Annotated in this window: 417 protein-coding genes, 4 tRNA genes, 1 other RNA gene, 3 pseudogenes and 2 riboswitches (2 of these 427 only partly in view); of the genes and pseudogenes, 152 read left to right on the top strand and 273 right to left on the bottom strand. The window is 69.7% G+C overall.

The features are described 5' to 3' along the window. Nucleotides 1–844: the beginning of a beta-N-acetylglucosaminidase domain-containing protein gene (locus tag OG709_RS31755; RefSeq protein WP_250302878.1), read on the bottom strand. 1,886 nt of this gene lie to the left of the window's left edge; only the first 844 of its 2,730 coding nucleotides appear in the window; its start codon is at nt 842–844; its stop codon lies off the left edge, out of view. Between the two features lie 273 nt (nt 845–1,117). Here OG709_RS31755 and OG709_RS31750 point away from each other — a divergent pair, with 273 nt between their 5' ends. The 4 genes from OG709_RS31750 (at nt 1,118) to OG709_RS31735 (ending at nt 6,227) form a co-directional block, all read left to right on the top strand. After that, nucleotides 1,118–2,602: a hypothetical protein gene (locus OG709_RS31750; protein ID WP_329168604.1), complete on the top strand. Its 1,485-nt coding sequence runs from the start codon at nt 1,118–1,120 to the stop codon at nt 2,600–2,602. A 133-nt stretch (nt 2,603–2,735) separates the two neighbouring features. Next, nucleotides 2,736–3,152: an SsgA family sporulation/cell division regulator gene (locus tag OG709_RS31745; RefSeq protein ID WP_250302874.1), complete on the top strand. Its 417-nt coding sequence runs from the start codon at nt 2,736–2,738 to the stop codon at nt 3,150–3,152. A gap of 273 nt (nt 3,153–3,425) precedes the next feature. Beyond that, a complete protein-coding gene (locus OG709_RS31740; protein ID WP_250302872.1) occupies nt 3,426–5,057 on the top strand; it encodes an ABC-F family ATP-binding cassette domain-containing protein in 1,632 nt (543 codons plus the stop codon). Between the two features lie 189 nt (nt 5,058–5,246). After that, nucleotides 5,247–6,227: an acyl-ACP desaturase gene (locus OG709_RS31735; protein ID WP_250302871.1), complete on the top strand. Its 981-nt coding sequence runs from the start codon at nt 5,247–5,249 to the stop codon at nt 6,225–6,227. Nucleotides 6,228–6,335: 108 nt separating this feature from the next. On the opposite strand, the gene OG709_RS31730 is transcribed toward OG709_RS31735, so the two are convergent. The 3 genes from OG709_RS31730 to OG709_RS31720 all read right to left on the bottom strand — a co-directional run bounded on the left by OG709_RS31730 (nt 6,336) and on the right by OG709_RS31720 (nt 8,573). Next, nucleotides 6,336–6,581, bottom strand: coding sequence for a WhiB family transcriptional regulator (locus OG709_RS31730; protein ID WP_250302869.1), 246 nt, complete (start codon nt 6,579–6,581; stop codon nt 6,336–6,338). A 67-nt stretch (nt 6,582–6,648) separates the two neighbouring features. Further along, nucleotides 6,649–7,431, bottom strand: a complete 783-nt coding sequence (locus OG709_RS31725) for a VOC family protein (protein WP_329168600.1) — start codon at nt 7,429–7,431, stop codon at nt 6,649–6,651. 176 nt (nt 7,432–7,607) lie between these two features. Continuing rightward, nucleotides 7,608–8,573 (bottom strand): multicopper oxidase domain-containing protein, encoded by a 966-nt coding sequence (locus OG709_RS31720; RefSeq protein WP_250302866.1) that lies wholly within the window; start codon nt 8,571–8,573, stop codon nt 7,608–7,610. Between the two features lie 196 nt (nt 8,574–8,769). Between OG709_RS31720 and OG709_RS31715 the strand changes: the two genes are divergently transcribed. After that, nucleotides 8,770–11,274 carry a ThuA domain-containing protein gene (locus tag OG709_RS31715; protein WP_329168596.1) on the top strand — a complete coding sequence of 835 codons (2,505 nt, stop codon included), beginning with the start codon at nt 8,770–8,772 and terminating at the stop codon, nt 11,272–11,274. Between the two features lie 59 nt (nt 11,275–11,333). Beyond that, a complete protein-coding gene (locus OG709_RS31710) occupies nt 11,334–13,481 on the top strand; it encodes an OmpL47-type beta-barrel domain-containing protein (RefSeq protein WP_329169242.1) in 2,148 nt (715 codons plus the stop codon). Here OG709_RS31710 and OG709_RS31705 read toward each other — a convergent pair. The 14 genes from OG709_RS31705 to OG709_RS31640 are packed head-to-tail and all read right to left on the bottom strand — an operon-like array spanning nt 13,468 to nt 26,817. Beyond that, on the bottom strand, nt 13,468–14,697 hold the full coding sequence (locus OG709_RS31705) for a lytic transglycosylase domain-containing protein (protein WP_329168594.1): 1,230 nt from the start codon (nt 14,695–14,697) through the stop codon (nt 13,468–13,470). The two genes, OG709_RS31710 and OG709_RS31705, sit on opposite strands and share 14 nt — an antisense overlap. Before the next feature lie 55 nt (nt 14,698–14,752). Beyond that, a complete protein-coding gene (locus OG709_RS31700; protein ID WP_329168592.1) occupies nt 14,753–15,574 on the bottom strand; it encodes a hypothetical protein in 822 nt (273 codons plus the stop codon). 24 nt (nt 15,575–15,598) lie between these two features. After that, nucleotides 15,599–16,123, bottom strand: coding sequence for a nuclear transport factor 2 family protein (locus tag OG709_RS31695; RefSeq protein ID WP_250302859.1), 525 nt, complete (start codon nt 16,121–16,123; stop codon nt 15,599–15,601). A gap of 23 nt (nt 16,124–16,146) precedes the next feature. Next, the gene (locus OG709_RS31690; RefSeq protein WP_329168591.1) at nt 16,147–16,803 is read right to left on the bottom strand and encodes a hypothetical protein; all 657 of its coding nucleotides are present in this window, start codon (nt 16,801–16,803) and stop codon (nt 16,147–16,149) included. Continuing rightward, on the bottom strand, nt 16,800–17,312 hold the full coding sequence (locus tag OG709_RS31685; protein WP_250302857.1) for a hypothetical protein: 513 nt from the start codon (nt 17,310–17,312) through the stop codon (nt 16,800–16,802). Before OG709_RS31685 ends, OG709_RS31690 begins: the two co-directional genes overlap by 4 nt. Beyond that, a complete protein-coding gene (locus tag OG709_RS31680; protein WP_250302855.1) occupies nt 17,309–18,565 on the bottom strand; it encodes an MCE family protein in 1,257 nt (418 codons plus the stop codon). Before OG709_RS31680 ends, OG709_RS31685 begins: the two co-directional genes overlap by 4 nt. Then, a complete protein-coding gene (locus OG709_RS31675; RefSeq protein WP_250302853.1) occupies nt 18,565–19,698 on the bottom strand; it encodes an MCE family protein in 1,134 nt (377 codons plus the stop codon). The genes OG709_RS31680 and OG709_RS31675 overlap by 1 nt, the downstream gene beginning before the upstream one ends. Next, nucleotides 19,695–20,855, bottom strand: a complete 1,161-nt coding sequence (locus OG709_RS31670; RefSeq protein ID WP_250302850.1) for an MCE family protein — start codon at nt 20,853–20,855, stop codon at nt 19,695–19,697. Before OG709_RS31670 ends, OG709_RS31675 begins: the two co-directional genes overlap by 4 nt. Beyond that, entirely contained in the window at nt 20,852–21,901 is a 1,050-nt protein-coding gene (locus tag OG709_RS31665; RefSeq protein WP_250302849.1) for an MCE family protein, read from the bottom strand. The genes OG709_RS31670 and OG709_RS31665 overlap by 4 nt, the downstream gene beginning before the upstream one ends. Next, nucleotides 21,898–22,929, bottom strand: coding sequence for an MCE family protein (locus tag OG709_RS31660; protein WP_266645858.1), 1,032 nt, complete (start codon nt 22,927–22,929; stop codon nt 21,898–21,900). The genes OG709_RS31665 and OG709_RS31660 overlap by 4 nt, the downstream gene beginning before the upstream one ends. Then, on the bottom strand, nt 22,926–24,167 hold the full coding sequence (locus OG709_RS31655) for an MCE family protein (RefSeq protein ID WP_250302845.1): 1,242 nt from the start codon (nt 24,165–24,167) through the stop codon (nt 22,926–22,928). The genes OG709_RS31660 and OG709_RS31655 overlap by 4 nt, the downstream gene beginning before the upstream one ends. Beyond that, nucleotides 24,164–24,967, bottom strand: coding sequence for an MlaE family ABC transporter permease (locus tag OG709_RS31650; protein WP_250302843.1), 804 nt, complete (start codon nt 24,965–24,967; stop codon nt 24,164–24,166). Before OG709_RS31650 ends, OG709_RS31655 begins: the two co-directional genes overlap by 4 nt. A gap of 3 nt (nt 24,968–24,970) precedes the next feature. Beyond that, entirely contained in the window at nt 24,971–25,825 is an 855-nt protein-coding gene (locus OG709_RS31645) for an MlaE family ABC transporter permease (RefSeq protein WP_250302840.1), read from the bottom strand. Then, nucleotides 25,822–26,817: an ABC transporter ATP-binding protein gene (locus OG709_RS31640; RefSeq protein ID WP_250302839.1), complete on the bottom strand. Its 996-nt coding sequence runs from the start codon at nt 26,815–26,817 to the stop codon at nt 25,822–25,824. The genes OG709_RS31645 and OG709_RS31640 overlap by 4 nt, the downstream gene beginning before the upstream one ends. 710 nt (nt 26,818–27,527) lie before the next feature. Here OG709_RS31640 and OG709_RS31635 point away from each other — a divergent pair. Beyond that, nucleotides 27,528–28,469 (top strand): hypothetical protein, encoded by a 942-nt coding sequence (locus OG709_RS31635; RefSeq protein ID WP_266645860.1) that lies wholly within the window; start codon nt 27,528–27,530, stop codon nt 28,467–28,469. An 88-nt stretch (nt 28,470–28,557) separates the two neighbouring features. Here OG709_RS31635 and OG709_RS31630 read toward each other — a convergent pair whose 3' ends face one another. Beyond that, a complete protein-coding gene (locus OG709_RS31630) occupies nt 28,558–30,108 on the bottom strand; it encodes a DUF6801 domain-containing protein (protein WP_266645861.1) in 1,551 nt (516 codons plus the stop codon). A 161-nt stretch (nt 30,109–30,269) separates the two neighbouring features. Next, complete coding sequence (locus tag OG709_RS31625) at nt 30,270–30,875, bottom strand: hypothetical protein (RefSeq protein ID WP_250302836.1); 606 nt, start codon at nt 30,873–30,875, stop codon at nt 30,270–30,272. Between the two features lie 472 nt (nt 30,876–31,347). Between OG709_RS31625 and OG709_RS31620 the strand changes: the two genes are divergently transcribed. The 4 genes from OG709_RS31620 to OG709_RS31605 all read left to right on the top strand — a co-directional run bounded on the left by OG709_RS31620 (nt 31,348) and on the right by OG709_RS31605 (nt 35,446). Further along, nucleotides 31,348–32,550, top strand: coding sequence for a helix-turn-helix domain-containing protein (locus OG709_RS31620; protein WP_250302835.1), 1,203 nt, complete (start codon nt 31,348–31,350; stop codon nt 32,548–32,550). 106 nt (nt 32,551–32,656) lie between these two features. Continuing rightward, on the top strand, nt 32,657–33,118 hold the full coding sequence (locus tag OG709_RS31615) for an SCP2 sterol-binding domain-containing protein (RefSeq protein ID WP_250302832.1): 462 nt from the start codon (nt 32,657–32,659) through the stop codon (nt 33,116–33,118). A gap of 33 nt (nt 33,119–33,151) precedes the next feature. Continuing rightward, nucleotides 33,152–33,307 (top strand): hypothetical protein, encoded by a 156-nt coding sequence (locus tag OG709_RS31610; RefSeq protein WP_329168583.1) that lies wholly within the window; start codon nt 33,152–33,154, stop codon nt 33,305–33,307. A 75-nt stretch (nt 33,308–33,382) separates the two neighbouring features. Further along, nucleotides 33,383–35,446 carry an MDR family MFS transporter gene (locus OG709_RS31605; RefSeq protein ID WP_266645864.1) on the top strand — a complete coding sequence of 688 codons (2,064 nt, stop codon included), beginning with the start codon at nt 33,383–33,385 and terminating at the stop codon, nt 35,444–35,446. 23 nt (nt 35,447–35,469) lie between these two features. Here the strand turns inward: OG709_RS31605 and OG709_RS31600 are convergent, their stop codons facing one another. Then, nucleotides 35,470–37,116 (bottom strand): amidohydrolase, encoded by a 1,647-nt coding sequence (locus OG709_RS31600; protein ID WP_266645865.1) that lies wholly within the window; start codon nt 37,114–37,116, stop codon nt 35,470–35,472. A gap of 37 nt (nt 37,117–37,153) precedes the next feature. Continuing rightward, nucleotides 37,154–38,599: an APC family permease gene (locus OG709_RS31595; RefSeq protein ID WP_329168582.1), complete on the bottom strand. Its 1,446-nt coding sequence runs from the start codon at nt 38,597–38,599 to the stop codon at nt 37,154–37,156. A gap of 188 nt (nt 38,600–38,787) precedes the next feature. On the opposite strand from OG709_RS31595, the gene OG709_RS31590 reads away from it, so the two are divergent. From OG709_RS31590 to OG709_RS31565, 6 genes are all read left to right on the top strand, one after another. Then, nucleotides 38,788–39,540: a TetR/AcrR family transcriptional regulator gene (locus OG709_RS31590; RefSeq protein WP_250302825.1), complete on the top strand. Its 753-nt coding sequence runs from the start codon at nt 38,788–38,790 to the stop codon at nt 39,538–39,540. 106 nt (nt 39,541–39,646) lie between these two features. Continuing rightward, on the top strand, nt 39,647–40,018 hold the full coding sequence (locus OG709_RS31585; protein ID WP_250302824.1) for a BlaI/MecI/CopY family transcriptional regulator: 372 nt from the start codon (nt 39,647–39,649) through the stop codon (nt 40,016–40,018). After that, a complete protein-coding gene (locus tag OG709_RS31580; protein ID WP_250302822.1) occupies nt 40,015–40,956 on the top strand; it encodes a M56 family metallopeptidase in 942 nt (313 codons plus the stop codon). The genes OG709_RS31585 and OG709_RS31580 overlap by 4 nt, the downstream gene beginning before the upstream one ends. A 52-nt stretch (nt 40,957–41,008) precedes the next feature. Further along, nucleotides 41,009–42,250 (top strand): FAD-binding protein, encoded by a 1,242-nt coding sequence (locus OG709_RS31575; protein ID WP_250302820.1) that lies wholly within the window; start codon nt 41,009–41,011, stop codon nt 42,248–42,250. A gap of 165 nt (nt 42,251–42,415) precedes the next feature. Next, nucleotides 42,416–43,726 (top strand): ROK family transcriptional regulator, encoded by a 1,311-nt coding sequence (locus OG709_RS31570; RefSeq protein ID WP_329168579.1) that lies wholly within the window; start codon nt 42,416–42,418, stop codon nt 43,724–43,726. A gap of 35 nt (nt 43,727–43,761) precedes the next feature. Continuing rightward, on the top strand, nt 43,762–46,632 hold the full coding sequence (locus OG709_RS31565; RefSeq protein ID WP_329168577.1) for a glycoside hydrolase family 2 TIM barrel-domain containing protein: 2,871 nt from the start codon (nt 43,762–43,764) through the stop codon (nt 46,630–46,632). Between the two features lie 87 nt (nt 46,633–46,719). Here OG709_RS31565 and OG709_RS31560 read toward each other — a convergent pair whose 3' ends face one another. Then, entirely contained in the window at nt 46,720–49,374 is a 2,655-nt protein-coding gene (locus OG709_RS31560) for a carbohydrate-binding protein (RefSeq protein WP_329168575.1), read from the bottom strand. A 307-nt stretch (nt 49,375–49,681) separates the two neighbouring features. Here OG709_RS31560 and OG709_RS31555 point away from each other — a divergent pair, with 307 nt between their 5' ends. Beyond that, the gene (locus tag OG709_RS31555) at nt 49,682–50,689 is read left to right on the top strand and encodes a LacI family DNA-binding transcriptional regulator (RefSeq protein ID WP_250302814.1); all 1,008 of its coding nucleotides are present in this window, start codon (nt 49,682–49,684) and stop codon (nt 50,687–50,689) included. A gap of 150 nt (nt 50,690–50,839) precedes the next feature. Here OG709_RS31555 and OG709_RS31550 read toward each other — a convergent pair whose 3' ends face one another. The 3 genes from OG709_RS31550 to tdh form a co-directional block, all read right to left on the bottom strand. Continuing rightward, a complete protein-coding gene (locus OG709_RS31550; RefSeq protein WP_250302813.1) occupies nt 50,840–51,754 on the bottom strand; it encodes a LysR family transcriptional regulator in 915 nt (304 codons plus the stop codon). After that, nucleotides 51,751–52,932 (bottom strand): glycine C-acetyltransferase, encoded by a 1,182-nt coding sequence (locus OG709_RS31545; protein ID WP_250302811.1) that lies wholly within the window; start codon nt 52,930–52,932, stop codon nt 51,751–51,753. The genes OG709_RS31550 and OG709_RS31545 overlap by 4 nt, the downstream gene beginning before the upstream one ends. A 136-nt stretch (nt 52,933–53,068) precedes the next feature. After that, complete coding sequence (gene tdh, locus OG709_RS31540; RefSeq protein ID WP_250302809.1) at nt 53,069–54,097, bottom strand: L-threonine 3-dehydrogenase; 1,029 nt, start codon at nt 54,095–54,097, stop codon at nt 53,069–53,071. A gap of 394 nt (nt 54,098–54,491) precedes the next feature. On the opposite strand from tdh, the gene OG709_RS31535 reads away from it, so the two are divergent. After that, nucleotides 54,492–54,887 (top strand): ribonuclease, encoded by a 396-nt coding sequence (locus OG709_RS31535; protein WP_250302807.1) that lies wholly within the window; start codon nt 54,492–54,494, stop codon nt 54,885–54,887. Between the two features lie 18 nt (nt 54,888–54,905). On the opposite strand, the gene OG709_RS31530 is transcribed toward OG709_RS31535, so the two are convergent. After that, nucleotides 54,906–55,385: a YchJ family protein gene (locus OG709_RS31530; RefSeq protein ID WP_266645879.1), complete on the bottom strand. Its 480-nt coding sequence runs from the start codon at nt 55,383–55,385 to the stop codon at nt 54,906–54,908. A gap of 177 nt (nt 55,386–55,562) precedes the next feature. Here OG709_RS31530 and OG709_RS31525 point away from each other — a divergent pair, with 177 nt between their 5' ends. Then, nucleotides 55,563–56,465, top strand: coding sequence for a GNAT family N-acetyltransferase (locus OG709_RS31525; protein WP_329168573.1), 903 nt, complete (start codon nt 55,563–55,565; stop codon nt 56,463–56,465). Nucleotides 56,466–56,678: 213 nt separating this feature from the next. On the opposite strand, the gene OG709_RS31520 is transcribed toward OG709_RS31525, so the two are convergent. After that, the gene (locus OG709_RS31520; RefSeq protein WP_250302802.1) at nt 56,679–57,293 is read right to left on the bottom strand and encodes a TetR/AcrR family transcriptional regulator; all 615 of its coding nucleotides are present in this window, start codon (nt 57,291–57,293) and stop codon (nt 56,679–56,681) included. 175 nt (nt 57,294–57,468) lie between these two features. On the opposite strand from OG709_RS31520, the gene OG709_RS31515 reads away from it, so the two are divergent. Beyond that, nucleotides 57,469–58,365 carry a phosphatase PAP2 family protein gene (locus OG709_RS31515; RefSeq protein ID WP_266645883.1) on the top strand — a complete coding sequence of 299 codons (897 nt, stop codon included), beginning with the start codon at nt 57,469–57,471 and terminating at the stop codon, nt 58,363–58,365. Continuing rightward, nucleotides 58,362–59,282 carry a DMT family transporter gene (locus tag OG709_RS31510; protein WP_266645885.1) on the top strand — a complete coding sequence of 307 codons (921 nt, stop codon included), beginning with the start codon at nt 58,362–58,364 and terminating at the stop codon, nt 59,280–59,282. Before OG709_RS31515 ends, OG709_RS31510 begins: the two co-directional genes overlap by 4 nt. Here the strand turns inward: OG709_RS31510 and OG709_RS31505 are convergent. After that, nucleotides 59,209–61,386, bottom strand: a complete 2,178-nt coding sequence (locus OG709_RS31505) for an alpha-galactosidase (RefSeq protein ID WP_266645887.1) — start codon at nt 61,384–61,386, stop codon at nt 59,209–59,211. The genes OG709_RS31510 and OG709_RS31505 overlap by 74 nt on opposite strands. Nucleotides 61,387–61,616: 230 nt before the next feature. On the opposite strand from OG709_RS31505, the gene OG709_RS31500 reads away from it, so the two are divergent. Next, the gene (locus OG709_RS31500; RefSeq protein WP_329168570.1) at nt 61,617–62,579 is read left to right on the top strand and encodes a fibronectin type III domain-containing protein; all 963 of its coding nucleotides are present in this window, start codon (nt 61,617–61,619) and stop codon (nt 62,577–62,579) included. Nucleotides 62,580–62,775: 196 nt separating this feature from the next. Then, nucleotides 62,776–63,858 carry a terpene synthase family protein gene (locus OG709_RS31495; RefSeq protein WP_250302791.1) on the top strand — a complete coding sequence of 361 codons (1,083 nt, stop codon included), beginning with the start codon at nt 62,776–62,778 and terminating at the stop codon, nt 63,856–63,858. On the opposite strand, the gene OG709_RS31490 is transcribed toward OG709_RS31495, so the two are convergent. The 6 genes from OG709_RS31490 to OG709_RS31465 all read right to left on the bottom strand — a co-directional run bounded on the left by OG709_RS31490 (nt 63,852) and on the right by OG709_RS31465 (nt 71,304). Continuing rightward, the gene (locus OG709_RS31490) at nt 63,852–65,351 is read right to left on the bottom strand and encodes a cytochrome P450 (protein WP_250302789.1); all 1,500 of its coding nucleotides are present in this window, start codon (nt 65,349–65,351) and stop codon (nt 63,852–63,854) included. The two genes, OG709_RS31495 and OG709_RS31490, sit on opposite strands and share 7 nt — an antisense overlap. A gap of 82 nt (nt 65,352–65,433) precedes the next feature. Then, nucleotides 65,434–66,060: a GTP-binding protein gene (locus OG709_RS31485; protein WP_250302788.1), complete on the bottom strand. Its 627-nt coding sequence runs from the start codon at nt 66,058–66,060 to the stop codon at nt 65,434–65,436. Next, a complete protein-coding gene (locus OG709_RS31480; protein WP_250302786.1) occupies nt 66,041–66,415 on the bottom strand; it encodes a DUF742 domain-containing protein in 375 nt (124 codons plus the stop codon). The genes OG709_RS31485 and OG709_RS31480 overlap by 20 nt, the downstream gene beginning before the upstream one ends. Further along, a complete protein-coding gene (locus OG709_RS31475) occupies nt 66,412–66,819 on the bottom strand; it encodes a roadblock/LC7 domain-containing protein (RefSeq protein ID WP_250302785.1) in 408 nt (135 codons plus the stop codon). The genes OG709_RS31480 and OG709_RS31475 overlap by 4 nt, the downstream gene beginning before the upstream one ends. Further along, on the bottom strand, nt 66,816–68,387 hold the full coding sequence (locus tag OG709_RS31470) for an ATP-binding protein (protein ID WP_329168568.1): 1,572 nt from the start codon (nt 68,385–68,387) through the stop codon (nt 66,816–66,818). Before OG709_RS31470 ends, OG709_RS31475 begins: the two co-directional genes overlap by 4 nt. Nucleotides 68,388–68,664: 277 nt before the next feature. Next, nucleotides 68,665–71,304 carry an ATP-binding protein gene (locus OG709_RS31465; protein ID WP_266645890.1) on the bottom strand — a complete coding sequence of 880 codons (2,640 nt, stop codon included), beginning with the start codon at nt 71,302–71,304 and terminating at the stop codon, nt 68,665–68,667. A 160-nt stretch (nt 71,305–71,464) separates the two neighbouring features. Here OG709_RS31465 and OG709_RS31460 point away from each other — a divergent pair, with 160 nt between their 5' ends. Next, nucleotides 71,465–72,208 (top strand): DUF6065 family protein, encoded by a 744-nt coding sequence (locus OG709_RS31460; protein WP_326693647.1) that lies wholly within the window; start codon nt 71,465–71,467, stop codon nt 72,206–72,208. Nucleotides 72,209–72,275: 67 nt separating this feature from the next. Here OG709_RS31460 and OG709_RS31455 read toward each other — a convergent pair whose 3' ends face one another. From OG709_RS31455 to OG709_RS31440, 4 genes are read right to left on the bottom strand one after another with little or no spacing between them, the layout of a single operon-like run. Beyond that, entirely contained in the window at nt 72,276–73,532 is a 1,257-nt protein-coding gene (locus tag OG709_RS31455; protein ID WP_329168565.1) for a JmjC domain-containing protein, read from the bottom strand. Next, on the bottom strand, nt 73,529–74,722 hold the full coding sequence (locus OG709_RS31450; RefSeq protein WP_329168564.1) for a hypothetical protein: 1,194 nt from the start codon (nt 74,720–74,722) through the stop codon (nt 73,529–73,531). Before OG709_RS31450 ends, OG709_RS31455 begins: the two co-directional genes overlap by 4 nt. After that, nucleotides 74,719–77,202 (bottom strand): DUF4135 domain-containing protein, encoded by a 2,484-nt coding sequence (locus tag OG709_RS31445; RefSeq protein WP_329168563.1) that lies wholly within the window; start codon nt 77,200–77,202, stop codon nt 74,719–74,721. The genes OG709_RS31450 and OG709_RS31445 overlap by 4 nt, the downstream gene beginning before the upstream one ends. A gap of 17 nt (nt 77,203–77,219) precedes the next feature. After that, on the bottom strand, nt 77,220–77,363 hold the full coding sequence (locus OG709_RS31440) for a hypothetical protein (RefSeq protein ID WP_250302772.1): 144 nt from the start codon (nt 77,361–77,363) through the stop codon (nt 77,220–77,222). Nucleotides 77,364–77,592: 229 nt separating this feature from the next. On the opposite strand from OG709_RS31440, the gene OG709_RS31435 reads away from it, so the two are divergent. Then, complete coding sequence (locus tag OG709_RS31435; protein WP_250303139.1) at nt 77,593–78,366, top strand: DUF2127 domain-containing protein; 774 nt, start codon at nt 77,593–77,595, stop codon at nt 78,364–78,366. Here OG709_RS31435 and OG709_RS31430 read toward each other — a convergent pair. Continuing rightward, a complete protein-coding gene (locus OG709_RS31430; RefSeq protein ID WP_250302770.1) occupies nt 78,356–78,976 on the bottom strand; it encodes a histidine phosphatase family protein in 621 nt (206 codons plus the stop codon). The two genes, OG709_RS31435 and OG709_RS31430, sit on opposite strands and share 11 nt — an antisense overlap. Before the next feature lie 307 nt (nt 78,977–79,283). Next, nucleotides 79,284–79,428: riboswitch (adenosylcobalamin (AdoCbl) riboswitch) on the top strand. A gap of 2 nt (nt 79,429–79,430) precedes the next feature. Between OG709_RS31430 and OG709_RS31425 the strand changes: the two genes are divergently transcribed. From OG709_RS31425 to OG709_RS31415, 3 genes are all read left to right on the top strand, one after another. Then, nucleotides 79,431–79,655, top strand: a complete 225-nt coding sequence (locus tag OG709_RS31425) for a CbtB domain-containing protein (RefSeq protein WP_250302769.1) — start codon at nt 79,431–79,433, stop codon at nt 79,653–79,655. 20 nt (nt 79,656–79,675) lie between these two features. Continuing rightward, complete coding sequence (locus tag OG709_RS31420) at nt 79,676–80,443, top strand: CbtA family protein (protein WP_250302768.1); 768 nt, start codon at nt 79,676–79,678, stop codon at nt 80,441–80,443. A gap of 285 nt (nt 80,444–80,728) precedes the next feature. Beyond that, the gene (locus OG709_RS31415; protein WP_266645894.1) at nt 80,729–82,156 is read left to right on the top strand and encodes an alkaline phosphatase family protein; all 1,428 of its coding nucleotides are present in this window, start codon (nt 80,729–80,731) and stop codon (nt 82,154–82,156) included. Between the two features lie 157 nt (nt 82,157–82,313). Here OG709_RS31415 and OG709_RS31410 read toward each other — a convergent pair whose 3' ends face one another. Next, on the bottom strand, nt 82,314–82,763 hold the full coding sequence (locus tag OG709_RS31410; RefSeq protein WP_250302766.1) for a hypothetical protein: 450 nt from the start codon (nt 82,761–82,763) through the stop codon (nt 82,314–82,316). A 268-nt stretch (nt 82,764–83,031) separates the two neighbouring features. Between OG709_RS31410 and OG709_RS31405 the strand changes: the two genes are divergently transcribed. Both OG709_RS31405 and OG709_RS31400 read left to right on the top strand, forming a co-directional pair. Next, nucleotides 83,032–83,379 carry a PadR family transcriptional regulator gene (locus tag OG709_RS31405; protein ID WP_250302764.1) on the top strand — a complete coding sequence of 116 codons (348 nt, stop codon included), beginning with the start codon at nt 83,032–83,034 and terminating at the stop codon, nt 83,377–83,379. After that, complete coding sequence (locus OG709_RS31400) at nt 83,376–84,311, top strand: hypothetical protein (protein WP_250302762.1); 936 nt, start codon at nt 83,376–83,378, stop codon at nt 84,309–84,311. The genes OG709_RS31405 and OG709_RS31400 overlap by 4 nt, the downstream gene beginning before the upstream one ends. A gap of 113 nt (nt 84,312–84,424) precedes the next feature. Here the strand turns inward: OG709_RS31400 and OG709_RS31395 are convergent, their stop codons facing one another. Both OG709_RS31395 and OG709_RS31390 read right to left on the bottom strand, forming a co-directional pair. Continuing rightward, nucleotides 84,425–84,628 (bottom strand): DUF397 domain-containing protein, encoded by a 204-nt coding sequence (locus OG709_RS31395; RefSeq protein WP_374211319.1) that lies wholly within the window; start codon nt 84,626–84,628, stop codon nt 84,425–84,427. After that, nucleotides 84,625–85,458 carry a helix-turn-helix domain-containing protein gene (locus OG709_RS31390; RefSeq protein WP_250303137.1) on the bottom strand — a complete coding sequence of 278 codons (834 nt, stop codon included), beginning with the start codon at nt 85,456–85,458 and terminating at the stop codon, nt 84,625–84,627. Before OG709_RS31390 ends, OG709_RS31395 begins: the two co-directional genes overlap by 4 nt. Before the next feature lie 111 nt (nt 85,459–85,569). Here OG709_RS31390 and OG709_RS31385 point away from each other — a divergent pair, with 111 nt between their 5' ends. The 3 genes from OG709_RS31385 (at nt 85,570) to OG709_RS31375 (ending at nt 88,640) form a co-directional block, all read left to right on the top strand. After that, nucleotides 85,570–86,034: an ATP-binding protein gene (locus OG709_RS31385; protein WP_266645900.1), complete on the top strand. Its 465-nt coding sequence runs from the start codon at nt 85,570–85,572 to the stop codon at nt 86,032–86,034. 306 nt (nt 86,035–86,340) lie between these two features. Beyond that, nucleotides 86,341–88,047 (top strand): AAA family ATPase, encoded by a 1,707-nt coding sequence (locus tag OG709_RS31380; RefSeq protein WP_266645901.1) that lies wholly within the window; start codon nt 86,341–86,343, stop codon nt 88,045–88,047. A gap of 128 nt (nt 88,048–88,175) precedes the next feature. Continuing rightward, entirely contained in the window at nt 88,176–88,640 is a 465-nt protein-coding gene (locus tag OG709_RS31375) for an SPW repeat protein (RefSeq protein WP_250302735.1), read from the top strand. A 107-nt stretch (nt 88,641–88,747) separates the two neighbouring features. Here the strand turns inward: OG709_RS31375 and OG709_RS31370 are convergent, their stop codons facing one another. The 4 genes from OG709_RS31370 to OG709_RS31355 form a co-directional block, all read right to left on the bottom strand. Further along, entirely contained in the window at nt 88,748–90,109 is a 1,362-nt protein-coding gene (locus OG709_RS31370; RefSeq protein WP_329168556.1) for an NtaA/DmoA family FMN-dependent monooxygenase, read from the bottom strand. Between the two features lie 130 nt (nt 90,110–90,239). Further along, a complete protein-coding gene (locus OG709_RS31365; protein WP_329168555.1) occupies nt 90,240–91,445 on the bottom strand; it encodes an LLM class flavin-dependent oxidoreductase in 1,206 nt (401 codons plus the stop codon). A gap of 237 nt (nt 91,446–91,682) precedes the next feature. Then, entirely contained in the window at nt 91,683–91,859 is a 177-nt protein-coding gene (locus tag OG709_RS31360) for a putative leader peptide (RefSeq protein WP_266645906.1), read from the bottom strand. Between the two features lie 335 nt (nt 91,860–92,194). After that, the gene (locus OG709_RS31355; RefSeq protein ID WP_329168553.1) at nt 92,195–92,383 is read right to left on the bottom strand and encodes a hypothetical protein; all 189 of its coding nucleotides are present in this window, start codon (nt 92,381–92,383) and stop codon (nt 92,195–92,197) included. Here OG709_RS31355 and OG709_RS31350 point away from each other — a divergent pair. Next, complete coding sequence (locus OG709_RS31350) at nt 92,363–92,818, top strand: SDR family NAD(P)-dependent oxidoreductase (RefSeq protein ID WP_329168551.1); 456 nt, start codon at nt 92,363–92,365, stop codon at nt 92,816–92,818. The genes OG709_RS31355 and OG709_RS31350 overlap by 21 nt on opposite strands. Next, the gene (locus OG709_RS31345; RefSeq protein WP_250302731.1) at nt 92,704–93,714 is read left to right on the top strand and encodes a zinc-binding dehydrogenase; all 1,011 of its coding nucleotides are present in this window, start codon (nt 92,704–92,706) and stop codon (nt 93,712–93,714) included. Before OG709_RS31350 ends, OG709_RS31345 begins: the two co-directional genes overlap by 115 nt. Nucleotides 93,715–93,824: 110 nt before the next feature. On the opposite strand, the gene OG709_RS31340 is transcribed toward OG709_RS31345, so the two are convergent. Further along, nucleotides 93,825–94,697, bottom strand: a complete 873-nt coding sequence (locus OG709_RS31340) for a helix-turn-helix domain-containing protein (protein ID WP_250302730.1) — start codon at nt 94,695–94,697, stop codon at nt 93,825–93,827. A 220-nt stretch (nt 94,698–94,917) separates the two neighbouring features. On the opposite strand from OG709_RS31340, the gene OG709_RS31335 reads away from it, so the two are divergent. Further along, the gene (locus OG709_RS31335) at nt 94,918–96,183 is read left to right on the top strand and encodes an MFS transporter (protein ID WP_329168549.1); all 1,266 of its coding nucleotides are present in this window, start codon (nt 94,918–94,920) and stop codon (nt 96,181–96,183) included. Nucleotides 96,184–96,381: 198 nt separating this feature from the next. Here OG709_RS31335 and OG709_RS31330 read toward each other — a convergent pair. The 16 genes from OG709_RS31330 to OG709_RS31250 form a co-directional block, all read right to left on the bottom strand. Further along, nucleotides 96,382–96,469 (bottom strand) — tRNA-Leu (locus tag OG709_RS31330). A 670-nt stretch (nt 96,470–97,139) separates the two neighbouring features. Next, nucleotides 97,140–98,234, bottom strand: a complete 1,095-nt coding sequence (locus OG709_RS31320; RefSeq protein ID WP_326693655.1) for a sugar phosphate isomerase/epimerase family protein — start codon at nt 98,232–98,234, stop codon at nt 97,140–97,142. Between the two features lie 66 nt (nt 98,235–98,300). Then, nucleotides 98,301–99,680 (bottom strand): alkaline phosphatase family protein, encoded by a 1,380-nt coding sequence (locus OG709_RS31315; RefSeq protein WP_250302726.1) that lies wholly within the window; start codon nt 99,678–99,680, stop codon nt 98,301–98,303. After that, nucleotides 99,677–100,897, bottom strand: coding sequence for a metabolite traffic protein EboE (gene eboE / locus OG709_RS31310; protein ID WP_329168547.1), 1,221 nt, complete (start codon nt 100,895–100,897; stop codon nt 99,677–99,679). The genes OG709_RS31315 and eboE overlap by 4 nt, the downstream gene beginning before the upstream one ends. A gap of 3 nt (nt 100,898–100,900) precedes the next feature. Beyond that, nucleotides 100,901–101,770, bottom strand: coding sequence for a TatD family hydrolase (locus OG709_RS31305; RefSeq protein WP_329168545.1), 870 nt, complete (start codon nt 101,768–101,770; stop codon nt 100,901–100,903). Beyond that, on the bottom strand, nt 101,770–102,381 hold the full coding sequence (locus OG709_RS31300; RefSeq protein ID WP_329168543.1) for an EboA domain-containing protein: 612 nt from the start codon (nt 102,379–102,381) through the stop codon (nt 101,770–101,772). Before OG709_RS31300 ends, OG709_RS31305 begins: the two co-directional genes overlap by 1 nt. Next, nucleotides 102,375–103,355: a TIM barrel protein gene (locus OG709_RS31295; protein WP_329168541.1), complete on the bottom strand. Its 981-nt coding sequence runs from the start codon at nt 103,353–103,355 to the stop codon at nt 102,375–102,377. Before OG709_RS31295 ends, OG709_RS31300 begins: the two co-directional genes overlap by 7 nt. Beyond that, nucleotides 103,352–104,281, bottom strand: coding sequence for an SCO3242 family prenyltransferase (locus tag OG709_RS31290; protein WP_329168539.1), 930 nt, complete (start codon nt 104,279–104,281; stop codon nt 103,352–103,354). Before OG709_RS31290 ends, OG709_RS31295 begins: the two co-directional genes overlap by 4 nt. Next, the gene (locus tag OG709_RS31285) at nt 104,278–105,546 is read right to left on the bottom strand and encodes an inositol-3-phosphate synthase (RefSeq protein WP_443068562.1); all 1,269 of its coding nucleotides are present in this window, start codon (nt 105,544–105,546) and stop codon (nt 104,278–104,280) included. Before OG709_RS31285 ends, OG709_RS31290 begins: the two co-directional genes overlap by 4 nt. 87 nt (nt 105,547–105,633) lie before the next feature. After that, nucleotides 105,634–109,338, bottom strand: coding sequence for a ThuA domain-containing protein (locus tag OG709_RS31280; RefSeq protein ID WP_443068561.1), 3,705 nt, complete (start codon nt 109,336–109,338; stop codon nt 105,634–105,636). Between the two features lie 276 nt (nt 109,339–109,614). After that, nucleotides 109,615–110,619, bottom strand: coding sequence for a sugar phosphate isomerase/epimerase family protein (locus tag OG709_RS31275; protein WP_250302717.1), 1,005 nt, complete (start codon nt 110,617–110,619; stop codon nt 109,615–109,617). A 10-nt stretch (nt 110,620–110,629) separates the two neighbouring features. Continuing rightward, the gene (locus OG709_RS31270; protein ID WP_443068560.1) at nt 110,630–111,970 is read right to left on the bottom strand and encodes a Gfo/Idh/MocA family protein; all 1,341 of its coding nucleotides are present in this window, start codon (nt 111,968–111,970) and stop codon (nt 110,630–110,632) included. Between the two features lie 63 nt (nt 111,971–112,033). Then, entirely contained in the window at nt 112,034–113,086 is a 1,053-nt protein-coding gene (locus OG709_RS31265) for a substrate-binding domain-containing protein (RefSeq protein WP_250302715.1), read from the bottom strand. Nucleotides 113,087–113,151: 65 nt separating this feature from the next. Continuing rightward, nucleotides 113,152–114,186 (bottom strand): ABC transporter permease, encoded by a 1,035-nt coding sequence (locus OG709_RS31260; RefSeq protein ID WP_250302713.1) that lies wholly within the window; start codon nt 114,184–114,186, stop codon nt 113,152–113,154. Then, on the bottom strand, nt 114,183–115,706 hold the full coding sequence (locus OG709_RS31255; protein WP_250302712.1) for a sugar ABC transporter ATP-binding protein: 1,524 nt from the start codon (nt 115,704–115,706) through the stop codon (nt 114,183–114,185). The genes OG709_RS31260 and OG709_RS31255 overlap by 4 nt, the downstream gene beginning before the upstream one ends. 224 nt (nt 115,707–115,930) lie before the next feature. Further along, complete coding sequence (locus OG709_RS31250) at nt 115,931–117,112, bottom strand: ROK family transcriptional regulator (protein WP_250302711.1); 1,182 nt, start codon at nt 117,110–117,112, stop codon at nt 115,931–115,933. A gap of 230 nt (nt 117,113–117,342) precedes the next feature. Here OG709_RS31250 and OG709_RS31245 point away from each other — a divergent pair, with 230 nt between their 5' ends. Then, the gene (locus OG709_RS31245; protein ID WP_250302710.1) at nt 117,343–118,137 is read left to right on the top strand and encodes an NAD(P)H-binding protein; all 795 of its coding nucleotides are present in this window, start codon (nt 117,343–117,345) and stop codon (nt 118,135–118,137) included. A 57-nt stretch (nt 118,138–118,194) separates the two neighbouring features. On the opposite strand, the gene OG709_RS31240 is transcribed toward OG709_RS31245, so the two are convergent. Together OG709_RS31240 and OG709_RS31235 are read right to left on the bottom strand one after the other, a co-directional pair. After that, on the bottom strand, nt 118,195–118,872 hold the full coding sequence (locus OG709_RS31240; protein ID WP_326693659.1) for a GntR family transcriptional regulator: 678 nt from the start codon (nt 118,870–118,872) through the stop codon (nt 118,195–118,197). A gap of 202 nt (nt 118,873–119,074) precedes the next feature. Continuing rightward, entirely contained in the window at nt 119,075–120,013 is a 939-nt protein-coding gene (locus tag OG709_RS31235; RefSeq protein ID WP_250302708.1) for a beta-ketoacyl-ACP synthase III, read from the bottom strand. Between the two features lie 249 nt (nt 120,014–120,262). On the opposite strand from OG709_RS31235, the gene fdhD reads away from it, so the two are divergent. Together fdhD and OG709_RS31225 are read left to right on the top strand one after the other, a co-directional pair. Then, the gene (fdhD, locus tag OG709_RS31230) at nt 120,263–121,102 is read left to right on the top strand and encodes a formate dehydrogenase accessory sulfurtransferase FdhD (protein ID WP_250302746.1); all 840 of its coding nucleotides are present in this window, start codon (nt 120,263–120,265) and stop codon (nt 121,100–121,102) included. A 90-nt stretch (nt 121,103–121,192) separates the two neighbouring features. After that, nucleotides 121,193–121,807, top strand: a complete 615-nt coding sequence (locus OG709_RS31225; RefSeq protein ID WP_250302705.1) for a hypothetical protein — start codon at nt 121,193–121,195, stop codon at nt 121,805–121,807. Between the two features lie 55 nt (nt 121,808–121,862). Here OG709_RS31225 and OG709_RS31220 read toward each other — a convergent pair whose 3' ends face one another. Then, nucleotides 121,863–122,918 carry a bile acid:sodium symporter family protein gene (locus OG709_RS31220; RefSeq protein ID WP_250302703.1) on the bottom strand — a complete coding sequence of 352 codons (1,056 nt, stop codon included), beginning with the start codon at nt 122,916–122,918 and terminating at the stop codon, nt 121,863–121,865. Between the two features lie 116 nt (nt 122,919–123,034). On the opposite strand from OG709_RS31220, the gene OG709_RS31215 reads away from it, so the two are divergent. Beyond that, nucleotides 123,035–123,901: a LysR substrate-binding domain-containing protein gene (locus OG709_RS31215; protein ID WP_250302701.1), complete on the top strand. Its 867-nt coding sequence runs from the start codon at nt 123,035–123,037 to the stop codon at nt 123,899–123,901. Nucleotides 123,902–124,252: 351 nt separating this feature from the next. Further along, nucleotides 124,253–126,049, top strand: a complete 1,797-nt coding sequence (locus OG709_RS31210) for an AMP-dependent synthetase/ligase (RefSeq protein ID WP_250302699.1) — start codon at nt 124,253–124,255, stop codon at nt 126,047–126,049. Nucleotides 126,050–126,208: 159 nt separating this feature from the next. Here OG709_RS31210 and OG709_RS31205 read toward each other — a convergent pair whose 3' ends face one another. From OG709_RS31205 to OG709_RS31195, 3 genes are all read right to left on the bottom strand, one after another. After that, nucleotides 126,209–128,284 (bottom strand): PQQ-dependent sugar dehydrogenase, encoded by a 2,076-nt coding sequence (locus OG709_RS31205; RefSeq protein ID WP_329168531.1) that lies wholly within the window; start codon nt 128,282–128,284, stop codon nt 126,209–126,211. A 13-nt stretch (nt 128,285–128,297) separates the two neighbouring features. Further along, nucleotides 128,298–129,290, bottom strand: coding sequence for a chitinase (locus OG709_RS31200; protein ID WP_329168529.1), 993 nt, complete (start codon nt 129,288–129,290; stop codon nt 128,298–128,300). A gap of 135 nt (nt 129,291–129,425) precedes the next feature. Next, nucleotides 129,426–130,610, bottom strand: a complete 1,185-nt coding sequence (locus OG709_RS31195) for a glycoside hydrolase family 88/105 protein (RefSeq protein WP_326693661.1) — start codon at nt 130,608–130,610, stop codon at nt 129,426–129,428. 320 nt (nt 130,611–130,930) lie between these two features. On the opposite strand from OG709_RS31195, the gene OG709_RS31190 reads away from it, so the two are divergent. After that, nucleotides 130,931–131,767 carry an aldo/keto reductase gene (locus OG709_RS31190; protein ID WP_250302695.1) on the top strand — a complete coding sequence of 279 codons (837 nt, stop codon included), beginning with the start codon at nt 130,931–130,933 and terminating at the stop codon, nt 131,765–131,767. Between the two features lie 130 nt (nt 131,768–131,897). Here the strand turns inward: OG709_RS31190 and OG709_RS31185 are convergent, their stop codons facing one another. Both OG709_RS31185 and OG709_RS31180 read right to left on the bottom strand, forming a co-directional pair. After that, complete coding sequence (locus tag OG709_RS31185) at nt 131,898–132,761, bottom strand: class I SAM-dependent methyltransferase (protein ID WP_329168526.1); 864 nt, start codon at nt 132,759–132,761, stop codon at nt 131,898–131,900. A 141-nt stretch (nt 132,762–132,902) separates the two neighbouring features. After that, entirely contained in the window at nt 132,903–133,208 is a 306-nt protein-coding gene (locus OG709_RS31180) for a 4a-hydroxytetrahydrobiopterin dehydratase (protein WP_250302692.1), read from the bottom strand. Nucleotides 133,209–133,258: 50 nt separating this feature from the next. Here OG709_RS31180 and OG709_RS31175 point away from each other — a divergent pair, with 50 nt between their 5' ends. Continuing rightward, nucleotides 133,259–134,065 (top strand): helix-turn-helix domain-containing protein, encoded by an 807-nt coding sequence (locus OG709_RS31175; protein WP_250302690.1) that lies wholly within the window; start codon nt 133,259–133,261, stop codon nt 134,063–134,065. A 41-nt stretch (nt 134,066–134,106) separates the two neighbouring features. Here the strand turns inward: OG709_RS31175 and OG709_RS31170 are convergent, their stop codons facing one another. From OG709_RS31170 to OG709_RS31155, 4 genes are all read right to left on the bottom strand, one after another. Continuing rightward, complete coding sequence (locus tag OG709_RS31170) at nt 134,107–134,331, bottom strand: hypothetical protein (protein ID WP_250302687.1); 225 nt, start codon at nt 134,329–134,331, stop codon at nt 134,107–134,109. 118 nt (nt 134,332–134,449) lie between these two features. Further along, nucleotides 134,450–135,133, bottom strand: a complete 684-nt coding sequence (locus OG709_RS31165; RefSeq protein ID WP_329168522.1) for a phosphoribosylanthranilate isomerase — start codon at nt 135,131–135,133, stop codon at nt 134,450–134,452. A 51-nt stretch (nt 135,134–135,184) separates the two neighbouring features. Further along, a complete protein-coding gene (locus OG709_RS31160) occupies nt 135,185–135,601 on the bottom strand; it encodes a hypothetical protein (protein WP_329168520.1) in 417 nt (138 codons plus the stop codon). Nucleotides 135,602–135,641: 40 nt separating this feature from the next. Next, on the bottom strand, nt 135,642–137,045 hold the full coding sequence (locus tag OG709_RS31155; RefSeq protein ID WP_329168519.1) for an NADP-dependent succinic semialdehyde dehydrogenase: 1,404 nt from the start codon (nt 137,043–137,045) through the stop codon (nt 135,642–135,644). Nucleotides 137,046–137,178: 133 nt separating this feature from the next. Here OG709_RS31155 and OG709_RS31150 point away from each other — a divergent pair, with 133 nt between their 5' ends. Both OG709_RS31150 and OG709_RS31145 read left to right on the top strand, forming a co-directional pair. Next, nucleotides 137,179–137,637, top strand: coding sequence for a MarR family winged helix-turn-helix transcriptional regulator (locus OG709_RS31150; RefSeq protein WP_329169238.1), 459 nt, complete (start codon nt 137,179–137,181; stop codon nt 137,635–137,637). A 171-nt stretch (nt 137,638–137,808) separates the two neighbouring features. Then, a complete protein-coding gene (locus OG709_RS31145; protein ID WP_250302682.1) occupies nt 137,809–139,866 on the top strand; it encodes a phosphocholine-specific phospholipase C in 2,058 nt (685 codons plus the stop codon). 63 nt (nt 139,867–139,929) lie between these two features. Here OG709_RS31145 and OG709_RS31140 read toward each other — a convergent pair whose 3' ends face one another. Next, the gene (locus OG709_RS31140) at nt 139,930–142,002 is read right to left on the bottom strand and encodes a phage holin family protein (RefSeq protein WP_329168516.1); all 2,073 of its coding nucleotides are present in this window, start codon (nt 142,000–142,002) and stop codon (nt 139,930–139,932) included. Nucleotides 142,003–142,233: 231 nt separating this feature from the next. Here OG709_RS31140 and OG709_RS31135 point away from each other — a divergent pair, with 231 nt between their 5' ends. The 6 genes from OG709_RS31135 (at nt 142,234) to OG709_RS31110 (ending at nt 147,909) form a co-directional block, all read left to right on the top strand. Continuing rightward, nucleotides 142,234–143,004, top strand: a complete 771-nt coding sequence (locus tag OG709_RS31135) for an MBL fold metallo-hydrolase (RefSeq protein WP_329168514.1) — start codon at nt 142,234–142,236, stop codon at nt 143,002–143,004. Beyond that, nucleotides 143,001–143,636, top strand: a complete 636-nt coding sequence (locus tag OG709_RS31130) for a DedA family protein (protein WP_329168512.1) — start codon at nt 143,001–143,003, stop codon at nt 143,634–143,636. Before OG709_RS31135 ends, OG709_RS31130 begins: the two co-directional genes overlap by 4 nt. Nucleotides 143,637–143,810: 174 nt before the next feature. Beyond that, nucleotides 143,811–144,785, top strand: a complete 975-nt coding sequence (locus OG709_RS31125; protein WP_250302675.1) for an alpha/beta hydrolase — start codon at nt 143,811–143,813, stop codon at nt 144,783–144,785. Then, complete coding sequence (locus OG709_RS31120) at nt 144,778–145,938, top strand: acyltransferase family protein (protein WP_250302674.1); 1,161 nt, start codon at nt 144,778–144,780, stop codon at nt 145,936–145,938. The genes OG709_RS31125 and OG709_RS31120 overlap by 8 nt, the downstream gene beginning before the upstream one ends. Continuing rightward, nucleotides 145,931–147,244, top strand: a complete 1,314-nt coding sequence (locus OG709_RS31115; protein ID WP_443068559.1) for a sensor histidine kinase — start codon at nt 145,931–145,933, stop codon at nt 147,242–147,244. Before OG709_RS31120 ends, OG709_RS31115 begins: the two co-directional genes overlap by 8 nt. Beyond that, nucleotides 147,241–147,909 (top strand): response regulator, encoded by a 669-nt coding sequence (locus OG709_RS31110; protein WP_266645947.1) that lies wholly within the window; start codon nt 147,241–147,243, stop codon nt 147,907–147,909. Before OG709_RS31115 ends, OG709_RS31110 begins: the two co-directional genes overlap by 4 nt. 14 nt (nt 147,910–147,923) lie before the next feature. Here the strand turns inward: OG709_RS31110 and OG709_RS31105 are convergent, their stop codons facing one another. Then, nucleotides 147,924–149,105 carry an MBL fold metallo-hydrolase gene (locus tag OG709_RS31105; protein ID WP_250302672.1) on the bottom strand — a complete coding sequence of 394 codons (1,182 nt, stop codon included), beginning with the start codon at nt 149,103–149,105 and terminating at the stop codon, nt 147,924–147,926. 31 nt (nt 149,106–149,136) lie between these two features. Further along, on the bottom strand, nt 149,137–150,354 hold the full coding sequence (locus OG709_RS31100; protein WP_266645950.1) for an aminotransferase class I/II-fold pyridoxal phosphate-dependent enzyme: 1,218 nt from the start codon (nt 150,352–150,354) through the stop codon (nt 149,137–149,139). 234 nt (nt 150,355–150,588) lie between these two features. Here OG709_RS31100 and OG709_RS31095 point away from each other — a divergent pair, with 234 nt between their 5' ends. The 3 genes from OG709_RS31095 to OG709_RS31085 all read left to right on the top strand — a co-directional run bounded on the left by OG709_RS31095 (nt 150,589) and on the right by OG709_RS31085 (nt 153,473). Beyond that, a complete protein-coding gene (locus OG709_RS31095; protein ID WP_250302670.1) occupies nt 150,589–152,094 on the top strand; it encodes a bifunctional phosphatase PAP2/diacylglycerol kinase family protein in 1,506 nt (501 codons plus the stop codon). A 107-nt stretch (nt 152,095–152,201) separates the two neighbouring features. Beyond that, nucleotides 152,202–153,011 (top strand): methyltransferase domain-containing protein, encoded by an 810-nt coding sequence (locus OG709_RS31090; protein WP_250302668.1) that lies wholly within the window; start codon nt 152,202–152,204, stop codon nt 153,009–153,011. A 105-nt stretch (nt 153,012–153,116) separates the two neighbouring features. Continuing rightward, the gene (locus tag OG709_RS31085; RefSeq protein WP_250302666.1) at nt 153,117–153,473 is read left to right on the top strand and encodes a VOC family protein; all 357 of its coding nucleotides are present in this window, start codon (nt 153,117–153,119) and stop codon (nt 153,471–153,473) included. 27 nt (nt 153,474–153,500) lie between these two features. On the opposite strand, the gene OG709_RS31080 is transcribed toward OG709_RS31085, so the two are convergent. Next, nucleotides 153,501–154,802 (bottom strand): M48 family metallopeptidase, encoded by a 1,302-nt coding sequence (locus OG709_RS31080; protein ID WP_266645955.1) that lies wholly within the window; start codon nt 154,800–154,802, stop codon nt 153,501–153,503. Nucleotides 154,803–154,884: 82 nt separating this feature from the next. Beyond that, entirely contained in the window at nt 154,885–156,864 is a 1,980-nt protein-coding gene (locus tag OG709_RS31075) for a DUF5107 domain-containing protein (protein ID WP_266645957.1), read from the bottom strand. A gap of 209 nt (nt 156,865–157,073) precedes the next feature. Between OG709_RS31075 and OG709_RS31070 the strand changes: the two genes are divergently transcribed. Continuing rightward, nucleotides 157,074–157,409 (top strand): DUF6204 family protein, encoded by a 336-nt coding sequence (locus tag OG709_RS31070; RefSeq protein ID WP_250302663.1) that lies wholly within the window; start codon nt 157,074–157,076, stop codon nt 157,407–157,409. Nucleotides 157,410–157,478: 69 nt separating this feature from the next. Here OG709_RS31070 and OG709_RS31065 read toward each other — a convergent pair whose 3' ends face one another. From OG709_RS31065 to OG709_RS31035, 7 genes are all read right to left on the bottom strand, one after another. Beyond that, nucleotides 157,479–157,820 carry a hypothetical protein gene (locus OG709_RS31065; protein WP_250302662.1) on the bottom strand — a complete coding sequence of 114 codons (342 nt, stop codon included), beginning with the start codon at nt 157,818–157,820 and terminating at the stop codon, nt 157,479–157,481. A gap of 84 nt (nt 157,821–157,904) precedes the next feature. Beyond that, nucleotides 157,905–158,456, bottom strand: a complete 552-nt coding sequence (locus OG709_RS31060; RefSeq protein ID WP_250302661.1) for a GNAT family N-acetyltransferase — start codon at nt 158,454–158,456, stop codon at nt 157,905–157,907. A 50-nt stretch (nt 158,457–158,506) separates the two neighbouring features. Continuing rightward, nucleotides 158,507–158,758 carry a LapA family protein gene (locus tag OG709_RS31055; RefSeq protein ID WP_250302660.1) on the bottom strand — a complete coding sequence of 84 codons (252 nt, stop codon included), beginning with the start codon at nt 158,756–158,758 and terminating at the stop codon, nt 158,507–158,509. 162 nt (nt 158,759–158,920) lie between these two features. Continuing rightward, entirely contained in the window at nt 158,921–159,853 is a 933-nt protein-coding gene (locus OG709_RS31050) for a S66 peptidase family protein (protein WP_250302658.1), read from the bottom strand. Further along, on the bottom strand, nt 159,850–161,838 hold the full coding sequence (locus tag OG709_RS31045) for a prolyl oligopeptidase family serine peptidase (protein WP_326693672.1): 1,989 nt from the start codon (nt 161,836–161,838) through the stop codon (nt 159,850–159,852). Before OG709_RS31045 ends, OG709_RS31050 begins: the two co-directional genes overlap by 4 nt. Before the next feature lie 13 nt (nt 161,839–161,851). Next, nucleotides 161,852–163,228, bottom strand: coding sequence for a M20/M25/M40 family metallo-hydrolase (locus OG709_RS31040; RefSeq protein WP_250302656.1), 1,377 nt, complete (start codon nt 163,226–163,228; stop codon nt 161,852–161,854). Further along, nucleotides 163,221–164,054, bottom strand: a complete 834-nt coding sequence (locus OG709_RS31035; RefSeq protein ID WP_329168501.1) for a M55 family metallopeptidase — start codon at nt 164,052–164,054, stop codon at nt 163,221–163,223. Before OG709_RS31035 ends, OG709_RS31040 begins: the two co-directional genes overlap by 8 nt. Before the next feature lie 449 nt (nt 164,055–164,503). Between OG709_RS31035 and OG709_RS31030 the strand changes: the two genes are divergently transcribed. Continuing rightward, nucleotides 164,504–165,736 carry a PucR family transcriptional regulator gene (locus tag OG709_RS31030; RefSeq protein ID WP_250302654.1) on the top strand — a complete coding sequence of 411 codons (1,233 nt, stop codon included), beginning with the start codon at nt 164,504–164,506 and terminating at the stop codon, nt 165,734–165,736. Between the two features lie 148 nt (nt 165,737–165,884). On the opposite strand, the gene OG709_RS31025 is transcribed toward OG709_RS31030, so the two are convergent. From OG709_RS31025 to OG709_RS31010, 4 genes are all read right to left on the bottom strand, one after another. Then, a complete protein-coding gene (locus tag OG709_RS31025; RefSeq protein ID WP_329168499.1) occupies nt 165,885–170,060 on the bottom strand; it encodes a carboxypeptidase regulatory-like domain-containing protein in 4,176 nt (1,391 codons plus the stop codon). Between the two features lie 555 nt (nt 170,061–170,615). Continuing rightward, nucleotides 170,616–174,794 carry a carboxypeptidase regulatory-like domain-containing protein gene (locus tag OG709_RS31020; RefSeq protein WP_329168497.1) on the bottom strand — a complete coding sequence of 1,393 codons (4,179 nt, stop codon included), beginning with the start codon at nt 174,792–174,794 and terminating at the stop codon, nt 170,616–170,618. Between the two features lie 675 nt (nt 174,795–175,469). Beyond that, nucleotides 175,470–176,483: a polyprenyl synthetase family protein gene (locus OG709_RS31015; RefSeq protein WP_266645971.1), complete on the bottom strand. Its 1,014-nt coding sequence runs from the start codon at nt 176,481–176,483 to the stop codon at nt 175,470–175,472. 92 nt (nt 176,484–176,575) lie between these two features. Next, nucleotides 176,576–177,643, bottom strand: coding sequence for a tetratricopeptide repeat protein (locus OG709_RS31010; RefSeq protein WP_329168494.1), 1,068 nt, complete (start codon nt 177,641–177,643; stop codon nt 176,576–176,578). A gap of 296 nt (nt 177,644–177,939) precedes the next feature. Between OG709_RS31010 and OG709_RS31005 the strand changes: the two genes are divergently transcribed. From OG709_RS31005 to OG709_RS30985, 5 genes are all read left to right on the top strand, one after another. Then, nucleotides 177,940–178,713 (top strand): TetR/AcrR family transcriptional regulator, encoded by a 774-nt coding sequence (locus OG709_RS31005; RefSeq protein ID WP_250302647.1) that lies wholly within the window; start codon nt 177,940–177,942, stop codon nt 178,711–178,713. Between the two features lie 168 nt (nt 178,714–178,881). Next, nucleotides 178,882–179,076: a ferredoxin gene (locus tag OG709_RS31000; RefSeq protein WP_250302645.1), complete on the top strand. Its 195-nt coding sequence runs from the start codon at nt 178,882–178,884 to the stop codon at nt 179,074–179,076. After that, nucleotides 179,043–180,272, top strand: coding sequence for an NAD(P)/FAD-dependent oxidoreductase (locus OG709_RS30995; protein WP_443068591.1), 1,230 nt, complete (start codon nt 179,043–179,045; stop codon nt 180,270–180,272). The genes OG709_RS31000 and OG709_RS30995 overlap by 34 nt, the downstream gene beginning before the upstream one ends. Beyond that, nucleotides 180,269–181,504, top strand: a complete 1,236-nt coding sequence (locus OG709_RS30990) for an NAD(P)-binding domain-containing protein (protein ID WP_250302642.1) — start codon at nt 180,269–180,271, stop codon at nt 181,502–181,504. The genes OG709_RS30995 and OG709_RS30990 overlap by 4 nt, the downstream gene beginning before the upstream one ends. Then, a complete protein-coding gene (locus OG709_RS30985; RefSeq protein WP_266645976.1) occupies nt 181,501–182,745 on the top strand; it encodes a cytochrome P450 in 1,245 nt (414 codons plus the stop codon). The genes OG709_RS30990 and OG709_RS30985 overlap by 4 nt, the downstream gene beginning before the upstream one ends. Before the next feature lie 77 nt (nt 182,746–182,822). On the opposite strand, the gene OG709_RS30980 is transcribed toward OG709_RS30985, so the two are convergent. From OG709_RS30980 to OG709_RS30960, 5 genes are all read right to left on the bottom strand, one after another. Next, nucleotides 182,823–183,545, bottom strand: a complete 723-nt coding sequence (locus tag OG709_RS30980) for a class I SAM-dependent methyltransferase (RefSeq protein WP_326693681.1) — start codon at nt 183,543–183,545, stop codon at nt 182,823–182,825. 123 nt (nt 183,546–183,668) lie between these two features. Continuing rightward, nucleotides 183,669–186,116, bottom strand: a complete 2,448-nt coding sequence (locus tag OG709_RS30975; RefSeq protein WP_326693682.1) for an ATP-binding SpoIIE family protein phosphatase — start codon at nt 186,114–186,116, stop codon at nt 183,669–183,671. Nucleotides 186,117–186,352: 236 nt separating this feature from the next. Next, nucleotides 186,353–187,159 carry a lysozyme gene (locus tag OG709_RS30970; RefSeq protein ID WP_250302633.1) on the bottom strand — a complete coding sequence of 269 codons (807 nt, stop codon included), beginning with the start codon at nt 187,157–187,159 and terminating at the stop codon, nt 186,353–186,355. A 370-nt stretch (nt 187,160–187,529) separates the two neighbouring features. Further along, nucleotides 187,530–189,926 carry an MFS transporter gene (locus OG709_RS30965; protein WP_405687733.1) on the bottom strand — a complete coding sequence of 799 codons (2,397 nt, stop codon included), beginning with the start codon at nt 189,924–189,926 and terminating at the stop codon, nt 187,530–187,532. Nucleotides 189,927–190,171: 245 nt separating this feature from the next. After that, nucleotides 190,172–190,615, bottom strand: a complete 444-nt coding sequence (locus tag OG709_RS30960) for an SRPBCC family protein (protein ID WP_250302631.1) — start codon at nt 190,613–190,615, stop codon at nt 190,172–190,174. A gap of 146 nt (nt 190,616–190,761) precedes the next feature. Between OG709_RS30960 and OG709_RS30955 the strand changes: the two genes are divergently transcribed. Next, nucleotides 190,762–191,826 (top strand): Rv2578c family radical SAM protein, encoded by a 1,065-nt coding sequence (locus OG709_RS30955; protein ID WP_329168490.1) that lies wholly within the window; start codon nt 190,762–190,764, stop codon nt 191,824–191,826. Nucleotides 191,827–191,897: 71 nt separating this feature from the next. Continuing rightward, on the top strand, nt 191,898–192,518 hold the full coding sequence (locus OG709_RS30950; protein ID WP_329168489.1) for a GNAT family N-acetyltransferase: 621 nt from the start codon (nt 191,898–191,900) through the stop codon (nt 192,516–192,518). Here the strand turns inward: OG709_RS30950 and OG709_RS30945 are convergent. Continuing rightward, nucleotides 192,467–193,033 (bottom strand): adenylosuccinate lyase, encoded by a 567-nt coding sequence (locus tag OG709_RS30945; RefSeq protein WP_266645982.1) that lies wholly within the window; start codon nt 193,031–193,033, stop codon nt 192,467–192,469. The two genes, OG709_RS30950 and OG709_RS30945, sit on opposite strands and share 52 nt — an antisense overlap. Before the next feature lie 347 nt (nt 193,034–193,380). On the opposite strand from OG709_RS30945, the gene OG709_RS30940 reads away from it, so the two are divergent. The 9 genes from OG709_RS30940 (at nt 193,381) to pssA (ending at nt 204,223) form a co-directional block, all read left to right on the top strand. Continuing rightward, nucleotides 193,381–195,162, top strand: a complete 1,782-nt coding sequence (locus OG709_RS30940) for a 3-hydroxyacyl-CoA dehydrogenase family protein (protein ID WP_250306381.1) — start codon at nt 193,381–193,383, stop codon at nt 195,160–195,162. Between the two features lie 73 nt (nt 195,163–195,235). Beyond that, a complete protein-coding gene (locus OG709_RS30935) occupies nt 195,236–196,069 on the top strand; it encodes a TetR family transcriptional regulator (RefSeq protein WP_374211378.1) in 834 nt (277 codons plus the stop codon). Between the two features lie 395 nt (nt 196,070–196,464). Continuing rightward, nucleotides 196,465–197,826, top strand: a complete 1,362-nt coding sequence (gene ccrA / locus OG709_RS30930; protein WP_250306385.1) for a crotonyl-CoA carboxylase/reductase — start codon at nt 196,465–196,467, stop codon at nt 197,824–197,826. Nucleotides 197,827–197,835: 9 nt separating this feature from the next. Beyond that, complete coding sequence (locus OG709_RS30925) at nt 197,836–199,848, top strand: protein meaA (protein ID WP_329168486.1); 2,013 nt, start codon at nt 197,836–197,838, stop codon at nt 199,846–199,848. After that, nucleotides 199,845–200,819 (top strand): HpcH/HpaI aldolase/citrate lyase family protein, encoded by a 975-nt coding sequence (locus OG709_RS30920; protein ID WP_250306388.1) that lies wholly within the window; start codon nt 199,845–199,847, stop codon nt 200,817–200,819. The genes OG709_RS30925 and OG709_RS30920 overlap by 4 nt, the downstream gene beginning before the upstream one ends. A gap of 3 nt (nt 200,820–200,822) precedes the next feature. Further along, a complete protein-coding gene (locus tag OG709_RS30915; protein ID WP_250306390.1) occupies nt 200,823–201,326 on the top strand; it encodes a MaoC family dehydratase in 504 nt (167 codons plus the stop codon). A 27-nt stretch (nt 201,327–201,353) separates the two neighbouring features. Continuing rightward, nucleotides 201,354–202,559: an acyl-CoA dehydrogenase family protein gene (locus OG709_RS30910; protein ID WP_250306391.1), complete on the top strand. Its 1,206-nt coding sequence runs from the start codon at nt 201,354–201,356 to the stop codon at nt 202,557–202,559. Nucleotides 202,560–202,728: 169 nt separating this feature from the next. Further along, entirely contained in the window at nt 202,729–203,373 is a 645-nt protein-coding gene (locus OG709_RS30905; RefSeq protein ID WP_250306392.1) for a phosphatidylserine decarboxylase, read from the top strand. After that, complete coding sequence (pssA, locus tag OG709_RS30900) at nt 203,366–204,223, top strand: CDP-diacylglycerol--serine O-phosphatidyltransferase (protein ID WP_374211379.1); 858 nt, start codon at nt 203,366–203,368, stop codon at nt 204,221–204,223. Before OG709_RS30905 ends, pssA begins: the two co-directional genes overlap by 8 nt. A gap of 81 nt (nt 204,224–204,304) precedes the next feature. On the opposite strand, the gene OG709_RS30895 is transcribed toward pssA, so the two are convergent. The 7 genes from OG709_RS30895 to OG709_RS30865 all read right to left on the bottom strand — a co-directional run bounded on the left by OG709_RS30895 (nt 204,305) and on the right by OG709_RS30865 (nt 209,613). After that, nucleotides 204,305–204,754, bottom strand: coding sequence for a MarR family winged helix-turn-helix transcriptional regulator (locus OG709_RS30895; RefSeq protein ID WP_250306394.1), 450 nt, complete (start codon nt 204,752–204,754; stop codon nt 204,305–204,307). A gap of 137 nt (nt 204,755–204,891) precedes the next feature. Continuing rightward, a complete protein-coding gene (locus OG709_RS30890) occupies nt 204,892–206,052 on the bottom strand; it encodes a glycerate kinase (protein WP_250306395.1) in 1,161 nt (386 codons plus the stop codon). A gap of 226 nt (nt 206,053–206,278) precedes the next feature. Then, nucleotides 206,279–206,785, bottom strand: a complete 507-nt coding sequence (locus tag OG709_RS30885; protein ID WP_329168479.1) for a methylated-DNA--[protein]-cysteine S-methyltransferase — start codon at nt 206,783–206,785, stop codon at nt 206,279–206,281. A 12-nt stretch (nt 206,786–206,797) separates the two neighbouring features. After that, entirely contained in the window at nt 206,798–208,267 is a 1,470-nt protein-coding gene (locus OG709_RS30880) for a DNA-3-methyladenine glycosylase 2 (protein WP_250306397.1), read from the bottom strand. A gap of 49 nt (nt 208,268–208,316) precedes the next feature. After that, nucleotides 208,317–208,838, bottom strand: coding sequence for an O-acetyl-ADP-ribose deacetylase (locus OG709_RS30875; protein ID WP_250306398.1), 522 nt, complete (start codon nt 208,836–208,838; stop codon nt 208,317–208,319). 42 nt (nt 208,839–208,880) lie between these two features. Further along, nucleotides 208,881–209,111: a hypothetical protein gene (locus OG709_RS30870; RefSeq protein ID WP_250306482.1), complete on the bottom strand. Its 231-nt coding sequence runs from the start codon at nt 209,109–209,111 to the stop codon at nt 208,881–208,883. Between the two features lie 52 nt (nt 209,112–209,163). Continuing rightward, nucleotides 209,164–209,613, bottom strand: a complete 450-nt coding sequence (locus OG709_RS30865) for a sec-independent translocase (RefSeq protein ID WP_250306399.1) — start codon at nt 209,611–209,613, stop codon at nt 209,164–209,166. A 151-nt stretch (nt 209,614–209,764) separates the two neighbouring features. Between OG709_RS30865 and OG709_RS30860 the strand changes: the two genes are divergently transcribed. Further along, entirely contained in the window at nt 209,765–210,340 is a 576-nt protein-coding gene (locus OG709_RS30860; RefSeq protein WP_250306401.1) for a TerD family protein, read from the top strand. Between the two features lie 60 nt (nt 210,341–210,400). Here the strand turns inward: OG709_RS30860 and OG709_RS30855 are convergent, their stop codons facing one another. Beyond that, the gene (locus OG709_RS30855; RefSeq protein WP_250306403.1) at nt 210,401–211,816 is read right to left on the bottom strand and encodes a phytoene desaturase family protein; all 1,416 of its coding nucleotides are present in this window, start codon (nt 211,814–211,816) and stop codon (nt 210,401–210,403) included. Between the two features lie 87 nt (nt 211,817–211,903). Here OG709_RS30855 and OG709_RS30850 point away from each other — a divergent pair, with 87 nt between their 5' ends. Beyond that, a complete protein-coding gene (locus tag OG709_RS30850; RefSeq protein ID WP_250306404.1) occupies nt 211,904–212,707 on the top strand; it encodes a nucleotidyltransferase family protein in 804 nt (267 codons plus the stop codon). Nucleotides 212,708–212,987: 280 nt separating this feature from the next. Here the strand turns inward: OG709_RS30850 and OG709_RS30845 are convergent, their stop codons facing one another. Further along, a complete protein-coding gene (locus OG709_RS30845) occupies nt 212,988–213,815 on the bottom strand; it encodes an inositol monophosphatase family protein (RefSeq protein WP_329168474.1) in 828 nt (275 codons plus the stop codon). A gap of 41 nt (nt 213,816–213,856) precedes the next feature. Continuing rightward, the gene (locus tag OG709_RS30840) at nt 213,857–215,659 is read right to left on the bottom strand and encodes a gamma-glutamyltransferase family protein (RefSeq protein ID WP_329168473.1); all 1,803 of its coding nucleotides are present in this window, start codon (nt 215,657–215,659) and stop codon (nt 213,857–213,859) included. 631 nt (nt 215,660–216,290) lie between these two features. Here OG709_RS30840 and OG709_RS30835 point away from each other — a divergent pair. The 7 genes from OG709_RS30835 to OG709_RS30805 all read left to right on the top strand — a co-directional run bounded on the left by OG709_RS30835 (nt 216,291) and on the right by OG709_RS30805 (nt 226,143). Continuing rightward, on the top strand, nt 216,291–218,006 hold the full coding sequence (locus OG709_RS30835) for a hypothetical protein (protein WP_329168471.1): 1,716 nt from the start codon (nt 216,291–216,293) through the stop codon (nt 218,004–218,006). A gap of 369 nt (nt 218,007–218,375) precedes the next feature. Next, nucleotides 218,376–220,220: an amino acid adenylation domain-containing protein gene (locus OG709_RS30830; protein WP_329168470.1), complete on the top strand. Its 1,845-nt coding sequence runs from the start codon at nt 218,376–218,378 to the stop codon at nt 220,218–220,220. Next, nucleotides 220,217–221,164: a chlorinating enzyme gene (locus OG709_RS30825; RefSeq protein ID WP_250306415.1), complete on the top strand. Its 948-nt coding sequence runs from the start codon at nt 220,217–220,219 to the stop codon at nt 221,162–221,164. The genes OG709_RS30830 and OG709_RS30825 overlap by 4 nt, the downstream gene beginning before the upstream one ends. Nucleotides 221,165–221,262: 98 nt before the next feature. Beyond that, the gene (locus OG709_RS30820; RefSeq protein WP_329168468.1) at nt 221,263–222,537 is read left to right on the top strand and encodes an alpha/beta fold hydrolase; all 1,275 of its coding nucleotides are present in this window, start codon (nt 221,263–221,265) and stop codon (nt 222,535–222,537) included. Then, nucleotides 222,534–224,042 carry an FkbM family methyltransferase gene (locus tag OG709_RS30815; protein WP_250306419.1) on the top strand — a complete coding sequence of 503 codons (1,509 nt, stop codon included), beginning with the start codon at nt 222,534–222,536 and terminating at the stop codon, nt 224,040–224,042. Before OG709_RS30820 ends, OG709_RS30815 begins: the two co-directional genes overlap by 4 nt. After that, on the top strand, nt 224,039–224,887 hold the full coding sequence (locus OG709_RS30810) for a thioesterase II family protein (protein ID WP_266646003.1): 849 nt from the start codon (nt 224,039–224,041) through the stop codon (nt 224,885–224,887). The genes OG709_RS30815 and OG709_RS30810 overlap by 4 nt, the downstream gene beginning before the upstream one ends. Nucleotides 224,888–224,976: 89 nt before the next feature. Beyond that, nucleotides 224,977–226,143 carry an acyl-CoA dehydrogenase family protein gene (locus tag OG709_RS30805; RefSeq protein WP_250306421.1) on the top strand — a complete coding sequence of 389 codons (1,167 nt, stop codon included), beginning with the start codon at nt 224,977–224,979 and terminating at the stop codon, nt 226,141–226,143. Between the two features lie 73 nt (nt 226,144–226,216). On the opposite strand, the gene OG709_RS30800 is transcribed toward OG709_RS30805, so the two are convergent. Together OG709_RS30800 and OG709_RS30795 are read right to left on the bottom strand one after the other, a co-directional pair. Continuing rightward, a complete protein-coding gene (locus tag OG709_RS30800; RefSeq protein ID WP_250306422.1) occupies nt 226,217–227,641 on the bottom strand; it encodes a sensor histidine kinase in 1,425 nt (474 codons plus the stop codon). After that, the gene (locus OG709_RS30795) at nt 227,638–228,372 is read right to left on the bottom strand and encodes a response regulator transcription factor (protein WP_250306424.1); all 735 of its coding nucleotides are present in this window, start codon (nt 228,370–228,372) and stop codon (nt 227,638–227,640) included. The genes OG709_RS30800 and OG709_RS30795 overlap by 4 nt, the downstream gene beginning before the upstream one ends. Before the next feature lie 251 nt (nt 228,373–228,623). Here OG709_RS30795 and OG709_RS30790 point away from each other — a divergent pair, with 251 nt between their 5' ends. Genes OG709_RS30790 through OG709_RS30780 form a run of 3 tightly spaced genes read left to right on the top strand, consistent with a single transcriptional unit; the run spans nt 228,624 to nt 231,269 of the window. Then, entirely contained in the window at nt 228,624–230,024 is a 1,401-nt protein-coding gene (locus OG709_RS30790) for a ferredoxin reductase family protein (protein ID WP_266646006.1), read from the top strand. Between the two features lie 11 nt (nt 230,025–230,035). Continuing rightward, on the top strand, nt 230,036–230,479 hold the full coding sequence (locus tag OG709_RS30785) for an FMN-binding protein (protein ID WP_250306426.1): 444 nt from the start codon (nt 230,036–230,038) through the stop codon (nt 230,477–230,479). 34 nt (nt 230,480–230,513) lie between these two features. Continuing rightward, a complete protein-coding gene (locus OG709_RS30780; protein WP_443068590.1) occupies nt 230,514–231,269 on the top strand; it encodes an FAD:protein FMN transferase in 756 nt (251 codons plus the stop codon). 74 nt (nt 231,270–231,343) lie between these two features. Here OG709_RS30780 and OG709_RS30775 read toward each other — a convergent pair whose 3' ends face one another. Then, nucleotides 231,344–231,715, bottom strand: coding sequence for a BlaI/MecI/CopY family transcriptional regulator (locus OG709_RS30775; RefSeq protein ID WP_250306427.1), 372 nt, complete (start codon nt 231,713–231,715; stop codon nt 231,344–231,346). 135 nt (nt 231,716–231,850) lie between these two features. On the opposite strand from OG709_RS30775, the gene OG709_RS30770 reads away from it, so the two are divergent. The 5 genes from OG709_RS30770 (at nt 231,851) to OG709_RS30750 (ending at nt 235,945) form a co-directional block, all read left to right on the top strand. Further along, complete coding sequence (locus OG709_RS30770) at nt 231,851–232,486, top strand: DedA family protein (protein WP_250306428.1); 636 nt, start codon at nt 231,851–231,853, stop codon at nt 232,484–232,486. Next, nucleotides 232,483–233,088 carry a phosphatase PAP2 family protein gene (locus OG709_RS30765; RefSeq protein WP_250306429.1) on the top strand — a complete coding sequence of 202 codons (606 nt, stop codon included), beginning with the start codon at nt 232,483–232,485 and terminating at the stop codon, nt 233,086–233,088. The genes OG709_RS30770 and OG709_RS30765 overlap by 4 nt, the downstream gene beginning before the upstream one ends. Then, a complete protein-coding gene (locus tag OG709_RS30760; RefSeq protein ID WP_326693695.1) occupies nt 233,085–233,825 on the top strand; it encodes a phosphatase PAP2 family protein in 741 nt (246 codons plus the stop codon). The genes OG709_RS30765 and OG709_RS30760 overlap by 4 nt, the downstream gene beginning before the upstream one ends. Nucleotides 233,826–233,900: 75 nt before the next feature. After that, entirely contained in the window at nt 233,901–234,563 is a 663-nt protein-coding gene (locus tag OG709_RS30755; RefSeq protein WP_250306434.1) for a response regulator transcription factor, read from the top strand. After that, nucleotides 234,560–235,945, top strand: a complete 1,386-nt coding sequence (locus tag OG709_RS30750; RefSeq protein ID WP_326693696.1) for a sensor histidine kinase — start codon at nt 234,560–234,562, stop codon at nt 235,943–235,945. Before OG709_RS30755 ends, OG709_RS30750 begins: the two co-directional genes overlap by 4 nt. Here the strand turns inward: OG709_RS30750 and OG709_RS30745 are convergent. Then, nucleotides 235,926–236,741: a COG4705 family protein gene (locus OG709_RS30745; RefSeq protein WP_250306436.1), complete on the bottom strand. Its 816-nt coding sequence runs from the start codon at nt 236,739–236,741 to the stop codon at nt 235,926–235,928. The two genes, OG709_RS30750 and OG709_RS30745, sit on opposite strands and share 20 nt — an antisense overlap. Before the next feature lie 200 nt (nt 236,742–236,941). Between OG709_RS30745 and OG709_RS30740 the strand changes: the two genes are divergently transcribed. Both OG709_RS30740 and OG709_RS30735 read left to right on the top strand, forming a co-directional pair. Further along, a complete protein-coding gene (locus tag OG709_RS30740; RefSeq protein WP_250306437.1) occupies nt 236,942–237,787 on the top strand; it encodes a COG4705 family protein in 846 nt (281 codons plus the stop codon). A 127-nt stretch (nt 237,788–237,914) separates the two neighbouring features. Continuing rightward, nucleotides 237,915–238,964: a lipoate--protein ligase family protein gene (locus OG709_RS30735; RefSeq protein ID WP_266646014.1), complete on the top strand. Its 1,050-nt coding sequence runs from the start codon at nt 237,915–237,917 to the stop codon at nt 238,962–238,964. Between the two features lie 169 nt (nt 238,965–239,133). Here OG709_RS30735 and OG709_RS30730 read toward each other — a convergent pair whose 3' ends face one another. Further along, nucleotides 239,134–240,024 carry a LysR family transcriptional regulator gene (locus tag OG709_RS30730; protein WP_250306439.1) on the bottom strand — a complete coding sequence of 297 codons (891 nt, stop codon included), beginning with the start codon at nt 240,022–240,024 and terminating at the stop codon, nt 239,134–239,136. A gap of 183 nt (nt 240,025–240,207) precedes the next feature. On the opposite strand from OG709_RS30730, the gene OG709_RS30725 reads away from it, so the two are divergent. Continuing rightward, a complete protein-coding gene (locus OG709_RS30725; protein WP_250306440.1) occupies nt 240,208–240,567 on the top strand; it encodes an SH3 domain-containing protein in 360 nt (119 codons plus the stop codon). A 165-nt stretch (nt 240,568–240,732) separates the two neighbouring features. Here the strand turns inward: OG709_RS30725 and OG709_RS30720 are convergent, their stop codons facing one another. The 8 genes from OG709_RS30720 to OG709_RS30685 all read right to left on the bottom strand — a co-directional run bounded on the left by OG709_RS30720 (nt 240,733) and on the right by OG709_RS30685 (nt 249,758). After that, the gene (locus tag OG709_RS30720) at nt 240,733–241,740 is read right to left on the bottom strand and encodes a TIGR03842 family LLM class F420-dependent oxidoreductase (RefSeq protein ID WP_250306441.1); all 1,008 of its coding nucleotides are present in this window, start codon (nt 241,738–241,740) and stop codon (nt 240,733–240,735) included. A 404-nt stretch (nt 241,741–242,144) separates the two neighbouring features. Continuing rightward, complete coding sequence (locus OG709_RS30715) at nt 242,145–243,071, bottom strand: sugar kinase (protein ID WP_443068589.1); 927 nt, start codon at nt 243,069–243,071, stop codon at nt 242,145–242,147. 71 nt (nt 243,072–243,142) lie between these two features. Beyond that, the gene (locus tag OG709_RS30710; protein WP_250306442.1) at nt 243,143–243,796 is read right to left on the bottom strand and encodes a bifunctional 4-hydroxy-2-oxoglutarate aldolase/2-dehydro-3-deoxy-phosphogluconate aldolase; all 654 of its coding nucleotides are present in this window, start codon (nt 243,794–243,796) and stop codon (nt 243,143–243,145) included. Next, nucleotides 243,784–244,662, bottom strand: a complete 879-nt coding sequence (locus OG709_RS30705) for a hypothetical protein (protein ID WP_329168457.1) — start codon at nt 244,660–244,662, stop codon at nt 243,784–243,786. The genes OG709_RS30710 and OG709_RS30705 overlap by 13 nt, the downstream gene beginning before the upstream one ends. Before the next feature lie 5 nt (nt 244,663–244,667). Beyond that, nucleotides 244,668–245,813, bottom strand: a complete 1,146-nt coding sequence (gene dgoD, locus OG709_RS30700) for a galactonate dehydratase (protein ID WP_250306444.1) — start codon at nt 245,811–245,813, stop codon at nt 244,668–244,670. Continuing rightward, nucleotides 245,810–246,553, bottom strand: coding sequence for a FadR/GntR family transcriptional regulator (locus tag OG709_RS30695; protein WP_250306445.1), 744 nt, complete (start codon nt 246,551–246,553; stop codon nt 245,810–245,812). The genes dgoD and OG709_RS30695 overlap by 4 nt, the downstream gene beginning before the upstream one ends. Before the next feature lie 40 nt (nt 246,554–246,593). Beyond that, the gene (locus OG709_RS30690; protein WP_250306446.1) at nt 246,594–247,352 is read right to left on the bottom strand and encodes an SDR family NAD(P)-dependent oxidoreductase; all 759 of its coding nucleotides are present in this window, start codon (nt 247,350–247,352) and stop codon (nt 246,594–246,596) included. A 186-nt stretch (nt 247,353–247,538) separates the two neighbouring features. After that, nucleotides 247,539–249,758 carry a right-handed parallel beta-helix repeat-containing protein gene (locus OG709_RS30685; protein WP_266646020.1) on the bottom strand — a complete coding sequence of 740 codons (2,220 nt, stop codon included), beginning with the start codon at nt 249,756–249,758 and terminating at the stop codon, nt 247,539–247,541. Nucleotides 249,759–250,065: 307 nt separating this feature from the next. Between OG709_RS30685 and OG709_RS30680 the strand changes: the two genes are divergently transcribed. From OG709_RS30680 to OG709_RS30630, 11 genes are all read left to right on the top strand, one after another. Next, the gene (locus tag OG709_RS30680; RefSeq protein ID WP_250306449.1) at nt 250,066–251,325 is read left to right on the top strand and encodes an ABC transporter substrate-binding protein; all 1,260 of its coding nucleotides are present in this window, start codon (nt 250,066–250,068) and stop codon (nt 251,323–251,325) included. Beyond that, nucleotides 251,312–252,292, top strand: a complete 981-nt coding sequence (locus tag OG709_RS30675) for a carbohydrate ABC transporter permease (protein ID WP_250306450.1) — start codon at nt 251,312–251,314, stop codon at nt 252,290–252,292. The genes OG709_RS30680 and OG709_RS30675 overlap by 14 nt, the downstream gene beginning before the upstream one ends. Further along, nucleotides 252,289–253,125 (top strand): carbohydrate ABC transporter permease, encoded by an 837-nt coding sequence (locus tag OG709_RS30670; RefSeq protein WP_250306451.1) that lies wholly within the window; start codon nt 252,289–252,291, stop codon nt 253,123–253,125. Before OG709_RS30675 ends, OG709_RS30670 begins: the two co-directional genes overlap by 4 nt. A 2-nt stretch (nt 253,126–253,127) precedes the next feature. Then, entirely contained in the window at nt 253,128–255,086 is a 1,959-nt protein-coding gene (locus tag OG709_RS30665; protein ID WP_250306452.1) for a hypothetical protein, read from the top strand. Continuing rightward, nucleotides 255,073–255,861 carry a ribonuclease activity regulator RraA gene (locus OG709_RS30660; protein WP_250306453.1) on the top strand — a complete coding sequence of 263 codons (789 nt, stop codon included), beginning with the start codon at nt 255,073–255,075 and terminating at the stop codon, nt 255,859–255,861. The genes OG709_RS30665 and OG709_RS30660 overlap by 14 nt, the downstream gene beginning before the upstream one ends. Further along, on the top strand, nt 255,858–256,796 hold the full coding sequence (locus OG709_RS30655) for an aldo/keto reductase (protein ID WP_266646239.1): 939 nt from the start codon (nt 255,858–255,860) through the stop codon (nt 256,794–256,796). The genes OG709_RS30660 and OG709_RS30655 overlap by 4 nt, the downstream gene beginning before the upstream one ends. Next, a complete protein-coding gene (locus OG709_RS30650) occupies nt 256,793–257,674 on the top strand; it encodes an amidohydrolase family protein (protein ID WP_250306454.1) in 882 nt (293 codons plus the stop codon). Before OG709_RS30655 ends, OG709_RS30650 begins: the two co-directional genes overlap by 4 nt. Beyond that, nucleotides 257,674–258,354, top strand: coding sequence for a GntR family transcriptional regulator (locus OG709_RS30645; RefSeq protein ID WP_250306456.1), 681 nt, complete (start codon nt 257,674–257,676; stop codon nt 258,352–258,354). The genes OG709_RS30650 and OG709_RS30645 overlap by 1 nt, the downstream gene beginning before the upstream one ends. 331 nt (nt 258,355–258,685) lie before the next feature. Then, nucleotides 258,686–259,531, top strand: coding sequence for an NAD-dependent epimerase/dehydratase family protein (locus OG709_RS30640; RefSeq protein ID WP_250306458.1), 846 nt, complete (start codon nt 258,686–258,688; stop codon nt 259,529–259,531). Nucleotides 259,532–259,625: 94 nt separating this feature from the next. Beyond that, nucleotides 259,626–260,588 carry a 5-dehydro-4-deoxyglucarate dehydratase gene (locus OG709_RS30635; protein ID WP_250306460.1) on the top strand — a complete coding sequence of 321 codons (963 nt, stop codon included), beginning with the start codon at nt 259,626–259,628 and terminating at the stop codon, nt 260,586–260,588. Between the two features lie 29 nt (nt 260,589–260,617). Then, on the top strand, nt 260,618–261,904 hold the full coding sequence (locus tag OG709_RS30630) for a glucarate dehydratase family protein (protein ID WP_250306486.1): 1,287 nt from the start codon (nt 260,618–260,620) through the stop codon (nt 261,902–261,904). Between the two features lie 54 nt (nt 261,905–261,958). Here the strand turns inward: OG709_RS30630 and hydA are convergent, their stop codons facing one another. From hydA to OG709_RS30605, 5 genes are all read right to left on the bottom strand, one after another. Further along, the gene (gene hydA, locus OG709_RS30625; protein ID WP_250306462.1) at nt 261,959–263,362 is read right to left on the bottom strand and encodes a dihydropyrimidinase; all 1,404 of its coding nucleotides are present in this window, start codon (nt 263,360–263,362) and stop codon (nt 261,959–261,961) included. Nucleotides 263,363–263,410: 48 nt separating this feature from the next. Continuing rightward, nucleotides 263,411–264,691 (bottom strand): aspartate aminotransferase family protein, encoded by a 1,281-nt coding sequence (locus tag OG709_RS30620; RefSeq protein WP_250306463.1) that lies wholly within the window; start codon nt 264,689–264,691, stop codon nt 263,411–263,413. Beyond that, on the bottom strand, nt 264,688–265,530 hold the full coding sequence (locus tag OG709_RS30615) for a nitrilase-related carbon-nitrogen hydrolase (RefSeq protein ID WP_266646026.1): 843 nt from the start codon (nt 265,528–265,530) through the stop codon (nt 264,688–264,690). Before OG709_RS30615 ends, OG709_RS30620 begins: the two co-directional genes overlap by 4 nt. 304 nt (nt 265,531–265,834) lie before the next feature. Next, on the bottom strand, nt 265,835–266,332 hold the full coding sequence (locus tag OG709_RS30610) for an NUDIX hydrolase (RefSeq protein ID WP_326693701.1): 498 nt from the start codon (nt 266,330–266,332) through the stop codon (nt 265,835–265,837). Beyond that, nucleotides 266,329–266,580, bottom strand: coding sequence for a helix-turn-helix domain-containing protein (locus OG709_RS30605; protein WP_250306467.1), 252 nt, complete (start codon nt 266,578–266,580; stop codon nt 266,329–266,331). Before OG709_RS30605 ends, OG709_RS30610 begins: the two co-directional genes overlap by 4 nt. 41 nt (nt 266,581–266,621) lie before the next feature. Between OG709_RS30605 and map the strand changes: the two genes are divergently transcribed. Beyond that, nucleotides 266,622–267,389 (top strand): type I methionyl aminopeptidase, encoded by a 768-nt coding sequence (gene map, locus OG709_RS30600; protein ID WP_250306468.1) that lies wholly within the window; start codon nt 266,622–266,624, stop codon nt 267,387–267,389. Nucleotides 267,390–267,432: 43 nt separating this feature from the next. Here map and ggt read toward each other — a convergent pair whose 3' ends face one another. Beyond that, the gene (gene ggt / locus OG709_RS30595) at nt 267,433–269,265 is read right to left on the bottom strand and encodes a gamma-glutamyltransferase (RefSeq protein ID WP_250306469.1); all 1,833 of its coding nucleotides are present in this window, start codon (nt 269,263–269,265) and stop codon (nt 267,433–267,435) included. A gap of 130 nt (nt 269,266–269,395) precedes the next feature. Between ggt and OG709_RS30590 the strand changes: the two genes are divergently transcribed. Beyond that, nucleotides 269,396–270,139 (top strand): hypothetical protein, encoded by a 744-nt coding sequence (locus tag OG709_RS30590; protein ID WP_250306470.1) that lies wholly within the window; start codon nt 269,396–269,398, stop codon nt 270,137–270,139. Nucleotides 270,140–270,357: 218 nt separating this feature from the next. Next, nucleotides 270,358–271,947, top strand: a complete 1,590-nt coding sequence (locus OG709_RS30585) for a CocE/NonD family hydrolase (RefSeq protein WP_329168444.1) — start codon at nt 270,358–270,360, stop codon at nt 271,945–271,947. A gap of 36 nt (nt 271,948–271,983) precedes the next feature. On the opposite strand, the gene OG709_RS30580 is transcribed toward OG709_RS30585, so the two are convergent. The 8 genes from OG709_RS30580 to pcaDC form a co-directional block, all read right to left on the bottom strand. Further along, the gene (locus tag OG709_RS30580) at nt 271,984–272,883 is read right to left on the bottom strand and encodes an amino acid ABC transporter permease (RefSeq protein ID WP_250306472.1); all 900 of its coding nucleotides are present in this window, start codon (nt 272,881–272,883) and stop codon (nt 271,984–271,986) included. Further along, a complete protein-coding gene (locus OG709_RS30575; protein WP_250306473.1) occupies nt 272,880–273,524 on the bottom strand; it encodes an amino acid ABC transporter permease in 645 nt (214 codons plus the stop codon). The genes OG709_RS30580 and OG709_RS30575 overlap by 4 nt, the downstream gene beginning before the upstream one ends. Before the next feature lie 16 nt (nt 273,525–273,540). Further along, the gene (locus OG709_RS30570; protein WP_326693704.1) at nt 273,541–274,449 is read right to left on the bottom strand and encodes a glutamate ABC transporter substrate-binding protein; all 909 of its coding nucleotides are present in this window, start codon (nt 274,447–274,449) and stop codon (nt 273,541–273,543) included. Between the two features lie 11 nt (nt 274,450–274,460). Beyond that, nucleotides 274,461–275,204 (bottom strand): amino acid ABC transporter ATP-binding protein, encoded by a 744-nt coding sequence (locus OG709_RS30565; RefSeq protein ID WP_250306475.1) that lies wholly within the window; start codon nt 275,202–275,204, stop codon nt 274,461–274,463. Nucleotides 275,205–275,343: 139 nt separating this feature from the next. Then, entirely contained in the window at nt 275,344–275,784 is a 441-nt protein-coding gene (locus OG709_RS30560) for a DUF6278 family protein (protein WP_250306476.1), read from the bottom strand. A gap of 96 nt (nt 275,785–275,880) precedes the next feature. Then, nucleotides 275,881–276,660: an exodeoxyribonuclease III gene (locus OG709_RS30555; RefSeq protein ID WP_250306477.1), complete on the bottom strand. Its 780-nt coding sequence runs from the start codon at nt 276,658–276,660 to the stop codon at nt 275,881–275,883. A gap of 30 nt (nt 276,661–276,690) precedes the next feature. Continuing rightward, complete coding sequence (locus OG709_RS30550; RefSeq protein ID WP_250306487.1) at nt 276,691–277,323, bottom strand: MBL fold metallo-hydrolase; 633 nt, start codon at nt 277,321–277,323, stop codon at nt 276,691–276,693. A 19-nt stretch (nt 277,324–277,342) separates the two neighbouring features. Then, nucleotides 277,343–278,626 carry a bifunctional 3-oxoadipate enol-lactonase/4-carboxymuconolactone decarboxylase PcaDC gene (gene pcaDC, locus OG709_RS30545; RefSeq protein WP_266646037.1) on the bottom strand — a complete coding sequence of 428 codons (1,284 nt, stop codon included), beginning with the start codon at nt 278,624–278,626 and terminating at the stop codon, nt 277,343–277,345. A 294-nt stretch (nt 278,627–278,920) separates the two neighbouring features. On the opposite strand from pcaDC, the gene OG709_RS30540 reads away from it, so the two are divergent. The 3 genes from OG709_RS30540 (at nt 278,921) to OG709_RS30530 (ending at nt 280,044) form a co-directional block, all read left to right on the top strand. Then, a complete protein-coding gene (locus OG709_RS30540; RefSeq protein WP_329168442.1) occupies nt 278,921–279,103 on the top strand; it encodes a hypothetical protein in 183 nt (60 codons plus the stop codon). 74 nt (nt 279,104–279,177) lie between these two features. Further along, nucleotides 279,178–279,660, top strand: coding sequence for a hypothetical protein (locus OG709_RS30535; RefSeq protein ID WP_329168440.1), 483 nt, complete (start codon nt 279,178–279,180; stop codon nt 279,658–279,660). Nucleotides 279,661–279,699: 39 nt separating this feature from the next. Continuing rightward, nucleotides 279,700–280,044: a hypothetical protein gene (locus tag OG709_RS30530; protein ID WP_329168439.1), complete on the top strand. Its 345-nt coding sequence runs from the start codon at nt 279,700–279,702 to the stop codon at nt 280,042–280,044. 73 nt (nt 280,045–280,117) lie between these two features. Here OG709_RS30530 and OG709_RS30525 read toward each other — a convergent pair whose 3' ends face one another. From OG709_RS30525 to OG709_RS30510, 4 genes and pseudogenes are all read right to left on the bottom strand, one after another. Then, on the bottom strand, nt 280,118–280,351 hold the full coding sequence (locus tag OG709_RS30525) for a hypothetical protein (protein WP_405687673.1): 234 nt from the start codon (nt 280,349–280,351) through the stop codon (nt 280,118–280,120). A gap of 262 nt (nt 280,352–280,613) precedes the next feature. Further along, nucleotides 280,614–282,118, bottom strand: a pseudogene (locus tag OG709_RS30520) (ISL3 family transposase). A gap of 10 nt (nt 282,119–282,128) precedes the next feature. After that, on the bottom strand, nt 282,129–282,398 hold the full coding sequence (locus tag OG709_RS30515) for a transposase domain-containing protein (RefSeq protein WP_405687671.1): 270 nt from the start codon (nt 282,396–282,398) through the stop codon (nt 282,129–282,131). Nucleotides 282,399–282,482: 84 nt separating this feature from the next. Then, on the bottom strand, nt 282,483–283,616 hold the full coding sequence (locus OG709_RS30510; RefSeq protein ID WP_250306589.1) for an alpha/beta hydrolase: 1,134 nt from the start codon (nt 283,614–283,616) through the stop codon (nt 282,483–282,485). A gap of 843 nt (nt 283,617–284,459) precedes the next feature. Between OG709_RS30510 and OG709_RS30505 the strand changes: the two genes are divergently transcribed. Beyond that, nucleotides 284,460–285,341 (top strand): hypothetical protein, encoded by an 882-nt coding sequence (locus OG709_RS30505; RefSeq protein WP_329168435.1) that lies wholly within the window; start codon nt 284,460–284,462, stop codon nt 285,339–285,341. Nucleotides 285,342–285,685: 344 nt separating this feature from the next. Here the strand turns inward: OG709_RS30505 and OG709_RS30500 are convergent, their stop codons facing one another. Next, a complete protein-coding gene (locus tag OG709_RS30500; RefSeq protein WP_266646044.1) occupies nt 285,686–286,552 on the bottom strand; it encodes a helix-turn-helix transcriptional regulator in 867 nt (288 codons plus the stop codon). Nucleotides 286,553–286,725: 173 nt separating this feature from the next. Here OG709_RS30500 and OG709_RS30495 point away from each other — a divergent pair, with 173 nt between their 5' ends. Continuing rightward, entirely contained in the window at nt 286,726–287,706 is a 981-nt protein-coding gene (locus OG709_RS30495; protein ID WP_329168433.1) for an aldo/keto reductase, read from the top strand. Here the strand turns inward: OG709_RS30495 and OG709_RS30490 are convergent. Then, nucleotides 287,681–287,992, bottom strand: a complete 312-nt coding sequence (locus OG709_RS30490; RefSeq protein ID WP_326693720.1) for a hypothetical protein — start codon at nt 287,990–287,992, stop codon at nt 287,681–287,683. The two genes, OG709_RS30495 and OG709_RS30490, sit on opposite strands and share 26 nt — an antisense overlap. Next, entirely contained in the window at nt 287,989–289,053 is a 1,065-nt protein-coding gene (locus tag OG709_RS30485; RefSeq protein WP_329168432.1) for an alpha/beta fold hydrolase, read from the bottom strand. Before OG709_RS30485 ends, OG709_RS30490 begins: the two co-directional genes overlap by 4 nt. Before the next feature lie 105 nt (nt 289,054–289,158). Between OG709_RS30485 and OG709_RS30480 the strand changes: the two genes are divergently transcribed. Together OG709_RS30480 and OG709_RS30475 are read left to right on the top strand one after the other, a co-directional pair. Continuing rightward, nucleotides 289,159–289,743 carry a TetR/AcrR family transcriptional regulator gene (locus OG709_RS30480; RefSeq protein WP_329168430.1) on the top strand — a complete coding sequence of 195 codons (585 nt, stop codon included), beginning with the start codon at nt 289,159–289,161 and terminating at the stop codon, nt 289,741–289,743. A 117-nt stretch (nt 289,744–289,860) separates the two neighbouring features. Continuing rightward, entirely contained in the window at nt 289,861–290,565 is a 705-nt protein-coding gene (locus OG709_RS30475) for a Rieske 2Fe-2S domain-containing protein (protein WP_329169236.1), read from the top strand. Here OG709_RS30475 and OG709_RS30470 read toward each other — a convergent pair. Continuing rightward, nucleotides 290,562–291,515: an IS481 family transposase gene (locus tag OG709_RS30470; RefSeq protein WP_329168428.1), complete on the bottom strand. Its 954-nt coding sequence runs from the start codon at nt 291,513–291,515 to the stop codon at nt 290,562–290,564. The two genes, OG709_RS30475 and OG709_RS30470, sit on opposite strands and share 4 nt — an antisense overlap. 144 nt (nt 291,516–291,659) lie before the next feature. Here OG709_RS30470 and OG709_RS30465 point away from each other — a divergent pair, with 144 nt between their 5' ends. Together OG709_RS30465 and OG709_RS30460 are read left to right on the top strand one after the other, a co-directional pair. Next, a complete protein-coding gene (locus OG709_RS30465) occupies nt 291,660–292,103 on the top strand; it encodes an SRPBCC family protein (RefSeq protein WP_329169235.1) in 444 nt (147 codons plus the stop codon). 25 nt (nt 292,104–292,128) lie between these two features. Continuing rightward, the gene (locus tag OG709_RS30460) at nt 292,129–294,354 is read left to right on the top strand and encodes an NEW3 domain-containing protein (protein WP_266646052.1); all 2,226 of its coding nucleotides are present in this window, start codon (nt 292,129–292,131) and stop codon (nt 294,352–294,354) included. Nucleotides 294,355–294,763: 409 nt separating this feature from the next. Here the strand turns inward: OG709_RS30460 and OG709_RS30455 are convergent, their stop codons facing one another. The 3 genes from OG709_RS30455 to OG709_RS30445 are packed head-to-tail and all read right to left on the bottom strand — an operon-like array spanning nt 294,764 to nt 296,069. Further along, entirely contained in the window at nt 294,764–295,246 is a 483-nt protein-coding gene (locus OG709_RS30455; protein WP_266646053.1) for a hypothetical protein, read from the bottom strand. 11 nt (nt 295,247–295,257) lie between these two features. Next, nucleotides 295,258–295,626 carry an ArsR/SmtB family transcription factor gene (locus tag OG709_RS30450; RefSeq protein WP_250306581.1) on the bottom strand — a complete coding sequence of 123 codons (369 nt, stop codon included), beginning with the start codon at nt 295,624–295,626 and terminating at the stop codon, nt 295,258–295,260. Next, the gene (locus OG709_RS30445; protein ID WP_266646055.1) at nt 295,623–296,069 is read right to left on the bottom strand and encodes an SRPBCC domain-containing protein; all 447 of its coding nucleotides are present in this window, start codon (nt 296,067–296,069) and stop codon (nt 295,623–295,625) included. The genes OG709_RS30450 and OG709_RS30445 overlap by 4 nt, the downstream gene beginning before the upstream one ends. Before the next feature lie 194 nt (nt 296,070–296,263). Between OG709_RS30445 and OG709_RS30440 the strand changes: the two genes are divergently transcribed. Together OG709_RS30440 and OG709_RS30435 are read left to right on the top strand one after the other, a co-directional pair. Beyond that, on the top strand, nt 296,264–296,896 hold the full coding sequence (locus OG709_RS30440) for a TetR/AcrR family transcriptional regulator (RefSeq protein WP_329168424.1): 633 nt from the start codon (nt 296,264–296,266) through the stop codon (nt 296,894–296,896). Then, complete coding sequence (locus OG709_RS30435; protein WP_329168422.1) at nt 296,893–297,387, top strand: Dabb family protein; 495 nt, start codon at nt 296,893–296,895, stop codon at nt 297,385–297,387. The genes OG709_RS30440 and OG709_RS30435 overlap by 4 nt, the downstream gene beginning before the upstream one ends. Before the next feature lie 120 nt (nt 297,388–297,507). Here OG709_RS30435 and OG709_RS30430 read toward each other — a convergent pair whose 3' ends face one another. After that, entirely contained in the window at nt 297,508–299,868 is a 2,361-nt protein-coding gene (locus OG709_RS30430; protein ID WP_326693724.1) for a GH92 family glycosyl hydrolase, read from the bottom strand. Between the two features lie 256 nt (nt 299,869–300,124). Between OG709_RS30430 and OG709_RS30425 the strand changes: the two genes are divergently transcribed. The 6 genes from OG709_RS30425 to OG709_RS30400 all read left to right on the top strand — a co-directional run bounded on the left by OG709_RS30425 (nt 300,125) and on the right by OG709_RS30400 (nt 310,430). Then, nucleotides 300,125–301,495, top strand: a complete 1,371-nt coding sequence (locus OG709_RS30425) for a DEAD/DEAH box helicase (protein ID WP_250306576.1) — start codon at nt 300,125–300,127, stop codon at nt 301,493–301,495. A gap of 415 nt (nt 301,496–301,910) precedes the next feature. Beyond that, complete coding sequence (locus OG709_RS30420; RefSeq protein ID WP_250306575.1) at nt 301,911–302,951, top strand: substrate-binding domain-containing protein; 1,041 nt, start codon at nt 301,911–301,913, stop codon at nt 302,949–302,951. A 114-nt stretch (nt 302,952–303,065) separates the two neighbouring features. Beyond that, nucleotides 303,066–304,661 carry a sugar ABC transporter ATP-binding protein gene (locus tag OG709_RS30415; protein ID WP_250306574.1) on the top strand — a complete coding sequence of 532 codons (1,596 nt, stop codon included), beginning with the start codon at nt 303,066–303,068 and terminating at the stop codon, nt 304,659–304,661. Beyond that, nucleotides 304,658–305,689 (top strand): ABC transporter permease, encoded by a 1,032-nt coding sequence (locus OG709_RS30410; RefSeq protein WP_266646061.1) that lies wholly within the window; start codon nt 304,658–304,660, stop codon nt 305,687–305,689. Before OG709_RS30415 ends, OG709_RS30410 begins: the two co-directional genes overlap by 4 nt. A gap of 98 nt (nt 305,690–305,787) precedes the next feature. Beyond that, nucleotides 305,788–309,513 carry a glycoside hydrolase family 2 TIM barrel-domain containing protein gene (locus OG709_RS30405; protein ID WP_329168417.1) on the top strand — a complete coding sequence of 1,242 codons (3,726 nt, stop codon included), beginning with the start codon at nt 305,788–305,790 and terminating at the stop codon, nt 309,511–309,513. Between the two features lie 161 nt (nt 309,514–309,674). Beyond that, on the top strand, nt 309,675–310,430 hold the full coding sequence (locus OG709_RS30400; RefSeq protein WP_250306571.1) for an SDR family NAD(P)-dependent oxidoreductase: 756 nt from the start codon (nt 309,675–309,677) through the stop codon (nt 310,428–310,430). Nucleotides 310,431–310,442: 12 nt separating this feature from the next. On the opposite strand, the gene OG709_RS30395 is transcribed toward OG709_RS30400, so the two are convergent. The 6 genes from OG709_RS30395 to OG709_RS30370 all read right to left on the bottom strand — a co-directional run bounded on the left by OG709_RS30395 (nt 310,443) and on the right by OG709_RS30370 (nt 316,089). Next, nucleotides 310,443–311,024: a hypothetical protein gene (locus OG709_RS30395; RefSeq protein ID WP_250306570.1), complete on the bottom strand. Its 582-nt coding sequence runs from the start codon at nt 311,022–311,024 to the stop codon at nt 310,443–310,445. Then, nucleotides 311,024–312,160 (bottom strand): ROK family glucokinase, encoded by a 1,137-nt coding sequence (locus tag OG709_RS30390; RefSeq protein ID WP_250306569.1) that lies wholly within the window; start codon nt 312,158–312,160, stop codon nt 311,024–311,026. The genes OG709_RS30395 and OG709_RS30390 overlap by 1 nt, the downstream gene beginning before the upstream one ends. 25 nt (nt 312,161–312,185) lie before the next feature. After that, nucleotides 312,186–313,046 (bottom strand): ATP-binding cassette domain-containing protein, encoded by an 861-nt coding sequence (locus OG709_RS30385; protein ID WP_266646064.1) that lies wholly within the window; start codon nt 313,044–313,046, stop codon nt 312,186–312,188. Further along, a complete protein-coding gene (locus OG709_RS30380; RefSeq protein WP_266646065.1) occupies nt 313,043–314,080 on the bottom strand; it encodes an ABC transporter permease in 1,038 nt (345 codons plus the stop codon). The genes OG709_RS30385 and OG709_RS30380 overlap by 4 nt, the downstream gene beginning before the upstream one ends. Further along, nucleotides 314,077–315,081, bottom strand: coding sequence for a sugar ABC transporter substrate-binding protein (locus tag OG709_RS30375; protein ID WP_250306566.1), 1,005 nt, complete (start codon nt 315,079–315,081; stop codon nt 314,077–314,079). The genes OG709_RS30380 and OG709_RS30375 overlap by 4 nt, the downstream gene beginning before the upstream one ends. Before the next feature lie 243 nt (nt 315,082–315,324). Next, nucleotides 315,325–316,089: a GntR family transcriptional regulator gene (locus OG709_RS30370; protein WP_266646066.1), complete on the bottom strand. Its 765-nt coding sequence runs from the start codon at nt 316,087–316,089 to the stop codon at nt 315,325–315,327. 77 nt (nt 316,090–316,166) lie between these two features. Between OG709_RS30370 and OG709_RS30365 the strand changes: the two genes are divergently transcribed. Then, nucleotides 316,167–317,177: a Gfo/Idh/MocA family protein gene (locus OG709_RS30365; protein WP_329168411.1), complete on the top strand. Its 1,011-nt coding sequence runs from the start codon at nt 316,167–316,169 to the stop codon at nt 317,175–317,177. 35 nt (nt 317,178–317,212) lie between these two features. Here OG709_RS30365 and OG709_RS30360 read toward each other — a convergent pair whose 3' ends face one another. The 6 genes from OG709_RS30360 to OG709_RS30335 form a co-directional block, all read right to left on the bottom strand. Continuing rightward, nucleotides 317,213–317,650, bottom strand: a complete 438-nt coding sequence (locus tag OG709_RS30360; RefSeq protein ID WP_250306563.1) for a PaaI family thioesterase — start codon at nt 317,648–317,650, stop codon at nt 317,213–317,215. Nucleotides 317,651–317,661: 11 nt separating this feature from the next. Continuing rightward, complete coding sequence (locus tag OG709_RS30355; protein WP_250306562.1) at nt 317,662–318,843, bottom strand: cytochrome P450 family protein; 1,182 nt, start codon at nt 318,841–318,843, stop codon at nt 317,662–317,664. Nucleotides 318,844–318,847: 4 nt separating this feature from the next. Then, nucleotides 318,848–319,531, bottom strand: coding sequence for a response regulator transcription factor (locus OG709_RS30350; protein WP_326695548.1), 684 nt, complete (start codon nt 319,529–319,531; stop codon nt 318,848–318,850). Next, on the bottom strand, nt 319,519–320,733 hold the full coding sequence (locus OG709_RS30345) for a sensor histidine kinase (protein ID WP_250306561.1): 1,215 nt from the start codon (nt 320,731–320,733) through the stop codon (nt 319,519–319,521). Before OG709_RS30345 ends, OG709_RS30350 begins: the two co-directional genes overlap by 13 nt. Before the next feature lie 115 nt (nt 320,734–320,848). After that, nucleotides 320,849–321,469, bottom strand: coding sequence for a dihydrofolate reductase family protein (locus OG709_RS30340; protein WP_250306560.1), 621 nt, complete (start codon nt 321,467–321,469; stop codon nt 320,849–320,851). A gap of 134 nt (nt 321,470–321,603) precedes the next feature. Beyond that, complete coding sequence (locus OG709_RS30335) at nt 321,604–322,425, bottom strand: AIM24 family protein (protein ID WP_250306559.1); 822 nt, start codon at nt 322,423–322,425, stop codon at nt 321,604–321,606. A 535-nt stretch (nt 322,426–322,960) separates the two neighbouring features. Between OG709_RS30335 and OG709_RS30330 the strand changes: the two genes are divergently transcribed. Continuing rightward, nucleotides 322,961–323,989 (top strand): C40 family peptidase, encoded by a 1,029-nt coding sequence (locus OG709_RS30330; protein WP_329168408.1) that lies wholly within the window; start codon nt 322,961–322,963, stop codon nt 323,987–323,989. A 50-nt stretch (nt 323,990–324,039) separates the two neighbouring features. On the opposite strand, the gene allB is transcribed toward OG709_RS30330, so the two are convergent. Next, entirely contained in the window at nt 324,040–325,395 is a 1,356-nt protein-coding gene (gene allB / locus OG709_RS30325; RefSeq protein WP_329168406.1) for an allantoinase AllB, read from the bottom strand. 298 nt (nt 325,396–325,693) lie between these two features. Between allB and OG709_RS30320 the strand changes: the two genes are divergently transcribed. Continuing rightward, on the top strand, nt 325,694–326,497 hold the full coding sequence (locus OG709_RS30320) for an IclR family transcriptional regulator (protein ID WP_250306010.1): 804 nt from the start codon (nt 325,694–325,696) through the stop codon (nt 326,495–326,497). A 57-nt stretch (nt 326,498–326,554) separates the two neighbouring features. Here OG709_RS30320 and OG709_RS30315 read toward each other — a convergent pair whose 3' ends face one another. Together OG709_RS30315 and OG709_RS30310 are read right to left on the bottom strand one after the other, a co-directional pair. Beyond that, entirely contained in the window at nt 326,555–327,232 is a 678-nt protein-coding gene (locus OG709_RS30315; protein WP_250306009.1) for an ABC transporter ATP-binding protein, read from the bottom strand. Beyond that, nucleotides 327,229–328,269, bottom strand: coding sequence for an ABC transporter permease (locus OG709_RS30310; protein ID WP_250306007.1), 1,041 nt, complete (start codon nt 328,267–328,269; stop codon nt 327,229–327,231). The genes OG709_RS30315 and OG709_RS30310 overlap by 4 nt, the downstream gene beginning before the upstream one ends. Before the next feature lie 135 nt (nt 328,270–328,404). Between OG709_RS30310 and OG709_RS30305 the strand changes: the two genes are divergently transcribed. Together OG709_RS30305 and OG709_RS30300 are read left to right on the top strand one after the other, a co-directional pair. Continuing rightward, on the top strand, nt 328,405–329,586 hold the full coding sequence (locus OG709_RS30305) for a sensor histidine kinase (protein ID WP_250306006.1): 1,182 nt from the start codon (nt 328,405–328,407) through the stop codon (nt 329,584–329,586). After that, nucleotides 329,583–330,227: a response regulator gene (locus OG709_RS30300; RefSeq protein WP_250306004.1), complete on the top strand. Its 645-nt coding sequence runs from the start codon at nt 329,583–329,585 to the stop codon at nt 330,225–330,227. Before OG709_RS30305 ends, OG709_RS30300 begins: the two co-directional genes overlap by 4 nt. On the opposite strand, the gene OG709_RS30295 is transcribed toward OG709_RS30300, so the two are convergent. Further along, a complete protein-coding gene (locus tag OG709_RS30295; RefSeq protein WP_250306002.1) occupies nt 330,196–330,552 on the bottom strand; it encodes a VOC family protein in 357 nt (118 codons plus the stop codon). The genes OG709_RS30300 and OG709_RS30295 overlap by 32 nt on opposite strands. Continuing rightward, entirely contained in the window at nt 330,552–330,860 is a 309-nt protein-coding gene (locus OG709_RS30290) for a DUF5955 family protein (RefSeq protein ID WP_250306001.1), read from the bottom strand. Before OG709_RS30290 ends, OG709_RS30295 begins: the two co-directional genes overlap by 1 nt. A 243-nt stretch (nt 330,861–331,103) precedes the next feature. On the opposite strand from OG709_RS30290, the gene OG709_RS30285 reads away from it, so the two are divergent. Beyond that, the gene (locus OG709_RS30285) at nt 331,104–331,715 is read left to right on the top strand and encodes a nucleotidyltransferase family protein (protein WP_266646073.1); all 612 of its coding nucleotides are present in this window, start codon (nt 331,104–331,106) and stop codon (nt 331,713–331,715) included. 214 nt (nt 331,716–331,929) lie between these two features. Next, nucleotides 331,930–333,549, top strand: a complete 1,620-nt coding sequence (aceB, locus tag OG709_RS30280; RefSeq protein WP_266646074.1) for a malate synthase A — start codon at nt 331,930–331,932, stop codon at nt 333,547–333,549. A gap of 84 nt (nt 333,550–333,633) precedes the next feature. Here the strand turns inward: aceB and OG709_RS30275 are convergent, their stop codons facing one another. Further along, complete coding sequence (locus OG709_RS30275) at nt 333,634–335,931, bottom strand: glycosyl hydrolase family 18 protein (protein WP_329168400.1); 2,298 nt, start codon at nt 335,929–335,931, stop codon at nt 333,634–333,636. Nucleotides 335,932–336,180: 249 nt separating this feature from the next. On the opposite strand from OG709_RS30275, the gene OG709_RS30270 reads away from it, so the two are divergent. Beyond that, nucleotides 336,181–336,789 carry a TIGR03086 family metal-binding protein gene (locus OG709_RS30270; protein WP_250305993.1) on the top strand — a complete coding sequence of 203 codons (609 nt, stop codon included), beginning with the start codon at nt 336,181–336,183 and terminating at the stop codon, nt 336,787–336,789. Nucleotides 336,790–336,959: 170 nt separating this feature from the next. Here the strand turns inward: OG709_RS30270 and OG709_RS30265 are convergent, their stop codons facing one another. After that, complete coding sequence (locus OG709_RS30265) at nt 336,960–337,643, bottom strand: alpha/beta fold hydrolase (protein ID WP_250305992.1); 684 nt, start codon at nt 337,641–337,643, stop codon at nt 336,960–336,962. 258 nt (nt 337,644–337,901) lie between these two features. Between OG709_RS30265 and OG709_RS30260 the strand changes: the two genes are divergently transcribed. Continuing rightward, nucleotides 337,902–338,762, top strand: coding sequence for a chitosanase (locus tag OG709_RS30260; protein WP_250305991.1), 861 nt, complete (start codon nt 337,902–337,904; stop codon nt 338,760–338,762). A 76-nt stretch (nt 338,763–338,838) separates the two neighbouring features. Here OG709_RS30260 and OG709_RS30255 read toward each other — a convergent pair whose 3' ends face one another. The 7 genes from OG709_RS30255 to OG709_RS30225 all read right to left on the bottom strand — a co-directional run bounded on the left by OG709_RS30255 (nt 338,839) and on the right by OG709_RS30225 (nt 344,792). Continuing rightward, nucleotides 338,839–340,272, bottom strand: coding sequence for a nucleobase:cation symporter-2 family protein (locus OG709_RS30255; protein ID WP_266646080.1), 1,434 nt, complete (start codon nt 340,270–340,272; stop codon nt 338,839–338,841). A 276-nt stretch (nt 340,273–340,548) separates the two neighbouring features. Then, a complete protein-coding gene (locus OG709_RS30250) occupies nt 340,549–341,934 on the bottom strand; it encodes an 8-oxoguanine deaminase (protein ID WP_250305989.1) in 1,386 nt (461 codons plus the stop codon). 161 nt (nt 341,935–342,095) lie between these two features. Beyond that, the gene (pucL, locus tag OG709_RS30245; protein WP_250305984.1) at nt 342,096–343,019 is read right to left on the bottom strand and encodes a factor-independent urate hydroxylase; all 924 of its coding nucleotides are present in this window, start codon (nt 343,017–343,019) and stop codon (nt 342,096–342,098) included. Between the two features lie 7 nt (nt 343,020–343,026). Continuing rightward, nucleotides 343,027–343,416 (bottom strand): hydroxyisourate hydrolase, encoded by a 390-nt coding sequence (gene uraH, locus OG709_RS30240; protein WP_250305983.1) that lies wholly within the window; start codon nt 343,414–343,416, stop codon nt 343,027–343,029. A gap of 5 nt (nt 343,417–343,421) precedes the next feature. After that, the gene (uraD, locus tag OG709_RS30235; protein WP_250305982.1) at nt 343,422–343,973 is read right to left on the bottom strand and encodes a 2-oxo-4-hydroxy-4-carboxy-5-ureidoimidazoline decarboxylase; all 552 of its coding nucleotides are present in this window, start codon (nt 343,971–343,973) and stop codon (nt 343,422–343,424) included. Nucleotides 343,974–344,154: 181 nt separating this feature from the next. After that, nucleotides 344,155–344,532 (bottom strand): helix-turn-helix domain-containing protein, encoded by a 378-nt coding sequence (locus OG709_RS30230; protein WP_250305977.1) that lies wholly within the window; start codon nt 344,530–344,532, stop codon nt 344,155–344,157. After that, nucleotides 344,529–344,792 (bottom strand): hypothetical protein, encoded by a 264-nt coding sequence (locus tag OG709_RS30225; protein ID WP_250305975.1) that lies wholly within the window; start codon nt 344,790–344,792, stop codon nt 344,529–344,531. The genes OG709_RS30230 and OG709_RS30225 overlap by 4 nt, the downstream gene beginning before the upstream one ends. 124 nt (nt 344,793–344,916) lie before the next feature. Between OG709_RS30225 and OG709_RS30220 the strand changes: the two genes are divergently transcribed. The 4 genes from OG709_RS30220 to pip all read left to right on the top strand — a co-directional run bounded on the left by OG709_RS30220 (nt 344,917) and on the right by pip (nt 349,738). Then, nucleotides 344,917–345,738 (top strand): TIM barrel protein, encoded by an 822-nt coding sequence (locus tag OG709_RS30220; RefSeq protein ID WP_266646186.1) that lies wholly within the window; start codon nt 344,917–344,919, stop codon nt 345,736–345,738. A gap of 35 nt (nt 345,739–345,773) precedes the next feature. After that, nucleotides 345,774–346,664 (top strand): 2-hydroxy-3-oxopropionate reductase, encoded by an 891-nt coding sequence (locus OG709_RS30215; RefSeq protein WP_250305973.1) that lies wholly within the window; start codon nt 345,774–345,776, stop codon nt 346,662–346,664. Nucleotides 346,665–346,863: 199 nt separating this feature from the next. Further along, the gene (locus OG709_RS30210) at nt 346,864–348,321 is read left to right on the top strand and encodes a catalase (protein WP_250305971.1); all 1,458 of its coding nucleotides are present in this window, start codon (nt 346,864–346,866) and stop codon (nt 348,319–348,321) included. 457 nt (nt 348,322–348,778) lie between these two features. Next, a complete protein-coding gene (gene pip / locus OG709_RS30205; protein WP_266646191.1) occupies nt 348,779–349,738 on the top strand; it encodes a prolyl aminopeptidase in 960 nt (319 codons plus the stop codon). A gap of 80 nt (nt 349,739–349,818) precedes the next feature. Here pip and gcl read toward each other — a convergent pair whose 3' ends face one another. Continuing rightward, the gene (gene gcl, locus OG709_RS30200; RefSeq protein WP_250305968.1) at nt 349,819–351,603 is read right to left on the bottom strand and encodes a glyoxylate carboligase; all 1,785 of its coding nucleotides are present in this window, start codon (nt 351,601–351,603) and stop codon (nt 349,819–349,821) included. A 234-nt stretch (nt 351,604–351,837) separates the two neighbouring features. Here gcl and OG709_RS30195 point away from each other — a divergent pair, with 234 nt between their 5' ends. Then, nucleotides 351,838–352,605: a hypothetical protein gene (locus OG709_RS30195; protein ID WP_250305966.1), complete on the top strand. Its 768-nt coding sequence runs from the start codon at nt 351,838–351,840 to the stop codon at nt 352,603–352,605. A gap of 41 nt (nt 352,606–352,646) precedes the next feature. Here OG709_RS30195 and OG709_RS30190 read toward each other — a convergent pair whose 3' ends face one another. The 4 genes and pseudogenes from OG709_RS30190 to OG709_RS30175 all read right to left on the bottom strand — a co-directional run bounded on the left by OG709_RS30190 (nt 352,647) and on the right by OG709_RS30175 (nt 356,793). Then, nucleotides 352,647–353,417 (bottom strand): polysaccharide deacetylase family protein, encoded by a 771-nt coding sequence (locus OG709_RS30190; protein ID WP_250305965.1) that lies wholly within the window; start codon nt 353,415–353,417, stop codon nt 352,647–352,649. Between the two features lie 57 nt (nt 353,418–353,474). After that, nucleotides 353,475–354,377, bottom strand: a pseudogene (locus OG709_RS30185) (AMP-binding protein); the annotation flags it as partial. A 142-nt stretch (nt 354,378–354,519) separates the two neighbouring features. After that, a complete protein-coding gene (locus OG709_RS30180) occupies nt 354,520–355,554 on the bottom strand; it encodes a methyltransferase domain-containing protein (protein WP_329168390.1) in 1,035 nt (344 codons plus the stop codon). 1,056 nt (nt 355,555–356,610) lie between these two features. After that, complete coding sequence (locus OG709_RS30175) at nt 356,611–356,793, bottom strand: hypothetical protein (RefSeq protein ID WP_329168388.1); 183 nt, start codon at nt 356,791–356,793, stop codon at nt 356,611–356,613. 284 nt (nt 356,794–357,077) lie between these two features. Between OG709_RS30175 and OG709_RS30170 the strand changes: the two genes are divergently transcribed. Together OG709_RS30170 and OG709_RS30165 are read left to right on the top strand one after the other, a co-directional pair. Beyond that, nucleotides 357,078–357,908 carry a helix-turn-helix domain-containing protein gene (locus OG709_RS30170; RefSeq protein ID WP_329168386.1) on the top strand — a complete coding sequence of 277 codons (831 nt, stop codon included), beginning with the start codon at nt 357,078–357,080 and terminating at the stop codon, nt 357,906–357,908. Continuing rightward, nucleotides 357,905–358,111, top strand: coding sequence for a DUF397 domain-containing protein (locus OG709_RS30165; RefSeq protein ID WP_329168385.1), 207 nt, complete (start codon nt 357,905–357,907; stop codon nt 358,109–358,111). Before OG709_RS30170 ends, OG709_RS30165 begins: the two co-directional genes overlap by 4 nt. A 275-nt stretch (nt 358,112–358,386) precedes the next feature. On the opposite strand, the gene OG709_RS30160 is transcribed toward OG709_RS30165, so the two are convergent. The 74 genes from OG709_RS30160 to OG709_RS29800 all read right to left on the bottom strand — a co-directional run bounded on the left by OG709_RS30160 (nt 358,387) and on the right by OG709_RS29800 (nt 409,792). Continuing rightward, entirely contained in the window at nt 358,387–358,524 is a 138-nt protein-coding gene (locus OG709_RS30160) for a hypothetical protein (protein ID WP_329168383.1), read from the bottom strand. Beyond that, complete coding sequence (locus OG709_RS30155; RefSeq protein ID WP_329168382.1) at nt 358,524–358,697, bottom strand: hypothetical protein; 174 nt, start codon at nt 358,695–358,697, stop codon at nt 358,524–358,526. Before OG709_RS30155 ends, OG709_RS30160 begins: the two co-directional genes overlap by 1 nt. 65 nt (nt 358,698–358,762) lie before the next feature. Then, nucleotides 358,763–359,410, bottom strand: a complete 648-nt coding sequence (locus tag OG709_RS30150; RefSeq protein WP_329168381.1) for a DUF2637 domain-containing protein — start codon at nt 359,408–359,410, stop codon at nt 358,763–358,765. Between the two features lie 74 nt (nt 359,411–359,484). After that, on the bottom strand, nt 359,485–360,495 hold the full coding sequence (locus OG709_RS30145; protein ID WP_329168380.1) for a hypothetical protein: 1,011 nt from the start codon (nt 360,493–360,495) through the stop codon (nt 359,485–359,487). Nucleotides 360,496–360,814: 319 nt separating this feature from the next. After that, entirely contained in the window at nt 360,815–361,453 is a 639-nt protein-coding gene (locus OG709_RS30140) for a hypothetical protein (protein ID WP_329168378.1), read from the bottom strand. Between the two features lie 93 nt (nt 361,454–361,546). Beyond that, nucleotides 361,547–361,774: a hypothetical protein gene (locus OG709_RS30135; RefSeq protein WP_329168376.1), complete on the bottom strand. Its 228-nt coding sequence runs from the start codon at nt 361,772–361,774 to the stop codon at nt 361,547–361,549. A 112-nt stretch (nt 361,775–361,886) separates the two neighbouring features. Continuing rightward, entirely contained in the window at nt 361,887–362,147 is a 261-nt protein-coding gene (locus OG709_RS30130; RefSeq protein ID WP_329168375.1) for a hypothetical protein, read from the bottom strand. Nucleotides 362,148–362,225: 78 nt separating this feature from the next. After that, entirely contained in the window at nt 362,226–362,396 is a 171-nt protein-coding gene (locus OG709_RS30125; protein WP_329168373.1) for a hypothetical protein, read from the bottom strand. Between the two features lie 105 nt (nt 362,397–362,501). Beyond that, entirely contained in the window at nt 362,502–362,768 is a 267-nt protein-coding gene (locus OG709_RS30120; protein WP_329168372.1) for a hypothetical protein, read from the bottom strand. A 10-nt stretch (nt 362,769–362,778) separates the two neighbouring features. Further along, nucleotides 362,779–362,842: hammerhead ribozyme type II (locus OG709_RS30115), an RNA gene on the bottom strand. Continuing rightward, nucleotides 362,841–363,044 carry a hypothetical protein gene (locus tag OG709_RS30110; RefSeq protein WP_329168370.1) on the bottom strand — a complete coding sequence of 68 codons (204 nt, stop codon included), beginning with the start codon at nt 363,042–363,044 and terminating at the stop codon, nt 362,841–362,843. Before OG709_RS30110 ends, OG709_RS30115 begins: the two co-directional genes overlap by 2 nt. A gap of 195 nt (nt 363,045–363,239) precedes the next feature. Beyond that, nucleotides 363,240–363,644, bottom strand: coding sequence for a KOW motif-containing protein (locus OG709_RS30105; protein WP_329168369.1), 405 nt, complete (start codon nt 363,642–363,644; stop codon nt 363,240–363,242). A 49-nt stretch (nt 363,645–363,693) separates the two neighbouring features. Beyond that, nucleotides 363,694–364,119 (bottom strand): DUF7448 domain-containing protein, encoded by a 426-nt coding sequence (locus OG709_RS30100; protein ID WP_329168367.1) that lies wholly within the window; start codon nt 364,117–364,119, stop codon nt 363,694–363,696. A 50-nt stretch (nt 364,120–364,169) separates the two neighbouring features. Next, nucleotides 364,170–364,313: a hypothetical protein gene (locus OG709_RS30095; RefSeq protein ID WP_329168366.1), complete on the bottom strand. Its 144-nt coding sequence runs from the start codon at nt 364,311–364,313 to the stop codon at nt 364,170–364,172. A 30-nt stretch (nt 364,314–364,343) separates the two neighbouring features. Further along, a complete protein-coding gene (locus OG709_RS30090) occupies nt 364,344–365,108 on the bottom strand; it encodes a hypothetical protein (RefSeq protein ID WP_329168364.1) in 765 nt (254 codons plus the stop codon). A gap of 171 nt (nt 365,109–365,279) precedes the next feature. Continuing rightward, nucleotides 365,280–365,498, bottom strand: a complete 219-nt coding sequence (locus tag OG709_RS30085; protein ID WP_329168363.1) for a hypothetical protein — start codon at nt 365,496–365,498, stop codon at nt 365,280–365,282. Nucleotides 365,499–365,757: 259 nt separating this feature from the next. Beyond that, entirely contained in the window at nt 365,758–366,135 is a 378-nt protein-coding gene (locus OG709_RS36135) for an HNH endonuclease (protein ID WP_443068558.1), read from the bottom strand. Between the two features lie 74 nt (nt 366,136–366,209). Then, on the bottom strand, nt 366,210–368,138 hold the full coding sequence (locus OG709_RS30080) for a DNA polymerase A family protein (RefSeq protein ID WP_329168362.1): 1,929 nt from the start codon (nt 368,136–368,138) through the stop codon (nt 366,210–366,212). After that, a complete protein-coding gene (locus OG709_RS30075) occupies nt 368,135–368,626 on the bottom strand; it encodes an HNH endonuclease (protein ID WP_329168361.1) in 492 nt (163 codons plus the stop codon). The genes OG709_RS30080 and OG709_RS30075 overlap by 4 nt, the downstream gene beginning before the upstream one ends. Continuing rightward, nucleotides 368,626–371,091 carry a phage/plasmid primase, P4 family gene (locus OG709_RS30070; RefSeq protein WP_329168360.1) on the bottom strand — a complete coding sequence of 822 codons (2,466 nt, stop codon included), beginning with the start codon at nt 371,089–371,091 and terminating at the stop codon, nt 368,626–368,628. Before OG709_RS30070 ends, OG709_RS30075 begins: the two co-directional genes overlap by 1 nt. Before the next feature lie 393 nt (nt 371,092–371,484). Then, entirely contained in the window at nt 371,485–371,688 is a 204-nt protein-coding gene (locus OG709_RS30065) for a hypothetical protein (protein ID WP_329168358.1), read from the bottom strand. Then, nucleotides 371,685–372,101, bottom strand: coding sequence for a hypothetical protein (locus tag OG709_RS30060; protein ID WP_329168356.1), 417 nt, complete (start codon nt 372,099–372,101; stop codon nt 371,685–371,687). The genes OG709_RS30065 and OG709_RS30060 overlap by 4 nt, the downstream gene beginning before the upstream one ends. Then, the gene (locus OG709_RS30055) at nt 372,094–372,423 is read right to left on the bottom strand and encodes a hypothetical protein (RefSeq protein ID WP_329168354.1); all 330 of its coding nucleotides are present in this window, start codon (nt 372,421–372,423) and stop codon (nt 372,094–372,096) included. Before OG709_RS30055 ends, OG709_RS30060 begins: the two co-directional genes overlap by 8 nt. Beyond that, entirely contained in the window at nt 372,420–372,566 is a 147-nt protein-coding gene (locus tag OG709_RS30050; RefSeq protein WP_329168352.1) for a hypothetical protein, read from the bottom strand. The genes OG709_RS30055 and OG709_RS30050 overlap by 4 nt, the downstream gene beginning before the upstream one ends. Beyond that, nucleotides 372,563–372,865, bottom strand: coding sequence for a hypothetical protein (locus tag OG709_RS30045; RefSeq protein ID WP_329168350.1), 303 nt, complete (start codon nt 372,863–372,865; stop codon nt 372,563–372,565). Before OG709_RS30045 ends, OG709_RS30050 begins: the two co-directional genes overlap by 4 nt. Continuing rightward, the gene (locus OG709_RS30040) at nt 372,865–373,080 is read right to left on the bottom strand and encodes a hypothetical protein (protein ID WP_329168349.1); all 216 of its coding nucleotides are present in this window, start codon (nt 373,078–373,080) and stop codon (nt 372,865–372,867) included. Before OG709_RS30040 ends, OG709_RS30045 begins: the two co-directional genes overlap by 1 nt. Next, nucleotides 373,061–373,474 (bottom strand): hypothetical protein, encoded by a 414-nt coding sequence (locus tag OG709_RS30035; RefSeq protein WP_329168347.1) that lies wholly within the window; start codon nt 373,472–373,474, stop codon nt 373,061–373,063. Before OG709_RS30035 ends, OG709_RS30040 begins: the two co-directional genes overlap by 20 nt. A 73-nt stretch (nt 373,475–373,547) precedes the next feature. Next, nucleotides 373,548–374,309 (bottom strand): phiSA1p31-related protein, encoded by a 762-nt coding sequence (locus tag OG709_RS30030; RefSeq protein WP_329168345.1) that lies wholly within the window; start codon nt 374,307–374,309, stop codon nt 373,548–373,550. Nucleotides 374,310–374,375: 66 nt separating this feature from the next. Next, nucleotides 374,376–374,615: a hypothetical protein gene (locus OG709_RS30025; protein ID WP_329168344.1), complete on the bottom strand. Its 240-nt coding sequence runs from the start codon at nt 374,613–374,615 to the stop codon at nt 374,376–374,378. A 9-nt stretch (nt 374,616–374,624) separates the two neighbouring features. Beyond that, nucleotides 374,625–374,894, bottom strand: a complete 270-nt coding sequence (locus OG709_RS30020) for a hypothetical protein (protein WP_329168343.1) — start codon at nt 374,892–374,894, stop codon at nt 374,625–374,627. 98 nt (nt 374,895–374,992) lie between these two features. Then, nucleotides 374,993–375,724 (bottom strand): recombination directionality factor, encoded by a 732-nt coding sequence (locus tag OG709_RS30015; protein WP_329168342.1) that lies wholly within the window; start codon nt 375,722–375,724, stop codon nt 374,993–374,995. Between the two features lie 110 nt (nt 375,725–375,834). Further along, nucleotides 375,835–376,392, bottom strand: a complete 558-nt coding sequence (locus tag OG709_RS30010) for a hypothetical protein (protein WP_329168341.1) — start codon at nt 376,390–376,392, stop codon at nt 375,835–375,837. 37 nt (nt 376,393–376,429) lie between these two features. Further along, nucleotides 376,430–376,843 carry a hypothetical protein gene (locus OG709_RS30005; protein ID WP_329168340.1) on the bottom strand — a complete coding sequence of 138 codons (414 nt, stop codon included), beginning with the start codon at nt 376,841–376,843 and terminating at the stop codon, nt 376,430–376,432. Then, on the bottom strand, nt 376,840–377,517 hold the full coding sequence (locus OG709_RS30000) for a DNA methylase (protein ID WP_329168339.1): 678 nt from the start codon (nt 377,515–377,517) through the stop codon (nt 376,840–376,842). Before OG709_RS30000 ends, OG709_RS30005 begins: the two co-directional genes overlap by 4 nt. Further along, the gene (locus tag OG709_RS29995) at nt 377,514–377,726 is read right to left on the bottom strand and encodes a hypothetical protein (protein ID WP_329168337.1); all 213 of its coding nucleotides are present in this window, start codon (nt 377,724–377,726) and stop codon (nt 377,514–377,516) included. The genes OG709_RS30000 and OG709_RS29995 overlap by 4 nt, the downstream gene beginning before the upstream one ends. After that, nucleotides 377,726–377,884, bottom strand: coding sequence for a hypothetical protein (locus OG709_RS29990; protein WP_329168335.1), 159 nt, complete (start codon nt 377,882–377,884; stop codon nt 377,726–377,728). The genes OG709_RS29995 and OG709_RS29990 overlap by 1 nt, the downstream gene beginning before the upstream one ends. Continuing rightward, nucleotides 377,884–378,084, bottom strand: a complete 201-nt coding sequence (locus tag OG709_RS29985; protein WP_329168334.1) for a hypothetical protein — start codon at nt 378,082–378,084, stop codon at nt 377,884–377,886. The genes OG709_RS29990 and OG709_RS29985 overlap by 1 nt, the downstream gene beginning before the upstream one ends. A gap of 79 nt (nt 378,085–378,163) precedes the next feature. Next, nucleotides 378,164–378,346 carry a hypothetical protein gene (locus tag OG709_RS29980; protein WP_329168332.1) on the bottom strand — a complete coding sequence of 61 codons (183 nt, stop codon included), beginning with the start codon at nt 378,344–378,346 and terminating at the stop codon, nt 378,164–378,166. Beyond that, a complete protein-coding gene (locus tag OG709_RS29975) occupies nt 378,343–378,663 on the bottom strand; it encodes a hypothetical protein (protein WP_329168330.1) in 321 nt (106 codons plus the stop codon). Before OG709_RS29975 ends, OG709_RS29980 begins: the two co-directional genes overlap by 4 nt. Beyond that, nucleotides 378,660–378,881 (bottom strand): hypothetical protein, encoded by a 222-nt coding sequence (locus tag OG709_RS29970; protein WP_329168328.1) that lies wholly within the window; start codon nt 378,879–378,881, stop codon nt 378,660–378,662. Before OG709_RS29970 ends, OG709_RS29975 begins: the two co-directional genes overlap by 4 nt. Beyond that, nucleotides 378,878–379,297 (bottom strand): hypothetical protein, encoded by a 420-nt coding sequence (locus OG709_RS29965; protein WP_329168327.1) that lies wholly within the window; start codon nt 379,295–379,297, stop codon nt 378,878–378,880. Before OG709_RS29965 ends, OG709_RS29970 begins: the two co-directional genes overlap by 4 nt. Next, complete coding sequence (locus tag OG709_RS29960; RefSeq protein ID WP_329168326.1) at nt 379,294–379,776, bottom strand: hypothetical protein; 483 nt, start codon at nt 379,774–379,776, stop codon at nt 379,294–379,296. The genes OG709_RS29965 and OG709_RS29960 overlap by 4 nt, the downstream gene beginning before the upstream one ends. Then, nucleotides 379,773–380,153: a hypothetical protein gene (locus tag OG709_RS29955; protein WP_329168324.1), complete on the bottom strand. Its 381-nt coding sequence runs from the start codon at nt 380,151–380,153 to the stop codon at nt 379,773–379,775. The genes OG709_RS29960 and OG709_RS29955 overlap by 4 nt, the downstream gene beginning before the upstream one ends. Beyond that, nucleotides 380,150–380,410, bottom strand: a complete 261-nt coding sequence (locus OG709_RS29950; RefSeq protein ID WP_329168323.1) for a hypothetical protein — start codon at nt 380,408–380,410, stop codon at nt 380,150–380,152. Before OG709_RS29950 ends, OG709_RS29955 begins: the two co-directional genes overlap by 4 nt. Continuing rightward, nucleotides 380,407–380,586 carry a hypothetical protein gene (locus OG709_RS29945; RefSeq protein WP_329168321.1) on the bottom strand — a complete coding sequence of 60 codons (180 nt, stop codon included), beginning with the start codon at nt 380,584–380,586 and terminating at the stop codon, nt 380,407–380,409. Before OG709_RS29945 ends, OG709_RS29950 begins: the two co-directional genes overlap by 4 nt. Nucleotides 380,587–380,749: 163 nt before the next feature. Further along, on the bottom strand, nt 380,750–380,968 hold the full coding sequence (locus OG709_RS29940) for a hypothetical protein (protein ID WP_329168320.1): 219 nt from the start codon (nt 380,966–380,968) through the stop codon (nt 380,750–380,752). Next, nucleotides 380,965–381,309: a DUF7574 domain-containing protein gene (locus OG709_RS29935; protein ID WP_329168319.1), complete on the bottom strand. Its 345-nt coding sequence runs from the start codon at nt 381,307–381,309 to the stop codon at nt 380,965–380,967. Before OG709_RS29935 ends, OG709_RS29940 begins: the two co-directional genes overlap by 4 nt. Before the next feature lie 77 nt (nt 381,310–381,386). Then, complete coding sequence (locus OG709_RS29930) at nt 381,387–381,680, bottom strand: hypothetical protein (protein WP_329168318.1); 294 nt, start codon at nt 381,678–381,680, stop codon at nt 381,387–381,389. Next, nucleotides 381,677–382,189 (bottom strand): hypothetical protein, encoded by a 513-nt coding sequence (locus OG709_RS29925; protein WP_329168316.1) that lies wholly within the window; start codon nt 382,187–382,189, stop codon nt 381,677–381,679. Before OG709_RS29925 ends, OG709_RS29930 begins: the two co-directional genes overlap by 4 nt. After that, the gene (locus tag OG709_RS29920) at nt 382,186–382,992 is read right to left on the bottom strand and encodes a PD-(D/E)XK nuclease family protein (RefSeq protein ID WP_329168314.1); all 807 of its coding nucleotides are present in this window, start codon (nt 382,990–382,992) and stop codon (nt 382,186–382,188) included. Before OG709_RS29920 ends, OG709_RS29925 begins: the two co-directional genes overlap by 4 nt. Nucleotides 382,993–383,236: 244 nt before the next feature. Further along, nucleotides 383,237–383,992: a hypothetical protein gene (locus OG709_RS29915; protein ID WP_329168313.1), complete on the bottom strand. Its 756-nt coding sequence runs from the start codon at nt 383,990–383,992 to the stop codon at nt 383,237–383,239. 942 nt (nt 383,993–384,934) lie between these two features. Continuing rightward, nucleotides 384,935–385,189: a hypothetical protein gene (locus OG709_RS29910; RefSeq protein ID WP_329168311.1), complete on the bottom strand. Its 255-nt coding sequence runs from the start codon at nt 385,187–385,189 to the stop codon at nt 384,935–384,937. Nucleotides 385,190–385,201: 12 nt separating this feature from the next. Next, the gene (locus OG709_RS29905; protein ID WP_329168309.1) at nt 385,202–385,795 is read right to left on the bottom strand and encodes a deoxynucleotide monophosphate kinase family protein; all 594 of its coding nucleotides are present in this window, start codon (nt 385,793–385,795) and stop codon (nt 385,202–385,204) included. Nucleotides 385,796–385,869: 74 nt separating this feature from the next. Continuing rightward, the gene (locus tag OG709_RS29900) at nt 385,870–387,972 is read right to left on the bottom strand and encodes an SGNH/GDSL hydrolase family protein (protein ID WP_329168308.1); all 2,103 of its coding nucleotides are present in this window, start codon (nt 387,970–387,972) and stop codon (nt 385,870–385,872) included. 295 nt (nt 387,973–388,267) lie between these two features. Further along, on the bottom strand, nt 388,268–389,137 hold the full coding sequence (locus tag OG709_RS29895; protein ID WP_329168306.1) for a GH25 family lysozyme: 870 nt from the start codon (nt 389,135–389,137) through the stop codon (nt 388,268–388,270). Between the two features lie 71 nt (nt 389,138–389,208). Further along, a complete protein-coding gene (locus OG709_RS29890; protein ID WP_329168304.1) occupies nt 389,209–389,799 on the bottom strand; it encodes a hypothetical protein in 591 nt (196 codons plus the stop codon). A 35-nt stretch (nt 389,800–389,834) separates the two neighbouring features. Beyond that, nucleotides 389,835–390,107, bottom strand: a complete 273-nt coding sequence (locus OG709_RS29885) for a hypothetical protein (RefSeq protein WP_329168303.1) — start codon at nt 390,105–390,107, stop codon at nt 389,835–389,837. Then, complete coding sequence (locus OG709_RS29880; protein WP_329168301.1) at nt 390,104–391,216, bottom strand: DUF5047 domain-containing protein; 1,113 nt, start codon at nt 391,214–391,216, stop codon at nt 390,104–390,106. The genes OG709_RS29885 and OG709_RS29880 overlap by 4 nt, the downstream gene beginning before the upstream one ends. Then, a complete protein-coding gene (locus tag OG709_RS29875) occupies nt 391,216–393,450 on the bottom strand; it encodes a hypothetical protein (protein ID WP_329168299.1) in 2,235 nt (744 codons plus the stop codon). The genes OG709_RS29880 and OG709_RS29875 overlap by 1 nt, the downstream gene beginning before the upstream one ends. 145 nt (nt 393,451–393,595) lie before the next feature. Continuing rightward, nucleotides 393,596–398,596, bottom strand: a complete 5,001-nt coding sequence (locus OG709_RS29870; RefSeq protein WP_329168297.1) for a hypothetical protein — start codon at nt 398,594–398,596, stop codon at nt 393,596–393,598. A gap of 400 nt (nt 398,597–398,996) precedes the next feature. Continuing rightward, the gene (locus OG709_RS29865; protein WP_329168296.1) at nt 398,997–399,317 is read right to left on the bottom strand and encodes a hypothetical protein; all 321 of its coding nucleotides are present in this window, start codon (nt 399,315–399,317) and stop codon (nt 398,997–398,999) included. A gap of 116 nt (nt 399,318–399,433) precedes the next feature. After that, nucleotides 399,434–400,033: a phage tail tube protein gene (locus OG709_RS29860; protein ID WP_329168295.1), complete on the bottom strand. Its 600-nt coding sequence runs from the start codon at nt 400,031–400,033 to the stop codon at nt 399,434–399,436. A gap of 63 nt (nt 400,034–400,096) precedes the next feature. Further along, nucleotides 400,097–400,462, bottom strand: a complete 366-nt coding sequence (locus OG709_RS29855; RefSeq protein WP_329168294.1) for a hypothetical protein — start codon at nt 400,460–400,462, stop codon at nt 400,097–400,099. Nucleotides 400,463–400,813: 351 nt separating this feature from the next. Then, on the bottom strand, nt 400,814–401,167 hold the full coding sequence (locus OG709_RS29850) for a hypothetical protein (protein WP_329168293.1): 354 nt from the start codon (nt 401,165–401,167) through the stop codon (nt 400,814–400,816). Then, nucleotides 401,158–401,544, bottom strand: a complete 387-nt coding sequence (locus OG709_RS29845; RefSeq protein ID WP_329168291.1) for a hypothetical protein — start codon at nt 401,542–401,544, stop codon at nt 401,158–401,160. The genes OG709_RS29850 and OG709_RS29845 overlap by 10 nt, the downstream gene beginning before the upstream one ends. 252 nt (nt 401,545–401,796) lie before the next feature. Then, nucleotides 401,797–402,819 (bottom strand): major capsid protein, encoded by a 1,023-nt coding sequence (locus tag OG709_RS29840; protein WP_329168289.1) that lies wholly within the window; start codon nt 402,817–402,819, stop codon nt 401,797–401,799. 13 nt (nt 402,820–402,832) lie between these two features. Next, the gene (locus OG709_RS29835) at nt 402,833–403,228 is read right to left on the bottom strand and encodes a head decoration protein (RefSeq protein ID WP_329168288.1); all 396 of its coding nucleotides are present in this window, start codon (nt 403,226–403,228) and stop codon (nt 402,833–402,835) included. Between the two features lie 22 nt (nt 403,229–403,250). Next, nucleotides 403,251–403,796, bottom strand: coding sequence for a hypothetical protein (locus OG709_RS29830; protein WP_329168286.1), 546 nt, complete (start codon nt 403,794–403,796; stop codon nt 403,251–403,253). A gap of 41 nt (nt 403,797–403,837) precedes the next feature. Next, nucleotides 403,838–404,647, bottom strand: a complete 810-nt coding sequence (locus tag OG709_RS29825; protein WP_329169232.1) for a hypothetical protein — start codon at nt 404,645–404,647, stop codon at nt 403,838–403,840. Next, on the bottom strand, nt 404,628–406,124 hold the full coding sequence (locus OG709_RS29820) for a phage portal protein (RefSeq protein ID WP_329168284.1): 1,497 nt from the start codon (nt 406,122–406,124) through the stop codon (nt 404,628–404,630). Before OG709_RS29820 ends, OG709_RS29825 begins: the two co-directional genes overlap by 20 nt. Before the next feature lie 12 nt (nt 406,125–406,136). Further along, nucleotides 406,137–407,846 carry a terminase gene (locus OG709_RS29815; RefSeq protein WP_329168283.1) on the bottom strand — a complete coding sequence of 570 codons (1,710 nt, stop codon included), beginning with the start codon at nt 407,844–407,846 and terminating at the stop codon, nt 406,137–406,139. A gap of 19 nt (nt 407,847–407,865) precedes the next feature. Beyond that, entirely contained in the window at nt 407,866–408,330 is a 465-nt protein-coding gene (locus OG709_RS29810) for a phage terminase small subunit (protein ID WP_329168282.1), read from the bottom strand. Nucleotides 408,331–408,665: 335 nt separating this feature from the next. After that, a complete protein-coding gene (locus OG709_RS29805) occupies nt 408,666–409,070 on the bottom strand; it encodes a hypothetical protein (RefSeq protein WP_329168279.1) in 405 nt (134 codons plus the stop codon). Between the two features lie 464 nt (nt 409,071–409,534). After that, a complete protein-coding gene (locus OG709_RS29800; protein ID WP_329168277.1) occupies nt 409,535–409,792 on the bottom strand; it encodes a hypothetical protein in 258 nt (85 codons plus the stop codon). 413 nt (nt 409,793–410,205) lie between these two features. Between OG709_RS29800 and OG709_RS29795 the strand changes: the two genes are divergently transcribed. Beyond that, entirely contained in the window at nt 410,206–410,802 is a 597-nt protein-coding gene (locus tag OG709_RS29795; protein WP_329168276.1) for a DUF4352 domain-containing protein, read from the top strand. A 66-nt stretch (nt 410,803–410,868) separates the two neighbouring features. Here OG709_RS29795 and OG709_RS29790 read toward each other — a convergent pair. The 6 genes and pseudogenes from OG709_RS29790 to OG709_RS29765 form a co-directional block, all read right to left on the bottom strand. Continuing rightward, nucleotides 410,869–410,943: transfer RNA gene (locus tag OG709_RS29790), tRNA-Pro, on the bottom strand. A 3-nt stretch (nt 410,944–410,946) separates the two neighbouring features. Next, nucleotides 410,947–411,030 (bottom strand) — tRNA-Ser (locus OG709_RS29785). A 5-nt stretch (nt 411,031–411,035) separates the two neighbouring features. Then, nucleotides 411,036–411,107 (bottom strand) — tRNA-Met (locus tag OG709_RS29780). A gap of 847 nt (nt 411,108–411,954) precedes the next feature. Then, a complete protein-coding gene (locus OG709_RS29775) occupies nt 411,955–413,508 on the bottom strand; it encodes a recombinase family protein (protein ID WP_329168274.1) in 1,554 nt (517 codons plus the stop codon). Between the two features lie 53 nt (nt 413,509–413,561). Further along, nucleotides 413,562–414,260: pseudogene (locus tag OG709_RS29770) on the bottom strand (AMP-binding protein); the annotation flags it as partial. After that, nucleotides 414,257–415,936: an AMP-binding protein gene (locus OG709_RS29765; protein ID WP_329168272.1), complete on the bottom strand. Its 1,680-nt coding sequence runs from the start codon at nt 415,934–415,936 to the stop codon at nt 414,257–414,259. The gene OG709_RS29765 and the pseudogene OG709_RS29770, both read right to left, overlap by 4 nt. A 136-nt stretch (nt 415,937–416,072) precedes the next feature. On the opposite strand from OG709_RS29765, the gene OG709_RS29760 reads away from it, so the two are divergent. Both OG709_RS29760 and OG709_RS29755 read left to right on the top strand, forming a co-directional pair. Then, on the top strand, nt 416,073–416,894 hold the full coding sequence (locus OG709_RS29760; protein ID WP_250305960.1) for a response regulator transcription factor: 822 nt from the start codon (nt 416,073–416,075) through the stop codon (nt 416,892–416,894). A gap of 106 nt (nt 416,895–417,000) precedes the next feature. Beyond that, a complete protein-coding gene (locus OG709_RS29755) occupies nt 417,001–417,852 on the top strand; it encodes a GNAT family N-acetyltransferase (RefSeq protein ID WP_250305959.1) in 852 nt (283 codons plus the stop codon). Here OG709_RS29755 and OG709_RS29750 read toward each other — a convergent pair. After that, nucleotides 417,822–420,713, bottom strand: a complete 2,892-nt coding sequence (locus tag OG709_RS29750) for a BTAD domain-containing putative transcriptional regulator (RefSeq protein WP_326693737.1) — start codon at nt 420,711–420,713, stop codon at nt 417,822–417,824. The two genes, OG709_RS29755 and OG709_RS29750, sit on opposite strands and share 31 nt — an antisense overlap. Before the next feature lie 259 nt (nt 420,714–420,972). Here OG709_RS29750 and OG709_RS29745 point away from each other — a divergent pair, with 259 nt between their 5' ends. Beyond that, a complete protein-coding gene (locus tag OG709_RS29745) occupies nt 420,973–421,638 on the top strand; it encodes a C39 family peptidase (protein WP_250305953.1) in 666 nt (221 codons plus the stop codon). Between the two features lie 118 nt (nt 421,639–421,756). On the opposite strand, the gene dmpI is transcribed toward OG709_RS29745, so the two are convergent. The 3 genes from dmpI to OG709_RS29730 form a co-directional block, all read right to left on the bottom strand. Continuing rightward, nucleotides 421,757–421,939, bottom strand: a complete 183-nt coding sequence (gene dmpI, locus OG709_RS29740) for a 4-oxalocrotonate tautomerase DmpI (RefSeq protein WP_250305952.1) — start codon at nt 421,937–421,939, stop codon at nt 421,757–421,759. Between the two features lie 117 nt (nt 421,940–422,056). Beyond that, nucleotides 422,057–422,947, bottom strand: coding sequence for a LysR family transcriptional regulator (locus OG709_RS29735; RefSeq protein WP_266640029.1), 891 nt, complete (start codon nt 422,945–422,947; stop codon nt 422,057–422,059). Nucleotides 422,948–423,007: 60 nt separating this feature from the next. After that, complete coding sequence (locus tag OG709_RS29730; RefSeq protein ID WP_329168265.1) at nt 423,008–424,102, bottom strand: winged helix DNA-binding domain-containing protein; 1,095 nt, start codon at nt 424,100–424,102, stop codon at nt 423,008–423,010. 157 nt (nt 424,103–424,259) lie between these two features. Between OG709_RS29730 and OG709_RS29725 the strand changes: the two genes are divergently transcribed. After that, nucleotides 424,260–425,411: a magnesium and cobalt transport protein CorA gene (locus OG709_RS29725; protein WP_329168264.1), complete on the top strand. Its 1,152-nt coding sequence runs from the start codon at nt 424,260–424,262 to the stop codon at nt 425,409–425,411. Nucleotides 425,412–425,586: 175 nt separating this feature from the next. On the opposite strand, the gene OG709_RS29720 is transcribed toward OG709_RS29725, so the two are convergent. Beyond that, on the bottom strand, nt 425,587–428,664 hold the full coding sequence (locus OG709_RS29720; protein ID WP_329168262.1) for an FG-GAP-like repeat-containing protein: 3,078 nt from the start codon (nt 428,662–428,664) through the stop codon (nt 425,587–425,589). Nucleotides 428,665–429,100: 436 nt separating this feature from the next. Between OG709_RS29720 and OG709_RS29715 the strand changes: the two genes are divergently transcribed. From OG709_RS29715 to OG709_RS29700, 4 genes are all read left to right on the top strand, one after another. After that, the gene (locus OG709_RS29715) at nt 429,101–435,442 is read left to right on the top strand and encodes an RHS repeat-associated core domain-containing protein (RefSeq protein ID WP_329168261.1); all 6,342 of its coding nucleotides are present in this window, start codon (nt 429,101–429,103) and stop codon (nt 435,440–435,442) included. A gap of 17 nt (nt 435,443–435,459) precedes the next feature. Next, nucleotides 435,460–436,080 carry a hypothetical protein gene (locus OG709_RS29710; protein WP_250305943.1) on the top strand — a complete coding sequence of 207 codons (621 nt, stop codon included), beginning with the start codon at nt 435,460–435,462 and terminating at the stop codon, nt 436,078–436,080. A 307-nt stretch (nt 436,081–436,387) separates the two neighbouring features. After that, a riboswitch (cobalamin riboswitch) is annotated at nt 436,388–436,606 on the top strand. Between the two features lie 160 nt (nt 436,607–436,766). Next, nucleotides 436,767–439,085 carry a 5-methyltetrahydropteroyltriglutamate--homocysteine S-methyltransferase gene (gene metE, locus OG709_RS29705; protein ID WP_250305941.1) on the top strand — a complete coding sequence of 773 codons (2,319 nt, stop codon included), beginning with the start codon at nt 436,767–436,769 and terminating at the stop codon, nt 439,083–439,085. A gap of 328 nt (nt 439,086–439,413) precedes the next feature. Beyond that, nucleotides 439,414–439,830: a hypothetical protein gene (locus OG709_RS29700; protein WP_250305940.1), complete on the top strand. Its 417-nt coding sequence runs from the start codon at nt 439,414–439,416 to the stop codon at nt 439,828–439,830. 137 nt (nt 439,831–439,967) lie between these two features. Here OG709_RS29700 and OG709_RS29695 read toward each other — a convergent pair whose 3' ends face one another. Together OG709_RS29695 and OG709_RS29690 are read right to left on the bottom strand one after the other, a co-directional pair. Then, on the bottom strand, nt 439,968–442,769 hold the full coding sequence (locus tag OG709_RS29695; protein WP_329168258.1) for a molybdopterin-dependent oxidoreductase: 2,802 nt from the start codon (nt 442,767–442,769) through the stop codon (nt 439,968–439,970). Then, complete coding sequence (locus OG709_RS29690) at nt 442,766–443,590, bottom strand: FAD binding domain-containing protein (RefSeq protein WP_326693743.1); 825 nt, start codon at nt 443,588–443,590, stop codon at nt 442,766–442,768. The genes OG709_RS29695 and OG709_RS29690 overlap by 4 nt, the downstream gene beginning before the upstream one ends. Nucleotides 443,591–443,819: 229 nt before the next feature. Here OG709_RS29690 and OG709_RS29685 point away from each other — a divergent pair, with 229 nt between their 5' ends. After that, on the top strand, nt 443,820–445,337 hold the full coding sequence (locus tag OG709_RS29685; protein WP_329168256.1) for a PucR family transcriptional regulator: 1,518 nt from the start codon (nt 443,820–443,822) through the stop codon (nt 445,335–445,337). A 34-nt stretch (nt 445,338–445,371) separates the two neighbouring features. Here OG709_RS29685 and OG709_RS29680 read toward each other — a convergent pair whose 3' ends face one another. The 7 genes from OG709_RS29680 to OG709_RS29650 all read right to left on the bottom strand — a co-directional run bounded on the left by OG709_RS29680 (nt 445,372) and on the right by OG709_RS29650 (nt 452,762). Continuing rightward, on the bottom strand, nt 445,372–445,770 hold the full coding sequence (locus tag OG709_RS29680) for a TOBE domain-containing protein (RefSeq protein ID WP_250305931.1): 399 nt from the start codon (nt 445,768–445,770) through the stop codon (nt 445,372–445,374). A gap of 167 nt (nt 445,771–445,937) precedes the next feature. Beyond that, complete coding sequence (locus tag OG709_RS29675; protein ID WP_250305929.1) at nt 445,938–447,596, bottom strand: bifunctional aspartate transaminase/aspartate 4-decarboxylase; 1,659 nt, start codon at nt 447,594–447,596, stop codon at nt 445,938–445,940. Between the two features lie 60 nt (nt 447,597–447,656). Beyond that, nucleotides 447,657–449,333 (bottom strand): aspartate-alanine antiporter, encoded by a 1,677-nt coding sequence (gene aspT / locus OG709_RS29670; protein WP_250305927.1) that lies wholly within the window; start codon nt 449,331–449,333, stop codon nt 447,657–447,659. Nucleotides 449,334–449,461: 128 nt separating this feature from the next. Continuing rightward, complete coding sequence (locus OG709_RS29665; protein ID WP_250305924.1) at nt 449,462–450,691, bottom strand: FUSC family protein; 1,230 nt, start codon at nt 450,689–450,691, stop codon at nt 449,462–449,464. A gap of 140 nt (nt 450,692–450,831) precedes the next feature. Beyond that, a complete protein-coding gene (locus OG709_RS29660; RefSeq protein ID WP_250305922.1) occupies nt 450,832–451,488 on the bottom strand; it encodes an endonuclease in 657 nt (218 codons plus the stop codon). Nucleotides 451,489–451,594: 106 nt separating this feature from the next. Further along, nucleotides 451,595–452,236, bottom strand: a complete 642-nt coding sequence (locus OG709_RS29655; protein WP_329168254.1) for a class F sortase — start codon at nt 452,234–452,236, stop codon at nt 451,595–451,597. A gap of 43 nt (nt 452,237–452,279) precedes the next feature. Beyond that, nucleotides 452,280–452,762 carry a hypothetical protein gene (locus OG709_RS29650; RefSeq protein ID WP_250305918.1) on the bottom strand — a complete coding sequence of 161 codons (483 nt, stop codon included), beginning with the start codon at nt 452,760–452,762 and terminating at the stop codon, nt 452,280–452,282. Nucleotides 452,763–453,032: 270 nt separating this feature from the next. Between OG709_RS29650 and OG709_RS29645 the strand changes: the two genes are divergently transcribed. Further along, a complete protein-coding gene (locus OG709_RS29645) occupies nt 453,033–454,178 on the top strand; it encodes a D-alanyl-D-alanine carboxypeptidase family protein (protein WP_250305917.1) in 1,146 nt (381 codons plus the stop codon). Between the two features lie 89 nt (nt 454,179–454,267). Here the strand turns inward: OG709_RS29645 and OG709_RS29640 are convergent, their stop codons facing one another. Further along, nucleotides 454,268–455,137, bottom strand: a complete 870-nt coding sequence (locus OG709_RS29640; protein WP_266640050.1) for a UbiA family prenyltransferase — start codon at nt 455,135–455,137, stop codon at nt 454,268–454,270. A gap of 157 nt (nt 455,138–455,294) precedes the next feature. Between OG709_RS29640 and OG709_RS29635 the strand changes: the two genes are divergently transcribed. Continuing rightward, on the top strand, nt 455,295–456,058 hold the 5' portion of the coding sequence (locus OG709_RS29635; RefSeq protein ID WP_250305913.1) for a type III polyketide synthase. The gene runs 304 nt beyond the window's last position; 764 of the gene's 1,068 nt are visible here — the first part of the coding sequence; its start codon is at nt 455,295–455,297; its stop codon lies beyond the right edge, outside the window.

Genomic DNA, 456,058 nt, shown 5'->3' with positions numbered 1-456,058 from the left:
GGGCGTAGGTGAACTGCACGTGATCGGCGCGGGCCCGGTCCACCAGGGCCTTGATCTGGGCCAGTTGGTCCGCCGGGTAGGGGTCGCGCCACTTGTCCCGGAGGTAGGCGTCGTCCTTCGGCGAGTAGACGTAGATGTTCATCTTGTGCGCGCCGTAGAAGTCCAGCTGGTCCAGGCGCGCGGCCTGCGACCACGGGGTTCCGTAGAAACCCTCGATGGTGCCGCGGATGGGTGTGGACGGCCAGTCCCGTACGTTCAGGCCGTGTACGGACCCGCCGGGGTGGCTGCTCTGCGGGAGCACCTGCCTGAGCGACTGCGCGGCGTAGTACGTGCCGGTCGCGTCGACGCCGGAGAGCACGATCCGGCCCGCGCCGTCGCCGTGGGCCCGGCCGGCCGCGAGCACATAGCCCTCGGCGGCGAGCCCCTGCGTGCCCTTGACGCCGAGGGCGTCGAGGGCCTTGGTGGCGGACGCGTTCTCGCCGGGGCCACCGACGTAGACCGCCAGCCTGCCGGGATCACTGCTCTTCGTGCCGACGGCCAGCCGGGTGGCTCCGGCCGCCTTCAGGGACTTCTCCACCAGGGCGAGCGCGGCGGCGTCGGTCGTGCTGCCGGTGACGACGTCGACGGTCGGGGTGATCCGGACGCTGTCGGAGCGGACGGTCTCCGCCTGCGGGGTGGGGGTGATGACGGGGGCGACCGGTTTCGGGGCCGCGCTCGCGGTCCCGGCCGCGACCGCCGCGGTGAGCGGGGCTGCTGCGAGTGCCAGCGCGAGCCCGGAAGCCAGTGGTCTGAGAAGAGGCCTGGGCGGCCTGTGGTGTGGTCCGTCGGGCTGCTTGCGGAACATCAACGATCCTCCACGGTTCGGCACCGCCCCCGGAACGGGGCTCTGGAGGACTAGACCACTTGACCCTTTCCGTGTCAACGATGCGTGCAGGAAGGCTTTTCCGAGCAGATATGCGCACGCATACTTCCGTTCAGTGGCGCAGTGCATTCTCCGGAGCACAGCACGGATGTGATCGAAGCCGAACCGTAGCGAGAGGCCAGGACACAGATGAGCAGGCACTTGGACGGGCACACGGGCGAGCCACCGCGCGCATACGGAGGCGGCTGCGGGAAAGTGGACCAATCGCGGCGCACGGCACGGCGTACGGCACGGCTCAGCACCGCCGCGGCCACCGCGGCGCTGACGGCCGCTGCGGCCCTGGGCGTCATGTCTCCGGCCCAGGCAGCCACGGCGTCCCGGCCGGCGTCCCACTCGCGGTCCGGCACGTCGGCGAGCCGCGTCTCCCCCGCGCCACCGGCCGTCCAGGTACGGCGGGGCGGCCCCGCCAGAAGCGTCGCGTTCTCCACGGCCCGCACCGGGGAGGCGGTCCTGACCCTGGACTCCTCGGCGCCCGGGGTCTCCTGGCAGACCAGGGGCAGCGAGTCCGCCGTGGTGTCCGTGTCCACCGACGGCCGGTACACCACCGATGTCGTGATCCCCTCGGGCGAGCCCCTCACCCGTTCCTTCACGCTCGGACATCTGCGCGCCGGGCACCACACCCTGCGTCTCGCCTTCGCGGCCGACCGCTCCCCGGCCGGTGCCACGCGCGCGCTGCTGGGTTCCCTCGCGGTCTCCGTCACCCCCGAGGACACCGACGCCGGTACGGTCCTGCGCAACGCGCCCGTCCTGTACGGCCGGAACATTCCCGCGCTCGGCACGGAGTTCCAGAGCGCCACCACCGACACCCCCCTGGTCATGTGGCACGAGTTCCTTCCCTCGGCCGTGCCCGGCCACCGCGTGCTCCAGTACTCGGTGATCTGGAGCAACGAGGACGGCGGCACCGACTCCCCCGCCCTGATGGCCCGTTGGGGCCGTACCACCGACATCGAGTGGGTCTACCGCACCGAGATCGACGCGCACGGCCGCCGGGTGCCCGGCACCGGCGTCTACCAGGCCCCCGACCATCAAACGCTGCGGTTCGCAGGCGAGTTCGACGGGGGCCGCCCGCTGCTGGAGACCTGTACCTCCAACAACAACATGTGCGACAGCGTCGACGACCCCATGCGGTTCTCGCTCTCCCCGGCGCAGGACCTGCCCGCCGGGCAGCCGCGCGAGCACCTGATGGACACCAACGCCTGGACCTACCCGGTGATGGCCCAGGAGATGGTCCGCGAGGGCAGGACGGAATCGCCCACCGACCCGTCCACCCCCGAGGTCGGCGACCAGCGCGACTACCTCTACATCGCGGTCGCCCACACCGCGGCCCCGGCGGGCGCCACCGGCGACGTCGGCCTCACCGTCGGTGTCCGGCTGCGCGGCGGCGACACGGTGTACCGCTCCGACCACGCCGTACCGACGTCCTCGGTGAACCGCGACGGTACGGCCGCCACCACGGTCGAACTCCCGCCCGGCACCACGGCCGCCGACATCGCGGAGATCACCGCGATCCGCACCCCGGTCGGCGCGAGCGAGGCCACCCTCGACGTCACGGCTGTCACCCGTGCCTTCTTCCTCGGCCGCGACTACCTGCCGACGGCGTCGTTCGCCGACTGGAGCGGGAAGGTCTCCCTGTCGCCCGCCGAGCCGAGCGCGGTGCTGTGGAGGCCGGCCGGAGGGTGACGCACGCCCTCCCCCGGGGTGACGGACGCGGGGTGACGGACGTCACGGCGGCGGCCGGTGCACGGATCGCCGCCGCCGAACGTCTGACTCTTCGAGAGCATCGTCAGCCGAACCCCGAGGAGGGAGCGAGACCTTGCCGTACGTCGTCGAACAAGCCGTCCAGGCTCGCCTGGTCACATCCGCGCCCCGGATGGAGACCGTCCCCACCACTCTGCGCTACGACCGCGAGGACCCCTTCGCCGTCAGCGTGGGCTTCCCTCCGCAGGCCACCCTGGCCGGCATCGAGGTCTGCTGGGCCTTCGCCCGTGAGCTGCTGGCCGCCGGGGTGTCCGGACCGGCCGGTCTCGGAGACGTACGGATCAGGCCGTACGGCTACGACCGGACGGTGCTGGAGTTCCATGCCCGCGAGGGCATCGCGATGGTGCACGTCCACACCGCCGAGCTGCGCCGCTTCCTGGAGAAGACCGAGGCGCTGGTCCCCGCGGGGCGCGAGCACAGCTATCTCGACGTCGACCAGGACGTCGCGGAGCTGCTGCGCGACGCCTGCTGACAGCGGCCTCGTCCCCGGCGGGCGGCACGTGCCGTTTAATCGCTGGCGACGGCCCGGCGCAGGCCGTATCGTGGGCGACGGCCCTGTTGTCGTCGATCGGAGTAGGACGTTGCTCTACTGAGGTCTTGAGACACCGTGACGTGCAGTGATCACACCTGCGCGCACCGCGTGTGACCTCGGTATCCGAGCTGTCCTGCCGGACCAGGGCCTTCTTCATGCCCCGGCGGTGTCTCCACCCGTTGCCCTCCGTTACTTCCAGCAACCGGGAGACCCATGTCTACCCTCCCCACCACCCATATCTCCTGCACCTCCCTCTCCTTCTCCTGGCCGGACGGAACCCCCGTCCTGGACGGATTCCAGCTGGCCGTCGGCCCCGGACGTACCGGCCTCATCGGCCTCAACGGGTCAGGGAAGTCAACCCTGTTGAAACTGATCGCCGGTGAACTCGCCCCGACCGGAGGGGCCGTACGCACCTCCGGCGAGGTCGGATACCTCCCGCAGAATCTGACGCTCGACACCGCCCTGCGCGTGGACCAGGCCCTGGGCATCGCCGGGACACGGGCCGCGCTGCACGCCATCGAGGCGGGCGACGTGGCCGAGGAGCACTTCACGGCGGTCGGCGACGACTGGGACGTGGAGGAGCGCGCGTACGCCGTACTCGGCCAGCTCGGGCTCGGCTCCATCGGCCTGGACCGGACCGTCGGCGAGGTCTCGGGCGGGGAGTCCGTCCTGCTCAGGCTGGCGGCGCTGCTGCTGAACAGGCCGGACGTCCTGCTGCTCGACGAGCCGACCAACAACCTCGATCTGCACGCCCGCCGACGGCTGTACGGGGCGGTCGACGCCTGGTCGGGCCTCATGGTCGTCGTCAGTCACGACCGTGAACTCCTCGAACGCGTCGACCAGATCGCCGATCTGCGCGACGGGGAGGTCCACTGGTACGGCGGAGCCCTGTCCGCGTACGAGGAGGCCCTCGCCGTGGAACAGGAGGCCGCCGAGCGCATGGTCCGGGTCGCCGAGGCCGACGTGCAGAAGCAGAAGCGCGAACTGGCCGAGGCCCAGGTGAAGTTGGCCCGGCGCAAGCGGTACGGGCAGAAGATGTGGGACAGCAAGCGTGAGCCCAAGATCGTGATGGGCGCGCGCAAACGCGCCGCGCAGGAATCCGCGGGCAAGCACCGCATCATGCACGCCGAGAAGCTCGACGAGGCGAAGGAGCGCCTCAACGACGCCGCGGACGCGGTGCGGGACGACGACGAGATCCGGATCGAGCTGCCGCACACGGTCGTGCATCCCGGCCGGGGCGTGCTGACTCTGCGTGATCTCCGGCTGCCTTACGGGAGCGGGATCGACGGCGAGTTCACCGTGCACGGCCCGGAGCGGATCGCCCTGACCGGGCGCAACGGATCGGGGAAGACGACGCTGCTGCGGACCCTGGCCGGGCAGCTGGAGCCGGTCTCCGGCGAGGCGGTGACACATGTCCCGATGCGGTTCCTGCCGCAGCGCCTCGACGTGCTCGACGACGGGCTGAGCGTCGTGGAGAACGTGGCACGCAACGCGCCGGAGGCGACCAACAATCTGATCCGGGCGCGGCTCGCCCGCTTCCTGTTCAAGGGGGCCCGCGCCGATCAGCCGGCCGGAACACTGTCGGGCGGCGAGCGCTTCCGCGCGGCACTGGCCGCGCTGCTGCTCGCGGAGCCCGCGCCGCAGCTGCTGATGCTGGACGAGCCGACGAACAATCTGGACATGGCGAGCGTGCGCCAGCTGACGGCCGCCCTGGACGCGTACGAGGGGGCACTGATCGTGGCCAGTCACGACCTGCCGTTCCTGGAGTCGATCGGGATCACCCGGTGGCTCACGCTCGGCGGGAGCGGGGAGGACGGGGAGGGCGCCGTGGGGCCTTTCCGGTGAACATCACAGGAGCCGGAACGTGCGAACGCTGAGTGACCTGGCTCTCCGTGTGCCCGCATGACCTGCGCACATAGCGGTCTGTACGGGCGCATATCGGAAGCGGGGGTTGGCGGGGCCTTACTGCCGCCTTAACCTACGGATACGTAACCTACGAATCCGTAGGTACCACTCCCGTCCCCAGGAGCACCCGTGACGATCACCTCTCCCCACCTCGGCAGTTCGGACGCGTGGACCGACGCCCGACTGCTGTATGCGCTGGAAGAGGTGGTGGAGAAGGAACTCAACCGCCATCTCAAGGTCGCCAAGGACTGGATGCCGCACGAGTACGTTCCGTTCAGCGACGGCCGTAACTTCCCGGGCCTGTTCGAGGACGGAAAGGCCTGGGAGCCGGAGCAGTCCAAGGTCACGGACATCGGCAAGGTCGCACTGGTCGTCAATCTGCTGACCGAGGACAATCTCCCCAGCTACCACCACGAGATCGCTTCGCTCTTCGGGCGCGACGGCGCCTGGGGCACCTGGGTGCACCGCTGGACCGCGGAGGAGGGGCGGCACGGCATCGTGATGCGCGACTACCTGCTGACCTCGCGCGCCGTGGACCCGGACAAGCTGGAGCAGTTCCGGATGGCGCACATGGCGGAGGGCTTCGAGTCGGACAACCGTCACTCGATGCTGCACTCGGTCGCGTACGTCGCCTTCCAGGAGCTGGCCACCCGGGTCTCGCACCGCAACACCGGCCACCAGTCGGGCGACCCGGTGTGCGACCGGATGCTGGCGCGGATCGCGACCGACGAGAACCTGCACATGGTCTTCTACCGCAACCTGCTGGGCGCGGCCTTCGAGATCGCTCCCGATCTCACCATGCAGGCGGTGCGCGACGTCGTCGTCAATTTCCGGATGCCCGGTCACGGGATGCCCGGCTTCGAGCGGGCCGCCGCGCAGATGGCGATCGGCGAGATCTACAACATGCGGATCCACCACGACGACGTGCTCCAGCCCGTGCTGCGCTACCTGAAGGTCCTGGACATCGACGGGCTCGGCCCGGAGGGGCTCAAGGCGCAGGAAGAGCTGGGGATGTACATGGGGGGCCTGGACTCCGAGGCCGCCAAGTTCGACGAGAAGCTCGCGGCCCGCAAGGCGCGGATGGCGGCGCGCGCCGCCGCCGCGTCGTAGCCGCGCCGGTCTCGTCACCGCTCCCGTTTCGCAGCCGCCGCCCGGTGGCCGGTGCCGTTGTCGGCGCCGGCCACCGGGCGGCGGCGTCGGGTGTCCGCGGGCGCCGGGTCAGCTCGCCTCGCGTCTGAGGCGGAGCCGCTCCTTCTCGGAGAGGCCGCCCCAGACGCCGAACCGCTCGTCGTTGTCGAGTGCGTATTCCAGGCAGGCCACGCGCTCCTCGCAGATGCCGCAGAGCCGCTTGGCGTCGCGGGTCGAGCTTCCGGGGTCGGGGAAGAAGAACTCCGGCCCCGTCTGGGCGCACAGCGCCCGCTCCTGCCAAGCGAGCTCAGGGGCGTTGCTGATGGTGATCGACATGGGTGACACAGTGCCCGGCAGCGATCAATATCCGTTCAACAAACGATGAACGAGGCTCGCGCCGTGCTCACGCGCCCGCGTCGGCGTCCTTGATCAGCGCGAACTGCGCGCCGTACGGGTCGGTGGCCTTGGCCAGTCGGCCCACGCCCGGCAGGTCGACCGGCTCCATCACCACCGAGCCGCCGAGCTGCTTCGCCCTGGCCACGGTCGCGTCGACATCGTCGACCTCGAAGTACGGCAGCCAGTAACAGCCGTCGGGCGAGTCGGCCCCGGTCTGGACGAAGCCCGCGAAGTTCGCCTCGGGGCCGGTGCCCGCGGGGCTCGCCATCGTGTACGTACCTCCCGGGTACGGCGCCGAGTTGGTGTCCCAGCCGAACACCGCGCGGTAGAACGCCGCCGACGCGGGCACGTCGGTGGTGTACAGCTCGGCCCAGCAGAACGTGCCGGGGGCGTTCACCTCGTCCAGCCCCTTGTGCTCCTCGGGCTGCCAGGTCGAGAAGCGCGCACCTGTCACGTCCGTGAACCCGGACATCCGCCCCAGCGCGGCCACGTCGTGCGGCCCGAACATCGACGCACCGCCCGCGGCCTCCACGGCCTTGACGGTCGCCTCGGAGTCCACGGCGTGGAAGTAGACGGACCAGGAGGGCTTCGCCTGCTCGGCGGGCATCTCCATGGCGGCCCCGACCGCCTTCCCGTCCTGCATGTACATCCCGTAGCCGCCGAACTGGGGCCCTGCCGACCGGAACGTCCAGCCGAACAGCCCGCCGTAGAAGGTGTTGGCCCCCGCGAGATCGGGGGTGGCGAGGTCGATCCAGTTGGGTGAGCCCGCGACGAACGGGATGCTGAGCATGAGTGCTCCTCTGTTGGGGTGCCCGCTGACCTGCTTCCCGAGTCTGGCGGGGCCCGGACGGGGCGGCCCGGCGCGGGCCGCCCGGTGCGTCCGGCCGGGTAGCGCGACGACCCCATTGGCGTACGTGCGGACACTCCGCCCCGACCGCCGGGCCTCCTTACGGTCCGGTGCGCGGGTCAGGCAGGGTGGTGCGGTTCGTAGCCGGGGATCGTTCCGTCCGGTTTGGCCACCAGGAAGAGACCGGCCATCCCCATGTCGGAGTGGCTCTGGACATGGCAGTGGTACATCCAGGCACCCGCGCCGACATGCTCCCCCGCCAGGATCTGGAACCCGAAGGAGTCCGCGGGCCCGACGATCTTCGTATCCACCACCCGGCTCGGATCGTCGGGCCCGGCCAGCATCCCGGTCCGGTTGTCCGCCCAGCGATGACCGTGCATGTGGAACGTGTGGTAGTACTCGCCGTGCGTGATCATGACGATCTCCACCCGGTCACCGACGGTCGCCTTCAGGTCCGGACCGGAGTGCGGCGGCTGGTTGTTGATCGTCATGTCGTTGAAGACGATCGTGAACGTCCGGTCGGGCAGCAGGTCCCCCTTCCTGCGGACCACCACCCCGCCGTAGAGCCCGTTGCGGATGCCGCCGGTGCCGTGATCCGTCCCGACGACATGGTCGTGGTAGTGCCAGTACCCGGCGCTGCCCGCCTGGTAGGTGCCGTCCTTGCGCCTGCCAGGGGCGTGGGTGCGCCAGGTGTACGTACGGGTGCCGCCGGGCTCGACATGGCTCTTGTTGAGCCGGGTGCCGTCGCTCGCCACGTCGTAGTCCACCCCGTGCACATGGAGGCTCGCGTCCACGTCCATGGTGTTCTCGAACTCGATGTGGAGGGTGTCGCCCTCGGTCAGTTCGATCAGCGGCCCCGGGACCGAAGCCTTCCCCTTCTCCAGGCCGTACCCCATCTTCCCGTCCGCCAGCTTCTCGGCGTACAGCTTGACCGTGCGGACCGCCCCGCCGGCCGGGGCCGTCCTCGGAGCGGTCTCCGCCGCGCTCGCGGGTCCGGTGGCCGTGGCGAGGGACAACGATGTCGCGCCCGTCGCGGCGACCGCGCCACCCGCCAGGAGACGCCGGTTGAAGGTACGTCGGTCCATGCCGAACTCCCCACTGCTGTACGGAGATTGACGGGGCACAGGCCGCCCCGGGACGTCCGTACGGTAGCCGGAGGATCCCCGTTTATCCACACCCAGGACAAAGTTCGTGCGATTGCGGTCATAGCTCTTGGCGTGCCGCGCAAAGAGGTCTAGCTTCATCCGCGTTTGCAGTGACCACAGAGGGGTGGGTGAACACATGCAGCACACACCACAGCGACGCGGCTCCGGATCGCGGCGTGGTCTGGTGGCGGCTCTCGCGGCCGGCGCTCTGGGCGCGTCGTTACTCGGCGGACCCTCGGCGGCGGCCCGGCCGATTCCACCGGCCGACGGAGCGCAGGCACGGACCGGCCCGAGGACAACGTTGTCCCTGCCGTCGCCACCCGGCGGCAGCAACGTCAAGGTGCTGGTCTTCCACGGCTCGGCGACCGCGGAGTCGCCGACGGTGGACGCCGGGATCGCGGCCATCGAGAAGATCGGGCAGAGCGGCCCGGCGAACCAGCGGTTCAAGACCGTGGCCTCCGACGACGCCTCCGTCTTCACCTCCGCCAAGAAGCTCGGCACCTACAACGCGGTGGTCTTCCTGACCGGCGGCGGCGACATCCTCGACCCGGAGCAGGAGGCGGGTCTGGAGTCGTACATGGAGGCGGGAGGCGGGTTCCTCGGCATCCACGACGCGGCGCGCACCGAGCCGTACTCGGACTGGTTCACCGGACTGATCGGCGCCCGGCCCGCCGACGGCAGCCCGGCCGCCGTCCAGCGCGCCACGGTCGAGGTCGGCGACCGGGTGCATCCGGCCACCAAGGACCTTCCGCTGGAGTGGAAGCGGCCCGACACCTGGCTGAACTGGAAGACCAATCCGTCCGGCGCCGTCCACACCGTGGCCCGGGTGCGGGAGATCTCGTACAAGCCGGGCGCGAGCGCCAACGGCTGGGACCACCCGGTCTCCTGGTGCCGCGACTACGACGGCGGGCGTTCCTTCTACACCGGGATGGGCGGCACCGCGGACTCCTACAGCGAAGCCGACTTCCGCGACCATCTGCGTGGCGCGCTGCTGTGGACGACCCGGCTGGTGCGGGCCGACTGCAAGGCCACCATCGACGCCAACTACCAGGCGGAACGCGTCACCCGGCCCAACAAGCCGGGCCAGTCCGACCAGATCGGCGAGCCGCACGGGCTGGTCACCGCCCCCGACGGGCGGGTGCTCTACATCGGTCGCGGCGGCGCGGACTCCGATCAGCCCGTGGTCACCGACTGGAACGACCCCGATGTCGGCAAGGGCCAGGGCCAGATCCATGTGTACGACCCGAAGACCAAGAAGGTGACACTCGCCGGCGCGCTGACGGTCTTCGGCAACAAGGGTGGCGGCGACGAGCTGGTCAAGGTCGAGGAGGGACTGCTCGGGATCGAGCTGGACCCGGGGTTCGAGCGGAACGGCTGGGTGTATCTGCACTACACACCCCACTCGCAGCTCGACCGCGACAAGCAGGTCGCCGAACGCCGCGTCTCCCGCTTCACCCTGGACCTGGCGACCGACAAGCTCGACCTGGCGTCGGAGAAGGTACTGCTGAAGTGGCCGGTCCAGGTGCACAGCTGCTGCCACGCGGGCGGTGGGATGGCCTGGGACAGCAAGGGCAATCTCTACATCGCCACCGGTGACAACAACTCCTCCGGATTCAGCGACGGTTACTCCGGCAACAACCCGGAGCCCCACTACAAGGGCCTCTCCTTCGCCGACGCCCGCCGCACCGCGGGCAACACCAACAACCTCAACGGCAAGATCCTGCGCATCCACCCCGAGGCCGACGGGACGTACACCCTGCCCGCCGGCAATCTCTTCACCGGCAAGGAGCAGGACGAGGGCGGTGGCAGGACCCGGGGCGAGATCTACGTCATGGGGGTGCGCAACCCGGCCAGGATCGCCGTCGACCGGAAGACCGACGTGCTGTACGCGGGCTGGGTCGGCCCCGACGCCGGTGAGCCGTCGACGACCTGGGGCCCCGCCAAGTACGACACGTTCGCCGCGATCACCGAGGCGGGCAACCGCGGCTGGCCGTACTGCATGGGCAACAAGCAGCCCTACCGCGACCGCAATCTGCCGGACCCGGACAAGCCGCTGGGCTGGTACGACTGCGATCACCCGAAGAACGAGTCGCCCAACAACGACGGCCTGGTGAACCTGCCGCCCGTCACCGGCAACAACATCTGGTACTCCCCGCAGGGCGGCGGCATCGACTACCCGCGTGACGCCGACGGCATCCCCAGCTACCGGACGGAGGAGGGCAAGCAGCTGATGCCGTGGCTCAAGGGCGGTGGCCAGGCGACCATGAACGGACCGGTCTACCGGTACGACGCCACCAGCACCAGCGAGGGCAAGTGGCCCGCGTACTGGGACGGCAAGTGGTTCGTCGGTGACTTCTACGACGGCGACCAGCCGCGGCACGCGGTGCTCACCGACCCCAGGACCGTCGGCCGGGGCGGCATTCCCACCCATGCCGAGTCCCTGAAGAAGATCATTCCGGTGGGCGAGGGCGGTATCCGCAACCTCATGGACTGGAAGTTCGCACCGGACGGTTCGCTGTACGTCCTCGACTACGGGCGCGGCTTCTTCACCTCGGACGCCGAATCGGCGCTGTGGCGCGTCACTTACAAGGGCGGCGGGCCGACACCGGCCGCCACGGATCTGGCCAGGAAGGCGGAGTGACGGTGAGGCGACGAATTCCCCGGCCGCGCAGCGGGGCGGTGCTGCTGACGGCGCTGCTGATGATCCTCGGGCTGACGTCCACGGCCGCGTACGGCCGTACCGGTGATCAGCGGCGGGCCGCCGCCCAGGTACTCGCCTGGACCGCCGGTGACAGCATCACGGCGTACGCCTCCGCTCCGGCCACCGCGGTGGCGGGACCGGCGACGATCGTCTTCGAGAACAGTGCGGCGACCGGCAACACCACGGGCATGCCGCACACGCTGACCTTCGATGTGTCCGACCCCGCCTACAACCACGACGTCCCGCTGAACATCCTGGCCAACCCGGGTGACGCACAGGGCGGCAAGCACACCGCCGAGGTCACGCTGACCCCCGGCACGTACCGCTACCACTGCACCATTCCGGGCCATACGTCGATGACGGGCCTCCTGGTCGTCACGGACGGCGGGGGCGGTGCGGACACCACGGCGCCGGAGACCTCGGCCACCGTCGAAGGGGAGAAGAACGCCGCGGGCGCGTACATCGGGCAGGCGAAGGTGACGCTCGCCGCGACCGACGCGGACTCCGGTGTCGCCACGGTCGAGTACGCGGACGGCGACGACGCCTGGCAGCCGTACACCACACCGGTCGTGATCAGCACGGTCGGCGACCACACGGTCCGCTACCGGGCCACCGACAAGGCGGGCAACGTGTCCGCCGAGAAGACGGAGAGCTTCACGGTCGCCGCGCCGCCGACGGACGACACGACACCCCCGGAGACCTCGGCAACGGTCAGCGGCGAGCAGGACGCCGACGGCAACTACCTGGGCATGGCCACGGTGACGGTGACCGCGTCCGACACCGGTTCGGGCGTCAACTCCATCGAGTACGCGGTGGATCAGGCCGACTGGACCGCGTACACCGGGCCGGTGATGGTCCATGGGGCCGGCGCCCGGAAGGTGCGGTACCGGGCCACCGACAAGGCCGGAAACGTCGCGGCGGAGAAGGCGGCCGAGTTCACCGTGGTCGCCCCGCCCACCGAGGACACGACCCCGCCGGTGACCACGGCGGTGGTCGGCGGGAGGACCAACTCCGACGGCGCGTACGTCACCAGCGCCGAGGTGACGGTCACCGCGACGGACACCGGGTCGGGGGTGGACAGGGTCGAGTACTCCCTCGACGGCGGCCCCTACCTCGCGTACACCGCGCCCGTCCTCGTCGACCGGGTGGGCCGGCACACCTTCGCGCACCGGGCCACCGACAGGGCGGGCAACACCTCGGACGCCGGGCAGCAGGTGTTCACCGTCGCCGAGGGCGGCGGCGTCCCCGCCCCCAACTGCCCGGAGTACGACGAGCGGTTGACGGTCATCGTGGGCACGGTCGACACCGGCGTGCCGAACCGGATGACCCGCAGCCGCTGCACCGTCAACGAACTGATCGAGGACGAGAAGGAGTGGACGTCCCAGGCCCTCTTCCTCAAGCACGTCGACAAGGTGCTCGGCGCTCTCCTCGGTGAAGGGGTGATCGACGCACGCGAGCAGAAGAGGATCGCCAGGGCGGCCAGGCAGTCGGGCATCGGCAAGCCGGGACAGACCGCGGGTTACCACACCATCCTCGACGGCACCCGGAAGTCCTTCGACCAGTGGGAGCAGGTGGGCGGCGGGAAGTTCGCCCTGAACGCCGACGGGTCGATCACCAGCTCCACCACCGTGGAGGGCATGGGGATGCTCTGGTACCCGCAGCGGAAGTACGACAACTTCTCGCTGAAGCTGCAGTGGCGCGACGACGCCCCGGACGCGGGCAACGCCAACGGCGGGGTCTTCGTACGGTTCCCCTGGGTGCACGACAACCCGGAGGAGCCGCGGCCCGAGTGGGCTGCCATCAAGTACGGGCACGAGATCCAGATCCTCGACAAGCCCGACGGCGACATGTACAAGACGGGCTCGGTCTACGGTTTCGACCGGGTGGGCCTGGGCGGTGCGGGCGTCACACCGAAGGGCACCTGGAACGACTACGAGATCCGGGTGGTGGACCAGCACTACTCGATCCTGCGCAACGGTGTCCTGATCAATGAGTTCGACAACGTGGGCGGGCAGGAGTTCTCCCCGGCCCGCGCGGACGACCCGGGGACCGACGGCCGGCGCTTCGCCTCCGGCTACGTCGGGCTCCAGGTCCACTCCACGTCGGACGTGATCTCGTACCGCGACATCCGCGTCAAGGAGCTGTAGCTCCCTCCACCGGTGTGTCCCCCTCTCCCGGGAGGGGGACACAGCCGTCCCCGGGGGATCCGCTCCGGGACGGGTCGGCGGAGGGCGACGCGGACCCGGAGGGCGTCGGGCAGTCCGGCGGGGTGCTGCTGGGATCGGGGGACGGGGAGTCGGACGGCGGGCCCGACGAGGGGTCGGAGGTGGGAGGCCCGCCCGGTTCGTCCGACGGACTGCCGGACGGCGTCGGCGTGGTGCCGCCCGTGGGCGTGCCACCACCGGAAGCACCGCCGGACGGGCTGGGCGACGCGCTGTGGGACGGCGCGGGACCGATGACGATCCCGCCACCGCCCTTGCCGTGGCCGTTCTTGTCCGGTCCGCCCTTGCCCGGCTTCCCTCCGGGGTCCGACTCACTGCCCGCACCCGGGCTGGTGGGCAGCACCCCTTCGCCGTCGGGTACCTCGTGCGTCCCGTTCCGGTAGAAGGACAGCCAGGAGCGCACCAGCCGCAGATAGGCGTCCGAGTGGTTGTAGCTGAGGACCGCACTGTCCAGCCCCGCCCCCGTCGCCAGGTCCCTGCCGCCCGCGCAGAGGTAGCGTCCGGCGGCGAGCGCCGCGTCGAAGACGTTGTTGGGGTCCTTCTTGCCGTCGCCGTTCCCGTCCTGGTCCCAGGTGGCCCAGGTCGACGGGATGAACTGCATCGGGCCGACCGCACGGTCGTACCTGGTGTCCCCGTCGTACGCGCCGTGGTCGGTGTCGGGGATGTGCGCGAAGCCCGCGCCGTTCAGCACCGGGCCGAGGATCGGGGAGAGCGTGGTGCCGTGCGCGTCGACCGCACCACCCCGGGCCTGCCCGGATTCGACCTTGCCGATCGCGGCGAGCAGTTCCCACGGCAGATGGCAGCCGGGGTCGCTGCGGTGCAGCCGCGCCTCGGCCGAGCGGTAGGCGGCGAGGACGGTGGCCGGGATCCCCGACTGCTGCTGGACAGCCCCCGCGCCGGCGGCGTCGACCGGGTTGCCCGGCGGCGGCGGAGTGATCAGCGGCGGAATCTCGGTGTGGTACGAGTTGTCCGTGGGTCCGTCCACCTGCGCGGTGGTCTCGCCCACGGGTAACGGTCCCTTCGGGTGCGGAACCTGGTGGTGGACGAATCCGGGCGCCTGGGAGGCGGTGAGCGCTGCCATGGCCACCGCCGCGACGGCCGTACCGCCGAGTCCCCGCCGCATCCGCCGTACGTGCCTCATACGCCGCTCCCTCATCGAATTGTCCGGGTCGTCGGGCCCACCTGACGCAACGGGCTCATCGCGTGAAGGTGTCGATGTTCGAGATCTTCCAACTGCCGCCCCCACGCACCGCGTCGACGGCGAACATCGCGGCGGCGTACGTCGTCCGGTCCTTCTTCGCCGCGGTGTCGGTGTTGCTCTGATCGGCGAAGAGCAGCACCCGCGCGCGGGAGCCGTCGATCAGTTCCACTCCGCTCGCGGTCACGGTGGTGGTGAGCACGAGTTTCTGTTTCGCCGCCTGCGCGCGCACGGCAGCCAGCATGGTCTTGTGCTGCTGGACCGCCTTGCCGGTGAGGAGGGTCGCCGCGGCCCGGTCGGCCTTGCCGGTATCGGCGTAGTTGTAGGAGAAGAGCGCGTCGACCGCGCTGGTGACCTGGCCCTTCACCTCGGTCGTACGGGCGACGTCGGTCAGCGCGGAGTTGCCGGCCGCGGAGTCGTCGTGCAGGTCGGACGCCTGGGTTCCCGCGTACGCCGCGAATCCGCCGAGCAGCACGGTGAGGACGCCGAGCACGGCGGGCAGCCAGGTGCTCCTGCGGGAGGTCTTCGGGGAGTGCGCCTTCTCGGCGTCCGGCCCGCCCGAGTCCGGCCCGTCGGCGTCCAGTTCGTCGGCGTGCGACTCGTCGGCGTCCAGCACGTCGGCGTGCGACTCGTCGGCTTCCAGTGCGTCGGCGTCCGGCTCGTCGGGCAGCGGTTCCTCCCCCGACGGCCTCTTCGTGGGCGGGTCCTGCGCGGACGGATCCTGCGCGGGCCGCTCCTCTTCCCCCCGGGGCTTGACGCGCACCGGCGTCACAGCTGCCAGCCGCCGCTGCCTGTTGATGAGGTGACGGGTCGTCGACATGTCGTTCTCAGCTCCTGTCCGAGATCAGCCGGCGGTGTTGCCGACGGGCGCCTGGCCGAGTGCGCTGAGCTTCCAGCCCCCGGAGGTACGGGTGAGCTCCCCGAGCAGTCGGCTCTCCTTCTCCGAAGGCTTGCCCTTCGGAGCGGTCACGGTGATCCGCAGCGCCACCATCACGCTGGCCTTCCCCGTGCGGGCGTCCAGTTCGGTGACCGCACCGGACAGCACCTTCGCCGTGGAGACCGTCCGGGCCTCCTTGATCTGCTTCTCGAACTCCGTTCGCCCATTGGTCAGTTGCTGGTGGAGATCCCCGGTGGTCGAGTTCTCCCACGCGTCCAGCCCGCTCGCCACCTTCCGGTGGTCCAGGGTGTTCATGTTCTGTACGGCCTGCTCCCCCGCCGCGAGGACACTGTCCCGGGTCCGCGCGTAGGCGGCGGAGTCGTCGTGTGCCGCCGCGTACCAGGACCAGCCGCCCCAGGCCGCCGCGCCCGCGGCCAGCAGCGCCAGCGCCAGCGCCACTGCGGTCAGCGGGTTTCTTACCGTGCTCAGCATGTGCGTCTCCCTCAGCGGGTCCCTCAACGGGCCGTGATGTCGGTGATCAGCCAGTTGCCGCCGCGGAGTTCGGCGGTCACCGACAGCTGTGCGGCCACTACCTCGGCCGGTTTGCCCTTGCGCTGCGCGGTCTGGTCGAGGAAGACCAGCAGGTGCGCCTCACTGCCGGTCAGCCGGGTGACACCGGCCCGTACGACCTGCGTGGTGAGCGTCAGTTTCTGCTCCTGGGCGCGCTTGCCGACCTGCCCGAAGAGCGCGCCGTACTGCCTCGCCGCCTTTCCCGCGAGCAGTTCGCGGGCTGCCTGCTCCGTGACGCCGGTGGCCTGCGGCGTGTACGACAGGACCTTGCCGAGCGCGTCGCTGACATCCCCGGTGACCTGAGCGGTGGCCTCGGTGTCGGTGAGCGCCTGGTTCGCCGCGGCCGGGGTGCTTCTCAACTGGTGGGCGCGGAAGAGCAGTCCGGCGCCGCCGAGCACCAGCAGCAGGACGGCGACGGCGACCACCAGCGGGCCCCGGCCGCGCGGCGGGGCGGCCGGGGCCTCCGCCGGGGTCTCCGAACTCTTCAGAGTCTCCGGGGTCTCCGGGGTCTCCTCTGCCGCCTGCAACACTCCGGTCCCGGGCGACTCACCGGCTTCCTGCGCCGCTTCGGCCTCCTGCGTCTCTTCGACGGTGCCGCTCATGCGCCCTCCTTCCCCACCGGCACTGCGGTGAGTGCGGTGACCTTCCAGCCGTCCGGGGTCCGGGCGAGCGAGGCCGCGAAGCGTTTGCGGTCGGTGGTGGCCGTACCGCCCTTGGCCGTGATGGCGACGTCGACGGTCGCGATCAGCGAAGCCGTTCCCGCCCGGTCGTCGAGAGCGGTGAGCGCCGCGTCCGTGACGGTGCCCCGTGCGGAGGTCCCGGCGTCGGTGAGTGTGGTGCGGTCGGTGGTCCGGGTGGCGGCCAGCTTGTCGTGCAGCGCGCCGGTCGAGGCGTCCAGCCACTGCTTGAGCCCGGCATCGGTGTGCCGCACGTCGAGCGTGTTGAGCTGGGCGACACGCTCACGCCCGGCAGTCAGCGCCCGGTCGCGTGAGGCGGAGTACGCGAGTGAGCCGTCGTCGTGCGCCTGCCAGTACACCCACCCGGAGAATCCGCAGAAGAGCACGGCCACCAGGACCGCGGCCCCGCACATCATGCGCGTACGCCTGTTCACCGAGTGCCTCCCGGTGCGAGCAGACCGCCGAGGCCGGTGGGACCGCCGGCGGGCAGCGCGGGCATGCCGAGCGCTCCGGGGAGCGGGCCTCCCGCGTCGGTTCCCAGCAGCAGGGATCCCGGCTTCGCGGGTGGCAGCACGGGTCCCCCACGAGGGGCGTTCGCCGACCCGCGCACCTCCTTGCCGCTGCTGGGCGGCGAAGTGCAGCGCGCGTCGGTGTTGAGGGCCGAAGTGGCGCTGGTGTCCAGGCCGTTGCGGTACTTCGTCCCGCCGTACCCGGCGGTGCACGGCAGCGGTGAGAAGAAGGTGACGGCCATGCCGAAGCGGGCCCCCTTGCCATTGATCGCGGTCGAACCCGCGGCAGCCACGGCGGGCAGTTTCACCAGCAGTTCCTCCGTGCCCCGCTGACGGGTCACCGCCACGTCCGAGGTGGTCAGCAAATTGGCGAGCACCACGCTCAGATCAGGGTCGAGGTCCCGGAGCAGTCCGCTGACCTGGGTCGCCGCATCAGGCGCGACCGCGATCAGGGAACGCAGATCGGCGTCGGAGTCGACGAGCTGTCCGGCCAGCCCCTTGGCACCCGTGGCGAAGGACTTGAGGGCGTCGCCCTCCTCGGACTGGGTGCGGAGCACGGTCTCACCGTCCACCATCAGCTTGGTGTCCGTGGGGAGGGCCTTGTCCGCCGCCTTGAGGAAGTCGCTGCTGCTGTCCATCAGGACCTGGAGGTCCTCCCCGCGGCCGTTCAGCGCGGCGCCGAACTCGTCGACCACGGTGCGCAGGGAGTCCAGGTCCACCGAGGACGACAGATCGTTGACGCTGGTGAGGACCTGTGTCACGGGCGCCGGGATGCTGGCGTCGGCCTGCGCGATGGTCGAGCCGTCCTCCAGATAGGGGCTGCCGCTGTCGACGGGCCGCAGATCGATGTACTCCTCGCCGACGGCGGAGAGGTTCGCGACGACCGCCTTGAGGTCGGCCGGGATGGCGGGCGCGGAATTGTTGATCCGCAGCTCCGCCTCCACGCCGTCGGCGGTCAGCCGGATCGGTCCTACCCGCCCCACCGAGACACCCCGGTAGGTGACGTTGGAGTGGGTGAAGAGGCCGCCGGTCTCCGGGAGTTCGACCTTGACGACGTAGTAGCCGCGCAGCCCGATCAGATGGCCGAGGTCCGCGTACCGGGCCCCGAGGTAGCCCAGGACGAGCACCGCGATCAGCAGGAAGGAGATGTTCTTCAGCCGGGTGGCCGTGGTGATCATCAGTGGCCGCCTTTCGTGGACGGCGCTGTGACGGAGGGCAGCGGCAGGGGCGGCGCACCGGATTTCGCCGTCGCCGCCCCGATGGTGGTGGGGGCGACCGGGGGGATGATCTGCGTCCCGGGCACGGCCGTCACGTCCAGGTAGAGGTTGAGGTAGTCCCCCTTCACCCCGCGCATCACCTCGTCCGTGAAGGGATAGGTGAAGAGCACCTGGAGGGAGTCGGGCAGATCCTTGCCGGAGTCGGCCAGCTCCTTCAGCGTCGGTGCCAGTGCCTTGAGATCGGCGACCATGTCGTCCTTGCTCCTGTTCACCGTGTCCACGGCGACGCCGGACAGGGTGTCGAGCGCCTTGAGCATGGTGAGCAGTGAGCCGCGCTGCTTCTCCAGCACCTTCAGTCCGGGGCTGACTCCCGTGAGGACCTTCCCGATGTCCTGCTTACGGGTGGCGAGTGTCGCGGAGAGCCGGTTGACCCCGTCCAGGGCGTCCGTGATGTCACTCCTGTGGTCGTCCAGGCTGGTCACCAGCGTGTCGACGTCGTGGAGCATCGACCGGATCTGTGGCTCCCGGCCGCCGAGTGTCTTGTTGAGTTCGGTGCTGATGGTCTTCAGCTGCTGGATGCCGCCGCCGTTGAGGAGCAGCGACAGCGCGCCGAAGACCTCTTCGACCTCCGGGTTGCGGTTGGTGCGGGAGATCGGAATGGTCTGGCCGTTGCCCAGCGAGGCGGTCGACGCGCCCTTCTCGGGGGCGACGAGCTGGATGAACTTCTCGCCGAGCAGACTGGACTGTTCGAGATGGGCGTACGCGTTCTCCGGCAGCCGTACCTTGCCGTTGACCCGCATGGTGACCCGGGCCGACCAGTCGTCGGGCGACAGCGTGATTTTCGTGACCCGGCCGACGGCGACGTCGTTCACCTTCACGGCGGCCTGCGGTACCAGGTTCAGCACATCGCCGAAGTCCGCGGTGATCTCGTACGGATGGGAGCCGAGGTCGGCGCCGCCGGGCAGCGGAAGGTTCTCGATTCCGGAGAACGACGGGGCGGCGCAGCCGCCGAGGGTGACGACGCAGCCGACGGCCAGGGCGACCGTGGCCGCCAGGCCGGTACGGGATCGGGTGCGCCCGGTGACCCGGCTCATCGGGTGGCCCCCTTCTGTGACGGTGCCCCGGAAGAGGTCTTCGGTGCGGACTGCGACGGCGAGCCGTACACGTCCCCGACCGTGGGCAGCGGCAGCGCGGGGAGCGCCTTCTGTTCCGACGGCCGCACGGGCACCAGACCGCTCAGCGCCGAACCGCCCGCCGATGGTGTGCTCGCACCGTTGAGGGCGCTGTTCATGCTCAGTTCGTTGAGGTTGCCCCGGCCGTCGATGGTGCGGTGCACCGGGTCGTAGGCGTTGACCAGGTTCCCGGCGGCCAGTGGAGCGGTGTCCAGCATCTCGGCGAGCGAGGCCCGTTGCTTGACCAGGGTCTCGGTGATCGGCCTCAGCTGGCTGACGCTCTTCTTCAGCGAACCGCGGTTCTTCTCGATGAAGGTCTTCACCTGGCCGAGCGCCGTGCCGAGCTCCCGCAGGGCGCTCCCCAGGTCCTTCTTGTCGGCGTCGAGGAAGCTGGTGACGGTGGAGAGCTGCTGCTCCGCGGTGTGCACCTTCCCGTCGTTGCCCTTGAGCATCGTGGTGAAGGACTGGAGGTAGGCGAGCGTGTCGAAGAGGTTGCCGCTGCTCTTGTCGAGCGTCTTGGTGGCCTTTCCGAACTGCTCGATGGAGTCGCCGATCGCCTTGCCGTTGCCGTCGAGGTTGGCCGCCCCGGTGTTCAGCAGATCGGACAGCGCGCCCTGGGAGTTGGCTCCCTTCGGTCCCAGCGCGTCGGCGAGCTGGGTGACGCTCGCGTACAGCTGGTCGACCTCGACGGGCGTGGCGTTGCGGTCGGCGGCGAGCGTGGCCCGGTCCTTCAGCTGCGGGCCGCCCGCGTACGCCGGTGAGAGCTGGACGTAGCGGTCGGCGACGACGCTGGACGCGACGATGACGGCGTGGGCGTCGGCCGGCACCTTCACCCCTTTGTCGAGGATCAGCACCACCTTCACCTCCTTGCCCTGGGGTCTGACGGAGTCGACCTTTCCGACCTTCACCCCGAGGATCCGCAGGTCGGACCCCGCGTAGATGCCGGTGGCCTGGTCGAAGTAGGCGGTGACCCGGTTGCCTTCCGCGTCGTCGAGCGCGACGACGCCGGTGGTGGCCACGCCCGCGACGAGCGCGAGTCCGACGCCGGTGGTGACGACGCGTCTGGTGGTGTGGTTCATCGGCTGCCGCCTGAGGTCTGCTGGGGCGACATGCATCCGGTGTCCGGAGGCGTGCCGGCGGGCAGGTAGTTCTTCGGGACGAGACCGCAGATGTAGCTGTCGAACCAGCGGCCGTTGCCGAGGGTGTTGCCGACGAGCCGGTAGTACGGTCCGGCCAGTGACAGGGCCTTGTCGAGGCTCTTGCGGTTCTTCAGCAGGACGGTCGTGACGTTGTTCAGCGCGGTCAGGGTCGGTTGCAGTTGCTTGTTGTTGTCCTTGACCAGGCCGGTCAGTTCGGTGCCCAGGTCGGTGGTCCCGGTGAGCAGCAGGTGGATGGAGTCCCGCCGGTTCTGGATCTCGCCGAGCAGCAGGTTCCCGTCCTTGAGCAGGGCGTCGAAGCTGCTGTTCTGCCCGGACAGCGTCTTGGTGAGCTGTTTGCTGCCCTTGAGGAGCTTGGCCAGTTCGGTGTCCCGTTCGGAGACCGTTTTCGACAGCGCGGAGAGGCCGTCGGCGGCGGTCTTCACATCGGGGGGCGAGTTCTTGAAGGTCGCGGAGATCGTCTCGAAGCTCTTGGCGAGCTGCTTGGTGTCGATCTCGCCGATGGTGTCGCTGAGCCCGCTGAACGCCTGGGTGACGTCGTACGGGGAGGTGGTGCGGCTCAGCGGTATGCGGCTCGACGGGTCCTGCGGGCCGGTGCCGACCGGGTCGAGCGCCAGGTACTTGTCACCGAGCAGGGTCTTGATCGCGATGGCCGCCGTGCTGGAGTTGCCGACCCAGGCGTCCTTGACCTTGAACGTCACCTTCACCTTGGGGCCGTCGAGTCCGACGCCCGTCACCTTCCCGACCTTGACGCCGGCGATCCGTACCTCGTCACCGTTGCTGAGCCCCGCGGACTCGCTGAAGTCCGCGGTGTAGGTCGTACCGCCGCCGATGAAGGGCAGTGAGTCGGCGCGGTAGGCGGCGAGCCCGATGAGTGCGAGGACCAGCAGGCCTACCAGGCTCACCGCGACCGGGTTGCGGTCCCGTACGGGCTTGAGCCTCGGTATCCGGCCACGGGGTGCCTTCATCCCTGGCACCTCGATTCGGTGATCCCGATGCCGGTGGGCGGCGTGCTGCCGTCCGAGGTGGTCACGCCCGTCACCTTGGCCTCGCAGAGATAGAGGTTGAGCCACGATCCGTACGAGGCGAGCCGGGTGATGGCCTGCATCTTGGCGGGTGTGTTCTGCAGGAAGTCCTGAAGTTTCGGCTTGCCGGCGTCCAACTGCCGGGAAAGCCGCCCGAGTTCGCTGATGTCCTGCTTGAGGGGTGCCCGGCCGTCCTGGAGCAGGCCGGCGGTCGTGGTGGTGAGCGCGCCCATGGCGGTGATCGCGTCGCCGAGGGGTTTACGGTCTCCGGCGAAGCCCGAGACGAGCTGCTGGAGGGTGACGACGAGGTCGTTGAAGTCCGACTCCCGGTCGTTGACGGTCGTCAGTACGGTGTTGAGGTTCTTGATGACCTGGCCGATCACCTTGTCCTTGGCCGCGACCGTGGTGGTCAGCGATCCGACGTGCTGGAGCAGGCTGTCGACGGTCCCGCCCTCACCCTGCAGGACCTGCACGATGGAGTTGGCGAGCTGGTTCATCTCGTCCGGTGCCAGCCCCTGCAGCAGCGGCTGGAATCCGTTGAAGAGCTGGGTGAGATCGAGCGCGGGCGTGGTGCGCGAGAGGGGGATGGTGGCCCCGTGCGCGAAGTGCTGCCCGACGGGACCGCTGCCCTGCTCCAGGTCGACGTACCGCTGGCCGACCATGTTGAGGTACTTGATCGACGCGGTCACCGACGCGGGCAGGGTCCGGCCCTTCTTCACCGCGAAGCTCACCTCGGCGAGCCGCCGGTCCGCGACCCGGACCGACTCGACCTGGCCGACCTTCACCCCGGCGATCCGCACGCTGTCGCCCGCGATCAGTCCGGTGGCGTCGGTGAAGCGGGCCTTGTACGAGATGGTGTCGCCGACGTCCGTATTGGCGATGCTGAGCCCGAGGACCACGGTGGCCAGCGAGGTCACCACGGTGAAGACCAGGGATTTGACGACCGGTCCGGTCATGCTGCGGCGTTTCACTTCAGCTTCACCTCCGCACCGCGGAAGACGGGACCGGCCAGCAGGCTGCTCCAGTCGGGCAAGGACTTCGCCCCGGCCTTCGCGCCGGGCGACAGCAGTTCGTTGACGAGCTGGTTCTCCTGGGGCGAGTTGGGCAGCCCCAGGCTGTCCTTCTTGCTCGCACCGGTCGCCGCTGTCGGGACGGTCTTGCCGATGTAGGGAACCGAGTAGCAGTTCGGCCCGCCGCTCGCGTGGTAGGCCGGGGTGTCCCGGCCCGCCGTGTACTTCCCGAGCGAGGGGACGGAGACGAGGCTGACGTGCAGCCCCGGTTGGTCCGTGCCCTTGCCGAGCGCCTTGTCCATGGCGGGGACGAAGCCCGCGAGGGTGCTCAGCGTGCAGGGGAACTCGGGCGCGTACTTGGCGAGGAGTTCCAGGGTGGGCCTGCTGGTCGCCGAGAGCCGGATGATGTTGTCCTTGTTCTGCTGGAGGAAGGCCGTGACGTCCTGGGCGGTCCGGGTGGTCGAGCCGTAGAGCCCCGCCAGTTCGGCCTGCTTCTGCGCGAGGGTGGAGCTGGTGGTGGTGAAGTCGGTGAGCGCCGTGAGGATGTCGGGCGACGCGTCCGAGTACACCTGGGTGACCTTCACCAGCTGCGCTATGTCCCGGTTGAGCGTGGGGAGTTGGGGGTTGAGCTTCTTCAGGTAGGTGTCGAGGGTGACGAGGGTGTCGCCCAGCTTCTGGCCGCGCCCGTTCAGGGCCTGCGAGACCGCGGTGAGGGTCGCGGACAGCTTCTCCGGCTGCACCGCGGTGAGCAGGGGCAGCACGTTGTCCAGGACCTGTTCCAGCTCGATGGCGTTGCGCGACCGGTCCTGCGGGATGGTGACACCCGCCTTCAGCGGCTGCGCCGAGGCGTTCGCGGGCGGCACCAGGGCGACGTACCGCTCGCCGAAGAGTGTCGTCGGCAGCATCTGCGCGGTGACGTCCGACGGCACCTGCCCGAGCTTGTCGGGCTGGATGGCCAGGGTGAGCTGCGCCCCGTCGCCGTGCGACGTGATGTCACGGACCTGTCCGATGACCACTCCGCGCAGTTTCACGTCGGCGTTGAGGTGCATCTCGCTGCCGACCGTGTCGGCGTCCACCCTGATGGTCGCGGAGTCGGTGAAGTCCTTCTGGTACACGGCGACCGACAGCCAGATCAGCAGCGCGGGGACCACGATGAAGACCACTCCGGCGAGTCTGCGTTGCACCGTACGCGCGCTCATCCCGCCACCTTCACGGTCGTCGTGGCACCCCAGATGGCGAGCGAGAGGAAGAAGTCGGTGACGCTGATCAGCACGATGGCGTTACGGACGGACCGTCCGACCGCGATCCCGACCCCGGCCGGGCCGCCGCTGGCCCGGAAGCCGTAGTAGCAGTGGGCCAGGATCACCATCACGCTGAAGATCAGCACCTTGAGCACCGACAGGAGCACGTCGTCCGGCGAGAGGAAGAGATTGAAGTAGTGGTCGTAGGTGCCGGAGGACTGCCCGTTGAAGAGGACCGTCACATAGCGCGACGCGACATAGGAGCTGAGCAGCCCCATGGCGTACAGCGGGATGATCGCCACGACGCCGGCGATGATCCGGGTGGTGACGAGGTACGGCATGGACCGCACGCCCATCGCTTCGAGGGCGTCGACCTCCTCGTTGATGCGCATCGCGCCGAGCTGCGCGGTGAATCCGGCGCCGACGGTCGCGGACAGGGCGAGACCGGCGACCAGCGGGGCGATCTCGCGGGTGTTGAAGTACGCGGAGATGAAGCCGGTGAAGGCCGCGGTGCCGATCTGGTTGAGCGCGGCGTACCCCTGGAGGCCGACGACCGTGCCGGTGAACAGGGTCATGGCGATCATCACGCCGATCGTGCCGCCGATGACACCGAGTCCGCCGCTGCCGAACGCCACTTCGGCGAGGAGCCGCTGCACCTCTCTCAGGTATCTGCGCAGGGTGCGCGGGATCCAGAGCAAGGCCCTGATGTAGAAAGCGAGTTGATCGCCGGAGCGATCGAGCCAGCCGAGCATGGACATCTCTCAGCTCCCCTTCGCGGGGACGATCTGGAGATAGACCGCCGTGAGGACCATGTTCACGAAGAACAGCAGCATGAAGGTGATGACGACGGACTGGTTGACCGCGTCGCCGACCCCCTTGGGGCCGCCCCGGGGGTTCAGGCCCCGGTAGGCGGCGACGATTCCGGCCAGGAACCCGAAGATCAGCGCCTTGAACTCACTGATGTAGAGGTCGGGGAGCTGGGCGAGTGCGGAGAAGCTGGAGAGGTACGCGCCGGGCGTGCCGTGCTGCATGATCACGTTGAAGAAGTAGCCGCCCAGCGTGCCGACGACGGAGACCAGGCCGTTCAGCAGCACGGCCACGAACATGGTGGCCAGCACCCGGGGAACGACCAGCCGCTGGACCGGTGACACCCCCATGACCTCCATCGCGTCCAGCTCCTCGCGGATCTTGCGCGATCCGAGATCGGCGCAGATGGCGGAGCCGCCCGCGCCCGCGATCAGCAGGGCGACGATCAGCGGGCTCGCCTGCTGGATGACGGCGAGTACGCTCGCGCCTCCGGTGAAGGACTGGGCGCCGAGCTGCTGGGTGAGCGAGCCCACCTGGAGCGCGATGACCGCGCCGAAGGGAATGGAGACGAGCGCGGCCGGGAGGATGGTCACGCTCGCGACGAACCAGAACTGCTCGATGAACTCCCTTACCTGGAAGGGTCTTCGGAAGATCGCCCGGGTCACCGTGGCCCCGAGCGCGAAGAGCTTCCCGGTCTCGCGCAGCGGCGCGAGAGCACGCAGCGGCGGTCTGGGCGCCGAGCGGGTACCGGCCTTCTCGCCGGGCGCGTCCGACGGCTCGGACGGCCGGACCGGCAGCTGCGCCGTCATGTCCGCGCCTCGCCGGCCGACGGGGCGGCGTAGCTCTTGGCGATGGCCGAGCGAGCCGCTTCGGGCAACTGCGCCATCATGCCGAGCACCCGCTCGCGGCGCCGCAGGACAGCCCTGCGCTCCGGCATCCCCGGCGACGGCTCCAGCTGCGGCACCAGTGACCGGGGGCCGTCCGGGGTGAGGCTGCCGCCGTTGACGCTCAGCTGCTCCCGCGCGATGGTCGCGGCGTCCTTCTCCTCGGACATCCCGATGGGCCCCTCGCGGCGACCGCTGAGGAACTGCGCGACGACCGGCTCCTCGCTGGTGAGCAGCACTTCACGCGGACCGAAGGTGACCAGGTTGCGGCGGAAGAGCATGCCCATGTTGTCGGGCACGGTGGCCGCGATGTCGAGGTTGTGCGTGACGATCAGCATGGTGGCGTCGATCTGGGCGTTGAGGTCGATCAGGAGCTGCGAGATGTACGCGGTCCGGACCGGGTCGAGGCCGGAGTCGGGCTCGTCGCAGAGAATGATCTGGGGATCGAGCACCAATGCCCGTGCGAGGCCTGCCCTCTTGCGCATGCCGCCGGAGATCTCACCGGGCAGCTTGTCCTCGTCGCCCACGAGCCCGACCATGTCCATCCGCTCCATGACGATGCGGCGAATTTCGGACTCTTTCTTCCTGGTGTGCTCGCGGAGCGGGAAGGCGATGTTGTCGAAGAGAGTCATCGAGCCGAAGAGCGCACCGTCCTGGAACATCAGGCCGAAGAGCTTGCGCGTCTCGTAGATGTCGCGCTCTGGGCTGCTGACCATGTCGACGCCGTCGATGAGGACACTGCCGCGCTCCGGCTTGAGCAACCCGATGACGGACTTCAGGAATACGGTCTTTCCCGTTCCGGAAGGCCCGAGCATGACGCTCACTTCACCGGCGGGAAGCGTGAGTGTCACGTCCTGCCAGATGTTCTGCTTGCCGAAAGACTTCGTGAGCCCTTCAACGACTACTTCGATTCCCATCCCACCCCCTGCATACACTCACGAAGTGACAGAAGCGCACCGAGAGGCGCACGTTAAGTTCACCGACACCGCCGGGACAAGCCCTTGAACAGGGAATTCAGCAAGATCCCGGACACTTGTCATCCGATGACAAGTCCGTCCGCCGATCTTGTCGAAAACTGCGTACGGAGAACGGGGCCCCCGGCCGGAGTCCTGCGGCCCCGGAGGCCGGGACCGCGGTGCCCGGCGGCCGGAACGCCCGCCCTCAGGAGGGACCGGAGCGCCGGCTCCCGTCCGATGAATCCCAGGTGACGGGCCACTGCGGGAACCCCCCTTTCCACATACGCGCAATCCCCGGACCAACAGGCCGAGTTGCTTACGGTGCGACGTTACGGCCGGGTAACCTGGCCCGCAATACTAGTTCTTCAAGATTTCACGAGTAACCGCGCGAACACCCCGTTCTTGGCGACAACTGAGCAGTGCCGAAGCGAAACCTGTCCTCTGATGACAATTCATGCCGTGCGTCGTCCCGTCGCGGAAGAAAGGGACAAGTTCCTCGAACGGCGGGATTGTGCCGTGGTGTTTCCCGCCAGTAACGTCACAGCTCGGCGATTCCGGAGACTGAACCGTCCCGTATGCCTGGATTCACCTTTCACGCCCTCTGTTCTTCCACAACTCCCCGTGCGTCGCTCACGCACGGACCGCTGCTCCAGTAGAAAAAAGGGGAACTCATGAGATCCGCTTCGACCCGGGTACGAGTGGGGCTGCTCGCCACCAGCACGGCGCTCGCCTCGTTCATATCGGTGGGCACGGCCACCGCGGCCGGCGCCCCCACCGAACTGAACGGGAGCTGGGCCTCGTTCACGCGCTGCCCGGTGGACGATCCCACCATGCTGGCCGCCGACGGCCAGGACAACACCGCTCTGTGCGTCTCGTCCCACTCGGCCGGCGGGTCCATCAAGCTCGGCAGCTCCGTCGTGCCGACCGGGGCCAGCGATCTCCAGCTCGGTGTGGTCACCCATGCCAACGGCACCTCGACCCTGGTCTCCCCGGCCGGCGGTGCGCTCGTCGCCGACCCGGCCCAACTCCCGGGCGGACTGCTCGGGTTGATGTGTCCCAGTGGCATCCCGGTCGTCAGCTCCATCTGCCAGCAGATCACCGACAGCACCCTGAACAAGGTCACCGCCACCATTCAGTCGGTCAACTCACCGAGCGACTTCCAGCTGCTGGCAGGCACGACGACGGGCAAACCGATCGTCTCGCTGCCGGTGCGCATCCACCTGGAGAACCCGTTCCTGGGCAGCAACTGCTACATCGGCAGCGCCTCGAACCCGATCGTGCTGCGTCCGCAGAACCTGACCCGTCCGACCGCCGGGGCCGAACAGTTCGCGGGTGACGGCACCCCCGACCCGGCCGGCCCGCTGGGCCGGATCAACCTGGTGGGCGCGGACCAGGGCGACTCCACCTACTCGGTGCCCGGCGCGAACGGCTGCGGTGCGGGGCTGCTCGACTGGGCGGTCAACCTCAAGACGGGCCTGCCGTCCGCGTCCGGCAACAACAGCGTGGTCCTCAACAACGCCTCGACCTACGTCGCCACGGTCAACGACCCCAGCGCGGTCGCTCCTGACGAGGGCAAGGTGCTCGCGCAGTACTGGCACTCGGCGGTGAAGTAACCACCACCCCGCACACCGGCCGATGGGGCCGCCCTCCCAAGTGGAGGGCGGCCCCATCGGCGTACGGAGACGGTGTCCGTTCCGCCGCTCAGTTCTTCTCGGGTGCGGCGGACGGCAGTTCGGGCATGGTCGGCGGACAAGGTGTGGAGGTGTCCTCGGGAATGCACGTCGTGCCCTGATTCAGCGAGACGAGGTTCCCGGGGCCCGAGATCGACGCGGTGAACAAGGAGTCGAGATTCTCGTCGGCCGTTCCGCAGCCGGAGAAGGGCGGAATGGTGACCTCACCTTCCATCGGTCCGCCGAACAGCACGTTCATGTATTTGGGGAATTTCCCGTTGAGAACCACCTTGAACGGTGCGGCCGTCCGGCAGTTCTTACCGACGTCCAGAGGCGTTCCGTTGACCTTCACGTCGTACAGACGCAGCGACTGCTTGAAGGAGGCCGTGGCGAAGTAGACGACGTTGGTCAGAATGCCGATGTTTCCGGTCGAGATGGTGACGGGCCCGTTCTCGAATTCCACCTTCGCCGACACCGGCTCGAACCCGAAGGTCAGGAACGTCGATTCGGCGTCCGGCAGCTTCAGATTCCCGAGTGAATCGAGACGGAGATAGTAGCCGCCCGCGGAGGTCGGCAGGCGCCTCGCCGTATGGGCGTTCGCCAGGACGCTGATGAGCGCGGGTTTCCGCTTCGGATCGTTGATGATCATCGCGCCGTTGAGCTTGCGCACATTGGCCAGCCCGACCGCGTAGGCACAGCCCGGTCGCACCCCGGGCACATCGGACTCGATCAGCGGGTCACCGGCCGGCGCCTGTGGTGCGTCGCTCGCGTCCAGCTTTCCCGTGGGCGGTTCGACCGGGCAGGCGTTGGCCGGGTCGGCGTCCGCGGTCCGGGGTTTCACGGTGATGCCGTCGCTGCCCTTCACGCTCTTCCCGTCGCCCGGTTCACCGGGGTTCCCCGATCCGGACGCACCCGGCGACGGGGTGCCCGGCGCGCCGGGCACCGGGACGGTCGCCAGGTGCCCGGTCCGGCCTGCCGCGAGTTCGCACGTCAGCGCCTCGGGGGCCGCCGCACCGGACGGGTCCGCGGACGGTTCGGCGGTCGGGTCGGTGGCCGTGGCCGAACGCAGTTGCAGCGTCAGCTTTCCGGCGGTGAGGGCGACCTCGCCCGGGGCGCCCACCGTGATCGAGGGCACTTCGCCCACATGGGCGAGGTGGATGTCGTCGCCGTCGGACGGCAGCGGTGTACTCGGGGCGACGAGATTCGCCCACTGCGCCTCGGCCGACTGCCCGTTCTGCCCGACCTCGACGGACAGCGTGGCCGTGCTGACCACGGCGGTGGTGCCCGCGGGAAGCACCGCGTCGAGATCGGACCGCGAGATGCCCACGGTGAGTGTCACCGGACCCGGTTGCATCGGCTCGCCCACCGTGCCCGACGCCGGGTACGCCGACGCGACCTGCACCACGGCGGTGAGGGAGCCGGACGACGGCAGCCCGCACGTGTACGCGAGCGTGTCCGGGTCCGTCCGGGCGTCCGCGGCCGATCCGGGGCCGGACATCACCCCGGCGAGCAGGGCGGCTGCGCAGACAAGTGTCAGCCGTACGGAGTGTCTGCCGCCGGTCACGGGTCTCTGTACGTTCATCCCGGCCCCGCTCCTTCTTCCTGTGGTCCGATGAGGCTGCCCTCCGACGCCTGGTCACGCGTGCCGTCCGAACCGGGCCTTCCGGGCCCGGAAACAGCGAAGTCCGGGCCGACGGCGGCAGTTCCTGCCAGCCGTCGGCCCGTACCCGGCACGCTCGGTCGTTACGGGGTCTTGATCAACGGGTGCGTGTTCACGAGGTACGACGCGGAGAAGCTGGCGACGTCACCGTTGTTGATGAGCCCCAGGCAGCTCGCGTTCGACGCGACCAGGCCGTTGCCCGTTCCGTCGATGACGAGGCTGCCGGTGTCGTTCGCGTAGTGGCCCTTCACCGAACCGGTGAAGTCCGCGTTGCAGCCGGTCCCGGCGATGTGGGCCGAGATCGTGCTCACGGTGGCGTCCACCCACTGCGCGTTGGACGCGTTCGGCTGGATGGCGTTGATCTTCCAGGGGGTGGCCTTCATCGTGACGGTGAAGGGAATGCCGCCCACGTTGCAGTTGGTGAACGAGATGGCGTTGATGTTGCCGATCCCGGCCCCGGTGGCGCTGGTCGCCTGGAGGGTCCCGCTCGACACACTGGAGGAGTCACAGACGAGCGTGGCGAACGGCACGGTCAGCGTGGGAGCCGTGGCAGCCGCGGTGTAGCTCCCGGACGGGGTGACCGTCCACGAGTACGAGGAAGCGGTGGCCGAGGCCGACGTCGCCGCCAGGCCGATGGCCGCGCCGACTGCGAAAGTGACGACAGCGGCTCTTCGTGCAAGCTTGTGCATGGTGTGAATTCCCTTCGTCGCGTCTTGATCCGGTACAGGGAGCTCCGCCCTGTGGGAACGAATCTCCCGAGGGGCTCACGCGGTGGAGAAGAGGCTGCCTTGCCCCGAACGACCGCCCGTTCCGACCGTGCGGCGCTGACGCTACGAGCGAGTAACGTCGGTTTGCAATGCCCCGTACCGAGAAAATCCAAAGGGCATCGGCGCCCTCTCCATTTCCTGTGCCAGGGTGCGCAATCGGCGGATTTCCCTTGTCCGGAAGTGAGCATTTCCGGATCCGCCCGTGAGCGGCGCCGGGACGGTCCCGGCGTGGCCGAATACATGCCCCCTGCATGACTCCCTGTCATAGCTGTGTCCAGCACCCCCTGCCGTGGACTATGTTCAGCAGCCCGAATCGGTTCGCACCTGACGGCCTGCGGGAGCGCTCTCCCGCAGGCCACCCCCCACTGGGCGCCGGAGAGCAAGGGGTAGAGGAATGCCGGGAGTTGCACGACCCTCGGACATCGGAGAACCACTGGGACCGCTGCCACAGGAGTTCGCGGCGGTCATCCGTCCCGAACTTCCGACCCTGATCAAGGAGATCGGCCTGGAGATCACCCGCGCGTACCCGGAGTACGCACGGCTGCTCGACGGGCCGTACGGCCAGGGAATCCGCGTCGGGGTGGAGCAGAGCATCTCCGTCTTCGTCGACCAGGTCGCCGAGCCCGACGCCCCTTCCACCCTGCGCGACGAGATGTGCCGCAGGTTCGGCAGGTTCGAGGCGTACGAGGGCCGGAGTCTGGAACAGCTCCAGGGTGCGTACCGGCTCGGCGCCCGGATCGCACTGCGGCGGGCCAAGACGGTGGGCCGGCGCTACAACCTCTCCCCCACCCTCATGCTGACCTTCGCCGACGCCCTCTTCACCTACGTCGACGAACTCGAATCACTGTCGCGTGAGGGCTACTTGGAGGTGAAGACCGCCGACGGGAACCACAAGGACACGCTCCGCCGCCGACTGCTGCACCTGATACTCGCCGGGTCACCCGTGCCCCGTACCGCCATCGCGGAACTCTCCGAGCAGACCGGCTGGGAGTTACCCGAGCAGGTCACGCTGGTCGCGCTCCGTACGCCCGTCGGCGCGCCGTCGGCCGCCCTGGGCGACGACGTCCTCGCCGATCTCGCCGAACCGCAGCCGCACCTACTCGTCCCCGGCCCTTTCGACGAGCGAAGACAGCTCATGCTGGACGCCGCTCTGCCCGGCGCCCGTACGGCGATCGGCCTGTCCGTCCCCCTGGTGAACGCCTCCGACTCGCTCCGCTGGGCGCGGCAGATCCTCGACCTGGTCGACACCGGCATCGTCGAGGACAACCCGACGACCCGCTGCGAGGACCACATGGTCACGCTCTGGCTCCTCTCCGACCCCCCACTGCTCCGGCAGCTGGCCCGGCGCGAACTGGCGCCCGTCGCCGAACTCACCGCGAACCGCCGCGACCGGCTGACCGAGACCCTGCACGCCTGGCTCGCGACACGTGGCACAGCCGCCCAGATGGGCGAGGCGCTGGGGGTGCACGCGCAGACCGTCCGCTACCGGATGCGGACCCTGGACACCATCTTCGGCGAGCAGCTCGCCGACCCCGAGTGGCGGTTCGCGACCGAGATCGTGCTGCGCGCGATACAGCTGGAGGCGCGCCGGAACTGACCGGACACCCGGGCGGCCCGGCCGGGGAACGCACCCGCCTTGCCCATGGCCCCCATGCGCCCTAGCCTCACTCCCAGTAAGTTTACTTGTGAGTAGGGAAGCGTTCGTGGCAGACAGCATCAGCGAGAGACTTGCGGAACTGGACTTCGCGTCCGTCTCCCCGCAGGAATTCGCGAAGATCATCAAGGGGCTGTCCACGAAGGAGCTCGGCGAGATCGCGCGCGGCGACCTGCGCCACCGCGTACTCGCCGAGGTCTTCGGACGCGTGGAGCGGCAGTTCCGCCCGGAGAACGCCGGATCCCTGGCGGCGGTGATCCGCTGGAAGATCACCGGAGGGAGCGACGTGGTGTACGAGACCGCCATCGCGGACGGGAACTGCACCGTCACCGAGGGACGCTCGGCGGGCGAGCCGCGCCTCACCCTCGTCATGGGCGACGCCGACTTCCTCAGGCTGGTCTCGGGCAACGCCGGCCCGGTGACGCTGTTCGTGCTGCGCAAGGTGAAGATCGCGGGCGATCTGGGGCTGGCCTCCAGGCTCACCCGGTACTTCGACATCCCCAAGGCCTGAGGGGCTGCCGCCCACGACCGGGATTCCGGCGAGATGTCGGCCTGGAGCCCCCGTCAGCCGGCCCCGCTGCGCAGCGACCCGATCCTGCGCCTCCTGGAAACGGGGGGGGAGGGCCTGCGGCTCGCCGCCTCCCTGCGTACGTCGGCGACCGCCGGGCTCGACAGCACCGAGCAGGTCCGCCCCGGCTGAACGCGCCCGGACCGGTGATCACCGGTCCGGGCCACAGCGCATGCGCCGGGGCCAATCGGGTGTGAGGGTGCGACTGTGACGACTGCCAGCAGCACCACGCCCTCCGCGCCGCCCGTGCTCGACGTCCGGCAGCGGAACATCGTGTTCGGCACGATCATGCTCGGTGTGCTGCTGGCCGCCCTCGACCAGACGATCGTCGGTACGGCGCTGCCGACGATCGTGTCCGATCTGGGCGGGGCCGCGCACATGTCCTGGGTGGTCACCGCGTATCTGCTCGCCGAGACGGTCGCCACCGTCCTGGTCGGCAAGTTCGGTGACCTCTTCGGCCGCAAGCTGGTCTTCCAGGTCTCGGCGATCATCTTCATCACCGGATCGTTCCTCTGCGGCCTGGCGACGGACATGACCCTGCTGATCACCTGGCGCGCCGTGCAGGGCATCGGCGCGGGCGGTCTGATGGTGACCTCGATGGCGCTGATCGCGGACGTCATCCCGCTGCGCGAACGCGGCAAGTACCAGGGTGCGATCGGTGCGGTGTTCGGGGTGTCCACGGTGATCGGACCGCTGCTCGGCGGGGTGTTCACGGACAATCTGACCTGGCGCTGGGCGTTCTACGTCAATGTGCCGATCGCGATCCTCGTGGTCATCGCGGCGGCCCGTAACATCCCCGCCGTCAGATCGGTCGGCAGACCCGTCATCGACTACCTGGGCATCGCCCTGGTGGCGGTCGGGGCGAGCGCCCTGATCCTCGCCACCAGTTGGGGCGGCAACCAGTACGCGTGGGGCTCGGGACCCATCATCGGACTGTTCGCGGGCGGGCTGATCGCGCTGGCGCTGTTCTGCGTCGTCGAGACCCGGGCCGCCGAACCGATGCTGCCCATGCGGCTGTTCGCGAATCCGGTGTTCACGGTCTGCTCGATCCTCAGCTTCATCGTCGGCTTCGCGATGCTCGGGGCGATGACCTTCCTGCCGACCTATCTGCAGTACGTCGACGGGGTCTCGGCAACGGTCTCCGGCGTGCGGACCCTGCCGATGGTCGTCGGGCTGCTGATCGCCTCGGTGTTCAGCGGCAACGTCGTCAGCAAGACCGGCAACTACCGGATCTTCCCCATCGTCGGCGCGCTGGTGATGGCGGCCGGACTGTTCCTGATGTCCCGGATGGGACCCACCGCGGGCCTCTGGCGTGAGTCGCTGTACATGTTCGTGCTCGGCCTCGGCATCGGGCTCTGCATGCAGGTGCTGACCATCGCCGTGCAGAACACGGTCGACTACGCCGATCTGGGCACCGCCACCTCGGGCGTGACGTTCTTCCGTACGCTCGGCAGCGCCTTCGGTACCGCCGTGTTCGGCACGATCTACGCCAACACCCTGAAGCCGAAGCTCACTTCGGCCATCGCCGAGGCCAGCCGGGCATCCGGGATCGCCCCGGTCCGGGTGTCCCGGGCGGCCCAGGACCCCATGTCGCTGCACAGGCTGCCCGATTCCGCCGTCGACCCCATCGTGCAGGCCTACTCGCACACCATCCACACCGTCTTCCTGTGGACCGTGCCCGTCGCGCTGATCGGTTTCGTGGTGGCACTGTTCCTGAAGCAGGTGAAGCTCCGCGACTCCGCGCGCGTCGGCTCCACCGACATGGGTGAGGGCTTCGCGGCCCCGGCGTCCGGGGACTCGGCGAAGGTCCTGGAACTCTCCGTCGCGAAGATCCTGCACGGCCAGGGGCCGGACACCGCGCGCCGGATCGTCGCGGACTCCGACACTCGCCTGGACGTCGCGGGTGCCTGGGCGGTGATGCAGGTGGAACTGCTCACCCGGCTCGTCGGACACGCCAGTATCGGCGTGACCGCCACCCGGTACCGGCTGCCTCCCGAGGTGCTGGTGCCGGTCTTCGACCGGATGGTCGACGAGGGCTATCTGACCCGCGACGGCAACCTCTTCTCGCACACCGCCGCGGGCCACCGGGAGGCCGAAGCCATCACGTCCGCCTGGTCGCGGTGGCTGAACACCCGCCTGGAGGAGGACAAGGGCAGGCCGCGCAGCGCCGAACTCCGGGCCGCGGTCGACGCCATCGCGAAGCGGCTGCTCGCCGAGGATCTCGCCGTCGGCATGCCGAGGAGCCGCAGGCCCTCCCCCGTGGGTCCTTGAGCCTGCGGACTCCTGCGGAACCGTCAGGCGTCGGGCGCCGCGTGGACGCGCCTGCCGCCGACGTAGGTGAGCGCGACGCCCGTCCCGCCGATCTCCTCCGGCGGTCCGGCGTACGGGTCACGGTCCAGTACGGTCAGGTCGGCCAGGGCTCCGGCCCGGATGCTGCCGGTGTCGTCCAGGTGGTTCGCATAGGCGGAACCCGCCGTGTACGCGGCGAGTGCGGCGGTCAGTCCGATGCGCTGCTCGGGCAGGAACACGGGATCCGTGCCACCCGGGATCACCCGGTTGACCGCCACATGAATGCCCTGGATCGGGTCCGCGCTGCTCACCGGCCAGTCGCTGCCCGCCGCGAGCGTCGCGCCGGCGCCCAACAGCGCGCCGAAGGGGTACTGCCAGGCCGCGCGTTCCGTGCCCAGGAAGGGAATGGTCAGCTCGTCCATCTGCGGCTCGTGCGCGGCCCACAGCGGCTGGATGTTCGCGACGGCGCCCAGCGCGCGGAAACGGCCGATGTCGTCGGGGTGGACCACCTGGAGGTGGGCGAGGTGCGGGCGGGTGTCGCTGTGCCCGTTGGCGGCGCGGGCGGCCTCGACGGCGTCGAGTGCCTGGCGTACGGCGCGGTCGCCGAGGGCGTGGAAGTGCACCTGGAAGCCGAGGGAGTCCAGCTCGGTCACGTAGGAGGGGAGCAGCTCGGGATCGATGAAGCTGGTGCCGCGGTTGGCGGTGGCGCAGCCGCAGTTGTCCAGATACGGGTCGAGCAGGGCCGCGGTGCCGGTCTCCGCCACCCCGTCGAGCATCATCTTGACGGAGTCCGCGCGGAACCTGCCGTGGCTCAACGCCGCGCGTCGGGCGGCGAGTTCCGGTATCTGCTCGGCGCCGCGTTCCCGGTCCCACCACAGGGCGCCGACCACCCGCGCGGTGAGCGAGCCGTCGCGTGCGGCGGTGAGATAGGCGTCCGACGCGTCGGCCATCCCGAGGTTGGCGCCGACCATGGCGTCCTGCCAGGCGGTGATGCCGTGCGAGTGGAGCAGGCGCTGCGAGTGCAGCAGCGCGGCGAGCCGGTCGGCGGCGGTGGACTGCGGGACCAGGCGGGCGACCTGATCCATCGCGCCTTCCTGGAGCATGCCCGTCGGGGTGCCTGAACTGTCGCGTTCGAAGCGGCCGTCGGCAGGGTCGGGGGTGTCGCGGGTGATCCCGGCGAGCTCCAGCGCGCGGCTGTTGACCCAGGCGCCGTGGTGATCGCAGTTGGGCAGATAGACCGGCCGGTCGGACACGACCGCGTCCAGCAGTTCGCGGGTCGGGGTGCCGCCCTCGAAGGCCTCCATGGTCCAGCCGCCGCCGGTGATCCATTCCCGGTCGGGGTGGGCGAGGGCGTACGCCCCCACGGCTTCCAGCGTCTCCGTCGCGGTCCTCGCCCCGGTGAGGTCGCACTGGGTGAGTTCGAGTCCGGCGGCGACCGGGTGCACATGGGCGTCCTGGAAGCCGGGGATCAGCAGCCGGCCTGCCAGGTCGACGACTTCGGTCTTCGGACCGATCAACTCCCGTACCTCGTCGTGTCCGACCGCGGTGATGCGGTCTCCGGTGACGGCGACGGTGGTGGCCCGGCTGCGGGCGGCGTCCAGAGTGAGGACGGGGCCGCCGGTGAGGACGAGATCGGCGTGCGGGTGCTGCATCGAGGGGTCCGTTCGGTTGTGGTCGGGGGGAAGGCGTTCAGACGGGGGTCAGCTCCGTGGTGAGCTGCTCGGCCGCGGTGGACTCGCCGGTACGGAAGTACGGGGACTTGCGGACCCACTTCGCCCAGGCGGCGACCAGCAGTCCCGAGACGATCATGAGAGCGGGGCAGAGCAGCATGAACCAGCCGTTGTCGGGGTCGACTTCGAGGTGGTCGGTGGAGGTGTAGAAGGCGTAGCAGAGGTAGCCGCCGAGGGCGAGCAGGACGGCCGCGCTGAGCGTCGGCAGGATCACCGCGCGCACACCCTGCCGCCAGTCCTCGCGCAGCAGGGACCGGAACCGTACGGCGGCGGCGAGCGCGGTCAGCGCGTACGACAGCGCGACCACGATGCCGATCGCGTTGACCGCCGCCAGCATCAGGTCGCTGAGCTGGTGGATGACCAGCGACAGGAGGGCGACCACCGCGGCGCAGGAGCCGACCAGCACGGTGCCCACGGCGGGCGTGCCGTACTTCTCGCTGACCTTGCCCCAGACGGGCCCGAGCGTACGGTCGCGGCTCATCGCGAACATGCCGCGCGCGGTCGGGATCACTCCGGACTGGAGCGAGGCGACGGCCGAGAAGAGCAGCGCCACGAGCGGCAGCGCGGCCAGCGGCTGGGAGGCGAGCTTGTCGCCGAAGTACGTCAGGCCCTGCGCGCCGTGGCCCACCAGTTCGTCCGTCGAGAGGACCCGCTGGAAGGCGGTGGCCCCGAGCAGGAACAGCGCGAGCATGGTGAAGAGGGTGACGATTCCGGCGCGGGACGCCTGCGCCGGGTCGCGTACCTCCTCGTTGACGGAGAACGCGGCGTCGAAGCCCCAGTAGCAGAAGACGGAGAGCACCATGCCCTCGGCCAGCGCGTGCATCGAGGGGATGTCGAAGGGGTTGAACCAGTCGAGGCTGAAGGGATGGCTGCCCGCGAAGAGCGCGTAGCCGCAGAAGCCGAGCAGTACGGCGTACTCGAAGACCAGCAGCGCGGTCTGGAACCGGGCGGCGCTGCGGACCCCCGTGACGGCGGTGAAGGTGACTCCGGCCAGGATCACCAGTCCGACGGCCGTGGTCTGCGCGGTGGAGTCCGGGTCGAGGACCAGGCCGCCGACCGAGTGCAGTCCGGCCTCACCCGCGAGTTGCATGACCGCGGACCCGGTCACGGCGGTGGTGTACGAGAGGAAGACCACCGTGCCGACGATGTTGATCCAGCCGGTGAGGAATCCGAGCCAGGGGCTGATGGAACGCCCCACCCACACGTAGCCGCTGCCCGCGTTGGGCTCGACCGCGTTGAGCCGGACGAAGGCGCCCGCGATGCCGAGGATCGGCAGGAAGGCCAGCAGCATGATGGCGGGCAGGTGCAGCCCGACGGCGGCCGCGGTCACACCGAGGCCGATCCCGATACTGGAGGTCGCCGCGGTGCTGGAGGCCGCGATGGCAACCGTGTCCAGGACACCCATGGACCGGCGCAGACTCTCCGGTGGGTCTGTTCCCAGGGGACTTTCCGTTGCTGTCACAGCACGCTCCGCTCTCACCGCGGGGCCGATGTACCGGCCCGGTGGCTGGCCATAAAACGCCGAAGGTCTTAACAGGTCAATGCCGTTGACGTAAGGTTCCCGCAGCACAGGGCGGTGGAGGGAGGCAGTGGGTGGCTGAGCGAGTGGTCCCGGCGCCGGATCGGCGGCGCAGGCGTCCGACCAAGACGGGCGTCGTCCTGTCCGAGGAACTGATCGTCGCGACGGCCCTGCGGCTGCTGCGGGAGCACGGCGCCGCGGCCCTGACCGTACGCCGCCTGGGCGCGGCGCTGGGCGCCGACCCGAGCGCCCTGTACCGCTACTTCCGCGACACCGACGATCTGCTGCTCGCCGTCGCAGACGAGCTCATCGGCCTGGCGATGCGCGCCTGGCAGCCGACCGGCGACTGGCGTGCCGATCTGCGGGACCTGGGTCTCCGCATCCACTCGGGGGCGCTCGCCCACCCACAGGCCGCCGTGCTCAGCTCCTGCCGGGCCACCGGCAGGGCGAACGAGATCCGGTCGGTGGAGGCGATCCTCGGTGTGCTGCGCGGAGCCGGTTTCCCCGAGACCGAGGCGGTGCGGATCTACCACGCGTTCGTCGACCAGACGCTGGCGTTCGCCGCACTGGACGCGGCGGCGGAGGCCCTGCCGCCGGAGGCGCGGGGCGCGGACGACGACGTCTGGCGGGCGACCTACGCCGAGCTGCCCGCCGACAGCCATCCGAACATCGCGGCGGCCTCCCGGCACCTGGTGGCCAGAATGAACCTCAGCGCCTATCCGACGGCCCTGGAACTGCTGCTGTCGGCCGCCGGGGCCCGGCTGGCCGCGCTCCAGCGGTCCGGCGAGTCAGGGGCGGGAACACCCCCGCGGCGCGGTCTCCCATAATGGTGGTCGGGGATGGTGGTCGGGCCACTCACCGCGGACCCCACCCGACCACGGCGACGCAGACCGCCCACGGCAGCGTGGACGGCATTCCGGAGGAAAGATCCCCATGACCGAGGAGCACCCAGAGCGGCGGCCGGCCGGAGAGCTGGAGGCGAGCGTACTGGCGACGCTGTGGGCCGCCGACGGACCGCTGACGCCCGCGGATGTGCAGCGGACCCTCGGCAGTGGGCTCGCCCGCACCACCGTGACCACGATCCTGAGCAGGCTGTACGAAAAGGGGTGGGTGGGCCGGACCCGCTCGGGACGCGGCTTCGCGTACACCCCGACCGAGGACTCCCCCGGCCTCACCGCCCGCCGGATGCACACCGAACTGGAGAAGGAGGAGGACCGCTCCACGGTCCTCGCCCGGTTCGTGTCCCGGCTGAGCTCCGACGACGAGCGGCTGCTGCGCGAGCTGCTGGAGGGTGAGGGCAAGTGATCTACGCCGTGTGGGTGCCCCTGCTGATGCCGCTGCTCGCGGCTCCCGCGGCCCGCCGGCTGGCCGAGCTGCTGTCCCCGCGGCAGGCCGTCCGGCTGCTGACCGCCGCCGCGCTGACGCTCGGCAGCTGCTCCGCGGCGGCGCTGGGTCTGCTGGTCGTGGCGGGCGCCCTGCGGCTGCCACCGGTCGCCGCGCTCGGTGAGCTGATCCACCCACCGGCCGACAGCGGTCCTGCCACCGCCGTGACGGCCGTGGCAGCCGCCCTCGCGCTGGCCGTCTGCACCGCCGCGCTGGTACGGACCGTGCTGCGGCAGCGCGCCGAGCTCCGCGAGGCCCGGCGCCGGCACGGCGGTGCGGGTGAACTGGCCGTGGTGCGCGACGCCGCTCCCGACGCGTACGCACTGCCCGGCAGGCCGGGCCGGATCGTCGTCACGACCGGAATGCTCGACGCCCTCGCACCGGCCGAGCGCGAAGCCCTCTTCGCCCATGAGCGGGCGCACCTCGCGGGCCGCCATCACCTGTTCATCGCGGCGGCCGAACTGGCCGCGCTCTGCCATCCGGCGCTGCGCGCGCTGCGGGCCCCGCTCGGCTACGCCCTGGAGCGCTGCGCGGACGAGTCGGCGGCCGGGGCCGTCGGTGACCGTTCCCTCGCGGCGCGGGCGATCGGCCGTGCCGCGCTGGCCGCGCACCGGGCGCCCGCCGCCCGGCCGAGCGTCGTACTGGCGGCCACCGCGGGCCCGGTCCCGCGCCGGGTCGCCGCGCTGCTGGGGCGCCACCCCACCGGCCGCGCCGGGCACGGGCGGCGCGGCCGGGCCGCCCGGACGGTCGCCGCCGCGCTGCTGGTCTGTCTGTCGCTGTCGGCCGCCGGAGCGCTCGACGCCGCGAAGGATCTGCACGGCGGCATCGAGGCGGCGCAGGGCGGGACCGGGCACCACTGACGGTTCCGCCGCGCCCTCGAACCGGTGGTGAGCGGCCGATAGCATCCCGGGGATGCTGACGAACTGGGCGGGGAACATCGCCTTCACCGCATCCCACATCGACCGGCCCACCACGCTCGGCGGACTGCGCCGGCTCGTCGCCACCGGGGCGCGGGTGCGGGCGCTGGGAAGCGGCCACTCGTTCAACGAGATCGCCGACACCGGGGGCACGCTGGTCTCGGTGGCCGGGCTGCCGTCCGAGATCGACGTGGACACGGCCGCTTCGACGGTCCGGGTCGCGGCGGGCACACGGTACGCCGAACTGGCCCGCGAGGTGCACCGGCACGGCCTCGCCCTGCACAACATGGCCTCCCTCCCGCACATCTCCGTCGCCGGTTCGGTGGCCACCGGCACGCACGGTTCCGGGGTGGCGAACGGCGGGCTCGCCACCGCGGTGAGGGAGTTGGAGCTGGTCACCGCCGAGGGCGACCTGCTGACGCTGAGCCGCGACCGGGACGGTGACCGTTTCGCCGGGGCCGTCGTCTCGCTAGGGGCGCTGGGGGTCGTCACCTCGCTCACCCTGGATCTGGTGCCGGGCTTCGAACTGGCCCAGCGGGTGCACACCGGGCTGCCGCTGTCCGTCCTGGACGAGCACTTCGGCGCGGTGACCTCCGCCGCGTACAGCGTGAGCCTCTTCACCGACTGGCGCGGTCCGCTCTTCGGACAGGTGTGGCTGAAGTACGCCGCGGACCGGGAGCCGGAGTTCCCGTGGGCGCCCGAGGCGCCGGGGCCGCTGCACCCGGTACCCGGGGTGTCGCCCGTGCACTGCACCCGGCAGCAGGGGGTGCCGGGGCCGTGGCACGAGCGACTGCCGCATTTCCGGGCGGAGTTCACGCCGAGTTCCGGCGAGGAGCTCCAGTCGGAGTACCTGGTGGACCGGCGGCACGCGCTCGCCGCGCTGCACGCCGTCGACGCGATCCGTGCGTCGGTCGCGCCGGTGCTCCAGGTCTGCGAGGTGCGCACGGTCGCCGCCGACGGTCTGTGGCTGAGCCCGGCGTACGGGCACGACACCGTCGCGCTGCACTTCACCTGGCTGAAGGACACGGCCGCCGTGCTGCCAGTGCTCGGGCTGCTGGAGGAGGCGCTCGGTCCGTTCGCCGCGCGCCCGCACTGGGGGAAGCTCTTCACCGTCCCCGCCGACCGGCTGCCGGACCTCTACCCGAGACTGGCGGACTTCCGGGGGCTGGCGCGGGAGCTGGACCCGAAGGGCAAGTTCACCAACGCGTTCCTCGCGCCGGTGCTGCGCGGCGTCTGACGCGCACGCGACCCATCCCCTTTTCACAACCCTTTTCAGAACCCCTTGCCGATCGGGTGGCGGGCGCCCTAGCCTGACGCCCGGCCCACGCGACGGAGAGCGCCGCGGGGGCCCGGTATGGGGCCCGCCAAGGGCCTGTGGGCTTTCCGGGGAGGGAGAACTGCCGTGCCACGCACGTCCCGTGACATCCGCACCGCCAACCGTCACGCCGTCCTGCGGCAGATCATCGCCCACTCCCCCGCCTCCCGGCAGGAACTGGCGGCGGCCACCGGGCTCAGCCTGGCGACCGTCGCCACCCTGGTGGGAGAACTGGTCGAGTTCGGTCTGCTCACCGACGTCGGATTCGAGGAATCCGCGGGCGGCCGGCCCCGCGGTCTCGTCGCGGTCGACCCGGCCCGTGGTGCGCTGATCGGCGTCGATGTGGCGGAGACGTACGTCCACGCCGAGATCTTCGACCTGTCCCTGACCGTGCTGGCCCGCGCGGACACCGGGCTGCGCCCCGGTGAGACGGAGCCGGAGCGGGTGGTGGCGCACATCGCCGAGGCGGTGGACTCGGTGGTGGAGCGGTCGGGCGTCGATCCGGCGAGGGTGCTGGGGGCCGGGATCAGCATGCCCGGCCAGGTGGACCGTGAGGCCGGTTCCTCGGTGTACGCGGTCAACTGGGGCTGGCACGACGTGCCGTTGCTGAGCCTGCTGGCCGAACGGCTGCCGTACCCGCTGTACCTGGACAATCCGCTGCACGCCAGCACGGTCGCCGAGCTGTGGTTCGGCGCGGCGCGCGGGCGTTCCGACGCGGTGGTGGTCAATCTCGGTACGGGTGTGGGCGCGGGGATCGCGGTGGGCGGCTCCCTGCACCGGGGGGTGACCAACACGGCGGGCGAGTGGGGCCACACCACGCTCGTGCTCGACGGGCGGCTCTGCCACTGCGGCAACCGGGGCTGCATCGAGGCATACGTCGGAGCACCCGGCATCATGCGGCACCTGCGTGAACTGGCCCCGTCCGGACCGCTGTTGCACCCCGACGACCAGACGGCGACCATCGGCGCGCTCGGGGCGGCCCTGGCGGACGGCGACCGGGTGGCGGTCCAGGTGGTCCGGGAGACGGCCCGCTGCCTCGGCGCGGCCCTCGCCGATCTGGTCGGCCTGCTCAATCCGGAAGTGATCGTGCTCAGCAGCTGGGTCGCCGCCGCACTGGGCGAGCCGCTGCTCGACGAGGTGCGTACGGCGGTGTCCCGGCGGGCACCGGCCCGGCCGCTGGCCGCCACCGAGATCGTGCTGAGTCCGATCCCCACCGACCCCGTCAGTCTCGGCGCCGCGACCTTCGCGCTCGAAGGGGCGCTGGCGTCCGCCGGACGGAAGACCGCCGGACCCAAGACCGCTGGACGCGGGACCGCCGTACCGAAGACCGCGGGACGCGGGACCGCCCTACCGAAGAACGCCGTACCGAAGACCGCCGGGACCGCGGTCCGGCGCTGACGCGCACGCCGATCAGACCTCGACCAGGGAGACCGATGAGCACCACGTACCACGAAGATGTGTCACCCGGCAGCGGCACCCTGCCGCCGCGCGCCGGATATGCGCGCTCCGATGCCATGAGCCTGTCGCTGAACGGCAGTTGGCGTTTCCGGCTCTCCCCGACGGCCGACGGTGCGGACTACTCGTTCGCCGCGCCCGGGTACGACTCCGGCGCCTGGGACGAGGTGGCGGTCCCCGGGCACTGGGTCCTGCAGGGTCACGGGGCGCCCATCTACACCAACCACCTCTACCCCTTCCCCGTCGACCCGCCGCGGGTGCCGACCGAGAACCCCACCGGGGACCATCTGCGTACCTTCGACCTGCCCGCGCGGTGGCCGGGTTCCGGTGAGGCCGTACTGCGTTTCGACGGGGTCGAGTCGTGCGCCAGGGTCTGGCTGAACGGCGAGGAACTGGGCGAGTTCAAGGGGAGCCGGCTGCCTCACGAGTTCGCGGTCGGCGCGCTGCTGCGGGCCGAGGGCAATGTGCTGGCGGTGCGCGTCCACCAGTGGTCGTCCGGTTCGTACCTGGAGGACCAGGACCAGTGGTGGATGCCGGGCATCTTCCGCGATGTCACCCTGCTGCACCGCCCGGACGGCGCGGCCGGGGACTTCTTCGTCCACGCCGCCTACGACCACCGGTCGGGCCGCGGAACGCTGCGCGTCGACAGTGCGGTGCCGGGCCGGGTGACGGTGCCGGAGCTGGGTCTGGACCTGGCGGCGGGCGACGAGGCGGTCGTGGAGGCCGATCCGTGGACCGCCGAGACGCCACGGCTGTACGACGGCGAACTGGCCACGGCCGGGGAGCGGATCCCGCTGCGCATCGGCTTCCGTACGGTCCTCGTCGAGGACGGCGTGATCAAGGTCAACGGGCGGCGGATCCTCTTCCGCGGGGTGAACCGCCACGAGTTCCACCCGGAGACCGGGCGCACCCTGGACCTGGAGACGATGCGCGCGGACGTGGTGCTGATGAAACAGCACAACATCAACGCCGTGCGCACGAGTCACTACCCGCCGCACCCCGCCTTCCTGGATCTCTGCGACGAGTTGGGTCTGTGGGTGGTCGACGAGTGCGATCTGGAGACCCACGGGTTCACCGAGCAGGACTGGCGCGCCAACCCGGTGGACGACGAGCGCTGGACCCCGGCCCTGCTGGACCGGGCGGCCCGCATGGTGGAGCGCGACAAGAACCACCCGTCCGTCGTCGTCTGGTCGCTGGGCAACGAGTGCGGGACCGGCCGCGGGCTCACCGCGATGGCCGACTGGATCCGCGGCCGGGACCCGGAGCGCCTGGTCCACTACGAGGGCGACCTCTCCTGCGCCGACACGGACATGTACTCGCGGATGTACGCCTCCCACGCCGAGGTCGCGGCCATCGGCCGCCGGGAGGACGACGGGCCGCCCGAACGGCTCCAACTGCCCTTCGTCCTCTGCGAGTACGCGCACGCGATGGGCAACGGGCCCGGCGGGCTGAGCGAGTACCAGCAGCTCTTCGAGGCGCACGCGCGCAACCAGGGCGGCTTCGTCTGGGAGTGGATCGACCACGGTCTGGCGCACCCGGAGTTCGGCTACGCCTACGGCGGTGACTTCGGCGAGGAGCTGCACGACGGCAACTTCGTCTGTGACGGGCTGCTCTTCCCCGACCGCACGCCCTCTCCCGGTCTCGTCGAGTACAAGAAGGTCATTCAGCCTGTCGGGATCGAGGGCGTGCGGACCGACGGCGACCGGACCGAGGGCGGCGGTGCAGCCGTCCGGATCACCAACAAGTACGACTTCACCGATCTCTCGCACCTCACGTTCGAGTGGTCCTTCGACGTGGACGGTGAGACGGCCGAAGCAGGCGTGCTCGACGTGCCGGTGCTCGCCCCCGGCGAGCGGGCCGATCTCGAGCTGCCCGCCCCCGCGTACGCCGGGCGGAACGCCGAGACCCGGTGGACCGTGCGGGCCCTGCTGGCCGACGGGACCCGGCACGAGGTCGCCTGGGCGCAGCTCCCCGCCGCCCCCAGGCAGTCCCCGCCGGTGGCCTCGGGAAGCCGTCCGCGCCGCGACGGGCAGTCGGTCGTACTCGGCCCGGCCTCCTTCGACGCCCGGACCGGAGAGCTGCGGACGATCGGCCCGGTCGACATCCGGCAACTGCGCCTGGACGTCTGGCGGGCGCCCACCGACAACGACAACGGCGCGGACTGGCAGAGCGGCGTCCGCTACGGGCAGCGCTGGCGGGAGCTGGGCCTGCATCGCATGCAACACCGCCTGGACGCGGTCGAGTTGAGCGATGACGCACTGACCGTGCGGACCAGGGTGGCGCCCGCGGCGCAGGACATCGCGCTGGTGACGGCGTACCGCTGGACCAGCGACGGGGCGCGGCTGCGGCTCACCGTGTCCGTCGCGCCCGAGGGCGAGTGGACGGCTCCGCTCCCCCGGCTCGGCATCCGCTTCGGCCTCCCGGCCGGGGCCGACTCCGTCAGCTGGTTCGGCGGCGGTCCCGGCGAGGCGTACCCGGACACCCGGTCGGCGTCCAGGCTGGGCAGGTGGCACTCCTCGGTCGACGGGCTCCAGACGCCGTACGTCCGGCCGCAGGAGAACGGCGCCCGCGCGGATGTCCGCTGGGCGGAGGTCGGGGGCGTACGGGTGGAGGGCGATCCGGAGTTCTGGTTCACGGCCCGCCGCTGGACGAGCGAACAGCTCGACGCGGCGGAGCACCGTACGGATCTGCGCCCGGCCGGACCGGTCTGGGTCAATCTCGACCACGCCCAGCAGGGCATCGGCTCGCAGTCCTGCGGCCCCCGCCCGCTGGATCAGCACCAACTCGCCGCCGAACCGGCGGAGTTCACGTTCACCTTCGCACCGGTACCGGACCCCGGCGCCGAGTGAGCAACCGGCGCCCGGCCGGTGACGCGCAACGGACCGGCACGCCGTCGGCAGACGGCGGTGTGCCGGTCCGGGCGTCGGTGACCGGCGTCAGTCGCGCACGGTCAGCCAGTCGAGAGCGGCCACCCGGTGGCCGCCGGAGGCCACGAGGTAGAGGTCGTGCGTCCCGGTGACCGCATGGGGCAGTGTCACGGACTGCTCCTGCCAGGTGTCGGCGCCGCCGGTGTCGCGTACCGGCAGCGCGCCCGCGAGCCGGCCGTGCGGGCCGTCCAGCCGCAGCTGGAGCGAGCAGCCCCGACCGCAGCCGGTGGAGGCGAGGCGCACCGTCAGACGGTTCGCTCCGGCACCGAACCGGACCTGGTGGAAGCCGATCAGGTCCCCCGTGCCAAGCACTCCGGTGGCCGCATCGCCACGTTCAACTCCCTTGATCACACCGGCCTGTTCGGCCTGGAGTGTGGACGCCGCGTCCGGGCCGTCCGCGTAGAGCCTGATCTCGTCGACGGCCCAGGGCGTGTCGCCCGCCGCCGTCAGCTCGATACGGAGGTAGCGGACGGTGGCCTGCGGGAAGACCGCGTCCTGGGTGAAGGAGCGGCCACCGACGCGGGCCACGGGGGCGCCCCAGGTCCTGCCGTCGCCGCTGGTCGAGACCGTGAAGCCGTGCGGGTGGCCGGTGGCGTCCAGCCCCGCGTCGAGCGCGAGGCGGCTGACGCTCTTCGGTGTGCCGAGGTCGAGGGTGAGGTACTGGCCGGGCGTCTGCGCCGTGCCGGCCTTCCACTGGGTGCCCTGGTCACCGTCCACGGCCGCGGTGGCGTCGCTGCCGTCCGAAGCCGTCGCCTTCCAGCCGTCGTTGCGGACCCTGGACGAGCAGCCCGGCAGCGTACAGCCGCTCGACCAGATCGGCGCGCCGTACTCGTACGCCCCCTGGTCGGGAGCCGCGCCGCGGACGCCGGTGGTCACTCCGTCGACCGTCTCCCCCGCGTCGATCGCGGGGGACCCGGCGCGCAGCCAGAGTTCGCCGTTCCGGGCGTCGGTGTAGCGCGGGTCGGTGGGCGGCAGCAGGTTGTCGCGGACGACGGGGGCCGGGTCACCCGGCCCGGAGATCTCGAACGGTGTCAGCGCCACATCGTTGCTGACGTACGTGCCGGTCGCGTCGGTCGCGCCGCTCAGGCGGACCGCCGCGGTCGAGATGCCGGGCCCGTACGAGGAGTTGTGGTCCTGGTTGCCGAGGCTCACATCGCTGTGCCCGTTGAAGAACGTGCCGCGGGTGCCCGTGTTGTACGCCACGTCGTGGTGCAGCAGGAAGTGGCCGGACGAGTTGTCGATGTAGTAGCCCACCTGGCCGTCCGCGTCATGGACGGTGTTGTGGTCGACGCTCGAACCGGACGCGTCCAGGTTGCAGCACACGTAGAAGGGGCTGCCGTCGCGGGAGGTGCGCATCGCCTCGGAGAGGTCGTTGTACGCGATGCGGTTGTCGTGGAACGGGACGCCGTTGAGCTGCCACGACACGTCGATGCTGCCCCGTCCGGTGCGGCGCACGGTGTTGTGCGTGACCGTCTGGCCACTGCCGTTGATCTCGATGCCGGGGGTGTAGCTGCCCATCCAGCCGACGTCGTGGATCAGGGAGTTGGTGACGGTGTTGCCACTGCCGCGCACCAGGACGCCGGTACCGGCCGAGTAGCCGATCTCGCTGTCGCGCAGGGTGTTGCCGGTGCCGAGGATCTGCACCCCCGAGTGGAGGACCTGCGAGTCGACGATGTTGCCCTCGGTGGGCGGGATGGACAGTTCGTCGTCGGCGGGCATCGGAAGCGTGGAGAACTCGGAGACGTACTGGGCGCGCATCCCCTCGACCAGGTCGCCGGTCGAGTCCTTGCCGGTGCGGAGCGAGGTACCCCAGAGGTCGAGGCCGCGCACCGTGACGTACGAGCTGCCCGAGAGGTCGACGCCCCAACTGCGGTGCTTCGCCGTGACGGTGTGCCCGCCGATGCCGCCCTTCGGCGGTACCAGGTAGAGGCGCTCGGCGGCCTTGTCGTAGTACCACTCCCCCGGCTGGTCGAGGGTGGCCTTGGCGCCCACCAGGTAGTAGTTGCGGTAGTTCTGGTCACCCATGCAGAGCGGTGCACAGCGGTTGTTGCCGCCCTTGAAGTCCAGGGCTCCGGCTGTCGTGGCGGTGACGGTGCCGGTCTGCTGGCTCCAGGGGTTGGACCCGGCCCAGAGATGGACCGTCGCTCCGGTGAAGTCCCCTGCGGGCAGGGCAGGGTCGTCGATGTGCTGGTCGGTGGAGGTCTTCTCGGCGACCGCCCAGGACGGATCGAGCGGATCGGAGCCGGAGTTGGGCCAGCGGCCCTCCATCGCCCGGCCGCCGTCGAGGAACAGGGCGTTCTCCGTCGGGTCGAGCGGCAGGGCGGTGTCGGCGGCGACAAGGCCGCCGCCCGCGTCCTTCCACCCGGTGACGACGTCGGTTCCGTCGACGGTGACGGTCCCGTCGCCGTACGCGGCGAAGGTGATCGGCGCGCCCTTGCGGCCGGAAGGCGGGGTGACCTGTTCGCGGTACGTTCCGTGGTGGACCAGGCAGGTGTCTCCCGGCTTCACCAGTTCGGCGCAGCGGGCGACGGTACGCAGCGGCTTCCGGGACGTCCCCGGGGCGTGGTCGGACCCCCAGGTCGCGACCTCGTACGTGCGCCCCGCGCTGTCGTGGGCCGATGCGGCTCCCGGCAGCGCGAACAGGGCCGCCGCTGCTGCGGTCACCAGGGAAATCGATCGGTACGGGACTCTCACGCATGGCCTCCGGTCTTCGGTGGTGCGGGCGGGAGCGGGGTGGTCAGCAGGGGAAGGGCGGTACGGCGGGCGAGGGCGTCGGTGCCCGGCAGGCACCGGAACCACAGGAAGTGAGCAGCTGCGCACCGCACACCGCGACCGCCGCCGCCCCGGGAACCCGTCGCTTCATCAAAGACCGTCTCTGTGCCGGGAGTTGATGTTGCGATAGTTTTCGCAACACCGGGATCGAGTCGAAACGTAGGAGAAACATCGGATGAGGTCAACGGTTGGGGAAGGAATGCCACGGAGCACCTTGGCGGGAATCGCGAAAGAGGCAGGTGTATCGGTCTCCACGGTCTCCAAAGTGCTGCATCACAGGTCGGATGTGTCCTCTACGACGCGGGCCAGGATCCAACGGCTTCTTGAGCAGCACGGATACAGCGAGCGGCACCGGCCCACGGATCCCGCACCGCTGCGCGGCGGGCTGATCGACTTCGTCATCAACGAACTGGACAGCCCCTGGGCGGTCGAGCTGATCCGGGGTGCGGAGGAAGCGCTGCACGGGGTGGGGATGGGCATGGTCGTCTCGGCCACCCACGGGCGTACGAAGCGTGCCCGCCAGTGGCTGGACTCCCTCGCCACCCGGCCCACCCGCGGCGCGATCCTGGTCGTGCCCGAACTCACCACCGCCCAGCACGAGGAGCTGCGCCGCCTCGGCATCCCCTTCGCCCTGGTCGCACCGATCGACGAACCGGCGCCGGGTGTGCCGTGGGTGGGCGCCACCAACTGGCCCGGCGGGCTTGCCGCGACGCGCCATCTGGTCGAACTGGGCCACCGCCGCGTCGCGGTCATCAGCGGGCCCGCACGCCGTCTGACCTCGCGCGCCAGGGTCGACGGATACCGCTCGGCGCTGGACGAGGCGGGCCTGCCGTACGACGGGGAGCTGGTGCGGTACGGGGACTTCACCCACGGTCTGGCGCACCGGCACGCCCTGGAACTGCTCCAGCTCCCCGACCGGCCGACCGCCATCTTCGCGGGCAGTGATCACCAGGCGCTGGGCACCTACCGGGCGGCTGCCACCCTGGGGCTGCGCATCCCCGAGGACGTCAGCGTGGTCGGCTTCGACGACCTGCCGTTCGCCGACTGGGTGACGCCCCGGCTGACGACGGTCCGCACCCCGCTCGCCGAGATGACGGCGCTGGCGGCGCGCATGGTCCTCCAACTGCTCGCCGGGGAACGGCCGGAGACCACCCGGGCCGAGGTCGCCACCGAGCTGATCGTCCGGGAGAGCACGGCGCCCCGGTAGCAGGGTTGCGGTTGCGATTGCGGTTACGGTTGCGCAAGTTTTCGCAAATCTGCCCGGCAGTACGGCGGCGCGGCGGCGCGGGAAATCCAGCAGCCCGGCAGCCCAGCGGTCCGGCGGTCCGGCGGTCCGGCAGCCCAGCAGCCCGGCGGTTCAGCCGGTGGTCAGTCCGGCTGCCGCTTCGGCCAGTGCCTCCAGCAACGGCCGCAGCAGCGGGTGCTGTTCGGCTCCCCGGCGTACGGCGGCGAAGACCTTGCGGGTCGCCGCAGGGCCGGCCACCGGACGTACGACCGTGTCCTTCAGCTCCATCCCGCGCAGCGCCGAGCGCGGCACGAGGGCCACTCCGGCGCCCGCCCCGGCCAGGGCCACCACGGCGTGGAAGTCGTCCGACGAGTGGATCAGTCTCGGCTCGAACCCGGCGAGTTCGCAGGCGAGCAGCATCACGTCGTGGCACGGGTTGCCCGGATACGGGCCGATCCAGTCGCTCGTCGCGAGCTCGGCGAGCTCGACGTGCGGGGCCTGGGCGAGGGGGTGCGAGGCGTGCAGTACGGCGTCGAAGGGCTCGGCGTACAGCGGCACGCGGGCCAGCCGGCGGTCGTCCTCCCGGGGGGCGCCGCGGTACTCGACGGCCAGGGCCAGATCCGCCTCGCCGTCCAGCACCAGGGTCAGGCTCTCGTCGCCCTCGGAGTCCCGCACCCGGACCCGGATGCCGGGGCTGCGGTCCGCCAGGTCGCGGATCGCCGGGGCGAGCACCTCGGCGATGCCCGTCGCGAAGGCCGCGACGGTGACCTCGCCGGACGCGCCGCCCGCGTACGCCGCGAGCTCCGCCTCGGCACGCTCCAGCTGGGCGAGCACGGCGTGCGCGTGGGTGAGCAGGATCTCACCGGCGGCCGTCAGCCGCACCCCTCTTCCGCTGCGGGTCAGCAGGGAGTGTCCGGTCTCCTGTTCCAGCGCGGCGAGCTGCTGGGAGACGGCCGAGGGGGTCAGATAGAGCGCTGCGGCCGCGGCGGTCACCGTTCGGTGGTCCGCCACGGCCCGCAGAATGCGCAGGCGGCGAGGGTCGATCACCCTGCCATTGTCGCCCGTGCGTCGACGAACGCGGCCACGGCCCGCTCCACGTCGGCCGTGGAGTGCGCGGCGGACAGCTGGACCCGGATCCGGGCCTTGCCCATGGGCACCACCGGGTACGAGAACCCGATGACGTACACCCCGCGCTCCAGGAGCAGCTCGGCCATCCGGCCGGCCTCCGCGGCGTCGCCGATCATGACGGGCGCGATGGCGTGCTCGCCGGGCAGGATCTCGAAACCGGCCTCGGTCATCTTCGTGCGGAAGAGGCGCGTGTTCGCGTCGAGACGCTCCCGCAGCTCACCCGCGGACTCGATCAGGTCGAGGACCTTCAGCGAGGCGGCGGCGATCACCGGCGCGAGGGAGTTCGAGAAGAGGTACGGGCGCGAGCGCTGGCGCAGCAGGGCGACGATCTCGGCGCGGGCCGCGACATAGCCGCCGGACGCACCGCCGAGCGCCTTGCCGAGGGTGCCGGTGATGATGTCGACGCGGTCCATCACGCCGTGCAGCTCGGGGGTGCCACGGCCGCCGGCGCCGACGAAGCCGACGGCGTGCGAGTCGTCGACCATGACCATCGCGTCGTAGCGGTCGGCCAGATCGCAGATCTCGGCGAGCGGGGCGATGTAGCCGTCCATCGAGAAGACACCGTCGGTGACGATGAGGCGGCGGCGGGCGTCCTGGGTGTCCTTGAGCTGCTGTTCCAGGTCCGCGAGGTCGCGGTTGGCGTAGCGGTGGCGGCGGGCCTTGGAGAGGCGGATGCCGTCGATGATGGACGCGTGGTTGAGGGCGTCCGAGATGACCGCGTCCTCGGCGCCGAGGAGGGTCTCGAAGACACCGCCGTTGGCGTCGAAGCACGAGGAGTAGAGGATCGTGTCCTCCTGGCCGAGGAAGGCCGCGAGGCGCTGCTCCAGCTCCTTGTGGACGTCCTGGGTGCCGCAGATGAAGCGCACGGACGCCATGCCGTAGCCCCAGCGGTCGAGCGCGTCCTTCGCCGCGGCGACGACGTCGGGGTGGTCGGCGAGGCCGAGGTAGTTGTTGGCGCAGAAGTTCAGCACCTCGCCGGAGGCGACGCCGACGGACGCGCTCTGCGGGGTGGAGATGACGCGCTCCGGCTTGAAGAGACCGGCGTCGCGGATCTCGTCGAGGGTGGCGCGCAGACCGTCGCGGACGGACTCGTACATCAAGGGCTCCTAAAGGGGTGGGGCAGACCGTTCAGAAGGGGTGGCCGGACCGTCCGGAGGGGTGGGCCGGACCGTACTTCGAAGAGGTGGGGCCGGCCCGTCCGGAAGAGGTGGGCCGGCCGTCCAGCAGAGTGGGTCAGACCGTCCAGTCGAGAATGATCTTGCCGCAGTGGCCGCCTGCGGCCTCGTCGAAGGCCGCGTCGAAGTCCTGGTAGCCGTACTTTCCGGTGATCACCGGGGAGAGGTCCAGACCGGCTTCGAGCAGGACGGTCATCGCGTACCAGGTCTCGAACATCTCGCGCCCGTAGATGCCCTTGACGGTGATCATCGAGGTGACGATCTTCGCCCAGTCGACGGCGAACTCCTCGGCGGGCAGCCCCAGCATGGCGATCCGGCCGCCGTGGGTCATGTTGTCCACCATGTCGCGCATGGCCTCGGGCCGCCCGGACATCTCCAGGCCGATGTCGAAGCCCTCCCGGAGGCCGAGGGCGCGCTGCGCCTCGGCGATGGGGCTCTCCGCGACATTGAGCGCCAGGGTCGCTCCGGCCTTGCGGGCCAGGTCGAGGCGGTACGGGCTGACGTCGGTGATGACGACGTTACGCGCGCCGGCGTGCTTGGCCACGGCCGCTGCCATGATCCCGATCGGGCCCGCGCCGGTGATCAGCACGTCCTCGCCGACCAGCGGGAAGGAGAGCGCGGTGTGGACGGCGTTGCCGAACGGGTCGAAGATCGCGGCGACGTCCAGGTCGACCTTCGTCCGGTGCACCCAGACGTTCGACGCGGGCAGCGCGACGTACTCGGCGAAGGCTCCGTTGCGGCCGACGCCCAGACCGACGGTGGAGCGGCACAGATGACGGCGGCCCGCGAGACAGTTGCGGCACTTCCCGCAGACCAGGTGGCCCTCACCGCTCACCAGGTCGCCGACCGCGATGTCGGTCACATCGGCGCCGACCGCGGCGACCTCACCGACGAACTCGTGACCGAGGATCAGCGGCGTCTCCACGGCCTGCTGCGCCCAGCCGTCCCAGGAACGGATGTGGAGGTCGGTGCCGCAGATACCGGTGCGCTTCACCTTGATCAGTACGTCCCCGGGGCCGGTCTCCGGCTCCGGTACGTCCATGAGCCACAGGCCCGGCTCGGCATGCTGCTTGACAAGGGCCTTCATTGCGGCGACTCCAGGCGTAACGGTGACATTCGGTGGACAGGGCACCAATCTGCCCAGCGCGGGGGGTTCCAGTCCATCGAGGATTTCTTAAGCGGGGTCACAGCGGAGCTTCACGCGGTGGCGGAGAAGGCCCAGCTGGGAGCGGGTGGGAGCCGCCGCGGGGACCACGGGCGGGCCCTGATCGGTCATCGGCCGGCAGCCTTTTCACCACTGCTGCCGGGCCGTGCGAGCGGTCCGCCGGCCGGGCCGGCCACCGCGCTCCTGCACAGATCGGCCGGAGCAGGTGCGCTCATCGCGTGAAGGTCGGGTGAGGGTCATCTCCCCCTGGGTAAAACGGAAGTGACGGTTCGACACGTCTCTTCCCCTGAGCTCCCGGCGCCCTCATCCTGGAGCCATGCGAATCACTCTACGCGCGTTGCGCAACCGTGCTGCCGCCGTCGGCGTCGCCACCGCGATCGTCGTCACGCCGACCGTGTTCCTCGCGACCGAAGCCCATGCCACCGTCAGTGGCACCATCTGTTACGGCGCCCTCCCCTCCCAGGCGCACGACACGCTGGATCTCATCAAGACCAACGGCCCGTTCCCGTACAGCCAGGACGGCGTCGTCTTCCAGAACCGGGAAGGCGTCCTGCCGTCGCAGTCCACCGGCTACTACCACGAGTACACGGTCAAGACGCCGGGCAGCTCGACCCGCGGGACCCGTCGCATCATCACCGGCGAGAAGACCGCCGAGGACTACTACACCGCCGACCACTACGTCACGTTCAAGCAGGTGGACTTCACCTGCTGACCCCGCTCGGGGAGCGGATCACTCCTCGACCACACCGTCCACGTACACCCAGGCGCCTTCGTACCGCTCGAAGCGGCTGTGCTCCCGGAGTTCACCGGGCTCGCTCCGGTAGGAGTAGTGGGCGCGGAAGGTGACCGTGCCCGTGGTGTGGAACGCGCTTCCCCCGGTGGCGTCCAGGACCTCCAGGCGCTGCCACCGCTGCCCCGCGTCGAACTCGACGCGGGGCGGCCGGGTGTCCGGGTGCCAGCTGCGCAACAGGTACGCCTCGTCCTCGACGGCGAACGCGCTGAAGCGCGCGCGCATCAGCGCCTCGGCCGTGGGCGCGGCGGCCTGGCCGCTGTGGAAGCGGCCACAGCACGCGCCGTAGGCGGCGGGGAGGCCGCAGGGGCAGGGTGCGTCGGCGGCGACCGGAGCGCGCCGCGTCTCCCGTCGGGGCGACCGGGACTGCTGGGCGTGCGGCTGCGGGGACCTTGACGGCCGGGAAGTGCGTCGGGACATGCCCCACATTGTGCCGTGGGAAGCGGGCCGGGCCGCCCCGCGGGAGGCACGGGCAGCAGCCGGGCGGGGCCGTCCCTCCCGTACGCGCAGCGCCGCCGAAATGGGCTGCGCGTGCCGACCGCCACAAATAACCTGGCAACGGACGAAGCACGACCCGCCACCGTCGCTGGAGCCCCCTTGTCCGTTCGCATCACCGCCCTGACCGACCCCGAGCACCACCCGTCCGGTCGCCGCCTGGTCTGGCTGGCGTCCGACGGCGAGGGCTGCCCGGTCGGATCGGCGCACCTGCGCCTGTTCACCCGGCCAGGCCAGGATCATCTGGCCGAACTGGAACTCCATGTGCACCCGGCGGAACGGCGCGCGGGCGCCGGTTCCCGGCTGCTGGAGGCCGCGTTGGACGCCGCCCGCCACGACGGCCGCCGCTCGGTGATCACGCAGGCCGGATCCGGATCGATCGGCGAACGGTTCCTGGTGAGCCGGGGCTTCCGCGCGGTCCTCGTCCTGATCTTCGCCCGGCTCGCGCTCGTCGACACGGACGTCCCGGCGCTCGACGCGGCCGTCGGACAGCCGCATCCCGGCTACCGGCTGGTGTCGTGGGACGGCACCGTCCCGGACGACCTCGCCGAGACGTTCGCGGTGTCCCACCGCGCCATGGACGACATGCCGATGGGCGAGACCGACTACGGATCGGTGGTCTGGGACGCGGACCGGGTCAGGGAGGCCGCCGAAGCCGTGGCGAAGCGCGGCGGCCTGCTGCACACCGTCGCGGCCGTCGCCGAGTCGGACGGCTCGATCGCCGGATTCACGGAACTCGTGGTGCCCGGGGACGGTACGGGCGACGCGCAGCACTACGGCACCGCCGTACTGCCCGAACACCGTGGCCACGGGCTCGGGCACTGGATGAAGGCCGAGGCGATCCGGCAGGCCCGCGGGCGCTATCCCGGACTCGGCGGGCTGCTCACCGACACGGCGGACAACAACCTGCCCATGCGGGCCGTCAACGACGCACTGGGCTACGTACCGACGCACCGGACGATCGAGTACCAGCTCGCACTGCGGCCGGCCGGGGTGGACTCCTGACGGTCACCGAACGCGCCGGACGAACGGCCGAAGCGGGCCGGCACGCCGGCCGCGCCTGGCGAACGGCGCCGGAGATCTCCCGGCGGGCCCTTCGCCGCTCGGAACCGGTCGGCGTACCGGCCCGGTTCCGAGCGTCGGGGCGCGCCGCCCCCGTCCCCACGGTGCGGCGCAGGCGGCCCGTCGTCATCCGCTCGACGACGGCCCCGCCAGTCTTCAGGTCCGCGCGCTGTCCGTGCGCAGCAGCACGGGCAGGACCGCGCTCTCGACGAAGCGGACCAGGTACTCCGTGTCGCCGTACCGCCCCTCCAGCATCGGCCGGACACGCATGGCGCCCATCAGCTGCGCCGCGACGAACTCCACCGCCGGGTTGTCGGCGGCCACCTCCCCGCGGGCCACGGCACGGGCCACCATCGTGTCGATCGCCGCGGCGGCCGGTTCGACCAGGCCCTCGCGGATCGCTTCGAGGAGTTCGGGGTTCTGCAGCGCGGCGTGACTGAGCGCGTGCATCAGCGGGGTGTCGCGTCCCGACTGCGCCCCCAGCGCCTTCGCTGTCTCCCGCAGATCCCCCGCGAGCGTACCCGTGTCGATGGACACCAGGTGCCCACCGCGGGTGCCGCGCAGGGCGCAGGCGACCAGCTGCGGCTTGTTTCCCCACTGCCGGTACAGGGTGGACTTTCCGCAGCGGGAACGGGAGGCGACGCCTTCCATCGTGAGCGCGTCGTAGCCGCACTCACGGAGAAGTTCGAGCACCGCCGCGTAGAACTCCTGCTCCCGCTCCGGTGTGATCTTGGAGCGCGAGGACGACATCACGGAGTCCTGGGGCGACATGAGCTCTCCCTTTCGGTGTGACGAGCAGCATCGATACTTCATCGTACCGATACGCCAGTGTACCGATACGCTGGTGTACCGATACGGCCACGTATCGGTACACTGTCGTTTCGATGTGCCATGGTCCGGACCACGGCACAGTAATTTCGTTTCGCAACGCAAAGGGGCCGGGGTGATGAATGCCCTCATCGAGCCCGCCGACCGGGAGCCGGACACCTCTGCCCGACCGTCCCCGGTCCGCGAGCTCCTGCTCGTCGTCGGACTCTTCCTCGTCTACAAGCTGGGAAGGCAGGTGGCCGGCGGACATGTCGACGAGGCGTACCGCAACGCCGACCACGTCTGGGACTTCGAGCGTTGGGCGCATCTGCCCGACGAGGGTTCCGTGCAGCGGGCCGTGCTGCACAGCGATTCACTCGTACACATAGCGAATACGTACTACGCGACCGTGCACTTCCCGGCGATCGTCCTCTTCCTGGCCTGGCTGTACTGGCGCCGACCGCGGCACTACGTGTGGACGCGTCGCGTCCTCACCGCGCTGACCGGCGCCGCCCTGGTCCTGCATCTGCTCGTCCCGCTGGCCCCGCCACGGATGCTGGCCGAGGCGCATCTGGTCGACACGGGGCAGCGGTTCGGGCCGACCGTCTACGCAGCCGCTCCCGCCAAGGACACGCTGGCGAACCAGTTCGCCGCGATGCCCTCCCTGCACTTCGGCTGGGCGCTGATGATCGCCATCGGGCTGATCGCCGCCACCCGCTCGCGGTACCGCTGGCTCTGGCTGCTGCACCCGCTGATCACTCTGCTGGTGATAGTCGCCACCGCCAACCACTACTGGCTCGACTCGATCGTGGCCGCGGTGCTGCTCGCGGCGGCGCTGGTCTGCATCAAGCTGCCCGCCCCGAAGGTAGCGTCCACCCCGGAGGAGCCGCCCGCCCCGGCGACGGCCCCCGTCGCGCCCGCGCCTCCCGAAGAAGCCGGCGCCGTCCCCGTATCCGTACATGTCCCGCGCCCGTCCGCCGACGGCGCCCGCCCCGAGCCGGTACGCGCGCTCGCCGACCACGGGGGGTGCCGGTGAACGCCACGCTGCTGGCCGTCGGTCTCTCGCTGCTGTCCGCCGTCGGCTACGCGACGGCCGCGGTGGCGCAGGAACGCCTCGCCTCCCGCACCCGGCCGAAGTCCGGGCTGCTGCGGCTGCTCGGCCGTGGGGCCTGGTGGTGGGCGGTCGGACTGAACGCCGCGGGTGCGGTGCTGCACGTGGTGGCGCTGAAGTACGGTCCGCTCACCCTCGTGCAGCCGCTCGGCGCGCTCACCCTGGTCGCCGCGGTGCCGTTGGGCGCCCGCCTCGCCGGGCGCCGGGTCTCCCGGATCGAGTGGCGCGGCACCGTGCTCACCCTGCTCGGGCTCGGCGCGCTGCTGCTGACCACCGGGGGCACTCCCCCGCACGAAACCCTCTCGCTGCCGGAGGCGCTGGGGATCGCCGCCGCGGTCGTCGTCCTGGTCTCCGTGCTCGTCCGGCGCGCCGGACGGCCCGGCGCACGGCCCGGTCTGCGGTTCGCCACCGCGTCCGGGGTCGTCTCCGGGGTCGCGTCGGCGCTCACCCAGACCGTGACGGTCTCGGTCACCGACCACACCTCGGACGTGCTCGGCCCGCGGACCGTGATCATGGGGCTGCTCGTCGCGGCCTTCGCGGTGGGCGGGCTGCTGCTCTCCCAGACCGCGTACCGCGAAGGCCTCGGCGCACCCCTCGCGATGGTCACCCTCGCCAACCCGGTCGCGGCCTCGGTGATCGGCCTGGCCCTGCTCGGCGAGCGCCTCCAGGGCGGCGCGGTCGGGCTGCTGCTCGCCCTGGTGGGGGCGGCAGCCGCCGCCCGGGGCGTGGTGCTGCTGACCCGGGCGACGGTAACTGTCTCTGCCGCCGCTACCCCTGCCGCACCTCGATCAGCAGTGCCTGCCCCGGATCGAGCGCCGGCATCGGAACCCCTGCTCCGCTGAGGACGGATCCGGGCAGCGCCACCCAGCCCTCCAGGGCGGCGGTGACCCAGGCGGGGCCCAGCCCCTCGCGGAACGAGGGCAGTCCGGCCTCCGTCCTGATCCGCACCCGGTAGCGCCGGGTGCGGTCCAGGCCCGGCAGTGCGATCCGGCCCGACTGGCCCTCCGGCGAAGTCACCAGCCGCGCCCAGCAGTACAGGGCGGCGCTCGCGTCCTGCGCCACCACACCGTGCAGCAGCGCGGCGTCACCGCTCAGATCCGCCCGGACCACCCGGCCGGTGTGCAGCAGCGGACGCAGTTCCTTGTAGAGCGCCGCCCACTCCCGCAGCACCGCGCGTTCCGCCGGCGGGCAGTCGGTGACGTCCCGCTCGATCCCGGCGTGCGCGAACAGCGCGGTCAGCAGCCGGAACGAGCTGTCCGTCAGCCGTCCGGTGGTGTGGCTGCGGGTCTCCCCGACGTGGGAGCCGATCAGCTCGGGCGGCAGCAGCTGGCCGGTCCAGCGCTGGATGGCCTGGCGTTCCACCGGGTCGTTGCAGTCCGACGCCCACACCCGGTCCGTACGGCCGAGAACGCCCAGGTCGATCCGGGCGCCGCCGCTGGAGCAGCTCTCGATCTCCAGCGCCGGATGCCGGGACCTGAGTGCGTCGAGCAGCCGGTACAGGGCCTCGGTCCGGGCGTGGACGCCCGGCCGGTCCCGGCCGTCCGCCGTCCGCCGGACCGCCTCGTGCAGATCCCGGTTGTAGTCCCATTTCAGGTAGTCGACGGAGTACTCCGTGACGATCACGTCCAACGACTCCAGCAGGTACTTCCAGGCGTCGGGATGCGCGATGTCGAGCGGGTACTGATGACGGGAGGCCGGGCCGAGTCCGGCCGCCGGCGCGAGGATCCACTCGGGGTGCGCGCGGGCGAGGTCCGAGTCGGGGTTGACCATTTCGGGTTCGACCCAGAGCCCGAACTCCATGCCGTGCGCGTGCACCCGGTCGGCCAGCGGGGTGAGTCCGTCCGGCCACCTGGTCCTGTCGACGGTCCAGTCACCGAGCCCGGCGGTGTCGTCGCGCCGGCCGGTGAACCATCCGTCGTCGAGGACGAACCGCTCCACCCCGATGTCCGCCGCCGCGTCGGCGAGCGCGAGCAGCCGCTCGGGCCGGTGGTCGAAGTACACGGCCTCCCAGCTGTTGAGGGTCAGCGGGCGGGGCGTCGACGGGTGCGCGGGGCGGGCCCTGAGCAGCGTGTGGAAGCGGTCGGCGAGACCGTCGAGCCCGGCGTCGGACCAGCCGAACCAGCAGAGCGGCGAGGTGTACGACTCCCCCGGTGCCAGCCGTATCTCGCCCGGCGCGAGCAGTTCGCCGCCGCCGAGCACGGAGGCGTGCACGCCCGCGCCTTCCGGCAGTTGCTCGGCCAGCCAGCGCTGGTTGCCGCTCCAGCCGATGTGCAGGCCCCAGACCTCACCGCGGCGGAAGCCGAAGCCGGGGACCCCGACGGTGAGGAGGTACGGGGAGTCCTGACCGGTCCTGCCGCGGCGCAGTTCCCGTACGTGGCTGCCGTGGCCGAGCGGCCTGCGCTGCGGGGAGCGCTCACGGCACCACTTGCCGGTGAAGTCGAGGATCTCCTCGGCCCGGCGCGGCAGCGGCAGCAGCGTGGTGACGCCGCTCAGGTCGTACGGGGCGGGGTCGGCGGCGTCCGTCCGACGGGCGACCTCGGTCCGCACCGCGAGCAGGCCCGAGGGGTCGAGCCGGTAGCTGAGGGTGAGATCGAGACCGGCCGTGTCCTCGGCGAGCCGGATGACCAGTTCGCCGTCGCGCTCCTCGGCGCCGACGAGGTGGGGTTTCGGCGCGGTGGCGGTGCCCGCGAGGTGGCCCTGGTGGGCGGGGGTGCCGGACCAGCCGTCGGCCTCCGTCGGCCAGACGGTGAACTGCCGCGGTGCGTCCAGGGCGTTGATGAGCGCGGCGCCGTCGGCGGTCAGGCCGAGAGCGGCGCAGTCCTCGTCGGTGAGTTCACCCAGGTCCTCGCCCCAGTGCAGGATCCGGGGCACCGGAGCGCACAGCTCGACGACGAGGCTGACTCCGGCTGCGCGCAGCCGGACGGTCCGCGGGGTGGTGCGGGTCATACGGGGGTTCCTCTCTACGGTTCTTCGGTCCTGCGCCTGCGGTCCCGCACTCCGTATCGGAGCGGCCCGGGGCCGAGGGGCAGTCCCGCGAAGGTCATCGGTGCCCCGGCTGTGCCCCGGCTACGCCTCGGAACGGGGCTCCGGCCGCCCCCTTGTTGTACGCCACCCGGTGTGCCATATATGTCTAGACCTTTAGGCACGACCCTTCCGTCGGACGGAGACCGGACCCCGTGCAACACCCTTCCCGATTCGCCCTGCTGGCCGCCACCGCCTGTCTGCTGCTCACCGCCTGCGGCGGGGGCGGGCAGCCGCACGCCCGGGGCCCGTCGACCCCGGCCGGTGTGTCGGTGCAGGCCAGTAGCGCCACCTCCGCCCATGTCATGTGGACGCCGGACGCGACGGCGGACGGGGTCACGGGATACGAGATATTCCGCGCGGGCACCAAGGCCAGGACCGTCGGGGCCGGTACGACCATGGTCGACATCATCGGTCTGCGGCCGTCCACCGCCTATGAGTTCACCGTCCGGGCGAAGAACGCGGCGGGCCGCTTCTCCCCGAGGAGCCGACCGGTCCGCGTCACCCTGCCGGCCCGGGTGCCCGACGACCACCGGGCCCCGTCCCGTCCGGGGGACCTGCGGGTCAGGGCCGGGGGCGCACATGCCGCGACGCTCTCCTGGACCAGGTCGACGGACGACGTCCGCGTCACGTCGTACGACGTGTACCAGGGCCAGTCGAAGATCCACACGGTCGGCGGCGATCTCACCACGGCACGGATCACGGGGCTGCGGCCCGCCACCGTGTACACCTTCACCGTCCGGGCGCGGGACGGCGCCGACAACTCCTCGGCGCCGAGCGGGTCCGTCGATCTGACCACGGCGTCCGCGCCGGGCCAGGGACCCAGCACCGAGCCGACCGGTTTCCGGGCGACCGCCCGCACCGTCAAGGGTGTCCGCTCGGTCGAGCTGAGCTGGGTCCCGCCGGACACCGACGGTGAGGTGACGGGGTATCAGATGTACCTCGACGGCAAGCTCACCACGACGATCGTCTGGGGTGCGGCCGCCCCGCAGCACGCGGCCACGTACACCTTCGCGGTACGCGAGAAGCCGGGCACGACCTACCGTGTGAAGATCCGCGCGAAGCTGCCTGACGGGAACTGGGGAACGTTTTCGGCCGAGCGGACCGTCACTGTCTGAATCCCGCAGGGTCCGGGCCCGCCGACACACCCGGCCAGGCAGCGACAACACAGAATCGCAGGAACGCCAGAGCTGAATCCGGACATCTTTTTGTCAATTGAGGGCGTCCGAAGGCTAGTTGTATGGTGAACAACGATCGGGCGTGGGCATATACGCTCCAGCGCATCATCAGGGGTTCCGCACTTGGAGGCTGATCGTGACCGTCGCCCAGCAACAACGGCTGGTTCAGCAGCTTCCGGCCGTTCCCTTCTACTGCCCGGTCCCGCCCGCCGCACATCCCGCGGCGGCCTCGCTCAACGAGGCGACCGTCCAGTGGATGCTGCGGCAGGACCTCGACACCGACGAACACCAACGCCGTCGACTCACCCTCTGCGACTTCGGTGGTCTCACCGCCTCGACCATGCCGTACGGGCGGCTGGAACGCCTCACACTGATGGCCCGGCTGCACGCCGTGCTGTTCTCGCTCGACGACGGACTGTGCGACGAGTCCGACGTCACCGCGGGCCTGCTCGCCCAGGAGACCGGCCGCATCATGCGGGCCGTAGAGGCCCCGCACGCGGTCCCCACCCCCGGTGAGTCACCACGCACCGCGGTCCTGCGCGCCATCCGTCGGGACCTCGCCCAGTACGCGTCGCCCCGGCAGCTGCGCCGCTTCACCGAGGCCATGCGGGTCTATACGTCAGGCCTCGTCTGGGAGGCGACCTGGCGCAGCAGTTCCGGTCTTCCCTCGCTGGACGACTACGTCACCCTCTGGATGCGGGCCATAGGAATGGCCCCGTCCACCGCGATGATCGAGATCGTCGGCGGCTTCTCCCTCACCGACGAGGAGCTGGAGGATCCCCGGGTACGCGCACTGACCGAGATCACCTGGACGCTGGTCAGCTGGGACAACGACCTCTACTCCCGCAACAAGGAGATCCTCCGCGCGGGCGACGACCTCAACCTGATCGACGTCCTCGCCCAGGAGTTCGGCCTCGACGGGCCCCGCGCGCAGCAGGAGGCCGTGGTCATGCGCGACCGGGTGATGGTGCTCTTCCTGCGGCTGCGCGACCAAGTGCTCAAGGACGCCAGGATCGAACTGCGGGCCTATCTCGACGGGTTGGGCCAGTTCGTGCGGGGCCACCTCGACTGGGCTTCGGTCTGCCCCCGCTACTCCGTACCCGGCACTCCCACCGCCGAGCCGGAGAGCTGGTGGAAGCGGCTCCCGGCCGTACTGGACCAGGACCCGCTCCCGGTGGCCTCACTCTCCTGGTGGTGGGACCAGCTGGACGGTCAGTAGCCGCGCCACCAGCTCGTCAGGACCTGCCACAGCCCCTTCGGGTCCGGATCCCGCTGCGCGGGGAATCCGCTGCCGGGGGGTCCGGCCGGCGGGGCTTGGACCGGCGGGGCCGACTGGGCGGCAGGTGCCGGTCCGTCCGTGGGGTGCGAGGTGACCTCCCAGTCGGTGCGGGGCGCGGGCATCGCTGCGGGCGATGGCGCGACCATGACGTCCTGGGGCGGACGCGGGGCGAACTCCACCGGCAGCTCCACGAGTTGACGGGACATCAGTGAGCCGACCCAGCGGAGCTCGTGCTCCGCGACGGCCAGCTCCACATCGGGGAGCCGCATCAGCAGGGCGTCGACGCCCACGTCCGCGATGGCGCGGCCGATGTCCTGCCCCGGACACTCGTGGGCGCCGCCGCTGAACGCCAGGTGCGCGCGGTTGCCCTGCATGGAGGCGTGCGGGTCGGGACGGACCACCGGGTCGATGTTGGCCGCGGCGATCCCGACCACCAGGGCGTCGCCCGCCTTGATCTGCTGGCCGCCCAGCTCGGTGTCGCCGACCGCCCAGCGGCCGAAGATCGTGGTGAACGGCGGCTCGTCCCAGAGGGTCTGTTCCACCGCCTCGGGCACGGTCATGTGACCGCCGCTCAACTGGGCCCTGAAGCGGGGGTCGGTGAGCACCATGCGCAGCACGTTGGCGATCAGGTTGGTGGTGGTCTCGTAGGCGGCGATGAGCACGAGCCGCAGGTGCTGGGCGACCTCGTCGTCGCTGAGTCCCGCCGGGTGCTCGATCAGCCGGGTGGCGAAGTCCTCCTGCGGTGCGGACCGGCGCTGGGCCACCAGCCGGTTGATCGCGGCCATCACGTAGGCGTTGCTCGCGATGGCGGTCTCGGTGCCCTTGATCATGTCGCGGGCGGCCTGCACCAGCCGTTCGTTGTACTCCTCCGGCATGCCGAGGATCTGGCACATCACCATCATCGGCAGGTGTTCGGCGAAGCGGCTGACCAGGTCGGCTCTGCCGTCCTGGCAGAACTCGTTGACCAGCCGGTTACTGAAGCGGTTGATGAAGCGGCGGGTGCTGCGGGTGTCGATGTACGACATGGCGTCCATGACCGCACCACGCAGACGTTCGTGGTCGGCGCCGTCGGCGAAGACACAGACCGGCTGCCAGGTGAAGATCGGCGCGAGCGGGTGGTCCGGGGTGGCCGAGCCGTCCTGCAGGGCGCGCCAGCGGCGGGAGTCGCGGGAGAAGAGCGAGGGCGTACGGGTCATGTACAGGTTCTCGCTGTGGCCGAGCACCAACCAGGCCGGCACATCGCCGTGCAGCAACACCGGTGCCACCGAACCGTGTTCGGCACGCAGCTTCTCGTACAGACCCATCGGGTCGCTCTCGGCCTCGGCCCCGTACAGCCGGCGCAGCCCACCGGGGCCGTGCCCGTGGGCCGGGCACTCCGGGGGCGGTACTACCGCGCCGTCGGTGCCGGGCCGGTGGTCGAAGGGGGTTGTCACGGTCACTCCAATGCGTACGGACGGGGACGGATCTGGGGGTTCTCGCACAGGCCGGGGCCGGGCGCCGCGAGGCGGGGGACCGTCACGTCCCGCCCTGGGCGCGTCGCATGGCGAGGGCGTGCAGATAGCGCATGAGTGCCATCAGGGTGTCGCGGCTGGAGGCGCGCTGCCTGGCGTCGCAGTCGACGATCGGGACCTCGTCGGGCAGATCCAGCGCGATCCGCAGTGCCTCCAGACCGTGCCGGGGGGCGTCGGGGAAGGTGTTGATGGCGACGATGAACGGCACCCCGCGCTCCTCCAGCCGGCCGATCACGTCGAAGCTGACCTCCAGCCGCCGGGTGTCGACCAGCACGACGGCGCCGAGCGCCCCCTCGAACAGGCCGTTCCACAGGAACCAGAACCGCTCCTGGCCGGGTGTGCCGAAGAGGTACAGCACCAGTTGTTCGCTGATGCTGATACGGCCGAAGTCCATCGCCACCGTGGTGGCGGTCTTGCTCTCCACCCCGGAGTTGTCGTCGACGCCGACCCCGGCCTGGGTCATCGTCTCCTCGGTGGTCAGCGGGCGGATCTCGCTCACCGAACGCACCATCGTCGTCTTGCCGACCCCGAATCCACCCACGATCACGATCTTGACCGCGGCCGTGGCCGTGTCGGGCAGGACGTCTTCCCTCCGGGGGCCTTCGATCGTGTCAGAGCTTCTGGAGTCCATGCATCACCGCTTCGAGAAGGGCCCTGTCCGGCAGCGCGGCACGGACGATGGGCGCGCGCGACTCGACGAGTTCGGCCGCGAGGAGATCGGTCAGCAGCGCGGTCACCACGCTGAACGGCAGGCGCAGATAGGCGGAGATCTCCGCGACGGACAGCGGCGACGTGCACAGCCGTACGATCGCGGCCTGCTCCGGCTGGACGGTCGGGGAGGGTTCGGCCCGGGACACCACGATGGTGACCAGGTCGAGTTCCGCCCGTTCGGTGCCGTCCGGCCCGCCGGTGATCACATAGAGCCGTTCGGGGTCCTCCGCATCCGTATCGGCCGTCCGGCGTTCTCTGCGGGGCGGGGACGTCATCCGGCCTTCCCGTCGTGCCGCGGCGGGCTGGCCAGGTGGGCGCCGATCCGGACCACCATGTCGCGCATCTGGGCACCCACCAGGCCCGCGTCGACGCGCTCGTCGGTGAGTACCGCGAGATACGAGCCGGTGCCCGCGGCCATCAGGTAGAAGAAGCCGCCGGTGATCTCGATGACGACGAGCCGCATCCGGCCGTCGCTTTCGGGAATCTCGGTGGCCACGGCGGCGGCGAGGCTCTGCAGCCCGGCGCAGGCAGCCGCCAGCCGGTCCGCGCCGTCCGGGTCACCGCCGTGCCGGGCGATGCGCAGTCCGTCCGCGGAAAGCACCACGATCTGCTGGATCCCGGGGACGCCGTCGGCGAGCTCCTTGAGCATCCAGTCCATGCTGCCCAGTTGCTGAATCACGTCAGGTCCCCCTTGTCCCACGCGTCGCCGGACTCTCCGACCGCCGAAGGCTCTTGCGGCACTCCGTTGGCCGCCTTGGTGAAGGCTTCGAGCCAGATCCCCGGCTGCGGTTCCTCCTTCTCCGGTTCCTGCGCCACGTACGGGTCGGGTTCAGGCGACGGAGCGGGCACCAGCGGCGCGACCGGCTCGGAGCCGTACGAGGTGCGGAGGCGGCTGCGGCGCTGCGGCAGGCCGTTCGGGGTCCACTCGGTCACCACCGGTACGTCGTCCTCCATCGACAGCGCCGCCGGTGCGGGACGCCGCTTCGGCACGGTGGCCTTGCGCGGCGCCCTCGAAGGGACCCGGTCGGCGAAGGCGCCGATGTCCGTGTCCGCTCCGGTTCGGGGCAGTCCGGCAGCGCCGATACCGTGTGCGATACCGGGCGCGGGGCCCGTGGTGATCATCTCGCGGGGCACGATCAGTACGGCCCGGACACCGCCGTACGCGGACTGCCGCAGCGCGACCTTGAGGTTGTACATCTGGCTGAGCCGGCCGACCACGGCCATTCCGAGCCGGGGCGACTCCCCCAGGTCGTTGAGGTCGACACCCGCCTGGGCCTTGGCGAGCATGCCCTCGGCCCGCTTGCGCGCCTCCTCGCTGAGGCTGACCCCGCCGTCCTCGATCTCGATGGCGATACCGGTCTGCACCTCGACCGCGGTGACATGGACACGGGTCTGCGGGGGCGAGTAACGGGTCGCGTTGTCGAGCAGTTCGGCGACGGCGTGGATGAGCGGCTCGACGGCCGGGCCCACGATCGCGACCTTGGCGATGGAGTGCAGATCGACCCGCGGGTACTCCAGGATGCGCGACATCGCGCCGCGCAACACACTGAACAGCGGTACGGGCTTGGGCCACTGGCGTCCCGGACGGGCGCCGCCGAGCACGGAGATGCTGTCGGCGAGGCGGCCGATCAGCGCGTTGCCGTGGTCGATGCGGAGCAGGTCGTCGAAGACCTCCGGCTGACGGCCGTGGTCCTCCTCCATCTCGCGCAGCTCCGAGGCCTGTTGGTGGACGATGGCCTGCACCCGGCGGGCGATGCCGACGAACGCGAACTGGGCACCCTCACGCTGCGATTCCTCGTCGTCGACGATCTTCAGCAGGGAGGCGAGGATCTCGCGCTGCGCGGACGGCAGGTCGCGGTACATCTCGTTGTTGTCCACCAGGATCCGCATGACCTCCAGCGGCGACTCACCGTGCTTGAGCCGGTGGATCGCTGCGGGCATCAGTTCCTTGGCGAGCCGTACGGTCTCCGCGTCGTGCGCGGCGAGGCGGCGCTCCAGGAAGGCCAGCCGCTCCCCGTACACGTGGTGGAGAGCCCGCGTCGCCGAGGCGCGGCGGACGAGCGCGACGACGAGTACGGCGATGACGACGGTGGCGAGCACGCCGGCCCAGACAAGGGGTATCCGGGCGGCCTGGTCCACCACGACCGCGCCGACGGCCGTGGCTGCCGACGTCGCTACGACGGAGAGCAGCAGCGCACGAACCAGTGGCGCTGTCCGATCGGTTGGAGGCGCCTCAACGCGAACCATGTGATCCCTCTGGCAGTTGACGGTGGGAGAGTCGAACTATCAAGACATGTGGGAACAAGTGCATGAATACATGTCATCTCAACTCACAATGAGCGAGCGTAGCCCGATCAGATCACCGCGGCGGCATATTCTCCCAACCTCGTGCGGCGCACCCTCCGGAGGAATAGACTCGCCGGTTTTGCACGGTCAGCTTCGACCCGCACACGGGGAGTGACCGAACTTGTGTACCAACTACACACGAATGGGGCGGTGTTGACCTCAGCGCCTGACGCGGACCTCAGCGTCCGCCGTGGTAGATGGCCTGCCTGGCGCGGGCCGCGAGGCCGTCGGCGCCGCAGGACTCGGCGAGGGCGAGACCCCGGCTGAGATCGGCCTCGGACCGGGCCACGATGCCGAATTCGACGCGGGCCAGCGCATGTTCGTACGCACAGGGCGAGGCTTCGAGATAGGCGACCGCTCCGCCGAGCAGGTCCATCGCCCGCCCGCCGGTCTCCAGCATCGCCGCGATGCGCAGGGATTCACCGATCGCGGTGTCCGTGCCGAAGCGCTCGGCCCGGTCCCGGACGTACGTCACCAGCTCCGCCGCGCGGGCCGGGTCCTCGGTGGCGAGCGCCCGCACCAGGTCTCCGGCCCACGGCGCCATGATGCTGTTGTGCCTGCCCCGGCTCTTCAACGCCGCGCCCGCGCCTTCGAGTTCGGCGATGGCCTCCTTCGTCCGGCCGCGGGCGAGCAGGAGCCTGCCGCGTACCGAGGGCGCGTCCGGGATGACGATCGTGGACGGGTAGGGAGGCGCGAATCCGTAGCGATCCGCGGCTTCCTGCGCCGCCGTGACATGGCCGCGGGCCAGCAGCGTGTCGATGAGCATGCACGCGGCGTCCCAGTTCATCGGCAGGCCGTTGCCCACCCGGTCCGCGAGGCGCAGGCTCTCGCGCAGATAGCTCTCGGCCTCCGCCAGCCGGCCGCGCCTGCGCTGGAGATAGCCGACGAGTGCGTTGGCGAAGGACAGATGACCACCGCTCCAGCCGGACACCTCGAACGAGCGCAACGCCTCGGAGAAGAGACTCTCGGCCCGGTCGAGCCGGTCCGCGTAGGCGTACGAGAGGCCCAGCAGTGCCGCGGGTTCGAACCCCCACGACGTACCCGTCCAGCCGATGCCCGGCGCGAGGCGCCCGTTGACCAGGGCGCGGTCGCAGAACTCGACGATCTCCTCGGCGCTCTCCCCGCGGGCGGTGCCGTCGAAGGCCCGCAGTATGAGCAGGATCCGTTCGGAGTTGTCCTGGCCGGTGAGGCTGTCGGCCATCGCCGCGAGACGGCGGGAGCGCGCCGGACCGTCGTCCTCGACGGCCTGCACGCCTTCCCAGAGGAAGTGCGCGGTCTGCAGCCGCCGCCGGGCGGGTCCCGGCTCGGTCCGCTCGGCCTCGGCGGCCACCACCTGCGCCGCTTGCCTGGTCTGGTTGTTGTGGGTCAGCGCCTGGGAGAGCCGGAAGACGGCGTCCACCCGAAGTTCGCTGTCGAGACCGGGGAGGGCGAGTGCGGCCCGCAGATGCGCGGCCGTGGTGGCCGGTGAGGTCAGCAGCGTGGCGCAGCCCAGCTCGTACAGGACGCTGGCCCGCACCGTGGGCAACGGCGGTTCCTCCAGGGCCCGTTCCAGACAGCGCCTGGCCGCGTCCGGCGCCCCCACCGCGAGGTGTTCGGCGGCGGCCTCGCGCAACTGCGCGACCAGCTCCGGGTCGTCGTCGGGATGGACCTGGAGCAGATGCGGGGCCGCGGCTGCCGCGCCCCGCCCGTCCATGGTGACCGCCCAGGCCGCCTGGCCGTGGAACGCGGTACGGGTGGCGGGCGGAACCGCGCGGTAGACGGCGCTCGCGATCAGCGGATGGGCGAACTCCATCGGGTCGGTACCGGTCAGGATGCGGGCCGACCGCAGCCGTTCGGCGCACTCGGCGGCCTGCGCCTGTCCCATGCCCGCCAGCGATCCGGCCAGGCTCAGCGAGATGTCCGTGCCCAGGATCGCCGCGGCCCAGGCGAGCCGGGTGGTCGCCGCGCCCAGCTCCTCCAGCCGGGCGATCAGTCCCGACCCGCGCGCCGAGGCGCCGAGCGCGCGCAGCGATCCGGCCGAGTCCTCGACCGGTTCCAGCGCGTCGTCCTGGACTCTGGCCAGCAGTTCCACGGTCTCGTACGCGTTTCCGCCGGTGACCGCCCACACCTCGCGGCAGAACGGGTCGTCCGCGTGCTCACCGAGTGCTCTGCGGGAGAGCTGCGCGGTGGCATCGGGGGTGAGGGCGCGCAGCGACACGTGTTGCTGTGCGGCGTCATCGAGCAGTCCGAGGTATTCGGCGGTGTCGCCGACCGCGTCCCCCGTCCGGTAGGCGAGCAGCACGAGCACCGGCAGTCCGCCCGGCCGGCGGGCGAAGGAGGCCAGCCAGGCGAGCGTCTCCAGATCGCACCACTGCGCGTCGTCGACCACCAGCACGAGCGGACCGCAGATCTCCGCGAGCCGCACGACCACCGCGTCCAGACCGTCCCGGACGCCCTGCGGGTCGGCCTGCTGGGCACTGGGCGGGGTGATACCGAGCGCGGGTCCCACGATGTCGTACCGGTCACCGAGCAGCTCGCGCGGGTCGCCGGTGCCGGGCATCGTCAGTGCGGGCATGAGGAGTTGGCGTACGACGTGGAAGGGGACCGAGGTGAGCGTCTCACCGCCGCGGGCGGACCACACCGTGCAGCGCCCGGCCGCGAGACCGCTCAGCGCGGCGAGCAGCGCGGTCTTGCCGAGACCTGCCTCGCCCCTGCAGATGAGGAGGCCTCCGGCGGACTCCCCGGTGCACAGCGCCTCCACGGCGTGCGCCCCGGCGGCGATCTCTTCCTCGCGCTCCAGCAGCGTTACGGCGAGCGGCCGTTCCTTCCGGGACCCCATCGTTCCTCCCCTGCCAGGCATGCGGATTCCGAGACTATCCCGGCAGGTCGGCGCTGCGGGGCGGTCCCGAGGACCAGTTCACGTTCGGGCAGAAGTTCGCTTGCCCGGAAGGCGTTGGCAGTAATCTTCGAATCTCCTCTGCCCTGAAGGAGCTGCCAACATGACCACTTTCTCCTTCCACGGATGCTTCTCCGGGGCGATCGAGCCGACCCCCGCCGACCCGGCCCTCGAAGGATCGCCGCCCTTCCGCGCCGTGACGCACTGCGAGCCGTTCCGCGCGGCGGCCGGACACGGCTGGTACACCCGTCCGCCACTGGACTGCTCGCTGAAGTGGGACGGAGCTTCGTTCACCTACCGCCCGTCCGGCGGCAGCGAGTGGCTGCCGCTCCAGCATCTCTCCGTCGCCGATGTCTGCCGGTTGCGCGGGGTGAGCCCGCCGCAGGACATCACGGAGCATCTGCCGGTGCTCAGCGCCCTCCCGGAGCCGGGCGTACTGCAGATCTGGACGGGTCTGCTGGCCCGTACGGCGCCGGGCTGGCACCTGCTGGTCCGGGGCATCCCGAACCGGCCCGGCAGCCTGGTCCACGAAGTCCTGGAGGGGGTCGTCGAGTCGGACTGGTGGCACGGCCCGCTGATCGCCAATCTGCGTTTCCGCCGGACGGACGAGGAGGTGCGGCTGTCCCGGCACCTGCCGCTGCTCGCGGTCCAGCCGGTCCGGGCCGAGGCGCTGCGGTCCGGGTTGCGGCGGGAGACGGCGTTCCATCCGTACGGTCCGGGTGAACCCGCCTCCGCGGTCGCCGAGTTCCTCACGGACGCGATGTCCGTACGCAGGGAAGGCGCGCCCGGCGGCTACCGTGCCGAGGTCGCCCGCCGGCGCAGAGCCGGGGACGACGGGCAGGAGTGACCGGAGCACGGCGGGGGGGAGCACGTCGGGGGCGCGGCGGCCTTCGGAGGTCCACCGCGACAGCCCCTCAGCCGTGCTTCAGCGCCCGGAAGGACTCCAGCGCGGCCAGCACGGACCGCGCCCCGGCGGGCAGTTCCCGCGGGGTGAGTGTGCCGCCCGCGTTGAGGACACCGAGCAGGGCGGACAGGTCGGCGGCGGGCAGCGGGGTCTCGGCCACATGTCCTGCCGCGGCGAAGAACCTACGGCCGCCCGCCTCGGCCCACAGCACCGGCTCGGCCGCCCGGACCGCGCCGTCGCCGGGACCGTCCGGTGGTCGGGGACCGGCGGGCGGGGGCACCGGGCGGAAGCCGCCCGCCGTCCCGTGGGCGAGCGATCTGCGGGCCACCTGCCACGCGGCGCCGGTGTCGTCGGCCGCCGTCCTGAAGTGGGCCAGCGCCTGCTCCAGTGCGGCCGGGAGCGCCGTGGGCAGTTCCGTCCCCGCCTCCTCGGGCGGCACGGTCAGCGGGGCGCGGCCGGTGGGGGCCGGCAGCTGCCCGGGGTCGTGGGCGAGTGTCAGCAGGGTGTCCGGCGTCAGGTCGTACAGCAGGTCGTGGATCTCGAAGTCCGCCTGTCTGACCTCGCGCGGGATGCCGACGTTGACGCTGGTCGTCGCGGTGTCCGGGTCGTCGCCGCTCTCCCCCACGTGGTAGTAGCGGGACGGCCAGTACAGCAGGTCGCCGGGGTCGGCCTCGGCGGTGAAGGAGCCCGCCAGGTAAGGCCGGTAGTCCAGGACCGTCGTCACCTCCTCGGTCCACGGGCGCTCGGGCCAGAAGCGCATGCGCTTGTGGCCGCGCAACGCGAACATGAAGGTGGCGTAGCGGTCGCGGTGCACGCCCACCGGGCTGTGCTCGTACGTCCCGTGGAACAGCGCCGTGATCGCACTCTGCAAGGGCTGTCCCACCTCGTTCCACAGCCCTGCGTAGAAGGCGCGTTCGCGGGCCCACTGGGGGTGGTGGAAGGTGTGGAACCCCTGCATCACGAGGGCGTAGCGCTCGCCGTCCAGCAGGCCCGCCACGCGCTTGTGGTAGCCGTCGAAGGTGACGTCGTCCAGCTGCGGGAAGTGGCGTCCGGGCTCGGTCAGTTGATGGCGGCCGACCGTGAACTGCGCGGTGGGCGGCATGCCGTACGGCCCCGGGGGCAGGCTCCCCGCCACGGCGGCCCGGAAGACCTCGGGCTCCACGAAGGGCGGCGCGCCGACGGACTTGATGAGCACCGGCCGCCGGTCCCAGTACTCCGCCGCGAACTTCTCCCAGTCCAGGGTCTCCAGTACAGCGATCTCGGTCATGGGGCTGCGCCTTCCAGCGGTTCGATCGCCCGGGTCCGGTACAGCGCACGCGTCAGTGCGCGCAGTCCTTCGCTGTCAGGGGGCACCTCCAGGACGCGGGCCAGCTCGTCCACCGTGGTCTCCCGGCCGGGCGGCAGAGCGGCCGGGATCCGTTCTCCCGCCGCCCCGGCGACCGGGAGGAGGTGGCCGTTGATCGCCCAGACCGCGGATCCGGGTCCGTCGGCCATCCGGAAGATCTCCGCCGTCACCCGGAACCGCTGACCGGGTCCGAGGTCCCTGGCGGCGCGGGGCGGCGGTACGGGCTCAAGACCGGCCGCGGATCTGCGGGCCGCCCACCGGTTGCGCAGGGTCCGCTCCAACTCCGGTCCGTGGGCCAGCTGTCCGACGAGTCGGGCAGTCGCCGGGAGCGGCTCCGCCGACCGGAACGAGCCGTCGGGAGCCGTCGGAGCGGGGAAGGGCAGGAAGGCCGGTCCGGCGGCGAACTCCGGCTGCCGCTGGGCCCGTTCGGCGAGCAGGTCCTGCACGGTCGCCAGGGCGGCGGTCTGCCGCACCGGGACGGTGATCCGCAGGGTCGTCACACCGTCGCCGTACTGGTCGGCGAACCGGTACCCGTCGGGCAGGTACATCAACTCCCCTGCACGGACGGCGAATTCGCTCCATTCCCGGTCCGGGTCCTGCCACACGCGGACGGTCATGGCGCCGGTCAGCACCCAGGTGAGATGCGCCGCGCCGGCCGGGCCCGGGGCGCCCGAGGTGCGGACGTACCGCTCCCCCACCGTCAGCTCGGCGGCGACCGGCACGACGGGCCAGCCGACCTGCTGCCAGAGGCCCGCGAGCAGTTCCCGCACCCGCGACCAGAGTCCGAAGTCGATGAGCAGGGGATGCCGAACCGTCAACAACGCTCCCTCAGCAGGTAGTTCGGTGCGGAGTCTGGCCAGATAGCTTTCCGTGTCACCGTCCGCGGGGGTCGGCAGCAGGGAGCCCGGAGCGGGAAGCCGCCCCCGGGTGGTGAGGAACCGGACGTCGGGCATGGCGCGTACCCGGGTGCCCGCGTGGAAGGGCGCGCTCGCGGCGGTGATCACCTCGTGCACCCGCTGCGGGTCCACCGACCGGCCCCCGGGCAGGACCACGGGCCCCTTCCCCCAGTGGTACGCGGCGAAGTTCACCCAGTCGACCGGTTCGTCGTTCATGGTGTCGGCCTCCTGGTGGCGGCGTCGAGCGGGAAGCGCTCCCGGATGCGCGCGGTGTACTGCCGCAACGGCTCAAGTCCCATTCCGGCTCTGCGCCGGTCGATCTCCGCGAGGTCCTCGGAGTCCTCGATCGGGAAGGGCCGCAGGACTCCGCCGGCCCGGGTGAACCTGGTGCCGTACAGCTGTGGCCGGTTCTCGGACAGCCGCACCGAGTCGGTCACCCCGGCCACTTCGCGCCAGGGCGTCCGCCCGGCCTCCGCCGACTTCCTCATCAGCTCCAACGCCTCTTTGCGGAAGCCGAGTTCGTCATCGGCGTGCTGGAGCAGCCGGGCGGCGGCGCCCGCCGCGGCGGGGCCCACGAGTGGCCGGTCGGGCCAGCCGTAGCGCTCGACGACACCGCGCAGCCGGCGGATGCCCGCGCGGACCAGCCGTCCCAGCCGTACCTCCAGCGCTCCGTCGGTGAACCCGGTCGCCGTCCAGCGCTCGCGCAGCGCGGCGTCGGCACGGTCGAGTGCGCACATCCACCGGCCGATGTCCGTGTCGGGCGCGGGCGGCAGCGGCGCGAGCGGGGCCGACAGCTCTTCGACGCCGACGCGCACCGTGGCGGCGTCCCAGGTGTACGTGATGCGGCGACCGGTCTCCGCCCAGTCGAAGGCGACCCGGCCGTGCCGGGGCCCCGGCAGGTCGAGCCGTACGCCGGACCGCTCGTCGTGGACGTGGTGTGCGGTGTCCGCGAAGACGTACCGCACCGCGTCGCGCAGCGCGATGCCGAGCGCCGCCAGTGTGAGCCGGTCCGCCGTCGAGGTGCCGCCGGCCGGTGGCCACCAGCTCTCGGCGGATGGGGCCCCGGCCGCGGGCACCGGCCGGAATCCGTCCGGGGAGGGTTCCAGTACGAGCAGCGGGCCGCCGTCGGCGGTGCGGAAGAAGTACGGCGCGTCGCCACGCGCGAGCTGGGCCCGCTCGTCGGGGGTGAAGCCCGCGCGCGCCGCGGGGTCCAGGGACGTGACGGCTTCGGCGTACGCGGAAGTGGTTCGGGCGATCACCCGTACGTAGTGGTGCGCGCGGCGCTCCTCGATGAATCCGGAGACCTCGTCACGGTGGCGGCACAGCAGCGTCCAGGCGTCGAACATGCCCCGCAGCAGCGCGGTCAGATGCGGCCCGTACCCGGTCCTGCCCAGATGGTCACCGACGACGGACCGCGATGCCTGCCGGGTGAACGGCCTTGTCCTGCGCTGGAGTTCCAGCCCGCCCCCCTCCGATGCCCGCCAGCAGAGCGCGGGGCCCTCGGGGCCGCACCACAGCTCCCCGGACTCCAGTCCCACATGGTGCTGGTCGCCCATGGCGGGGTCGTGGACGAGATGGGTGTCGTACAGCCGGGGTGTCGCGGCCAGGAACACTTCCAGGTCGACGGGGTGGAGCAGCGGACCGTCGACCCCGTCCCGCGACCCGGTCAGCAGGTTGTCGCCGATCAGATCCGAGAAGCCGAAGGCGAAGGCCGCCGCGGCCAGCGATCCGGCGCGATGCCAGAAGGGCCCGGTCCGGGCTTCGGTGAGTACGGTGCCGGTCTGCCGCCACCGGCCCGAGCTGCGCAGCACTCCGGCCTGCGGGGGCGGCTCGATCCACTCCTGCCAGCTGTAGGCGTGCCGGTCGCCGCCGTTGCCGGTCCAGCAGCGCAGCGTGGGCAGCAGGATCTCGCCCGAGGCGGCGGGCAGGGCGTTGAGCAGGGCGAATACCGAGCCCTCGGTGGCGAGGAACAGGGCTTCGCCGGAAGCGGGGCGTGGTTTGTACGCAACGGAGCCACCGCCACTGAACCGCGCGCGCAGTACGCGCTGTCCGCCGTTGTGGGTCTCCTCGCCGTACGCGCTCAGGGCGACCAGCGTTCCCCGCCATCGTGGCCCTTCCGGCCAGTCGGGGCCCTGGAGGTCACGGTGGAGGCGGCGGAGGAAGAGGCCGAGGGCGCGCTGGAACTGTGCGCCCCGTTCGGTCGCGAAGCGCCGGGCCGTGTCGGCGGGCGCCGTCGCACAGGCCGTGAAGACCTCCAGGACGAGCGGCCCGAAGAGCGCGGTGTTCTGCGTGCTGAGCAGCCCTCCGGAGGAAGCCGTGGAAGACGGCGCAACGGGAGAGGGCACGGTGGCAGGGGGCGCGGTGGAGGGCGCAGCGGGATGCCCGGAGAGAGCGCCGGTGCAGAGCCCGGAGAGTTCGGGCAGAGCGCCCGCGCAGAGTCCGGAGAGTTCGGGAGCGAGGGACCCGCACCAGCTCTCCAGCCGTTCCAGCAGGTCGAGCAGCGGAGTGAAGGCGGGTCCGGCCAGCAGCTCGCCGAGCCGATGGGCAACGGCCTCCCCGTGGGGGCCCGGGTCCCTGGCCACCGTGCCGTCAGGCCCCGCGGTGACCACGGGCGGAAAGGCCTCCGTGGCCCCTCCCCGCGCCGCCGCGCGGATCAACCGCGCGGCGGCCGGGGGCAGTTCGGGTGACTGGCGCACAGCCTGCCGTCCGCCGGTTACGGAAGGCAGTAGCCGCCGGCCATACAGCTGATGGGGCGGGCGCTCTCGTAGTCCGGGATTTCCGTCTCCAGCTCACCGATGGTGAGATCGAGCACCTGGGAGGCCTCGGTCCGGAGTTCTTCCTGGGCGGTCACGTTCATGTCCATCCTCCGATGTGGGGCGAAGCATGCACTTGCGGCTCACTGCGTCGGGACAATTCCAGAGCGTGATCGCCGGCGTCAAGGGATCGCCTGGGGCGGCTCGCCATCTGGCGCATAACATGCGTTGCTACGGTCCGGGCCGAGGCTGCGCCCAGCACATACGTGCGGGTCCCGGCCGACCGTCCGCAGAACGTACGCACACGACCACTGACTCACGGGGAAACGAATGCTGAAGATCGACTGGGACCGGCGCACCTGCGCACGGCGCGGGCACGTGACCTATGTCCCGCAGGAGCCGGAACTGGCGGAGCGGCTGCGCGCCGAGACGCGGCTGGGCGAGGCCTGGCGCTGTCTGCGGTGCGGGGACTTCGCCCTGGGCGACCCGCACGGATCGGGCCCCGCGGACGAGGCCCCGCTCGTACCGCGCGGCAAGGTGCTGCGCGACCTGTTCATCCTGCGCTTCCTCGCCGTGGAGCGGGCGGTGCGCGGGGTGTTCATCGTGCTGGCGGCGGTGGCCGTATGGAAGTTCAGCAACAGCCAGGACGCGGTGCGCAGGCTCTTCGACGAGAACCTGGACGTGCTGCGTCCGGTGTTCCGGCACTTCCACTACGACCTGGACCACTCGCCGGTGGTCGGCACGATTCAGAAGACCTTCGGCTACAAGCACTCCACGCTGATGCTGGTGGCCGTACTGCTGCTGGCGTACGCGCTGATCGAGATCATCGAAGGTGTCGGGCTGTGGCGGGCCAAGCGCTGGGCCGAGTACCTGACCGTGGTGGCGACCGCCGTCTTCCTGCCCCTGGAGGTCTACGAGCTGACCGAGAAGGTCAGTTGGCTGAAGATCGCCACCCTGACGATCAACATCCTGGCCGTCCTGTACATCCTGCTCGGCAAGCGGCTGTTCGGGTTGCGCGGCGGCCACGCCGCCTTCGAGGCCGAGCGGCAGAGCGCCTCACTGCTCGAAGTGGAGACCACGGCGGGGGTCGGAGCCGTCACGCCGTGACGGCGGGCACCTGATTCCACGCGGCGACGACGGGACGGCCGTGCTCGGTACCGATCCGGCTCACCGACGCGGTGTCCAGCCGGAAGAGCGATCCGCCGGACGCCGGGAGCCCGAGGCGGCGAGCGGTCAGCACCCGCAGGAAATGGGCGTGGCCGACCACCACGACGTCTCCGCCCTGCCCGTCGAGGTCGGCGTCGCGCAGCGCCTTGTCGACGGTGGCCAGCACCCGGTCCGCTCGCGCGCCGACCTGCTCGGGGGTCTCACCGGGGTGCTCGGGCGGGCCCTCGGCCACCCCGTCGGTCCACAGGTCCCAGTCGGGCCGGTCCCGGTGGATCTCCACGGTGGTGATGCCCTCGTACGCCCCGTAGTCCCATTCGTGCAGGTCGGTGTCGGGGTACGCGGGGCTGAGCCCGGCCAGCTCGGCGGTGCGCCTGGCGCGGGCGAGGGGGCTGGTCAGGGTGAGGGCGATCCGGCGCTCGGCCAGCAGCGGGGCGACCGCGCGCGCCTGGTCCTCACCGAACGCCGTCAGCGGAAGATCCGTCCAGCTGGTGTGTTTCATCGTGCGGCTCCAGCTGGTCTCACCGTGCCGCACGAGAATCAGCTCACCCATGTCCGCCCTGTCCTTTGCGTCTGTAGATGTTGATGGTGCACAAGGGGTTCAGCCTGCCATGAACAGCGATCATTCCCTCAGAGGCGGCCCGGCCGTGTGATTCCCGGCGCTCTCCGGCGTCGGTCCCGTGTTGCTGCGCCACGCTGGTGAGACCCACATCACTCGTACTGCCATCCCTGCACCGGTCGCGTTCTCCGGTCCCTCATGAGGCGGGCACATCACGGGGGTTGGGGGGTGCGGGTCCGGGTCACGGTGCGTTGCCGGACCGCCGGTGCGCCGTAGCGGAGTGGACGGGCAGGCGGTACCGTCACGTGGACACGACGAAGGTGTGACGGAAGTCCGGTGAGAATCCGGCACGGTCGCGCCACTGTGAACCCGAAACCCGGGAAGTCAGACCCAGCGCCTTCGTCTCAGGTACCACGATCGGGACGCGTGTTCCCCAGGAGGTTCTGCCATGGCAAACACCCTTGCCCCCACCCCGAGTGCCCCCGCCACTCCGGCGATCGCACCCATCTCCCTCAAGGCCATCGCCCCGTGGGCGGTCTTCTTCGGGATCCTCATGCTCATCCTGCTGTACTTCGTCGGCGCCGAGCAGGGCGCGACCTCGCTCGTCTCCGGTTCGGACGTGCACGAGTGGGTTCACGACGGCCGTCATCTCCTCGGCTTCCCCTGCCACTGACGCCCGGGGGATCCGCTTCCATGAACTCCATATCCGTCCGGGCCCTGCTGGTCCGTGGCATGCTCGCCGGGCTCGTCGCCGGTGTGCTGGCGCTGATCGTCGCCTATCTGCTCGGTGAGCCGCAGGTGGACTCGGCCATCGCCTTCGAGGGCTCGCACAGCCATGAGCACGAAGAGGAACTGGTCAGCCGTTCGCTCCAGTCCACGGCCGGGCTGGCCACCGGGGTGCTCGTCTTCGGTGTCGCGGTCGGTGGCATCGCCGCGCTCGCGTTCTGCGTCGCACTCGGCCGTATCGGCAGGTTCGGCCCGCGTGCCACCGCCGTGCTGATCTCGGTCAGCGCGCTGATCGCCGTGTACCTCGTGCCCTTCCTGAAGTACCCGGCGAACCCGCCGTCCGTCGGCAGCCCCGACACCATCGGCAAACGCACCACCCTGTACTTCCTGATGATCGTGCTCAGCGTGCTGCTCGCCGTCGCCGCCGTGCTGGTGGGCAAGCGGCTGGCGCCCCGTCTGGGCAACTGGAACGCCACGATCACGGCCGGGGCCGCGTTCCTCGTGGCGGTCGGGCTGGCGTACGCGTTCCTGCCGACGATCAACGAGGTGCCGAAGGACTTCCCGGCCACGCTGCTCTGGCGGTTCCGGCTCTCGGCACTCGCCATCCAGTTCACGCTGTGGACCGCCTTCGGGCTGCTCTTCGGCCACCTCGCCGAACGGCATCTCATACCGCGTACGGTCCCGGCCCGCAGCGAGGACAGCACCGCCCTACGCAACACCGCACCGGTGAGCTGACGGCGCAACAGTTGACGGCTGACACACCGGGACAGAACCCGCCGGACCACGGTCCAGGCGGGTTCTGCGCGTCCGGGCCCGTCCGGGGCCCGGACCGATCCGCATGATCCGCACGATCCGCACGATCCGCACGATCCGCACGGGAGGATCGGGGAGCACCGCGGCCACCGGTGTATTGGCCACCTGTTCATCTCCTCCTTCCTCCGCCTCACACCCGGGCCCGGAAGAGTTCCGTCGGGTCCGGAAGCAGGACTCGAACCGAGCTCGATCGAGAAGGGGACGTTCATGGCCGAGTTGACGCGACGCAGACTCCTTGGATCAGCGGCCGGTGCCGTCGGTGGCGCTGCCGCACTCTCACTGCTGCCACCCAGCGTGCAGAAGGCCGTGGCGGCCGGTCCGCCGCGCCACGGCTCCATGCGCGACATCGAACACGTCGTGATGCTGATGCAGGAGAACCGCTCCTTCGACCACTACTTCGGCACGCTCTCCGGCGTACGCGGATTCAGTGACCCGCACGCGCAGAAGCTGGACAACGGCCGCTCGGTCTTCTATCAGCCCGACGCGGTGAACCCCAAGGGCTACCTGCTGCCGTTCCACCTGGACACCCATACCTCCAGCGCCCAGGCCATCCCGTCCACCAGCCACGCCTGGTCCGTGCAGCACGAGGCGTGGAACAACGGCAGGATGGACCAGTGGCTGCCCGCCCACCGCAAGGCCGACGGCGCCAACGGCCCTTATGTCATGGGGTACTACACGCGGGAGGACATCCCGTTCCAGTTCGCGCTCGCGGAGACGTTCACCATCTGCGACAACTACTTCTGTTCCGTGTTCGGCCCCACCTGGCCGAACCGGATGTACTGGATGACCGGCACCATCGACCCGGGCGGCGCTCAGGGCGGCCCGATCATCGACAACACCGTGCCCGAGCCGTACCGGTGGACGACCTACGCCGAGCGCCTCCAGGCGGCAGGCATCAGCTGGAAGGTGTACCAGCAGGAGGACTCCTACGGCTGCAACATGCTGACGAACTTCCGGACGTTCCGGGATGCCCAGCCGGGCGACGAGCTGTACGAGCGCGGTGTGCGTCCGCAGCCCGAGGGCACCTTCGAGGACGACGCCCGCAACGACCGTCTGCCGGCCGTCTCCTGGATCATGCCGACGAGCTACCAGTCCGAGCACCCGGACTATCTCCCGGCGGCGGGCGCGGACTTCGTGGCGCAGAAGATCGAGGCCATCGCCTCCAACCCGAAGGTGTGGGCGAAGACGGCCTTCATCCTCAACTACGACGAGAACGACGGGCTGTTCGACCATGTGGCGCCGCCCACTCCGAAGGCCGGTACCACGGACGAGTTCATCCAGGGTCTGCCCATCGGCGGCGGATTCCGCGTCCCGTCGATCATCATCTCGCCCTGGACCGTGGGTGGTTGGGTAGCGGGCGAGGCGTTCGACCACACCTCGGTGCTGCAGTTCCTGGAGCAGTTCACGGGGGTGCGGGAACCCAACATCACCCAGTGGCGCCGCCGCACCTTCGGTAACCTGACCTCGGCCTTCCGCTTCTCCGACACCCGGCACCGCCCGCCGCACCTGCCGGACGACACGGCGGAACAGCTGGAACAGGCGAAGGAAGAGGTGGCGACGCTGCCGAAGCCGACGCTGCCGGGGGCGGCGCAGAAGTTCCCGAAGCAGGAGCGGGGGCACCGGCCTCGTACGTAGGTGTACCGGCCTGATCGGCGCTCCGGTCGGGGCTGCTCCGGCAACCAGGCGGCCCCGACCGCAACACGACCGGCCCGGTCCGGCTCCGCTCCGGTCCCGGTCCCGGCCTCGGCCTCGGCCCCCATCTGGCTCCGGTCCGCCCGCCGGCGTATGCCGCTCACGCCAGGTCGTCGCGTCCCCACCACGAAGGAAGGTCCGGCACATCCGCGTCCCAGGGCTTCGGGGGCCCGGGGTCGGGCACCGGCCCCGCGGGCTCCTGGACCACGGCGGGCCGACTCTCCCGCACTGCCGCCGACGTCGCCTCGGGTGCGGTGTTCGACGGCTCGGACTCCTCGCTGTCGAAGAGTTGTTCCGCCACCGAGAACCGCACATGAAACGTCTGCCACGCGCCGTCCAGGACCATCAGGAATCCGTCGCCGTCCCGGTAAAGCCTGCGGCGCTTCGGCGTGTTGGGATGCACCGGTTCGAAGCGCTCCGCCCGCTGCCGGAGCTCGGCCAGCGCCTCCTCGCGAGTCCCCTCCACCTGCCCCATCACGCCGACCGACCACATCCGGTTCTTGCTGCCGAACCCGATGTTCTGCTCAACGATCAGCCCCCATCTGGGCATACCTCTCCTGTCCCCTCTCGCCGGTGGCCCCGCTGCCGTCGAACCGGGAACAACACCGGGTGACGCACGCGCCTGGGCCCATTGTTCACCGGTCCTTCCGAGCGGCGCCGTCACGTCCGGCCGCCCAGGGCGATTCCGGTGCCCAGGCCGGCGCAGCCCGAAGTGCACAACAGGACGTGGACACCGACGACATCACTGATGGCGGTGGCGGCGTGACGGCAGTGACGGCAGTGACGGCATATATCGCTAGCCGGTATATGGTTTCTCCATGACCGAGCAATCGCTGCGGGAACCGACCCTCCTGCTTCTCACTGCCCTCGCGGACGCGCCCCGCCATGGCTACGCACTCATCAAGGAGGTGGAGACGATCTCTCGCGGCCGGGTCCGCCTACGAGCAGGCACCCTGTACGGCGCGCTGGAACGATTGCTCAAGCAGGGGCTCATCCGGGTCGAGAGCGAGGAGGTCGTCGACAGCCGGATGCGCCGCACCTACGCCCTCACCGACGCGGGTTCCGTCCTCCTCGCCGCCGAGGCCGAGCGCCTGCGCGCCACCGCCGACGAGGCGGTGCGGCGCCTGGGAATCAACCTCGACCGACCGGACGGAGCCACCGCATGAGCACGCCCGTGCCGCACTGGACCACCCGCGTATACCCGCCCGACTACCGCCGCACATACGCAGCCGAGATCAGCGATCTCATCGCCTGCGTCAGGGCCGACGAAGGGCGGCTGGCAGGCGCCCTCGAAATGGTCGCCGTCCTCGGTCACGCACTGCGCCTGCGCACCGGCCTGAACTCCGCCCGCCCCGGCGGCCGGTTCCTGGCAGGGCTGTTGCCCTTGACCGTCCCCGTCGCCGCCGCACTCAGCCTGACGCTGCTCGTCGTCTGGCGGATCCCCCCGCTGCCCTGGGACGGCGCGCACGCCTACACCCCGCTCGCCTACGTTCCCTGGCTCGCCGTCCTCGGTTTCGCGCTGGCGGGCCGCTGGGCCACCGCCCGAATCGCCGCCGGGGCCGCGCTGTTCGGTGCGGCCGTGTCCCTGCCGCTGGTCAGCTGGACCGACGGCGCGGAAGGGCTCGTACAGAACCGGTCGACGCTCATCGGCCTCGCGCTGGCGGCCGTCCTCGTGCTCGCCGCACCACCCGACCTGCCGCCCGCCACTCGCGGTGCCCGTCAGAAGATGGCACTGATCACCCTGGCCCTGGGAGTGCCGCTACTGGTCGGGTCGGTGACGGCCTTTCAGGCGGCCTCCGGGCCAGGGACCACCACTTCGGCACGGCCCGATCCGCTGCATCTGCTCTTCTTCTTCACCCCGCTGGTCCTCGCCGTGCCCGCCGCCCTGGCAGTAGCCCGCGCCCGCTACGCCCCGGCGCTGGCCGCTGCACTGATCGTGGCACCGGTCCTCGCGCTCCTCCCGCCAGGATTCCTGGCCTCGGTGCCGTACGACACCGGAGGCCTGCTGGCAGACGGCGTGTTCGGGACAGGTGTGATCGCACTCGCCGCATACGTCGTCCGCAGCACCCGCGAGCGACGGCGCGCCGTGGCCCGCTGAACACCGCGCTACGCACCCGGGGTTCGGAGCCCGAACTCCGAGCTCCGGGTTTCGAGTTCCGGGACCGGCCGACTCACTCTTTTGTGGGTACGCAGCCCGTTGTTGCGGTGCCCTCAGCCCGTGACCAGCCCAACGAACCCGACCCACGCCTCGGGTCCAACGGTCAGCATCGGTCCGTCGAGCCGCTTCGAGTCCCGGACGAATACGTGGGTGGATCCGGTGGCAACCTCGACACACTCGCCGCCATTGCCGGTGCTGTAACTGCTCTTGAACCACTCCAACGCAGGCATAGTCGGTTCGATGCGCTGCACGGTCATCTCCCTCCCAGAAGTTTCTCGATGAACTCCGAAGACTCACTCGGGGTGAGTGCCTGAGACCGGATGATGCCATAGCGGGCTTCGAGCTCACGAACCGTCGACTGTGCGGTATAGAGACGGCTGTCACCCTGCACTTCGGCGTACGCGATGCGCTGCCCCTGCGCGGTGTCGATCAGCGTGAATGGTCCCCCCAGAGCACCGTGGTCCTCGCGATCCATCGGCATCACCTGAACCTCGACGTTTCGCTTCCTGCCGATGTGGAGCACCTGCTCCAACTGACCGTACCTAGTCGACGAACCGCCGATCGGCCGATGAAGTACGGACTCCTCGACGATGAAGCTCAACAAAGGAGCGGGGCGTCGGTCATAGATCTCCTGTCTGGCCAGTCGGGCCAGAACGCCCTGTTCAATGACCTCGTCGTCCAGCAGCGGGCGCTCCATCTGGAAACCGGCTCGCGCGTAATCCGCCGTCTGCAACAGACCCGGAATCGCGTAGACCCCGTATACGCACAGCGCCGCAGCTCCGGCTTCCAACCGTGCCGCGTCCCGGAAGAACGCCGGATACTGTGCCCGCACCACCTCTTCCTTCAGCGCCTTCAGTAGCCCCCCGGCATCCAGAATGTCGTCTGCCTTGTCGATGAACCCCGGCTGCGGAATCCGCCTCCCCTGCTCGAACGACGCGACCGACTGCCCCGCGTACCCCACTCGCTTCCCGAACTCCGTCCGGTCCAACCCTGCCCGCGTTCGCAGCAGTTTCAGTTGCCTCCCGAACGCGATCATCACCCCGGACCCGGACTCCCCCGCAACCGCACCCGCACCGTCCTGCGTCATCGCCACCACCTGTCCCACGTACGTACACGCCGAACGCCCGCCGCGTACAACCAACCCGCGACGGCGCGTCACCCCTGGTCACGCTACGCCACCGCGCGTCACCGTGGAGGCATGAACAGCAAGCCACCACTCCCCCTACGCCCCCTCCGCACCACCCAACCCCGCTTCCCCTGGCACCACTTCACGATGCGCTTCACCTCCAGCCCACGCGGCGCCCGCCTCGCCCGCCGCCTCGCCGGGAAACGTCTCCACGCGTGGGGCGTCCCCTACGGAAGCGACGCACACGACGCGTTGACGCTGGTCGTCTCCGAACTCGCCGCCAACGCCGTGAGCCACGGCCTGGTACCCGGACGTGGCTTCCGTCTCCGGCTTTCCGCCGAAGGCACGACCGTACGCGTGGAGGTCACCGACACCCGGGGCGAATGCCTCCCCGCCCTCACCGAACCGTCCGACGAACTGGAGGGAGGCCGCGGCCTGCTTCTGGTGGCCGCGCTCACGGACTGCTGGGGTTGGTATCCGCGCGAGGACGGGCCGGGAAAGACGGTCTGGGCCGTGCTGGACCTGGGGCCCGCGTAGATCCAGCGGCCGGACGCAGGTCGGGGCATGATCGGGCATGCCGAAGTGTCCCGACTGTCGTCACCTCAACCGTCGGACATGTCTCCATGAATGATGCGCCGCGCCGCGGCACCCCGGCGCGGAAGCCGGGTCGCGCAGTGGGGCGGCAGCGGGCGAATTCCCGGTGGATATTCTTCAGCTCCGGGCCCGATGTGCCGGACCAGCCGGTCGGTCGCTCGGCCGGTGTGCCGTGAAGGGGGAGACACAGTGCAGGGAGCAACCTCACGACGTTCGGTCAGGAGAGCCGAGCGTGCCTGGACCCAAGCGGTGGAACTACTGCGCCAGGGACAGCAACAGGCCGCCGCCCAGGCCTTCACGGAGGCCACCGAGCACGACCCGACCGCCGCCGACGCCTGGCTGGGGCTGCATTCCACCGGGACGCTCCAGGCGCAGGCCCTGGACGCGATGGTCGTCAACTCCGGGTCGTTCGGGGCGCTGCGCTCGAAGTTCTCGACGCCTCTCCGGTCGAACTTCCAGATCGGGCACTACGTCACCTTCCGGCTGGAGAACGCGCGCGATCTCTGGCTGGCCGCCATGACCGCGCTCCTCGACGCCGGGCAGCTCGACGAGGCGTGGGCGGCGCTGTGCACCGCTCAACTGGACTGCGACGAGACCCGGTTCGTCTGCGCGCGGCACGCCTTCCTCAAGGAGGAGTGGCCGTCGGTGCTGACGTTCGCCCGGGGGATCCAGGAGCCCTTCCTCCGTGACGAGGCGCAGTTCTGCATCGGTGCGGCGCTCTTCGCCCAGGGCGTCTACCACGAGGCGCTCAACGTACTGGGGCCCCTGCCGCAGAAGCTGGAGGTGGGGAGCCGTTTCGACGGCGAAGTGGCGTACTTCCGTGGGCGGTGCCTGGAGAGTCTCGGCGACACGGAAGCGGCGTTGAAGCAGTATCAGTACGCCTTCCGCTGCGCTCCGGGGATTCACGACGTGGACGTACGGGCTCAGGTACGCCGGACGTCTCCCGTCCCGTCGGACGGCCCGGCGGCCCCGGTGGCGCCCGGGACCGCCCCCGCACCGAGTGCCCCTGCGTCCGCCGCCCCCGGTGGTGGCCGGAACGGGCAGAGCGGTCAACACGGCCAGTCCGACCAGTGCGCGCCGGATCCGGCCGCCCTGCTGGCCGAGGCCCAGGAGGCGCTCGACGCGATGATCGGCCTGGAGCCGGTGAAGCGTCAGGTGCAGACGCTCATCGCCCAGCTGCGCATGGCGGCGGTGCGCGAGGAGCAGGGCCTGCCCAGCAGCGCCCGTCCCCGGCACTTCGTCTTCGCCGGTCCTCCCGGCACCGGGAAGACCACGGTCGCCCGCATCGTCGGCAAGGTCTTCGCTGGTCTCGGGCTGCTGGAGAAGGGGCACGTCATCGAGGCCCAGCGCGTCGATCTCGTCGGCCAGCACCTCGGATCCACCGCCATCAAGACGAGCGGGGTGATCGATTCCGCGATGGACGGCGTGCTGTTCGTGGACGAGGCGTACGCCCTGTCCAACAGCGGGTACTCCGGTGGCGACGCGTTCGGCGACGAGGCGCTCCAGGTGCTGCTCAAGCGGGCCGAGGACGACCGGGACCGGCTGGTCGTGGTGCTGGCGGGGTACCGGGACGAGATGGCCGGGCTGCTCGCCACCAACCCCGGGCTGGCCTCGCGGTTCACCACCCGGGTCGACTTCCCCTCGTACGACTGGGAGCAGTTGCTCCTCATCGCGCGGTCGGTTCTGGCGGCTCAGGGCGACGCGCCGTCGGACGAAGCGGCGGAAGCACTCGGGCAGGCGTTCCGCACCGCTGCGGAACGCGAGCTGACCGACACTCTGGGCAACGGGCGCTTCGCCCGTGAGCTGTGCCTGAAGGCGACCGCCCTGCGGGACCTGCGGCTGCTCCCCGCCCACGCTGCGGGAACGCTGACCCGCGAGGACATCGTCACGGTGCTGCCCGAGGACGTGAACGCCGCGTACCAGGAGCTCATGGAACCGCATGACGGACCGTCATGAACTGACCGTCCGGTCGCCCCCTCCTCGACTACACAAAACGGTGAAACAGGCGCAAAATAGTGGTGGTACGGCTCTGACCAGTGCCGTGCCGTGCGGTCGGACTTGCATCGCAGAAGGAGGCGAGTCGTATGGCCGACGTGTCACACAAAGCAGACGTCTCACAGAAGGCAAGAGGAGATCTGGGAAGTCATCCCGACGTTCCTGAAATGCAGGCCAGGTACGCTCGAGTGCTCGGTGGACGTGATGTGGCGTTCGCGGACGGGCCGGTGTTTCTCGTCGGTCTCTACTGCGCGGTATCGCCGTGGGTGCTCCACTTCAACACCACGCAGCCGGCGCTCACACCGGTCAACATCATCATGGGCATCGCGATCGGTCTGCTGGCCGTCGGATTCGCCGCTGCACCACAGCGCATGTACGGCCTGAGCTGGGCCATGTGCGCCATGGGTGCGTGGTTGATCGCGGCCCCGTGGGTCGCGGGCTCCGGCCCGGACAGAGGCGTGATCTGGAACAACGCGGTCATCGGCGGTCTGACGATCCTGCTCGGACTGATCTGTGCCGGTGTCTCGGCCAGAAGCCGCCGTCACAGGGTGTGATGCAGAGGAAGTGAGAGTGATGGTGCCGGCCTGAAGTGGTCGGCACCATCTCATCTCTGTGTGCGTCAGCCCTCCTGCGTCACCGCGCAGGTGTGGGCTTTCGTGTGTCACCGCGCGGGCGTCACCACGCGGGCGCCGAGACCGAGGTGATCACGCAGGGTGTCGCCCTCGTACTCGCTCCGGAACACCCCTCGTTCCTGGAGCAGCGGTACGACGGTGTCGGCGAACTCGTCGAGTCCGCCGGGGGTCAGATGCGGGGTGAGGATGAACCCGTCGCTCGCGTCCGCCTGGACGAACTCGTTCAGGGACGCAGCGACCCGCGCCGGGGTGCCGATGAACGACTGGCGGCCGGTCACCTCGATGATCAGCTCCCGGATCGAGAGGTCCTTCGCCTCGGCCAGGGCGCGCCAGCGGGCTGCGGTGGCCGTCGGGTCCCGGTGCATCCGTACGCTGGCCCGGCCGCGGGCGACGGTGTTCTCGCCCGCCAGCGGCTCGACGGCGGGCAACGGCCCGTCGGGGTCGTAGGAACTCAGGTCCCGGTTCCACAGCTGTTCGAGCAGCTTGATCGCGGTCTGGCCGCTGACCTGCCGGCGGCGGATCACGTCCGCCTTCTCCTGTGCCTCGGCGTCGGTGTCGCCGAGTACGAAAGTGACGCCGGGCAGGATCTTCAGCTCGTCGTGGGAGCGCCCGTAGGCGGCCAGCCGCCGTTTGACGTCGGCGTAGAAGACCCGGCCGTCCTCCAGGGTGCCGTGCCGGGTGAAGATGGCGTCGGCCGAGGACGCCGCAAACTCCCTGCCCTGTTCGGAGTCGCCCGCCTGGAAGATGACCGGCCTGCCCTGGGGGCTGCGGGGGACGTCGAAGTGGCCCCTGATGTCGAACTCACTGACGTGGTGGTCGAATCCGCCGGGCGCCGGATCGCTCAGGAAGACTCCGGAGTCCTTGTCGGCGACGATCTCGTCGCCTCGCCAGGAGTCGAAGAGTTCCCAGGTCGCGGTGAGGAACTGGCGGGCCCGCTCGTAGCGGTCCTCCTGGGCGAGGTATCCGCCGCGGCGGAAGTTCTGCCCAGTGAACTCGTCCCAGGAAGTGACGACGTTCCATGCCGCGCGACCGTCCGACAGATGGTCCAGGGAGGTGAACTGCCGGGCCACTTCGTACGGTTCGTTGAAGGTGGAGTTGATCGTGCCGGCCAGACCGAGTTTCCCGGTGACCGCGGCGAGGGCGCTCAGGACGGTGAAGGTGTCCGGCCTGCCGACGACGTCGAGGTCGTATATCCGGCCGTTCTGCTCGCGCAGTCGCAGCCCTTCGGCCAGGAAGAGGAAGTCGAACTTGGCGCGTTCCGCGGTCCGGGCGAGATGTGCGAAGGAGCTGAAGTCGATCTGACTTCCGGCGGCCGGGTCGCTCCACACGGTGTTGTTGTTCACGCCGGGGAAGTGGGCGGCGAGATGAATCTGTTTGACGGGCTTGGTCATCCGAGGGCGTCCTTCGTCTCTTCGCGGTGTTCAGGGCATGCGCGGTGTTCAGGGCATACGCAGTGCTCAGGGCATACGCGGTGTTCGACGCGTACGGCGCGGGCTCTCGGGCGTCTCCGCGCGGCGGGCATCAGGCGGTGGCGTAACGGTTCGCAGGGCGCGGCAGGCCGAGGAGGCCGCGCAGGGTCCTGGCCCCGTACGTGGTGCGGAAGGCGCCCCGACGTTGCAGTTCCGGCACCAGGTGGCGGGTGATCTGCGCCAGGTCGTGGGGCAGCGTGCCGGGCCGCAGCCGGAACCCGGTGAGCCCGGCCTGCTGGAGGTCCTGGAGCAGGTCGGCCAGCCCGGCGGGCGTGCCGGTGAAGATGCGGGCATCGCTGGTGTACTCGGCGCCGGCCCGCCCGTCCAGGCGAGCCTTGCGGTCGGCGGCTGCCTCCGGAGTCGCGTCGAGGAAGACGACCAGGTCACCGAAGACGTGCACCGTCTCGTCAGCTCGGCCCGCGGCGGTCTGCGCGGCACGGATCCTGTCGGTGATCGTGCGGGCGTCCGCCGTGTCGTGCGGGGTGACGAATCCGATGTCGGCCGAGGCCGCGACGAGTCGGTACGGCTCGGCCCGGTGCGCGAGCGCGGCGACGACCGGCTGGCCCTGTGGCGGCCGGGGGGTGATCGACGGTCCCTTCACCCGGAACCGGTCGCCCTCGAAGTCGATGTAGTGGAGCTTGTCGCGGTCGATGAAACGGCCGGTGCGCAGATCGCGGATCTCCGCGTCGTCCTCCCAGCTGTCCCAGAGCCGGCGCAGCACCTCTACGTAGTCGCCCGCCTCGTCGAACAGCTCCTTGATCAGCACCTGGCCACCCGGTGATTCCCAGCCCGCCTCGGGCAGCGGGGGCAGTGCACGGCGTCCGAAGTGCGCGGATTCGTCGCTGCGAACGGACACCTTCACCCTGACTCCGGCCCGGCCGGTGCTCACATGGTCGAGGGTGGCCACCGCCTTCGAGAGGTGGAACGGCTCGGTGTGGGTGACCACGGCGGTCGGGACCAGTCCGATGTGCCGGGTCAGCGGCGCCACCCGGGCCGCGATCAGGACGGCGTCCAACCTGCCCCGGACCTGGTCGGTACGCCCGTCGGGTCCGGTGTTACGGGAGGACTGGAGGCTCAGCGCGTCCTCGATGGTCACGAAGTCGAGCAGCCCCCGCTCGGCCTCGGTGACCAGGTCGGTCCAGTAGCGCGCCGTGAACAGTTCGCCGGGGCGGGCGTCGGGTTCCCGCCAGGCGGCGGGGTGCCAGCCCGCTCCGTCGAGGGCCACGGCGAGGTGGAGGGGTGCGGGTGATCGGGACATGGCAGTACCGCTTCCTGCTCGGAAGGTGCTGTACGGAAGGGGCCGTACGGGAAGTCCTGCGCGGAAAGTCCTGTACGGAAGGTCCTGTACGGATGAGGACCCACCCCGCCGAGGTCATGGCCACACTGCGTCGAGTGCGGCCGGTGCGGTGCATGGCGGGGCGGGACGGGCAACGCCGGACCGGCTCCGCACCCGTGCGGGAGCACGGGCCGGGGTCCGGGGTCCGGCAGTGGGGCGCTAGGAAGCGCTGTGCAGCGAAGCTGCGTGCCGCGAGGCGGCGGTCTCGTACGCCGGACACAGCGCGGCGGAGACACGCTGCAGATCGATGTGGCGCCGGGAGTACGTACCGGCAGCGCGGCGGCGGACCTTCAGGGTGCGGACGACGGGCGGCCGGGACACTCCGTGCACGGTCACCGCCCCTCGACATCCCGCTACCGGATCAGGTGCTGAACGGTATCTCCGCAGCGGTGCCGGGCACAATCCCCACCTGCGGCGCGCACTCGCGACCCGGCCCGGAACAGCAGCTGGGACCCCGGACGAACGGGGGTCCCAGCTGCTGGTGTCCGAGGGATTCACGCGGACAACCCGTGTGCTCCCGAGAGCGAGCGCCTCATCCCACGAACCCGCCCAGCCAGTGGGCGGGTTCTACGCTGCGCCCTGCGGCCACCGCCCCACCTTCGTTCGCCCACACACCAACCAGTGATCAGCGGTGGTCGCACCCGGCCGGGAGCGGGGCGGCCGTCAAGCGGTCAGGCCTGGCCGGTGACGGCCTCGTCGCCGTCACCCGGGTGCGTTTCACCGGTCGGCTCCGCGTGCCGGGGCAGCCGCACGGCCGCGTCGTTGGCCAGCAGTTCGCCGGCCGCCCGCCAGGCCCGGTCGGCGAAGCGCGCCGCCTGGGGGTGCGCGCCATGTGAGGGGTGGGCCAGGTGGGTGCGCACCGCGGGGGCACCCACCAGCGGGACGAGGCGGACGGAGGGGTGCGTATTGCGCTGGGCGGCGGAGACCGGCGCGGTTCACGGATCACCGCCGAGCACGGCGCACCCCGTGTGCTCGTCAACAACGCCGGGGGCAACCGCGACCGGCCGTTCCTTTCCGTGACCACCGAGGACTGGGACACGGTCATGGCCACCAACCTCTCGGCCCCTTCCACCTCAGCCGTGCCCTCGCGCCCGGCACCGGACGCGCCGTCGTCCTGGAGGAGTTCGGAAAGCCGCTTCGGCTGCGCGAGTTCGACCTGCCGCAGGCCCCCGACGGCGGCATGGTCGTCGCCTGCGGCTACGGCGGGATCTGCGGCACGGACCTGCACCTCCAGCAAGGGCACCTCGACATCCCCGTCCCGCTGGTCCTGGGTCACGAAGGTCTGGGTGTGGTGAAGGAGTTGAGCCCCGGCCACCACCAGGACGCCACTGGCGCGCCGCTGGCCGCCGGTGACACGGTGATGTGGGCCTCCTCCATCGCCTGCGGCGTCTGCCGGGCTTGCCGGCTGCACCGCGAACCGACCCTGTGCGAGAACCGGCGCACCTACGGCGTCAACCGCTCCCTCACTGACGGCCCGGAGCTGTCCGGCTCCTGGGCCGACCACATCGTGCTGCAGCCCGGCACCACCGTGGTCAAGGTCGACGACGGTACCGACCCGCTCGCCGCCATGTCGCTCGCCTGCGCGGGGCCCACCGTGGCCCACGCACTGTACGAGCGCAGGCCGGTGCGGATCGGTGAGGTCGTGGTGGTGCAAGGCAGCGGCCCGGTCGGCCTGGCGGCAGCGGCCTTCGCCCAGTTGGCCGGCGCGGCCAGGGTCATCGTCGTCGGCGGCCCGGCCGGCCGGCTGGCCCAGGCCGCCGCGGCCGGCATCGGCGATGTGCATCTGAACATCGCCGACGCCACCGATCCCGGCCAGGTGCTGCGGGAGGTGACGGCTGCCACCGGCGGGGCCGGGGCCGACCTGGTGATCGAGTGCGCCGGGGTGCCGGCCGCCGTCGGACAGGGCCTCACCCTGGTCCGACGAGGAGGCACCTACCTGGTCATCGGCCAGTACACCGACGCCGGTGACACCCTCGTCAACCCGCACCAGATCGTCTACCGGCAGCTGGACGTCATCGGGTCGTGGGCCTTCACGGGCGCCCACCTCGTCGAGTACGTCCGCCTGCTCCCGGCGCTCAGCGCGCGGTTCGACCTCGCGAGCCTGGTGACCCCCTTCTCGCTGGAACAGCACGCCGCCGCGCTGGACGCGGTCGCCGACGGCTCAGTGATGAAGGCCGTACTGACGAGCTGACGGACAGCCCGGGAGAGGGGAGCCGACCGTGGGGCGGGCCTCTCCTCCCCCGGGCCCGGGACCGTCACCTGCGGTCCGCGGTACCGGGCTGTCGCCTGCTGCCGGTCGGCTCACTTCTCCCCGGCGAGCGTACCCACCGCCGCCTCTGTCGCCCGGTCGTCGGGCAGGTAGGCCAGGAAGTGATGGCCAGGCTCGTCCACGGCGGCGAGTTTGACGTAGCGCAGCCTCAGATCACCCACCACAGGGTGGCGGAAATGCCGCACAGCGGGATGAAAGGCCGAGGTCTCCCGGCGGTCGTACCACCGAGCCGCGTCGGGGTCGGTCAGCAGCTCTTCGGTGATCTCGGCATACCGGCCGTCCTCGGGGTGGCGGGCCGCCTTCGCACGGAACTGGCCGAGCAGACTCCTGGCCTCCGGCTCCCACTCGGTGAGCAGCGTGCGCGCAGGCTGCCAGCGGAAGACCAACCACAGCAGGTTGCGCTGCTTGGGAGTCAGCCGCGCCGGGTCGGTGAGCAGCGCCGCATAGCCGGTGTTCCAGGCCAGTAGGTCCCAGTGCGGGTCGAGCACCACGGCCGGGTGCGGGGCCAGAGCCTCCACCAGTGACAGCAGGTTCCGCGACACCCAGCCCGGCGCTGACCCGCCCGGCGCGGTCTGTTCCACGAACGACCTGACATGCGCGGTCTCAGCCGCGTCCAGCCGCAGGGCGCGTGCCACTGACCGCAGCACCTGCTCCGACGTACGGACCCGGCCCTGCTCCAGCCACGCGTACCAGGAGCTGCTGATCCCGGCCAGCTCGGCGACCTCACTGCGTCGTAGCCCCGGGGTGCGGCGCCGTGGTGAACCGGGCAGCCCCACCTCACCGGGGGTCAGCCGCTCACGCCTGGAGCGCAGAAAGGCGCCGAGCTCCCTGCGTGGGCCACTCGCCTGCGCACGCCCCGTGGACGTACCCGCCTGTCCGTGCTCTTCCGGTCCGACGCCGTGCATATCGGACACTCCTCCCCGTACGCGCCCACCCGTCGTGCCCTCCGGCGGATCCAGTAGAGCTCCCGGCCGAGCGCGGGAGCCCGCGCCCCCTTGGGACCGCGGCACCCGCGCGCCAGGGTATGAGCAAGGGTAATCGGATGCGGGCCGGCCGGGAGCGACCGCGATGGTGAGCTGGATCTGCCGACCAGAGAGCGTCGGCAGATCAGCAAAGGAGCACCTCGTGGACATCTCTGACTCCGCCGACACCTCGGACTCCGCCCACATCTCCGGCACCGCGACCGACGGCACCGCGACCGACGGCACCGACACGACTGCCACGGACTTCACCGCCCGCCCGGCCTCCGCGTTGCCCGCCGCCTCGCTCCGGCTGCTGCGTGCCGCCGGGTTCGCCAGCAACTTCGACCGCTTCTGCATCACGCCCATGCTGCTGCTGATCGGTTCCCAACTCGGCGTCTCGCTGCCGACCGTGATGCTCGCGGCCAGCGGGTACTTCCTCTTCTACGGCCTGATGCAGCCGGTCTGGGGCCTGGCCAGCGATCGGATGGGCCGGGTGGCGGTCATGCGGTTCTCGCTGGCCGGGGCCGCCGTCGCCGCGCTGTGCTCGGTGATCGCCCCGAACGCCCCGACGCTGATCGTGGCGCGCGCTGCCGCCGGCGCCCTCTTCGCCGCGTCCATCGCCGCGTCCATCACCTACGTCGGCGACACCGTGCCCGCCGCGGTCCGGCAGCGCCCGCTCAGCGAGCTCATGACCGCGTTCGCGCTGGGGACGGCAGTGGCCACGGTCGTCGCCGGGGCCCTGGCGCACTACGTCAGCTGGCGGCTGGTGTTCGCACTCCCCGGCCTGTTCGCCGCGTACCTGGCCATGGCCCTGCGTCGGCTGCCGGAACCCGTACGCGAGCCGGCCGGTTCGATGCTCGCCCCGATCCGGGTGGTGCTGCGCTCACGCTGGCAGTGGTTCGTCATGGCCATCGCGATGCTCGAAGGGGCGGTCCTGCTGGGCTTCTTGACCTATCTGGCCCCCGCGCTGGAGGCCCAGGGGGCCTCGGCCACGCTGGCGGGCGCGGTGTCCGCGCTCTACGGCGTGGGCTCCATGTCAGCGGCGCAGATGGTCAAGCGGCTGGTCGGACGGTGGACGCCGACGTGGCTCATCGTGACCGGCGGGGTCCAGATGGCCCTGGCATTCGGTCTCGCCGCGACGAGCCGGTCGGTGCCGGCGCTGGTGGTGACCGCATTGCTGCTCGGCGGCGGCTGGTCATTCATGCACTCCACGATCCAGTCCTGGGCCACCGGGCTGTCCCCGACGGCCCGCGCCACCGGCGTCGCCATGTTCGGCCTCGCCCTCTACGTCGGCAGCGCCTTGGCCAGCACCCTCGCCGCCGCCCCCGCCGAACACCACGCCTACCACGGGCTCTTCCTGACCGCCGCCGCCCTGACCGTGCCCCTGACCCTCACCGCCGCCGTGGGCCGCGCCCGCTACCGCGGCTGAGCGCCCTTCGCCTACCTTCGCAAGCGCCTGGAGCGGTTCATCACCGGTCAACGCGGGCACCCTCGCCATCCCCAAGGCCTTCAGCGCACCAGCACCGAACAAGACCTCGAACGCAAAAAAGAACTCCCAGCCCGGACGAATCCGTGCTGGGAGTTCCATGAAGCCAACCTGGGCAGTTGCGAGAACTACCTCTGGTTCTGGTGTCCGAGGGGGGACTTGAACCCCCACGCCCGATAAAGGGCACTAGCACCTCAAGCTAGCGCGTCTGCCATTCCGCCACCCGGACAAGGTGTCTGTCGGCCGCGACTTTGTTCCCCGCGGCGACAAGAACAACAATACCAGGGGTTTGAGGTGCCCTTCACCTGCATTTGCCGTGGTCAGCGACCGGCCCAGCAGCGCACGCCGGCCAGTGCGCGAGCCGGCACTGCGGGAAGTTCCCCGGCACGCCCCCCCTCCCCGCCCACTCCCCGCTGCGCCGCCCGTCATCGCGGCGGGAGCAGGTCACCACCGGCGAAGGCGGCGTATGCCCCCCTCCCCCGGCGCGAAGGAAACGCGAAGAAGGGGAGCACGCCCTCTGGGCGCCGCCCACTGGACGGAGAGCCATTCAGTATTCGTCGACTGTATGCAATCTATCGGGCCGAGCTCCACCACCCCTACGAAGGGAATGGATCTTCGCCATGCCTGACCCCGATGTGCTCGACGCGAAGGTGTCCGCCGAGCAGGCCCGGGTGCCCGAGTCGGGCCGCTAGCGGGCGTCGGCCCGCTCGGCCGGTGATCCCGCGGCCGTCGAGAAGCTCGCCGATCTGCTCGTCAAAGCCGAGAGGTCCGCGATCCTGCTCGGCAGTCAGGTGTGGACGACCCGCGCCGCCGACTCGGCCACCGAGCTCGTCCGGACGCTGAACGCGGCCCTCCGCCCGGCTCCGTCCGAGCCGGGCGGAGGGCCACCACGGGGACCCTCAGTTCCGGCCCCGGTGAGCCTCCTCGCGGAGCCCGTGCAGATGCGCCGCCGACTTGCGGGCGAAGGCGAAGGAGTCCACCGGCTGATCGTGCTCCACCTGCCAGTGGTGGCTGCGGCGACCGCCGTGCGTGCGGTTCACCGCCGAGATGAAGGTCTTGTAGTCGATGTCCCCGTCCCCGACATCGGTCATGTCGTAGCCGTCGCGGGCGGCTTCGTCGTGGACACCGTCCTTGACGTGGAAGAGCGGGTAGCGGTCGGGCTGCTTCAGTACGTAGTCGAGCGGCTCGAAGGGGGCGGGCTTCCCCTCGGCGGTCCTGCTGAACCGGAACTGGCCGGTGAACGCCCAGTAGATGTCCATCTCCAGGTAGACCAGATGCGGGTCGGTCTCGGCGAGGAGCACGTCGTAGAGGCGGACGTCGGGCTGATCGGTGGCGAACGAGAACTCGTCGCCGTGGTTGTGCTGGTAGAACTTCATGCCGCGCTTCCTCGCCGCGGCGCCGTAGGTGTTGAAGTCCGCCGCGGCCCGCTTCCAGGCGTCGACGGTGGATCCGTAGCGGAACGGGCCCGACGCGGTCCCGATGTGCTTGAGGCCGAGCGTCTGGGCGTCGTCGAGGACCTTGTCGAGGTTCTGCGCGAAGCTGTAGGCGCCGGGGTTGTTGTCGTCGTAGTAGTTGACGTGACTGCCGATGCCGTTCAGACCGTGGTCGCGGGCGATCCGGTGCAACTGGGACGGGGTGATCGCCCCGGTGCCCTGGGTGTACCCGGCGTACTCGATCTCGTCGTAGCCGAAGCGCTCCAGCTCGTCGAAGACCTTGGCGAAGCCGATCTCCGCGATCTTGTCGCGCAGCGAGTAGAGCTGGATGCCGAGGCGCCCGGGGGTCAGGACCGGTCCGGTTCTGCCGTGCGTGTCGCCGTGTCCGGGGTGGTCGCCGTGGAGCTGCCCCTGCTGGTGCCCCTTGGCACCGGCTGCGGCCGGGGTCGCGGAGAGTCCGAGGAGGGCGGCAGCGCCGGCCCCCGCGGTGACACCGAGCATGTTGCGCCGGCTGAGCCTGTGGACGAGGTCGGGGTCGGTGGCTGCGGAATGACGGCTCATGTGCGGAACTCCTCATGCCTGTCGGGGTGTTGGCCTGTGCGGGTGGTTGGACGGGCGGTCCGGTGGTCAGTGCAGTCCGGCGAGCCGCAGGAGAAGCGACTTCACCTCGGTCGCCGCGACCCGGCCGCGGACCGCGTCGGGGGTGGAGCAGAGGATGAGCGGACCCTCGTCGTCGCTCGCGGGGAGGCGGCCGTGACTGCCGCGGACCGGTGAGGGATCGAGCGGTACGACGGCCATGCGGTAGCGCATGCCGAGCTTCTTGCGCGCCAGTGCCTTGGCCGCCTTGAGCCTGACGTAGGGGTCGAGCGGGTCCATGAACAGCTCGACCGGGTCGTACCCCGGCTTGCGGTGGATCTCCACGAGCTGTGCGAAGTCGGGGGCGCGCGCGTCGTCGAGCCAGTAGTAGTACGTGAACCAGGCGTCGGGCTCGGCCACGGCCACCAGTTCCCCGGAACGCGGATGGTCCAGGCCGTGGCTCTTCTTGCCCTCGTCGTCGAGGAGCTGGCCGATTCCTTCGAGGTCCTGGAGGACTTCGCGGGTGGCTTCGAGGTCCTCCGGGCGGCGTACGTAGACGTGCGCGACCTGGTGGTCGGCGACGGCGAAGGCCCGGGACGTCATCGGGTCGAGGTACTCCATGCCGTCCTGGGTGTGGACCTCGACGAGTCCGGCGCGGCGCAGCGCCCGGTTGATGTCGACGGGGCGGCTGACGCGGGTGATGCCGTACTCGGAGAGCGCGACGACGGTCCGGCCCTCGGCGCGCGCGTCGTCGACGAGCGGGGCGAGGACCCGGTCGAGGTCCGCCGCCGCCCGGTGCGCGCGGGGGTCGTCGGGTCCGTAGCGCTGGAGGTCGTAGTCGAGGTGGGGGAGGTAGCTGAGGGCGAGGTCGGGGTGGCGGGTGGCGAGGAGGTGGCGGGTCGCGTCGACGATCCAGCGGGACGAGACGATGTCCGCGCCCGGTCCCCAGAAGTGGAACAGGGGGAACGTGCCGAGTTTCTCGGTCAGTTCGTCGTGGAGGGACGGGGGCCGGGTGTAGCAGTCGGGTTCCTTGCGGCCGTCCGCGTAGTAGACGGGGCGGGGGGTGACGGTGAAGTCGGTGTCGGCGCCCATCGCGTACCACCAGCAGATGTTGGCGACGGTGTAGCCGGGGTGGGCGCGGCGCGCCGCGTCCCAGATCCGGTCCCCTTCGACGAGCCCGTTGTGCTGGCGCCACAGGAGGACTTCGCCGAGTTCGCGGAAGTACCAGCCGTTGGCGACGATGCCGTGTTCGGCGGGGGTGGTGCCGGTGAGGAAGGTGGACTGGGCGGCGCAGGTGACGGCCGGCAGGACGGTGGACAGCGGCGCCTGCGAACCGGCAGCGGCGAGGGACTTCAGGCGCGGCATGTGGTCGAGCAGCCGGGGGGTGAGGCCCACGACGTCCAGCACGAGCAGGGGGTTCGGTCCGGTCACGGCAGCTCCTTGAGTCCGAGGTCCGTCAGGAGGTCTCGGGCGAGGGTGAGTTCGGCCGCGATGCCGTCCGCGAGCTGGGCGCGGTTGCGGGGGCGCAGCTCGGGCGGCAGCGCCTGCCAGGTGTACGTCTCCACCTCCAGGTGGTGGGTACGGGGCACCGGTCCGCCGACGAGCCGGGTCAGGGCGTCCTGGAGAACGGGGAGGGTGGAGGTGAGTGGGGGCGCCGGTGGGGCGTGCAGCGGCACGTGGAAGTGGGCGCGCCACGGGGTGGTGTCCGGCAGCGCCCCTCCGGCCAGCGCCTCACCCAGGTCGTCGGTGCCGTGCAGCCGCGCGGCGGACCAGCTGTCTCCCGCCCCGCTCCTGCCGTGGGCCGTGCTGAGGGCCCGGGTCTGGTGCAGGAAGCGCGGTTCGGCGAAGGCCGCGAGGGCGGCGCGCACCTCGGGGAGATGCGGGTGTTCGGCGTGCAGGGCTGCGGAGAGCTGGGCCTTGGGGATGGGGATCCGCGCCTGCGCGAGGGCGTCGAGCGCGGTTCTCGGGTCTTCGAAGGAGGTGGCGAGATGGCAGGTGTCGACGCAGATGCCGATACGGTGCGAGCCCGATTCCGAGGCCACCGCGGCGAGCGGGCCAATCGCGTCGGACGTGGTCTCCACGGCGCAGCCGGGTTCGGGCTCCAGGGCGATCAGGACCGACTTGCCGGTCAGTTCCTCCAGTGCGTCGAGGCGCCCGGCGAGCGTGGTCAGCGCGGTGTGGGCCTGCCGGGCCGCGGTCTCGTCGTAGGCGGTCCGCCAGGCGAGCGGCAGGGTGGACACCGACCCCTGGCGCACGTCGTCGGGGAGCAGCGCGGCGAGCAGCCGGGCCAGGTCCGTGGTGTGGGCGAGGCGTTCGGGGTCGGTCCAGTCCGGTCGGTACACCCGGTACTTGACCTCGTCCGCGCCGAATCCCTCGTACGGGAAGCCGTTGAGCGTCACTACTTCGAGGCCGCGCCGGTCCAGTTCGGCGCGCAGGCCGCGCAGCGCCGACGGGTCGGTGGTCAGGGCGCGGGCGGCGTCCCTGGCGAGCCACAGTCCGATGCCCAGCCTGTCCCGGCCGAGGCGTCTGCGTACGGGCTCGCAGTGGTCACGGAGCTGGTCCCGGACCCCGGCGAGGGTCTCGGCGGGGTGGACGTTGGTGCAGTACGAGAGGTGGACGGTCGAGCCGTCGGGGTGCCGGAAGCGCATGGCTCAGTCCCCGGTCCTCGGGGCGCCGCGGAGGACGGAGTTGCCCTCGTGCGTGGCCGGTGCGCCCGCGGCGTCGGGGACATCGAGCTGGAGACGGCCGCTGAGGCCGTAGAACGCGACCGGGTTCCGCCACAGGACCTCGTCGACGTCGTCCTCGGTGAAGCCCGCCTTCAGCATGGCCACGGCAACCCGGCGGGTGGTGAGCGGGTCGCTCTTTCCCCAGTCCGCCGCCGAGTTGACCAGGATCTTCCCGGTTCCGTAGGTCTGCAGGACGCTGACCATCCGGTCCTCGTCCATCTTGGTGTCGGGGTAGATCGAGAAGCCGAGCCAGCAGCCGCTGTCAGTGGCGTCCTCTACGGTCGTCTCATTGAGGTGATCCAGCAGGACACGGTCCGGGGGAAGGTCCGATTCATGGACGACGTCGATGGTGCGGTGCAGGCCCGCGAGTTTGTCGCGGTGCGGGGTGTGGACCAGGGCGGGGAGCCCGTGGTCGGCGGCCAGTTGGAGCTGGGCGGCGAGCGCGGTGTCCTCGGCGGGTGTCATGGAGTCGTAGCCGATCTCACCGACGGCGACGACCTGGTCCTTGCGGAGATAGCGGGGCAGTTCGTCGAGGACCGGGGTGCAGCGGGGGTCGTTGGCCTCTTTGGGGTTGAGGGCGATCGTGCAGTGGTGGGCGATGCCGTACTGCGCGGCGCGGAAGGGCTCCCAGCCGATGAGCGCGTCGAAGTAGTCGTAGAAGCTCTCCGGCGCCGTGCGGGGCTGGCCCAGCCAGAAGGCGGGTTCCACCAGGGCGCGTACGCCTGCTTCGTGCATGGCCTGGTAGTCGTCGGTGGTGCGGGAGGTCATATGGATGTGGGGGTCGAAGATACGCATCAGATCTGCTGCTCCTCTGCGGTCAGGGCCAGTGCGCGGTGGAGATCCACGGGGATGTCGCGGCCCGCTGCGGCGCGCTCGGCGGCGTAGTCGGCGAGCATGCGGGCCAGTTCGGCGTCACCACGGGCGCGGCTGTCCAGGCCGTGCACGGCGCTCACGGGGACCCCGGTGAAGAGGCACTTGAGTACGGCGTGCCGCCAGGCGTGCGGGTCCAGGTGGGCGGTGGCGTACGGACCGACGGCCGCGGCGACCAGCCGGGTGTCGTTGGCGCGCAGCGCGTCCTGGATCAGTGGGGTTCCGTCGCCGGGTGCGAGGCCGAGGTACGGCAGGGCGAGGAGTACGGCGCGGCGTTCGGCTGCCGAGCCCTGCTGGTAGAGGCGGGTGAGGGTGGCGGGGTCGGTGCGGGCCGCGGTGAGGAGGAGGACGCGTACGGCGTCGGCGTGCTCAGGTCCGCACGCGCGCCCTGCTGCGGCGAATCCCACCTCCCATTCCGCCGTGCGCTGTTCGGCATCGGCAACGGCCCCGCCCAGCCAGGCACCGGATGCCGGGGAGAGCTGTGCGAGCAGATCCTGGCGGGTCATCAGAGGGGTCATCAGGGGCGTCGTCAGCATGTGGGGATCTCCTTCCGGCCCCGCGGGCGCGCCTGCGTTTGTGGCTGGCCCTGTGTCCGGGCCTGTGTCTGTGGCTTTGCCTGTGTCTGTGGCTTTGCCTGCGTCTGTGGCTTTGCCTGCGTCCGGGCCGGTGCCTGTGGCCGGGCCGCACGGAGGAAGTCCAGGGAGGTACGGGCCAGTTCGGGGCCCGCGTGGGAGTGGCGGGGCAGTTCGACGACGGTCAGGCCCTGGTAGCCGGAGTCGGCGATCGCTTCGAGCACGGGCGGGAAGTCGATCTCGCCCTCGCCGAACGGAAGGTGTTCGTGGACGCCTCGGCGCATGTCCTCGATCTGGATGTGCCGCAGCCAGGGGCCGGCTTCGCGGACGCAGTCGGCGGGCGGAGCCGGTTCCAGACACTGACAGTGTCCGATGTCGAGGGTGAGCCCGAGGGGTTCCGGGTCGCCGAGGATGCGGCGGAGGTGATGGAAGTCGGCGAGACAGGAGAGGAGATGGCCTGGTTCGGGTTCGACGGCGAGCGGTACGCCGGCGGAGCGCGCGGCGTCCAGGACGGGGGTGAGCGCCTGAGCGAGGCGCTGCCATGCCGCGTCCCGGCCGGTCCCGGGCGGCAGGGTCCCGCTGAAGCAGTGCACGGCGTGGGCGCCCAGGTCGGCGGCGACCTGCACGGCCCGTACCAGCATCCGGACCCGGACGGCACGGTCGTCCGGGTCCGGTTCGAGGAGGGACGGACCGTGTTTGCGTCGCGGATCGAGTACGTAGCGGGCGCCGGTCTCGACGGTGACGCCCAGACCGAGCCGATCGAGGGTGCGCGCCAACTGCCGGGTGCGGACACCGAGACCGGGGGCGACGGGGTCGAGGTGCATGTGGTCGAGAGTCAGCCCGACGCCGTCGTAGCCGAGATCGGCGAGGAGGCCCAGTGCGTCGTCGATCCGCAGGTCGGTGAGGCCGTTGGTGCCGTATCCGAGGCGGAGGCTCATGTGGGGCTCACCTTCCGTGCGAGGGTGCGGGCGAGCGGGGCGAGGGCGAGCAGGGCCGCAGCGGTGCCGGGGGCGCCTGCCCTGGCGGCGAGGGCTGACTGGAGCGGGATCATGGCCCGGATGCCGCCGCCCACCGCCTGCTGGGTGAGCGCCGGGGAGGGGTTGAGGGCGGCGTGGAGGTAGGGCTTGGCGGCGGTGCCGAGATATCCGGCGGCGGTGACGGCCGAGGCTGCGGCGGTGACGGCCGAGGCGGTGGCGGTGGCGGTCGGAGCCGAGGTGCCTCCGCTCCGTACCGCAGCGCAGCCCAGCGCCGCCGTGGCTGCCAGCGCGGCGATCGGCACGGCCGTCGAGCCGCCGTGTGTCTCGTGCCGGGACACCGAGGTCACGGCGTAGGTGTGCGTGGCGAGCAGCGCAGCCGCCCCCCAGGCGTGACGCGCCCGGCGGGTGCCGTGGCCCTCCCCCGGGCGCGCCGGACCCGCCCGACCCGTCGCCGTCGCGCCCAGCATCAGGTCCAGCGCTCGGGCCGCCGCCATGGCCGCGGGACCCGCCGGTGTGTGCTTCAGCTTCAGGTCGTAGGCCCAGACCGTTCCCGCGAGCGCCGTGGCCACAGCCAGCGCGGGGCGGCCCGCACGGGCGGACAGGGCCAGGCCCGCCGCGGTCAGGGCGCCCGCCGTCGCCAGCGCCGCCCGCGGCGTGACGCGACCCGAGGGGATCGGGCGGTGCGGACGGTCGATGGCGTCCTCCGCACGGTCCGCCCAGTCGTTGAGTGCCATCCCCGCCTCGTACAGGCAGAGCGAGGCCCCGACGGCGTACGCCGTGCCACGGCCGGGACGCAGCCCTGCCGCCGCGGCTCCGGCCAGGGCGTCGCCGGGGACCGTGAACAGGGCCGAGATCCGCAGCAGTTCGGCCCAGGCGCCCGGCTTCACCGGCCTTCCCGCGCACCATCGGCAGACAGGTGACCGGCAGACACCCGGTCAGCAGGCAGTCGGTCGCCCCCGAGCGGTTGCTCCACGAGCGCTTGCTCCACGAGGGGATCCTCACCGAGCGAGTCCTCACCGAGCGGTTGCTCCGCGAGCGGGCCCTCCCCGAGCCGCTCGGCAAAGGCAAGGAGTCGCCCGTACTGCTCGGAGAGGGCGGCCGGACCCCCGTCGGGATCCTTGAAGTAGAAGCCGAGTGCGGGCAGCGGCCCGGAGAGGCCCGCCTCGTGGGCGCGGGCCACCAGCCGGGCCAGGTCCAGCACCAGCGGCGCCGCGAGTGCCGAGTCGCAGCCCTGCCAGATCGTCTGGAGGACCATGCGGGTGCCGAGGAAACCGTCGAAGGCGATGTGGTCCCAGGCCGTCTTCCAGTCGCCGAGCACGGGCACGTCGTCGATGTGCACCTCCCCCTCGGGGGCCGCGCCCAGGGTGTCCGTGAGGACCCGTTCCTTGCCCGCGTTCTTCGCGGCGGCGGCAGCCGGATCGGCGAGGGCCGCGCCGTCGCCGCCGCCGAGGAGATTGCTGCCCGACCAGGCGCGTACGGACAGCGCGCGCTGGGCGAACATCGGTGCCAGGACCGAGCGGAGCAGGGTCTGGCCGGTCTTCCCGTCGCGCCCCGCGTACGGCAGTCCGCTCGCTCCGGCGGCGACCGCCAGGGCCGGGGTGCGCAGGCCGGTGGACGGGGTGAAGTTGACGTACGGGCAACCGGCCCGGAGGGCAGCCGCCGCGTAGAGGGAGCTGGCGGGCAGGCGGGGATCGTCCGGACCGGGGGCCGGTTCGGTGGAGGACACGTTGACGACCACCGCGCGGGCCAGGTCCTGGCTCCGCACGAAGGCCGTGAGGTCGGCGGCGAAGGCGGTGACGAGTTCCTCGTCGGTGCGGGTGTCACCGGGGAGCGGGCCGCCGGGCCTGATCTCCCGGTCCGCGGCGGCCAGTTCACTGCGCACGGCCGACGGCAGCCCGTGCGGCAGTACCCCTCCCTCGGCCAGCGCCTCGGCCCGCTTCGGCAGCGGGCAGCTAGCCGTGTCGTGCCCGCCGAAGACCAGGGAGGCGAGCGGCGGAAGCCCCGCCGGGACGAACGGCGGTGTCTCGGTGACCATCCCGGTCGCCGGGTGGAGCCCTGCGGTGACCGCCGCACACCCCGCTACCGCGGTGGTGGCCACTGAGCCACGTGCTCCGATGAACCAGACTCCGGTGCGTGCGGGCCGTGCTGTCACGGACTGCCTCCCTGGCTGGGTGCTGGTGGAGGGCGGCGGGCGGGGATTCGGCGTCTCCCCGCCCGCCGCCGGCTGTTGGCCGCGGCGTCACGCCACCGGCGGCGGCAGCTCCTTGAGCTGGATGTCCCGGAAGGACACGTGGTCGTCGGAGCTGTGGTTCTGGATGCCGATGTAGCCGTCCTTCAGGCTGCGCGCCGGGTCGGTGTTGGTGAAGTCGTTGATCTTCACCCCGTTGAGGAAGACGGTGAGCCGCTCCCCCGCCACCCGGATCTCGTAGGTGTTCCACTGGCCGGGCGGCCTGAGCACCCGGTCACGGGCCTTCAGGTCCGCCGACTTGAACGTGTAGACGGCTCCGGTGGTGCGGTCGGGGGCGTCGGTGGCGTCGATCTGCACCTCGTAGCCGTTGTCGACGGCCGACCAGGGGTCGTCGGACTCGGGGAAGCCCACGAAGACACCCGAGTTGTCGTCGCCGGTCATCTTCCAGTCGAGTTTCAGCGAGTAGGAGCCGAGTTCCTTCGCCTGGTAGGTGAGGAGCCCCATGCCACCGTCGGAGCGCAGTTCACCGTCGACGACGTCGAACTTCCCCGGCCCCGCCTGCTTCCAGCCGTCCAGGGTCTTGCCGTTGAAGATCGTGCGGTAGCCGGATTCCGGCTTGCAGTCCGCCTTGACCTGCCCTGCGGCGTAGCGCAGTCCGCCGAGGAGGTGCTGGCGGAAGGCCGGGTCGGCGTAGGACTCCTTGGTGTGGCCGAGCCCGGTGTAGAAGGACCGCCCGCCCTGGTAGGTCTGGCACCAGGCGATCGGGTGATCGCCCTTCATGGTGCCGCCGGTGTAGGTGGTCTCGTCCAGGGTGGCCAGGACGTGGGTCTGCTTGCGCGGGTTGGTGCGGTAGTTGTACAGCTCGTCGGTGCGCTCCCAGCTGTCACCGAGGTGCGCGGTCGCCGGGTTGGTGCGGTCCTCGACGCGTACCGTCACCGGCTGGATCTGCGGGTGCGAGTCGAAGTAGGCGCCCACGAGCCCGCCGTAGAACGGCCAGTCGTACTCGGTGTCGGCCGCGGCGTGCACGCCCAGGTAGCCGCCGCCGGTGGTGATGTAGTTCTCGAACGCCTTCTGCTGGTCGGCGTCGAGGACGTCACCGGTGGTGGAGAGGAAGACCACCGCGTCGTAGCGGGCGAGGTTGCTGGTGGTGAACTGGCCGGCCTCCTCGGTCGCGTCGACGGTGATGTTGCTGCCCTTGCCGAGTTCCTTGAGCGCCGCGATGCCGTCGGGGATGGCGTCGTGGCGGAACCCGGCGGTCTTGGAGAAGACCAGGACCCGTTTGGCCGTCCGGTCCACCGGGGTGCTGGAGATCTCGAAGTCGTCGACGTCGTAGAGCGCCCCGTCGCCGCCCTTGAAGACCAGGAAGAGTTCGGTGGCCTTCTTCGGTACGCCGCGCAGCGGTACGTCGATGTCCTGGAAGGTGTCCCAGCTGCCGGTCACCGGGACCGGTGCGGAGCCGAGCAGTTGCCCCGTGGCCGAGCCGGTCCGTACTTCGAGGAAGCCGCCCGAGCCGCCGGAGGCGATTCTCGCGGTGAGCTTGGTGGAGCCGTCCAGGATGTACGGCTTGAAGGAGATCCAGTCGCCGTTCTGGATGTCACCGACCGTCTTGCCGCCCTCGGCACCGGCCTTCTCCTGGATCGTGATGCCGGAGGAGCCGGTGAAGTGCTCCGCCTGCCGGTGCCTGGGCTGGAGCTGGGCCTGGTCGTGGCCGGTGAGCGCGGCCTGGCCGCCGCCCCCGCCGTCGGTGTACGAGGCGTCGATGACCCCGAACACATTGGCGTTGGGGTCGTGCCCGCCGTCGATCGCGGTCTTGATGGTGCCGGAGCAGCCGTTGGCGGTGGTGATGGGGTGGCCGTGGCTGTCGTGGCCCAGGATGAACCGCACCTCGACCTTGGCGCAGTCGATCGCGCCGTCCTCCGGGTCGGTGACGGTCACCTTGAACGGGACCTCGTCGCCGAAGGTGAACAGCTGCCCGTCACCGGGCAGGTCCAGCGTCACCTTCGGCGCGGTGTTGCCGACCGTGACGTGGGCGCTCGCCGAACCGGTGCGCCCGGTGGGGTCCTCGGCGGTGACGGTGGCGGTGTAGGTGCCGTTCTGTTTGTACGTGTGGGTGGGATCGGCCTCGGTGGAGGTGCCGCCGTCGCCGAAGTCCCAGCTGTAGGTGAGGGCGTCGCCGTCGGCGTCGGTGGTGCCCGCCGAGGAGAAGGTGGTGCGCAGCGGCGCCGTGCCGGAGGTCTTGCTCGCCGATGCCTCGGCGACGGGCGAGTGGCCGCCGGTGGCGTTCTCGATGCGGTAGAGCCCGGTGTTCTCGTCCCCGCCGAACCAGGAGGTTCCGTAGTCGAGGACGTACAGCGCGCCGTCCGGCCCGAAGGCCATGTCCATCACCTGGGTGCCGGTCCACGGAATGGGGTTGATGGACTGGACGGTGCCGTCGTCGGACGAAGTGATGCGCTTGATCCAGCGGCGGCCGAACTCACCGGCGAAGAAGTCGCCGTCGTAGGCCTGCGGGAATTTGACCGGCGAGTCGAGGTTCGCGTCGTAGTGGTAGACGGGCCCGCCCATCGGGGACTCGGAGCCGTCGCCGAACTCGGGCACGGACCCGCCGTCGTACGGGATCCAGGCCTCCTGCGCGGGCGGCAGGTCGGTCAGTCCGGTGTTGTGCGGCGAGGTGTTCTTCGGGGCCGCGCAGTCGAAGGTGGCACCCGAGGTGCCGGTCGCGAAGTCGTAGTCGACATAGGGGTCGTTCTTGCCGGTGCAGAACGGCCAGCCGAAGTTCCCCGCCTTGGTGACCCGGGCGAACTCGACCTGTCCGGCCGGACCGCGCTTCGGGTCGGCGGCGCCCGCGTCGGGCCCGTAGTCACCGACGTACACGATGCCGGTGGCCTTGTCGACGCTGAACCGGAAGGGGTTGCGGAAGCCCATGGCGTAGATCTCCGGGCGGGTCTTGTCCGTGCCCACGGGGAAGAGGTTCCCGTCCGGGATCGAGTACGACGCGTCGTCCTCGACCTTGATCCGGAGGATCTTGCCCCGCAGGTCGTTGGTGTTGCCCGCGGAGCGCCGTGCGTCGTACGCCGGGTTGCGGTCGGGCCGCTCGTCGATGGGGGTGAAGCCGTCGGAGGCGAAGGGGTTCGAGTCGTCACCGGTCGAGAGGTACAGGTTTCCCTGGGCGTCGAAGTCGATGTCACCGCCGACGTGGCAGCAGATGCCGCGGCTGGTCGGGACGTCGAGGATCTTCTTCTCGCTGGCGCTGTCGAGGGTGCCGTCCGTCTTCAGTACGAAACGGGAGAGCCGGTTCACGCCGTCGAACTTCGCGAAGTCGGCCGCGGTGCCGTTGTCGGGCGCGTCGCCGGCCGGGGTGTCCAGCGGGGGCGCGTAGTAGAGGTAGATGAAGCGGTTCTCGGTGAATCCGGGGTCGATGCCGACGCCCTGGAGTCCTTCCTCGTCGTGGTTGTAGACGGGGAGGGTGCCGGAGATCCGGGTGTTGCCCGCGGCGTCGGTGATCCGTAGTTCGCCGCTGCGTGCGGTGTGCAGCACGCTCCGGTCGGGGAGCACGGCGAGGGACATGGGTTCGCCGGTCTCTTCCCCGCCCTTGGCCAGGGTGACCTGCTGGAAGTCCTCGGCCGCCGGTGCGACGCGGGTGTCGGGGTCGGCAGCCGAGGCGCCGTTCGGGGCGGTGAGGGTGAGCGTTGCCGCGGTGAGCAGTGCGCCGGTGAGGAGTGCGAGTACTTTCCGGGCTCTGAGCCGTTTTCTGTGCACGTGTGTCCTCCGGGTACGAACCGGTTCTACGGGTGGGTGGCCGTGGCTGCCGGTGTGCGCCGTCACTCCGGAGCCCTCATTCATGTCCTGTACACCTCAAGGACGGTAGCCGCGTTCGTCCGGGGCGGATACCCCTTGCGCGGCAACGAAGTCAACTTTCTCCAGCAGCAGGACAAAGATGCTCCGGGGCAGCGGGCACCGACCCGGCGACGGCTCTTCCGCCGCCGGGCTACGGGTTGCCGCACCTCCGGCCGGGTCGGGCTTGCGGGACAGCCCTTACGCGCCGCCCCCGAAGGCGGCGTCGAAGGACGCCGTGGGCGGGTCGAAGTTGAAGGCCTTCAGCCGGGTGAGCGCCTCCGGGGCACCGGCCAGCCGGTCCATCCCCGCGTCCTCCCACTCGACCGAGACCGGCCCCCGGTAGCCGATGGAGTTGAGCATCCGGAAGACGTCCTCCCAGGGGACGTCACCGTGCCCCGCCGAGACGAAGTCCCAGCCGCGTCTCGGGTCGCCCCACGGCAGGTGCGAGCCGAGCCTGCCGTTGCGCCCGTCCAGCCGGGTACGGGCCTCCTTGCAGTCCACGTGGTAGATCCGGTCACGGAAGTCGTGGAGGAAGCCGACCGGGTCGAGGTCCTGCCAGACGAAGTGGCTGGGGTCGAAGTTCAGCCCGAAGGCGGGCCGGTGGCCGACGGCGTCCAGCGCCAGCTGGGTGGTCCAGTAGTCGTACGCGATCTCGCTCGGGTGCACCTCGTGGGCGAAGCGCACCCCCTCGGCGTCGAAGACGTCCAGAATCGGGTTCCAGCGCTCGGCGAAGTCCTGGTAGCCGCGGTCGATCATGTGCGGCGGCACGGGCGGGAACATCGCCAGCAGGTGCCAGATGGACGAACCGGTGAACCCGATGACGGTCCGCACCCCGAAGGCCGCCGCGGCCCGTGCGGTGTCCTTCATCTCCTGCGCCGCCCGTCGGCGTACCCCCTCGCCGTCCCCGTCGCCCCAGATCCGGGCGGGCAGGATCGCCTGATGGCGCTCGTCGATGATGCTGTCGCAGACGGCCTGGCCCACCAGGTGGTTGGAGACCGCCCAGCACGTGAGCCCGTAGCTGTCCAGCAGTTGGCGCCGCGAGTCGAGATAGCCGGGGTCGTGCAGCGCCTTGTCGACCTCGAAGTGGTCTCCCCAGCAGGCGAGTTCGAGACCGTCGTAGCCGAAGTCGCGGGCGAGGCGGCAGACCTCCGCCAGGGGCAGATCGGCCCACTGGCCGGTGAAGAGCGTGAAGGGACGCGGCATACCTGACCTCCTATTCCGGTACGGACTGATCGGGCACGAGCTGATCGGGCACGGGCTGATCGGGCGCGGGGCTCACGGGGGTGTAGACGGCCCGCTTGGCCGCGCTCTCCTCCACCGCCGCCAGCACCCGCTGGACCTGGAGTCCGTCGGCGAAGGACGGCGACGGGTCGGTCCCGGCGGCTATCGCCTCGACCAGGTCGCGGGCCTGGTGGACGAAGGTGTGTTCGTAGCCGATCGCGTGGCCGGGCGGCCACCAGGCGGCCATGTAGGGATGGTCCGGCTCGGTGACGAGGATCCGCCGGAAACCTGCCGAGACAGCCGGTTCCGTGTGGTCGTGGAAGAGCAGTTCGTTGAGCCGTTCCAGTTCGAAGGTGAGAGAGCCGCGCTCACCGTTGAGTTCGATGCGCAGCGCGTTCTTGTGTCCGGCCGCCATCCGGGTCGCCTCGAAGGTGACGAGCGCACCCGAGGCGAACCGTCCGGTGAACACGGCCGCGTCATCGACGGTGACCGGACCGCGTCCGACAGCCTCGGTGCCGTTCCCGGCCCCGGCCCCCTTCCCGTTCCCGGCCCCGGCCCCGGCCCCGGCCCCGGAGAGTCCGCTGGAGGCCCCGTCGAGGAGGGGCCGCTCCCGTACGAAGGTCTCGGTCAGCGCCGACACGCCCGCCAGCCGCTCCCCCGCCAGGTACTGCGCCAGGTCCACGATGTGTGCGCCCAGATCACCGAGCGCCCCCGACCCGGCGCTCTCGCGCTTCAGCCGCCAGGTCAGCGGGAACTCCGGGTCGACGAGCCAGTCCTGGAGGTAGCTGACGCGTACGTGCCGCAGCCTGCCCAGCCGTCCGTCCGCGACGAGCCGACGTCCGTACGCGACGGCGGGAGCGCGCCGGTAGTTGAAGCCGACCATCGCCAACTGGCCGTTCAGGCGCGCCATTTCGGCCGCCCGGACCATGGCCTGCGCCTCGGCGACCGTATTGGCGAGCGGCTTCTCGCACAGCACGTGCTTGCCCGCGGCCAGCGCCGCCGTCGCGATCTCCGCGTGGCTGTCGCCGGGGGTGCAGATGTCGACGAGCTGCACGTCGTCGCGGGCGACGAGGTCCCGCCAGTCGGTCTCGGCCGCCGCCCAGCCGTGCCGGTCCGCCGCCGCCCGTACCGCGGTCGCGTCCCGGCCGCAGACCGCCGCCATGACCGGTCGCATCGGCAGGTCGAAGACCCGGCCCGCGGTGCGCCACCCCTGGGAGTGGGCGGCGCCCATGAACGCGTATCCGACCATGCCGACGCCGAGCGTCGGCACACCGCTCCGGCCCCCTTCTCCGGCCGGGGGTCCGGGGATCGTCCCCCGTGAGACAGCAGCCATACGGAATCCTCCTCATCGGTCTCATACACATCGGTCACCCGGCGGGCCGCCCGGCCGGTCCGGTCAGCTGAAGCCCGTCGGGAGGTACTGGTCGACGTTGTCCTTGGTGACGACCGCCGAGTAGAGCGTGATCGAGGCCGGGATCTCCAGCTCGGAGAGCCCGCCGATGCCCTTGGCCTGGCCGAGCGCACGCGCCAGGTCGATGGCCGAGGCGGCCATGCTCGGCGGGTAGAGGACGGTGGCCTTCAGTACCGAGTTGTCGGCCTTGATCGCGTCCATCGCCGACCGGGAGCCCGCACCGCCGACCATCAGGAAGTCCTTGCGGCCCGCCTGCGCGATGGCGCGCAGGGCGCCCACCCCCTGGTCGTCGTCGTGGTTCCACATCGCGTCGAAGTGCTTCTGCGCCTGGAGCAGTTGTGCCGTCTTCGCCTGGCCGGACTCCACGGTGAAGTCGGCGGACTGCCGGGCCACCTTCTTGATGTTCGGGTAGTTCTTCAGGGCGTCGTCGAAGCCCTGGGTGCGCTGCTTGGTCAGCTCCAGGCCGTCGATCCCGGCCAGTTCGATGACCTTGGCGCCGGGCTTGTCCTTCAGCTGCTCGCCGATGTAGCGGCCCGCGTTGAGACCCATGCCGTAGCTGTCGCCGCCGACCCAGCAGCGGTAGGCCTGCGGTGAGGCGAAGATCCGGTCCAGGTTGATGACGGGGATGCCCGCCTTCATCGCCTGGAGTCCGACCTGGGTGAGCGCCTTGCCGTCGGCCGGCAGGATCACCAGGACATCGACCTTCTTGTTGATCAGGGTCTGCACCTGGCCGATCTGGGCCGCGGTGTCGTTGGCGCCCTCGGTGGCCTCCAGGGTCACGTCGGAGTACTTCTTCGCCTGTGACGTGGCGTTCTCGTTGATGGCGTTGAGCCAGCCGTGGTCGGCCTGCGGGCCCGCGAAGCCGATGGTGACGGCCTTGCCCGGCTTCGCGTCGGCGGCCGGGCGGCTGCTCACCTCCGTGTCCTTGCCCTTCGCCTTCGGCTCGTTGCTGGTGCAGGCGCTGAGGACGGCTGTCGCCGACACGGCTGCGGCGCCGAACAGCATTCCTCTGCGGCTGGTTCCCGGGTCTTGTCGCATGACGGTCGAACCCCTTCGTTCGAGTGGACGTGCAAAGGAGTGGAACGGCGGCACGGGTGCGGGTGTCAGGCCTCGCCGTCGCGCGCGGTACGGCGCTGGACCAGTACGGCGGCCACGATGATCGCGCCCTTGGCGATCTGCTGGACGTCACTCTGCAGGTTGTTGAGCGCGAAGATATTGGTGATCGTCGTGAAGACGAGGACGCCGAGGACCGAGCCGACGACGGTGCCGCGGCCACCGCTCAGCAGGGTGCCGCCGATGATCGCGGCGGCGATGGCGTCGAGTTCGTAGAGATTGCCGTTGGTGTTCTGCCCCGAGCCGGACAGGACGATCAGCATGAAGGCGGCGATGCCGCAGCACAGGCCGGAGAGCAGATAGAGGTAGAGCCGCTGGCGGCGTACGTCGATCCCGGCCAGCCGGGCCGCTTCCGCGTTGCCGCCGACCGCGACGGTCCGCCGCCCGAAGGTCGTACGGTTCAGCACCAGCCAGCCGACGACGGTGACCCCGGCGAAGAACAGCACCAGCGGCGGGATCCCGAGGACGTACGAGTCGGGGACCCCGAGATCGAGGACCTGCCCGACCGTCACGATCTGCGTCTTGCCGTCGGTGATCTGCAGGGCGAGTCCGCGGGCCGAAGCCAGCATCGCCAGGGTGGCGATGAACGGCACCATCCCGCCGTAGGCGATGAGTACGCCGTTGACGAGTCCGCAGCCCAGCCCCACCAGCATCGCGGTGCAGAGGATGCCCACGAAGCCGTACTCCTGGGTGGCCAGGGTCGTGGCCCAGACCGACGCGAGCGCGACGACCGCGCCCACCGACAGATCGATGCCGCCGCTGGTGATCACGAAGGTCATGCCGACGGTGACGACCCCGATGACCGAGGCCTGGGTGAGGACCAGTTGGAGGTTGCTGGTGGCCAGGAACTCGTCGGGTCTGGTGAAGCCGCCGACCGCGACGAGAACGGCGAGGACGCCGAGGAGGGAGAGATTGCGGACGTCGAGCCGCAGCCCCAGGGGCGCCCTGGGTCCACGACTCCCGGGCCGTGCCGTCGCGGTGGCGCCGGGGCTGTCCTGCTGCGCGGGTGAGGCGGGCTGTGTCATGGCGTGGGGCTCCCTTCCAGCACGAGGTCGAGTACGCGGTGCTCGTCCAGCTCCCCGGCGTCCGCCGCATGGACGACGCGCCCTTCGCGGAGCACCAGCACCCGGTCGGCGAGGCCCAGCACTTCGGGGACTTCGCTCGATACGAGGAGGACGGCCAGCCCTTCGTCGGCCAGCCTGCGGATCACGGCGTAGAGCTCGGCGCGGGCGCCGACGTCGACGCCCCTGGTGGGCTCGTCCAGCAGCAGGACCCGGCAGCCGCGCAACAGCCAGCGGGCCAGTACGGCCTTCTGCTGGTTGCCTCCGGAGAGGGTACGGACGCGGGCGTCGGGGTTGTCGGGACGCAGGTGCAGCTCACGGGTCGCGGCCTGTGCCGCCCGGCGCTCGGCGCCGCGGTCCAGCCAGCCCGCGCGGGAGAAGCGGGACATCGAGGAGACCGACACATTGCGGGTGACGGATTCCAGCATCAGCAGCGCCTGTGCCTTGCGCTCCTCGGGGGCCAGTCCGATACCGGCGCGGACGGCGGCGCGGACGCTGCCGGGCCGCAGCGGTTTCCCGTCGACGAGGACCCGGCCCGCGTCCGGCCTGCGCGCGCCGAAGACCGTCTCCAGGACCTCGGAGCGCCCCGATCCGACGAGCCCGGCCAGGCCGACGATCTCGCCGGGCCCGATCTCCAGGTCGAAGGGCGCGAACTCCCCGGCCCTGGTGAGTCCTTCGACGCGCAGCACCGGCGGGCCGGCGGGACTCCCCCTGTCCCGGCGCCGCTCGGGAAAGACGTACTCGACCGTGCGGCCGGTCATCATGGCAACGATGTCGCGGGTCGCGGTCTCCTCGGCGGGCAGCCCGCCCGCTACGGCCCGGCCGTCCTTCAGAACGGTCACCCGGTCACCGATGCGCCGGATCTCCTCCAGCCGGTGGGAGATGTACACGACGGCGACCCCGTCGGCGGTCAGGGTGGCGACGGTACGGAACAGGTTGTCGACCTCGTCCGGGTCGAGGGCGGCGGACGGCTCGTCCATCACGATCAGCCGTACGTCGTGGGAGAGCGCGCGCGCCATGGAGACGATCTGCTGCTGGGCGGCGGAGAGGGAGCCGACGCGGCGGCCCGCGTCGATCTCGGTGTGGCCGAGCCGCTTCAGGAGGGTGGCGGCCCCGGCCCGCTCCCGGCCGCCCCGTACGACGAAGCCCGCGGTGGTCGGCTCGTGACCGAGGAAGATGTTCTCCGCGACGGACAGCCCTTCCACGAGGTCGAGTTCCTGGTAGATGGTGGCGATACCCAGGCGCATCGCGGCGATCGGCGATCGGAGCCCGACCGGCTCGCCCCGCCAGGTGATCTGCCCGCCGTCGGGCTGGTGGACCCCGGCGAGCACCTTGATGAGGGTGGACTTGCCCGCGCCGTTCTGGCCGAGCAGGCAGTGGACTTCACCGGCCAGGACTTCGAGATCGACGCCATCGAGGGCGCGGACGCCGGGAAACGACTTGGTGATGCCGGACATCGTGAGCAGCGGTGGTTCTGGTGCCATGACGGATCCCCTCGGCGGTTCGGCCGGTGAGCGGGTGTTTCAGGGCAGGGCAGAGCTGAGCGCGGTGCGGCGGTGCGGGATGTTCAGGTCGAGCGGACGTGCAGGTGAGCGGGTGTTCCTGTGGTGCGGGCGGTGCGGGGCTGCGGGGCTGCGGGGCTGCGGGGCTGCGCAATCGTGCCGGTGGTGCCGGTGGTGCCGATCGTGCCGGTGGTGCGTCCCGGCGGTCAGGCCGGTGAGAACAGATGGTCGCTGATCAGGCGGGCCGCGCCGATCACTCCGGCAGCCGGGCCCAACTCCCCGAGCACAATGGGCAGATTGCCGGTGGCCAGCGGCAGCGACCGGCGGTAGACCTGGGTCCGTACGCTGGCGAGCAGGGTGTGGCCGAGGCCGGTCACCCCGCCGCCGATCACCACCAGACCCGGGTTGAAGAAGCTGACGAGGCCCGCGATGACCTGGCCGACCCGGTTGCCGCCCTCCCGGATGAGGTCGAGCGAGGTGGCGTCCCCCGCTGACGCGGCAGCCGCGACATCCGCCGCGGTCAGCCGTCCGGAGGCGTCGAGCCGCCTCGCGAGTTCGCTGGACAGTCCGGCGCGCGCCGCGTCCTCGGCGTCCCGCGCGAGCGCGGAGCCGCTGAAGTGGGCTTCCAGACAGCCCCTGTTGCCACAGGCGCAGGGGCGCCCGTCGGGCTCGACCTGGATGTGCCCGATGTCGCCCGCACTGCCCGTCACACCGCGGTGGACCTCGCCGCCGACGACGATCCCGCAGCCGATACCCGTGCCGATCTTGACGCAGAGGAAGTCGCCCACCGAGCGTGCCACGCCCGCGTGCTGCTCCCCCATCGCCATCAGGTTCACATCGTTGTCGACCATGACCGGGCAGCCCAGTTCCTGACTGAGGGCCTCGCGTACGGGGAAGCCGTCCCAGCCGGGCATGATGGGCGGGGCGACCGGTACGCCCTCGGGGAAGCGAACCGGTCCGGGGACCCCGATACCGGCGCCGTCGAACCCCTCGGCCAGCCCCGACGCCCGCAGTTTGGCGGCCATCGCGAGGACCTGCTCGAAGACGGCGACCGGGCCTTCCCGGACGTCCATGGGCTGGTTGAGATGGCCGAGCACCTCCAGTTCCGCGTTGGTGACGGCCACATCGACCGAGGTCGCGCCGATGTCGACGCCGAGGAAACGCAGCGCCGGTGCCAGCCGGATGTTGTGCGAGCGGCGGCCACCGCGCGAGGCGGCGAGCCCGTCCGCGACGACCAGGCCCGTCTCCAGGAGCCGGTCGACCTCCACGGCGAGCTTGGAGCGCGAGAGGTCCACCTGGTCACCCAGCTGGGCACGGGAGTTGGGGCCCCCGTCTCGCAACAGCCGCAGCAGTCGTGCCTGATGCGTGTTGGCGGGTCGTGCAGTCATGCGCCTCACTTGCCCCTCCCGCCTCATCGGCCGTGTGTCCTACGGGCTTTCGAGTGGGAACGTAGCAGCGCTTTCCCCGAGTGGGAAGAAGTTGCGCAGGAATCGCCTCCCACTTTCTCCCCATCGAGGACAAAGGCTCACGCAGCGAGTGCCCCGACCGGTCGAAGTGGTGGGGAGGGCCGCGCGTGAAGGACGATGGCGGTCCTGTACGACGACCGAGGGGAAACCTCATGATTCTGGTCACCGGAGCCACCGGCAATGTCGGCTCCGAGCTGGTCCGCCGGCTCACCGCTTCGGGCGAGAAGGTACGGGAGTTCAGCCGCTCCACCGCGGGCGATCTCAACGACCCGCTCAGTGTGGCGTCCCAGCTCGACGGGGTGCGCGCGGTGTTCCTGCTGCCCGGCTACGACAACATGCCGGAGACCCTGGGGCGGATCCGCGAAGCGGGTGTGGAGCGGGTGGTGCTGCTCTCCAGCAGTTCGGTTCCGGGCGGCGATCTGTCCAACGCCGTCGCCCGCTACATGATCGAGTCGGAGGTCGAGGTACGGGAGTCGGGCCTGCCCTGGACCTTCCTGCGCCCCGTCGGCTTCATGTCCAACACCCTGCGCTGGCGCCCGCAGTTGCGCGACGGCGACACGGTGCGGGACGCGTTCGGCAAGGTGCGGGTCGCGAACATCGACCCGTACGACATCGCCGCGGTGGCCGCCCTCGCGCTGACCTCCGGCGACCACGAGGGACAGGCCTACGCGCTCTCCGGACCGGAGTCGCTGCTCCCCGGGGACCGGATCCGCGTCCTCGGTGAAGTCCTCGGCCGCGAGCTGCGGTTCGACGGCTTCTCCGACGACGAGGCCAGGGCGGAGATGTCGGCGCAGATGCCGCAGGAGTACGTCGACGCGTTCTTCAGCTTCTACGCCGACGGCACGCTCGACGAGTCACCGGTGCTGCCGACGGTGCGGGACCTCACGGGGAGCGAACCGCGCACCTTCCGGCAGTGGGCCGTGGCGCACGCGGACGCCTTCCGCTAGCACCTGCCCGGCCGGACTTCGCCGGATGAGCCCGGGGCACCCGGCGGACCCGGTCCGTCAGTTCCGCTCGCGCTGGTGGTAGGTCGTACGGGTGTGCTCCGTGTGCGCCCGCATGACCGCCGTCGCGGCGTCCTCGTCCCGCGCGGAGATCGCCGCGATCAGTTCCCGGTGCTCGATCCAGGACTGCTTGCCGCGCTGCCGGGCGACGGGCCGGTGGTACCAGCGGACCCGGCGGTCCACCTGCCCGGCCAGTTCGGCCAGGACCACATTGCCCGACAGTTCGATGACTTTGGCATGGAACGCGTCATTGGTCGCCACCGCCAGCTCCACGTCGTCGTCCGCGACGGCCTGCTCACCCTTGGCACACAGCTGCTCCAGCGCGGCGATCCCCGCAGCCCCGGAGTGGGCGGCGGCCAGCCGGGCGGCCTCCGTCTCCAGGAGGGTACGCACCGAGAGCAGCTGGTCCGCCTCCTGCTCGGTGGGTTCGTGGACGAACGCGCCCTGCGCGGGCCGCAGATCGACCCACCCCTCGGTGTCGAGCCGCTGCAGGGCCTCTCGCACCGGCTGCCGGGAGACACCGAGATGGCCCGCGAGTTCACTCTCGACCAGATGCTGCCCCGGTGTCAGGGCCCGGGTCGTGATCAGTTCGAGCAGCGTCTCGTACACCCGCTCACGCAGCGGCCCCGGCCGCTCCAGCTTGGGTACGGTCCCCTTCGGCAGTCCTGTGGACAGCATCTCGGTCCCCCTTCTGGCCTCCGGAGAGGGCAGCGGCGCATCGGCACGGAGCAATTGCCTATCGTCTACAGTCTACCGAGCACAACGAGCCGTGGCCGGACCGCGCCACCTGAGTGACGTACACCTCATCCGGTATTCGCCAGGAGCAGCCGAGGACGCCGGGCGTTCGGCAGCGCAGCCGACGGGACGGTCGGCCGGGCCGTCACGGACAGCGGACCACCTGTCCCGCGTACGAGAGGTTGCCGCCGAAGCCGAAGAGCAGGACCGGGGCGCCGGAGGGGATCTCCCGGCGTTCCACCAGCTTGGAGAGCGCCATCGGGATGCTGGCGGCGGAGGTGTTGCCGGAGTCCACCACATCGCGGGCGATCACCGCGTTCACGGCGCCGATCTTCGCGGCGACGGGCTCGATGATCCGGAGATTCGCCTGGTGCAGGACGACGGCGGCCAGGTCCTCGGGGGTGATGCCCGCCTTCTCGCAGACCTGACGCGCGATCGGCGGCAGCTGGGTGGTGGCCCAGCGGTAGACGGACTGGCCCTCCTGGGCGAAGCGCGGGGGCGTTCCCTCGATGCGCACCGCGTTGCCCATCTCCGGGACCGAGCCCCAGAGCACGGGACCGATTCCGTCCTCGTCGCACGCTTCGACGACGGCCGCGCCGGCCCCGTCGCCCACCAGGACGCAGGTGGAGCGGTCGGTCCAGTCGGCGATCTCGGCCATCTTGTCGGCGCCGATCACCAGGGCGCGTGCGGCGGATCCGGCGCGCACGGCGTGGTCGGCGATGGCGAGGGCGTGCGTGAAGCCCGAGCAGACGACGTTGACGTCCATCGTGGCGGGCGAGCCCATCCCGAGCTTCGCGGCGACCCGCGCCGCCATGTTCGGCGAGCGGTCGATGGCCGTGGAGGTGGCAACGAGGACGAGGTCGATGTCGGCGGGGGCGATGCCTGCCGACGCCAGGGCCTTCGCTCCGGCCTGGGCGGCGAGTTCGTCGACCGGTTCCTCGGGACCCGCGATGTGGCGGGTCTTGATGCCCACCCGGGTCCGGATCCATTCGTCACTGGTCTCGACGAGAGCGGCGACATCGTCGTTGGTGAGCACCTTGGCAGGCTGGTAATGGCCGAGTGCGGCGATGCGTGTACCGGTCATGCCCGGGGCCCCTCTACTGCTGACGTCAGGAGCCCTCCAGTCTCGTCAGCGACTGATGGGTACGACGGCACGTAAAGCACCAAGATTCGGGCGTTCCTGTTGGAGGCTTCACATGAGGCCACGTTCTGTGCCTACGACGCACCGAGTCGTCACGACGGGGCGGGCCGCAACGTCACGCTCCACGTCCGGGAGAATGGGACCGTCGAGGGCACGTCCAGCAGTACTGATCGAGAAGTGGGACCGATTTCTATGGGACGGGTCACCGAACGCCGCCGGGTCATCCGCATCAGGGACGGAGCGGTGACGACCCGTCCCGACACCCTGGTGGCCGAGGAGCCCCTGGAGATCCGGCTGAACGGCAAGCCGCTCGCCATCACCATGCGCACCCCGGGCGACGACTTCGCGCTCGCGGCGGGCTTCCTGGTCAGCGAGGGCGTGCTGGGCTCGGCCGACGAACTGCAGTCGATCGTGTACTGCGCGGGGGCGACGGCGGACGGCTCGAACACGTACAACGTGGTGGATGTGCGGCTGGCCCCGGACGTCGAGCTGCCCGACATCACGCTGGAGCGCAACGTCTACACCACGTCCTCGTGCGGGCTCTGCGGCAAGGCGAGCCTGGACGCCGTCCGGACCACCGCGCGCTTCCCGATCGCCGACACTCCCCCGGTCCGCGTCACACCGGAACTGCTGGCCGTCCTGCCCGACCGGCTGCGGGCGGCCCAGCAGGTGTTCGACCGGACCGGGGGGCTGCACGCGGCGGCGCTGTTCACGCCGGAGGGCGAACTGCTCGACGTCCGTGAGGACGTGGGCCGCCACAACGCGGTGGACAAGCTGGTGGGCCGGGCGCTGCAGGACGACCGGCTCCCGCTCTCGCAGGTCGTCCTGCTGGTCTCGGGCCGGGCCTCCTTCGAACTGGCCCAGAAGGCGGTGATGGCGGGCATCCCGGTGCTCGCGGCGGTCTCCGCACCGTCCTCGCTCGCCGTCGACCTGGCCGCTGAGACCGGCCTCACCCTGGTCGGGTTCCTCCGCGGTTCCTCCATGAACGTGTACGCGGGCGCCGAGCGGGTCGCGCTGCCGTCCGGCATCTGACGCGCCGGGCTCCGCCGTGGTCCGTGCCGCGGGTTTCGCCGTACGACGACGGCTGTCCCCGCACCGCGCCGGCGCAGTACGGTCGGGCTCATGACCCGTCAGCCGTCCGCAGCCCAGCGCCGGGCGATCCGCACCGCAGACGCGGAATCCGGCCTGCTCCACGGTCCCTCGACGGTGCTGGCCGCGCTGGTCGCCCAGGGCCTGGCCCTGCGCCATCCGCGGCCCCCGCACCGGCACTATCTGACACCGGCCGGGCAGCGGGTGCGGGAGCAACTGGCCGCGGATCCCCTGCGGCTGGTGCCACCACCGGCGCCGACGACGCCCCCGGATCCGGCGCCCGGGGTGTTCAGCGCCCGCACCGGAACCGGGAGCGACCCGGCCGACTCCGCGCGGCAGCGGGAGGTGCGCAGCGCCTGGGACGGGCTGCTCGACATGCGGCGGGTCACCGATCCGGACGGATCGGCGCAGCGGCCGTGCGACTGGGAACGCACGCATCTGACACAGGCGTCCGCGCTGGCGCTGGAGGCCGGGGGCTGCCGGGGGTACCTGGTCACCGAGTCGGCGCAGCCGGAGGCGGTCCGGGTGGACGGGCCCGACCCGGCGGCCTACGCCGAGGTGCTGGAACTGGCGGGCTGGCAGACCTCGGCGCACGCGGACCGGCGGGCCGGCTCGCCCTACCTGCTGGCCTCCCCGCGCCGCACCTGACCTCACCTGACCGGCACGGCCACCGGCCACCGGCGACCGGCGAAGTCTGCCGGGGTCACCGCAGGGCGGGCTCCGCGGCGGGCGAGGTCCCGCCCGACCCGCCGTCGTCCGCGACTCCGTCCCCGTCCGCGTCGGTGAGCGGATCGCGCGAGCGCCGTTTGGCGATCACCGCGCACACCATCAGCTGCATCTGGTGGAAGAGCATCAGCGGCAGCACCGCCAGTGAGGCCTGCGCCCCGAACAGCACGCTCGCCATGGGCAGTCCGGCCGCCAGGCTCTTCTTCGACCCGGCGAACTGGATCGCGATCCGGTCGCCGCGCCCGAATCCGAGCCGCTTGGCCCCGTACCAGCTCAGTGCGAGCATCGCGGCCAGCAGCACCGCCTCGGCCGCGAGCAGCGCCAGCAGCCGGGCGACGCTGATCTGGTGCCAGACACCGCGCACCATGCCCTCGCTGAAGGCGGTGTAGACGACCAGCAGGATCGAGCCGCGGTCGACGTAACCGAGGACCTTCTTGTTCCGTACCAGGAAGCCGCTCACCCAGCGCCGCAGCAGCTGTCCGGCCAGGAAGGGCACCAGCAGCTGGAGCACGATCTTCAGCAGGGAGTCGGCGGAGAAGCCGCCCCCGCTGTTGCCGAGCACCAGGGCCGCGAGGACCGGGGTGACAATGATCCCCGCCAGTGAGGAGAACGAGCCCGCGCAGATCGCCGCCGGAACATTGCCGCGGGCGATCGACGTGAAGGCGATCGACGACTGGATCGTCGAGGGCACCAGGCAGAGGAAGAGCAGACCGTTGTACAGCTGGGGTGTCAGGACGAACGGGACGAGTCCCCTGGCCGCCAGACCCAGCAGCGGGAAGGCGACGAACGTGCAGGCCAGCACGGTGAGATGGAGCCGCCAGTGTTTCAGCCCTTCGACGGTCTCGCTGGTGGAGAGCCTGGCGCCGTAGAGGAAGAAGAGCAGGGCCACCGCACCGGTGGACGCTCCCCCCGCCACGTCGGCTGCCGTGCCGCGGGCCGGCACCAGCGCCGCCAGGGCGACCGTGCCGATCAGCGCCAGGATGTACGGATCGATCGGCAGCCAGGACGGAAGCTGCAGCGTGCGGCGGCTCATGTGCTCCACTTGCTCTCTGTGACCGGTGCGTGCCCCCATCGTCCATGCGATGCCCATGATCGGGAATCCTGCATACCACTCTGACTGACATCACGGCACGCGATAACCTCGGGCCCATGTACGACCCGGCGCAGCTCCGTACCTTTCTCACCGTGTCGCAGACCCTGAGTTTCACCCAGGCCGCGCACCGGCTCGGCGTACGCCAGTCGACGGTCAGCCAGCACGTGCGCCGCCTGGAGGACGCGACGGGCCGCACGCTCTTCACCCGGGACACGCACAGCGTCGAACTGACCGAGGACGGCGAGGCGATGCTCGGATTCGCCCGTACGATCCTCCAGGCCCACGAGCGGGCGGCGGCCTTCTTCACCGGGAGCCGGCCGCGCGGGCGGCTGCGGTTCGGCGCGTCGGAGGACTTCGTTCTGACCCGGCTGCCGGAGATCCTGGAGTCGTTCCGAGCCGCGCACCCGGAAGTGGATCTGGAACTGACCGTCGGGCTCTCCGGCATCCTGCACGAGCAGCTCGCGGCGGGCGCGCACGACCTGGTGCTCGCCAAGCGCCGCAGCGGTCACCGGCACGGCGAACTGGTCTGGAGCTCCGCTCTCAACTGGATCGGCGCGCCCCGGCTGCGGATCGACCCGGAGCGCCCGCTCCCGCTGATCCTCTTCCCGCCGCCGGCCATCACCCGGGCCCGCGCCCTGGAGGTACTGGAGGAACACGGCCGGCCCTGGCGCATCGCCTGCACGAGCACCAGCCTGAGCGGGCTGATCGCGGCGGCCCGCGCGGGTCTCGGCGTGATGGCGCACACCCGCGGCCTGATTCCGCCGGGTCTCACCCAGCTGCCGGCGCGGGCCGGGCTGCCCGATCTCGGGGACGTGGACTTCGTGCTGCTGCACGGCCCGGCGGGCGGACGGGCCCAGGAGGCCGCCGACGCACTGGCGTCGGCGATCCTGGCCGGCGCGGACCGGCTGCACCATCGGGTCTGAGCGGCGGGCGACTTCTGCGGCGCCCACCCGCACCGGCATCACACCGGCATCACCGGGCGTCGACGTCACATGACCCCCAGGTCACAAGGGTTGCGGGTCCACCGTGACTGCTGGGTACAGATTCAGTGGAGATTCCACCACCCGGAACTTACCGTTCAGTCAGGGGGGTGCCCGACGCTTCCCCATGTGGGTACATTTCACCTGCCGCGCTACCGCTGAGCCCTGTCATTTCCCTACAACTGCGGGCCCCTGGGCTCTGTGTCGCCGGACCTCGCGTTGGGGTACCGTCACGGCGCTGTGCGGAGCGTCACATAGGAGCAGGTCATTTTGCGCGAGTTCACTGTCCCACCCATGGTGACGGCGCCCCAGGTCGGCGGACTGGCGGACGTCGTGTTCGAGCACGCCGAGGACGACCCCCACCGGCCCGCCCTCGGCCGGAAGCAGGACGGGCACTGGTACGACATGTCGTCCGGCGAGTTCCGGGACCAGGTCCTCGCCCTCGCCAAGGGGCTGCTCGCCGACGGGGTGCGGTTCGGCGACCGCGTGGCGATCATGTGCCGCACCCGCTACGAATGGACCCTCTTCGACTTCGCGCTGTGGACCGTCGGGGCACAGCCCGTGCCGGTCTACCCCACGTCCTCCGCCGAGCAGGTCTTCTGGATGCTGTACGACTCCGAGGTCACCGCCTGCATGGTCGAGAACGAGGACCACGCGATGACCATCGGCTCCGTGATTGACCGGCTGCCCAGCCTGCACCGGCTGTGGCAGCTGGACGCGGGAGTCCTCGACGAGCTGTTCGCGGCGGGCGCGCACATCGACGACGAGGTGGTGCACCGCCACCGTCGGGCCGTGACCCCCGAGTCCGTCGCCACCGTCATCTACACCTCCGGGACCACGGGCCGCCCCAAGGGGTGTGTGATCACCCACGCCAGTCTGATGTTCGAGGCCGACACGATGGTCACCCGCTGGGAGCCGGTGTTCCACTCCAGGCGCGGCGACACCTCCTCGACCCTGCTCTTCCTGCCTCTCGCGCACGTCTTCGGGCGGATGGTCGAGGTCGCGGCGGTTCGCGGCCGGGTGAAGATGGGCCACCAGCCCGAGCTCTCGGCGCGCGCCCTGCTGCCCGATCTGGTGGCCTTCCGGCCGACGTTCATCCTGGCTGTGCCGTACATCTTCGAGAAGGTCTTCCACGCCGCACGGCGCAAGGCCGAGACCGAGGGGAGGACGGGCCCTTTCGACAAGGCCGTGGAAGTGGCGGTGCGCTACGCCGAGGCCCTGGAGCACAAGGCGTTCGGTCTGGGCCCGGGGCCGTCCGCCGGGCTGCGGATGCAGCACCAGTTCTTCGAGAAGGTCGTGTACGCGAAGGTCCGCGAGGCGATGGGCGGCCGGGTGCGGCACGCGATGTCCGGCGGCTCCGGGATGGACCGCCGGCTGGGGCTCTTCTACGACGGCGCGGGCGTCTCGATCTACGAGGGGTACGGACTCACCGAGACGACGGCCGCTGCCACCGCCAACCCTCCCGAGCGCACCCGCTACGGCACGGTCGGCCAGCCGATCCCGGGCACCGGCGTGCACATCGCCGACGACGGCGAGGTGTGGGTGCGCGGGGCCAATCTGTTCTCCGGGTATCTGAACTCCCCCCAGGCCACCGATGCCGTACTCGACGAGGGCTGGCTGGCCACCGGCGATCTGGGGTCGCTCGACGAGGACGGCTATCTCACCATCACCGGGCGCAAGAAGGAGATCCTGGTGACGTCCGGCGGCAAGAGCGTCTCGCCCGCGGGGCTGGAGGAGCGGGTACGGGCCCACCCGCTGGTCGCGCAGTGTCTGGTCGTCGGCAACGACCGGCCGTACATCGCGGCGCTCGTCACGCTCGACCAGGAAGCCGTGGAGCACTGGCTCGCCCTGCACGGCAAAGCGTCGATGGCCCCGGCCGCGCTGGTACGCGACCCGGATCTGGAGACGGAGGTCCGGCGGGCGGTGGTGGCCGCGAACACCCTGGTCTCGCAGGCCGAGTCGATCCGTACATTCCGGATCCTCGCCCATCAGTTCTCCGAGGAACAGGGCCTGCTCACCCCGTCACTGAAGCTGAAGCGCAAGGCGATCGAGACGGCGTACGGCGAAGAGGTCGAAGCGCTCTACCGCTGAGTCCGCTCCGTGCCGGATTCGAACCGGCTCCGGATCGGGACCGGATCGGGACCGGGCCGCCGGTACGACCCGGCCGCAATCGGGGCCGTAGCCGTGGCCGTGGCCGGGGGATTCGAGCCCCCGGCCACGGCCTCCGGCGCGCGCGGCAACCAGGTCGGTCTAGCTGATCGAGACCTTGAAGATCTTGTCCGAGCCTGCCGCCGCGCCTCCGTTGTTGTCACAGTTGGTGGTGGACAGCCACAGTTCGTCCGAGCCCGGCACCTTGGTGACCGTGCGGAGCCGCCCGTAGGACCCGACGTAGTACGCCGTCGGGGTGCCCACGTTCTCGGTGTCCCCGGTGATGGGGATCCGCCACAGCCGCTCCCCCTTGAGAGCCGCCATGTAGATGACGTTCCTGACGATCGCGATACCGCTGGGTGAGGCCTCGGAGACGCCCCAGGTCGCCTTGGGGTTGGTCATTCCGGAGACACTGCAGGTGCCTTCACAGGTCGGCCAGCCGTAGTCGGCGCCCGGCTTGATCAGGTTGAGTTCGTCCTTGGAGCTGTTGCCGAACTCGGCTTCCCACAGCCGCCCCTTGCGGTCGAAGGCCAGCCCCTGCGGGTTGCGGTGTCCGTAGCTGTAGACGTAGTTGCCGAACGGGTTGCCCGGCGCCGCCTTGCCGTCCGTCGTCAGCCGGAGGATCTTGCCGTTGAGGGAGGTCTTGTCCTGGGCCAGGTCGGGTGTCTGTGCCTCACCGGTCGAGGCGTACAGATATCCGTCGGGGCCGAAGGCCAGCCGTCCGCCGTTGTGGTACCTGTTCTTCTTGATTCCCTGGAGCAGGATCTTGTAGTCGGTGAGCGAGCTGCCGTCGTACGTCATCCGCACGATCCGGTTGCCCTCGGAGGCGGTGTGCATGAAGTAGACGTAGTGGTTGGCCGACCACTTCGGATCGACGGCGACGCCGAGCAGACCGCCCTCTCCGTTGGTCGTGACCACGTTGGGCACGGTGCCGACCTGGGTCTGCGTGCCGGTGGGGGTCGTCCTGAAGACCTTGAAGCTGTCCCGCTCGGTGATCAGCGCGGTCTTGCCGTCGGGCATCCAGTAAGTGCCCCACGGGATCGTCCAGTTGCTGGAGAGCGTGGAGATCGCGGACGGTACCCCGCCGTCGGTGGCGCAGGCCGGAGTGGTGAAGGTGACCGCGTTGCTCGCCGCCGACGCGTTGCCGCCCGCGTCCTTGGCGACGACGTCCAGGGTGTACGGGCTGCTGCACGCGAGCCCGCTCACCGTGGCCGTGGTGGCCGGCGGGTCGCCCTTCACCATGGCGTAGACGTTGGAGCCGCTGCGGATCTCGTAGGCGGTGACGCCCTTGTCGTCCGTGGAAGCACCCCATTTCAGGGTGACGCCGTCGGCCGTGAGACCGCTGTACGAGAGAGTGCCGGGCTTCGACGGCGGGGTGGTGTCCGAGCTGGGGGCGGTGGTGCAGTTCGCGACCGGACTGGCCGACGAGACATTGCCCGCCGCGTCCCGCGCGAACACCGTGAGGTTGTACGTCGTGCCGGCGGTCAGCCCGGTGAGCGTCCGGGTGGTGAGGTTGCCCGCCACCTCACTGATCTTGTTGCCGTGCTCGTAGATGTCGTACATCGAGACACCGGTGTTGTCGGTCGACGCCGCCCAGTTCAGGGTGAGCGAGGTGTCGGTCACCGCCGAGCAGGTGAGCGTCGCCGGTGCGCCGGGCGCCTGGGTGTCACCGCCCGCGGAGGTGACGTCGATGTAGTCGAGGTTGGGGAGTCCGTTGGCGGTGGTGGAGGTGAGCCGGATCTTGTTGCTGCCCGCGGTGACGGGCACGGTCACCGAGGCGGTGGCCCAGGTGTCCCAGTCGGTGGTCGAGCCGAAGGTGTGCGCCGCGGCGACCACGGCGCCGTTCACCACGATGTCGCCGGGCCGGTCCACCGTCGTACCGTTCGAGTACCGGACCGCGACCGTGGCGTTCCCGGCAGCCGCCGCGTCGACGGTGAACTCCACATAACTGCCCGCGACATTGTTGCCGTTGACGAAGCCGGTGCCCGAATAGTTCTTGTGGTTGGACTCGACCGCGGCCTTGGAGAGGGCCGCGGACTCGGCCTCGTACCGGGTCGGCGCGGCAGCGGCAGGACTGGCGGACGCGGTGGGCGGCAGTGCCACGACACCCATGACCAGACCCGCGGCAGCCAGCAGGGTGGCACCGAAGTGCCGTGCGCTTCTCGGAGTACGTCTCATCTCGTCCGCCGCCTCAGCCGGTGTACTTGACGGCGATCTTGGTGAACGCGTACGGCGACTGCGAGATCCCGCTGCACGCGTCGCCGTCGCTCCCGGAACCGCACTGCCGGTCCCGGTTGACGGCCCAGAAGGCGAACCGTGCGATGTGGTGCTGCTGCGCGTAGCCCAGGATCGTGTTGAAGTCCCCGGTGGTGACGGTCTCGTCGGACTCGTCCGTCGTGCCGTTCATCGACGAGACGCCGATGTGCTGGTAGGCGGTGGCGTCGTCGTATCCGTAGGCGCTCTTCACAGCGGACTTGAGGCCGTCCATGGCGCTGACCGTGGCCTGCCCCATCGAACCGCTGTGACTGCCGAAGTCGAACGGCATGATCACCCAGCCGTCATTGGCGAGTCCGGCCGCCGCGCCCTTCTTGATGAGGTCCTTGCCCGTGGAGTCGGGACCGCTCGGGGTGGTGCCCATCGTCACGTACGTCACGATGCCCGCGTTCTTCGACTTGACGATCTTCAGCGCGTCGACGACGCGCTGGCGGACCGTGCCGTTGCTGAACTCGGTGTCCTCGATGTCGATGTCGAGCGCCTTGAGGCCGTACGCGTCGATCACCTTCTGGTACGCCCCGGCCAGCGCCGAGGCGCTGGAACACTTCTCGCCCAGTTTGTTCCCGCTCCAGCCGCCGACCGAGACGACGACATCGCCACCCTTGGCCCGGATGGCCTTGATGGCGGACTCGTCGGAGCCGCCCTTCAACGCCCGGTCACCGTCCCACTTGGGGTTGCAGCCCCCGTCGGAGAGGACGAAGGCGAGGGTGAACCACTTCACGCCGGTGGCCGCCATGACATCGGCCGGCTTCTGCGGGTTGCCCCAGCCGAGGTATTCGTACGGGGCTGCCGCCATGGCACCGGGAGCCGCTGCGGGAGCGGCGTTCCCGGTGGCACCGGCCGAAGGGGCGAGGGCGACGAGTGACGCCAGGCCGAGGGCCGCTGCGGGGATCGCGGTTACTCTGCGCATGTGGGGGGCCGTCCTTTCCGAGGACGGTTAGGAAACCTTCCTAACCGACACCGCATATCAGCGTTCCCGAACCTGGCTTGTCAAGAGTTCCGACAGAGTCAACACCCGTCGTGCGCAGTGGTGTTGGCTGCCCGGTCAGCGTGGAGCGGGCCGGGCGAGCTGTTCGTTCATGATCAGGAAAGCGCCGAGGCCGTGGAAGTCATTGGTCGCCCTGGTGCGGCCGGTGTAGTACGCATAGTCACCGACGTTGGTGCCGATCGAGATGTCGGCGAGGTCCGTCAGCCCGTCCGGGCCGACGGACAGCTCGTCGAGGACACCCCGGTAGCCGCGCTGCGCGACCTTCGCGTAGTGCTTGTCGACGTAACCCTGCTGGGCCGCGCGGGACAGGGCGTAGGTGAACATGCTGGAACAGGACGTCTCCGTCCAGTTCCCGGCGTCGGCCCCCTTGTCCATCACCTGGAACCAACGCCCCGTGGCCGGGTCCTGGTAGTGCTCGATCCCGGCCGCGAGCTTGCGCAGAACGGTGAGCAACTGCCCGCGGTGGGGCTGGTCGCGGGGCGTGCCGTCGAGGACGTCGACGGCGGCCATCGTGTACCAGCCGACGGCGCGGCACCAGTGTTCCGGCGCCAGTCCGGTCGACGGGTCGGACCATTCCGCGGTCCGGGATTCGTCGTAGGCGTGCCGGAGCAGCCCGTTGGCCACCTGCAAGTGGCTTCCGTACACGGTGAGTTGTCTGGTCGCCTCGGCGTTCGTGTAGGCCTCGTCGCCGAATTCGTGGCCGTACTCGACGAGGAACGGCGTGATCATGTAGACGCCGTCGCCCCACAGCTGGTGGGCCCGGCTGGCGGTGTCGGCGTGCCAGAACCCGCCGTCGGCCGTGCGCGGGTAGGTGTTCAGCCGGTCGCGGATCTGCTTGGCCGCTGTGGCGTAGCGCGGGTCGCCGGTCTCGTGGTGCAGGACGACCAGGAGACGGCCGGCCTCCATGCTGTCGAGGCTGTTGAAGCTCTGGCCGATGACTCCGTCGCCGTCGACGAAGCGGTCGACGTAGTTCTTGATGTACGTCAGGTACCGGGTGTCGTGCGTGCGCTGGTAGGTGAGGTACTGACCGTAGAGATACAGCCCGACGGGGTAGGACCAGCTGCCGATCGTGGTCGGCGTGTAGCGGGCCATCGTGGATTCGGTCACGGCCACCGACCAGTCGGTGGGCGCGGAGCCGCGGGCCGGTTTCCCGGAGGCCGCGGCGGGAACGGTGAGACCCGTGACGGCGAGGAGCGCGGCGGCGAGCACGGCGAGTAGTCGTGGAGCCCTTGATCTCTTCATGACCACCTCTGTGGGTCGATCAAGATGGGAGGGGAGACATCGGAGCTGTCAAGCAGGAGTGCGACGACTCTGACGGATGACTGGCGACCGATGATGCAACAACTGTTCAGGGATGTGTTCTCTGTTCAGTGGTGCGGTCCAGGGTTGCGTGTTGACGTGTTGCGGTCAATGGGCTGCACTGAAGAGAAACGGGCCGCACCGAAGAGATCGGACTACTTTCCAGCCACCGTGGGGCCGGCGGGGGCGGGAATGGGTCGCAGCGCGTGATCGTTGACCATGGAGTTATCAACCGACGAAGTAACAAAAGGAGTCGACCGCTCGTGAGCAAGGTCCCCTTCATCACGCTCAACAACGGTGCCCGCATGCCGCAGCTCGGTTTCGGTGTCTGGCAGGTCGCCGACGACGAGGCCACGAAGGCCGTCGGCACCGCGCTGGAGGCCGGGTACCGCAGCATCGACACCGCCGCGATCTACGGCAACGAGGAGGGCACGGGCAGGGCACTCGCCGCATCGGGGATCGCGCGTGACGAACTCTTCGTCACCACGAAGCTGTGGAACTCCGAACAGGGCTACGACTCCACCCTGCGCGCCTTCGACACCTCGCTGGCCAAGCTCGGCCTCGACTACGTCGACCTGTACCTGGTCCACTGGCCGGTCCCGTCCAAGGACGCCTACGTGGACACGTACAAGGCCTTCGAGAAGATCCTCGCGGACGGCCGCGCCAAGACCATCGGGGTCTCCAACTTCCTTCCCGACCACCTGAAGCGGCTGATGGGCGAGACCTCCGTGGTCCCGGCCGTCAACCAGATCGAGCTGCACCCGCAGCTCCAGCAGGCCGAGTCGCGCGCCGTCCACGCGGAGCACGGCATCCACACCGAGGCCTGGTCCCCGCTCGGCCAGGGCAAGGGCCTGCTGGAGGTCCCGACGATCGTCGCGATCGCCCAGAAGCACGGCCGCAGCGCCGCCCAGGTAGTGCTGCGCTGGCACCTCCAGACGGGCAACGTGGTGATCCCCAAGTCCGTGACCCCGTCGCGGATCAAGGAGAACATCGACGTCTTCGACTTCGAGCTGGACGCCGACGACCTGGCGGGCATCGCCGCGCTGGACGAAGGCAAGCGCATCGGCCCCGACCCGGCTGCCATGAACATCGGCGCCTGATCGGCCGCGGGGCGGACACGGTGGCGCCGCCCGGCTCCGGGCCGGGCGGCGCCACCGTGTCCGCGGACGTGTTTCGCGGACGTGTTTCGCAGACGTGTGACGAGGAGAGCGTCCCGGCCGGCCGGCCCGGTCAGCCGCGGCGCGCGGTGTGCGCCGTCCGCGCCGTCAGCAGGCAGGAGTCGCCGCGCAGCCGCAGCCCCTGCGGATCCGCGGGGTCCAGCAGCCGGTCGAGCGTCGCCTGATCCTCCGCGGACAGCTTGTCCGCCAGCACTTCGCGCTGCCGGGTGAAGTGCGCGAGAACCTGTTCGCGTACGACGCCGGGCAGCGGCGCCGGGATGTCGAGGAGGAACGACCGGGTGCCGCTCGGCGACAGCCCGGCATCGGCCAACAGCGCACGCCAGTACTCGACTTCACGCTTCGCTCCGGGCAACGCAGCCCGCATCTCGGCGAACCACTCCGCCGCGGCGGCCTCGATGCGCGCCTCCAGGTCCGGCTTGCCGAAACCGATGTCACGCGGCAGATGGCGGGGGGCCAGACCGCCCTCCCACAGGACCACCGTGCCGCCCGGCCGCAGCAACCGCACGAATCCGTCGAGCGCGGCCCGCTGGTCGCCGACATGGTGCAGCGAGTTGCCCGCCCAGACCAGGTCGGCATCGCCCAACTCGGATACACCGTCCGGAAGTTCGGCATGGCGGGTACGGACACGGTCGCCGAGACCCGCGTGCTCGGCCCGCGCACGGGCCCGGTCCAGCAGCCCCGGGGTGGCGTCGACCGCGACCACTTCGGCGTACGGGAACACCTCGGCGAGCAGACAGGAGACGACCCCGGGGCCGCTGCCGATGTCCAGGACCCGGCGGACGGCGGCCACCGGGACCTGCCCGGCGACCCAGGCCGCCGCCCGCTCGTACACGGGGCGGTACAGTTCGGCGCCCCGTTCGAGGAGCGGCGCCATGACGTCCCAGTCCAGGTGCGTGGTGTCGTGATGATGGCTCATGGGGCCACCCTGCCCCGCCCCGGGCCGATTCCGTGCGTGGCGTTGCCGTTACGGCAGAGCTCGGCTCCGGGACACCGGTCGCGGCACGGGTTCACTCCGGCTCTGTTCGCAGCGCTCCCGGCTCCGCTGTCCGCCCGGGTGTCAGCTCGCGCCGTGGCCGGGGGCGATCTCCTCCACCCGCCGGGCCAGGGCGAAGTCCTTCCCGGTCACCGCGCCGCCCGCGTCGTGCGTGTGCACGCGCAGCGCGACGATGTTGTACCCGAGGGTCAGGTCCGAGTGGTGCCCCAGTTCCTCCTGGATCTGGGCGATGTGGACGACCATCGCGGTGGCCGCGAAGTGGTTCGCCAGCCGGTAGGTGCGGGCGATCCTGTCCCCTTCCAGGGACCAGCCGGGCAGCTCCCCCAGCCGGTCCTCGGTCTCCTTCGGTGACAGCGGTTCTGTGGGCATGTTCCAGGACTCCTTCCGGGAAACGGTCCTCGCGACGTTACGGTCTGCGTATGACAACTGTCGCAATCGACACCGGGATGGGGCCACTGCTGCGCGAATGGCGTCAGCAGCGCCGGGTCAGCCAGCTGGAACTGGCCCTGCGGGCCGACTCGTCGGCCCGCCACATCAGCTTCATCGAGACGGGCCGTTCGCGCCCCAGCGAGGAGATGATCCTGCGTCTCGCCGAGCACCTGGACATCCCCGTGCGGGAGCGCAACGCCCTTCTGCTGGCGGCGGGCTACGCGCCCAGGTACGCGGAGACGACACTCGACGATCCCTCGATGGGTGCGCTGCACGAGGGCATCCAGCAGCTGCTCCAGGGGTACGAGCCGTACCCGGCGGTGGTCGTCGACGGCATGTACAACGTCGTCGCCGCCAACCGCGGGATCGAGATGCTCCTCGAAGGACTGCCGGAGCACCTGCTCGTGCCGCCCCTCAACTCGATGCGGCTGTCCCTGCATCCGGCGGGGCTCGCCCCGCGCATCCGCAATCTCCGGGAGTGGCGGGGGCATCTGCTGAACCAGATGGAGCGTCAGATCGCGCTGGCGCGCTCCGGTCCGCTGCGTGAGCTGTACGAGGAGGTCGCCGGGTATCCGTACCCCGGCGCGGACGCCCGGGAAGGGCCGGGGAGCCCGGGTCCCGCATCCCGCTTCGCGCTGCCGCTGGAGATCGAGCACGACGGACAGGTGCTTTCCTTCATCTCGTCCATCTCCACCTTCAACACCCCGATGGATGTGACGGTGGCCGAACTGGCGATCGAGACGTTCCTGCCGGCCGACCCGGCTACGGTCACCTATCTCCAGTCGCTGCCCTCCTGAGCCGCGTGTGGAAAATCCCGCCCGATCCGGACGAGAGGCCCTCAAGGAACCTGTCGCAGATACAGCGCGCCACAGGTGTGGCAGAAAGGCTGGCTCTCCGGGGTCCCCCAGGTGTCCGGCGACTGCTTGGGGGCCGCCGGGTCCAGCTCGCGCCCGCACAGAGCGGTCTCCTCACTGACGTGCACCATGTGCCAGAACCGCACCGTGGGGTGCTCGTCCGTGGGTGAAGAACCGTCTTCCAGATCGGCCTGCATGACGTATTCCATGTCCACCTCCGTTCCTGCAATTCTCCGCTCCGGCACATGGATCGGCATCCGGAGCGAATCCGCTCCTTTTGTGCCGCCGACCCTGCCCACCGTCATTCCAGTTCTTGGTTCCCTGTGCTCAAGAGCCGCGTCGGGCCGGGGCGTCGTCACGCACGAGGACGACCTGTGCCGGAAAGGTCTTCGGGCTGTCGGCTCCGCGTGCGGCCCCGACGAACCGGCGGATCAGGCCGGCACTCTTGACACCCCTCGACGACTCGACCCCGCTGGAGACATCGACGCCGCCGGGGTTCGCCGACCGTACGGCCGCGGCCACGTTCGAGGGGTCCAGACCGCCGGCCAGGAGCCAGAATCCCTGCGGAGGCCGCGTCCGCAGGGACCCGGTGTCGAAGCGGGTACCGCCGCCCGGCAGTGGCGCGTCGATGAGCAGCCGGTCCGCGGGGTCCAGCGACGGGCGCGCGAGGTACGCCGCACTGGTCATCGCACGGATCGTCCGGAACCCGGCGGCGCGCAGCCGCTCGAAGTCCGCGTCTCCCTCGTCCCCGTGGAGCTGGACCGTGGTGAGACCCACGGTCGAAGCCGTCGCCAGGACCTCCTCGACCGGCTGTCGCCGGAACACACCGACGGTCTCGACCGTGTCGGGTACCCGCTCGGACAGCGCACGGGCCGCCTCGGCGTCGATCAGCCGCGGGCTGCCGGGGGCGAAGACGAAGCCCACGGCATCCGCGCCCGCGCCGACCGCGGCATCGAGGGTCTCAGCGGTGCGCAGACCGCAGATCTTGACGTACATCGAGCCTCTTCCCATCTCCCTGATCCCGCACCCCGTTCTCCCTGATCCTGCACCATGTGCGCGCGGCTACCGGTTCGTCAGCCGGAGTTCCAGCTCCTTCTCCTGATCCCCGAAGGCCTCGCCCAGGTCCCGCACGGCGAACGTCCCGTCCAGGGCGGTGCGCAGCTGGTCCACGGCGTGGTAACTGCCCTGCACCGTGGCCTCGACGGACTCCTTCAGGGTGGCGGTTCCCAGTCTTCCCGGGGCGCCGTCCGCCACTTCGAAGGACGCCGTCCACACCGTGGGACGGCCCGGGATCTCCGTCTGCGGCCTGTCCTCGACGGGGCGGTCGCAGGCGAACCCCTTGCGCAGGGCGCCGAAGACGGCCGCCGCGTCCTCTCTCGTGCTCCCGGTGAGCTCCACCGTGACCAGGGTGCTGGAGTGTTCCGCGCTGGAGTGTTCCGTGCCGGGGCTCTTCGTGCCGGGGCTTCGCGTGTCGGCCATGGTGCTCACTTTCCTTGCGGTGTCCGCTGGGTACGGGAGTTCACTCGCCCGGTTCCGCTCCGTGCCAGACCGTGGTGATGTTGCAGAACTCCCGGATGCCGTGGCCGGACAGTTCACGTCCGTAGCCGGAGCGCTTGATGCCACCGAAGGGCAGCGCGGGGTGGGACGCGGTCATGCCGTTGAAGAAGACCCCGCCGGCCTCCAGGTCCCGTGCGAAGAGGTCCACTTCTTCCTCGTCCCGGGTCCATACGTTCGAACTGAGGCCGAAGGGCGTGTCGTTGGCGAGCTCCACCGCCTCGGCCGCGCTCGTCACCCGGTAGATGGACGCCACCGGCCCGAAGGCCTCCTCGTGGTGGATGCGCATGTCGGTGGTGATGCCCATGAGGACGGTGGGGGCGAAGAACCAGCCGCGGTCCTGTCCGGTCGGACGCCCGCCGCCGCAGAGCGCCGTCGCGCCCAGGCGTACGGCATCGGCCACCAGCTCCTCCAGGTCCGTCCGGCCCTGCTCGGTGGCGAGCGGGCCGATGTCGGTGGACTCGTCCAGCGGGTCGCCGACCTTCAGGGCCCCCATCCGGGTGGTGAAGTGCTCCATGAAGGTGTCGTAGACATCGGTGTGGACGAGGAAGCGCTTGGCCGCGATGCAGGACTGTCCGTTGTTCTGCACCCGCGCCGTCACCGCGGTCGCCGCGGCCCGCTCGATGTCGGCCGAGGGCATCACGATGTACGGATCGCTGCCGCCCAGCTCCAGCACGGTCTTCTTGACCTCGTCACCCGCCACGGCGGCCACCGAGCGGCCCGCCGGTTCGCTGCCGGTGAGGGTCGCCGCCACCACCCGCGGGTCGCGCAGGACCGCCTCGACCGCCCGGGAGCCGATCAGCAGGGTCTGGAAACAGCCGTGCGGGAATCCGGCCCGCCGGAAGAGATCCTCCAGGTAGAGCGCGGTCTGCGGGACATTCGACGCGTGCTTGAGCAGGCCCGCGTTCCCGGCCATCAGCGTGGGCGCGGCGAACCGCACGACCTGCCAGAGCGGGAAGTTCCACGGCATGACGGCCAGCACCACGCCCAGCGGCCGGTAACGGGTGTACACACGGGAAGCGCCGGAGTCCGCGGCATCGGCGGCCGAGGGGTGCTCGTCGGCCAGCAGTGCGGCGGCGTTGTCCGCGTACCAGCGCATGGCCTTGGCGCATTTCGCGGCCTCGGCACGGGCGGCGGCGACCGGCTTGCCCATCTCGGTCGTCATGGTGCGGGCGATGTCGTCCTGATCCTTGTCCAGCAGGTCGGCGGCACGGTGCAGCAGTCGCGCCCGCTCGGAGAACTCCGTGGTGCGGTACTGCAGGAACGTCGCGTGGGCCACCGCGATCCGCTGCTCGGTCTCCTCGGCGCTCAGCGCGTCGAAAGTGCGGAGCGTCTCGCCGGTCGCGGGGTTCACCGTGGCAATGGGCATGGGTGGGGCCTCCTCGTACTCCCTTCCGACCCTGCCGCCCCCGGTGCGCGCCCGCAACGCGGGCGGCCCGGCGCCGTGGGCCGCCCGCGATGATTCGCGGCACGAACCATCCCCCTATGCTGGCGGCATGGACATGGCCAAAGGTGAGCAGCCAGCCGGGTTCGCGGCAGCACTGGTACGGACGGCGTTCCTGGTGCAGGCCGTGTACACGGAGGCGAGCCGGGGGTACGGACTGCCGGTGCAGCAGGCCCAGTTGGTCTGCGTACTGATGGCGCAGCCGCGCGGCATGAGCGAGCTGAGCACCATGCTGGGGCTGGAGAAGTCCAGCCTGACCGGGCTGGTGGATCGGGCCGAGCGGCGCGGCCTGGTGCGCCGCGAGCCGGACCCGCAGGACAGACGGGCGGTCCGGGTGGCGCTGACGGTGGACGGCAGTACCGTCGCCGGGGATTTCTACGCGGACACGACCGCGCGGATGGAGGCGCTGGCCGACGGCATCGGTCCGGCGGAGCGCGACCGGCTGGCGGCCGTGCTCGGACGGGTGGTGCGCGCCAACGAGGTGCCCGTGGTCTTCATGGAGCCGAAGTCAGCCTGATGCGGCGGTACATGACGGGAAGCAGTGTGTCCAGGGGCTGAAATCAGCCAGGTTGCCCGTACTGAGTGCCTCATACATCCACTCGACGGTCGCTGCCTCTTCCTTTTCTCCCCCTCCTCTGGAAACACTCAGCTGGCCCCTTCCCCTCACACCGCGAGAGGCTCCTCACTCATGCCACAGCTCAATCGGCGCCGCTTCCTCCAGATCGCGGGCGCGACCGCAGGTTTCTCGGCCCTCTCGAACAGCATCGACCGTGCCGCCGCCATTCCCGCGAAGCGCCGCTCGGGCACCATCAAGGACATCGAGCACATAGTCGTCCTGATGCAGGAGAACCGTTCGTTCGACCACTACTTCGGCTCGATGAAGGGCGTCCGCGGCTTCGGCGACCCGCGCCCGGTGACACCCGTCGGCGGCAAGCCGGTCTGGAACCAGTCGAACCTCTTCACGGACGTCCTGCCGTACCACCCGGACGCCGACGACCTCGGGATGCAGTTCATCGCGGGCCTCGACCACGACTGGACAACCGCCCACTGGGCCTGGAACCAGGGCAAGTACGACCAGTGGATTCCGGCCAAGACCGCGGGCACCATGGCCCATCTGACCCGCAAGGACATTCCGTTCCATTACGCGCTCGCCGACGCGTTCACGGTGTGCGACGCCTACCACTGCTCGTTCATGGGGGCGACCGACCCCAACCGCTACTACATGTGGTCCGGCCATGTCGGCAACGACGGCAAGGGCGGCGGCCCGGTGCTCGGCAACGCCGAGGCGGGATACGACTGGACGACGTACCCCGAGCGCCTGGAGGAGTCCGGCGTTTCGTGGAAGATCTACCAGGACACCGGCGACGGGCTGGACGCCGCGGGCGGGTGGGGCTGGATCGACGACGCCTACCGCGGCAACTACGGTGACAACTCGCTGCTGTACTTCAACTCGTACCGCAACGCCAAGCCCGGCGATCCGCTCTACGAGAAGGCGCGCACCGGCACGAACGCCAAGAACGGCGACGACTTCTTCGACCACCTCCGGGCGGACGTCAAGGACGGCACGCTGCCGCAGGTCTCCTGGGTCGTCGCCCCGGAAGCCTTCTCCGAACACCCCAACTGGCCCGCCAACTACGGCGCCTGGTACGTCTCGCAGGTGCTGGACGCACTCACCTCCAACCCCGAGGTGTGGAGCAGGACCGCGCTGTTCGTCACCTACGACGAGAACGACGGCTACTTCGACCACGCGGTCCCGCCGTTCCCCCCGTCCTCCGCCGACCGCGGCGCCTCCACCGTGGACACCTCGCTCGACTGGTACCCGGGCGACATCAGCCACATCGCCGGACCGTACGGGCTCGGCATGCGCGTTCCGATGACCGTCGTGTCGCCGTGGAGCACCGGCGGCTACGTCTGTTCCGAGGTCTTCGACCACACCTCGATCATCCGGTTCATGGAGCGGCGCTTCGGCGTGCACGAGCCGAACATCTCGCCGTGGCGGCGGGCCATCTGCGGTGACCTCACCTCCGCCTTCGACTTCGGGCTGAACGACTCCGGCCCCGCCGCCCTTCCCGACACCGACGGCTTCCGGCCGCCGGACCAGAAGCGGCACGACAGTTACGTACCGAAGGCGCCCTCCGACCCGGCTCTGCCGAAGCAGGAAGCGGGCTCCCGTCCCACCAGGCCGCTGCCGTACGCCCCGCTGGTGGACGGATCGGCGACACCGTCCACCGGGAAGTTCACCCTCACCTTCAGCGGGGGCGCGTCGGCCGGGGCGTGCTTCACGGTCACGTCCGCGAACCGCGGGGACGGCCCGTGGTCGTACACCACCGAGGCCGGCAAGCAGATCTCCGACACCTGGAACGCGGCCTACTCACAGGGCTCCTACGACCTGTCGGTGTTCGGCCCCAACGGGTTCCTGCGCACCTTCCGCGGCCCCGGCTCCACCGCCGGGCCGGAGGTGACCGCCCGCCACCGCGCGTCCGACGGTTCCGTGGAGCTGACGATGACCAACGCGGGCAGCGGCGACTGCCACGTGACGGTCACCAACGCGTACGGCGGGCAGGGCCAGACCTTCACGGTGCGCGCGGGGAGCAGCGTGGTGCACACGGTGGATCTGCGCTCCACCCGGCGCTGGTACGACCTGTCGGTGGTGTCCGACACCGACAGCGCCTTCCTGCGCCGGTTCGCCGGGCACGTCGAGAACGGCAGGCCCGGGGTGAGCGACCCGGCGATCATCACCGGCTGACCGCCGACAGGGGTGACGGGGTACCGGCGCCGGCAGACGTTCCGGCGCCGGTACGGTCCCCGTTCAGGCGGACTCGCCGGAGGGGGCGCCGTCCGTCGCGGGGCCCAGCGGAACCTGCGGGCCCTGGTCCTCGGCCAGCCAGCGCCGCAGGACGCGGTGCACCTGCTCGGCTCCGACCAGGTCGCCGCCCTCGGGTACCGGCGCGGAGAGGGCGAGCGGCGACAGCAGGAAGGGAGCCGACTGCTCGCCGCCCAGGCCGCCGTGCGAGCCGATCTGGCCCTCGAAGGCATGCACGGCGCCGGTCCCCGGGTCGTACATCGAATTGACCATGATGTCGGCGACGTGCGGGAAGGCGTCGGTCCGCCGCACGGCGTCCGCCGCGCCGGGGCCGAACGGCGCGAGCGGCCCCTCGCCGTCGGTCAGCTCCACGACCGGCACCTCGACGCCGCCCGCCCCGAGCACCACCGAACCGTGCTCGGCGCTGCCCATCAGCAGGAACCCGATCCCCGGGTGGTTGGCCAGCGTCGGCAGCAGCGCCGGGTGGCGGCGGTCCAACTGCTCGCGGGTCATCCGTCCCGGCGCGTCAGGGAAGGAGATCAGCCCCAGATTGCCGGAAGCCAGCACGACCGGGTCGGACCCCGGCTCCGGCGACGGCTCGCCATCGGCCGGCACCGGCCGGTGCAGCGCCACGCGCACCGCGGCCCGTGCCTCCGAACCGCTCTCGGTGCGCTGCGCCCTGCGCGGTACCGGCAGCCCGCAGCCCGCCCGCACCAGATCCTTCAGGGTGAGGCCGTACGCCCCCTCGAAGGTCTGGCCGGGGCTCTGCCCGTGGTCGGAGAGGAGCACGATCCGGTACGGCCTGGGGGCGTGCTCCTCGACCTTCGCGATCATCGCCAGCGAACGGTCCAGACGGGCCAGCACCTTCGCCGCGTCCCGGCTGCGCGGCCCGCTGTGGTGCGCCACCTCGTCGTACGCGACGAGATCGGCGTAGACCGCGGTGCGTCCGGCGAACATGTCGCCGATCACCGCGGTGACCACCACGTCGCGCTCCACCACGGTCGCGAAGGCCCGGATGAACGGGTAGAGACCGCCGCGCTTGATCCGTGGCTGCTCCTGACGCGCGCGGGCCCGTGTCGACTGGCCCATCTCCCGGCCGACCTCGGCGAAGAACGACATCGCGGTGCGTACCGCGTTGGCCGGGTCCGAGAAGTACGCGAAGTAGCCGGCGCGGGAGCGGTGGTGCCGGTCCCGCCGCGCGGCGACCGAGAGCACCAGGGCCAGCTCGTCGGCGCCACCGCTGAAGAGATTGCCCCGGCTCGCGCCGTCCACCATGAGCAGGCCGGCGTCGCCGGAGTGCTCCACCGCCCGCCGCTGCAGTTCGGCGGCGCTGGCCGGCCGGTTGCAGACCATGACGTCGCCGGTGTCCTTCTCGTACCAGCGGAAGGCCGGGACGTCGTGGTTGGAGCCGTGCAGGATGCCGAGCTGGCTGGCGCCGGTCTGGCTCGACCAGTCGGTGCGCCAGGCGTCGAGCCGGTGGGTGGAGCCGATCCATCCGGCGAGCGTGGGCATCAGCCCGTCCTCGACCGCGCGCAGCAGCGCCGCGTGGCCGACGCCGTCGAGCTGGAGGAAGACCGTGCCGTGCGGCCCGCCGCGGCTCATGCCCTCGCCCTGTCTGCGCCGCCGCCGGGAAGCCAGCCGGGAGAGCCGTCGCCGGTACGCCTCGTCGTCGCGCACCGCGAGCGAGGTGGAGGTGGCGGAGGCGACGGCGGACATCACGGCCGCGACGACCACCGCGGTCTCCGGGTTGGAGGCGCCGCGCCCGTTCGGGATGAGGCTGAGGGCGACCAGCAGCAGCGAGCCGTTCAGGAAGAAGACCAGCAGGCCGAGCACGAGCGCCGGGACGAGCAGCAGTGCCCGTACGACCAGTGGCCAGACCAGCGCGCTCAGCAGTCCGAACGCACCGGCGCCCCACCCGGCGGTGATCGCCACCGTGGTGGCGCTGTCGCCGTTGTCGGACTCCAGCTTGAAGTCCGGCAGGATCCCCGCGAGGACCAGCATGGTGAGGGTGGACACCGCCCACACCACGATCACCCGGAACAGAGCGCTGCCCACCCTGTGCCATCGCCTTGCGGCCACGCCTCTGCCACCTCACGTCCGTCGGACCCCGTGCGGGCCCGCCGGCCAGTTTTTCACAGGACCGGAGTCGGACCAGGTCACCGCGGGGAGCCCTGGTCACGGAACCCGCGGACTCCCGTGGACGGGGCCTCACTCCCCATTTGCGGACCGGGCCGCATAGGGTCGTACAGGAATCCGGGGGTTCCGAGACGTCCGGGAGTTCCCGGGGATCCGAGCGTGAGGAGACGGCAGGTGCCGGTCGATGTGACCTGGTGGGGCCATGCCACCTGTACGGTCGAGGACTCCGGTGTCCGGGTGCTCACCGACCCGCTCTTCGCCCGTCGGCTGGCCCATCTCCGGCGCCGTCGCGGCGCCGTGCCACCGGCCGGAGCCACGGCCGCCCAGGCCGTGCTCATCTCGCACCTGCACGCCGACCATCTGCATCTGCCGTCCCTGGCGCGGCTGGCACCCGGCACCCGGTTGATCGCGCCCCGGGGCACGAGCCGCGCCGTGCCGGGGCTGCGGCGGCTCCGCCTGGACCTCACCGAGGTCGTCGCGGGTGACGAGGTGCGGGTCGCGGATCTGCTCGTCCGGGCGGTCCCCGCGCGCCACGACGGCCGCCGGATGCCGCTCGGGCCGCAGCGGGCGCCCGCGCTCGGCTTCGTGATCAGCGGTGAGGCGCGGACCTACTTCGCCGGGGACACCGGGCTCTTCGACACGATGGCGGAGGCGGTCGGCGAGGTCGACGTGGCGCTGCTGCCGGTCGGCGGCTGGGGCCCCTTCCTCGGGCAGGAACACCTGGACGCGCGGCGGGCCGCCGAGGCGCTGACGGCCCTGCGACCGCGCTCGGCCGTCCCGGTGCACTACGGCACGTACTGGCCGGTCGGGATGGACGGGGTCCGCCCGCACGAATTCCACACGCCCGGCGACGAGTTCGTCCGGCAGGCGGCGCTGCTGGCGCCCGAGGTGTCGGTGTACCGGCTCGCGCACGGCGAACAGGTGCGGCCCGAGGTGGCCCGGTGATCCCTGAACTCGTGAGCCAGGTACCGGCGGAGTCCACCCAGCAGGCCGTCGGCTACCCGTCGCTGTTCCTGCTGGTGGTGCTGGGGTCCCTGGTCCCGGTGGTACCCACGGGGGCGCTGGTGAGTTCGGCGGCCGTGGTCGCCCTGCACCAGACGGACCCGTTCGCCCTGCTCTTCGTGTTCGCCGTCGCGTCCTGCGCCGCGTTCCTCGGGGACCTCACGCTGTACTGGCTCGGCCGGCGCGGCGTGCACTCCAGGAACGGTTCGCGCTGGCTGGAGGCGCTGCGCAAGCGGGTCCCGCAGGCACGTCTGGTGAGCACCCAGAAGAGGCTCGACAAGCACAGCAAGTCGGTGCTGGTCCTCTCCCGGCTGGTGCCGGCCGGACGGATCCCGGTGATGCTGGCCTGCCTGCTCGGCGGGATGCCGCTGCGCAGGTTCGCCCTCGCGGACGTACCGGCCTGTCTCGCCTGGGCCGCCGCGTACCAGCTCATCGGGATACTCGGCGGCTCGCTGTTCGACGAGCCGTGGAAGGGCGTGGTCGTGGCGGTCGCGCTGACGCTGCTGGTCAGCGGGGCGCCCGCGGGGTGGCGCAGGATCCGGGCCGCCCGTACCGGATCGCCCGCGGCCCGCTGAACGGGCCCGCGCACAGCGGCTCTTGAGCCCGATCGACCCTTCCCTGTAGGCCCCGTAGTACTTCAGAGCTACCAGGAAGGTTCGGCCGTCCGCGGGACGCCGGCCACAGGGGGCGCTCCCTAACTTCGGTACCGGAAAGCACGACCGTCACCCGGTACGGAAGGACCGTCCTCCATGGAGTCCCGCCCGCGCAGCAGCCGCTTGCGCCGCGCCCTGCTCGCCGCCCTCGTCACCGCTTCGGTGGCCGTGCCGGTGTCGGGGGCGGCCCGCCCAGCGGCTGTCCCGGCCCCCGCACCGGCGCACCTCTCACCCCTGCGGGCGGTGACCCCCGCGACCCTCGCCGAGCGGTACGCGGCCACCCGTGCGGACGTCGTGGCGGCCGAGCACGCGGCCACCGCCCACGGTGACCGGAAGCGGGCCGCCGCGCTGCGCGCCATGGCGAAGCCCGCGCGTCACTTCCTCACCTTCGACGGCCGCGACGGGGGTCGCACCGCCGAGGTGTTCGGCGACCTGTTCCGGGCCGGGCGGATCGCCGTACTGGTCCCGGGGTCGGACACCGACCTGGACCGGTACGGGCGCCTCCGGAACGGCGCCGCGGCGCTCCAGCACGAGCTGGGCCGCGGGTCCGCCGTCGTCGCCTGGCTCGGGTACGGGACACCGGGCACGGTGAGCCCCGCGGTGCTGACCCCCGGCCGCGCGAACGCCGCCGCCCCCGCTCTGCGCACGTTCACGGCGGAGTTGGGCGCGATCGAACCCACCGCCCGCATCTCCGTCCTGTGCCATTCCTACGGATCGGTGGTGTGCGGCCGGGCCGCGTCGGGGCTCGGGGCCGGGGTGTCGGACATCGTCCTGTTCGGCAGCCCCGGCGCCGGGGCGAGCAGCGCCGCGGCGCTGCACACACGGGCCACCGTCTGGGCGGGCCGGAGCAGCGGTGACTGGATCTCCGACGTGCCGCACGTACAGCTCCGGCTCCCGTTCCTCACGGTCGGACTGGGCGCCGATCCGGTCTCGCCGAAGTTCGGCGCCCGGGTCTTCGCTGCGGGCCACGGCAGCCACAGCGACTACCTGAAACCCGGTTCCGAACCGTTGCGGAACCTCGCCCGGATCGTCTCGGGGCAGACCCCTTCCGAGGAGGACCGTCATGCGTGACCTCGTCCGGCGCATCGATGCCGCGACGCCGCCCGACCGTGACCGGGCCGTCGACGCGCTGCGCGCCCTCGCCATCCTCGGTGTGGTGCTCGGCCACTGGCTGGTGAGCGCCCTGGTCGTGGACAGCGGTACCGTGCACGCCGCCAGCCCGCTCCAGCACATGCCCGGACTCACCCCGGTCTCCTGGGTGTTCCAGACCCTGGCGGTCTTCTTCCTGGTGGGCGGGCGGGTGGGGACGCGGAGTTACGCCGCGGCCCGCGCCCGGGGCACGACGTACGGGCAGTGGCTGGGCGCCCGAACGGCCCGGCTGAGCAGGCCGGTCGCCGCCGTCCTGGTGGTGTGGGCGGTGGCCTCGGTCGCGATGCTCGTCTCCGGGGTCGGCCTCGACACCCTGTACGCGCTGCTGAAGCTGGTGCTGTCACCGCTCTGGTTCCTGCTGGTCTTCGCGGCGCTGACCGCGGCGACCCCGCTGGTCGCCCGGGTGCACCCGCTGTGGCCCGTCGCCGTCGTGCTCCATGTCGACCTGATCCGGTTCGGTCTCGGCGGGCCGTCCTGGCTCGGCTGGATCAATGTGGCGGCCGGCTGGCTGGTCCCGTACTCGCTCGGCGCGGTCTGGGCACGCGGCGGGCTGCGGGGGCGCCGGACCGGGTGGGCCCTGCTGATCGGGGGCGCGGCCGGCACGGTTCTCCTCGTTCTGTTCGCCGGTTACCCGGCCTCCATGGTCGGGGTGCCGGGCGCCGCGATATCCAACCTGGATCCGCCCACGCTGGCGGCGGTCGCCTTCGGTCTCGCCCAGTGCGGGGCGGCGGTCCTGCTGCTCGGTCCGCTGCGCCGGGTGCTGCGCCGCCCCGCCCTCTGGGCCGCGGTGGCGCTGGTCAACCTCTCCGCGATGACGGTCTTCCTCTGGCACCAGACCTCGATGATGGCGGTCACCGCGGTCGGCATGCTCACCGGGCGGACGCTGCCCGGCCTGCACACCGTCCCCGACGGCCCGGGATGGGTGTACGCCCGGCTGGCCTGGCTGCCGGTGTTCGCGGTGGCGCTGCTGGTGTGCTGGACGGCGTTCCGTACCTACGAGCAGGGGCGGCGGCGTGGCTCCACGGTCGTACGGGAAGGGGTACCGGCAGTGAACAGGGGGGCGCGGCATGCCTAGGGTGACGCGTGTGACGGGGAAGGCGTGGGACAAGGAGCATCTGGCGGGGGCCCTGCGGAGGCTGCCGCGCACCTTGCGCGAGGACCTCTGGACCGCGCCCGTCGATCCGCTGCCGCCGGCGGGAACTCCGGGATGGGCCGCCTGGCGCCCGGTGTTCGTGATGCTCCTGCTGTTCGGGGCGGTGCCGGTCGCGGTGTTCCACGTGCAGGACATGGTGCCGCACGACGGGGTTTCCGGAATCCCCGCGTACACCGTCCTTCTCGCCCTGCTCCAGGGCGCGGCGCTGGTCGCCGGGGTGTACCGGCCGCTGACCGCCTGGTGGGCGATGACGGCCCTCACGGCCGTGGTCCTGCGGGTCGGGGAGCCGGTGGTGAGCCCGGACCTGTTGTTCCCCTGGAGTCCGACCGGGATGGCCCTCCAGGGCGGGGCGCTGTTCCTGCTGGCGCTGCGGGTCCATCCGCGGCGCTCGGCCGAGGCGTTGGCGATCACCCTGCTGACCGGGCTGGTCTGCAGCGCCTTCACCACCCAGGTCCACAACTACGACACTCCGCGCGCGATCCCGGTCCTCCTCGCCACCGTGGTGGTCGGCGCCTCGCTGCGCGGCCTGCGGGTGGCCCGCAGCGAAGTCGTCACCCAGGCGGGGCTGACCGCCGAGGAACGGGCCCGGCGCACCCTGCTGGAGGAGCGCAACCGCATCGCCCGTGAACTGCACGACGTGGTCGCCCACCACATGTCGGTGATCTCCATCCAGGCGCAGGTGGCCCGCCATCTGGTCGAGGACCCGTCCGACGAGCTGACGGAGAACCTCGCGGGCATCCGCGAGAACGCCGTCGACGCGCTGAACGAACTGCGGCGGGTGCTGGGCGTGTTGCGCTACGAGGACGCCTCGTCCGAAGGGCTGCGGCACGCGCCTCAGCCCACGCTGGGCCGGCTCGACGAGCTGATCGGCAAAGTACGCGGGGCCGGGCTCACGGTCGTCTCCGAGACCACCGGCGGACGGCGCCCGCTCCCTCCCGGTGTGGAGCTGACCGTCTTCCGCATCGTGCAGGAGGCGCTCAGCAACGTGCTGCGTCACGCACCCGACGCGACGGCCCGGGTGGAGATCGGGTACCGGTCGGCCGGGGTCACGGTCCGGGTCGCCAACACCGCGCCGGGCGGAACTCCCGTACCCGGGCGGGGGATGGGACACGGGCTGCTCGGTATGCGCGAGCGCGCTGCCATGCTGGGCGGTGACTTCGCCAACGGGCCGACCCCCGGAGGGGGGTACGAGGTCGTGGCCGTGCTCCCCCTGGAGGATTCCGTATGACCATCCGCGTACTGATCGCCGACGACCAGATGATGGTCCGTCAGGGGTTCACGGTGCTGCTCGACGCCGAACCCGGCATCGAGGTCGTCGGTCAGGCGGTGGACGGCCTCGACGCGGTGGCCAAGGTGGCCGAACTCGCCCCGGACGTCGTCCTGATGGACATCCGGATGCCCGGAATCGGCGGCATCGAGGCGACCCGCCAGGTCACCGGACCGGCCGGCGCGACCGTCAAGGTCCTCGTCCTGACGACGTTCGACCTGGACGAGTACGTGTACGAGGCGCTGCGCGCGGGCGCGTCCGGGTTCCTGCTGAAGGACGCCTCGGCCGAGGAACTCGCGCGGGCGGTACGGGTGGTGGCGGCCGGTGACGCCCTGCTCTCCCCCAACATCACCAAGCGCCTCATCGCCGAGTTCTCCCGGATGGCCGACGCCCCCCGCGCCCCGCTCAAGGAACGCGTAGGAGACCTGACCGGACGCGAGACCGAGGTCCTGTCACTCATCGCGCAGGGGCTGTCCAACGCGGAGATCGCCGGGCGGCTGGTGGTCGCGGAGCAGACGGTGAAGACCCATGTGAGCCGGATCCTGGTCAAGTCGGGGCTGCGCGACCGGACCCAGGCCGCGGTCTTCGCGTACGAGACGGGGCTGGTGCGCCCGGCCGGGCCGTGACGGCGGCCACCGGCTCACAGGACGCGGGACCCGCCCACCGGGAGGTCCCACAGTTCGTCGCGCGGGCGCCCCGCGAGCTGCCAGGCGGCCCGGACCCGGGTCAGCGGTTCGAGCACCGGCTCGGCCGAGAGCAGGAACGTTCCCCAGTGCATGGGAGCCATCCGGCGCGCACCGAGGTCCTCGCAGGCCGCGACCGCCTCCTCGGGGTCGGTGTGCACGGGGCCGAGCATCCAGCGGGGGTCGTACGCCCCGATCGGCAGCAGTGCCAGGTCGATGCCGGGATGGCGGCGGCCGATCTCCTTGAACCAGCGGCCGTATCCGGTGTCGCCCGCGAAGTACACGCGCTGCCCCTGCTGGTCGCTGAGCACCCAGCCGCCCCAGAGCGAACGGCAGGTGTCGGTGAGGGTGCGCTTGGACCAGTGGTGGGCGGGCACGAAGTCGAGCCGGACGCCACCGGTCTCGGCCGCTTCCCACCAGTCGAGTTCGGTGACCCGGGTGAAGCGGCGGCGCCTGCACCAGCGGCCCAGACCGGCCGGGACGAAGAGCGGGGTGTCGCGCGGGAGGCGTTTGAGGGTGGGGGCGTCCAGATGGTCGTAGTGGTTGTGGCTGATGACCACCGCGTCGATCCGCGGGAGGTCCGCCCAGCGGACGCCGACCGGGGTGACCCGGGCCGGCGTGCCGAGGATCCTGCGCGACCAGACCGGGTCGGTGAGGACGGTGAGTCCGCCGATGCGCACCACCCAACTGGCGTGCCCTGCCCAGGTGACCGCGACGGTGGTGGTGTCGGTCTCGGGCAGTGGGGCGGGGGCGTAGGGCAGTAACGGGATGTCGCGGAGCCCCTCGGGCCTCGGGCGGGCGGCGCCTTCGCGGGCCAGCCGGGCCATCGCCCGGACCCCTGGCAGCGGGGCGGTGAGGCGGTCGGCGAAGGACTTCGGCCAGCTGCGGATCTCGCCCGGCGGACGCAGGACGCCCGGCGGCCGGGTGCGGGTCGGTGCGGACGCCTGCGCGGTGGACCGGCCTGCGACGGACGGACCGGGAGTGGACGGGCCTGCGGTGGACCGGCCCGGAGCGGACCGGCCAGGAGCGGACGGGCCTGCGACGGACGGGCCCCGGTCCGGACGCCGGACGTCCGGCTCCGGCTGACGCTGCTGGTGCGACGGCGGCTCGGCGAGGGAGCTCTCGGTCTGTTCCGTCATCGAGGGGCTCCGTCCGGTGGCGGTGAGGAATTCATCGCAGTTGCTCCAGGGCCGACGTGAAATGACTCAACGCACGGGCCACATGCGGCAGTTCGAGTGGCTCCGCCGAGGTGAGGGACTCCAGACGTTCCTCCGGGGTTGACCCGAGGAGCGGGCCCGTCGTGAAACGCACCCGCAGCGCGGCCGGATCGTCCCCGAAACGATGGCCGCCCGGCGCCGGGGCCCCGATCCGCCGGTCCAGGTAGTCCTCCAGTTCCATGGCGTCGGTGACGCCCCGGGACTCCAGCCCCGGGCGCAGCGGCCCGAGGTCGGCGTAGAAGTGCCGGCCCGCCTGCGGAGGGCGGGCCAGCGCGCCCGCGGCGAGCACCGCCCGGTGCGCGGCGCCGGCCACCCGTCCGTACAGTTGGGCCGCCTGCCCGGCCCTCTCCCGTACGGCGTCCGGCTCGCTCAGCGCGTGGGCGGCGGCGGCTGCGACCGGTCCGGCCACCACCGTGCCGATCGCCGTGATGACGTCGAGGGTCCTGGCGCGCCGGGTGGCCCCGTCGGCCGTGTCCGGGAACCGGGCGACGGCCACCGGCCAGGCGGTCGGGATGAGCGATCCGGCCGGATCGACGAGGACGGTCACCGCCTCCGGGCACATCTCGGCGGGGCTGAGGAGCACGGTCCTGCGCGGCCGGTGGCGGGTGTCGTTCCAGGTCTCGTCGCTGATGATGTGCAGCCCGGCGGAGACGGCGGCCTCACAGGCCTCGTGCACCACCTCGGGCGGCGCGACCGTGCCGGTCGGGTCGTCGGCCACGGAGAGCAGCAGCAGCCGGGGGTCACCGCCCTCGTCCCGCACTCTGCGCACGGTCTCCAGGAGCGCGTACGGGTCGGGGACCCCGCCGCACTCCGCCGGGGTCGGCACCGGGTAGGCGGACCGGCCGAGGAGACGGGCCTGCGGTATCCACCAGGCGGGGCACGGACGGGGCACCAGCAGGTCCCCGTGGTCCGCGGCGAGCAGGGCGAGGAGCAGCGACGGGGCTCCTCCGGCGGCGGCGATGTCCGCGGGCCCGCAGCCCAGTCCGCGCCGGGTCCAGTAGCCTGCGGCGGCCTCGCGCAACGCGGCGCCGCCGCCCGGCGGTTCGGGGGCGATGCGCGGGGCGGCCCCGGCGAGTACGGCGGCGAGCTCGGGAAGCACCGGCAGGCCGGGGCCCGGAGCGAGTGGTCCGTAGCGGACAGGGCCGCGGCTCTCCGGAACCGTCCGCTGCATGCCCGTACCTCCGCTGCTCGTCGGCCCCTCCGAGACCTTTATACGTAGATTTGCCCGACCGGGCGACCGTGGCCGGAGGCATCACTCGCGTCGGACGGGGTACGACGACCGGTCACCGGATGCCGGAAGTCACCACCGTCCGGCGGTGGACCGGCACCCGGACGGAACCGGGTCCACCTCGGCACCGACCGACACGCCACGCACGACGCACGACGAACGAGAGGGTTGATCGCCATGGCATTCGCCGTTCCCCACAGCGGTCCGGGGCACTACCGGCGGCTCGCCGCCTGGCTCGGCACCCAGGACCGGGCCCTGTTCCGGACCGCGGCGAGCAAGCGCTGGCCCGCCGCCGGTCCGCTGCTGCCCCGGCTGAGCAGCAGCGCCAACCACGGGCTGCTCTGGTTCGGCGCCGCCGCCGGGATCGCCGCTCTGGGCGGCTCCACCCGGGCCCGCAGGGCCGCGGTGCGCGGGCTGGCCTCACTGGCCGTGGCCTCCGCCGTCGCCAACACTGCGGGCAAGCGGTCGGTCCGCAGGACGAGACCGGTGCTGGACGCCGTCCCGGTGGTGAGGCAGCTGAAACGGCAGCCGGTCACCACCTCCTTCCCGTCCGGGCACGCGGCTTCGGCCGCGGCCTTCGCGACGGGCGTCGCACTGGAGTCGAGGGGCTGGGGTGCGGCTGTCGCACCGCTCGCGGTGAGCGTGGCGGCCTCGCGGATCTACACCGGCGTCCACTATCCGAGTGACGTCCTGATCGGGGCGGCGCTCGGCGTCGGCGCCGCCTTCGCGGTGCGCGGGCTCGTACCGACACGGGCCCAGCTTCCCGCACCGGGCCGCCCGCACACGGAGGCCCCGATACTGCCCGGCGGCCAGGATCTGGTCGTCGTGGTCAACAAGGCATCGGGTACGGCCGCCGCCAAGGCCGCTCTGGTCCGCGCCGCCCTGCCGCTCGCCGAGATCGTGGAGTGCGAGCCCGGCGAACTGGTCACCGCACTGGAGAAGGCCGCGGGCCGCTGCCGGGCGCTGGGCATCTGCGGCGGGGACGGGACGGTCAACCGGGCCGCGGTCGTCGCGGCCCGGCGCGGTGTGCCGCTTGCCGTCTTCCCCGGTGGCACCCTCAACCACTTCGCGTACGACGTCGGGATCGAGGAGGTCCACGACACCTGCCGGGCGCTGGCTTCCGGGGACGCGGTCAAGGTCGACCTGGGGCGCTTCACCCCGGGGCCGCAGGGCGGGGCGGGCGGGTCCGGGCACTTCCTCAACACGTTCAGCCTGGGCGCCTATCCGGAACTGGTGCGGATCCGGGAACGCTGGTCACCGAGGATCGGCGGCTGGCCGGCCGGTGTCCTGGCGGCGGCGAAGGTGCTCGGTTCCGAGCAGCCGCTCCAGGCCGAGTTCCACGGGGAGCGCAGGTCGCTGTGGACGCTCTTCGCGGGCAACGGCATGTACCAGCAGATGGGTCCCACGCCCGGCAGGCGTTTCGATCTCGCGGACGGGCTGCTCGACGTACGCGTGGTGCACGGCGGGCGGCTGCCCGGACTGCGGCTGCTGGCCGCCGCGCTCGCCGGACCGCTGTCCCGTTCCCCCGTGCACGCGGCGGAACGGCTGCGGCGGGTACGGATCGCGGGGCTCGCTCCGGGGACGCTGCTCGCGTTCGACGGCGAGATCACCGAGGCGCCCGCCGAACTCTGGATCGACAAGGACGACGAGGCGCTCACGGTCTACCGCCCGCTCCCGCTCTAGGCCGTGTCCATATCTCAAGACGGAAATCTCACGATCCGACATGAGCGTCTATGGTGATCCCCATACCTCGGACGCATAGTCGCGACGACGAATGAGGGAGATCCGTCATGCCGAAAGAGACAGCCGTCTATACGCACGGACACCACGAGTCGGTACTGCGCTCGCACACCTGGCGCACCGCCGCCAACTCCGCGGGCTACCTGCTGAACGAACTCAAGCCCCACATGCAGATCCTGGACATCGGCTGCGGCCCCGGCACCATCACCGCCGATCTGGCCGGGCTGGTCCCCGAAGGCCGGGTCACGGGTGTGGACATGGCGCCCGCGATCGTCGAGCAGGCGCGCGCCCTGGCCGCCGAACGCGGCCTGGACAACACGGACTTCGCGGTGGCGGACATCCACGCGCTGGACTACCCGGACGACAGTTTCTGTGTCGTCCACGCCCATCAGGTGCTCCAGCACGTGGGCGACCCGGTCCAGGCGCTGCGCGAGATGCGGCGGGTGACCAAGCCCGGCGGCATCATCGCGGTGCGCGAGAGCGACTACGGCGCGTTCGCCTGGTACCCCGAGCCCCCGGTCATGGACGACTGGCTGGACCTGTACCACCGGGTCGCCCGCGCCAACGGCGGTGAACCGGACGCCGGACGGCGGCTGTTCTCCTGGGCACGGCAGGCGGGACTCACGGACATCAGGTCGACGGCGTCGACCTGGGTCTTCGCCACCCCGGAGGAACGCGACTGGTGGGGCGGCCTGTGGGCGGACCGCACGGTCGCCTCGGTCTACGCGGAGAAGGCGGTGGCCGGCGGCCACGCGACGCGGGACCAGCTGACCGCGGTCTCCGCCGCCTGGCGGGAGTGGGCCACGCACGACGACGCGTGGTTCATGGTCCCGCACGGCGAGATCCTCTGCCGGGTCTGACGACCACCGGCCGGGACGGCGGCTGCGGGCTGCGGGCTGCGGGCTGCGGGCTGCGGGGATTCGATCTCCTGGCCCGCGCCCGCCAACCCAACTAGGCTTCTCCCCATGGAGATTCTGGGCACCACGCTGCGTATCTGCGTCGACGACCTCGACACCTCGGTGTTCTTCTACGAACGCCTCACCGGAAGCAAAGCGCTGCGCTTCGAGCGCGGCGGTGTATCGGTCGCCGCGGTCGGTTCCTTCCTGCTGATGAGCGGCCCGGAGTCGGAGCTGGAGATCCTGCGCAAGGTGACGGCGACCATCGCGGTCCGCGACCTCGCCGACGCCGTCACCACGCTCAACGATGTCGGCGCCAAGATCATCGTGGGGCCGCTACCGACGCCGGCCGGAAGCAACCTGATCGCGGTACACCCGGACGGTTCGGTGTTCGAGTACGTCGACCGGAAGACGGCCCAGGACTGACCCCGTTCGTACCCGGCCCGGCACTCATCAGCCGAGACCTCGGACGACCGCTCGGGCCACCACGGCCCGCGCTCCCGCGAGTTCGGCAGCGACGGCTTCCACGGTGGCGCTGTCGGCCACGACCTCCGCCGCACAGGGCTCGCTCTCGGCCAGCAGCTGACGTCGCAGATGGGTCGGCGGATGGGTGGAGTTCACGCTGTGGCCACGTCGCACGCTGACCCGGCGCAGCCGCTCGCGCTCGTGCTCCGGTACGGATGCGGTGTGGTCGACGACCCGTTCCCACAGTTCTGGACCCACGGTGCGGGCGTCCCTCCCCCTGCTCCGTGACCGGGCGGCGACCGACAGCCTGCGCAGTTCGTCCTCGACGGCGCTGCTCGCGGACAGCCGGTCCATCAGCGCGACGGCCGCCTCGCTGGAACCTGCCCGCGCGCCCTTGCGGTCCGCCAGGTACTCGCCACGCTGAGTGGCCCGCAGAGTGAGATGGTCCAGCAGGAGCGCCGTACCGATGACCATCCATCTGGGCAACGCCAGGGCCCAGTCGACAAGGGTCTGTTGCAGTGTCGGCCGGGAGGTCGGGGCCAGGGCGGAGTACCAGAAGGAGAGAGATTCAAACGCGGGCGCGATCACCGCTCCGTGCCGTATGTCCCCGTTGGCGTAGTGACCGAGTTCATGGCCGAGCAGGGCGATGCGCTCTTGCGGCGCAAGGGGCTCCCACAGGCACAGCCCGAGGAACAGCAGGCGGCGTCGGCGTATGCCCCACGCGGTGACTGCGGCGTTGGCGCTCGCGTCGACCAACACCACATCCACTCCTCGGGTGCCCACCGACTCCGCGACCCGGTCGATCAGCCCGAAGAGTGCCGGGGCGTCCGTCCGGTGCAAAGGCACCCCGCCCTCGGGGAATCGCATGAACCGCGGACGCAGTCCCACCGCCAGCAGGATCAGCGCGAGGCCGCAGACCGGCTGGACGACGGTGCTCCAGCCGAGGACGACGAGCAGGACGCCCGCGACGGCGAGAGCGGCGGTCACCGCGTGCACCGCGAGCGCCACCACCTGAGCGAGCACACTGATGAGATCCCGGTGGGGCCTGAGCTCACCGCCCTGCGACAGTTCTGTGTACAGCTGTTCCCCATGGCGGCGGGCCAGCTTCCTGCGGGCCGCGTCGAGCCGTCCGGGCTCCGGCTCGGGAGCACCCGGATCGGCGTTCCAGTCACAGGCGAGGCACCAGGTGACGAAGCGTTCGTTCTTCACCACTGCCGCGCCGCACTCCGGGCAGTCCTGCCGTACCTGTCTCGTGCCGTCCGCGTTCGTGGCAGCGTCGAGCTCCGTCATGGTCCCTCCCCCGGGCGGTCCCTCCCCAGGGCCGCCCACCTGCCCGCGGCGATCTTGCGACGGGCAGGCGGACTGTAGCCGATCAGCCCCCGGGACGCATCCGGTACTCGTAGGCGGCCGGCAGGGGTTCGTCCGTCAGGGACGACCAGGTGTCGTTCAGGACCTCCGCGCCCTCCCGGAGGTCCGCGACCTCGAAGCCCGTGTCGAAGATCGCGCGCGCCGCCCCGATGTCGCCCTCGGCGAGGAGCAGTCGGGACTCGATGAGGCGGAACCGGCCGCGGGCGCGGATCGCGGGGCTCAGTGTGCACCAGACCTTGCGGGCGTCGGTGGCGCGTCCCACCGCGAGCAGCGCGTCGATCGTCTCGCGGGCCAGGGACGCGGTCACCGCGGTCCAGGCCTGGCCGTCGCGGCGCTCGTCGCCGAGGTCGTTGCAGAGGTCGTCGAAGGCTTCGGCGTAGCGGTCGGCGGCCCGTTCGCCGTGGCCGTCGCACTGGTCGGCCACCGCCAGGCAGCGCAGCAACGGCCAGCGGGTCAGGGCCGGTTCCAGGCCGCGTTCCCAGCTGCGCACCGCCTGCGCCCGGTCGCCCTCGTGCCACTGGGCGACACCCAGGTGGTACTCGGTGAGCGGGTCGGCTGCCGCCGTCTCCAGCATGTCGCGCCAGTGCCTGCCGACGAGGGAGGGGCCGGGCGGGGTGGCCGGGCGCGGGGCCGGGAAGACGCCCGAGTGGTAGAGCTCCAGCCAGGGCTGCTGCTCGTCGCCGAGCGTCGAATCGTCGAAGGGCGTGCCGGGGAGTTCATGTCCCCCGCGCAGGACTTCGAGCGCGCCCCAGCCGGACCCGGTGGCCAGCGTCTCGTGGGGTTCCCGGTCGGCGCAGGCGTACCACGCCTCGTACGCGGCCTCGACCCGGGCCCGCGGCAGGACCGCTTCGAGTCGGCTCTCCGCCTCGGTGCGGGCCGCGGCCCAGTCGTCGCCGTGCACCGTCGACGGCTCGGCGGCGAGCGGCCCGTACGCCTCCAGCCAGCTGAACTCGGCGCCCGCTTCGAGCCGTACGTGCTCCAGCTGGGTCCGCGCGAGGCCCGCCTGGATCTCCGCGTACCCGGGGGTGTCCGGCTGGGTCAGCCACTGCTGCCAGCGGCGGCCCCCGGTGCCCGAGCCCCAGAGGAAGAGCTTGCGGCCCCGCAGTTGGTCGGTCGAGGTCTGGACGAGCCCCTGGCCGGTCGCGTCGAGGGAGGTGATCCACTTCCTCGCCTCGGGCGGGACCTCGTAGAAGTAGTCGGCCGGGTACTCGCTGCGCAGCGGGTACGTCCGGTCGGCGCCCTCCCAGTCGGGGACCGGCACGCGGCGCAGGCTGCGCTCGTACCCGAAGTGCCAGGCCTCGTCGGCGGGGGCCAGGATCCGGGTGGTCTCGTCCTCGGGTACCGCGATGTTGGACCACCAGTAGGTGGGCACGGTCTGCTCGTGCGGGTTGCGGACCCGCACACCGGCATAGAGGAAGTCGGAGTCCTCCGGCAGCCACAGGTCGACCTGGAAGGGCAGATCGCGCAGTCGCTCCCACTCCCAGAGCCGCAGCATCTCGCCGCCGTCGGGGGCGGTCACCAGTGCGGCGTGCAGCGGGGCGCAGCTGAGGGTGGTGTGGCCGGTCGCGCCGATGTTCCACTCGATGCCGCCGGAGAACCAGGCGCCGTTGAGGGCGAAGTCGGCGGGCTGGAGGACGGGGTTGCGGTAGAGCAGTTCCCGGCCGGTCGGCTTGTGGAACAGCGAGTGGATACGGCCGCCGAGGCCGGGGAGCACCGTGGCCCGCAGCCGGTCGTTCTCGATCACTATGGTGTCGATGCCGGTGGGCGTCCGCTCCCGGCCGTACCCGTCGAGCACGCGCACCGGCAGGAGCGTACGCAGCGGTTCGTAGCCGACCTGACGGGCCATGTCGTGCGGCAGGTCGTCCCGCCCCTCGGTCTCCACCGTGTGCATCTCGTCGAGCGGGCGCAGCGCCGGGAGAGGGTTCTCCGGCCCCAGTGGGGCCGCGGGCAGGGTCAGTACGGCACGTCGCACGGTCGTGGCCAAGGGAACCTCACTCGCTCGCGGGGGTGCCGTCCGGCCGGCACCCGTAATGACCATGGAACACCGATGGCCCGGGTCTGACCAGGGGTTCCCGGGGTCAGTTTTGAGGTGACCGAAAGCGGGCCGGGGGCGCGTAAACCTGCTGGCAGTGCTCCGGTCCCGCCCCGTACGCTGCGGCGGTACGGCGTACACCGAGAAAGAGGACGGACGAGATGGCCGAGCAGCACACCTACCGGGTGATCGTGCGGGGTACCTGGAACGGGCTGACGGACGCCTCGCGCGCACGGCTGCTCGCCGAGGTCGACGACCACGGGCTGGCGCAGATGCACTTCACCGAGCAGGGAACGCTCACCTACGACCGCGCGCTGACCCACTTCTCGTACCGCTACGTCGTCGTCTCGGACGCGGCGGACGGCGCGGAGATGGCGGGCGTCATCGCCGAGGACCGGGCCGAGACCGCGCTGAAGGAACTCGGCCACGGCTTCGGCCCGTTGCGCTCGACCGTCACGGACATGGACACCATGAAGATCAACCGCAAGGGGCGCTGAGCGGCCCGGCGCCGCGCGCGGGCCGCCGCTCCCCCGGCTGCCGACCTCACCGGGGCGACCCCACATCGGTCACCCGTGCAGGACGCCCTGCGGGTTCAGCAGTACGAGTACGACCCCCACCGCCACCAGCACTCCGAGCAGGCCGAGGAGGCGACGCCGTTTGCGCGGCGCTCTCCGCGGTCGCTGCGGTCCGGGGTCGGCCCGCCATCCGGCGGGACGGATGCCCGCAGCGTCCTGCTGCCGCAGCCGCTCGGTCACCATCCGCGCCCGCGCCGACGGTTCCTTGGGCGCTGTGGCCCTTATCGCACGCTCGCTGTCCTGCTCGAACTGCACCCACACCTCGTCGGGCAGCACGGGTTCCCCCTCGGCCGCGCCCGAGTGTTCCCCGGATACAGGCGGTCTCTGCGTCATGTAACGGCCCCCCACAGGCAGATCGGTCAAGCCTGATGATCTACCAGCACCGGGGGCTCGCACACAAATCCGGATGCTGTCGCCTCAGCGGACCAACTCGGCTGTGATCGCCCAGCGTTGGTGGTCGCGCCAGGCCCCGTCGATGAGGAGGAAGTCCGGCGAGTACCCCTCCAGCCGGAATCCGGCCCGGCGTACCAGCGCGAGCGAACCCTCGTTCGCGGGCTGGATGTTGGCCTCCAGGCGGTGCAGCCCGAGCGGCCCGAACGCGTACCGCGTCACCAACGCGAGCCCCTCCGCCATCAGTCCGCGGCCCGCCGCGTGCGCGAAGGCTCCGTAGCCGAGTGTCCCGCTCAGGAAGGCGCCCTCGACGATGTTGTTGATGTTGATGAATCCGGCGATGCGGCCCGCCGGGTCGCCCTCGCGTGCGCACACCAGGAATCCGGCCTTCGCCGGGTCCTCGATCAGCCGGCGGGCGTACAGCAGGAAGCCCTCGGTGTCCTCGGGCGGGAAGAGCCAGGGGTGATGCAGGCTCCGGCTCTCCCGTGCCAGCCCGGTGAACTCCTCGGCGTCCTCGTAGGAGAAGAGGCGTATGCCCACGCGGGCGCCCTCGGCGAGATATGTGGTTGTCTCGGACATCGCGCCAGATTAACCGGGCAGCTGCGGCAGGTAAGGGCCGGTGGGGATCCTCATCGGTTGCGCCGTCTGAAGAAGTAGCCGCCGCAGAGCGCGCCGACCACGAACATCCCCAGCAGCGCCGCCCAGAGCCGCATGGTGACCTCGGGGACCAGCAGCCGGATCGTCACCCGCTGGGTGTTCTCGAAGATGAGGACGAGCGCCAGGGCCACCACCACGAGCCAGGCGATCCGGCCCGGTGTGAACCAGCCGCTGAGACCGCTCCTGTCGCTCCTGTCGCGCCTCTCTGCATCCCTGGGGCTCATGACCTGCTCTTCTCCTCGGGTACGGGGCACCGCCTCCGGTACCAGGATGGTCGGATCCGGGGACCGGGGGCGGCTGGAGCGGGCCGTACGGGTGAGAGCGGTCCGGTCGGGGCGGCTCAGGTCGGGGCGGCTCCAGTCGAGGGCGGTTCCGATCAGGGCGGCTCAGGTCAGGGCCGGAACCTCCAGCGTGAGGGTGCCCGCGTCGGCGTCGAGCACCGCCGGGACACCGAGTGGAATGGTCTCCGCCGCGGTGCAGTGTCCGAAGCCCAGTTCCTCGACGACCGGCACACCCAGTCCGCCGAGCCGGTCGAGCAGCACCGCCCGCACGTCGTCGTACGGACCGCAGTCGACCCAGGAGCCGAGGGCGATCCCCGCGACACCGTCCAGCCAGCCGGAGCGGATCAGTTGGGTGAGGATGCGGTCGAGCCGGTACGCCTCCTCCCCGATGTCCTCGATGAGCAGCAGCCCGCCGCGCACCGACGTACGGGCCCGGGGAGTGCCGAGATCCGCGGCGAGCAGCGAGACGCACCCGCCGACGGTGATCCCGGCCGCCCTGCCGGGCAGCAGGGTGCGGGCGGTGCCGAGCCCGAGTGTGCGCACCGACTCGGGCTCGAAGAGCGTGGCCCGCAGGGACTCCTGGGTGTGCGCGTCCTCGAAGGAGGAGAGCGCCGCGGTCATCGGTCCGTGCAGCGTGGAAAAACCCGCCCGTACGGCGAACGCCTCGTGCAGCGCCGTCACATCGCTGAAGCCGACGAACACCTTGGGTCCGGCCGCGCGTATCGCCTGCCAGTCGAGCAGGTCGACCATGCGCTGCACGCCGTATCCCCCACGCGCGCACAGGACGGCGGAGTACGACGGGTCGCACCAGGCGTCCTGGAGATCACGGGCGCGCGCCTCGTCGGTACCCGCGAGATAGGTGAACCGCGGGTGCCTGTCGAGTACATGAGGCATCACGACCGGGTCCAGGTCCCAGCTCCGGAGGATGTCGAGGCCCACCGCGAGGCGGTCCCCGGGAACTGGTCCACTGGGAGACACGACGGCGACCCTGGCCCCGGGCCGCAGCCGCGCGGCCCGGGACAGCGGCAGGAGAGTCACTTGTCCAGCTCCAGGGCCGGGATGTCCGGACGGTCGATGCCGAAGGTCTGGGCGTACAGCGAGAACTCCGCCTCCAGCGCCCGGATCATGGTGTCGGCCCGGCGGAATCCGTGCCCCTCGCCCTCGAAGGTGAGATAGGCGCGCGGCACGTCCCGGCCCGCCATCCGCGCGAGGAAACGCTCGCACTGCACCGGCGGACAGATGACGTCGTCGAGCCCCTGGAGCAGCAGGAACGGAGCGGTGACCCGGTCCGCGTGCTGCGCGGGCGAGCGCTCGCGGTAGCGGTCGGGGACCTCCGCGAACGGCCCGATGAGGCTTTCCAGGTACTGGGACTCGAAGTCGTGGGTGCCGTCCTCCGACGCCCAGTCGGTGAGATCCAGGATGGGGTAGATGACGGTGCCGCAGGCGTAGACATCGGTGGACGCCAGCGAGGCGGCCGAGGTCCAGCCGCCGGCGCTGCCGCCGCGGATCGCGAGGCGGGCCCGGTCGGCGGTGCCCTCGGCGGCGAGTGCCTCGGCGACGGCCGCGCAGTCCTCGACGTCGACGACACCCCACTGTTCGCGCAGCCGGTTGCGGTACTCCCGGCCGTACCCGGTCGATCCCCCGTAGTTGACGTCGGCGACGCCGATGCCGCGCGAGGTGAAGTAGGCGATCTCCAGGTCGAGTACGAGCGGGGTGTGGCTGGTGGGTCCGCCGTGCGCCCACACCACGTAGGGCGGCAGTTCGGTGCCGGGGGCACTGCGGTCCGGGCTGTGCGGCGGGTAGACATGGGCGTGGATCTCGCGCCCGCCGGGCCCGGTGAACGTCCGGGCCTGAGGATCCGGGTAGTACGCCGGGTCCACCGCGTCCTCGTGCGGGGAGCCGATGACCCGGGTGTGGCCGGTCCGGGTGTCGAGTTCGACGATCTCGAACGCGCTGCGCGGGCCTGCCGCCAGGCCGACGACCCGGCTGCCGTACGCGGACAGGGTCGAGGCCCACTCGGTCCAGGGGCCCGCCGCGTCGACGAGTTCGCCGGTCTCGGGGTCGAGTACGCCGAGCGCCGTCGAGCCCTTGCCGTGGACGACGGCGATCAGGCCGTCGTCGAGCGGCTCGAACCACTTCTGGCCGACCTTCCAGAGTGGCCCGCCGAACTCCTCCTCGCGGGCGCAGAGCGCGACCGCTCCGCGGTGCGGGTCCGCCCGGTAGAGGTTCCACCAGCCGGTGCGGTCGGAGGCGAACAACAGCGCTCCGTCCGCGGCCCAGTCGACCTGCGCGACGGACTCGTCGGGTCCCCCGGCGAGGTGCCGCGCGGCCGTGAAGGAACCGTCGTCGGTGACGTCCGCGAGCATGACGTCGGTGCCGTCCCACGGCATCCGCGGGTGGTCCCAGCCGATCCAGGCCGCCCGCCGCCCGTCCGGCGAGAGCCGCGCGCCGGTGACGAAGCGGTGCCGGCCGTCGGTGAGTTCGCGTACCGCGGAGCGGTCGTCGGCGGCCGAGCCGTCCAGCGGTACCGCGGCGATCACCCGGCGCACGTCGGTCGGCGACCCGCCGGTGAACTCCTCCAGCACGCACCAGACTTCACCCCGGTCCTGGTGGACCGTCGGGTCCACCCAGCGGAGCCCGCCGCCCAGCGGGGAGACAGGGGTGAGCGGCCTCGGCGCGGCGCCCTGTGGGTCGTCCGGTTCGTAGGCGTAGAGCCGCTGGTCCGCGAAGTGCACGAAGACCACGAGCGGGCGGCCGTCGGCGCGCACCGTGCCGGCCCACGGCTGTCCGCCGTACTCGATGACCCTGCTGCGCACGTTCCACGGCGCGGGCAGTACGGACTCCTCGCTGCCGTCCGCGCGCCGGCGCACCAGCGCGCGCCGCCCGGCCTCGGCCGGGCGCGGCGCCGTCCACCACACTTCCTCGCCGACCGTTCCGATGTGATCCGGCCGGCCGTCGCGCGAGGCCGCGAGTGCGGCGTCGATCGGCGAAGGCCAGGTGCCGTAGGCCCCGATGGGTGCCATGTCCCCCACTCCCCTATGCAGTACGCAGATAGTGATCGAGTACCCGGACGCCGAAGTGCAGTGCGTCCACCGGTACTCGTTCGTCGACCCCGTGGAACAGGGCCTGGTAGTCAAAGCCGGGTGGCAGTTTCAGCGGCGAGAAGCCGTAGCCGGTGATCCCGAGGCGGGAGAACTGCTTGGCGTCCGTGCCGCCCGACATGCAGTACGGGACCACGTGCCCCTCGGGTGCGAAGCGCTCCACCGCCGCACGCAGTTTCGCGTACGTCGGCGAGTCGACCGGCGCCTGGAGCGCCACCTCGCCGTGGTCGAACTCCCAGTCGACGTCCGGCCCGGTGAGCCGGTCGAGTGTCTCTCGGAACTCCTCCTCGGCGCCGGGCAGCATCCGCCCGTCGACGTACGCCGTGGCATGCCCCGGGATCACATTGACCTTGTAACCCGCTTCCAGCATCGTCGGATTGGTGCTGTTGCGGACGGTCGCCTCCACCAGGGCTGCCGCCGGGCCGAGCTTCGCGAGCAGCGCGTCCACGTCGAAGTCCGGTGCGGTGGTGTCCGTGTCGATGCCGTGCAGGGCGGCGATCTCGGTGAGCGCGGCACGCACGGTCGGGGTGAGCCGGACCGGCCACTGGTGCTCGCCGATCCTGGCGATGGCGGCGGCGAGCCGGCTCACCGCGTTGTCCCGGTTGACCTTGGAGCCGTGTCCGGCCTTGCCGTGTGCCGTGAGCTTCAGCCAGGCCGTGCCCCGCTCCCCCGCCGCGATGGGGTAGATCGGCAGGTCGTGCCCGGCGTGGAAGGTGAAGGCCCCGGACTCGCTGATGCCTTCCGTGCAGCCCGCGAAGAGCCCGGGATGGTGGTCTGCCAGGAAGCCCGAGCCGTCGACGGCGCTCGCCTCCTCGTCCGCGGTGTACGCGATGACGATGTCCCGGCGGGGGCGCACGCCCTCCCTGGCCCAGCCACGGACCACCGCGAGGACCATCGCGTCCATGTTCTTCATGTCGACCGCGCCACGGCCCCACACGACACCGTCGCGGACCTCGCCGGAGAACGGGTGCACGGTCCAGTCGTCGGGCTCGGCCGGTACGACGTCGAGATGCCCGTGGACCAGCAGCGCGTCGGCCGACGGATCGGTGCCCTCGATCCGCGCCACCACGTTGGTCCGCCCGGGGGTACGTTCCAGGAGGGTCGGCTCGATACCCGCGTCGGCCAGCCGCTCGGCGACGTACTCCGCGGCGGGCCGCTCCCGGCAGTCCCCGCCGCCGCGGTTGGTGGTGTCGATACGGATCAGCTCCGAGGTGAAGCGCACCACCTCGTCGAGCGCCACGCCGTCCGGGGCCGCCGGGTCCGGCGCTGCCGCGCCGGGCGACGCCGTCTCCGGTGAGGTCACGTCAGCCATACTGTTCCTCCACTGCGGACGAGACGATCGTCGTGACCGCCTTGAAGGTCCGAATGCCTTCGTACATCGTCCCGCTGGTGTACGCGACGCGCCGCTCGCCCGTCCGTCGGACACCCGGGACGACGGTCGCGGCGCCGGTCAGGTGCTCCGCGTCGAACTCCAGCTCGACCGTGAAGGAGTCACCGCTCACCGGTTCGTAGCGCACGGCGAGCGCGGCGGCGTCCGCGGCGGCGCTCCGGATGTCCGCGGCCGTACGGGCCGGGGTGCGGCAGACGGCCGCGTACCGCGAGACATGGTCCTTCACGGCGACCTTGCGGGCCTGTGGCGCGTAACCCAGCGCGTCCTCGCAGGCCAGATCGTCCCCGGTGACGAGGACCACCGGCACACCGTACTCCGCGACGACATGGGCGTTCAGCAGGCCCTCGCTCGCCCGTACGCCGTTGAGCCAGACACTGGTGATCGAGTTGGCGAGGTAGGTGTGCGCGAGCACACCCTCCATGCCTGCACCCGTGTGATAGCCGATGAAGGCGATGCCGTCCACGTCGCCGTGCTGGACGCCCTCGACCATGGACAGTGATTTGTGACGGCCGGTGAGCATCTCGACCCGCTCGTCGAGCTGCTCGATGAGCAGATTGCGCATGGACCAGTGGGCTTCGTTGACGAGCACCTCGTCGGCGCCCCCGTCGAAGAAGCCGAGCGCTGCCGCGTTCACGTCGGACGTGAACAGGGAGCGGCAGCGCTCCCACTGCGCGGAGCCCGGGAGTACGTCGCCGGGCCAGGTCACACCGGTCGCGCCCTCCATGTCGGCGCTGATGAGGATCTTCATGCCTCGGAACCGTACGCGCTGCCGAGCCGCCTCAGCCAGAGCTGTGGATAACTATCGGTGGTCCAGACCAGTGAACTCACCTCGTACGGCCCACGACCAGCGCTTCCCGCGGAGCGGCCGGCCCCAGGGTCAGAACCTGTCCGGTCGGCCCTGCGGCTCGTCGAGGTGGACCGACGGATGCGACGGCGGGGCGGGCGCAACCACCGCTCCCGCAGTGGATGTGCCGGGTCCCGACCTCCGGCCGATCACCGTGTCGGGTTTGCGTCATGGGGGAAATCCGCCACTGTCCATCAGTTGCCCCGGTTCGTCCTCCGGCCTCACTATCTGTCATGCACACGATGACGATCACCATCGACCGGGAGGTTTCGACAAGCGTAGGAAGCTTTGCCACGCCCGTGACATCGAGCGTGCCCGGACCAGCAACGGGCTGCACCGCCCGGAGGTATTCCATGCACCCGGAGCTCCAGCACCTCGTCGACTCAGTGGCGACCGAGCTGTCACGCCCCGCGACCGTCGAGGACCGCAGACAGCGGCTGGTGGTCTACAGCCCGCACAGCGAGCTGCCCGACGTGGTTCGCCATGTTTCTATTCTCCAGCGCCGCGTATCGGCCGAAGTGCTGGCGTGGCTACGGCAGTTCGAGCTGCCCAAGGCGCGGCACCCGGTCCGCGTCCCCCGTAACGTCGCGCTCGGCATGCTGCCGCGGATATGCGTACCGATCCGCCACCACGACCTTCTCCTGGGTTATCTGTGGCTCATCGATGCCGACGAGTCGATGAGCTCGGACCAGATCGCACTGACCGAGACCGCCGCCCAGGGCTTCGCCCTGGCGCTGTACCGAGAGGTGCTGGCCGGCGAGCTCGCACAGAACCGGGAGACGGAGGCGATCAGGAACCTGCTGCTCTGCGGCGGCGATGTCCGGCCCCGTGCGGCTCGCACCCTCATCGACGGCAGGCACTTCGACCCCTCCCTCGGTGTCGTCGTAATGGTGGCCCGGCCGGTACTCACCCCCGACGCCGAACCGGATGCCCAGGTGCGACTCGCTCTCGAACACGCACTCGTCGACACCCGCCGCCGACTGCCCGCGCGACACTCCGTCCACCTTGTCTCCTACAGCGACGGATTACTTCTCCTCGGCACGGAGGAGGAGGTGGATGAGGCGACGGTGGACCGCTGTGTGTCCCATCTCGACCATGCTCTGCAGACCGCGATGTCCGGACTCGATCACGTGTCGTCATCTGTGATCGGTGTCGGGCAGCCACGGTCGGAGTTGACACAGGCGCGGGACTCCTACCTGGAGGCCGACCAAGCCGCTCGCATGGCTGCCTCCATGCCGGACGTCAGCCGGATTGCCCGATGGTCCCAGCTCGGCATCTACCGGGTACTCGCGCAGCTGTTCAGTCAAGACCTCGGCGACCTCGTGCTTCATCCCGGGCTGGAGCGGCTTTTCGCCGATCCGGAGGCGCTGCCTCTGCTCCAGACGCTGGAGACCTATCTGGATCTCTCCGGGAACGCACTCGCGACCTCAAAACACCTGATGCTGCACCGTACGTCGCTGTACTACCGGATTCAGCGTTTCGAACACTTGGCAGGCGCCAACCTCAAGGACGGCAACGAGCGTCTCTGCCTGCACCTCGGTCTGAAACTCGCGCGCTTCACCGGCCGCTACCGGCCTGCCTGCTGAACCCGCGGGCCGACAACGGCCCGCTGCACCGCGCGCGTCATACGTCATACGGGCTGCGGAGAAGGACGACGGCCCCGCCACGGGATCAGTGGCGGGGCCGCGGCCTGTGTGCGGGCCGGGGCGGACCCGACCCGCACGAAGCGTCACATCAGGTGCAGGTGCGATCGGGTCCGAGAGAGAAGTCGGCCTTGGACACCCTGCCCTTCGTGATCTTGACCGACCGGGTCTGCGTCGCCCAGCCGTCCTTGGCCGCGATCACCGTGAGCGGGCTGTTGCCGGCATCGAGCCAGAACACGTACTGACCGTTCCGGTCGGTCCTCAGCGTGTAGCTCGCCCTCTTCGAGGTGATCTGCACGGTCGCTCCGGTCAGCGGCGCCGACTTGCCGGAGCAGTCGACCCCGGTGACCGTCCCGGTGATCTTTCCCCAGGTCCTGGGCGGGTTCACCGTGAGCGACACCGGCACCGACGGGATCGCCCCGTACGGGGTCTTCGCACTGACCATGAGCTCCGCGGTGAGCGTGCCCGGCTGGGTGACTGCGGCGACGTTCGCGTCGAAACCCACGTTGACGTCGGCGCTCTTGCCCGGCTGGATCGTCACCTCGGTCTTGTCCACCGAGAGCCAGGGGACTGCGACGCACTCGCCGTAGCCGGGCAGCAGCTCGGAATTCGCGGCCGCGTCCCACCCTGCGGGGGAACCTCCGATCTTGTAGAAGCCGCAGGCCGAACCGCCGCGGTAGACGGTGTTGTTGGAGTTGGGCAGCGCGGTCCAGGCGTTGGATCCCGGATCGTAGGCGAAGCCCTGGTTGGTGGTCGTGGTCGATCCGTCGGTCACGCCACCGGACAGGAGGAGCTTGCCGTCCGCCGCCGAGTAGCCCATCCCCCACAGGTCGGTCGGCAGGTCGGCAACGGCGGTCCAGCTGTGAGACGACGGGTCGTAGCTGTAGGCGTGCTTGGAGGTGCCGGCCAGGTTCGCCCCGCCCGCGCAGTAGAGCTTGTTCGCGACGGCACCGCAGCCGAGCCAGGAGATCGGCTCCGGGTAGGACGTGCCCGAACTCCAGGAGTCCGACGCCGGGTCGTACGCCTGGACGTCCGTCCCGCCGCAGTCGTCGTACGTGCAGCCGCCGACGATGTAGATCTTGCCGCCCAGCACGGTCACGCCGGCGCCGGCGTACGGCTTCGGGTTCTCGGCGCCGGTGGACCAGGTCCCGGTCGCCGGGTCGTAGATCTCGGTCTTGGCCACCGGCCTCCCGTACTGGTCCCAGCCGCCGAAGACGTAGAGCTTGCCCCCGTAGGCAGCCGCCTCCGGTGCCGAACGGGTGACGCTCAGGTCCGGCAGGGCACTCCACGCCTGGGCGACCGGGTCGTAGACGTAGGCCTTCTTGTAATCGGCGGAGCCGTCGGTTCCGTCGACCGAGTAGACCTTGCCGTCGATGGTCGCCACGGCGTTGTCCATGACCGGCAAGGGGTAGTCGGCCACCGTCGTCCACGGTCCCGCGGACGGCATGGCCGACGGCTTGGTGGCCGCCCGCGCGATCTTGCCGGGCCGGAATCGCAGGGGGCTGTAGTGTCCCTTCACCTCGTGCAGCGGGGCACCCTTCTGCGCCGCCGCGGACTGGCGACCACCCGGCTGCTTGCCGATCTCGGCGGTCACCGGGGCGGTTCCGGTGTTCTTCAGGGTCAGGGTGGAGCTGCCCCGCCCTTTCCAGTCGACGGTCTTGCTTACCTGGGCCGGGACAGCGATCCGGGGTGCGGGCAGGGCGAACGTGCCGTCCGTTGCCTGGTCCGGGGCCACGTAGACGGTGATGTCCTGTGGGCTGTAGGAGTTCCCCGTGGTGGCGTTGAACGTGTGCTTCCCGGTGAGCGAGGAGAACATCCAGTAGAAGCCGTCGCCCAGGTTCGGGTCGTTCGGCGTCGCCACCGAAGTCGTCTTCTCCGCGGGTTTGTCGGCCGATGCCACCGAGGCGCCGTTGAGCCCGGCTCCGGTGTTCTTGTCGGTCACCCGACCGAGGGCCAGACCGCCCGGTACCGGGTCACAGGTGCGGTCGTCGAGGCGGACGTCGTCGACCTGCCACCACCACCCGAAGTTGGCGGTGAAGTGGAACCTCACCTGGACATCGGCCTTGCCGGCGGCCCGGGACAGATCCACGATCTCGGTCCGCGGCCCCCGCGCCATGTCGATGGTGTGGTGCCAGACGTTGTTCCATGTCTGACCGCCGTCCACACTGACATCGACGTCCCCGGTCTCGCCCGGGACGCTGTTGTAGTCGGTGTGGAAGGTCAGGGCCGGGTGGGTCTGCCGACTGAAGTCCGTGACCGGGCTGATCAGCGAGCTGTCCTGCGACTTGCCCGCGCCGTACTTCGCACTGTCGATCGTGGCGAAGCCCCCGGACCCGCCGGTCTTGTTGCCGCGCTTGCCGGGATCGTCGAACACCCAGGTCTGGCCGTTGCCGGCCTTGTCGTCGACGGTCCAGCCCGACGGCACCGTGGTGCCGTCGAACGACTCCGTGGCGCCGTCATTGTGGAGGGCGTATCCGCTCGCACTGCAGGTTGTCCAGTCGACCGACGCCTTGACATCATGCGTCACATCCGCCGAACCGACCTGAACCTCCTCGGAGTTCCGCTCGTAACCCGGATACAACGGGTCGACCTGCAAGGTGTAGCTGCCGGAGACGGGCACGCTCAGCGTGTACTTGCCCGTCCCGGGGTCGGTGTAGGCGACCGCTGTCGGCTCGTCCTTGACCCGCACCGTCGCATACAACGGCCAGCCGTGACCGGAACCGTCGTGGACCGTACCCGTGACATCCACCCGCGACTTCGCGGTCAACCCGAAGTTCTCGGTCACCGTCTGACCGTCGGCGATCGCGACACCCGAAACGGTCTTCGTGGCATACCCGAACTTGCTCGCGCTGACGTCATGGGTTCCGAGTGGCGCGGTCAGGGTGTAATGGCCCTGCCCGTCCGTCATCGTCGTGACGTCACCCACGCTGATCTTGGCCGAAGCCAGCGGATCAGTGCCGTCGGTGACAGTCCCGGTGACGGTGCCGTGCGGTGTGTAACGGAACGCGGCGACCCCGTTCGGGGTGCCGAGCCCGGTCGGCCCGTCATAGCCCGCCCCTCCCTTGCACAGATACGCGGGTGTACAACTGCCGTTGCTTCCGGACGTCACGTCGTTCAGCGCGGACGGCTGGGCGTACGGGTAGGAGTTGGGCACCGAACCCGCTGCCGGCGTTCCGGCCATGGCGTAGACCGAAGCGATGATCGGCGCGGACGCACTGGTACCGCCGTAGACGTTCCAACCACCGTTGTAGACCGCGACACCAGTGCTCGGGTTCGCCACCGCGGACACATCGGCGACCGCACGACGCGCACAGCCGGTGTCCTTCTGGAACGACGGCTTGGGCTCGTACACCGAGCAGCCACTGCCCGCTCCACCCCATGCGGTCTCCGTCCAACCACGGGTGGTGGACGTGTTCTTGACCAGCGAGGTGCCTCCGACGGCTGTCACATACGGAGACGAGGCCGGGTACGAGACGCCGTAACTGTTGTCACCGCTACTGGCGGTGATGGCGACACCGGGGTGGTTGAAGTAGGCGTCGTCGGCCTGGCTCTGGTCGGAACCTTCGTCGCCGCCATAGCTGTTGGAGACATACTTGGCACCCTGGGCGACCGCCTGGTTCACGGCGGCACCGAGATTGGTCACGGAGCTGTCGTCGGCCTCGACCAGGAGGATCTTGCAGGTCGGGCAGGTCGCGCTGACCATGTCGACGTCCAGCGCGATCTCCCCGGCCCACCCGGCGTCCGTCGCCGGATAGTCCGTGCCACCGCGCTGGTCCACCTTCTTGAAGCAGCCATTGGCCGTGCTGCACGCCGACAGCCCGTACTGCTGACGGTAGACAGCCAGGTCCGCCTCGGCGTTCGGGTTGTCGAACGCGTCGACGATCGCCACCGTCTCCGTGGATCCAACAGCGGGCAGCTTGTACGCACCCTGCAGATCCGCCGGACCGAAACCAGCGGGAGCCGCATCGGGCTGCACACCCTTCACCACGGCAACATCGGTACGGACCATCGCGAGGCAGGACATCTCACCCGCCCGTGACGGCGAGGCACACAACCGGTCGGTGGGGTGCCGACCAGGCGAAGCAGAACGGGCCGCCTTCGCGGCCGAGACAGAACCGTTGGCAGATCCGGTGGTGGAAGCGGATGTGGTGGAGGTGGCAGATGTGGTGGAGGCCGTGGCCGTGGCCGGTAGAGCGATCAACGTGAGTGCGACGACGGCGAGCGCTACGATCAGCGCGCAGACGCGTCCGACAGCTGTGGTCAACACAACCGGACGCGATCTGCGGCGCGAACGCCGCGCAGCGGGGGGATAAGACACGTACACCTCTCCTACGGGACGCATACAAACCCGAATCGTGAATTCCTGATCAGGCAGATCCCGGCCCAGCCGCACTTACTCAACCGCGCCTCTTCAACCGCGACATGATTCCGCGGTCGAGCGCGTTTCAGTACAGACCGGCGCCGTGATCACCAGGGAAACTTCCGGCCGGATAACCACGGCCGCGACCCAGCCGAATTCATTCCAACCGGACAAGGTCGACATCTCCCAGCCCCGAGGCGGCGCTCGGGAACACGAGCACTTCGACAGAACACGGTGCACGAGAACTTTCCCGCCCCTTCTGCCGGATGACAGGTTCGCGCGGACTTTATGACCAACAGCACCACCCCGTCATCGGTCGAAAGTCGGGACCATCCCCGCACCAGCCCGACGAATGTCGAATCACACCGACACCCGACAGAACGGTCGCGGCCTCGCCACCGATCGGTGGCGAGGCCGCGACTTGTCCGTGCGGGCAGGGCTCTGCCCGCACGGAGCGTCAGATCAGCTGCAGATGTATGCGAGAGAGAAGTCGGCCGTGGTCGCCTTGCCCGCCTTGATCCTGACCGACCGGGCCTGCGGCACCGAGCCGTCGGTGGACGCGGTCACCGTGAGCGGGCTGTTGCCGGCATCGAGCCAGAACACGTACTGACCGTTCCGGTCGGTCCTCAGCGTGTAGCTCGCCGCCTTCGCGGTGATCTGCACGGTCGCTCCGGTCAGCGGCGCCGACTTTCCGGAGCAGTCGACCCCGGTGACCGTCCCGGTGATCTTTCCCCAGGTCCTGGGCGGGTTCACCGTGAGCGACACCGGCACCGAGGCGGTCGCGTACGGGGTCTGCGCCCTGATCGTGAGCAGCGCGGTGAGCGTGCCCGGCTGGGTGACTGCGGCGACGTTCGCGTCGAAGCGCACGCTGACGTCGGCGCTCTCGCCCGGCTGGATCGTCACCTCGGTCCTGTCCACCGAGAGCCAGGGGACATCGGACCCGCAGTAGCCGGGCAGCAGCTCGGTCTTCTTGGTCGCGGCCCACCCTCCGGCGGAGCCTCCTATCTTGTAGAAGCCGCAGGCCGAACCGCCGCGGTAGACGGTGTTGTTGGAGTTGGGCAGCGCGGTCCAGGTATCGGATCCCGGATCGTAGGCGAAACCCCGGTTGGTGATCGTGGTGAGGCCGTTGGTGACGCCGCCGGACAGGAGGAGCTTGCCGTCTGCCACCGAGTAGCCCATCCCCCACAGGTCGATCGGCAGGTCGGCGAGGGGAGTCCAGCGGGCGGATGCCGGGTCGTAGCTGTAGGCGTGCTTGGAGGAGGCGGTGCCCTGCGTCCCGCCCGCGCAGTACAGTTTGTTCGCGATGGCCCCGCAGCCGAGCATGGCGCTCTCTTCCGGGTAGGACGTGCCCGAACTCCAGGAGTCCGACGCCGGGTCGTACACCTGCACGTACGTCTTGTGGCAGCCTGCCGAGCAGCCGCCGACGATGTAGATCTTGCCGCCCAGCACGGTCACGCCTGCGGCGCCGACCGGTTTCGGCATATCGGCGCCTGCGGACCAGGTACGGCTCACAGGGTCGTAGATCTCGGTCTTGGCTATCGTGCTGTACGCGTCCCAGCCGCCGAAGACGTAGAGCCTGCCACCGAATGCGGCTGCCTCCGGAGCGAGACGGGCGACCTTCATGTTCGGCAGGGAACTCCACGCCTGGGTGACCGGGTCGTAGACGTAGGCCTTGTTGAGTACGGGCGTGGTTCCGTCGGTTCCGGCGGCCGAGTAGACCTTGCCGTCGATGGTCGCCACACCGTTGTCCATGATCGGTGAGGGGTAGTCGGCCGCCGCCGTCCACGGTCCCGCGGACGGCGTCGCCGACGGCTTGGCCGCCGTCGTCTGCCTGGTCCTGCCGGGCCGGAACTGCGGAGGGCTGTAGTGTCCCTTCACCTCGTGCAGCGGGGCACCCTTCTGCGCCGCTGCGGGCTGGTGGCCGCCCGGCCACTCACCGATCTTGGCAGTCACCGGAGCGGTTCCGGTGTTCTTCAGGGTCAGGGTGGAACTGCCCCGGCCCTTCCAGTCGACGGTCTTGCCGACCTGGGCCGGGCTGACCTCGATCCGCGGTGCGGGCAGGGCGAACGTGCCGTCCGTTGCCTGGTCCGGGGCCACGTCGACGGTGATGTCCTGGGCGCTGTAGGTGCCCCCCGTGGTAGCGGTGAACGTGTGCTTCCCGGTGAGCGAGGAGAACATCCAGTAGAAGCCGTCGCCCAGGTTCGGGTCGTTCGGCGTCGGCAGCGCGACTGTCTTCTCCGCGGGTTTGTCGGCCGATGCCACCGAGGCACCGTTGAGCCCGGCTCCGGTGTTCTTGTCGGTCACCCGGCCGAGGACCAGGCCGCCCGGTACCGGGTCACAGGTGCGGTCGCCGAGGCGGACGTCGTCGACCTGCCACCACCACCCCAGGCTGGCGGTGAAGTGGAACCTCACCTGGACGTCCGCCTTGCCGGCGGCCCGGGACAGGTCCACGATCTCGGTCCGCGGCCCCTGGGCGATGTCGGTGGTGTGGTGCCAGACGTTGTTCCATGTCTGGCCGCCGTCGACACTGAGGTCGACGTCCCCGGTCTCGCCCGAGTAGCCCTTGTAATCGGTACGGAAGGTCAGGGCGGGGTGAGTTCGCCGGCTGAAGTCCATCACCGGGCTGATCAGCGAGCTGTCCTGCGACTTGCCGACGCCGTACTTCGCACTGTCGATGATGGCGAAGCCACCCGACCCGCCGGTCTGGTTGCCGCGCTTGCCGGGATCGTCGAACACCCAGGTCTGGCCGTTGCCGGCCTTGTCGTCGACGGTCCAGCCCGACGGCACCGTGGTGCCGTCGAACGACTCCGTGGCGCCGTCGCTGTGAAGGGCGTACCCGCTCGCGCTGCAGGCCGTCCAGTCGACCGACGCCTTGACGTCATGTGTCACATCCGCCGATCCCACCTGAACGTCCTGAGAGTCTTGCTCGTAACCCGGATACAAGGGGTCGACCTGCAGGGTGTAGGTGGCCCCGGCGGGCACGCTCAGCGTGTACTTGCCCGTCCCGGGGTCGGTGTAGGCGACCGCTGTCGGCTCGTCCTTGACCCGCACCGTCGCATACAACGGCCAGCCGTGACCGGAATCGTCATGGACCGTACCCGTGACATCCACCCGCGACTTCGCACTCAGCCCGAAGTCCTCGGTCACCGTCTGACCGTCGGCGATCGCGACACCCGAAACGGTCTTCGTGGCATACCCGAACTTGCTCGCGCTGACGTCATAGGTGCCTGGTGGAGCGATCAGTGTGTACTGCCCCTTCCCGTCCGTCATCGTCGTGACGTCGCCCGCAGTGACCTGGGCCGAAGCCAGGGGATCGGTGCCGTCGGTGACAGTGCCGGTGATGGTGCCGTGCGGCCCGGAGCGGAACGCGGCGACGCCGTTCGGGGTGCCGAGCCCGGTCGGCCCGTCGTAGCCCGCCCCTCCCTTGCACAGGTAGTCAGGCGCGCAGCTTCCGTTGCTTCCGGAGGTCACGTCATTGAGTGCGTAGGGCTGGCCGTAGGGGTAGGAGTTGGGCGCCGAACCAGCCACCGGCGTTCCGGCCATGGCGTAGACCGAGGCGATGATCGGCGCGGACGCACTGGTACCGCCGTAGACGTTCCAACCACCGTTGTAGACCGCGACACCAGTGCTCGGGTCCGCGACCGCGGACACATCGGCGACCGCACGACGCGCGCAGCCGGTGTCCTTCTGGAACGACGGCTTGGGCTCCAACGCCGAGCAGCCACTGCCCGCACCACTCCATGCGCTCTCGGTCCAACCGCGGCTGGTGGAGGTGTCCTTGACCAGTGACGTACCTCCGACCGCCGTCACATACGGCGACGCAGCCGGATACTCCACCCCATAGCCGTTGTCACCGCTGCTGGCGGTGATGGCGACACCGGGGTGGTTGAAGTAGGCGTCGTCGGTCTGGCTCTGGTCGGGGCTCTCGCCACCGCCATAGCTGTTGGAGACGTACTTGGCGCCTTGGGCGACCGCTTGGTTCACGGCGGCACCGAGATTGGTCACGGAGCTGTCGTCGGCCTCGACCAGGAGGATCTTGCAGGTCGGGCAGGTCGCGCTGACCATGTCGACATCCAGCGCGATCTCCCCGGCCCACCCCGAGTTCGCCGGCGGATAGTCCGTGCCACCGCGCTGGTCCACCTTCTTGAAGCAGCCATTGGCCGTGCTGCACGCCGACAGCCCGTACTGCTGACGGTAGATGGCCAGATCGGCCTCGGCGTTCGGGTTGTCGAACGCGTCGACGATCGCCACCGTCTCCGTGGATCCAACAGCGGGCAGCTTGTACGCACCCTGCAGATCCGCCGGACCGAAACCAGCGGGAGCCGCATCGGGCTGCACACCCTTCACCACGGCAACATCGGTACGGACCATCGCGAGACAGGACATCTCACCCGCCCGTGACGGCGAGGCACACAACCGGTCGGTGGGATGCCGACCAGGCGAAGCAGAACGGGCCGCCTTCGCGGCCGAGACAGAACCGTTGGCAGATCCGGTGGACCCGGTGGACCCGGTAGTGGTGACCGTGGATCCGGTAGTGGTGACGGTGGATGCGGAGGCCGGGGCCGGAAGAGCGATCAACGTGAGCGCGACGACGGCGAGCGCCACGATCAGCGCCCGGACACGCCCAACAGCCGTGGTCAACACAACCGGACGCGATCTGCGGCGCGAACGCCGCGCAGCGGGGAGATAGAACACGTACACCTCTCCTACGGAGTGCATGCAAACCCGAATCATGAATTCCTGATCAGGCACATCCCGGCCCAGCCGCACTTCCTCAGCCGCATTCCTTCAGCCGCATCTTGATCCCGCGGCCCAGCGCGCCTCAGCACCGACCAGCACCGTGATCACCAGAGAACATTTCGGCCGGATCAACACGGCCGCGACCAAGCCAGAGCTTTCCAACCGGACAGGGCCGACACCCTCGAACCCTCAGGCGGCGCTCGGGAACACGAGCACTTCGACAGAACACGGTGCACGAGAACTTTCCCGCCCCTTCTGCCGGATGACAGGTTCGCGCGGACTTTATGACCAACAGCACCACCCCGTCATCGGTCGAAAGTCGGGACCATCCCCGCACCAGCCCGACGAATGTCGAATCACACCGACACCCGACAGAACAACACCCCTCCCCCACACCCAGAAACTCCCGCCCCCAACAACTCCCCGGCCCGACAGGCCCGACAACCCACGGCACCGGTCGACACGGGAGCGGGCGACTTCCTCGGGCAGAGCGCGTCCGGGGCGGAAGACGATCCCCGGTTCCGGCAGCCGGGGATCATCCGCGCGCGGGGGCGGGCCCGCTCGGGGCCCGGTTCGTCACATGTCGCGATGCAGTACGAAGGGCACGAGAAGGAGGAGTTCCTCCCGTGCCCGCGGCGCCAGCGGGACACCGCGCAGGCAGTGCTCCGCCGCGTCGGCCTGGCGTCGGGCCTCGTCCAGGGTGGCGGTCCGGCCACCCGCCTCAGCGACCAGACGGGCCGCCTGACGAAGCCCCTCCTCACTCAACGGTGCCGGTGCGGTGAGCAGTTCGGCGAGTTCCTCCGCCGCCCGGTTCTTTCCGGCCAGCGCGGTGAGTACCGGCAGCGTCTTCTTGTTTCTCCGCAGATCGCTGTGGACCGGTTTTCCGGTGACAGCGGGATCGCCCCACATGCCGAGGAAGTCGTCCATGGCCTGGAAGGCGATGCCGAGATGGCGTCCGGCGGCGGTGAGCGCGCGGACGGTCGGGGCCGGGGCCCCGCCGAGAATCGCGCCCAGGCCGCTCGCACACCCGAGCAGGGAGCCCGTCTTGTGCTCGGCCACCGTCAGGTAGTCGGCGACGCCGACGGCGTCCGGTCCGGTCCAGGATCTCCGCTCCAGCAGGAGATCGTCGGCCTGACCGCTTACCAGGTCCTGGAGGGCGGCCGCAAGCTGGCGGACCGCCGGGCCGCCCTGCGGGCCTTCGACTCCGGCGACGGTTTCCACCGCGAGCGCGAACAGCGCGTCCCCGGCGAGAACGGCGGGCCCGGTCCCGTACGCCTTCCAGGCGGTCGGGCGCTGTCTGCGGAACTCGTCCCGGTCCATGATGTCGTCGTGCAGCAGCGAGAACGTGTGGACCAGTTCGACGGCCACGGCTCCATCGACGGCGTCCGCTCCCGATGCCCCCACGGCTTCGGCGCTCAGTACGGTCAGCGCCTGCCGCACCCCTTTGCCGGTGCCCGCGCCCGAGCGGGGCGCGCCACCCACGTCGCACCAGCCGAAGGCGTACGCGGCCATCTCGGCGGGCCACTCGGCCAGGCTCGCGATGCGGGACCGCAGCGCCGGTTCCACCAGATCGCGACAGCGCGCGAGCACATCGGCCGCTGTACCGGCATCCCTCGTCCGGTCCGCGTCCCGTGGCGACGGGCCGTGCTCCGCGGGAGGGAGGACGGATGCCCGGGAGGAAGTCACCGCGGGTCCCCCCCGGCCTCGGCCGTGGTGGTGTCGACCGGGACGATGCCCAGTTCCGCGTGCGCCTTGTCGACCATGGCGCGGGCGTGCCGCAGCCCGATGCGGTCCAACACCCCTGCCAGTTCGTGCAGTTCGGCAGCGGTCTGCTCGGCGTCGGCGCCGAGACGGGCACGCGCCTTGACCGCGCCGAGCCGGGAGAGCGCCTCACCGCGCGGCTCGCTCATCAGAAGGAACTCGGCCAGCGATTCCTCGTACGTCGCGGACGCCTCCGCGTAACGCCCGGCCCGGTAGAGGACGTTGGCCTGCATCTTGTGGTTGTAGGCGAGTGCGCTGCTCAGCTTCATCTCGCGGCAGGTCTTCTCGGCTTCCGCGAGGAGGGCCAGTGCCCGCTCGGGGTCCTTGTCGCGTACGGAAACGAGATCAGCCATCCCGCGCAGCGCCCAGGCCCAGCCGCGCCGGTCATCGGCCTTCTCGGCTATCTCGGCTGCTTCCTCGAACATCGCGAACGCGGTGTCGTAGGAGCCGGTGTTGCGGTGCATCTGCGCGATGCCTTCGAGTGCCCAGACCGTGTGCCTGGCCTCGCCGCGCTTGCGGGCCTCGGCGAGCAGTTCGTCGTGCAGGGCCCCGACGGCGCGGTAGTCGCCCTGTATGCGGCCCGTCTCGGCGAGTCCGGCCAGGGAGTATCCGTGGGCCACCACGTCACCGGACTGCTTGCCGGTGTCTGCGGCGTACCGCAGCAGGCGGAAGGCCAGGTTGAGCCCGCCGCGCTGCCGGGCGAGGGTGCCACCGCTCCAGAGGGCCCACGCCATGGCGGACTGGTCCCCGGCCGAACGGGCGGTCCGGTAACTCGACTTCCAGGCCGCGTCGGCCTCCGCTATGTTGCCGAGCCTTCGCTGCGCCTCCGCGACCGCCAGTGCGGCGCGTGCCGTCTCCCGCACATCGCCGGACTGCTCGGCGTGCGCCATCTGTTCGGTCGCCTCCGCAAGAACGTCCGTCAGGGACGAGTTCACCGACAGTGCGCTCAGTGCCCCTTGGTACTCCGGTGCAAGTGCCTTCGTGTACATGCATTCCTTCCGCCCGGGGCCAGGCACGCGCCGGGCAACGGTAAGGACCTCGTCACGGCCGGACCCCTCTCTGTCTCTCCGTGCGGTCGGCTCGATCAGCCGCGCCGGAAAGGAAGATGATCTTCCGGGAGTACGGGTTCCATGAATGTTCACCCTGATCAGCACGTGCGTTCGCCCATGCACCAGCTGTCCGTCACCTGGGACACCGCGCAGCGGACCGCCGGGGCGGAACCGACCGGGAGCGGCCCGACCCAGTCGAAAGGACCTAGGCTCTGCCCCGAGCGAGAGGGCAACTCATGACGGAACGGACGGCGCCCGAGGGGCCCGCGGCGGGGCGGGCGCGCAACCCTCGCGGACACGGTGAGCAGCTGCGCAGGGACATCCTGGCCGCGGTCGGCAGGCTGCTGGACGACTGGGGTGGCATCGACAAGCTCACCATCCGCGCGGTCGCCCGTGAGGTCGGTGTCGCCGCCCCCAGCATCTATCTGCACTTCGCCGACAAGGCCGAGCTGGTGTGGGCGGCACTGGACGACAAGTACACCGATCTCGCGGCCCGGATGACCGCGGCCGACGCGGCGGCCCGGCCGCAGGACGCCCGGAACAGGCTGCGGGCCCAGGCGCGGGCGTACTGCCGCTTCGCCCTGGACAATCCGGGTCACTACCGGCTGATGTTCGAGGTGCCGCAGCCCTCGGTCGCGGCGACGCGCATCAACCGCCATCCGTCCCGTCACGTGTCGTCGAGCCTGCGGGCCGCGTGCGCGCGCTGCGTGGACGAGGGCGGCACGCTGGCCCTGCCGGTGGAGCAGGCCGCGCTCACCCTGTGGGCCGGGCTGCACGGCAACATCGCACTGTCCCACTCCCTGCTGTCCACCGCGCCGATGGACGCGCTCATCCTGAACGTGGCCGACGGCCTCGTCGACGCCCTCGTGCCCCAACGGGCGCCCGAGGGGCAGCCGTTCGGCCCTCCGGTCGCGGAGACGGCGGCTTCGCGCCAGATCAGGGCCATGCTGGCCGGTGCGGGCGAGCCCGGAGGCGCCCACCAGGAATCCGGAGATCATCACCAGGCGTAGAAACCCACCGCACACCGTGAGTTGGATCACAGCGACCGGGATGGACGGGGGCGGGGCGGAGGTCTAGCGTCCATGACTGAACTTAGTTAGGTGACTTGGGCAATCAGTTTGTTGTCCGGCCGCCCCATCCGATCCGCCCTCCCCCAAGGGCCAGACGGAGGTTTTGGCATGAAGGTTTCCCTCGACTTCGACAAGTGCTGCGGAGCGGGCCAGTGCGTGCTCGCCGCCCCCGAAGTGTTCGACCAGCGCGACGAGGACGGCGTGGTGGTCCTCCTCGACCCCGACCCGCCGGAGAGCGAGTACGAGAACGTGCGCCAGGCCGCGGCGGTCTGCCCGGCCGCGGCGATCGAGGTGAGCCGGTGAGCGCTCCGTCCCGTATCGCCGTGGTCGGGGCGTCGGCGGCCGGACTGAGCGTGGTCGAAGGGCTGCGGCGCGGCGGCTACGCCGGGCAACTCACCCTTGTCGGCGCCGAGGCCCATCTCCCGTACGACAGGCCGCCGTTGTCCAAACAGCTACTGACCGGAGAGTGGGAGAGCGACCGCCTCCCGCTGCGCGGCGCCGACGCCATCGAGGCACTCGACCTCGACCTGCGGCTCGGGACCGCGGCCGTCGCGCTGGACACGGACCGCAGCGAGGTGACCCTCGCCGACGGCAGCCGGATCGGCTACGACGCACTGGTGGTGGCCACCGGCGCCGCCGCCCGCCGGCTGCCCGGCACCGAGGGGATCGCCGGGGTGCACGTCTTGCGCACGCTGGAGGACGCGCTCGCCTTCCGTACGGAACTGCGCGCCGGGCCACGTCTGGTGATCGTCGGCGCGGGCTTCGTGGGCGCCGAGGCCGCTGCGGTGGCCCGCCGGGCCGGCGCCGAGGTCACGATGGTCACGGACGCGCCGGTGCCCCTGGCCGATGCACTGGGGCCCCAACTGGGCGGAATGCTGGCGGAGGTCCACCGGGAACACGGGGTACGGATCGTCGCGGGCGCCCCGGTCGAGCAGGTGCTGGCCGAGGACGGCCGTACGACCGGTGTACGGCTCCGCGACGGCACCACCGTCGCGGCCGACGCGGTACTGGTCGGCATCGGCGCCCGCCCCCACACCTCCTGGCTCGACGGAAGCGGCATCACCGTCGGGAACGGCGTCGAGTGCGACGCCACCCTGTACGCGGGTTCCGGCGTCTGGGCGGCGGGGGACGTCGCCAGCTGGCCGCACCCGCGCGCCGGGGGCCGGGTCAGGATCGAGCACCGTACGAACGCCGCCGAACAGGGCCTGGCCGTGGCCCGCAACATCCTGGCCGGTCCGGGCGCCGCGGTTCCCTTCGACCCGGTGCCGTACGTCTGGTCCGACCAGTACGACCTGAAGATCCAGGTCTACGGGCGGACCCGGGACGCGGACGAGGTGCGGATCGCCGAGGGCGGTCTCGCCGACCGCCGACTGGTCGCGCTGTACGCGAAGGACGGCCGGGTCTGCGGGGCCGCCGGAGTGAACATGCCGCGTGCGACGCGCGGGTACCGGGCGCTGGTCGCCGATTGCGCCCCCTTTCCTGGAGGAGAAGCGGTATGACGGACCAACAGCCCCTGCGGGCAGGCGTGGTGGGGCTCGGCATGATCGGCGGCGGGGTCGCCGTCAGCATGGCGCGGCGCGGCCGGACCCCGCTGGTTCACGACATCCGGCCGGATGCCTCTGCGGACCTGGCCGGAGTCCCGGATCCGCTGGCCTCGCCCGCCGAGGTGGCCCGGGGCAGCGATGTGGTGATGGTCGCCGTCGTCGACGCCGGTCAGGCGCGCGAAGTGATCGGCGGGGAGGACGGGTTGCTGGCGGGCGCCCATCCGGGCCTGACCGTCGTGCTGCTCGCCACCGTCGCCCTGCCGGTCGTCCACGAGCTGGCCGCGCTGTGCGCGGCCGGCGGTGTCGGCTTCCTGGACTGCGGGGTGACGCCCGGCGACCGGGCGGCCGAGAACGGCATGGTCGCGATCGTCGGCGGCGACCGGGCCACGGTGGACGCGGCGCTGCCCGTACTCGACGACTGGGCCCGGAAGGTCGTGCACTGCGGTCCGCTCGGCGCCGGGATGGCCACCAAGATCGCCCGCAATGTGGTCACGTACGGCAGCTGGCGCGCCGTCGCGGAGGCCGCTGCGCTGGCAGGCGCCGCGGGCGTGGACCCGGCCAGGCTCGCCGAGGTGATCGACACCGCCGACCCCGAGGGCCGGACCCTGCTCCAACTGCTGGGCATGCACGGCCCCGACGGCGCGCTGCCGGACGCTGTCGGTGCGCAGGTGGAGCCGTTGATGACCAAGGACCTGGACGCCGCCAGGGACCTCGCTGCGGCGCTCGGCGTCGAGGTCCCGCTGGTCGACGTCGCGCGTACGCACGCCCGCCACACCCTGGAGCGCGGCGAGCGCCCCGCCCCGGCCGGTGACGATCTGCACCGGCTGGGGCTGGAGATGATGGACCGGGTCTACGGACCGGGCTTCAGCTCGGCCGTCCCGGACACCGGTGAGCCCTTCACCGGCGAGACCGTCGACTACCTCTTCGCGCAGGTCTGGAGCCGTCCCGGTCTGTCCGTACGGGACCGGCGGATGCTCACGCTCGGCGTGGCCGCCTCCACCGGCCGGTCCGAACTCGTACAGATCATCGCCAACGGCGGCCTCGTCAACGACGAGCTGACCCCCGATCAGCTCCGTGAGGCGGCCCTTCATCTGGCCGTGTACGTCGGCTGGTGCAACGGCACCGCCACCCACACCGGCATCACCGCGGCCATCGCGGCCCACACCCCCCACCAGGAGCAGGAATGACCGACCCCCGCGCCGAACAGGCTCCCTCCGGAACGGCGTTGATCGACCAGCCCGTCACCCGGGCCCCCGGCCGGCCGCTGGACCCGCCCGCGGAGTTCACCCAGCTGCGCGAGGAACAGCCCGTCGTCAGGGTGCGCTTCCCCAACGGTTCGAGCGGCTGGCTGGTCACCCGCTTCGACGAGGGCAGTCAGGTCTTCAGCGACCCGCGGCTGAGCGCGAAGCGCCCCCGTCACGACACCCCCGAGGGAGAGGTGTCCGAGGCGGGCGAGGACTCCCCCTTCGACGTGGGGTTCGTCTTCATGGACGAGCCGGAGCACGGCGCCCACCGGCGGCTGCTCGCAGGGCGCTTCACACCGAAGGCCGTACGGACCAAGCTCCAGCCGTACCTGGAGAAGATCGTCGACGAGCACCTGGACGCCATCGAGGCCGGGCCCGAGACGTTCGACTTCGTCCAGGCGATGGCGCTGCCGATTCCGTGCCTGGTGATCTGTGAGCTTCTCGGCGTCCCGTACAAGGACCGGGACGGCTTCCACCACGCCACCGAGGCGATGATGGACATGGCCAGGAGCCGTGCGGAACGGGACGCGGGCGCCCACTGGCTGATCGACTACATCACCGCGCTGGTCGCCGAGAAGCGCCGTACCGGCGACACCGAGGGCATCCTCGCCGAGCTGATCGCCAAGGCGGACGACGAGGAATCGATCCTGACGGACTCCCAACTCATCGGTCTCGGTGTGCTGTTGCTCTTCGCGGGCCATGACACCACGGCCGCCATGATGGGCCTGTCCACGCTCACCCTGCTGACCCACCCCGAGCAGCGCGAGGCCCTGCTCGCCGAACCGGCCGGGACGGGGGCCGCGGTCGAGGAGCTGATGCGCTACCTGACGATCGTTCAGTTCGGTCTCGGCCGGGTGGCCAAGGAGGACCTGGAGCTCGGCGGCGCGCAGATCAAGAAGGGCGAGCTGGTGGTGGTCGCCATGAACGCGGCCAACCGGGACCCGCGGGTCTTCGAGAACCCCGACACGCTCGACCTGGACCGGAAGATGGTCCGGCACATGGGCTTCGGCTACGGCGTCCACGCCTGCCTGGGCCAGAACGTCGCACGGGCCGAGTTGACCACGGTGCTGCCCCGGCTCTTCGCGCGCTTCCCCGGCCTGCGGCTCGCGACCCCGCTGGAGGAGGTGCCGATGGACTTCACCGGTACCAACTACGGCGTCCGGAAGCTGATGGTCACCCGCTGATCCGCGGGGTCGTGGCGGTCCGCGCGCCGACCGGACCGCCACGCCCCCGCATCAGCGCCGCTCGTACGGACGGGACATCAGGCGGCGGCAGCGAGGACGAACCAGCGGGCGGGCAGGTCGATCCTGGTCCCGTCCGCCAGGTGTTCGGTCTGCGGCAGTGCCGTGTCGCCGCTCGCGAGTATCGCCAGCCCCGCACCGCGCAGCAGCTCCGGCACCTCCTCGTCGGTGGCCGAGGCCGGCTTGAGCCCGTAGTCGTACACCCTGCGCAGTTTCTCGGGCGGGCCCTGCGGCTCCCCGGCCGCCTCCTTGAGCACACCCTGGGAGGCGGGGGTGAGTTCGACGACGAAGGCCCGGCCCTGCTCCCCCACCAGTGCGGCGACGGCCGCGGCGACGGCGGGGCGTGCCTCGGGTTCGCTCTGGTGGATGACCGCCCGCATGTAGACGTTGCTGTCGCCTACGCGCTCGTGCAGAGCCCGGACCGCTTCGCTGTCCACCAGGTCGAGCTGCGCGAACTCTGCCACTCCGGTGGTGTCCGCGCGGCGTGCGTGTTCGATCGCCGCATGGGAGAGATCCACTCCCAGCGCGCGGGCGAACACGGTGGCCAGATAGCGGGTCTGGGTACCGTTGCCGCAGCCGAGATCGACGACGGGGAGCGAGGTGTCGGCGTACGGCAGCAGCAACTCGCTGTGCGGTACGGAGGCGAGAGAAGGGTCGGAGTCCCAGATCGCCTCGCCCTGGGTGTCGGAGGTGGCCGACCAGAAGCCTTCCCACGACTCACGGTACTTCTCTGACACGTCCATACGCACTCCCGGGTCCGGCCTGCCGCATGCTTCCTGTTCAGGACCGGATTACCTTTCCTGCACGCCGGAGGCAACAGTGCGGACGATCTCCGGCGTCCGGGGCCGTGCCGTGGGTGGCCACCGTCACCAGCTGTGCGACGGCGGGCGGGGAGCCCGGCCCAGGGCCTGCTCGAACCAGACGGTCTTGCCGTGCGCGGTGGCGCTGGTGCCCCATTCCCGGGCGAGGCTGCTCACCACCCGCAGACCACGGCCGAACTCGTCCTGGTCGGAGGCGTCGAGCAGTGCCGCCGGGGCCGGTTCGTCGTCGCTGACCTCACAGAGCAGTGCGGCTGTCCGGACCAGCCGGAGCCCGATCCGGTGCGTACGGCTGTGCTTCACAGCGTTGGTGACCAGCTCGCTGACCATCAGCTCGGCCGACTCCACCGCACCCGGCAGGCTCCAGTCGAGCAACTGGTCCCGGACGATCTGCCGGGCCCGCGCGACCTCGCGCGGGTCGATGTCGAGCTGCCATTCGGCGACGTCGTCGTCGGGGATCCCGTTCACCCGGGCCATCAGCAGGGCCACGTCGTCCTTGCGGCCGTCTCGCGGATTGAGGGCCCGGATGATGGTGTCGCAGGCGTCGTCCATCGAGGCGGCGGGGTGGGCCGCCGACGCGCAGAGCGCGGCGAGTCCGGCGCCGATGTCCTGGCCCCGCACCTCGACGAGCCCGTCGGTGCAGAGGATGAGACGGTCCCCCGGGCCGACCCGCACGGTCGCGGTCTCGAAGGCGACTCCGCCGACGCCGATGGGTGCGCCGGTCGGCAGGTCGAGCAGTTCGGCGCGGCCGTCCTCGGCGCGCACCAGGACCGGTGGGATGTGTCCGGCGTTGGCGATCTGGATCTCGGAGCGGATCGGGTCGTAGACGGCGTACAGACAGGTCGCCAGATACTGCTCGCCGAGGCGCTGCGCCAGGTCGTCGAGGTTGCGCAGGAGCTGGGCGGGTGGCATCTCCATGGTGGCCATGGTCAGCACGGCGGTGCGCAACTGCCCCATCATCGCCGCAGAGTTGAGGCCGTGTCCCATGACGTCACCGACGACGAGCGCCGTCCGGGAGCCGGGCAGTTTCACCGAGTCGAACCAGTCGCCGCCGACCCGGCCGAGGCGGGCCCCGGGGAGGTAGCGGGTGGCGATGTCGCAGCCCGCCATCCGCGGTTCGACCTTGGGCAGCATGCTGTCCTGGAGCGCCTCGGCGACGTTCTCCTGGTAGGTGTACATCCGGGCGTTGTCGAGGACCAGCCCGGCGCGGGCCGCGAGTTCGGCGCCGGTGGTGCGGTCCATGTCGTCGAAGGGCTCCCGGCCGGGACGCCGCATCAGCACCATGAATCCGAGAACGACATCACGTGCCTTCAACGGCACGATCAGCATGGACCGGTGGTTGATCAGCGGACGCAGGTCACGCTTCTCGAACTCGCCGGAGATGCGGTTGCCCTGCTCCTCGCTGATCGTCGGGATGAGGACGGGCTCGCCGGTGACCATGCACTGGAAGAACGGCGTGTGGTCGGGGAAGGCGATGGCCTCGCCGACCGGCACGGTGTCGTCCCAACGGCCCGGTTCGTCGTTGTGCTCGACCCACACCCGGTGCCAGATGGTGGTCACGTCGGGCGGGCCGTCGGGGAAGCCCTCACCGGCGAGGACCGCGGCGCGCAGATGCGTACCCGCGAAGTCGGTGAAGCGCGGCACCGCGGCGCTGGTGACCTCGCGGATGGTGCGTTCCAGATCGAGTGAGGTACCGATCCGGCCACTGACCTCGTTGAGGAATTCCAGCCGTTCGCGGACGGCGCCGTATTCGAGGTCGAGTTCCGGACGGGGCGCGGCACGCGCCGTGCGGGCGTCGTCGGCCGCCTCGCCCGGCCCACGGGTCCAGCGGCGCGACCGCCGCCGCGGCACACCCCAGTCGGGGGTGACGGGAACCAGGTCGCGTTGGCTGAACTCCAGGACCGGATAGCCGAGTTCGAGGACCTGCGCGACGATCCCGGTCGCCTGGTGAACGCTCATGTGGGGCAGGATCTCGGGGAGCCTGCCCGCCAGGTCCTGGTAGCCGGGGAAGTCGGTGTGGAGCGCGAAGGCCGGGGAGATCGTCTCGGCGTCCGCGCCGCCGTTCCCCTCGTCCTCGCCCAGTTGGGCGGCGTCCGCGGCGAGTACGAGCAGCCGCTCGGGGCCCGGACCGACCAGCGGGTAGGCCCACCAGAGGACGTCGATACGGCCGCGCCGCGGCTCGTCCACCCGGGCCCGGCCCGCTGTCGGGTAGGCGGTGATCCCGCTGAGGGAACTGTCCAGCTCGGGGCCGAAGTCGGCGTACGTACCGTCCGGCCCCAGCTCCTCCTCCTGCCGCAACGCACCGGAAACCGGCAGCAGTTCACCGGCCGCGCAGCCGATCGCGTCCTCCCGCGCCACACCGAAGAGCCGTCGGGCACCGGTCGACCAGTGCGACACCAGTCCGTCCGCGCCCACGACGACCACGGCGAGCGGCACTCGGCCCGCCGCGGCGTCGCGCGACTGCGGTGACCTCTGCGGCGGTACACCAAGGTCCATGGCTGGAAGGCTCCTTCCCGGCCGCAAGGCTCTGCGGTACGTAAGCCCACCGTACGGCCCCGGGTCCGGCGTCCGCGGGTCATCGCCGGAATCCGCCCCGATGGGGGGTGCGCCCGCGCACACCGGGCGCACGTCCCCTCGGAGAGCCGGCCCGGGGCCCCGGCTGTGCGACTGTCATTCCCGACATGCGCGTAGCCGTGTCGTGCCTCGGGCTTGCCATGGTGCGAGGACGCCGGTCAGCCGTTCGCGAGGGCTTTCACGCGGTCGAGATTCCCGTTGAACCGGTCGTGGTCACCGACCGTCGCCCCCTTGGAGGTGTACTGCCAGATGGTCTGGTACCTCCAGCCCGCAGGCAGGACTCCGACGGACGAACCGTAGCTCGGCACCCACAGCGGATTGGTCTTGCCGAACCCGGAGTTGTTCCCTGTACAGCTCTTCCACCAGTTCGTGGAGGTGTACAGGACGACATCCCGGCCGGTCTTCGCCTTGTAGGTCCTGGAGAAGTCCCTGACCCAGTTGACCATGCCCTGGTGGCTCAGTCCGTAGCAGGTGGCGCCGTAAGGGTTGTACTCCATGTCCAGAGCGCCGGGCAGGGTCTTGCCGTCCTTGGACCAGCCGCCGCCGTGAGCGAGGAAGTACTGGGCCTGGGCGGCGCCGCTGGAGGTGTTGGGGGTGGCGAAATGGTAGGCGCCCCGGATGATGCCGGCTTTGTACGACCCGTTGTACTGCTGGGCGAAGAACGGGTTCGTGTAACTGGTGGACTCCGTCGCCTTGATGTAGGCGAACCTCACGCCGGACTTCCACAGCGGGGACCATGCGACGTTGCCCTGATGGCTGCTGACGTCGACGCCCTCCGTGCCCCGGGCGGCGGTGAGTGCGACGCCACTCGTGCCGGTGCCCTCATGTCTGAGGATCTGGGAACCGGCGAAGTCGTCCCCGGGGTGAGAGGGATCGGGGACGCCGGTGGCGGCGCCGGCAGTACTGGACAGCACGAGAGCGAGAGCAGGAATGCCCACGGCCAGAGCGGCGAGAACAGCGGACATCCGGCGAGGTGTGCAGGCGGGCACGGACACGATATGCCTCCAAGGGTCAGGCCCAGCCTGCGTGGAGTCCTGGGGAACACCGTGAGGCGCGCGGAGGGCGCGGCTCACGTCACCCGATACGTCGTACGGTGGAAGGCGATCGAAGTCCGCAACGGCGGAGAGAAACGTGGCGCGGAGGGTCTCCTCGACACCGTGACCTCCACGCCACCACAGCAGGGGAGTTGTACGTACGTGGCCGCCCGGTCCCGTACGAACCGGTGTGAAGCGGGGTCTGCCCAAGGCGCTGCGGCTCCTCCCCACGGCACGGCGACGAGCGCTCGCGGGGCAGCCGCCGACTGGCTCCTGCGCCCGCGCGCGACACGTCAGCTCATCAGTCCTCGTGCCCCAGTTGGAGATCGCGTTCGGTACGCCCGCCGCCCGCCACCTGGAGGACCGTCGCGACCGGCGGGTAGCCCGCCGCGATCACCGTGTACTCCCCGGACGACAGATCGACGAACCGGAAGGCACCGTCGGCGCCCGTGGTGAGGGTGTCGACCACATTGCCCGCCGCGTCGAGCAGGGTGACCCGGGCGTCCTCGACCGGCCGGCCGCCACTGGCGCGCACCGTGCCGCGCAGCACCGCGCCACCGGCCAGTTCGACGTCCTGCCGGGTCTCCCGCGCGGCCTGCACGCTCACCGGGAGGGCGGCGGGGCGGAAGGCGGGGGCGCTGCCCGCGAGGGTGTACTCGCCGGCCACCAACTCGGTGATGACGTAGGTGCCTTCGCGCCCGCTGCGGGTGGTCGCGACGACTTCCCCGCGTACGTCGGTGAGGGTCACCGCGGCGTCGCGCACCGGGGTGCCGTCCGCGGTGACCACGGTGCCCGCGAGCCGCCCCGCACCACCGAGGATCACGTCGAGGTCGACGGCGCGCTCACCGACGGTGACACTGACGGCCTGCGGCTGGTGGCCGCCGGCCGCCGCGATCAGGACGTACGAGCCCGATCCGGGCACGCTCAGCGCGTACCGCCCGTCCTCGCCGCTCGCGCCGCGGCCGATCTGGCGGCCGGTGACGTCGATCAGGGTGAGCGCGGCGCGCGGCACGGTGGAGCCGTCGTAGTGCTGGACGGTCCCGCAGACGGGAACGCCCACGGAGTAGGGCGCGGCCGGGACCCGGGCTGCGGGCACTGCCGCGTCCGGTGCGGCCGTGGGGGTGTTGTGGGACACCAGCGGTTTCTCCTTGAGGAAGAAGGCGATGATCAGGCCGAGCAGGAGCACCGGCACGAGGTAGAGGAAGATCCGGGGCATCGCGTCCGCGTACGCCTGGATGTAGCCGTCCCGCAGCGCGGGCGGCAGTGTGCGGACCAGTTGCGGGGTGATCGACTCGGCGTCCGGGAGGTGCGCCCCGGCCGGGATACGGGCCGCGAGCGCGTCGGTGAGCCGGCCGGCGAAGAGAGCGCCGAAGATCGCTGCGCCGACACTGCCGCCGATCTGCCGGAAGTAGTTGTTGGCGCTGGTGGCGGTGCCGAGGTCGCGGGGCGCCACCGAGTTCTGCACGGCCAGCACCAGGACCGACATGATCAGGCCGATACCGATGCCGAGTACGGCCATCCAGATGCTGTACTCGACCTGCGGTGTGCCGGTCTTCAGCCGCGAGAGCAGCCACATGCCGACGGCCGAGATCGCGCAGCCCAGCACCGGGTACAGCTTGTACCGGCCGGTGCGGCTGGTCAGTTGGCCCGACACCACGGAGGCGACGACGACTCCGCCCATCATCGGCAGCATGTACAGCCCGGACTCGGTGGCGCTGGCCCCGTCGACCATCTGCAGGAAGGTCGGCAGATAGCTGGCCGCGCCGAAGAGCGCGATGCCCACCACCGCGCCGACGAGCGCGGTGACGTTGAAGATCGAGTCACGGAACAGCCGCAGCGGGATGATCGGTTCGGGTGTGCGGTGCTCGACGACGAGGAAGAGCAGGGCCGTCACGACCGTACCGGCGGCCAGACCGAGGATGGTGCGTGAGCCCCAGGCGTACTGCGTGCCGCCCCAGGTCGTCAGCAGGACGAGGCAGGTGGAGGCCGCCGCGAGGAGCAGCGCGCCGAGGATGTCCAGACGCGGCTTGGCGGTGGGTTTCGGCAGCTTCAGGACGAGGGCGATGACCACCAGGGTGACCACGCCGAACGGCACGTTGACGTAGAAGCACCAGCGCCAGGAGGCGTGGTCGGTGAAGAAGCCGCCGATGAGCGGTCCGGCGACGGAGGCCAGTCCGAACACCGCGCCGATCAGCCCCATGAACCGGCCGCGTTCCCGGGGCGGCACGATGTCCCCGATGATCGCCTGCACGCCGATCATGAGGCCACCGCCGCCGATGCCCTGGATCGCGCGGAAGCCGACGAGTTCGTTCATCGTCCGGGACCAGCCGGCCAGCGCCGAGCCGATCACGAAGACGACGATCGCGAACATGAAGATGCTCTTGCGGCCGAAGAGGTCGCCGAGTTTGCCGTAGACCGGCAGACCGATCGTGGAGGCCAGCAGGTACGCGGTGACGACCCAGGACATCTTGTCCAGGCCGTGCAGCTCACCGACGATCTTCGGCAGCGCGGTCGCCACGATCATCTGGTCGAGAGCCGCGAGCAGCAGCGTGAGCATCAGCCCGAAGAAGACCATCCGCACCCGGCGCGGGCTGAGTTGAACCTGCTGCGCCGCTGCCGGAGGCGGTGGAGGTACGACGGTCAGCGGCTCCGTCGGCACATCGGCGTGCCCGTCCTTCACCAGAGTGATTCCACCCACGTACTGCTCCCCTCGTCGCGCCTGCGCCGCCCTTTTCTCGCATTCGACGACAAGGGGGTGCAAGCGCGACGATCAGCGCGCGAGGCGCACGCCGGAGGCTTCAGGGCCGGTGGGAGCCCCTACGGCGTACAACGGGGCCGCTGAGAAAACCACTCGAACCGGTGAGCATCAATTCCGCTCGAATGAGTTGGCGCGGGGATCGATGCGGGCATCGGTGCGGGGATCGATGCGGGATCGATGCGGGGTCACTTGCTCACTTCGGCGTCGAGCTTTTCCAGCAGCTCGTCGTAGATGCGTCCAAGTCCCTTGGGTGCGAAGGTCTTCTCGAAGAATCCGCCGATGCCTCCGGCGCCGTTCCACACGGTGGAGACGACGACCCGGGACTTCCCCTCCCCGGCCGGGGTGACCGTCCAGGTCGTGACCATGGAGGAGTTGCGGTCCTTCTCGACGAGCTGACCGTCGGTCGGCTCGGTCACGTCGAGCAGGCAGTCGCGGATGCGCTTGCTGGTGGCCTGGAGCTTCCAGTGGACGACCGTGCCCTCGCCGTCGCCGCCCTCCCGGACCTCGTACTCGCTGAAGTGCTCGGGCAGGAGCTTCGCCCGCGTGCCGGTGTAGTCGGCCAGCGCGTCGAACGCCGCCTCCGCGTCCGCCGCGATGATCCGCTCCGTGGTGGCCTCTACCTGCGCCATACCAGTTCCTCCAGCTGTCGTTCTTCAGTCGGTGTGGTGAACCGCGTGCTGAGCCAACCACCTCGGGTGCGGCCACGGAAATCCGGGTTGTGCGAACAATGGGAACAGGTGTTCTAATCTGGAGTACAGGCTACCGAGGAGGCGCCATGCGCTGGGACCGACTGACCGAGAACGGCGGGGACAACGGGTCCGAAGAGGGCGGCGGGGACGGCCGGGCGCCCGGGGACGCGGCGCTGTTCGGGACGGACCGGGTGGTCACCCGCACCTTCGACACCCCGGAGTTCCGCGGAGTCACCTTCCACGAGGTGCGGTCCCGCTCGATCGTGAACCGGGTGCCCGGCGCCTCACGGATGCCGTTCGAATGGACGGTCAACCCCTACCGCGGCTGTACCCACGCGTGTGTCTACTGCTTCGCCCGCCGGACCCACAGCTATCTCGACCTGGACACCGGCCTGGGATTCGACTCGCAGATCGTCGTCAAGGTCAACGCCCCCGAACTGCTGCGCAGCCGCCTGCCCTCCCGGCAGTGGCAGGGCGCCCACATCGCGATGGGGACGAATGTCGACTGCTACCAGCGCGCCGAGGGCCGCTACCGGCTGATGCCGGGCATCATCGCGGCCCTGCGCGACCATGCGAACCCGTTCTCCGTCCTGACCAAGGGAACGCTGATCCTGCGCGATCTGGAACTGCTGCAACAGGCGGCGAGCGTCACCGACGTCGGTGTCTCCGTATCGGTCGGCTTCGTGGACGAGGAGCTGTGGCGCACCGTGGAGCCGGGCACGCCGTCCCCCCTGCGGCGACTGGACGTCGTACGCACGCTCACCGAGGGCGGCATCGGCTGCGGGGTCCTGATGGCCCCCGTGATCCCGTTCCTCGGCGACCACCCGGACCAGCTGCGCGCCACGGTGCGCGCCGTCGCGGCCTCCGGGGCGACCTCGGTGACGCCGCTCGTACTGCATCTGCGGCCGGGCGCCAGGGAGTGGTTCATGGCCTGGCTCGGGCAGCACCATCCCCACCTGGTGCGGCGCTACGAGCGGCTGTACGCGGAGGGGGCGTACGCCCCGAAGTGGTACCAGCGCAGGATCACCCGCCAGGTGCACGAGCTGGCGGCCGAGTACGGCATCGGGCCTGCCCAGCGGGGTGCGCCGCGCCGGATCCCGGCCCCGCGGGAGCCGCTTCTCGCGGAGCCCACCCAGCTGACGCTGCTCTGACCCCGCGCCCCGGGCACGGTCCGCCGTCAATCCGCTGGCCCGCCCGACCGGGCCCACGCGACGATGTGCGCGTGACGACGCGACTTCCCCGGGAACACCGGGAACAGCAGGCACAGCGGGAACAGCAGGCACAGCAGGCACGGAGTCCGCTGCTCATCAGGGGCATGACGGCCGACGACTGCGAGGCGGTGGCCGTCGTGCGGGTGCGCGGCTGGCAGTTCGCGTACGCCGGGCTGATCCCGCAGCCGTATCTCGACGCCATGGACGCGGGCGAGGACGCGGTGCGGCGCCGCGCCCATTTCGCGGCCGGGCGCGGCCGGGTGTTCAACATCGTCGCCGAACGCGACGGCGCGGTGATCGGGTGGGCCTGCTGCGGACCGTACCGGCCCGACGTGCCACGTACCGGGGACGGTGAGCTGTACGCCCTCTACGTCCTGCCGGAGCACCTCTCCACCGGTGCCGGGCGCGCGCTGATGGCCGAGGCGCTCGCCTGGGCCGGCGCCGCGGGCCACCGTGTTCTGCGCCTGTGGGTGCTCGAAGGGAACGCCCGCGCCCGGCGGTTCTACGAGAGGTGCGGGTTCGCCGCCGACGGCGCCGAGGAGCCGTTCGACGTGGGCGGGGTGTCCGTTCCCGAGGTGCGTTACGCGAGGCGGCTCAGCGCCTCCGACGCGGCGGCGGCCAGCGCGGGGTGACGCAGGGCGGCTTCGAGCACCGGTCGGGCGCGCGGATCACCGAGCCGCCCGAGCCCTTCCACACAGCCGAGCGCCACTCGCGGGTACGGAGCGTCGGGCGCCAGCAGCGGCTCCAGCGCGCGGATCAACGCGGGCACGGACTCGGGCGCCCGGAGCTCGGCGAGCAGCAGCACCGGTTGCAGGGCGTACGCCGTGCGCATCCCGTTCGTGGCGAGGGCCGCGGCGGCGCGTGCCGTGCGCGGGTCGCCGAGTCGGGCGAGGGCGTACGCCGCGGAGACACAGCGCGGCGGGTCACGGTGGTTGAGCAGCAGCACCAGCGCCTCGAAGGCCCTCCGGTCACCGGCGCACCCCAGCCGGAAGGCGGCGAGTTCCCGCGCCCAGAGCGGCTGTCCGGTCGCGGTGAGCACGGCGGCCAGCTCCTCGTGGTCCCCGGCGGCGGCGAGCCGCTCGTACGCCGCCGAGCCGCCCGACTCGTCCCGCAGCCGGTCCGTGAGCGACCGCAGTTCCTCGTCCATGGCGGGAAGCCTAGGCCGTGCGGCGACAGCCCGGCAGAGGGCGATCCAGATCACATCGCCTCCGGTCTGGCGCGCTCGTTACCGGCCGGTTACTCTCAAGTGAGCGGGTTACAGCCCGCTTCGCTCCACCCTCAGGGCGGCCTGGTGACGCAGCCGCCACGAGTTCTCCGAGTTCCGCGTTCTGCGCTCTGTGTGTTTGTCGGTTCGGCAGTTCTGTACGACACGGCCCCGGGACCGGGCCGGTCGGCCCTCTCCACGACACCTCACGCACGGATGCCCGGCCTCCCTTCCCGGTAGCCCCGCACCTCGTGCGCCCCTCAGTCGTCACTCATCCCTGGAGTCCCCTGATGGACACCCCTCTGCACACCATCGCCGTGGTCGGCCTCGGCACCATGGGCACCGGCATCGCCGAGGTCCTGGCCCGCGCCGGACGCGAGGTCATCGGTATCGACATCAGCGCCGACGCGACGCGACGCGCCGTGACGGCGCTCGAAGAGTCCACCGCGCGCGCCGTGGGGCGCGAGCGCCTCACCGAGCAGGAACGGCGGAACGTCCTCGCCCGGTTCCGTACCTTCTCCGACCTTCACGCGGCGGCCGACGCCGAACTGGTCATCGAGGTCGTGCCGGAGTCGTACGAGACGAAACAGCAGGTCCTGCGCGCGCTCGACACCGTGGTGAGCCCCACCACGATCCTGGCGACCGGCACCAACGCCCTCTCGGTGACCCGGCTGGCCGCGGACACCGCGCACCCCGAGCGCGTCCTCGGCCTGCACTTCTTCAACCCGGCCCCGGTGATGAAGCTGGTCGAGGTGGTCTCCTCGGTGCTGACCGCACCGGCGGCCGTCGAGGCGGTCACCACGCTCGCCAGGGACCTCGGCAAGGAGCCCGTCGCGGTCGGCGACCGCCCGGGTTTCGTCGCCGACGGGCTGCTCTTCGGCTACCTCAACCAGGCAGCGGCGATGTACGAGGCCAAGTACGCCTCCCGCGAGGACATCGACGCGGCGATGCGGCTCGGCTGCGGGCTGCCGATGGGTCCGCTCGCCCTGCTCGACCTGATCGGCATCGACACCGCGCGCACGGTCCTGGAAGCGATGTACGCCGCGTCCCGCGACCGGCTGCACGCCCCCGCGCCGATCCTCAAGCAGCTCAGCAACGCGGGGCTGAGCGGCCGTAAGTCGGGGCGCGGGTTCTACTCGTACGACGCCCCGGGCAGCCCCACCGTGGTGCGCGACGCGCTGACCCCGCCCGACGGTGCACAGCCGGGCACCGGGCGCCGGATCTCGTCCGTGGGGGTCGCCGGGTCGGGGACCATGGCGTCGGGCATCGCCGAGGTCTTCGCCAAGGCCGGGTTCGCCGTGGTGCTCGCGGCCCGCAGCCAGGAGAAGGCCGACACCGCGAGGTCCCGTGTCGCCAAGTCGCTCGCCCGCTCCGTCGACAAGGGCCGGATGACGGCGGAGGCCCGGGACGAGACGCTGGCCCGGATCACTCCGGCCGGCTCGCTCGACGCGTTCGCCGACGTCGATCTGGCCGTCGAGGCGGTGGCCGAGGAACTGGAGGTCAAGCAGCAGCTCTTCGAGACGCTCGACAAGGTCTGCAAGCAGGGCGCGGTGCTCGCCACCACGACCTCCTCACTGCCCGTCATCGCCTGCGCCCGCGCCACCTCGCGTCCGCAGGACGTCGTCGGGATGCACTTCTTCAACCCGGCACCCGCCATGAAACTGGTCGAGGTGGTCCGTACCGTCCTGACGTCCGACGAGGCGCACGCCACGGTCCGGGCGGTCTGCGCCGAGGTCCGCAAGCACCCGGTGGACTGCGGGGACCGGGCCGGTTTCATCGTGAACGCGCTGCTCTTCCCGTACCTGAACAACGCGGTGAAGATGGTGCAGGAGCACTACGCGACGCTCGACGACATCGACGCCGCGATGAAGCTGGGCGGCGGCTACCCGATGGGGCCGTTCGAGCTGCTCGACGTGGTCGGGCTCGATGTCTCGCTGGCCATCGAGCGGGTGCTGCACCGTGAGTTCCGCGACCCGGGTCTGGCACCCGCGCCCCTGCTCGAACATCTGGTGGCGGCGGGGTGCCTGGGCCGCAAGACGGGGCGTGGTTTCCGCGAGTATGCCCGGCGCTGATCCGTACGGGGACTGGGGCGGGCTGCTGGAACCGGGTGGCGGCCCGCCCCCGCAAGCACGTATCGCCGGGCGGATGCAGTACGTTCGGACCATGTCCCAGCCCACTGGCCCCGTCCGACGGCCTGCCCGCAAGAAGGCGTCGTCAGATGCCCCGGAGAGCGCCGCGGGCAACCGCGCAGCCGCGCAACGGCTCAAGATGCGCCGCGAACTGGCGGCGGCGGCGATGGAGCTGTTCTCCACCAAGGGGTACGAGGCCACGACCGTCGACGAGATCGCGGCGCGGGCCGGAGTGGCCCGCCGGACCTTCTTCCGTCACTTCCGCTCCAAGGAAGAGGCGATCTTCCCGGACCACGACGACACCCTGGTGCGGGCCGAGGCGGTGCTGAACGCCGCGCCCCCGCACGAGCACCCGCTGGACACCGTGTGCCGGGGCATCAAGGAAGTCATGCGGATGTACGCGGCGTCGCCGGTGGTCTCGGTGGCGCGCTACAAGCTGACCCGTGAGGTGCCGACCCTGCGCGAGGCGGAGATCGCCTCGGTGGCCCGCTACGAGCGGCTGTTCACCCGCTATCTGCTGGGCCATTTCGACGAGCACGACCAGCACGACGGCAATGACGACCCGCTGCTCGCCGAGGTCGCGGCGTCGGCCGTGGTCACCGCGCACAACCACGTGCTGCGCCGCTGGCTGCGGGCCGACGGGCAGGGCGATGTGGAGGCCCGGCTCGACCATGCCTTCGCCATCGTCAGGGACACCTTCGGCACCGGGATAGGCGCCGGCCGCACAGCTGAGCGCACCCCGGCTGCGACGGTGAGAGGCAGCGGCGAGGTTCTGGTGACGGTGGCGCGTACCGACGCCCCGCTCGACGAGGTCATGCGGACCATCGAGCAGGCGCTGAAGAAGCGCTGACCACACCCGACCCCCGACCCTCACCAGAACGGCCGCCCCATTCCAGGGGTGGCCGTTTTTGCTCATCCGTGACTCCTGGGTGACAACTGAGAGAATTTGTTGGCACTCAGTGTCTTGCCACTTGGCACGCGGTGCCATACGTTGAAGGCGTCCGGGCGGCCGGCGGGCAGTGATCTTCCGTACGCCGGCTGTCCCCGCGAACCACGTGTTCACGCGCCCGGACGCCTGCGTCACAGGCACCCTCCGCGCCCCACCACCGCGCAGCCGCTCCCGTAGTTCCGCCGAACCGACGGCACCTCCAGACCAGCACCGACGTACCCCCCTCAGCGTTCCCTCAACGCGTCCCCGAGCACTCGGCTCCGCTCGGGGAGACCCCATCCGCCGGAGGCAGCACCGTGAAGGAAATCCTGGACGCGATCCAGTCGCGGACCGAAACAGACAGTGGCTCAACCGTGGCCACGGCGGCCGACTTCGCCGCCCTGCCCCTCCCCGACTCGTACCGCGCGGTGACCGTGCACAAGGACGAGGCCGAGATGTTCGACGGCCTCGCCAGCCGCGACAAGGACCCCCGCCGGTCACTCCACGTGGAGGACGTGCCGGTGCCGGAACTCGGTCCCGGCGAAGCCCTGGTGGCCGTCATGGCCAGCTCGGTGAACTACAACTCCGTCTGGACCTCGATCTTCGAGCCGATGTCGACGTTCGGCTTCCTGGAGCGGTACGGGCGGCTGAGCGAGCTCAGCAAGCGCCACGACCTGCCGTACCACGTCATCGGCTCCGACCTCGCGGGCGTGGTGCTGCGCACCGGCCCCGGCGTCAACACCTGGCAGCCGGGCGACGAGGTCGTCGCGCACTGTCTCTCCGTCGAGCTGGAGAGCTCCGACGGCCACAACGACACCATGCTCGACCCCGAGCAGCGCATCTGGGGCTTCGAGACCAACTTCGGCGGGCTCGCCGAGATCGCGCTGGTCAAGTCCAACCAGCTGATGCCCAAGCCCCAGCACCTCAGCTGGGAGGAGGCCGCGGCCCCCGGTCTGGTCAACTCCACCGCGTACCGCCAGCTGGTGTCGCGCAACGGCGCCGGGATGAAGCAGGGCGACAACGTGCTGATCTGGGGCGCGAGCGGTGGACTCGGCTCGTACGCCACGCAGTTCGCGCTGGCCGGCGGCGCCAACCCGGTCTGTGTCGTCTCCAGCGACAAGAAGGCGGAGATCTGCCGGAAGATGGGCGCCGAGGCGATCATCGACCGCAACGCCGAGGGCTACAAGTTCTGGAAGGACGAACACCACCAGGACCCGCGCGAGTGGAAGCGGTTCGGCAAGGACATCCGGGAACTGACCGGTGGCGAGGACGTGGACATCGTCTTCGAGCACCCGGGCCGCGAGACCTTCGGCGCCTCGGTGTACGTGACCCGCAAGGGCGGCACGATCGTCACCTGCGCCTCGACGTCGGGCTACACCCACGAGTACGACAACCGCTATCTGTGGATGTCGCTGAAGAGGATCGTGGGGTCCCACTTCGCCAACTACCGCGAGGCCTGGGAGGCCAACCGGCTGGTGGCCAAGGGGAAGATCCACCCGACGCTGTCGAAGGTGTACTCGCTGGACGACACCGGACAGGCCGCGTACGACGTGCACAGCAACCGCCACCAGGGAAAGGTCGGCGTGCTGGCGCTGGCGCCCCGCGAAGGTCTGGGCGTACGCGATCCGGAGCTGCGTGCGCAGCACATCGACGCCATCAACCGCTTCCGCAACGTCTGAGGCCCGCAGATGACTGAACGTCACAAGGACCGCCCCTGGCTCATGCGGACGTACGCGGGGCACTCGACCGCCGAGGCGTCCAACGAGCTGTACCGGCGCAACCTGGCCAAGGGCCAGACCGGTCTGTCGGTCGCCTTCGACCTGCCCACCCAGACCGGGTACGACCCGGACCACGTCCTCGCCCGCGGCGAGGTCGGCCGGGTCGGCGTGCCGGTGTCCCATCTCGGCGACATGCGGCGGCTGTTCCAGGACATCCCGCTGGAGCAGATGAACACCTCGATGACCATCAACGCGACGGCCATGTGGCTGCTGGCGCTGTACCAGGTGGTCGCGGAGGAACAGGGCGCGGACGCCACCAGGCTCCAGGGGACGACACAGAACGACATCGTCAAGGAGTACCTGTCGCGCGGGACCCATGTGTTCCCGCCGGGACCGAGCCTCCGGCTGACCACCGACATGATCACGTACACGGTCGCCCACCTCCCCAGGTGGAACCCGATCAACATCTGCAGCTACCACCTCCAGGAGGCGGGTGCCACACCGGTCCAGGAGATCGCGTACGCGATGTCCACCGCGATCGCCGTGCTGGACGCCGTCCGCGACTCCGGGCAGGTCCCTCCCGAGCAGTTCGACGCGGTCGTCGCACGGATCTCCTTCTTCGTGAACGCGGGCGTCCGCTTCATCGAGGAGATGTGCAAGATGCGCGCCTTCGGCCGGATCTGGGACCGGGTGACGCGCGAGCGGTACGGCATCACGGACGCCAAGAAGCGCCGCTTCCGCTACGGCGTCCAGGTCAACTCCCTCGGCCTGACCGAGGCCCAGCCGGAGAACAACGTCCAGCGCATCGTGCTCGAAATGCTGGCCGTCACCCTCTCCAAGGACGCCCGCGCACGCGCCGTGCAACTGCCCGCCTGGAACGAGGCGCTGGGACTCCCCCGCCCCTGGGACCAGCAGTGGTCCCTGCGGATCCAGCAGGTCCTCGCCCAGGAGAGCGACCTGCTGGAGTACGAGGACATCTTCGACGGATCGCACGTCATCGAGGCCAAGGTCGGCGAACTCGTCGAACAGTCGCTCGCGGAGATCGACCGCATCCAGCAGATGGGCGGCGCGATGGCAGCCGTCGAGTCCGGCTACCTCAAGTCGGAGCTGGTCTCCTCGCACGCCGAGCGCAGGGCCAGGATCGAGGGTGGCGACGAGAAGATCGTCGGCGTCAACTGCTACGAGTCCACGGAACCCAACCCGCTCACCGCCGACCTCGACACGGCGATCATGACGGTCGACCCGGCGAACGAGGCACAGGTCGTCGCCGCCCTGCACACCTGGCGCGACAACCGCGACGAGGGCCGTGCCCAGGAGGTGCTGGCCGTCCTCAAGGCGACCGCGGCGGGCACCGGAAACCTCTTCGGGGCGACCCTCGACTGCGCCCGTGCGGGCGTGACCACGGGCGAGTGGTCCTGGGCGCTGCGCGATGTCTTCGGCGAGTTCCGTGCCCCCACGGGGGTGAGCGGCGCGCCGGTCGCCGTCACCGCCGAGGAGGGCTCCCCGCTCGCCGCCGTACGCGCCGCGGTGACCCGAACGGCGCAAGACCTCGGCAGCGGACGGCTGCGCCTCCTGGTCGGCAAACCGGGCCTGGACGGGCACTCCAACGGCGCCGAGCAGATCGCCGTACGGGCCCGCGACGCCGGGTTCGAGGTCGTCTACCAGGGCATCCGGCTGACACCCGAGCAGATCGTCGGCGCGGCCCTCGCCGAGGACGTGCACTGCGTGGGCCTGTCGATCCTGTCCGGCTCGCACGCCGCACTGGTCCCCGACGTGCTCCAGCGCCTACGGGAGGCGGGCGCGTCCGACATTCCCGTGATCGTCGGCGGCATCATCCCGAACGCCGACGGAACGCAGCTCATGGAGGCCGGCGTGGCCGCGGTCTTCACCCCGAAGGACTTCGGTATCACCGAGATCATCGGACGTATCGTCGAAGTGATCCGGAAAGCGAACAAGCTCGACCCCTTGGAGGTCCCCGCATGACCGCGTCTTCGAGCCCCGTGAACCGTCTGCGCCCGCGGCGGTCCTGTCTGGCCGTCCCCGGGTCGAACCCGCGCTTCCTGGAGAAGGCCCAGGGGCTCCCGGCCGACCAGGTCTTCCTCGACCTGGAGGACGCCTGCGCGCCGCTCGCCAAGGAGGGCGCCCGGCACACCATCGTCGACGCGCTGAACAAGGGTGACTGGACGGGCAAGACCCGGGTCGTACGGGTCAACGACTGGACCACCCACTGGACGTACCGCGATGTCGTCACGGTCGTCGAGGGCGCGGGCCAGAATCTCGACTGCATCATGCTGCCGAAGGTCCAGGACGCCCAGCAGGTGGTGGCCCTCGACCTGCTGCTCACCCAGATCGAGAAGACGATGGGCTTCGAGGTCGGGAAGATCGGCATCGAGGCGCAGATCGAGAACGCCAAGGGTCTGGTCAATGTCAACGAGATCGCGGCTGCCTCACCCCGCAACGAGGCCATCATCTTCGGCCCGGCCGACTTCATGGCGTCGATCAACATGAAGACCCTGGTGGTGGGCGAGCAGCCGCCCGGCTACGGCGCGGACGCGTACCACTACATCCTGATGAAGATCCTGATGGCGGCCCGGACGTACGACCTCCAGGCGATCGACGGCCCGTACCTCCAGATCCGCAATGTCGACGGATACCGCGAGGTCGCCCGGCGGGCGGCGGCGCTCGGCTTCGACGGCAAGTGGGTCCTCCACCCGGGCCAGGTCGAGGCGTCGAACGAGATCTTCTCGCCGTCCCAGGAGGACTACGACCACGCCGAGATGATCCTCGACGCGTACGAGTGGTGCACCTCCGAGGCGGGCGGCAAGAAGGGTTCGGCGATGCTCGGCGACGAGATGATCGACGAGGCCAGCCGCAAGATGGCCCTGGTCATCTCCGGCAAGGGCCGGGCGGCCGGGATGCGGCGTACGTCCACGTTCGAGGCCCCGGAGGCGTAAGCGATGCAATTCGGACGCACCTACGAGGAGTTCGAGGTCGGCGCGGTCTACAAGCACTGGCCGGGAAAGACCGTCACCGAGTACGACGACCACCTCTTCTGCCTGCTGACCATGAATCACCATCCGCTCCACCTGGACAGCAACTACGCCGAGGAGACCACCGACTTCGGCCGGAACGTCGTCGTCGGCAACTACATCTACTCGCTGCTGCTCGGCATGTCGGTCCCCGACGTGTCCGGCAAGGCCATCGCCAACCTGGAGGTCGAGTCGCTGAAGCACATCGCTCCGACGTTCCACGGCGACACGCTCTACGGCGAGACCACCGTGCTGGAGAAGACCCCTTCGAGGTCGAAGAGCGACCGCGGGATCGTGTACGTCGAGACCAGGGGTTACAAGCAGGACGGCACCGTCGTCTGCGTGTTCCGGCGCAAGGTGATGGTCCCGACCGCGACGTACATCAAGGAGCGCGGCGGAGAACAGCCCGGCCGCCCGACGCCTGCCAACTGACCGCGTGTAGCCACAGGAGAAGCAGCCATGAGCCGACTCGCCCGGACCCCGGGTCTCACCGACGTCCAGCAGGAAATCCTGGCCACCGTGCGGGACTTCGTCGACAAGGAGATCCTGCCGGTCGCCACCGCGCTGGAACACCGCGACGAATACCCGGCCCAGATCGTCGAGGGCCTCAAGGAACTCGGCCTGTTCGGGCTGATGATCCCCGAGGAGTACGGGGGGCTGGGTGAGTCCCTTCTCACATACGCGCTCTGTGTCGAGGAGATAGCGCGTGGCTGGATGAGCGTGTCCGGCATCATCAACACCCACTTCATCGTGGCGTACATGCTCAAGCAGCACGGCACCCAGGAGCAGAAGGACACCTTCCTGCCGCGGATGGCGGCCGGCGACGTGCGCGGCGCGTTCTCGATGTCCGAGCCGGGGCTCGGCTCGGATGTGTCGGCGATCACCTCGAAGGGGATCAAGGACGGCGACGAGTACGTGCTCGACGGCCAGAAGATGTGGCTGACCAACGGCGGCACGTCCTCGCTCGTCGCGGTGCTCTGCCGCAGTGACGAGGGTCACCCCGAGGGGACCCCCCGGCACAAGTCGATGACGACGTTCCTCGTCGAGAAGGAGCCGGGCTTCGGCGAGGTCCGGCCGGGGCTGACCATCCCCGGCAAGATCGACAAGATGGGCTACAAGGGCGTCGACACCACCGAGCTGATCATGGACGGACTGCGAATTCCGGCCAATCGCGTACTTGGTGGGGTTACCGGCCGAGGGTTTTACCAAATGATGGACGGAGTGGAGGTAGGCCGGGTAAATGTCGCAGCGCGTGGCTGTGGAGTGGCACAACGCGCCTTCGAATTGGGTATCGACTACGCGCAGCAACGGCATACGTTCGGCAAACAGATCGCTCAGCACCAGGCGATCCAGTTCAAGCTGGCCGAAATGGCTACCAAGGTCGAGGCCGCCCATGCGATGATGGTCAATGCGGCACGCAAAAAGGACTCCGGGGAACGAAACGACCTCGAAGCGGGGATGGCGAAGTACCTGGCCTCCGAGTACTGCAAGGAAGTCGTGGAGGACGCCTTCCGTATCCACGGCGGATACGGGTTCTCCAAGGAGTACGAGATCGAGCGGCTCTACCGCGAAGCCCCGATGCTGCTGATCGGCGAAGGTACCGCCGAGATTCAGAAAATGATCATCGGTCGACGACTCCTCGAAGAGTACCGATTCCAGGGCTGATTGTCCGGTTGCGGGCGATATGTCAGCGAAGAAGATCACAGCCAGTCATCATCTTCAGGCCGCCGACTCGGCTTCCTGGCTTGCCCAGTTGTGGTCCCCAACCGATAGCATCGCCCGAAAGCCGCCGTCCCCCGTTCCCGCGCGGCATCATCCGCTACGAAGGTCATTCATGCCCCACAGCCAAACCTCTGCACCACGCGGCGTCCGTCTTGCGCGCGGAGCATCGCCGTGGCTCCTGCCGACTGTCGCGACGGCCGCACTCAGCCTGACCCGGGCCCGCAGGTCCGGCCGCTGGGCTGCTGTCGCCGTGCCCACCACCGCCCTCGCGGCGGGCATGCTGTGGTTCTTCCGCGACCCCGAGCGGGAGATCGCACAGGGCCGGGTCATCTCCCCGGCCGACGGTGTAGTGCAGAGCATCATGCCGTGGAAGGACGGGCGTACCCGCGTCGCGATCTTCATGAGCCCGCTGAACGTCCACGTGAACCGCGCTCCGCTGGCGGGCACCGTGACGTCCGTCGAGCACATCCCCGGCGGCTTCGTCCCGGCGTTCAACAAGGAGAGCGAGAACAACGAGCGCGTTGTCTGGCACTTCGACACCGAGCTCGGCGACATCGAGATGGTGCAGATCGCCGGTGCCGTGGCCCGGCGCATCGTGCCGTACGTCCCGCAGGGCACCAAGGTGGAACAGGGCGAGCGGATCGGCCTGATCCGGTTCGGCTCACGCGTCGACATCTACCTTCCGGAAGGTATCGATGTCGCGGTCGAGGTCGGCCAGGCCACCACCGCGGGGGTGACTCGAATTGACCGTGATTGATCCGGAGACACAGGCCGGCTGGGTCCCCGAGGCCGACACCGACAGGGACATCGACAGCAGCGAGGACATTCCTCTCTCACTGCGGTTGTCGATAGCGGACACGCTCACCCTCGGTAACGCCACGTGCGGATTCATGGCGGTGTACTTCACCACCACCGGAATCCTCATCCCGCATCTCCAGGGCAGCCAGGAGACCGGCATGGCGCGGCACTCCGCCGCGACCGCCGTGATCCTGATGCTGCTCGCCGCGATCTTCGACCTCTGTGACGGGCTCGTGGCGCGCAAGCTGCGCAGCTCGCCGATGGGCGCGGAGCTGGACAACCTCTCCGACCTCATCAGCTTCGGGCTCGCCCCGGCCTATTTCGTGCTCGTGTACGGAATGGTCGCGGACGACGCCCACCAGCGGGTCGCGGCGGTGGCGGCGATCGTGGTGCTGCTGGCGGTGGTGCTGCGGCTTGCGCGGTTCTCGTGCGTGACCTTGAAGGACGGCATGTTCCAGGGCATGCCGTCGCCCTTCGGCGCGCTGACGGTCGTCTCGATCGTGCTGCTGGAGCTGCCCTTCGTACCGACGCTGCTCGCGGTCATCGGGGTCGCCTGGCTGATGGTGAGCCGGGTCGAGTACCCGAAGCCGCGGGGTGTCCTCGCGGTGGGAATGCTGAGCTGGATCGTGGGCGCGATGGGGCTGCTCGCCGCGTGGGCGTTCGACGCGCCGGGTGGTCAGCTGCTGCTCCAGACCGGCTGTGCGCTCCAGGTGGTACTGGGCGCGGTCATCCCGCTCTTCGCCACGGCCCGCCGGGTGAACACCTTCCGCGGTAACCGTCGTGAGGCGCGTACGGCGCAGCTGCCGTAGCTTCCTGAACAGAGCTGAGGCCCCGAGTGCAGTGCACTCGGGGCCTCAGCTCTGTTCAGGGCCCTTGTTCGGCTCTCCTAGTCATCCGCGGCAGTCATCCGCGGCAGGCGGCCGGACGAAGACCCGCTCCAGGAGCCCGGCCAGTGCGGCTCGGTCCTCGTCGCCCAGTGCGTCGAGCCCGGCGAGGGTCGTGTGCATGCGGGCGCGGATCGCGTCGATGGTGCGCTCGCCGTCCGCGGTCAGCAGCACGTTCTTGACGCGCCGGTCGGTGGGGCTGGGCTCCCGGAGCACCAGACCGCGCTTCTCCAGACGGTCGATGATGCCCGTCATGTTGGAGGCGTCGCAGGCCAGAGTGGTGGCGAGGGCACGCATCGCCGACGGCCCCCGGCGCAGCACGCCGAGCGTCCTGCCCTGGCTGGCGGTGAGCCCCTCGGTCGCGGACGCGGCGGTGAAGTCGCCGTAGTAGGCAACGAGCGACGCCGAGAGCAGCTCCATGAGCTGCGCGGTACCGGTCCTGGGAGTCTCTGGCATGAGAGCAGTTTACGCCGGGAAGCTTGACCATCTCAAAGATTGCGAACCCGCTCGGAAGGCAGGGAGCGTCGGGACACGGAGCGGCCCGGACCTGTTCCGAGGTCCGGGCCGCTCCGGGGGTCGAGCCGTGCCCGGCGTCAGGGCCTGCTCAGGAAGTCACGGGCGATGTTCTCCGCGACCTGCTCCAGGAGGGGCCCCGCGTTCGCGATGCAGCGGGCCGTATCGGGCTCCAGGTCCGTCAGCGCGTACGCACGGCGGATCCCCGCGCCCCCGAGGACCTCCGCCGGAAGTGTGAGCCGGCCGCAGACCGCGACGACTTCCTTGCCCGCCGCGCGGGCCGCGGCGGCGACGCCCGCAGGGGCCTTGCCGTGCAGCGTCTGCTCGTCGAGGGAGCCCTCACCGGTGATGACCAGCGTCGCGCGGGCGACCGCCGGGGCGAAGCCCAGGACGTCGAGCATCACCTCGATACCGGCGCGGAAACTCGCTCCCAGCCCGACGAGCGCTCCGTAGCCGATGCCACCTGCGGCGCCCGCACCCGGCGCCAGCGCGGCGTCGGCGGCCCGGGACCCGAGGGACTCCTCCAGTACGGCGGCGTAGTGCGCCAACGCCGCGTCCAGTGTCTCCACCTGCTCCGGGGAGGCACCCTTCTGCGGTCCGTACACCGCGGGCGCGCCCTTCGGGCCGGTCAGCGGGTTGTCCACATCGCTGGCCAGCACGATCCCGGTACCGGCGAGACGCGGGTCGAGGCCGGTCAGATCCGCGGACGCCAGGTCACGCAGCCCTCCCCCACCCGGTCCCACGGGCTGCCCGGCGGCGTCCAGGAAGCGGGCGCCGAGGGCGGCCAGCATGCCCGCGCCGCCGTCCGTCGTGGCGCTGCCGCCGACACCGAAGACGATCGAACGGGCCCCCGCGTCGAGCGCCGCACGCAGCAGTTCGCCGGAACCGTACGTGGTCGCGGTGAGCGGTGCGAAGACTCCCGCGGGGAGGTGCTGGAGGCCCGACGCCTCGGCCATTTCCACCACGGCGACACCGTCACGCAGTGCGAACGCCGCATTCCGCCGCTCGCCGAGGGGCCCGGTGACCGGTATCTCGTGCCGGTCGAATCCGGCCGCGACCGCGGCGGCGACCGTGCCGTCCCCGCCGTCCGCGACGGGCAGTGTCTCGACCTCCACACCGGGAGCGATCCTTCGCAGCCCGGCCGTCACCCGCTCGGCGACCTGTGCCGCCGTGAGGGATCCCTTGAACTTGTCCGCCGCCACGAGCACCCGTGGGGCTTCAGATACTGCTCCGTCCGTCACTTGCTCATCCCTTGCTTTCGAACAGGCAGTCGCGCCGCTCCGACCTTATCCGCACCCTTTGCCCACTGCCCATGGGCGCTGGGCGCCAGGCCCCCGGAACGGCGCGCCGAATCGTGGCAATTCCATCCGTAGCGCCGGTATTTGATCTTCTTGGCGGCCCGACTGGACCACCCACTGGACCACCCGTCGGACCACCCGCCCGTTCCCGCGCCGGATCACCGCCGGTTCAGAAGAGCACGTCGTCCCCCGGGTCCGTGCCGCCGCGCTCGAAGGCCAGCAGTCGCTGCTTGCGGTCCAGTCCGCCGCCGTAGCCGGTGAGACTGCCGGTCGAGCCGATGACCCGGTGGCAGGGAACGATGATCCCGACCGGGTTCTTGCCGTTCGCGAGGCCCACGGCCCGCGAGGCGCCCGGCTTTCCGAGACGGTCCGCGAGGTCACCGTAGGAACGGGTCTCGCCGTACGGGATCTGCTGGAGCTGGTCCCAGACGCTGCGCTGGAAGGGGGTGCCCGCCAGGTGCAGCTCCATGGTGAACTCCGTCAGCTCGGCCGCGAAGTACGCCGTCAGTTCGTCGACGACCTGACCGAACGGGCGAGGGTCCGGTTCGCCGAAGGTCTCCTCGGGTGGGCGGTGACGCTGGTCGGTCATGTAGAGGCCGCTCAGTACGCCGTCGGTCGCGACGAGGGTGAGCGGGCCGTACGGGCTGTCGGCGACGGTGTGCTGTGTGACTGACATGGTCCAACTCCCTTACACGGGCATGTTGTTGATGGGATGACTGTCGGTGGCCCACAGATACTGCACGGCGTAGGCGCGCCACGGCCGCCAGCCCGCCGCGCGGGCGGTGAGCGCCGCGGGTGTCGACGGCAGGCCGAGGCCGCCCGCCGCCCTTCTGACACCCAGATCGGTGGCGGGGAAGGCGTCGGGATCGCCGAGGGCGCGCATCGCGATCACCTCGACCGTCCAGGGTCCGAACCCGGGCAGCGCGACGAGGTGGTCGCGGGCCTCGTCCCAGTCGCTGTCGATGCCCAGACGCAGTGAGCCGTCGGCCAGGGCGCCGACCAGCGTGGTGAGGGTGGTGCGCCGGCTGCGGGGCAGGGCCAGGGCCTCCGGGTCCAGTGCGGCCAGCGCCCGCGGTGACGGGAAGAGGTGGGTGAGTCCGCCCCTCGGGTCGTCCACGGGCACCCCGTGGGCGGCGACGAGTCGGCCGGCGTGGGTGCGGGCGGCGGCGGTCGACACCTGCTGGCCGAGCACCGCCCGTACCGCGAACTCCGCGGCGTCGACGGTACGGGGCACCCGGCGGCCCGGCGCCTTGTCGACCAGCGGGGCCAGCAGGGGGTCGGTACGCAGCCGGCCGTCCACGGCGACCGGGTCGGCGTCGAGGTCCAGCATCCAGCGGCATCGGCTGATGGCGTGGGTGAGGTCGCGCAGGTCCGTCAGGGACAGGACACAGCCGATGTGGTCGGGCCGGGGCGTGAGTTCGGCGATGCCGTGCCCGTACGGGAGCGAGAGCGTCCTGCGGTACGCGCCGTCGCGCCACTCCTCCACGCCGGGTACGCCGGTCGCCACCAGGTGGCCGAAGAGGTTGTCGGGGTTGAGCGGGGCGCGGAACGGGAGCCGGAGCGCTATCACGCCGGGGGCCTGCGACAGCTTGCCGTGCGCGGCCCGGGTGCGCAGTTCGCCCGGAGCGAGGGCGAAGACCTCACGGACGGTGTCGTTGAAGGTGCGGATGGAGGAGAACCCGGCGGCGAAAGCGGTGTCCGCCATCGGCAGGTCCGTCGTCTCGATCAGGATCCGCGCCGTCTGGGCGCGCTGCGCGCGGGCCAGCGCGAGCGGACCGGCGCCGAGTTCCGCGAGGAGTTGCCGCTCGATCTGGCGGGTCGAGTAGCCGAGCCGCCCGGCGAGACCGGGCACGCCCTCACGGTCGACGACGCCGTCCCTGATCAGCCGCATGGCACGGGCGACGACATCGGCACGGGCGTTCCATTCCGGCGAGCCGGGGCTGGTGTCGGGGCGGCAGCGTTTGCAGGCGCGGAACCCGGCCTGCTGACAGGCGGCGGCGCTCGGGTAGAAGGTCATGTTCTCGACCTTGGGCGGCACGACCGGGCAGCTGGGGCGGCAGTAGATCCTGGTCGTCAGGACGGCAGTGAAGAACCAGCCGTCGAAGCGGGCGTCCTTCGACTGGACGGCGCGTACGCAGCGCTCGGTGTCGGTGTGCATGTCTCCAGCATCGGACACGCCGGCCGCTGAGGCTGGCGAGAATCCGACATCAGCCTCGGGAAGCCAGGGCTTCGGTGAATTCCCCGTAGGCGTACGCGTCGAAGAGCACGAACCGTACCTCTTCGACCGGATCGGCCGCCGCTTCCCGTACGGTGCGCACCGCGATGCGCGCCCCGTCGTCCATCGGCCACCCGTAGATCCCGGTGGAAATGGCGGGGAAGGCCACGGTCCGCGCCCCCAACTCCCCTGCCACCCGCAGTGCTTCGCGGTAGCAGGAGGCGAGCAGCGCGGAGCGGTCCTCCTCGCCCGACCAGACCGGTCCCACGGTGTGGATCACCCACCGGGCGGCCAGCTCTCCCGCGGAGGTGGCGACGGCCCGGCCGGTCGGCAGCCCCTTGCCGTAGTGCGAGGCGCGGAGCTTGCGGCACTCCGCGAGGATCTCGGGGCCGCCACGGCGGTGGATCGCCCCGTCGACGCCCCCGCCGCCGAGCAGCGAGGAGTTGGCGGCATTGACGAGGGCGTCGACCCGCTGCCCCGTGATGTCGCCCTGTACGAGGGTGATGGTCGTCATGCGGCCATCATGCCCGGTGCGGCGGGGGCCGGGGCGCCGATGTCAGGGGCTGGCGACGTCGAAGCCGTACCGCACCGGCTGCCCGGCGGCCCGGGGGTCCCGCCGATAGACGTACAGCGCCTGCACCCGGGCCCCTCCCGCAGGCGAGTCGTGCTCGCAGGGGTAGGTCACCTGTACCACCCACGGCCGGTCGGCGACGCGCAGTTGAAGTCCGTTCGCGGGCCCACCGACAAGCACGGCGGCCTCCCAGTTCGTGGTGCTTTCCGTCTCCATATCCATGCCGACATTTTATGTGTTGCGCAAGTCGGAGATTGTCGGAATCCCCCTACGTCGCCTCGGAGTCGAAGGCGCCGCGCTCCGCGGGGACGGTCGCGTCGCCGGACTTGCGCAGGTCGACGCGCGCCGACGATCCGCCGCCGCTGCCCGGGTCACCCGCCTCCCCCTCCACCGACACCTGCCGGACCGCGTCCGCGACGTCCGCCGCCTCCCGCCGGAGATCGAAGGCGCTGCGGATCTCGTCGATCCCCAGCCCGTCGCCCCCCATCAACTGCTTGCGGACGAAGGTCTTGGGATGAAGGTCCTCGAACTCGAAGTCCTCGAACTCGGGGCCCAGTCCGGAGCGGACCTCACGCTTCGCCTCCTCGGAGAACGCACGGATCTTCCGCAGGAAGTCCGCGGTCTTCTGAATGACCTCCGGCAGTTTGTCCGGACCGAAGAGCAGTACGGCCAGGGCTGCCAGCGTCATCACTTCCAGGGGTCCCACATCGGAGAACACCGCGCCACTCCTCGATCCGTCGGGACGGGGGCAGAGCTGCGCCGCCACCCCGCAACACACTTTAGATATTGCGCAACTATGGAACCATAGCGTCCCACCGGACGTTGGAGCCGACGACAGCGCACCACCAGCAGAACAGCGGAGGAAGATCATGAGCCTGAGCCTGGCCAAGGGCGGCAACGTGTCACTGAGCAAGGAGGCTCCGGGACTGGCAGCAGTCACGGTCGGCCTGGGCTGGGACGTACGGACGACCACCGGCGCGGACCACGACCTCGACGCCAGCGCGCTGATGTGCGACGAGAGCAGCAAGGTGCTGTCCGACAGCCACTTCGTCTTCTACAACAACCTGACCTCGCCCGACAGTTCGGTCCAGCACACCGGGGACAATCTCACGGGCGAGGGTGAGGGCGACGACGAGACCATCCACGTCGACCTGACAGCGGTCCCGGAGCGGGTCGCGAAGATCGTCTTCCCGGTCTCCATCCATGAGGCCGATTCCCGCGGCCAGAGTTTCGGCCAGGTCCGGAATGCCTACATCCGCGTGCTCGACCGCTCGGGCGGCGCCGAACTGGCCCGCTACGACCTCAGCGAGGACGCCTCCACGGAGACCGCGATGGTCTTCGGCGAGCTCTACCGGCACGGAGTCGAGTGGAAGTTCCGCGCCGTCGGCCAGGGTTACGCCTCGGGTCTCGCGGGGATCGCCTCCGACTACGGGGTCAACATCTAGGACCTTTCGGCCGATCCTGGCCGGGCCCGGGGCGCCTGGTACGGCACCTCACTGCGGTCCTCACACCTGGCGCAGCCTGCGCCACACCGCCTTCGCCGCGTTGTGCCCGGACATGCCGTGCACGCCGGGGCCGGGCGGGGTCGCGGACGAGCAGAGGTACACCGCCGGGTGCGAGGTCGTGTACGGGAACAGGGACAGCTTCGGGCGCAGCAGCAGTTGCAGCCCCGAGGCCGCCCCGCAGGCGATGTCCCCGCCCACGTAGTTCGCGTTCCGCTCGAAGAGCTCGGGCGGTCCCGCGGTGGCGCGGGCGAGGACCCGGTCCCGGAATCCGGGGGCGAATCGCTCGACCTGTCGTTCGACGGCCTCGGTGAGGTCGCCGTCCCAGCCGTTCGGGACATGTCCGTACGTCCAGAAGACGTGCTTGCCCTCGGGTGCGCGGGAGGGGTCGACCAGGCTCGGCTGGGCGCTGATCAGGAACGGTGTGCCGGGGGCCCGGCCGCCCGCCGCCTGGCGCAGGGCCGTGCCGATGTCCCGGCTGCCGGGGCCGACCTGCACGGTCCCGGCGCGCCGCGGCTCCTCCGCCGTCCAGGGCACCGGCCCGTCCAGCGCGTAATCGATCTTGAAGACGCTCGCCCCGTACCGGTAGCCGTCGTACGCCCGGCCCAGGCCCGCGATGCGCGCGGCGGCCGTCGGTGAGGTGTCGAAGACGTACGCGCGGGCCGGTGGCAGGTCGTCGAGCCGCTTGACCTCGAATCCGGTGTGCACCACGCCGCCCAGATCGCGCAGGTACGCGGTCAGCGCGTCGGAGATGGACTGGGAGCCGCCGCGCGGCAGCGGCCAGCCGCCCGCGTGCGCGGCGAGCGCGAAGATCAGACCGACGGCCCCGGTGGCGAAGCCGTCGAGCGGGGCGATGACGTGCGCGACGAGCCCGGCGAAGAGGGCACGTGCCCGGTCGTCGCGGAAGCGCTTCGTCAGCCAGGTCGACGGGGGCAGGCCCACCAGTCCGAAGCGGGCGAGGGTCACCGGGTCGCGCGGCAGGGCGGTGAGCGGCAGGGACATGAAGTCCTTGACGAGGGTGTCCCACTTGCCGAGGAAGGGGGTGACGAGTCGCCGGTAGGCACCGGCGTCGCGCGGCCCGAACGAGGCGGCGGTCTCGGCGACCGAGCGGGACAGCACGGCGGCCGTACCGTCGTCGAAGGGGTGGGCCATGGGCAGTTCGGGGTGGAGCCACTCCAGGCCGTACCGCGCCAGGGGCATGGTCTTGAACACCGGTGAGCTGACGGCCAGCGGATGCACCGCCGAGCAGGGGTCGTGCCGGAATCCGGGCAGCGTGAGCTCCTCGGTCCGCGCACCTCCTCCGACGGTGTCCCGGGCCTCGAAGACCTCCACTGCGAATCCACGGCGGGCCAGTTCCACGGCAGCGGTCAGTCCGTTGGGTCCCGCCCCCACGACGACGGCATCGAGCATCGACGGCACCTTCGGACTCCTTTGTCAGCCGATGGCAAGAGGCCCCAAGGATATTCCCGCGCACCGACAGCGCGGTCTCGGGTAGCGTCGGAGCCGATGAACTCCACGATCGCGGACATGGCCGACCGGCTCTGCACCCTCCCCGGTATCCGGGCGGTGGCCCTCGGCGGCAGCCGCGCCCGGGGCACCCAACGCCCCGATTCGGACTGGGACCTGGGCCTCTACTACCGGGGGCGCCCGGACCTGCCGGCGCTCACCGCACTCGCCGCGGACTTCACCGGCCGGCCGGTCGACGTGGCAGGTCCGGGCGGTTGGGGGCCCTGGGTCGACGGCGGTGCCTGGCTGTCCGTCGACGGGGTGGCGGTGGACTGGATCCTGCGCGACCTCGACCGCGTGGAGCGGGTCTGGGCGCAGTGCCGGGAGGGCCGCTACGAGGTGGGAATCCAGCCGGGCCACCCGCTGGGTTTCTGGTCCCCGGCGTATGCCGGAGAGGTGGCGCTGAGCCGCGTACTCGCCGACCCTGCCGGGGAGTTGACCGCGCTGCGGGCGCAGACGCATGACTACCCCGAGCCGCTGCGCACCGCGTTGACGGAGGCCGCCTGGGAGGCGGAGTTCTCGGTGGACGCGGCACGCAAGTCGGCGGGGAGCGGGGACGTCCTGCACGTGTCGCTCTGTCTGTCCCGGGCGTTCGGCATCCTGGCCCAGTCCCTGCACGCCCACCACCGCACGTGGTGCGTCAACGAGAAGGGCGCGCTGGCGTCGGCCGCCGCTCTGCCGGACACGCCGCCGGGCTTCGCCGAGCGGGTGTCGTCGGCGCTCGGCGCACTGGACGCGCCGGCGGTGGAGACGGCCGCCGCCCTGGTGGCGGACGTACGCGCGGTGCTGGGTTCCGGGGGCTGACGGCCGGGACGGCGGCGGGCGCCGTCAGGGCTTGGCCGGTACGTGCCCAGGACGTCCTGGTCCCCCGGGCCGCCCCGGGCGCCCTCGCCCGGCTCCGTCTCTATTCACGCAGACACCCTGCGCCTCCTCGGCCTGCTCTCGCCGATGGCCGAGGTGTGCCCGGCGGAATCCCTGACGGGACCCGGGCGGGCGTCCGGCGGGCGGTGAGTTGCGCGCCCCAGGTGTGCGGTGTGCGATGCGTTGCGCACCTCAGGCGTCCGGGCGGCGGTGCGTCCGCGCGTCAGGCGCCCGCCACGAGCAGTTCGTGCACCCGGCGGGCGGTGGCCGCGTCCCGCGCCGCGGTGAACGGCAGCGCGTTCCCACCGGTGATACGGAACGGCTCGCCGGTGAGCGTCAGATGGGCGCCGCCCGCCTCCTCCACGAGCAGCAGGCCCGCGGCGTGGTCCCAGGCCAGCTCCCAGGTGAAGCCGACCGCGTCGAGTGCGCCACGGGCGACGGCCAGGTACTCCAGGCCCGCCGATCCGCACGGCCTGGTGCTGATCCCCTCGGTCCGGAGGTTCAGCAGGGAGCGCTTCTGCTCGGGTGTGGTGAAGTCCGGGTGGGACGTGGCGACTTCGAGCACCGCGCCGGGAGCCGGTGAGCCCGCGGCGAGCGGCTTTCCGTCGAGGCGGGCGCCACCGCCCCGTACCGCTACGGCCATCTCGTCGAGCACGGGGGCGTACGTCCAGGAGGCGAGCACTTCGCCCCGGTGGGCGAGCGCCACCAGGGTGCAGAAGCCCGGTTCGCCGCGGACGAACTGGCGGGTGCCGTCGACCGGGTCGACGATCCAGACGGGCGCCTCGCCCCGCACCGCTCCGTACGAGGACGGGTCGGCGGCGACGGCCTCCTCACCGACCACCACCGAGCCCGGCAGCAGCGCGGTCAGGGAGGCGGTGAGGTGTTCCTCGGCGCCGCGGTCGGCCACGGTCACCAGGTCGTGCGGGCCGCTCTTCTCGGCGATCTCGTGGGCGGCGAGCTGCCGGAAACGCGGCAGGATCTCGGCGGCGGCGGCCTCGCGGACCGCCGCCTCGACATCGGAGAAGTCCCTCGTCAGGAGTTGTTCGATCATGTGTCCATCTCAGCACACGGCAGTGACGGGCGGGGGCCCGCTCAGCGACCGACGGCGTAACCCTGCATTCCCCTGGGGTTCGCCGCAGCGCTCAGTACGCCGGTTCCGGGATCCCGGGCGACCGCGCACAGCCTGCCTTCCGACCAGGCGTCGCCGACCGTCACGTCGTGGCCGCGGCGGCGCAGCTCGTCGATGACGTCCTGCCCGATGCGGGACTCGACCGTGACGCTGCCGGGCCGCATGGTGCGGGGGTGGAAGGAACCGGGGAACGAGTCGTTGTGCCAGTTCGGGGCGTCGATGGCGCCTTGCAGGTCGAGGCCGCCCCGTACGGTCGCGCCGAGCGCCACCGCGAGGAAGAAGTGCAGCTGCCACTGGTCCTGCTGGTCGCCGCCCGGCGTACCGAAGGCGAGCACCGGGACCCCGTCGCGCAGTGCCAGGGACGGGGTGAGGGTGGTGCGCGGGCGGCAGCCGGGGGTGAGGGAGTTCGGCAGCCCCTCGTCCAGCCAGGCCATCTGGAGCCGGGTGCCGAGCGGGAAGCCCAGTTCGGGGACGACCGGGTTGGACTGGAGCCAGCCGCCGCTCGGGGTCGCGGAGATCATGTTGCCCCAGCGGTCGACGATGTCGAGGTGGCAGGTGTCGCCCCGGGTGGCGCCGTCCCGGGCGACGGTCGGCTCCCCCGCCCCGGCGGCCGGGATGCCCAACGCGTCGAAGCCGGGCTCACCAGCGGCGACGGCGGTGGCCTGCCTGCTGAGCCGCGGCTCGCGGCCCCCGGGGCTGCCGGGGCGCAGTTCGTGCGAGGCCCGGTCGGTGACGAGGGCGCGGCGCTCCGTGTTGTACGGGGCGGAGAGCAGCGTGTCGAGCGGTACGCCGGCGGCGTCGCCGTACCAGGCTTCCCGGTCGGCCATCGCGAGCTTGCAGCCCTCGACGAGGAGGTGGACGTACTCGGCGGATCCGTAGAGCGGAAGCTCCGGCGGGAGGATCGCCAACTGCTGGAGGAGGACCGGGCCCTGGCTCCAGCCGCCGGCCTTGCACAGGGTCCAGCCGTTCCAGTCGTACGTCGCGGGTTCCTCGTACGTCGCGGACCACCCGGCGAGGTCGGCCGCCGTGAGGGTGCCGGTGTGCCGCTTGCCGCTGGTGTCCAGGGTGGGCCTGGCCGCCTGGCGTACCAGCGCCTCGGCGACGAAGCCTTCGCGCCAGACCGTCCGGGCCGCGTCGATCTGCCCGGCCCGGTCGCCGGACGCCGCCTCGGCCTCGGCGATCACCCGGCGCCAGGTCGCGGCGAGCGCGGGGTTGCGGAACAGCTCGCCCGGCGCGGGGGACTTCCCGCCGGGCAGGTACACGTCGGCGGAGGAACGCCACTCGCTCTCGAAGAGTTCGCGTACGGACTCGACGGTCAGGCCGATGCGTTCGACCGGGGCATGTCCGTCCTCGGCGTACCCCACGGCGTACTTCAGCACCTCGGCGAGGGACTTGGTGCCGTGGTCGCGCAGCAGCAGCATCCAGGCGTCGAAGGCGCCGGGCACCGCGGCGGCCAGCGGTCCGGTGCCGGGAACGAGGTCGAGCCCGAGCGAGCGGTAGTGGGCGACGGTGGCACCCGCGGGGGCGACGCCCTGTCCGCACAGCACCTGTACCCGGCCGTCCGCCGGGGCGAGGATCATCGGCACCTCACCGGCCGGGCCGTTGAGGTGCGGCTCGACGACGTGCAGGACGAAGCCCGCGGCGACGGCGGCGTCGTAGGCGTTGCCGCCGGCCTCCAGAACGGCCATCGCGGACTGCGAGGCCAGCCAGTGGGTGGACGACACCATGCCGAAGCTGCCCTGGAGGGTGGGCCGGGTCGTGAACATCACGCGTCACCTCGTCAGTTGTACGTGCAGGCGGACCGATCACGGCTCACGACCGGGGCCCGGGAGGATCCGCGGGATCCCGTCCCTGCCCGCTCGCTCACCTCGTCTTCGAGCAGGCTATCGATCTCGCGCCGCCGCTCACGACCCGCCTCCGGCAGGAAGCGCCGGCGTACTCCTTCGCCTTCCGCCCCGGTTACGGGCCCGGATCCGGGGAGTTCAGCCGTGGTTCTCCCGATCGGTGACGGGTATGGTCCGGTCGGTGGAGTTCAGGTCCCGTAGCGCCGCGATCCGTTCCGAATACCGAGCCCCGGCTCCCATTCGGCCGTTTCCGTCGGCGCCGCCTGCTGCGGCCTACCACTTCTGGTCCCGGCCCCCGCCCCGGATCCCGAATTCGACCCGCTCGCCGCGCTCTTCGGGAGAGGAATTTCTTCCGGGAATACGCGAGCGTCGTCCCCGTCGGATCGCCACCTCTTTCCCGATAGCATGCGGAACGCCTGTACCGCCAGGGTATGAACACGTCGGCGCATGCGGGCACCGACTCCTCGTCAGCACTTCTTCGTCTCTTCGGATTCCCGGCCGGGCCCGGCACGGCGGCCCACCGGTTCGCTCTCTCGTCCCCCGTCAGGAGACCATGTTGCAGGCATATACCAGTTCCGTCCGAACGGCCGCGGACGAACCCGTCCCGGTCGTCGCCCCCGACGGGCGCACCGTGCCGTGGGAGGGCTTCTGTACCGGGCCCGTGGTGCTTTCCCCGGACGATTTGCAGGCGGTCTCCCACCGATTGCTCGGCCTCGATCTGTCCCAGGTACCGGCGGCGGCACGCGCCGAACTGGAGCCGTACGGAGCCCTGCGGGGCGAGCAGCCCGCCGTCGTCATCGGTGCCGCCACCAGCCTGAAGAAATGCTTCGAAGCCGATCTGGCGCATGTCGTCGAGGGCACGTCGCCGGACGACTTCGCGTCGTACAACGAAGCCCGCGCGGTCTATCTCGCCGGACCGGGTGACCTCGTCGTCGGGCGTACCGAGCCCTGGCGGCAGGCGGTCGCCGCGAGCGAGGCCGAAGGGGTGGAGGTTCCCGGCCTGGAGTTCTACTACCTCACGCACGCCCTGCTGACGCAGGCCATGACGTATGCCGAGTCCGGGGAGCGGACCGGCCTGCACCGCATCGTGAGCCGCCTGCGCGAAGCCCCGCACACCGTGGTCCGGCTCTTCGCCCTCGATCTGGAGGCACAGATCCTCCTGGTCTGGCTGCGGCGTACGGCGGGCCCGGCCCGTCTGCGGGTGGATGCCAACGGTCCGGAGATCGGGCGGCTGTGGAACCACAAGACGACGCTCTACCCCACCGTCGAGGAGGCCGAGGGGCTGGCCGACGGTGCCCGGCGGGCGGATCCGTACGAGTTGCTCGCGGCGGAGTCGCATCTGACGCCGTTCCACCGCGAGTTCGGCGTCGTGCTCCCGAGGGTCCCCGGATACTCGATCAGCAGGGCCGGGGCCGGCCTGGCCGAGGTGACCGCGCGGGTCGCCGGCGCGGCGCGGCTGCTGCGGGAGCGCTACGGCCTCCCCCTGGGCTGCTTCAAACCGGCGACGGGACTGACCGGCAGCAGGATCCGCACCGCCGTCCCGCTCGGCGACGAGGAGGCGCTGGGCGCGCTGGCGCGCCAGGCGATGGAGACCGAGGAGGACTACGTACTGGAGGCGCACACCGACTACCTGCGGCACCCGATCGACGGCTACGACTTCATCCTCGCGCCGTCCGCCCACGTCGTCGCCGGGCGGCTGGCCGAGGGGGCGACGATCCAGATCACGCGCGGCAGCGTCTGGGAGGGCAGCGTCTACATCGACGAGCACTCCTGCCGGAACGTGGGCATCACGGTGGAGCACTTCCGCTTCGTGCGGGAGGGGATGCGCGAGCTGCTCGGCGCCTTCGAGGGCAACGGCCGGAGTCTCGGCTTCGTCAAGGGCGGGGTCGACTTCGCGATCGCCCGGATCGGTGGACGGTTCGGCGAACGGCCCGTGGTGGGCATGCAGGACCTGAACCTCTCGTCCAACGGGGCCGAGTACGTCCGGGCCTTCCTCCGGGAGGCGCGCGAGGTGCGCGGCGCGGGCGTGCACGCGGCGACGAAGGTGGTCCGGCCCACTGCGGGAACCGACCTGCGGTGGCTGAAAGCCGCCGTCGACGCCGCGGACACCGGGCACCACACGCGGGTGATCACCTCCGTGCCGTCCCGCTGGGGCCTGATCGCGGTCGCGTGCCAGGAGCCCCAGGAGGCCGCTGAGGCCGTACTGGCACTGGAGGAGCACCTGTACGACGAGGGGCTGCTGCGCACGGTGCTGCGCCACCGCGGCTGACCGCGCCGCCGCGCACAAAGCCACCGGATCGCGGTTTCCCCGACCGGGAAACCGCGATCCGGCCGAAGCCGAAAGGGGCTGCTGAGACTCCTGTGGTTTCGAGGTAATGCATTTAAACGGGTACCAGCCAACCCTGACCGGCTGTCAACAGAGGGGGTTGACGCTCAACCGGACAAAGTGGCAGCCTAATCGACGGCCCGTGACGATCAAGTTGCTCGTAATGCATTGTGCGATCCGTTACCGCATTCCGAATTCTCTTGAGGGGACACGTGAGTGCAATCAGCAGCGCAAATCGAGACTAACGGCACTACGGTAAACGGAACTCCGCCCGATGGTCCGGAGTCTTCCCTGACCCATCTGTTCAAGGCCGTGGTCCGGCAGTATCCGGACCATATCGCGGTGACCGATGGCGACAGTGAACTGACGTACCGGGAACTCGACGCGAAATCCGATGTGATAGCCGACGAGTTGCTTTCCGCCGGTGTCGTCGCGGGCAGCCACGTCGGCTTGTACGTCGCCCGCGGATCCGGGACGGTGGCGGGTCTGCTCGGAATTCTCAAATGCGGCGCGGCCTATGTACCCATCGACCCGAACTACCCTGCCGCGCGTGCACGGTGGACCGTGGGTGACAGTGCGTCAGTGGCCGTGGTGACCACGTCGGATCTCGCCCCGGCGTTCACCGGACTCGATGTGCGGACCGTCCGCCTGGACCTGCTGCCCGCGAGTGGCGCGCCCCGGCCCGACGCCGTACACCCGGGCGGCACCGGCCCCGCCTACATCATCTACACCTCGGGTTCCACCGGTGAGCCCAAGGGCGTCCTGGTCGGGCACCACGAGGTCGTGCGCCTCTTCTCGGCGACCCGGGAGTGGTTCGGGTTCGGGCCCGACGACGTGTGGACGGTCTTCCACTCGGCCGCCTTCGACTTCTCCGTATGGGAGATCTGGGGCGCCCTGCTGCACGGCGGACGGCTGGTCGTCGTCCCCCGTGACGTCGCCCGCTCCCCGGCGGCCTTCCACGAACTGCTGCGCTCCGAAAGGGTCACTGTCGTCAACCAGACTCCGGCCGCCTTCCGGCGGCTGGCCGCGGTGGACGCGCGAGCACCGCTCCCGCTGGAGAGTCTGCGCACGGTCGTACTCGGCGGCGAGCGGCTCGACCCCGCGACGCTGCGCGACTGGATCGACCGGCACGGCGACGAGCGCCCGGAGCTGGTCAACATGTACGGCATCACCGAGGCGACCGTGCATGCCTCGTACCGTCGCCTGTCACGGGCGGATCTCGACGCGGACGGCCCCAGCCCCATCGGAGTCCCGCTGCGGGACCTCACGTTCCATGTACGGGGCCCGGACGGCGAGCCGGTCCCCGACGGGCAGCCCGGTGAACTCCACATCGAGGGGCCGGGGGTGGCTGCCGGATACCTCCATCGCCCCGAACTCACACAGGAACGTTTCTCCGGGAGCGCCCCGCACACCGGCGAGCGGAGCGAGGCCGCGAGCGCGCACCGGGCCTGCCGTACCTTCCGCACCGGTGACCGCGTGGTCCGCCTCGACGACGGGCAGTACGGCTACCTGGGGCGCACGGACGACCAGATCAAGATCCGCGGCTTCCGGGTCGAGCCCGGGGAGGTCGAAGCCCTGCTCGGCCGGCACCCGCTGGTGGCGTCCGCCGTCGTGCTGCCTCGCGACTACGGAGAGGACGACGTCCGGCTGATCGCCTGTGTCGTGCCCACCGAAGGGTCCACCGACGGCGCGCCGGAGAAGCTCGTCGACGAACTGCGCGACCTGGCGCTCGGCCTGCCGGACCAGCTGCGGCCCTCCGCGTACGAGCTTCTGGAGACGCTGCCGCTCACGCCCAACGGCAAGGCCGACCGCGCGGCGCTGAGCGCCCTGGTCCGGGACCGCCACCGGACCGACAGTACGGAGACTGGCGGCGCGGACGCGGCCGGCGCGGGAATCGCCGCCGTCCAGGCGCGTGTCACAGCGATCTGGCGTTCCGTCATCGACATCGACGGCATCGGCCCCGACGCCGATTTCTTCGACCTGGGCGGCACCTCGCTGACTCTGCTGCGCATGTTCGAGCAGGTGAACAAGGCCTTCGGCACGGACCTCGACATCACGGTGCTGATCGAGGGTGCGACGGTACGCAACCTCGCCTCCCATGTGGCCGCCGCCGCCGCACCGGGCAGCCCCCTCCCACGAACCGAGGAGTTCGGATGACTTCGCAGGCAGAGAGCTTCGCCCTCGACGCACAGCAGTTGGCGGACTTCCACGCGCGCGGATACGCGGGTCCGTTCACGCTCTACGAACCGGACGAGATGAAGGACATCTGGCGGCGGGAACGGCTGCGGCTGCTGGACCGCACGGACGCCGTCTACCAGGACCGCGCCGCGGTGTCCGGCACCACCAACATCGCCAACTACGACCGGCATCTCGACTCCGACTTCCTCGCCGACCACATCACCAGGCCGGAGATCGTGGACCGGGTCAGCCGCATCCTCGGGCCGGACGTGCTGTGCTGGCGCACCGAGTTCTTCCCGAAGTACCCGGGCGACGAGGGAACGGACTGGCACCAGGCCGACACCTTCGCCAACGCCTCCGGCACCCCGCAGATCCAGTGGCCGGACGGCTCCGACTTCGGTGGCACGATCACCGTGTGGACCGCCTTCAGCGAGGCGAGCGTGGATATGGGGTGCCTGCAGTTCATCCCCGGCACCCACCGCACCATGTACTACGACGAGACCAAGCGCATGCACTACGTGCCGGACAAGGTCAACTCCGTGGAGAAGGACGGGATTCGCCGTGGCTTCTTCGGCTACGACTACCGCGAGCTCCAGATCGACGAGGACTGGACCCCTGACGAGTCGCAGGCCGTGAACATGGAGATGCGGGCGGGCCAGTTCATCGTCTTCTGGTCCACCCTGATGCACGCCTCCCACCCGCACAGCGGCCGGAGCCGCGACATGCGGATGGGTTTCGCCTCCCGTTACGTGCCCACCTCCGTGGAGGTCTACCCCGGCACGGACTCCATCGAGGAGTACGGAGGCCGAGTGAGCCTCGACCGCTACGGCGCGGTCCTGGTGCACGGCGAGAACACGCACACCCACAACCGGATCGCGACGCACACCACACGCAACCGCCCGTTCCGGGCTCCGGGCGTCTGAGGGACCGTACGCGGGCGGTGTCCGTGGCCACCGGGTCGCCGGGCGGTCGGCTCCCCGTACCGAGAGGCGGTCCGATGGAGGAGGGAAGCGCATCAACCATGCCTGACACAGAGGCCGGTCCACGATTGTCACAAGGCAACGGCCCGCGATCGGCGCAGAGCAGCGGCCCGCGATCGGCGCAGAGCAGCGCGGACGCCGTACCGCTGCAGGAACTCGCCGCCGCCCTGCTCGATCTGGAACCGCTCCTGAGCGCCGTGCCCGAGCGCCTGCGGGTGACTCCGCCTGCGGGGTCGGACCCTGGCTCCGTACGGGTGCTGCAAGCGGCGCTGGACGCGCTCGCGGCCCGGCTGGACATGCCCGGGGTCACTGTCGTCCCGTCCGGCGACGGGCTGTGGTCCGTGGAACTGGCCGTCAGCAGACGGCTGGCCCGCGCGCTCGGCACGGCGCCGGCGGAGGCGGTGATCCACGCGGACGCCTCCGCGGTCGACCGCGCCGTGCGGGCCGTACACGCCGCTCCCCCGGGCCGGCCGGTCCCGCTGCGCGCCCACGACGGCACCCCGCTGCGCGGCTACCGGGCAGGGGCGGCGGACGCACCCGCCGTGGTGGTGGTGATGGCCTGCGGCATGCCGGTCGGCCTGGCGGCCCCCTGGTTGCGGGCGCTGTCCGGGACCTGCCAGGTGGTGACCTGGGAGAGCCGTGGCATGTTCGCCGCCGGGGACGGTCCGGGGCTGCCCGCCCTGACCGGGCACGACCTCGCCGCGCAGGCAGCCGACGTCCTTGCCGTCCTCGACGGTTTCGGCATCGGCGAGGCGCACGTCATGGGGCTGTGCGGCGGCGCGGCCCTCGCGCTGGCCGCTGCCGCGGCCTCGCCCCGGGTGACCTCGCTCAGCCTGTGGCACGGCGACTACGAACTGGGCGAGGACGCCCCCAAGACACCCCATCAGCGTGATGTCGAGGGCCTGTTGGCGATGGCGAGCCGCAGCCCCCGGCACGCCGAGGGCCTGCACCGGATGATGCGCAGGCCACAGGCCTTGGACGCGCTGCGTCCCGAGGTCGCCCACCACCTTCTCCACCCTTATGCCTCACCGGAGTTGATGCACCGCTACGGGCTCCTCAACGGCGTCATCATGAGCACGGACTACCGTCCGCTCCTCAGGGAGGTGCGGCAGCCGACGCTGGTCGTCTCCAGCGAACAGGACACGACCGCCCATCCCGAGGGGTCCGTCCAGGTCGCGGAGCGGCTGCCGTGCGCGACGTTGCGGATGATGCCGCACGGGGATCACCTGTCGGCCTTCGGCGCGGACCCCGGACTCGTGGGCCTGTTGTCGGACTTCATGCGGGACATCCACGGGACGACCGAGAGGGACACATGACCGACCTGACCACTCCCGTCGCACCGGCCGCCGACGCCGAGGCGGACCGAGCCCTGACAGCGGCGTTCCGTACCCACCCCGCCGTCCTGGACGCCGATGTCCTGGGACCTGTCCGGCCGGTCTTCGGACAGGCCCTGGGCGCCCCGGACCGCACCGCCTGCCTCCTCCCCGACCCGGAAGCCGCCGCGCTCCTGCACCGGGCCGCCGCACTGGAGGCCGCCGGGAGGCTGGGGCGGCTGAGCTGGCACGAACCGGCGGACGACCTGCTCGTCGCCGGAGTCAGCCGCACGGAGACCGACTTCCTGTACCGCGAGATCTTCACCGACAACGCCTATCTGCGACACGGCATCACCCTGCCGGACCGCGCGGTCGTGCTGGACGTCGGCGCCAACATCGGGATGTTCACCCTCCGCGCCGCCCTGGCCAGTCCCGGCGCCCGGATCGTCGCCGTGGAACCCGTCGCCGAACTCGCGGCGGCCGTCGCCCTCAACGCCGAGTTGTACGGACTCGACGTCACCGTACTGAACTGCGCCCTGGGCAGCGTCACGGGCGAGAGCGACTTCACCTACTACCCCGGCAACAGCGTGATGTCCGGCCGGTTCGCGCATCCCGACGAGGACGTCGAGGTGCTGCGGCGCTACCTCGTCACCGGCGAAGAGGCCACTCAGGGCCCGCAGCTCGGCAGGCTCGCCGCCGACCGGCTGACGGCAGAGGCCCGCCGCTGCGAGGTCAGCACCCTGACGCGGGTGATCGCCGAACAGCGGCTGGAGCGGATCGACCTGCTGAAGATCGACGTGGAGAAGGCCGAGGCCGAGGTACTGGCGGGGATCGACGACGCGTCGTGGAGCCGCATCGACCGCATCGCCATGGAAGTCCACGACCTCGACGGACGGTTGAAGGAACTGGTCTCGCTGCTGCGGGACCGGGGCTTCGAGGTCTCTCACGACCAGGACCCCCGGCTCGTGCTGACGCCCTGTCACAATGTCTACGCCTACGCGCCGCACCGTCCGGCCCGGCAGCTGCCGCCCGCACCGCCGAACACCGCCGGCCGGCCCGGTGGCCCCACCCTGCGGGTGCTGGAACGCGAACTCCGGGACCTCGCGGCCCGGAACGCCCCCGGCCTCGCGGTGCCCGGCCGCTTCGCCGTCGTGGCGGATCTCGACGAGGCCCGCCGGACCGCGCCCACCGGGGACGGCGGCTCGCCGCAGCTCCCGTCCGGGCCCGGCACCGCCGTACTCGCCGAGATCTGGACGGACATCTTCGGTCCCGGCACCGTGCGCCCCGACGCCAACTTCTTCGCCCTCGGCGGGAACTCCCTCACCGCGGTCCGTCTGCTGGCGCAGTTGGAGGACCGGCTCGGGGAGGACGTGCTGGCACCGGACACCGTCTTCACCGCCGACAACTTCGCGGAGATCGCCGCCGCGCTGGAGGCCGGACTGCCACCGGAGGAATCCGCCGGTACGCCGGGAGGCGCACCGCACCCCGACCGGCCCGGCGCACGGTGACGGCCCCCGCCGGAGCGGCGTCCGCCCCGGACGGACCCGGGCCGCCGCACACGACTTCGCCGAGCGGCCTCTTCCACCGGCCCCTGCCCCGCCCGCACGCCGCCCTGCGGCTGGTGTGCCTGCCGCACGCGGGCGGTGGGACCTCGGTGTTCCGGGACTGGCCGGCGCGCCTGCCCGCGGACGTGGAGCTCGTCGCCGTACGGCTGCCCGGCCGTGAGAGCCGCATCCGGGAGCGCCCGTTCACCTCGTGGACGACGCTGGTGGACGTGGTGGCCGACGCACTGGCCCGGGAAGTCCCCGCGCCGTACGTCCTGTTCGGGCACAGCCTGGGCGGCATGCTCGCGTACGAACTGACGATGCGCGGGGCGTCCACCGCCCCGCCGTCCGGCGCCGCACCACCCGCCCCGCAGCTGCCCGAGCGCCTGATCCTGGCCGGCTGCCGGGCCCCCGACGTACCGCCACCGCACCCGGGTCTCCACGACGTGCCCCGCGACCGGTTCGCCGCCGATCTCGCCGCGCTGGCCGGGTCGCCTCCCGAGGTCCTGCGCAACCGCGCGCTGCTGGGCCTGCTGGAGCCGATGCTCCGAGCCGATCTGGAACTGGCCCAGACCTGGCCGTGGCGCGAACCGCTCCCCCTGCCGGTACCGCTCACCGTGTTCGACGCGTCCGACGATGTCATGGCGCCGCCCGAGGCGGTCGCCGGCTGGCGGCGGTACGCGCCGCTGGGCGTGCGGGCGCACCATCTGTCCGGAGGTCACTTCACCCTCCACGAAGACCCGGAGCGCTTCCTGACGCTGCTGCGCGGCGAACTGCTCCCGGCGGCGGGGCGCGTCCCGACCCGGTGACGCCCACCGGTGACGGCCGCCCGAAATCCCCGCGCCGTCTGACATCCCCTCACCCCCCGTTCCCACACCCGCGGAGAGGCCCGGACCCTATGCGTTCCCCGTACTTCACAGCCGAGCACGACGCCTTCCGCCAGGAGGTGCGTGCCGTACTGGCAGCCGAGACGGAGGGGGCCGCCGATGTCTGGGAACGGGAGTGCCGTGTGCCGCGCACCCTGTGGAAGACGCTCGCGGACCACGATCTCCTCGGGCTGCTCCACTCACGGGAGAACGGCGGCACCGACCGCGATCTGTTCACCTCGGTCGTGTTCCTGGAGGAACTGGGCCGCACCGGGTACGGCGGCATGCGGGCTGCCGTCTCCGTCCACGCCTACATGGCGACGCACTATCTGGGGGCCGTCGGCAGTCCGGAACTGCGCGCCGCCTATCTGACCCCGGCCGTCCGGGGTGAACGCGTCGCCGCGCTGGCCCTGACCGAACCCGGGGCGGGATCGGACCTGTCCGGGCTGTCCACCACGGCCTCGCGGGACGGCGAGCACTACGTCGTGCGCGGCGCGAAGAGCATGGTCAGCAACGGCACCACGGCCGACTTCCACGTCACCGCGGTCCGCACCACCCCGGTGACCGACGGGGCGCACAGCGGCCGGACCGGACTGTCGCTGCTCGTCATCGACGCGAACGCCTCCGGAGTCACCGTAGAACCGCAGCCCACCCTCGGCTGGCGCGCGGCAGGTACCGCGGGCGTGACGTACGACGGGGTGCGCGTGCCCGCGGGGAACCTCGTCGGGCGGCAGGACAGCGGCTTCTACTACCTGATGCGCGGACTCCAGCTCGAACGGCTCGCGGCTGCGGCCCTCGCGCTGGGCGGAATGGACCGCTGCCTCGAACAGACCCTCCGCTTCGCCCGTGGCCGCAGGATCTTCGACGGGCCGCTCGCCGGACTCCAGGCGCCCCGGCACCGGCTCGCCGGACTGGCGACGGAACTGGAGGCGGCCCGCCAGCTGGTCCACCACACGGCCTGGCTCCTCCAGCAGGGGGAACTCCCGGTGACCGCATGCTCGATGGCCAAGCTGTACACCACCGAACTGGCTTGCCGAATGGCCGACTTGAGCCTGCAGTTACAGGGTTCCCACGGATATCAGGACGGGTCCGAGGCCGCCCGGGTGTACCGGGACGCACGGGCCGCGACCATCGCCGCCGGTCCCAGCGAGGTGATGCGGGACATCGTCGCCGGGGATCTGCCGGGGGCCATGGGCTGAGCCGGGGAATCCTGCCGGAACCGGCGGCCGGGCCGGGGACGGGGACCGGTGCTGCCGCCGCACGGGCGCCCGGTCACTGCGGGAGGGTGAGCAGGAACATGGTGCGGCCGGGCTCGCTGGCCAGCGTGACGGTGCCACCGTGCGCGGTGATCACGGCGTGCACGATGGCGAGGCCGAGGCCGGTGCTCCCGGTACTGCGGGAGCGGCTGTGGTCCGCGCGGACGAAGCGGCCGAAGACCTCCGGCTGAAGCTCCGCGGGGATGCCGGGGCCGTTGTCGGTGACGGTGAGCCGGGCGGTGGCGCCGTCGGCGGTGAGCGTGACCGTCACCTCGGTGCCGTTCGGGGTGTGGGTCCGCGCGTTGGCGAGCAGATTGCCGATGGCCTGCTGCAGCCGGTGGGCGTCGCCGGTGACGGTCACCGGCTCCTCGGGCAGGTCGAGGAGCCAGCGGTGTGCGGGGCCCGCGGCGCGGGCGTCGGCTGTCGCGTTGAGCACCAGCAGGGTCAGATCGACCGTCTCGTGTTCGAGCGGGCGCCCGGCGTCGAGACGGGCGAGCAGCAGCAGATCGTCGACGAGACGGCTCATCCGCTGCGATTCGGACTCGATGCGCTCCAGCGCGTGCCGGACCTCGGCGGGTACGGAACCGTCGTGGCGCAGGGCGAGTTCGGCGTGGCCGCGGATGTTGGCCACCGGGGTGCGCAGTTCGTGGCTGGCGTCAGCGGCGAAGTGCCGGAGCCGTTCCTCGCTGGCCTGGCGGCGGGTGAGGGCGTCCTCGACATGACCGAGCATCCGGTTCAGCGCGGTACCGACCCGGCCGACCTCGGTCCGTGGGTCGGTGAGCGGCAGCGGGGCGGGCATGGCGACCTCTCCGCTGGCGAGCGGCAGCCGGGCCACGTTCACCGCCTGTGAGGTGACGCGTTGCAGGGGGCGCAGGGAGACCCGTACCCACAGGGCTCCCGCCACACCGGTGGCGATCAGCGCCGCGCCGAACACCGCGGCCTCGACCGCTTCGAGGCGGTGGACCGTCTCCTCGACGGGACGCAGCGGCAGACCGGTGATCATGATGTCGTGGTCGTCGCCGTGCACGGCGGTGACCCGGTAGGCGCCCAGTGCGGACAGCCGGACGTCGTGGCCCCGGTCGTCGACGGGCACGTCCGCGAGCGCGGCCCGGTCGTGCGTGCTGAGCGTCACCTCGTGGTCCGTCGCCTCGTCGACCACGGCGGCCTGGGTGACCCCGCCGTTCAGCAACCGGGCGCCGAACGTGGCATCGGCCTGGCCGCGGGTGTCGGGCCGGTTGTCCGCGTCGGGCCGGGCCTCGTGCTCCAGGCTGGCGGCGAACCGGCCGCCGGAGGACTCCAGTTGCTGGTCCAGCCTGCCGAGCAGGAATCCCTGGAGGGCGAGGGCGGTGGTGACGCCCACCGCCAGACAGGCCGCGGCGAGCAGCAGGACGAGTCCGGCGGTGAGCTGGCCGCGCAGGGTGTGCGGGGGCGGGCGCCTCACCTGGAATCCGGCTTGAGCACGTAGCCGACACCCCGGACCGTGTGGATCATGGGGGTCCGGCCGGCGTCGATCTTCTTGCGCAGATAGCTGATGTACAGCTCGACGATGTGGGCCCGGCCACCGAAGTCGTACGCCCACACCCGGTCGAGGATCTGCGCCTTGGAGAGCACCCGCCGCGGGTTGCGCATCAGGAACCGCAGCAGCTCGAACTCGGTCCGGGAGAGGTCGACGACGCTGCCGTCCCGTCTGACCTCCCTGGCCTCCTCGTCCATCATCAGGTCGCCGACCGTGAGCCAGTTCTCGCCCGGCGCCGCCGTCATCCCGGCCCGGCGCAGCAGGCCGCGCAGCCGCGCGAGTACCTCCTCCAGGCTGAAGGGCTTGGTCACGTAGTCGTCGCCGCCCGCGGTGAGCCCGGCGATGCGGTCCTCGACCGCGTCGCGTGCGGTCAGGAACAGGACACAGACGCTGCGCGCCTCCTGCCGCAGTTCGCGCAGGACCTGGAGGCCGTCGAGGTCGGGGAGCATCCAGTCGAGGACGACGGCGTCCGGGCGGAAGTCCCGGGCGGTCGCGAGCGCCGAGGCGCCGTCGGCCGCCGTACGGACCTGCCAGCCCTCTCCGGCGAGCACCCCGGCGAGCACTTCGGTCAGGTCGGGTTCGTCGTCGACGACCAGGACCCGTACCGGGTCCCCGTCGGGGCGGCGGAGGAAGGACTGTGTGCGTGGATCTTCCATGATCTGCCCAGCATCCCCCGCGCGGGCGGTCCGCGCGGGCGGCCTCGCCTCTGAGTTTCCTCTGAACTCCGGGACGGAACGCGGGACGGTCCCGGGACGGCGCCTGGGTGGGACGGCGGGCCGAACCCCGGTGGGGAGGGGAGGGCGCGCCCGCGCCGCCCGGCGCTCCGGGCCCGCGTTCAGAAAGTACACAGAGGTTGAGCTGTGAGGCTGACCGCCCGTCGCCGGAGCCGACCCCGCCGAGGAGACCCATGGCCAGCACCTCCGCCTCCACCACCACGCCCGCCCGCACCTCCGTGAACCGCGGCCTGCGCCACCGACGCCCGCGGCGCAGCCTGGTGCCCCGGCTCGTGCCCCTGGTGATCTGGGCGGGCGCGGCCGGGGTGCTCGCGCTGTGGTGGAGCGACACGACGTCCGTCGTCGGCCCTGCGGGCTGGCTGACCGGCGCGGGCCGCATCACCGGCCTGCTCGCCGGGTACGCCTGCGCCGTTCTGCTGGCCCTGATGGCCCGGGTTCCGCTGCTCGACCACAGCATCGGCACCGACCGGCTGGCCCGGTGGCACGCGCTGGGCGGCCGGTGCACCGTGTCGCTGGCCCTGGCCCACACCCTGCTGATCATCTGGGGCTACTCGCTGACCGCGCACACGGGTGTGGTGAGCCAGGGCACGGACCTGGTCCTGCACTACCCGGACCTGTTGAAGGGGACGGCCGGGTTCCTGTTGTTCCTGGCCACCGGGGTGCTCTCGGCGCGTGCGGCGCGCCGCAGGATGAGTTACGAGAAGTGGCACTTCCTGCACTTCGCCACGTATCTGGCGGTCTTCCTCACCTTCTTCCACCAGCTCTCGAACGGTGCGGACTTCGTCGGCAACCAGAAGGCCCAACTCGCCTGGTACGCGCTCTTCCTGGGGGTCGGCGCGCTGGTGCTCGTGTACCGGTTCGTGCTGCCCGTACGGCGCGGACTGCGCCACCGGCTGCGGGTCTCCGCGGTGCGCCCCGAGGCGCCCGGTGTGGTCTCGGTCCACTTCACCGGCCGGTATCTGACGGAACTCGGCGCCGAGCCGGGCCAGTTCTTCCGCTGGCGCTTCCTCGCCCCGGGGCTGTGGTGGACCGCCAACCCGTACTCGCTCTCCGCCCCCGCCGAGCCGCACGCGCTGCGCATCACGGTGAAGGCGGCGGGCGGGCACAGCGCGGCCCTGGCCGGGCTCCGGCCGGGCACCCGGGTGTGGGCCGAGGGTCCGTACGGCAGCTTCACCGCGCGCCGGCAGACCGTGCCCAAGGTGCTGCTGCTCGGCGGTGGCGTCGGCATCACGCCCCTGCGGGCCCTGTTCGAGACGCTGCCGGGGCAGGTGACGCTCATCCACCGGGTCCGGGGCAAAGCGGACCTCGTGCACCGGTCGGAGCTGGACGCGATAGCCGCCCGGCGCCGGGCGGCCGTGCACTATCTCGTCGACGGGCCGGACCCGCTGACCGGCGGGCCGGGCCACCGTCCGGGCCCGCTCACCGCCCGCACGCTGAGCGGTCTGGTGCCCGATCTGGCCGCGCACGAGGTCTATCTCTGCGGTCCACCCGGCATGACGGAGGCCGCGATCACCGCCCTGCGCGATGCCGGGGTGCCGTCGCACCGTATCCACCACGAGTCGTTCGCGCTCTGAGAGGAGCAGTCATGCGCAGAGCCGTCCTCATCACTGCCGCGGGCAGCGCGCTGGTCGTCGCCCTGCTCGCGCTCAAACCCCACCAGCCGCCGGCCCTGGCGGGGGTGACCCCGCGCCCGGCGGAGACCGCTTCGCCGCACGCCACCACCGGGGCCGGGCCGGGGGCCGGCGGGTCCCGTACCGGCACGTTCACCGGCGACCCGGTCGACACGCAGTACGGCACCGTGCAGGTCTCCGCCACCCTGGCGCGGGGAAGGATCACCGCGATACGGGTCCTCCGGGCGCCCGACAGCAACGGGCGGGACCAGCAGATCGCCGCCTACGCGCTGCCCCGGCTGACCCGGGAGGCGCTGGGCGCCCAGAGCGCGCACATCGACGCGGTCTCCGGGGCGAGTTACACCAGCCAGGGATATGTGCGGTCCCTGCAGAGCGCGCTGGACCGGTCCGGTGGCTGAGCCAGGGCGCGGGCTGCGCCATGTCGAGCACGTGATGGGCACCGTCTTCTCCTTCGACATCCGCGACGCCCCCACCGCCGCCGTCCACCGGGCCCTCGCACAGGCCGTCCGCGATCTGCACCGGGTCGACGCCGTGTTCTCCACCTACCGTCCGGACAGCGCCATCAGCCGGCTCGACCGCGGTGAACTGACGCTCCAGGACTGCCCGCCGGAGGTGTACGAGGTGCTGTCGCTCTGCGCGCGGGTGGCCGGGGTCAGCGACGGCTGGTTCAGCATCGTGCCGGACGGCGCCCTGGACCCGTCCGGGCTCGTCAAGGGCTGGGCGGGCGAGGCCGCTTCCCTGCTCCTCCACGAGGCGGGCGCGAGCAACACCTGTGTCAACGCCGGGGGTGACCTCCAGCTCCGCGGCGAGGCCGCCCCCGGGATCCCCTGGCGCGTCGGCATCGCCCACCCACTGCGCCCGGCCGAACAGGCCGCGGTCGTGGTGGGCCGCGATCTGGCCGTCGCCACGTCCGGCACCGCCGAACGTGGCCCGCACATCCTGGATCCGCACCGGGGCACACCCGCCTCGGGCCTGGCGTCCATCACCGTGACGGGTCCGCTGCTGACCATGACGGACGCGTACGCGACAGCCGCGTTCGCCATGGCGGACGGTGCGTACGCGTGGGTGGAGTCGCTGGCGGGGTACGAGGCACTCGCCGTGCTGCCCGACGGCCGGATGTGGCGGACCCCTGGCTTCCCGGCACCGGACAGCCCTGCGGCGCCTCCGCCGGGTGACCGCGCGCGGTGACTACGCGCCGGATGACGGCAGTACTCCCGGACCGCCCCGGTCCGGGAGTACTGCCCCGGCGGGAGGGCGGGCGCTCACAGCGAACCGTCCTCCAGCAGCTCGCGCAGCAGCCGCTCGTCGTCGGCGCCGAGTCCGTCGACGAAGCGGGCCAGCACCGTCCCGCGGTCGCTGTCGCTGTTCAGCGCCCGGTGCATCCGGCGTGCGGTGAGCCCGTGGGCGTCCTGGAGCGGGGTGTACGCATAGCCCCTGCCGGACCGCTCCCGGGTCACGACCCCTTTGTCGTACAGGCGGGACAGGATGGTCGTCACCGTGGTCCGGGCGGGCGGCGGCGCGAGCTGCTGCTGCACCTGCCCCGGAGTCTGTGGCGCACCGGCTGCCCAGAGGGCCGCCACGACGCTCGCTTCGAGTTCGCCCGCCTGACGGCGGTCGGCACTGCTGCCTGTCATGGAACGCTCCTCACCCCGCTATCGTCTACAGTTACGTAGACCGTCTACTGAACTGTAGTCGCTTCGGTGGTCCGCCACCCTCTCCTCGTCCTACAAGAAAGGCCGGGATCCTTGTTTGCAGCTTCCTCACTCGCGGTGAACGTTCTTGACGCGCAATCTCTGCTGACCGCTTTCGGCGTGGCCGGAATCGCCGCGGTGCTGTTCGCCGAGACCGGTCTGCTGGTCGGGTTCTTCCTGCCCGGCGACTCCTTGCTGTTCACCGCGGGGCTGCTGTGCACGGGCACCTCCACGAGCAGCCTGAACCTGTCGCTGCCCCTGGTACTCCTGTCCTCCGCGCTGGGCGCTCTCGCCGGTGCGCAGTGCGGGTACCTGATCGGCCGGAAGGCCGGGGGCGCGCTGCTCGCCCGCAGCCGTTCGGAACACCTGCGGAAGGGGGCGGCGCGCGCCGAGGAACTCCTCGAACGGTACGGCTACGCGAAGGCGATCGTCCTCGCCCGCTTCGTCCCCGTGGTGCGCACCGTGCTGAACCCGATGGCGGGCGCCCTGGGCGTACCGGTCCGGACGTTCACGCTCTGGCAGGTGGTCGGCGGGATCGTGTGGAGCCAGGGGGTGACGCTCGCCGGGTACGCGCTGGGGTCGTCCATCCCGAACGTGGACCACTACCTGCTGCCGATCATCGCGGTGATCGTCGTCGTGTCTCTGCTGCCTCTCGCCATCGAGCTGCGACGCTCCCGCAAGAACCGCACGCGAGCAAACGGAGTCAGCGGATGAACCTCGCCTACAACGGATCCTCCATCGACGGGGGTGCGTACACGAGCACCGTCGATCTGGCGCACCGGGCACCCGCCTGGCTGGATTCCCTCATCTCGACCTGGTCGTCGTACGGGCTCGCCCTGTTCGCCGTGCTGATGCTCGTCGGATGGTGGCGGGCGCGCCGCGAGGGGGCCCCGGCAGCTCTCATGGCGCTGGCCGCGCCGGTGATCGTGGTGCTGGCGTACTGCGTCAACGACGCGGTCAAGCTGGTGGTGCGGGAGGACCGTCCCTGTCAGAGCCTGCATGTGACGACGCTGGAGACGTGCCCGGCCCCGGGCGACTGGTCGTTCCCCAGCAACCACGCGGCTCTCGCCTTCGCCGCGGCGGTGGCGCTGTTCTTCGTCTCCCGGCGCCTCGGCCTGGTGGCCCTGGTCTGCGCCGTCGCGATGGCCGCGTCGCGGGTCTGGGTGGGCGCGCACTACCCGCACGACGTGGCCGTGGGCGCGCTGGTCGGCGCGCTGGTCGCACTGGTGCTGGCAACAGCCCTGCGCCGACGGCCGGAGACCCTGGCGAGGAGGCTCACGGACACCCGGCTGCGTCCGCTGCTGGTCTCGTCGTGAATCACCGCAGCGCCGCCGGTCCCGCCCTGCCGGCGGCGCTCGGCTGCCTGGTGGCGTTCACGCTGCTGGCCGTGGAGGTGGCCGGCCACCACGGCGCACCGCTGCTCATGGACAGTGCGCTGGAGTCCTGGTCGGTGCGGCACCGGCCCGCGATGGCGGTCGCCGTGGCGCGCGGCATCACCTCCACGGGCACCGGAGTGATCCCGTACCTGCTCGCCGCGCTGGCGGGCGTCGTGGTCGGACGCGGTGCGCGGCAGCGGGTGGTCTCCGCCGTCGCCGCGCTCGCCTTCCTCGGCGCGGTCCAGCTGGTGCGGTACGGGGTGATGTCCGCCCTCGCGCGACCGCGTCCGCCGATGGGCGACTGGGCCGCCCGCGCCTCGGGCTGGTCGTTCCCTTCCGGGCACACCACCACGTCCGCGGCCACGGCGGGCCTGCTCATGGCGGCGGTGCTGCTGCGGGCGCCGCGCAACAAGCGGGTGCTCGCCACGCTCATCGGCTGCTGGGCCGTGCTGGTGGGGCTGAGCCGGGTGTATCTCGGGGTCCACTGGTCCACCGACGTGATCGGCGGCTGGCTGTTCAGCGTCTTCTGGCTGAGCGTCGGCATCCTGCTGCTGGTCCGGTTCCGCCCGGACATCGGACGGTACGGGCCACGGTCCCGGCCGCCCTCCGCCGAACCCGCCGAACCCGCCGGACCCGCCGGACCCGCCCACCTGTCGGACCGCTCGCCGCGGATCTGACGACCCGCCGCAGATCCGGCACCTCACCGCAGAACCGTAGATCTGACAACCCACGCCGCAGAGAGGAGGCCGACCGTGCAGCAGCGGATCCTGGTCGTCGAGGACGATCACGCCTTGCGGGACGTCCTGCGGCGCGGCCTGCGCGACGAGGGCTTCGAGACGGTCCCGGCGCAGGACGGCGCGAGCGCCCTGCGGCTGGCGGCCGACGGCGTCGACGCGGTGGTGCTGGACGTCGGGCTGCCCGACGCCGACGGCCGGGACGTCTGCCAGGCGCTGCGGGCGAACGGTTTCCTCTCCCCCGTCATCTTCCTGACCGCCCATCACCGGCTCACCGACCGGCTCACCGGGTTCTCCGCGGGCGGCGACGACTACCTGCCCAAGCCGTTCCACCTCGCGGAGCTCGCCGCCCGGCTGCGGGCGGCGCTCAAGCGCACCGGCCCGACGGCCCCCGCCACGGCAGGAGACCTGGTCCTGGACGCCGTACGGCACTCCATGACGGTCCGGGGCACCTCCGCCGGGCTGACCCCGACGGAGTTCCGGCTGCTGGCCGCGCTCATGGCATCGGCGGGAGGTCTCGTCCGCAGACGCGAACTGATCAGGGCGGGCTGGCCGGAGGGCTCGCAGGTCAGTGACAACACCCTGGACCAGTACCTGACCCGGCTGCGCCGCAAGCTTCGCGACGCGGGCAGCGAGCTGACGATCAGCACGGCCCGCGGGGTCGGCCACCGGCTCTCATGACGGCCTTCCCGTCCCGCTGGTGGCCGCGCACCCTGCGCGGCCGGCTCTCCCTGGTCGCGGTCACCACCGCGGCGCTCCTGATGGCGATCCTCACCGTCGTCTTCAACACGGTCGCCCGGCAGCATCTCCAGCACCAGGCCGACGACCACCTGCGCACCCGGGCCACCGCGGTCGCCACGACGGTCGACACCGGTGGCGGCTCCGTCCACGTGCTGGAGTCGCCGAACGACACACTGCTGGACGACAACGTGTGGATCTACGCGGGCGGGCACCTGCTCGAACATCCGCCGAGCACCTCCGCCACGCACCCCCTCACCCGCGCCGCCGATGCTCTCGCCGGACACGGCGGGCAGGGCTGTACGACCCTGCACACCGGCCGAGCGGTCCGGCTGTGCGCGGTTCCCGTCCCCACTGCGGGCGGCGCCGCTTCCCGCGCCGTGGTGGTCACCGCCCTGGACCTCGCGCCCTATCTCAGCTCCGCCGACACCCTGCTCTTCGCGTCCGTCGCACTGGACGTCGCCATGCTGGCCTGCACCTACGCCCTGACCCGGCTGGCAGTGGGCCGGGCGCTGCGCCCGGTGCACACCATGACGGACCAGGCCGCCCGGTGGAGCGCCGCCGACTCCGACGAACGCTTCCGCGGCCGGGCGGGTCCCACCGAACTCACCCAGCTGGGCGGCTCGTTGGACGCGCTCCTGGACCGGATACGGGCCGTGCTGCGGCACGAGCAGCAGCTGACCAAGGAGCTGTCGCACGAGCTGCGCAACCCGCTGGCCCGGATCATCGCCGAACTCGACTGGCTGCAGGACCGTCCCCGTTCGGCGCAGGACACCCGCACCTGCCACACGGCCGTCGCCGACGCCGCGCAGTCCATGCGGGCGATCTGCGAGACCCTGCTCGACGACGCGCGGGCGGGCGCCCGCAGCTCGCCCGGTACCGCCGTCGTACTGCCGGTGCTGGACCGGCTGGCGCAGACCGTTGCCGAGGAGGGCCCCGACGGTCCCCGGGCACCGGGAGTCACCGTCGTGGGCGAGGACCCGGAACTGACCGCCGGGGTCTCCCCCGCGCTGCTCGAACGCATCGTCGGCCCGCTCCTCGACAACGGCCTGCGCCATGCCGGTTCGGGCGTCACCGTGCGGGCCGTCCGGCTGCCCGGCGCCGTACGGATCGATGTCACCGACGACGGGCCGGGGGTGCCGGGTCCGTTCACGCCGTACCTCTTCCACCCCGGACAGCGCGCTACGCCCGACGACGGGCACACCGGAGCGGGCCTGGGTCTCTCGCTCGCGCGACGCCTGGCCCGCTCCGCCGGAGGTGATGTCCATTACGACGAACTGCACGCCACCGGGGCGCGGTTCGTGGTCAGTCTGCCGGCCGGGTGAGCTCCACGCGCTCCGTGGCGTCCCTGCGCGCGACGGTCAGATACACGACCAGGGCGAGGATCACCGCCAGGAACAGCACGCTGGTGACCACGGTCCCCAGGCCCAGCCCGCCGTCGCCGGTCGGCTGCGAGAGGTAGTCACCCATGGACGCCCCCAGCGGGCGCGTGAGCACATAGGCGATCCAGAAGCTCCATACGGCGTTCAGGCCCATCGCGAAGTGCGCCACCCCGACCGCGGCGATGGCCAGCGCGAAGAGCACCGCGGACACCCAGTAGCCCAGGGACAGTTGCTCGGCCACCAGGTCGCCGGCGGCGGTGCCCAGCGCGAAGGTGAACAGTACGGCCAGCCAGTAGTAGACCTCGCGGCCCACCGTGTCGATGCTGTGGATGGAGAGGGTGCGTTCGGCCCTGAACCAGGCGACGAACACCACCGCGAGCACCACCGCGAACACCGCGGTGGTGTCCTGCAGCGGCACTCCCAGGTTGTCGGTGAGGTTGTCACTGATCAGAGTCCCGACCACACTGATCAGCACCACGGCCAGCCAGTAGATCCCCGGCCGGTAGGCGGGGCAGCGGAACTGCCAGACCAGGGCCGCCACCAGCAGCACGCTCATGACGAGCGAGGTGCCGGTCAGCCCCAGCCCCAGCTGGGAGTTGAGGTAGTCGGCCCCGGTCTCGCCGACCGTCGTGCAGAGCACTTTGATCACCCAGAAGTAGAGGGTGACCTCGGGAACCTTGTTCCAGCGCAGGCCGTGACCGCGGGCGGCGCCGGGCCTGCTGTACGTATCGGATGTCATGACGCCAGACCGTGCCACCGGGAACCTGAACACATCCTGAGCGCCGCCCCGCGGACCGGCTGCCACCCCCGTACGTCTACAGTAACGTAGACGCTCGATGGGCGGTCCACGGCTGCCCGTCGGATTCCCCGGCCGCGGCATGCCCGGACGGGGAACGGCAGTTGACACGGCGCCCGGCGCCTGGAGGGGCGGAACAGACCATGCGAGAGCCAGTGACCCGACCGGCCGTCGAACCGGCACCCGAGAACGGAGGCCCGCGCAGCGCAGGCGCAGCGCGGGCCGTGCAGGGCTGGAGCAAGGTACCGGAGGTCACGGCCTGGTTCTGGATCGTCAAGGTACTCACCACCGGGGCGGGCGAGACCGCCTCGGACTACCTCGCCCGGGTGCTCGGCCCGATCCCGGCCGGCAGCATCGGGCTGGTCGGTCTGGTGGCCCTGCTGGTGCTCCAGTTCCGCACGGCCCGCTACGGCGCCTGGACGTACTGGTCGGCGATCGTGATGGTGAGCGTGTTCGGCACGATGGCCGCCGACGTCGTCCATGTGGTGGCGGGCGTCCCCTACCTGGTCTCGACCGTGGGATTCTCGGTCGTCCTGACCGCCGTCCTGATGACCTGGTACGCCTCCGAGGGCACCCTCTCCATCCACAGCATCCGCACCCGCCGCCGCGAGGGCTTCTACTGGGCGACCGTGCTCACCACCTTCGCCCTGGGCACCGCCGTCGGCGACCTCACGGCCGGAACCCTGCACCTCGGCTACCTCACCTCGGGCGTGGCTTTCGCGGCGCTCATCGCGGTACCCGCGCTGGCCCGGCGCTTCCTCGGGCTCAACGCGGTCGCCGCCTTCTGGTGGGCGTACGTGCTGACCCGGCCGCTCGGCGCCTCGTTCGCCGACTGGATGGGCGTGTCCACCCAGCGCAGCGGCCTCGGCTGGGGCACCGGCCCCGTCACCCTCGCCCTGCTGGTGCCGATCCTGCTCCTCGTCAACCACCTGGCCGTGAGCGAACGCCGCGCGGCACCGAGGCCCCGGGCGGCGCACCGGGCGGGCTGACCGCCCGGCGGGCCGCCCCGCGAACCCGCCTGCCACTGCGCGTGTGCGGATTAAACCGCACAGCGGTGACGTTGTGCCTGATCAGAGCCGATTCGCGGAAGAGTCGGGCGAAACTGGAGGAGTCGCGGTGCACGGTGAGTACAAGGTTCCCGGCGGCAAGCTCGTCGTGGTCGACCTGGACGTCGAGGGCGGCGCGCTGCGCAACGTACGGGTGGCCGGGGACTTCTTCCTGGAGCCGGACGAGGCGATCCTGATGATCGACGCCGCGCTGGAAGGCGCCCCGGCCAACACCGACGCCGCGGGGCTCGCCGCCCGCGTCACGGCGGCGCTGCCCGACTCCACCGTGATGCTGGGCCTCTCGGCGGAGGGCGTCGCCATCGCCGTACGCCGGGCCCTGGCCCACGCCACCGAGTGGAGCGACCACGACTGGCAGCTGATCCACGACCGCCCGCAGTCCCCCGCCCTCCACATGGCCCTGGACGAGGTCATCACCGCCGAGGTCGCCGCCGGACAGCGCCCGCCGACGCTCCGGGTCTGGGAGTGGGACTCCCCCGCCGTGATCATCGGGAGCTTCCAGTCGCTGCGCAACGAGGTCGACCCGGCCGGGGCCGAGCGCCATGGCATCACCGTCGTCCGGCGGGTGTCCGGCGGCGGGGCGATGTTCGTGGAGCCGAAGAGCACCATCACGTACTCCCTGTCCGTCCCGGAGTCCCTGGTGTCCGGTCTGTCGTACGCCGACAGTTACGCGTACCTGGACGACTGGGTTCTCGGCGCGCTCTCCGACATGGGCATCAAGGCCTGGTACCAGCCGCTCAACGACATCGCCACCGAGGCGGGCAAGATCGCGGGCGCCGCACAGAAGCGCATCGCGGGCGGCGGGGTGCTGCACCACGTGACGATGGCGTACGACATCGACGCCGACAAGATGCTCGACGTGCTGCGCATCGGCAAGGAGAAGCTCTCCGACAAGGGCACCAAGAGCGCCAAGAAGCGCGTCGACCCGCTGGCCCGGCAGACGGGCCTGCCGCGCGAGGCGGTCATCGAGCGGATGATCGCCTCCTTCCGCAGCCGCTACGGGCTCACCGAGAGCACGGTGACGGGCGAAGAGATGGCGCGGGCACGGGAGTTGGCGGAGACCAAGTTCAGCACGGCGGAGTGGACGGCGCGCGTGCCGTAGGCCTGTCCGGCAGCATCCCGCCCGGCTCACAGCGGCCGGGCGGGATGCTGCCGTCATGCGGCGCCCGCGTCCGCCCCGCTCCGTAATCACGTTCGTGGCTTGCGGCAGCGGGCATCGCAACCCGCCGCTCCGCACTCCCGCAGCAATATCGCATGTGTCCGGCATTGGGTCACCCTGCCCGCCTGCCCGCGTCCTGTGCCGCCCGCGCGAGCGCGCGGACGAGACCTGTCTCTCCGGCCGTCGGCCAGATCAGGACCCAGCTGCCCGTCGGGACGTCGTACGGGCGGAGATACCGGAGGCCGGGCCACTGGTAGTAGCGGGCGGCGTCGCCGTGGACGAGGCAGATCGCCTCGCCCGCCGCGACCACGGCGGCGACCTCCTGGAACGTGGAGACCTTCGGGCCACGCCGGATGGGCCGGCCGCCGGGGGTGTGGGTGGGGACGAGCACCTGCTGCCAGTACTCCGGGATGGGCAGCGCGGACTGTGGCAGGCACCATTCGGCCAGGTCCTCCATGCCGACCTCATCACGAGAGGTGAGGGGATGATCACTGGCGACCATGAGGATCAGGGGTTCGGAACCGACCAGCGGACCGACGGTGAGGTCCGGCTCACGGACCGGCAGCCAGGAGGTCGCCACCTCGACCGAGCCGTCCCGGAGGGGGCCGAAGGGGTCGGTGAAGTGGATCTCCTGGATGCGGATGTCCACCTCGGGATGCCGGGCGCGGAAGAGATCGATGATGTGCGCACACTCGTGCGCCTGGGCTCCGTGCAACCCGAGGGTCAGCGTGCTGGTGGCTCCGCGGGCAGTCGCGGTGGCCGCACGGGTACCGTCGAGTATTCGTTGGTAGCCCACGCTGAGGTCCTCGCGTAGCTGAGCTCCGATAGGGGTGAGTTCGACCCGGCGGCTGCTGCGGGCGAACAGGCGCGCGCCGATCCGTCGCTCCTGTTTGGCGATCACCTGGCTCACCCGCGCCTGCGACACGTGCAGGCGGTCCGCGGTCCGGCCGAAGTGCAGCTCCTCGGCCAGCGTCAGAAAAATCTCGATGTCTCGCAGCTCCACCCGAGTGCCCCCCAGCCCCCACCACATAACTGTGGGGTTATCAGACCATGTACAGCTGACAATTGTTCGCCCCCCTTCCCCCACCGCATCCTGAGGCAGGTCCTCCTCCGAGCACACCGCTCAGAGGAGGTCGTCAGAACCTCGCGCCGCCGCCCGGTGGCCGATCATCGAATGGGGAACACGATGAGACACAAGTTGCTGACCGGATTCGCTCTGCCCGTCCTGGCCGTCTCGGCCACCCTCGTCTCCGCCCCGACCGCAGGCGCAGCGACCGCCACAGCCGCGGCGTGTACGCATCCGGGGTGGGCGAACAAGGATGCCGGCTACGGGTACGTGTCCGGCAGCTCCGCGCCGCTGCGCACCGGTCCGAACGCCGACTGCCCCACCACGGCCACGATCTACGGTGCGAAGCTCTACTACCACTGCTACGTGTACAACTCCGCGGGCAACACGTGGACCCACGCGCGCATCGAGGGCACCGAGATCAGCGGCTGGATCTACGACGGCAACCTGGACGACGGCGGGGCAACCAAACCCTGCTGACGGGCCGGGCCACTGAGTGGGAATACGCTCTTTCTGCGCGCCCCCGCTCGTGTGTCGAAGCCCTCAAGTGCGCTGTGGCCTCCCGGCAGGTGGCGGGAGGCCACAGCGCACTGCTGCGGGGGACGCCGTTGCGGCAGGCTCCTCGCCCTGACGATCCGCTGGACCTCAGTGGGATCCGTTGAGCGCCGGAATGACGTGTTCGCCGTACGCGTCGATGACCGCCTCCCGGGCGTCGTGCATCGCGTACACCGCGAACTGGTCCACGCCCAGGTCCCGCAGTGCCCGGAGCTTCTCGACGTGGGCCTCGACGGGGCCGAGCAGACAGAAGCGGTCCACGATCTCGTCGGGCACGAACGCGGCGTCGGGGTTGCCGCTGCGGCCGTGGTGGCTGTAGTCGTACCCCTCACGCTGCTCGATGTACGCGGTGAGCGCCTCCGGGACCAGCCCGGAGTGCGCTCCGTAGCGGGCCACCAGGTCGGCGACGTGGTTGCCGACCATCCCGCCGAACCAGCGGCACTGTTCGCGGGCGTGCGCGAGGTCGTCACCGACGTAGGCGGGCGCGGCGACGCAGATCGTCACCGCGTCCGGGTCGCGGCCCGCGTCGGACGCCGCCGTCCGCACCGCGGTGACCATCGACGCGGTGAGGAAGGGGTCGGCGAGCTGGAGGATGAAGCCGTCGGCCCGCTGCCCGGCCAGGGCGAGCGCCTTGGGACCGTAGGCTCCCATCCAGACGGGCAGTTTCCCGTCCTTCACCCAGCCGAGCCGTACGGTCCGGCCGTCGACCCCGGCCTCGCGTCCCTCGGCGAGGTCGCGGATGACACCGATCGCCTCGCCCAGCGTGGCCAGGGTGTCGGGCTTGCGGCCCGCGACCCGCATCGCCGAGTCGCCGCGGCCGATCCCGCAGACCGTGCGGTTGCCGTACATCTCGTTGAGCGTGGCGAAGGTGGAGGCGGTGACCTCCCACGTCCGGGTGGACGGGTTGGTGACCATGGGCCCGACGACGAGATCGGTGGTGTGCTCCAGGATGCGGCTGTAGATGACGAACGGCTCCTGCCAGAGCACGGCGGAGTCGAAGGTCCAGCCGTGGCTGAAGCCGTTGCGCTCGGCGCGCCGCATCAGCTCCACGACGGCCGATGCGGGCGGATCGGTCTGCAGGACGAGGCCGAAGTCCATGACGGGGCTCCTTGTCCGGGTGCGGGGATCCGGGTGCGCGAACCCCGGCGCGGGGATCCGGTACGCGAATCCAGGTGCGTGCTGCGGCGCGCGGGTGGGGCGGGTCAGGAACTGGCAGGTGGCCCGCACACGGGCAGAGGTGCTGGGGGCGCCGCCCTTGAGTGACGTGCTCCGGCGGATCGTTCCACATGAGGCAGCACCGAACCTTGTGCAACGCCGCCCCGAACGCGAGTAGGGGGACGATTCTGGACCGCTGTCCGGGCTTTGGGAAGAGGTCCCGCACGCGCCCACCGGTCCTCCGTGAGCACGGGCGGCGCCGAGCGCTCCTGGCTGGTGAACGAGGTTCCGGAACCGCGGCCGGTTTCCGCGGAGCGCACCCGGCGCCGCGGAAACCGATCGCCGGGTCACTCGCCTTCTACCCACTCCCCGGGCGCCGCGTCGAGCAGTTCGGCAAGGCGGGCCCGGTTCGGCAGCGGGCCGTGGTCGCCGGGCACCCGCAGTGCCGCGCCCGCCGTCAGATGCCCCAGCCGCAGCGCCCGTACGGTGTCCTCGCCCCGCAGCAGCCCGGCGAGGAACCCGGCCGCGAACGCGTCACCGGCGCCCACCGGTTCGACGACTTCGACCCTGCGCGCGGGCACGGTGTGGACCCCGGCTCCGTCGAAGGCGGTGGCGGCCCGCGCACCGTCCTTGACGACGAGAACGGGCGGCTGTGGCAGCAGGTCCCGTACGGCAGCGGCGTCGGTCAGTCCCTCTCCCCACAAGGCCTGCGCCTCGTCGAGGCCCACGAACGTGATGTCCGCCCGCCGGGCGAGCCCGAGCAGCACGGTGGCCGCCGCACCGTCCGCCCACAGAGCGGCCCGGTAGTTGACGTCGAGACTCACCGGGCACGGGCGTTCGGCGAGGCCGGGCTCCAGCAGCGCGGTGACCAGGTCCCGGCAGCCCGCCGAGAGCGCCGGGGTGATGCCGCTCAGGTGGATGAGCCCGGCGGAGCGCACGGCCTCGTCGTCCAGGAGGTCCGGGGTCATGGCCGAGGCGGCGGAGCCGCGGCGGTAGTAGTGGACCCGGGTGCTCCCGGTGCCGGGGTCCTTGACGAGGAGTCCGGTCGGGCGGTCCGGGTCGGTGCGTACGCCGCTGACATCGACCCCGGACGCGGCCACCTCGGCGCGGATCCGGCGTCCGAACGGGTCGTCACCCAGCGCGGAGACCCAACGGGCGGGCACCCCGTGATCGGCGAGGTACATCGCCACGTTGGACTCGGCGCCCGCGATCCGGATCCCGAGCAGACCGGCGCCGTCCAGCGGGCCGGTGGGTTCGGGAACCAGCGCGGCCATGGTCTCGCCGATACAGGTCACCGGTCCCGCCACCGGTCGCCGGCCGGATCCGGAGGGCGTGTGCGTCACCGTCACTCGGTTCCGCCCGCGTCCCCGGAGGTGGCGGCGCCCACGGCGTCGCGGAAGGCGCGCGCCCGCTCGCGGAGGGCGTCGAGGCTGCCGCCGTCGGCCGCGTCACCGATCAGCGGCGAGCCGACACCCACCGCGGTGGCCCCGTACGCGAGGTAGGTCCGGGCCACGTCGGCGTCCACTCCCCCGACCGGCACGAACGGCGCGTCCGGGAACGGCCCGTGCAGCGCCTTCAGATATCCCGGGCCACCGGCCTGCGCCGCAGGAAAGATCTTGAACGCGTCGGCGCCGAGGCGCTGTGCGGCGACGATGTCGGTAGGGGTCATCACCCCGCCGAGCACGGGCAGCCCGAGCCGTTTGGCCTCCGTGACGGCTTCGCAGACCGCAGGGGTGACGACGAAGTCGGCTCCCGCGTCGCGTACCGCCTGTGCGTCCTGCGCGGTCAGTACGGTGCCCGCGCCCAGGGGTGCGGCGGGGCCCAGTTCGGCGCGGGCCCGGCGGATGACGTCGAGTGCGTCCCGTCCGCTCAGAGAGACCTCGATGAGCGGGAGTTCCTCCTCCGCCAGGGTCAGTACGGTCCTGAGCGCGGCGTCCGCGTCGTCGCCGCGCACGATGGCGACGATCCGGTGGGTGCGCAGCGCGGTCAGCAGATCCACGGGCGGGTTTCCTTCCTGTCTGTGTCTTCCGGTGCCGTGTCGGCTTCCGGTTCCGTGCGGGGCGCTGGTGGTGCGCACGGCTCAGATGTCTGCGCGGTCAGGGTGAGACGCCAGCGGACCTCGCCACTGGGCGGGACGCACGCGGCGTCCCCGTCCCCTGCGGCCGCCAGGTCGAAGACCCGGCCGAGCATCGGCTCGACCCCGACGGACCGGTACGGCTCCTGCTCGGGGAAGCCGCCGAGGTTGCGCCACACCGCCACGGACACCGGCTGCCCCTCCGCTTCGACGGCCATGCGCAAGGTGGCCGCGCCGTCGCGTACGTACACCTGCGGGGTGTCGACGACGGCGCCGACGGCCGTCCCGTCGTCCGGCCCGAGCCGGTCGAGCCCTCCCGTCCGTCCGGGCTGCGACGGCCAGGAGCAGGGGATCCACCGGGCACCGCCGTCGGGGTAGAGGCGGGTCGGCGTTCCGTCCCTGATCCCGATACGGGCCTCCTCCGAGAGAGCGAGCAGCGCGTGCGCGGCCCACAGGAAGCGGTAGCCGGGTTCGGCCGTGAGCCGGTAGTCGGCCACTGCGCGGTCCCCGTCGCTGCGGATCCGGCGGCTGAGCCGGAAGTCCGGGCAGTCGACGGACTCGGTGCCGTCGGACCGCTGCCAGGGCCGGGTCCAGGCAGCGCCGTGGTCGGGTGTGCCGCGTACGGTCGGTACGCATTCCTCCAGTCCACCGGCGTCGGCGAAGGCGTCGCCCGGAACGGCGCCGGGGCGGCGTGGCTCGTCGCGGTGCCAGAGCCATTCGCGGCCGGCGGCACGCAGGGACGTCCACCGTCCGCCGTGGGCCGCGTCGGTCTCGATGCGGGGAGCTGTCACCGTGCTCACCACTCGGCGAAGGCACCGTCGTCGTGCCTCCACACCGGGTTGCGCCAGGCGTGCCCGGTCCGGTCGGCCGCGCGTACGGCCTTCTCGTCGACGGTGACGCCGAGCCCCGGCAGGTCCGTGCGCCGCGCCCGTCCGCCGACGAAGCGGAAGGGTTCGGTGTCGACCACGTACGACAGCAGGTCGGCGTCCTTGTTGTAGTGGATGCCCCGGCTCTGTTCCTGGATGAGGAAGTTCGGGGTGGCGAAGGCGACCTGGAGGCTGGCGGCGAGCGCGATGGGGCCGAGGGGGCAGTGCGGGGCGAGCTGTGCCCCGTAGGTCTCGGCGAGCGAGGCGATGCGGTGGACCTCGGAGATGCCCCCGGCGTGCGAGAGGTCCGGCTGGGCGACCGCGATGCCGGCCGTGAGTGCGGGCAGGAACTCGGCGCGCCCGTAGAGCCGTTCGCCGGTGGCGATGGGTATGGAGGTGCCGGCGACCAGGGAGGGCAGCAGGTGTCCCTGGTCGGGAAGGAGGGGTTCCTCCACGAACAGCGGGTGCAGGGGCTCGATGGCGTGCAGGACACGGCGCGCGCCGGCCGGTCCGAATCTGCCGTGCATGTCGATGGCCACGTCACGGCCGGGGCCGAGAACCGCGCGGGCGGCGGCCACCCGGTCGACGACGCCGGCGGTCTCGGCGGGGGTGGGGAGAGGTGAGGTGCGGCCTGCCGCGTTCATCTTGACGGCGGTGAAGCCGGCCTCGACCTGGGCGGTGATCTGTTCGGTGAGCTCGGCGGGTTCGTCGCCGCCGACCCAGGCGTAGACCCGCACCTCGTCGCGGACCGGGCCGCCGAGCAGGGCGTGGACGGGGGCGCCGTAGGACTTGCCGGCGATGTCCCACAGCGCCTGGTCGATGCCGGCGACGGCGCTGGAGAGTACCGGGCCGCCCCGGTAGAAGCCGCCCTTGCTGAGCACCTGCCAGTGGTCCTGGATACGCAGCGGATCCTGGCCGATCAGGTATTCGGCGAGGACGTCGACGGCGGTACGGACCACTTCGGCCCGGCCCTCGACCACGGGTTCGCCCCAGCCGACGACGCCTTCGTCGGTCTCGATCCGGCAGAACAGCCAGCGGGGTGGTACGAGAAAGGTCTCGATACGCGTGATCTTCACAGGGCCGTGGTCCCCTCGTCTGCGGCAGGTCGGCTTCCGTGCGCCCGGTCGAGGTCGCGTACGGCCTGGTCGAGCAGAGCCCGCATGGCGCGTTCGGCCGCGGCCGGGTCCTGGTCGCGTACGGCGTCCAGGACGGCACGGTGGCTGGGTACGGGGTCCTCGCCGTGCGGCGAGGAGTGCACGATCTCGTCGCGGTGCGCGAGGCCGGACTCGATGACCATCTCCATACGGTCCAGCAGTTCGTTGTGGGTGGCCGCGAGGAGCGCGCGGTGGAAAGCGAGGTCCGCCTCGACCGCGTGGGTCGCGCCGCCCTCCTGCTCGCTCATGGCGGTCAGGGCCGCTTCGAGGGCCGCGAGGTCGGTGTCGGTGCGGCGTTCGGCGGCCAGCCGGACGGCGGCCGGCTCGATGATGCCGCGGACCTCACCGAGATCGCGCAGCAGCCCGAGGTCGGTACCCGTCCCGGTGGCGACCGCGAACTGCCAGCGCAGCACATCCGCGTCCAGGAGGTTCCAGTCGGAGCGGGCGCGGACGAAGGTTCCGCGCTTCTGGCGGGCATCGACCATTCCCTTGGCCGCCAGGACCTTCAGGGATTCGCGCAGGGTGGTCAGGCTGACGTCCAACTCGCCCTGCAGCGTCACCAGGTCGAGGGTCGCCCCCTCGGGAATCTCGCCACTCAGCACCCGGCGCGCGAGAGTCTCCACGGTCTGGCCGTGCACTCCGCGACGCGCGTATGGCGTCATGTCTGTGTGCCTTTCTGATGTGCGTCGGGTACGGCGCCGGTCAGGCCGAGGCCTTCAGGACGGACCAGCCGCCGTCGACGAGCAGACTGGATCCCGTGATGTAGGACGCCTCGTCGGCAGCGAGGAACGCGATGGCTGCCGCTGCCTCCTGGGGCGTTCCGAAGCGCTGCGCGGCGGTCTCGGTGACGCTCTTCCTGCGGTCCTCCTCCGACACCCGGTCCCAGGCCGCGGTGAGGATGGGACCCGGCAGTACCGCGTTGACCCGCACCTCGGGCCCGTACTCCACCGCGAGTTGTCCGCACAGGGAGAGCAGCGCGCCCTTGGACGCCGCGTAGGCGGGGTGCCCGGGGATGCCCTTGTGGGCGTGGACGGAGGAGGTGACCACCACCGCGCCACGCTGTTCACGCAGGTCGGGCAGGACCGCGCGGAAGCCGAGGAACGCCCCGGTGAGATTCACCGCGAGCTGGCGCTCCCACGAGGCGACGGTCATGTCGTGCGCGGGGGTGACGTCGACCGTGTAGGCGTTGCTCACCAGGACGCCGACGGGGCCGAAGGTGTGTGCCGCGGAGACGATCCGTGCCCAGTCGCCCTCGTCCGAGACGTCCGCGCGGACGAAGACGGCCCGGCCGCCCTGTGCGCGGATACCGGCTGCGACGTTCTCGCCGGGGTCCGCGGCGATGTCGGCGAGGACCACCGCGGCGCCTTCCTCGGCGAGCCGTTCGGCGGTGGCCGCCCCGATGCCCGAGGCGGCTCCGGTGACCACGGCCACCTTGTCGGCGAAGCGGGTGTTTCCGTTCATGGGGCGGGGTCGACTCCTCGGGTGGTGGACTCGGGTGGTGAAGCGGTCGGCTCGGTGCGGTGGTGCGCGTAGGACTCCGCCGACGCGCCCACGGCACGGGGTCCGGCCTCCTGACCCAGGCGGCCGGACCCCTCGTTCCGCTGGTACAGCCTGACGGGGCAACCGGGCCACCGTCAAGATTAATTACTAATTTATCTTCCGGCTTCGGCCGGGACGGCGTCCCGGACGGTGGCTCCCGGTCGCACGGTTCGCGTCGAGCCCGATCCGGTCCATGGGTATCCGCTGGTAGCCGGAGAGCTGAGCGGCGATCACGTCGTCGTTGCCCAGGGTCGGCTTCCCGTCCACGACCGTCACGACGCCGGGGTCGGCGGTGAGTGTCAGGTTGTGGTCGACCGTTCCGTACGTGCGCGCGGACGGGGCGATGCTCAGCGCGGGGACGGAGCAGAGCGCGTTGTACTCGACGACGTCGTACTTCGGGTACGCCGGCTGGTCGTCGGCGATGGTCACGAGGTGCGGATAGCGCGTCCGCCACGGCTCCTGCTGGTAGGGAACGGCGGCCAGCAGGTCGTACATCCCCCACGCGCCGCCGGGTGCCAGGTCCCCCGCCGCCCAGTTGAGTCCCCGTTCGTCGAGCGTCACCGAGTGGCTGGACGACAGGATGATGTTGTTGCTGATGGTGTTGTCCCGGCCGCCGCCGATCTGGAAGGCGGTGTCGACCTTGTAGAAGATGTTGCCGAACGCGGTCGTGCCGCAGAAGCAGTCGTCGAGGTAGATGCCCGAGGCGAAGAGGGACCCGCCGCTGCCCACGATGTCGTGCAGGAAGTTGTAGCGGATGACCGTGCCGCGTCCGGTCCACTCCCGGCCCGCGTAGATGGCCCCTGCGTCGTTGGTCTCCTTCACCACGTCGTTGATCTCGTTGTACTCGATCACGTGGTCGTTGCCGCGGAAGACGATGGCGACGTGCGGCGCATCGTAGATGTGGTTGTTGGCCACATGGTTTCCGACACCGGCGAGTTCGACCGCGGGGCTGTACGTCAGCTGGAGGCGGCTGTAGTCGTGGATCTCGTTGCCCACCACCCGGTTGTTCGCCGGGGTGAGGGTGGCCCGGTCACCGCCGGCGAGGGCGACGCCACCCTGGCCGGTGGCCTGGATGTGGCAGCCGCGGACCTCGTTGTCCGAACCGCCGTGCGGCCCGGCCGAGACGCTTGAGTCACCGATCGCGACCGCGCGACCGCCCAGGAGCCGCAGGGTGCAGCCCTCGACCGTGTTGGACGTGCCGTCGGTGATGACGATGCCGTCGCTGCGCGACCCCTCGAACGCCAGGTTCGAGAACGTGACGTTCGAGCAGCCGTCGAGGACGGCCATCGGGTCGGCCAGCAGCGACAGTTGCACCGAAGCGCCGGACAGGTCGCTCGGCGGGTACAGGTACAGCTTCCCGGTGGACCGGTCGAGGTACCACTCGCCAGGAGAGTCGAGCTCCTCCAGCACGTTGTAGTAGTAGTAACGCTGGCCCGCCTTGACGCTGTACATGCTGGCGGTCCTGGTGGAGATCGTCTGCGCCGCCGGGTCGATCGCCTTGATCTGGAGGTTGCCGTCGGCCCACTCGTAGAACCAGTAGCCCTGCATCCACACGTCGCTGGTGTCGGCCCAGGTCGACGGCCGGGTGTCGGTGTACTTGAACGTGGCGCCCTTGGCGAACTCGGCGGCCATCTTGTCGGGGTCGCCGAGGACGCTACGGGGGTTCCCGCCCGGGTCGAGGACCTGGCCGGTGGTGAGGAACCCGGTGCTCGGGTAGCGGGCGAGGGTCATCGCCTCGCTGTTGAAGAAGAGTTCGGGCGGGGTGACCGAGCGCGGCAGGCCGTAGCCGGCCTGGACGATCTGGCCGTAGTCGGTGATCCCGAGCGCCTTCAGGTCGAACTCGCGGACGATGTCGCGCGAGCCGGCCGGGAGCCGGTCGCGGATCGCCTCGTCGGTGACCGCCCCGAACCCGGTGGCGGGGAGGTCCACGCCGCCGACGAGCCGGACCTGTTCGCCGTTGTACGCGGCGTAGGTGACCGGCCCGCCCGGTGTACCGGAGTCCCGCGCGTCGAGGGTGAAGCTCTGCGTCCGCCGGTACGTGCCGCCCCGGAGGAAGACGGTCACCGGCGCCGTGGCACGGCCACGCGCCGCCCCCCGCCAGGCGCGGACCGCGTCGCGCGCCTTCTCCAGCGTGGCGAACGGCGCGGCCTGGGTACCCGGGTTCGAGTCCTTCCCGTCCGTAGCCACGAAGAAGGACTTCTGGTCCTCGGCCCGGCCCCGGCGGGCGCCGGTACCGGCGTAGGCCGGCCCGGCGACGAAGGCTGCGGACGCGCCGACGCCGACGGCCCCGGCGGCCTTGAGAAGATCACGTCGCGAGAATCTGGACATGTAGTGCCCTTTCGTAGATACCTACCGGAACCGGGTCCTCGATCCGGGGCGAACAGCGCCTCCGGCCGAGCCCTCGTTGCGCGATGCTCCGGCTAATCGATAATCGCTGAGCGCCAAGTAGCGGGTCGGCGGCGGCGCGTGTCAAGGGATCTTTCAAAACCCGCCGCAAGAAACCGAGTTCACACCCCTCGCAGGTTGCGAACAGGTAACGCTGCTGTTGCCAACCCTTGACCGCTGCCCGGAACTTCCCCGATGGTGAGGTCGCTATCGATAAGCGATAAGCGATAAGCGTTCGATGGAGGGTTCGATGGGTTCGGGTTCTCGCCGGCATCTGGTCAAACTGGGTGCTCTCGCCATATCCGCCGCACTGCTCACGGGCTGCTCGACCGGCACCGATTCAGCAGGCGGCGGCAAGAACATCCGCATGCTGGTCAACATCACTCCGGTGCTGACCAAGCAGTTCTACAAGGACCTGGTGGCCGGGTACGTCGCCGATCACCCCGGAGTGAAGGTCACGATTGAGGCGCCCACCGGCAGGGGCATCGAGGACACGCTGAAGCAGCAACTGGCCGCCGGCAGCCCCCCCGACATCCTCGCCGGCGGGCAGAACACGGCTCTCGCCGGACAGATGGCACCGCTGCCCGACGCGCAGTGGGTGAAGGACTCACCGTTCGCGGAGGCGTCCAAACTCGACGGCAAGGTCTGGATGGCCGGGACCGGCGTCCAGCTCCAGTCGCTGGTGTTCTACAACAAGGACGCCTTCACCAAGGCCGGTGTCACCTCGACGCCCAAGACGTTCGACGAGTTCACCGCCGCGCTGCGCAAGCTGAAGAGCGCCGGTTACACGCCGATGCAGACCGGTGGTGAGTGGACCACCGGCGCGCAGGCCCTGATGATGGCCAACCCGAACGTCATGAACACCGAGCCGCAGTGGTACGCGAAGCGGAACAAGGGCTCCGTGACCTTCGCCGGCAGCAACTACGCCAAGTTCCTCGACGTCTACCAGTCCTGGATCAAGGACGGCCTGGTTCCCAAGGACGCCAACGGCATCAAGTACCAGGACATGATCAACAACTTCACCGCCGGCAAGTCGGCGACGATGGTCATGGGCAACTGGCTGGCGGCCTCACTCGCCGATGCGAAGCCGGGCTTCGACGCGGGCGTGTTCCCCGTCCCCACGTTCGACGGCTCCACGCCGCCGCAGGCCGCCAACCCGGCCATGCCGTACTCGGTGCTCAAGAGCTCCAAGCACACCGCCGAGGCGATCGACCTGGTCAAGTACCTGGTCAGTGACAAGAAGGCGGTCACGAAGGGACTGAGCGCGGAGGGCAACTTCCGTACCGGGTACAGCTACAAGGCCACCCCGCTGACCAACGACATCGCGAAGCTCCTCGACGCCGCCGGCGGCAAGACCGTCGCGATCGGCCCGGGACTGGGCGACAACTCGTCACCGGCGGGCTTCCCCGACGAGCTCAACACCCAGGTCCAGAGCATGTATCTGGGAACGTCGGCGGACAAGGTGGCGGGGGCCATGGACAAGTGGTGGTCCGCGAATGCGCCCAAGTAACGCGACGCTCACCGCTTCTGGACCGTCGGACAACCCGCCGGTCCAGGAGCGCCCCCGTCGCACTCAGCACACTCCCCCGCGCCCGCTGCGCGTACGCGCCGCCCGCAGCCTGTCCAGCATCTTCATGGTCGGCCCCGCACTGGCGGCGGTCGTGGCCTTCATCCTCATCCCCGTCGTGGTCGCCGGACGGCTCAGCTTCACCGACTGGGACGGTTTCTCCGACAGCTACAAATCCCTGGGCCTGGACAACTACGTCCAGCTGTTCCACGACCCGGGCGTGAAGAACGCGGCGTACGTCACGCTCGTGATCGCGGTGGTCGGCACCGTGGCCTGCAACGTCCTCGGTCTGGGCCTCGCGGTCATGCTCAACGGCGAGGGGCGCGTCAAAGCGATACTGCGGGGTCTGTTCTTCTACCCGCACGTGCTCGGCGCGGTCATCATCGGCTTCCTGTGGTCGGCCATCCTGAGCAGTGAGGGAGCCATCAACACGCTCCTGAGCGCCGCGCACCGCTCGAAGATCCCGTTCCTGTCCGATCCTCACTGGGCGCTCGCATCGGTCGTCTTCGTGGTGATCTGGTCGACGTTCGGGGTGAACGTGGTCCTCTACCTGGCCGGGCTGCAGACGATCCCCGAGTCGCTCCTGGAGGCGGCGCGCATCGACGGTGCCTCACGCTGGCAGACGTTCCGCCAGGTCGTGCTGCCGATGCTGGCACCCACGGTGACGATCAACGTGGTCCTCGTACTCGTCCAACTGCTGCGGGTCTACGACCTGGTACTGGCGATGACCGACGGTGGTCCGGCGGGCCACACGCAGACGTACGCGTACCTGGTCCTGTCGGAGTCGTTCCTCAACGGGAAGATCGGCTACGCCTCGGCCCAGAGCATCGTCCTCATGATCGTCATCACGGTGCTCGCCATCGTGGTCGTGGCGCTGCGCCAGCGCAGCGAGAAGGCGGTGGAACAGTGAACCGCAAAGCAGGCAGTCGCGTCGGCTCGGTCATGCTCGGCCTCTTCGCCCTGGTCATGCTGGTGCCGCTGTACCTCGTGATCGTCAACGCGTTCAAGCCGGAGTCGGCGATCCGTCAACGGCCGTTCTCCGCCGCCCCGGGAGTGCTGTCCACGGACCATCTCCGAGCGGCACTGTCGTCACCGGACTACAACATCATCAAGGCGTTCGGCGTCACGGTGATGTTCGTGGTGCTGGTCAACGTGCTGTCCCTGGCCCTGGCCGGGCCGGCCGCCTATGTCATCGCCCGGGGTACCCGCCGGTGGCACAAGGGGATGCTGCTGGTGTTCCTGGCCGGGCTGTTCATCCCCGGGCAGGTCCTGGTCATCCCGGTGATCTACGTGCTGCGCTTCACGGGCCTGATGGGCACGATCCCCGGATTCGTCCTGTACGAGGCGACGTTGACCCTGCCGCTGTCGATGTTCCTGTTCGTGGGCTACATCAAGTCCATCCCCCGGGAGCTCGACGAGGCGGCGCAGATCGACGGCGCGGGCCGGCTGCGCACCTTCTGGCAGGTGATCTTCCCGCTGATGCAGCCGGTCGTGGTCACCGCGATCGTCCTGCACACCATCGGGGTCTGGACGGACTTCGTGAACCCGCAGATCGTGCTGGGCCCGACATCGGGTCTGTACACGGTGATGACCGGCGTGTACTCCGCGATCGGTCTGCACACCACCGACCTGTCCGTGGTCTATCCGACGCTGCTGCTGGCCATCGCGCCGGTGCTGATCTTCTTCGTGATCATGCAGCGCAAGATCGTCGGCGGCCTCACCGCCGGCGCGACGAAGGGATGACCGTGGGCAAGCACATGGTGAGCGTGACGGCGTCCGTGCCGGCCTGCGAACCGCCCGCCTGGGCCGTACTGCAACGGCAGTTGTTCTCCGTACTGGACGAGGCATGGCGGGTCTTCGAGGACCGGTACTGCCACCCCGAGGGCGGGCTGCGCTTCGACGGGGTACTGGAAGGCCGTGACGGGGCGGACGACTTCTACGAGCCGTTCTTCAACTGGCCGATGCTGTACATGCTCGGCGGGTCGGACGACCTGCTCGACGCCAGCAAGAAGCACTGGAACGGCGTCACCCGGCAGCTGTCCGAAGCCGGGTTCCTGGTCGACGAGTACGAGCGCGGGTACGACTGGTTCCACCAGGGCGAGTCGCTGCTGATGTTCTACGGGATCTGCGCGGCCGACCCGTCCGACGACACGTTCCGCCGGCGGGCGCTGCGCTTCGCCGAGCTCTACCTGCCCACCTCGCCCGTCGGCAATGTCGACGGCCCGCGGCGGATCATCACGGCCCCGCACACCGGGGCCGGCGGGCCGCGCCGCGGCGTGGACGAGGGATGGGCGCAGGGGTACGGCGCGGAACTGACCAACATGAAGCCGTACGGCCTGCCGCTGGAGGATCTGCCCGGCATCGACAGCTGGGACGACCTGGCCGACCCCGCCAACGCGCGGCGTATGGGCGAGGCGATGGACCGGCGGCTCGGCGACGGCGACGTCGCGGTGAACCTCGCGTCCACCTCGCTGATCGCCAACGCGTGGCTGTACACGGGCGAGGACCGGTACCGCGACTGGCTCGTCGACTACGTGCAGGCCTGGCGTGACCGGGCCGCCGCCGCGGACGGCATCGTCCCCGACAACGTGGGCCCCTCCGGGGAGGTCGGTGAGCTGCACGACGGCCGCTGGTACGGCGGCTCGTACGGCTGGACCTGGCCGCACGGTCTGCACAGCGTCGGCGCGGTCGCTCTCATCGCGGCCATGAACGCCGCGCTGGTCACCGGCGACGACGCGTGGTTCGACCTGGCCCGCGCCCCACTGGACCGGGTGCTGGAAGAGGCGACGCGCGGGCCGGTCCGTGACGGGGAATCCAGCATGGCCTCGACCTGGCTCCAGCGCCTCGGGCCCGACGCCGACGCCGACCTGCAACTGGTGCCCTACCGGAAGGGCATGCACGGCTGGTTCGACCACCAGCCGCTGCAGATCGCCTTCCCGGCCTGGATCTGGTGGTGCTCCGGCGACCCGCAGGACCGGCAGCGGCTCGACCAGGTGGAGCGCGAGTGCGGCTACGACTGGACGACCGTGCACGCCTTCCGCGACAAGGAGGAGGCCGGGCACGAAGCTCCGTGGCTCGCCTACCTCGACGGCCGCAACCCCGACTACCCGGCGCGCGCTCTCGGCATGGCGCTGGGGCAGGTCGCCCGCAGGATGGCACTCGTCCACGAGGACGCGTCGTCGGTCCGCACCGATGACATCCACTGGTGGCAGCGGCTCAATCCCGTGGTGACCGAGATCCTGGTGCAGCTGACCACCGGCGCGCCCGCCGCCCCCTACAACGGGGGGCTCCAGCAGACCCGGGTGCGCTACTGGGACGCCGACCGCAGCCGTCCCGGCCTGCCGGCCGACGTCGCCGCCCTCGTCGAGGAGCTCGACGAGACCCGGGTCGGCGTCCAGTTGGTCAACCTGAGCAATACGCGCGAGCGGCGTGTGGTCGTACAGGCCGGCGCGTTCGCCGAGGACGGCATCGACCACGTCGTGGTGGACCAGCTCGACGACGGCTATCCCGGCCCGAACCGCGCCTACCGGGCCGATGAGTTCACGACCAGTACCCGGCGCATCGACGTGCACGACAACCACCTTCTGGTGGTCCTGCCGCCGGGGACCCGGCTCGGCCTGTCCATGCAGGTCCGGCGCCACCAATTCACCCCGAGCCACCCCACGTTCGACCGATTCCAGGAGAAGCAGAATGACGACCGATGAACAGGCCCAGCCGGTGTTTCCCCTCCCGGTGCGCGGTGACGCGTACCAGCGGGCCGATGCCGAACTGGTGGGGCAGATGGGCCAGGTGAGCAGCGCCACCGCGTGCGCGAAGCTCCACGGCATGGGCATCAGGCGCACGTGGATGGAGGGGCCGCAGCCCCTCGCGACCGGGCAGAAGATCGCCGGTTCGGCGCTGACGCTCCAGTTCATGCCGCAGCGCGAGGACATCGCCAGCGGCCTGGCCCAGGAGGCCGTCGAGCGCCAGACCGCCCTGTGGGCGGTGCTGGAGGCGGTACAGCCCGGTGACGTGCTCGTCATCCAGGCGTACGGGTCGGCGTTCAGCGGCTGCGTCGGCGACATGCTCGTCCGCTACTTCAAGCGCAAGGGCGGCGCCGGCATCGTCGTCGACGGCCGGATCCGGGACGCTCCTCGGGTCCGCGAGCTCGGCGTGCCGATCTGGTGCACCGGCACCACCCCGCACTACGCCTCCCAGTCGGAGCTGTTCCCCTGGGCGTACGACGTGCCGGTTGCCGCCGGCGGGGTGCTGTGCCTGCCCGGCGACATCGTGGTCGCCGATGACGACGGCGCCGTCGTCGTCCCCCAGGCGACCGCGCCGGAGGTGGTCGCCACGGCCCAGGACCACCAGGAGTGGGAGGTGTTCAGCCGGATGCGGCTCGACCAGGGCGCCCGGCTCGGCAACTACTACCCGCTGACCTCGGAGTCGCGCGCGGAGTACGAGCAGTGGCGCGACCAGCAGCGGTCGTCGCAGCGATGAATCAGGTCTCGGGCCCGGGTGTGCTGGGCCGCACCGGTCTCACGGTCGGCAGGCTCGGCCTGGGCTGTGCGCCCCTGGGCAACCTGTACGAGGCGGTTGCGGAGCAGGACGCCGCCGGCACGGTGCGTGCCGCGCTGGCCGGCGGGACGCGCCTGTTCGACACCGCGCCCCGGTACGGCCACGGCGTGTCCGAACAGCGCCTCGGCCAGGTGCTGGCCGGGGTGCCCAGGTCCGAGGTCGTCGTCGCGACCAAGGTCGGATATCTCCTCACCGACGACGGGGCCGAGCCGGACTTCTCCTATGACGGCACCATGCGGTGCCTGGAGGAGAGCCTGACCCGGCTCGGCCTGGACCGGGTGGACATCGCGCATGTCCACGACCCCGACCACCACGAGCAGGAGGCCCTCGCGGGGGCCTTCCGCGCCCTGGTCGACCTGCGGGAGCAGGGCGTGGTGTCGGCGGTGGGCGCGGGCATGAACCAGAGCGCCATGCTGGAGCGGATCGTCACGCGGGTCGACGTGGACTGCGTGCTGCTGGCCGGCCGGTACACCCTCCTCGACCAGGACGCTCTGACGGGCCTGCTGCCCGCCTGCGAGGCCCGCGGTGTCGGGGTCGTCCTGGGCGGGGTGTACAACTCGGGCCTGCTGGCCGATCCACGGCCCGGCGCGAAGTACGACTACCGGGCTGCCGAGCCGCACCAGGTTGCCGCCGCACTGGCCATCGCGGAGATCTGTGCCCGCCACGGGGTGCCGCTGAAGGCGGCGGCCCTGCAGTTCGGGTGGGGTCATCCTGCCGTGTCCACGCTGGTCGTCGGAGCCAGGACGGCCGATGAAGTGCGGGAGAACCTCGCCATGGCGCAGACCACCGTCCCCGCCGATCTGTGGGCGGAGCTGCGCGCGGCGGGGCTGCTCCCGCAGGAGGTGCCGACGCCGTGACCGCCATCGACGCCCACGTCCACCTGTGGGACCCCGGCCTGCACGACCACGCGTGGCTGCGGTCCGCGGGTGAACTGCACCGCCCCTTCCTCCTCGACGACCTCACGACGGCCGCCGGACCCGTGTCGGCTGTCGTCGTGCAGGCCGGGCGGACCGTGGACGAGGCCCGTTGGCTGCTGGGTCTGGCCGCGCGGTCCGCCCGGCTCGCCGGAGTCGTCGTCCACGCGGATCTCGCCGATCCGTCCGCTGTGGACACGATCGACGCATTGCGTGCGGAGGAAGGGGGTTCGGCGCTGGTCGGGGTCCGTGACCCGGTCGGGGCGGGCGACGGCGCCCGCCTCGGACTGCCCCAGGTGCGGCGCTCACTCGCGGCTCTCGGTGAGCGGGGCCTGACGGTGGATCTGCTGCTGGGCCACGGGACCCTGCCCGAGGCACACGCGGCGGCCAGGGATCTGCCGCAGGTGCGGTTCGTCGTCGACCACGCCGCGATCTCCGCCGTCGACGTACGGCGCGACGGCCTCACGGAGTGGGCCGCGCAGCTGGCGCCACTGGGCCGACTGCCCCACGTGGTATGCAAGTTGTCGGGACTCGGCAAGGCCATCGCCGAACCGGACGGTGTATCCATGGATGCCGTGGCTCGGGTGCTGCTGGACGTGTTCGGGCCACGCCGGCTCATGTTCGGATCCGACTGGCCGGTCAGCACCCAGTGGTCGGCGTACGAGGATGTGGCCGGGGCCACGGCCCGTGTACTGGGCGGACTGACCACGGACGAGGCCGAGGCAGTACGGGGCGGAACGGCCATCGGGGCCTACGGACTCGATCCGGCGGGCACGTCCGCCACCGGCAGGACGACAATGATGCGGCAGAGGGAGCACTGATGACTGGTCTGAACGATCTGCTCGAACAGAACAGAGGCATGACGTCCGGCGGGCTGCTGTCCGACCGGGTGTACCGACTGCTGCGTTCGGCCATCCTGAGCGGCGAGATGGCGCCGGATCAGCGGATCGTCGAATCCGACATCGCCAAGCGCCTGGGCATCAGCCAGGCTCCCGTGCGCGAGGCCGTCAAACGGCTGGTGCACGAGAGCCTGGTCACTCATGTGCCACGGCTGGGCAGCCGGGTCGCCAGCATCTCGATCGAGCAGGCCGAGCAGGCAAGGGGACTGCGCGGTCTGCTGGAGGAGTTCGCGGCCCGAGCCGCCGCCGAGCGCCGTGCCGAGGGCTACGTCGACCAGCTGAACGCCGTGGTCGACGACATGCGCAAGGCGGTCCTGCACGACGACCCGAGCAGCTTCCGCGACAGCGACATGGCCTTCCACCGCCTCGTCTGCCAGGCCAGCGGCAACCACCTGCTCCCGCGGTTGTGGGAGGTGATGGAGCCCAGTCTCTGGACCCTGCGCGTGGTGTCCAACCCGTTCTACACCGGCAGCCGCGACAAGCTGGTCGACGAACACGCACGCCTGCTCGACATACTCGTCAACGGCCGGGAGGACGAGGCCGCGGAGGCCTTCCGCCGCCACGCGACCGGTACGGCCGGGCCGTCGCAGCACGACGCATAGGACCGTCCGGACGCACCCGGCAGCCGCGCGCGATCCGTACCGCGACCGTGTTCACCCAGTTCCGCGGTGAACGGTACGGGTCGCCCCCTGCGTAACTGAACCGACGTACGTGAACTGGCGTACGTGAACCGGCGTATGAACTGGCTTACGTGAGCGACGCGTTCGCCGGTCACTCCCTTGAACTTTCCTGTCCCGGCACCGACTTGGGTGGCCCGGCCACGGCCCGGCCACCCGATCGCCGCCCCGGCGCCGGGGCGTGCCCGGAAGGCCGGGCCGCTGCCGGCCGTGGACGCGGCTCAGCCACGCATCGAACGACATCTGGAGGTTCCGCATGCCCCGGCAAGGCGCGCATGCCACCGGCTCCACCGATACCACCCGGATCCTGCTCACGGGCGCCGCGGGCAAGGTCGGCACGCTGCTGCGGCCGTTGGCCGCGCGGGAGGGCCGCACGCTGCGGCTCCTCGACATCGCCACGCCGCCCGCCGTCGAGGGGAGCGGTGCGGAGGAGACCGTGATCGCCTCCCTCACCGACACCGAGGCGCTGCTGGACGCCTGCCGGGGCGTCAGCGCGATCGTCCATCTCGGCGGCCAGAGCGCCGAGTCCACCCTGGACGACGTCCTGGACCGCAACGTGCGCGGGACACTGAACCTCCTGGAGGCGGCCCGGCTGGCCGGTGTGCCCCGGGTCGTCCTCGCCTCCTCGACCCACGCCGTCGGCTTCCACCCGTACGAGGGCACTCCGGTCGCCGCGGACGTCACGGCCCGCCCGGACACCCTGTACGGCTGGAGCAAGGCCGCGGTCGAGTCCGCCGGGCGCCTGTACCACGACCGTTTCGGCATGGACGTCATCTGTCTGCGCATCGGAAGCTGGTTCCCGAAGCCGAACGGGATCCGGGGGCTGTCCACCTGGCTGTCACCGGCCGACGGGCACCGCCTCGTCGAAGCCTGCCTGAGCTGCCGCGAACCCGGCTACCGGATCGTCTGGGGGGTCAGCCGCAACACCCGGGGCTGGGTGAGCCCGGCCGAAGGTGAGGCGATCGGCTACCACCCGCTCGACGACGCCGAGCAGTTCGCGCCCGAGGTGCTCGCCGAGTGCGGGCCGCCGGACCCCACCGACCCGATCGCACCCCGGCTCGGAGGCGACTGGTGCGCCATTCCGCTGGGGCGGACCTCGTGACGGCCGTCCGCTGATCACTGCCATCTGCTCGTACTCGTCACAGTCGGCCGGGCACCGCCGCGGCCGAGGCAACCCTTGAAGTGGAGATTCATCCATGAATACCGTGAAATGCGATGAACGAACAACGCGCCTCCCGGGACCGCTCTCCTTCCCTCTGACTCCCTTCGACGAAGCCGACGAGGTCGACCTGGACGTCTTCGCCGCTCACGTCGAGGCACAGATCGCCGCCGGACCCGGCGGGCTGTTCGTGGCGTGCGGCACCGGCGAGTTCCCCGCGCTCGGGCTCGACGAGTACCGGCAGGTCGTGGCCACCGCGGTGAAGCAGGCCGCCGGACGCGTACCGGTGTTCGCCGGGGCGGGCGGAGGCCCGCGGGTGGCACGGGAGTTCGCGCTGGCCGCGCAGGAATGCGGCGTCGACGGGCTGCTGTTGATGCCCCCGTATCTGCTGACGTCCACCCCGCAGGGGCTGGTGCGCCACATCCGCTACGTCGCCGCGGCCACACCGCTGCCGATCACCGTCTACCAGCGGGCCAACGCGGTCCTCGATCCGGCCACCGCGGTGGAACTGCTCGACATCCCGAACATCGCGGGCATCAAGGACGGCCGCGGTGACGTGGACGCGATGCTGCGCCTGGTCACCGCCGTGCGTACCAGCGGACACCCCCGCGCCGCCGAGTTCGGGTTCCTCAACGGCCTGCCGACCGCGGAACTCAGCGCACGGGCGTACGCGGCGATCGGCGTGGAGAGCTACTCCTCGGCGGTGCACTGCTTCGCCCCCGACATCGCCACCGCGTTCCACCGGGCCGTGCGCGACGGCGACGAGGTGGCGCAGCAGACGCTTCTGACGGAGTTCTACCTGCCGTTCGCCGCGCTGCGCGACCGCGTGCCGGGCTACGCCGTCTCCCTGGTCAAGGCCGGTGCGCGGCTGGCCGGTCTGGCCGTCGGTCCGGTCCGGCCGCCGTTGGTCGAGGCCACCCCGGACCACGTCGCACAACTCGCGTCCCTCGTGGACCGCGGGCGCACGGCGCTCCGTCGCTTGGAGGAGTCCCGCGCATGACCACTGATTCCCGTACGAGGAAGGGCCTCATGGAGCCGCAGAGCCCGTCAGGGCACCCCACGATCGTCGACATCCGCATCACCCCCATCGCGTTCCCTGATCCGCCGTTGCTCAACGCCGTGGGCTGCCACGAGCCGTGGGCCCTGCGCGCGATCATCGAAATCGACTGCGGGGACGGGCTCATCGGGCTCGGCGAGACCTACGGCGACGCCTCGCACCTGGCGGTGCTGCGTACGGTGGCGCCGCTGCTGATCGGGCTGGACCCGTTCCGTACCGAATACATCAGGTCCGTGGTGGACGGGCTGCTCGGCACCGCTGACGCGCCGTCGGAGAAGCTCGGTCCGTCCGGCGGCATGGGACCGGAGAAGGTGTCGCTGCGGGTCTTCTCCGCGTTCGAGGTCGCCTGCCTCGACGTACAGGGCCAGGCGATCGGCCGTCCGGTCCACGATCTCCTCGGCGGCCGGGTACGCGACGCGGTGCCCTTCTCGGCGTACCTGTTCTACAAGTGGGCGCAGCATCCCGGCGACGGACCGGACCTCTTCGGCGCCGCGCTCGACCCTGCCGGGATCGTGGCCCAGGCCCGGACGATGGTGGAGCAGTACGGCTTCCGGTCGATCAAGTTGAAGGGTGGTGTCTTCGCTCCCGACGTGGAGCTCGACGCCATTCGCGCGCTGCGCGCGGAGTTCCCCACGCTGCCGCTGCGCATCGATCCCAACGCGGCGTGGAGCGTCGAGACGTCCCGCCGGGTCGCCGCCGAGACACAGGGCCTGCTGGAATATCTCGAAGATCCGACCGAGGGCCTGGCCGGCATGGCCGCTGTCGCGGAGACCGCCGGGATGCCGCTGGCCACCAACATGTGTGTGGTCTCCTTCGACCACATCCCCGAGGCCGTCGAACGCGGCTCGGTCCAGGTCATCCTGTCGGATCACCACTACTGGGGCGGGCTGCGGCAGTCCGTGCGTCTGGCGGGCATCTGCGAGACCTGGGGCCTCGGCCTGTCGATGCACTCCAACAGCCATCTCGGGATCAGTCTCGCCGCGATGACCCATCTCGGCGCGGCGCTGCCGCAGCTGTCCTACGCAGCCGACACCCACACGCCGTGGCAGCTGGGCGTCGACGTGGTGGAAAACCCGCTGACCTTCGTCGACGGGGCCGTGCCGGTGCCGATGTCGCCGGGGCTCGGCGTGCGGCTGGACCGGGATGCGCTCGCCCGGCTGCATGAGAACTACCTCCGGCAGGGCATCACCGGACGCGACGACACGGGGTACATGCGGCGGTTCCACCCGGACTTCGACCCGGCAAAGCCTCGGTGGTGACCGGGGGTCCCTTCGAGGTGGCGCCGCGGCCCCGACCGCGGCGCCATGACGCCTTCAGTTGGTGTACTGGCAGAGTCCCCGCGGCAGGTAGACCCCGTGTCCGGGCTTCCCCACGTACGCACGACGGTCGATCACCGGGACCCCGCGGGACAGCACGGTTTCGACCCGCCCCGTCACGCGCTTGCCCTCGTAGGCCGAGTAGTCCACGTTCATGTGGTGCGTCTCGGCGGACATGATCTGCTCGGCATGCGGGTCGTAGACGACGACATCGGCGTCGGCGCCCGGGGCGATCGTGCCCTTCTTCGGGTAGAGGCCGAACATCCGGGCCGGGCCGGCGCAGGCGATCTCGATCCAGCGGCGGCGGGAGAGGTGGCCGTCGACGACTGCCTGGTGGAGCAGGTCCATCCGGTTCTCCACGCCGGGCATCCCGTTGGGGATCTTCGAGAAGTCGCCGCGTCCCCGTTCCTTCTGCCCGGTGAAGCAGAAGGGGCAGTGGTCGGTGGAGACGACCTGGAGGTCGTTCCTGCGCAGTCCGCGCCAGAGTGATTCCTGGTGCTCCCGTGGCCGCAGGGGCGTGGAGCAGACGTACTTGGCGCCCTCGAAGTCCGGTTCGGCGAGGTTGTCCGTGGAGAGGAAGAGGTACTGCGGGCAGGTCTCGCCGAAGACGTCGAGCCCCTGGGTGCGGGCCCTCGTCAGCTCGGCGAGCGCCTCGTCGGCCGAGACGTGCACCACGTACAGCGGGGCCCCGGCCACCTGGGCGAGTTTGATCGCGCGGTGGGTGGCCTCGGCCTCCAGCAGGGCCTTGCGCACCTCGCCGTGGTAGCGCGGGTCGGTACGGCCCTCGGCCAGCGCCTGCTCCACGAGCACGTCGATCGCGATGCCGTTCTCGGCGTGCATCATGATCAGCCCGCCGTTGGACCCGGCCCGCTGCATCGCCCGCAGGATCTGTCCGTCGTCGCTGTAGAACACCCCGGGGTAGGCCATGAACAGCTTGAAGGAGGTCACCCCCTCCCCCACCAGGAGGTCCATCTCCTTCAGCGTGGAGGGGTTCACGTCGGACATGATCATGTGGAACCCGTAGTCCACGGCGCACCGGCCGTCGGCCTTCGCGTACCAGGCGTCGAGCCCTTCGCGCAGCGAGCCGCCGACCGACTGGATGGCGAAGTCGACGATGGTGGTGGTGCCGCCCCAGGCGGCGGCCCGGGTACCGGTCTCGAAGGTGTCCGCCGCGAAGGTGCCGCCGAAGGGCATCTCCATGTGCGTATGGGCGTCGACCCCGCCGGGCAGCACGTACTTGCCGGTGGCGTCGATCGTACGGTCGGCGGTCCAGCCCTCCGACGCGGTGCTGCCGTGCGCGGCGAGTGCGGCGATGCGGCCGTCCTCGATGAGGACATCGGCGTGGGTCTCCTCCGCGGCGGTGATGACGAGACCGCCGCGGATCAAGGTGCGGGTACTCATGGTGGTGGGTTCCCTCTCTGGTCCGCTTGTGAGCTTCCGGCCCCCCGGTCAACCCGCGTTCAGTGCCTGTTCGAGGATGGAGGCGCCCGCTTCCGCCTCCGCGACGTTGAGCGAGAGCGGGGGCGCGATGCGCAGCACGCTCGTGTCGTGGCCGCCGCCCTTGCCGATCAGCAGTCCGCCTTCACGCGCTGCCTCCAGCACGGCCGCTGCCGCCTCCGGGTTCGCCTCGTCCGTGCCGGGCTTCACCAATTCGATGCCGATCATCAGTCCCCGGCCGCGGACTTCCCGGACGAGCGGTGACCGGGCGCCGACGGCTCGCAGCCGCTCCAGCAGGAGGCCGCCGACCCGGCGGGCGTTCCCCTGGAGGTCGTGTTCCAGGAGGTACGTGAGGTTGGCGAGGCCCGCCGCCATGGTGACCGGGGAGCCGCCGAACGTCGAGATGGAGTTGGCGTCGAGGCAGTTCATGACGTCGGCGCGGGCGACGACCCCGCCGATGGACATGCCGTTGCCGATGCCCTTGGCGAAGGTGAGGATGTCCGGCGGGCCGTTCTCCGCGTGTGCCTGCCAGCCCCAGAAGTGGTCGCCGGTGCGCCCCCAGCCGGTCTGTACCTCGTCGCTGATCCACAGGATGCCGTGCCGGTCGAGCACGTCACGGAACGCGGCGAAGAGCCCGTCCGGCGGGGCGGTGAAACCGCCGACGCCCTGGATCGGTTCGGCGATCAGCGCCGCCACGTCGTGGGTGTGCCCGATCAGGTCCTCCAGGTCGGCGACGCACGCCTCGATGAACTGGGCGTCGGTGAACGCCGCGTACGGGCCCCGGCCACGGACCCCGCCGTGCACGTACAGCGTCTGGAGCGGGGAGAGGCCGGTCGGGGACCAGCTCCGGTTGCCGGTGATGCCGACGGCCGAGAAGGAACGGCCGTGGTAGCTGTTGCGCATCGCGAGGATCTGGTGGGACCTGCGGTACGCCGTGGCCAGCAGCAGGGCCGTGTCGTTGGCCTCGGTGCCCGAGGTGGTGAAGAAGACGCGGGCGTCCGGGATCCCGGACAGCGCCGCGACCCGCTCGGCGAGCTCCACCATCGGGCGGTTGAGGTAGAGCGTCGAGGAGTGGACGATCCGGCCCGCCTGTTCACTGACCGCCTTGGTGACCTCGGGCAGGGCGTGCGCTGTCATGGTGGTGAGGATGCCGCCGAAGAAGTCGAGATAGCGGTTGCCCGCCGCGTCCCAGACGTGCCGGCCCTCCCCGTGCGTGATCTCTATCGGCTGCCGGTAGTAGGTCGCCAGCCAGTCGGGAAGGACGGCCAGGTGGCGGCTGTACAGATCTGTCACGGCTGCACCAGCCCTTCGTACGCGTCGGGGCGGCGGTCCCGGTAGAACGCCCACTGCTGCCGCACTTCGTCGATCAGGTCCAGGTCGAGGTCGCGGACGAGGAGTTCCTCCTCCTTGTCACTGGCGACGTCCCCGACGAACCGGCCGCGCGGGTCGACGAAGTAACTGGTGCCGTAGAAGTCGTCGTCGCCGTACTCCTCCCGGCCGACCCGGTTGATGGCTGCGACGAAGTACTCGTTGGCGACGGCGGACGCGGGCTGCTCCAGCTGCCAGAGGTGGGCGGAGAGGCCGCGCGAGGTGGCAGAGGGGTTGTAGACGATCTGGGCACCGTTCAGGCCGAGTTGGCGCCAGCCCTCCGGGAAGTGGCGGTCGTAGCAGATGTACACGCCGACCTTGCCGACGGCGGTGTCGAACACCGGCCAGCCCAGGTTCCCCGGTTTGAAGTAGTACTTCTCCCAGAAGCCCTTGACCTGGGGGATGTGGTGCTTGCGGTACTTGCCGAGGTACGAGCCGTCGGCGTCGATGACGGCCGCGGTGTTGAAGTAGAAGCCGGACTGCTCACGCTCGAAGACCGGGACGACGATCACCATGCCGGTCTCGCGGGCGAGATCCTGCATCCGGCGGACCGTCGGCCCCTCCGGCACCGCCTCCGCCCAGCGGTAGTGCTCGGGCTCCTGCACCTGGCAGAAGTACGGGGCGTTGAACACCTCCTGGAACCCGATGATCTTCGCGCCCTGCCGGGCCGCCTCGCGGGCGTGTTCCTCGTGCTTGGCGATCATGGATTCGGTGTCGCCCGTCCAGGTGGCCTGGACCAGTGCGGCGCGTACGGCATGGGACATGAGCAGCTCCTTCAACAGGGCGCCACGAACGTTCTACGCACGTAGACGGGTTGCGTAGGAGGAGAACGTAAGCCCCGTCACAGACTGGGGCAAGACCATCGCCGTTAACCGGCCGAGTCGATCACGTTTCGCCGCGCGGCGATCACTTCAGCCCGGCCCGGCGGTCGAATTGCGAGCCGGATCGGCCGCAGTACGCACACGAAAGCGCCCCCAAGGGCGCCGCGATGTTCACGGCGGCGGCCGGGAGGCGAGAAACCAGCAGGTGGGGACCGCCCTCCGCCGAGGCACGGTCAGTCCGGCGCACTCACCGGGGCGGATTCGCCACGTACCCGAGGTGGACGGGGTCGGCTCCCGGCGCGTACGAGGCGAGCAGCGCGGGCAGCCGGGGCGGCCAGAGCGCTTCCGGCGCCCCGGCCAGCTCGTCCGGGCTCCACCAGCGCCGGCCGAGGATGCCGTCCGCCGCATGCGCCTCGACCAGGTCCCCCGCCAGGTCCCGGCGCGGCCCCCGGGCGAGATGGATGTGCTCGAACTGCCGCACGGGCACGCCGGCCCGGGTGAAGTCGTGCTCCCAGGTACAGAGCAGCGCGCCGGGTTCGACATCACCCCACCCGGTCTCCTCGCGCACCTCCCGCCGGGCCCCCGCCAGAAAACTCTCGCCGGGTTCGAGGCCACCGCCCGGCAACGCCCAGTGCACGCCGACCTCTTCGTTGTCGTAGCGCAGCATCAGGACCGCACCCGCAGGATCCAGCACCGCCACCCGGGCCGCCCGGCGCGGCGTGCGGATCACGGGTACGCCGGTCACACGGGCACCAGTACGCAGCTCGCGGCGATCTCGTCCATGGACAGTCCGAGCACCGCGGCCAGCGCGGAGACCGTGAAGAAGGCCGGGGTCGGGGCGCGGCCCGTCTCGATCTTCCTGAGCGTCTCGGCGGAGATGCCCGCGCCGAGGGCGATCTCGGTCATGGTGCGCGTGCCGCGCGCGTCGCGGAGCAGACGGCCGAGCCGTTCGCCGCGTGCGTGCTCTTCGGGGGTGAGAGGGGTACGGACCATGCCGTCATTCTAATACCGCTCGGGCCGGTATAGTAATTGGCATGATCAATATCAAGACAGACCAGTCCCTCGAGGCGATGCGGGAGGCGGGCCGCGTCGTCGCCCGCGCACTGGCGGCGGTCCGCGCCGCCGCGGGCGTCGGGGTCACCCTCCGTGCACTCGACGCGACCGCGCACGCCGTGCTGCGCGAGGCCGGAGCGGGTTCACCGTTCCTCGGCTACCAGCCGGGCTTCGCGTCCGCCCCGTTCCCGGCCGTCCTCTGCATGTCCGTCAACGACGCCGTCGTACACGGCGTCCCGGACGACTACCGGCTCCGCGACGGCGACCTCGTCAGCGCGGACTTCGGCGCCATCCTGGACGGCTGGGTCGGCGACTCGGCCATCAGCTTCACGGTCGGCCGGGCCCGCCCCGACGACGTACGCCTCATCGAAACGGCCGAACAGGCCCTGGCCGCGGGCATCGCAGCCGCGGTCGTCGGCAACCGCATCGGTGACATCGCCCACGCGGTCGGGAGCGTCTGCCGCGGCGCGGGATACGGCATCCTGGACGGCTTCGGCGGCCACGGCGTCGGCCGGTCCATGCACGAGGACCCGGGGGTCCCCAACGAGGGCCGGCCGGGCCGCGGTGTGGCGCTGCGCCACGGCATGGTCCTGGCGATCGAACCGATGCTGATCGCCGGCGGTGAGGACGGCTACTACACGGACCGTGACGGCTGGACCCTGCGCACCCTGGACGGCAGCCGCGCGGCGCACGTCGAGCACACCGTCGCCATCACCTCCGCGGGCCCGCGCATCCTCACCGCGCTCTGACCTGCCCGCCCGCTGTCCGGGCGGGCAGGTCACGGATGCCTGGTCAGGGCCTGCCGCTGGGCCGGACCACCATGGCCGAGCCACCGCCCCGGCGTACCGGCTCGGCGGCTGCCAGCCAGCGGCCGTCCGGCAGCCGCTGCACTCCCGTGGCCGCGCCGATCTCCGGGTTCAGCGTGAACGAGTGCCCCAGCGCCTCCAGCCGGCTCCTCAACGGGCTGTTGTACAGAGCCGGTTCGAGTTCGGTGGTCGCGGCGTTGCGCTGGCTGGCGCGCGGTGCGGCGATCGCGTCCACCAGCGGGAGCCCCCGGTCGAGATGCCCGAGGAGGGTCTGCAGGACCGTGGTGATGATGGTCGCGCCACCCGGGGAGCCGACCGCCAGGACCGGCTTCCCGGCATCGAGGACGATCGTCGGGGAGATCGAGGAGCGCGGGCGCTTGCCCGGACCGGGGAGGTTCGGGTCGTGGACCGCCGGACTCGCCGGGGCGAACGAGAAGTCCGTCAGCTCGTTGTTGAGCAGGAAGCCGCGGCCGGGGACGGTCATCGCACTGCCGCCCGTCTGCTCGATCGTGAGGGTGTAGGCGACGACGTTCCCCCACTTGTCGGCCACCGTCAGATGGGTGGTGTTCTCACCCTCGTAGGTGGTGGGGGCCGCCTTGCCGCTCGTCCCGCAGTCCTCCGGGTGCCGGGGGTCGCCCGGTGCGAGCGGACTGGTGAGCACCGCGTCGTCCTTGATGAGGCAGGCCCGCGAGTCCGCGAACCGCTGGGAGAGCAGGTCCTTCGTCGGTACGGATTCGAAGGCCGGGTCGCCGACCCAGCGCCCCCGGTCGGCGAACGCGATCCGGCTCGCCTCGATGTAGTGGTGCAGGTACTGCACCTCCGACGCCTTCGACAGGTCGGTGCGCTCAAGGATGTTGAGCGCCTCACCGACGCTGGTGCCCCCGGAGGAGGACGGCGCCATGCCGTACACGTCGAGGCCGCGGTAGGAGACCTTCGTCGGCGCGCGGTGCAGCGGTTCGTACGCGCGCAGGTCCTTCGCCGTCAGGTCTCCGGGGCGCGCGTTGCGCGTCGATCCGGGGGCGAGGTCCGGCTTGCGGACGGTACGGACGATGTCCTCGCCCAGGCTGCCGCGGTACAGCTCGCCGACCCCCTTGCGGCCCAACTCCTCGTACGTACGCGCCAGGTCGGGGTTCTTCAGGGTGGAGCCCACGGCCGGCGGCCGGCCGCCCGGCAGGAAGAGTTCCGCCGTCGCGGGGAAGTCGGCGAAGCGGTCCTGGTTGTCCTGGGTCTGGCCGCGGAAGGTCGCGTCGACGGTGAACCCGTCCGTGGCGATCCGTTCGGCCGGCCGCAGTACCTCCTTGAGCGGCTTGCTGCCCCAGGAGCGCAGGGCGGAGTCCCAGGTGGCGGCCGTTCCCGGCGTCCCCACGCTCAGCCCGCTGGTCACCGCGTCGGCGAAGGCCAGCGGCTTGCCGTTCTCCAGGAAGAGCGAGGAGTCGGCGGTGCGGGGCGCGGTCTCCCGGCCGTCGATGGTGTGCACCTGACGGGACTTGGCGTCGTAGTAGACGAAGTAGCCGCCACCGCCGATGCCCGAGGAGTACGGCTCGGTGACGCCGAGCGCGGCGGCCGTGGCCACCGCCGCGTCCACCGCGTTGCCGCCGTGCCGGAGCACCTCGATACCGGCGGCCGACGCGTCCTGGTCGACACTCGACACCGCTCCCCCGTACCCCACCGCTACCGGCGCCTTCCCCGGTGGCGAGCTGTGGGCGGAGGGCGGAACGGTCGCGCCCACCGACAGCACGACTGCGGCGACCGCCAGATACGAGAGCTTCCGAGCCGCGCGGGAGGGGTGTCGCCGTGCTCGAAGAGCCTGGGGAAGCATCCATGACCTCCAGAGGGAGAAATGTAGGGCGCAGCGTAGCCCGACCGGCGCCGCACCGTCATGAACACGTCGATAGCATGCCGCCCGCACAGAGTTGTCCGGCGAGGACCGAGTCACCGAGGTGGACGCAGTGAACGACGACCTACGCAACATCCTGCTCGGCGTGATAGCCGCCGGCGTCAGCGCGGTGCTCGGCTGGCTGGCCCGTACGTATCTGTGGCGGCGCGGGCTGCGCAGGAAGCAGACGTTCTTCGGGCTGCCCGGGAATTCCGAGTGCGTGCTGGTCGTCAACCGCGAGGCGGGCGGCGACGGGGCGGTGGCCCGCAACGACGTGTTCGCGCTCCTCGAACTCTCCGCCCTGATCAAGGACTGCGGCGCGCACGCCCGGATCATCGCGGCCGACACGGCCCAGCAGGGCATCGGCGAGCGGACCGAGTTCTGCGTCGGCGGGCCCGCGTCCAACCGCCGGATGGCCGCCCATCTCCAGTCGCTGCTCCCGGGGGTCGCCGTCAACACCGATGTGGAGCCCGGCCCCGACCGCACCGCTTTCCAGATCGGCAGCGAGCGCTACCGGCTGGAGAGCGGCAAGCTCGCGCACGTCGTCCTGGCGCGCCTCACCACGCGCCCCGGAGCCCGGCCGGTCTTCCTCTTCTGCGGACAGCAGTCCATCACCAATCAGGCGGCGTCGCGCTATCTGTCCCGCAACCACGAGAAGCTGGCGCGCAAGTACGGCGACAAGTCGTTCTGTCTGCTGCTGAAGGTCGTCAACTCGCAGGCGTACGGCCCGGATGTGGTCGAGCTGATCGCGGACGTCACGCGCGAGGCGCAGACTCCGGTTCCGGCGCCCCGTAACTCTCATCGCGCGGACCGGTGACGGGGACGCTGCCGGGTACGTGTTCCCGTACCGCCGCGGTGTCGGCACGTTCGTCGACAAGGCCGCCGACAGAGGAAACAGGGAGAGGGAACAGGGGGAGCCATTGACAGCATGTCCAACAATCGTTACTGGCACGTAACTTACCGATCGGTTACCAGAGGTAAGCCCTTGCGGATACCGTCTCCCCACTCTGCACCGGCGCGAGCGAGGAGCGATTCATGGGACACCCCCGCAGGTCAACGGCCACCGTGGTCACCGCAGCGGCACTGTTCGCGGGAGCGGCATTCGGCCTGGCGCCCACGGCCGGAGCGGCCCCCGCGGCACCGTCCGCCGCGGCTGCTCCGAGCCTGACGTTCCACGACATCCCCGGCTCCGGCGGCATCACGCTCAAGGGCAATGTCTTCGCCCCGGCGGGCGCCACCGCACACGGCGCGGCGAGGTATCCGCTGATCGTGCTGCCCACCAGCTGGGCGATGCCGCAGATCGAGTACGCGGCCCAGGCCGAGAAGCTGGCCGACTCCGGTTACGTGGTGGTCAGTTACACCTCGCGCGGCTTCTGGGCCTCCGGTGGGTCCATCGAAGTGGGCGGTCCGCCCGACATCGCGGACGTCTCCTCCGTCATCGACTGGGCACTGGCGAACACCGCGGCCGACCCGGCCGAGATCGGCATGGGCGGGGTCTCCTACGGCGCGGGCATCAGCCTGCTCGCCGCAGGGCACGACAAGCGCATCAAGGCAGTGGTGGCGATGAGCGGCTGGGCCGACCTCATCGACTCCATCTACAGCGGCCGTACCCAGCACCTGCAGGCCGCCGCACTGCTCGGCGGTCTCGGCGAGGTCACCGGCCGCCCCGGAGCTGAACTCCGGCAGACCCTCACCGACTTCCTCGGTTCGAACCTGGCCAGGGAACAGGACATGATCGACTGGGGCAGGAAGCGCTCGCCCGCCACCTACCTCGACGACATCAACAAGAACGGCGCAGCCGTCATGCTGGGCAACGCCTGGGGCGACACGATCTTCCCGCCCAACAGCTACGCGAAGTTCTTCGACGAGCTGACCGGTCCCAAGCGTCTCGAACTGCGCCCCGGCGACCACGCGACCGCCGAGGGCACCGGTCTGCTCGGCCTGCCCAACGACACCTGGACCAGTGCCCACCGCTGGTTCGACCACTACCTCAAGGGCGACGACAACGGCATCGAGCACGAGCAGCCGGTCCAGCTCAAGTCCCGTTCCGACGACGGCTACGAGGGCTACCCGAGCTGGGCCGCCGTACCGAACAGCAAGGAGCGGTTGTCGCTCGACGGCACGAAGAAGGTCCTCACCGGAGTCGACTCGGGCGCGGACGGCGGTATCGCGATGCTCTCGAACACCCTCGACCAGATCGCCAGGATCCCGCCCATGGTGTCGGTCCCGCTGCTCCCGCGCGCGTTCGCCGGGGTCTGGGAGTCCGGCCGCTACGCCACCGAACGGCGCATCCGCGGGACGGCCACCCTGCACACCACGCTCACCAGCACCAAGGAGAGCGGCACCCTCGTCGCGTACCTCTACGACGTGGGTCCGCTCGGCCTCGGCAAGCTGGTCAGCAATGCGCCGTACACCTTCCACGGGGAGACGCCGGGCAGGCCGTTCCCCGTGAACCTGGAACTGTTCTCCACGGCGTACGACGTGCCGGCGGGCCACCACTTGGCCCTGGTGACCGACACTGTCGACCCGCTGTACATCGAGCACAACCCGACCGGCGCGCAGCTGACCTTCTCCTCACCCGAGTCCGACCCGTCGTATCTGTCGGTCCCGCTGCGCGAGAAGTGATCACCGGCTGCTGCCGGGCGGGCATGGCCCTACGAGCTACTGCCCACCCGGCAGCAGCGTCCCTGGTTCGGCCGGGCCCGTTTCCACGGCCTCGGTCTTGGGATTGCGCTTCTGCCTTCTGGACAGCCAGGTGGCGAACCAGGAGAGCAGCATGCACATCCCGATGTAGATCGGAGAGATCACCATCACCACGGGGATGAACGGCAAATCGTAGTCGAGATTCGACGCGATGAGCTTGCCTGCATGGAGGAACTCCTCATAGGTGATCAGATAGCCGAGCGAGGTGTCCTTGAGCGCGACAACCAGCTGGCTGATGATGGTCGGCAGCATCGCGCGTACGGCCTGGGGCACCAGGACGTGCGTCATGACCTGCGTCTTGCGCATCCCGAGGGCGTACGCGGCCTCCCGTTGCCCGCGCTCCACATTGTTCACGCCCGTACGGAAAACCTCGGCGAGCACCGAGCCGTTGTAGAGCGCCAGCCCGGACACCAGGGCCGGCAGCGGCTGCACCTTCAGCGCCACGAAGATGAAGAAGATCATCACCAGGACCGGCATGGCGCGGAAGAACTCGACAAGCAGGGTGGCGGTCCAGCGCACCGGCCGGTGCACGGAGAGCCGTCCGACGGCCAGCACCACCCCCAGGGCCAGCGAGAGCACCGCGGCGTAGCCGAACGCCTTGAGGGTGTTGCCGAGGCCGCGCAGCAGAAGTTCCTGGATGCCCTTGTACTCGAAGGGCGTCCACTTCTGGGCGGCGAACTGGCCGGTGTCGAGGAGCAGGTAAACGACCCAGCCGATGAGGGCGAGGATCAGCGCGGTCGACACGACCCCGTAGACGAAGTGGCGCTTGCGGGTGAGCGGTCCCGGGATGTCGTAGAGCGCCGTGGCGGGCTGCGCGGTGGCGGAGTGCGCGGTGGCGGAGTGCGTGGCCCTGGTCATCGGGCTACCCCCCAGTGCCTCTCCAGCAGGTGGAAGAGCGCGCTGATCGAGAGGGTGATGATCAGGTAGCCGACGGCGATCCAGACGAAGGACCAGACGATGCTGTAGCCCAGTTCGTTGAGCGTCTTGTAGGTCCCGAGCAGTTCGGTGACACTGAACGCCCCGGCGATGGCGGAGTTCTTGGCGAGCGCGATGAGCGTCGAGCCGACCGGCGGGATCACCGAGCGGAAGGCCTGCGGCAGGACCACGGTGGTCAGCGTCTGGCCGAACGTCATGCCGAGGCTGCGGGCCGCCTCGCCCTGTCCGGTGGGAACGGTGTTGATGCCCGAGCGCAGCACCTCGCAGATGAAGGCGGAGGTGTAGCAGCCGAGGGCGAGGACGGCGAAGAGCTGGAACGGCAGGACCAGGCCGAACCGTGGCAGTCCGAGCAGCACCGCGAAGAAGAGCAGGGTGAGCGGGGTGTTGCGGAGCACGGTCACCCAGACCGTGCCGAGCGCCCGTAGGGACCCGACGGGCGCCACCCGGCAGGAGGCCATCAGGAAGCCGAGGACCAGGGCCAGCGCCGAGGCGTAGACGGTGAGTTCGAGGGTGCCGAGGAAGCCTTTGCCGTAGAGCGAGAAGTTGCTGGTGAGCACGTTCATGGTGGCCGGTCCTCCCTCAGGTCGCCGGGTAGCGGTCGATGGGCGGCGGTGTCGGCGCGGGTGCGCCCGACAGCCCGAGCGTGGCCTCGAACGCCTTCTTCCAGTCACCGTTCTTCTCGCGGGCCGCCAGCGCGTCGTCGAGCGCGAACCGCAGGGCGTTGTCGCCGCGCGGGACACCGATGCCGTACGGCTCCTTGGAGAAGGGCTTGCCCACCACCTTCAGTTCGTCGGGCGCCTTGGCCGCGAAGCCCAGCAGGATGGCGTTATCGGTGGTGACGGCGTCGACCTGGTAGGTCAGCAGATTGTCGACACAGATCGAGTAGGTGTCGTACGAGACGAGCTTCGCCTTCGGGTAGTCGGCCGCGATGCGCTGGTACGGGGTGGAACCCGCCGCCGAGCAGACGGTCTTGCCCGCCAGGTCCTGCGGGCCGTTGATGCCGTGCTCGTCCGCGCGCACCAGCAGGCCCTGCCCTGCCAGGTAGTAGGGCCCCGCGAAGCCGACGAGTTTCTTGCGCATCGCGTTGATGGTGTAGGTGCCGACGTAGTAGTCGATCTGACCGTTCTGCAGGGCGGTCTCACGGTTGGCGGACGCGATGGTGCGGAAATGGATCGTCTTTGGTTCGAATCCGATCGAGGCGGCCATCATTTTGGCGATCTCGATGTCGAAACCTGAGTAGACCCCGGTCGCGGGGTCCTTCTCGCCCAGATAGGGCTGGTCCTCCTTCGCGCCGACGACGAGGTAGCCGCGGTGGTGCGCGTTGCGCCAGGTCCTGGACTGCGGCAGCCGGAAGGCGGAGTCGACGGCGTAGTGCGGCAGTTGGCCCGGCCGGGGGCCCTTCACCGGCGGGCTGCCGTTCTTGCCGCAGCCCGCGGCGACGACGGCCAGCAGCAGACTCACGGTCAGGGCTGTTCTCGTACGCGACATGCGGCCCCCCGTCAGTGCTTGAGGATCTTGGACAGGAAGTCCTTCGCGCGGTCGCTCTCGGGGGCCGTGAAGAACGCCTCCGGAGTGCGGTCCTCGACGATGCGGCCGTCCGCCATGAAGACGACCCGGTTGGCCGCGGAGCGGGCGAAGCCCATCTCGTGGGTGACCACGACCATCGTCATGCCGTCCCTCGCGAGCTGTTGCATGACCTCCAGCACCTCGTTGATCATCTCCGGGTCGAGCGCCGACGTGGGCTCGTCGAAGAGCAGGGCCTTGGGGTCCATGGCCAGGGCGCGGGCGATGGCGACGCGCTGCTGCTGCCCGCCCGAGAGCTGCGCGGGCAGTTTGTCCGCGTGCGCGGCGAGCCCGACCCTCGCCAGCAGTTCACGGGAGCGCCTGTCGGCTTCCGCCTTCTTGCGCTTGCGGACCTTGAGCTGGGCGAGCGAGACATTGGCCAGCACCGTCTTGTGCGCGAACAGGTTGAACGACTGGAAGACCATGCCGACTTCGGCGCGCAGCAGCGCGAGCCCCTTCCCCTCCTCGGGGAGCGGCTGTCCGTCGATGGTGATACTGCCGGACTCGATCGTCTCCAGCCGGTTGATCGTCCGGCAGAGCGTCGACTTGCCGGAGCCGGAGGGGCCGATGACCACGACCACTTCACCGCGGCCGACGGTGAGGCTGATGTCCTGGAGTACGTGCAGCTCGCCGTAGAACTTGTTGACGCCACTCAGCTCGATCAACGGGTCAACGGCCATACGCTGTCCTGCCCACTCTCAGCTGTGTCGAGGTCAGCGCAAACTTTCCACCCCGATAAGGGACTTCACGCCCGACACGCTCTAAGTGGCCATAAACCGTATTTGTATTGAAAAACTGCGAAATCCGGAAAATCGGGCGTCAGGCCTCGGAGGCCTCCGCGTAGACCTGCGAAAGTTCCGGAGCGCCGCCGACCGCCCAGTCGAGTCCGGCCTCCACCACATTGATCTCGCGCCCCGACGCCAGCCGGACCACGGGCTGGCCGCTGGGCCAGACGTCCCAGACGGCCCCGGGAACGGTCCTGATGATGACGGTGCCGAGATACAGCCCGGCGTCGTTGCCGAGCCAGGGCAGCTCTTCCGGATCGTCGCGCCAGCGCGGCGGAAGCTGGTCGAGTGCACCCAACGACGCCGCGGAGTCGTCGAGTTGAAGCCCCGCCTGGCTTGCGCGGGCCCTCAACAGCTCGCACTCGGACAGCAGCTCCCCCACACCCTCCGGGTCGTTGCGCACGGCCGTCGCGAGCGTTTCCGCGTAGTCCGAGCCGTGCCGCCTGCGCCAGTGGTCCAAGAAGGGGATATTCACACCGTTCACCCTCGCATTCAGCCGGACGGTCGCACCACAGGCGCGCGGGATCCCGCGCGCCTTACGGCCCGGTGCCCGCCCGCGCGCGCCAGGTCGTCAGAGGTCGAGATCGACCACGACCGGGGCGTGGTCGGACGCCCCCTTGCCCTTGCGCTCCTCGCGGTCGACGTAGCTGTCCTTGACGGCCCCGGCGAAGGGCACGTTGCCATACACCAGGTCGATCCGCATGCCCCTGTTCTTCGGGAAGGCGAGCGCCCGGTAGTCCCAGAAGGTGTACGGGTGGTCGTACTTGAGGGGGCGCGGCACCACGTCCGCCAGGCCTTCCTCGCGCAGCGCGCCGAGCGCGGCCCGCTCGGCCGGGGTGACATGGGTGGCTCCCTCGAAGACCGCCGGGTCCCAGACGTCCTCGTCGGCCGGTGCCACGTTGAAGTCGCCGAGGACGGCGAACGGCCGCTCCCCCGCCGCGTCGTCGGCGACCGCCGCCTTCAACGCGGCGAGCCAGTCCAGCTTGTAGGCGTAGTGCGCGTGGTCGACCTCGCGCCCGTTGGGCACGTACACCGACCAGACGCGGACCGGGCCGCAGGTCGCCGAGATCGCTCTCGGCTCCTGCGTGTCCTCGTACCCCGGACCGCCGGGCAGCCCGGTGGTCACGTCGGCCAGCCCCACCCGGGAGATCAGCGCCACCCCGTTCCACCGGCCGGTGGCGTGGACCGCGGACTCGTAGCCCAGCTCGCGCAGCTCGTCGGCGGGGAACTGCTCGGCTGAGCACTTGGTCTCCTGGACGCACAGCACGTCCGTACCGGTGTTCTCCAGCCAGGCCAGCACCCTCGGGAGCCGGGCAGTGATCGAATTGACGTTCCAGGTGGCGATGCGCATGTGAGCAAACCTAGCGGGTGGGACCGACAGTCACAGTTCCGTCGTGTCGCCCGGGGCCAGCCGGGAGTGGTCGGCGCCCCCGAGATTGGCGATGTGCATGTCGTACATCCCTCGGGCCAGATCCTTGAGCAGTACGTCGTGGATGTCGATGGCGCGCTGCGGCGCGACCTCGCGTACGTAGTCGATCACCTCGGAGATCTTGTTCCACGGGGCGTGCACCGGGAGCATCAGCGTCTCCACGGGCTGCTCGGGAACGGTGAACGCGTCTCCCGGGTGGAAGACCGAACTCTCCACCAGGAAGCCGACGTTGGTGATCCGTGGCAGATCCGGGTGGATCACCGCGTGCAGTTCACCGTGCACCTGGACATCGAATCCCGCGGCCGTGAAGGTGTCACCGTGGCCGACGGTGTGGACCCGGCCGGGGAAGCCCGCCGACAGCTGCTCGGCGACGCTGCGCAGGGTCCAGATCGCGGCGGCCGGATTGGCCTCCATGGCCACGCGCAGCCGGTTCATGTCGAAGTGGTCGGGGTGCTCGTGCGTGATGAGAACGGCGTCGGCGCCGAGCGCCGCGTCCTCCTCGCTGAAGCTTCCGGGGTCGATGACGAGTGTCTGCCCGTCCTTCTCCAGGCGGATACAGGCGTGGGTCTTCTTCGTCAGCTTGATGCTCATGTCTTCCATCCTGCTACGACTCGGGGGTCGTCTCCTGTTGGATCACGGACCGGGCGACCCTGAAGGCGGAGTTCGCCGCGGGGACGCCGCAGTAGACCGCGGTCTGGAGCAGTACTTCCTTGATCTCCACCGGCGTGAGGCCGTTCCGCAGGGCCGCGCGGACGTGGGCGGCCAGCTCGTCGTGGTGACCGCCGGCGACCAGCGCGGTCAGCGTCACCACGCTGCGGGTGCGGCGGTCGAGCCCGTCACGGGTCCAGATCTCGCCCCAGGTGTAGCGAGTGATCAGCTCCTGGAAGTCACCGCTGAACCCGTCGTCGGCGGCCTCCACCCGGTCCACATGGGCGTCACCGAGAACCTCCCGGCGGACCTTCGCGCCCGCGTCGTACGGATCGGGGCGGCCCGCGGGCACGGCGGCCGGCTGGAGCACGGCGGGTGCGATCTCGGCGATCGGGGCCACCGGGGCGGACAGCGCCGGCGCGGGCGGCTGTACCGGGATCGCCGTCGACGTGGTGGTGTCCTGCCACGCAGTGGAGAAGTGGCGCACCAGCAGATCGGTGACCGCCGCGGGCTGCTCGACCGGCGCCAGGTGCGAGGCTGCCGGGACCAGCGCGAGCCGGGCGTCCGGTATCCCGGCCACCAGGGTGCGGGCGTCCGCGGGGCCGGTCACCCGGTCCTCGGCGCCGACCACGACGAGCGTCGGAACGCCGATGCGGCCGAGTTCCGAGCGGATGTCGAAGGCGGCGAGGGCCTCGCAGGCAGCGATGTAGCAGCCGGGGTCGGTGGTGCGGACCATCTGTACGGCCCACTCGACGATGGCCGGCTGCGCCGTCGCGAAGCCGTGGGTGAACCAGCGCTCGGGTGCGCTGCGCGCTATCGGGTCCAGGCCGTTGGTACGTACGATCACCCCGCGCTGGCGGAACTCGTCGGCGGTACCGAACCGGGGGGACGCGGCCACCAGCGCGAGCGAGGCCACCCGTTGCGGGTGGCGCAGCGCCAGTTCCATGCCGATCGCGCCGCCGATGGAACAGCCCGCGTACCCGAAGCGCTGCACGCCCAGCTCGTCGAGCGTGGCGAGCAGCCGCTCGGCGATCCCCTCGACCGAGGGCACCGCGTGAGCGGGTGCCCCGCCGTGGCCGGGCAGGTCGAAGCGCAGGACGCGCCGGGTGCGGGCCAGCTCGGGCGTCTGCCGGTCCCACATGTGCCATGTGGTACCAAGGGACGGGCCCAGCACGAGGACCGGGGCGTCTTCTGGCCCGTCAAAGCGGTATTGGAGGGTCTGCTGCGTCGTCTCACTCATCCGCCTCACGCTCTCATATCGCACAATCGCTCACGACCGCGCGGTATGTCGTCCCCGGACCCGTGCAGCCCACCCCACACCGCGGCAGCTCCACGAAGATCCTCCACGCCCGGCTTGACGTACCACCTCTTGGTGGTCAGGACGTCCGTGTGCCCCGCCCACCGAGCCAACAGGTGATCCGGCACGCCCATGTTGGCGCGGTATGTGAAGCAAGACGCCCGGGCGTCGTACAGACGCACCTGACGTAGCCCCAGGAGCGACATGATCCGGTATGCCCGTCGGCGGAGTTGCTTGATGTTCCGGGCCAATGACCAGGGCTGGCTCGGCGAGGTCGCCGCCATCGAGACCACCATGGCCGCCGCCACGCAGAAGCTGGAGGCCATGCGCGAACGTGCAGCCCAGCCGTCCACCGTCCACCTCGGCATGCCCGACTTCCGCCATGACGCCGGACGCAGCAGCACCGAGCCTGAAAAGTGAGCGATGGCGAGTTCCCGATCATCGGCCATCGAAATGCTGGGCCGCTCATGTGGCGGGACTGACAGGATGCCTGGGTGGAGATCTTGGAGGAAATCGCGCCGTTGCTGAGTTCACTGGCCGCATCGAGTCATGTCCACGCCAAGCGGGGCGGGATATCGGACGCCGGCATCGCCAAGGAGGTCTTCGAGCTCGTTGCGGTCGCCCAGGGCGACTGGGCGCATCAGGCCGTCGCGGGAGCGGTCGGCCCCGCGTCGGCCCGCGAGATCGAGTCAGCGCTTGAGCCCGTCGATGAGGCCGGAGCAATCGAGCTGATGACCAACTTGTCGGCCTTCGATCTCGTCTACTCGCGCCACTCTCTCCGGGATCCCGATCACGCCAGGCGGGCAGCCACGAGGGTGGCGAAACTGCTCGGGCGGGGCACGAGCTGGGTCACGAACACGGAGGGCATAGGCAACGGCCGCGCGTGGACGCCCGTCACCCGGCACGGCATCGACGTCGTCGTTGCCGGAACCGCTGCCGAGTTCTTCGTGATCCTGCTCGCCCTCAGCGATGACTAGGTTCGTTCCGGCAGGTCAAGGCGTCATAGGCTCCACGGCATGCACAGCACCCTGACGGAGCACGCCCGGTGTCTCTACGGAGACGAGTACCGACCGACGCCTGAGTGCGGCCTCGACCACCGGGAGCACTACTTCGTCGAGGAACTGACATTCGCTGACGCGGATTCTATCCTCGCCATGCTCCGTGAGCTCAGCCCGCACGTGGTCGACGGCCGTCTCCCGGTCTGGGTGCGCAACCTCTCCTATCGGTTGGTGCTCCTGCAGCGACCTGATGAGCCAGCGCTGATGCGCGAGGCTGCCGAGAACTTGTGGTTGCACGGACCGGACTGGGATGACATCGCAGCGGACCTGACGGGGCGGGCAGACGCCCTGGAGGCCGACTGATTTCGGTTGGCCCTGAGCCTGGCGGCGGACGGCTATCTGCCGCTGGCGGGTCATCTGGGGCGACGTGATGGGCTCAGGCGCGCGGCGGCAGGACCTCGATCACGGTGGCCGTTCCGGCAACAGGTCGGGCTTCGTGCATGGTGATCACATCGCCGCACTTCAAGTGCCTCCACTGCTCGGGGCTCAGGGGAGCCAGCCGAACGTCGGCGGTCTCTCCCGGGCCGAGCTCTTGCGCATACTCCACCCACAACCTGGCGATGTTCAGCTCTCGCTCCCCGCCGGCGGTGCGGTTGCCGATGTCCCACATCGGCCGGAGCCGTCCGTCTGCGGCGAAGGCAGTCCGGCGTTGTCGGCGTACACGTGAACGTGGCTCTGGCAAGATTTTCGTAGCCGGAGATCATCTCGGTGCGGCGGTCGGCCGGTCCGCGTAGTGGCGGCGGAGGTGGGCAATCAGGACGACGCGGTGGCGGAGTAGCGAGACGCCGGCGCGTCCGGCCATCAGGCGTTTCTGCAGCGGGACTGTAAAACGTTCGGCTCTGTCTCACATTCGGTGGTGACTCAGTGTGGCGTTATCCGAGGAGGGTGCGGTGGCGAAGGAGGGTGAAGCCTGCTCGTCCGTGCATCTGGCGGGCAATCCGCTTGGTCTTGGTGTTGACGCCCTCGGTCGGGCCGTTGCTGTACGGGCGTGTGAACGCGGCGATCACAGCGTCGCGGTCTCGCTCGAGACCGCGGGTGAAGGCGTGCAGATACGGCAGATCGGCCGCGCGGACCTGGGCGACCCATTGGTCGAGTGTGTCGGCGTCTTCTGGCTGAGGCTTCAGAAGTGGGGCGAAGGTCTCGATGTGGGCTGCCGGTTGGGTCAATTCGGGGCAGGCGGCGGTGAGCCGGGCCAGGAGATCGTGGTGCTCGGCCTTGAGGTTGTCGGGCCTGGTGAGGAGCATCCGGGCGAGTCTGCGTGCGGAGATATGGCTGCGGTCGGCGTCCGCGCGGCCTTGGTTGATGTACTTGTGCAAGAGGTTGAGGCAGCCCGTGAAGCCAAGGGCCTTGATCTCTTCGAAGAGGTGCTGGACGGGGACGGCGGGGTCGTCGGCCCGGCGTTTGCGCAGGTGCTCGCGGTAGGGATCGACGAGGCTGGCGCGGTATTTCGGGACGCGGAGCATCCGCTCGGGCCGGTCGGCTCGGGCATAGCGTTTGACGGTATTCAGGGCCAGTTGCAGACGGCGGCCGCATTCGAGGAGGCCCACGCCCTGGTCGAGGAGGTCGTGGATCTGGTGCCAGCGTTCCAGGGTGGTCCGTGCACGGGGCCCCTCATACAGGGGCGCCTCCAGCACGGTGGCCCAGCAGGTGCTGTGCGCCTTGATCTCGCTCGAGGCGGCTTCGCACAGGTTGTGCCACAAATGCCAGCGGTCGCCGACCTGCACTGCATCGGGCAGAGCGCGGCGGATGGCCTCGGCGTAGGTCGCCGAGCCGTCACGGCACACGACCTCGACGCCCGGATGCTCGCGCAGCCAGGCAGCACGTCGATCCGCTCATGGGTCTCGGCGTCGATCACCACGGTGGCATAGCGGTGCCGCCGGCGCAGAGCGAAATCGTCGACGCCGATCACGCGGGGCACCCCTCCCGTGGGCAACGGGATCCGCAACAGGGCACGCAGAGCCGTGTGGCGCGACAGACCTACCGCGAGTATCGCCAGCACGCGTGCCCCTGCCCGGCCCGCTAACTCCTTGACTACCGCCTTGACCTGCGCGGTCAGACGGGTGGTACGTCGCTGATAACGCTCCAGCACTCCGGGCACCTGCTCACGGAAGGTGTGACGGCAGCCATGTGTGGGACAGACCAGACGCCGCCCCCGTACGCAGACCACCACTCGTCGGCCGTCGACCGGTACGTCGGCCACTGTCCGCCAGTGATAACCGTGAACGCGCCCCGACGACGCCCCACACACCGGGCAGGGCGCGGTCTCCTTCGGAGTCCGCGCCCTCACCACGACCCGCTCGCCCTCGTCGACCACATCCTCAATGACCAGCGGAGATATCCCCGAAAAGACCATCTGCACAAGCTGGTTGACATCCATCACATCGATATCAACGACCCTCGCCACACAGAGTCACCACCGAATGTGAGACAGAGCCGCTCGTTTGACAGACCCGCTCCAGCCCCTGCGTCAGCAGCTGGGCCACCTCCTCATACCCCTGCCCGGAGAACAGACACATGGCGAGCACGAAGTACACCACCACCCGGGCAGGCAACAACCGCGACCGCTCTTCTACACGACCGCACTCGACGACCACCTCGTCCACCAACTCAGGCGGGAACAGCCGCGTCAACACACCCAGAGCGATACGGTCCGACAACCGCTCACCCGACGACTTCACCTGTCCAGGCCTCGGCACACCACACCCAACGACCAACCATCCCCAAAGTCAGCGGTATTGGTGCTAGGCACTGTTTTTCCGGGCCGTCACCCACGCAGCGAAGTCCTCGATCCCGTCGATGAGCGCCTCGAACCGGAAAGAGTGGAAGAGGTCGAACGCATGGTGCGCGCCGGGCAGTTCGACGTACACGACTGGCGATGTGGAAACGGAGCGCAGAGCGGTGACAAGGGCCGTGGGATTCTCGGTGTCCACCATCTCGTCCAAGTCCCCGTGCGCGATGAGGAACGGTGGCGCATCCGCCCGGACGAGGTTCACCGGCGAGGTCGCCGGGTCTCCGTCGAAATACTCCGCAAGAAAGCCGTTGAGTGCGACGGCGGCGGTCACAGAGGTGTCCGCCTCCTCGAACCCGGGCTGGTAGGCCGGTTCATTGGGGGTGAGTGCGGCCTGCGCTGCCATGTGCCCACCCGCGGAGCTCCCCGTCACGAACACGGCCGCCGCGGAAGCCGCGCCGTACTCTACTGCGTGTTCGCGAGCCCAGACGATGACCTTCTTCGCGTCGATCAGATGGGCGGGGTGCTGGAAGTCGGGCCGCAGCCGGTAATTGGCGCTGATGCAGACCCAGCCCTGACTGGCGAGCCGGTAGAGCAGGGGCAGCGACTGAGTGTTCTTCCGGCCCTGGTCGTAGTGGCCACCATGGAAGTGGATCATCACGGAGCCGCCCTCGGGGCGCGAGCGGTGGTGGTAGACGTCGAGGAGGTTGCGGCGGCCTCCGTCCCCGTAGCTGAGGTTGCCCACCCGTTTGACGTCACGGCGGCGGCGAAAGACCGGCCTGAGCAGGATGCGTGCCAGCGGCGGCCGACGGTGCGTCCCCGTACGGGAACCGAGCGCGTCGTCCAAGGCGACACGTACCACGGACGCCGCCCGCATTCCGCGCAGGGTGACCACCACGAGCCCGGCAGCCGCGGCCCCTGCCACCCCGACGTTCACCCGGTCGGAGGTCGTGGTGATGTCTCCCTCGGAGAAGGCCAGTGCCGTCGAGGCCACCAGTGCGTAGAGAGCGACGTGCGGGATCTCATTGAAGACCAGTCCGAGCCGGTAGCTGAAGTAGAAGAGCGGTTTCGGCCCGCGTATGCGAGCCAGACAGAACACCACGATGAGTACGGCCAACACCACGCTCACCAGATAGCCCACAGCCACCACATCACCCCGTTCGACAGTCGACCTGACAATCCCCTGCTGTGGTATCACGGTTGGGAGGATGCGGGAGGGTGAAGTGCTCGCTGCGAAGGTGCACTTGAGGTAGCTGCCCGTCCAAGCCGCAGGCGAGGCGCAACGGTGGGGGCAACGGTTCGATCAGCACCCAGAGCTCATCGTCCAGGGGCGAGTACCCACACCCTCAGAACGGCCAAATCGTCTCACCGGCGACGCCCCACCCGCACACTTCAGCAAGATCGTGTTACGAGTTCTTAGCTTGGCAGCGCCCCAGGCTTAATTCCCCAGTACCACCACGCGCGGCGCGATGTAACCGTGGATCGGGGCGTTGAGTGACCTATCGAGGTGCACTCTCGCGTCGGTAAATCCTGCCGACACGCGGAATCGGGTTGGCGTGCACCCACCCAACCGGCGCGCAAATGCGGGCCTACAGGATGCCCTTCGGCTAAGGTGCCACCGTAGGGGCACAGCGGGGCCCCAATTGCGCGGCGTTCCCCCGACGGACGTTGCCTGACAAGCCAACTCGGCTGGCATCGCAGCTTCATATACATCGTGTGCGCAGCGGAGAAACGCCGTGTGCCCTGGGGCGGGACAGGAAACTGCGGCGGAAAGCCCCCCTGTGAAGAGCACTCGTATCGAACGCCGCGCCCAGAAGCTACAGATCGTTACAGGTCTATCCACCCGCCGGCCGTCGCGTTCCCTCAGCGCCTGTTGCTCACGCCCTGGAGCACATCTCTCAGCAGGGTCAAGAGGCTCGCAGCAGCAGACCCACTCGTTCCCCCTGCCGATGAGGATCAGGCCGAGCTGGAGTGCTACTTCCTCTACCGCATGGCTTGGCCAGGGATCGACACGCGCAACCCGTGGGGAATCCGCTCTGCCGATTCGTGCCGGGACGGTCTGCTCCTCACCGTCGAGGACGAAGACGTCAACCGGGAAGTTCCCGGCGAGTCCATGGCGAGCGAACTGGTCCGCGCCTGCCTACCGCGGCTCTCCGAAGAAGGAGAACTGCGCGGCATCCCCGGACTTCGCTACACCGTGCAGGACAAATCGATCCGCCTATACCGGATTGGCCTTGCGGGCTCCGTAACTCTGGCCGGTGTCGACACCGATCAATGGTTGACGGCCATTGATGCCGTGACCCGGGATACTGAATCCACTGACACCTTCCTCTGTCACCAGCAGACGCCCGACCGATGGCATAGCAGCGAGAGCTCTACCCGCAACCCTGCCGCACAAGACATGTACACCCAGCACCATCGCAGAATTATCGCTTCGTCATGGCTGGCTAGCGGGATTCTTCGCCGCGCACCCTTGCTAAGGACGATTGGTGTTCCACTCAGCACGACGGCCTGGACGAACCCATCCAGAGACGGCGGCCGGGAATGGATCATCGAATATATCCATGAGCCAGTCGCCGAGGCCCCGATGCACCACGGGGGATTTCAAAACCTACTGACAGATCCGGAGTGCGGAATTCCCCTAGTCGTAACAGATTTCGACTGCACCTGTCACCAACCTGCCGACGCTGGCTACGCATGCAGGCTCTACGCATGCAGCCCGACCGGCAGCCCTGGAGAAATCCAGGTTCGCTTCTCTCGACGCCTGGGCAGGCGACTGGCGCACTACACGGCAGACCGCAACGACTACGCGGCCCGGCGAAACCTCTACCAACGCCTGCCTGCGAGTCTCCTGCCGGTGCCCGAACACTGATCCCCCCCGCGGCCGAACCCGGGGCCAATCACACTGAGAACCCCCGCCAGCAGAGGCCGGCGGGGGTTCGTCACGTCTCACGCGAGGGTGCGTCACCTCTCACACGCATCTCACCAACACGGTCGACGCGCCGAGGTTCTTCGGTGTCTCGCTCACTCGCCCGACCCTCTCATCTGTCACGACAGCCCCTATGAGCGGGGTCCTGGCCGGCTTACTTCAGCAGATCGCGGAATCCCAGCGCCGTGTCGGGGAACGCGCGGGCGGCAAGCACGGGCTCTGTCATGGAACAACGAACCACGCACCAGGCCCCGCTCCCTGATCCGGCCTGATCCAAACGAAAGGCCCTAGATGGAGAGTCCACTCTGGTCGCTGGTCACGGCCCAACTGGCCAGCAAGTTCAGGGCGTCCGACGTGGGGGTGTCGGGTTCGGCGCTGTAGGCCATGATGGTCAGTCCGCTGTCGGCGGCGACGTCCAGGGCCTCGTAGCCGAGGGTGAGTTCGCCGACGACGGGGTGGCTGATCTGTTTGACGCCGCCGTGGTGCCGGAGGACGTTGTGGGCGGCCCAGCGGGTGCGGAACAGGTCGCTTCGGGTGGCGAGTTCTCCGACAAGGTCGATCAGTGCCTTGTCGTGGGGGTCGCGTCCGGCTTCGGCGCGCAGGATCGCCACAGTGCCGGCGGCCATGCGTTCCCAGTCGAGGTAGTAGTCGGCGGCTTTGGGGTCCAGGAACATGAAGCGGGCCACATTGGACGGCCGGTGCGGAGTCGCAAGGATCGGGGTGAGGAGGGCTCTGCCTAGCTGGTTGGTGGCCAGGATGTCCAGGCGGCGGTTGCGCACGTAGGCCGGGGTGGTGGACATGGCGTCCAGGATGCGCTGGATGCGGGGGCGTACGCGGAGCTTGGGGGTACGCGTGGGTGTCTGCGTGCCGGAGTTGGCGGCGGCGGCCAGGTCGAACAGGTGGGCGCGTTCGGCCTCGTCCAGGTGCAGGGCGCGGGAGAGGGCTTCCAGGACGCTGTCGGAGACGCCGCGCGCGTTGCCGCGTTCGAGCTTGATGTAGTAGTCGGCGCTGACGCCTGCCAGTAGCGCGACCTCCTCGCGGCGCAGACCGGTCACCCGACGGTTTCCGCCGTTGGCGGGCAGGCCGGCTTGTTCGGGGGTGATTCTGGCGCGGCGGGAGGTGAGGAAGTCGCGGAACTCGGTGCGGGCGTCCATGGCTCCCACGGTATGACCGTTTCCAGGTGAGCTGAGGAGGTCTGGGAGTACCTGTAACAGCGGGAACCCCCTGGCGGGAGGCCATAGGCGGCGGTTCGTGCCACGGTGGGAGGTGAAGGCGGCCGCCCTCGGGAGCGCAGAGAAATGACCACGCCACCGCGGAGGAGCACGTCATGGAGTACACACAACTGGGAACGTCGGGGCTCAAGATCAGTCGGATCGCGCTGGGTTGCATGAGCTTCGGCGATCCCGACAAGAGGACGTCGTGGGCGCTCGACGAGAGTGCGGCCGAGCCGGTTTTTCGCCAGGCGGTCGAGCTGGGCATCACGTTCTGGGACACCGCGAACATCTACAGCCTGGGTACCTCTGAGGAGATCGTCGGGCGGGCGGTGCGGAAGTACACCCAGCGCGAGGACGTCGTGCTGGCCACCAAGTTGTGGGCGCCGATGCATGAGGGCCCAGGCGGGTCGGGGCTGTCGCGGAAAGCCGTCATGGAGCAGATCGACGCCTCGCTGCGGCGTCTGGACACCGACTTCGTCGACCTGTACCAGATCCACCGCTTTGACCCGCAGACGCCGGTCGAGGAGACGATGGAGGCGCTGCACGATGTGGTCAAGGCGGGCAAGGCCCGCTATATCGGTGCTTCGTCGATGTGGGCCTGGCAGTTCTCCAAGATGCAGCATGCCGCGCAGGCGAACGGGTGGACTCGGTTCGTCTCCATGCAGGACCAGTACAGCCTGATCCACCGCGAGGAAGAACGCGAGATGTTCGGTCTTCTCGCCGACCAGGGCGTGGGAAGCATCCCGTGGAGTCCTCTGGGCGGCGGGCTGGTCACCAGGCCGTGGGGCGAACGCTCCACGCAGCGCGCGGAGCTCAACCGGACCGTCGACCAGCAGGACCGCCCGATCTTCCTCGACAGCGACCGTGCCATCGTCGGGGCCGTGCAGCGCATCGCCCTGGCCCGCGACGTGCCGATGGCACAAGTCGCCATGGCCTGGGTGTTGAAGAACCCGGTGGTCTCCGCTCCGATCGTGGGATCGACCAAGCCGCACCACCTTGCCGACGCCGTCGCCGCGCTCGACCTCGAACTCACCGCCGAGGAGATCGGCTGCCTCGAAGAGCCCTACATCACGCGGGAGCCCACGTTCTTCTGACCGGGCCGATGCTGCCCAGGAGTTGGTCCTGGACTTCGGGCACGTGGTCCGTGCCGGTGGCGGTCGTCACCAATTGCGGGTTGGAACGGATCCCTCCCGGTCGGGACCCTGCCTGGTCGTAGGCCAGGGTCAGGGAGATGACGGTGCCGTCCTGAACCAGCGCGGCGGCAGCGCGGACCTGTTCGGAGCCCACCAGGTTCATCGCCCCCAGCCGGTCGCCGGGACCCCACTGCCCCCACCGGCTGTACTCGGCGATGCAGGCGTCGAGGATCTCGGCGCCGCTCACCTCGTTGCCTGGAGGGCAGCCAAAGTACGAGGAAGCCACTCGGAGATGATCTGCAGGACTTCGGGGAGCTTTGTGACCGCGCAGTGCCCGGTGTCCGGCAGCAGGTGGACGTCGGTGTCGCGGCGCCCTTCGAACACCAGGGTGTCGTCCTGCGGGACGTGGACGTCGTCGGCGCCGTTGACGACGAGCATCGGCGCTTGGCCGTCCCCGTCGAGCAGCGGCCGCAGGGAGAACGCCGCCAGCGCCGCGTACAGGGCGTCGCTGCTCGGCTTCCGGTCGAAGCCCAGGGCGTTGCCGACGATGCCGTCCATCCCGAACCGGGCGATGCGTCCGCCGGCGAACGCAGCCTCGACCGGTCCGCCCAGCACGACGGCCGCGTCCGCCTCGCCGGCCAGCCCGGAGCGGGCGGAGTAGTAGCCTCCCATCGAGATGCCCACGTGCACGACGATGCCGTTGCCCAGGGTGCGGGCGTGGCCGATCAGGCCCCGGACGATCTCCGCGCCATCCGGGCTCATCGGTACCTGCGAGTCGCCGGTACCGGGGATGTCGAAGGCGACCACGGGCAGGCCGGCGTGCGAGCAGAGCGTCACCAACAGCCCGTGCACATCCATTTTCCAGCTGTCGACACCGCCGCTGACCAGCAGCACCGGCCCCGTCTCGGCGGCGGTGTGCGGGGTGAAGACGTGCACCGGCACCTGCGTGCGGCCGCCGCCGTACGGCAGGTCCAGGACCTCCCTCCGGAAGGACAGTCCGAACCCGGGCGCCGCGAGCAGGTACTGCTCGGTCTGGCGGGCCAGAGCGGTCCGCTTGGCCTCGTCGGCCGGCGTCGGGAAGCGCGCCCATCCGTAGGCGAGGGCGGAAAGGTCATGGGATCCGGCCTCGGCGTACCGCGCCGCGAGCGCCGACCACTCATGCACCCACCCGCCCCGCTCGTCCGCCCACATGTCGGAGATCGCGGCGCGCACCGCGTCCACGTCCGGCACCGGCAGGCCGGTATTGGCCATCTGCGAGTACCGCTCGGTGAACAGTTCCTTCGCCTCCAGCGGCCACTGGTACGACATGACGCCCTCCTCCTCCGACGAACCATTAACGCAGTGGCGCTGCGTTAAATCGACGGTACGTCCGGTAGCGGGATTAACGCAAGACTCCTGCGTTAGGATGGCGGGATGAGCGAGGAACAAGTCCGCCGCAGGACCGGCGGCCGATCCGCACGGGTCCGCCAGGCCGTCCTGGACGCGACCCTGCAGGCCATGGCCGAGCACGGCACCGACGCGGTCAGCATCCCCGCGGTCGCCCGACAGGCCGGCGTCCACGAAACCTCCGTCTACCGGCGGTGGGGCACCCGCGAACACCTCGTCATCGACGCCCTACTGACCTATAGCCAGCTCCAGCTCGCCATCCCCGACACCGGGACCCTGCGCGAGGACCTCATCGCGTTCGCAGGCTCGCTGAGCGACTACCTGAACAGTCCCTTCGGCAAGGCCCTCGCCCGCTCCATGGCCACCGCCGACGACGACCAGCCACTCGCCGAAAGCCGTGAACAGTTCTGGCAGGAAAGGCTCGACCTGGCCCGGATCATGATCGACCGGGCCGTCGCCCGCGGAGAGATCCCCAAGGACACCGACCCCGCGCTGGCACTCGAAGTCCTCATCGCACCCCTGCACTTCCGCGTTCTGCTCACTCGCCGGCCCCTGGACGCTCACCTCGCCGGTCGGCTTGTCGACGTGCTCCTGGACGGCCTCATCCGCTGACTCGGGAATGCCCCGTTGGACGAATCCGTCGCCACTCCGGCCGGCCACGGCATCGAACTGTTCCACCCCTCCGAACGGAACCGTTCGTCTGTCCGGCCCGCAGGCGCAGTCCTCTGACTGGCAGAGTCGCAGCGCCTCCACCAGGAGCGGACCTGGCTGTTCCTCGCGCACGAGTCCCAGCGGCCGAAGCCGGGCAGCTTCATCCAGACCTACCTGGCCGAGGACCCGGTCCCGGTCCGGCAGCGGGACGGGTCGGTAAAGGCATTCCTCAACCAGTGCCGGCACCGGGGCATGAGGATCTGCCGTACGGACGCCGACACCAGCAAGACGTTCACCTGCACCTGCCACGGGTGGGCCTACGACCTGGCGGGCGCCCTGATCAACGTGCCGCTGGAGGAGACGGCGCACCGCAATGAGATCGACAAGAGCCAGGGGGCCGCTCTGAAGGTCCCGCGGATCGCGAACTACCGGGGCTTCCACTTCGGCATTTGGTCGCAGGAGACCCTGGAGTTCGAGGACTACCTCGGCGACATGGCCTTCTCCTTCAACGCGGTCGTCGACCGCTTCGACGGCGGCCTGGAGCTGGCGCCCGGAACCACCAAGTGGGTCATCGACTGCAACTGGAAGTTCGCCGCCGAGCAGTTCGCCAGCGACATGTACCACGCGCCCGTCTCGCACGCCGCCGCCATGATGGCGCTCACCGACGATCCCAACATCTCCGGCAGCAACACCCAACCGGGCGTCCAGGGACGTCAGTTCAGCGAGAACGGACACGGGTCCGGGGGCTTCTTCCAACCGGAATCCGTCATCAAGGCGCCCTAGCTGTACTGACCCGTGAGGTTGGGGACGCGGCTGGCGGGTGGCTGGCCCTTGAGTGCGGTGTGTCCGCGGTGGTGATTGTAGGTGTGGAGCCATCGCGGGTAGGCGTCGCGTCGTTCGGTCTCGGTTCGGTAGGTCTTCGCGTAGGCCCACTCGTCCAGCAGGGTCCGGTTGAACCGCTCGACCTTTCCGTTCGTCTGGGGCCGGTAGGGGCGGGTGCGCTTATGTGAAAATCCTTGTTCTGCAAGGGAGTTGCGCCATAGGTGCGACTTGTAGCAGGCGCCGTTGTCGGTCAGGACCCGCTGGACGGTGATCCCGGCTGCGGTGAAGTAGGCGTGGGCACGCTGCCAGAATCCGACGGCGGTTTCCTTCTTCTCATCGGTGAGGATCTCGCTGTAGGCGAGTCGGGAGTGGTCGTCGACGGCGTTGTGCAGAAAGCTCATGCCGGCCTTCGCCCGGTTCTTGCGGCCTGCTTGCCGGCCGAGGGCCTTGTGGCCGCCGCCGTCGGGGATGTTGCCGAGCTTCTTGATGTCGACGTGGACCAGGTCGCCGGGGGCGGCGTGCTCGTAGCGCCGGATCACCCTGCCGGTCACTCGGTCCAGGTGGGCCAGTCGGGCCAGTTTGTAGCGGGTCAGGACGCGGTGCACGGTCGCCGGGTTCAACCCGAGCAGGTAGGCGATGCGGGCCGGTCCCCAGCGGCGCAGAACCCGGACCTTGATGATCCGCCGCTCGGTGCGGGTCGGTGTCCGGCGCGGGCTGCGGTGGGGCCGGGAGGAGCGGTCGGCCATCCCGGCCTCACCCAGTGCGCGGTAGCGGGCCGCCCACCGCTGAGCCGTCGTGGGCGAGACCTGGAAGCGCTCGGCGGCCCGCCGCAGGGGCCAGCCGTCCTGGACGACGCAGCGGGCCAGACGCAGACGTCCGGTCTCGGTCAGGGGTGCATTACGGTGGGGCATGAGGGCCTTCTGGTCGTTCGTGTAGATGTCGCAATCCACACCGAACCCGGAAGGCCCTCACTCGTTCAAGATCCCCATGCCGTGGGATCCGTCACCAACCTCCATGGATAGAACACCTAGCTCTCGGACGCCACCTACGCGTGGCTGAAGTCCAAGGAGGAAGAGCACCGGGAACGGCTCGGGCCGGAACGGGTGGCGAAGGTGGACAACCACAACACGATCTTCCCGAACTTCTCGTGGCTCGCCGTCGGCCTCTCCACGATGCGGGTGTGGCACCCGCGCGGCCCCGGCCAGATCGAGGTATGGGCCTGGAGCTATCTGCCCAAGAACGCACCCGACCAGGTCAAGGCCGAGATGCGGAAGATGACCCAGCGGATGTTCAGCCCGGCGGGATCGTTCGAGACCGACGACGGCGAGAACTGGACCGAGATCCAGCAAGTGCTGTGCGGTCACGCGGGATCCGATGCGCCCTTCCTGATCGCGCTCCGGCCCTGGACTGCCAAGTTGACTTTTCATGCAAGAAACTCGATGGCATCTTGCACAAATGAACCTACAGGGGCACGGTGTTGGCCATCGCGCCGTCACTGAGGCGCGCTCGATGACGGGAGACGCCTTGTCCGCGAGAACGACCCCGATCCCTGCATCCCTGCGACGGAGCCTGTACGCCCTGGCGACGGCCACCGCACTCGCCCTCGGCGGGCTCGCCGGCCCGTCCGCTGCTGCGGCGGTGGACACGTCGGTTCCCGCGCAGAGTGCGGGAAGCCCCGGTGCTTCGGAGAGCTCCTACCCGAATCTTGCCCCCACCCCGCCCATGGGCTGGAACAACTGGTCCTACTACGGCTGCGACATCGACGAGGCCACCGTCCTGTCCAACGCCCGGGCCCTGGTCTCCTCCGGTCTCGCCGCCAAGGGCTACGACACGGTCACCACCGACGACTGCTGGATGACACACAGCAGAAACACCGACGGCGACCTGGTCCCCGACCCCGACCGCTTCCCGCACGGAATGGCCTACATCGGTGAACAACTGCACGCGATGGGGCTGAAGTTCGGCATCTACGAGGACGCCGGCACCGCGACCTGCGGTGGATATCCCGGCTCGTACGGCCACATCCAGCAGGACGCCGACCTCTTCGCCCGATGGCGCGTCGACTATCTGAAGCTCGACGGCTGCAACGTGCCCGAGAGCGACAGCCAGACACTCGACGAGGTCTACCACTCGCTCTACGGCGATATGAGCAAGGCTCTCCTGCGCACCGGCAGGCCCATCACCTTCTCCGTCTCTGCCCCCGCGTACTTCGAGGGCGAGAAGGACTGGCACGACGTCATCGGCTGGTCGGCCCAGGTGGGCAATCTGTGGCGGGAGGGCGCCGACGTAGCGATGGAGTCGGCCTCGGCGAGTTCCAAGTGGTCGTCGATCAAGTACAACTACGGCTACAACGTACCCCTCGCCGACCTGCAGAGCCCCGGCCGCTGGAACGACCCCGACTTCCTGCTCGCCGGTCAGTCCCGGCTGACCGGCGACGAGATCCGCAGCCAGATGTCACTGTGGTCGGTGATGGCCGCGCCGCTGATCTCCAGTACCGATCTGGCCAAGGCGTCCCCTGACGCCCTGTCCGTTCTCGGCAACCGTGACGTCATCGCGGTCGACCAGGATCCGACAGGTCTGCAGGGCCGCATCGTCCAGCAGGGCGACGGCTATGACGTGCTGTCGAAGAAGCTCAGCGGCGGGGACAGGGCCGTGGCACTCTTCAACTCCTCGGACCAGGCACAGACCATCACGACCACGGCGGCCGAGGCCGGGCTCCCGAAGGGCTCCTCCTATCTGCTGAAGGACCTCTGGTCGAAGCGGACAACACAGTCCACGGGCACCATCGCGGCGAATGTCCCCGCTCATGGCACCGTCCTGTACCGCATACACGCCGGGCAGGCGCACAAGGTGCCGCCGGCCACCGCGGTCACCTGGAAGCGGACGGGAGGTGACGGGACGTCCTCGACCTGGCAGGTCGGCCTGGCCGACCACGGGCCCGGTGGACTCTCCTCGGCCACGCTCGAAGTCGACGTGCCGCAGGGGTGGTCGGTCAGCCCGTCGAAGGCACGGCTCGGCCGCATCGCTCCCGGTGGCTCGGCCGGAGCGAGCTTCACGGTGAAGGGCCCGGAGATGAAGCCCGGGACGACGACCGTCACGCTGAGCGCAACTGCCCGGTACCGCGCAGGATCCGCCGGCGAGTCCCGCACGACAGGACAGGGTTCCGTCGTGTCGGTCGTGCCCTATCCCGCTCTGGCGGACGCTTTCAACAATGTCGGTGTCACCAGTGAGGACGCCCCGCCGGCGGACGGCAACTACACGCTGGGCAATTTCGACGGCGGCGGTGACAGCTACTCCGCCCAGGCACTGGCCACCGCGGGTGTGACACCGGGAGGCACGGTCACCAAGGACGGCGTCAGCTGGACGTTCCCGAAGGCAGCACCCGGCGCACCGGACAACGTGACCGCAGCGGGTCAGGTGATCACCATGGCGGGCAGCGGGTCGAAGCTGTGGTTCCTGGGCGCCGAGGCAGGTGCCGCGGAGGGCAAGGTGACTGTCACGTACACCGACGGCACCACCAGCAGTGGTGATCTCGGGCTGCCCAACTGGTGCTGCACGGCGGGCACCGAGTACGGAGCCACGACGGTCGCCACGACCGATCACCGCAACACACCGCAGGGACCCGCCAACTTCGGCGGCGGTTACAAGCTGTTCGGGAACTCCGTACCGCTCGATGCGGGCAAGACGATCCGCACGGTGACTCTCCCTGACGAGGATGCCCTGCACATCTTCGCGATCACGGCACAGTAGCGGACCGGACCTGCTCCGACCGGAGCAGGTCCTCAGCGACAGGACGAGGCCCTCGGGCGGCTTGAGTTCCAGATGACTGATCCCAAGGGGTCAGTCCTGTCCGGGTGATCAGATAGCGCCTGGGATGGATGGTCTCAGCCGCTCCGATGGGGCGGTTCCCGGATCGAGCTTTCTCCTTGACGTTTGAGCCGGTCATGTTCGTGGAGAGTGCTGTCCCGGGAGTTGTCCTGTCGCATTGAAGCTGTCAGATTCTCACTCGTTCTCGTTCGTGCTGTCGGATTCTCACTGCGTCGCATACTGAGCGGCTGTGCCGTCTCGACGAAGGGCCGTTCTCACCGAATCCTGGTGACAGGTGGGTTCGTCTCATCGAAGTTTGAGCGGCGAGCGTGGTCGGCGTCGTTCGCCGCCTTCAGGCGTGTCCAGGGACGGCGACGCGAAGATCGAGGAGCTGTTGCGTATGCACAGGCACGTGGTCTTCGGCGAGGCCATCGATGAGGCTTGCCAACGGAACCGGCTGGTCCAGCACGAGTGCGTCGTTGGACAGGAGGAGCGACGGCACCAGAACCGAGGCGGCTTCCTCGTTGAGCTGATCGGCGATGTCGCACAGGACGGTGGCCTGGCTCCGGACATGATCAATCAGATCTGCCCGGCCTGAACGCTCGCCGATGATCCGGTCAAGATTCCAGCTGTCGAGGGAGATCCGGTTGTCGAAGGTGGGCCGCGAGCCGGCGACAACGCCCAGAGCAACCGCTGCGATCGAGGCGTCGACGCTGAGGAGATGAGCCAATATCTGGTCGGCGTTCCATCCTCCATCGTCCGCGTCGCCGAGGTCGGGGATGGCCGCCGCATCGAGCAACCTGTCGTAGGCACTGCGAAGTACTGTCGTGTCCATAGTGCTTCCCTTCAGTCGGGGCGTGTCGAACTCGAATCCTGCTCCGCTGCCTCAGCGACGCGTTTGATGTTCGCCAACCGCCGGTCCCAGTGGGCCGCGAGCGAGGCCATCCACCGTGCCGTCGTGTCCAGCCCCGCGGGCCGCACCGCGTACCGCACCTCGCGTCCGACCCGGCCGCCGGAAACCAGCCCGGCGGCGTCCAGGACGGCGAGGTGCTTGACCACCGCCTGGCGCGAGACGGGAAGCCGTTCGGCGAGCGTCGTGGCAGTGGCCTCACCCTGTGCGGCCAGCAGATCAAGCAGCTGACGTCGCGTCGGGTCGGCCAGCGCACCGAGGACGCTGTCGACGACCTCGGCGGCGCCGGGAGGTTCTTCCGTCACGTGGCGGGCTGTTCGGCGCGTGTCTTGAGCGCGTCGAGCTCCAGGGGCCAGCCTTCACTGTGGTCCTTCAGGTTCTGACTGCGCAGCTCCTCGGACCCGGCCAGCGCCGCGAACCCGCTCTCGACGACGCGGAGCCTCGTCTGGGAGCCTTCCTGGGTCAGTGTGAACTCCACGAGGGTGCTGTTGTTCTCGCGCAGTTCTTCTCCGGGGAACGCGCTGGTCCAGCGGTATGCCAGGTACATCGGCGGCTCGACCTTCTCCACACGCACCGGGAAGTCGCCGTGCTCGGCGTTCCTCGCCACCATCGACTCGCCCTCCTTGGCCACGGTGCCGGGCAGGCTCGCTTTGTCGGCCACCCAGAACCCGGGTTGGGCCACCAGCGACCAAACCAGCTCCAAGGGTGCCGCAATCAGGGTTTCGCGTTCGATCCGGTCCTCGCCCATGAGGGACTCCTTCATCGTCACCATCGGATGCAACCCAAGAGTTGCACATCGACCTCCAAGGTGCAACCCGAGGGTTGCGCCTCGGTCGGGCGTCGCTTCAACCGGTTCCACCTGAGCCGGGCCGGCTTGACGGGTTCGGGAACGCGCAGAAATACTAACGACGTTAGATATCCTGACGCCGTTAGGAGTTCGTGGTGGGGAAGCGGGAAGCAGTACGTCGGCGGACGTTCGCCGAGATCCTGGAGACAGCGGGCCGGATGGCCGAGGCCGAGGGCTGGCGAGCGGTGACCATCCGGCGGATCGCCGCCGAGATCGGCTACAGCACGCCGGTGATCTACCAGCACTTCCCGAGCAAAGAGGCCGTACTGCACACGCTGCTGGGGCAGGCCAACGGCGAGTTGGCGGAGCGGATGCGGGCCGCGGTGGCCGGCGAACCGGCATCACGGGGCCCGCACTTGGCGGCGACCGCATACCTGGAGTTCGCCCGGTCCCGACCCAGCCTGTACCAACTCATCTCGGGCGCACCCGGCACGGACGTCGACGCCTCCACCCGCCGCGCCGCCGCCGCCGACGTGATCACCTTCACCAGGCAGCTCATCGGCGCGTGGGCGGCCGAGACCGCAGCCGAGCCCCCCAGCATCGAGGACGCCTGCGACCTGCTGTGGGGCACGCTGCACGGCCTCGCGAGCATCGGGTCGATCGAGGACATCGGCTTCGACCGCGCCCTGCGCCTGGCCGGCCAAGCGGTGACGGCGCTGCTCGACCACTGGTCAGCCTCGGCCACGAACCCCGAAGGCCGCCCGCAGACCGCCGAGGGAGAGAAATGATCTATCACCACAACCGCTTCACCTTCAAGACCACTGCCACCGCCCACCAGCGCGAGGAGGCCCTCGCAAGCCTGCGCAACCAGGGCGAGTCGATCGACGCGGTCGCACGGTACGTCGTCGGCAGAGACATCGGCGGCGAGTTCGAGTACGGCGCCGTCTTCCTCATAGAGGACCTCGACGGGTACGGGGAGTACCTGATGGCGCCCTCACACGCCCACACCGACCGGATCGGCCTGCCGCTGCTGGAGTCCTTCGTCTCCTACGACACCACCGACAGCGACGACCCCGACATCGCCCAGAAGATCGCCGACCTGCACGCGCGACGCTACGCGGGCGACCCGGCCCTCACCAAGCTGGTGGCCGACCTCCCCTCCTACACCGGCAGCAGCGCGCCGACCTCCACCAACCCCGGCAGCGCACACGCCCGCGGGGAGACCGAAACCGTCCACGGCTCCGACGGACACAGCGGACGGCGGTGGGGCGTGTCCTGAAAGTCCCGCCCGCACCGCGGCGCCTCGTCGCGGGTCGAAGTCGCTGAGCCGCTCCACCCGTCGTTGACGGCGCGTCGAACGGGGTGCGGCCCCTCGCGGGAGGGACCGCACCCCGGAGCCTCAGGGCCGGGCCATGGCCGGCGGAGCGGCGTTGGTTCCCCAACTCGTCGGCTTGTCGGAGAGGTTGATCGTGATCGTGCCGGAACGGAGCAGGTCCTTGTGGGACAGCCAGCTCTGGCGCACCTTCCCCTTGCCGGTGTCCACGGAGGACACGTACTGGAGCTTCGACGCGTTGGCACCCGGGGCGTCGATGCTGATCGCGCGTCCGTGTTCAGGCCGGATCTCGACCTTCTCGAACATGGGCGCGGTGATCACGTAGGTGGCGGAGCCGGGCTGGGCCTCGAAGATGCCGGCCATGGCGAAGACGAGCAGCGAGGAGGTGGCGCCGAGGTCGTCATTGCCGGGCATTCCGTACACGTTGTCGGTGAAGAGCGTCCGCATCGCGCGCAGCACGGCGGAGGTCTTCCACGGTGCGCCCGTCCACGTGTACATCCACGGTGCGTGGAAGTCGGGCTCGTTGTTGGGGTTGAACGCGAAGTTGTTGTGGTAGTCGTACGCGCCGGTCACCCACGAGTCCGAAGCCGCCTTCGCCGGGTCGGTGAGCACGGTCGGCATGTCGAAGAACTTGTCGAGCCGCTGCTCGGCCTGTGAGGGGCCGCCCATGAGCCCGAAGAGCGTCTGCGGGTCCTGCTGCGCGAGCCATTCGTACTGCCACGCGGTGCCCTCGTGGAACGCGCCGGCCTGGGCGGGATCGGGGTCGCCGGCCACGGAGCCGTCCGCGTTCCTGGCAACCGGGAACCCGGAGAAACCCTGCGACGTGACGGTGGGGTCCCACAGCTTGGTGAAGTTGTCGCAGCGCGAGGCGAGCGTCGCGGCCTTGTCCTTGTAGCCGAGGCCGCCGGCCATCGTGGACAGCGCGCAGTCGGCGAGCGAGTACTCCAGTGTGGCCGAGCCCGACTGGCGGCTGTCGCCGTACTTGTACCCGGGCAGGTTCTGGTAGCCGACCCAGCCGTTCTTGACGTACGTGGGGTTACCGTCACGGCCGCGGAAGATCGACTGGTCCGCGGGGACCTCGTTGACGTTCTTCCACAGCGCGTCGAAGAGCTGGCTCGCGGTGCGCTTGTCGAGCAGGCCGCGGTTGTAGATGTCGACGATCCACGGGGTGACGGGGTCGCCGCTCATCACGTTGGTCTCGCTGTTGCCGAGCGCCCAGCGCGGCAGCCAGCCGCCGTCCTGATAGATGTGCAGCACCGACTTGGCCATGTCTGTGGCCTTGTCCGGGTTCAGCAGGTCCACCAGCTGGTTCTGCGAGCGGTAGGTGTCCCAGAGCGAGAACATCTGGTAGTACGTGGAATCTGCGCGGTGCACTTGGTCGTCGAAGCCGCGGTAGCGGTTGTCCACGTCGGACCCGATCGACGGGTGCAGCAGCGAGTGGTAGAGCGCGCTGTAGTACGTGCGCTGGTCGGCGGTGCTGCCACCGGCCACGCGCATCCGGTTCAGCTCCTCCTGCCAGGTGCGGTGCGCGGCGGTGCGGGCCCTGTCGAACGACTTCGGCTGCTCAGCCCTGCGGTTGAGGCGCGCGCCGCCGATCGACGTGTAGGACAGGCCCACCGAGGTGCCGACCTGCTTGCCCTTGGCCGGGTCGAAAGTCGCATAGGCGCCGGCCCGCTTGGTGCCGCGCGATGCGTCGCGCTGGTTCGGGGTGATGGTGCCGTCGGTCCAGGTGCCGAAGCTTGAGAACTTCCGGTCGAACTTGGCACTGAAATAGATCCGGTAGCGCTCCTTCCCGGTCTCACCGCAGAAGTTGCCGCCCTGGAGCCAGCCTTCGACGGTGTCGTTGCCGACGACGTGGACGTCACCGGCATAGGTGCTGCCGTTGCTCTCGCCGGTCTCGATGAGCACGTTCTCGGGGCCTGATCCGGCGGGGTACGTGTAGCGGTGCTGGCCGGTTCGCTGCGTCGCGGAGAGCTCGGCCTGGATGCCGTTGTCGAACTTCACTCCGTAGTAACCCGGCGCGCGGGTTTCGTTGTCATGGCTGAACTTCGCACCGTACTGCGCCGGGTCGGACGACGTGACCGCACCGGTGGTCGGCATGAAGCGGAAGTTGCCCATCGTCTGACAGCCGACGCCCGAGAGGTGCGTATGGCTGAAGCCGAGGATCGTGTCCTGCTTGTAGTCGTAGGAGGCGTACTGGTTGAGCTGCGTGTCCGGGCTCAGCTGCACCATGCCGAAGGGGACGGTGGCGCCCGGGAACGTCGTCCCGTCGCCGTTGTTGCCGATCGAGGTGTCGACCAACGTGGTGGGGTCACCGGCGAACTTCGGTGCCCGCTCCTTGGCATCTGCGACGCCGGGGGTGGCGGATGCCGCGGCCACGGCCATGGCGAGCAACAAGGCGGCGAACCCGCGTGTCCATGCTCTCATCGCGATCCTTCCTGTGACAACGTTGTCAATCCCCGCGATCTTTGCTCCTGGGCACTGCCCCGTCAATCCAGTTGACCGCAAGAGTCGATTTGCCCCGGCCTGGAAGCGACCGTGGACGACGGCGGGCGTGCCGACGGGGCCGGAAGGTGCAGGGCCCCGCTGATAAACTGGGGGCACGCTTCGAAACCGCTGGGGCCCGTACCGTGGGGTACGGGCCCCGGCGCGTTCCGGGCACCAGACCGAGGAAGGTTCCCCCATGAACGCGAAGCCGCCGGCCCCGAAGGGCGAACTCACCACGCCGCAGGGGGCTGCCCGTAGCCTGCCGCCGGTCGAGTCCTTCGACGCACTCGGGCTGCCGCCGGAGCTGACGGCGACGATGACCGGCCTCGGCGTGACAGAGCCCTTCCCGATCCAGGCGGCGACCCTGCCCAACGCGCTGGCCGGCCGTGATGTCCTCGGCCGCGCCCGGACCGGATCCGGCAAGACGCTTGCCTTCGGGCTTGCGACGCTGGCGCGGACGGCAGGCATGCGAGCGGAGTCGAAGCGCCCGCTCGCACTGGTCCTGGTGCCGACCCGGGAGCTCGCGCAGCAGGTGAGCGACGCACTGGCGCCCTACGCGCAGGCACTGAACCTGCGGCTGGCGACGGTGGTGGGCGGGCTGGCGATCAACCGGCAGGCTGCGCTGCTGCGGGCCGGCGCCGAAGTGGTCGTCGCGACGCCGGGGCGGCTCGCCGACCTCGTATCGCGCCGCTCCTGCGACCTGCAGCAGGTGCGGATCACCGTGCTGGACGAGGCGGACCAGATGTGCGACCTGGGGTTCCTGCCGCAGGTCTCGGAAATCCTGGACCAGGTCCGCCCCGACGGACAGCGGCTGCTGTTCTCGGCCACGCTCGACCGCAATGTCGACCAGTTGGTGCAGAACTATCTGCACGAGCCGGTAGTCACTTCGCTCGACCGGGTGGCGGGCTCGGTCGCCACGATGGAACACCATGTGCTGAACGTCCACCCTGCCGACAAGTATGCGACCGCGACCGAGATCGCCGCGCGGGACGGCCGGGTCCTGATGTTCCTGGACACCAAGGCCGGCGTGGACCAGTTCACCCGGCACCTGCGGGCCAGCGGCGTACGGGCCGGCGCCCTGCACAGCGGGAAGTCGCAGCCCCAGCGCACACACACGCTCGCGCAGTTCAAGGACGGCGAGATCACCGTGCTGGTGGCCACCAATGTCGCGGCGCGAGGCATTCACATCGAGGCGCTCGACCTCGTCGTCAACGTCGACCCGCCTGCCGACGCGAAGGACTACCTGCACCGTGGCGGGCGTACGGCCCGCGCCGGGGAATCCGGGAACGTGGTCACGCTGGTCACCCCGAACCAGCGGCGGGACGTGAACCAGATCATGGCCGACGCCCGGATCCGGCCGACCGTCACCCAGGTGCGTTCCGGCGAGGAGAAGCTGACCGCCATCACCGGGGCGAAGCGCCCGCCGATCGAAGGGAAGGGCAGCGGCAACGCCCCCTTCCGTGGCATGGGCACGCGTCCGGGCCGCGCCAAGGAGACCCGTAGAACCGCCGACGCCCGCAAGACGGCGGAAGCGCGCGCGGCGGCCCGGGTACGCAAGGGCCGCTGACCCGGACGGACTTACCGTAAGCACCGGCATGGCCCTGAGCGTCCTCCCGGTCCGCAGAAGACACCCTCGCTGAACGCAGCGCACCGCCGTCCGCCTGTTCCGCCTGTTCCGCCTGTTCCGCAGCAGAAGCGCGGGCTGCTTGAGATCGAGCTGTGACCGTACGGGGTCTTGCCTTGCCATTGAGTTCAATGATGCTATCAAATGACAATAGCGCGAGGGGCTACGACAGACCGCCCGGAGCCCAGCCGGAACCGGAAGGACAGGCTGCTCAACTCCGCTTGATTTTGGTTGATTTCAGGGCGCCGTGAAGTCGACGGATCCCGTCGGAACGACCTGTGACCGCCACACCGAACCTCACCGCACGGCCCCGTAGCGCGACGCGCCGGTGGCCGATGTCCGCTCGAAGGAGCGTCAGATGTTCCGTTCATCCCGCCGGCCCGTGGCCGTTGCCACCGGCCTGCTGCTCACCCTCGGTCTGAGCACGGCGTGCTCCTCGGGCAAGGAGGCCGCCCACGACGAATCGGTCGCCAAGGTCGACGGCAAGATCTCCCTCACCTACCTGCAGAAACAGGGCGACCAGGAGTACTTCGTCGGCGAGGCGGCCGGTGCCAAGGCGAAGGCCAAGGAGCTCGGCGTCAGCCTGAAGGTCGTCAACCTGGGCAACGACGCCAACAAGACAGTCAGCGAAGTCCAGTCCGCCGTCGCCCAGAAGACCAGTGGCCTCATCATCGTCGTCCCGGACCCTGCCGTGGGCCCCCAGGTCGTCCAGACCGCCAGGGACGGCAAGGTCGCGCTGCTGACGTCCGACGACCAGATCTGCACCACCGGCCCCGATCCCGCAGCCTGCGGCAAGGACGACCTGGTGCCCCGAATCGGCTTCAGCGGCGCCCAGATGGGCACGGAGGTCGGAAAGCGCGCCGCCACGGAGTACAAGAAGGCAGGCTGGAAGGCCGCCGACACGCGTGTCGTCTCGGCGTCGAAGCAGGACGTCACCGTGTGCGGTGACCGGGTCGACGCGGCCAAGAAGGCCTTCGACGCCGCAGTTCCGGGCGTGAAGACCATCGACGTGCCGACCGACAACACCCCCACCGGAGCCCAGGACAAGATCGCCGCCACGATCACCGCCAACTCCGGTGTCAAGAACTGGGTCGTCTGGGGCTGCAACGACGAGAACACCATGGGCGGGGTCACCGCGCTGCAGAACGCAGGCATCAGCCCCGGCCATGTCATCGGCGTCGGCCTGGGCGCCTACCTGGCCTGCAAGGAATGGCAGTCCGACAAGCCCTCCGGCATGAAGGCTGCTCTCTTCATCAACGGCAAGGACGTAGGCGCCCTGGCCGTCCAGACCATGTACGACAAGCTCAAGAACGGCAAGGCATTCCCGCAGGAAGCCTTCGCCCCCACCACGATGGTCGACCAGGCCACTTGGAAGAGTTCCGGCCTCACCTGCAGCTGACCCGCCCGGGGCCTGCGGCTGCCCCCGCGACACCGCCGGACCGGCGGCACCGCCCCGCTCCCACTGCGGATCTCCCGACCACACGTGCGCCACGCCTTCGAGGTGAACTGACACATGACCAGCGCGTCCCCTTCGACCGCCGGACCGGACCCTTCCGGGGTACGGCCCGGAACAGCACCGCCGTCCCACTCCGTCGGCGTCTCGGACCTCACCAAACGGTTCGGTGCCGTGCAGGCGCTCGGCGGAATCACGCTCGACTTTCCGCGCGGTCAGGTGACCGCGCTGATGGGCGAGAACGGTGCCGGCAAGTCGACCCTGCTCAAGATCCTTACCGGCGACCACCAGCCGACCGAGGGACATGTCCTGATCGGCGGCGAACAGGTCACCCTCGCCTCCCCCGCCGACGCGCGCGCCGCCGGAATCCGGATCATCCCGCAGGAGCCGGAGATCATCCCGCACATCACCGTCGCCGAGAACGTCTACGCCGGCGCCCTGCCCCGCAAGGCCGGCAGGCGTTTCGACAGAGCCGAACTGCGCCGCCGGATCCAGGCCGACCTGGCGCGGCTGGGCTTCACCGAGGTCCTCGACCCCGACCTGCTCGGCTCACAACTCACTCCCGCTCAACGCCAGTTGGTCGAGATCATGCGCGCCCTGACCGGCAGCACCACCGCGACACTGATCGCGTTCGACGAACCCACCTCCTCCTTGGCCGAGCACGAGGTGGACGCGCTGTTCGCCCTGATCCGCCGGCTCCGGGACCAGGGCATCGCGATCGTCTACGTCTCGCACCGCATGCAGGAGATCTTCAAGCTCGCCGACCGTATCGCCGTACTGCGCGACGGCAACCTGATCGGCGTACAGCAGGCAAGCGCCACGAACGAGGGCGAACTGGTACGCCTGATGGTCGGGCGCGATCTCTCGACCATGTTCGTCCGGCAACGGGTCGCCACCGACCGGCTCGTGCTCGACGTCAAGAACCTCACCACCGACGACGTGCGCGACATCACGCTCCAGGTCCACGCCGGCGAAGTCGTCGGCCTGGCCGGGCTGATCGGAGCCGGCCGCTCCGAACTGGCGCTGGCCCTCGCCGGCGATCTGCCCTTCCACAGCGGCACCGTGACGCTGGACGGCGTCACCCTGCCCTCCGGCAATCCCGGAGCGGTGATCCGGGCCGGCCTCGGACTCGCCCCGGAGGAACGGAAGGCCCAGGCCCTCTTCCTGCAGCAGACCATCCGGGAGAACACCTCCCTGGTCGTCCTGGACCGGCTGCGGCGTTTCCGTTTCGTGCGGCGGGCCGCCGAGCGTGCGCTGGCCCAGGAGTACGCCGACCGGCTCCGGGTGCGCACGCCGTCGATCAACCACGAAGTGCGCAAACTCTCCGGCGGCAACCAGCAGAAGGTCGTTCTCGCCCGGTGGCTGGCGCGCAGGCCGAAGGTACTGGTCCTCGACGAGCCGACCCGTGGCATCGACGTCGGCGCCAAGGCCGAGATCTACCAGATCATCGCCGACCTGGCCAAGGAAGGCGTCGCCGTGCTGGTCATCTCCTCCGAACTCACCGAACTCCTCGGCCTCGCGGACCGGGTGGTGGTCATGCAGGGAGGCCGCATCACCGGCGAACTCCCCCACGACGAAGCCACTGAAGAATCCATCCTCGCCCTCGCCATGGCCGACGACATCGCCAACGCCAGCACCCCCGGAGCCTCTTCATGACCACCAGCACCTCCTCCCCCGCAGTCAAGGGGACTCCTGGCAGCCCGGCCTCCTCCCGGCCCGGACTGCTCGCCGGTATCAGTGGGCAGAACATCAGCCTCGTCGGCGCGCTCGTCCTCGTACTCGTACTGTTCGGGGTCCTCAACGACAACTACCTCAGCCTGTCCAACATGCAGGTCATCGCCGAAGCAGCCACCATCACCGGTCTGCTCGCCATCGTGCAGACCGTCGTGATCATCTGCGGCGGACTCGACATCTCCGTCGGCTCGCAAGCCGGTGTGGCCTCCGTGGTGAGCGCCATGGTCTTCACCACCACCGGTACCAATGCCCTCCTCGGCATGGCAGCCGCCATCGGTGTCGGACTCCTCATCGGTGTCCTCAACGGCCTGATCATCGTCTACGGCCGCGTCAACCCCACCATTGCCACCCTCGCCGGTCTCGCTGCCTACAAGGGCCTCGCCCAACTGCTCTCCGACGGCCGCGCACAGGGCTACGTCCTCAACAACGACGTCTTCATCTTCCTCGGCCGCGGCAAGATCGCCGGACTCCCCGTCATGGTCTGGATCCTCATCGTCGTCGCCCTGCTGGTCCATCTCCTCCTCAAGTACACCGACATCGGCCGCAACATCTACGCCATCGGCGGCAACGACACCGCGGCCCGCCTCGCCGGTATCAACATCAACAAGTACCTCATCTGCGTCTACGCGCTCATCGGCACCGTCGCCGCCGTCGCCGGCATCCTCCTCACCGCACGCACCGGCTCCGGCCAGCCCACCTCCGGCAGCGAGGGCCTCGAACTCAAGGCCATCACCGCGGCGGCCCTCGGCGGCGCGGCGCTCAAGGGCGGCAAGGGCGGAATCGGCGGCACCCTCCTCGCCGTGGCACTTCTCGGAGCCCTCGAGAACGGCCTCACGGTCCAGGGCATCAACTCCTTCTGGCAGAACGTCGCCCAGGGCGCCCTCCTCGTCGTCGCCGTCGTCATACAGCAGCGCCGCAGCGGCGAGCGCGCGGTGGGCCTTCCCGGCTGACGCCGCCCGCCGAGCCGCAACACGGAGATCCCCGGCACGGCCATCCGTACCGCCACCCGTAACCCACTCAGCAGCCAGGTCGCCAAGAAAGGCTTGACGTGACGTCCTCTCACCGCCGCACGCACGAAGTCCCCCCGGACACCGCCACAGCGTCCAGTGCGTTCACCCGTCGCAGCGCCCTGAAGGGCTTGGCAGCGGCCGGAATCCTCGCTGTCGCCGGCGATGTCTTCCTCGCAGCGCCTGCCGGTGCGGCTACGGCGCCGCCCGTGATTCCGCCCCTGCCCAAGACCGTTTCCGGGGTACGTACTCCGCTCGTCCCCCTCACATCGGGATGGCGCTGGACGTCCAGCCCCCCGGCGTCGTTCTGGGCTTCCGGCACCGATACCTCGTCGTGGCACCCGATCGACGTGCCGGGTGAACCGGCACTTCAGCACGAGACCGTGCCCTCGGACACCGAGTGCGCGTACACGATGACGACAACTGTCCCGGCGGACTTCGCGGGCAAGCGCGTCATGCTGCGCTTCGACGGCGTCTACAGCTACGCCCGCCTGTGGGTCAACGGAACCGCCGTGCGTACCCACGACGGCGGCTTCACCACCTGGTACGCCGACATCACGTCCCTGGTCACGCCGGGCCGCAAGGCCGTCGTCACGCTCGGCGTCACCGACCGGCCGACCAGTATCGCGGGGCAGTCCGACTACGCTCACCACATCATCGGCGGCATCCTGCGCGATGTGACGCTCGTGGCCCTGCCCCCCTCGTACCTCACGAGGCTGCACACGGACACGACATTCGACTCCGCCTACAAGGACGCCACGCTCACCGTGACCGCTGCCGCCGCGTTCCGGACAGGCCAGAGCGGAACAGTGGAACTCGCCCTCACCGACCCTGCGGGCCGGCCCGTCGCGATCAGGCCGTCGAGGATCACCCTGACCGGCGCGGACGCACAGCAGCAGGCCGTGATACCGGTCAAGGCTCCGCTCAAGTGGGACGCGGAACACCCCCACCTCTACACCCTGACGGCCACCTTCACCGCCGGCGGCGCGACGCAAACGGTGACCCGGACCGTCGGGTTCCGCGAGGTCGAGGTCGACGGCAACCAACTGGTGGTCAACGGCAAGCCGGTGCATCTGCTGGGCGTCTGTCATCACAGCATCACCGAGAAGCAGGGCCGTTCGACGAACCCCGCCATGGAGGAGCAGGCCGCCCGCCTGTACAAGGAGGCAAACTGCAACTTCATCCGTACCTCGCACTACCCGCCGACTCCCGCGCTGCTCGACTGCGCCGACCGCCTCGGGCTCTACGTCGAGGTCGAGGCGCCGGTCTGCTTCCAGCAGGCCACCGTCGACGATCCCGCCTACACCGACCAGTACATGACGCAGTTCGCCGAGATGATCGAGCGCGACCGCAGCCACGCCTGTGTGGTCGAGTGGTCCGTCGGCAACGAGAGCGGCATGGGGCGCAACTTCGCCTCGGAGAACACCTATGCCCATGACACCGACCCGTCCCGCCCGACGCTCTTCGAGGACATGCAGCAGCAGAACGGCGGCAACCAGACCGACATCTACAGCGGCCACTACCCGAACCTCCAGAACGCCAACGGCAACGCCGACCAGCCCATCCAGTACGACGAGTTCGCCCATGTGCCGTGCTACAACGTCGCGACGCTGAAGACCGACCCCGGGGTGCGCGACTACTGGGGCCACAGCATCGCCAAGCTCGCGGCCAAGTTCCGCAGCACGGACGGAGTCGTCGGCGGCGCCATCTGGGCGGCCATCGACGAGGTGTTCCATCTGCCCAACGGGCCGGTCGGCTACGGCGAATGGGGCATCATCGACCTGTGGCGGAGGCGCAAGCCCGAGTTCTGGCTGACGCAGAAGGCCTTCTCCCCGGTGCAGATCACCGACGGGGTACTCACCGGTCTGACGGCGGGAAGGTCGATACCGGTCCGGGTCGAGAACTGGTACGACCACAGCAACCTCGGTGAGCTGGACATCCGCTGGCAGATCGGCAGCAGGTCCGGCACGCTCAGAGGCGTCGACATCTCTCCCAGGCAGAGCGGCACGCTGACCGTGCCGGCCGGCCACTGGTCGCCGGGCGACACGCTCCGGCTCACCTTCCGGCGCGGTGGGACGCTCGTGGACGAGTACCGCCTGTGGCTCAACACCCGTACGACACCGTCCTTCCCGTCGGACCGCGGCACGACCCCCACGGTCCGCGAGACCGCGGACACCATCACGGTCACCGGAGTCGACGCTCCGTTCGTCGTCGTGTTCGACAAGCACACCGCCCGGCTCACCGAGGCATCGGCCGACGGCACCAAGGTCCTCACCGGCGGCCCGGACCTGGTGATCTCCCGCACGGTGCCCGGTCAGTGGGCGGGCACGTCGGCGACGGTGGCCACGGCCGGCGGCCAGGTGACCGTCACCCTCAAGGGGCGCTTCGGCACCATCGACACAGCGATCGAGGTGACGGTGAGCGCCCGCGGCCTGCTGACGACGGCCTACACGATCGCCGATCCGCCCTCCGGCCAGGTCAGCGACGTCGGTATCCGGTACGTCCTCGCGGACCGGACGGACACTCTGAGCTGGCAGCGGGACGCCCAGTGGACGGCGTACCCCGACGACCACATCGGGCGGCCCACCGGCACCGCGGCCAAGGTCCGGGCCTCCGGCACCGACGGGTACCGTACGCGGCCGGACTGGCCGTGGGCGCAGGACACCCACAGCTACTGGCTGTTCGGCAAGGACGGCGCCGCACACTGGACCAACGACTTCCGCAGCACCAAGGCGCAGGTCAGGACTGCCAAGGTCACCACCGGCAAGGCAGGACCGGGTGTGCAGGTCGAGTCCGACGGCACCGACTCGGTCCGGCTGGCGCCCGTGGAACCGGCTCTGATCGACGACGCGTCCTCGGAGATCGTCTACACCGGCGCCTGGACCCACGCGGACGCGAGCGCGGACTACACCGCCGGCGACCTGTTCGGTACGGAGTCCTTCACCGACGCGGTGGGGGCGACTGCGGAGCTGACGTTCACGGGCACCGCCGTAGGACTCCATTCCGCCACGGCGGACAACCTCGGCATCGTGAAGATCTCCGTGGACGGCGGGCCCGCAAAGACGGTCGACCTCTACGGATCAGGGAAGACCCCTGCTCAACTCGTCTTCCGGAGCGCGCAGTTGACCTACGGCCGGCACACCGTCACGGTGGAGTGCACCGGCACCAAGAACGCTGCTTCGAAGGGCACCTTCGCGCTCATCGACGCCTTCCAGGTGGTGAACCCGGTCATCGGCACCGCCTCCGGTCAGGTCGTCCACAAGGGGGCGTGGACGCATGCGGACCCGTCCGCGGCACCGGCGAGCGGCGGCCCCGGTCACACCGGGTCCTCCAGCAGAGGCACGGGTGACACGGCGACCGCGACGTTCTGGGGTACGGGCGTCCGTGTCATCTGCTCCAAGGGACCCGGCCGGGGCATCGCGGAGGTCTCGGTCGACGGCGGGGCGGCCACCCGGGTGGACCTCTACGCCACCGACGAGCAGTCCCAGCAGCGGGTGTTCGAACGCACCGGACTGGCCGACGGGGAGCACACCGTGACCGTGCGCGTGACCGGCCGTAAGAACAGCGCGGCCACCGGCGCCCAGGTGGCACTCGACGCGTTCGAGGCACTCACGGCGGACGAGTTCCCCCAACAGGCCCCCGGTGTCGGCCTGATCATCAGTGCCCGCATCAACTACCCGGACCTCTCCTGGGGGAACTACACCGATCCGGCGATCACGCTGCCGGCCGGCTGGAGCGGCACGGCACGGCTGCGGCTGCTGCCCTGACAGCCGTCCCGGCCGCATCACGGTCCGGGGTCGTGACCGGTCCCCTCGCGGTGGGCGGTCACGACCCCGGCCGTAAGGTCTCCAGGAGTTCGTCCTGATCCCGGGGACCGGAACCCACTTCCCACAGCATCCCCGCGCCCCGCGCGGATCGGAGGACCGAGATGATTGATCTGACGGACGACGTAGTGCTGGTCACCGGCGCGGCCCGCGGCATCGGCGCCGCTGTCGCCACGGCGGTGGCCACGGCCGGCGCCCGGGTGGGTCTGCTGGACATCGACGGTGACGGCGCACGGAGGACAGCGCGCCGTATCGGTCCGGCAGCGGGCTGGGCGGAGTGTGACATCACGTGCGAGGACCAGGTCGGTGACGCCGTGGCGGCACTGCGCGAGCAGCTGGGCCCGGCGACGGGTCTGGTCAACAACGCGGGGCGGAACTCGTACGCCGACATCGTCTCCATGACCACCCGGCAGTGGGACGAGGTGTTCGGGGTCGACCTCAAGGGTGCGTGGCTCATGGCGCGGGCCGTCCTGCCCGGGATGACGGCCGGAGGCCGGGGCGCGATCGTGAACATCGCCTCCATGCACGCCACGATGACCTGCCCCGGCATGTTCCCCTACGCCTCGGCCAAGGCCGGGCTCGTGGGCCTGACCCGCAGCATGGCCCTGGAGGTCGGACCGCAGGGTGTCCGGGTCAACGCTGTCAGCCCCGGTTACATCGAGACCGACCTGCTGGCCGAGTACTTCGACCAGGAGCAGCCCGACGTCCGCCAGGAGGCGGTGGCCAAACACATCCTCGGCCGCCTCGGCACCCCCGAGCAGGTCGCGTCCGTGGTCACGTTCCTCCTGTCCGACGCCGCGGGGTTCGTCACCGGTGCGGACTGGGCCGTCGACGGGGGCGTGTCGGCACGGTTCGCCTGACCGCCGTACCTGTCACGGGGTGTCGGTGGAGACGACGTAGACCCTTCTGGCGTGCGGGAGGGTCCGGTCCACCGTGATGTCGACGGTCGGCTGCGGCTGTTTCTGGGTGAAGGTGGTGCCCGCCCAGTCCCGGCTCTCCGGGAACTTCCATCCGACCGTCTTCGCATCGCGCGGGCTGATGGTGACCCGGCCGTCCTTGAGCGCCGCGGTGCCGGTGCCCACCGAGTTGAGGAAGCTGTCGACACCGGCCTGGTCGGTGGTGAACTGCACGTACAGCCTGCTGACCTTCCAGTTGCTCGTCTGGAAGTACCAGACCCCTATGGCCTTCTCCGGGATCGGTACGTCGAACGTGCGGCGCTGCACCTTCGAGGGCCAGCCATGGGTGAGGCCGGTCGCCATGGCCTCCTTCTCCTTGTCCCGGCCGCTGTCGCGGCTCTGCTCGGCGGAGATGGCCAGGTAACCGGCGGGGATGCCGATGAGCAGCACGATGATGATCGCTGTCAGCCAGCGGCGGCGGATCATGTGCCGTCTGTCCTCCGGGGACTGCCCGCCGTCCCCGGAGGTCGACGGCTGTTGCAGGAGGGGGGTGGTCATCACGGGGATCCCTGGGTGGTGCGGGTGGCCTTCGCGTACCGCTCGTACCGCTCCACGCGGCGGCGGTTGGCCCTGCGGAAGCGCCGGGCGATCAGCCTGGAGAGGTCGGCGGCACCGACCATACCTGCCTCGGGGCCCAGCTGCGCCTTTGTGATCCGCGCCTCGGGGCGGTAGCCGCGGCCGGTGAGGTGCCTGCGGAAGGCGTCGCGGGCGGGTGCGATGAGCAGGTCGTCGGCGGCGCTGACGCCGCCGCCGATGACGAAGCAGGACGGGTCGAGCGCGGCGGCGAGGTTGGCGATTCCGACGCCCAGCCACTGGCCGATGTCCTGGAAGAGCTCGACGCACATGGCGTCGCCCTCCCGGGCCAGTTCGGTGATGAGCGGGCCGGTGATGTCGGGGATGTTGCCCTTGACGCGGTCGATGATGCTGTGCGCGACCGGGGAGTCGGCGGCGGCCATCTCCTTGGCTTCCCGTACGAGCGCGTTGCCCGAGCTGTACTGCTCCCAGCAGCCGCGGTTCCCGCACGGGCAGCGGTGGCCGCCGGGGACGACCTGCATGTGGCCGAACTCACCGGCGACGCCGTACTTGCCGCGCTTGACCCGGCCGTCCTCCAGGATGGCGCCGCCGATGCCGGTACCGAGCGTGATCATCACCAGATGGTCCTCGCCCCGGCCCGCGCCGAAGCGCCATTCCGCCCAGGCGGCGGTGTTGGCGTCGTTGTCGACCATGACGGGAACGGCGAGACGGCCCTGGAGCGCGTCGCGCAGCGGTTCGTCACGCCAGGCGAGGTGGGGGGCGAAGAGGACCTTGGAGCGGTCGGCGTCGACCCAGCCGGCCGCTCCGATGCCCACGGCGTGCACGTCGTGGCGGTCGGAGAGGTCGAGGACCAGCTCGACGATGGTGTCCTCGACGACCTTGGCGCTCTTGGACTTGTGCGGTGTCTCGGTCTTGATCTTCTCCAGGATGACGCCGTCGGCGTCGACGACGCCCGCCATCACTTTCGTACCGCCGATGTCGATGCCGACGGTCGGGACGCGGGGCGCGGTGAGGTGCGAGCGCCGCTCGCGGGTCCCGACGGTCCGCAGGACCGTGGCGCGGGCGGAGCCGCGGTGCGCGAAGTCACGGTACGTACTCATCGGGCAGATTCTGCCATCCGTCGGGTCAGGAAGCGTCCTCGGCGGAATCCCCGCCGGGCCGTGCGGGGCCGGAAGTCCGGCGGAGTTCGTGGCTGAGCTCCTCCAGTTCGCTGCCGCCGGCCATCTGCCGGGTCAGCTCGTCCAGGGTGATGCCGTCCTTGGTGTGGCTGCCGAACATCGTGCCGCGCTTGAGCAGGACGAAACGGTCACCGACCAGGTAGGCGTGGTGCGGGTTGTGCGTGATGAGGACCACGCCGAGCCCGGCGTCCCGGGCCGCCGCGACGTACTTGAGCACGACGCCGGACTGCTTCACGCCGAGGGCCGCGGTGGGCTCGTCGAGTACGAGGACCTTGGCCCCGAAATACACGGCGCGGGCGATGGCCACGCACTGGCGTTCGCCGCCGGAGAGCGTGCCGATCGGCTGGTCGACGTCGCGCAGGTCGATGCCCATGCGCAGCAGTTCGGCGCGGGTGGTCTCGCGCATCAGCTGGACGTCGAGGCGCTTGAGGGGGCCCGTGCCCTTCGTCGGCTCGGAGCCGAGGAAGAAGTTGCGCCAGACCGGCATCAGCGGGACGACGGCGAGGTCCTGGTAGACGGTGGCGATGCCCCGGTCCAGTGCCTCCCGCGGCTTGCCGAGCGTGGTCTCCTCGCCGTCGATCAGGAAGCGGCCCGCGTCGTGCCGGTGCAGCCCGGAGATGATCTTGATGAGGGTGGACTTGCCCGCGCCGTTGTCGCCGAGGACACAGGAGATCTCGCCCGCGTGCACGACGAGGGAGACCTCTTCGAGCGCCTTGATGTTGCCGTAGAACTTGCTGACGCCGTCCAGCTCGACCAGAGGAGTGGTCTGCTCGGGCACCGGCTGCCCGGTCGTGGTCCGCTCCGTCATCGCGACGCCTCCGCTCGCTTGCGTACCCAGGCATTGAGCAGGGCGGCCAGGAGCAGCATCGCCCCCAGGAAGAACTTGAACCAGTCCGGGTTCCACTCCGCGTACACGATGCCCTTGCTGGTCATGCCGAAGATGAGCGCGCCGACCGCGGAGCCGATCGCCGAGCCGTAGCCGCCGGTGATCAGGCAGCCGCCGATGACGGCCGCGATGATGTACGTCAGTTCGTTGCCGACGCCCTCGCCGGACTGGACGACGTCGTAGCTGAAGAGCAGGTGCTGACCGGAGATCCAGGCGGCGAACGCCACGCCCATGTAGAGGCCGATCCGGGTCTTGACGACGGGGACGCCGACCGCGCGCGCGGCGTCGTCGTTGCCGCCGACCGCGAAGATCCAGTTTCCCGCGCGGGTGCGCAGCAGCACCCAGGTCGCCACGGCGATCAGGGCCGCCCACCACAGCAGGGTGACCTTGAGGTTCACGTCGCCGATGGTGAGCTGGGAGGCGAAGACCTTCTTGGCCGACGTGAACCCTTCCATGTCGCCGATGGACTTCGTGGAGACCGTGCCGCTGATCAGCTTGGTGAAGCCGAGGTTCAGGCCGGTGAGCATCAGGAAGGTGCCCAGCGTGATGATGAAGCTGGGGAGTTTGGTGCGGGTCAGCATGAAGCCGTTGAAAGCGCCGAAGGCCAGCGTGACGAGCAGCGAGACGAGGACGCCGACCCAGACGTTCGCCGTCATCTGGAAGCTGAACATCGAGGAGATCAGCGCCGAGCTCGTCACCAGGACCCCGGCCGACAGGTCGAACTCGCCGCCGATCATCAGCAGCGCCACCGGTACGGCCATGATCCCGATGGTCGAGGCCGCGTACAGCACGGTGGAGAGGCTGGAGGGCCGCAGGAAGCTGTCCGCGACGATCGAGAAGAAGACGAAGACGGCGATGGCGCCGACGACCGAGCCCAGTTCCGGGCGGCCGAGCAGTCTGCGCAGCAGGGAGGGGCGCAGCAGGCGTTCGTCCGGTGCCTGCGTGGTCGCGCTCATCGCGTCCCCCGCTGGGTGTAGGCGGCGAGGGCGCTCGCGTCCTGCTTGGTGATGACCTGGGGCCCGGTGAGGACCGGCCGGCCGCCGCCGAGGACGTCGCCGTTGTACTTGTAGAGCCAGAGCAGGTCCACGGCCTCGTAGCCCTGGAGATACGGCTGCTGGTCCACGGCGAACCCGAGGGTGCCCTTCTCCAGGCCGGAGGCGACCTTGGCGTTCAGGTCGAAGGTGTCGATCTCGGCCTTGCTCCGGGCGGTGTTCTTGGCCTGGACGGCGGCGTCCGCGAAGGGCGCGCCGAGGGTGACGACGGAGTCGATGGAGTGGTCGGCCTGCAGCTTCGCCTCGATGGACGACTGGACGTCGGGCATGTTGGTGCCGTCGACGTACAGGCTCTCCAGAGTGCCGTCGAAGGTCTTCTTCGCTCCGGCGCAGCGCTGCTCGTGGCCCACGTTGCCCTGCTCGTGCAGGATGCACAGGGCCTTCTTCCGGCCCCGCTTGTTCAGCTCGTCGCCGACGGCCTCACCGGCGATGGTCTCGTCCTGGCCGATGTGGGTGAGTGCGCCGAACTGCTTGGACTCCTCGGAGCCGGAGTTCACGGTGATCACCGGGATCCCGGCCTTCTCGGCCTTCTCCACGACGGCCTTCATGGCGTCGGGCTTGGCAAGGGTGACGATCAGCCCGTCGACCTTCTGGTCGATCGCGGTCTGCACCAGCTGGGCCTGCTGCTGCCCTTCCTCGCTGTGCGAGTACAGGAACTTGATGTTGTCCTTGTCGGCCGCCTGCTTGGCGCCCTTCTGGACGATGTCCCAGAAGGTGTCGCCATCTCCCGAGTGGGTGACCATGGCGATCTTCCAGTTCGGGGTGTTCACCGCCGACCTGCCGACGGCCGCCGCCTGCGCGGCACGATCCTCGGCCCGCTTGCCGCCTGTGCTGCTGCATCCCGCCAGGGACAGCCCCAGCGCAACCGCCAGCACCCCACTCACCCAGGTTCGTACCCTTGCCACGACGCGCTGCCCTTCTTGCTGTGCCGGTACTTCTCGCCGTACCGGTCGGTGCGGACGGTGGCCGGGTCGGCCCGGCCCAGCCGCCCAAGTATGGTTCACCGCTCGCCGCCGGGCAGTCATCGGGTACCAGGTCGTACGCAAAGGGGTCCGCCTTCTCTCCCGGCCGCCGGGTTGCGGCAGGGGAGTTCTAGCAGCGGCTGCACGGCGCCGTCCATCACTTTGTCAGAACATTCTTACGAGCTGTTACGGCCGTACCAGGAGCTGGAACTCGAAGGCGTACCGCGAGGCGCGGTAGGTGTGCGTACCGAACTCGACGGCCCGGCCGGTGACGTCGAACGTGGTGCGTTCCATGGTGAGCAGCGGCGCCCCCGCCGGCTCGGCGAGGCGGGCCCCGTCCTCGGCGGTCGCGGCCCGCGCGCCCACCGACTGCCGGGCGCTGTGCAGGGTGATGCCCGCCGCGCGCATGATCCGGTACAGCCCAGTGGCCTCCAGCTGCGCCGTGTCCAGCGGCAGCAGTCCGTCGGGAAGGTAGTTGCAGAGCTGCGCCATCGGCTCCTCGTACGCGAGCCGCAGTCGCTCGACGCGCTGGACCGGGCTGCCTTCGGGTACGGCGAGCGCGGCGGCCACCTCGGCCGGTGCCGGGACGGTGTCGTTGGCCAGGACGCGGGTGGTGGGCCGCTGGCCCGCGGCCAGCAGGTCGTCGTACAGGCTGCTCAGTTCGAGCGGGCGCTTGACCTGGCTGTGCACCACCTGGGTGCCGACACCGCGGCGCCGCACCAGCAGCCCCTTGTCCACGAGGGACTGGATGGCCTGGCGGACGGTGGGACGGGAGAGGCCCAGTCGGCCCGCGAGGTCGATCTCGTTGCCCAACAGGGTGCCGGGGGTGAGCCTGCCGCGCTCGATGGCCGACTCCAGCTGCTGGGCGAGCTGGAAGTACAGCGGGACCGGGCTGCTGCGGTCCACGCCGAGTTCGAGGCTGAGGGCGGGGTCGGCCGTGGGTTTCGACACGCCAGGAGGGTAGCCCAGGTCCGGTTGTCAGGACAAAGGCTTGACAGGGGTACGGGCCTGCGGCCACGTTGGGGTCCATGCGTATCGGACTCATCGGGACGGGCCGTATCGGTTCCTTCCACGCGGGTGTGCTCAGCGGTCACCGGGACGTCGGCGCGCTGGTGGTGGCCGACGCCGACGCGTCGCGGGCCGCCGAGGTCGCCCGGCGGACCGGGGCCACCGCGGTTCGCTCGGCCGACGAGGTCTTCTCCGGGGGCGTGGACGCCGTCGTGATCGCGTCGGCGACCTCCTCGCACGCCGCACTCGTCGGACGGGCCGCCCGCGCGGGACTGCCGGTCTTCTGCGAGAAGCCGGTCTCCCTCAATCTGCCCGGCACCCTGGCCGCGCTGCGGGAGGTCGAGACGGCGGGCAGCATCCTGCAACTCGGCTTCATGCGCCGGTTCGACGCCGGGTACACGGCCGCGCGTGAGCGCGTACGGTCCGGGGCGCTCGGCCGGCTGCACACCGTCCGGGCCATCACCTCCGATCCCGCGCCGCCGCCCGCCGCGTACCTGCCGCTCTCCGGCGGGATCTACCGGGACTGCCTGGTGCACGACTTCGACATGGTGCGGTGGGTGACGGGGCGTGAGGTGGTGGAGGTGTACGCGACCGGGTCCGACGCGGGGCCTGCGATGTTCCGCGAGGCCGGTGACGTGGACACGGCCGCGGCGCTGCTCACGCTGGACGACGGGGCACTCGCGACCGCCACGGCCACCCGCTGCAACGGCGCGGGCTACGACGTGCGGCTGGAACTGGCCGGTGACCTCGACCAGATCTCCGTCGGGCTCGACGACCGGACGCCGATCACCTCCACCGAACCGCACGGCCCGGCGCCCGCCGGAGCGCCCTGGCCCGGCTTCCTGGAGCGGTTCGCCCCGGCGTACGCGGCCGAACTGGACGCCTTCCTGAAAGTCGCCCGGGGCGAACTGGCCAACCCCTGCGACGGCCGGGAGGCCCTGCACGCGCTGCGCATCGCCGAGGCCTGCGAGCTGTCCCGGCGCGCGCGCAGGCCGGTCCGGCTGGACGAGGACGAGCTGGTCACCGGCTGAACCTCCGCCCGGAACGGTGTGCGGGTGACGGTGGGTCAGGACGCCGGGGGCTCCGGGGACGTCACCGCGGACAGTACGGTCCCCTGCGCGACGGCACACAGCACCTCGCCGCCGTCGTCCCGCACCATGAAGAGGTCGCAGCGGACGGTGGCCTGCCGCCGCCCGGTGTGCGCCACGGCCGCGCGGGCGACGAGCGTACGGCCCGCGCCCGGCCGTACGTACTGGATGGAGAAGCCGCCGGTCAGCACGGCGGGCCCCAGCGTGGTCCCGGCCGCGAAGGTGATCGCGTTGTCCGCCGCGTACGCCAGGACTCCCCCGTGCAGAAAGCCGTTCTGCTGCAGCAGTTCCGGGCGGACGTCCACCTCCAGTACGGCCGCGCCGTCCCCGAACGCGCTGACACGGGCCTGCACCAGACGGCTGAAGGGCTGCGCTTCGAGCGTCTTCCGCGCGAGTTCCAGATCGAGTTCTGTCATGGCACGCCTGTCTACCAGCGCACCGGCAGCTCGCGCACCCCGTGGATGAGGAGTCCGGGGATCCACTCGTACGCGCCGCGCTCCGTGTCGAGGGCCAGATCCGGGCAGCGTTCGAGCAGCGTACGGACCGCGATCCGGCCCTCCATCCTCGCCAGCGGCGCGCCCAGACAGAAGTGGATGCCGTGACCGAAGGCGAGGTGGCCCTGCGGGGCGCGCCGGATGTCGAACCGGTCGGCGTCCGGGTAGCGGTCCGGGTCACGGTCGGCGGACGCGAGGGCGACGAGCACACCCTGCTCCGCCGGGATCTCGGTGCCGCCGATCGTGACGGGCTCGCGCGTGAAGCGGTAGGTGGCGACCTCCACCGGGCCGTCGTAGCGCAGCATTTCCTCCACCGCGCCGTCGAGCAGCCCCATGTCGGCCCGCAGCGCGGCCAGTTGGTCCGGGTGCGAGAGGAGCGCCCGGATCCCGTTCGAGATCAGGTTCACGGTGGTCTCGTGACCGGCGACCAGCAGCAGGAAGGCCATGCCGATCAGTTCCTGCTGCGTCAGCTCGTCGCCCGCCTCGTCGCGGGTACGGACCAGGACGCTCATCAGGTCGTCGCCCGGCTCCGCGGCGCGCTTGCCGTCGACCAGCTCGACGAGGTATCCGCGCATCGCCTCGACCGCCGCGAGCTCGGACTCCGGATCACTCGGCGAGACCAGTTCGTTGGACCACTTACGGAAGTTGTCCCGGTCCAGGTCGGGCACGCCGAGCAGCTCGCAGATCACGGTCATGGGCAGCGGGAAGGCCAGCGAGTCCACCAGACCCGCCCTGCGGTCCGGGGCGGCCAGCATCGTGTCGAGCAGTGTGTCGGTGATGCGCTGCACCTGGGGCCGCAGCGCCTCGACCCGGCGCCCGGTGAACGCCCGTGTCACCAGCTTGCGCAGCCGGGTGTGGTGCGGCGGGTCCAGCTCCAGCATGTTGGAGAAGGGGGTGACGTCGGGCCCCCAAGCGGTCAGTGTCCGGGGGTCCTTGGACAGCCGGGGATCGGCCAGCGCGGCCCGCCCCTCCTCGTACCCGACGACCACCCAGACGTCGCCGCTCTCGTTGGTACGGATCTGGTGCACGGGCCCGGCGGCGCGCATCTTGGCGAAGTACGGATACGGATCGGAGTTGAAGTCCTCGGCGTGTTCCCGCAGATCGATCACCGTCATCACTTCAGCGTACGGTGCCGTCCCCGTCGAGGAACCCCGCGTCGTGCACCAACAGCGCGATCTGGACACGGTTGTTGAAGCCAAGACGGGCCAGAATCCGCGACACCTGGGTCTTGACCGTGGGCACGCTCAGATACAGGGCCGCCGCGATCTCCGCGTTCGACTGCCCGCGCCCGACACCGACCGCCACCTCCCTTTCCCGCCCGGCCAGTTCACCGAACCGCGCCCGCGCGCGCACCGAACGGTCGTCGGGTGCCGCGCCCGCCACCCGGTTCATCAGCTGCCTGGTGACGGCCGGGGACAGCACCGGATCACCGGCCGCCACTCTGCGTACCGCGGCGACGATGTCGGCGGGCGGGGTGTCCTTCAGGACGAATCCGGCGGCTCCGGCGCGCATCGCCCGCAGCACCTGTTCGTCGGCGTGGAAGGTGGTCAGCACGACGACCTCCGGCGCGCCGGGACGGCCCCGCAGCCGTTCGGTGGCCGTCAGCCCGTCCACACCGGGCATCCGGATGTCCATCAGCACCACATCGGGGTGGACGTCCGCGATCAGGGCCGGTACCTCGGAGCCGTCCGCCGCCTCGCCGACGATCGCGATGTCGTCGGCGCCACCGAGCATGAGGGCGAGCCCGGCACGTACGAGGGGGTCGTCGTCGACGACGAGCAGCCTGATGGTCACGAGGGCCAGGGTAGCCAGGCGGTCAGCCGGAAGCCGCCGCTGTCCGTGGACCCGTGGTCGAGACGGCCACCGGCCAGGGTGGCCCGCTCGGTCAGACCGATCAGGCCCTGCCCGGATCCGGGCACCTTCGGTACGTCGCCGGGCGGGGCCGGGTTCCGTACCTCGACGGTGAGCCCGGCGCCGGGGCTGCCGGACAGCGCGACGGTGACCTCGGCCCCCGGCGCGTGCTTACGGGCGTTGGTGAGCCCTTCCTGGGCGATGCGGTACGCGGTACGGCCGGTGGCCGCGGGGACGGCGGCCGGGTCGGCCAGCGGATTCGTCAGGACCACCCGCATCCCGGCCTGCCGGGACTCGTCCACCAGGGCCTCCAGGGTGACGAGCGTGGGCTGCGGCCGGTTCTCCTCGCCCTCACCGGGCGTCCGGAGCACACCGATGATCTCGCGCAGGTCCTGCAGAGCCTCGTGCGCGCTGTCCCGGATGACCCCGGCCGCGCGGGCCACCTCGGGCGCGGGTGCGCCGGGCCGGAATTCCAGGGCGCCCGCGTGGACGCTGAGCAGGGTCAGCCGGTGGGCCAGTACGTCGTGCATCTCCCGGGCGATGGCCTCGCGGGCCAGCCGCTGCGCCTGCTCGGCGCGGAGGTCCGCCTCGGCCTCGGCCCGGTGGGCGCGCTCGCGCAGCACCACGACGAGCTGGCGACGGGAGCGGACGAACATCCCCCAGGCGATCACCAGCAGGATCAGCACCGTACCGAAGAGCGCCGAGCCGATCCACGACATGGTCGGGTCGGGGCGCAGCCAGGCCTGCACTACCCCGCTCACCAGCGCCAGCGCGCCGAGGATCGCGACCGGGCGGAACGGGCGGTGGACGGCCACGCTGAACAGCGCCACGAAGAGGGCCCCGGAGGCGAGCGGCGCGACGGCTCCGACGAGGACCAGGACGACCGCGAGCCCCACCGGCCAGCGCCTGCGCACCCACAGGGCGCAGCAGGCGACGCCGCCCGCCACCTGGTCGGCGGTGGAGGCGACGCCGGAGTAGTGACCCGCGTTGTTGAGGGAGTCCAGGGCCAGCACCGCGATGCCCGCGGCGAGCAGGAAGGCGGTGATGTCCACGACCCAGTCGCGGAGGGTGCGCCGGGGCCGCTCCCGGTCGGTGGCGGACTCCGGATCGGCGAGGGCCGAAGGCAGCAGCCAGGGGTATTCCGGAGGAGTCATACCGGCAAAGCTACGCAGAGCCGCCGGCGGGTGCGGCCTTCCGGACCGGAGTCGAGACCAAAGTCGCGCGGTACGGGACTTTCGGCCGGTCCGGTACCGCCTTGCCCCGGCGGGGCTACCCGGCCTCGGGGCCGAACGATCCGAAGGTGGCCGGTCCGGCGGGCCGGTACGTCTGGATCGCGACCCCGGCAGGGGTCGTCCGGGACGCGGTGAGTTCGAAGGCCGTGGGCAGCCCGCCCTCGGGGAACAGCCGCTGCCCGGTGCCGAGGACGACCGGGTAGACCAGCAGGTTGTACTCGTCGATGAGACCGTCCGCCATCAGGGACCGGGCCAGGGTCGGGCTGCCGTGGATCTGCAGCTCAGGTCCCGGCTGCGCCTTGAGCCGCTTGACCTCCGCCGCGGTGTCCGGGCCGAGCAGCGTGGAGTTGTGCCAGTCCGTCCTCTCCAGCGTGGTGGAGACCACGTGCTTGGGGAGGGCGTTGAGACACGTCGCGATCGGATCGTCCGGGTCGGTGACCTGCGGCCAGCTCCCGGCGAAGATCTCGTACGTGCGGCGGCCGAGCAGGAAGGCACCGGCGCGCGCGAGCACCCCGGCCATGAAGCGCCCCATCTCCTCGTCCGCGAAGGGGACCAGCCAGCCCCCGTACTCGAATCCGCCGGTGCGGTCCTCTTCCGGGCCGCCCGGCGCCTGTACGACACCGTCGAGGGTGAGGAACGAGGTGAGCGTGAGTTTCATGGCGGGGCTCCTTCAACAGCGTCGGCCAAGAGGTGCGTCAGCAGTGTGGGCGGCCCGACCGGCCCGCCCGCCTACCGACGTACTGACTCCACGCTCCCGCCGAACTCATCGCCCCGCACCTCGCGGCGCCGCCGCTATCCGGCGTGGGTGGAGAACAGCCCGCCGGTCGGTCCCTGCTTGTCGCCGCCCTGTGCCTTCTTCAGCGCGTTCGCCAGGCCCTCGATGGTGAGCGACTGGAGAATGACACGGCCGTCGCCCTCCAGGGTCGCCAGCGAGAGGCCCTCGCCGCCGAACACGGCGTTCATCATGCCCTGGCGGTTGAGGCCGCCGATGCGCTGGACCCCGTACTCGATCCCCTCCTCGAAGGCGACGATGCAGCCCGTGTCCACCTCGATACGGCCGCCGAAGTCGGCCGGGTTGAGGTCGATGAAATTGCCCGCACCGCAGATGATCACGGTGCCGCGGCCGGTGAACTTCTCCAGGATGAAGCCCTCGCCGCCGCTGCGGCCCGTCCGGCCGCCCTGCCAGGCGATACCGAACTCGACGGTGGACTCGGCCGCGACGAAGGCGTCCTTCTCGGCGAACCAGGCACGGGTGCCGTTCAGCTCCAGGGCGCGCATCTCGCCCGGCAGCACCCCGGCGAACCCGACGGTGCCCTCCCCGCCGGTCGCCGCGAAGTACTGGAAGGCGAGCGACTCACCCGCGAGGGCCCGCTGACCGACCTGCATCGCGGTGCCCATCGCCTGCCTGAGCATCCCGCCCATGCCACCGCCCTGACCCGGCTGTCCGCCCTGGGACTGCTGGCCGCCGCCGGGCCCCGAGAGCCGGGTCTCCATGCTGACGTTCGACGTCTTGAAGAGGAACTTCCCGGCCTCGCAGTAGACGGTCTGGCCGGGCTGAAGGCTCACCACGGCCATCTGCATGGCGTTGCCGACGATCTCTTGCTGCAGGGTCACGACCGGTTCTCCTTGTTCTTCCCTGACGGGTGCGGTGCCGGTACGTCCGTACCAGCAGGTCAACGGCCGGGACCGGCCTTTCGGTTCCGCCCCCGGATTCGCGGTCCGTTTCCCGCGGGCGCCGAGGGCCGTCCGCCGCTTTGCCGGGGCGCACACATTACCGGCGGAGCAACACCACCATGACTTCGCCGAATGGGCGGCCGGACATCACCGTCGATCCGGAAGTAGCTGTCGGCCTGGAAGTAGCTGTCGGCCGGAAGTAGCTTTCGCGTGTTCGGCAACTCCGCTGGCCACTGCCCGAATTCGAACCTGCGCATTGGAGCACAGCGTCAAGTGGTCATTACTGCGCGTGCAATGACGGTAAAGAATGCGCTTGACGACCGAGATTTTTCTCATCGAGATTTGAACTGATCACAGGAAGGTCACTAAGGTCGGGCCTCGTACCTTTGCACGGTTGATCACTCACCCCGGGTGGCAGCGAAGGTCCCGCCGAGTCAACGCTGTTCGGCGGCTGAGGAAGAAGGAGCTCGCCTCCGTGGCGTCCCACCGTCGACCCAAGCCTGCGAGTCGCACTCGTGTGACCGTGCTCACCGCGACCGCTGCCGCAGCCGTGGCCCTGACCTCCCAGGCCGCGCACGCCGACCCGAAGCCGACCAAGAGCGAGGTCAAGGCCCAGGTCGACAAGCTCTCCGAGGACACGGAGAAGGCCACCGAGAAGCTGAACGGGGCCCAGGAGCAGCAGGACAAGCTGAAGAAGCAGGTCGGCGATCTCCAGGACACCGTCGCGCGTGGTCAGCAGGAGCTCAACAAGCTCCGTGGGCAGCTCGGTTCGATGGCGAGTGCGCAGTACCGTTCGGGTGGTATCGACCCGTCCGTGCAGCTGTTCCTCTCGTCCGACCCGGACAACTTCCTCGACAGGGCCACGGCTCAGGACCAGTTGAGCACGCAGCAGGCCGACGCGCTCAAGAAGATCCAGGCCAAGCAGCGGACCCTCGCCCAGCAGCGTTCCGAGGCGCAGGACAAGCTGAAGGACCTCGCGTCGACGCGTAAGAAGCTCGCGGAGAACAAGCAGGCGGTCCAGGGCAAGCTGGCCGAGTCCCGGAAGCTGCTGCAGAGCCTCACCGCCGCCGAGCGGGCCGCGATCACCGCCGACGACACCCGCGCCAACCGGGCCAGCTCCCGCGCCGACCTGGGCAACGACGTGCCGGCCTCCGCCCGTGGCGGCGCCGCGCTCAACGCCGCCAAGACCCAGATAGGCAAGCCCTATCAGTACACGGCCACCGGCATGGCCTCGTGGGACTGCTCGGGGCTGACGCAGTGGGCGTACGCGCAGGCCAACGTCTCCCTCCCGCGCGTCTCCCAGGCCCAGGCCAACGCCGGTCAGCGGATCTACTCGCAGAGCGCGCTCAAGCCCGGCGACCTGGTCCTGTTCTACGGCGACCTGCACCACATCGGCCTGTACGCGGGCAACGGCATGGTGCTGCACGCACCGCACACCGGTGCCAACGTCCGGTACGAGGCCATGGGCAACATGCCCTTCCAGTTCGGCGTCCGCATCGGCTGACCCGGACCGGCTCCGTACGGAGAAGGGCGGGGGCAGCGCCCCCGCCCGGGTCAGCGCGCCGCGTGCGGCAGGCCGTCCCTCTCCAGCAGCCGCCCGGTCGGTTCGGTCAGCACCCCCTCCGACGCGATCCGCACCCCCCGCAGCCATGTCGACCGCACCACGCCGTGCAGCGTCCGGCCCGCGTACGCCGTGACCTGGTTCCGGTGGAACAGCTCGGCCGGGTCCACGGTGAACGTCTCATCCGGTGCGAGCACCGCGAAGTCCGCGTCACGCCCCGCCTCGATCGCGCCCTTGCGCGTGAGTCCGGCGAGCTCGGCGGGGGCGGTCGACATCCAGCGGACGACGTCCTCGATCGAGTGACCGCGCCCGCGCGCCGCCGTCCAGATCGCCGGGAGCCCCAGCTGGAGCGAGGAGATACCGCCCCAGGCCTGGGCGAAGTCGGGGGTCTTCAGGTCCGTGGTGCAGGGCGAGTGGTCGGAGACGATGCAGTCGATCGTCCCGTCGGCCAGCCCGGCCCACAGCGCGTCCTGGTTGGCGGCCTCACGGATCGGCGGGCAGCACTTGAACTCCGTTGCCCCGTCCGGGACTTCCTCGGCGGTCAGGGTGAGGAAGTGCGGACAGGACTCGACGGTGACGCGGATACCCTCGCGCTTGGCGGCGGCGATCAGCGGCAGCGCGTCGCTCGACGAGAGATGCAGTACGTGGACCCGCGCGTCCAGCCGCCGGGCCAGGGCGATGAGACCCTCGATGGCCGCGTTCTCGGCGGCGCGCGGCCGGGAGGCGAGGAAGTCGGCGTAGGCCGGGCCGCCGCGCTGCGGGGCGTCGGACAGCTGGTGCGGGTCCTCGGCGTGCACGATCAGCAGGCCGCCGAGTCCGGCGATCTCGGCCAGGGAGCGGGCGAGCTGTTCCTGGTCGAGCTCGGGGAACTCCTCGACCCCGGAGGGCGACAGGAAACACTTGAAGCCGAAGACCCCCGCGTCGTACAGCGGACGCAGATCCTTGACGTTGGAGGGGATCGCACCGCCCCAGAAGCCGACGTCGATGTGCGCCTTGGACCGCGCCACGTCCTGCTTGGTCCGCAGATGCGCGGCGGTCGTGGTCGGCGGGAGCGAGTTGAGCGGCATGTCGAGGAGCGTGGTGATCCCACCGGCCGCCGCCGCCCGGGTCGCCGTCCAGAACCCTTCCCACTCGGTGCGGCCGGGGTCGTTCACATGGACGTGGGTGTCGACGAGGCCCGGGAGCAGGACGTCGTCCCCGAAGTCCGTCAGCCGGGCCCCGGCCGGCACCTCGGCGTCGTACGGCAGCACCGCCTCGATCCTCCCGGCGGCGACGGCCACCGATGCGGCGCGCGTCCCCTGGGGGGTGATGACGCGCGTCGAGCGCAGTACCAGTTCGGTGTTGGACACCAGGGCCCCTCTTTCCATACAGCGAAATTCACGTTCCGTTGACGGAGTCTTCGCTGTGCGCCGGGACTCGTCAAGACCGAGCCGACCGCTTGGAGGTTTCCACAAAGCAAAAGTTAGATTTCACCCTCCGGAATGTACGTCCTGTGGTGCCGAGGTCCGCGGATCGTACCGCCCGGCCCGCTGATCTCGGACAAAGGGGGCCTGACCGGCCACTACGTCCGTACCACCGGCGAGGTGGCACCGGGCGGAGCCCGGTAGGCTGGCGCCTTGCCCCGCCCGCCTCGAAAGGACCGCCGCCGTGCCGCAGTCCCACGCCAGTGCCGACGACACCAAGACCGCAGCACCGAGCGGCGGCGTGCAGTCCCTGGAGCGCGCCTTCGACCTGCTGGAGCGGATGGCGGACGCCGGTGGAGAGGTCGGGCTCAGCGAGCTCTCGGCCACCAGCGGCCTGCCGCTGCCCACGATCCACCGGCTGATGCGCACCCTGGTCGCCTGCGGCTACGTACGCCAGCAGCCCAACCGCCGTTACGCGCTGGGCCCCCGGCTGATCCGGCTCGGCGAGTCGTCGGCCCGGCTGCTCGGGACCTGGGCGCGGCCGTACCTGGCACGGCTCGTCGAGGAGACCGGCGAGACGGCGAACATGGCGCTGCTCGACGGGGACGAGGTCGTGTACGTCGCCCAGGTGCCTTCGAAGCACTCGATGCGGATGTTCACCGAGGTGGGACGGCGGGTCCTGCCGCACTCCACCGGCGTGGGCAAGGCGCTGCTCGCGCACACCCCGCCGGCCGAGGTCAGGGCGCTGCTGGCCCGGACCGGCATGCCGGCCGCCACCGAGAAGACGATCACCACGCCCGAGGGATTCCTGGAGGCGCTCGACGTCGTACGCCGGGCCGGGTACGCGGTCGACGACAACGAGCAGGAGATCGGGGTCCGCTGCCTCGCGGTCTCCGTCCCCAACTCCCCCACTGCTGCCGCCATTTCGATCTCGGGACCGGCGGGGCGGGTCACCGAGGAAGCCACCGAGAAGATCGTGCCGATCCTCCAGGGCATCGCCCAGGAACTCTCCGCCACGCTGGCGACCGCGGGACCCCAGCAGGCCTGACCGGCGCCGCGGGAGTACGGCGGCGCCGGTCAGGCCTGCTGGGTGTGCGCCCGGCCGTCAGCCGACGGGCACGGTCAGCCGGCCGTCGGCCATCGTCACCGTCCGGTCCATCCGGTCCAGATGTGCCCGGTCGTGAGTGACCAGCACCGTCGCGGTCCCGCGCGCCCTGGTGAGGGTGACCAGCAGGTCGAGCACCGCCCCGCCCCGCTCGTGGTCGAGCGCGCTCGTCGGCTCGTCGACCAGCAGGACGGACGGCTCGTTCATCAGAGCTCGGGCGATGTTCACCCGCTGGCGCTGTCCGCCCGAGAGCTGGTGCGGGCGGCGGCCCGCCTGGTCGGCCAGGCCCACCGCGTCCAGCAGTTCCGCCGCCCGGTCGCGTACCTGGGAGGCCGGGCGCCCCGAGAGGTGCGCCATCACCTGGAGCTGTTCCAGCGCGGTCAGCGACGGGAGCAGATTGGGCTGCTGGAAGACGATGCCGATGCGTTCGCGCCGCAGCGCGGCCTTCTCGGCGCGTCCCAGCGCGGCCGTGTCCAGGCCGTCGACGGTCACCCGGCCCCGTTCCGGCGTCACCAGGGTCGCCGCCACGGCCAGCAGGCTGGACTTGCCGGATCCCGAGGGCCCGACCACCGCGGTGAGCGAACCGGAGGGGACATCGAGCGAGACCGAGTCCAGCGCGACCACGCGCCCGTCCCCGTCCGGGTAGGTCAGCGTCACGTCGTCAAGAGTGAGAGTCATCGGGCGCTCCCGAGGGCGGTGAGGGGGTCGACGGCGGTGATCCGCCGGATGGAAAGGGCCGCGCCGAGCACACCGAGGGCGACTATGACGGCGGCGGGGACCAGGATCGTCAGCGGATCGAGGACGAAGGGGACGCCGTCGGGGACGACGGCGCCGAACCCGGCGGCGACGGCCGTTCCCAGCAGGGTCCCGGCCACCAGCATCAGGACCGCCTGCCCGAGCGCGTCGCGCAGCAGGTACGGGGTGGAGGCCCCCAGCGCCTTCAGTACCGCGATGTCGCCGCTGCGCTGGATCGTCCAGACCGTGAAGAACGCCCCTATCACCATGGCCGAGATGACGAAGAGGAAGCCGCGCATCAGCTGGAGCGAGCCGTTCTCCGCCTGGTAGGAGGGGAGCGCGCTCAGCGAACCGTCCAGGGTGAGGGTCTTCGTTCCGGCAGCCCGGTCGCCCGCCGCGAGGTCCGCGCCGTCGGTGGTCAGCGCCACCACCGTGGCCTTGGTGTGCGCACCGAGGGAGGTCCAGACGACGGGGGTGTGGCTGTACGAGTCGTCCCCGGCGACCGCCGTCACCTTCAGGTCGCGCCCGGCCAGCGAGACCGTGTCGCCCGCCGCCGCGCCCAGATCCTTGGCCGCGCCCTTCGACAGCACCGCGCCGTGCGGGCCGGGCGCCACAGGTGCCAGGCCGGAGTCGGGCCGTACCGCGAACTCGGAGACCGCGGCCGTGTGCCCGCCCGCTTCGGCGTTGCCGGTGCCGATGGCCACCGGCTGCGCGCTCTTCACCCCCGGCCGCGCGGCCCACGTCTGCCAGGCGCTCTCCGGCAGCTGGGAACCGGTGAAGGAGGCCGACTGCCCCGAGGGCGGAGCGGCGAAGGCGAGGTGGTCGGCGGACAGCCCGGTGACGGCCGAGGTGTTGTCCCTGGCCAGCCCGGCGGTGAGTCCGGACAGCAGTCCGACCAGCAGGGTGATGAGCACGATGACCGTGCCCATCAGGGCGAACCGGCCCCGGGCGAATCTCAGATCTCTCCATGCGACGAACATGGGATCAACCCTGCTGGCAGTAGGGGTCCGCGGGCATCGCGCCACGGTTGGCTCCTCGCGTATCGAAAGACGGAGCCGGGCATCAAACTTTCGGTTGAGTGCGTTCCTGGACGATCCGCCTACGCTGGCAGGACCATGGATGCCCGCTCCCTCACCCCTGCCCCGGTAGTCCTGCGCGTCTGCCTCCACCTGCTGGTGGCCGGCCTGCTGGCGCTCGCCGCTGTGCGCGCAATCGCCGATCACGCGGCGAACGCGCCCGCGGTGGTGGTGGCCGCCGCGGTCATGGGTGCGGTCTACGCGGCGGGCACGGTGTGGCCGTCCGTCCAGACCTCCCGCCGGGCGGCGGCCGTCTGGCTCGGTCTGCTGGGCCTGGCCTGGCTGGCGCTGCTGGTGGTCTCCCCGGACGGGCTGTGGACCGCGTTCCCGCTCTACTTCCTCCAGTTGCATCTGCTGCCGGTGCGCTGGTCGGTTCCGGCTGTCGTGGTCACCGCGGGCGCGGCGATCGCTTCGTACGTGGGCCACAGCGGGGCGATGAACCCGGGCGCCTTCATCGGACCGCTGCTGGGAGCGGCGGTCGCCGTGGCCACCGTCCTCGGCTATCAGATGCTCTACCGGGAGAGCGAGAACCGCCGGCAGCTGATCGAGGAGCTGATCGCGACCCGCGCCGAGCTCGCCGACGCCGAACGGGCCGCGGGCACGCTCGCCGAGCGCGAGCGGCTCGCCCGCGAGATCCATGACACGCTCGCGCAGGGCCTCTCGTCGATCCAGCTGCTGCTGCGCGCCGCCGGGCGCACCCTGCCCGCGGACGCCCCGGCATCGGCCCATATCGAGCAGGCCCGCCAGGCGGCGCAGGACAACCTCGCCGAGGCCCGCCGGTTCGTACGGGAGCTGTCGCCGCCCGCCCTGGCGCACGGTTCGCTCGCCGCCGCGCTGGACCGGCTCTGTGCGGGCAGTCCCGGGCCGCGGGTGCGTTTCTCCACCAGCGGCACACCGGTCGCGCTGCCCACCCCGTACGAGGTGGCCCTGTTGCGCATCGCCCAGTCGGCGCTCGCCAACACCGTCCGGCACGCGGGGGCGTCCCGCGCCGAGATCACCCTGAGTTTCATGGACACCGCGGTCGCACTGGACGTCGTCGACGACGGTTCCGGCTTCGACCCGCTGCACGCCACATCCGACGAGGGCGGATTCGGGCTGCCCGCGATGCGCTCGCGCGCCGAGTCGCTCGGCGGTACCTTCGCCGTCGAGTCCACACCGGGCCAGGGCACAGCCGTCGCGGTCACCCTGCCGCTGCCCGTCGCCGAAGGGGCGTCCGCATGACGATCCGACTCCTGCTGGCCGACGACCACCCGGTGGTACGGGCGGGGCTGCGGGCCGTACTCGACACCGAACCGGACTTCCAGGTGGTGGCGGAGGCGTCGACGGCCGAACAGGCGGTCGCGCTGGCCGCTTCGGGGGACTTCGACGTCGTTCTCATGGACCTCCAGTTCGGACCGGGGATGCACGGATCGGCGGCGACGGCGGCCATCGTCGCCGTCGAAGGCGCGCCCCGGGTCCTGGTACTGACGACGTACGACACGGAGGCCGACATCCTGGCCGCGGTGGAGGCGGGAGCCAGCGGCTACCTGCTGAAGGACGCACCGCCCGAGGAACTGGCCGCGGCGGTACGGACGGCGGCGGCGGGCCGCTCGGCGCTGGCGCCCGCAGTCGCGCACCGGCTGATGGACCGGATGCGCACCCCGGGCGAGTCCCTCACCCGCCGGGAGCTGGAGGTCCTCCAACTGGTCGGGGACGGCCTGTCCAACCAGCAGATCAGCAAGCAGCTCTTCCTCAGCCAGGCGACCGTGAAGTCCCATCTGGTGCACATCTACGCGAAGTTGGGCGTGGACTCCCGGACCTCCGCGGTCGCGGCGGCCTCCGCGCGACGGCTCATCCGGCGGGCAGGTGGCTCAGCACATTGACCACCTTGCCGTTCGGATCGCGTACGAAGAACCGTCGTACGCCCCACTCCTCGTTCTGCAAGGGGTGCACGATCTCGGCGCCGGCGGCGACCAGGGCCGCGTGGACCGCGTCCACGTCGTCCACCTCGACCGACAGGTCGGGCCGGACGGCGGCGGACGCGTCCCGGGTGGTGAACGTGACCTGCGCGGTGGGGTTGGTGGTGGAGACCAGCGTCATCACCCAGCCCTGGTTCATGGCTTCCCGGAGTCCGATGAGGCCGTAGAAGTCCCGGCTCGCCGCCATGTCGTCGGTGGGGATGTCGGGCACCACCCGGCGCACCGGCATCAGGACGTGCCGCCGAAGAGTTCCACCGCGTTCCGTACTTCCGAGAGCGAGACCACCAGCGCGCTGACCGAGCCGATCGCCCCCGCGACCAGCAGCAGCGACCGGCGCAGCGGCAGGATCTCCGGTACGCCGCTCTGCGCCATCTCGTCCAGGACCGCCAGTTCGTCCTCGGCGATCGCCCGGTCCGGGAACCGGGCCGGGTGAGCGGCCAGTTCACGGCGGAGGCGGGAGATCGAGGAACGCAGCTCCGTCACCCGCGGATCCTCGCCGCTGCTCGTCACACACCTCTGGCCCACACTTCGCAACAAAGCTCTCCCCCTCGCACCACGCCGTGCTGGTCTTTCCCCGCACCGGTTCGACCCGTGCGGTGCTGGTCGGACACCGTGGGTCGCGGGCCAGTTAACGCCACCGCGCCTCGTTCTCGCCACTCGACGGCCGGAATTCAGCCGGACGAGCGGATGTCCATGAGGTATCCAGTCCCCATGACGGAGGGAACGGAATGACGGGTACGGCGAAATGAACAGGTGCGGGGAAATGGCGGGTGCGGGGAAATGACACGTGACACGGAAGGCCAGGAGCCGGTGGTGGCCGGGCTGCTGCTCGCGGCGGGCGGCGGGCGGCGCCTGGGCGGGCACCCCAAGGCCCTGCTGGAACACCGCGGCCGGCCGCTGGTCGAGCACGCGGTCCGGGTGCTGCGGGAGGGCGGCTGTGGTCCGGTCCATGTGGTATTGGGTGCCGCGTCGGCCGACGTACGGGAACGGGCCGATCTGTCCGGATGCGTCGTCACCGACAACCCCCGGTGGGAGGAGGGCATGGGCTCGTCGCTGCGTTCCGGTCTGGCGTCGCTCGCCGGATCGGGTGCGGACGCGGCGCTCGTCCTGCTGGTGGACCAGCCGGGGATCGGCGCGGCGGCGGTGGCCCGGGTACGCGCCGCCTGCCGGTCGTCGGCCGGTCTCGCGGCGGCTTCGTACGGAGGCGAACGCGGCCATCCGGTGATCTTCGGGGCGGACCGCTGGGCGGACGTCGCGGCGACCGCGGTGGGCGACCGCGGGGCCCGCGCCTACCTCCGGGCGCACCGGGAGGCGATCACGCTCGTGGAGTGTTCCGATGTGTCCCAGGCGTACGACATCGACACCGTCGACGACCTGTTCCACTTGGAGTGACCGCTCTGGCACCCAGCGACAACTTCTGTCGATCCGGAGAATCTCGATGTCAACATAGCGTTGAACTTCCACCATGAGGAAACTAGTATCCACACGTCAGAAGCGCCCTGGACCCCGCAGGGCGCCTGCGACCGCATTCCGGCGCCGTGGCACCCCGTGCCGTTTCCCGAGCCCGGCGGCCGTCAGGCACCACCCGCTGAAGGAGTGACCGCTCATGTCCGCACCAGCGCCGTCCCCGCTGGCCATCGTCGATGCCGAGCCCCTGCCCCGGCAGGACGAGGTCCTCACCGATGCGGCCCTGGCCTTCGTGGCCGAGCTGCACCGGCGGTTCACCCCCCGCCGTGACGAGCTGCTCGCCCGTCGCGGGGAGCGCCGCGCCGAGATCGCCCGTACGTCCTCGCTCGATTTCCTCACCGAAACCGCGAGTGTCCGTAACGACGACAGCTGGAAGGTCGCGCCGGCCCCGGCCGCGCTGAACGACCGCCGCGTCGAGATCACCGGCCCGACGGACCGCAAGATGACCATCAACGCCCTCAACTCGGGCGCGAAGGTCTGGCTCGCCGACTTCGAGGACGCGTCCGCCCCCACCTGGGAGAACGTCGTCACCGGCCAGCTCAATCTGATCGACGCCTACGAGCGGAAGATCGACTTCACCGACCCGGGGACCGGCAAGGCGTACGCCCTGAAGCCCGCCGACGAGCTCGCGACCGCCGTGGTCCGTCCGCGCGGCTGGCACCTCGACGAGCGGCACCTCCAGCGGGACGGCCGCGCGGTGCCCGGCGCTCTGGTCGACTTCGGCCTGTACTTCTTCCACAACGCCCAGCGCCTCATCGAGCTCGGCAAGGGCCCGTACTTCTACCTCCCGAAGACCGAGTCGTACCTGGAGGCGCGCCTCTGGAACGAGATCTTCGTCTTCGCGCAGGACTACGTCGGCATCCCGCAGGGCACCGTCCGCGCGACCGTGCTCATCGAGACGATCACGGCCGCGTACGAGATGGACGAGATCCTCTACGAGCTGCGCGACCACGCCTCCGGGCTGAACGCGGGCCGCTGGGACTACCTCTTCTCCATCGTCAAGAACTTCCGTGACGGCGGCGCCAAGTTCGTCCTGCCGGACCGCAACCTCGTGACGATGACCGCCCCGTTCATGCGCGCCTACACCGAACTCCTGGTGCGGACCTGCCACAAGCGCGGCGCGCACGCCATCGGCGGCATGGCGGCCTTCATCCCCTCCCGGCGCGACGCCGAGGTCAACAAGGTCGCCTTCGAGAAGGTCAAGGCCGACAAGGACCGCGAGGCGGGCGACGGCTTCGACGGCTCCTGGGTCGCCCACCCCGACCTGGTGCCGATCGCCATGGAGTCGTTCGACGCGGTGCTCGGCGAGAAGCCGAACCAGAAGGAACGGCTGCGCGAGGACGTCGCGGTCGCGCCCGGTGACCTCATCGCCGTCGACTCGCTGGACGCCCGTCCCACGTACGAGGGACTGGTCAACGCCGTGCAGGTCGGCATCCGTTACATCGAGGCCTGGCTGCGCGGCCTGGGCGCCGTCGCCATCTTCAACCTGATGGAGGACGCGGCGACGGCCGAGATCTCCCGCTCGCAGATCTGGCAGTGGATCAACGCGGACGTGGTCTTCGAGAACGGCGAGCGGGCCACCGCCGAGCTGGCCCGGAGGATCGCCGCGGAGGAACTGGCCGCGATCCGCGCCGAGACCGGAGACGAGGCGTTCGCGGCAGGCAAGTGGCAGCAGGCCCACGACCTGCTCCTCCAGGTCTCGCTGGACGAGGACTACGCGGACTTCCTGACGCTGCCCGCGTACGAGCAGCTGCGCTGACGCGGTCGCCCGGTCCTGAACTCCGCCCCCGGCGCCGCGCTGCGCCGGGGGCGGAGCAGCGCCGGGGGCGGAGCAGCGCCGGTCCTACTTCAGCCCGGTGTCGAGTGCCCCCATCAGCGTCCCCTGCGGGGTGTCGCCGGACATCTCCCAGATCATGACGCCCAGCAGGCCCTTGTCCTTCACATAGGCCGTCTTCTTGCCGATGGACCAGGTGTCGTCGAAGGACCACCACTGGTTTCCGGTGTACCCGTAGGTGGACACCGACTGTTCGTCGTGGTGGATCGTCATCGTCGGAAAGGCGCCGATCAGGTTGGCGTAGCCGCGGGTTCCCGCCTCCTCCGCGAACTGTCCCGGCGCGGCGCCGCCCGCCGACTGCCATTCACCGTTCGCCCCGCCGTCGGTGACGTTCTGCCAGCCACGGCCGTAGAACGGGATGCCGACTGTCAGCTTTCTCGGCTCGACGCCCGCGTCGGTGTACGCCTTGACGGCCGCGTCCACGCTGAAGTGGAAGCCGTACGGGTCGCCGTCGTCCGCGTAGAGGTTGGCCTGGTCGCCGGTGCGGTCCGGTTCCCAGGAGTTGTCGCTGCCCGAGCCGTGGAAGTCGTACCCCTGGACGTTGGCCACATCGAGGGAGTCGAAGACCTTGGTCAGGTCCCAGCCGTCGCTGATCTTCTGCGGGTCGGCCGGGGTGAACGCGGTGAGCAGCCGGTGTCCGCCGCCCAACGCGTCCATCTGCTTGCGGAATTCGGCGAGGAGCAGCGTCAGGTTGCCCTTGTCGTCGGCGGACCAGTGGTTGCCGGGGTGTCCGGTGTCGGTGCCCGGCCACTCCCAGTCGATGTCGAAGCCGTCGAAGATCCCGGCGGCGGTGCCGGGGCCGCCCGCGCCCGAGTACTCGGGCAGGTTGCCCTTGATGTACATGTCGATGCACGAGGAGACGAACTTCTGCCGGGACGCCTCGGTGGCGGCCACGTCGGAGAAGTACTTCGAGTAGGTCCAGCCGCCGAGCGAGACCAGGATCTTCAGGTCCGGGTGGAGGGCCTTGAGCTTCTTCAACTGGTTGAAGTTGCCGCGCAGTTTGCCCCAGCCGTCGTCGGCGACGCCGTCCACGGACTGGGCGGCGCTCATCGGACGGGCGTAGTCGGCGTCCGCGTCACCGGCTCCGGTCCCCTGGTCAGGATCCTCGGGGTCGGCCGTGGTGCCCTTCGTGACGCCGTTCATACAGGTGAGGTTGGTGGGATCGATGTTCTCGAAGGAGTAGTTGAGGACGTTCAGCTTCGAGGCCGCACCGGAGTCCTGGAGATTCTTGACGAAGTACTGCCTGCCGTAGATGCCCCACTGGACGAAGTATCCGACCTTGGCGTATTTGCCGCTGCCGACGATGTCGTCGGTCTTCACGGTGAGCGTGTTGCTCGCCGGTGAGGCGTTGTCCGCCGGGTCACGGGCCTTGACGGTGAAGGTGTACGACGTCGAGGGCGACAGTCCGCCGACGGTCGCCGTGGTGGTGGTTCCCGAGACCGTCGTGGCGAGCGCGGAGCCACGGTAGATGTCGTACGCGGCGACGCGCTGGTTGTCCGTCGCGGCGGTCCAGGCCAGGGTGACGCTGCTGGAGTCGACGCCGGTGGAGTGCAGGGCCCCGGGCGCCGTCGGCGGGGACGTGTCACTCGCCGGATCCACGGTGGTCACCGCCAGCGGCGGGCTCTGGGCCGAGACATTGCCGCGGGTGTCCTTGGCCCGGACGGTGAAGGAGTACGCGGTGGCGGGGGTCAGCCCGGTGACGGTGCCGCTGGTCGCGGCGGTGGCGCTGCCCACGACGGTGCCGCCCGCGAGGATGTCGTACGAGGCGACGGGGAAGTCCCCCGCCGCGGACGCCGTCCAGGAGAGCGTCGCGGTGTGGGCGGTCACGTCCGTCTGCTTGAGTCCGCCGGGCGCGGTCGGCGGTGCGTCCGCCGAGCCGTCGCACTTGTCACCGTTGATCCGGCAGCCGTCCGGTGCGGTGATCGGGCCGGTGGCGACGAACCAGAAGCTGTACGGCTCGGTGGTGCTGTGCGCCGCGACGGTGCCGTTGTAGGCGGCGTTGACGGCGGTGATGTGACTGCCCTGGGTGGTGACCGTCCCGTTGTACGAGGAGCTGATGGCCACTCCGGAGGGCAGGTCGAATTCCAGGGACCAGCCGGTCACGGCGGTGTCGCCGTCGTTGTGCAGGATGTAGGTCCCTTTCCACCAGGGCCCGTTGTCCGCGCTGGTGAAGGTGGCCGTCAGCTTGCCGGCCGCGTGGGCGGGCGTCGCCTGGAGGGACAGCAGCGCGAGTAGGAGTCCGAGAACGGCGATCAGGGATGTCGCCGTTCTGCGTCTGAATGATCCGAACGATCTGTGCTCGACCATGGTTCTCCCTTGAGGCAGGGACCGCAGGCGCGGTCCTCAGGGGGGAGCGAATGTCCTTGGTGCCATGGAGCACAGTGGAAGTTAGGTGGTCTGGACCAGTTCGTCAAGAGGTACAGACCACCTAGGTACAGACCAATACCGCCCGGCGGCCGGGGCCGTCCGGATGGGACGCGCCGGGCATGACCGTCCGGCCGGGCCGCGGCTCGCGCGGGAGAGTGGTTCACCCGCGGACGGGTGGTTCGCTGACCGATGAGTTCTCGGCGGCGCGCCAGTCTGAGGCGTGTGAATACCTACGATCTCGGCCCCGCCGCCCGCTCCGTGGCAGACCTCCTCGACGCCATCGACGACACGCAGCTGTCCGGCCCCACTCCGTGCCCCGACTACTCCGTCGGGGAGCTCCTGGCCCATGTCGTCGGACTGACCGCGGCCTTCCGCGCCGCGGCGGAGAAGGACTTCGGGCCGGCCACCGACACCGCCCCCGGCACGACGAAACCCGTACTCGAAGCGGACTGGCGGACCGTACTTCCCAGGCAGCTCGACGAGGTCGCCGCCGCCTGGCGCACCCCGGAGTCGCGCGAAGGACAGACCAGGGCGGGGGCGGTCGACCTGCCCGCGGAGGTGGCCGGGCAGGTCGCCCTCAACGAACTGGTCGTGCACGGCTGGGACCTGGCCCGCGCGACCGGACAGCCGTACGCCGTGGACGACGCGAGCCTTCAGGTGTCGTACGGGCTGCTGAAGATGATGAACCAGGGCGGGCAGACAGACATCTTCGGCCCGGCGGTCGCGGTTCCCGAAGGGGCTCCGTTCATCGACCGGGTGATCGGTTCCAGCGGACGCAGCCCGGAGTGGCGGCCGTAGGGACGCAACGAAACAGGACGCCCCGCGCCGTACCCGGCGCAGGGCGTCCTGTTTCGTTTCGGGAGACGCGCTCGGCGCTCACCGTTCTCCGCGTGTGAGGCCGGACGTGCCGGCCGGACGTGCCATCTGGTCGCGTCAGCCGGTCGTGTCAGCCGACTCCCGGCCGGTCGTCAGCTGGTGAAGAACTCGCTGACCGCCGCCGAGAACTGCCCCGGCTCCAGCTCGTGCACCCGGTGACCGACCGGGATCGTGATCATCCGGGAGTCCGGGATCTTCGCGGCCATGTCGGGGATCCGGTCCTGCGGCATGGAGCTGTCCGGGCCGCCGGTCACGAGCAGGGTCGGTGCCACGATCTCGTCGAGCCGTTCGGCCCACTCCGGTTCGGGATCCCGGACCTGACTCTTGATGGCGGGCACGGCGTTCCAGTCGTAGTCGACCGGCGCGTCCGGGTGGACGGGCTCGGGCCTTTCGCTGGGGAACGGCGGCGGGGTCTCCTCCAGTACGAGCCGCTCCACCCGGTCCGGATGCTCCTGGGCGAGCAGATACGCGACGACGCCGCCCATGGAGTGCCCGACGACCCCGACCCGGTCCAGGTCCAGCTCGTTCAGGAAGCCGAACACATCGTCCCGCATCAGTTCGAACGAGTACTCGTCCGGCCAGTCGCTCTCACCATGTCCGCGCAGGTCAAGGGCGTACACCCGCCACTCCTCGCCGAGTGCCTGCCCGGTCGCCTCCCAGGTCGCGGAGGAACCGCCGAGACCGTGCAGCAGCACCACCGGCGCCCCGAAGGGGTCGCCCCAGGTCCGGTAGGCCAGCCGTACGTCGCCGACATCGACTACAGAGTGATCGTCCATACCGAAGACGCTACAGCGCCCGGGGCCCTGCCTCCGCCGCGGTGCGCCGCCGGGGCTCCGGCCACCCCGGCGAGACAGGGTCGGACAAAATGCACCACCACAGCCACCCTCGTAGGGTTGATCAACGATCAAGGGCAGCCCTGCCCATACCGCATTCGCTCAACTCCTTTCTCCCCAGGGGGTGTACGACCCCCCGGACAGCTGATAGGAAAGCTTCCTAACAGAACACCTGAAGGACGAACTCCCCTTGGAGGACTGGTGAACGCCCCCCACCGCACCACCCCTGGACGCCGCAAGAGGATCATCACCCGCACGGTGCTCGGCCTGGCCCTGGTGGCCGTACCCGCCACCGCGTACGCCGCCAACGCGCCTGCGCCGCAGACGAGTTCGCATCAGGTGGCCGCTGCGGCGACCGGACTCGACGACCCGGCGAAGAAGGAAATCGCCATGAAGCTGGTCTCCAGCGCGGAGAACTCCTCGCTGGACTGGAAGGCCCAGTACAAGTACATCGAGGACATCGGTGACGGTCGCGGCTACACCGCGGGCATCATCGGCTTCTGTTCCGGCACCGGGGACATGCTGGACCTGGTGACGCTGTACACGAACCGCGAGCCCGGCAACCCGCTCGCCAAGTACCTCCCCGCACTCAAGAAGGTCAACGGCTCCGACTCGCACTCGGGTCTCGGCTCGGCCTTCGAGAGCGCCTGGAAGACCGCGGCCAAGGACACGGTCTTCCAGACCGCGCAGAACGACGAGCGCGACCGCGTCTACTTCGACCCGGCCGTCAAGCAGGGCAAGGCGGACGGCATCGGAACCCTCGGCCAGTTCGCGTACTACGACGCGATCGTCATGCACGGTGACGGTGACGACAAGACCAGCTTCAGCTCCATCCGCAAGAGGGCTCTCGCCAAGGCCAAGACCCCGGCCCAGGGCGGCAACGAGACCACCTACCTCAACGCCTTCCTCGACGCCCGGGTCTGGGCGATGCAGCAGGAGGAGGCCCACAGCGACACCAGCCGCGTCGACACCGAGCAGCGCGTCTTCCTGAAGAACGGCAACCTCGGCCTGAACCCGCCGCTCAGCTGGAAGGTCTACGGGGACCCGTACACCATCAACTGATCAGCGGTCCGGCACACGGATACGGCGCGTACGGCACCTCAGCGGTGCGGTACGCGCCGTATCTGTCCCGCCGGTGTCAGCGGATCGCGGCTGCCGCCTCCGGTACGGCCTGCTGCTCCGGTTCCTCCACGCTCTTCCCCGCACCCAGATGGTTGAAGGCCAGGTTCAGCACGATGGCCACCACACATCCGGTGGAGATGCCCGAGTCGAGCACCACCAGAACGTCCTTCGGGAAGGCCTGGTAGAAGTCCGGCGCCGCTATCGGGATCAGCCCGATGCCGAGGGCGGTCGCCACGATCAGGGCGTTCTCCCCCTTCTCCATGGCCGCGCTCGCCAGCGTCTGCACCCCGCTCGCCGCGACCGAGCCGAAGAGCACGACCCCGGCGCCGCCCAGCACCGGCAGCGGTACGAGGGCGATCGCCGACGCGGCCATCGGACAGAGGCCGAGCAGGATCAGGATCCCGCCGCCGGTGGCGACGACGTAGCGGCTGCGCACCTTGGTCATCGCGACCAGGCCGATGTTCTGCGCGAAGGCGCTCGCCATGAAGCCGTTGAAGAACTGGCTCACCAGGCTGCCGATGGTGTCGGCGCGCAGCCCGCCCTCGATGGTCCGCTCGTCGGCGGGACGGCCGACGATCTTGCCGAGCGCCAGCATGTCCGCGGTCGACTCGGTCATACAGACCAGCATCACGATGCACATCGAGACGATCGCGGAGACCTCGAACTGCGGGGCGCCGAAGTGGAAGGGCGTCGGGAACCCGATCGGGTCGGCGTCGCGCATCGCGTCGAAGCTGGTCATGCCCATCGGTATCGCGATGACCGTACCGATCACCAGGCCGAGCAGGATGGCTATCTGCTGGAAGAAGCCGCGGAGCAGTTTCCGCAGGGCCAGCACGATGACCAGGGTGAGGGCGGCCATCCCTATGTTCTTCATCGAGCCGTAGTCCGCCGCTCCCTGGGTGCCCTGGGCCCATCCGAAGGCGACCGGCAGCAGCGAGACCCCTATGAGGGTGATGACGGTACCGGTGACGACGGGCGGGAAGAAGCGGACCAGCTTGCTGAAGTACGGGGCGAGCAGGAACCCCAGCACGCTCGCGACGATGATCGCGCCGAGGATGACCGCGATGCCGTCGTGTCCCCGGCCCTTGCCGATGGCGATCATCGGCGTGACACCGGCAAACGAGACACCGTTGACGAACGGCAGCCGGGCGCCGACCCGCCAGAACCCGAGGGTCTGGAGCAGGGTCGCGATACCCGCGGTGAACAGACTCGCCCCGACGAGGAAGGCGGTCTCCTTGGCGCTGAGCCCCACGGCGGGGCCCACGATCATCGGCGGGGCGACAACTCCCGCGTACATGGCGGCCACATGCTGGAGGCCGCTGGTGAACATCCTGACGGGCGGAAGGACTTCGTCGACCGGATGCTTCACGGAGGTCTCAGGCCCTCCGGACGGTTCCGCGTCGACGGATACGGCTGCTGCATCATTGCGAAACCTGGGCTCGGCGGCCACGACGGCTCCTCCGGTCGGGTACACGTCGTCGGTGACGTGGGTGTCAGGGAGGTGGTGCGGAGTGCAGGTGCGGCTGCGGGTGAAGGTGGGGATCGGAGCCCGGACGGTACGGAGAGGAGGTTCCGGGTCGGTTCCAGGACGGTTCCGGGTAGGTCACCGCACCGGAGGGTGCATGCACTCTGGGCACACACCCCCCGGTCACGGCTGCCGTGAACCCCGCTCGGGCTCACGGCCGCCGGCCGGGGACCGTCCTCCCCGGCCGGAGCTCGTACGGGCTCAGTCCTGCGCGGCGATCCGCGCGAGGCGCTGCGCCTCGACCCGCGTGGCGCGGGCGATGGCGTCTTCGTCCACCGTGGTCAGGTGGCTGTCCTCGACGACGGTGAGGCCGTTCACGAGGGAGAGGGCGACGGGGGCGGCGGCGCCGAAGACGAGCGCGGTCACCGGGTCGGAGATCGAGGCGTGGGCCAGCGTGTCCATCTTCCAGAGCACCAGGTCGGCCAGCTTTCCGGGCTCCAGGGAGCCGATCTCCGCTGCACGGCCCAGGACTTGGGCTCCCCCGTACGTACCGAGGCGCAGGGCCTGACGGGCGTTCAGGGCCGCTTCGCGGTGGGTGCCGAGGCGGTTGATGAGCAGGGCGTTGCGCAACTCGGTGTGGAGTTCGCCGGACTCGTTGGACGCGGTGCCGTCGACCCCGAGGCCGACCGGGACGCCCGCCCCGAGCATGTCGGGGACCCGGGCGATGCCGGCGGCGAGGCGGGCGTTGGAGGACGGGCAGTGCGCGACACCGGTACCGGTACGGGCGAAGGCGGCGATGTCGGAGTCGTTCATGTGGACGCAGTGCGCCATCCACACATCGCTGCCGAGCCAGCCGGTCGACTCGAAGTAGTCGGTCGGGCCCATCCCGAACAGTTCCTTGCAGAACTGCTCCTCCTCGACGGTCTCACTGCCGTGGGTGTGCAGCCGCAGACCCTTGCGGCGAGCCAACTCGGCGCCTTGCCGCATGAGTTCGGTGGACACCGAGAAGGGTGAGCACGGCGCGACGGCGACCTGGGTCATCGCGTCGAACGAGGCGTCGTGGTACCGGTCGACGGTCTCCTCGGTGCCGGCGAGCGCGCCTTCCAGGGTCTCGACGGCGAAGTCCGGGGGCAGCCCGCCGTCCTTCTGGCTGCGGTCCATGGAGCCGCGGGCGAGGGTGAAGCGCACACCGGTCTCGGCGGCGGCCCCGATGATCGCGCCCGACAGGTCGCCGGCGCCCTGCGGGTAGACGTAGTGGTGGTCCATCGCGGTGGTGACACCGCCGCGCGCCATCATGGCGAGGGAGCCCTGCGCGGCCGTGCGCGCCATCTGCTCGTCGATGCGCGCCCACGTCGGGTACAGCGCGACGAGCCAGTTGAACAGGTTGTGGTCGGTGGCCAGCCCACGGGTGATCCACTGGTAGAAGTGGTGATGGGTGTTGACCAGTCCCGGGGTGACCAGATGGCCGGTGCCGTCGATCCGGCGTACGACATCGGTGAGCCCTTCGGGCGCCCTGCCGGACCCGAGGGACTCGATGCGGTTCCCCGCGACCACGACATGGCCCGATGCGTACTCGGTGTCGTGGGCGTCGACCGTCGCGATGGCTACGTTCTCGATGACCGTGCGCGCGGCTGCCGTTGGTGCCATGAGGATTCCTTCTCTCGCAGTGGCGAAGGGCACGGCAGGACCCAGGAGGATTTGAGTGCCGCAGCCGCGTGGCTCCGGGTGCCGAAAGAGTGCAGTTCAGTGGGTTTCCGGTACGCCACCGCCGGCGGTGGCCTCAGCCGGCGGTGACGTACCGGTCGGTCTCAGAGGTTGGTCATGTCGACCGGGATCCGGGCCTCGGCGCCGTCCCGCAGGATGGTGGCCTCGATGAGTCCGTACGGGCGGTCGGCCGCGAAGTAGACCTCGTTGTCGTTCTTGAGCCCGAACGGCTCCAGGTCCACCAGGAAGTGGTGCTTGTTCGGCAGCGAGAACCGGATCTCGTCTATCTCACTGCGGCTGTTGATGATGCGTGAGCCCATCTGGTACATGGTCTGCTGCAGGGAGAGCGAGTACGTCTCGGCGAAGGCCTGGAGCATGTGCTTCTTCGCCTGCTCGTAGGACTTGTCCCAGTTCGGCATCCGGGCCGCGTCGTCGGTCCAGTTGTACCGCCACTTGGCGGAGACCGCGGTCGCGAGGATACGGTCGTAGGTCTCCTGGAGCGTCGTGTACTTGTCCTTGGCGTAGCCCCAGAACTCCGAGTTGGTGGAGTTCATCACCGTCAGGTCCTTCAGGCCGGAGATGACCTGCCACTTCTCCCCGTCGAAGGTGATCTCGGTGGTGCGCAGTTCCTGGCCCTTGCGGACGAAGGAGTGCCTGACCTCGTCGGCGCCGATGAACTGGGAGCTGTTGCCGGAGGTGGCGATGCGCTCCCAGGCGTACTCCTCGATCCGGATCCGCGCGACCTTGATCGCGTCCTGGGTCGTCACGAAGTGCCTGGCCAGGTGGATGCCGAACTGCTCGGCGGACTCGATGCCGTGCTCCTTGGCGAACGCGAACACCGTGTTCTTGGTGGCATCGGTCGTCAGGACGCTGGCGTTGGAGCCGGAGTAGTGGACGTCGTCCATGTCGCCGGAGAGGGCGACAGAGACGTTCAGGTCCTTGATGTGGTGGGTGTCGCCGTCCCGCGTGATCTTGACTACGCGGTTCTCTGCTTTGCCGTACTGGTTCTGGCCGAGAATCGTGGGCATGTCGGTGCTAGCTCCCTCGGTATACGGAGTAGCCGAACGGGTTGAGCAGCAGCGGTACGTGGAAGTGCTCACCCGGTACGACGGCGAATGTGATCGCCACCTCCGGGAAGAAAGCGCCGCTGTCCCTTACGCGGGGGGCGTCCTGCTGTGCCTCGGCTTGTTTCTTGGAGAAGTACGGCCCGGTCTCGAAGTCGAGCCGTACCTGGGTGGTTCCTTCCGGCAGGGCCGGCAGGTCCTTGCAGCGCCCGTCCGCGTCGGTCGCCGATCCGCCCAGTGCCACCCACTGCGCGTCGGGGCCGCTGCGGGCCGCGAGCGCGATGGCGACACCCTCGGCGGGGCGTCCCACGCTGGTGTCCAGGATGTGCGTGGACACCGATGCGGTGGTCTGTGTGCTCAAGACCTTCACTCTCCTTGTTCTGCGACTGCGGCGACCACGATGTCCAGCCGGATCCGGTTGATCCTGCCGAGCTCGACGCGCACCAACTCGCGCTCCCGCTCGGGTGTGTTGATGATCCGGGCCTTCATCGCGTCGCGCATCTGCTCGCCGGTCGCGCCGGTCGCGCAGATCAGAAAGACATGTCCGAACCTCTCCTGGTAGGCCAGGTTCAGTTCGAGCATCTCGACCTTGAGCTCCTCCGAGGCCCCGGCCATCCCCCGCTGTTCACGGGACGATGTCGGGTCACCGGGTTTCGGGCGGCCGATCGGCGGGTGCCCCGCCATCGCCTCGGCCAGATCTTCCGCGGTCAGTTCGGCCGTTGCGGCGTCGCTGGCGAGGAAGAGGGCTTCCGCGGTGGCGAAAGGGCGCTGGGCGAGGATTTTGCTCCCCCAGGCAGAACTGGCGCACACCTCGTGGAGTACGGCTCGCGCCGCACTGTCCCGCAGGGTGTTGAACCGGGCGAGACCCTCGGGGGTTGCAGGGTCCTCCCCCGGCAAGCGCAGTGAACTCGAAGTCACGGGGACCTCCGTGGCCTTGTGCTGTGGCCTTGTGCCGTGGCCTTGTGAGGGGCCTTGTGCTGGACGGGCTGCGGACAGCTAACGCCCTCGGAAACACCACGTCAACACTTTGTTGAAAACTTGGAGAGACAAAAACCGCCGCCCGGTTACCGGGCGGCGGCCGACTGCTCCGAACCTGCAGTCATTCACCCTTGGTGGCGTTCTCCCTGTTCAGGTAGTTGTAGACGGTGAAACGGCTGACTCCGAGCGCACCTGCCACGGTCTCCACACCGTGCCGCACGGAGAAGGCCCCGCGCGACTCCAGTATCCGCACGACCGACTGTTTCGTCCTCCGGTCGAGCTCGGACAGCGGCATCCCGTGCCTGCGCTCCATCGCCACCAGTATGTGATCCAGCGAGTCGGAGAGCTGCGGCAGCCGCACGGCCAGGACGTCCTCACCCTCCCAGGCCAGGACCACGTCGTCCTCCGCCGCCTGTCCGGGTACGAGGATCTCGGCGCCCATGGCGTCGACCAGCGGCTTCACCGCGGCGATCAGCGGGTGCTCCCCCGGCGCGGTCACCGCGCCCCCTCCTCGCCGTCGGGCCCGATCACGTTCACCTGGAGCGAGACACGGGTGGCGCCCGCCCCCAGCGCACGGCGCAGCAGCGCGTCGACCGCGGTCAGTACGGCGTCGGATGCGCCTTCCGCGGTGTTGCCGAACGGTCCGACGTCCACCGCGTCCAGCTCGGCCGCCTGAATGACCTCGCGAGCCACCACCGCATGGGGTGGCGCATCGTCCAGGTCGAAGGGCTCGGTCGTGAATTCCACTCTCAATCGCACGCGCTCAACCTACTGCGCAGGCCACGAAATTCGGGAGCCCTCTTGACAGCCTCACGACCCACCAGGCAATCTTCCATCAAGTAGAAACTAACTTCCGCAATACGGAAGGAGCGCCGAACGCCTTATGGGCTACACGGACCAGCGCTTCGATGTGAACCTCTCGATCCTCTTCACGGAACTCCCGCTCCTGGAGCGTCCCGCGGCTGCCGCCGCGGCGGGCTTCGGCGCGGTCGAGCTGTGGTGGCCCTGGATCGAGACCCCCACCCCTCCGCAGGCCGAGCTCGACGCCCTCAAGAAGGCGCTCGACGACGCCGGCACCCAGCTGGTGGGACTCAACTTCTACGCCGGCCGGCTGCCCGGCCCGGACCGCGGCGCACTCTCCGTCCCCGGCCAGGAGTCCGACCGCTTCCGCGCCAACATCGACGTGGCGGCCGATTTCGCCGCGTCGGTCGGCTGCAAGGCGCTCAACGCGCTGTACGGCAACCGCGTCGAGGGCGTGGACCCGGCGGTCCAGGACGCACTGGCCCTGGAGAACCTCACGACAGCGGCCCGCGCGGCCGACCGGGTGGGCGCGATCCTGCTCATCGAGGCTCTCAACAAGCCGGAGTCGCCGCTCTGCCCGCTGGTGAGCGCCCCGGCCGCCATCGAGGTGGTCGACAAGGTCAACGCCCTGACGGGGCTCGGGAACGCGAAGTTCCTGCTCGACCTGTACCACCTGTCGATGAACGGCGAGGACCTCAACGAGGTGATCGACACCTACGCCGCACAGACCGGCCACGTACAGATCGCGGACAACCCCGGCCGCGGTGCGCCCGGTACGGGCACGCTGCCGCTGGAGGACCTGCTCGACCGGCTGACCAAGGCCGGATACGACGGCCGGGTCGGCCTGGAGTACAAGCCGGGCGACCGCCCGAGCGCCGAGGCCTTCGGCTGGCTCCCCAACTGACCGTCTCCACCCGCGTGTTGAAAGAGGCACCCCGCATGAGCAAGCTCCCCAAGGTCGCCTGGATCGGCCTCGGCATCATGGGCTCCCCGATGTCCGAGAACCTGATCAAGGCCGGCTACTCCGTGACCGGCTACACCCTGGAACAGGACAAGCTGGACCGGCTCTCGGCCGCCGGAGGCACCGCCGCCTCCTCGATCGCCGAGGCGGTACGCGACGCCGACGTGGTGATCACCATGGTGCCCGCGTCCCCTCAGGTCGAGGCCATCGCCTACGGCGCGGACGGCATCCTGGAGAACGCGAAGCCGGGCGCGCTGCTGATCGACATGTCGTCGATCACCCCGCAGACCTCGGTCGACCTGGGCAAGGCGGGCGGCGAGAAGGGCCTGCGGGTCCTGGACGCCCCGGTGTCCGGCGGCGAGGCCGGGGCCATCGAGGCCGTACTGTCCATCATGGTCGGCGGCGAGCAGGCCGACTTCGACGCCGCGAAGCCGATCCTGGACGCGCTGGGCAGGACCATCGTGCTCTGCGGTCCGCACGGCTCGGGCCAGACGGTGAAGGCCGCCAACCAGCTGATCGTGGCGGTCAACATCCAGGCCTGCGCCGAGGCCGTGGTCTTCCTGGAGAAGTCCGGCGTGAACCTGGCCGCGGCCCTCGACGTCCTCAACGGCGGGCTGGCCGGTTCGACCGTCCTGACCCGCAAGAAGGACAACTTCCTGAACCGGGACTTCAAGCCCGGCTTCCGGATCGACCTGCACCACAAGGACATGGGCATCGTCACCGACGCCGCCCGCAATGTCGGCGCCGCGCTGCCGGTGGGGGCGGTGGTCGCCCAGTTGGTCGCCTCGCTCCGCGCCCAGGGCGACGGCGGCCTGGACCACTCGGCGCTGCTGCGCTCGGTCGAGCGGCTGTCCGGCACCCAGGTCTGAGGCACCGCTCCTCCTCCTTCCGAGGCTCCGGCCTCCTCTCAACTCCGGGCCGCGGCAGCGCTGACACCTGTCCTGTCGCGCCCAGGCGCTGCCGCGGCCCGGTACCCCCGAACCTAAATTTCAACAAACTGTTGACGTGACGTTCGCAGCATATTTACGCTCCTCAAGCCGTCAGCAGCCCCAGTACGGAAGGTCCACGATGTCGAAGCGCGTGCTTACGACCGAGTCAGGCGCCCCGGTCGCCGACAACCAGAACTCCGCCACCGCCGGCGTCGGCGGCCCGATCCTCCTCCAGGACCAGCACCTGCTGGAGAAGCTCGCCCGGTTCAACCGCGAGCGCATCCCGGAGCGCGTCGTCCACGCCCGTGGCTCCGGCGCGTACGGCTACTTCGAGGTGACCGACGACGTCACCGGCTTCACCCGGGCCGACTTCCTCTCCGCCGTGGGCAGGCGCACCGAGACGTTCATCCGCTTCTCGACCGTGGCCGACTCGCTGGGCGGCGCGGACGCGGTCCGCGACCCGCGCGGCTTCGCGCTGAAGTTCTACACCGAGGAGGGCAATTACGACCTCGTCGGCAACAACACCCCGGTGTTCTTCATCAAGGACCCCATCAAGTTCCCGGACTTCATCCACTCCCAGAAGCGCGACCCGTTCACCGGCAAGCAGGAGCCGGACAACGTCTGGGACTTCTGGGCGCACTCCCCCGAGGCCACCCACCAGGTGACCTGGCTGATGGGCGACCGCGGCATCCCCGCCTCGTACCGCCACATGAACGGCTACGGCTCGCACACCTACCAGTGGACGAACGCCCGGGGCGAGGCCTTCTTCGTCAAGTACCACTTCAAGACCAACCAGGGTGTCCGCAGCCTCTCCGCGGACCAGGCCGCCGAGCTGGTGGGCAAGGACGCCAACAGCCACCAGACGGACCTGCTCCAGGCCATCGAGCGGGGCGTCAACCCGTCCTGGACGCTGCACGTCCAGGTCATGCCCGCCGCCGACGCCGCCGGCTACCGCTTCAACCCCTTCGACGTCACGAAGGTGTGGCCGCACAGCGACTACCCATTGCAGCGGGTGGGCCGACTGGTCCTCGACCGCAACCCGGACAACGTCTTCGCCGAGGTCGAGCAGGCCGCGTTCTCCCCGAACAACTTCGTTCCCGGGATCGGCCCTTCGCCCGACAAGATGCTCCAGGGCCGCCTGTTCGCGTACGCCGACGCACAGCGCTACCGCGTGGGCATCAACCACACGCAGCTGCCCGTCAACGCGCCGCGGAACGCCACGGCGGACAACTACGGCCGGGACGGCGCCATGGCGACCCGGCACGGCGCGCGCCACGACAAGAACTACGAGCCCAACTCGTACGCGGGACCGGCCCAGACGGACGCCGCACTGGCCGCCCCACTGGCCGTCTCCGGCTGGACCGGCGCCCACGCCGCCGCCGAGCACGCCAAGGACGACGACTTCTTCCAGGCGGGCGAGCTCTACCGGCTGATGTCCGAGGACGAGAAGTCCCGGCTGGTCGCCAACATCGCGGGCGGCCTCTCGCAGGTCACCCTCGACGACGTGGTCGAGAAGAACCTCGCGCACTTCCGCGCCGCGGACACCGAGTACGGCAAGCGCGTCGAGGAAGCCGTCCACGCCCTGCGCGAGGACTGAGCAGCACCGAGAGACGGCGCCGATGGTCCGACGGGAGGTCGGACCACCGGCGCAGTCCGTACCACCGGCCCGATGAGGGGTGGCCGGGGTGCGGACGAGCCTGCGGACCGCGGCGGAGTGACGATGCCAGTGCGGTGGTGAAGGCCCACCGGTCCCTTTCCTGACCTGAAGGTTCGGGACCGCGAGGGCCGATCGCCTCCGCCGCGGTCCCCTGCTTCCCCAACTGCCGTATCCATTACGGGAGTCAGGGATCGGCGAGCACCACCACAAGCCCCGCCCGGTGGCGCGAATGTCCTGTCGCGCCCAGTCTCGCGTCGTCGGGCGGCACCATATTCCGGTGCGGGAGCACGGAGCAGGGACTACGGTCTTCTGCTCCGTGCTTCTTCGTGCTGCGCGGGACCGGTACGGAGCAGTAGTCCCCCGGGCCTCGCGGCGCTTCCACCGAAGGGAATGTGCCATGACCGGACTCCGTCCGCCGACCGAGCCGTACGACCAGGGAATGCTCGACGTGGGTGACGGCAACCTCGTGTACTGGGAGGTCTGCGGCAACCCGGCCGGCAAACCGGCGCTCGTCGTCCACGGCGGTCCGGGCTCCGGCTGTTCGGCGCGCTCCCGCGCCCCGTTCGATCCGGAGCGCTATCGCATCGTCCTCTTCGACCAGCGCAACTGCGGCCGGTCCACCCCGCACGCCGCCGACCCCACGACCGACCTGGCCCACAACACCACCGCACACCTGATCGCCGACATGGAACGGCTCAGGGAGCACCTGGGGATCGAACGGTGGCTACTGCACGGCGGTTCATGGGGCTCGACGCTGATCCTCGCGTACGCCGAGGCACATCCGCACCGGGTGTCGGAGGTCGTCATCGCCGGGGTCACCATGACCAGGCGCTACGAGACGGACTGGCTGTACGGGGGCGTGGGCCGCTTCTTCCCCGAGGCGCTGGCCCGGTTCAGAGCGGGCGTGCCCGAGGCCGGGGACCTGGCAGAGGTCGTCCCGGCGTACGCGCGCCGCGCCGCGGACCCCGACCCGGAGGTGCGGGCGAAGGCCGTGGCCGACTGGTGCGCCTGGGAGGACGCGGTGCTCTCCCTGGAGCCGCACGGCTCGGCGCACCCCTACGGCGACCGGCCGTCGGCCGCCCGGGTGGCCCTGGTGCGCATCGCGTCCCACTACGTCTCGCACGGCGCGTGGCTGGAGGAAGGGGCGCTGCTGCGCGACGCGGACCGGCTGAGCGGAATCCCCGCCGTGCTGCTGCACGGACGGCACGATCTGAGCAGCCCGTACACGACCGCCTGGGAGCTCGCACAGGTCTGGCCGGACGCCGAGTTGACCGTGGCCGAGGACTCCGGACACAAGGGCAGCGCCACCATGGACGACCTGGTGCGCGCCGCCCTGGACCGGTTCAGTACGCGCTGAGAGCTTCCGGTGGTCCGCCGGGAGCACGCCGGAGGGGCGGGGCGCCGTGGACCGGCGCCCCGCCCCTCCGGGTGGGTCCGTCAGGAGGTGACGAGCGGGAGGATCGCGGTCGGGGCGTGGCCCGGCTCGGTCGCGATGTCCTCGAACTCGTTGACGCCGGCGATGTCCGTGCCGCTCATCGAGATGTTGGTGATCCGCTCCAGGATCGCCTCGACGACGACCGGGACGCGGTACTCGGCGGCCAGCTTCTTCGCCTCCTCGAAGGCGGGCAGCAGCTGGTCGGGCTCGGTGACCCGGATCGCCTTGCAGCCGAGGCCCTCGGCGACCTTGACGTGGTCCACGCCGTAGACGCCGAGCTCCGGGGAGTTGATGTTCTCGAACTCCAGGTTGACCTCGAAGTTGATGTCCAGGTTGCGCTGCGCCTGCCGGATGAGGCCCAAGTAGGCGTTGTTCACCAGGACATGGACGTACGGGATGTGGTGCTGTGCGCCGACCGCCAGCTCTTCGAGCATGAACTGGAAGTCGTAGTCGCCGGAGAGCGCGACGACCGTGGCGTCCGGGTCGGCGGTCGCGACACCCAGCGCGGCCGGGATCGTCCAGCCGAGCGGGCCGGCCTGGCCGCAGTTGATCCAGTGGCGCGGCTTGAAGACGTGCAGCATCTGCGCGCCGGCGATCTGGGAGAGGCCGATGGTGGTGACGTAACGGGTGTCGGGGCCGAACGCGCGGTTCATCTCCTCGTACACGCGCTGCGGCTTCATCGGCACGTTGTCGAAGTGGGTACGGCGCTGGAGCCTGGCCTTGCGGTCCTGGGCGGACGCGGCCCACTCCGTACGGTCGGGAAGCCGTCCCGCGGCCTTCAGTTCGCGGGCGACCTCGACGAAGAGCTCCAGTGCCACCTTGGCGTCGGACGCGATCCCGAAGTCGGGGGCGAAGATCTTGCCGAGCTGGGTGGGCTCGATGTCGACGTGGACGAACGTGCGGCCCTTGGTGTACGTGTCGAGCCTGCCGGTGTGCCGGTTGGCCCAGCGGTTGCCGATGCCGAGGACGAAGTCCGACTCCAGGAACGTGGCGTTGCCGTAGCGGTGCGAGGTCTGGAGTCCGACCATGCCCGCGTTCAGCTCGTGGTCGTCGGCGAGGATGCCCCAGCCCATCAGGGTCGGGACCACCGGGATCCCGGTCAACTCGGCGAACTCCACGAGTAGTTCGGAGGCGTCGGCATTGATGATGCCGCCGCCCGCGACGATCAGCGGGCGCTCCGACTCGTTGAGGAGCGCGATCGCCTTCTCGATCTGGGCACGGGAGGCGACCGGCTTGTAGACCGGCAGCGGGGTGTAGGTCTCCGGGTCGAACTCGATCTCGGTGAGCTGGACGTCGACCGGCAGGTCGATGAGGACCGGGCCGGGCCGGCCCGAGCGCATCAGGTGGAAGGCCTGCTGGAAGACGCCGGGCACCTGGGCGGCCTCCATCACCGTGGTCGCCGCCTTGGTGACCGGCTTGGCGATCGAGGCGATGTCGACGGCCTGGAAGTCCTCCTTCTGGATCACCGCGGTCGGCGCCTGGCCGGTGATGCAGAGGATCGGGACGGAATCACCCGTCGCCGAGTAGAGACCGGTGATCATGTCGGTGCCCGCGGGGCCCGAAGTGCCGATGCAGACACCGATGTTGCCCGCGTGGGTACGGGTGTAGCCCTCGGCCATGTGCGAGGCGCCCTCGACGTGGCGCGCGAGCGTGTGCCGGACACCGCCGGCGGCCTTGAGGGCCGCGTAGAACGGGTTGATCGCCGCGCCCGGCACACCGAACGCGTTGGTGACGCCCTCGCGCTTGAGGATCTCGACTGCCGCTCGGGCAGCGGTCATACGGGGCATTGAGTACTCCTGCTCGGCCAGTCGGAGTGGGCCTCCTGTCGCGCCAACCTGAGATCGCCCAGTTCCGTCGTCTTCCGTAGTGTTTTCCGCATTACGGAAATTCACTTCTGCTATATGGAAGCAATCTAAGAGCTGGCTCCGCTTTCCGTCAAGGGAGGGCGCCGCGGATGTCGGGAACCGGCCCAATGTGCGAAGTCCCTCCCCAACGCCTCGCGCTTGGTGGACGATGGCCGCATGGGAGAGGGCATGGACGAGACCGCGAGGACGGGGGCGACAGCGGCGGGGTACGCGCTGGTGCGCTGCCCGGACTGCTTGCAGGAACACACCTACACGGCGCCCGCCCTGCCCTGCGCCTGTGGCGCCCCGCTCGCCCCACCACTGCTGACGGGCGCACCACCGGAGCCGATCACCCATCGGACCTGGTCCGACGGGTGGGTCACGGTGCGCTGCGGTTCCTGCGGACGCCAGGTCGAGTGGCCGCAGCCGGAACTCGGCTGCTCCTGCGGTACGGTCCTGCGGATTCCGGTGCGCCCGGTGGCGGCGCCCCCGCCCGCCCCGGGGAACACCCGGGCACCGGCGCACATCCCCCTGCCGCGCACGGCGGCGACCGTCCGTCCGCCCTTCCGGCCGACGGCGATCCGCACCTCGCGCGACGCGGTGTCGGCAGCCGCGCGGTATCTGGAGTGGCTGGGCTTCCGCGACGTCCTTCAGCCGGAGCGGCGGCCCGCGTCCGGGATAGATCTGCACGGCCCCGGGCTGGTCGCCTCCGTGGCCGCGACCAGCGGGCCGGCCGTCCTGCGGGACATCGAGTGCCTCTGGCTGAACGGGCTGACCACCTCGTCGGCGAGCGTCTTCTTCTCACTCACGGGGTACGCCGACGAGGCGCGCGCCCGCGCCGACGAACTCGCCGTCGCACTCTTCGTGATGGATCCGACCGGCGCCCCGCAGCCGGTCAACGGCCCGGCCGACGAACTCGTCGGCGCGGGCGCCCAGGAGCCCTGAGCGGCCACGGGATCACCACCGCAGCCGCTCGGGCCCGCACCTCACGGGCGGATGATCTGGCCCGGCTTCAGCTGGGCGGGGGCGAGCAGCTGGGGCACGGTGACAAAGGTGTAACCGCGCTCCTTCAGCGTGTCGATGATGCCCGAGACCGCGGGCACCGTGCCCTTGTAGATGTCGTGCAGCAGGATGATGCCGTCGGGCTTGGCCTGCTTGAGGGTCCGCTTCTCGATGAGCGCGGAGTCGTTCGTGGAGTAGTCCTTCGCGGTGGTGCTCCACAGCACCTGCGAGACGCCCAGCTCCTTGCATATCTTGGAGACGTCGTCGTTGGTACGGCCCTGCGGCGGACGCATCACCCGGGGCCGGGTGCCGGTGATCTTCTCCACCGCGACTTCGGTCTTCTCTATCTCCTCGCGGGCGACATCACCCTTCTCCTTGGTGAGGATCTTGTGCGTCCAGGTGTGGTTACCCACCTCGTGACCCTCGGCCGCCTCCCGCTTGACGAGCTCGGGGTACTTCATCACGTGGTCGCGGCCCAGCAGGAAGAACGTCGCGTGAACCTTCTTCTCCTTCAGCACGTCCAGCAGATGGGAGGTGTTCGGGCCGGGACCGGCGTCGAAGGTCAGCGCTATGCACTTGGCCTTACGGCAGTCGACCGGCCCGAAGGGGGCCGCACTCTTCTTGTCCGCGTGATCCCGCGCCTGGGACGGGGATGTGGTCTCCATCGAACAGCCGCTCAGCACGAGGGACATGAGCGCGGCCAGGGCGGCGACGGATCCGATCCGCCCGGCCGCCTTCTTCTTGAGCAATGACATGACCCGGACTATACCCAGCATGTATAGACCGGGTGTATACCGGGGTCCCCCCAGCGGTCACACCCCGTACCGCCTGCGCAGTTCCACCTTTCGTACCTTGCCGCTGACCGTCATGGGAAACGCGTCCAGGATCCGGATCCCGCGAGGAATCTTGTAGTGGGCGAGCCGGTCCCGGCAGAACGCCCGGATCTCGTCCAGCGTCGGCGGGTGGGCCGGGTCGCGCGGGATGACACAGGCCAGCACCTCCTCGCCGTACTTCTCGTCCGGCACACCGATCACCTGGACGTCGGCGATCTTGGGATGGGTGTACAGGAACTCCTCGACCTCACGCGGGTAGACGTTCTCCCCACCGCGAATGATCATGTCCTTGATCCGGCCGACGATCTGCACATAGCCGTCGTCCCGGACGACGGCGAGATCCCCGGTGTGCATCCAGCGGCCCGCGTCGATGACCTGAGCCGTCCTCTCGGCATCGTCCCAGTACCCGAGCATCACGCTGTAGCCACGGGTGCACAGTTCGCCCGTCTCACCACGCTCCACCGTCGTGCCGGTCGCCGGATCGACGACCTTCACCTCCAGGTGCGGCAGGACCCGGCCCGCCGTCCCCGTGCGGCGCTCCAGATCGTCCTCCCGCCGGGTCTGGGTGGAGACCGGCGAGGTCTCCGTCATCCCGTAACAGATCGACACCTCCGCCATGTGCATCTCCGCGACGACCCGCCTCATCACCTCGGCCGGGCAGGGCGAGCCCGCCATGATGCCGGTGCGCAGCGAGGTGAGGTCGTACGTGGCGAAGTCCGGGAGGTTCAGCTCGGCGATGAACATCGTCGGGACGCCGTACAGCGAGGTGCAGCGCTCGCGCTCGACGGCGTGCAACGTGGCCGCCGGTTCGAAGGAGGGGCCCGGGATCACGATGCACGCGCCGTGCGAGGTGGCCGCCAGATTCCCCATGACCATGCCGAAGAGTAACGGAACACCTAGGTAATGCAACCCCTACCAGCGTCAAGGCTCATCGCAGCGCCGCCACTTGGGGGCCGCCGGGGCATGGAAAAGCCCCAGCTCATCCGCCACGGGGCGAACGAACTGGGGCAGCAAAAGCAGGGGCTCAGACCTCCCACGACACGTCGGGACTGTCCAGCCAAGCCCGCTGACCGGCCGCGGACACGGTGAGTCCGAACCGCTCGTGTCCGGGCCTCCCTGCGGCCTCCCACCACCTGTAAGCGGCTTCCACCTCGTCCCACAGCCGACGAGAACCGGACTGCCAGACACGCGCCTCCGACTGTCCGTCGACGAGCATCACGACGGCCCACGAGCGATCCGTGAGGCCGTAGAACCACACCGGGCGGGCCCCGTCGCGCTTGTCGGACACCGCATGGAGGCAGTCCCGCACGCGGAGCCCTATGGCGAACTGCGCTGGACTGAATTTCCCTCCAGCGAGGAACTCCGCTTCGGTCACCGTGGTCGACGACGTGGCGGCGCTCCGGACTCCCTCCGCGGGCACGTAATCGTTGTGCTCCACGTCGGCCGTTCGTTGCGACCGCAGCTTCATGAACTCGACGGGCCCAGTGAAGGCGCCTGACGCGCTTTTTTTGTCTGCGGCAACTACCAATCGCACCACAGCATCCTGATTGCCGTAGACCGTCCCCCAGGGGGCGACGATGACCGCTCCTGGCCGGGCCTGGTCGATCCATGCGAAAGGCAGCTCACGCACTCCCGCCGTCGCGATGACCCGGTCATACGGCGCCCGCTCCGGGTGCCCGAGATATCCGTCAGCCGTAATGACCTCCAGGGGCAGCCCGAAGACCTGCAACGCCTGCCGGGCGCTGCGAGTAACTGCGGCGTCGACGTCGACAGACACGATGTTGTCCGATCCAGCGCGGTAGGCGAGCAGCGCAGCGTTGTACCCCGTCCCCGTCCCGATTTCCAGGACCCTGGACCCACGTTTGACGTCCAGGTCTTGCAGCATGCGGAACACGACGCTCGGCATTGACGCCGAACTCGTGGCGACACTCCCCGGAGTGATGCCGTCGTGCTGTCCGTCATCCCACTGAGTGACGATGGGAACGTCCGCATCGGCATACCTCTGCCAGGCAGCGGGGTCATCAGTCTTGAGAACGGCGATGCTCGCGCCTGTCTTCATATCGAATGGCCACATGAGTGCAGGGAGGAACGCACTACGGGGCACAGCGGCGAACGCTGGTGCCCAATCCGAACTGAGCGCCTGAGATGCAAGCAGGGACCGGCCCAGCGCGGACCGGCCCCCTTCATGCTCTGACAGGATCACTAGGCGGCAGTGGGGCCGTCAGTAGATTCCGCCGTGCGCGGACCTCCGTCGGGGGACGGCGGCTCTTTCGGCACGGGCCACGGTTCCCCCGGGGTGGTTGCGATCGGTACACCGAGCGGTGTAACTGCCATGATTCCTCCTCGTGTTGATGAACCATCTTGCTGCGCGCCGGCTGTTGTGACGAGCGAGCGCGGTCCTGGTGACGCACCCCGCCCATCTGCCACGGGGGTGACAGACGGACGGGGCTTTCAGGGAGCCGTTCCGGCAGGGTCCGGGCCGGTCTCCTCTTCCTCTCACGCGTGCTTCCAATGGCCGCGAGAGAGGGTCATGCACCCCTTCCGGCCTCGCTGTCCAGGGTGGCCGGAAGGGGAGTTCATAGGCGACCGGTAGCCGCCATCGCGGGAATCGCCCCAACCAGAGCGGCGACGACGAACACGAAGCACGACCAGCCGAAGCGGCGGACGAGCCTCACGTGTCGCCTCTGGTCGGGTGAGTGCACGGGGTGGCTGCGACCGGGGCCGTGGTCTGCGGGGCTGTTGGCGTCCCCGTGTGGATCGGGCACCGGCAGTCAGGCCACGTGGCCTGCTTCGCTTCGCGGTGGATCACCCGAAGCGCTTTACCCGTAGCACAGCTGATGCCCACCTGGTGGCAGTCGGCGCAGATGTACAGGTGATTCAGGTACTCGCGGTACGTCTGTTCCGCACGCGTCAGAGCTTCAGTTGTCATCGTCGCCCCCTCCCCATCCCCAACGCTGGTTCTCCCGCTGCACGAGGGGCCGCAGGCGCTCTATCGTCTCGGTGTGCGAACGGTCGTCCACACGTGCTTTGGCGTCGGGGCACAGGGGACGACCGCACTCGCACGGTGGCCAGTTGAGCACGGCGGACTCTTCCGGGATCTCTCCCCGTTCGGCGCTCACCGCTCCAGCCCCGTCCGGTCCGTTGTGCGCCGGTGCGGGTGCTGGCTGATGATCTCGTTGTAGTTCCGACGGTTACGGGCCGTGGTGCGCCCGTTTGCCGCAGCCCAGCAGATGCGGCAGTCGCCCACAGGAACGGGCTCAAGTTCGGACGTCTGTGCGGACGTTGCGATCTCAGCCATCAGACAGCCTCCGGATCAGCCCCGTCTCGACGTCCCGAAGCACGGCCGGCGTCGTGGCGGTGTAGCCCGCGCGGGGAAGCCACGACGGTGCCAGCCTCCAGAAGCCTCCAGCTCTCACGAGCGCCTCCAACTCGGCTGCATCCTCGACGAGTTGGCCCGGCGGACCGTTCCCTCCAGACACGACCGCTCCTCTCCGTAGCGACTTCACTACCGGTGCGGCACACAGTGGCCTACGCTTAGGAGACCTTCAACCTCCATCCAGTTGTATGAGAGTCGGGTTCAGCGTGACTAACCGCAAGGAACTTGATCCGGAAGGAAGCCCCCGCGCAGCCTTCGGGGACCGTCTACGCAGGTTACGAGAGGAGCGGGGCTGGACTCAGGACGAGTTGGCGCACCGCACGGGATATTCCGCGTCGCATATTTCTGGGATCGAAACTGGTGGTCGAAACCCAACTCCCAAGTTCACTGCAAGTGCAGACAAGGCGCTCGGCACCGGGGAAGCACTTGCCCGACAGGGTGCGGCCGTTCGCGACTCGGCGATACTGGAAGGGTTCCCCGAATACCTGGCCCTGGAGATGGCAGCAGCGAAGGTGCGCGTGTTTGAACTGGGGATCGTGCCTGGCCTTCTCCAGACCCCCGAGTACGCTCAGGCCATCGCCAGGGGCGCGGTGTGCAGGGGCGGTATCACAGAGGTACAGGCGGACGAACGCGTCACGCTGCTGACACGGCGTCAGGCAGCCATGGACCGCACTCCGCCACCGCTGCTGTACTTCGTCCTTGACGAGAGCTGCATCCGTCGTCCTGTCGGCGGGCCCGCCGTGATGGATGCGCAGTTGGCTCACCTGACAGAGTTCGCTTCGCGCCCGAACGTCGTGCTTCAGGTAGCGCCGTACAGTTTGTCGGAAAGGCGCGCTTATGATTTGCCCGTCAATTTGGTGACGCTGACAGACTCGACGCGTGTTGCGTATGCCGAGTCGGCGCACCAGGGACGCATGGAGCGCGAATCACGGTTCGTGGGGCCGCTGTTCACGGCCTACCATCATCTACAGGTTGAGGCACTGTCCCAAGCAGAGTCCGTGGCCATGATCAATCAAGTACGAAAGGGCACCCCGTGACGACCGACCCCTCCCCGCGCTGGTTCAAGTCCTCTTACAGCTCCAACGGCGGTAGCTGCGTTGAGATCGCCGCCAACCTCGTCGCCTCGCACGGCGTGGTTCCCGTCCGCGACTCGAAGAACCCCGCCGGTCCGGCACTCGCCTTCGACGACAGCGTCTGGGGCGTCTTCGTCGACGGCGTGAAGGCCGGCGGCCTCGTCTAGTCCAGCAACGCAAAGAGCCCCCTGCCTCGTGATGAGGCAGGGGGCTCTCTGTCGGTGGTGACGTGCCGTTCCGGGCATGCCAAAGCCCCCGTCGCGTGGAGTCGATGGGGGCCATCCCCGCAGAAGCGGGGTCGATACATCCGCAAAACACAGAAGCGGATTATCCCCGCATGAGCGGGGTCCAGTCCGACTCTAGTATCTGCGTGGTCAGGGGGCACTTCAAGCACCCCTGTGACGCTTCCAGTTGAAGCCGGTACCGGTCTTGGCAAATGGGGCTACTCGTCGGCTGTGTGCTCGTCCAGGGCGTCGAGTACGGCCGACACACCTGCGGCCGTGAGCGTGCGGGTGATTTCCACGTCGTCGCCCTCGTCGTTGACGTAGGTGACGGTGACTTCAGGGGTCCACTCGCTCATTAGCTCGCCTTCAGTGGCTCGGTGGTCAGCGGGTGCACCGCGTAGACCTCTGCATCGTCATGTCCCTCCGCCCGCAGAGCCTCCGCGCGCTGCTCGGCGCTGGGCTCGTCGTAGGCGGTGACGGAAGTCCGGTGGCCGGTCTCGTCGGTCCATCGGACCTTGTAGCTCTTCATCGTCGCTCCTCCACCTTAGCTACCGTTGTCCTCATCCCGGATGAGTGTTGTGTCCATCGTCTCTCCTAAACGCTAACGGGCCGCCGGCCCTGGAGTGTTGCGCACTCGTTCAGGTCTACAAGCACGCTGTTTGCCGTCGGCCCCTGGTGCGCTTTGATCTTCCCCTGTGCCTTCCAGCCCCTAACGGTCTCCGGGGCGACGTCGAGCGCCTTCGCAGCGTCCGCGTAAGACACCAGCTTCGGCCTCTGCGGCTCTTCCACGGGCTGCGTGGGCATCGGGACGTCAGGCACTGGCGCAGGCTCTACAGCGGGCGCCTGTGGCTCCGCCTCCTCGTCCGTCAGGGCCTTGCGTGAGTGGAGCAGCAGCGTGCCCCCGAAGAACGCCAGGGCCGGCCACCCCGCGATGATCACCCGGAGCGAAACGGGGAGGTTGTGCATGTCCAACACGCCAGCCTCCGCGACGTTGGCGGACAACGAGGCGGTCAACGCCATACCGAACCACAACCAGGGTCCGCGCTTGGCGTTGCCGGGCGTTCTGATCTGCCGCCACGCCATGACCATCAACAGGTCGACGCTAATCGGGTAGCCCCACGCCTTCCATCCGGTCTGCCCAGCTGCCTCCGCGATGTCGTGGATGTGAGCGAAGGAGATGGCGCCGGCGATGGCCGCTTGCAGAAGAATGGGGTCCGCCAGGCGGCGCAGAGTGGGTCTCATGGCTCCTCGTCGTGTGCGTGGTGTGTGAATAAGCGGAGCCCCCGCCACCTCAATTGGCAGGGGCTCCAGGGCGGTCAGGCGGCGGCGAGCGACAGGGGCGTGAGTTCAGCTTCCGCCTCGCGCATGCGCTCCTCGGCCCACGCGAACTTCTTCGACGTCTGGAACATCTCGCGGAACTTCACGAACCGCACCGTGGCGGACGTCACCGAGTCGGCAACCAGCTCGTCCTGACTCCGTGTCCAGTCCAGGTGCGCCAGGTCCGTCAGCGCGACCTCACGGGCACGGGCACGGGTCTTGAATCCCGCTCCCAAGTGCGCCTTCTCGTCACCCGCCGCAACGGAGGGGAGGTGACGCAGGACCCACGTCGACCGGTCACCGTTGGAGGTGTTGCGCGCCACGGCCAGGCCCGGAAGAACCTCGTCGACGCGCTCCGTGGCACCCGTGGATTCCGCGGCCTCCCGGGTGGCGTACTCCCCCGGAGCGGTTTCGATCAGGTACTCAGGAACTCGCGTCGCGGTGGGGGTCGGGAACGGCGCCTTGGCCTTCTGATGGTCGGTGTACGCGGGGAACTTGACGGGCGATGCCTTGCCGTACTTCACACGCCACTCCGCTGCCTCGGCCATGAGTCGCGTGCGGGTAGCCCTGCCCGACCCAGGCCATCCGTCCCTGTCCTTCTGCGGCTTCTGCGCGCTGGCCACCATTTCCGCGTACTGGTCGTCCAACCGGGCCTGGCGGGCGCCGTCTATCGCAGCGCGAACTGCCTTCGTGTGCGCCGCCTCCAGCTGCTTGACGGTCTTCACCTTCCCGCCCATCTCCGTACGGATGACGCGCTCCACACCGTGGATACGGATCGTCGTCTCGCGGAACGGGGCGGGCTCGGACAGTTCGACGTCACCCCGGCTGTACGTGATCTTGCTACCCGACTCCGGGTTGCCCGGGGCGTCCACGTACACGTGCACGGTGTCGTACAGGTCGTTGTACCCAACCAGGGTCCCAGTCCAGTCACTGTGACCCGACAGGTGGCCCTTAGCGAAACGCACACGGGCCCGGGTGTCGACTGCCTGGTCAATCTCTGCGTAGTCCATATCCGCTCCTTCGCCAGTTCCTTGCGCTGCTCTGACTATGACACACATATGGCAGCTGCCACAAGTGGTTGAACTGGAGAACCGTAAGGCACCTTACGGAGCCCCCGCCACCTCAATTGGCAGGGGCCCCAACAGAGCTACCGGAGATGCTTCGAGCAGGAGCGGTGCCCCTGAACCCTCATGCGCTTGCAAGAAGCGCCGGACACTGTGGGGGCGCCGCACTGCCGGCGCGGGTCGTGACTGGCGCACACTGTCCGGCCGGGCTGCACCGGGTTGATGCAGCCGTACCCGCTCGATGTGGTGGCCGAGCATCGGTCGTTCACCCGGTCACCGCCTCCCAGATGGCGCGGCCGACCGTGCCCGGCTTGTTACTCGCGCTCGCGGACCGAGTAGCGCCGAAGGTCGCGCCGTTCCTCTCGGACCAGTAGCTGACGTATGCCTCCGGGATCCAGGACGTAGCGCCCGGGGTCCGGGGGCGAGCGGGGACGATGGTGCCGACAACGTACCGCTTGCCCTTCACGGTGACGATGCGCGTGGCCTCGCCCGTCCACGCCTTCGGCCCCTGCTCGGGCTCCTCGACCGGCCCTTCCGCCATCTCAGCGGCGGACACGAAGCGTGTGGGGTAGTCGGACACGGAGCGGTACTTGTCATCGAACACGGCCACGTATCCAGGTGCAGTGTGGATATGCGCGACGGTGCCCGTTACCGGAGCCTGACCGGGGCGGTTCACGACGACCGCCTGACCCTGCGTGTACCCCTCCGGCGTTGGGGCGTCGACCAGGACCAGGCGGACCGAGCGGCCGTCCCTGTACTCAATGGCGTAGTCGGTGCGGGAGATGGAGGACATCGTCCGGACGTCGCGCTTGCCGGCCATCATCGCGTGGTTGATCTCCGCCAGCCCCTCGCGCTGCCCGACGATTTCGGTGGTGCCGTTCTCGGTGCGCTCGTAAACTTTCATATCCGCTCCTTCGTCAGTCTTTTGCGTTGCCCTGACTATGGCACACATATGGCAGCTGCCACAAGTGCTTGCGACGGAGAACCGTAAGGCGCCTTACGGACCTACCCACGCGCTCACCCCTGGGACTCTCCTGGCTTCCCGCTTCACCAGGACGAGCGCCTCACGCTCGAAGTAGACCTCTCCCCCGTCGATCGGTACACAGACGCTGTTGTACGGGCCTCTGCCCGAAGTGCCCGTAGCGGTACGGAGCTTGCCATGGCGGGTGAAGACGTCGCCGGCGCGGATGTCGCGGGCAGGGATGATGACTTCCTGGACAATCACGGCCGCTCCCCCATCTCGTCGCCCATGACGACGCTCCTTGCGATCTCGGCGGCGCTCTCGTTGTCTGCCAGTGCCTCGCGTAATGCGCGGTAGAGGTTGCGGAGCATGGTGATCACTTCTCCCCCGGCCGGCTTGCTACCCCGATGGCGTCGAGCGCGGCCCGGTGCGTCTCCATGGCCGCTTCGCGGGTGATGTTGCGGATGTTCGTCTGGTCTACCGTCATACCCGCGAAGGTGAGATGGCTGGCGCTACGCTCTTCGGAGTCGTTGAAAATCACGGTGTCGTAGTACTGCGGCGCGATCTTGACGGTGGAGACCATCAGGGGCACGCCGTGCGCGGCGGTCTGGGTCTGCCGGACGATCTCAGGGAACATATTTCCTCCTGTGTGCCAGTGCTTCGAGTGCCCCGGGCGAGACTCGCACTCACCTGACTGCCTATCCGGGGCGGTGGTTCAGTTGTTCTCTTCGACAGAGACCGTGAACTTCCGGAACTCTCCCGCCGGATCCTTCACAACGACGCCGATCCGAAGGGGCTTGCCGGGCTCCGGGCTGAGCATCGAAGCGCCGTAAACCTGATCGGCCAAGTTCTTGAAGATCTCGTACCGAAGCTCAATACCGTTCATGACTCATGCTCCTTCTGCTGGTTCTTCGAGTGCCCCGCCGCGGATTCGAACCGCGCGCCCGCTGGCACTGGGGGCGCCGTCGGGCTTGCCTATGCGGGGCGTGTATCACTTACGTGAGTTGCGCAGCTTCGCCAACTCCAGTTGCCTGCGTCCCGAGTCGGTGATCCGGTATCCAGTGGTGCCCCACGTCCGCTCCGTGGCCCGTGCCCGACGGTGGTAGCTGGATGCGGAGACCTCAACCCACCCGCGCACGGCTTCGATGAGTCCCAACTCGTTGAGGACGCGAATCGTGAGCCCGTGCGCCTCGACGTGTCCCGCGTCCGTCGCGCCGTCGAGTGCCTTGAACTGCGCGGGTGTCAGACGTACTGCCATTTCGTCCTCCTACGGCCTGCCTCATCAGCGGGGGTAGGCCACCTCCCGCGGACGCCCCGGAGGGCGTTTCGGCTATGCAGGAATGTGGGTGTAGCGGACCGTTCCCCATTCGCCCGTGTGGGCGTTGACGCGGTCGACCATCAGGCGACCCGCGTGGCGCTCACGTCCCGCGGTCCACGGCCGGACGTAGTCAAAGACGTACAACACTCCGGCGATCACGCGTGACCAGCGGATGCCCTCGGTGTCGCTGTACTCGATGAACCGCGTGTCGGTCATGGCTCTCTCCCCTGCTGGAATCTGCGTGAGTTCCTTGCGATGTCCTGACTATGACACACATATGGCAGCTGCCACAAGTGATCGGGGTGAGGTCCGTAAGGCGCCTTACGGACCTCGCACGTCAGCTACTCGCCGGCCAGGACGCGGGCGACGTCGACGAGGCTCGGGGCTGACGGGGACGGCAGGCTCCGGCATCTACGGAACGTCTGTGGTCAGCAGCTCCACGGCGTCGACCCACCACTTACCGTAGTACCCGGTGCCATCCCCGAACTGAACGCAATACGGCGTGTATTCAGATGCCTTGTCGACGCTCAGGAGGGTCCCCACCTTGCCAACGAACTCCCCAGCTCGGTTACCGGGGTCGTCCTCCAGGACCCTGACACGATCCCCCACCCGCGGCGCACGGGCCGGCTCCGGCGTCTCTCCCCCGTCGATCTCGTCGGCCAGGGCCAGGATGCCGCGTGCGAAGGTGCGGGCGGCAGTCGGCGTCAGGCAGACGTCAACGCGGGTGCTGGGCGTCAGTATTACGTGTCGCGCATCCTTGAATGCGGTGACGGTGTCATCAGGAGTCACGTCACAGGGGGCGGTGTACTTAGTCATGGTCTCTCCTTTGGGGTTAGCTGTGTGTGCCACTTGCGTACCGGCGCAACTATTCGTCGGCCAGTTCCTTGACGCTGATGTCGAAGCCGTAGCCGTAGTAGAAGGGGTTTCCGGAACTCCACCCGACGGACAGTTCAAGCACGTCGCCCATGTCAGCGAAGATGTGCCACGTGGTGTAGCCGTCGGTGGTTCCGACTCCGGTGATGAGGTGGTCTACGCGGTCCGGGTTCAGGAGGAAGCTGTCCAGCTCCGTGTAAGCGCAGCAATCGTCGGTGTTCTGAAGCTCGACACGCCTGCCGTTGTCCAGCGTGATGACCAGCGCCGTGACGACGCGGTACCCCCACTGGTCGATGGTCGCTTCGCCGCCCTCCGCACTGACGATGCGGTGACCGACCACCGCATCCCGCAGGGTGTCCACGTTGTCCGGCATGGTGCCGTCGTCGTCGTTCTCGCTCAGCGTCTCTTCTGTGTACACGTTCTCTCCTCTGTCGATTTCGGTTAGGTCCGTAAGGCGCCTTACGGTTCTCACTCAGGGGCGTCGGGGAAGATCCCAGGCCGCTGCTCGTGGAGGGCTTCGACGGAGTACCGGACGTCGTCACCCCACAGCGCTGCTTCGGCGGGGCGGACCCCCTGGACGTCGTAGTCGTCGAGTGACGGGAGGCTGGTCATCATGTGCGCCTTTCGTTGGATACCAGTGCCTTACGCAGCGATGTTGTACTTGTCGGCGACCCGCTTGGCGCTGGATGCGCCGTCCTTGCGGAGCTGCCGAAGCGTGCTGTGCTTGATGGCCATGTCTGCGGCCACCAAGTTGTCCGGGACGCTCTCCATGCCGACCCCGTGGAACGCACGGAGCGCGTAGGACTGACGCACCGAGACCTTCGTCATCAGCCAGTGGGCCAGGTTCACGCGGTCCGCCTCCTGCGTGAAGTCGGCCGACGCGTCGGGCAGGATGTCAGCAACCGTCAGTGACTCGCCTACCTCGTCAGGCAACGGGGCATCGAACGACTCCGGCGCCTGGCACGCCATCCAAACGTTGGCGAACTTTCCCGCGGACATGCGGTTTCGGGGGTCGGGGTCGGAGGACAGCGCGCGTAGGGCCTGGACCTCGTTGCCGTCCGCCTCGTACATCGCTCGGCGCACTCGGATGACCGAGCCCGGATCCACGGTGAGTGGGGTCGACGTGCGGACCGCCTCTTCCATGATCGCCCGACGAACGGCCGTATAGGCGTAGGTGTACAGAGCAGCAGTGCTGCGCGTGCTGTCGTAGTCGCGGAGTCTCTCCAGCAGCACCGTGCGCCCCTCCTGGAGGAGGTTGTCCGCCTCGTCGGCCGTGGCCCCAGGGGCTACGGAGTGGATGAGCCCCTTGATCATCGGTTCACACGCACTGACGATCTCCCACATGGCGTCTCCATCCCCTGCCTGCGCGGCTGCGATCTGCTCGTCCGTGATGATGATCTGAGACATGTGAACTCCTCCGTGAGCGGCTTGTGTTGTGGTTATGGGTCGGTGGCCGGGAGATGTCAGATCCCGCCTGTTGTGACCTGGGTCACACCATGATTGAGGGAGCAAAAAGCCCCCGTCCGTCGAAGGGACGGGGGCAAAGCTGGAGAACCGTAAGGCGCCTTACGGTTCTCGCTAGCGCACGTCGGTGACGACCGCTCCGGCAATCTCCGCCACGATGGCGACGGCTTCGGCCTCGGGGCACGTTGCCCAGCCAGGCAGGCGGTAGACGTCAGTCACGGACGCCCAGTCGAAATCGCAGAGCGCTGCGGGTACGGCGCCGTAGAGCCCGGCGGCCTCCGCCATGTCTCCGCGCTGCTCGTCAGTGTTCAGCGGACCCACGATGATGATCATGCACGCCCCCGTGTATGTGGTGCCGGTGGTCGAGCGGGAGCCTTGCCCCGTCGCGGTGTCATATGCCCAGTGCTTGCGGCGTGTTGGTGACTGTAAGTCCCGGGACCGACACCAGCAACTGGTTGAGTATTGGATCACTCACGGTGTTCACCCCCTATGCCCCAGTCTGTGAACCTCACACATCACCATCACAGATTGCACATATGGCAGCCGCACAATCTGACCTGCGGTTATGTCAGCCGCCACACGTCCAAGTCCGTTACCAACTCGTAATGTTAGCGGTTGGCGATTGCGACCGTTCATTACACTCTGCAACCGACGCCATGCCCGGCGTAGCCGACTGACCAGCACGGATAGCCAGCCAATCCCCCACGGAGCGGGCAGACTTGGACCGATTGCACTCCCGACAGGCCGGCGCTAGGTTCGCCAACTCGTGTCGTCCACCGCTCGATAGCGGAATCACGTGGTCAACTTCCGCCACAACCATCCCGCCTAATGAGACGTCACAGTAGACGCACGACCACCATTCAAGCTCCTCCCACCGTCTCCATATCTCTCTGTGTGACGGTCCGCTGGGAGTCTCGGGCGGCCGGAGGGGCGGAGTTGTGTAGATGGGGCGAAGGGCGGACCGCTGCACCGTAGGGCGGGTAGCCGTCACGGAGCGTGCAACTGGCGCTGTGATGCGTGGAGTTGAGGCCGGGATTGGAGGAGTCACTTTCTTGCCGCTTCCGCCGCACGGGCCTCGTGAGGGTTCGCGGCGTACCAGGAGTCGTGGGCCGTCATGGTGTCCGCCTTCTTCATGTAGAGCGAACCCCAGCTGTGTCCCCCGACGTCGGGATCCGTGCCCAGCGGGATGCCGCGGAGGCTCATCGTCATCGCCTCTCCGATCTCCCGCGCCACCTCCGCAGCCTGATTGTCAGTGGCATCGGCGATGATCTCGTCATGCACCGGAAGCAGCACATGAGGAGTGAGGCCACGGGCGTGGATCTCCAACAGCCCCTGGGCGAAAATGTCGCGCGCCGTACTCTGGATCTCACCGTTGAACGAGGCATAGGCGGCGTCCCGGTCGAAGACCAACCGCCGGCCGGAGGGCGTCCGGAGGGTGTAGCCGTCCCGGATGACCTGGCCCTGAAGGCGCCGGATGTACCTGGCCAACTGCGGGTACGTCCGCTTGTAGCCCTTGACCGCAGCCTGAGCGGCCGACAGGGAAAGTCCGGTCTGAGCGGCAATGGTCTTCGCGCCTCCCCCGTACGCGACCCCCAGCTGAACGACCTTGGCCACCTTGCGCTGTCCAGGCGTGAAGCCGGGACCGTAGACGCTGGCAGCTGTCAGGTTGTGGAGGTCGTCTCCCCGCATGATGGCGGCTGTCATGCGCTCGTCGCCGGACAGAGCCGCCATTACGCGCGGCTCAACCGACGAGTAGTCGACGGAGATCATCCGGTGTCCGTCGTCGGCCCGCACGCAGTGGCGCACCTCCCATTTGCCCGACGGGAGCTGCTGGAACGGCGGGTCAGAAATCGACATGCGCGCTGTCCGGGCCGCAAGTGCCCCGATCTTCGGGTGAACCCTGTCGCTCTCGTCGGCCGTCCGCAGCATGGCCTCTGCGTAGGACGTGCGCCACTTAGATGCCCGCTTGCTGCGAAGAACCGCCATGGCCAGGGGATTTGGTGTCCGGGACTCGATCGGGTCCCACTGCTTGTCGACGTCGGCCAGGCGCTTCAGCACCTTGCCGTCGACCTGGACCGCTCCACCGTCAGTGCGCTCCGGGATGAGTTCGCCCATGCCAAGGAGCGCCTCTGAGAGCTGCTTGGTGGAGTTGACGTTGGCTACGCCGTACTTCTTCGCCTCCTCCGCCCAACGCGCCGACTCCTCCAGCAGTTCCGCGGAGAGCTGCGTCGTGTATTCGCGGTTGATCCGCATTCCACGGCGCTCGATCAGCGCACAGACGTAGCCCACCTCGTGCTCGAAGGCCGGAAGGTTGGGGTTCACGCCCAGCTCCTTGACGCGCGCCTGGACCTTCGGCAGGAGACGGGCCGTGAGGATGACATCCCCGCCGGCGTAGCTCAGGTAGACGGGGTTGTTGATGCTGATCACCGGCCATCCGGTGTCCTTCGTCTCTCCGATCTTGTGGAACTCCTCGATGAGGCCGTTCTGCGTGTCTGGTGCGTTGCGGTCTACGTAGTGCTCGGACGCCTCCTTCAGACGGTTCCCGGGGCCGCCCTGGTCCCGCCTGCGCGGGTCGGAGAGGTGGCAGTAGATGTAGCCGTCCAGCGTTTTCGGGGCCAGCGTCTCCATCGTGATGCCGGGGATGTGTCGGTCTATGGCCAGGGAGTCAAAGTTGCGGTTGAACATGGACAGAGCGGGCAACAGGTTGAGCGCCCACGATGCCGCGCGCGTCAGCTGCTGCGACAGCTCCACGCGCAGCACCCACGCAACGTCAGCCGTGCCGAACTGGATACATCGGATCCGGAATCCGGGGCTGAACGTGGCCAGCCCCGTCGTCTCGGAGTCGACCGCCACCCGGATCCCGCGGTTGGCCATGTCGGTCACCCACACACGGAACTCACGCAAGTCGTCAGCGTTCTCCGGGACGTGGACGGGGATGAGTTCGCCAAGGACCGGGAATGTGTGCTCGATCATGCGACATGCCTCCACCGCTGTCGACGAACAATCAGCCCGACCATGTGGCGGGTGACGGGGTAGTCCCGCGCGATTGCGACGTAGGTCTCTTCACCGGAAGCGCGCCGACGGATTTCACGCACGTCGTCAGCGGTCAGTACGGCACCGTTGGCGCGCTCACCGATGAGCATGGTTCCGTGACCTGCGGTACGCGCGATGTTCTCGGAACGGCTCTCCCACAGGAGATTGGCAGCACGGTTGTCGGTGCGCACGCCGTTGATATGCGACGCATCGTTGCGCCCAGCGGGGGCCGGGCCGTGGAACACTCGTGTCACTAGTCTGTGCACGTACTCGATAGCTCGCCCATCCGGCGAGCACAGCCCTACGGATCGGTAGCCAGCTCCGCTCTTCCACAGCTTTAGCGGCGTGCCGTCAGCGCCGCGAACGCTACCTTCTGAACTGACCGTGTATCCGGGGTACTCCGGTATCGCGCGCCACTGCTCTGCCATCACGCCTCCTTCTTGGGTTGGCCGAAGATGTCGGTATGTGCGTCTGCGTCTTGTGGAACGTCCTCCGTAAGGCGCCTTACGGTCTCCCGCTCAGCGTCGGTCGCCAGGCGCATCCCTTCGAAGTAGCGCGGCTTCTTGACGAACCCGCGGCTCTCCAGTTCCAAGTTCAGAGCCCAACCGGACAGCACTTCTTTGCGCCCGAGCGAGGCGTCTTCTGCCCACTCGGCGTAGGCCCGACGGACAGGCGTAGACGCCACTCGTGCGCCTTTCTCGCGGACCAGACGGGCTTCGATGAACTCGGCTAGGCGGTCTTCACCCTCGCGGTACTCCGACGTCGCGGTCTGGATCGTCGATGGCTCACCGAGTCCCGACGCGAACCACTCCACTGAGCCGCGGACGGCCCACGCCAAGATTCCTTCCGCCTCCGCGCGGAGCTTCTCCGGAAGCGACGTGTCTTTGTTGGCGCCCTTGAACGTCGCGTTGAACGGGACGAGCTTGACCCGTCGCCACGTGCCCTCATCCTGGCTCAAGATGGCCGGCTTGTAGTTGCCGGCGACCATAAGGAGGAACGACGGCACGTAGGTGAATGGGTTCTGGTTCAGGAATCGGCAGGTGATCGGGTCTCCGCCCGTCAGCTGCTTCACGAGGGCCTCAGCGAGACGGGAGTACTTATCTGTTTCGCTCGCCGTCACCAGCCGGGCGCCCCGAAGCGTGGCCAACTCCGGTGATGCCTGACCAACGGTTACCGACTTCTCAAAGGTGCTGAACTGCGTAGCTTTCGTCACGCCCGTGAATACGTGGATCAGGGCGTCCAGAAACGCCGATTTCCCGTTGCTCCCCTGGCCATGGAGGAACGCGAACACGTGCTCTGACGTGAACCCAGTGATCCCATAGCCGACGAGCCGACGCATGTATCCCGGCATCTCTGGATGGTCCGGAAAGACCTCCGTCAGGAACTGTTTCCACCTCTCTGCGGGTGCGTCAGGGTGGTACTCGACATCGAGCCGCTTCGTGATCAGATCGCCCATGACGTGCGGCTGGAGTTCGCCCGTGCGCAGGTTGACAGTCCCGTTCGCGACGCAGAGAAGTTCGCGATTGGCGTCGAACTCGGCGGCCTCCGCGGGCACCCCCGGGACGCTCGGCAGCTCCTTCATTACGGCGTCGATGCTTCGGTTGGTCAGCGCCTTCAGAGCGAGCCGACGAGAGGCATCGTCACCGGACGCCAGCAGCTCCGCGCCCAGTAGATGCAGAGACTTGCGAACCTCCGTGGTTCCCGGGACCCACACCTTTCCATCCCACACGAGGAATCCGAGACCGGACGCGTACCGCACTCCCCCACCACTGCGGGTCATGAAGTCCCGCAGCCGCACTGCAACGCCGACGTCGGTGTTGTCGAAGAGGGACCGGGCCGACTCCGACATGGTGTCAAGAGCGGCGTCAGTAGCTGGCGTGTCGTCGATCTCCTTCGGCGCCTCTTTCGCAGGCTCGGGCGGGGCGTCCAGGGTCACTACGGGAGCCGACCGGACGGCTGTGTGCAGCTCCGTGGGAAACGTCGCCGGCGTCCGCTCCCGCCAGGCGGTGAGGTCTTCTCCGGTGTTGGGGAACGAGAGCTGTCGCGGAGCGTTGCCGTCGTCGATAAGCGCCTTCGCCAACGCGCCAATACCGCGCGCTCCTGCGTCGTCAGGGTCGAAGGCAAGGACGACGTCACGGCCACGGAGATGCGCCACAAGTTCCGTGACAAGGGCGGCGTTCCGTGCGATCCCCGCGCCGCGGATCAAAAGTGAGTCGTAGCCGACGCCGACTGATGTCAAGCCATCTCCGGGGCCTTCAGTCACAAGGATCGTCTCGTATCCCGTGCCGGCGGAGAGGAACCCATATTTTGCCCACGTGCGACCGTCCGGGTTGGCCAGTGATACCCAACGGGCGGGGCACTTCTTCGAGATGTCCCGGCCCTGTAGCCCACGAGCCACGCCGTCGGCGCCGTACAAAGGGACAGTGATCCTTGGGTACCGGGTGAAGCCACGGGTAAGCCACGCCTGCGGGCGGTCTCCCGGAGCTGCGTACCCGATGCCCAGATCCTCCGCCTGGTCCGCCGTCAGTCCGAACCGGTCGGCCAGGTACGCCACCGCCTCCGAAGAGTCGGATAGTGCGGCCGACGTCTCGTCGACGAACGCGCGGAGACCTGCGATCTCGGCGATGCCAATGGACTCGGGCGGTGCGGCACTGATGGTCTTCACGCCCTGGCCGTCGACGTTGAACAGGTCCGCGGTCGTCAGGTTGAGCTTCCGCAGGATCTCCGTCCGGTCGCAACCGGTGCGGCAGACGAGCAGAAGCATGCCGTCGGCCTTGAGCGTGAGCTTCAGGCTCGGGTGTTCACGGTCGGAGTGGGCGGGGCACAGGGCGAGGTAGCCGTCATGATCGGGCTCGACTCCGTGCAGCCTCCCGAGGATCTCTGTCAGCCGCACTGCTTCCCCCTCCGTGTGTGCTCGCGCCGAATACCGCCCCCGGTGACACCGCCAGGGGTCATGCCGATTCCGGTCCCCTCGCGCATCTGCCAACCGTCACTTCGGCACTTCAGCGGCTCCCACTTCGTCAGGGATACGTGCGGACCCTCGTGAACGTGAGTGCCGGACTCCAGCGCTTCGAAGAGAGCTTCAGATGCTGCGTCCAAGGCGCTCGGTATGTGGCGGGCGTGGGCACTAGCGAGAGCCATGCACACCAGGCACCAGCAATTCCACAGCTCATCGTTGTACGGATCGAACCGGCTTCGCATTCGGTCTCTCCCCTCGTTGTGGTCCTACGCCGAAAGGCCCCCACCTCCGGAGAGATGAGGGCCTAGCCCGAGTGTCTTGTGTTAGCTACTCGTCTTCGTCGTACTCCTCGAAGGTGACCCTGTCGGCGCCGGCGGACGTGAGGTAGTTCCCGGCGTGCTTGTCACCGCGCTCCATGGCGTGCCAGACCCACCCGCGGGCGTCTTCGAGAGACATCCCCTCACCCTCGTACTCGTCGCCGTCGGGGTAGATGGTCAGCGTGCCTGAGAACTCGATCACTGCCTTCTTCACGGTGCCTCCCTGTGCTGCTTGTCGAGTGCGTACCAGCGGTCGAAGGCAACGTCCTGCAACGCCCCTTCCATCTCCTGCATCCGGTTCATCAGCCGCACATCCGTCGCCACGTCGCGCACGACGTAGCCGTCAGCAACGCCCTTCATGCGCCGCTTGACTACCGCGCATCCGAAGGGCTCGCCGGCGTTCACCGCCTCGCGGTTGGCCTGCGCAATGTAGTCGGAGAGGGTGATGGTCTTCTCGGCCTTCAGCTCCGACGCGTGGAGGTAGTAGCCGCTCACGTCCCCGATGTCGAGACGGCCCATCTGGACGTTCCGATGGGCCGCGGGATTGTGGTGATCGCGCACGTAGGCGGTCCAGGCGGATTCCCACGCGGTGCCCTTAGCCTTCGAAGGGTTAGCCGTTTCACTCACCTTCCCGAAGAGAGGCCGCGATGTGCTCCGCAGCGTCCGCCAGGCGTATGTAGGGCTGCACGTCCTTGAGTGGCGCCCCACTGGGGATGTACGCGCTCATCCATTCCGACAGGTCTTCGAACGCTCCGGCCAGAAGTGCGCGGGCGTCGACGTCGGGGCGGATCTCCGTGAGCGGCCCGTGTTCGTCACGGACGGATTCAACGCTGTCTGCTGTCCCAAGGCACAACGTCGAACCATTCGACCGCTTCGTCAGCCGCAGTTGTCCGGGCTCGAACTCCGTCCAGGTGTCACCGTCGCAGTCCAGGAACTCTCTCGCGCTCACTGCTCCACCTCTCTCATGAACTCCTCCGTAAGCCAGCCCCACGAGGCGTACACACAGCGTGGCTTGTCGAACTCCACGGGCTCTGTGTCCGGCCACGCGCGGACGATGCGGGTGTTGGGCTCGCGGATGGGTGCGGGAGTCACTCGACCACCCGCCACTCCGTCACGGTCACTTCATGCGGCTCCATCTCCGTGGCCGTGATCACGGACCCTTCGTACTCCCACGGGTCGGTGTCATCCTGTGACTCTGTGAGTCCCCGGACGTAACACACCGCCCATGCCTTGCCGTCATCCGGCGCCCGGAACACCACCTCGTGTACTGACACCCACCTACGTGTGTCTATCTGCTCTTCCGAGAGACGCTCGGCGGGATGCTCGGCGTCCCACTCGTAGGGGATGCCCAGCGCCTCCAGCTCGTCAGGTGTGAACTCTCGCGTTGCCATTAGCTCTCCCTCGTCAGCACACTCACGAACGCCCCGCGGGCGAGCGCCACGCCCGCGGCTTCCCAGTACTTGCTGAAATCCTTCCGGCTCGTCGCTGCGGGGCGTATGTAGATGCAGTCATCCGGGCCGGCACCGCGGATGTCCCCCAGCGCGGGGGCGTTGGCGTCGTCGATGACGTGGATGGCGCCGCCTCCTTTACCGGGTGACTCGCGCATTAAGCTCCGCTCCTACCGCAAGCACAGCCACTACCGAACGCTGGAACTGCTTTCCGCCAGCGCTACTAGCTGCATTGAACAAGGCGGCCGTCGTAGGCCAGTCGGCGTTGCAGTAGGCCGTAACGAACCGAAGTCCGAAGGTCTCTTCGGCGGTGCCGGCCAATCCAGAGGGGTGGATATCGAAAAGCGTCCAGTCACCCGCTGCACGCTTACCGTCCGTAGCCTCCAAGGCAACTTCGCCCGATCCGGCCCAAGCGCCGCAGGCCCCGTACACAGCTCGCGGGTCCCCGGTGTCCAACAGGTCCCGCACGATGCGCATCGCCGAGGAGTGGTCCCCATCGAGCACATACTGAATAGCGCTAACGGCTGCTTCCTTGATGTCTTCTCGGTCCACGATCTCTCCTCTGCTCGGACTCCTACGCACTCAGCCCCCGGGCCACGTGGGCGCCGGGGGCGAGGGTGTTGCGTCAGATCTTCTTCAGGGGGCCGTAGCCGTTGACGACTTCGGCCAAGCCCCAGCTCCAGTAGCCCCGCGTGCCGTCGGCGAATGTGAGTCGCCCGCGAGGGGTGTTGGTGCCATCGGTGAACAGCACGGAGTCGAACTCGAAGCGGTCGCCTTCGCGGTCCCGGTACAGCACGCCGTACTCGTAGGTCTCGCCGTTGTACTCGAAGCCATCGGCCGGCTCGTCGTCGACCGGGGTGAGCTCCGCGACGTGGAAGGTGGAGTCATCGTCAAGACGCACGCGGTAGGGGTGGACGTCGCCCCGACTTCCGCGCCATGTCTCGGTGTTGCTCTGGACAACCCCGATCTCCCCATGGACCGATTCCGCCCACTTCGCCCGGTCGATCCGCGCGCGGGTGCCGACTGGGACGAGGGCGGGCTCTGCAACCTTGGTGAGGGTGTCCTCCAGCGGGGCGGCATGCTTACCGTCGCTGCCGGTGGTCACCCAGAACGTCTGACCACTGTGACGACCCATGAAAGGGCCCGCGACGATCTCAGACTCCCCTCGACCGGACTCGAACGACGACGTCGACGTCACCTTGTCGCCCACGGCGAACGCGGGCAGCTGCTCCAGATCGCTGCTCTTGAACGCCCGCTCATCGTCGCCCTCCTGCTTGACGATGTACATCTTGTAGGTGTCGAAGGTGCTGTTCACCGGCCCGTAGGTAACGACGCCTTCGCCGCCGGCCAGGACCCGTACCTTGTCCCCCACCTTGAACTCTGCCACGCTCTCTCCTCCGTGATTGCCAAGCGGAAGGCCCCCGCATCGTCGATGTGCGGGGGCCGTGGTGGGTCAGAAGTAGTCCGGGATGGGCGTCGGCTCCTCCTCGCGCTCATCCCAGTACACCGACAGCACGGCCGGCCGCTCAGCCGTGCTCCGCACGGTGGCGGTCACGTTGCTGCCGTCCGCCCTCACGCCGCCCATGTGGGCAACTGCCTTGCGGGCGCGGGCGGTTCCAGCTGCGATGACGAACGCACTGACGAACTCTCCGGGCTGTACCTCGTCGTTACGGGTTACGTCGTACAGAGCCATGCGAGTTCCTTACGCGTCGGGAGCGTCGCCAAGGACGACGACATGGGTGGTGGCGATGGTCTGCGGGGTCACGGTCGAGCGCGCGATGAAACCGCTATCGCGGCCCGTCGGCTGCACTCGCAGCATGGGGACCACGCGGCCGGTGCTCTTGTCGCTCATCGTCTCCAGGACGATCGCCTCGGAGTTGCGTACGACGTTGCCCTGTCGTGTCGGGTAGGCGATGACCTTCCCTGCGCGGATCTCCGCACCAGTGAAATCTGTTAGCCGGGCCTTGCTCATGCTCTCTCCTCCATGAGTGCGTATGCTCGTGAATGCGCAGCCCCCTCCGACCTCAATTCGGAGGGGGCTGCGTGCTGCTGTGCGGTGAAGCAGATGGGTCAGGCAGCCTTCGCCAGCCACGCGGGCTCGTCGTCGGTCTGCGCGGCCTCGTAGGCGCCAGTCACGGTGATCGTCGGCATGTTGTACGCGACGTCGCGACCGGCCTTCGTGGTGTACTCCACGTGCTCGATCGCAAGCAACGCGCGCACCGGGCCGGCGTACTCGTCGACGTCGCGGATGACGGTGTGGAGCGTGTTGACGAAGCTCCAACTGCCCGTGTTGAAGCGGAAGATGCCCGACTCCGGAGACGCCGCCAGCTTGAACGTGACGTCGATGGACGGCTTCGGTCCACGGCCGCTCTTCGCCTTGTCCTTGCGGTCCTGGAGGAGCGGAGGGCAGCCACACGCCTCGCCCTTGTCCTCGTCGGGCGACAGGAACTTGACGCCGTCGCAGTGGTGGATCAGGCCCGTGTTGCCGAAGAGCTTCATCGAAGCGTCGATCTTGTCGCTCGACTCGATGATGATCTCTACCGACTTCGCGTCGGTGAGGATCTCCAGGTTGTCTTCCTTGTCGGTCTCCCACGACTCCGCGACGCCGCCGAACAACTCGGTGACCTTCGCGGCCACGACGGGGTCACCAGTGGTGACCCGCCATTCGTTCAGCGACTCCGGCTGCTTGCCGACCAGTCGGCCGGAGCGGAAGCGCCCCACGACGTCGTCACTGAACTGGCGCCGCTCCTTCGGCTTGCTGTCGGGGTCGGTCTCCCAGATGCTCACGAGGTTGTTCGCCATGTGTGAGTGCCTTTCGTAGATGTTCGTGCGTCTCGGCGGCTGCTGTCTCCGCCGCTACTGTTGTTATGGGTCGGAGCGGGGTGGATGTCAGACGCGAATTTCCACGAGTTCTACGAAGGTCCGTAAGGCGCCTTACGGTGCTCCAGCTCCGCGCGCAGGCGAGAGACCTCGTCGCGGTACCACTCCAGCGCCTCCGCGGCATGGTTGGCCTCGTCCGCGGCACGTCGACGCGCAGAGAGCCACGCCAGGCGATAGCGGTCGCGCTGCAACCCTGCCTCGTTCATGAGCTGGATTGCCCGAACGGCAGTCCAGTCCGCGGTGTTGTCGGCCCTCCTGGAGACGAGTAGTCCAGTCAGCCGTTCGATTTCCGCCTGTGCCTCCGCCACATCAGCGTGCATGCCGGTGCAGAGGCCGTCGACGTCCGCACCTAGCTCGTCCTCCAGGTGGACGATGCGCTCTGCCATCTCACGCGCTCCCCACCCCTGGTAGAGCGCCTCGATGCGCTCATCTCGGTCGTACTCGTCGACGTCACACGGCCCACAGTCGGGGCCGGGGCATTCCTCTGCACGGCCCTTGTGCAACTCCGTACCTCCGTACACGCCACCCCCCATGTGCGACTCGGCCAGCTCGTCGGCCTTCGCCTGCATCATGCGTCCGTAGTCGCTCACTTGATCAGCCTCCAGAGGTCTCCGGGGAGTGGGTTGGTCATCTGAAGTCCTCTTCCGACAGCGTGTGTGCCTTGTGCAGCGCCTCTTCGACGAGTGGCGCCCACTTCCTTCGGCGCGCCTCCATGACGCGCTCCCAGGGACGTACAGCCGTGCTTGGGGGCTGTCCCATCCCCATGACGTAGCAATGCCGATAGTGCCCGCCGCCCTTCAGCCACGATGCGTACCGCTGCCACATGCGCAGCTTCTCCCGCGCCTGGACGAGGTCCCAGTGAGTACGCTCGTCGTGCTCGATCTGCCAGAGTGAACGGCCGTCGGGACCGGGGAACGTCTCGCACCGGATGCAGGACGCTGCCCGCCCGTGCCACGGCATCTCGCGGAAGTCGTCCGGCGGCTTGTGCCAACCACACGAGACGCACTTGAGTTCAGTGCGCTCGTGCCCGCGTCGCCTCACGCCGCCTCCTCCAGTTGTCCGGCCACGACATGCGCACTGAGCCGCTCTCCGACCCACGCCGTGTACGCCGGCGGGATAGCCTCCGTAAGCTCTTCTCGGACATCGGTCCATGTGATGCCCATGGCTTGTTGCATTTCCGGGACAGACGCCTTACCGCCTCCAGCTCCGTAGGCAGCGACGTATGGGCCGTCGTACCACTTGCCGTGACGGAATCCGCGGACTCTGCCCCGGTGCTTGACGTGCTTCGGCTTCGCCGCAGACCAGTTGACCAACTCCACGCGCCGGTGGCGGAGCACTCCCAGCCCGAACATCTCCCCGCACAGCACGACGTCTGCCCGCGCCTCGGGATTCTCGATGACGCCCGGTACGCCAGCTGCGTACAGCAACGGGGCGACAATCGGATACAGGTCCACGTACCGGCTTGCCAACTTGGCGTTGGTCCCCTTCGTCAGAGCACACTTTGCCTGGCATGGCGGAGACATGTGGACCGCACTGAACGTCCTCAGGTAGCTGACATCGCGCAGAACCTCCAGCGCGTCAGCCTGGAAGAACTCGAACGGATACCGTGGACGGTCAACAATGTCCACGCCCACCACGTCGAAGCCAGCGCGGGCGTACCCGACTCCGGCGCCCCCTGCGCAGCAGAACAGATCCAGGATCCTAGGCTTCTTCACGCTGCCCCCATCTTCGCCAGCATGGCCGACAGCCAGGCAGCAGCCAGGTATTCCGCGATCTCCGCCGACCACCCGCGGGCCAGAAGGTCGGCACGCATACCGTCTGCGGCGTCGAAGACGGGAGTGATGTTGACGTCCTGGTTGTCCATGAGGAGCTGCGCCAGTGCTTCGCGCTGCTCGCTGTACGTTGGTTCCTGCTTCCCGAACATCAGGACACCTCGTCCAGGTCGGCCAGAAGCTCACGCGCGGGTCGCTCGTCGTCGGTGGTGCCGAAGCTGTCCACCAGATACAGCGCACGCCGGACCACGGCCAGCTCCGCCACGCTGAACTCGACTACGACCGTGCCGGTGCTCTTGATCTCTGCCATCAGTTCTCCTCCGTCAGGTCCGCGGCCAGGTCGGCAGCCGCCTGGTTCAGTACGTTCGCCAGCGCACGCAGCTGCGACACCGTGAGTGGGTTGTCGTTGTACACGATGTCCATGCCGCCTTCGTCGGCGTAAAGACACAGCGTCCCCGGGTCGCTGTAGCTCGACGTCAGGCCCCAGCCGCCCGTATCGGGGTTCTCCATCAGCTCTCCTCCTTGATGTCCCGCAGCCAGCGGCGCTCTTCCCGCCGCTTGACGATGTACTTGACGATGCGTGCGCGGATCACGCCCACTCCCCCGCCAGGAACTCAGCGACCCTCGCGACGTCGGGGACGTCCACGGTGTAGGAGCCCCAATCGAGATCTGTCACCAGCCTGTGCGCGGCCCGGAAGATCTCCGCCCGGTCCATGGCGCGCTCTAGGACGTTGACTTCCGGCGACGGTTCGCCGGCGTCGATGGCGGTCACTCCGCGGCCCGCCGGTCAATGGCTTCGATCCACTTCACGCCGACCGCTACAACCTGGATCAGCTCGGCGCGGAGCTTGGCGGGGTCGGTCTCGGCCATGGCTTCGTAGACCTCTTCCAGGAAGACGTCCCCAAAGGTGCCTCTGCCGACCTCGAACGCACGGTCACACTCCTGCCGCACGGTGTTCGCCATGCATTCGTAAAGTGGGCCGCCCGTCCCGTCCGGCAGATCCTGCACCCCGAAGATCGCATCCTGTGCGTCGCGCTCACGCTTGACGTCAGCGAGTACGCGGGCCTGTGCGATGTCGAAGGAGTTCATGTCTGTACCTCCGGGTCGATGAGATCAGCGGCATCGGACGCGTCCGCCAGGTCAGCACCCTTCATGTCCACGTTGGCCCGGATCTCCTCCGCTGCTTCGTGCCGGATCTCTGCGCGGTAGGCGTCCAACATGGCGTTCCTGGACTCCTCTTCGCCAGGGGCGTACTGCGACCGGTACGCAGGCATCAGCGACTCAAAGAGTTCTTCTCGGGCGCTCATGACGTCTCCTCCAGTGCGGCGCGGATGTCCGGGATCATGGCCGTTTTCCATCCACGGCGCTCTGTGTCGTCAAGCACCGCACGGACACGCTCGATGGTGGCGTAGTGCGTGTTCCGGTCAGTCACTGCGCGGTGGTAGTGGCCCCGGATAGTCTCCAGCTCAGCGCGGAGACGATTGATCTCGTACCGCATGGGCTGTTCTACGGCCCGCAGCAGCAGTGCTGTGCACGTCGGTTCCACCATGCCCAGGAACGCCACGGCGCTCCGGTGTTCAGCGTCCGCTACGGCCATGGCAGCGTCAGCCTGGCGGAAGTACTCCGACACGTCGTGTGGGTACAGAGCCTTGATCTCTGCCCAGTCGTGGCAGTCTGCCTTGCACAGTGCTGCCGCGTACCGCTCTCGCCGGTCGTCGCTCATGCGCTCTCCCCGTTCAGTGCCTCGCGGATGGACGGACCATGCAGCCACTGTGCGCCGGGGAGCTTGTCCGACTCCGCGCGTACTCGCTCGATGGTGGCGGACAGCTCAGCGGCCTGAGTCTCCGTGGACAGCGCGTCGGCGGATACCTGAGACAGCTCAGCGCGGAGACGGGCGTTCTCCTCAGCAAGACGGGCGTTGTCGGCACGAAAGTTCCGCGCCTGCGTGTAGTACGCGTTCCGGTCCTGTACCACGTCGTAGTAGAGGCCGCGAACCTCCGCCAGTTCGGTGCTCAAGCTAGCGGCCTCTGCGTACGCCTTGGCCCACTCTTCCCCCATGGAGTGCTTCTGTGACGCTAGCTCCTCATCAGCTACGGCCATGGCAGCGTCAGCAGCTTCACCCCAGTTAGGGCCGCGCGATGTGTCCTGGGCAAGTGCATCAAGGATTGCTGCTGCGTATCGCTCTCGCCTGTCATCGGTCATGCTGTCTCCCCCAGTGCCTCGCTGATTGCCGACCACAGCGCATCCGCGTCTGACGTCCCGTACCACTCGGTGAGCACGTCCGTTGCGCGTCGGATGGTGGTTCGGAGCCTGTTGACCTCCCGCACAGCCTCGTCGTGCGCCTGCTCCACGATGAGGATCTTCGCCGCGTACCGGCTGAACAACTGGTCGTGAGAGCGCTGGATCTCCTCATCAGCTACGGGCACCACGGCGTTGGCGATATCAGTCACTGTGCCCGCGCTGTATGGGTGCTTGATGAACGCTTCGAGCGCCGAACGTGCTGCACACGCGTAGCGCGCTCGTCTGGCATCGTCCGCGGCCTGCACGGCTGCGTATCGCTCTCGCCTGTCGTCGCTCACTGCCCCTCCGCCTCTCGCGCTGCTGTCTCCCGGCCGTGACGCCAGCCGGCGGCGTAGTCGTAGCTCATGTGCGCCGAGACCTGCGGGTACCCGGCGGCTGTGTGGGCGCGTACCTTCTCTGCCAACTCCCGCGCAACGACGTCGTACAGCTCCTGCGCCTCCGCTTCCAACTGCGGCATGATGCGCCGCACGTATGCCGGGTTGTCGTCGGCGTAGTGGGCCAGGATGTAGGTCGTGATGTGCTCCAGCGCGCTCACGCTGCCACCTCGTCCATCTCCGCCAGCAGCGCGACGAAGTCGCGGCGGGACATCTGCACCGTGCTGATCGTCTCCCCTAGCGCGTTGCGGGTCTCCAGGTCGTATGCGATCCCACGCTGGCGAACGGTCACCGACGAGCCGTCGGCGGTGTGGATGGTTGTGGATGAGTGCTTCATGGTCAGCTCTCCTCTGCTGTGTGGTTGCACGCCAAAGCCCCCGGTGCCGAAGCAGCCGGGGGCAGAGGTGGTCCGTAAGGCGCCTTACGGTTCTAGTGCGGTCCGGGACACTGACCGCTCATGCAGCCGTGGGTGTGGCAGTAGTCGGGAGAACGCTCGTCGCTCATCTGAAAACCACCCGTCGAATCGTCGTAGTGACCATGGCCAGACCACCGACCAGCAGCACTGCCGTGCCGTAGCCCACCGCCGGCACGGACGCGTACATCCCGTGCAGCGCGCCGAGTAGGAGCATGAGGAACCACGACTTGATCGCCAGGGTTACCAGCGCTATGACACAGCTGCTGAGTACGTCAGTGCCTGATGTAGGTGCCGTGTCACTCATGCTGCGGTCTCCACGATCTTCTTCGCCAGCCGGCGGACCTTGCGGACGAGCCGCTCCACGTCGTCGCGCTGGATCTCTTCACCGGTCGCCCACGAGCGCACCTCGCGAACGAACGCCGTGACGTCGTCGATGCGCTGGAGGTCGTTAACCGACCCGTGGTTCTCGAAGGGGGACGGGCAGGAGCACCCGGAGTCGGTCGCCCAGAACAGGACGCCGTCCTCCGCTCGCTGCCACACCGCCAGGACGCTGAACTCGTAGTACAGATCCGCGGACAGTTCACCCACGGACGTCAGTCCGAACTTCTCCGGTGAGCAGTAGACGTCATCGTCGCCGTATCCCATGCTTCTCTCCTCGTCGCATGCCGAAGCGGGGGCGCCCGGTGTGGACGCCCCCGTGTGTGACTCGCGCTACTTGTGACTCAGGCGCTGTCGCCCGGAAACAGCTGGGGGTAACCCCACGGCTCCTGCGTCTCGACGAGCACCGCCCCCCCACTGATGCGGCGAAAGTCGGGGCTGTCCTTCATGTCGAACGGGCCGATGGCGTCAGCGGGGATCCGCCACTCATCCGTTGTGTAATACTTCCCGCTGGGCTTGAAAAGGATCACCGTTGCCACGGTGGGCGGCTGATGATTCTCCGGGATGTCCGCGCGGCCCATGTTGTGCGCGGCAGGTAGCGTGCATCCGCGCCACGCGCCGCAACGCTCATCGTTCATGCGCTCTCCCCCTTCAGTCGCGCGATCTCCCGCGCCTGGCTGACGATGGTGGCCTTCAGTTCGTCGACGTCGGAGTCATCGACGCGCGCCTCCAGTGCTTCACGAAGGCGGACCGCTGCGGCCTGCGCTGAGCGCAAATCGCTCTGGGCGTAGCTCAGCTCGCTGGAGGTTCGGCGGAGGTCGGCGCGGAGTGGGCCGTTCGACCCGTCGTGCTTCTCCGCCAGGGCCTTCCACTCGTTGGCTGCGGCTGCTCTCCCCTTCAGCTCCTCCGCTGCGGACACCACCCGCCGCATATGGTCGGCGTCCCAACGGTGCCCCGGGCCGCTGTTGATGTCGGTCCCGAGGATCCGGGCAACGTCAGTGACGACCTGGCGGGCTTCGCCTCCACGGGCCTTCTCGGCGAACGCGACGTCCAGAGCTGCACGCTGCAACTTGCCGAGCAGATAGCGGTGTTCAGGATGAGCGGCCTCAGCTTCGCTGAACGCTTGGGTGAGTTCTGTCAGTCTCATGCCGCCCGCCTCTGAGTCCCAGTCTGCGCCTCGCCACCCTTGGCGATAGCCCGGCCTACAACGTGCTTCTTTCCTTCGCGCTCCCAGTCGAAGACTTCGCGTAGCGCAAGGAACGCACGGAACACCTCCGGCCCGCACTCGACCGGGACGAACTGCCAGCCCTCCGGGCGGACATGAAGGACTGCGCCGCCGGCCAGGGCGGGGACGTCGACGGATCCCCCGGTCTCCGCCAGCACGATCCGATTGGCGTAGCGATAGGCGCTCAGCTGGAGGGCCACCGAGTCGTAGACGGCCTTCGACGTCTTCCAGTCGATGATCACGACCTCACCATCTACCTTGGCGATGGCGTCGAACGATCCGGCGTACTGGTGATCGTCGCTCCAGACCGTCTCCTCCAGGTGGAGGAACTCAGGCTGAACCTCCTGGAGGAACTCGTCGAACCATTGGACGTGCGGCTTGATGTCCGCGTGTACGTGCCGCGGGTTGATGACGTCGCCCCGGGCCTGACGCTCGAACATGTCGTGAGCCGCCGACCCCAGGTCACTCGCAGCCTTCGTGTAGCGGCGCGGTGCGCCCTTCAGATAGTCAACGGCTCCCGCAGGATCCCGCTCCGCCAGCTTCAGGACCGTGTCCCGGTGCTCTACGGCCGTCTCAGCGACCAGCTTCGCGTTCCAGTACGTCAGGAAGTCCTTTGGCGCCATCCCGCAAACACTCGTCACGCCCGGGACCTTGATGTGTGCGTCGTTCGGGTCGATGTAGAACCTCGACCCGCCACGCTTCAGCGTCTGTACCCCGTCACCCATGCTGTCTCCACCTCGTTGCCGCGCTTCCCTTACATAGGGGTTATGGGTCGGAGCGAGGTGGATGTCAGATGGGATTTTGAAGATCTTCTGCCGCCCTCCCCCGGACAGCCGTGCGTGCAGAAATGCAGAACTGGACCCCTTTTTCTAAACCCTCTAGAGAGTCTCTAAGGGGTTTAGAAAAAGGGGTCCAGTTCTGCATTTCTGCACAGGGCGGAGGAGGTCGCACGCTGACGTCAGGAGGTGGTCAGTCCTTCGACCTGCGCTTACGGCTGTGACGACGCAGCTTGGTCAGCTTCGCCTGCATGTCGGCCAGTTCTGCATCGAGCGCTGCCCGCTGCCCATCCGTCATGTGACGATCGATGACGTCTGTGTCGAGTTGCCCCAGAACGGTCCCCACCGTGCGAGCGAGGCGGAGATGGTCCGCTGTGGCTTTGACCGGGTGGCCACGCTGCTCGGGCACCACCTCTGCGGACTGCGTCGACTTCCCCTTGCCCTTCGACACACGAGGGGTAGACGTCGCCACCTCGTCGCTGGCACGGCTCGACTTGATGATGGCGCCATTGAGTGCGCGCCTGTCCGACTCCCGCTCGCTGGGAGACGTCTCCAGTAGCCCAGTCGCACGCAGCTCCCGAGTCGTCAGGGTCTTACGGAGAAGGTTGCCCGCGTGCCACCTGACGGCAGCCGGCGTGCCCGACTCGGAGTCCGCCGGGATCCCCGCAGTGCGGTACATCCCCGCCACCGCTTGGCGGTAGCCGTAGCTCTTACCCCCGGGGTCGTCGTACTTCAGGCGCAGGGCGACCGTAACGGCAGCAATGTTCCGGAGAAGGATGGTGGGTTTGTTCCGGATGTCCTCAAATTCCCTGACGTACGCAACGCCACGCGCTACCAACTCTGCTTCCGACTCCCCCGCCAGCTCTTCCAGCTGGATCGACGGCAGGCTGTCCACGTCGACGTCAGGTAGCCCCATCTCGGGCCGGATGTCAACATCTTTGCGGCTCATCGTGGGGCCTCTCGGTGGGGTCGGTCTCGGCACACTAGCGCAAGTGCCTTCGATGGGCTAGACCATACCTGAGCCAGAGTGGCTCCTCTTCGTCACGTGGCCGTGAACTCCGTTCCGCATACGCCACAGATGACAGGACCGAGCCCCGCGATCGTCGGGTACATGCGCATTTTCCGGGGCGGGGTGCAGCCCCCGCAGACCATCGTCAAAGCGTGCACACGGCTCGCTGTCTTCGTTTCCGGGGTTGTCAGATGCGGAAGTACCAGGGGGATGGCGGTGGCCAGGGACTTCAGGTGGCCGGCGTACCTGGCGGTGGCCTCGTCGGACATCCGCGGATTGTGGAACCCGCGCCCAGGAGACCGCTCGGCGTCCGCTGGCCACGTCAGCCCGGTCTCTTCGGCCGTCGTGAGAAACGTTTGGTTGTGGTACGCGCCTCTCATCGTCGTGTCCTTGTCTCCGCGGATCCAGGAGAGAAGGTGCGCGGCGTCATGGAGTACCCACGTGAGGACAGCATCAGGCCCGAGCGTCATCAGCTCCGCATTGACCACGAGACCGGCAGCTACGCCCTCCCCTTCCCACGTCCAACGCTCCGGGCCGTGCGATGACGTAAGGGGCGTCGGGGCTAGCGTGATGTGGACGTCAGGCAGCTCGGGTACGTCTCGACGCACGTCTGCCCATAGGTCGTCAAGGGCGGACAGAAGGGGGCCTGGTGAGGTCGGCATGATCGGGAGAATACCGACGTATGGCAGTCGCCACAACACGACCGTAAGGTGCCTTACGGTTCCGGCCGTAGACCGCCATAACGCAAAAAGCCCCGCCGTCCCAGGTCAGGGAGGGCGGGGCAGAAGTTGCGGAGATGCCAGAGCCGTGGAGCTTGGGCCAAAGGTTTACACATTCGAAACACAAAAGCCCCCGGCTCCGAAGAGACCGGGGGCTGATGGGTTACTTGACGGGCTGGACGCGCTTCCTGGCCGACTCCCCCGCCAGCAGCGGGAGCGCCACGGCAACCACGCCGGCGATGGACTCCGCCAGGTGCTCGTCAGCCAGGGCGGGGACGAGCACGCCAGCCGCGAGGATGACGGAGACGAGGGCGGACCTGGAGCGGACCGGCTCCGCCTTGGCGTAGACCTGGAGGGCGATGAACGCCTTCAGCGACAGATGGTTGACCAGATTCTTCAGCTTGGTGACTATCTTCATGAGTGCCTTTCGTTATGAGAGGGATCGGGCGTAGTGCTTGCGGGACTCCCGCGCGTAGACGGTGTTTGCGACGTTCTCCACGTCGGTGTGGAAGTCGGCCAGTGACATGTCGTTCCAGATGGTGAAATGCGCATCCTCCGCCGTCAGAGCGCCCTCCGACTCGTGGTCCAGCTTCGGGACGTCAGGTCGCTCGATGTAGACGAGATGGAAGCCAGCGGCCTTCAGCGATGCCGCCTCATTGGGGTACCTGACGTCCGTGATGACGACTGGTACGCCGTCCTCGTTCGCGGCCGTCACCTTTGCCAGAGCCGTCCGGAGCCAGAAGTCCGGGTCGATGGCGCGGATGGAGGAGCCCAGTTCCTGAAGGATGCGGCGGACCTCCGGCTCCTCCTTGGCCAGCTCCCACCCGTCGCGCGCCACAGTCTCCCGCATTCGCTCGACGTCGAGCCCGGAGGACGACGTCCAGACGATCGGATCCAGCTTCAACGCCGCTTCCTTCAGCGGGTCCGCGAAGGACACGCGTCGATACCCGCGGTTGTCGATCAGCCACTGGCCGGCGGTGTCCTTGCCAACGCGTGCCCTGCCGATGATGCCGATGTTCCCCATGGCCGACCCCTCACTGTTGATGACTTTGACAGTGGGGTTATGGGTCGGTCGGAGGCAGATGTCAGATGCGACGTTTACTGAGCCATCAGCGCGACCCGAGCGGCGTAGACCCTGGAGGAGTAGTAGGCCGCCCCTGCGTCCGTCTGGTGCACGCCGTCGGCACCGACGTAAAGGTCAGCATTGCCAGCCCCGGACGGCGCGGATATGTTGCCCGACCCTGTGATCCACTGGCCCTGTGATGCGACGAGCGCGCCCGTGCGGTCGTAGACGGTGCCGGTCTGCGTGCTGATGAACGGGAACCCTGCTGCTGCGGCGCGAAGTCGGATCGTCTCGTCCGTCGCCACCTGCGACCCTGCCGGCGTACCGAGCGGGCTCCAGCAACCAATCACGATCACGCGGCAGTTCGGCAGTCCCGCCTTGATGGCTGCGAACATGCCGTCAGCGGCCGTCGCAATGTCCGACTGCACAGCGCCCGTGTCGTTGTACCCCGCCGCAATGAGGATCTCATCCGGCGCGTAGGGGATGACGTCAGCAGCCACGCGGGACGGCAGAGTTGCGAAGCCACCCGGGGTCACGTAGCCCGTGCCGCCACGACCCTGCCGCCACACATCGGTGTAGCCCATCCGACGCGCGTAGCGGTCAACCCAGGTGCCTATGCCTGCACCCGCGTTCTGGTCGGAGCCATCTCCGATGGAGTCTCCGAAGTACATGAACCGCTGCCCGACTAGAGACGGTGCCCACTGGACGGCCGTAGGTGGGAGGTAGACGCCGCCCCACGGAACGTTGTAGACGTCCAGCCGTATACGACGAGGAGCAGCAGAGCCCATGTCTACCGTCAGCATGTGACCGCCACCGATGGCCCCGACGCCGGTCATGGAGCCGAACGTAACGGGTACGTCAGTGACCTTGCGGCCGTCGATGGACAGCCTGTAAGCGCTCCTGGCACTCATGTACTTGAAACGCGTCTGGAACACCTGCGCGTCAGTTCCGAACTCGACGCTCCAGGCCCCTTGCCCAGAGGCATAGGTCCCCGGAAAGCGCGACGTCGGGAGAACGTAACTCGGGTCAGGCGCAACGGTGCCGATGATGAAGTTCGTTGCGCCGGCGTAGGTGTAGGTCCCGGTCACGTCAGAGCCCGCCAAGGCCACACCGGGCGGTGCGTACTTGAGATAGCCACTGGTCGGGGCAGTCGTCTGAGCCAGCGTCTGTGTGACGGCGCCTGCATACAGCCCGTTCACAACCATGGGGTCAGGGAGGTCCCTGCGCCGGAGTTCCGAACGGGAGAGCGCGCCCACGATACGGGCATCATCTCCAGCAGCGAGAGTGCCTGACGTTGCTCCTGTGGGCTTCGTGGCCGACGTCGACAGCCCCAGGTTCGTGCGGGCCGTCGCCTTGTCCGGGACGTCCACCAGGTTGCCCGTTTTGGACAGCCCGGATCCCAGCGGGGCGTACGCCGCTTCCGCGCGCGCAGCTTCCGCCGCGATGGCGGTCCCCCGTGCGGTTACCTCTGCGGCAACTGCGTTGTCGGTGTACGTGGTGGCGACGCCCAGAGCGGTTGCAGCTGCTCCGACCGCGTCAGCGCTAACGTCCTCGGCGTCCAGCGTCACTACACCTGTCTGCCCGTTGACGGACTGGATCAGGGATCCGCCTCCGCCACCAAGTGAGTGTCCAGCGGGCCAGACGCCGCCGGATTTCGGGCCGAAGATCGCCCACACAGACGTGTCTATCCAGAAGTCGCCGTTCGTACCGTCGGTCGACGTCGGGGTGCCAGTGCCGCTCAGGACCGTCTTTCCCGCTGGCCCAGCGGGACCGACCACCAGGACGTAGTTACCGGCCGCGGGATCCCCAGGAACAATGTCCGCCAGGTTCACCATTGGCGTGGCCTGCGGGAGGTCGACGTAGTACGTGCGCGACGGTACATCGGTCAGCTTCTCCGTCACCTGGTAGCGCCAGTTCGACGGCTGTGCGTCCGCGTTGTCGGTGGCCACCAAGACCACGGAGAACGCCCCGGTCGTGTCCAACGTGGCAGTGGCGGAACCCTGAGCGAACACGTCGGCGTCGGGGAGCGTCAGCAGTGCCGGCGACGTAATGGTGACGGTGCCCTTCATCGGGGCGCCGTCGGGGTGTATGTACCGCCCCGTCAGGGTCACGGTTGCAATGCCCGCGGGCATGGTCATGCGGTGTCTCCTCTGCTCGGGCGTCCAATAAGCAGGTGTTCGGCATCGTGAGCCGCCTGCCATTCCCTGACATGTGTCACGCCCTCCCGGACGCCATCCACATCGGTGCGCACGTCCTCGATGCGGGCGTGTAGTGCGGCTCCCAGTGTGTCCAAGGCATCGCGGGTGGCTGTTCCCTCCGCCTCCACAGCGCCACGTGCGCGGCGTGCGAAGGCGAGGAGCGCGGGAACAGCCCCGATCACGGCAGCGCCAATGACTGACGCTGCCGTGACCACCGCAATGAGGACTTCAGGGCTCAAGACACGACCTTGAAGCGGCCGGACCCGAGCTTGGTCAGCGACGCCTTGCCGGGAACGCCGTCAGCGTCCTTGCCCTTGTAGCCCTGCGCGCGCTGCTCAGCGGCATAGGCGGTCTTGGTGGGGACGTCGAAGATGCCATAGGACAGCTGACTCTTCTTGATGCGTCCGCGGGCAATCAGCGCGTCCTGAGCGTGCTTGATGGAGGCGGCCCCGCCCGGGTGCTTCTTCTCGTCCTGCACGTTGTGTGTGGCACCGTAGACGACGGCCGCGAGCGAGACGTTCGGGAGCGCAGCAGGCTTGGCAGGCGGCTTCGGCACCGTGCTCTTCGTCGCCCACGCCGTGAGCGCCGCCTTGTTGGCGAAGTTCCCCACGTTGGTGTCCACGGGGGTGCTCGTGTACTGATGGAAGGTCCACGTCGACTTGATGCGGGGCTTGCCGGCGGTGACGTAGTCCGCGATCCAGAGCGCGTCACCAGCGAAGCCAGAAGTGTCCTTGCGCAGCCAATAGTCCTGGTTGCAGTACAGCCCCACGCGGTGGGCTGGCCGGAGCCGCTGAACCTCGCGGATGAACGTGTCCTTGTCGGCAGAGCTGACCCCGTTGGTCTCCCAGTCCAGGAACAGCGGGTCGCCCTCCTGGCTGACCGCCTTGGTCACGAAGTAGCTCGCCTGGCCCTTGATGTTGCCTGGCTTGATGAAGTGGTAGAAGCCGACCACGAGTCCCGCAGCGCGGGCGTGCGCGGCCTGGCTCACCATGCGCGGGTTGACGTAGCTGGTGCCCTCCGTCGCCTTGATGAACGCGAAGTCGAGCCCGCTGGTGCTAGGGGTGTTGCTCTGGTAGGACGCCCAGTCCTGGCCGTGAACGGTCATTTGTCTGCCTCCAAGGCATAGGAAAAGCCCCGACGCTGCGAGGCGGATTGCGGTGATGGGGAGCGGGTCTATCAGGTGACGAACCACCAGGCGCTGAAACCGACCCACGGCGTCGCCCTATCGGTCCACAGGCGGATAGTGCCGTCGGTGTGCCACACCTCAATGCGTCCCAGCGGGGTTCCGGCGCCCGCATTCGACGACGTGACAAAGCCCTCCGCGTAGTGTCCAACAGGCCGATACGCGGTCGGCACAGTCCCAATCGTGAGGCTGTCAGCCGCCGCTATGCTGCCGCTTGTTTTCTCCAGTCGCCCTTCCAGATAAACGATGGGTCCAACTCGCCGAACACGCGGGCCGATTGTGGAACCGACATAGGCGCGATAACCAGACGGAAGCGCCACGTTTGCCCATCCCAGCGTTCCTCGGATTACCTCCTGCCAAGTGCCGTTTACGTAGACCTCTTTGCGTTGTTCGGCGACAAGGTACGTTTCCATTCCGTCAACGGGCCGTGGAACAGCAGCCGCTCGGGCGTTGGAGTTGGAGAACGTCATGTTCGTCAGTGGAACGACGCTGTTTACGATGCCGCTGGTGGCAGTCTCGATGTTCGGCGCGTCGGACAGAACGGGGTATGGGACGTTCTGTAGATAGTTGTCATTCTTCGGCAAGGGGATTCCTCTCCGTCTCTCAAGTCAATTGGACGTCAGGAGGTAGCGAGCGCACCGATGACGAGCCAATTGCCGTCTGCATTGCGCGTCACCATGACGACGTCATTCACGACCGGGCTCGTGTAGCTCTTCAGCCGGCGCACGCTCGCCACTGGCCCGAGAGCCGTCGCAATGTCCACAGTGCCGTCCGTGTGTGTGGCCGCTACAGAGGCCAGAAACCAGGCTGCGGCCTCCTGTGTCACCGCACGTGAAGCAGCCCGCTGTACCGCCTCTGAGCGCCGTACAGCACCAGGTGTCAGGTGGGTCATACGTCTTGCTCCTCCTTGTTCCCGCGGAGCGTCAGGGGGAAGTCACCTTCCGCCGTCAGGGGGACCGTGAATGTCTGCGCGAGAGCCAGCTCTTTCCGTCCCCCGTACACGAGTCGGAGGCAATCACCCGCCTCCAGCGCTGGATTCGGAACGGTCGCTATCGACGTCTGCACATTTGGCGCCGTAGCGTCGGCGAGCATTGCATTTGCCGCTATCTGCGCCTGCCCCGTCGACGTGATCAGCGCAGAGCTATACGTTTTCGGCGCGTGACCGTAGGGACCGCTCCACCGGGTCGGGCTGTTGGGGCTGTTGTCGTAGGCAACGGCGCTAACCGGAGCCGTTCCCGCAGCCGAGTTTTCACCCGACACCACAACGGCATTACAAACTGCCGTGCGCGACATTGAACGCGAGGCGGACATCAGCGTTCCCCCCTCCCCCTCCGCGATCTCCCATGCAACCGGATCGGTAAACACGTTGGGGATATCGCGGATGACGAAGCGGTCCAGGTGATCGACGTAGATCTCCGCATTCATCGCGGTTGCGATCTGAGTTACCGCATCCCACCGGTCAGAATTTGCGTCCCATGTCGCAACGGCGCACGTGGGATTCCGCTGGTCGTGCGTCAGATTTATTACCGATGCTGTCGGCTGCGTCTGGTGGATAAGAAATGCCATTGCCTCAACACATGTTCCCTGTCCGCGTGTTGTCGTCGGGGCAATGAACTTGTCGTCGATGATTGACTGTTCGCGACTCTTCCCCGTCAGAGTCACCGGGCCGAAATGCACGTCACCCGACGGCTCGTCGATACGGAACGTGCCGAGTTCGAGCATTTCCACGGTGCCGTTGGCGAACCGGATCCCCCGCCGTACTACGAGCTGTTGCCCGTACACGGCGAGAGGATCCATTGCGTCCCATGGGAGGAGCGCGACGTCCGCGATGGTGAGCGAGAGGGAGCGGCGGGTTTTCGATCCGCGGTCCACCGTGACGGACCCGTCGGAGATCGGTAGGTCCGCCAGCACGAGTGCGCCGGCATAATACGCGTCGACCCGCACGACGATGCTGTGCGAACTCGTGAGTGCCTGGCGGAAGGCTGCTGAAATTTCCTGCATCAGCTGTTCACCACCCCGGTATAGACGTCCAGCCAGTTTTGTGCTCCGGTCAGTACGCCCAACCAGTCGCTACGTTCGGTGCTGACGGTGTCCCATGTGCGGTTGCTGCTGCCAGTGATGCCACCTGACGGACGGTCCACCTCCGTCAGGGGGATGCTCCATGTGCGGTCCTGGTACGGCGCATAGTCAGCAACGTGCGTTTCGGCGACGTCTCCCACCTGCACGTAGACGTCAGCCTCGCCCCACGCCGTCGGCCACTGGAGTAGCAGGGTGTTTCCGGTGTCGAGCAACCACCACAGGGTGTTCACCTCGTCACGTGTCTCCGTCACCAGAGTCAGTGTTCCTGTACGCGACGCGCGCACGTCTGAAATGACAATGGGGCGGGCACGGCCACGGACCTGATTGACGCCTTGGCGTGCGGAGCGCGTCCAGTCCGGCATGCCGCCGCTCTCGACCACCGCCGTAGTCCACCGGGCTGGCAGTCCGGGATCCCTGATGATGATGTTCGTCGACGTCGGGGCGGGCAGCGTGATCGGTGCTGACGCATATGTGCGTACCGTAGGCCGTGTGTACAGCCATAGGTAGTAGACGAGTTCCACACCTAGCGGAGCCTCGTAGTCCTCCGCCACCGCCAGGTCACCCGTGATAGGCGTCTGAATGAGATCGCCTGACGGCCCGCGGACTGCCACCATGGTCCCGTCAGGCGCCATGCGGTATAGGCCCCAGTACGTGAATCCGTCCGTGGTCAGGCCCTGCATCGTGATGCGTGCACCGTATGCGCCCGGGATCAGGTCCGCGGTGACACCTACGCCTCCGGCTGTCACCGTGATGGCGTCGACGTAGGCTGTGGCGCCAGCCGACATCCCGAGGACTCGCAGCCCGACCTGCATCGTGACCGCACCGGCAGGTGCTACGGCGCTGCCTGTTAAGGAGTACCAACCGGCTGCCGTCGCAGTGTTCCAGCGGTAGTAGCTCGCGCTGACGATGGATCCGTCAGCGTCCAGCCAGGTGAACGACATATCGACGACCATCGCGGGGGTCGTTGACGCATGATAGACGTGCGGGGAAATCCGGTACGCCTGACGGGCCGTTACGGGGAGTGGGGACGCCAGCATCACTACTGCGTCGCCCGTGCCGGTGCCCGTGATCCGCATGGATCCCTGGCCATCCCACTGCTGAGCCGTGGAGCGGGTGATCGAGCAACCAGCGGTAGCCGTCCAGCCAGAGACGTCGGTCTCGAATGACTGATCTCGGAAGGTCAGCAGGTTGCCCGCCGTGACAGGCGCGACGGTGAAGCCGACCTGGTCGACCGTCCATGTCTGCCCTGCGGCCGTCGCCTGCGGGCTGAGCGCGACGCGTGCCGAAACTGCCCCAGCGGGGGCGGTCGCAATGACGGCACATCTCGTCCATGTTGTTGCTGCGGGGTACCACGAGTAGGTGCTACGCGACCCAATGCCAGCGCCAGATGCGTCGTACCACAGGATCTGTGTACGGAACTCCATCGAGGCTGCGGGCGCCTGCACCCACGCGAAAGCGGTGTATTCGGTGCCTTCCGTCACAGGCCACGTGGACACGGTGCGGGACTCCGTGTTGCCCGCCGCAACGGCCGTGATGGTCTGGGACCACCAGCCCTCGTAACTCAGTGCCGAAGTACGGCCGACGATGCAGTTGGTCTGTGCCCTCCACCCGGACGTGTCCACCTCACAGCCCTGGGTGTTGTAGTCGATCAGGTTGTTCGTGATGACGTAGGGGATCCCGAACGAGACCACATCGACGGCGGTACTGCTGCCCGCTCCGACACCGGACGCCGTCACCGTGATGGAGGCATACAGCGCGTTGCTTGGTGAGGTCGCCATGACAATTGGGCATGGAGTCTGCCACGCGGACGAGACCGGCATAGGTGCCGCCGCACTGGTGGCGGACGCCAGCGCCGTGCCTCCCGTGGCGCCGGCGTAGAAGTCGATCCGTACCTGTGACGTCTGACCGGCCAACGCAGGCGCACCCTGGAAATATGCGTACGCCATGTAGACCGTGCTGCCCGTGACCGCCACCCGTGCTGTGGTGGTAGCCGTCACGGAGCCTGCGGCCGTAGCTGTCAGAAGGAGGGATGCGGCGCCGGCGTACCAGCGAGTCGTTGACCGGGTCCGCGTGGTGTTGGTCCCTGCGGTCCACCCGTTGGCGTCCGTCTCCATTCCGGAGACGTTGGCGGACAGGAGGTTGACGGCGACGCTCATCCGGTACCTCCGCCTGTTGCTCCGGGCTCACCCCGGGAGGGCTGAGAGTCCGGATTCGGGGGCGGCTCCTCCGCAGGAGCCGTGTAGACCGGTGTCTCCCCGCCCTCGTCGGGTGCGGGGTCGAGCGGGGAGCCGTCGGGCATGGTTAGATCCACCTTCCGGTGTTGAGGTCGGATGCTGCTGACGCGTCGGCCATCTCAATGCGGGTGTCGACGATGTCGGTGATCTCACGGTCGCCCACGTAGACGTGGACCACGGCGTTCAGCGACTGGGTAGCCGCCGAGCCCGCCTTAGACGATCGGATGTCGTCCCACTGGCCGGAGGTGAATACCGGCTCCGGCTGCCCCGTGCCGTTGGCGACGAGGTTGAGGCCGGGCTGAAGATAGCCACCGTTGTCGTACCAGTGCGGCGATCTTGCTTGCCACTTCGACCAGGCTTCGGCAGGAGAGCCGTAGTCGGGTCGGCCCTTGATGTACCCAAGCCCCCACTTGATCTGAGTGAGCGGGTTGGTGCGCCAGTCGGATCCGACCGATGCCATCTTGCTTCCGGGGAGCGCCTGCGGGATGCCGTAGGCTGGGCTATTCGGGTTCTGGGCGTTGACACGCCATCCCGACTCGTGCTGCCACAGAGCCTTGAGTGGGGCCCACTGGGAGTCGCCCCATCCGAACTCGCCGAGCATCTGCCGAGCTGCGGTCTGAGCGGGACCGGTGGCCGTTGCGCTGCCCGCGGACCCAATCGACGGCCTGAAGCCGTACACGCCGTCGAAATAGCTGTCATGCGCGCCACGTGCGGACTTGCCGACGTGGATGCCGCCTGCACGGGACTCGACGTTGACGCCCGCGAGCGTGCCGGCCGTGTGGCCGACGCCCTTGTTGGTGACACCGATCTGGAACGGTGCCGCCAAGTTGTGCACCCAGCCCGCGGGGGCACGGTCACCGGAGAATGCACCGGTTGCCCACCGTCGGTGCGGGGCCTGGCCGCGGATGACGGACTCAATGGCGGACATGAAGCCGGAGCAGTCCCACGAGGGGTTACCGTTCCCACCCCACTGATAAGGCTTGCCGTTCTGCGTCTTGGCCCACGCGAGACCGCGCGCGACGTTCGCACCTCCGTCGCCCCCGCCACCCGATAGCCAGCCAAGTGCCTGATCTTTCAGACCACTCAGCATCCGCATGGGTAGCTTGGCGATTTCCTTTGACCACGGGTTTTTTCGGATCGGGTCCATCATGTTACTGACGGCATTACTCGCCTGGCTGAACAATCTCGTAGGGTTCAGCGAGTCAGCAGCTCCGGAAACGAAGTCTCCGACAGCCTTACCCTTGTCCTTGAACCAGCCGACGATGCCACCGTCCTTGAATGCAGGTGTTCCGGCGCTGATTGCGCGCTGCACGCCTGCCACGCCTCCGCCACGAGCTGCGGCATTGAGAGCGTGAATCCGTCCCGCGCCAACTGCGCGCGTCACCTCGGGGCGCATGATGGCCTCACCACCGCCAACGGCGATCAGCTGGTTATCACGACCTGGGGTGTAGCCGGGAATGACGCCGCCAGTTGCGTAACCCTTCATCGCCGTTAGCTTCTTGGCGCCCGTGATCCTGGCTACGTTATTCCAGAGCGGGACGATAGCCTCGTTGTATACGTGGTCGACGACGAACTTGACGGGCTTCTTCGCGATACCCGCGATCTCGTCCCACGCTTTGCGAATACTGTCGCGTCCGACGCCGAAGGAAGACGCTACCGACGCAACAGCCTTCTTCATAGCGTCGAACGGCGGTTTAATGCCCTTGTTGTAAAGCCAGCTCGCCTTGTCGCCAATCCAACCAAAAACCGGCTTGATCGCGTTACTCCAGAGCCATTTCGCCCCGGTACCGACGTCGCTGAACTGCCCCTTGATGCTGCGGAAAGCTGGCTTGATGGCCTTGTCGTACAGCCACGTTGCCTTGTCTCCTATCCAGCCGAAAACCGGGGAAATGACGCTCTTCCACAGCCAAGTTGCCCCGGCTCCAATGGCGTTGAACGAGGGTTTGATCGCGTTCTTCCACAACCAGGAAGCCGTAGCTCCGAGAAGCTTGAACGCCAGATACGCAGGCGTGAGCAGCACTACCACCAGTGCCGTGAACAGCATCTTCGCGTAAGGCGCGATGAAGTCGAACGCTGGCTTGATGGCGTTCTTCCACAACCACATTGCGGCTGCTCCAACCTTCTGGAGCGCCCACCAAATAGCGTCGAAGGTGGGCTTCAGGACCGCGTCCCACAGGAACATGGTCGCGACCTTGATACCTGCCCAAGCGGTGTCGACCGCTACACGGAACCAAGTGAAGTGCTTGTAAGCGTAGATGACACCGATCACGAGGAGCGCGATTACCAGGACGATAGCCTCAATGACCGGGACAATTCCCGTTGCCTGAACCGCTGCGCCCCATCCCGCCGTCGCCAAGGTCATACCGGCCATCGCGATCTCGTAGGCAGCCGACGCCCCCGCCAGTGCCAACATTCCGAGTTTCACGGCCTTGTTGGCGGCGTACAGCCCCCACAGAAGCTGAATAGCTCCGGGGAAGTTCGTCGATACCCATGAGATGGCATCGAAGAGCGGTGCTAGTACTGTGAACATCGCACCGGATAGCGGCGAAATAGCCTTCGACAGATCCAGTGCAGATGACAGGACCTTGCCGAGGAACGAGGCCAGCCCTGGAGCCGTCGACTTGACGTATGCGAGGAACTTCTCAAATGCGGGAGAGCCTTTAAGGCTGCTCCCCCAACGCGCGAAACGACCGGTGACTTTGTCGGACTCCTTGACGATTCCGTCCATGTGAGGAAGGAACGCGTCGATCATCCCGGCAACACCCTTGAGAACGTTCCCAAACGCCGTTCCGATGCCGACGATTGCAGGCTTGGCGGATCCGTCGATGTCCTTCTTGAAGCTCTTCCAAAAAGGCTGCTTCAGGTTCGCCGACGCCTTGTCGAAGAGGCTCCCGATAGCGTCGGCCGCAGCCGCCACCAAAGGCGTCAGACCGGGAAGTGATCCCTTGGCCGCATTCACGCCGCGCACGAAGAGCGGAAGTGTCTGCGGCTGAAGGGACTTTGACCAGTCGGTGAATGCCTGCTTGAGCCCCGTCGGGCCGGCGATCGAGTCGTACAGGTCACGCTGCTCAGGCGTCAGCTTGGCGAGTGCCTTGCGTAGTTCGTCGGTCTTCGTGACCGCCTTCGTCGACGTGTCGATGCCCGAGAGGCGGGCCGACTGCACGCCCCGTTCTGCCGACGCGATGGAGTCAGCCGCGGACACCTGAGCGTCAGCAGCCGCCTGGACCGCCTTCGTCACCCCGCGCTGAGCGTCCGCGACGGTCTGGGCGGCGTCGGCCTGTGCGCGAGCGGCTTCCCGCTGAGCGTCGGCAACGGCCTTCGTCTGGTCGGCTACGTTGCGCTGAGCGTCGGCGACACCCTGAGCGGCGGACTTGACCGCAGCGTTCCCGCTGATGCCTGCCTTCTGCTGAGCAGCGGCAGATTTCTGGAGGTCGGCGTAGGACTGCTTCTGTTCCTTCGCGTTCTGCACCGCCTGGTCCGCGGCCAGCTGGGCTCGCTCGATCTGAAGACGGGACGAGCGCGGGTCTGCGAGGGTCTTCGCTAGATCCGCCTGCGCCTCCTGCACGCGCAGAGTGGCGTCGCGCTGGTCCAGGGCGCCGTCAGTGAGCTGGTCGTTCAGGTCCTTCAGCTGCTGCGCGGCGTCGGCACGGGCCTGCGTCAACGCCTCCTCCGCCTGCTTCGCGGAGCGCTGGGCGTCGGACAGGGACCGTTCCGCGCGCTCCACGGATTCAGCCGATGTGCGGCGCTGGTCCGCTGCACGCTGCGACGCCTGCGCGAGAGAGCGCTCAGCGTCGGCGACGGCCTGGTTCGACGAGGCAATAGACCGGGCTGCGTTGCGGTGTGCCGCTGCAAGCGACTGCTGCGCGGAGGCCATCTGGATCGCGCGCTGTTGTGCCTGAACCATCGTCTTGGCGCCGTTAGACGTCGCCGTGGTGGCGTCCTTCTCCGCGGCTGACTTCGCTGCAAGTGCTTCCGTGACGCCCTTGATCGCGGGAATGCCTGCGAGCGCCAGGGCGCCGAGACCTGCGCCGGCTGCCGTCGCCATGGCAGCGATGGAGCCCAGACCTACGAGCGCAGCGGGTACGGCGGGGATCAGCACGAGTGCAGCAGCCTGGATCCCGAGCGCCATCAGAGCGGAGGAAGCTCCAGCTGTGTCCGCAACGGCCCTGATGTTGAACGTGTCGCCACGGTCGGCCAATGCGTGCAACGCAGCGAGCTGCGCGGAGGCGGCTGCGGCATCGACGCGCACGTCAATGTGCGGACTGCGCGCGGCCAACGTCTCCAGCTTGACCTTGATTTCGTCGATCTTCGCCAACGCCGTTGCGGCGTCGATGTCGATCCCGACACGGGCATCAGAGAGTGCCGCCAACTGCGCCCGCAGGGACTGGATTTGGGCCCGTGCAGGGTCTGTGTCCGCATCGATGTTGATCTCAGGCAGGGATGCCTGTGCCTCCGCGACAACGGCGCGCAACTTGGCACCGAACGTGCCGTCGGTCTCCAGCCGAACGCGCCCCGGAGTCGCGGTTACGGCTGCGATCTCGTCGCGGATCTCCACGAGAGCAGCACGAGCGGCGGCAGTGTCAACGCGCACCGCAACATTGGGGTGCGCCGCCCCGAGGACACGCAGCTTCTCTTCCAACTTGTCGACCTCGACGGCAGCCGCCTCCGCGGACACGTCGATGCCAATTCGCTTGGTGGAGAGAGATTCCATCTTGGCCCGGATGCGGTCCAGTTCGGCGTCAACGCCCGTGTCTCCGAGTTTGACGTTCAACTTCGGCATGGCCTTGAAGGCGGCGTCGAGCTTGCGCCGGATAGAGCGGCTGAACGCACCTCCGGCGTCGTCACCTTGACGGCCCGCAGCGCGAACGCCCGCCTTCCCGCCCGTGTTGATGGCGTCAGGGATGGCGACGACAATACTTCTCGATATCGCGTCGCCCATCTTCCGGCCAGCCTCTTCGCCGACTTTGTCAGCGATGGGGAGGACAAGGGCCTTCAGGCGAGTGTGGAAATTCGGAACAATGGGCACCACGTCGACAGCAGCACTGCCTACAATGTCAAGATCTGGCATCACGCCTCCTACGGCTGGTTTCTCAGCCGCGGATCAAGCGCGCGGCGCTGCTCGTCGGTCAGCCCCTGTCGGGCGCTGTTCGACGTCGGGGGTATTCCGGGGCGTGAAGTGGGCGTGAAATCGGGTGGTTTGCCTCCGGCTGCTGCAATGGCTACCGACCGCGAGAGTGTGATCTCGTCTTTGATGCCAGCGAGGAGCATTTCCACACCACTCCAAGCCGCCCGATCGGGGCGGTAGTTGCCGGGTGTTGAGAGCGCGTTCTCGGGTATCGCGTTGCGTATCTCCGTCTTCGTCGCTGACTCGGGCGGGAGGTGCTCGATCAGAATTCGGAGGCGACGGATAGACAGCCCTCCGCGGTAGACGTCCAGTAGGTCGATACCGCGGAACGCTAGATCCGCCTCTAGCGCCTCCGCGTGCTCCGTGAGGACTTCGAGGGTCCACCAGACTTTCCCGGGGCCTCCCCGGATGCCTCCATGGCTGCGGACGTAAATTCGTTGATCTCGTCAAACGTGGCGTCAGTGTCTATGAAAATCTGAACGTCGTCCTCGTGCAGCGCGCCTTCGGCCCATGTGTCGTAGTCGCCCAGCCGCAGGGCTCGGAGGTACGACGGACGCCACTGGCCCACCGCCTTAATCCGCAGGTCGCGCCCGGCCAGCTTGGCGACGCCGTAGCCGTCAGCCGCTTCGATCTCCTGGTTAGCAGCAGCGGTGTTCTCAGTCATGCGCGCGGGTCTCCTATGTCAGGTGAGTTCAATTGCGCGGGTCGGTAGTTCAGTGGTGAAGCGGAGCCCCGGACCCGCGCGGTACAGGGCTCCACTGGAATGCGTGGGCGGCTATCTCAGCTGCCGCCACCCTCGGTGGGGAAAAACCCCGAGACGTCGACGCCGCCATACGAGAGGATGCGCTTCACAGCGTTTCCGGTGGCGCCCTTGTAGAACGTGAAAGTCATTTCCACGGACATAGCGTCACCGGTCTGCGGCTGTTCGTCGCCCCTCTCGGTGACCTTTCCGTTCGGCATGTAGAGGCGCATCTGCTTGTCACCGTCCATGGTGTCGAAGCAGAATGCATAGCGGAGGTCGTTCGGCTGGTCTGGGAGGTCGTACGACGCCATGTCGGTCGTCGGCTTCAGCAGGGACGCCGGAACGTTGTCGTACAGGCTGCGGACGAGAGGGTTAATACCCTCCAGGAAGGTGACCTGAAGGCTCTTCGTGCTCTTCGTCAGAAGAGTACGAATGGGCTCCAGGCTGCCAGCCGCCTCGATGTCCTTGGTCTCTTCGGTAATCTTGAAAAGCCCGCCGTCGGTGGTCACCCACCCAAGGCACTGCCACGGGTCAGCAAGGTCAGCGAAACCGGTGGGGGAAATGGTGTTGAGTGGCGCCATACTGACGAGGTAGTCAGTAGCGCCAAAGGTCAGATCCGCATTGCGGGTGTCCGCCATGATGCCTCCAAGGCATGCGAAAGTTCCGCGCAATTCGATTCACGCGGATGAGTGGTCAGGTGGCTATGCGTCCCGGAGGCTCACGGTGTACGTGGCGCCACGCCGGTGGATGGCCTCGTTGGCCCACGGCTGGCGGGACGGTCCGGCATCACAGCGGACGGAGCGGATAACCGCGCCGTTCACGGGACCAGTGAGGAACACGAGCGCATCCCTTACGCAGTCGGCCAGTGATCGCGCCTCGTCGGCCGTGGCCGCGAACACGTCGACCGCCACGGTCGGGCGCCGCGTGAATCTGTCGTCGCTGCCGCCGAGCCGCTCCACGCGGATGACGGGTAGACGCTGCTCCAGGTCGGCGGGAGTTTCAGCACAGCCGAACGCGCCGAAGGTTGCTTCCGCCCAAGGGGCTAGAACCGCTTCGATGTCAGCCACTGTGCGACGCCTTCGCAGCGTCGATCGCCTTCTGAAGTGGGGCGTACCGCGGAACACGCCCATCTCCGTGCTCCACGCGCCAGGCATGGGGAGCACGGTTGATCACTCTGGCGCTGCCACGCTGCCGGGGCTTGCCCCTGAACGGAACGTTCTTATAGATCGGCAGTACCTCGAACGACGCGCGGTACATCCCAGGGTGCCGATCCTCTTCGGGGTCTCCCGTCGGGGATACGGTCTGTGCCTCTGCCATGATCTTTCCGGCGGCTACGAGGCACGGAGCCTGTAGCCAGGGCCTCGTCAGCATCTTGCCGATGCCGGAGTATCGACCGGTATAGCGGGATCGATACGCCATCAGCCGGTCACCTCCTTCAGAGCCGCCTCCACGCGTGCCAGTGACGTCAGCGGGAGGATGAGCGGGGTACCAATCACGTCCCACTTCTCACCGTCGCGCGTGATGCGGTCGCCCGAGCGAACGTCAGTGCCGAGCGGAGCGGCGAACACCCGCCGAGTGGTGACGGTGTCCGACGCGTCGTGCACCTCGGAGGACGAGCCGACCGTGACGCCATAGGGGCTCATCACTGCGCAGCGCGTCACCGTGATGTACGTCAGTGGACCGGGCACGTAGGTGCCGGTGGAGTCCCGTGTAGGTTCGCCGGCCCGCTCGATCTGCCACGTCTGTGACATGAGGTCGGAGATCAGCCCCATACGGCCCCCCAGCGCTCCAGGCCATCGCAAGTGTCCTGCGGCGCGATGTTCAGCGAAGAGGCGCCAGAAGCCAGCCCTACGGCCCGTCTCAGGCGTCTACGCTCGTCGTCCGACAGAGCCTTGCCGATCTGTCCGGCGAAGTAGCTGATCAGCATTCCGCCTGCTTGCTCGGAGCTGACGCCCCCCGCGTTGGTGAGCACTCGGGAGGCCAGCGACAGCGCGATCGTCTTCACTCCGGGCTGCGGGGGGTCTGTCAGTCGGCCCCCCACTTCACCCGCGATGGTGTCTGTGGTCATCAGGTCGATGACCGCGAACTGATCGACGGTGTAGGCGCGGCCCGTCAGCGCCTCCAACTCACTCTGCACCAGCAGCGCCATCGCCCACCGCCTTCCGGCGTGGAGCCGCGCGCTTCGCGGGAGCCTTCTTGGCGGGGTCGGGGTCCGTAAGGCGCCTTACGGTAGGCAGCTCGCCACCCTCCCACGCCATCGGGTGTGTGATCTCGCCCTGTGCCCACTCGGGCACCTCGTCGTCAGGGCCGAACACGTGGATCTGGCCCGCGCTGTCCTTCACATGGACATGGGCTCGTAGCTTGGCCACAGTTCGGCCCTTTCCGTGAGTGTCTTACGTGATCAGGCGAGCACAGTGGCCGCGAACGTCAGGTCAGGAGCCGCCACGACCGGGAGGACGATGGCCGTCGCACGGGTCCACACGGTCTGTGGGTCCTCGCTCTTGTAGCCGCCAACCGCCACCCCAGCGCCGTCACCGGCCAGGCCGTACCGCGGGTCGTTCGCCTCGACCGGGACGCCCCACAGGGTCTGACCGGCACTGGGACCCTGCGCGGGAAGGAATGCCAGACCGTTCGCGGGAGTGATGCGGGTCGCCACGCCAGCAACAGACACTTGTGCGTCGTAGATCTCGACGGGCGGAATGTCGTACTGCCCGAGCGTGGTGTTCAGCATGTCCCGTGTCAGGATGCCGGGTGCACCGTTCTGCCCAGCGAACGCAAGCGCGATCATCTGGGGGTTGGTCCGCATGGCGTTGTAGACCTTGCGGGACATCAGCGTCGTGGTGGGCATCACGCCGTTGGTGGCGTTGTAGGTCTCCAGCCATGCCTGAAGGTCGTCAAACGCCTTGGCGGTCGGATCGCTCCACACCTTCGTAGCAGTGACGGTGTGCGAGGCGTTGCGGCCGAAGTCGACCGACGCCTGAACGTTGTTCTCGTTCAGGTGAACAGCGCCAGTGAACAGCGCCTCGCCACGAGCCAGCTCGGTTCGGGCCGCGATGGCACTGACAAGCTTGACGGCGTCGGATTCCATGGCGTCGCGGATCTCAGCGTTCTGAGAGTCGACGTTGCGCATGCGGATCTGCTCGTACTCGCCTACCGGCATCTTCCGGCTGATGGCAGGCAGTTCGCCGCTCACGCGGGCGCCACCAGACCGGCTACCGATGTCCGACTCAGCGTCGTAGGCGCGGTAGACAGCCGCCTCAACGAGACCACCACCACCACGGTTGAACCGGAACGAAAGGTCGTTGACCGTGTGGTTCGGCAGCCAACGGTTCAGACTGAACTGGTTCTCTTCCCTGTCCCGGAGTGCCTCACGGGCGTAACCCGTGAGTTCCGCGGGGGTCGCGTACTCGGTGATGAGCTGCATTCTGTACTACCTCTCAGACGAAGATGATGCGGCCGGCGACGTCGATCTTCCCGGCAGCGTCGACGGCGACGGGGAGCTTCGCCTCGCGGATGAAGCAGTGGACGAGCATCGAGCCGACGACCTTCGTCGAAGCGACGCGCCGCGCATTGACGTCCTGCGCGGTGAAGAGGAAGCCCACGAGGGTCTGACGACCATCACTCGCGGCGTCGTCGTAGGGGCCGTAGAGCCCGGTCGCGGTGATCTTCCCCAGCGGGACGCCGCTCTTGATGTAGCCGTCCGGGTAGTGGGTGCCGGCGGTGAACTTCGAAACGTCCAGGGTTGCCGAGACGGGGGCGTCGGTGCCGTGGGCGGACCCCAGCCAGTCTCGACGGTCCTGCGTGAACGACTCAGTCTTGAGGCTGAGGTCCATGGTTCCTCCATAGAGTTGGTGATCAGTTCTTGCCGTGCTTGGCGCGGTACCTCTCGGCTCCGCTGGCAGTGCTGGCAGACGCTCCGACGTCGACGCCACGCGGTCCGCCAGCTCGGGCGACAGGGGCGGGGCTCATGCTCGACGCGGGAAACAGAGACAGCAGCTCATCGGCGTCGGCCTCCAGCTCCTCCCGAGTGCTACCCCTGAGTCGGTCAGCTTGCGCGGGAGTCAGCGCCTTCTCAGCGGCTACGCGCAGTCGCAGAGCTTCGGCACGCGCTTCGTCCCGCTCACGTTCCGCGGCCGTGCGCTTGTCGGTCTCTGCCGCCTTCTCAGCCTGGAGACGCTCAGCGTCGGAAAGCTGTCCGGCCTTGTGAGCCGTCAGCTCAGCAGCAGCCGCGCGGAGTTGCTCCAGTTCCGCAGCATCCGGAGCCTGTGAAGCGCGCTGCTCGTGCTTCCGGCTCTGATACTTCCAGTACGCCGCCTGATGCTCCGCGGCCATCTCGGTTACGGGAGTGGCGTCCGGGTAGCCGTGCTCGTTGACGGCAGGCGTGGTGATCTCGTCAGGCATGCAGTGTTCCCCTGTCGGGAGTCGTCAGCCCATGGCGGGCGTCAGGTCGGAAGGTTGACGTCGTCAGGGCCAGTGAAGCGCTGCCCCCGGTACCCGAGCACAGGGCCAATTTCCCCGTGGTCGTGCGAAACGATGATCTTGCGGTAGTCGACTGCTCGGCCTCCGCGGTCGAAGGTTCCCAGTGCCGCTTCCACGGCGTTATGGATCGCGTCGAGCTTCTCCTCGTCGATGACCTGGCCGGGGTCGTAGTCGGCCTTGACGGTCTTCACCAGGCAATCGCAGCCCGGGTGGATCGGGGCAAGATCTTTCTTGTGGTAGCGCTGTGTCGACGCGATCAAACACAAGGCACAGTTGTATTCGCCCTGTAGCTCACGAATCGTGTACTCGACGCCTGGCTGTTCGTCGGCCACTTCCCGCACCGTGTGCGTGCGAGTTAGTTGCAGATCGGTTTTCGCCAGGATCTCCAGGCGGTTGCCTCCGCGCTCGGTGGCGACGTCCAGCGGCTCACCCTGGGACAGCGCGTACCAGACATCATGGAACGGCCGCGCATAGACCTCTTCGGGGTCGACGTCGCGAAGCGCACGTCCGGTCACCTTGTCGAAGTCGAGATTTACGCGAGACCGTTCGTCTGAGATGTCTTTGTACAGCTGCTCAAGGTACGTAGCCGTCAGAGAGGCGATGTTTCGCTGACCGGCAAGCAGAATCGGCAACGCCGTCTTCTGGAATCGCGTGATGTCGGCGTCACGGTATGAGCCAAGCCCGGTCCACGTGCGAGCAGTGCGGCCAAGAACAGTCGTCCAAATGCCGCTGATAACCCGCCCGTACTTGCGATCAAGCGGCGTCAGTGACATCAGCACGTCCGATCACAGTCCGCGAATCACGCTGAATCGGGATCGGCGTAGGCTGCGCGTCCGTCGCGACGTCGGCGTTCAGCGCGTCCGCCGCACGGTCGATCTCCATGCGGGCAATCTGCGTCGGGGTATATCCCATGTCCTCCATGCGCTGCCGCCACGGGACGCCGGCCGCTTGCTTCTTCACAGCAGCGTCAGCCAGTTCGGAGACCGTGCGAGACTCAGGATCTCGCCAGACGGTTTCCAGGTCGTATGCGTTGGCCTTTTCCTCATCACCCAACACGCGGAAAGCCAGGCGCATTACGCCTTCCCAACCTTCACCAAGCTCGGTCTGACGATCCTTGACCTTCGCCACCAAACCAGTCTCCGCGGCCTTTAGAGCGTCGCCACTCACATTCACCACTGCGCCAATTAGATAGTGCGGGGGTGTCCGGGAGATCGCGGCGAGATCCTGCACGGCAGCAGTCACAGCGCGCACATACGGCGCCAAATCAGTTGCCGCGAATTCCCCAAAACGCACTTCGGGGTTATCGGTCGTCCAGAGTTTCCGGATGTCCAGCTGGAACGGCTGGATCGCTTTCCCGGTAATGGGGTCCTCGTCGACCTCCAGGCCAGCGGCGTACCTTTGCCGGAATGCTCCGTAGCGCATTGCGGCGACGAGATTGATCAGCGAGAGATTGATACGGTTCTGAATCGACAGAACGTCCTCATGCTCCGCGAACCCCTCCGGTCGCCGGTTGCGACGGTTGACGAACGGCACAAGCGGGACGTCACCAAGCAAGTTCGGCGCCCGTCCGTCGGTGTTGTTGGGAAGCGCCATGGCATCCCAACTGCGGAGCGTCGCAGCGTCCCCAGCAAATACCGGCGCCTGCGACTTGGTCGCGAACTCGTAGATATCCGTGGGCGTCCAGAGCGTTGCCCGAGTGTCGCCAGTCCAGTCGTCGCGCCATAGCTTGAGGCCGGCGGCCAGATTTCGGCGGCTCCCCTGTTCGTGCTCGACAGCTACCTGTCGGGGCGTCTCGTGCGTCAGTACCGGTCGGCCGTCGGGTCCACGCTCGATGAGCACGAAGGCTCTGCGCTGAGATATGGCGCCGTAGTGGACAAGCCCGGAGTCTGCGCGCATGTGGTTCTCACGCCAGATGCGGTTGGCGTCGTCGTCGGCCTTGACGCTGTCTCCAGCTCCGTCAGTTCCGCCGAAGCGGAAGCCGTCGACTCCGAGTCGCTCAGTCGTCGAATCCAGCACGAGAGAAGCCCAGTTGGTTCGAGCGTCCTTCATCCACGCTGCGACCTCCGTCGGGTCGATGCCCGGCACGTGAGGAAGCGGCGGCTTACCTTCGGCGTAGCGCGTCAGGGTGTCGAGCCCTGGGATAATCTCGCCGTCGGCGTCCTGGTGGTCTTGACGCTCATCGAGCATCTTCTTACCGAGCCGTTGCAGCCACCATCCGGGAGATTCGACCTTTGTTGCGTCAACAGGCACTTGCGGACCTCCTTAGAAAGCTACGAGACGACCCGAGCGCTTCTTGCGCTTGGTGATTCCTGCTGCAACGGCATCGGCGCGACACTCATAGGCGAGGGTCGCGCTCATGGCGGCGTCAATCTTCTTGGGCGACTTCGGGTGTTCCTTGCCAATGCCGATGTGATTGCGGCCCATCGGGCGTCGCTTGGCGTTCAGCACGTGTCGAGTGAGCGTGACACCCAACTTGGAATAAGGCTCGGCGTCTTCTGCCTTGTCGGTGCCGGCGAAGCTGAGTGCCTTGTCCGCCACGGCTTCCACGAATCGGTCTAGCGCGTGTTCCATGACGGTGGGGCGTGTCGTCCACCATTCCAGTGGGCGAGCCTGTGTGGCGCTCACCTGGAGGCCCTCACCGTGCTCTGCGGTCCACTTGTCTACGTAGTCCTGCCACTTCGGCGGGTCACAGTAGAAGCCGCAAACCTCGTACTTCTCGAAGGCACGGGCAACGGCGCTGTCGACAGATTCGCGATCAACTTGCCAACCTTCACCCTCCGGGCCTTCCGGCTTCTCCCAGCAGCCGAGTAACTGAAGGTGGCCGTCAGACACTCGACAGGCGACGAGGGCGGTTGCGTCGTCGTTGATGGAACCGTCAAAGCCCATCGTGACCAGTTCGCCAGCGGCTATCTCCTCCGCGCGCCGGCATAGGGCCCACGCGTCGGGGTCCATCCATGCATCAGAGGATGAGGTACGGGAGTTGAGGAAGTACCTTTTGCCGTCGGCGCTGTCGTTACGGAGGTCGTAGAAGTCGTCAACTAGCGTGTCTTCATCGATCCACTCCATCGCGTCGCCATAGGCGTCACGGAGGGCGGCCCGTAGCTCGACTTCGTCTCTCAGATCCTTGACGATGCCGTACCGGTGGTCGTACATCAGCCTCGCGCGCCCGCGTTTCTTGCGGCCCTCCGAAATGGCTGTTGCCTCTTCGTAGGTGCGCTCTGCAACGGAGTCTTGCCCCGGGGCAAACATCGTGGTCGTTTCGAGATACCACGTCTGCGCGATCTTCTTACGCTTACGCAGATTTCGCGTCACCGTCGCGTACATGCGGCGAAGTTCAGGGGTGTTGTAGAGGTGGGTTTCATCGAAGCAGACCCACGTTTCCTTGCCGCCGTCTTTCGACGAGGACGAGGCCGTTGACGGAGTGATTTCTCCGCCGTCGGGAAGGTTGATTTTCGTCAGCCCGGGATCCACGTTCGGAATGCGGCTGAGTAGCGACGCCTCGTCGGTCAGGTTGAAGTAAATGGTGTCGTACACATTCCCGGTCTGACCCTCTTCGGTGGCCATGATCCGGAGGTACGGCACAGTGACCGGACGACCCATTGGCTCGCCGGCCTCGTAGACGTACTCGAAGCCAAGCCCCCACGGGTCGTGGTAGACCTCTCCGCCCTCTGCCCAGCCGTCGAAGCGGCAGGGGCCGAAGGCTTCGAAGAGGCCAAGTCGCGCACCCAAGCCGGACTTGTCGCAGCCCTTCGGGCGGCTGAAGAAGGCGGAGTCGTAGAGGAGGCGCCCCTCCCTGTCGTCGACCGCGTAGCAGTCCACGACGAAGCCTGTGTACTCGTCCCCGTGGCGCACCGGTTCGCCCTGGACATCGCCAGGGCCGTGAACCACGAAGTACTCCATCCACGCGACCGCCATCCACCCCAGCGAGCGGGAGCGGTCGTGTCCGGGGGCGCGAACCGTTACGTGCGGCATCGGCGCCCCCTCTCTGTAGTTAGCCGGTCAGCCTCGCTCTGCGGGCGTTGATGTCGGTGACTTCTCCGGAGCGCTGTACGGGCGCCTGCGGGCGTGTAACGGGCTCGTCGACCTTGAGCTTCAGCCGGGCCCTGTCCTCCGGCGTGGCGCCGAACTTGGCTGCTCTCAGGCGCACTTCGGCGGCCAGCGTCCATTGCCCCTTGTCCCACATCGAGTGGTGCATGAGGGCAGTGTCGATCAAGAACGCCCAGTCGGTGTCAGTGAACGTCTGCGCCTGCGCGCTCTCGCGCCAGGTCTTCCACCACAGCAGCGTCATGGGGTGCCACTCGGTGAGTTCACCGGTCTTGGTGTTTACGCCGAGCACACCCTCCGGGAGCTCCGGACCGCGGAGTTCGTCGTCGGGGACGATCACGGTCTCCGGCTCGGAGGCGTTGCGCCGACGGCGCGTAGACGGGTCTTTCGGCGCGGGGCCTCGTCCAGCCATATGAACTCCCTTCAGTTTGAGGCCGCGTCCGCCCCATTGTCGCGCTCATTTGAGCCATCATGCGCTCAATTCACGAGTTATCCGCAACCCTTCACCCCAAGAATTGGCACTGGGTACGCGGAGCCAAATGCCTACCCACAGGTAACAAATAAAATTGGGCGCATGAGCCGAACAGCAGAAGAGCGCCGTCGGCCACCTCAGCTCGAACTTCGCTGCGGGGGCCTGCATCTGACCATCCAAAGGATTCCGGCGTGGCTGATCACGCTAGTGACTACTGCAACCGGATCTGCCGTCGCGTGGTGGACGAGCCGATAGGCGGCGCCCCATACCGGGAGCTATGCCGTCAGCTTGGCCACTACCGCCGAAAGGTCAGCGAGGATCGACGGCGAAGAACCATGTCGGCGCCCCGTCATCGTGATGTAGCGGCCGGTCCCGTAAATCTCCACGGCCGTACCGTCGGGGCGTCGAATGCGGCGTCCCTGTCGGACGTCAGCACGGCCCCAGATGTGCAGCCCATCACCGGACGGAGACACCTCTACGTAGGTGGTGCCTGCGTCTCGCACGATGGCTGCGGCCCACGGAGTCAGACGTCCCGTGAGCTGTTCAAGGCAATGGTCTAGGTCGATACAGACCACGTCGTCGACGTCGGAGAGCACGAAGCCCAGCCCGACGCCAGCCGACGAGGCAGCAGCGTCCCTGTAGGTCCCCCACGTCCGCGCGTCCGTCGAAGACGCAGCCATGCCGGCCACCGTCAACGGGCGTTTGTCCGCGGCTCGTCGTACCCACCTGTCGCGGTTGACGAGTTCGTTGGGGAACGTGCGCTTCTTGTCCGCGCGGTGTGAAGCCACACGGCAACGGGTGGAGCAGAAGCGGGCTCGGTGCGAGTGTCGCGCTCCGAGCTGCTTCGGGCACCACTCGCAAGTTCGTGTGTTCACGGGTCCAGCCTAACATGCGGCGTGTAACGGTAAAAGGGTGTGTGACCTGCGATCTCATGCAGCGTCAGGCGTGGGGCGCGTAACGGTAAATGGCCCCGCCTCCACCCCCAGGTGCCCCCAGGAAGCCCCGGGCGGGCGCCTGACGGCCTACCAGGGCAGGCGGCTTCACGGCCCGATTCCAGGTCCCCAGACCCGTACAGACCGCGACGCCCAGCACCTTTACGGTCTTCAAAGACCAAGATCGGGGATCACCCCCTGGGTGATCATGGTCAGGCGATCTTCGCCGTGAATCCGGCACGAGGTGCGCGACGATCACCGTCAGCATGCTCGCCGCGGATCTCCAGACGGCTCGGGACGAGCGTGATCGTCACCGTCGTCAGATCGCGGTCAGACTGAGTTCCGACGTTGATCTTTGGAGCCTTCGCGAGTCGACCAACATCAACACCATTGACGATCACGCGCGTAACGCTCAGTCCATCCTCGCCCGTGTCGTCAGCCTCCTCCAGAACCACGTGAGCACCGCTCATGGGCTAGTCCTCCAGTGCCGGATGCGTAGGACGTGGGCGGTGCACGCTCACGCGCGTGAGGCTGGCTGCTGTGCCGCCCTCACTGCTGCTCTTCTGCCGGTGATGCCACGCGCACAGGAGCCGCAGGTTCTCATCCCTGTGGTCGTCGCCAGGGGCGATGTGGTCCACGTCGGTACCCGGCAGATCGCACCGCCGGCCGTCGCTGTGCAGCGCCGTGCACTGGCCACCGTCGCGGCGGATGATGCGGCGCCGGATCCGCGGCCAGTCCTTCGGCAGACGGCTTCGACGTGTACTTCCTTCCCACGCCATCGCACATCCTCCGAGGGTCAGTTGCCGTACTGTCAGGGTCAGTTCGCGGTCTGGGGAGGCCGCTCAGCTCAATTGGGGGGACCATGCGTCTCAGTCGTATCGCCATGTCCGCAGTGCCGCTTGTCGCAGCGTCAGCGCTCGCCGCTGGCTGCTCCTCCGACAGCCCGGCAAAGGCTCCGCACACGGCTGCACCAGCGCCCGCGAAGAAGGCCGCGGAGGAAGCTCCGGCGCCTTCCCCGTCCGCCCCCAAGGCACTGGCTCTGAAAATCGGGGAGAGCGGTGAGTACGTCACGGGGCAGATGAGCGACGACGGAGACCGGATCGTCACGACGACCCACATGCGCGTGACTGCTGTCAGCGCGAAGTACGTGACGCCCGCAGAAATCGACACGACGAACAAGCCCGAGAAGGGCCAATACGTCGTCCTCACCCTCACCGTGACGAACGTCGGCACAACGCCGGCGGAGTTCTCCGCCTACGGCATGATGCAGTGGGAGGACGCCAAGACAGCGGCTCAGGACTGCACCACGCTGGAAGGTGTGGGAGACGGGCCGGACCTGGACACCACGTACAAGCCCGGACAGTCGGCCACGGGCAAGCTGGTGCTTGACGTCGGGCACAAGGACGGCGTCGTCAGCTACAACGACAACAACAGCCCGGCGGACGGGCCGGCGTTCACGGTTGCGCTGCCTTCAGCCTGATCCACCAGGACGTAGTCAGCCCCGCTCACGGGTGAGTGGTCGTCACCGTGGCGGGGCTTGTCTGTGTCGGGATAGCAGGATTCGAACCTGCGGCCCTCCGCTCCCAAAGCGGATGCGCTGTCCAAGCTGCGCCATATCCCGTCGTGCATCACGGCAGGATTCGAACCTGCGATTACACCGCCGGGTGCGTTCTTCGGCGCGCGTGTACTGCCTCATACCGCGTGATGCGCGGGTGGCAAGGGATGGATTCGAACCACCGCCCTCCGGCGTATGAAACCGGCGCTCTACCGCTGAGCTACCTAGCCATGGCCCTGGCGACATCAGCGAGCTGGCATACGAACTGTGTCCGTCGTCGCTCTCGCTGAGCGGTCCACCAGGGCTTTACACCCTTGGCATCAACAGCCGGGTGTGAAACCGGCCTAGCCAAGGGGGAGCGCACCGTAGCCCCAGGAAGCCCCGTAGGTGCACGTCGTGCGTCGTCCCGGAATCGAACCGGTCAAGTCGGTGCCCCGACCAGGGGTTTACAGCCCCCGTTGCGTCCCAGCGCCCAACGCGTGTGCCGGGGCTCATCCACTACCCGGCTGCGCGGCCCAGCTCATATCGTGCCGCTACAAGTCTGCAAGTAGGGCAGGCCAGGCTCCGCGCTAGTCGCCGGAATCCGTCCACCCGCCCTACTGGTTGAAGGGGCCGGCGTCGCTCAACCTGGCTCGACCCGGAGGAGAGTACGGGGAGCACGAGGGAGCGACGCCGGCGAGAGGGTCTCGCGCGCGTGCGCGTAAAACCCTCTACTACAGTTATGGGTCGGCAGGGGGGTAAATGTCAGATGCGACTTTTCAGCTCCTCGTCAGCCTGCCTCCGCCCTCCGCTGGGCCGTGTGCAGAAATGCAGAACTGGACCCTATTTTCTAAACCCTCTAGAGAGTCTCTAAGGGGTTTAGAAAATAGGGTCCAGTTCTGCATTTCTGCACGGTACTGCTGCTAGTCAGCTACGCAGAGGTACAACTACTCACCGTTCACACACGGTCTGTAGTTATCCACAGGCGCCTGTGGATAACTCAGCAGGTGGGCGGCTCCCGCGAGATGGGCGGAGGAGGCTCGGGGCGACGTGGAACGGGCTCCTGGCGCCTTCCTGTGGTTACCGGATCGTTACCTGTCAGACCTCGCTCACAGTGGCCCATCGGATGTCCACGCGATCAAACCCGTTGAACTCGCCACGCTTTGAGACGGTCGTTACCTTGTTGATCTTGATGCGATCTATAGCCAGCCGCAGCAGCTCGCGCCGTAGCGGGATGTCAGCCGCCTCCCATGCCTCCATGGCGGTGTGGTGGTCAAGCAGGAAGCTGATATCTACCGCGACACCTCCCACGCCCTTGAGCAGCGTCCTGGCTTCCTGCATGTCCCGGTTGACGTCGTCCCACGCCGGCTCGAAGAACCGTGCTGCGGGGCCTTCGTAGAGCCCCTTGCGACGGTCTCTCAAGAGTCGCTCCATTTGGCTCTCAGCGGCTGCCAGTGACGCACGAGCCTCTTCGATTTCCGCCGTCTCCTCGGGCTGTGTGAGCACCCCCCAGCGCTGAGCCACCACCACTAGTAGCGGGTCCTCTGGGTCGGAGTTGGTCAGCTGGTTGAGCCACTGGTCCCTGACGAACCGTTCCAGGGGCGGAGCGTACGCCGACGCAGGAGCTGCGCACCTGTGCCCTTGCGTCGACATGCAGGCATAGGAGCGGCTGGACATAGGCGCGGAGCGTCCGCACGTGGCGCACTCCGTCAGGTCCGTCAGCAGATGATGGCGCCGCCCCCGGGCCGTGCCTGACGTGGTCTTGTCCGGCTTCTGGTGCCCGGCAATTGTCCGGGTGGCCCGCTCCCTGTCCGCATCCGATACCAGGCACACACCTGCGCGAACTCGCTTCCCCTTGGGGTCCGTATAGATGGTTCCCGGGCCGTTGCCCAGCTTCACCACCTGCCACCCGCTCAGCGCGGGATTGTGTAGCAGTCGGTAGATAGTGTTGGGATTCCAGAAGCCGCCCATAGGCCCCGGGATGCCCTCGTTGTCCAGTTCGGCCGCGATTTCCCGGAGGGTTTTACCGCCCGCAGCGCGTTCGAAAATACGCTTTGCGATGGTCGCCTTGCTGCCCTTGTTGGGGTGCTCGGGATGAGCCCTGGATGTATCTGGGATCAGCTTCCGGTCCTCGTCGGCCACGAGCCCGTAAGGGACTCGGCCGGACACCCATTCGCCCCTGTCGCGCTGCGACGTTTTAGTGTCCGTTACGCGCTTAGAGATCCGCTCCGATTCCTCTCGGGCGTCCTCGGCCTTCCACATGATCATTCGACGATGGTTCGGGTCCGACGAGTCCAGGCCGTCTTCTCCGAAAATGATCCGCCCGCCGTTCAGCCCCTCAAGGACAGACAGGACCGCGAGAGCGCCTTTTCGACTGAACCGGTCGAGCTTGTAACACCACAGTGTCTTGATCTCCCCATTCGCCAACGCCAAAAGCGCCCGGTCATAGTCGGGGCGCTTGATGTTCTTCGACGCGCTCAGCTTGTCGGCCCACACCCTGCGTACAGTGAGCCCTTGCCACTCCCCCCAGTCGCGTCCCCGACCCTCCTGCATGGCCGGCGACAGGTCCCCACGACGTCCCTCGATCTTGACGGACTTGCGGGCGTAGATGTCCATCAGCTGCTCGGGCGGCAGCTCTTCCCCATTGCTCACACTGGCAAGTATGCGGCCCCGAGCCTTGATTGCATAGGTGTTCACGTATCCAAGCAGTGGTAGAAGGGGACCGGCAGACAGATCCGGTCCTTCTCCGAGTACCCCACCAACTCGCCGACGAAGTAACCGTTGTTGAGGATGTTGTGGTGGGAGAGGGTGGCGCCCTTCGGGAATCCGGTGGTGCCCGAGGTGTACTGGATGTTGATCGGCTCGTCGCAGGAGAGCCGGACGCCGGAGAGCTGCGCTTCGAGCGGCTCCGGCCGGGCGGCGGCGGTCAGTTCGCCCCAGGAGGCGTCGCCGATGTAGTGCACGGACCGCAGCTCGGGGCAGTTGCCGCGCACCTCGTCGACCAGGGCCCGGTAGTCGCTCCCCTTGTGCCGCTGCGACGCGACGAGCAGCGTGATGCCGGCCTGCTTCAGGACGAACTCCAGCTCGTGGGAGCGGTAGGCCGGGTTGATGTTCACCATGATCGCGCCGATGCGGGCGGTGGCGTACTGGACGAGCACCCACTCGGGGCAGTTGACCGCCCAGATGCCGACCCGGTCGCCCTTGCCGACGCCGGTACCGAGAAGTCCCCGGGCCAGTTCGTCCACCGCCGCGCCGAACTGACGGTAGGTCCAGCGCCGCCCGGACACCACGTCGACCAGTGCCTCGCGCCCGGGAAAGGCGGCGATCGTGCGGTCGAGGTTGCCGCCGATCGTGTCGCCGAGGAGCGGGGTCGAGCCGGTCCCGTGCTCGTAGGCGAGCGTCACCTCAGGTCCCCTTCCAGGTACTCCGCCGGGGAGCCCGCCGCTGTCGCCTCGCGCAGTTCGATCCTGCGGATCTTCCCGGAGACCGTCTTGGGCAGTTCGCCGAACTCGATCCGCCGGATCCGCTTGTACGGGGCGAGCACCGCGCGTGAGTGCGCGAAGAGCAGCTTCGCCACGTCGGGTCCGGGCTCCCAGCCCTCGGCGAGTACGACGTACGCCTTCGGCACGGCGAGCCGCAGCGGATCGGGCGCCGGGACGACCGCGGCCTCCGCCACGGCCTCGTGCTCCAGGAGGGCGCTCTCCAGCTCGAACGGCGAGATCTTGTAGTCGGACGCCTTGAAGACGTCGTCGGACCGGCCGATGTAGGTGATGTAGCCGTCGGCGTCGCGCGAGCCGATGTCCCCGGTGCGGTAGTAACCACCGGCCATCGCCTCGGCGGTCCGCTCCGGCTCGCCCCAGTAGCCCGTCATCAGTCCGACCGGACGCGCGGCGAGATCGAGCGAGATCTCCCCTTCGCTCGCCCCGGGCTCCCCGGTGACCGGGTCGAGCAGTTCGACCTTGTACCCGGGTGTCGGACGGCCCATGGAGCCCGCTTTGAGCAGCTGCCCGGGGGAGTTGGCGACCTGGACGGCGGTCTCGGTCTGCCCGAAGCCGTCGCGGATCGTCACCCCCCACTCGCGCCGCACCGTCTCGATGACCTCCGGGTTGAGCGGCTCGCCCGCGGCTGCGACCTCGCGCGGCGGGGTCCGCAGCTGACCGAGGTCGGCCTGGATCAGCATCCGCCAGACGGTCGGCGGCGCGCAGAAGGACGTCACCCCCACCCGGTCCATCTCGGCCATCAGCCGGGTGGGGTCGAAGCGGGTGTAGTTGTGGATGAACACCGTCGCCTCGGCGTTCCACGGCGCGAAGAGGTTCGACCAGGCGTGCTTGGCCCAGCCGGGCGAGGAGATGTTGAGGTGGACGTCGCCGGGCCGCAGACCGATCCAGTACATCGTCGCCAGGTGGCCGACCGGGTAGGACGTGTGGGTGTGCTCGACCAGTTTGGGCCGGGCGGTCGTCCCGGAGGTGAAGTACAGCATCAGCGGATCGTCGGCGCCGGTGGGTCCGTCGGGCTCGAAGTCGGCGGAGGCGTCGGCGGCGTCCGCGTACGACAGCCAGCCCGCCGGGACGTCGTCACCGACCGCGATCCGGGTGTAAGTGCCCTCCACACCGGCGAACTTGGCGGTGTCCTCGGACCGTACGAGCACATGGCGGGCCCGGCCGCGGTCGATCCGGTCGCGCAGATCGACGGGCCCGAGCAGCGGGGTCGCCGGGATGACGACGGCGCGCAGCTTCATCGCGGCCAGCGCCGTCTCCCACAGTTCCTGCTGGTTGCCGAGCATGACGAGGATGCGGTCGCCCGGCCGGACGCCCCGGGCCCGCAGCCAGTTCGCCGCGCGGTCGGACCGCCTGGACATCTCGGCGAACGAGACCTTGCTCCCGGTGCCGTCCTCCTCGACGATGTGCAGCGCGGTCCGGTCGTTGTCCCGTGCGATGACGTCGAACCATTCGAGCGCCCAGTTGAAATGCTCGGGCCGCGGCCAGCTGAAGCCCTCGTAGGCCGTGCGGTACTCCTCGCGGTTCCGGAGCAGGAAATCCCGTGCGGACCGGAACTCCTCCGTCGCATTGGTCGACGCCATGTGTCCTCCTCGTTGCGGGACTGCTGCCCAGCATCGTGTAATCAGTGCCTCAGGTCTCACTACCCCCGAACGGGGGTCCAGGGGAGTGTCACCGGGGATACAGCCACCCGGGGCCCCGCCAGAAAGGAAATTCCGCGTGCCGGAGCCGGTCGAGGCAGTGGAGATGCGGGCGGCGCTGCTGCGGATGCGTCGCGCGACCGGGCTGCCGGTCGCCTTCGGCGGCCTGCTGACCGGTACCAGACAGCTGCGCATCGCCGAGCTGAGCGGTACGGCGACGCCGGCGCTGCGCGGGCTCGCGGTGTCCGCGGGCAACGGTCTGGGCGGCAAGTCGATCGCGCTGTCCCGCCCCTGCGCGGTGACCGACTACCACTCGTCGCTCCACATCAGCCACGAGTACGACACGGCGGTGGGCGCGGAGGGGCTGCGCGCGGTGCTCGCGGTGCCCGTGGTGGTGCGCCGCCAGGTGCGCGGGGTGCTGTACGGAGCGGTGCGCGAACCACTGGCGTTCGGTGACCGTACGTACAACGCGGCGGTCGAGGCGGCGCGCGACGTGGAGCAGTCCCTGGTCGTACGGGACGAGGTGCAGCGTCTCCTCGCGGCGGCCCGGGAGCCGGTGGCCGGACCCGGCGCGTGGGAGCACGTCCGGGAGGCGCACAGCGAACTGCGCGCGCTGGCCCCGCGCATCGTGGATCCGGAACTCCGTGGCGAACTCCTCGCGGTGTGCGGGCGGCTGGTCTGCGGAAGCCCGGAGCGGGAACGGCAGATCGTGCTGGCGCCCCGCGAGGTGGACGTACTGGCCTGGGTGGCCACGGGCGCGACGAACGCGGCGGCCGGGGCGCGGCTGGGCCTGAAACCCGAGACGGTGAAGGGCTATCTGCGGTCCGCGATGCGCAAACTGGGGGCGCACACCCGGCTGGAGGCGGTCGTTGCGGCGCGGCGGGCCGGTCTGCTGCCGTAGCATCCCGGCCGGGACCGCACGACGAGCAGCAGCCACGAGCAGCAGCACGGCCCACAGACCGAGCCGGAGCACGAGCCGGAGCACGAGCCGCATACCGGGAGCACGCATGACGCACTCACCCACCGACCGGCTCGTCGTCGCGCGGGCGGCCGAGGAGGACTGGTCCGCGATCAGCGAGTGGGCGCACGACGAAGGGTGGAATCCCGGAGTCCGCGACGCGCGGAGCTTCTTCGCCCAGGACCCCGACGGCTTCTTCATCGGCCGGCTGGGCGGGGAGCCGGTCTCCGCGATCTCCGTCGTCAACTACGGTGCGCGCTACGCCTTTCTGGGCTTCTACCTGGTCCGCCCGGATATGCGGGGGCGCGGCCACGGCCTGGCCACCTGGCGGGCCGCGCTGGCCCACGCGGGCGACCGGACCGTCGGTCTCGACGGTGTGGTGGCCCAGCAGGACAACTACCGCAGGTCAGGATTCACGGCGTCCCACCGCACCGTCCGCCACACCGGCACGCTGCCTGTCCGCAGCGCCGAGGCGGTCCGGCCCGCCGTGGCGTCGGACCGCGAGGTGCTCGCCGCGTACGACAGCGCGTGCTACCCGGCCGACCGTCCCCGGTTCCTGGAGAACTGGCTGACCACGGACGGCCATCGCGCGTTCGTCCGCGTCGTCGACCGGCGGCTGACCGGATTCGCGGTGATCCGGCCGGCCCGCACGTCCCTCCGTATCGGCCCGCTGTTCGCCGACTCCCCCTCCGATGCCGAAGCGCTGTACGGAGCGCTGGCGCAGGAGGCGGGTGCGACTCCGGTCGCGGTGGACGTACCGGAGTCCAACCGCGCGGGCACGGCGCTCGCGCGTTCGCTCGGGCTCACCCCTTCCTTCGAGACGGCCCGGATGTACACCGGGCCGATCCGACAGGTCGCGGAGCAGTGTGTCTACGGGGTCACCACGCTGGAACTCGGCTGACGGTCGGCTCCGCCCGTCGACGCGGGCTCGGGCGGAACCCCCAGGCAGTCCCGGAGCCGGGCGTGCCTGAACTGGTAGACGGCGCCCATCTGCCGCAGCACGCCGCGGCGTCTGGCGTCGTCGAGGAACCGCATGAGCCGCCACGGGGTCCTCCCGCGGGCCGCGAGCCAGAGCCGGTTCAGCGCGAAGGCGCCCCAGGCCCGGGTGAGACAGACCGCGAGCCCCACGGCGAGCCCGAACGTGAGGCCCACGAGGAGCCCGTCGGTGATGCCGGTCGACCGCGGGAACACCAGGCCTCCGATCATCATTCCGGCGATCCCGTAGGCCGCGCTCCCCACCCCGCCGAGCAGATAGCGCCCCAGCAGGGCTGCCGCGGAGCCACCGGCCAGTGCGAGGACGAGATCGAACCGCCCGTCCGCCACGGTCACGAATCTGACCTGCCGGGTGAAGGCGAACGCCATCGCGTAGAACAGTCCGAGCGACAGGGCGAGCGACAGGGTGAACAGCACGGCGGCGAGCCGGTCCTGGCGGAGAAGGCTGGGCGGGCTGGACACCCGGTTCGCGTCGACCGGCGCGTCCAGCCAGACGTGCACCCCGATGCCGAGCCCGAAGATCACGGCGAGCAGGGTGACCGTCACGGCCGTGAGCGACCAGCTGATTCCGAGCCCGACGCCGATCGCGACACCGATGCCGAACCGGCCGAGGAAGCGGGCCGCGGTACCCCTGAAGTGGAGTTCCACCCGCAGCGGCCCCGGCCGGTTCCCGACCCCGTGGGCGACGCAGCCCGCGAGGGTGAACGACAACCCGTAGATCAGCCCGACCACGGGTCCGGCGGCGAGTTCGCCGGTGGCCGCGAACAGCAGCCCCGGCGGCAGCCCCAGCAGGAGCCCGGTGACGCACCGCGGAACGGCCCCCTCCAGCTGCCACCAGGCCATCTCGTGCGTACCGGTGGCGCGGAGGTGCTGGGCGAGGAAGGTCAGCCACCGCTGGGCCTCCTCCTGCGAGTAGTGACGGACCGGCACGGTGGGGTTGTACGGTGCCGCCGGGCGCGGGTGGCGCGGGTAGACGGCGGGCAAGTAGGCGGCGAGCAGGTGCTGTTCGACCTCGTGCCGGTCCGGGAAGCGGGCCGGGTCGCAGAGTTCGGCCGGGTCCGTGGCGGGGTCCGTGTAGGCGGTGCGCGCCAGGTCGACCATCAGCGGAGTACCCAGTGCCCGCGCGAACGCTCCGGTCGGGTGCCCCCTCAGATGGTCGGCGACCGGCTGCCAGCGGGGGTCGCCGAGCCGTTTGCGGGCGGTGAGGAATCTGATGGCGTCCTCCAGGCCGACCGGTTCGATCTCGACGACCGCCGCCCGTGCCAGGATGCCGCCCTCGTGACGCACCGCTTGTTCGTACTCCGCGGTCCGGCAGGTGACCACGAGCGGGCGGCCGTCGGCCACGGCCTGGTCCAGGGCGTCGATGGCCGCCGCGTGCAGGGCCGGCGGTGTTTCGTCGAGACCGTCGAGCACCGGAATCAGAAGCCCCTCGGCCACCAGGCGTTCCGCCGCGTTCCAGCCGTAGGCCGCGGTGTTCGCCAGACCCGGGTACTCCTCGACCAGTCTGCGCTCCAGCCAGAGGCGCAGATGCTCCCGGCGGGGGTTCCACGACGCCAGCGGGAGGAGCACCGGCACCGGCTCCCCCGGCGCCCGGTCGCGGAGCAGCCCGAGCGTCAGCTGGATGGCCAGTACCGTCTTGCCCGCGCCCGGCTCGCCGAGCACCACCAACTGGCGTGCCGGGAGCCTGCGGAACTTCGCCGCCACATCGGTGAGGTCCCCGCGCAGGGTCATCCGCTCGGGCCGGTCCCCGTCCGGCCGCACACCCAGTACGGCCCCGGCAACCGCGGCGACCGGGCGGCCGGTGCTGGACCACCCGAGGTGGACCGGCTCGGGCCGGTTCAGCGACCGCATCTCCGCCTCCGCCGTCCACTGGCGGGTGATGGCCGCACCCAACTCCCGTACCGCTCCGGCCAGTCGAACCGTTTCAGCAGTGCGGGGACCGGGGTCGGTCGTGCCCGCCGCGGGCCGTTCGGCGGGCGCCGCGGGCCGTTCGGCGGGCGCTGCGGGCCGTTCGGCGGGCGTCGGCGCTGCGGGGCCCGCGGGCCCGGACTCGCCGCGGAGTATGCGCGTGTAGAGCTCCTGGAGTTCGGGCCCCGGGTCGATGCCGAGTTCGTCGGCGAGCCCGCCGCACAGCCGGCGGTACACCGCGAGGGCCTCGACCTGGCTGCCACCGCGGAACAGCGCGCACATCAGTTGTCTGCTCAGGCGCTCGCGCAGCGGATGTTCGACGACCAGCCCCGCCAGTTCGTCGGCGACCTCGCGGTGTTCGCCCAGCGCCAGTTGCCAGTCGATGCACTCCTCGACGGCATTGAGCCGCTGCTCGTCGAGCAGCGCCGCACGACTGGTCAGCAGCGGGGTGTCGAGGCCGTCCAGCGCGGCGCCCCGCCACAGTCGCAGCGCCGCGCGGGCCTCGGCCACGCCCTCCGCGAGCCGCCCCTCGGCGGCGGACAGCCGGGCCGCCGTGAGCCCCCGGTGGAACCGGAGCGAGTCGAGCTGATCGCAGGTGACCGTCATCCGGTAGCCGGGCCCGTCGGTGGCGATCAGGTCGTTCCCCGCCGGGCCCAGCCTCTCCCGAAGCGCCGAGACGCAGTTCTGAACCTGCTTGGTGGCGGTGGCCGGAGGACGTTCGTCCCACAGCGCCTCGACCAGTTTCGGTAACGAGACCACCGCGTTCGGCGCGAGCAGCAGAGCCGCGAGTACACGCTGATGACGCTGGCTCGGCAGCGGCACCCTCGCGGCCTCCGACCAGACCTCCAGTGTTCCGAGCACACGGAATTCCATCCCTGAGTACCTCTCCCCCGACAGAAACCTCAGTGATTTCGAGCGTACCGAGGATCATCCGGCCGTGGCCGCGCATTCGTATGACGGCATGAGGACCGGGTGATGACGGCGTGATGAGGCGCCCTGCCACGGTCGGTCCGCGGCTTCACCGGCCCGGGGTGCGCACCCCGGCCACGCTCGCCGCGGTCCACGGGAGCGAGTGGCGCTCCCGGTCCTTCTTCCATTCTTCCGCAGAACGGAGCACCCCATGCGTACACGTATCGGAGTTGCCGTCACGGCCCTGGCCGCGGTGGCCGGACTCGCCCTGGCGGCCCCGGCGTCGGCCGGCGGCATGACACCGCAGCAGCACGCGCCCGGCTCAGGGACCTACCCCTCGTCGGCCGCCGTGCACGGCTACCAGTTCCAGACGGAGCCGTACGGAATGAACGGCGCCTGGTGCGGACCGGCGGCGACACGGCTCGCCATCACCGCGCAGGGCAAGTACCCGTCGGTGTCGACGCTCGCCTCCGAGGAGAGGGCGGGCGGTTCCAGGAGCGGTGCCGGTACCGCCACCATCGGGCTGGTCACCACGTCGCTCAACAAGCACATAGGCCGGAACTTCTACCAGAACAAGACGTCCAAGAGCCTGACGACGCTCAAGCGGGACCTGCGCTACGACTTCACCCACGGCTACGTCATCGTGGCCAACGTCAAGGGGAGCGCCAAGGACACCCAGGGCCGTACCCGGCGCTACTCGGGCGGTCACTACCTCGATGTCGTGGGGTACTACAACGACGCGAGCCGGGTGACCATCGAGGACATCGCCTACCCGAGGACGCCCTCCTCGGGCAGCGGGTACCACCGTCGCTACAACATGACCACCGCCAACCTGCTGAACTGGATCAACTTCGGATACAGCGGGTACTCGGCCTGAGCCGCCGGCCCGTCGCTGTTCCGGTATCCGGCAGAAGTGCCGGTCCGAGGCAGGCCTCGCAGGCCCGCCGCCGCACCCCGGTAGCGGCGGCGGGCCTGCGGCTGCGCCCGGACACGTGCTACTTGTCGGCGGTGAGCCTGCCCCCGATGGCCCAGCTGTCGGTCGGCACCTCCTGGATCCAGACCTGTACGGCCTCGGCCGGGATCTTGAGCGAGTCGACGAAGGCGTCGGTGATCTGCTTGACCAGTTCGCGCTTGAGCTCGATGTCGCGCGGACCCTGCTGGACAGTGACGATCGGCATGGCTGAACTCCCGTTCCCGCGGCGGCTTCCCGGTTGTTCCCGGGGTGTCTCACCGGCATGACCCCAGTCCATCCGACCGGCGGCCTCCGACCAACAGGCAGAGCGCGACAGCAGCGATCAGTTCTGGTGATCGTCGCTGGTGGAAGGCGTAGCGCAGGCTTTCAGCAGCTGATCGAGGCAGCGCGGCGGGGCGGACTGCCGCACGGCGAGCGAGGTGGACAGAGCCAGGGGACGCGCGCGGAAGGGCAGGAACGCCACGCGTGGGCTGTGCAGTTGGCGGGCGTGCGCGGCGTACACGACGGTCCACTGCGGGATCGCGGACGCGCCGATGGTCGCGAGGGTGTCCTGGAGCGAGCCGCCGACCGGTCCCGGCAGCGGCTCGAATCCGGCCTCGTGGCAGGCGTTCACGACGAGGTCGACGAGTGCCGGGTTGGTACGGCGGGCGGTGATCCTCAGCTGGAGCGGGGCCAGGTCCGACAGATCGACGTCCCGCCGCGCGGCGAGCGGATGCCCGGCCGGGACGACCGCGACCAGGGGTTCCTCCCAGAGCGGGATGATCCGTACGCCGAGAGCGGGCTCCGGGGAGCGTACGAACGCCGCATCGAGCCGACCGTCCGCGACCTGCTCCAGCCGGGCCCGGGTGGGCGCGGAGACCAACTCGACCGCGGTGTCGGGGGCGAGAGCGGCGAAGGCGGCCAGTACCCGGTCCAGATGGGCACCGAGACCGGTACTCGTCCCCAGGCGCAGGGCGGTGCGCGGGGCGACGGCCGCGCGCGCCCGGTCCGCCGCTGTGAGCACGGCCCGCGCCTCGGGCAGCAGCCGCTCCCCCGCCCCGGTGAGCCGTACGTGCCGGGGTGAGCGGTCGAAGAGCTCCGCGCCCAGCTCCCGCTCCAGGCGCCGGATCTGCTGGCTCACCGCGGACTGGACTATGTGCAGCCGTTCGGCGGCCCGCCCGAAGTGCAGTTCCTCGGCGACGGTCACGAAATAGCTGAGCTGGCGCAACTCCATGTCCTGGACAGTAACGACCTGGTGCACGGCGGAGAGCGGGCGCCCGGCGATCCGGACGTCTCACCCGGTGAAGGCACCGAACCGGAGGTGGTGCGCGCCGGCGCCCGTCATGCCGCTGAGCAGCCGCTCCCCCTCTTCGGCCAGGGCGTCGCGGTCGGCGCGGCCGAGCCGGGCGAAGGGGTCGAGCTGAAGGGTCGCGGTGTCCCGGTCCTCCTTCAGCCGCCAGATCCCGGCGAGGAATCCGTCGAGGAGGAAGGTGCCGAAGTTCTGGTTGCCCTTGCCGTTGCGACCCCGGTACTCGGCGGGGATCACCCGCGTACGGTCCGCGTGTGCCAGCAGCAGATTGTCGAACTCGGGGAGAAAACGCGGCGGCGCCGGGGTGTCCTCGTCCGGCCGCGGGGCCTCCGGCAGATCGAAGAGTTCGGTTCCGGCGCTGTCACGGAAGGTGACGAGCTGCGGCCTCAGTCGTTCGAACACTTCACCCAGCCGGGTCAGTCCCGCCCACATCTGCATGTCCTTGACCGAGGCGGGACCGAAGGCGCTCAGATAGCGCAGCACGGTCGCATCGGGCGCGGGTACGGTCCCCGGCCCGCGGCCGAGCCACTGCTCGACGGTGGTGAGGGCGACCTGGCCGCTCCTGCCCCACAGCCCGCGCGGGGTGACCTGTACGAGCGGCAGGCGGCAGCGGGCGGCGACGGACAGGGCGAGCGGATCGGCGTCCGGCCACTCCGTGAGCAGCCGCTCGCGAAGCTCCTTCATGGTGCGGGGCCGCTCCTCGACGAGGTCGCGCGCCAGGTCGGCGAGCCGGTCCAGGTCGACCCCGGTGAGCCGGCCGCGGAAGGCCCTCAGCTCCCGCTCGCGGGCGGCCTGGACGAGGGGGCGCAGGGTGAGGGCGTCGTCGGCGGTGTGCAGATGGATGGTGGAGCGCATGGTCACGATGCGTACGACCGCACGGTCCGCCAGCAGACCGGACAGCTCCCGCGGATCGAACCCGTCGAGCCGGGACCAGAGCTGGAAGTACGGGGGCCTGGTGTTCTGCGCCTGAAGACCGAGCAGATGGGTCACGGCCTCCTCGGCGGACCAGGGGGCACGGCGCAGCAGAAGCTGTCGGTCCAGGGTGGCGCGGTTGAGTGCGCGGGTACTCATCGGGGCCATGCCCGGGACGCTACCCGCGGTCGCGGACACCCACTGTCCGCACGGGCGCTTCCGGCCGGTCACGCTCGTGCCATTTGGCCCGTATATCCTGCACTGAAGCCAACCGGGGCCGGATCGCACCGGCCGAAGCAGAGCAGAAGCGGGAGGTGAGAGCACCGTGCCGCTGTCCCCGAGGGACCGGAACTCCCGGAAGCACTCCTGGCGCAGGTCGACCCCGTCCGCCACGTCGAAACCGCCCGCCGAGACACCGCCCGCACCGGCGGCGCCCGCGCCCGTACAGCTGGACAACACCAGCGTCGTCCAGGCCGCGCTGTACCGCGAGGGCCGCCGCGTCTCCACGCCCGACTCGCTCGCCGAAACCTTCCGGCAGCTGCGCGAGTACCCGGACGGCATGGCCTGGATCGGTCTGCACCGCCCGACGGAGGAGGAAATCCTCTCGCTGGCCGCCGAGTTCGATCTCCACCCGCTCGCGGTCGAGGACGCGCTGGAGGCGCACCAGCGGCCGAAGCTGGAGCGGTACGGCGACACGCTCTTCGTCGTCCTGCGCGCGGCGCGCTATCTGGACGCCCCGGAGGAGGTCGACTTCGGTGAGCTGCATGTCTTCGTCGGCAGGGACTTCCTGATCACGGTCAGGCACGGCGCCGCCCCCGACCTCTCCGCGGTACGCCGGCGCATGGAGGAGACCCCGGACCTGCTGGCACTGGGCCCCGAAGCGGCGCTGTACGCGATCCTCGACGCGGTCGTCGACGGGTACGCACCGGTGGTCGCCGGGGTGCAGATCGACATGGACGAGATCGAGACCGAGGTCTTCAGCGGCGACCCGGCGGTGTCCCGCCGCATCTACGAGCTCTCCCGCGAAATGGTCGAGTTCCAGCGCGCCACCCGCCCCCTGGTGGGCATGCTGCACGCGCTGATGGCGGGCTTCGCGAAGTACGGCACCCATGAGGAACTGCAGCGCTCGCTGCGCGACGTGGCCGACCACGTGACGCACACGAGCGAACGGGTGGACGGCTTCCGGCAGGCGCTCACCGAGATCCTCACGGTCAACGCGACCCTGGTGTCCCAGCAGCAGAACGCGGAGATGCGGGCACTCGCCGAGGCGGGTTTCGAACAGAACGAGGAAATCAAGAAGATCTCGTCGTGGGCGGCCATCCTCTTCGCACCCACGCTGGTGGGAACGATCTACGGCATGAACTTCGACAACATGCCGGAGCTGCACTGGTCGTTCGGCTACCCGTTCGCGATCGGCCTGATGGCGGTGGTGTGCGTGAGCCTGTACTTCATCTTCAAGAAGCGGGACTGGCTGTAGCGGCAAGCGCGGACCCATCGGTCAACGCCGCGTGTACGAGTGTTGTTGATACGAGTGTTGTTGAAGCGTTCCGCACTCCGTTGCGGGCTCGAACCCATGGGGTGGATTCGAGCCCGCTCCGTGCCGGCGTCCACGGACACCGTCAGCAGTTACCGGTCGGGGTGTTCGTGGTGGGTCAGCTGATGGTTGTGTAGCCGGTGAAGTCCTGCTTCATCTCGACCTTGGTCTTGTGGTCGGTGGCCGGGTCGCGGTAGCCGATGAGTGTGGCGGCGCCGCCTGAGACGCGGGTGTACCAGAGGTCGAAGAAGCCGCTGTGGTCGGCGTCGCCCGGTGAGGTGATGAGGGGGTTGGCGGCCGTGGTGAAGCTGGAACCGGCCTGAAGGCGCTGGGACTGGTCGGCCAGGCCGTCGCCGTCCTCGCCGGTGCCGCGGTAGATGTAGAGAGCGCCGGTGGTCCGGTCACGTGCGCCGAGGTCGACGTGGCCGTCGCCGTCGGTGTCGCCGGGTGCGAAGAGGTCCATGTTCGCCCAGTTGTCGTCGCCGATGAGGACGGGTTCGCGGTCCAGGTCGAGGCGGTTGTCGTCGGTTCCGTAGTACAGCCACAGCAGGTCACCCTGTTTGACGAGGAGGTCCGGGTGGCCGGGGGCGTCGGGTTCGCCGTCCCCGTCGGTGTCCAGCGGGCCGTCGACGTCGCCGATGGCGAGGATCTGATCGGCGCCCTGCCAGTGGTCGTTGGCCTCGTCGTAGAGGGTGAGTTCCTGCCGTACGCCTCCGGCCTCTTCCGTGCAGGCGGTGCAGGCGAAGCCGTATCCGTTGTTCGGGTGGATCCAGAGGCGGTCGGAGTTCGTGTCGGCGTCGTGGCGCAGGGCGATGAGGTCTTCGTAGCCGTCGTTGGTCCAGTCACCGCGGTGGGTGATCCGCACGTTCTTCCAGGTGGAGTTGGACGCGGTCGCGGTGCCGTCGCTGGCGGTGCCGTCTCCGGCTCCGTAGAAGCGGTGCAGGAGGCCGTCCTTGTCCACGGCCCACAGGTCGGGGTTGCCGTCACCGTTGATGTCGCCCGGCTGGTCGGGGCGTTCGGGGCCGAAGACGTAGAAGAGGTAGTCGGCGGGGTCGGAGACGTTGCCCGCCTGGTCGATGCTCTCGGCGTAGAAGTGGTGGCCGCCCGCGAGGGTCGGGGTCAGCTTGACGGTCACGCTCGCGCTGGTGGTGGCCGGAGTCAGGGTGCGTTTGGTCTTGTCGGTGTCGGTCCAGTACCGGTACTGGGCGACGTCCTTGACGCCACCGCTGCCGAGGGTGAACGTCCCCTCGGTGCGCACGTGGCCCGTGGTCGTGGGGACGCCGTCGGAGCCGTCGGGGAACTGCTTGGACGTCACGGTGGGCGGTGTGCTGGGACGGTCGGGATCGAAGACGAAGCGGCAACCGGCAGCGCCCTTGGTGGGGGTCCAGTCCGACGAGGCGGTCGCGTCGAGCGCCTGGGCCTTCCAGGAGAAGTTGCCGTTCGCCGTACCGACACCGGCGATGAGAGTGGCCTTCGGGACCTTGAGACGGGCGACCGTGCCCGAGGTCACCGAGACGGTCTGGTCGACGAGGATCTTGCCCTTGGGGTCGTCGTTGGGGTGGTGCCCGGTGGCCCAGAGGTTGAACCTGGCCTTGACCGTGCCGCCGTCCTTGTCGGTGACCTTGGCGTTCAGGTAGACGTCGGTGTTGCCGATCCGGCCGAAGGGGCTGACGTTGCAGGCCGTGTCGTTCTTGGTGGAGGGGCTGGTGTCCAGGCCGGTGGGAGCGCTGGGCGGGGTGTTGTACTGCGTCGACATGGCGGCGGACTTGGCGTCGAACTTCTTCCAGCCGTAGACGTCGGTCTCACTGCCGGCGGACAGCTCCAGGGTGATGGTGTTCCACTTGCTGGAGGCGGCGTCCTTGGCGCCCTTGGTCACGTCGAAGGCGAGGTTGCCCGCCGGGCAGCCCGAGCCCCAGCCCTTGGCGTCCGTGACGGCGTCCATCTTCTCCCGCCGGGTGGGACGGTTGTTCCAGGTGGTCGAGGCTCCGATCACCGCCGTGCGCCAGAGGTTCACGGGTTTTTTGGTGCACGACCAGGACCAGGTGTTCTTGATCCGGAAGGTGGACTTGACCACCTGCTTGTCCGTGCTCCACAGGTTCTTGGTGTTCATCCGGAAGTAGGAGCGCGCGAGCCCGTTGGTCTCGTTCTCGTACCCGGCCCGCGCCTCGGTCGTCTTGCTGCCGGAGCCGCCCCAGCCCGCCCCGTTGAAGAAGGAGCTGTTGGGGTACTTCTTGTACGCGATGGTCCACGAGTAGCGCGAGCCGTCGACATACGGGTCGATGAAGACCGGGTACCGGGTCCCCTCACCGGTCAACAGGTCCTGGTCCGGGGTCAGTTCCAGCGACTCGCCGTCGAGCTTGACGGGCATCGCCGACTGCCGTGCCCCGTGGGCGGGTTCGAACTCCGAGGCCGGCGGAGGCGGACCGGCCGGCTCGGCGGCGCTGCGGGCGGTGATGGCGGCGCCCGCGGAGGAACTGCTGTCCCACATGCGCGGGGTGGGGGCCGTGAAGAGGGTCTGCCCGGCCGGGTCGACCGCTGACAGGTTTCCGTGCTCGTCGGCATCGACCGAGACCCCGTCGCCCCGCACACGGTACGCGAGGGTGCGCAGCGCCGGGTCGGTGGCGGCCTCGGGGGTCTTGACGACGAGGAGTTGGGCGAAGCCCGAGGCGTCGGCACGCAGCTTGAGGTCGACTCCGGGCAGGACTTCCGGGTAGGTCGCGGTGTCGTCCTCGATGAGAGGTCGTGGCAGTGGGGCGGGCCACTTGAACGTCATGGCGCGCCCGTCGCGGCGGATGGTGGCCAGGGTGTCACCGCCTCCGCCGCCGAACTCCAGCCCGACGGTGGTCGCCCGGGGCCGGACGGAGCCGTCGGCTGCGCGGCTCAGACGGGTGTCGATGTCGACGAGCTTTCCGTCCTTGCGGGTCCATTGAGCGACGGCGTAGCGGTCCTCCGTGAAGGTCCCGTCCGGGTTCGCGAAGACCTGCGAGGTCTCCGTACGCCGTGACAGCACCTCGACCGGCTCGCCGCCGTCTGCCGCTTTCTGCGCCGCACGCGCTTCAGGCGTGGCGACGGCCGGGGCGGTGTCGTCCGCGGCAGCCGGCCCGGCGAGCACGGCCGGGCCGGTCAGCGCCGAGGCGAGAACAGCCGCTACGGCCACTCCAGTTGCCCATCTTCTGCGCCCATCAGTGCGCTTCATTACTGTTCCTATTCTTTGTCTTTACGAGCTGGAAGACCATACAACTCCCTTCCCTGGCTCGCTCCAGGCGACTCATCACCCCCCTTAAGTGAACTTTATCTTGCATGTCTGAATTGAACACTTTGATCGCTTCGCCGTGGAATCGCACGGGAAACGCACAGGCCACAGTGGTCGCAAGCGTGCCAAACTCGGTATTTTCGGGCCGGATTACTCGCCCTCCCGTGCCATTTACCGTACGTCGAACCGTCGTTCCGATAACGAATCCATGTCGACATAGACAGGCGCTTGTTGACCCAGTCTTTATGGTTGCTAAATTCCTTGCTCTCCATGTTGTGAAGATTGAGGAGCTGTTGTGCCTGAATGGCGAAGAGGGAGGCGAGGCGGTACACGCCTTGTCGGTGCGTCTCCGCGAGGAGTCGGACGTCGCGCCCGGTGGGTGGCCGGCACACTGGCCGGGTTGCTGGGAGCCGGGCTGATCGGTGGTCCGGTAGCCGCAGCGACCGGGCTGGACCTGATGGAGGGCACGAAGCCGAAACCTGTGCCGACGGCGCAGGCCAGGACACACCAGCTCGGGCTGAAGGACGAGACCCGGGGGCACGCCTGGAAGACCCCGAAGGTGTCGTGGCCGAAGGCCGGGGTGGCCACGGTCCGTCTGCCGGAGGCCGACCGCTCCCGCGCGAAGGCGGGCGGACTCCCGGTCGAGATGCGGCGTTCCCGCTCCACCGGCTCCGCCCCGACGAAGGCCACCGTCCAGGTACTGGACCGGGAGGCGACCGAGCACCTGGGGATCGACGGACTGCTCCTGGCCGTCCGACCCGAAGCCGGAGCCCCGGGCAAGGTCGACGTACGGGTGGACTACGCGGGTGTACGCGGCGCCTACGGGGGCGACTGGGCCTCGCGCCTGACACTGCGTCGTCTGCCCGCCTGCGCGCTCACCGGGGCGACCAAGGGCTGCGGCACCGGGGAGGACCTGCCCGGTGTCGTCAACGACACGGAGGCAGGCACTCTCACCGCCACCGTTCCACTGGACGGGGCCGCCACGACAGGCCAGGACCCGGTGACCGAGGCGCCGCGTTCCGCACGTTCGGCAACGGGGCTCTCGGCAACCAGCGGCACGGTACTGCTGGCCGCGACGGCCTCCGCCTCCGGCTCCGCGGGTGACTTCGGTGCCACCTCGCTGGCCCCCTCGTCCACCTGGTCGGCGGGCGGCTCCAACGGCGGCTTCTCCTGGAACTACGCCCTGGACACCCCGGACGTTCCCGGCGGCACGCAACCGGACCTGGCGCTGAGCTACAGCTCCCAGTCGGTCGACGGGCGTACGGCGGCCACGAACAACCAGGCGAACTGGATCGGCGACGGCTGGTCCATGGAGCCCGGCTACATCGAGCGCCGGTACATCTCCTGCGCCGACGACGTGAAGGACGGCAACGGCACCGCCAAGAGCGGTGACCTGTGCTGGAAGAGCGACAACGCGATCCTCAACCTCGGCGGCCAGTCCAACGTCCTGATCAAGGACGACAAGACCGGGGACTGGCACCTGGAGAGCGACGACGGCACGAAGGTCGACAAGCTCACCAGCGCGAACCGGGGCAACGGCGACAACGACGGCGAGTACTGGCGGGTGACGACCCCCGACGGCACGCGCTACTACTTCGGTTACAACCGTCTCCCCAACTGGGTCGAGGGCGATCCGGAGACCAACTCCACCTGGACGGTGCCGGTGTACGGCAACCAGAAGGGCGAGCCCTGCCAAGCGGACGCGTACAAGGACTCGTGGTGCAAGCAGGCGTGGCGCTGGAACCTCGACTACGTCGTGGACCCGCACTCCGACGCGATGGCCTACTACTGGAACAAGGAGTCCAACTCCTACGGCCGCGACGTCAATCCGGACACCGGCGCCTCCACCGCCACGCCCTACGACCGGGGCGGCTGGCTGGACCACATCGACTACGGGCTGCGCTCGAACGCGATGTACACCAAGAAGGCCGCGGCCAAGGTCACGTTCACGACGTCCGAGCGCTGCCTGAGCGACTGCGCGACCTTCGACAAGACCCATGCGAAGAACTGGCCGGACGTACCGTTCGACCAGTACTGCAAGGAGGGCGAGCAGTGCAAGGACCGCTACTCACCGTCCTTCTGGACCCGCAAGCGCCTCACGAAGATCGACACCTCGGTTCTCGTCGGCAGCGCCTACAAGCCTGTCGACTCCTGGGCGCTGGCCCAGCAGTTCCCCTCGACCGGCGACGGTTCCTCACCGGCCCTGTGGCTGGACTCGATCACCCGGACCGGGCACACCGGCACGGGCGACGTGAGCCTGCCCGCCGTCACGTTCCTGGGTCAGCAGCTCGCCAACCGCGTCGAGGGCGCGACGACCGGCGGACGGCCCGACCCGGTCCCGCCCCTCGTGCGCTACCGCGTGCACGCGGTGAACACCGAGTCCGGCTCCACGCTTGGCGTCACCTACTCGGCCCCGGACTGCAAGCCGGGCAGCATACCGAAGCCGGAGTCCAACACCCGGCGCTGCTACCCGGTGATGTGGTCCCCGCCGGACGCGCCCGCGGCCGAATACGAGCCGTACCTCGACTGGTTCCACTCCTACGTCGTCGACCAGATCCTGGAGAGCGACAACACGGGCGGCGCGCCCGTCAAGGAGACCGACTACGCCTACCTCGACGGTCTCGCGTGGGCCAAGGAGCAGGGTGACGAGTTCACCAAGGCCAAGTACCTCACCTACGGCGACCGCAAGGGCTACGGCCGTGTCCAGGTCCGCACCGGGGCCCCGGCCGAGGGCAAGCAGACCCTCAGCGAGTACCGCTACTTCCGGGGTATCGAAGGGGCCAAGGTCACCGACCACGAGGGCAAGGCGGTCACCGACCACCCCGCCTTCGCCGGGATGACCCGCGAGGAGGCCACCTACAACGGCGACGGCGGAACGCTGGAATCCACCCTCAGCCACACCCCCTGGCGCTCGGCCGCCACCGCGACCCACACGCGCACCGGGCTGCCCACGCAGTACGCATACGCCACCGGGGACGCCTCGGAGACCAACCGCACCTCCCTGGGCGGCGACAAGTGGCGTACCACGCGCACCGATCGCACCTTTGACGACAACGGGCAGATCCTGACCGAGTCCGCCCTCGGCGACACCGCCGGGAGCGGCGACGAGGAGTGCACCACCACCTCGTACGCGAAGAACGCGGACAAGAACATCCTGACTCTCGTCAAGGAGATCAGGACCACCGCCGTGGCCTGCGATGCGACCGCGTCCCTGCCCGCCGACCTCGTCTCCGTCGAACGCCACTACTACGACGACGCCACCGGCCTCGACACCGCTCCCGTCAAGGGCGACGTGACACGGCTGGACGAGCAGGACGACAAGGGCACCGGGTACCTCACCACCGCCACCCACACCTACGACCAGCACGGCCGTGAACTGACCGACACCGACGCGGACGCGAAGACCACCAGGACCGCCTACACCCCGGCCACCGTCGCCGCACCGACCTCCAGCACCGTGACCAACGCGCTCGGTCACGCCGCGACCACGACGTACGACCCGGCCCGGGGCCTCGCGACAGCTGTCGTGGATCCCAACGGCAAGCGCTCCGACGCCGAGTACGACGGCCTCGGCCGCACCGTGAGGGCATGGACACCGAGCTGGCCGAAGAGCGCGCACGCCGACCAGCCCGCCACCGCGTACACCTACACGGTCTCCAGAACGGCCGCCAACGCGGTCGCCACCAAATCCCTGCAGTACGACGGCTCGTACGCGAGCACCTACGAACTGCTCGACGGCATGCTGCGCCCGCGCGAGACCCAGGCCCCGGCGCTGGGTACGAAGGACCGCCTGGTCACCGAGACGCTCTACGACACCCGGGGCAACGCCTGGAAGACCTACGACTCCTACTACGCGGAGGGCGCCCCGTCGACGGTGCTCACCAGCGCACCGGACAACAAGATTCCGTCCATGACGGAGAACGTGTACGACGGGATGAGCCGTGTGACGGCCGCGGTCGCCCGCACCTACGGGGACGAGACCCGGCGCACCCGCACCGAGTACGCCGGTGACCGCACCACCGTCATCCCGCCGGCGGGCGGGACGGCGACCACGACGGTCACCGACGCACTGGGCCGCACCAGCGAACTCCTGGAGTACACCGACGCCGCACGCACCGCGTCGCAGAAGACGGCATACACCTACGGCAAGTACGGCGAGCCGGTGAAGGTCACCGACCCGTCCGGCAACACCTGGACCTGGACCTTCGACGCCCGTGGCCAGCAGGTCAGCACCGATGACCCCGACAAGGGCCCCACGACCACCACGTACGACAAGCTCGGCCGTGCGGCGACGGTCACCGACGCCCGCGGGACCACGCTGACCACCACCTACGACGAACTCGGGCGCGAGACGGCCGTCAAGAAGGGGAGCACCACCCTCACCGCCCACACCTACGACACCGTCGCCAAGGGGCAGCCCGCCACCAGCACCCGCTACGTGGACGGAGCGGAGTACACCAGCGCCGTCACCGCCTACAACGACGCCTACGAGCCCACCGCGAGCAGCGTCACGATCCCGTCCGGAGCCGGAAGCGTCGCCGGGACCTACGACTGGACCTTCGGCTACAACAAGTACACCGGCCAGCAGGAATGGCTGAAGCAGCCCGCTGTCGGCAACCTCCCCGGCGAACGTGTCACCACGGTCTACGGACCGGGCAACCTGCCGCTCAAGAGCACCGCGGGAGCGGTGATCCTCGTCGGGAACAGCGTCTACGACGTGTGGTCGCGCCCCACCCGCACCGAGTACGGCGCCCTCGGCAAGAAGGTCTACCGCAGCCGCGCCTACGACCTGCAGACCGGCCGACTCACCCGGCAGACCACGGACCGTGATCTGGCACCCCAGCGCATCGACGACTCCACCTGGAGCTACGACGACGACGGGAACATCACCGGGCTGACCACTGCCTCCGGGCAGGACGCCGCCCGCACCGTGGACACCCAGTGCTTCACCCAGGACGCCCTCGGCCGCCTGACCGAAGCCTGGACGGCGACCAAGGACTGTACGGCCAAGCCGTCCGCGGCCGGCGTCGGCGGACCCTCCGCCTACTGGCAGAGCTTCACCTACGACGCCCTGGGTAACCGCACCAAGCAGACCGACCACGGCACCGGGGTCCTCGCGGGCGCCGACAGCACGACCACCTACACCCAGCCCGCCGCGGGCAAGCCGCTCCCGCACGCGGTGCAGACCGCTGCCGTCAAGGGCGGCGCCGACGACGGCAAGAAGAGCACCTTCGGCTACGACAAGGCCGGCAACACCACCGACCGCACCCTCGCCGACAGACAGCAGAAGCTCGCCTGGGACGACGAGGGACACCTCAAGTCCCTCACCGAGAACGGCAAGAGCACCGACTACCTCTACGACGCCGACGGCGACCGGCTCCTGACCCACGAAGCCGACGGCAGTACGACCCTGAACCTGCCCGGGAACAACCAGCTCACCGTCACCGCGGCGGGCGTCAAGGACGCCACCCGCTACTACAGCCACGGCGACGAGACCGTGGCCGTACGCACCAGCAAGGGCTTCTCCTACCTCATCAACGACCACCAGGGCACGGCAACAGCTGCCATCGCAGCCGGCACCCTGGCCATCACCCGCCGCAAGCAACTCCCCTTCGGCCAGCTCCGCTCCGAGGAGAGCGAAACCCTCCCCGGTACCCGAGGCTTCGTGGGCGGCACCAACGACCCCACCGGCCTCACCCACCTCGGCGCACGCGAGTACGACCCCACCCTCGGCCGCTTCCTCTCCGTCGACCCCGTCATCGACACGGACGAACCAGCCCAGATGAACGCCTACTCCTACGCCCACAACAACCCCATCACCCAGTCCGACCCCACCGGCCTGCGTCCCCTCGGCCCCACCGACGGCGGCCAGTCGTCCGACGACCGCTGGGCAGCCGAACGCGGCATGAACGCCGGCTACACCTACAAGAACGGAAAATGGGTCTGGAACCAGACCCCGAAAAAGGACAAGGCGTCCCAGAAGAAGTACGCCGCGTACCGGGCCAACCCCGCCCACTACATGATCGACGACGGCAACGCCAAGGCCCAGCAGCGCAAGTACGCCGCTGAAAGCCGAAAGGCCGAGGCAGCACGGCAGAAGGCACAAGCCATCAAACGAGAGAACCAGAGAAAGGCTGCCCAGGCGGCACAGCGGAAGAAGGACGGCATCTTCGGAAGCATCATGAAGGGCAACTGGGGTGCCGCCTGGACGAACGCAAAAAATACAGGAGCAGCCCAATGGGTAGGCAATCACTGGGATGACATAAAGAACTACTCCGCAATCGTCGGCTTTGGAGTGTGCATCGTCGCAAGCGCCGGTACCTGCATCGCTGTGGGAGCCGGAATAGCCGCTGCTAAATTCCTCGGAGACGGTATCGGAACCGGAAACTGGGACGTTGCCGCGTTGTCGAAAGACCTCGCCTGGACAGCCGTTGGCGGCGGCAGCGCAGCCGTCTACGGCAGACTGGCCGGCGGCGCCAGAAGCTGGGGTGCCGCTTATCGAGGAAACGCGATCGCCCGCCTCCCACGTGCGTACCGTACGAAGGTGCCGGGCACCCGCGGCGTCGGCGGGGGCTCCAGGAGTTGGACATCAACTGATAGCCCAGGTGGGGCAATCGACTGGGGCACCACATACGGCAACATGAGCGTCAACGCGATTTCCAATACGGTATTCTGCGGCTCAGGTAATGCCAGCGCAGGCTCCTACGGCGGAGTTTGCTAATCAAAATCATGGTGCGGGTGGGTGAGATGAACATCACTCACCCACCCGCACCAGTTGCGCGACAGTCGCGCAACCACCAGAAAGGGAAGGCGACCGTGCCGAAAAAACGCGAGGATGAAATCCTATGGAGGCTGTCTTTCAAGATAATCTCCTGGGTCAGCACCACCGGATTCGGACTCGTATCGGTAGGATTGCTCATTGGCTTCGCTTCCCACCCCGAGGGCGGAATGGCGATCGGCGTAGCCGTTTCCCTCTTCGTCATCGCGCTTATCCGACGCATCATGAGGTCGCGCATTGCGCTGAGTTCCGTAACCGTGACGGTCATTAATCCACTGATGACGCACACCGTGCCCTACAACAGCATCATCGAAGTACGCGGAGGAAACGGGGGGACACTCAATCTGGTCACACGGGAAGGTAAAGAGATCTACTCTACCGCATTCGGCGGATCAGTGATTGACACTTTCGTAGGATCGGCAAATCGCGCCGCAGAACGCATCGAGTGGCACATGAAAAAACGACGGAAGGGAGCGGTACCACCTCCGTTTTCGACTAGGTTCACAATCTCTCCGGTCGCTGACGCATGCTTCTTCATCGCCTTGGTATTCGCAATCATTGGCGGAATTCTGGGATTCTAAGGGCTGGTGAAGTCTCACCCCGATTCTCACGGAGCGCATGAGACCGCCGACGAGTTCCCGAGCCAGGCAGCTGTAGCCCTCATGGACCTCGCCCTTGGCCTGCGGGTGCTGGCGGAACCGCCACGCGTCGCCCTCACCGCACACGGCGGTCCGGGGAGCGGGCGGACTCGCCGGACAGCCCGGATCCGCTCTACGCCGAGTTCGAGGAACCTCTTCGCACAGGTCCCGCCGGTCGCCGGACCGGCCCGGTGTCTCAATTCACGTACCGGAATGTGAACCGCGGTGCCCACGCGGCGAACGACCCTCTAGTCTGGCCCGTGCAGCTGGTTCGCCCTGTCCGCCAGGCAGGCGCGTCGCAAGAGGGAACCCGGTGGGAATCCGGGACTGCCCCGCAGCGGTGAGTGGGAACGACCGCCGTCATACGCACTGGGACCCGAGACGGGACCTGGGAAGCGACGGCCAGTAGGTGTCCGCCTCGGCGGACGCGCCCGCGAGTCCGAAGACCTGCCCGTTGCCCGTACGCGATCCCTCGCGTACGGATATCCCGGTGACCTCGTGGGCGGGTCGGCGTACACACCAGACGGACGGGCGCCTCAACGGCGCGACCGATCTGTCCGGTTCGCTACCCTTCGCGTCCGTGTCCCGTCTCCGGGATCTCAAGGAGTCATCTCGCGAAGGAGATTTCCGTGACAGCGAAGTCCGCAGCCGCGGCAGCACGGGCCACCGTGTACGGCTACCCCCGCCAGGGCCCGAACCGGGAACTGAAGAAGGCCATCGAGGGTTACTGGAAGGGCCGGGTCACCGCCGACGCCCTCCGGGAGACTGCGGCCGGTCTGCGCCGGTCCAACTGGCGTCAACTGGCGGATGCCGGTGTCCACGAGGTGCCCACAGGCGACTTCTCGTACTACGACCACGTCCTGGACACCAGCGTCATGGTCGGCGCCGTGCCCCGGAGGCACCGCGAGGCCGTCACCGCCGACGCACTCGACGGCTACTTCGCGATGGCCCGCGGCACCCAGGACGTGGCGCCGCTGGAGATGACCAAGTGGTTCGACACCAACTACCACTACCTCGTCCCCGAACTCGGCCCGGACACCGTCTTCACCACCGACTCCACCAAGCAGGTCACCGAGCTGACGGAAGCCCTCGCGCTCGGACACACCGCCCGGCCCGTGCTGGTCGGCCCCGTCACCTATCTCCTGCTCGCCAAACCCGCCCCCGGGGTGGCCGCCGATTTCGAGCCGCTCACCCTGCTGGACCGGCTGTTGCCGGTCTACGCCGAGGTACTCGCCGATCTGCGGGCCGCCGGCGCGCAGTGGGTACAGCTCGACGAGCCCGCACTGGTCCAGGACCGTTCCCCGGCCGAGCTGGGCGCCGCCGCCCACGCCTACCGCGAGCTCGGCGGCCTGAGCGACCGGCCCAAGTTGCTCGTCGCCTCCTACTTCGACCGGCTCGGCGAGGCGCTCCCCGTACTGGCGAAAGCCCCGGTGGACGGTCTGGCGCTGGACTTCACGGACGCTGCCGCCGCCAACCTCGAAGACCTCGCCGCCGTCGGCGGGCTGCCCGGCAAGCGGCTCGTCGCAGGGGTCGTCGACGGCCGCAATGTCTGGATCAACGACCACGAGAAGTCGCTGGCCACCCTCGCCACTCTTCTCGGCCTCGCCGACCGGGTCGACGTGGCTGCCTCCTGCTCCCTGCTGCACGTCCCGCTCGACACGGCGCCCGAGAGGGACATCGAACCGCAGATCCTTCGCTGGCTCGCCTTCGCCCGGCAGAAGACCGCCGAGATCGTCACCCTGACCAAGGGGCTGGCACAGGGCACCGGCGCCATCACCGCGGAACTCGCCGCCAACCGGGCCGCTCTCGCCTCCCGGGCGGCCTCCCCCCTCACCCACGACCCGGCCGTACGCGCCAGGGCCGCCGCCGTCACCGACGCCGACGGCCGCCGCTCCCAGCCGTACACCGCGCGGGCCGCCGCCCAACGGGCCCACCTCGGGCTGCCGTTGCTGCCGACGACCACCATCGGCTCGTTCCCGCAGACCGATGAACTGCGCACGGCCCGCGCCGACCTGCGTGCGGGCCGGATCGACACGGCCGGTTACGAGGAGCGGATCAGGGCCGAGATCGGTGAGGTCATCTCCTTCCAGGAGATGACCGGCATCGACGTCCTGGTGCACGGCGAGCCGGAACGCAACGACATGGTCCAGTACTTCGCCGAACAGCTCACCGGCTACCTCGCCACCCGGCACGGCTGGGTCCAGTCCTACGGCACCCGCTACGTCCGCCCACCGATCCTGGCCGGCGACATCTCCCGCCCCGAACCGATGACGGTGCGCTGGACCTCGTACGCCCAGTCGCTCACCGACCGCCCGGTCAAGGGCATGCTCACCGGGCCCGTCACCATGCTCGCCTGGTCCTTCGTCCGCGACGACCAGCCACTCGGCGACACCGCCCGGCAGGTCGCTCTCGCCCTGCGCGACGAGGTGAACGACCTGGAAGTGAGCGGCAGTTCGGTCATCCAGGTCGATGAGCCCGCGCTGCGCGAGACCCTGCCGCTGCGGACCGCCGACCGTGCCGCGTACCTGGACTGGGCCACCGAGTCGTTCCGGCTCACCACCAGCGGGGTGCGTCCGGACACCCAGATCCACACCCACATGTGCTACGCGGAGTTCGGCGACATCGTCCAGGCCATCGACGACCTCGACGCCGACGTCATCAGCCTGGAGGCCGCCCGTTCCCACATGCAGGTCGCCCGTGAACTCGCCGCCCACGGCTACCCGCGCGAGGCGGGCCCCGGTGTGTACGACATCCACTCCCCACGCGTGCCCGACGCCGACGAGGCTGCCGCGCTGCTCCGCAAGGGACTGCGGGCCATTCCCGCCGAACGGCTGTGGGTCAACCCCGACTGCGGCCTGAAGACCCGTGGTTGGCCCGAGACCAGGGCGTCTCTGGAGAACCTGGTCACCGCGGCCCGCACGGTCCGCAGCGAGCTGCCCTCGTCCTGACCGAGAGGCGTGAGGAGGGCCGGGGCGTTCACGAGCGCCCCGGCCCCGGCCTCACCGGAAGGCCACCGAGTACGCCGAGTACGCCGAGGCCCCGCCGTACGCCGAAGACACCGACGGCACCGACGGCGGCTGGGACTTCCGAGAAGTTCACACGACCGGGGGCCGGAAGCCGGGAGCCGGGCACTGAGGGCCGGGCCAGCCTGTTACATGACGGTGACACAACGCCAACAACGCATGCGGGCCACACGTCGTCTTTTGATGTGAGACCCACACCAACGGTATTTGTCTCACCATTGCGTGAAATCAGAGCTCCTCGAAAGGAACACTCATGATCATCACCAAGCGGCACTCCCTGCGCATCGCTGCCGTCAGCACGCTCGCCGCCGCAACCGTCGCCCTGGCAGGTACCGCCGCGATGGCCGACTCCTCGCCCGCGCCCAGCGCGACCGTCGCGCAGCAGACCGTCGCCGCGAAGGCCACCATCACCGCGAAGCCGTCGGTGAGCTCCGTGAAGGCCTGGCAGCTCTTCCGCGTGACGGGCACCACGACCGGCCTCAAGGCGGGCTCCAAGGTGACCCTGCAGCAGAAGCAGGGCGCCAAGTGGGTCACCCTGCCCGCCTCTGCGCCCGTCAACCGCAACGGCAGCTACTCGCTGCGCGTCGAGCTCGGCATCAAGGGCAAGAACCAGCTGCGCATCGTCAGCGGGAGCACGGCCTCCCCGGTCTTCTACGTGACCGTGCGCTGACCGGCGGGCCTCCCGTCCGGCAGTGCCCCGGCGCCCCCGTGGGCTCCGGGGCACTGTCACGTTCACCGCACGCGGCGAACACCGAGCGGCGGTTGTCACCGCACGGGCCGAGCCGCTCGCCCGGACCCGGCGCTCGGCTACGCCACCGGACCGGCCCGCCGCCCTGCCCGCCGGTCCATCGCCAGCCAGACGCGGTCCCGGGTCACGGGCATCTCGGTGAAACGGATGCCGGTGGCGTCGTGCAGCGCGTTGGCGAAGGCGGGGGCCACCGGGTTGAAGGGGCTCTCGCTCATCGACTTGGCTCCGAGCGGGCCGATCGCGTCGGTCGTCTCCATGAAGTGGACCTCGGTCCGTGGTACATCGGCGTACTGCGGGAGGCGATAGCGCCGGAACGCCGCCGTGGTTACTTCACCGCGCTCGTCGAGCCGTACGGTCTCGAAGAGCGTGGCGCCCAACGCCTGGGCGACACCGCCCTCGATCTGCCCCCGGCACTGCAGAGGGTTCATGACCTTGCCGGCGTCGGCCGCGTGGACGCTGCGCAGGATCTTCATCTCGCCCGTGTCCGGGTCGACGGCGATCCGGAACCACTGGGCGTTGAAAGCCACGGAACGCGGGCTGCCGCCCCAGTGGCCCTCCGCCGTGGTCTCGTGCTGCGCCCCCTGGGCGCGGGCCGCCTCGTGGAGTTCCTTCAGCGTGACGGTGCGGCCGGCGCAGTCGAACGCCTCCGCGCCGAGCGTGCACAGGTGGCGGGCCACTCCGGTGTACCGGGCCGCGAAGGTCTTCAGGCGCCCGGCCAGGGCCTCCGCGGCCAGCAGGACCGCCTTGCCGGCCACGACCGTACCGGCCGAGCCGAAGGCCCCGGTGTCGTGGCGGACGACGTCGGTGTCGGACTGGCGGATGGCGATCCGGTCCACCGTGGTGTCGAGGGCGCCCGCGGTGATCTGCTTGTGGACGGTGGTGGTGCCGTTGCCGAACTCCGCCGTGCCGACGGCGATGTCGTACGTCCCGTCGGCGAGGAGGCTGACCGTCGCGTCGGCGTAGTGGCCGCCGGGCGGGCCGGTCGCGATCATCGCCATGGCCGTGCCCTGGCCGGTGAGCCACCCCTCCGGTACGTCGTCGGCGCTCCGGTCGTCCGCGATGGCCTGGCGGACGATCGACAGACACTGGGCGAGGCCGTACGAGGCGATGTGCAGGTCCTCCTCCTCGCCGATCGGACTGGCCATGTGATCGCCGGGGCCGATGATGTTCTTCTCCCGGAAGGCGAGCGGGTCCATGTCCAGGCGGCGGGCCAGCTCGTCCATGGCGGACTCGACGGCGAAGGTGACCTGGCCCAGGCCGTAGCCACGGAAGGCGCCCGCGGGAACGCCGTTGGTGTAGACGGAGTACGCGTCGACCTTCTTGTGCGGGGCCCGGTAGACGGCGAAGGACTCGCCGACGCTGTGGAACATCACGGCAGGGCCGTGGTTGCCGTACGCGCCGGTGTTGGAGACCACGCGCATCTGGATCGCGGTCAGCGTGCCGTCCGCACGGGCGCCCAGTTTGATGCGGATCGTGAACGGATGGCGGGTGGTGGCACCGTAGAACTGCTCGGCACGCGTGTATTCGAGCTTGACCGGACGGCGCAGCTTGAGCGCGGCGAGCACGACGATGTCCTCGGTCAGCATCTCCTGTTTGCCGCCGAAGCCGCCGCCCACCCGGCCCGCGACCACCCGGACCTCGTCCTCCGGAAGGCCGTAGAGCGCGCACAGCGCGCGCCGGGTCAGGAACGGGGTCTGCGTGCTGGAGCGCACGGTGAGCCGCTCGCCGGCGCCGTCGGCGCTGTCGTCCTTCGGCTCGAAGTAGGCGACGCAGCCGTGGGTTTCGAGGCTGGCGTGCTGGACGCGCTGTGTACGGAAGGTCTCCTCGTGGACGACCGCGGCTTCCGCGAATCCGTCGTCGACGCAGCCGATCTCGCCGTGCACCTCACCGGCCACGTTGTTCTCGACGCGGGCGATCCGCGCCTCCGGCCCCTTGCCGGCGTGGATGACGGGCGCGCCGGTGCGCATGGCCTCCTCGGGATCGGTGACGAACGGCAGCTCCTGGTAGGTCACTTCGATCCGTCGGCAGCCCTCTTCGGCCGCCTGCTCGCTCGTCGCGACGACGGCGGCGACGCGCTGGCCGATGTAGCGGACGGTGTCGTCCAGGACCCGGGTGTCGTCGGGGTCCGCGGTGGGGTGCTCGTGCCGGGCACTGGAGTACAGCGTGGCGGGGGCGTCCTCGTGGGTGAGGACGGCGTGGACGCCGGGGACGCGGAGGGCGGCGGAGGTGTCGATGGCCAGGATGCGGGCGTGCGGGTGCGGGGAGCGCAGCAGCTTCATGTGGAGGAGGCCGGGGACCTCGACGTCGAAGGTGTACCGGGCGGTGCCCGTCACGACCTGGGGTCCGGCCGGGGCGCCGAGGCTCTTGCCCACCGCCTGCCCGGCGCAGGGGCGTTCGGTGTGTTTCACCCCGCGGACGGCGTCCTCGATGGCGCGATATCCGGTGCAGCGGCAGATGTTGCCCTTGAAGGCCCGAGGGAGGTCGTCCAGTTTGCCGTCGTCGTGGGCGCACCCCTTCTCCTGTTCGAGGGCGGCCGTGGTCATCAGGAACCCCGCGGTGCAGAACCCGCACTGGAAGCCCTGGGCGTCCAGGAACTTCTGCTGAACGGGGTGGAGTTCGCCGTCCTTCCCGGCCAGGCCCTCCACGGTGGTGACCGACCGGCCCTGTGCCCGTACGGCCGGATAGAGACAGCTGTGGACCGGCTCGCCGTCCACATGGACCGTGCAGGCGCCGCAGTCTCCGGCGTCGCAGCCCTTCTTCACGCCGAACCAGCCGCGCTCGCGCAGATACGTACGCAGACACTGGCCGGGACGGGGCTCGGCTGCGAAGGGCTGGTCGTTGACCTGGATGTGGAAGCTCATCGCGCACCGTCCCGGGTGAGTTCGTGACGGACCTGCTCGGCGAGGTGGAAGGCCATGTGCCGCCGCCACTCGGGCAGCCCGTGGATGTCGTCGAACCAGTCGGCGTCGCCCACGGCCGACGTGATCGCCGCACGCAACTCGGCCCGGTCCGGCGGCAGGGCGAACCAGAGGCGGAACGGCCGTCGGGTCGCGGCCGTGAGGGTCACGGCCAGCGAACCGTCCACCGGATCCAGCGTCCCGATGACGAGGGCGCCGGAACGCCCGAGACCGTAGAGCGACGCCTGCCGGAAAGCCGTACGGCACCGCAGCGAGCGGGCGGGGATCGTCACCGAGCGCAGCAACTCGCCCTCCGCCAGGTCCTTGCGGCCGGCTCCGGTGACGAAGCCGGTGGTCCTCACCTGCCGGACCGATCCGTCCTGGGCCTGGAGCAGGCACTCGCCGTCGAGGGCCGCGGTGAGGGAGATCATCGGGCCGGCGGGCAGGGCGTTGCAGAGGTTCCCGCCGACGGTCGCCATGTTCCAGATCTTGAACGAGGCGAGGAAGGCCCGGCAGCACTGCTCGATGAGGGGGGCGGCCGTCGCATCGAGCGTCCGCCCGAACCGGGACAGCTGCGCGATCGTGCACGTGGCTGCGATCTCCACCGAGTGGTCGGGCAGCGTCCGGAGCGGCTCCCAGCCCGTCCGGCTCAGGTCCACCAACCGCCGCAGATGCGGCTGGGGTTCGGAGAAGAGGTACGTTCCGCCACCGAGCCAGGCGTCGCCCGGACGCCAGGGCTCGTGACCGCGTGCGTCCCGGATGTCGAGAACCGTGTTCAGATCCATGTCTCCACCGCCGTCGGCTGCTGCTTGCCTGCTCAGTGAAGCGGGACCGGAGGCCGAAAACGACTGGTGCGCAACACGGAAAATCTCCAGCCCGGCCGACCCCGTCCTGGTGGATCAACCAAGAGGATTCTCCTTCTTGTCCCTTGCATTTACGATGGCCCGACTCGCGTCCACCTCGTGGATGTGAGAAGCCGGAGCACTGTCCGGTGGCCGTACAAGGAGTCAGCGCATGCACGTCGGAGACCTCCTCCAGATCGAGGGGCTCGATCTCACCCTCGTCTGGGGTGGCGAGAATCTGCTCAGCCAGGTGATCAGCGGCGTGACCGCGACCGACCTGGAGGATCCCGCCCGTTTTCTCCAGCCCGGAGAGATCGTGCTCAGCGGTCTGGTGTGGTGGAACGAAGCGCACGGCCGGGTGAGGACCGAGCGCTTCGTCTCCGCACTGGCGGAGGCCGGAGCCACCGCGCTGCTCGCCGGGGAGGAGACCCACGGCGCCGTTCCCGTCGACATCGTCAACTCCTGCCGTGAGCACGGCATCGCGCTGCTGGCCGTGCCGGCGCGCACCAGCTTCCGGGCCGTCACCGACGTCGTGTACCGGCGCCAGTGGGGCGACCTCAGCCGCCGCCCGGCGGACCACTTCGCCCTGCCGGAGAACGTACGCAGCGATCTCGGCCGCCTCGTCGATCTCGGCACCGACGCCGGTGAGATCCTCGGGCGGGCGCTCGCCCCGTTCGGTACGCCGCCGTGCTACGTGCTCACCAGCACCGGGCGCACGATCGCCCGCACCGCGTCGGCCCCCGAGCTGACGGCGGCGCGGGCCGTGGAGAACCTGCGCAGCCTCACCGGCGAAACGCTGCGGGTCCAGGCCGAGACCACCCCGTACGACGCCTGGTACCTCCATGTGCCGGAGGCCGGCGGGGCGCCTCCCCGGGCCCTGCACGAGACAGCCGAGGTCATCGGCCAGTACCGCCACCATCACCATCGCAGGCACTCGGGCCGGCGCCGGACCGGGCAGGACCTGGTCGCCCTCGTCAGCAGGGGGGACGCCGGTACCGGAGCTCTGGCGAACGCCCTTGAATCCTGCGGGCCGCTGGCCCGGGGACCCTGGCGGGTGGTGGTCACGACCACCGGCGGGCGGCTCGCGGGCAGTGGCGCCGAGGAGGCGCTCGGAGAGGCACTTCAGCACCTCCCTTCCCCGGTCTTCGCGGTCGGCACCACGCCGGACGCGGAAGCCGTCGCCGTCGTACGGAGTGACGTCGAGAGCGCCCTCTCGCTGGGCGAGCCCTGGTCCCTGCTGCACGGCTGTCGGCCCGAGACTCCCCTGTACGCCGGCGTCAGCGCCGTCACCACGGAGCCCACCGGACTCCACGCCGCCCTCACCCAGGCCCGTTACGCGCTGGCGGCGGCACGGCAGAGCTCCCCGACGACCGGGCGCGTGACCAGCGTCGAGGAACTCTCCTCGCTGGAGTCACTCCTGGCCGGCATCCCCGCCGACGTCCGGGCGATCTTCAGCGGCACGACCCTCGGGCCGCTCGCGCGGAGCGACACGGCCTCGCACCACATGCTGCTGCACACCCTGGAGGTCTTCCTCGCGCACAACTGCTCCTGGGCCCGCACCGCCGAAGCCCTGCATCTGCACGTCAACACCGTCCACTACCGCATCGAACGCGTCCAGGCCCTCACGGGACGGGATCTCGCCCGCCTCGACCACAAGCTGGACCTGCGCGCCGCGCTGCTGTGCCGCTGAGACGGCACCGAGATGCCACTGGGACAGCGCAGGTTCAAGGAGTGTCGATGTGCACGTTGGTCGACTTCACCCGCGCGGTGACGGTGACACCGACCTCGATGCCGAGTTCCTCGACGGACTCCCGCGTCACGAGCGAGACGATCCGGTGCGGTCCGGACTGGATCTCGACCTGCGCGGCGACGTCGTCGAGCGCCACCCGCGTCACGATCCCCGGGAAGGCGTTCCGTACCGAAGTGGCCACGGCGCTCTCCGGCAGCGCGTGCATGCCCTGCGCCCGCTCCTTCGCGAAGGCCGCCAGGCTCACCCCGTCGATCGCACGGTTTCCCGGCCCTTCCCTGTCCATGCGCAGGCGTCCGGAGTCGGCCCACCTCCGGACGGTCTCCGAACTCACGCCCAGCAGCCTCGCTGCCTGCCCAATGCTGTACGACGGCACACAGCGCACTCTAGTGCCGTTCCCGGCAAGCTCTGCCCTGCCGTCGAACTGCCCTCTGCCGCACGGCGTTCTCCACGTCGGCGCGGGAACCGGATCCTACGAAGGCGCCGCCCATGCGGTCACCACGGTCGAACCGTCCGCGTCCATGCGTCCCCGGCGCCCCGCCTTCAGAGCCGCCCGCTCGACTCCTGCCACTCCTGTGCGTACTCGTTGAAGATCGACCTCAGGTGGTGGCCGATCTTCAGGTAGTCCAGGTCGTCCAGGTTGGCCAGCGACACCCGGACCGACCACTCCGGTCCGTCGAAGCCGCCGCCGTTGAGCAGGACCACGGAGGTCTGCGCGGCCAGCCGGAACAGCGGGTCGACCGGTTCGTAGGCGGCTTCGAGGTACTCGGCGAACGGTTTGCCGTGGATGCGCTCCGCCTCCGCGAGCAGATCGAGTTCGATGTAGTAGCCGGCTCGTTTCGGATCCTCGGAGATCTTCATGTGCGCGCCCTCCAGCAGGAGTTGCAGCCGCTGCTGGACGATCGCGCGGATCCGTTCCTTGTAGGCCTGCCCCTCGTCGAGCATGTCGAAGAGCGAGAAGAGCGCCATCATCACCTGCTGCGGCAGGGAGAGTCCGGCGGTGTGGTTCAGCGCCACCTGGCGGGAGTCGGCGACCAGCCGGTCGATGAACCTGATCTTCTCCGGTTCCAGGGACAGCGTCCCGTACCGCCTGTTCAGCGCGGCCTTCTCCTGCGGGCCGAGTTCCGCCAGCATCGTGTCGATGACGTTGTCGTCGTGCAGCCCGATGACGCCGAGCCGCCACCCGGTGGCCCCGTAGTGCTTGGAGTACGAGTACACGAGCAGCGTGTTGCGTGGCAGATCGGCGGCCAGTGAGCGGAAGCCTTCCACGAACGTGCCGTACACATCGTCCGTGACGACGATCAGCTCCGGGTTCGGCCCGTCGACGATGGAGACGATCTGTTCGGTGACCTTCGGGGAGAGCGCCAGCGAGGGTGGATTGCTCGGGTTGACGCAGCAGACCAGCCTGACCGCCGGGTCGGCGAGCTTCGCGATCTCCTCGGGCGGGTAGCGCCACTGGCGGACCCCCGTCTCCGCGAAGAGACTCGCCTCGATCCGCACCACGTCGAATCCGTACGTGTCCAGCTCGGGGATCTCCACGTACGGCGTGAAGACCGGCACCATCAGGGCGATCCGGTCCCCCTTCTTCAGGATGCCGTTCTTCATCAGCGAGTCGAAGATGTAGCACATCGCCGCGGTCCCGCCTTCGGTGGCGAACAGGCTGAGCCGCTGCCCCGCCGGCGGGCGCCCGTCGAAGATCTCGTCTGCGAGGTAGCCGCGCACGATCTCCTCGGTGTGGTGCAGGATGCGGTCCGGCACCGGGTAGTTGTCGCCGATCGACGAGTCCGTCATCTCATGGACGAAGGCGTCGGGTTCGAAGCCGAAGCGCTCGACCGCCAGGTCGAAGCTCGCCTTGAGCAGCTCGATGCCGGGCAGTTCGGGGTGCGTACGCACGAAGGATGCGAAGCGGCGCGCGCATCCGCTCTCCTCCGGCATCCCGCCGAGGTTGTCGGCGGTCCACACCCGGCGGGACTCGGCGAGCGAGAAGTAGCCGAGGGCGTGGAAGGCCTCGCGGGGGCCGGTGGCCACCCAGTTGGGGTTGCCGCGTCCCGCGTTGAGCATGGCCCGGGTGGTCTTGCCCTTCTGGCCGGGCTTGTCGCTCTGCGCGGACCGGGCGATCTCGATGAACTTGTCCTTCAGCTCGAACGGGCTGAGCCGGGCGAACGACTTGATCTCCGCACGGCTGAAGCTGCTCTGGGTCATCGGTTGGTCCGCTCCTGAAATTCGTGGGGTACCGGTGGTCGGGGATGACGGGCAGCCGGGTCAGCTGCCCAGGACGCCGACGAGAATCGGGCCGGTGAGGGGCAGCAGGAAGTTCGAGAGGGTGTACGTGATCGTGTAGCCGAGGAGCGGTACGGAACTCTGCGCCACCTGGGTGATCGAGGTGATGGCCGGGGTGGAGCACTGCTGCCCGGCGATGGCGCCGATCAGCAGCGGCTTCTCGATGTGCAGCAGCTTGCGGCCGACGATCAGTGAGATCGTCGCGGGGACCAGCACCATGGCGATGCCCGCGAAGGGCAGCAGCGCCCCGTACTGCTTGAGCAAGGGCCAGGCCTGCGGACCGGCGGAGAGTCCCGTGCAGGCGATGAAGACGGCGAGGCCGAGGTCCTTGAGCAGGGTCGCGGCCTGTGGTGGGAAGGCGCCGAACGTCGGCCTGCGGGAGCGGAACCAGCCGAAGACCAGCCCGGAGATGAGACAGCCGCCACCGGTGCCGAGAGACATCGGGATGTCACCGGCGCGGATGACGATCTGGCCGAGGAGCGAGCCCACCACGATGCCCAGGCCGAGGTAGATGTAGTCGGTGGTGTCGTTCTTGACGACCGCGCCGACCCTGGCGACCAGCTTGTTCAGCCCGCCACGCGCACCGACGAGGGTGAGGACGTCACCGCGTTGTACGACGGTGTCGGCGGAGGCCGGCAGATGCTGGTCGTTGCGCAGCACGTCGGTGATGTACACCCCGTCCTCGCGGAACTCCGGGTGCGTCTGCTCCACCCGGTCGATGGTCATGCCGTGGGTGGCCTTCTCGGTGACCGCCACCTGCTGCATGGCAAGCGGGGTGTCGAGTCCGGGAACGGCGGGGGTCTCCGGGCCGATCTCGCGGCCCGCAGCGATGACGGCGGAGCGGCGGCCGACGATCTGTACGAGGTCGCTGAGCACCAGCTTCAGGCCTGGGGTGGGGGTGAGCAGTCTGCTGCCGCGTTTGATGCCTTCCACCGTGATCTGCCCGCCGCGGGCGGCTCGCAGTTCGCCGACGGTACTGCCGTCCGCCACGGTGACGAGGTAGGTACGGCCGACGGTGCCGGGCAGCGCCTCCCGTTCGTCGGACTGCAGACCGGAGGTACCACCCCGCAACTTCTCCCACAGCTCGCGGGAGGCGTCGGCCAGGTTGATGCGCAGCAGCATCGGCATGATCTGGCTGGTGAAGAGCACGATGGTGATCAGGCCGAAGAGGTAGCAGACCGTGTACGCGGTGGCGACGTGGCCCTGGTACCGGGAGACCTGGTCGGCGGTCAGCCCGCTCAGCTTGGCGATGGACTCGGTGGCGGTACCGACGACGGCCGACTCGGTGGCGGCGCCCGCCAGGATGCCGGAGGCCGTACCGACGTCGAGGTCGAAGCCCTTCGCCAGGCCGTAGGCGATGCCGAGGACACAGACCAGTTCGATCACGCACAGGGCGAAGAACCGCAGGCTCTTGCGGTTCAGGTTGGAGAAGAACTGCGGCCCCGCCATGTATCCCAGCGAGAAGATGAAGAGCGAGAAGAACACCGTCTTCACGTCGTCGTCGACGGTGACATGACGGGTGCCGAGCAGCAGCGAGACGATCAGTACGCCGCAGATGCCGCCGAGGGTGATCGGGCCGATGCGTAGCTTCCCCACCAGATATCCGGCGGCGACGCAGAGGAACAGGGCGAGTTCGGGATGGTCGCGGATCGTGCCCATCCGGCCTCACCCGCCCAACTGATCAGAGACCGATAATTCACGCATAAGGGGCAAATTAACAGAGCAGACAGAACGTGACCTCCCGACGTCCGAGCGCGGAGAGCCGAGCGCGGACAGCCGAGCGCCGGTCAGGAATCGGGTCCTGGTCTGACGGCCGCCGCGCTCCCCCGCAGCCGGCGGGTCACGGCGACAAGTCGGGGATGCCGCTCGCGCACGGCATCGGTCCGGCTGTTCAGTTCCTCGATGAGACGCTCGGTGCGTTTGTCGACATCGAGTTCGTCCAGGATCCGGTCCACTTCGGCCAGCAGCGCGCCGTGCAGCTGCCACTGCCGGGGGTGCCTCTGCACGTTCTCCAGAAGAAGATCAGCGACCCGGTCCCGGGTGGCCCGGCCCTCGGCCAGCGCCGCGAACAGCCGCGTCTCGGCCTCCTCGGCGCTGGCCGCGACCGGCGTGGTGACCAGGACGGCGAAGCTCTCGATGGCGTCGGCCAGGTCCCCCATCAGTACTTCGAGGCCGGACGTGACATCCGCGGGGAAGAGCAGTTCGTCGGTGCGCGCCTTCGACAGGTCCGTCATGGTCCGGGTCAGCACCCGCAGCACCACGGCGCAGATCTCCAGGGTGTCCAGGCCGGTGCGCAGTACGACCCGGGACAACAACCCCTGGCGTACCCGGGGGTTGAGCAGCAGACTCTCCTCGGCCTGCCGCAAGGACGCGTCCACCTCGGCGATGTCGTGGTCGAGGCGGCGGGCCTCGTGCAGTCGCCGGGCGGCCCGCGCGACGGGGACCGGGGCGTCGATCTCGGCACCGACGGCCCGCAGCATCCGGCCCATGTCGCCCGCCAGGCCCTGGATCGACGTACCTGCGGACTGGACCCAGACGGGCGGTGCGAACAGCAGGTTGAACAGCAGCCCCACGCCCGCGCCGATCAGCGTCTCCAGGATCCGGTCCCAGGCCGTGTCGGCCACCTGGGAGACGCCCAGCACCAGCATGGCGCTGATCGCGACCTCGGGGACGAACTCGTCCACCCGGACCAGCCGTCCCACGATCAGCGCGGTGAAGATCGTCAGCCCGAGGCTCCACCAGGTCAGCCCCACCAGGGTGCTGAAGCCGATAGCGATGAGCACCCCCACCACCACGGAGTTCACCCGCTTCATCCCGGTGGTGAGCGTCGCGTAGAGCGTGACCTGGACGACCAGCAGGGCGGTCAGCGGCGCGGTGAGCGGTGCCTGTTGCGGCAGCAGCAGGAGCGCGACCACGTACGCGATGACCGCGGCGGCGGTGGACCGGAGGGTCTGTGCCGCGACGGGTTCGGTGGTACGCCGGACCAGTTTGACCACGGGTGCGGATACATCGGGCATTTCACAGCCCTTCCCGGTCCGGAGGCCCGGCACTCCGGCGGCGGTCGCGCCGATCACGTCGACCGGCACGGCTACCCCGGCCGCCCCGGCCGCCCCGGCCGCTCCCGCCGCTCCCGCCACGGGTTCCTGCGGGGGCCCGCTCACCCATGCGCGTTCGCCCGTTCGACGACCGCAGCCGCGGCCTTCCGGTCGAGGGCGACCCGCACCAGCGCCGCTGCGAACCGGGGCAGTTCCTCGGCCCCGACCAGCCGGGCCAGCCCCCGCGGCTCGTCCGGCAGGCCCACGGCCGCCGCTCCCTGAAGGGCCTTCACGTCCAGCAGGGGCGCGACTTCGGGCCACACCCCCTGCACCTCCCGCAGGAAGATGTTCACGCCGGTGGGACCGAGGCCGGGCACGTCCCGCAGCAGCGTGCGCAGCCGGCCGAGGTCCCCGTCCGCCCGCTCCCGCATACCCCGCACGTCCCCGCCGTACGTGTCCGTCAGCAACTGCGCGCCGTCGCCGAGCTGTGTGGCGGTGCGCTCGTCGTAGCGGCGGTAGCCGCCGCGGCCGAGGGCGTCCACCCGCTCCTGCCACGACGCCGCGCGCATCCTGCGGGCGTCACGCAGCCCCGCCTCGCTCAGGGACCGGGCCGTCGCGACGGCGACGCCGCTGCGGATCCGGGCGCTCAGCAGGCACGCGAGGACCAGGAGTTGGTACAGCGGCTGAGGGGTGTCACGCAGCCGGATGCCCGCCTCCGCGGCGAACGTACGGCCGTGTTCGTCGAGCAGTACCCGGGTGATCTCTCCTCGGGTGGCCATGGGTGCTTCCTCTCGGGAGGACGGGGCGGGAGGCCGGGCGCGAGGCCGGGCCGTGGGCCACCGCACGGGACGTACGGCAGGAGCGGAACGAGCCGTGTGCCGGGCGTCAGCGCGCCGCTGTCATACGGGCGAAGACGACGACGTTCCCGGCGTACCCGGTCTTCTCCGCGTACGCGCCGCCACAGGTGATGACCCGGAGTTCGGGCCTGCCGGTGTCGGCGTGGACCCGTCCGGCGGGGAAGCCGTCCTTCGTGAACACGCTGATGCGGTAGATGTCGAACACGGCGGTACGGCCGTCCGTCCGCAACACCTCGATGCGCAGCCCCGGCCTGAGGGCGCCCAGGTTGAAGAACACCCCCGGCCCCGTCCGGTTGTCCACGTGCCCGACGACGACCGCGGTACCGCTCTGCCCCGGCGAGACCGAACCGGTGTACCAGCCCGCCAGGTTCCTGCTCGCCGGAGGCGGCGCGTCTATCCAGCCCTGCGGGTCCCTCCCCACGTCGGCGACCGGGGCGTCGACCTGGATGGCCGGGACACGGATGCGCTGGACCCGGGCGGCCGGCAGCGCCCGTACCGGGGGGAACGTCGGGTTGCCGGTGAGCCCGGCGGCGGCCGAAGCGGAGGAGGGTTGCGGTGGACCGCCGGTCTGCGCACCGTGGCGTACCAGCGCGAGACCGGTGACCAGGGCGAGCGCCACGGCTCCCCACCAGGAGCGGCCGGACCGGGCACAGTCGCCGGTCACGCTCATCGCGTACCGCCTGGCACCGCGGTGAACAGCTTCCCGCTCCCGGTCAGGAGTTGGCGCGGGAGGCGCGACGGCGCAGGTGGATCACGCCGCCGAGGGCCGCGGCGATCAGTACGCCGCCCGCTGCCAGTTCCATGGTGTTCATCCCGGTGATCGATCCGCCGAGACCGGCCCTGACACCCTTGGAGGGGCTGGAGATCGTGAGGGGGGTGGTGCCCGTCTCGCCTTTGCACTCGAACGTCACGTCGTACTGGGCGCCGACCCTGGCGTCCGGATCGACCCTGGCGGTGGCGGAGTGGCCTTCTTCGAGCGTGACGGTGTCGAAGACCCCCGACGAAGCGGTGACGCTGGGCACTTCGCAGCCGTTGGCGCTGAGGGTGACCGTGCCGCCCGGGGCGACGGATGCGGGCGAGACGCTGAATCCGAAGGACGTGATGTTTCCGTTGTCGCCCGCCATGGCTGCCGGGGCGGTCAGAGATATGACGACGGCGCTCAGCAGGGCGGCGGACCCGACACTCGTCAAACGCATGGGTGTACCTCCGGGCACAGGAATGCATGTGCGGCAATTGCCGACGCTCAGCAGGAAATGCACCCCATTGGCGAGCAACGCTAGGCCGGGAGTGATCACCGTGCGAGCCCGGCCACCCGAACGGGTAAGCCGGTTGCGCTGGACGGTCCAGCCGTCCGCCGCACGGCAACAGGGCTCCTCCGCAGCGCCCTTGCTCCGTTCGGACTCCGCGGTCAACCCTGCGGCGACTCCTGGGATGCGAGCGGCGCCGCCCCTTCTTAACGTGACGGAATGATCTTCAGACCAGCCGTACGTAGTCTCTGCGCGGGAGCTGTGGTGCTGGCGGCGAGCACCGCCATGATCGCTCCCTGCGCCGCCGAAGCCCCGCTTCCGGGCCCGCACGCACCGGCCGGACAGACCGGGCACAAGACCCGGGCCCCCGCCCTGCCCAGTCAGGTGTCGGCCCTGTCCTGGGTGGTCGCGGACGCCGCTACGGGCGATGTACTGGCCTCCAAGGACGCGCACCGCCATCTGCCCCCGGCCTCCACGCTCAAGACGCTCTTCGCGCTCACGGTGCTCCCCAAGCTGTCCGGGCAGGGGCTGCACACCGTGTCGCACGAGGACCTCGCGGGGATGGGCGAGGGCAGCAGCCGGGTCGGCCTCGTCGAGGGGCGCGCGTACCGGGTACCGGACCTGTGGCGCGGGGTGTTCCTGAGTTCCGGGGGCGACGCGGTACACGTGCTGGCCGCCATGAACGGCGGCTGGCAGAAGACCACCGACGAGATGCGGAAGCGGGCCGTCGAGCTGGGGGCCCACGACACGCAGGTCATGTCCCCGGACGGCTACGACACCCCGGGCCAGTACTCCTCGGCCTACGACCTGGCGGTCTTCGGCCGGGCGGGCCTGTCCGACCCGGCGTTCGCCCGGTACTGCTCGACCAGCGTCGCCCAGTTCCCCGGCGGCCTGGACAAGGACGGCCGGAGCGGCCCGTCCTTCGAGATCCAGAACACCAACCGTCTCCTGGCGGGCACCCAGGACGTCAGCCCCTACCCCGGCCTCATCGGGGTCAAGAACGGCTACACCACGGACGCGGGCAACACCCTGGTCGCCGCCGCCCGCCACGGGGACCGCACCCTGATCGTGACGGTGATGAACCCGCAGGAAGGCTCGGTGTACGAGGACGCCCGTGCCCTGCTCGACTGGGGCTTCGCCGCCGACGGCGCGGTCAGGCCGGTCGGCACCCTCCAGCCCGCCGCGGCGAAGACCACCTCCGACGCCAAGGGCGCGCAGGCACCCCCGGCGGCAGCGGCGGCTGCGGCCGGTCACCACACCACGACGAAGAAGTTCTCGGTGCTGGCGGGGGTGGCCGCGGTCGGCGCCCTCCTCGCCTCGCTGGCCTGCTCGCTGTGGCTGCTGCGGCGCCGGATGCGCCGCTAGGACCTGTCACGGCGAGCCGTGCCCCGTCACGGCACCGGATTCCGCGGACCCCGGTCTCGACCGCCGACTCGCGTCGTACGGCGGTCCGTTCAGGCGATGGTGGCGCCGCTCCACAGCAGCAGCGCCACATCCACCACCGCGACGGTGACCGCCGCGGCGAACGCCGCCCGCTCCCGGCGGCGCCCCACGACCGTCCCGGCCACCGCGACAGCGGCAGCCACTCCGAGAGCCGCCGGCGCCCAGCTGTCCGGCGGTCCGGCGGGTCCCAGCACCAGTACGGCCGACGCGGCCACCAGCGGGACCGGCAGCAGCAGCCGCGCGCCGTCGGGGCCCAGCCGGTGCGGCCAGCCCCGTACCCCCAGCTCCAGATCGCTGCGGATGTCGGGCAGCACATCCCCGAGATGGGCGCCGATCCCCAGCAGCGCGCCCGCGACGACGATCCACCACGCGGGCCACGGCTGCCCCGGCAGCCCCAGCGCGACGAAGGCCGGAAGGCCCGCGAACCCGATCGCGTACGGCAGCCAGGACCAGGCGGTCGCCTTGAGCTTGAGGTCGTACGCCCAGGCCCACGCGACCCCGGTCAGATGCACGGCGCCCGCCCGCGGCCCGCAGCCGAACGACAGGGGCACGCACAGCGCCAGCGCGAGGAACGCGGCAGTCCAGACGGTGCGTACGCCGACCGCGCCGGCGACCAGCGGCTTGCCGCGCTGCCGGGCGGCGATGTCCCTGGGCGCGTCGAACGCGTCGTTGCACCAGCCGACCGACAACTGGCCGGTGAGCACGGCGGCCACGGTCAGCGCACAACGCGGCGCGCTCTGCCCGGCGGTGACGGCGAGCGCGGCCATCAGGGCGGTGACCGCCAGCACGGGGCCGGGGTGACACGAACCCGCCAGAGCGGCCGTCACACCGCCGCGTCGACCGGCCGGGAGACCGGCCAGCGGCTGTTCGGGAGTTCCCACCCGGCGATCGTAGGGTCGGCCCCCTGCCCGGTGGCGCTGCGCCGCTCCCGCGCGTACGGGCGAACCGACCGTCGGGGCACCGGGTGTGTCGGGACCTCCGCCGAGGGGGCGGGGATGCTGCAATGCAGGGCAAGCCATCCCCGAGGCGGGAGAGCACATGACCCGGATCGCAGCCGTTCACGGCACCTTGGCACCGCACCGCCATCCCCAGCACGAGATCACCGACATGGTGGCCCGCGCCTGCCTGCCCGCGGGCGCCGACCGGCGGGCGCTCGACCGGCTGCACCGGAGTGCGAAGGTCCACTCACGGCACATGACGCTGCCGCTGGAGGAGTACGGGAAACTCGACGGGTTCGGCGCCGCGAACGACGCGTTCATCACCGGCGCCACCGAGCTGGGCGCGAAGACCGTCCGGGGCGCCCTGCACGCGGCCGGGCTGGCCGCCGACGACGTGGACCTGCTGATCTTCACCTCGGTCACCGGCATCGCGACGCCCTCCATCGACGCGCGGCTGGCCGTGCGTCTCGGTATGCGCCGCGACATCAAGCGGCTGCCGCTGTTCGGTCTCGGCTGCGCCGGGGGCGCCGCGGGGCTGGCCCGGATGCACGACTTCCTGGTCGGCAGACCGGACCAGGTGGCGGTGCTGCTCTCCGTCGAGCTGTGCTCGCTCACGCTTCAGCGCGGTGACAGCTCGATGACCAACCTGATCGCCTCCGCCCTCTTCGGGGACGGCGCGGCTGCGGTCGTCGCCTGCGGTGCGGACCGCTCCGACGTGGCGACCGGCGGTCCGGGGGCGACCGTCGTGGACACCCGCAGCACGCTCTATCCCGACACCGAGCACATCATGGGATGGGACATCAAGAGCTCGGGCTTCCAGGTCGTGCTCGACCCTTCCGTACCGGACATGATCCGCCGTCATCT

Source organism: Streptomyces sp. NBC_01267, assembly GCF_036241575.1.
Taxonomy (GTDB): Bacteria; Actinomycetota; Actinomycetes; order Streptomycetales; family Streptomycetaceae; genus Streptomyces.
Note: the sequence above shows the minus strand (reverse complement) of the source record. Positions and strands in the feature narration are given on the sequence as shown.

Bases quoted from the DNA above. Each gene is read 5' to 3' on its own strand.
- OG709_RS31740 (WP_250302872.1), top strand. From the start codon at position 3,426: ATGTCTACCCTCCCCACCACCCATATCTCCTGCACCTCCCTCTCCTTC.
- OG709_RS31730 (WP_250302869.1), bottom strand. From the start codon at position 6,581: ATGTCGATCACCATCAGCAACGCCCCTGAGCTCGCTTGGCAGGAGCGG.
- OG709_RS31725 (WP_329168600.1), bottom strand. From the start codon at position 7,431: ATGCTCAGCATCCCGTTCGTCGCGGGCTCACCCAACTGGATCGACCTC.
- OG709_RS31720 (WP_250302866.1), bottom strand. From the start codon at position 8,573: ATGGACCGACGTACCTTCAACCGGCGTCTCCTGGCGGGTGGCGCGGTC.
- OG709_RS31715 (WP_329168596.1), top strand. From the start codon at position 8,770: ATGCAGCACACACCACAGCGACGCGGCTCCGGATCGCGGCGTGGTCTG.
- OG709_RS31710 (WP_329169242.1), top strand. From the start codon at position 11,334: ATGATCCTCGGGCTGACGTCCACGGCCGCGTACGGCCGTACCGGTGAT.
- OG709_RS31705 (WP_329168594.1), bottom strand. From the start codon at position 14,697: ATGAGGCACGTACGGCGGATGCGGCGGGGACTCGGCGGTACGGCCGTC.
- OG709_RS31700 (WP_329168592.1), bottom strand. From the start codon at position 15,574: ATGTCGACGACCCGTCACCTCATCAACAGGCAGCGGCGGCTGGCAGCT.
- OG709_RS31695 (WP_250302859.1), bottom strand. From the start codon at position 16,123: ATGCTGAGCACGGTAAGAAACCCGCTGACCGCAGTGGCGCTGGCGCTG.
- OG709_RS31690 (WP_329168591.1), bottom strand. From the start codon at position 16,803: ATGAGCGGCACCGTCGAAGAGACGCAGGAGGCCGAAGCGGCGCAGGAA.
- OG709_RS31680 (WP_250302855.1), bottom strand. From the start codon at position 18,565: ATGATCACCACGGCCACCCGGCTGAAGAACATCTCCTTCCTGCTGATC.
- OG709_RS31675 (WP_250302853.1), bottom strand. From the start codon at position 19,698: ATGAGCCGGGTCACCGGGCGCACCCGATCCCGTACCGGCCTGGCGGCC.
- OG709_RS31670 (WP_250302850.1), bottom strand. From the start codon at position 20,855: ATGAACCACACCACCAGACGCGTCGTCACCACCGGCGTCGGACTCGCG.
- OG709_RS31665 (WP_250302849.1), bottom strand. From the start codon at position 21,901: ATGAAGGCACCCCGTGGCCGGATACCGAGGCTCAAGCCCGTACGGGAC.
- OG709_RS31655 (WP_250302845.1), bottom strand. From the start codon at position 24,167: ATGAGCGCGCGTACGGTGCAACGCAGACTCGCCGGAGTGGTCTTCATC.
- OG709_RS31650 (WP_250302843.1), bottom strand. From the start codon at position 24,967: ATGTCCATGCTCGGCTGGCTCGATCGCTCCGGCGATCAACTCGCTTTC.
- OG709_RS31645 (WP_250302840.1), bottom strand. From the start codon at position 25,825: ATGACGGCGCAGCTGCCGGTCCGGCCGTCCGAGCCGTCGGACGCGCCC.
- OG709_RS31640 (WP_250302839.1), bottom strand. From the start codon at position 26,817: ATGGGAATCGAAGTAGTCGTTGAAGGGCTCACGAAGTCTTTCGGCAAG.
- OG709_RS31635 (WP_266645860.1), top strand. From the start codon at position 27,528: ATGAGATCCGCTTCGACCCGGGTACGAGTGGGGCTGCTCGCCACCAGC.
- OG709_RS31630 (WP_266645861.1), bottom strand. From the start codon at position 30,108: ATGAACGTACAGAGACCCGTGACCGGCGGCAGACACTCCGTACGGCTG.
- OG709_RS31625 (WP_250302836.1), bottom strand. From the start codon at position 30,875: ATGCACAAGCTTGCACGAAGAGCCGCTGTCGTCACTTTCGCAGTCGGC.
- OG709_RS31620 (WP_250302835.1), top strand. From the start codon at position 31,348: ATGCCGGGAGTTGCACGACCCTCGGACATCGGAGAACCACTGGGACCG.
- OG709_RS31610 (WP_329168583.1), top strand. From the start codon at position 33,152: ATGTCGGCCTGGAGCCCCCGTCAGCCGGCCCCGCTGCGCAGCGACCCG.
- OG709_RS31600 (WP_266645865.1), bottom strand. From the start codon at position 37,116: ATGCAGCACCCGCACGCCGATCTCGTCCTCACCGGCGGCCCCGTCCTC.
- OG709_RS31595 (WP_329168582.1), bottom strand. From the start codon at position 38,599: ATGGGTGTCCTGGACACGGTTGCCATCGCGGCCTCCAGCACCGCGGCG.
- OG709_RS31585 (WP_250302824.1), top strand. From the start codon at position 39,647: ATGACCGAGGAGCACCCAGAGCGGCGGCCGGCCGGAGAGCTGGAGGCG.
- OG709_RS31575 (WP_250302820.1), top strand. From the start codon at position 41,009: ATGCTGACGAACTGGGCGGGGAACATCGCCTTCACCGCATCCCACATC.
- OG709_RS31565 (WP_329168577.1), top strand. From the start codon at position 43,762: ATGAGCACCACGTACCACGAAGATGTGTCACCCGGCAGCGGCACCCTG.
- OG709_RS31555 (WP_250302814.1), top strand. From the start codon at position 49,682: ATGCCACGGAGCACCTTGGCGGGAATCGCGAAAGAGGCAGGTGTATCG.
- OG709_RS31545 (WP_250302811.1), bottom strand. From the start codon at position 52,932: ATGTACGAGTCCGTCCGCGACGGTCTGCGCGCCACCCTCGACGAGATC.
- tdh (WP_250302809.1), bottom strand. From the start codon at position 54,097: ATGAAGGCCCTTGTCAAGCAGCATGCCGAGCCGGGCCTGTGGCTCATG.
- OG709_RS31535 (WP_250302807.1), top strand. From the start codon at position 54,492: ATGCGAATCACTCTACGCGCGTTGCGCAACCGTGCTGCCGCCGTCGGC.
- OG709_RS31530 (WP_266645879.1), bottom strand. From the start codon at position 55,385: ATGTCCCGACGCACTTCCCGGCCGTCAAGGTCCCCGCAGCCGCACGCC.
- OG709_RS31520 (WP_250302802.1), bottom strand. From the start codon at position 57,293: ATGTCGCCCCAGGACTCCGTGATGTCGTCCTCGCGCTCCAAGATCACA.
- OG709_RS31515 (WP_266645883.1), top strand. From the start codon at position 57,469: ATGAATGCCCTCATCGAGCCCGCCGACCGGGAGCCGGACACCTCTGCC.
- OG709_RS31505 (WP_266645887.1), bottom strand. From the start codon at position 61,386: ATGACCCGCACCACCCCGCGGACCGTCCGGCTGCGCGCAGCCGGAGTC.
- OG709_RS31485 (WP_250302788.1), bottom strand. From the start codon at position 66,060: ATGGACTCCAGAAGCTCTGACACGATCGAAGGCCCCCGGAGGGAAGAC.
- OG709_RS31480 (WP_250302786.1), bottom strand. From the start codon at position 66,415: ATGACGTCCCCGCCCCGCAGAGAACGCCGGACGGCCGATACGGATGCG.
- OG709_RS31470 (WP_329168568.1), bottom strand. From the start codon at position 68,387: ATGGTTCGCGTTGAGGCGCCTCCAACCGATCGGACAGCGCCACTGGTT.
- OG709_RS31465 (WP_266645890.1), bottom strand. From the start codon at position 71,304: ATGGGGTCCCGGAAGGAACGGCCGCTCGCCGTAACGCTGCTGGAGCGC.
- OG709_RS31460 (WP_326693647.1), top strand. From the start codon at position 71,465: ATGACCACTTTCTCCTTCCACGGATGCTTCTCCGGGGCGATCGAGCCG.
- OG709_RS31455 (WP_329168565.1), bottom strand. From the start codon at position 73,532: ATGACCGAGATCGCTGTACTGGAGACCCTGGACTGGGAGAAGTTCGCG.
- OG709_RS31450 (WP_329168564.1), bottom strand. From the start codon at position 74,722: ATGAACGACGAACCGGTCGACTGGGTGAACTTCGCCGCGTACCACTGG.
- OG709_RS31440 (WP_250302772.1), bottom strand. From the start codon at position 77,363: ATGAACGTGACCGCCCAGGAAGAACTCCGGACCGAGGCCTCCCAGGTG.
- OG709_RS31430 (WP_250302770.1), bottom strand. From the start codon at position 78,976: ATGGGTGAGCTGATTCTCGTGCGGCACGGTGAGACCAGCTGGAGCCGC.
- OG709_RS31425 (WP_250302769.1), top strand. From the start codon at position 79,431: ATGGCAAACACCCTTGCCCCCACCCCGAGTGCCCCCGCCACTCCGGCG.
- OG709_RS31420 (WP_250302768.1), top strand. From the start codon at position 79,676: ATGAACTCCATATCCGTCCGGGCCCTGCTGGTCCGTGGCATGCTCGCC.
- OG709_RS31415 (WP_266645894.1), top strand. From the start codon at position 80,729: ATGGCCGAGTTGACGCGACGCAGACTCCTTGGATCAGCGGCCGGTGCC.
- OG709_RS31410 (WP_250302766.1), bottom strand. From the start codon at position 82,763: ATGCCCAGATGGGGGCTGATCGTTGAGCAGAACATCGGGTTCGGCAGC.
- OG709_RS31405 (WP_250302764.1), top strand. From the start codon at position 83,032: ATGACCGAGCAATCGCTGCGGGAACCGACCCTCCTGCTTCTCACTGCC.
- OG709_RS31400 (WP_250302762.1), top strand. From the start codon at position 83,376: ATGAGCACGCCCGTGCCGCACTGGACCACCCGCGTATACCCGCCCGAC.
- OG709_RS31395 (WP_374211319.1), bottom strand. From the start codon at position 84,628: ATGACCGTGCAGCGCATCGAACCGACTATGCCTGCGTTGGAGTGGTTC.
- OG709_RS31390 (WP_250303137.1), bottom strand. From the start codon at position 85,458: ATGACGCAGGACGGTGCGGGTGCGGTTGCGGGGGAGTCCGGGTCCGGG.
- OG709_RS31385 (WP_266645900.1), top strand. From the start codon at position 85,570: ATGAACAGCAAGCCACCACTCCCCCTACGCCCCCTCCGCACCACCCAA.
- OG709_RS31375 (WP_250302735.1), top strand. From the start codon at position 88,176: ATGGCCGACGTGTCACACAAAGCAGACGTCTCACAGAAGGCAAGAGGA.
- OG709_RS31370 (WP_329168556.1), bottom strand. From the start codon at position 90,109: ATGACCAAGCCCGTCAAACAGATTCATCTCGCCGCCCACTTCCCCGGC.
- OG709_RS31365 (WP_329168555.1), bottom strand. From the start codon at position 91,445: ATGTCCCGATCACCCGCACCCCTCCACCTCGCCGTGGCCCTCGACGGA.
- OG709_RS31345 (WP_250302731.1), top strand. From the start codon at position 92,704: ATGGTCGTCGCCTGCGGCTACGGCGGGATCTGCGGCACGGACCTGCAC.
- OG709_RS31340 (WP_250302730.1), bottom strand. From the start codon at position 94,697: ATGCACGGCGTCGGACCGGAAGAGCACGGACAGGCGGGTACGTCCACG.
- OG709_RS31320 (WP_326693655.1), bottom strand. From the start codon at position 98,234: ATGAGCCGTCATTCCGCAGCCACCGACCCCGACCTCGTCCACAGGCTC.
- eboE (WP_329168547.1), bottom strand. From the start codon at position 100,897: ATGCGCTTCCGGCACCCCGACGGCTCGACCGTCCACCTCTCGTACTGC.
- OG709_RS31305 (WP_329168545.1), bottom strand. From the start codon at position 101,770: ATGCGTATCTTCGACCCCCACATCCATATGACCTCCCGCACCACCGAC.
- OG709_RS31300 (WP_329168543.1), bottom strand. From the start codon at position 102,381: ATGCTGACGACGCCCCTGATGACCCCTCTGATGACCCGCCAGGATCTG.
- OG709_RS31295 (WP_329168541.1), bottom strand. From the start codon at position 103,355: ATGAGCCTCCGCCTCGGATACGGCACCAACGGCCTCACCGACCTGCGG.
- OG709_RS31275 (WP_250302717.1), bottom strand. From the start codon at position 110,619: ATGCCGCGTCCCTTCACGCTCTTCACCGGCCAGTGGGCCGATCTGCCC.
- OG709_RS31270 (WP_443068560.1), bottom strand. From the start codon at position 111,970: ATGGCTGCTGTCTCACGGGGGACGATCCCCGGACCCCCGGCCGGAGAA.
- OG709_RS31265 (WP_250302715.1), bottom strand. From the start codon at position 113,086: ATGCGACAAGACCCGGGAACCAGCCGCAGAGGAATGCTGTTCGGCGCC.
- OG709_RS31260 (WP_250302713.1), bottom strand. From the start codon at position 114,186: ATGACACAGCCCGCCTCACCCGCGCAGCAGGACAGCCCCGGCGCCACC.
- OG709_RS31255 (WP_250302712.1), bottom strand. From the start codon at position 115,706: ATGGCACCAGAACCACCGCTGCTCACGATGTCCGGCATCACCAAGTCG.
- OG709_RS31250 (WP_250302711.1), bottom strand. From the start codon at position 117,112: ATGACTGCACGACCCGCCAACACGCATCAGGCACGACTGCTGCGGCTG.
- OG709_RS31245 (WP_250302710.1), top strand. From the start codon at position 117,343: ATGATTCTGGTCACCGGAGCCACCGGCAATGTCGGCTCCGAGCTGGTC.
- OG709_RS31240 (WP_326693659.1), bottom strand. From the start codon at position 118,872: ATGCTGTCCACAGGACTGCCGAAGGGGACCGTACCCAAGCTGGAGCGG.
- OG709_RS31235 (WP_250302708.1), bottom strand. From the start codon at position 120,013: ATGACCGGTACACGCATCGCCGCACTCGGCCATTACCAGCCTGCCAAG.
- fdhD (WP_250302746.1), top strand. From the start codon at position 120,263: ATGGGACGGGTCACCGAACGCCGCCGGGTCATCCGCATCAGGGACGGA.
- OG709_RS31225 (WP_250302705.1), top strand. From the start codon at position 121,193: ATGACCCGTCAGCCGTCCGCAGCCCAGCGCCGGGCGATCCGCACCGCA.
- OG709_RS31220 (WP_250302703.1), bottom strand. From the start codon at position 122,918: ATGAGCCGCCGCACGCTGCAGCTTCCGTCCTGGCTGCCGATCGATCCG.
- OG709_RS31215 (WP_250302701.1), top strand. From the start codon at position 123,035: ATGTACGACCCGGCGCAGCTCCGTACCTTTCTCACCGTGTCGCAGACC.
- OG709_RS31210 (WP_250302699.1), top strand. From the start codon at position 124,253: ATGGTGACGGCGCCCCAGGTCGGCGGACTGGCGGACGTCGTGTTCGAG.
- OG709_RS31205 (WP_329168531.1), bottom strand. From the start codon at position 128,284: ATGAGACGTACTCCGAGAAGCGCACGGCACTTCGGTGCCACCCTGCTG.
- OG709_RS31200 (WP_329168529.1), bottom strand. From the start codon at position 129,290: ATGCGCAGAGTAACCGCGATCCCCGCAGCGGCCCTCGGCCTGGCGTCA.
- OG709_RS31195 (WP_326693661.1), bottom strand. From the start codon at position 130,610: ATGAAGAGATCAAGGGCTCCACGACTACTCGCCGTGCTCGCCGCCGCG.
- OG709_RS31185 (WP_329168526.1), bottom strand. From the start codon at position 132,761: ATGAGCCATCATCACGACACCACGCACCTGGACTGGGACGTCATGGCG.
- OG709_RS31180 (WP_250302692.1), bottom strand. From the start codon at position 133,208: ATGCCCACAGAACCGCTGTCACCGAAGGAGACCGAGGACCGGCTGGGG.
- OG709_RS31175 (WP_250302690.1), top strand. From the start codon at position 133,259: ATGACAACTGTCGCAATCGACACCGGGATGGGGCCACTGCTGCGCGAA.
- OG709_RS31170 (WP_250302687.1), bottom strand. From the start codon at position 134,331: ATGGAATACGTCATGCAGGCCGATCTGGAAGACGGTTCTTCACCCACG.
- OG709_RS31165 (WP_329168522.1), bottom strand. From the start codon at position 135,133: ATGGGAAGAGGCTCGATGTACGTCAAGATCTGCGGTCTGCGCACCGCT.
- OG709_RS31160 (WP_329168520.1), bottom strand. From the start codon at position 135,601: ATGGCCGACACGCGAAGCCCCGGCACGAAGAGCCCCGGCACGGAACAC.
- OG709_RS31155 (WP_329168519.1), bottom strand. From the start codon at position 137,045: ATGCCCATTGCCACGGTGAACCCCGCGACCGGCGAGACGCTCCGCACT.
- OG709_RS31150 (WP_329169238.1), top strand. From the start codon at position 137,179: ATGGCCAAAGGTGAGCAGCCAGCCGGGTTCGCGGCAGCACTGGTACGG.
- OG709_RS31145 (WP_250302682.1), top strand. From the start codon at position 137,809: ATGCCACAGCTCAATCGGCGCCGCTTCCTCCAGATCGCGGGCGCGACC.
- OG709_RS31125 (WP_250302675.1), top strand. From the start codon at position 143,811: ATGGAGTCCCGCCCGCGCAGCAGCCGCTTGCGCCGCGCCCTGCTCGCC.
- OG709_RS31120 (WP_250302674.1), top strand. From the start codon at position 144,778: ATGCGTGACCTCGTCCGGCGCATCGATGCCGCGACGCCGCCCGACCGT.
- OG709_RS31115 (WP_443068559.1), top strand. From the start codon at position 145,931: ATGCCTAGGGTGACGCGTGTGACGGGGAAGGCGTGGGACAAGGAGCAT.
- OG709_RS31110 (WP_266645947.1), top strand. From the start codon at position 147,241: ATGACCATCCGCGTACTGATCGCCGACGACCAGATGATGGTCCGTCAG.
- OG709_RS31105 (WP_250302672.1), bottom strand. From the start codon at position 149,105: ATGACGGAACAGACCGAGAGCTCCCTCGCCGAGCCGCCGTCGCACCAG.
- OG709_RS31100 (WP_266645950.1), bottom strand. From the start codon at position 150,354: ATGCAGCGGACGGTTCCGGAGAGCCGCGGCCCTGTCCGCTACGGACCA.
- OG709_RS31095 (WP_250302670.1), top strand. From the start codon at position 150,589: ATGGCATTCGCCGTTCCCCACAGCGGTCCGGGGCACTACCGGCGGCTC.
- OG709_RS31090 (WP_250302668.1), top strand. From the start codon at position 152,202: ATGCCGAAAGAGACAGCCGTCTATACGCACGGACACCACGAGTCGGTA.
- OG709_RS31085 (WP_250302666.1), top strand. From the start codon at position 153,117: ATGGAGATTCTGGGCACCACGCTGCGTATCTGCGTCGACGACCTCGAC.
- OG709_RS31080 (WP_266645955.1), bottom strand. From the start codon at position 154,802: ATGACGGAGCTCGACGCTGCCACGAACGCGGACGGCACGAGACAGGTA.
- OG709_RS31070 (WP_250302663.1), top strand. From the start codon at position 157,074: ATGGCCGAGCAGCACACCTACCGGGTGATCGTGCGGGGTACCTGGAAC.
- OG709_RS31065 (WP_250302662.1), bottom strand. From the start codon at position 157,820: ATGACGCAGAGACCGCCTGTATCCGGGGAACACTCGGGCGCGGCCGAG.
- OG709_RS31060 (WP_250302661.1), bottom strand. From the start codon at position 158,456: ATGTCCGAGACAACCACATATCTCGCCGAGGGCGCCCGCGTGGGCATA.
- OG709_RS31055 (WP_250302660.1), bottom strand. From the start codon at position 158,758: ATGAGCCCCAGGGATGCAGAGAGGCGCGACAGGAGCGACAGGAGCGGT.
- OG709_RS31045 (WP_326693672.1), bottom strand. From the start codon at position 161,838: ATGGCACCCATCGGGGCCTACGGCACCTGGCCTTCGCCGATCGACGCC.
- OG709_RS31040 (WP_250302656.1), bottom strand. From the start codon at position 163,228: ATGGCTGACGTGACCTCACCGGAGACGGCGTCGCCCGGCGCGGCAGCG.
- OG709_RS31035 (WP_329168501.1), bottom strand. From the start codon at position 164,054: ATGAAGATCCTCATCAGCGCCGACATGGAGGGCGCGACCGGTGTGACC.
- OG709_RS31030 (WP_250302654.1), top strand. From the start codon at position 164,504: ATGCACCCGGAGCTCCAGCACCTCGTCGACTCAGTGGCGACCGAGCTG.
- OG709_RS31010 (WP_329168494.1), bottom strand. From the start codon at position 177,643: ATGTACACGAAGGCACTTGCACCGGAGTACCAAGGGGCACTGAGCGCA.
- OG709_RS31005 (WP_250302647.1), top strand. From the start codon at position 177,940: ATGACGGAACGGACGGCGCCCGAGGGGCCCGCGGCGGGGCGGGCGCGC.
- OG709_RS31000 (WP_250302645.1), top strand. From the start codon at position 178,882: ATGAAGGTTTCCCTCGACTTCGACAAGTGCTGCGGAGCGGGCCAGTGC.
- OG709_RS30990 (WP_250302642.1), top strand. From the start codon at position 180,269: ATGACGGACCAACAGCCCCTGCGGGCAGGCGTGGTGGGGCTCGGCATG.
- OG709_RS30985 (WP_266645976.1), top strand. From the start codon at position 181,501: ATGACCGACCCCCGCGCCGAACAGGCTCCCTCCGGAACGGCGTTGATC.
- OG709_RS30980 (WP_326693681.1), bottom strand. From the start codon at position 183,545: ATGGACGTGTCAGAGAAGTACCGTGAGTCGTGGGAAGGCTTCTGGTCG.
- OG709_RS30975 (WP_326693682.1), bottom strand. From the start codon at position 186,116: ATGGACCTTGGTGTACCGCCGCAGAGGTCACCGCAGTCGCGCGACGCC.
- OG709_RS30970 (WP_250302633.1), bottom strand. From the start codon at position 187,159: ATGTCCGCTGTTCTCGCCGCTCTGGCCGTGGGCATTCCTGCTCTCGCT.
- OG709_RS30960 (WP_250302631.1), bottom strand. From the start codon at position 190,615: ATGGCGCAGGTAGAGGCCACCACGGAGCGGATCATCGCGGCGGACGCG.
- OG709_RS30955 (WP_329168490.1), top strand. From the start codon at position 190,762: ATGCGCTGGGACCGACTGACCGAGAACGGCGGGGACAACGGGTCCGAA.
- OG709_RS30945 (WP_266645982.1), bottom strand. From the start codon at position 193,033: ATGGACGAGGAACTGCGGTCGCTCACGGACCGGCTGCGGGACGAGTCG.
- OG709_RS30940 (WP_250306381.1), top strand. From the start codon at position 193,381: ATGGACACCCCTCTGCACACCATCGCCGTGGTCGGCCTCGGCACCATG.
- OG709_RS30935 (WP_374211378.1), top strand. From the start codon at position 195,236: ATGCAGTACGTTCGGACCATGTCCCAGCCCACTGGCCCCGTCCGACGG.
- OG709_RS30925 (WP_329168486.1), top strand. From the start codon at position 197,836: ATGACTGAACGTCACAAGGACCGCCCCTGGCTCATGCGGACGTACGCG.
- OG709_RS30920 (WP_250306388.1), top strand. From the start codon at position 199,845: ATGACCGCGTCTTCGAGCCCCGTGAACCGTCTGCGCCCGCGGCGGTCC.
- OG709_RS30915 (WP_250306390.1), top strand. From the start codon at position 200,823: ATGCAATTCGGACGCACCTACGAGGAGTTCGAGGTCGGCGCGGTCTAC.
- OG709_RS30910 (WP_250306391.1), top strand. From the start codon at position 201,354: ATGAGCCGACTCGCCCGGACCCCGGGTCTCACCGACGTCCAGCAGGAA.
- OG709_RS30905 (WP_250306392.1), top strand. From the start codon at position 202,729: ATGCCCCACAGCCAAACCTCTGCACCACGCGGCGTCCGTCTTGCGCGC.
- OG709_RS30895 (WP_250306394.1), bottom strand. From the start codon at position 204,754: ATGCCAGAGACTCCCAGGACCGGTACCGCGCAGCTCATGGAGCTGCTC.
- OG709_RS30885 (WP_329168479.1), bottom strand. From the start codon at position 206,785: ATGTCAGTCACACAGCACACCGTCGCCGACAGCCCGTACGGCCCGCTC.
- OG709_RS30880 (WP_250306397.1), bottom strand. From the start codon at position 208,267: ATGCACACCGACACCGAGCGCTGCGTACGCGCCGTCCAGTCGAAGGAC.
- OG709_RS30875 (WP_250306398.1), bottom strand. From the start codon at position 208,838: ATGACGACCATCACCCTCGTACAGGGCGACATCACGGGGCAGCGGGTC.
- OG709_RS30870 (WP_250306482.1), bottom strand. From the start codon at position 209,111: ATGGAGACGGAAAGCACCACGAACTGGGAGGCCGCCGTGCTTGTCGGT.
- OG709_RS30860 (WP_250306401.1), top strand. From the start codon at position 209,765: ATGAGCCTGAGCCTGGCCAAGGGCGGCAACGTGTCACTGAGCAAGGAG.
- OG709_RS30850 (WP_250306404.1), top strand. From the start codon at position 211,904: ATGAACTCCACGATCGCGGACATGGCCGACCGGCTCTGCACCCTCCCC.
- OG709_RS30845 (WP_329168474.1), bottom strand. From the start codon at position 213,815: ATGATCGAACAACTCCTGACGAGGGACTTCTCCGATGTCGAGGCGGCG.
- OG709_RS30840 (WP_329168473.1), bottom strand. From the start codon at position 215,659: ATGTTCACGACCCGGCCCACCCTCCAGGGCAGCTTCGGCATGGTGTCG.
- OG709_RS30835 (WP_329168471.1), top strand. From the start codon at position 216,291: ATGTTGCAGGCATATACCAGTTCCGTCCGAACGGCCGCGGACGAACCC.
- OG709_RS30825 (WP_250306415.1), top strand. From the start codon at position 220,217: ATGACTTCGCAGGCAGAGAGCTTCGCCCTCGACGCACAGCAGTTGGCG.
- OG709_RS30820 (WP_329168468.1), top strand. From the start codon at position 221,263: ATGCCTGACACAGAGGCCGGTCCACGATTGTCACAAGGCAACGGCCCG.
- OG709_RS30815 (WP_250306419.1), top strand. From the start codon at position 222,534: ATGACCGACCTGACCACTCCCGTCGCACCGGCCGCCGACGCCGAGGCG.
- OG709_RS30805 (WP_250306421.1), top strand. From the start codon at position 224,977: ATGCGTTCCCCGTACTTCACAGCCGAGCACGACGCCTTCCGCCAGGAG.
- OG709_RS30795 (WP_250306424.1), bottom strand. From the start codon at position 228,372: ATGGAAGATCCACGCACACAGTCCTTCCTCCGCCGCCCCGACGGGGAC.
- OG709_RS30790 (WP_266646006.1), top strand. From the start codon at position 228,624: ATGGCCAGCACCTCCGCCTCCACCACCACGCCCGCCCGCACCTCCGTG.
- OG709_RS30785 (WP_250306426.1), top strand. From the start codon at position 230,036: ATGCGCAGAGCCGTCCTCATCACTGCCGCGGGCAGCGCGCTGGTCGTC.
- OG709_RS30780 (WP_443068590.1), top strand. From the start codon at position 230,514: ATGGGCACCGTCTTCTCCTTCGACATCCGCGACGCCCCCACCGCCGCC.
- OG709_RS30775 (WP_250306427.1), bottom strand. From the start codon at position 231,715: ATGACAGGCAGCAGTGCCGACCGCCGTCAGGCGGGCGAACTCGAAGCG.
- OG709_RS30765 (WP_250306429.1), top strand. From the start codon at position 232,483: ATGAACCTCGCCTACAACGGATCCTCCATCGACGGGGGTGCGTACACG.
- OG709_RS30750 (WP_326693696.1), top strand. From the start codon at position 234,560: ATGACGGCCTTCCCGTCCCGCTGGTGGCCGCGCACCCTGCGCGGCCGG.
- OG709_RS30745 (WP_250306436.1), bottom strand. From the start codon at position 236,741: ATGACATCCGATACGTACAGCAGGCCCGGCGCCGCCCGCGGTCACGGC.
- OG709_RS30740 (WP_250306437.1), top strand. From the start codon at position 236,942: ATGCGAGAGCCAGTGACCCGACCGGCCGTCGAACCGGCACCCGAGAAC.
- OG709_RS30725 (WP_250306440.1), top strand. From the start codon at position 240,208: ATGAGACACAAGTTGCTGACCGGATTCGCTCTGCCCGTCCTGGCCGTC.
- OG709_RS30720 (WP_250306441.1), bottom strand. From the start codon at position 241,740: ATGGACTTCGGCCTCGTCCTGCAGACCGATCCGCCCGCATCGGCCGTC.
- OG709_RS30715 (WP_443068589.1), bottom strand. From the start codon at position 243,071: ATGGCCGCGCTGGTTCCCGAACCCACCGGCCCGCTGGACGGCGCCGGT.
- OG709_RS30695 (WP_250306445.1), bottom strand. From the start codon at position 246,553: ATGACGCCATACGCGCGTCGCGGAGTGCACGGCCAGACCGTGGAGACT.
- OG709_RS30690 (WP_250306446.1), bottom strand. From the start codon at position 247,352: ATGAACGGAAACACCCGCTTCGCCGACAAGGTGGCCGTGGTCACCGGA.
- OG709_RS30685 (WP_266646020.1), bottom strand. From the start codon at position 249,758: ATGTCCAGATTCTCGCGACGTGATCTTCTCAAGGCCGCCGGGGCCGTC.
- OG709_RS30680 (WP_250306449.1), top strand. From the start codon at position 250,066: ATGGGTTCGGGTTCTCGCCGGCATCTGGTCAAACTGGGTGCTCTCGCC.
- OG709_RS30675 (WP_250306450.1), top strand. From the start codon at position 251,312: ATGCGCCCAAGTAACGCGACGCTCACCGCTTCTGGACCGTCGGACAAC.
- OG709_RS30660 (WP_250306453.1), top strand. From the start codon at position 255,073: ATGACGACCGATGAACAGGCCCAGCCGGTGTTTCCCCTCCCGGTGCGC.
- OG709_RS30655 (WP_266646239.1), top strand. From the start codon at position 255,858: ATGAATCAGGTCTCGGGCCCGGGTGTGCTGGGCCGCACCGGTCTCACG.
- OG709_RS30645 (WP_250306456.1), top strand. From the start codon at position 257,674: ATGACTGGTCTGAACGATCTGCTCGAACAGAACAGAGGCATGACGTCC.
- OG709_RS30640 (WP_250306458.1), top strand. From the start codon at position 258,686: ATGCCCCGGCAAGGCGCGCATGCCACCGGCTCCACCGATACCACCCGG.
- OG709_RS30635 (WP_250306460.1), top strand. From the start codon at position 259,626: ATGAATACCGTGAAATGCGATGAACGAACAACGCGCCTCCCGGGACCG.
- OG709_RS30630 (WP_250306486.1), top strand. From the start codon at position 260,618: ATGGAGCCGCAGAGCCCGTCAGGGCACCCCACGATCGTCGACATCCGC.
- hydA (WP_250306462.1), bottom strand. From the start codon at position 263,362: ATGAGTACCCGCACCTTGATCCGCGGCGGTCTCGTCATCACCGCCGCG.
- OG709_RS30615 (WP_266646026.1), bottom strand. From the start codon at position 265,530: ATGTCCCATGCCGTACGCGCCGCACTGGTCCAGGCCACCTGGACGGGC.
- OG709_RS30605 (WP_250306467.1), bottom strand. From the start codon at position 266,580: ATGGTCCGTACCCCTCTCACCCCCGAAGAGCACGCACGCGGCGAACGG.
- map (WP_250306468.1), top strand. From the start codon at position 266,622: ATGATCAATATCAAGACAGACCAGTCCCTCGAGGCGATGCGGGAGGCG.
- ggt (WP_250306469.1), bottom strand. From the start codon at position 269,265: ATGCTTCCCCAGGCTCTTCGAGCACGGCGACACCCCTCCCGCGCGGCT.
- OG709_RS30585 (WP_329168444.1), top strand. From the start codon at position 270,358: ATGGGACACCCCCGCAGGTCAACGGCCACCGTGGTCACCGCAGCGGCA.
- OG709_RS30580 (WP_250306472.1), bottom strand. From the start codon at position 272,883: ATGACCAGGGCCACGCACTCCGCCACCGCGCACTCCGCCACCGCGCAG.
- OG709_RS30575 (WP_250306473.1), bottom strand. From the start codon at position 273,524: ATGAACGTGCTCACCAGCAACTTCTCGCTCTACGGCAAAGGCTTCCTC.
- OG709_RS30570 (WP_326693704.1), bottom strand. From the start codon at position 274,449: ATGTCGCGTACGAGAACAGCCCTGACCGTGAGTCTGCTGCTGGCCGTC.
- OG709_RS30565 (WP_250306475.1), bottom strand. From the start codon at position 275,204: ATGGCCGTTGACCCGTTGATCGAGCTGAGTGGCGTCAACAAGTTCTAC.
- OG709_RS30555 (WP_250306477.1), bottom strand. From the start codon at position 276,660: ATGCGCATCGCCACCTGGAACGTCAATTCGATCACTGCCCGGCTCCCG.
- pcaDC (WP_266646037.1), bottom strand. From the start codon at position 278,626: ATGAGTGAGACGACGCAGCAGACCCTCCAATACCGCTTTGACGGGCCA.
- OG709_RS30540 (WP_329168442.1), top strand. From the start codon at position 278,921: ATGTTCCGGGCCAATGACCAGGGCTGGCTCGGCGAGGTCGCCGCCATC.
- OG709_RS30530 (WP_329168439.1), top strand. From the start codon at position 279,700: ATGCACAGCACCCTGACGGAGCACGCCCGGTGTCTCTACGGAGACGAG.
- OG709_RS30525 (WP_405687673.1), bottom strand. From the start codon at position 280,351: ATGTGGGACATCGGCAACCGCACCGCCGGCGGGGAGCGAGAGCTGAAC.
- OG709_RS30505 (WP_329168435.1), top strand. From the start codon at position 284,460: ATGGCTTGGCCAGGGATCGACACGCGCAACCCGTGGGGAATCCGCTCT.
- OG709_RS30500 (WP_266646044.1), bottom strand. From the start codon at position 286,552: ATGGACGCCCGCACCGAGTTCCGCGACTTCCTCACCTCCCGCCGCGCC.
- OG709_RS30495 (WP_329168433.1), top strand. From the start codon at position 286,726: ATGGAGTACACACAACTGGGAACGTCGGGGCTCAAGATCAGTCGGATC.
- OG709_RS30485 (WP_329168432.1), bottom strand. From the start codon at position 289,053: ATGTCGTACCAGTGGCCGCTGGAGGCGAAGGAACTGTTCACCGAGCGG.
- OG709_RS30480 (WP_329168430.1), top strand. From the start codon at position 289,159: ATGAGCGAGGAACAAGTCCGCCGCAGGACCGGCGGCCGATCCGCACGG.
- OG709_RS30470 (WP_329168428.1), bottom strand. From the start codon at position 291,515: ATGCCCCACCGTAATGCACCCCTGACCGAGACCGGACGTCTGCGTCTG.
- OG709_RS30455 (WP_266646053.1), bottom strand. From the start codon at position 295,246: ATGGACACGACAGTACTTCGCAGTGCCTACGACAGGTTGCTCGATGCG.
- OG709_RS30445 (WP_266646055.1), bottom strand. From the start codon at position 296,069: ATGGGCGAGGACCGGATCGAACGCGAAACCCTGATTGCGGCACCCTTG.
- OG709_RS30435 (WP_329168422.1), top strand. From the start codon at position 296,893: ATGATCTATCACCACAACCGCTTCACCTTCAAGACCACTGCCACCGCC.
- OG709_RS30430 (WP_326693724.1), bottom strand. From the start codon at position 299,868: ATGAGAGCATGGACACGCGGGTTCGCCGCCTTGTTGCTCGCCATGGCC.
- OG709_RS30425 (WP_250306576.1), top strand. From the start codon at position 300,125: ATGAACGCGAAGCCGCCGGCCCCGAAGGGCGAACTCACCACGCCGCAG.
- OG709_RS30420 (WP_250306575.1), top strand. From the start codon at position 301,911: ATGTTCCGTTCATCCCGCCGGCCCGTGGCCGTTGCCACCGGCCTGCTG.
- OG709_RS30415 (WP_250306574.1), top strand. From the start codon at position 303,066: ATGACCAGCGCGTCCCCTTCGACCGCCGGACCGGACCCTTCCGGGGTA.
- OG709_RS30410 (WP_266646061.1), top strand. From the start codon at position 304,658: ATGACCACCAGCACCTCCTCCCCCGCAGTCAAGGGGACTCCTGGCAGC.
- OG709_RS30400 (WP_250306571.1), top strand. From the start codon at position 309,675: ATGATTGATCTGACGGACGACGTAGTGCTGGTCACCGGCGCGGCCCGC.
- OG709_RS30395 (WP_250306570.1), bottom strand. From the start codon at position 311,024: ATGACCACCCCCCTCCTGCAACAGCCGTCGACCTCCGGGGACGGCGGG.
- OG709_RS30390 (WP_250306569.1), bottom strand. From the start codon at position 312,160: ATGAGTACGTACCGTGACTTCGCGCACCGCGGCTCCGCCCGCGCCACG.
- OG709_RS30385 (WP_266646064.1), bottom strand. From the start codon at position 313,046: ATGACGGAGCGGACCACGACCGGGCAGCCGGTGCCCGAGCAGACCACT.
- OG709_RS30380 (WP_266646065.1), bottom strand. From the start codon at position 314,080: ATGAGCGCGACCACGCAGGCACCGGACGAACGCCTGCTGCGCCCCTCC.
- OG709_RS30365 (WP_329168411.1), top strand. From the start codon at position 316,167: ATGCGTATCGGACTCATCGGGACGGGCCGTATCGGTTCCTTCCACGCG.
- OG709_RS30360 (WP_250306563.1), bottom strand. From the start codon at position 317,650: ATGACAGAACTCGATCTGGAACTCGCGCGGAAGACGCTCGAAGCGCAG.
- OG709_RS30355 (WP_250306562.1), bottom strand. From the start codon at position 318,843: ATGACGGTGATCGATCTGCGGGAACACGCCGAGGACTTCAACTCCGAT.
- OG709_RS30345 (WP_250306561.1), bottom strand. From the start codon at position 320,733: ATGACTCCTCCGGAATACCCCTGGCTGCTGCCTTCGGCCCTCGCCGAT.
- OG709_RS30340 (WP_250306560.1), bottom strand. From the start codon at position 321,469: ATGAAACTCACGCTCACCTCGTTCCTCACCCTCGACGGTGTCGTACAG.
- OG709_RS30315 (WP_250306009.1), bottom strand. From the start codon at position 327,232: ATGACTCTCACTCTTGACGACGTGACGCTGACCTACCCGGACGGGGAC.
- OG709_RS30310 (WP_250306007.1), bottom strand. From the start codon at position 328,269: ATGTTCGTCGCATGGAGAGATCTGAGATTCGCCCGGGGCCGGTTCGCC.
- OG709_RS30305 (WP_250306006.1), top strand. From the start codon at position 328,405: ATGGATGCCCGCTCCCTCACCCCTGCCCCGGTAGTCCTGCGCGTCTGC.
- OG709_RS30300 (WP_250306004.1), top strand. From the start codon at position 329,583: ATGACGATCCGACTCCTGCTGGCCGACGACCACCCGGTGGTACGGGCG.
- OG709_RS30295 (WP_250306002.1), bottom strand. From the start codon at position 330,552: ATGCCGGTGCGCCGGGTGGTGCCCGACATCCCCACCGACGACATGGCG.
- OG709_RS30285 (WP_266646073.1), top strand. From the start codon at position 331,104: ATGACACGTGACACGGAAGGCCAGGAGCCGGTGGTGGCCGGGCTGCTG.
- aceB (WP_266646074.1), top strand. From the start codon at position 331,930: ATGTCCGCACCAGCGCCGTCCCCGCTGGCCATCGTCGATGCCGAGCCC.
- OG709_RS30275 (WP_329168400.1), bottom strand. From the start codon at position 335,931: ATGGTCGAGCACAGATCGTTCGGATCATTCAGACGCAGAACGGCGACA.
- OG709_RS30270 (WP_250305993.1), top strand. From the start codon at position 336,181: ATGAGTTCTCGGCGGCGCGCCAGTCTGAGGCGTGTGAATACCTACGAT.
- OG709_RS30265 (WP_250305992.1), bottom strand. From the start codon at position 337,643: ATGGACGATCACTCTGTAGTCGATGTCGGCGACGTACGGCTGGCCTAC.
- OG709_RS30250 (WP_250305989.1), bottom strand. From the start codon at position 341,934: ATGGCACCAACGGCAGCCGCGCGCACGGTCATCGAGAACGTAGCCATC.
- pucL (WP_250305984.1), bottom strand. From the start codon at position 343,019: ATGCCCACGATTCTCGGCCAGAACCAGTACGGCAAAGCAGAGAACCGC.
- OG709_RS30220 (WP_266646186.1), top strand. From the start codon at position 344,917: ATGGGCTACACGGACCAGCGCTTCGATGTGAACCTCTCGATCCTCTTC.
- OG709_RS30215 (WP_250305973.1), top strand. From the start codon at position 345,774: ATGAGCAAGCTCCCCAAGGTCGCCTGGATCGGCCTCGGCATCATGGGC.
- OG709_RS30210 (WP_250305971.1), top strand. From the start codon at position 346,864: ATGTCGAAGCGCGTGCTTACGACCGAGTCAGGCGCCCCGGTCGCCGAC.
- pip (WP_266646191.1), top strand. From the start codon at position 348,779: ATGACCGGACTCCGTCCGCCGACCGAGCCGTACGACCAGGGAATGCTC.
- gcl (WP_250305968.1), bottom strand. From the start codon at position 351,603: ATGCCCCGTATGACCGCTGCCCGAGCGGCAGTCGAGATCCTCAAGCGC.
- OG709_RS30195 (WP_250305966.1), top strand. From the start codon at position 351,838: ATGGGAGAGGGCATGGACGAGACCGCGAGGACGGGGGCGACAGCGGCG.
- OG709_RS30190 (WP_250305965.1), bottom strand. From the start codon at position 353,417: ATGTCATTGCTCAAGAAGAAGGCGGCCGGGCGGATCGGATCCGTCGCC.
- OG709_RS30180 (WP_329168390.1), bottom strand. From the start codon at position 355,554: ATGAAGACAGGCGCGAGCATCGCCGTTCTCAAGACTGATGACCCCGCT.
- OG709_RS30175 (WP_329168388.1), bottom strand. From the start codon at position 356,793: ATGGCTGAGATCGCAACGTCCGCACAGACGTCCGAACTTGAGCCCGTT.
- OG709_RS30160 (WP_329168383.1), bottom strand. From the start codon at position 358,524: ATGAGCGAGTGGACCCCTGAAGTCACCGTCACCTACGTCAACGACGAG.
- OG709_RS30155 (WP_329168382.1), bottom strand. From the start codon at position 358,697: ATGAAGAGCTACAAGGTCCGATGGACCGACGAGACCGGCCACCGGACT.
- OG709_RS30150 (WP_329168381.1), bottom strand. From the start codon at position 359,410: ATGAGACCCACTCTGCGCCGCCTGGCGGACCCCATTCTTCTGCAAGCG.
- OG709_RS30145 (WP_329168380.1), bottom strand. From the start codon at position 360,495: ATGGACTACGCAGAGATTGACCAGGCAGTCGACACCCGGGCCCGTGTG.
- OG709_RS30140 (WP_329168378.1), bottom strand. From the start codon at position 361,453: ATGAAAGTTTACGAGCGCACCGAGAACGGCACCACCGAAATCGTCGGG.
- OG709_RS30130 (WP_329168375.1), bottom strand. From the start codon at position 362,147: ATGTTCCCTGAGATCGTCCGGCAGACCCAGACCGCCGCGCACGGCGTG.
- OG709_RS30125 (WP_329168373.1), bottom strand. From the start codon at position 362,396: ATGAACGGTATTGAGCTTCGGTACGAGATCTTCAAGAACTTGGCCGAT.
- OG709_RS30120 (WP_329168372.1), bottom strand. From the start codon at position 362,768: ATGGCAGTACGTCTGACACCCGCGCAGTTCAAGGCACTCGACGGCGCG.
- OG709_RS30110 (WP_329168370.1), bottom strand. From the start codon at position 363,044: ATGACCGACACGCGGTTCATCGAGTACAGCGACACCGAGGGCATCCGC.
- OG709_RS30105 (WP_329168369.1), bottom strand. From the start codon at position 363,644: ATGACTAAGTACACCGCCCCCTGTGACGTGACTCCTGATGACACCGTC.
- OG709_RS30095 (WP_329168366.1), bottom strand. From the start codon at position 364,313: ATGACCAGCCTCCCGTCACTCGACGACTACGACGTCCAGGGGGTCCGC.
- OG709_RS30090 (WP_329168364.1), bottom strand. From the start codon at position 365,108: ATGTCTCAGATCATCATCACGGACGAGCAGATCGCAGCCGCGCAGGCA.
- OG709_RS30085 (WP_329168363.1), bottom strand. From the start codon at position 365,498: ATGATCATCATCGTGGGTCCGCTGAACACTGACGAGCAGCGCGGAGAC.
- OG709_RS30080 (WP_329168362.1), bottom strand. From the start codon at position 368,138: ATGATCGAGCACACATTCCCGGTCCTTGGCGAACTCATCCCCGTCCAC.
- OG709_RS30075 (WP_329168361.1), bottom strand. From the start codon at position 368,626: ATGGCAGAGCAGTGGCGCGCGATACCGGAGTACCCCGGATACACGGTC.
- OG709_RS30045 (WP_329168350.1), bottom strand. From the start codon at position 372,865: ATGGCAACGCGAGAGTTCACACCTGACGAGCTGGAGGCGCTGGGCATC.
- OG709_RS30040 (WP_329168349.1), bottom strand. From the start codon at position 373,080: ATGCGCGAGTCACCCGGTAAAGGAGGCGGCGCCATCCACGTCATCGAC.
- OG709_RS30025 (WP_329168344.1), bottom strand. From the start codon at position 374,615: ATGGCTCTGTACGACGTAACCCGTAACGACGAGGTACAGCCCGGAGAG.
- OG709_RS30020 (WP_329168343.1), bottom strand. From the start codon at position 374,894: ATGAGCAAGGCCCGGCTAACAGATTTCACTGGTGCGGAGATCCGCGCA.
- OG709_RS30015 (WP_329168342.1), bottom strand. From the start codon at position 375,724: ATGGCGAACAACCTCGTGAGCATCTGGGAGACCGACCCCGACAGCAAG.
- OG709_RS29995 (WP_329168337.1), bottom strand. From the start codon at position 377,726: ATGTTCGGGAAGCAGGAACCAACGTACAGCGAGCAGCGCGAAGCACTG.
- OG709_RS29990 (WP_329168335.1), bottom strand. From the start codon at position 377,884: ATGGCAGAGATCAAGAGCACCGGCACGGTCGTAGTCGAGTTCAGCGTG.
- OG709_RS29985 (WP_329168334.1), bottom strand. From the start codon at position 378,084: ATGGAGAACCCCGATACGGGCGGCTGGGGCCTGACGTCGAGCTACAGC.
- OG709_RS29975 (WP_329168330.1), bottom strand. From the start codon at position 378,663: ATGAACTCCTTCGACATCGCACAGGCCCGCGTACTCGCTGACGTCAAG.
- OG709_RS29970 (WP_329168328.1), bottom strand. From the start codon at position 378,881: ATGAGCGCCCGAGAAGAACTCTTTGAGTCGCTGATGCCTGCGTACCGG.
- OG709_RS29965 (WP_329168327.1), bottom strand. From the start codon at position 379,297: ATGAGCGACGACCGGCGAGAGCGGTACGCGGCAGCACTGTGCAAGGCA.
- OG709_RS29960 (WP_329168326.1), bottom strand. From the start codon at position 379,776: ATGACCGATGACAGGCGAGAGCGATACGCAGCAGCAATCCTTGATGCA.
- OG709_RS29945 (WP_329168321.1), bottom strand. From the start codon at position 380,586: ATGAAGCACTCATCCACAACCATCCACACCGCCGACGGCTCGTCGGTG.
- OG709_RS29940 (WP_329168320.1), bottom strand. From the start codon at position 380,968: ATGAGTGACACGGCACCTACATCAGGCACTGACGTACTCAGCAGCTGT.
- OG709_RS29935 (WP_329168319.1), bottom strand. From the start codon at position 381,309: ATGGGATACGGCGACGATGACGTCTACTGCTCACCGGAGAAGTTCGGA.
- OG709_RS29930 (WP_329168318.1), bottom strand. From the start codon at position 381,680: ATGAACGATGAGCGTTGCGGCGCGTGGCGCGGATGCACGCTACCTGCC.
- OG709_RS29925 (WP_329168316.1), bottom strand. From the start codon at position 382,189: ATGAGACTGACAGAACTCACCCAAGCGTTCAGCGAAGCTGAGGCCGCT.
- OG709_RS29920 (WP_329168314.1), bottom strand. From the start codon at position 382,992: ATGGGTGACGGGGTACAGACGCTGAAGCGTGGCGGGTCGAGGTTCTAC.
- OG709_RS29915 (WP_329168313.1), bottom strand. From the start codon at position 383,992: ATGAGCCGCAAAGATGTTGACATCCGGCCCGAGATGGGGCTACCTGAC.
- OG709_RS29910 (WP_329168311.1), bottom strand. From the start codon at position 385,189: ATGAAGATAGTCACCAAGCTGAAGAATCTGGTCAACCATCTGTCGCTG.
- OG709_RS29905 (WP_329168309.1), bottom strand. From the start codon at position 385,795: ATGGGGAACATCGGCATCATCGGCAGGGCACGCGTTGGCAAGGACACC.
- OG709_RS29900 (WP_329168308.1), bottom strand. From the start codon at position 387,972: ATGACCATGCCCGCGGGCATTGCAACCGTGACCCTGACGGGGCGGTAC.
- OG709_RS29895 (WP_329168306.1), bottom strand. From the start codon at position 389,137: ATGACCGTTCACGGCCAGGACTGGGCGTCCTACCAGAGCAACACCCCT.
- OG709_RS29885 (WP_329168303.1), bottom strand. From the start codon at position 390,107: ATGACCCACCTGACACCTGGTGCTGTACGGCGCTCAGAGGCGGTACAG.
- OG709_RS29880 (WP_329168301.1), bottom strand. From the start codon at position 391,216: ATGCAGGAAATTTCAGCAGCCTTCCGCCAGGCACTCACGAGTTCGCAC.
- OG709_RS29875 (WP_329168299.1), bottom strand. From the start codon at position 393,450: ATGAGCGTCGCCGTCAACCTCCTGTCCGCCAACGTCTCCGGAATGGAG.
- OG709_RS29870 (WP_329168297.1), bottom strand. From the start codon at position 398,596: ATGCCAGATCTTGACATTGTAGGCAGTGCTGCTGTCGACGTGGTGCCC.
- OG709_RS29865 (WP_329168296.1), bottom strand. From the start codon at position 399,317: ATGACTGAGAACACCGCTGCTGCTAACCAGGAGATCGAAGCGGCTGAC.
- OG709_RS29860 (WP_329168295.1), bottom strand. From the start codon at position 400,033: ATGGCGGACACCCGCAATGCGGATCTGACCTTTGGCGCTACTGACTAC.
- OG709_RS29850 (WP_329168293.1), bottom strand. From the start codon at position 401,167: ATGGGGCTGATCTCCGACCTCATGTCACAGACGTGGCAGATCGAGCGG.
- OG709_RS29845 (WP_329168291.1), bottom strand. From the start codon at position 401,544: ATGGCGCTGCTGGTGCAGAGTGAGTTGGAGGCGCTGACGGGCCGCGCC.
- OG709_RS29840 (WP_329168289.1), bottom strand. From the start codon at position 402,819: ATGCAGCTCATCACCGAGTACGCGACCCCCGCGGAACTCACGGGTTAC.
- OG709_RS29835 (WP_329168288.1), bottom strand. From the start codon at position 403,228: ATGGACCTCAGCCTCAAGACTGAGTCGTTCACGCAGGACCGTCGAGAC.
- OG709_RS29830 (WP_329168286.1), bottom strand. From the start codon at position 403,796: ATGCCTGACGAGATCACCACGCCTGCCGTCAACGAGCACGGCTACCCG.
- OG709_RS29825 (WP_329169232.1), bottom strand. From the start codon at position 404,647: ATGTCACTGACGCCGCTTGATCGCAAGTACGGGCGGGTTATCAGCGGC.
- OG709_RS29815 (WP_329168283.1), bottom strand. From the start codon at position 407,846: ATGCCGCACGTAACGGTTCGCGCCCCCGGACACGACCGCTCCCGCTCG.
- OG709_RS29810 (WP_329168282.1), bottom strand. From the start codon at position 408,330: ATGGCTGGACGAGGCCCCGCGCCGAAAGACCCGTCTACGCGCCGTCGG.
- OG709_RS29805 (WP_329168279.1), bottom strand. From the start codon at position 409,070: ATGGCTGCGTCTTCGACGGACGCGCGGACGTGGGGGACCTACAGGGAC.
- OG709_RS29800 (WP_329168277.1), bottom strand. From the start codon at position 409,792: ATGAGCGGTGCTCACGTGGTTCTGGAGGAGGCTGACGACACGGGCGAG.
- OG709_RS29795 (WP_329168276.1), top strand. From the start codon at position 410,206: ATGTCCGCAGTGCCGCTTGTCGCAGCGTCAGCGCTCGCCGCTGGCTGC.
- OG709_RS29765 (WP_329168272.1), bottom strand. From the start codon at position 415,936: ATGGCGTCGACCAATGCGACGGAGGAGTTCCGGTCCGCACGGGATTTC.
- OG709_RS29755 (WP_250305959.1), top strand. From the start codon at position 417,001: ATGACGCACTCACCCACCGACCGGCTCGTCGTCGCGCGGGCGGCCGAG.
- OG709_RS29745 (WP_250305953.1), top strand. From the start codon at position 420,973: ATGCGTACACGTATCGGAGTTGCCGTCACGGCCCTGGCCGCGGTGGCC.
- dmpI (WP_250305952.1), bottom strand. From the start codon at position 421,939: ATGCCGATCGTCACTGTCCAGCAGGGTCCGCGCGACATCGAGCTCAAG.
- OG709_RS29735 (WP_266640029.1), bottom strand. From the start codon at position 422,947: ATGGAGTTGCGCCAGCTCAGCTATTTCGTGACCGTCGCCGAGGAACTG.
- OG709_RS29730 (WP_329168265.1), bottom strand. From the start codon at position 424,102: ATGGCCCCGATGAGTACCCGCGCACTCAACCGCGCCACCCTGGACCGA.
- OG709_RS29720 (WP_329168262.1), bottom strand. From the start codon at position 428,664: ATGAAGCGCACTGATGGGCGCAGAAGATGGGCAACTGGAGTGGCCGTA.
- OG709_RS29700 (WP_250305940.1), top strand. From the start codon at position 439,414: ATGATCATCACCAAGCGGCACTCCCTGCGCATCGCTGCCGTCAGCACG.
- OG709_RS29695 (WP_329168258.1), bottom strand. From the start codon at position 442,769: ATGAGCTTCCACATCCAGGTCAACGACCAGCCCTTCGCAGCCGAGCCC.
- OG709_RS29690 (WP_326693743.1), bottom strand. From the start codon at position 443,590: ATGGATCTGAACACGGTTCTCGACATCCGGGACGCACGCGGTCACGAG.
- OG709_RS29685 (WP_329168256.1), top strand. From the start codon at position 443,820: ATGCACGTCGGAGACCTCCTCCAGATCGAGGGGCTCGATCTCACCCTC.
- OG709_RS29675 (WP_250305929.1), bottom strand. From the start codon at position 447,596: ATGACCCAGAGCAGCTTCAGCCGTGCGGAGATCAAGTCGTTCGCCCGG.
- aspT (WP_250305927.1), bottom strand. From the start codon at position 449,333: ATGGGCACGATCCGCGACCATCCCGAACTCGCCCTGTTCCTCTGCGTC.
- OG709_RS29665 (WP_250305924.1), bottom strand. From the start codon at position 450,691: ATGCCCGATGTATCCGCACCCGTGGTCAAACTGGTCCGGCGTACCACC.
- OG709_RS29660 (WP_250305922.1), bottom strand. From the start codon at position 451,488: ATGGCCACCCGAGGAGAGATCACCCGGGTACTGCTCGACGAACACGGC.
- OG709_RS29655 (WP_329168254.1), bottom strand. From the start codon at position 452,236: ATGAGCGTGACCGGCGACTGTGCCCGGTCCGGCCGCTCCTGGTGGGGA.
- OG709_RS29650 (WP_250305918.1), bottom strand. From the start codon at position 452,762: ATGCGTTTGACGAGTGTCGGGTCCGCCGCCCTGCTGAGCGCCGTCGTC.
- OG709_RS29645 (WP_250305917.1), top strand. From the start codon at position 453,033: ATGATCTTCAGACCAGCCGTACGTAGTCTCTGCGCGGGAGCTGTGGTG.